This is a genomic window from Neisseria yangbaofengii, assembly GCF_014898075.1.
Taxonomy (GTDB): domain Bacteria; phylum Pseudomonadota; class Gammaproteobacteria; order Burkholderiales; family Neisseriaceae; genus Neisseria; species Neisseria yangbaofengii.
The window spans coordinates 1,722,646-2,184,018 of record NZ_CP062976.1; the positions used below are offsets into that span (position 1 = coordinate 1,722,646).

The 461,373-nt window shown below is 49.6% G+C and carries 431 protein-coding genes, 6 tRNA genes, 7 pseudogenes and 2 riboswitches (2 of these 446 cut by a window edge); of the genes and pseudogenes, 240 read left to right on the plus strand and 204 right to left on the minus strand.

The window, feature by feature from the left end; translation table 11 throughout:
- On the plus strand, nt 1-336 hold the end of the coding sequence (acnB, locus tag H4O27_RS08465) for a bifunctional aconitate hydratase 2/2-methylisocitrate dehydratase (RefSeq protein WP_165007358.1). It extends 2,250 nt beyond the left edge of the window; the window shows 336 of its 2,586 coding nt (coding positions 2,251-2,586); the start codon falls outside the window, past its left edge; it ends in the stop codon at nt 334-336.
- A gap of 180 nt (nt 337-516) precedes the next feature.
- Here the strand turns inward: acnB and H4O27_RS08470 are convergent, their stop codons facing one another.
- Nucleotides 517-1,557 (minus strand): zinc-dependent alcohol dehydrogenase family protein, encoded by a 1,041-nt coding sequence (locus tag H4O27_RS08470; RefSeq protein WP_165007360.1) that lies wholly within the window; start codon nt 1,555-1,557, stop codon nt 517-519.
- A gap of 181 nt (nt 1,558-1,738) precedes the next feature.
- On the opposite strand from H4O27_RS08470, the gene mutY reads away from it, so the two are divergent.
- Nucleotides 1,739-2,788, plus strand: a complete 1,050-nt coding sequence (gene mutY, locus H4O27_RS08475; RefSeq protein ID WP_165007363.1) for an A/G-specific adenine glycosylase — start codon at nt 1,739-1,741, stop codon at nt 2,786-2,788.
- A 66-nt stretch (nt 2,789-2,854) separates the two neighbouring features.
- Here mutY and H4O27_RS08480 read toward each other — a convergent pair whose 3' ends face one another.
- Nucleotides 2,855-3,601, minus strand: a complete 747-nt coding sequence (locus H4O27_RS08480; RefSeq protein WP_165007366.1) for an amino acid ABC transporter permease — start codon at nt 3,599-3,601, stop codon at nt 2,855-2,857.
- A gap of 375 nt (nt 3,602-3,976) precedes the next feature.
- Here H4O27_RS08480 and trhP point away from each other — a divergent pair, with 375 nt between their 5' ends.
- A complete protein-coding gene (trhP, locus tag H4O27_RS08485) occupies nt 3,977-5,332 on the plus strand; it encodes a prephenate-dependent tRNA uridine(34) hydroxylase TrhP (protein WP_165007369.1) in 1,356 nt (451 codons plus the stop codon).
- Between the two features lie 88 nt (nt 5,333-5,420).
- Here trhP and H4O27_RS08490 read toward each other — a convergent pair whose 3' ends face one another.
- Nucleotides 5,421-6,464 (minus strand): right-handed parallel beta-helix repeat-containing protein, encoded by a 1,044-nt coding sequence (locus H4O27_RS08490; protein WP_165007372.1) that lies wholly within the window; start codon nt 6,462-6,464, stop codon nt 5,421-5,423.
- Nucleotides 6,465-6,770: 306 nt separating this feature from the next.
- Between H4O27_RS08490 and H4O27_RS08495 the strand changes: the two genes are divergently transcribed.
- From H4O27_RS08495 to H4O27_RS08505, 3 genes are all read left to right on the plus strand, one after another.
- On the plus strand, nt 6,771-7,508 hold the full coding sequence (locus tag H4O27_RS08495) for a methionine ABC transporter ATP-binding protein (protein WP_165007375.1): 738 nt from the start codon (nt 6,771-6,773) through the stop codon (nt 7,506-7,508).
- Between the two features lies 1 nt (nt 7,509).
- On the plus strand, nt 7,510-8,196 hold the full coding sequence (locus tag H4O27_RS08500) for a methionine ABC transporter permease (protein WP_165007378.1): 687 nt from the start codon (nt 7,510-7,512) through the stop codon (nt 8,194-8,196).
- 93 nt (nt 8,197-8,289) lie between these two features.
- A complete protein-coding gene (locus H4O27_RS08505; RefSeq protein WP_165007381.1) occupies nt 8,290-9,216 on the plus strand; it encodes a MetQ/NlpA family ABC transporter substrate-binding protein in 927 nt (308 codons plus the stop codon).
- A gap of 268 nt (nt 9,217-9,484) precedes the next feature.
- Here H4O27_RS08505 and speB read toward each other — a convergent pair whose 3' ends face one another.
- From speB to H4O27_RS08520, 3 genes are all read right to left on the minus strand, one after another.
- Nucleotides 9,485-10,411 carry an agmatinase gene (gene speB / locus H4O27_RS08510; protein WP_165007384.1) on the minus strand — a complete coding sequence of 309 codons (927 nt, stop codon included), beginning with the start codon at nt 10,409-10,411 and terminating at the stop codon, nt 9,485-9,487.
- 70 nt (nt 10,412-10,481) lie between these two features.
- Nucleotides 10,482-12,374, minus strand: coding sequence for a biosynthetic arginine decarboxylase (speA, locus tag H4O27_RS08515; RefSeq protein ID WP_165007387.1), 1,893 nt, complete (start codon nt 12,372-12,374; stop codon nt 10,482-10,484).
- Nucleotides 12,375-12,586: 212 nt separating this feature from the next.
- A complete protein-coding gene (locus H4O27_RS08520; protein WP_165007390.1) occupies nt 12,587-13,051 on the minus strand; it encodes a universal stress protein in 465 nt (154 codons plus the stop codon).
- Nucleotides 13,052-13,238: 187 nt separating this feature from the next.
- On the opposite strand from H4O27_RS08520, the gene H4O27_RS08525 reads away from it, so the two are divergent.
- The 3 genes from H4O27_RS08525 (at nt 13,239) to pncB (ending at nt 16,172) form a co-directional block, all read left to right on the plus strand.
- Nucleotides 13,239-14,015 (plus strand): tRNA threonylcarbamoyladenosine dehydratase, encoded by a 777-nt coding sequence (locus H4O27_RS08525; protein WP_165007393.1) that lies wholly within the window; start codon nt 13,239-13,241, stop codon nt 14,013-14,015.
- Nucleotides 14,012-14,872 (plus strand): segregation and condensation protein A, encoded by an 861-nt coding sequence (locus H4O27_RS08530; protein ID WP_165007396.1) that lies wholly within the window; start codon nt 14,012-14,014, stop codon nt 14,870-14,872. Before H4O27_RS08525 ends, H4O27_RS08530 begins: the two co-directional genes overlap by 4 nt.
- Nucleotides 14,873-14,948: 76 nt before the next feature.
- Nucleotides 14,949-16,172, plus strand: coding sequence for a nicotinate phosphoribosyltransferase (gene pncB, locus H4O27_RS08535; protein WP_165007399.1), 1,224 nt, complete (start codon nt 14,949-14,951; stop codon nt 16,170-16,172).
- Nucleotides 16,173-16,231: 59 nt separating this feature from the next.
- Here pncB and H4O27_RS08540 read toward each other — a convergent pair whose 3' ends face one another.
- From H4O27_RS08540 to H4O27_RS08550, 3 genes are all read right to left on the minus strand, one after another.
- Nucleotides 16,232-16,768, minus strand: coding sequence for an ACP-like domain-containing protein (locus H4O27_RS08540; RefSeq protein WP_165007402.1), 537 nt, complete (start codon nt 16,766-16,768; stop codon nt 16,232-16,234).
- A gap of 428 nt (nt 16,769-17,196) precedes the next feature.
- A tRNA-Glu gene (locus H4O27_RS08545) sits at nt 17,197-17,271 on the minus strand.
- A gap of 20 nt (nt 17,272-17,291) precedes the next feature.
- A tRNA-Arg gene (locus H4O27_RS08550) sits at nt 17,292-17,368 on the minus strand.
- Between the two features lie 119 nt (nt 17,369-17,487).
- On the opposite strand from H4O27_RS08550, the gene H4O27_RS08555 reads away from it, so the two are divergent.
- The 10 genes from H4O27_RS08555 to H4O27_RS08600 all read left to right on the plus strand — a co-directional run bounded on the left by H4O27_RS08555 (nt 17,488) and on the right by H4O27_RS08600 (nt 32,375).
- On the plus strand, nt 17,488-18,879 hold the full coding sequence (locus H4O27_RS08555; protein ID WP_165007404.1) for a 3'-5' exonuclease family protein: 1,392 nt from the start codon (nt 17,488-17,490) through the stop codon (nt 18,877-18,879).
- Between the two features lie 186 nt (nt 18,880-19,065).
- Nucleotides 19,066-19,857 (plus strand): Cof-type HAD-IIB family hydrolase, encoded by a 792-nt coding sequence (locus H4O27_RS08560; RefSeq protein WP_165007407.1) that lies wholly within the window; start codon nt 19,066-19,068, stop codon nt 19,855-19,857.
- 377 nt (nt 19,858-20,234) lie between these two features.
- Complete coding sequence (locus tag H4O27_RS08565) at nt 20,235-23,906, plus strand: nitrate reductase subunit alpha (protein WP_165007410.1); 3,672 nt, start codon at nt 20,235-20,237, stop codon at nt 23,904-23,906.
- A gap of 132 nt (nt 23,907-24,038) precedes the next feature.
- Entirely contained in the window at nt 24,039-25,595 is a 1,557-nt protein-coding gene (narH, locus tag H4O27_RS08570) for a nitrate reductase subunit beta (protein ID WP_165007414.1), read from the plus strand.
- The gene (gene narJ, locus H4O27_RS08575) at nt 25,595-26,254 is read left to right on the plus strand and encodes a nitrate reductase molybdenum cofactor assembly chaperone (protein WP_371865574.1); all 660 of its coding nucleotides are present in this window, start codon (nt 25,595-25,597) and stop codon (nt 26,252-26,254) included. Before narH ends, narJ begins: the two co-directional genes overlap by 1 nt.
- A gap of 13 nt (nt 26,255-26,267) precedes the next feature.
- Nucleotides 26,268-26,951, plus strand: coding sequence for a respiratory nitrate reductase subunit gamma (gene narI, locus H4O27_RS08580; RefSeq protein ID WP_165007417.1), 684 nt, complete (start codon nt 26,268-26,270; stop codon nt 26,949-26,951).
- A gap of 97 nt (nt 26,952-27,048) precedes the next feature.
- A complete protein-coding gene (locus tag H4O27_RS08585; RefSeq protein ID WP_165007420.1) occupies nt 27,049-28,272 on the plus strand; it encodes an MFS transporter in 1,224 nt (407 codons plus the stop codon).
- 72 nt (nt 28,273-28,344) lie between these two features.
- Nucleotides 28,345-29,727 (plus strand): NarK family nitrate/nitrite MFS transporter, encoded by a 1,383-nt coding sequence (locus tag H4O27_RS08590; RefSeq protein ID WP_165007423.1) that lies wholly within the window; start codon nt 28,345-28,347, stop codon nt 29,725-29,727.
- Between the two features lie 84 nt (nt 29,728-29,811).
- Nucleotides 29,812-31,725, plus strand: coding sequence for a type IV pili methyl-accepting chemotaxis transducer N-terminal domain-containing protein (locus H4O27_RS08595; RefSeq protein WP_308806038.1), 1,914 nt, complete (start codon nt 29,812-29,814; stop codon nt 31,723-31,725).
- Nucleotides 31,722-32,375 carry a response regulator gene (locus H4O27_RS08600; RefSeq protein WP_165007426.1) on the plus strand — a complete coding sequence of 218 codons (654 nt, stop codon included), beginning with the start codon at nt 31,722-31,724 and terminating at the stop codon, nt 32,373-32,375. The genes H4O27_RS08595 and H4O27_RS08600 overlap by 4 nt, the downstream gene beginning before the upstream one ends.
- A 54-nt stretch (nt 32,376-32,429) precedes the next feature.
- On the opposite strand, the gene H4O27_RS08605 is transcribed toward H4O27_RS08600, so the two are convergent.
- Together H4O27_RS08605 and H4O27_RS08610 are read right to left on the minus strand one after the other, a co-directional pair.
- A complete protein-coding gene (locus tag H4O27_RS08605) occupies nt 32,430-34,280 on the minus strand; it encodes a lytic transglycosylase domain-containing protein (RefSeq protein WP_165007428.1) in 1,851 nt (616 codons plus the stop codon).
- A gap of 192 nt (nt 34,281-34,472) precedes the next feature.
- Nucleotides 34,473-35,069, minus strand: coding sequence for an adenine phosphoribosyltransferase (locus tag H4O27_RS08610; RefSeq protein WP_371864793.1), 597 nt, complete (start codon nt 35,067-35,069; stop codon nt 34,473-34,475).
- 102 nt (nt 35,070-35,171) lie between these two features.
- Between H4O27_RS08610 and gmk the strand changes: the two genes are divergently transcribed.
- From gmk to rpoD, 7 genes are all read left to right on the plus strand, one after another.
- Nucleotides 35,172-35,789, plus strand: coding sequence for a guanylate kinase (gene gmk, locus H4O27_RS08615; protein WP_165007434.1), 618 nt, complete (start codon nt 35,172-35,174; stop codon nt 35,787-35,789).
- Nucleotides 35,790-35,842: 53 nt separating this feature from the next.
- Nucleotides 35,843-36,049: a DNA-directed RNA polymerase subunit omega gene (gene rpoZ, locus H4O27_RS08620; protein ID WP_165007437.1), complete on the plus strand. Its 207-nt coding sequence runs from the start codon at nt 35,843-35,845 to the stop codon at nt 36,047-36,049.
- A gap of 203 nt (nt 36,050-36,252) precedes the next feature.
- The gene (locus H4O27_RS08625; protein ID WP_165007440.1) at nt 36,253-38,409 is read left to right on the plus strand and encodes a RelA/SpoT family protein; all 2,157 of its coding nucleotides are present in this window, start codon (nt 36,253-36,255) and stop codon (nt 38,407-38,409) included.
- A 368-nt stretch (nt 38,410-38,777) separates the two neighbouring features.
- Complete coding sequence (gene rpsU / locus H4O27_RS08630) at nt 38,778-38,990, plus strand: 30S ribosomal protein S21 (protein ID WP_003680926.1); 213 nt, start codon at nt 38,778-38,780, stop codon at nt 38,988-38,990.
- 126 nt (nt 38,991-39,116) lie between these two features.
- Complete coding sequence (locus H4O27_RS08635; protein ID WP_165007443.1) at nt 39,117-39,566, plus strand: GatB/YqeY domain-containing protein; 450 nt, start codon at nt 39,117-39,119, stop codon at nt 39,564-39,566.
- An 86-nt stretch (nt 39,567-39,652) separates the two neighbouring features.
- Entirely contained in the window at nt 39,653-41,440 is a 1,788-nt protein-coding gene (dnaG, locus tag H4O27_RS08640) for a DNA primase (RefSeq protein ID WP_165007446.1), read from the plus strand.
- A 183-nt stretch (nt 41,441-41,623) separates the two neighbouring features.
- Nucleotides 41,624-43,588: an RNA polymerase sigma factor RpoD gene (gene rpoD / locus H4O27_RS08645; protein ID WP_165007579.1), complete on the plus strand. Its 1,965-nt coding sequence runs from the start codon at nt 41,624-41,626 to the stop codon at nt 43,586-43,588.
- 106 nt (nt 43,589-43,694) lie between these two features.
- Here rpoD and H4O27_RS08650 read toward each other — a convergent pair whose 3' ends face one another.
- Nucleotides 43,695-44,267 (minus strand): DUF4126 domain-containing protein, encoded by a 573-nt coding sequence (locus H4O27_RS08650; protein WP_165007449.1) that lies wholly within the window; start codon nt 44,265-44,267, stop codon nt 43,695-43,697.
- Between the two features lie 207 nt (nt 44,268-44,474).
- Here H4O27_RS08650 and H4O27_RS08655 point away from each other — a divergent pair, with 207 nt between their 5' ends.
- Entirely contained in the window at nt 44,475-45,116 is a 642-nt protein-coding gene (locus tag H4O27_RS08655) for an NAD(P)H-binding protein (protein WP_165007452.1), read from the plus strand.
- Between the two features lie 310 nt (nt 45,117-45,426).
- On the opposite strand, the gene H4O27_RS08660 is transcribed toward H4O27_RS08655, so the two are convergent.
- Complete coding sequence (locus H4O27_RS08660) at nt 45,427-46,401, minus strand: PhoH family protein (protein WP_165007455.1); 975 nt, start codon at nt 46,399-46,401, stop codon at nt 45,427-45,429.
- Nucleotides 46,402-46,592: 191 nt separating this feature from the next.
- Here H4O27_RS08660 and H4O27_RS08665 point away from each other — a divergent pair, with 191 nt between their 5' ends.
- The 5 genes from H4O27_RS08665 (at nt 46,593) to H4O27_RS08685 (ending at nt 52,822) form a co-directional block, all read left to right on the plus strand.
- Nucleotides 46,593-47,624 (plus strand): ChuX/HutX family heme-like substrate-binding protein, encoded by a 1,032-nt coding sequence (locus H4O27_RS08665; protein WP_165007458.1) that lies wholly within the window; start codon nt 46,593-46,595, stop codon nt 47,622-47,624.
- A 167-nt stretch (nt 47,625-47,791) separates the two neighbouring features.
- Nucleotides 47,792-49,999 (plus strand): TonB-dependent hemoglobin/transferrin/lactoferrin family receptor, encoded by a 2,208-nt coding sequence (locus tag H4O27_RS08670; protein ID WP_165007461.1) that lies wholly within the window; start codon nt 47,792-47,794, stop codon nt 49,997-49,999.
- 146 nt (nt 50,000-50,145) lie between these two features.
- A complete protein-coding gene (locus tag H4O27_RS08675) occupies nt 50,146-50,937 on the plus strand; it encodes a heme/hemin ABC transporter substrate-binding protein (RefSeq protein WP_165007464.1) in 792 nt (263 codons plus the stop codon).
- Between the two features lie 209 nt (nt 50,938-51,146).
- Nucleotides 51,147-52,088, plus strand: a complete 942-nt coding sequence (locus H4O27_RS08680; protein WP_165007467.1) for a FecCD family ABC transporter permease — start codon at nt 51,147-51,149, stop codon at nt 52,086-52,088.
- Nucleotides 52,088-52,822, plus strand: coding sequence for an ABC transporter ATP-binding protein (locus H4O27_RS08685; protein WP_165007470.1), 735 nt, complete (start codon nt 52,088-52,090; stop codon nt 52,820-52,822). Before H4O27_RS08680 ends, H4O27_RS08685 begins: the two co-directional genes overlap by 1 nt.
- Nucleotides 52,823-52,947: 125 nt before the next feature.
- Here the strand turns inward: H4O27_RS08685 and H4O27_RS08690 are convergent, their stop codons facing one another.
- Nucleotides 52,948-53,514, minus strand: coding sequence for a tetratricopeptide repeat protein (locus tag H4O27_RS08690; RefSeq protein WP_165007582.1), 567 nt, complete (start codon nt 53,512-53,514; stop codon nt 52,948-52,950).
- A gap of 226 nt (nt 53,515-53,740) precedes the next feature.
- Between H4O27_RS08690 and hisC the strand changes: the two genes are divergently transcribed.
- The 3 genes from hisC (at nt 53,741) to H4O27_RS08705 (ending at nt 58,385) form a co-directional block, all read left to right on the plus strand.
- A complete protein-coding gene (gene hisC, locus H4O27_RS08695) occupies nt 53,741-54,817 on the plus strand; it encodes a histidinol-phosphate transaminase (protein ID WP_165007472.1) in 1,077 nt (358 codons plus the stop codon).
- Between the two features lie 17 nt (nt 54,818-54,834).
- Nucleotides 54,835-55,776, plus strand: a complete 942-nt coding sequence (gene hisB, locus H4O27_RS08700; RefSeq protein WP_165007475.1) for an imidazoleglycerol-phosphate dehydratase HisB — start codon at nt 54,835-54,837, stop codon at nt 55,774-55,776.
- Nucleotides 55,777-56,342: 566 nt separating this feature from the next.
- Entirely contained in the window at nt 56,343-58,385 is a 2,043-nt protein-coding gene (locus tag H4O27_RS08705) for a right-handed parallel beta-helix repeat-containing protein (protein ID WP_165007477.1), read from the plus strand.
- Between the two features lie 59 nt (nt 58,386-58,444).
- Here the strand turns inward: H4O27_RS08705 and serB are convergent, their stop codons facing one another.
- The 3 genes from serB to H4O27_RS08720 form a co-directional block, all read right to left on the minus strand.
- Nucleotides 58,445-59,281: a phosphoserine phosphatase SerB gene (serB, locus tag H4O27_RS08710; RefSeq protein WP_165007480.1), complete on the minus strand. Its 837-nt coding sequence runs from the start codon at nt 59,279-59,281 to the stop codon at nt 58,445-58,447.
- A gap of 249 nt (nt 59,282-59,530) precedes the next feature.
- Nucleotides 59,531-60,910 carry a Na+/H+ antiporter NhaC gene (nhaC, locus tag H4O27_RS08715; protein WP_165007483.1) on the minus strand — a complete coding sequence of 460 codons (1,380 nt, stop codon included), beginning with the start codon at nt 60,908-60,910 and terminating at the stop codon, nt 59,531-59,533.
- A gap of 173 nt (nt 60,911-61,083) precedes the next feature.
- Entirely contained in the window at nt 61,084-62,298 is a 1,215-nt protein-coding gene (locus tag H4O27_RS08720) for a sugar MFS transporter (RefSeq protein WP_165007487.1), read from the minus strand.
- A 215-nt stretch (nt 62,299-62,513) separates the two neighbouring features.
- Here H4O27_RS08720 and H4O27_RS08725 point away from each other — a divergent pair, with 215 nt between their 5' ends.
- Nucleotides 62,514-62,930 (plus strand): YqaA family protein, encoded by a 417-nt coding sequence (locus H4O27_RS08725; protein ID WP_165007490.1) that lies wholly within the window; start codon nt 62,514-62,516, stop codon nt 62,928-62,930.
- Between the two features lie 67 nt (nt 62,931-62,997).
- Here the strand turns inward: H4O27_RS08725 and H4O27_RS08730 are convergent, their stop codons facing one another.
- From H4O27_RS08730 to H4O27_RS08750, 5 genes are all read right to left on the minus strand, one after another.
- Nucleotides 62,998-64,191 (minus strand): amino acid aminotransferase, encoded by a 1,194-nt coding sequence (locus H4O27_RS08730; RefSeq protein ID WP_165007493.1) that lies wholly within the window; start codon nt 64,189-64,191, stop codon nt 62,998-63,000.
- Between the two features lie 251 nt (nt 64,192-64,442).
- Entirely contained in the window at nt 64,443-65,873 is a 1,431-nt protein-coding gene (locus H4O27_RS08735) for a hypothetical protein (RefSeq protein WP_165007496.1), read from the minus strand.
- A gap of 71 nt (nt 65,874-65,944) precedes the next feature.
- Nucleotides 65,945-66,592 (minus strand): HAD family hydrolase, encoded by a 648-nt coding sequence (locus H4O27_RS08740; protein ID WP_165007499.1) that lies wholly within the window; start codon nt 66,590-66,592, stop codon nt 65,945-65,947.
- Between the two features lie 125 nt (nt 66,593-66,717).
- Nucleotides 66,718-67,545, minus strand: a complete 828-nt coding sequence (locus tag H4O27_RS08745; RefSeq protein WP_165007585.1) for a ferritin-like domain-containing protein — start codon at nt 67,543-67,545, stop codon at nt 66,718-66,720.
- Between the two features lie 136 nt (nt 67,546-67,681).
- The gene (locus tag H4O27_RS08750; RefSeq protein WP_165007502.1) at nt 67,682-68,701 is read right to left on the minus strand and encodes a porin family protein; all 1,020 of its coding nucleotides are present in this window, start codon (nt 68,699-68,701) and stop codon (nt 67,682-67,684) included.
- A gap of 388 nt (nt 68,702-69,089) precedes the next feature.
- On the opposite strand from H4O27_RS08750, the gene lolA reads away from it, so the two are divergent.
- Nucleotides 69,090-69,710, plus strand: a complete 621-nt coding sequence (gene lolA, locus H4O27_RS08755; protein ID WP_165007505.1) for an outer membrane lipoprotein periplasmic chaperone LolA — start codon at nt 69,090-69,092, stop codon at nt 69,708-69,710.
- Nucleotides 69,711-69,816: 106 nt separating this feature from the next.
- Here lolA and trmA read toward each other — a convergent pair whose 3' ends face one another.
- A complete protein-coding gene (gene trmA, locus H4O27_RS08760) occupies nt 69,817-70,899 on the minus strand; it encodes a tRNA (uridine(54)-C5)-methyltransferase TrmA (protein WP_165007507.1) in 1,083 nt (360 codons plus the stop codon).
- A 439-nt stretch (nt 70,900-71,338) separates the two neighbouring features.
- On the minus strand, nt 71,339-72,871 hold the full coding sequence (gene pta, locus H4O27_RS08765) for a phosphate acetyltransferase (protein WP_165007511.1): 1,533 nt from the start codon (nt 72,869-72,871) through the stop codon (nt 71,339-71,341).
- Nucleotides 72,872-73,266: 395 nt separating this feature from the next.
- Here pta and H4O27_RS08770 point away from each other — a divergent pair, with 395 nt between their 5' ends.
- Nucleotides 73,267-73,536, plus strand: a complete 270-nt coding sequence (locus tag H4O27_RS08770) for a hypothetical protein (RefSeq protein WP_165007514.1) — start codon at nt 73,267-73,269, stop codon at nt 73,534-73,536.
- Nucleotides 73,537-73,848: 312 nt separating this feature from the next.
- Here H4O27_RS08770 and prfA read toward each other — a convergent pair whose 3' ends face one another.
- The 9 genes from prfA to folP form a co-directional block, all read right to left on the minus strand.
- Nucleotides 73,849-74,925 (minus strand): peptide chain release factor 1, encoded by a 1,077-nt coding sequence (gene prfA / locus H4O27_RS08775; protein WP_165007517.1) that lies wholly within the window; start codon nt 74,923-74,925, stop codon nt 73,849-73,851.
- Nucleotides 74,926-75,007: 82 nt separating this feature from the next.
- Complete coding sequence (locus H4O27_RS08780; RefSeq protein WP_165007520.1) at nt 75,008-75,214, minus strand: hypothetical protein; 207 nt, start codon at nt 75,212-75,214, stop codon at nt 75,008-75,010.
- A gap of 70 nt (nt 75,215-75,284) precedes the next feature.
- Nucleotides 75,285-75,422: a hypothetical protein gene (locus tag H4O27_RS08785; RefSeq protein ID WP_165007522.1), complete on the minus strand. Its 138-nt coding sequence runs from the start codon at nt 75,420-75,422 to the stop codon at nt 75,285-75,287.
- A gap of 45 nt (nt 75,423-75,467) precedes the next feature.
- Nucleotides 75,468-76,265, minus strand: a complete 798-nt coding sequence (locus H4O27_RS08790) for a TatD family hydrolase (RefSeq protein ID WP_165007525.1) — start codon at nt 76,263-76,265, stop codon at nt 75,468-75,470.
- A 41-nt stretch (nt 76,266-76,306) separates the two neighbouring features.
- A complete protein-coding gene (locus H4O27_RS08795) occupies nt 76,307-77,311 on the minus strand; it encodes an asparaginase (protein ID WP_165007528.1) in 1,005 nt (334 codons plus the stop codon).
- 221 nt (nt 77,312-77,532) lie between these two features.
- Nucleotides 77,533-77,850 carry an EF-hand domain-containing protein gene (locus H4O27_RS08800; protein ID WP_165007531.1) on the minus strand — a complete coding sequence of 106 codons (318 nt, stop codon included), beginning with the start codon at nt 77,848-77,850 and terminating at the stop codon, nt 77,533-77,535.
- Between the two features lie 162 nt (nt 77,851-78,012).
- Nucleotides 78,013-78,696 carry a DedA family protein gene (locus tag H4O27_RS08805; RefSeq protein WP_165007534.1) on the minus strand — a complete coding sequence of 228 codons (684 nt, stop codon included), beginning with the start codon at nt 78,694-78,696 and terminating at the stop codon, nt 78,013-78,015.
- Nucleotides 78,697-78,920: 224 nt separating this feature from the next.
- Entirely contained in the window at nt 78,921-80,261 is a 1,341-nt protein-coding gene (gene glmM / locus H4O27_RS08810; protein WP_165007537.1) for a phosphoglucosamine mutase, read from the minus strand.
- 152 nt (nt 80,262-80,413) lie between these two features.
- The gene (gene folP, locus H4O27_RS08815; RefSeq protein WP_165007540.1) at nt 80,414-81,259 is read right to left on the minus strand and encodes a dihydropteroate synthase; all 846 of its coding nucleotides are present in this window, start codon (nt 81,257-81,259) and stop codon (nt 80,414-80,416) included.
- A 175-nt stretch (nt 81,260-81,434) separates the two neighbouring features.
- Here folP and H4O27_RS08820 point away from each other — a divergent pair, with 175 nt between their 5' ends.
- Complete coding sequence (locus tag H4O27_RS08820; RefSeq protein ID WP_165007543.1) at nt 81,435-82,646, plus strand: amino acid aminotransferase; 1,212 nt, start codon at nt 81,435-81,437, stop codon at nt 82,644-82,646.
- Nucleotides 82,647-82,705: 59 nt separating this feature from the next.
- Here H4O27_RS08820 and H4O27_RS08825 read toward each other — a convergent pair.
- Nucleotides 82,706-82,781, minus strand: a tRNA-Arg gene (locus tag H4O27_RS08825).
- Between the two features lie 286 nt (nt 82,782-83,067).
- On the opposite strand from H4O27_RS08825, the gene H4O27_RS08830 reads away from it, so the two are divergent.
- Nucleotides 83,068-83,910 (plus strand): c-type cytochrome, encoded by an 843-nt coding sequence (locus tag H4O27_RS08830; RefSeq protein ID WP_165007546.1) that lies wholly within the window; start codon nt 83,068-83,070, stop codon nt 83,908-83,910.
- Nucleotides 83,911-84,175: 265 nt separating this feature from the next.
- On the opposite strand, the gene H4O27_RS08835 is transcribed toward H4O27_RS08830, so the two are convergent.
- Nucleotides 84,176-85,048: a chorismate mutase gene (locus H4O27_RS08835; protein ID WP_165007549.1), complete on the minus strand. Its 873-nt coding sequence runs from the start codon at nt 85,046-85,048 to the stop codon at nt 84,176-84,178.
- A 156-nt stretch (nt 85,049-85,204) separates the two neighbouring features.
- Between H4O27_RS08835 and H4O27_RS08840 the strand changes: the two genes are divergently transcribed.
- Both H4O27_RS08840 and H4O27_RS08845 read left to right on the plus strand, forming a co-directional pair.
- Complete coding sequence (locus tag H4O27_RS08840) at nt 85,205-87,325, plus strand: AsmA family protein (RefSeq protein ID WP_165007552.1); 2,121 nt, start codon at nt 85,205-85,207, stop codon at nt 87,323-87,325.
- Nucleotides 87,326-87,529: 204 nt separating this feature from the next.
- A complete protein-coding gene (locus H4O27_RS08845; RefSeq protein ID WP_165007555.1) occupies nt 87,530-88,027 on the plus strand; it encodes a disulfide bond formation protein B in 498 nt (165 codons plus the stop codon).
- A 296-nt stretch (nt 88,028-88,323) separates the two neighbouring features.
- Here H4O27_RS08845 and H4O27_RS08850 read toward each other — a convergent pair whose 3' ends face one another.
- On the minus strand, nt 88,324-89,049 hold the full coding sequence (locus tag H4O27_RS08850) for a YebC/PmpR family DNA-binding transcriptional regulator (RefSeq protein WP_165007558.1): 726 nt from the start codon (nt 89,047-89,049) through the stop codon (nt 88,324-88,326).
- A gap of 560 nt (nt 89,050-89,609) precedes the next feature.
- Here H4O27_RS08850 and H4O27_RS08855 point away from each other — a divergent pair.
- On the plus strand, nt 89,610-91,037 hold the full coding sequence (locus H4O27_RS08855; protein WP_165007561.1) for an alanine/glycine:cation symporter family protein: 1,428 nt from the start codon (nt 89,610-89,612) through the stop codon (nt 91,035-91,037).
- Nucleotides 91,038-91,097: 60 nt separating this feature from the next.
- Here the strand turns inward: H4O27_RS08855 and trhA are convergent, their stop codons facing one another.
- From trhA to H4O27_RS08935, 16 genes are all read right to left on the minus strand, one after another.
- Entirely contained in the window at nt 91,098-91,724 is a 627-nt protein-coding gene (gene trhA / locus H4O27_RS08860; RefSeq protein WP_165007564.1) for a PAQR family membrane homeostasis protein TrhA, read from the minus strand.
- 289 nt (nt 91,725-92,013) lie between these two features.
- A tRNA-Glu gene (locus H4O27_RS08865) sits at nt 92,014-92,088 on the minus strand.
- A 20-nt stretch (nt 92,089-92,108) separates the two neighbouring features.
- Nucleotides 92,109-92,185 (minus strand) — tRNA-Arg (locus H4O27_RS08870).
- Between the two features lie 133 nt (nt 92,186-92,318).
- Complete coding sequence (locus H4O27_RS08875) at nt 92,319-93,677, minus strand: deoxyguanosinetriphosphate triphosphohydrolase (RefSeq protein ID WP_193004241.1); 1,359 nt, start codon at nt 93,675-93,677, stop codon at nt 92,319-92,321.
- Nucleotides 93,678-93,765: 88 nt separating this feature from the next.
- Nucleotides 93,766-95,028 carry a transcription termination factor Rho gene (gene rho / locus H4O27_RS08880; protein ID WP_165007567.1) on the minus strand — a complete coding sequence of 421 codons (1,263 nt, stop codon included), beginning with the start codon at nt 95,026-95,028 and terminating at the stop codon, nt 93,766-93,768.
- A 193-nt stretch (nt 95,029-95,221) separates the two neighbouring features.
- A complete protein-coding gene (locus H4O27_RS08885; protein ID WP_193004243.1) occupies nt 95,222-101,293 on the minus strand; it encodes a calcium-binding protein in 6,072 nt (2,023 codons plus the stop codon).
- 1,352 nt (nt 101,294-102,645) lie between these two features.
- A complete protein-coding gene (locus H4O27_RS08890; RefSeq protein WP_165010708.1) occupies nt 102,646-104,331 on the minus strand; it encodes a glutamine--tRNA ligase/YqeY domain fusion protein in 1,686 nt (561 codons plus the stop codon).
- 114 nt (nt 104,332-104,445) lie between these two features.
- Nucleotides 104,446-105,063 (minus strand): glutathione S-transferase family protein, encoded by a 618-nt coding sequence (locus H4O27_RS08895; protein WP_165010710.1) that lies wholly within the window; start codon nt 105,061-105,063, stop codon nt 104,446-104,448.
- A gap of 15 nt (nt 105,064-105,078) precedes the next feature.
- Nucleotides 105,079-105,852 carry a DeoR/GlpR family DNA-binding transcription regulator gene (locus H4O27_RS08900; RefSeq protein ID WP_165010712.1) on the minus strand — a complete coding sequence of 258 codons (774 nt, stop codon included), beginning with the start codon at nt 105,850-105,852 and terminating at the stop codon, nt 105,079-105,081.
- 81 nt (nt 105,853-105,933) lie between these two features.
- Nucleotides 105,934-106,836, minus strand: coding sequence for a LysO family transporter (locus H4O27_RS08905; protein ID WP_165010713.1), 903 nt, complete (start codon nt 106,834-106,836; stop codon nt 105,934-105,936).
- A 257-nt stretch (nt 106,837-107,093) separates the two neighbouring features.
- Nucleotides 107,094-107,840, minus strand: a complete 747-nt coding sequence (locus H4O27_RS08910; protein WP_165010715.1) for a GntR family transcriptional regulator — start codon at nt 107,838-107,840, stop codon at nt 107,094-107,096.
- 353 nt (nt 107,841-108,193) lie between these two features.
- Complete coding sequence (locus tag H4O27_RS08915) at nt 108,194-108,610, minus strand: OsmC family protein (RefSeq protein WP_165010717.1); 417 nt, start codon at nt 108,608-108,610, stop codon at nt 108,194-108,196.
- A gap of 295 nt (nt 108,611-108,905) precedes the next feature.
- A complete protein-coding gene (gene thiD / locus H4O27_RS08920; RefSeq protein ID WP_165010719.1) occupies nt 108,906-109,712 on the minus strand; it encodes a bifunctional hydroxymethylpyrimidine kinase/phosphomethylpyrimidine kinase in 807 nt (268 codons plus the stop codon).
- 85 nt (nt 109,713-109,797) lie between these two features.
- Nucleotides 109,798-110,595, minus strand: a complete 798-nt coding sequence (thiM, locus tag H4O27_RS08925; RefSeq protein WP_165010721.1) for a hydroxyethylthiazole kinase — start codon at nt 110,593-110,595, stop codon at nt 109,798-109,800.
- A 188-nt stretch (nt 110,596-110,783) separates the two neighbouring features.
- Nucleotides 110,784-111,416 carry a biliverdin-producing heme oxygenase gene (locus H4O27_RS08930; protein ID WP_165010723.1) on the minus strand — a complete coding sequence of 211 codons (633 nt, stop codon included), beginning with the start codon at nt 111,414-111,416 and terminating at the stop codon, nt 110,784-110,786.
- A 79-nt stretch (nt 111,417-111,495) separates the two neighbouring features.
- Nucleotides 111,496-113,958 carry a TonB-dependent hemoglobin/transferrin/lactoferrin family receptor gene (locus tag H4O27_RS08935; RefSeq protein WP_165010725.1) on the minus strand — a complete coding sequence of 821 codons (2,463 nt, stop codon included), beginning with the start codon at nt 113,956-113,958 and terminating at the stop codon, nt 111,496-111,498.
- Between the two features lie 329 nt (nt 113,959-114,287).
- On the opposite strand from H4O27_RS08935, the gene H4O27_RS08940 reads away from it, so the two are divergent.
- Both H4O27_RS08940 and H4O27_RS08945 read left to right on the plus strand, forming a co-directional pair.
- Nucleotides 114,288-115,736 carry an NAD-dependent succinate-semialdehyde dehydrogenase gene (locus tag H4O27_RS08940; RefSeq protein WP_165010727.1) on the plus strand — a complete coding sequence of 483 codons (1,449 nt, stop codon included), beginning with the start codon at nt 114,288-114,290 and terminating at the stop codon, nt 115,734-115,736.
- A gap of 163 nt (nt 115,737-115,899) precedes the next feature.
- On the plus strand, nt 115,900-117,498 hold the full coding sequence (locus H4O27_RS08945; protein WP_165010728.1) for a peptide chain release factor 3: 1,599 nt from the start codon (nt 115,900-115,902) through the stop codon (nt 117,496-117,498).
- 168 nt (nt 117,499-117,666) lie between these two features.
- Here the strand turns inward: H4O27_RS08945 and H4O27_RS08950 are convergent, their stop codons facing one another.
- Together H4O27_RS08950 and H4O27_RS08955 are read right to left on the minus strand one after the other, a co-directional pair.
- The gene (locus H4O27_RS08950; protein ID WP_165010730.1) at nt 117,667-118,161 is read right to left on the minus strand and encodes a hypothetical protein; all 495 of its coding nucleotides are present in this window, start codon (nt 118,159-118,161) and stop codon (nt 117,667-117,669) included.
- Between the two features lie 315 nt (nt 118,162-118,476).
- Complete coding sequence (locus H4O27_RS08955; RefSeq protein ID WP_165010732.1) at nt 118,477-119,238, minus strand: sulfite exporter TauE/SafE family protein; 762 nt, start codon at nt 119,236-119,238, stop codon at nt 118,477-118,479.
- A gap of 329 nt (nt 119,239-119,567) precedes the next feature.
- Here H4O27_RS08955 and H4O27_RS08960 point away from each other — a divergent pair, with 329 nt between their 5' ends.
- From H4O27_RS08960 to H4O27_RS08970, 3 genes are all read left to right on the plus strand, one after another.
- Entirely contained in the window at nt 119,568-120,134 is a 567-nt protein-coding gene (locus tag H4O27_RS08960) for a TIGR00645 family protein (protein ID WP_165010734.1), read from the plus strand.
- 83 nt (nt 120,135-120,217) lie between these two features.
- A complete protein-coding gene (locus H4O27_RS08965; RefSeq protein WP_165009354.1) occupies nt 120,218-120,565 on the plus strand; it encodes a helix-turn-helix domain-containing protein in 348 nt (115 codons plus the stop codon).
- Complete coding sequence (locus tag H4O27_RS08970) at nt 120,562-121,362, plus strand: IS3 family transposase (protein ID WP_193004245.1); 801 nt, start codon at nt 120,562-120,564, stop codon at nt 121,360-121,362. The genes H4O27_RS08965 and H4O27_RS08970 overlap by 4 nt, the downstream gene beginning before the upstream one ends.
- A gap of 73 nt (nt 121,363-121,435) precedes the next feature.
- Here H4O27_RS08970 and H4O27_RS08975 read toward each other — a convergent pair whose 3' ends face one another.
- Nucleotides 121,436-122,893 (minus strand): TrkH family potassium uptake protein, encoded by a 1,458-nt coding sequence (locus H4O27_RS08975; protein WP_165011100.1) that lies wholly within the window; start codon nt 122,891-122,893, stop codon nt 121,436-121,438.
- 281 nt (nt 122,894-123,174) lie between these two features.
- On the opposite strand from H4O27_RS08975, the gene H4O27_RS08980 reads away from it, so the two are divergent.
- The gene (locus tag H4O27_RS08980; protein ID WP_100563263.1) at nt 123,175-123,450 is read left to right on the plus strand and encodes a type B 50S ribosomal protein L31; all 276 of its coding nucleotides are present in this window, start codon (nt 123,175-123,177) and stop codon (nt 123,448-123,450) included.
- The gene (ykgO, locus tag H4O27_RS08985) at nt 123,450-123,575 is read left to right on the plus strand and encodes a type B 50S ribosomal protein L36 (protein WP_003685279.1); all 126 of its coding nucleotides are present in this window, start codon (nt 123,450-123,452) and stop codon (nt 123,573-123,575) included. Before H4O27_RS08980 ends, ykgO begins: the two co-directional genes overlap by 1 nt.
- 163 nt (nt 123,576-123,738) lie before the next feature.
- On the opposite strand, the gene H4O27_RS08990 is transcribed toward ykgO, so the two are convergent.
- Nucleotides 123,739-124,476 (minus strand): toxin-antitoxin system YwqK family antitoxin, encoded by a 738-nt coding sequence (locus tag H4O27_RS08990; RefSeq protein ID WP_165011102.1) that lies wholly within the window; start codon nt 124,474-124,476, stop codon nt 123,739-123,741.
- Nucleotides 124,477-124,748: 272 nt separating this feature from the next.
- On the opposite strand from H4O27_RS08990, the gene H4O27_RS08995 reads away from it, so the two are divergent.
- The gene (locus H4O27_RS08995; protein WP_193004237.1) at nt 124,749-125,099 is read left to right on the plus strand and encodes an IS630 transposase-related protein; all 351 of its coding nucleotides are present in this window, start codon (nt 124,749-124,751) and stop codon (nt 125,097-125,099) included.
- On the plus strand, nt 125,027-125,578 hold the full coding sequence (locus H4O27_RS13630) for an IS630 family transposase (RefSeq protein WP_226883537.1): 552 nt from the start codon (nt 125,027-125,029) through the stop codon (nt 125,576-125,578). Before H4O27_RS08995 ends, H4O27_RS13630 begins: the two co-directional genes overlap by 73 nt.
- Before the next feature lie 129 nt (nt 125,579-125,707).
- Here H4O27_RS13630 and ppsA read toward each other — a convergent pair whose 3' ends face one another.
- Entirely contained in the window at nt 125,708-128,095 is a 2,388-nt protein-coding gene (gene ppsA / locus H4O27_RS09005; protein ID WP_165008204.1) for a phosphoenolpyruvate synthase, read from the minus strand.
- A 421-nt stretch (nt 128,096-128,516) separates the two neighbouring features.
- On the opposite strand from ppsA, the gene ppsR reads away from it, so the two are divergent.
- Nucleotides 128,517-129,338: a posphoenolpyruvate synthetase regulatory kinase/phosphorylase PpsR gene (ppsR, locus tag H4O27_RS09010; protein WP_165008206.1), complete on the plus strand. Its 822-nt coding sequence runs from the start codon at nt 128,517-128,519 to the stop codon at nt 129,336-129,338.
- Between the two features lie 278 nt (nt 129,339-129,616).
- On the opposite strand, the gene recJ is transcribed toward ppsR, so the two are convergent.
- From recJ to yjgA, 3 genes are all read right to left on the minus strand, one after another.
- Entirely contained in the window at nt 129,617-131,317 is a 1,701-nt protein-coding gene (gene recJ / locus H4O27_RS09015; protein WP_165008208.1) for a single-stranded-DNA-specific exonuclease RecJ, read from the minus strand.
- Between the two features lie 294 nt (nt 131,318-131,611).
- Complete coding sequence (locus H4O27_RS09020) at nt 131,612-131,779, minus strand: hypothetical protein (RefSeq protein WP_165008210.1); 168 nt, start codon at nt 131,777-131,779, stop codon at nt 131,612-131,614.
- Between the two features lie 438 nt (nt 131,780-132,217).
- Nucleotides 132,218-132,757 (minus strand): ribosome biogenesis factor YjgA, encoded by a 540-nt coding sequence (gene yjgA, locus H4O27_RS09025; RefSeq protein ID WP_165008212.1) that lies wholly within the window; start codon nt 132,755-132,757, stop codon nt 132,218-132,220.
- 149 nt (nt 132,758-132,906) lie between these two features.
- Here yjgA and pmbA point away from each other — a divergent pair, with 149 nt between their 5' ends.
- Nucleotides 132,907-134,238 (plus strand): metalloprotease PmbA, encoded by a 1,332-nt coding sequence (gene pmbA / locus H4O27_RS09030; protein ID WP_165008214.1) that lies wholly within the window; start codon nt 132,907-132,909, stop codon nt 134,236-134,238.
- 163 nt (nt 134,239-134,401) lie between these two features.
- Nucleotides 134,402-135,595: a glycosyltransferase gene (locus H4O27_RS09035; protein ID WP_165008216.1), complete on the plus strand. Its 1,194-nt coding sequence runs from the start codon at nt 134,402-134,404 to the stop codon at nt 135,593-135,595.
- Between the two features lie 123 nt (nt 135,596-135,718).
- Here the strand turns inward: H4O27_RS09035 and greB are convergent, their stop codons facing one another.
- From greB to H4O27_RS09090, 11 genes and pseudogenes are all read right to left on the minus strand, one after another.
- Nucleotides 135,719-136,210, minus strand: coding sequence for a transcription elongation factor GreB (gene greB, locus H4O27_RS09040; protein WP_165008218.1), 492 nt, complete (start codon nt 136,208-136,210; stop codon nt 135,719-135,721).
- 91 nt (nt 136,211-136,301) lie between these two features.
- The gene (purF, locus tag H4O27_RS09045) at nt 136,302-137,837 is read right to left on the minus strand and encodes an amidophosphoribosyltransferase (RefSeq protein ID WP_165008220.1); all 1,536 of its coding nucleotides are present in this window, start codon (nt 137,835-137,837) and stop codon (nt 136,302-136,304) included.
- 98 nt (nt 137,838-137,935) lie between these two features.
- Nucleotides 137,936-138,448, minus strand: coding sequence for a CvpA family protein (locus tag H4O27_RS09050; protein WP_165008222.1), 513 nt, complete (start codon nt 138,446-138,448; stop codon nt 137,936-137,938).
- Nucleotides 138,441-139,478, minus strand: a complete 1,038-nt coding sequence (locus H4O27_RS09055) for an SPOR domain-containing protein (RefSeq protein WP_165008224.1) — start codon at nt 139,476-139,478, stop codon at nt 138,441-138,443. The genes H4O27_RS09050 and H4O27_RS09055 overlap by 8 nt, the downstream gene beginning before the upstream one ends.
- A gap of 12 nt (nt 139,479-139,490) precedes the next feature.
- The gene (folC, locus tag H4O27_RS09060) at nt 139,491-140,768 is read right to left on the minus strand and encodes a bifunctional tetrahydrofolate synthase/dihydrofolate synthase (RefSeq protein ID WP_165008226.1); all 1,278 of its coding nucleotides are present in this window, start codon (nt 140,766-140,768) and stop codon (nt 139,491-139,493) included.
- Between the two features lie 63 nt (nt 140,769-140,831).
- A complete protein-coding gene (locus tag H4O27_RS09065) occupies nt 140,832-141,275 on the minus strand; it encodes a protein YgfX (RefSeq protein ID WP_165008228.1) in 444 nt (147 codons plus the stop codon).
- Between the two features lie 3 nt (nt 141,276-141,278).
- Nucleotides 141,279-141,638 carry a hypothetical protein gene (locus tag H4O27_RS09070; RefSeq protein WP_165008230.1) on the minus strand — a complete coding sequence of 120 codons (360 nt, stop codon included), beginning with the start codon at nt 141,636-141,638 and terminating at the stop codon, nt 141,279-141,281.
- Between the two features lie 67 nt (nt 141,639-141,705).
- On the minus strand, nt 141,706-142,434 hold the full coding sequence (locus tag H4O27_RS09075) for an amino acid ABC transporter ATP-binding protein (protein WP_165008232.1): 729 nt from the start codon (nt 142,432-142,434) through the stop codon (nt 141,706-141,708).
- A gap of 131 nt (nt 142,435-142,565) precedes the next feature.
- Nucleotides 142,566-143,217: pseudogene (locus H4O27_RS09080) on the minus strand (IS1595 family transposase).
- Between the two features lie 126 nt (nt 143,218-143,343).
- Nucleotides 143,344-144,123 carry a 16S rRNA (adenine(1518)-N(6)/adenine(1519)-N(6))-dimethyltransferase RsmA gene (gene rsmA, locus H4O27_RS09085; protein WP_165008234.1) on the minus strand — a complete coding sequence of 260 codons (780 nt, stop codon included), beginning with the start codon at nt 144,121-144,123 and terminating at the stop codon, nt 143,344-143,346.
- A 121-nt stretch (nt 144,124-144,244) separates the two neighbouring features.
- Nucleotides 144,245-144,847: a Maf family protein gene (locus tag H4O27_RS09090; protein WP_165008236.1), complete on the minus strand. Its 603-nt coding sequence runs from the start codon at nt 144,845-144,847 to the stop codon at nt 144,245-144,247.
- Nucleotides 144,848-145,052: 205 nt separating this feature from the next.
- Between H4O27_RS09090 and H4O27_RS09095 the strand changes: the two genes are divergently transcribed.
- Nucleotides 145,053-145,307 carry a bacteriocin gene (locus H4O27_RS09095; protein ID WP_165008238.1) on the plus strand — a complete coding sequence of 85 codons (255 nt, stop codon included), beginning with the start codon at nt 145,053-145,055 and terminating at the stop codon, nt 145,305-145,307.
- A gap of 404 nt (nt 145,308-145,711) precedes the next feature.
- On the opposite strand, the gene H4O27_RS09100 is transcribed toward H4O27_RS09095, so the two are convergent.
- Complete coding sequence (locus tag H4O27_RS09100) at nt 145,712-146,236, minus strand: gamma carbonic anhydrase family protein (protein ID WP_165008240.1); 525 nt, start codon at nt 146,234-146,236, stop codon at nt 145,712-145,714.
- Nucleotides 146,237-146,463: 227 nt separating this feature from the next.
- Here H4O27_RS09100 and H4O27_RS09105 point away from each other — a divergent pair, with 227 nt between their 5' ends.
- Nucleotides 146,464-147,510, plus strand: coding sequence for an NAD(P)H-dependent flavin oxidoreductase (locus tag H4O27_RS09105; protein ID WP_165008242.1), 1,047 nt, complete (start codon nt 146,464-146,466; stop codon nt 147,508-147,510).
- Between the two features lie 91 nt (nt 147,511-147,601).
- On the opposite strand, the gene argH is transcribed toward H4O27_RS09105, so the two are convergent.
- Nucleotides 147,602-148,984 carry an argininosuccinate lyase gene (gene argH, locus H4O27_RS09110; RefSeq protein WP_165008244.1) on the minus strand — a complete coding sequence of 461 codons (1,383 nt, stop codon included), beginning with the start codon at nt 148,982-148,984 and terminating at the stop codon, nt 147,602-147,604.
- Between the two features lie 87 nt (nt 148,985-149,071).
- Between argH and H4O27_RS09115 the strand changes: the two genes are divergently transcribed.
- Entirely contained in the window at nt 149,072-150,133 is a 1,062-nt protein-coding gene (locus H4O27_RS09115) for a sensor histidine kinase (RefSeq protein ID WP_165008246.1), read from the plus strand.
- Between the two features lie 104 nt (nt 150,134-150,237).
- On the opposite strand, the gene H4O27_RS09120 is transcribed toward H4O27_RS09115, so the two are convergent.
- The gene (locus H4O27_RS09120) at nt 150,238-151,110 is read right to left on the minus strand and encodes a YicC/YloC family endoribonuclease (protein ID WP_226883390.1); all 873 of its coding nucleotides are present in this window, start codon (nt 151,108-151,110) and stop codon (nt 150,238-150,240) included.
- A gap of 137 nt (nt 151,111-151,247) precedes the next feature.
- Between H4O27_RS09120 and rph the strand changes: the two genes are divergently transcribed.
- From rph to H4O27_RS13185, 5 genes and pseudogenes are all read left to right on the plus strand, one after another.
- Complete coding sequence (gene rph, locus H4O27_RS09125) at nt 151,248-151,991, plus strand: ribonuclease PH (RefSeq protein ID WP_165008248.1); 744 nt, start codon at nt 151,248-151,250, stop codon at nt 151,989-151,991.
- Nucleotides 151,991-152,677 carry a nicotinamide riboside transporter PnuC gene (gene pnuC, locus H4O27_RS09130; protein ID WP_206224746.1) on the plus strand — a complete coding sequence of 229 codons (687 nt, stop codon included), beginning with the start codon at nt 151,991-151,993 and terminating at the stop codon, nt 152,675-152,677. Before rph ends, pnuC begins: the two co-directional genes overlap by 1 nt.
- The gene (locus H4O27_RS09135; RefSeq protein WP_165008250.1) at nt 152,626-153,180 is read left to right on the plus strand and encodes an AAA family ATPase; all 555 of its coding nucleotides are present in this window, start codon (nt 152,626-152,628) and stop codon (nt 153,178-153,180) included. Before pnuC ends, H4O27_RS09135 begins: the two co-directional genes overlap by 52 nt.
- A gap of 322 nt (nt 153,181-153,502) precedes the next feature.
- On the plus strand, nt 153,503-154,723 hold the full coding sequence (locus H4O27_RS09140) for an aspartate kinase (RefSeq protein WP_165008252.1): 1,221 nt from the start codon (nt 153,503-153,505) through the stop codon (nt 154,721-154,723).
- Between the two features lie 382 nt (nt 154,724-155,105).
- Nucleotides 155,106-155,276, plus strand: a pseudogene (locus tag H4O27_RS13185) (rolling circle replication-associated protein); the annotation flags it as partial.
- Nucleotides 155,277-155,432: 156 nt separating this feature from the next.
- On the opposite strand, the gene H4O27_RS09145 reads toward H4O27_RS13185, so the two are convergent.
- Nucleotides 155,433-156,695 carry a Glu/Leu/Phe/Val family dehydrogenase gene (locus H4O27_RS09145; protein WP_193004249.1) on the minus strand — a complete coding sequence of 421 codons (1,263 nt, stop codon included), beginning with the start codon at nt 156,693-156,695 and terminating at the stop codon, nt 155,433-155,435.
- A gap of 381 nt (nt 156,696-157,076) precedes the next feature.
- On the opposite strand from H4O27_RS09145, the gene H4O27_RS09150 reads away from it, so the two are divergent.
- From H4O27_RS09150 to H4O27_RS09160, 3 genes are all read left to right on the plus strand, one after another.
- Nucleotides 157,077-157,796, plus strand: coding sequence for a phosphoglycolate phosphatase (locus H4O27_RS09150; protein WP_165008256.1), 720 nt, complete (start codon nt 157,077-157,079; stop codon nt 157,794-157,796).
- Nucleotides 157,797-157,807: 11 nt separating this feature from the next.
- A complete protein-coding gene (gene recX, locus H4O27_RS09155; protein WP_165008258.1) occupies nt 157,808-158,335 on the plus strand; it encodes a recombination regulator RecX in 528 nt (175 codons plus the stop codon).
- Nucleotides 158,336-158,409: 74 nt separating this feature from the next.
- A complete protein-coding gene (locus tag H4O27_RS09160; RefSeq protein WP_165008260.1) occupies nt 158,410-158,577 on the plus strand; it encodes a hypothetical protein in 168 nt (55 codons plus the stop codon).
- Between the two features lie 63 nt (nt 158,578-158,640).
- Here H4O27_RS09160 and lptG read toward each other — a convergent pair whose 3' ends face one another.
- Nucleotides 158,641-159,711, minus strand: coding sequence for an LPS export ABC transporter permease LptG (gene lptG / locus H4O27_RS09165; protein WP_165008262.1), 1,071 nt, complete (start codon nt 159,709-159,711; stop codon nt 158,641-158,643).
- Nucleotides 159,708-160,823, minus strand: a complete 1,116-nt coding sequence (lptF, locus tag H4O27_RS09170; protein WP_165008264.1) for an LPS export ABC transporter permease LptF — start codon at nt 160,821-160,823, stop codon at nt 159,708-159,710. The genes lptG and lptF overlap by 4 nt, the downstream gene beginning before the upstream one ends.
- Before the next feature lie 222 nt (nt 160,824-161,045).
- On the opposite strand from lptF, the gene H4O27_RS09175 reads away from it, so the two are divergent.
- The 7 genes from H4O27_RS09175 to H4O27_RS09200 all read left to right on the plus strand — a co-directional run bounded on the left by H4O27_RS09175 (nt 161,046) and on the right by H4O27_RS09200 (nt 166,103).
- Entirely contained in the window at nt 161,046-162,455 is a 1,410-nt protein-coding gene (locus H4O27_RS09175) for a leucyl aminopeptidase (RefSeq protein WP_165008266.1), read from the plus strand.
- A 101-nt stretch (nt 162,456-162,556) separates the two neighbouring features.
- Nucleotides 162,557-162,997, plus strand: a complete 441-nt coding sequence (locus H4O27_RS09180) for a DNA polymerase III subunit chi (RefSeq protein ID WP_165008269.1) — start codon at nt 162,557-162,559, stop codon at nt 162,995-162,997.
- Between the two features lie 139 nt (nt 162,998-163,136).
- Nucleotides 163,137-163,949, plus strand: coding sequence for a BamJ family beta-barrel-assembly machinery protein (gene bamJ, locus H4O27_RS09185; protein WP_165008271.1), 813 nt, complete (start codon nt 163,137-163,139; stop codon nt 163,947-163,949).
- A gap of 61 nt (nt 163,950-164,010) precedes the next feature.
- Nucleotides 164,011-164,496: a LysE/ArgO family amino acid transporter gene (locus H4O27_RS09190; RefSeq protein ID WP_255525167.1), complete on the plus strand. Its 486-nt coding sequence runs from the start codon at nt 164,011-164,013 to the stop codon at nt 164,494-164,496.
- Nucleotides 164,459-164,638 carry a LysE family transporter gene (locus H4O27_RS13395; RefSeq protein WP_255525168.1) on the plus strand — a complete coding sequence of 60 codons (180 nt, stop codon included), beginning with the start codon at nt 164,459-164,461 and terminating at the stop codon, nt 164,636-164,638. The genes H4O27_RS09190 and H4O27_RS13395 overlap by 38 nt, the downstream gene beginning before the upstream one ends.
- A 148-nt stretch (nt 164,639-164,786) precedes the next feature.
- On the plus strand, nt 164,787-165,413 hold the full coding sequence (gene purN, locus H4O27_RS09195; protein ID WP_165008273.1) for a phosphoribosylglycinamide formyltransferase: 627 nt from the start codon (nt 164,787-164,789) through the stop codon (nt 165,411-165,413).
- Nucleotides 165,414-165,428: 15 nt separating this feature from the next.
- Nucleotides 165,429-166,103 (plus strand): DUF3108 domain-containing protein, encoded by a 675-nt coding sequence (locus tag H4O27_RS09200; RefSeq protein ID WP_165008275.1) that lies wholly within the window; start codon nt 165,429-165,431, stop codon nt 166,101-166,103.
- An 85-nt stretch (nt 166,104-166,188) separates the two neighbouring features.
- On the opposite strand, the gene pgi is transcribed toward H4O27_RS09200, so the two are convergent.
- The 5 genes from pgi to zwf form a co-directional block, all read right to left on the minus strand.
- On the minus strand, nt 166,189-167,847 hold the full coding sequence (gene pgi / locus H4O27_RS09205) for a glucose-6-phosphate isomerase (protein WP_165008276.1): 1,659 nt from the start codon (nt 167,845-167,847) through the stop codon (nt 166,189-166,191).
- Nucleotides 167,848-167,852: 5 nt separating this feature from the next.
- Nucleotides 167,853-168,701 carry an SIS domain-containing protein gene (locus H4O27_RS09210; protein ID WP_165008278.1) on the minus strand — a complete coding sequence of 283 codons (849 nt, stop codon included), beginning with the start codon at nt 168,699-168,701 and terminating at the stop codon, nt 167,853-167,855.
- Between the two features lie 56 nt (nt 168,702-168,757).
- Nucleotides 168,758-169,744: a glucokinase gene (locus H4O27_RS09215; RefSeq protein ID WP_165008280.1), complete on the minus strand. Its 987-nt coding sequence runs from the start codon at nt 169,742-169,744 to the stop codon at nt 168,758-168,760.
- Complete coding sequence (gene pgl, locus H4O27_RS09220; RefSeq protein WP_165008282.1) at nt 169,725-170,420, minus strand: 6-phosphogluconolactonase; 696 nt, start codon at nt 170,418-170,420, stop codon at nt 169,725-169,727. Before pgl ends, H4O27_RS09215 begins: the two co-directional genes overlap by 20 nt.
- Nucleotides 170,421-170,630: 210 nt before the next feature.
- Nucleotides 170,631-172,076, minus strand: coding sequence for a glucose-6-phosphate dehydrogenase (gene zwf, locus H4O27_RS09225; RefSeq protein ID WP_165008284.1), 1,446 nt, complete (start codon nt 172,074-172,076; stop codon nt 170,631-170,633).
- 445 nt (nt 172,077-172,521) lie between these two features.
- Between zwf and edd the strand changes: the two genes are divergently transcribed.
- Nucleotides 172,522-174,357: a phosphogluconate dehydratase gene (edd, locus tag H4O27_RS09230; protein WP_165008286.1), complete on the plus strand. Its 1,836-nt coding sequence runs from the start codon at nt 172,522-172,524 to the stop codon at nt 174,355-174,357.
- Nucleotides 174,358-174,440: 83 nt separating this feature from the next.
- Complete coding sequence (locus H4O27_RS09235; RefSeq protein WP_165008288.1) at nt 174,441-175,076, plus strand: bifunctional 4-hydroxy-2-oxoglutarate aldolase/2-dehydro-3-deoxy-phosphogluconate aldolase; 636 nt, start codon at nt 174,441-174,443, stop codon at nt 175,074-175,076.
- Between the two features lie 392 nt (nt 175,077-175,468).
- Here the strand turns inward: H4O27_RS09235 and H4O27_RS09240 are convergent, their stop codons facing one another.
- The 4 genes from H4O27_RS09240 to H4O27_RS09255 all read right to left on the minus strand — a co-directional run bounded on the left by H4O27_RS09240 (nt 175,469) and on the right by H4O27_RS09255 (nt 178,679).
- On the minus strand, nt 175,469-175,675 hold the full coding sequence (locus H4O27_RS09240; protein WP_165008290.1) for a DUF2788 domain-containing protein: 207 nt from the start codon (nt 175,673-175,675) through the stop codon (nt 175,469-175,471).
- A 99-nt stretch (nt 175,676-175,774) separates the two neighbouring features.
- Nucleotides 175,775-176,941: an O-succinylhomoserine sulfhydrylase gene (metZ, locus tag H4O27_RS09245; RefSeq protein WP_165008292.1), complete on the minus strand. Its 1,167-nt coding sequence runs from the start codon at nt 176,939-176,941 to the stop codon at nt 175,775-175,777.
- A 449-nt stretch (nt 176,942-177,390) separates the two neighbouring features.
- Nucleotides 177,391-177,879 (minus strand): DUF3465 domain-containing protein, encoded by a 489-nt coding sequence (locus H4O27_RS09250; protein ID WP_165008294.1) that lies wholly within the window; start codon nt 177,877-177,879, stop codon nt 177,391-177,393.
- A gap of 5 nt (nt 177,880-177,884) precedes the next feature.
- On the minus strand, nt 177,885-178,679 hold the full coding sequence (locus tag H4O27_RS09255; protein WP_165008296.1) for a hypothetical protein: 795 nt from the start codon (nt 178,677-178,679) through the stop codon (nt 177,885-177,887).
- Nucleotides 178,680-178,765: 86 nt separating this feature from the next.
- Between H4O27_RS09255 and H4O27_RS09260 the strand changes: the two genes are divergently transcribed.
- Together H4O27_RS09260 and H4O27_RS09265 are read left to right on the plus strand one after the other, a co-directional pair.
- Nucleotides 178,766-179,017, plus strand: a complete 252-nt coding sequence (locus tag H4O27_RS09260) for an NGO1151 family protein (protein ID WP_165008298.1) — start codon at nt 178,766-178,768, stop codon at nt 179,015-179,017.
- A 119-nt stretch (nt 179,018-179,136) separates the two neighbouring features.
- Nucleotides 179,137-179,940, plus strand: coding sequence for a basic amino acid ABC transporter substrate-binding protein (locus tag H4O27_RS09265; protein ID WP_165008301.1), 804 nt, complete (start codon nt 179,137-179,139; stop codon nt 179,938-179,940).
- A 133-nt stretch (nt 179,941-180,073) separates the two neighbouring features.
- Here H4O27_RS09265 and H4O27_RS09270 read toward each other — a convergent pair whose 3' ends face one another.
- The 5 genes from H4O27_RS09270 to H4O27_RS09290 all read right to left on the minus strand — a co-directional run bounded on the left by H4O27_RS09270 (nt 180,074) and on the right by H4O27_RS09290 (nt 186,417).
- On the minus strand, nt 180,074-181,429 hold the full coding sequence (locus H4O27_RS09270) for a PFL family protein (protein WP_165008303.1): 1,356 nt from the start codon (nt 181,427-181,429) through the stop codon (nt 180,074-180,076).
- Nucleotides 181,430-181,444: 15 nt separating this feature from the next.
- Nucleotides 181,445-181,717 (minus strand): ACT domain-containing protein, encoded by a 273-nt coding sequence (locus H4O27_RS09275; protein ID WP_165008305.1) that lies wholly within the window; start codon nt 181,715-181,717, stop codon nt 181,445-181,447.
- A 740-nt stretch (nt 181,718-182,457) separates the two neighbouring features.
- Nucleotides 182,458-183,783, minus strand: a complete 1,326-nt coding sequence (locus tag H4O27_RS09280; protein ID WP_165008307.1) for a Fic family protein — start codon at nt 183,781-183,783, stop codon at nt 182,458-182,460.
- Nucleotides 183,784-183,911: 128 nt separating this feature from the next.
- A complete protein-coding gene (gene alr / locus H4O27_RS09285) occupies nt 183,912-184,970 on the minus strand; it encodes an alanine racemase (RefSeq protein WP_165008309.1) in 1,059 nt (352 codons plus the stop codon).
- A gap of 193 nt (nt 184,971-185,163) precedes the next feature.
- The gene (locus tag H4O27_RS09290) at nt 185,164-186,417 is read right to left on the minus strand and encodes a D-amino acid dehydrogenase (RefSeq protein WP_165008311.1); all 1,254 of its coding nucleotides are present in this window, start codon (nt 186,415-186,417) and stop codon (nt 185,164-185,166) included.
- Nucleotides 186,418-186,548: 131 nt separating this feature from the next.
- Here H4O27_RS09290 and H4O27_RS09295 point away from each other — a divergent pair, with 131 nt between their 5' ends.
- Nucleotides 186,549-187,013 (plus strand): Lrp/AsnC ligand binding domain-containing protein, encoded by a 465-nt coding sequence (locus tag H4O27_RS09295; RefSeq protein ID WP_165008313.1) that lies wholly within the window; start codon nt 186,549-186,551, stop codon nt 187,011-187,013.
- Between the two features lie 145 nt (nt 187,014-187,158).
- Here the strand turns inward: H4O27_RS09295 and H4O27_RS09300 are convergent, their stop codons facing one another.
- The 5 genes from H4O27_RS09300 to H4O27_RS09320 all read right to left on the minus strand — a co-directional run bounded on the left by H4O27_RS09300 (nt 187,159) and on the right by H4O27_RS09320 (nt 192,794).
- Entirely contained in the window at nt 187,159-187,644 is a 486-nt protein-coding gene (locus H4O27_RS09300; RefSeq protein WP_165008315.1) for a hypothetical protein, read from the minus strand.
- Between the two features lie 129 nt (nt 187,645-187,773).
- Nucleotides 187,774-189,540 carry a sodium:solute symporter family protein gene (locus H4O27_RS09305; protein ID WP_165008316.1) on the minus strand — a complete coding sequence of 589 codons (1,767 nt, stop codon included), beginning with the start codon at nt 189,538-189,540 and terminating at the stop codon, nt 187,774-187,776.
- A gap of 3 nt (nt 189,541-189,543) precedes the next feature.
- Nucleotides 189,544-189,807, minus strand: coding sequence for a DUF4212 domain-containing protein (locus H4O27_RS09310; RefSeq protein WP_095502661.1), 264 nt, complete (start codon nt 189,805-189,807; stop codon nt 189,544-189,546).
- A 572-nt stretch (nt 189,808-190,379) separates the two neighbouring features.
- Nucleotides 190,380-190,988, minus strand: a complete 609-nt coding sequence (locus tag H4O27_RS09315) for a 3'-5' exonuclease (RefSeq protein ID WP_165008319.1) — start codon at nt 190,986-190,988, stop codon at nt 190,380-190,382.
- A 3-nt stretch (nt 190,989-190,991) separates the two neighbouring features.
- Nucleotides 190,992-192,794, minus strand: coding sequence for a DUF294 nucleotidyltransferase-like domain-containing protein (locus H4O27_RS09320; RefSeq protein WP_165008321.1), 1,803 nt, complete (start codon nt 192,792-192,794; stop codon nt 190,992-190,994).
- Nucleotides 192,795-193,312: 518 nt separating this feature from the next.
- On the opposite strand from H4O27_RS09320, the gene H4O27_RS09325 reads away from it, so the two are divergent.
- Complete coding sequence (locus H4O27_RS09325) at nt 193,313-193,576, plus strand: hypothetical protein (RefSeq protein ID WP_165008323.1); 264 nt, start codon at nt 193,313-193,315, stop codon at nt 193,574-193,576.
- 56 nt (nt 193,577-193,632) lie between these two features.
- Here H4O27_RS09325 and H4O27_RS09330 read toward each other — a convergent pair whose 3' ends face one another.
- The gene (locus tag H4O27_RS09330) at nt 193,633-194,973 is read right to left on the minus strand and encodes a DUF3482 domain-containing protein (RefSeq protein WP_165008325.1); all 1,341 of its coding nucleotides are present in this window, start codon (nt 194,971-194,973) and stop codon (nt 193,633-193,635) included.
- Between the two features lie 20 nt (nt 194,974-194,993).
- Entirely contained in the window at nt 194,994-196,346 is a 1,353-nt protein-coding gene (locus H4O27_RS09335; protein WP_165008327.1) for a DUF2868 domain-containing protein, read from the minus strand.
- Between the two features lie 365 nt (nt 196,347-196,711).
- On the opposite strand from H4O27_RS09335, the gene H4O27_RS09340 reads away from it, so the two are divergent.
- A complete protein-coding gene (locus H4O27_RS09340; protein WP_193004251.1) occupies nt 196,712-197,680 on the plus strand; it encodes a hypothetical protein in 969 nt (322 codons plus the stop codon).
- Nucleotides 197,681-197,769: 89 nt separating this feature from the next.
- Here H4O27_RS09340 and H4O27_RS09345 read toward each other — a convergent pair whose 3' ends face one another.
- The 9 genes from H4O27_RS09345 to thrS all read right to left on the minus strand — a co-directional run bounded on the left by H4O27_RS09345 (nt 197,770) and on the right by thrS (nt 207,632).
- Entirely contained in the window at nt 197,770-198,090 is a 321-nt protein-coding gene (locus tag H4O27_RS09345; RefSeq protein ID WP_165008329.1) for a hypothetical protein, read from the minus strand.
- The gene (locus H4O27_RS09350) at nt 198,074-198,376 is read right to left on the minus strand and encodes an integration host factor subunit alpha (RefSeq protein ID WP_003675494.1); all 303 of its coding nucleotides are present in this window, start codon (nt 198,374-198,376) and stop codon (nt 198,074-198,076) included. The genes H4O27_RS09345 and H4O27_RS09350 overlap by 17 nt, the downstream gene beginning before the upstream one ends.
- Before the next feature lie 111 nt (nt 198,377-198,487).
- Nucleotides 198,488-200,857: a phenylalanine--tRNA ligase subunit beta gene (pheT, locus tag H4O27_RS09355; protein WP_165008331.1), complete on the minus strand. Its 2,370-nt coding sequence runs from the start codon at nt 200,855-200,857 to the stop codon at nt 198,488-198,490.
- Between the two features lie 36 nt (nt 200,858-200,893).
- Nucleotides 200,894-202,762 carry an ATP-binding protein gene (locus tag H4O27_RS09360; RefSeq protein ID WP_165008333.1) on the minus strand — a complete coding sequence of 623 codons (1,869 nt, stop codon included), beginning with the start codon at nt 202,760-202,762 and terminating at the stop codon, nt 200,894-200,896.
- A gap of 39 nt (nt 202,763-202,801) precedes the next feature.
- Nucleotides 202,802-203,791 (minus strand): phenylalanine--tRNA ligase subunit alpha, encoded by a 990-nt coding sequence (gene pheS, locus H4O27_RS09365; protein ID WP_165008335.1) that lies wholly within the window; start codon nt 203,789-203,791, stop codon nt 202,802-202,804.
- Between the two features lie 673 nt (nt 203,792-204,464).
- Nucleotides 204,465-204,824, minus strand: a complete 360-nt coding sequence (gene rplT, locus H4O27_RS09370) for a 50S ribosomal protein L20 (RefSeq protein ID WP_002214103.1) — start codon at nt 204,822-204,824, stop codon at nt 204,465-204,467.
- An 11-nt stretch (nt 204,825-204,835) separates the two neighbouring features.
- The gene (gene rpmI / locus H4O27_RS09375; protein WP_165008337.1) at nt 204,836-205,033 is read right to left on the minus strand and encodes a 50S ribosomal protein L35; all 198 of its coding nucleotides are present in this window, start codon (nt 205,031-205,033) and stop codon (nt 204,836-204,838) included.
- Between the two features lie 146 nt (nt 205,034-205,179).
- Nucleotides 205,180-205,701: a translation initiation factor IF-3 gene (infC, locus tag H4O27_RS09380; protein WP_193004418.1), complete on the minus strand. Its 522-nt coding sequence runs from the start codon at nt 205,699-205,701 to the stop codon at nt 205,180-205,182.
- A gap of 17 nt (nt 205,702-205,718) precedes the next feature.
- Nucleotides 205,719-207,632, minus strand: coding sequence for a threonine--tRNA ligase (gene thrS, locus H4O27_RS09385; protein ID WP_165008339.1), 1,914 nt, complete (start codon nt 207,630-207,632; stop codon nt 205,719-205,721).
- Nucleotides 207,633-208,258: 626 nt separating this feature from the next.
- On the opposite strand from thrS, the gene H4O27_RS13190 reads away from it, so the two are divergent.
- From H4O27_RS13190 to H4O27_RS09405, 4 genes and pseudogenes are all read left to right on the plus strand, one after another.
- The gene (locus tag H4O27_RS13190) at nt 208,259-208,438 is read left to right on the plus strand and encodes an alpha-ketoglutarate-dependent dioxygenase AlkB (protein WP_226883391.1); all 180 of its coding nucleotides are present in this window, start codon (nt 208,259-208,261) and stop codon (nt 208,436-208,438) included.
- A 181-nt stretch (nt 208,439-208,619) separates the two neighbouring features.
- Nucleotides 208,620-209,738, plus strand: coding sequence for a tRNA guanosine(34) transglycosylase Tgt (tgt, locus tag H4O27_RS09395; protein WP_165008340.1), 1,119 nt, complete (start codon nt 208,620-208,622; stop codon nt 209,736-209,738).
- A 213-nt stretch (nt 209,739-209,951) separates the two neighbouring features.
- Nucleotides 209,952-210,965 (plus strand): ferrochelatase, encoded by a 1,014-nt coding sequence (hemH, locus tag H4O27_RS09400; protein ID WP_165008342.1) that lies wholly within the window; start codon nt 209,952-209,954, stop codon nt 210,963-210,965.
- A gap of 147 nt (nt 210,966-211,112) precedes the next feature.
- Nucleotides 211,113-211,208 (plus strand): annotated as a pseudogene (locus H4O27_RS09405) (IS3 family transposase); the annotation flags it as partial.
- A gap of 70 nt (nt 211,209-211,278) precedes the next feature.
- Here H4O27_RS09405 and serS read toward each other — a convergent pair.
- Together serS and H4O27_RS09415 are read right to left on the minus strand one after the other, a co-directional pair.
- On the minus strand, nt 211,279-212,574 hold the full coding sequence (serS, locus tag H4O27_RS09410) for a serine--tRNA ligase (protein WP_165008344.1): 1,296 nt from the start codon (nt 212,572-212,574) through the stop codon (nt 211,279-211,281).
- 174 nt (nt 212,575-212,748) lie between these two features.
- Nucleotides 212,749-212,824: transfer RNA gene (locus tag H4O27_RS09415), tRNA-Glu, on the minus strand.
- Between the two features lie 151 nt (nt 212,825-212,975).
- Between H4O27_RS09415 and H4O27_RS09420 the strand changes: the two genes are divergently transcribed.
- From H4O27_RS09420 to dcd, 3 genes are read left to right on the plus strand one after another with little or no spacing between them, the layout of a single operon-like run.
- Nucleotides 212,976-213,875, plus strand: a complete 900-nt coding sequence (locus tag H4O27_RS09420; protein WP_165008346.1) for a recombination-associated protein RdgC — start codon at nt 212,976-212,978, stop codon at nt 213,873-213,875.
- 50 nt (nt 213,876-213,925) lie between these two features.
- The gene (locus tag H4O27_RS09425) at nt 213,926-214,351 is read left to right on the plus strand and encodes a hypothetical protein (protein ID WP_165008348.1); all 426 of its coding nucleotides are present in this window, start codon (nt 213,926-213,928) and stop codon (nt 214,349-214,351) included.
- Nucleotides 214,352-214,411: 60 nt separating this feature from the next.
- Nucleotides 214,412-214,978 carry a dCTP deaminase gene (dcd, locus tag H4O27_RS09430; protein WP_165008350.1) on the plus strand — a complete coding sequence of 189 codons (567 nt, stop codon included), beginning with the start codon at nt 214,412-214,414 and terminating at the stop codon, nt 214,976-214,978.
- Between the two features lie 78 nt (nt 214,979-215,056).
- On the opposite strand, the gene H4O27_RS09435 is transcribed toward dcd, so the two are convergent.
- On the minus strand, nt 215,057-215,728 hold the full coding sequence (locus H4O27_RS09435) for a murein hydrolase activator EnvC family protein (RefSeq protein ID WP_165008352.1): 672 nt from the start codon (nt 215,726-215,728) through the stop codon (nt 215,057-215,059).
- A 345-nt stretch (nt 215,729-216,073) separates the two neighbouring features.
- Here H4O27_RS09435 and H4O27_RS09440 point away from each other — a divergent pair, with 345 nt between their 5' ends.
- From H4O27_RS09440 to accD, 3 genes are all read left to right on the plus strand, one after another.
- Complete coding sequence (locus H4O27_RS09440; RefSeq protein ID WP_165008354.1) at nt 216,074-216,571, plus strand: FxsA family protein; 498 nt, start codon at nt 216,074-216,076, stop codon at nt 216,569-216,571.
- Between the two features lie 147 nt (nt 216,572-216,718).
- Nucleotides 216,719-217,504 (plus strand): tryptophan synthase subunit alpha, encoded by a 786-nt coding sequence (gene trpA, locus H4O27_RS09445; RefSeq protein WP_165008356.1) that lies wholly within the window; start codon nt 216,719-216,721, stop codon nt 217,502-217,504.
- 56 nt (nt 217,505-217,560) lie between these two features.
- Entirely contained in the window at nt 217,561-218,436 is an 876-nt protein-coding gene (gene accD, locus H4O27_RS09450) for an acetyl-CoA carboxylase, carboxyltransferase subunit beta (RefSeq protein ID WP_165008358.1), read from the plus strand.
- Between the two features lie 80 nt (nt 218,437-218,516).
- Here the strand turns inward: accD and H4O27_RS09455 are convergent.
- The 5 genes and pseudogenes from H4O27_RS09455 to nirK all read right to left on the minus strand — a co-directional run bounded on the left by H4O27_RS09455 (nt 218,517) and on the right by nirK (nt 222,411).
- Nucleotides 218,517-219,049, minus strand: a pseudogene (locus H4O27_RS09455) (glutathione peroxidase).
- 119 nt (nt 219,050-219,168) lie between these two features.
- Nucleotides 219,169-219,438: a 30S ribosomal protein S15 gene (gene rpsO, locus H4O27_RS09460; protein WP_106742164.1), complete on the minus strand. Its 270-nt coding sequence runs from the start codon at nt 219,436-219,438 to the stop codon at nt 219,169-219,171.
- Between the two features lie 230 nt (nt 219,439-219,668).
- A complete protein-coding gene (locus H4O27_RS09465; RefSeq protein ID WP_165008360.1) occupies nt 219,669-220,427 on the minus strand; it encodes a formylglycine-generating enzyme family protein in 759 nt (252 codons plus the stop codon).
- 128 nt (nt 220,428-220,555) lie between these two features.
- Nucleotides 220,556-221,101, minus strand: coding sequence for a c-type cytochrome (locus H4O27_RS09470; protein WP_165008362.1), 546 nt, complete (start codon nt 221,099-221,101; stop codon nt 220,556-220,558).
- A gap of 134 nt (nt 221,102-221,235) precedes the next feature.
- Nucleotides 221,236-222,411, minus strand: coding sequence for a copper-containing nitrite reductase (gene nirK / locus H4O27_RS09475; RefSeq protein WP_165008364.1), 1,176 nt, complete (start codon nt 222,409-222,411; stop codon nt 221,236-221,238).
- Between the two features lie 371 nt (nt 222,412-222,782).
- Between nirK and H4O27_RS09480 the strand changes: the two genes are divergently transcribed.
- Together H4O27_RS09480 and prmB are read left to right on the plus strand one after the other, a co-directional pair.
- Nucleotides 222,783-225,038 (plus strand): nitric-oxide reductase large subunit, encoded by a 2,256-nt coding sequence (locus tag H4O27_RS09480; RefSeq protein WP_165008366.1) that lies wholly within the window; start codon nt 222,783-222,785, stop codon nt 225,036-225,038.
- A gap of 199 nt (nt 225,039-225,237) precedes the next feature.
- Nucleotides 225,238-226,137 (plus strand): 50S ribosomal protein L3 N(5)-glutamine methyltransferase, encoded by a 900-nt coding sequence (prmB, locus tag H4O27_RS09485; protein WP_165008368.1) that lies wholly within the window; start codon nt 225,238-225,240, stop codon nt 226,135-226,137.
- A 54-nt stretch (nt 226,138-226,191) separates the two neighbouring features.
- Here the strand turns inward: prmB and tehB are convergent, their stop codons facing one another.
- Nucleotides 226,192-227,061 (minus strand): SAM-dependent methyltransferase TehB, encoded by an 870-nt coding sequence (gene tehB / locus H4O27_RS09490; protein ID WP_165008370.1) that lies wholly within the window; start codon nt 227,059-227,061, stop codon nt 226,192-226,194.
- 109 nt (nt 227,062-227,170) lie between these two features.
- On the opposite strand from tehB, the gene rnhA reads away from it, so the two are divergent.
- The 5 genes from rnhA to H4O27_RS09515 all read left to right on the plus strand — a co-directional run bounded on the left by rnhA (nt 227,171) and on the right by H4O27_RS09515 (nt 230,850).
- A complete protein-coding gene (rnhA, locus tag H4O27_RS09495) occupies nt 227,171-227,608 on the plus strand; it encodes a ribonuclease HI (protein WP_165008372.1) in 438 nt (145 codons plus the stop codon).
- Nucleotides 227,609-227,775: 167 nt separating this feature from the next.
- A complete protein-coding gene (locus H4O27_RS09500; RefSeq protein WP_165008374.1) occupies nt 227,776-228,174 on the plus strand; it encodes an HIT family protein in 399 nt (132 codons plus the stop codon).
- Between the two features lie 249 nt (nt 228,175-228,423).
- Entirely contained in the window at nt 228,424-229,614 is a 1,191-nt protein-coding gene (locus H4O27_RS09505; RefSeq protein ID WP_165008376.1) for an LD-carboxypeptidase, read from the plus strand.
- Nucleotides 229,615-229,704: 90 nt separating this feature from the next.
- Nucleotides 229,705-229,953: a helix-turn-helix domain-containing protein gene (locus H4O27_RS09510; RefSeq protein ID WP_226883392.1), complete on the plus strand. Its 249-nt coding sequence runs from the start codon at nt 229,705-229,707 to the stop codon at nt 229,951-229,953.
- A 96-nt stretch (nt 229,954-230,049) separates the two neighbouring features.
- Nucleotides 230,050-230,850, plus strand: a complete 801-nt coding sequence (locus H4O27_RS09515; protein WP_193004253.1) for an IS3 family transposase — start codon at nt 230,050-230,052, stop codon at nt 230,848-230,850.
- 78 nt (nt 230,851-230,928) lie between these two features.
- Here H4O27_RS09515 and infB read toward each other — a convergent pair whose 3' ends face one another.
- From infB to rimP, 3 genes are read right to left on the minus strand one after another with little or no spacing between them, the layout of a single operon-like run.
- Entirely contained in the window at nt 230,929-233,739 is a 2,811-nt protein-coding gene (gene infB, locus H4O27_RS09520) for a translation initiation factor IF-2 (RefSeq protein ID WP_165010814.1), read from the minus strand.
- Between the two features lie 11 nt (nt 233,740-233,750).
- Complete coding sequence (gene nusA, locus H4O27_RS09525; protein ID WP_165010816.1) at nt 233,751-235,256, minus strand: transcription termination factor NusA; 1,506 nt, start codon at nt 235,254-235,256, stop codon at nt 233,751-233,753.
- Nucleotides 235,257-235,283: 27 nt separating this feature from the next.
- Nucleotides 235,284-235,715: a ribosome maturation factor RimP gene (rimP, locus tag H4O27_RS09530; RefSeq protein WP_165010818.1), complete on the minus strand. Its 432-nt coding sequence runs from the start codon at nt 235,713-235,715 to the stop codon at nt 235,284-235,286.
- A gap of 363 nt (nt 235,716-236,078) precedes the next feature.
- On the opposite strand from rimP, the gene serC reads away from it, so the two are divergent.
- Nucleotides 236,079-237,185: a phosphoserine transaminase gene (serC, locus tag H4O27_RS09535; protein ID WP_165010819.1), complete on the plus strand. Its 1,107-nt coding sequence runs from the start codon at nt 236,079-236,081 to the stop codon at nt 237,183-237,185.
- A 121-nt stretch (nt 237,186-237,306) separates the two neighbouring features.
- A complete protein-coding gene (locus H4O27_RS09540; protein ID WP_165010821.1) occupies nt 237,307-237,864 on the plus strand; it encodes a nitroreductase family protein in 558 nt (185 codons plus the stop codon).
- Between the two features lie 339 nt (nt 237,865-238,203).
- Here H4O27_RS09540 and H4O27_RS09545 read toward each other — a convergent pair whose 3' ends face one another.
- The gene (locus H4O27_RS09545; protein ID WP_165010823.1) at nt 238,204-238,923 is read right to left on the minus strand and encodes a LexA family transcriptional regulator; all 720 of its coding nucleotides are present in this window, start codon (nt 238,921-238,923) and stop codon (nt 238,204-238,206) included.
- Nucleotides 238,924-239,142: 219 nt separating this feature from the next.
- Between H4O27_RS09545 and H4O27_RS09550 the strand changes: the two genes are divergently transcribed.
- The 24 genes from H4O27_RS09550 to H4O27_RS09660 all read left to right on the plus strand — a co-directional run bounded on the left by H4O27_RS09550 (nt 239,143) and on the right by H4O27_RS09660 (nt 249,652).
- Nucleotides 239,143-239,394, plus strand: a complete 252-nt coding sequence (locus H4O27_RS09550) for a helix-turn-helix domain-containing protein (protein WP_165010825.1) — start codon at nt 239,143-239,145, stop codon at nt 239,392-239,394.
- A gap of 37 nt (nt 239,395-239,431) precedes the next feature.
- Nucleotides 239,432-241,453, plus strand: a complete 2,022-nt coding sequence (locus H4O27_RS09555) for a Mu transposase C-terminal domain-containing protein (RefSeq protein WP_165010827.1) — start codon at nt 239,432-239,434, stop codon at nt 241,451-241,453.
- Between the two features lie 10 nt (nt 241,454-241,463).
- The gene (locus H4O27_RS09560) at nt 241,464-241,625 is read left to right on the plus strand and encodes a hypothetical protein (RefSeq protein WP_165010829.1); all 162 of its coding nucleotides are present in this window, start codon (nt 241,464-241,466) and stop codon (nt 241,623-241,625) included.
- A 20-nt stretch (nt 241,626-241,645) separates the two neighbouring features.
- Nucleotides 241,646-242,563, plus strand: a complete 918-nt coding sequence (locus tag H4O27_RS09565; protein WP_165010831.1) for an AAA family ATPase — start codon at nt 241,646-241,648, stop codon at nt 242,561-242,563.
- Nucleotides 242,564-242,640: 77 nt separating this feature from the next.
- Nucleotides 242,641-242,859 carry a hypothetical protein gene (locus H4O27_RS09570; protein ID WP_165010833.1) on the plus strand — a complete coding sequence of 73 codons (219 nt, stop codon included), beginning with the start codon at nt 242,641-242,643 and terminating at the stop codon, nt 242,857-242,859.
- The gene (locus tag H4O27_RS13400; RefSeq protein ID WP_255525171.1) at nt 242,852-242,974 is read left to right on the plus strand and encodes a hypothetical protein; all 123 of its coding nucleotides are present in this window, start codon (nt 242,852-242,854) and stop codon (nt 242,972-242,974) included. The genes H4O27_RS09570 and H4O27_RS13400 overlap by 8 nt, the downstream gene beginning before the upstream one ends.
- A 55-nt stretch (nt 242,975-243,029) precedes the next feature.
- Entirely contained in the window at nt 243,030-243,329 is a 300-nt protein-coding gene (locus H4O27_RS09575; protein WP_165010835.1) for a hypothetical protein, read from the plus strand.
- Between the two features lie 188 nt (nt 243,330-243,517).
- Nucleotides 243,518-244,195, plus strand: coding sequence for a DUF7168 domain-containing protein (locus H4O27_RS09580; RefSeq protein WP_165010837.1), 678 nt, complete (start codon nt 243,518-243,520; stop codon nt 244,193-244,195).
- Nucleotides 244,192-244,356 carry a hypothetical protein gene (locus H4O27_RS09585; RefSeq protein ID WP_165010839.1) on the plus strand — a complete coding sequence of 55 codons (165 nt, stop codon included), beginning with the start codon at nt 244,192-244,194 and terminating at the stop codon, nt 244,354-244,356. The genes H4O27_RS09580 and H4O27_RS09585 overlap by 4 nt, the downstream gene beginning before the upstream one ends.
- A complete protein-coding gene (locus tag H4O27_RS09590; protein WP_165010841.1) occupies nt 244,356-244,682 on the plus strand; it encodes a hypothetical protein in 327 nt (108 codons plus the stop codon). The genes H4O27_RS09585 and H4O27_RS09590 overlap by 1 nt, the downstream gene beginning before the upstream one ends.
- On the plus strand, nt 244,679-245,167 hold the full coding sequence (locus H4O27_RS09595; RefSeq protein WP_165010843.1) for an HI_1489 N-terminal domain-containing protein: 489 nt from the start codon (nt 244,679-244,681) through the stop codon (nt 245,165-245,167). The genes H4O27_RS09590 and H4O27_RS09595 overlap by 4 nt, the downstream gene beginning before the upstream one ends.
- Nucleotides 245,164-245,682: a hypothetical protein gene (locus tag H4O27_RS09600; protein WP_165010845.1), complete on the plus strand. Its 519-nt coding sequence runs from the start codon at nt 245,164-245,166 to the stop codon at nt 245,680-245,682. Before H4O27_RS09595 ends, H4O27_RS09600 begins: the two co-directional genes overlap by 4 nt.
- Nucleotides 245,675-245,821 (plus strand): hypothetical protein, encoded by a 147-nt coding sequence (locus H4O27_RS09605; RefSeq protein WP_165010847.1) that lies wholly within the window; start codon nt 245,675-245,677, stop codon nt 245,819-245,821. The genes H4O27_RS09600 and H4O27_RS09605 overlap by 8 nt, the downstream gene beginning before the upstream one ends.
- Nucleotides 245,814-246,020: a hypothetical protein gene (locus tag H4O27_RS09610; protein ID WP_165010849.1), complete on the plus strand. Its 207-nt coding sequence runs from the start codon at nt 245,814-245,816 to the stop codon at nt 246,018-246,020. The genes H4O27_RS09605 and H4O27_RS09610 overlap by 8 nt, the downstream gene beginning before the upstream one ends.
- A gap of 12 nt (nt 246,021-246,032) precedes the next feature.
- Nucleotides 246,033-246,560 (plus strand): host-nuclease inhibitor Gam family protein, encoded by a 528-nt coding sequence (locus H4O27_RS09615; RefSeq protein ID WP_165010851.1) that lies wholly within the window; start codon nt 246,033-246,035, stop codon nt 246,558-246,560.
- Nucleotides 246,560-246,802, plus strand: a complete 243-nt coding sequence (locus H4O27_RS09620) for a hypothetical protein (RefSeq protein WP_165010853.1) — start codon at nt 246,560-246,562, stop codon at nt 246,800-246,802. The genes H4O27_RS09615 and H4O27_RS09620 overlap by 1 nt, the downstream gene beginning before the upstream one ends.
- A gap of 5 nt (nt 246,803-246,807) precedes the next feature.
- The gene (locus H4O27_RS09625; RefSeq protein WP_165010855.1) at nt 246,808-247,008 is read left to right on the plus strand and encodes a hypothetical protein; all 201 of its coding nucleotides are present in this window, start codon (nt 246,808-246,810) and stop codon (nt 247,006-247,008) included.
- Between the two features lie 40 nt (nt 247,009-247,048).
- Nucleotides 247,049-247,327 (plus strand): recombination-associated protein RdgC, encoded by a 279-nt coding sequence (gene rdgC, locus H4O27_RS09630; RefSeq protein ID WP_165010857.1) that lies wholly within the window; start codon nt 247,049-247,051, stop codon nt 247,325-247,327.
- Between the two features lie 52 nt (nt 247,328-247,379).
- Nucleotides 247,380-247,517 carry a hypothetical protein gene (locus H4O27_RS09635; RefSeq protein WP_226883393.1) on the plus strand — a complete coding sequence of 46 codons (138 nt, stop codon included), beginning with the start codon at nt 247,380-247,382 and terminating at the stop codon, nt 247,515-247,517.
- A 116-nt stretch (nt 247,518-247,633) separates the two neighbouring features.
- Nucleotides 247,634-248,164, plus strand: coding sequence for a hypothetical protein (locus H4O27_RS09640; RefSeq protein WP_165006191.1), 531 nt, complete (start codon nt 247,634-247,636; stop codon nt 248,162-248,164).
- Between the two features lie 318 nt (nt 248,165-248,482).
- The gene (locus tag H4O27_RS09645; protein WP_165006193.1) at nt 248,483-248,656 is read left to right on the plus strand and encodes a hypothetical protein; all 174 of its coding nucleotides are present in this window, start codon (nt 248,483-248,485) and stop codon (nt 248,654-248,656) included.
- A 158-nt stretch (nt 248,657-248,814) separates the two neighbouring features.
- Nucleotides 248,815-249,237: a BRO-N domain-containing protein gene (locus H4O27_RS09650; RefSeq protein ID WP_165006195.1), complete on the plus strand. Its 423-nt coding sequence runs from the start codon at nt 248,815-248,817 to the stop codon at nt 249,235-249,237.
- A complete protein-coding gene (locus H4O27_RS09655) occupies nt 249,234-249,434 on the plus strand; it encodes a helix-turn-helix domain-containing protein (RefSeq protein WP_193004255.1) in 201 nt (66 codons plus the stop codon). The genes H4O27_RS09650 and H4O27_RS09655 overlap by 4 nt, the downstream gene beginning before the upstream one ends.
- 59 nt (nt 249,435-249,493) lie before the next feature.
- Nucleotides 249,494-249,652: a hypothetical protein gene (locus H4O27_RS09660; protein ID WP_226883394.1), complete on the plus strand. Its 159-nt coding sequence runs from the start codon at nt 249,494-249,496 to the stop codon at nt 249,650-249,652.
- Between the two features lie 59 nt (nt 249,653-249,711).
- Here the strand turns inward: H4O27_RS09660 and H4O27_RS09665 are convergent, their stop codons facing one another.
- On the minus strand, nt 249,712-250,206 hold the full coding sequence (locus H4O27_RS09665) for a DUF4760 domain-containing protein (protein WP_165006197.1): 495 nt from the start codon (nt 250,204-250,206) through the stop codon (nt 249,712-249,714).
- Between the two features lie 396 nt (nt 250,207-250,602).
- On the opposite strand from H4O27_RS09665, the gene H4O27_RS09670 reads away from it, so the two are divergent.
- The 24 genes from H4O27_RS09670 (at nt 250,603) to H4O27_RS09780 (ending at nt 264,737) form a co-directional block, all read left to right on the plus strand.
- Nucleotides 250,603-251,001, plus strand: a complete 399-nt coding sequence (locus H4O27_RS09670) for a gp16 family protein (RefSeq protein WP_165006521.1) — start codon at nt 250,603-250,605, stop codon at nt 250,999-251,001.
- On the plus strand, nt 250,998-251,219 hold the full coding sequence (locus H4O27_RS09675; RefSeq protein WP_165006199.1) for a hypothetical protein: 222 nt from the start codon (nt 250,998-251,000) through the stop codon (nt 251,217-251,219). Before H4O27_RS09670 ends, H4O27_RS09675 begins: the two co-directional genes overlap by 4 nt.
- Nucleotides 251,216-251,722, plus strand: coding sequence for a Mor transcription activator family protein (locus H4O27_RS09680; protein ID WP_165006201.1), 507 nt, complete (start codon nt 251,216-251,218; stop codon nt 251,720-251,722). The genes H4O27_RS09675 and H4O27_RS09680 overlap by 4 nt, the downstream gene beginning before the upstream one ends.
- A 157-nt stretch (nt 251,723-251,879) precedes the next feature.
- Complete coding sequence (locus H4O27_RS09685) at nt 251,880-252,413, plus strand: N-acetylmuramoyl-L-alanine amidase (RefSeq protein ID WP_165006203.1); 534 nt, start codon at nt 251,880-251,882, stop codon at nt 252,411-252,413.
- Nucleotides 252,413-252,628 carry a hypothetical protein gene (locus H4O27_RS09690; protein ID WP_165006189.1) on the plus strand — a complete coding sequence of 72 codons (216 nt, stop codon included), beginning with the start codon at nt 252,413-252,415 and terminating at the stop codon, nt 252,626-252,628. Before H4O27_RS09685 ends, H4O27_RS09690 begins: the two co-directional genes overlap by 1 nt.
- Before the next feature lie 200 nt (nt 252,629-252,828).
- On the plus strand, nt 252,829-253,059 hold the full coding sequence (locus H4O27_RS09695; RefSeq protein WP_165006204.1) for a hypothetical protein: 231 nt from the start codon (nt 252,829-252,831) through the stop codon (nt 253,057-253,059).
- The gene (locus tag H4O27_RS09700; protein WP_165006206.1) at nt 253,037-253,465 is read left to right on the plus strand and encodes a hypothetical protein; all 429 of its coding nucleotides are present in this window, start codon (nt 253,037-253,039) and stop codon (nt 253,463-253,465) included. Before H4O27_RS09695 ends, H4O27_RS09700 begins: the two co-directional genes overlap by 23 nt.
- On the plus strand, nt 253,404-253,655 hold the full coding sequence (locus H4O27_RS09705; RefSeq protein ID WP_371865567.1) for a hypothetical protein: 252 nt from the start codon (nt 253,404-253,406) through the stop codon (nt 253,653-253,655). Before H4O27_RS09700 ends, H4O27_RS09705 begins: the two co-directional genes overlap by 62 nt.
- Complete coding sequence (locus H4O27_RS09710) at nt 253,652-253,990, plus strand: hypothetical protein (RefSeq protein WP_165006211.1); 339 nt, start codon at nt 253,652-253,654, stop codon at nt 253,988-253,990. Before H4O27_RS09705 ends, H4O27_RS09710 begins: the two co-directional genes overlap by 4 nt.
- 5 nt (nt 253,991-253,995) lie before the next feature.
- Nucleotides 253,996-254,259: a hypothetical protein gene (locus tag H4O27_RS09715; RefSeq protein WP_165006524.1), complete on the plus strand. Its 264-nt coding sequence runs from the start codon at nt 253,996-253,998 to the stop codon at nt 254,257-254,259.
- A 9-nt stretch (nt 254,260-254,268) separates the two neighbouring features.
- Nucleotides 254,269-254,484 carry a hypothetical protein gene (locus H4O27_RS09720; RefSeq protein ID WP_165006213.1) on the plus strand — a complete coding sequence of 72 codons (216 nt, stop codon included), beginning with the start codon at nt 254,269-254,271 and terminating at the stop codon, nt 254,482-254,484.
- Between the two features lies 1 nt (nt 254,485).
- Nucleotides 254,486-254,992: a DUF1804 family protein gene (locus H4O27_RS09725; RefSeq protein WP_165006215.1), complete on the plus strand. Its 507-nt coding sequence runs from the start codon at nt 254,486-254,488 to the stop codon at nt 254,990-254,992.
- A gap of 14 nt (nt 254,993-255,006) precedes the next feature.
- Nucleotides 255,007-255,120: a hypothetical protein gene (locus H4O27_RS13695; protein ID WP_503826617.1), complete on the plus strand. Its 114-nt coding sequence runs from the start codon at nt 255,007-255,009 to the stop codon at nt 255,118-255,120.
- Nucleotides 255,117-256,730: a phage terminase large subunit gene (gene terL, locus H4O27_RS09730; protein ID WP_165006216.1), complete on the plus strand. Its 1,614-nt coding sequence runs from the start codon at nt 255,117-255,119 to the stop codon at nt 256,728-256,730. Before H4O27_RS13695 ends, terL begins: the two co-directional genes overlap by 4 nt.
- A 9-nt stretch (nt 256,731-256,739) precedes the next feature.
- Nucleotides 256,740-258,179 carry a phage portal protein family protein gene (locus H4O27_RS09735; RefSeq protein ID WP_165006219.1) on the plus strand — a complete coding sequence of 480 codons (1,440 nt, stop codon included), beginning with the start codon at nt 256,740-256,742 and terminating at the stop codon, nt 258,177-258,179.
- Nucleotides 258,172-259,845, plus strand: coding sequence for a phage minor head protein (locus tag H4O27_RS09740; protein WP_165006221.1), 1,674 nt, complete (start codon nt 258,172-258,174; stop codon nt 259,843-259,845). The genes H4O27_RS09735 and H4O27_RS09740 overlap by 8 nt, the downstream gene beginning before the upstream one ends.
- Nucleotides 259,842-260,003, plus strand: coding sequence for a hypothetical protein (locus H4O27_RS09745; RefSeq protein WP_165006223.1), 162 nt, complete (start codon nt 259,842-259,844; stop codon nt 260,001-260,003). Before H4O27_RS09740 ends, H4O27_RS09745 begins: the two co-directional genes overlap by 4 nt.
- Before the next feature lie 237 nt (nt 260,004-260,240).
- Nucleotides 260,241-261,254, plus strand: coding sequence for a hypothetical protein (locus H4O27_RS09750; RefSeq protein ID WP_165006225.1), 1,014 nt, complete (start codon nt 260,241-260,243; stop codon nt 261,252-261,254).
- Nucleotides 261,247-261,588 (plus strand): oxaloacetate decarboxylase alpha chain, encoded by a 342-nt coding sequence (locus H4O27_RS09755; protein ID WP_165006227.1) that lies wholly within the window; start codon nt 261,247-261,249, stop codon nt 261,586-261,588. The genes H4O27_RS09750 and H4O27_RS09755 overlap by 8 nt, the downstream gene beginning before the upstream one ends.
- A 63-nt stretch (nt 261,589-261,651) precedes the next feature.
- On the plus strand, nt 261,652-262,641 hold the full coding sequence (locus H4O27_RS09760) for a major capsid protein (protein ID WP_165006229.1): 990 nt from the start codon (nt 261,652-261,654) through the stop codon (nt 262,639-262,641).
- 11 nt (nt 262,642-262,652) lie between these two features.
- A complete protein-coding gene (locus H4O27_RS09765; protein ID WP_226883396.1) occupies nt 262,653-263,069 on the plus strand; it encodes a phage protein Gp36 family protein in 417 nt (138 codons plus the stop codon).
- 12 nt (nt 263,070-263,081) lie between these two features.
- Nucleotides 263,082-263,516: a phage virion morphogenesis protein gene (locus H4O27_RS09770; RefSeq protein WP_165006231.1), complete on the plus strand. Its 435-nt coding sequence runs from the start codon at nt 263,082-263,084 to the stop codon at nt 263,514-263,516.
- On the plus strand, nt 263,509-263,970 hold the full coding sequence (locus H4O27_RS09775) for a phage tail terminator protein (protein WP_165006234.1): 462 nt from the start codon (nt 263,509-263,511) through the stop codon (nt 263,968-263,970). Before H4O27_RS09770 ends, H4O27_RS09775 begins: the two co-directional genes overlap by 8 nt.
- An 11-nt stretch (nt 263,971-263,981) precedes the next feature.
- Nucleotides 263,982-264,737 (plus strand): phage tail tube protein, encoded by a 756-nt coding sequence (locus H4O27_RS09780; protein ID WP_165006236.1) that lies wholly within the window; start codon nt 263,982-263,984, stop codon nt 264,735-264,737.
- Between the two features lie 64 nt (nt 264,738-264,801).
- Here the strand turns inward: H4O27_RS09780 and H4O27_RS09785 are convergent, their stop codons facing one another.
- Nucleotides 264,802-265,026 (minus strand): hypothetical protein, encoded by a 225-nt coding sequence (locus H4O27_RS09785; protein ID WP_165006238.1) that lies wholly within the window; start codon nt 265,024-265,026, stop codon nt 264,802-264,804.
- A gap of 38 nt (nt 265,027-265,064) precedes the next feature.
- On the opposite strand from H4O27_RS09785, the gene H4O27_RS09790 reads away from it, so the two are divergent.
- The 13 genes from H4O27_RS09790 to H4O27_RS09850 all read left to right on the plus strand — a co-directional run bounded on the left by H4O27_RS09790 (nt 265,065) and on the right by H4O27_RS09850 (nt 279,402).
- Nucleotides 265,065-269,264 (plus strand): phage tail tape measure protein, encoded by a 4,200-nt coding sequence (locus H4O27_RS09790; RefSeq protein WP_165006240.1) that lies wholly within the window; start codon nt 265,065-265,067, stop codon nt 269,262-269,264.
- Nucleotides 269,265-269,367: 103 nt separating this feature from the next.
- Nucleotides 269,368-269,778, plus strand: coding sequence for a hypothetical protein (locus H4O27_RS09795; protein WP_165006242.1), 411 nt, complete (start codon nt 269,368-269,370; stop codon nt 269,776-269,778).
- A gap of 14 nt (nt 269,779-269,792) precedes the next feature.
- Nucleotides 269,793-273,287, plus strand: a complete 3,495-nt coding sequence (locus H4O27_RS09800) for a hypothetical protein (protein WP_165006244.1) — start codon at nt 269,793-269,795, stop codon at nt 273,285-273,287.
- 131 nt (nt 273,288-273,418) lie between these two features.
- Nucleotides 273,419-274,336, plus strand: coding sequence for a hypothetical protein (locus H4O27_RS09805; protein WP_165006246.1), 918 nt, complete (start codon nt 273,419-273,421; stop codon nt 274,334-274,336).
- Nucleotides 274,337-274,759: a hypothetical protein gene (locus H4O27_RS09810; protein WP_165006248.1), complete on the plus strand. Its 423-nt coding sequence runs from the start codon at nt 274,337-274,339 to the stop codon at nt 274,757-274,759.
- 12 nt (nt 274,760-274,771) lie between these two features.
- Nucleotides 274,772-276,649 carry a hypothetical protein gene (locus H4O27_RS09815; protein WP_165006250.1) on the plus strand — a complete coding sequence of 626 codons (1,878 nt, stop codon included), beginning with the start codon at nt 274,772-274,774 and terminating at the stop codon, nt 276,647-276,649.
- Nucleotides 276,650-276,682: 33 nt separating this feature from the next.
- Nucleotides 276,683-276,910: a hypothetical protein gene (locus H4O27_RS09820; protein WP_165006252.1), complete on the plus strand. Its 228-nt coding sequence runs from the start codon at nt 276,683-276,685 to the stop codon at nt 276,908-276,910.
- A gap of 2 nt (nt 276,911-276,912) precedes the next feature.
- Nucleotides 276,913-277,254: a hypothetical protein gene (locus tag H4O27_RS09825; RefSeq protein ID WP_165006254.1), complete on the plus strand. Its 342-nt coding sequence runs from the start codon at nt 276,913-276,915 to the stop codon at nt 277,252-277,254.
- Entirely contained in the window at nt 277,244-277,447 is a 204-nt protein-coding gene (locus H4O27_RS09830; protein ID WP_165006257.1) for a hypothetical protein, read from the plus strand. Before H4O27_RS09825 ends, H4O27_RS09830 begins: the two co-directional genes overlap by 11 nt.
- A gap of 21 nt (nt 277,448-277,468) precedes the next feature.
- Nucleotides 277,469-277,972 (plus strand): hypothetical protein, encoded by a 504-nt coding sequence (locus H4O27_RS09835; RefSeq protein ID WP_165006260.1) that lies wholly within the window; start codon nt 277,469-277,471, stop codon nt 277,970-277,972.
- 2 nt (nt 277,973-277,974) lie between these two features.
- Nucleotides 277,975-278,343 (plus strand): H-type lectin domain-containing protein, encoded by a 369-nt coding sequence (locus tag H4O27_RS09840; RefSeq protein ID WP_165006263.1) that lies wholly within the window; start codon nt 277,975-277,977, stop codon nt 278,341-278,343.
- Between the two features lie 82 nt (nt 278,344-278,425).
- A complete protein-coding gene (locus H4O27_RS09845) occupies nt 278,426-278,521 on the plus strand; it encodes a Com family DNA-binding transcriptional regulator (protein WP_226883545.1) in 96 nt (31 codons plus the stop codon).
- 47 nt (nt 278,522-278,568) lie between these two features.
- Nucleotides 278,569-279,402 carry a DNA adenine methylase gene (locus tag H4O27_RS09850; protein ID WP_165006269.1) on the plus strand — a complete coding sequence of 278 codons (834 nt, stop codon included), beginning with the start codon at nt 278,569-278,571 and terminating at the stop codon, nt 279,400-279,402.
- 264 nt (nt 279,403-279,666) lie between these two features.
- On the opposite strand, the gene H4O27_RS09855 is transcribed toward H4O27_RS09850, so the two are convergent.
- From H4O27_RS09855 to yajC, 6 genes are all read right to left on the minus strand, one after another.
- Entirely contained in the window at nt 279,667-280,548 is an 882-nt protein-coding gene (locus H4O27_RS09855; protein WP_165006272.1) for a carbohydrate kinase family protein, read from the minus strand.
- Nucleotides 280,549-280,550: 2 nt separating this feature from the next.
- Nucleotides 280,551-281,873 (minus strand): sugar porter family MFS transporter, encoded by a 1,323-nt coding sequence (locus H4O27_RS09860; protein ID WP_165006275.1) that lies wholly within the window; start codon nt 281,871-281,873, stop codon nt 280,551-280,553.
- Nucleotides 281,874-282,354: 481 nt separating this feature from the next.
- A complete protein-coding gene (locus tag H4O27_RS09865; protein ID WP_165006278.1) occupies nt 282,355-283,656 on the minus strand; it encodes an MFS transporter in 1,302 nt (433 codons plus the stop codon).
- A 321-nt stretch (nt 283,657-283,977) separates the two neighbouring features.
- Entirely contained in the window at nt 283,978-284,913 is a 936-nt protein-coding gene (gene secF / locus H4O27_RS09870; protein ID WP_165006281.1) for a protein translocase subunit SecF, read from the minus strand.
- Between the two features lie 3 nt (nt 284,914-284,916).
- Nucleotides 284,917-286,779 (minus strand): protein translocase subunit SecD, encoded by a 1,863-nt coding sequence (gene secD / locus H4O27_RS09875; RefSeq protein ID WP_165006284.1) that lies wholly within the window; start codon nt 286,777-286,779, stop codon nt 284,917-284,919.
- A gap of 72 nt (nt 286,780-286,851) precedes the next feature.
- On the minus strand, nt 286,852-287,115 hold the full coding sequence (yajC, locus tag H4O27_RS09880; RefSeq protein WP_095502687.1) for a preprotein translocase subunit YajC: 264 nt from the start codon (nt 287,113-287,115) through the stop codon (nt 286,852-286,854).
- Nucleotides 287,116-287,313: 198 nt separating this feature from the next.
- On the opposite strand from yajC, the gene H4O27_RS09885 reads away from it, so the two are divergent.
- The gene (locus tag H4O27_RS09885) at nt 287,314-288,363 is read left to right on the plus strand and encodes a histone deacetylase family protein (protein ID WP_165006287.1); all 1,050 of its coding nucleotides are present in this window, start codon (nt 287,314-287,316) and stop codon (nt 288,361-288,363) included.
- Nucleotides 288,364-288,428: 65 nt separating this feature from the next.
- Here the strand turns inward: H4O27_RS09885 and gloA are convergent, their stop codons facing one another.
- A complete protein-coding gene (gene gloA, locus H4O27_RS09890) occupies nt 288,429-288,842 on the minus strand; it encodes a lactoylglutathione lyase (protein WP_095502690.1) in 414 nt (137 codons plus the stop codon).
- Between the two features lie 238 nt (nt 288,843-289,080).
- Between gloA and H4O27_RS09895 the strand changes: the two genes are divergently transcribed.
- The 3 genes from H4O27_RS09895 (at nt 289,081) to H4O27_RS09905 (ending at nt 292,954) form a co-directional block, all read left to right on the plus strand.
- Nucleotides 289,081-290,622: a Re/Si-specific NAD(P)(+) transhydrogenase subunit alpha gene (locus H4O27_RS09895; RefSeq protein WP_165006288.1), complete on the plus strand. Its 1,542-nt coding sequence runs from the start codon at nt 289,081-289,083 to the stop codon at nt 290,620-290,622.
- Between the two features lie 11 nt (nt 290,623-290,633).
- Complete coding sequence (pntB, locus tag H4O27_RS09900; RefSeq protein ID WP_165006291.1) at nt 290,634-292,019, plus strand: Re/Si-specific NAD(P)(+) transhydrogenase subunit beta; 1,386 nt, start codon at nt 290,634-290,636, stop codon at nt 292,017-292,019.
- 143 nt (nt 292,020-292,162) lie between these two features.
- The gene (locus tag H4O27_RS09905; RefSeq protein ID WP_165006294.1) at nt 292,163-292,954 is read left to right on the plus strand and encodes a formate/nitrite transporter family protein; all 792 of its coding nucleotides are present in this window, start codon (nt 292,163-292,165) and stop codon (nt 292,952-292,954) included.
- A gap of 97 nt (nt 292,955-293,051) precedes the next feature.
- On the opposite strand, the gene H4O27_RS09910 is transcribed toward H4O27_RS09905, so the two are convergent.
- From H4O27_RS09910 to H4O27_RS09970, 13 genes are all read right to left on the minus strand, one after another.
- Nucleotides 293,052-293,723, minus strand: coding sequence for a formate dehydrogenase subunit gamma (locus tag H4O27_RS09910; RefSeq protein WP_193004257.1), 672 nt, complete (start codon nt 293,721-293,723; stop codon nt 293,052-293,054).
- On the minus strand, nt 293,723-294,637 hold the full coding sequence (gene fdxH, locus H4O27_RS09915; protein WP_165006297.1) for a formate dehydrogenase subunit beta: 915 nt from the start codon (nt 294,635-294,637) through the stop codon (nt 293,723-293,725). The genes H4O27_RS09910 and fdxH overlap by 1 nt, the downstream gene beginning before the upstream one ends.
- An 11-nt stretch (nt 294,638-294,648) precedes the next feature.
- The gene (fdnG, locus tag H4O27_RS09920; protein WP_165006300.1) at nt 294,649-297,765 is read right to left on the minus strand and encodes a formate dehydrogenase-N subunit alpha; all 3,117 of its coding nucleotides are present in this window, start codon (nt 297,763-297,765) and stop codon (nt 294,649-294,651) included.
- A gap of 287 nt (nt 297,766-298,052) precedes the next feature.
- On the minus strand, nt 298,053-298,580 hold the full coding sequence (locus H4O27_RS09925) for a thioredoxin family protein (RefSeq protein WP_165006305.1): 528 nt from the start codon (nt 298,578-298,580) through the stop codon (nt 298,053-298,055).
- Between the two features lie 198 nt (nt 298,581-298,778).
- Nucleotides 298,779-299,918 carry a THUMP domain-containing class I SAM-dependent RNA methyltransferase gene (locus tag H4O27_RS09930; RefSeq protein WP_165006308.1) on the minus strand — a complete coding sequence of 380 codons (1,140 nt, stop codon included), beginning with the start codon at nt 299,916-299,918 and terminating at the stop codon, nt 298,779-298,781.
- A 142-nt stretch (nt 299,919-300,060) separates the two neighbouring features.
- Complete coding sequence (locus H4O27_RS09935; RefSeq protein ID WP_165006311.1) at nt 300,061-300,486, minus strand: hypothetical protein; 426 nt, start codon at nt 300,484-300,486, stop codon at nt 300,061-300,063.
- A gap of 2 nt (nt 300,487-300,488) precedes the next feature.
- Nucleotides 300,489-301,295, minus strand: coding sequence for an NUDIX domain-containing protein (locus H4O27_RS09940; protein WP_165006313.1), 807 nt, complete (start codon nt 301,293-301,295; stop codon nt 300,489-300,491).
- Nucleotides 301,296-301,560: 265 nt separating this feature from the next.
- Nucleotides 301,561-301,938, minus strand: coding sequence for a holo-ACP synthase (acpS, locus tag H4O27_RS09945; RefSeq protein ID WP_165006316.1), 378 nt, complete (start codon nt 301,936-301,938; stop codon nt 301,561-301,563).
- Nucleotides 301,939-302,008: 70 nt separating this feature from the next.
- Nucleotides 302,009-302,740: a pyridoxine 5'-phosphate synthase gene (gene pdxJ, locus H4O27_RS09950; protein ID WP_165006319.1), complete on the minus strand. Its 732-nt coding sequence runs from the start codon at nt 302,738-302,740 to the stop codon at nt 302,009-302,011.
- Between the two features lie 83 nt (nt 302,741-302,823).
- Nucleotides 302,824-303,612, minus strand: coding sequence for a DNA repair protein RecO (recO, locus tag H4O27_RS09955; protein WP_193004259.1), 789 nt, complete (start codon nt 303,610-303,612; stop codon nt 302,824-302,826).
- A gap of 126 nt (nt 303,613-303,738) precedes the next feature.
- The gene (locus tag H4O27_RS09960) at nt 303,739-305,121 is read right to left on the minus strand and encodes a TolC family protein (protein WP_165006322.1); all 1,383 of its coding nucleotides are present in this window, start codon (nt 305,119-305,121) and stop codon (nt 303,739-303,741) included.
- Nucleotides 305,122-305,178: 57 nt separating this feature from the next.
- Nucleotides 305,179-307,113 (minus strand): MacB family efflux pump subunit, encoded by a 1,935-nt coding sequence (locus tag H4O27_RS09965; RefSeq protein WP_165006325.1) that lies wholly within the window; start codon nt 307,111-307,113, stop codon nt 305,179-305,181.
- An 88-nt stretch (nt 307,114-307,201) separates the two neighbouring features.
- The gene (locus H4O27_RS09970; protein WP_165006328.1) at nt 307,202-308,374 is read right to left on the minus strand and encodes an efflux RND transporter periplasmic adaptor subunit; all 1,173 of its coding nucleotides are present in this window, start codon (nt 308,372-308,374) and stop codon (nt 307,202-307,204) included.
- Between the two features lie 335 nt (nt 308,375-308,709).
- Here H4O27_RS09970 and H4O27_RS09975 point away from each other — a divergent pair, with 335 nt between their 5' ends.
- The gene (locus tag H4O27_RS09975) at nt 308,710-309,138 is read left to right on the plus strand and encodes a type IV pilin protein (protein ID WP_165006331.1); all 429 of its coding nucleotides are present in this window, start codon (nt 308,710-308,712) and stop codon (nt 309,136-309,138) included.
- Nucleotides 309,139-309,220: 82 nt separating this feature from the next.
- Nucleotides 309,221-309,676 (plus strand): type IV pilin protein, encoded by a 456-nt coding sequence (locus H4O27_RS09980; RefSeq protein WP_165006334.1) that lies wholly within the window; start codon nt 309,221-309,223, stop codon nt 309,674-309,676.
- Nucleotides 309,677-309,745: 69 nt separating this feature from the next.
- On the opposite strand, the gene H4O27_RS09985 is transcribed toward H4O27_RS09980, so the two are convergent.
- Together H4O27_RS09985 and ybeY are read right to left on the minus strand one after the other, a co-directional pair.
- Nucleotides 309,746-310,576 (minus strand): CorC family transporter, encoded by an 831-nt coding sequence (locus H4O27_RS09985; RefSeq protein WP_165006337.1) that lies wholly within the window; start codon nt 310,574-310,576, stop codon nt 309,746-309,748.
- A 1-nt stretch (nt 310,577) separates the two neighbouring features.
- Nucleotides 310,578-311,093: an rRNA maturation RNase YbeY gene (gene ybeY / locus H4O27_RS09990; protein ID WP_165006341.1), complete on the minus strand. Its 516-nt coding sequence runs from the start codon at nt 311,091-311,093 to the stop codon at nt 310,578-310,580.
- A 629-nt stretch (nt 311,094-311,722) separates the two neighbouring features.
- Between ybeY and H4O27_RS09995 the strand changes: the two genes are divergently transcribed.
- From H4O27_RS09995 to nagZ, 6 genes are all read left to right on the plus strand, one after another.
- Nucleotides 311,723-312,118, plus strand: a complete 396-nt coding sequence (locus H4O27_RS09995) for a hypothetical protein (RefSeq protein ID WP_165006342.1) — start codon at nt 311,723-311,725, stop codon at nt 312,116-312,118.
- Nucleotides 312,119-312,153: 35 nt separating this feature from the next.
- Nucleotides 312,154-313,089, plus strand: a complete 936-nt coding sequence (hemC, locus tag H4O27_RS10000) for a hydroxymethylbilane synthase (protein WP_165006345.1) — start codon at nt 312,154-312,156, stop codon at nt 313,087-313,089.
- Between the two features lie 118 nt (nt 313,090-313,207).
- Entirely contained in the window at nt 313,208-313,846 is a 639-nt protein-coding gene (gene nth, locus H4O27_RS10005; RefSeq protein WP_165006348.1) for an endonuclease III, read from the plus strand.
- 220 nt (nt 313,847-314,066) lie between these two features.
- The gene (locus tag H4O27_RS10010) at nt 314,067-315,581 is read left to right on the plus strand and encodes a DegQ family serine endoprotease (RefSeq protein ID WP_165006351.1); all 1,515 of its coding nucleotides are present in this window, start codon (nt 314,067-314,069) and stop codon (nt 315,579-315,581) included.
- Between the two features lie 158 nt (nt 315,582-315,739).
- Nucleotides 315,740-317,263: a Na+/H+ antiporter NhaC family protein gene (locus H4O27_RS10015; RefSeq protein ID WP_165006354.1), complete on the plus strand. Its 1,524-nt coding sequence runs from the start codon at nt 315,740-315,742 to the stop codon at nt 317,261-317,263.
- A 56-nt stretch (nt 317,264-317,319) separates the two neighbouring features.
- Complete coding sequence (gene nagZ / locus H4O27_RS10020) at nt 317,320-318,405, plus strand: beta-N-acetylhexosaminidase (RefSeq protein ID WP_165006356.1); 1,086 nt, start codon at nt 317,320-317,322, stop codon at nt 318,403-318,405.
- A 116-nt stretch (nt 318,406-318,521) separates the two neighbouring features.
- Here nagZ and H4O27_RS10025 read toward each other — a convergent pair whose 3' ends face one another.
- The gene (locus H4O27_RS10025; RefSeq protein WP_206222775.1) at nt 318,522-320,243 is read right to left on the minus strand and encodes a potassium/proton antiporter; all 1,722 of its coding nucleotides are present in this window, start codon (nt 320,241-320,243) and stop codon (nt 318,522-318,524) included.
- Nucleotides 320,244-320,538: 295 nt separating this feature from the next.
- Here H4O27_RS10025 and H4O27_RS10030 point away from each other — a divergent pair, with 295 nt between their 5' ends.
- The 4 genes from H4O27_RS10030 (at nt 320,539) to hemA (ending at nt 325,655) form a co-directional block, all read left to right on the plus strand.
- Complete coding sequence (locus H4O27_RS10030) at nt 320,539-321,411, plus strand: DUF808 domain-containing protein (protein WP_165006362.1); 873 nt, start codon at nt 320,539-320,541, stop codon at nt 321,409-321,411.
- 100 nt (nt 321,412-321,511) lie between these two features.
- Complete coding sequence (lnt, locus tag H4O27_RS10035; RefSeq protein WP_165006364.1) at nt 321,512-323,056, plus strand: apolipoprotein N-acyltransferase; 1,545 nt, start codon at nt 321,512-321,514, stop codon at nt 323,054-323,056.
- A gap of 293 nt (nt 323,057-323,349) precedes the next feature.
- Entirely contained in the window at nt 323,350-324,213 is an 864-nt protein-coding gene (gene rpoH / locus H4O27_RS10040; protein WP_165006367.1) for an RNA polymerase sigma factor RpoH, read from the plus strand.
- 188 nt (nt 324,214-324,401) lie between these two features.
- Complete coding sequence (hemA, locus tag H4O27_RS10045; RefSeq protein WP_165006371.1) at nt 324,402-325,655, plus strand: glutamyl-tRNA reductase; 1,254 nt, start codon at nt 324,402-324,404, stop codon at nt 325,653-325,655.
- Between the two features lie 446 nt (nt 325,656-326,101).
- On the opposite strand, the gene H4O27_RS10050 is transcribed toward hemA, so the two are convergent.
- From H4O27_RS10050 to H4O27_RS10080, 7 genes and pseudogenes are all read right to left on the minus strand, one after another.
- On the minus strand, nt 326,102-327,097 hold the full coding sequence (locus H4O27_RS10050; protein WP_165006373.1) for an ornithine carbamoyltransferase: 996 nt from the start codon (nt 327,095-327,097) through the stop codon (nt 326,102-326,104).
- Nucleotides 327,098-327,120: 23 nt separating this feature from the next.
- Nucleotides 327,121-327,630, minus strand: a pseudogene (locus tag H4O27_RS10055) (methylated-DNA--[protein]-cysteine S-methyltransferase); the annotation flags it as partial.
- Nucleotides 327,631-327,721: 91 nt separating this feature from the next.
- A complete protein-coding gene (dapE, locus tag H4O27_RS10060) occupies nt 327,722-328,870 on the minus strand; it encodes a succinyl-diaminopimelate desuccinylase (RefSeq protein ID WP_165006378.1) in 1,149 nt (382 codons plus the stop codon).
- Between the two features lie 159 nt (nt 328,871-329,029).
- On the minus strand, nt 329,030-329,647 hold the full coding sequence (locus H4O27_RS10065; protein WP_165006381.1) for an HI_0552 family protein: 618 nt from the start codon (nt 329,645-329,647) through the stop codon (nt 329,030-329,032).
- 96 nt (nt 329,648-329,743) lie between these two features.
- Complete coding sequence (locus tag H4O27_RS10070) at nt 329,744-330,253, minus strand: hemerythrin domain-containing protein (protein ID WP_165006384.1); 510 nt, start codon at nt 330,251-330,253, stop codon at nt 329,744-329,746.
- Between the two features lie 121 nt (nt 330,254-330,374).
- Complete coding sequence (azu, locus tag H4O27_RS10075) at nt 330,375-330,941, minus strand: azurin (protein ID WP_165006386.1); 567 nt, start codon at nt 330,939-330,941, stop codon at nt 330,375-330,377.
- A gap of 225 nt (nt 330,942-331,166) precedes the next feature.
- Nucleotides 331,167-331,589 (minus strand): DciA family protein, encoded by a 423-nt coding sequence (locus H4O27_RS10080; protein ID WP_165006388.1) that lies wholly within the window; start codon nt 331,587-331,589, stop codon nt 331,167-331,169.
- 152 nt (nt 331,590-331,741) lie between these two features.
- Between H4O27_RS10080 and secA the strand changes: the two genes are divergently transcribed.
- The 3 genes from secA to H4O27_RS10095 all read left to right on the plus strand — a co-directional run bounded on the left by secA (nt 331,742) and on the right by H4O27_RS10095 (nt 336,314).
- Nucleotides 331,742-334,498, plus strand: coding sequence for a preprotein translocase subunit SecA (secA, locus tag H4O27_RS10085; RefSeq protein WP_165006391.1), 2,757 nt, complete (start codon nt 331,742-331,744; stop codon nt 334,496-334,498).
- 104 nt (nt 334,499-334,602) lie between these two features.
- Nucleotides 334,603-335,700 carry a chorismate synthase gene (gene aroC, locus H4O27_RS10090; RefSeq protein WP_165006393.1) on the plus strand — a complete coding sequence of 366 codons (1,098 nt, stop codon included), beginning with the start codon at nt 334,603-334,605 and terminating at the stop codon, nt 335,698-335,700.
- Between the two features lie 155 nt (nt 335,701-335,855).
- Nucleotides 335,856-336,314 carry a ProQ/FINO family protein gene (locus H4O27_RS10095; protein WP_165006396.1) on the plus strand — a complete coding sequence of 153 codons (459 nt, stop codon included), beginning with the start codon at nt 335,856-335,858 and terminating at the stop codon, nt 336,312-336,314.
- Between the two features lie 89 nt (nt 336,315-336,403).
- Here H4O27_RS10095 and lpxH read toward each other — a convergent pair whose 3' ends face one another.
- The 5 genes from lpxH to rpsT form a co-directional block, all read right to left on the minus strand.
- Nucleotides 336,404-337,114 (minus strand): UDP-2,3-diacylglucosamine diphosphatase, encoded by a 711-nt coding sequence (lpxH, locus tag H4O27_RS10100; RefSeq protein ID WP_165006537.1) that lies wholly within the window; start codon nt 337,112-337,114, stop codon nt 336,404-336,406.
- A gap of 110 nt (nt 337,115-337,224) precedes the next feature.
- The gene (gene aspS / locus H4O27_RS10105) at nt 337,225-339,033 is read right to left on the minus strand and encodes an aspartate--tRNA ligase (RefSeq protein ID WP_165006397.1); all 1,809 of its coding nucleotides are present in this window, start codon (nt 339,031-339,033) and stop codon (nt 337,225-337,227) included.
- A gap of 74 nt (nt 339,034-339,107) precedes the next feature.
- A complete protein-coding gene (locus H4O27_RS10110; RefSeq protein WP_165006400.1) occupies nt 339,108-339,806 on the minus strand; it encodes a DUF502 domain-containing protein in 699 nt (232 codons plus the stop codon).
- Nucleotides 339,807-339,971: 165 nt separating this feature from the next.
- Nucleotides 339,972-341,117: a phospholipase A gene (locus tag H4O27_RS10115; RefSeq protein ID WP_165006402.1), complete on the minus strand. Its 1,146-nt coding sequence runs from the start codon at nt 341,115-341,117 to the stop codon at nt 339,972-339,974.
- 265 nt (nt 341,118-341,382) lie between these two features.
- A complete protein-coding gene (rpsT, locus tag H4O27_RS10120) occupies nt 341,383-341,646 on the minus strand; it encodes a 30S ribosomal protein S20 (protein WP_096294658.1) in 264 nt (87 codons plus the stop codon).
- Nucleotides 341,647-341,952: 306 nt separating this feature from the next.
- Between rpsT and H4O27_RS10125 the strand changes: the two genes are divergently transcribed.
- Nucleotides 341,953-343,095, plus strand: coding sequence for an extracellular solute-binding protein (locus H4O27_RS10125; protein WP_165006405.1), 1,143 nt, complete (start codon nt 341,953-341,955; stop codon nt 343,093-343,095).
- A 101-nt stretch (nt 343,096-343,196) separates the two neighbouring features.
- On the opposite strand, the gene gcvP is transcribed toward H4O27_RS10125, so the two are convergent.
- From gcvP to gcvT, 6 genes are all read right to left on the minus strand, one after another.
- Nucleotides 343,197-346,046: an aminomethyl-transferring glycine dehydrogenase gene (gene gcvP / locus H4O27_RS10130; RefSeq protein ID WP_165006407.1), complete on the minus strand. Its 2,850-nt coding sequence runs from the start codon at nt 346,044-346,046 to the stop codon at nt 343,197-343,199.
- Nucleotides 346,047-346,238: 192 nt separating this feature from the next.
- Nucleotides 346,239-346,439, minus strand: coding sequence for a hypothetical protein (locus tag H4O27_RS10135; protein ID WP_165006409.1), 201 nt, complete (start codon nt 346,437-346,439; stop codon nt 346,239-346,241).
- Between the two features lie 54 nt (nt 346,440-346,493).
- Nucleotides 346,494-347,666: an MFS transporter gene (locus H4O27_RS10140; RefSeq protein WP_206224731.1), complete on the minus strand. Its 1,173-nt coding sequence runs from the start codon at nt 347,664-347,666 to the stop codon at nt 346,494-346,496.
- A gap of 134 nt (nt 347,667-347,800) precedes the next feature.
- Nucleotides 347,801-348,352: a DNA-3-methyladenine glycosylase I gene (locus H4O27_RS10145; RefSeq protein WP_165006412.1), complete on the minus strand. Its 552-nt coding sequence runs from the start codon at nt 348,350-348,352 to the stop codon at nt 347,801-347,803.
- A 71-nt stretch (nt 348,353-348,423) separates the two neighbouring features.
- Nucleotides 348,424-348,807 (minus strand): glycine cleavage system protein GcvH, encoded by a 384-nt coding sequence (gcvH, locus tag H4O27_RS10150; protein ID WP_165006414.1) that lies wholly within the window; start codon nt 348,805-348,807, stop codon nt 348,424-348,426.
- A gap of 92 nt (nt 348,808-348,899) precedes the next feature.
- A complete protein-coding gene (gene gcvT / locus H4O27_RS10155) occupies nt 348,900-350,000 on the minus strand; it encodes a glycine cleavage system aminomethyltransferase GcvT (RefSeq protein ID WP_165006417.1) in 1,101 nt (366 codons plus the stop codon).
- A gap of 59 nt (nt 350,001-350,059) precedes the next feature.
- Nucleotides 350,060-350,224, minus strand: a riboswitch (glycine riboswitch).
- Nucleotides 350,225-350,321, minus strand: a riboswitch (glycine riboswitch). It lies immediately after the preceding riboswitch.
- 259 nt (nt 350,322-350,580) lie between these two features.
- Between gcvT and H4O27_RS10160 the strand changes: the two genes are divergently transcribed.
- The 4 genes from H4O27_RS10160 to H4O27_RS10175 all read left to right on the plus strand — a co-directional run bounded on the left by H4O27_RS10160 (nt 350,581) and on the right by H4O27_RS10175 (nt 353,845).
- On the plus strand, nt 350,581-351,063 hold the full coding sequence (locus tag H4O27_RS10160) for an Lrp/AsnC family transcriptional regulator (RefSeq protein WP_165006421.1): 483 nt from the start codon (nt 350,581-350,583) through the stop codon (nt 351,061-351,063).
- A 94-nt stretch (nt 351,064-351,157) separates the two neighbouring features.
- Complete coding sequence (locus H4O27_RS10165) at nt 351,158-351,730, plus strand: DUF1415 domain-containing protein (RefSeq protein WP_165006423.1); 573 nt, start codon at nt 351,158-351,160, stop codon at nt 351,728-351,730.
- A 9-nt stretch (nt 351,731-351,739) separates the two neighbouring features.
- Entirely contained in the window at nt 351,740-352,099 is a 360-nt protein-coding gene (locus H4O27_RS10170; RefSeq protein ID WP_165006543.1) for a YbaN family protein, read from the plus strand.
- A gap of 327 nt (nt 352,100-352,426) precedes the next feature.
- Nucleotides 352,427-353,845: a sodium:proton antiporter gene (locus H4O27_RS10175; protein ID WP_165006426.1), complete on the plus strand. Its 1,419-nt coding sequence runs from the start codon at nt 352,427-352,429 to the stop codon at nt 353,843-353,845.
- 65 nt (nt 353,846-353,910) lie between these two features.
- On the opposite strand, the gene H4O27_RS10180 is transcribed toward H4O27_RS10175, so the two are convergent.
- On the minus strand, nt 353,911-354,900 hold the full coding sequence (locus H4O27_RS10180; RefSeq protein ID WP_165006429.1) for an LLM class flavin-dependent oxidoreductase: 990 nt from the start codon (nt 354,898-354,900) through the stop codon (nt 353,911-353,913).
- A 319-nt stretch (nt 354,901-355,219) separates the two neighbouring features.
- On the opposite strand from H4O27_RS10180, the gene hisH reads away from it, so the two are divergent.
- From hisH to H4O27_RS10295, 23 genes are all read left to right on the plus strand, one after another.
- Nucleotides 355,220-355,864 (plus strand): imidazole glycerol phosphate synthase subunit HisH, encoded by a 645-nt coding sequence (gene hisH, locus H4O27_RS10185; RefSeq protein ID WP_165006432.1) that lies wholly within the window; start codon nt 355,220-355,222, stop codon nt 355,862-355,864.
- Between the two features lie 141 nt (nt 355,865-356,005).
- Nucleotides 356,006-356,743, plus strand: a complete 738-nt coding sequence (gene hisA / locus H4O27_RS10190) for a 1-(5-phosphoribosyl)-5-[(5-phosphoribosylamino)methylideneamino]imidazole-4-carboxamide isomerase (RefSeq protein WP_165006435.1) — start codon at nt 356,006-356,008, stop codon at nt 356,741-356,743.
- Between the two features lie 115 nt (nt 356,744-356,858).
- On the plus strand, nt 356,859-357,176 hold the full coding sequence (locus H4O27_RS10195; protein WP_165006438.1) for a multidrug transporter MatE: 318 nt from the start codon (nt 356,859-356,861) through the stop codon (nt 357,174-357,176).
- Nucleotides 357,177-357,266: 90 nt separating this feature from the next.
- Nucleotides 357,267-358,034, plus strand: coding sequence for an imidazole glycerol phosphate synthase subunit HisF (gene hisF / locus H4O27_RS10200; RefSeq protein ID WP_165006441.1), 768 nt, complete (start codon nt 357,267-357,269; stop codon nt 358,032-358,034).
- 120 nt (nt 358,035-358,154) lie between these two features.
- Nucleotides 358,155-358,919, plus strand: coding sequence for a sulfite exporter TauE/SafE family protein (locus tag H4O27_RS10205; protein ID WP_165006444.1), 765 nt, complete (start codon nt 358,155-358,157; stop codon nt 358,917-358,919).
- A 48-nt stretch (nt 358,920-358,967) separates the two neighbouring features.
- On the plus strand, nt 358,968-359,369 hold the full coding sequence (hisI, locus tag H4O27_RS10210) for a phosphoribosyl-AMP cyclohydrolase (protein WP_165006447.1): 402 nt from the start codon (nt 358,968-358,970) through the stop codon (nt 359,367-359,369).
- Between the two features lie 82 nt (nt 359,370-359,451).
- Nucleotides 359,452-359,775 (plus strand): phosphoribosyl-ATP diphosphatase, encoded by a 324-nt coding sequence (locus tag H4O27_RS10215; protein WP_165006454.1) that lies wholly within the window; start codon nt 359,452-359,454, stop codon nt 359,773-359,775.
- 73 nt (nt 359,776-359,848) lie between these two features.
- Nucleotides 359,849-360,172 (plus strand): histidine triad nucleotide-binding protein, encoded by a 324-nt coding sequence (locus H4O27_RS10220; RefSeq protein ID WP_165006546.1) that lies wholly within the window; start codon nt 359,849-359,851, stop codon nt 360,170-360,172.
- A 48-nt stretch (nt 360,173-360,220) separates the two neighbouring features.
- Nucleotides 360,221-360,418 (plus strand): Sec-independent protein translocase subunit TatA, encoded by a 198-nt coding sequence (tatA, locus tag H4O27_RS10225; protein WP_165006457.1) that lies wholly within the window; start codon nt 360,221-360,223, stop codon nt 360,416-360,418.
- Between the two features lie 3 nt (nt 360,419-360,421).
- Entirely contained in the window at nt 360,422-361,105 is a 684-nt protein-coding gene (tatB, locus tag H4O27_RS10230) for a Sec-independent protein translocase protein TatB (RefSeq protein ID WP_165006460.1), read from the plus strand.
- A gap of 7 nt (nt 361,106-361,112) precedes the next feature.
- On the plus strand, nt 361,113-361,898 hold the full coding sequence (gene tatC / locus H4O27_RS10235; RefSeq protein WP_165006463.1) for a twin-arginine translocase subunit TatC: 786 nt from the start codon (nt 361,113-361,115) through the stop codon (nt 361,896-361,898).
- Nucleotides 361,899-362,019: 121 nt separating this feature from the next.
- Complete coding sequence (locus H4O27_RS10240; protein WP_165006466.1) at nt 362,020-362,379, plus strand: DUF2069 domain-containing protein; 360 nt, start codon at nt 362,020-362,022, stop codon at nt 362,377-362,379.
- A complete protein-coding gene (locus H4O27_RS10245) occupies nt 362,379-364,214 on the plus strand; it encodes a PglL family O-oligosaccharyltransferase (RefSeq protein ID WP_165006469.1) in 1,836 nt (611 codons plus the stop codon). The genes H4O27_RS10240 and H4O27_RS10245 overlap by 1 nt, the downstream gene beginning before the upstream one ends.
- A gap of 210 nt (nt 364,215-364,424) precedes the next feature.
- Nucleotides 364,425-365,102: a two-component system response regulator MisR gene (gene misR, locus H4O27_RS10250; protein WP_096295849.1), complete on the plus strand. Its 678-nt coding sequence runs from the start codon at nt 364,425-364,427 to the stop codon at nt 365,100-365,102.
- 8 nt (nt 365,103-365,110) lie between these two features.
- A complete protein-coding gene (locus tag H4O27_RS10255) occupies nt 365,111-366,523 on the plus strand; it encodes a sensor histidine kinase (RefSeq protein WP_165006473.1) in 1,413 nt (470 codons plus the stop codon).
- 83 nt (nt 366,524-366,606) lie between these two features.
- On the plus strand, nt 366,607-369,042 hold the full coding sequence (locus tag H4O27_RS10260) for a bifunctional acetate--CoA ligase family protein/GNAT family N-acetyltransferase (protein WP_165006476.1): 2,436 nt from the start codon (nt 366,607-366,609) through the stop codon (nt 369,040-369,042).
- 77 nt (nt 369,043-369,119) lie between these two features.
- A complete protein-coding gene (gene rpsP / locus H4O27_RS10265) occupies nt 369,120-369,368 on the plus strand; it encodes a 30S ribosomal protein S16 (RefSeq protein WP_095503708.1) in 249 nt (82 codons plus the stop codon).
- Nucleotides 369,369-369,384: 16 nt separating this feature from the next.
- The gene (rimM, locus tag H4O27_RS10270) at nt 369,385-369,894 is read left to right on the plus strand and encodes a ribosome maturation factor RimM (protein WP_165006479.1); all 510 of its coding nucleotides are present in this window, start codon (nt 369,385-369,387) and stop codon (nt 369,892-369,894) included.
- Nucleotides 369,894-370,643: a tRNA (guanosine(37)-N1)-methyltransferase TrmD gene (gene trmD, locus H4O27_RS10275; RefSeq protein WP_165006482.1), complete on the plus strand. Its 750-nt coding sequence runs from the start codon at nt 369,894-369,896 to the stop codon at nt 370,641-370,643. The genes rimM and trmD overlap by 1 nt, the downstream gene beginning before the upstream one ends.
- A gap of 13 nt (nt 370,644-370,656) precedes the next feature.
- Complete coding sequence (rplS, locus tag H4O27_RS10280) at nt 370,657-371,022, plus strand: 50S ribosomal protein L19 (protein WP_095503711.1); 366 nt, start codon at nt 370,657-370,659, stop codon at nt 371,020-371,022.
- Between the two features lie 934 nt (nt 371,023-371,956).
- Nucleotides 371,957-373,927 carry a DNA methyltransferase gene (locus H4O27_RS10285; protein WP_165006485.1) on the plus strand — a complete coding sequence of 657 codons (1,971 nt, stop codon included), beginning with the start codon at nt 371,957-371,959 and terminating at the stop codon, nt 373,925-373,927.
- 1 nt (nt 373,928) lies between these two features.
- A complete protein-coding gene (locus H4O27_RS10290; RefSeq protein ID WP_165006488.1) occupies nt 373,929-376,862 on the plus strand; it encodes a type III restriction-modification system endonuclease in 2,934 nt (977 codons plus the stop codon).
- A gap of 259 nt (nt 376,863-377,121) precedes the next feature.
- Nucleotides 377,122-378,000: a LysR family transcriptional regulator gene (locus H4O27_RS10295; protein WP_165006491.1), complete on the plus strand. Its 879-nt coding sequence runs from the start codon at nt 377,122-377,124 to the stop codon at nt 377,998-378,000.
- A gap of 190 nt (nt 378,001-378,190) precedes the next feature.
- Here the strand turns inward: H4O27_RS10295 and H4O27_RS10300 are convergent, their stop codons facing one another.
- The 13 genes from H4O27_RS10300 to H4O27_RS10365 form a co-directional block, all read right to left on the minus strand.
- Nucleotides 378,191-379,132, minus strand: coding sequence for a site-specific integrase (locus H4O27_RS10300; RefSeq protein ID WP_165006494.1), 942 nt, complete (start codon nt 379,130-379,132; stop codon nt 378,191-378,193).
- A 91-nt stretch (nt 379,133-379,223) separates the two neighbouring features.
- Nucleotides 379,224-379,754: a restriction endonuclease subunit S gene (locus tag H4O27_RS10305; protein WP_226883398.1), complete on the minus strand. Its 531-nt coding sequence runs from the start codon at nt 379,752-379,754 to the stop codon at nt 379,224-379,226.
- Nucleotides 379,755-379,812: 58 nt separating this feature from the next.
- Nucleotides 379,813-381,426, minus strand: coding sequence for a type I restriction-modification system subunit M (locus H4O27_RS10310; protein ID WP_165006497.1), 1,614 nt, complete (start codon nt 381,424-381,426; stop codon nt 379,813-379,815).
- A 104-nt stretch (nt 381,427-381,530) separates the two neighbouring features.
- Entirely contained in the window at nt 381,531-382,535 is a 1,005-nt protein-coding gene (locus H4O27_RS10315; RefSeq protein ID WP_165006500.1) for a Fic family protein, read from the minus strand.
- Between the two features lie 9 nt (nt 382,536-382,544).
- On the minus strand, nt 382,545-383,783 hold the full coding sequence (locus H4O27_RS10320; RefSeq protein WP_165006503.1) for a restriction endonuclease subunit S: 1,239 nt from the start codon (nt 383,781-383,783) through the stop codon (nt 382,545-382,547).
- Between the two features lie 33 nt (nt 383,784-383,816).
- Complete coding sequence (gene rhuM, locus H4O27_RS10325; protein ID WP_165006506.1) at nt 383,817-384,809, minus strand: RhuM family protein; 993 nt, start codon at nt 384,807-384,809, stop codon at nt 383,817-383,819.
- Between the two features lie 9 nt (nt 384,810-384,818).
- Nucleotides 384,819-388,055 (minus strand): type I restriction endonuclease subunit R, EcoR124 family, encoded by a 3,237-nt coding sequence (locus tag H4O27_RS10330; protein ID WP_165006509.1) that lies wholly within the window; start codon nt 388,053-388,055, stop codon nt 384,819-384,821.
- A gap of 8 nt (nt 388,056-388,063) precedes the next feature.
- A complete protein-coding gene (locus H4O27_RS10335) occupies nt 388,064-388,285 on the minus strand; it encodes a DUF3791 domain-containing protein (protein WP_165006512.1) in 222 nt (73 codons plus the stop codon).
- Nucleotides 388,286-388,295: 10 nt separating this feature from the next.
- Nucleotides 388,296-388,535 carry a hypothetical protein gene (locus H4O27_RS10340; RefSeq protein WP_165006515.1) on the minus strand — a complete coding sequence of 80 codons (240 nt, stop codon included), beginning with the start codon at nt 388,533-388,535 and terminating at the stop codon, nt 388,296-388,298.
- Nucleotides 388,532-389,011, minus strand: coding sequence for a DUF3990 domain-containing protein (locus tag H4O27_RS10345; RefSeq protein ID WP_165006518.1), 480 nt, complete (start codon nt 389,009-389,011; stop codon nt 388,532-388,534). The genes H4O27_RS10340 and H4O27_RS10345 overlap by 4 nt, the downstream gene beginning before the upstream one ends.
- Nucleotides 389,012-389,020: 9 nt before the next feature.
- Nucleotides 389,021-390,232 (minus strand): restriction endonuclease subunit S, encoded by a 1,212-nt coding sequence (locus H4O27_RS13195; protein ID WP_226883399.1) that lies wholly within the window; start codon nt 390,230-390,232, stop codon nt 389,021-389,023.
- Nucleotides 390,219-390,806 carry a restriction endonuclease subunit S gene (locus tag H4O27_RS10360; RefSeq protein WP_165010642.1) on the minus strand — a complete coding sequence of 196 codons (588 nt, stop codon included), beginning with the start codon at nt 390,804-390,806 and terminating at the stop codon, nt 390,219-390,221. Before H4O27_RS10360 ends, H4O27_RS13195 begins: the two co-directional genes overlap by 14 nt.
- Nucleotides 390,807-391,086: 280 nt before the next feature.
- A complete protein-coding gene (locus tag H4O27_RS10365; RefSeq protein WP_165010644.1) occupies nt 391,087-391,458 on the minus strand; it encodes a winged helix-turn-helix transcriptional regulator in 372 nt (123 codons plus the stop codon).
- 193 nt (nt 391,459-391,651) lie between these two features.
- Here H4O27_RS10365 and H4O27_RS10370 point away from each other — a divergent pair, with 193 nt between their 5' ends.
- Entirely contained in the window at nt 391,652-391,828 is a 177-nt protein-coding gene (locus H4O27_RS10370) for a nuclear transport factor 2 family protein (RefSeq protein WP_206224768.1), read from the plus strand.
- A gap of 929 nt (nt 391,829-392,757) precedes the next feature.
- The gene (locus tag H4O27_RS10375) at nt 392,758-394,776 is read left to right on the plus strand and encodes a BCCT family transporter (protein ID WP_165010645.1); all 2,019 of its coding nucleotides are present in this window, start codon (nt 392,758-392,760) and stop codon (nt 394,774-394,776) included.
- Nucleotides 394,777-394,841: 65 nt separating this feature from the next.
- Here H4O27_RS10375 and pepN read toward each other — a convergent pair whose 3' ends face one another.
- The 10 genes from pepN to H4O27_RS13405 all read right to left on the minus strand — a co-directional run bounded on the left by pepN (nt 394,842) and on the right by H4O27_RS13405 (nt 409,562).
- Entirely contained in the window at nt 394,842-397,532 is a 2,691-nt protein-coding gene (pepN, locus tag H4O27_RS10380) for an aminopeptidase N (protein ID WP_165010647.1), read from the minus strand.
- A gap of 129 nt (nt 397,533-397,661) precedes the next feature.
- The gene (locus H4O27_RS10385; protein ID WP_165010649.1) at nt 397,662-400,103 is read right to left on the minus strand and encodes an acyl-CoA dehydrogenase; all 2,442 of its coding nucleotides are present in this window, start codon (nt 400,101-400,103) and stop codon (nt 397,662-397,664) included.
- Between the two features lie 84 nt (nt 400,104-400,187).
- A complete protein-coding gene (locus H4O27_RS10390; RefSeq protein WP_165010651.1) occupies nt 400,188-400,637 on the minus strand; it encodes a MarR family winged helix-turn-helix transcriptional regulator in 450 nt (149 codons plus the stop codon).
- Between the two features lie 97 nt (nt 400,638-400,734).
- Entirely contained in the window at nt 400,735-401,961 is a 1,227-nt protein-coding gene (gene mhpT / locus H4O27_RS10395; RefSeq protein ID WP_165010653.1) for a 3-(3-hydroxy-phenyl)propionate transporter MhpT, read from the minus strand.
- A 280-nt stretch (nt 401,962-402,241) separates the two neighbouring features.
- A complete protein-coding gene (locus H4O27_RS10400) occupies nt 402,242-404,095 on the minus strand; it encodes a feruloyl-CoA synthase (protein ID WP_165010655.1) in 1,854 nt (617 codons plus the stop codon).
- Nucleotides 404,096-404,179: 84 nt separating this feature from the next.
- Nucleotides 404,180-405,628 (minus strand): aldehyde dehydrogenase, encoded by a 1,449-nt coding sequence (locus tag H4O27_RS10405; protein WP_165010656.1) that lies wholly within the window; start codon nt 405,626-405,628, stop codon nt 404,180-404,182.
- Between the two features lie 200 nt (nt 405,629-405,828).
- Nucleotides 405,829-406,656, minus strand: coding sequence for a p-hydroxycinnamoyl CoA hydratase/lyase (locus H4O27_RS10410; RefSeq protein WP_165010658.1), 828 nt, complete (start codon nt 406,654-406,656; stop codon nt 405,829-405,831).
- A gap of 302 nt (nt 406,657-406,958) precedes the next feature.
- Complete coding sequence (locus H4O27_RS10415) at nt 406,959-407,750, minus strand: acyl-CoA thioesterase (protein ID WP_165010660.1); 792 nt, start codon at nt 407,748-407,750, stop codon at nt 406,959-406,961.
- Between the two features lie 124 nt (nt 407,751-407,874).
- Nucleotides 407,875-409,140: an Nramp family divalent metal transporter gene (locus H4O27_RS10420; RefSeq protein ID WP_165010662.1), complete on the minus strand. Its 1,266-nt coding sequence runs from the start codon at nt 409,138-409,140 to the stop codon at nt 407,875-407,877.
- A gap of 290 nt (nt 409,141-409,430) precedes the next feature.
- Nucleotides 409,431-409,562, minus strand: coding sequence for a hypothetical protein (locus H4O27_RS13405; protein ID WP_255464587.1), 132 nt, complete (start codon nt 409,560-409,562; stop codon nt 409,431-409,433).
- Between the two features lie 135 nt (nt 409,563-409,697).
- On the opposite strand from H4O27_RS13405, the gene H4O27_RS10425 reads away from it, so the two are divergent.
- The gene (locus H4O27_RS10425; protein ID WP_165010664.1) at nt 409,698-411,275 is read left to right on the plus strand and encodes an inorganic phosphate transporter; all 1,578 of its coding nucleotides are present in this window, start codon (nt 409,698-409,700) and stop codon (nt 411,273-411,275) included.
- Between the two features lie 203 nt (nt 411,276-411,478).
- Here H4O27_RS10425 and purH read toward each other — a convergent pair whose 3' ends face one another.
- The 3 genes from purH to H4O27_RS10440 form a co-directional block, all read right to left on the minus strand.
- Nucleotides 411,479-413,059: a bifunctional phosphoribosylaminoimidazolecarboxamide formyltransferase/IMP cyclohydrolase gene (gene purH / locus H4O27_RS10430; RefSeq protein ID WP_165010666.1), complete on the minus strand. Its 1,581-nt coding sequence runs from the start codon at nt 413,057-413,059 to the stop codon at nt 411,479-411,481.
- Nucleotides 413,060-413,196: 137 nt separating this feature from the next.
- Entirely contained in the window at nt 413,197-413,673 is a 477-nt protein-coding gene (locus H4O27_RS10435; RefSeq protein ID WP_226883547.1) for an IS630 family transposase, read from the minus strand.
- A 37-nt stretch (nt 413,674-413,710) separates the two neighbouring features.
- Nucleotides 413,711-414,019 carry an IS630 transposase-related protein gene (locus H4O27_RS10440; RefSeq protein WP_165010422.1) on the minus strand — a complete coding sequence of 103 codons (309 nt, stop codon included), beginning with the start codon at nt 414,017-414,019 and terminating at the stop codon, nt 413,711-413,713.
- Nucleotides 414,020-414,397: 378 nt separating this feature from the next.
- On the opposite strand from H4O27_RS10440, the gene H4O27_RS10445 reads away from it, so the two are divergent.
- Both H4O27_RS10445 and H4O27_RS10450 read left to right on the plus strand, forming a co-directional pair.
- Nucleotides 414,398-414,745, plus strand: coding sequence for a helix-turn-helix domain-containing protein (locus H4O27_RS10445; RefSeq protein ID WP_193004261.1), 348 nt, complete (start codon nt 414,398-414,400; stop codon nt 414,743-414,745).
- Nucleotides 414,742-415,542 (plus strand): IS3 family transposase, encoded by an 801-nt coding sequence (locus H4O27_RS10450; protein ID WP_193004245.1) that lies wholly within the window; start codon nt 414,742-414,744, stop codon nt 415,540-415,542. The genes H4O27_RS10445 and H4O27_RS10450 overlap by 4 nt, the downstream gene beginning before the upstream one ends.
- Before the next feature lie 80 nt (nt 415,543-415,622).
- On the opposite strand, the gene H4O27_RS10455 is transcribed toward H4O27_RS10450, so the two are convergent.
- The 3 genes and pseudogenes from H4O27_RS10455 to H4O27_RS10465 form a co-directional block, all read right to left on the minus strand.
- Nucleotides 415,623-417,680, minus strand: a complete 2,058-nt coding sequence (locus H4O27_RS10455; RefSeq protein WP_165008808.1) for a TonB-dependent receptor plug domain-containing protein — start codon at nt 417,678-417,680, stop codon at nt 415,623-415,625.
- Nucleotides 417,681-417,933: 253 nt separating this feature from the next.
- Nucleotides 417,934-418,761: a class I SAM-dependent methyltransferase gene (locus H4O27_RS10460; RefSeq protein ID WP_165008806.1), complete on the minus strand. Its 828-nt coding sequence runs from the start codon at nt 418,759-418,761 to the stop codon at nt 417,934-417,936.
- 112 nt (nt 418,762-418,873) lie between these two features.
- Nucleotides 418,874-419,227: pseudogene (locus tag H4O27_RS10465) on the minus strand (UDP-N-acetylglucosamine--N-acetylmuramyl-(pentapeptide) pyrophosphoryl-undecaprenol N-acetylglucosamine transferase); the annotation flags it as partial.
- Here H4O27_RS10465 and H4O27_RS10470 point away from each other — a divergent pair.
- From H4O27_RS10470 to H4O27_RS10560, 19 genes and pseudogenes are all read left to right on the plus strand, one after another.
- Nucleotides 419,218-419,448, plus strand: a pseudogene (locus H4O27_RS10470) (transposase); the annotation flags it as partial. The pseudogenes H4O27_RS10465 and H4O27_RS10470 sit on opposite strands and share 10 nt — an antisense overlap.
- Nucleotides 419,449-419,531: 83 nt before the next feature.
- Entirely contained in the window at nt 419,532-419,996 is a 465-nt protein-coding gene (nrdR, locus tag H4O27_RS10475; RefSeq protein WP_165008804.1) for a transcriptional regulator NrdR, read from the plus strand.
- Between the two features lie 259 nt (nt 419,997-420,255).
- Nucleotides 420,256-420,855, plus strand: coding sequence for a cytochrome C (locus H4O27_RS10480; RefSeq protein ID WP_165008802.1), 600 nt, complete (start codon nt 420,256-420,258; stop codon nt 420,853-420,855).
- A gap of 12 nt (nt 420,856-420,867) precedes the next feature.
- Complete coding sequence (gene ribD / locus H4O27_RS10485) at nt 420,868-421,983, plus strand: bifunctional diaminohydroxyphosphoribosylaminopyrimidine deaminase/5-amino-6-(5-phosphoribosylamino)uracil reductase RibD (RefSeq protein WP_165008800.1); 1,116 nt, start codon at nt 420,868-420,870, stop codon at nt 421,981-421,983.
- 510 nt (nt 421,984-422,493) lie between these two features.
- Entirely contained in the window at nt 422,494-423,801 is a 1,308-nt protein-coding gene (locus H4O27_RS10490; protein WP_165008798.1) for a nucleotide sugar dehydrogenase, read from the plus strand.
- A 171-nt stretch (nt 423,802-423,972) separates the two neighbouring features.
- A complete protein-coding gene (locus H4O27_RS10495) occupies nt 423,973-425,391 on the plus strand; it encodes an oligosaccharide flippase family protein (RefSeq protein ID WP_165008796.1) in 1,419 nt (472 codons plus the stop codon).
- A 22-nt stretch (nt 425,392-425,413) separates the two neighbouring features.
- The gene (locus H4O27_RS10500; RefSeq protein WP_165008794.1) at nt 425,414-426,589 is read left to right on the plus strand and encodes a glycosyltransferase; all 1,176 of its coding nucleotides are present in this window, start codon (nt 425,414-425,416) and stop codon (nt 426,587-426,589) included.
- A 12-nt stretch (nt 426,590-426,601) separates the two neighbouring features.
- The gene (locus tag H4O27_RS10505) at nt 426,602-427,882 is read left to right on the plus strand and encodes an O-antigen ligase family protein (RefSeq protein ID WP_165008793.1); all 1,281 of its coding nucleotides are present in this window, start codon (nt 426,602-426,604) and stop codon (nt 427,880-427,882) included.
- The gene (locus tag H4O27_RS10510; RefSeq protein ID WP_165008791.1) at nt 427,879-428,949 is read left to right on the plus strand and encodes a glycosyltransferase family 4 protein; all 1,071 of its coding nucleotides are present in this window, start codon (nt 427,879-427,881) and stop codon (nt 428,947-428,949) included. The genes H4O27_RS10505 and H4O27_RS10510 overlap by 4 nt, the downstream gene beginning before the upstream one ends.
- Nucleotides 428,950-428,962: 13 nt before the next feature.
- Nucleotides 428,963-430,135, plus strand: coding sequence for a glycosyltransferase (locus H4O27_RS10515; RefSeq protein ID WP_165008789.1), 1,173 nt, complete (start codon nt 428,963-428,965; stop codon nt 430,133-430,135).
- Complete coding sequence (locus tag H4O27_RS10520; protein ID WP_165008787.1) at nt 430,128-430,745, plus strand: sugar transferase; 618 nt, start codon at nt 430,128-430,130, stop codon at nt 430,743-430,745. Before H4O27_RS10515 ends, H4O27_RS10520 begins: the two co-directional genes overlap by 8 nt.
- Nucleotides 430,732-431,706 (plus strand): ATP-grasp domain-containing protein, encoded by a 975-nt coding sequence (locus H4O27_RS10525; RefSeq protein WP_165008785.1) that lies wholly within the window; start codon nt 430,732-430,734, stop codon nt 431,704-431,706. The genes H4O27_RS10520 and H4O27_RS10525 overlap by 14 nt, the downstream gene beginning before the upstream one ends.
- The gene (locus H4O27_RS10530; RefSeq protein WP_165008783.1) at nt 431,693-432,373 is read left to right on the plus strand and encodes an HAD family hydrolase; all 681 of its coding nucleotides are present in this window, start codon (nt 431,693-431,695) and stop codon (nt 432,371-432,373) included. Before H4O27_RS10525 ends, H4O27_RS10530 begins: the two co-directional genes overlap by 14 nt.
- Before the next feature lie 24 nt (nt 432,374-432,397).
- Nucleotides 432,398-433,180, plus strand: coding sequence for a formyltransferase family protein (locus H4O27_RS10535; protein ID WP_165008781.1), 783 nt, complete (start codon nt 432,398-432,400; stop codon nt 433,178-433,180).
- Nucleotides 433,173-434,348 (plus strand): DegT/DnrJ/EryC1/StrS family aminotransferase, encoded by a 1,176-nt coding sequence (locus tag H4O27_RS10540; RefSeq protein ID WP_165008779.1) that lies wholly within the window; start codon nt 433,173-433,175, stop codon nt 434,346-434,348. The genes H4O27_RS10535 and H4O27_RS10540 overlap by 8 nt, the downstream gene beginning before the upstream one ends.
- Before the next feature lie 93 nt (nt 434,349-434,441).
- Nucleotides 434,442-436,343 (plus strand): nucleoside-diphosphate sugar epimerase/dehydratase, encoded by a 1,902-nt coding sequence (locus H4O27_RS10545; RefSeq protein WP_165008777.1) that lies wholly within the window; start codon nt 434,442-434,444, stop codon nt 436,341-436,343.
- 72 nt (nt 436,344-436,415) lie between these two features.
- A complete protein-coding gene (locus tag H4O27_RS10550; protein ID WP_165008776.1) occupies nt 436,416-437,552 on the plus strand; it encodes a polysaccharide export protein in 1,137 nt (378 codons plus the stop codon).
- A gap of 26 nt (nt 437,553-437,578) precedes the next feature.
- The gene (locus H4O27_RS10555; RefSeq protein ID WP_165008775.1) at nt 437,579-438,031 is read left to right on the plus strand and encodes an arsenate reductase/protein-tyrosine-phosphatase family protein; all 453 of its coding nucleotides are present in this window, start codon (nt 437,579-437,581) and stop codon (nt 438,029-438,031) included.
- A gap of 71 nt (nt 438,032-438,102) precedes the next feature.
- On the plus strand, nt 438,103-440,262 hold the full coding sequence (locus tag H4O27_RS10560; RefSeq protein WP_165008774.1) for a polysaccharide biosynthesis tyrosine autokinase: 2,160 nt from the start codon (nt 438,103-438,105) through the stop codon (nt 440,260-440,262).
- A 167-nt stretch (nt 440,263-440,429) separates the two neighbouring features.
- Here H4O27_RS10560 and queA read toward each other — a convergent pair whose 3' ends face one another.
- Complete coding sequence (gene queA, locus H4O27_RS10565; RefSeq protein WP_165008773.1) at nt 440,430-441,470, minus strand: tRNA preQ1(34) S-adenosylmethionine ribosyltransferase-isomerase QueA; 1,041 nt, start codon at nt 441,468-441,470, stop codon at nt 440,430-440,432.
- A gap of 370 nt (nt 441,471-441,840) precedes the next feature.
- Here queA and accB point away from each other — a divergent pair, with 370 nt between their 5' ends.
- The 3 genes from accB to prmA all read left to right on the plus strand — a co-directional run bounded on the left by accB (nt 441,841) and on the right by prmA (nt 444,829).
- Nucleotides 441,841-442,293, plus strand: a complete 453-nt coding sequence (gene accB / locus H4O27_RS10570) for an acetyl-CoA carboxylase biotin carboxyl carrier protein (protein ID WP_165008772.1) — start codon at nt 441,841-441,843, stop codon at nt 442,291-442,293.
- A gap of 121 nt (nt 442,294-442,414) precedes the next feature.
- Complete coding sequence (gene accC / locus H4O27_RS10575) at nt 442,415-443,779, plus strand: acetyl-CoA carboxylase biotin carboxylase subunit (RefSeq protein ID WP_165008771.1); 1,365 nt, start codon at nt 442,415-442,417, stop codon at nt 443,777-443,779.
- A gap of 162 nt (nt 443,780-443,941) precedes the next feature.
- Nucleotides 443,942-444,829, plus strand: coding sequence for a 50S ribosomal protein L11 methyltransferase (prmA, locus tag H4O27_RS10580; protein ID WP_165008770.1), 888 nt, complete (start codon nt 443,942-443,944; stop codon nt 444,827-444,829).
- 177 nt (nt 444,830-445,006) lie between these two features.
- On the opposite strand, the gene H4O27_RS10585 is transcribed toward prmA, so the two are convergent.
- From H4O27_RS10585 to H4O27_RS10595, 3 genes are all read right to left on the minus strand, one after another.
- Complete coding sequence (locus H4O27_RS10585; RefSeq protein WP_165008769.1) at nt 445,007-445,624, minus strand: nuclease-related domain-containing protein; 618 nt, start codon at nt 445,622-445,624, stop codon at nt 445,007-445,009.
- A gap of 252 nt (nt 445,625-445,876) precedes the next feature.
- Nucleotides 445,877-447,655, minus strand: a complete 1,779-nt coding sequence (locus H4O27_RS10590; RefSeq protein ID WP_165008767.1) for an extracellular solute-binding protein — start codon at nt 447,653-447,655, stop codon at nt 445,877-445,879.
- Between the two features lie 215 nt (nt 447,656-447,870).
- Nucleotides 447,871-449,130, minus strand: coding sequence for a YihY family inner membrane protein (locus tag H4O27_RS10595; protein WP_165008765.1), 1,260 nt, complete (start codon nt 449,128-449,130; stop codon nt 447,871-447,873).
- A 103-nt stretch (nt 449,131-449,233) separates the two neighbouring features.
- Between H4O27_RS10595 and wrbA the strand changes: the two genes are divergently transcribed.
- The 4 genes from wrbA to xth all read left to right on the plus strand — a co-directional run bounded on the left by wrbA (nt 449,234) and on the right by xth (nt 452,143).
- Nucleotides 449,234-449,836 carry an NAD(P)H:quinone oxidoreductase gene (wrbA, locus tag H4O27_RS10600; protein WP_165008763.1) on the plus strand — a complete coding sequence of 201 codons (603 nt, stop codon included), beginning with the start codon at nt 449,234-449,236 and terminating at the stop codon, nt 449,834-449,836.
- Between the two features lie 185 nt (nt 449,837-450,021).
- Nucleotides 450,022-450,750, plus strand: coding sequence for an oxygen-insensitive NADPH nitroreductase (gene nfsA / locus H4O27_RS10605; protein WP_165008761.1), 729 nt, complete (start codon nt 450,022-450,024; stop codon nt 450,748-450,750).
- A gap of 225 nt (nt 450,751-450,975) precedes the next feature.
- Nucleotides 450,976-451,263, plus strand: a complete 288-nt coding sequence (locus tag H4O27_RS10610) for an ArsR/SmtB family transcription factor (protein WP_165008759.1) — start codon at nt 450,976-450,978, stop codon at nt 451,261-451,263.
- 109 nt (nt 451,264-451,372) lie between these two features.
- The gene (gene xth / locus H4O27_RS10615; protein WP_165008757.1) at nt 451,373-452,143 is read left to right on the plus strand and encodes an exodeoxyribonuclease III; all 771 of its coding nucleotides are present in this window, start codon (nt 451,373-451,375) and stop codon (nt 452,141-452,143) included.
- Nucleotides 452,144-452,264: 121 nt separating this feature from the next.
- Here the strand turns inward: xth and H4O27_RS10620 are convergent, their stop codons facing one another.
- The 4 genes from H4O27_RS10620 to H4O27_RS10635 form a co-directional block, all read right to left on the minus strand.
- On the minus strand, nt 452,265-453,323 hold the full coding sequence (locus tag H4O27_RS10620; RefSeq protein ID WP_165008755.1) for a metallophosphoesterase: 1,059 nt from the start codon (nt 453,321-453,323) through the stop codon (nt 452,265-452,267).
- Nucleotides 453,324-453,425: 102 nt separating this feature from the next.
- Nucleotides 453,426-453,977, minus strand: coding sequence for an oligoribonuclease (gene orn / locus H4O27_RS10625; RefSeq protein ID WP_165008753.1), 552 nt, complete (start codon nt 453,975-453,977; stop codon nt 453,426-453,428).
- Nucleotides 453,978-454,038: 61 nt separating this feature from the next.
- Entirely contained in the window at nt 454,039-454,776 is a 738-nt protein-coding gene (locus tag H4O27_RS10630; protein ID WP_165008751.1) for a Fic family protein, read from the minus strand.
- A 91-nt stretch (nt 454,777-454,867) separates the two neighbouring features.
- Nucleotides 454,868-455,017, minus strand: coding sequence for a hypothetical protein (locus tag H4O27_RS10635; protein WP_165008749.1), 150 nt, complete (start codon nt 455,015-455,017; stop codon nt 454,868-454,870).
- Nucleotides 455,018-455,106: 89 nt separating this feature from the next.
- Between H4O27_RS10635 and H4O27_RS10640 the strand changes: the two genes are divergently transcribed.
- On the plus strand, nt 455,107-455,334 hold the full coding sequence (locus H4O27_RS10640; RefSeq protein ID WP_165008747.1) for a helix-turn-helix domain-containing protein: 228 nt from the start codon (nt 455,107-455,109) through the stop codon (nt 455,332-455,334).
- 87 nt (nt 455,335-455,421) lie between these two features.
- Here the strand turns inward: H4O27_RS10640 and H4O27_RS10645 are convergent, their stop codons facing one another.
- Nucleotides 455,422-457,098 carry a formate--tetrahydrofolate ligase gene (locus H4O27_RS10645; RefSeq protein WP_165008745.1) on the minus strand — a complete coding sequence of 559 codons (1,677 nt, stop codon included), beginning with the start codon at nt 457,096-457,098 and terminating at the stop codon, nt 455,422-455,424.
- Nucleotides 457,099-457,279: 181 nt separating this feature from the next.
- Here H4O27_RS10645 and H4O27_RS10650 point away from each other — a divergent pair, with 181 nt between their 5' ends.
- Nucleotides 457,280-457,708: an EamA family transporter gene (locus H4O27_RS10650; protein WP_165008743.1), complete on the plus strand. Its 429-nt coding sequence runs from the start codon at nt 457,280-457,282 to the stop codon at nt 457,706-457,708.
- A gap of 152 nt (nt 457,709-457,860) precedes the next feature.
- Here the strand turns inward: H4O27_RS10650 and H4O27_RS10655 are convergent, their stop codons facing one another.
- Nucleotides 457,861-459,945: a TonB-dependent receptor domain-containing protein gene (locus H4O27_RS10655; RefSeq protein ID WP_165008741.1), complete on the minus strand. Its 2,085-nt coding sequence runs from the start codon at nt 459,943-459,945 to the stop codon at nt 457,861-457,863.
- A gap of 520 nt (nt 459,946-460,465) precedes the next feature.
- A protein-coding gene (locus H4O27_RS10660; RefSeq protein WP_165008739.1) for an efflux transporter outer membrane subunit crosses the window boundary here: on the minus strand, nt 460,466-461,373 show its 3' portion. Its footprint extends 529 nt past the window's final position; the window shows 908 of its 1,437 coding nt (coding positions 530-1,437); its start codon lies beyond the right edge, outside the window; it ends in the stop codon at nt 460,466-460,468.

Sequence of the window (461,373 nt, forward strand, 5' to 3'; positions counted from 1 at the left end):
GAAGGCCACTACGGCGTATTGGGCCGTGCCGGCGCGCGTATGGAAATGCCGGGCTGCTCGCTGTGTATGGGTAACCAAGCACAAGTGCGCGAAGGTGCAACCGTAATGTCCACTTCTACCCGCAACTTCCCGAACCGCTTGGGTAAAAACACTAACGTGTTCTTGGGTTCGGCAGAATTGGCCGCGATTTGCTCGAAACTGGGCAAAATCCCAACCATCGAAGAATACCAAGCCAACATCGGTATCATCGATGAAAACGGTGACAAAATCTACCGCTACATGAACTTCAACGAAATCGACAGCTATAACGAAGTTGCCGAAAAAGTGAATGTATAATTTAGCGTAGGCTAAATCATTAAAGGCCGTCTGAAAGTATTTGCTTTCAGACGGCCTTTCAGCGTAATTGCCATTAATCAATCTGTAATAGTTACTTGGAGAGTAAAATCACAAAGCCGTCTGAAACCTATATTTCAGACGGCTTTTTTTATCAACGTCTATTAAATCACATTGTAATGATTAATCCGCAGTCAATACCACTTTCATGGCTTGGTTTTCAGACGCGTGTTTGAACACATCATACGCCTCTTCCAATTCGCTGAATTTAAAGCGGTGGGTAATCATCTTGGTGTAATCTACCGAGCTGGTCGAAATCGCTTTCATCAGCATTTCGGTTGTATTACTGTTCACCAAACCGGTGGTAATGGCAAGGTTTTTGATCCACAGTTTTTCCAGTTTGAAATCAACCGGCTGGCCGTGTACGCCCACCACCGCGATATGACCACCCGGCTTCACGATTTCTTGACACATATCCCAAGTGGCCGGAATACCGACTGCCTCAATCGCACAATCCACGCCGTCTTCGCCGACAATATCGAATACTTGTTTTTCCACATTGCCCGAGCTTGGATTAATTACATGGGTTGCACCCAATTCTTTCGCCATTTTCAAACGGTTTTCATCCATATCACACACAATCAATGCAGCAGGGCTGTAAAGCTGTGCAGTCAGCAAAGCCGACATACCCACAGGGCCGGCGCCGGCGATAAACACGGTATCGCCCGGCTTCACATCGCCATATTGCACGCCGATTTCATGCGCGGTCGGCAGCGCGTCGCTCAACAGCAAAGCTACCTCTTCATTTACCAAATCCGACAATGGAATCAAGCTGTTGTCGGCATAAGGCGTGCGCACGTATTCGGCTTGCGTACCGTCAATCATGTAGCCTAAAATCCAACCGCCGTTGCGGCAGTGTGAATAAAGTTGTTTTTTACAGTTATCGCAGGTACAACATTTGCTCACGCAAGAGATGATGACTTTGTCGCCTACCTTGATATTTTTTACAGCCGAACCCACTTCCTCTACAATAGCCACACCTTCGTGGCCGAGAATGCGACCGTCGGCTACTTCAGGGTTTTTACCTTTCCAAATGCCCAAGTCGGTACCGCAAATCGTGGTTTTAACGATTTTTACCACCGCATCGGTCGGATCGATAATTTCAGGGCGCGGTTTTTCTTCAAAACGGATATCATTCGCTCCGTGATACACCATAGCTTTCATAGTACAGCTCCTTTTATTGTTTGATGAAACGAAAAAAATGAAACTTCACATTACGGCATATCCTATTTATAGCCCTACTACTAATGAAAGTCAATTTCAGTTTTGTTGCATGTTATAATATAACATCTTGTTTTTAAACTATTTTTGATATAACGCAAACTCCTGATCCAAATCTGAAGCCATGCCCCAATCCCCTGCTTTTTCAAATCGCCTGATTGAATGGCAACGCCGACACGGCCGCCATCATCTGCCTTGGCAAGTCAAAAACCCTTATGCCGTTTGGCTGTCGGAAATCATGCTCCAGCAAACACAAGTCACCACCGTATTGGATTATTACCCGCGCTTTTTAAACCGCTTCCCCGATATTGAACGTTTGGCCAATGCTGCCGAAGATGAAGTTTTATCGCTTTGGGCAGGCTTGGGTTATTACAGCCGCGCGCGCAATTTGCACAAAGCCGCCAAGCAAGTAGTGGAACAATTTGGCGGTACATTTCCGCAAACCCGAATCGAATTGGAAACCCTGTGCGGCATCGGCCGCAGCACCGCCGCCGCCATTTCCGCCTTTGCCTTTAATCAACGCGAAACCATCTTAGACGGCAACGTCAAACGCGTGTTATGCCGCGTATATGCGCTTGACGGCAATCCACAAGATAAGAAATTTGAAAACCAACTTTGGCAGCTTGCCGAAAGTCTGTTGCCGTCTGAAAACAGCGATATGCCTGACTACACCCAAGGCTTGATGGATTTGGGCGCAACCGTGTGCAAACGCACCAAACCATTCTGCCACGAATGTCCGATGAGCGATATTTGCGAAGCCAAAAAACAAAACCGCATTGCCGAGTTGCCGCGCAAAAAAACGGCGGTTGAAGTACACACTCTGCCGCTGTATTGGCTGGTTGTGCGCAACCAGGACAATCAAATCCTGCTGCACAAACGCCCTGCGAAAGGCATTTGGGGCGGCCTGTATTGCGTGCCGTGCTTCGAAAACTTAGCAGATTTGTACCAATACATCCAAACCCTCAATCTGGGTTCAGACGGCCTCAATGAGCAAACCGCATTCACCCACCGCCTGACCCATCGCCTTTTGATGATTACCCCGTTTACCGCAGACGGAAGGCCGTCTGAAAACATTTCAGACGGCCTGTGGGTCGCGCAAGAAGATTTGGCTGATTACGGCCTACCCAAACCTTTATTGAATTATCTTAACCAAGCACAAAAAAGCTTGTTTTAATTTTTTTTGGTTCAAAAAAGGCCGCCTGAAACATTGAAGTTTCAGACGGCCTTTTCTATCATTTAATCAACGATGTACTACATTATAACGCTTTTCCAAACGCAGGAAGAACCAGCCCAAGCAAGTCGTCATCAACAAATAAATCAGCGCCACGGTATACAGCGGCTCTTCATACACTGAATAGCGGCCGGAAATCGTGTTTTGCACATAGGCCAACTCGGCCACCGCAATCGCCGACAACAGCGAGCTGTCTTTCAGCAAGGTAATGAATTCATTTGCCAAAGGCGGCAACATACGGCGCAAAGCCTGCGGCAAAATCACATATCGCATGGCTTGCGGATAAGTTAAACCCAACGAGCGCGCCGCTTCGATTTGGCCTTTGTCAATCGATTGAATACCCGCACGGAAAATCTCGGTGATGTATGCACCCGCGTTCGCCATCAACGCCAGCGTACCGGCAATCAGCGCACCATAACCGCGACGCAATTGCACCGCCTCATCGCCACTCACCAACCAACCGTCGGTCGGGTGAATCAACGCAACCACCCAAATGAAGTACCAAATAAAAATCTGTACAAACAAAGGCGTACCGCGAAACAGCGTCACATACACCAGCGACAACGTGCGCAACAGCCATGCTGCCGCTTTAAGCAACACGCCGCCTTTTTCAAAATGCACCAATCGCGCCAGCGCACCAATCAAACCCAATATCGTGCCGCCCAAAGTCGCCACCAAAGTCAAACCCAGCGTGGTCAACGCGCCATAAAAGAACATCCAGCGATATTCATAAATAATGTCAAAACGAAAATCCATATCCCGCTCTTATTCAGAAGTTTCCGCCACGCCTTAACTACATGGCGCTAAATCGTGGCAAATAAACCAGACATTTTACAAGAAAATACAAACTTTGAATGCTTTTTATCGCACAAATTTGATTTCAGACGGCCTTTTTACACTTACACAGGCTGTCTGAAACTACGGTTTCAATTTTTACCGCCCAAAACCATCTAATCATACAAGCCTTGTTTACTATGTAAAAACCAAGCAAAACAACGCTGAAGCCGCCGATGAAAATTGACCCCCCTAGCAAAAAAGCGGATAATCCGCCCATTCCGATTAATTTTATTTCAGACGGCCCAAGCGTATTTCAAGGCCGTCTGAAAACATTTATAAAACAAAGAACACAAGATGAAAGCACCTGAATTACTTCTCCCTGCCGGCGGTTTGGAACGCATGCGCGCCGCTTACGATTTCGGCGCTGATGCCGTGTATGCCGGTTCGCCGCGCTACTCGCTGCGCGCACGCAACAACGAGTTTGCCAAGCTCGATGTGTTGGCGCAGGGCATTAAAGAAGCGCACGAACGCAATAAAAAATTCTTCTTAACTGTCAATACCCTTCCGCACAATTCCAAGCTGAAAACCTTTGTTGCCGATATGGAGCCTTTAATCGCCATGCAGCCCGATGCGCTGATTATGGCCGACCCCGGCTTGATTATGACCGTACGCGAAAAATGGCCGGATATGCCGATTCACTTATCTGTACAGGCCAACACCACCAACTATTGGGGCGTGAAATTCTGGGAGAAAATCGGTGTTGAACGCATTATCCTGTCACGCGAATTAAGCATGGATGAAATCGCCGAAATCCGCCAAGAGTGCCCCGACATCGAATTGGAAGTATTTATTCACGGCGCATTGTGTATTGCCTACTCAGGCCGTTGTTTATTATCGGGTTATTTCAACCACCGTGACCCTAATCAAGGCACCTGCACCAACTCTTGCCGCTGGGATTACAAAGTACACAATGCAGAAACCGACGACATGGGCGATGCCAAGATGTTACAGGGCTTCAACTTTGAAAAAGCGCAGGAAGAAGCCAACCAAAACTTCGAAGGCATCAACGGCCAGCAGCGCCACCCTGCCGCCAACAAAGTATTCCTGATTGAAGAAAGCAACCGCCCGGGCGAATTCATGCCGATTATGGAAGACGAACACGGCACATACATCATGAATTCCAAAGACTTACGCGGCATCGAAGTGGTCGGCAAGCTCACCGAAATCGGCGTCGACAGCCTCAAAGTAGAAGGCCGCACCAAATCGCTGTATTACGTTGCCCGCGTGGCGCAAAGCTACCGCAAAGCGATTGATGATGCCGTCGCCGGCCGGCCGTTTGACTTAAGCCTGTTAAGCGAGCTCGAAGGCTTGGCCAACCGTGGTTACACCTCCGGCTTTTTAGAGCGCCACAAAACGCAAGATTATCAAAACTACCTCAACGGCCATTCCGTCGCCAAACAAAGCCAATACGTCGGCCATGTGACCGAAATCGACAACGAAGGCTGGGCAACCATTGAAGTGAAAAACCGCTTTGCCGTGGGCGATACCATCGAAATCATTCACCCTGCCGGCAACCAAACCATCACGCTTGAACAGATGACCCGCAAAGGCGAAGCCGTGGATGTCGCACCGGGCAACGGTATTCAGGTGAAAATCCCGAACATGCAAGGCAAAGAAAAAGCCTTAGTAGCACGGATTATTAATCCTTAAACGGATTAAAGAAAAGGCCGTCTGAAATATTCAGACGGCCTTTTCTTTAATTTAATCAAACAATAAACTATAGTAGATTCACTATAATTTATCTTACGGTACGGTTCTCACTAATCCGATTATGGCTGCCTTCGTCACGAATCATTCTAAGGGTGGGTAAACGGTAGATTTGGTTGTTTTCGACCACATTAAAATCGGCAAAGTCACGGTTATCCAAACTGCTGCCAAACGCATAGCCCGCATCCGCTTCGCAATAATTACGGTTACCATGGCGTGCGCCCAGCCATACTGCCGGCAACCGTCCTCCATATTTATTATAGTAGAACACATTTTGGCTTAGCGTATTGTAAGACGGCGTTTGATGGCGGATGGTGGCGCCTTCGCCGCAATTGCGGTAAAAATAGATTCCACCATGATTGAGCGCGGAAAAACGGTTATGGCTAAAAGTATTATGCGCCGAGCCGTCAACGGCAATCAATTCCCGCTTTGATGTTTTGGCATCAATGGTATTGCGGGTAAACGTATTGTAACCGCTTTCTGCGTCCAGATAGACGGCAACGCTCTTGCTATACCCTGTAATGCGGCTGTCGGCAACGGTCACATGATTCGCGCCCGGTGCCAAATACAAAGGAATACGGCCCTGTCCGACGATATTCATCCTTTCCAAACGGATACGGCTTGGTGCCGCTGCTTGCGCACGCTCCGTATGTCCTGATTCACGCGAAGACAGCCGGACTGCCTCTGCTTCTCCGTTTGCTCCCATTCCCATCACACGTACCGATCCTGCCACTTTACAGCCGCGAATGGTTAAGTTTTCCGGACGAAGCCATTGGTTTTGCCGCTTCTCCGAACGAATCACCATACTGTCTCCGCCCATAATATGGGTAGGCGAAACCATATTGCCATTGCAGTCAAACACCTGATTACTCGCTGCCTCACCGGTAAAATACAGACGTTTGCTGATGGCACGGTTTTTCGGCAACGTGGCCGAGCAAGCAACCTCTACGCTGTTTTGCTGAGCGGTTGCCTGTGCCAAAATCTCGTCTAATTGTGCCGGTGTGCAAGTCGTCGCCCATACCGAAAACGCAGCCATCGCTCCACCTAAGCCTGCTAAAATTTTGATAGATTTCATTTTTTATTGATTAATCATAAGAATAAAACACACAGCAGGCCGTCTGAAAAACCTGCCTGCCGACTTCAGACGGCTTTCTATCACAATATCCGGTATTTTTCAAAACAAACCCGACCACGCATTCAGACGGCCTTGATTCTTGACACTATTTCACATTTTCGCTACTATTTCCCATTCACACTTTTATGCCGATTTGACACAGCTTGCGGGCACAAACAGCTAAAGCGTTTGCAGACAACATTTTATTTCGACTGCAAAACCGGCCCGTTGTGTCAGACATCGGGCTTTGTTGTATTTGAGAACATTATGATTATTTTAGACAAGGTTTCCAAACGCTACCAAACGCGCGATAAATCGTGGTTTACGGCGGTGGAGCCGACCAGTTTGGAAATTAAAGCCGGTGAGATTTTCGGCCTGATGGGCTATTCCGGCGCGGGCAAATCGACGTTGTTGCGGCTGATTAATCTGCTGGAACGGCCGGATTCAGGCAGGGTTTTGGTCGGTAATCAGGATTTAATGGCACTTAACGGCGCGCAGTTGCGCCAAGCGCGGCAGAATATCGGCATGGTGTTTCAGCAGTTTAACCTGTTGAGCAACCGCACGGTGGCGGATAATGTGGCTTTTCCGTTGGAAATTGCCGGATGGCCGTCTGAAAAGATTCGTGCGCGCGTGGCGGAATGTTTGGAAATTGTCGGCTTGCAGGAGCGTACCGGTCATTTTCCTGCCCAGCTTTCGGGCGGACAAAAGCAGCGTGTCGGCATTGCCCGTGCGTTGGCACCTAATCCGCAAGTGATTTTAGCCGACGAGCCGACTTCTGCTCTCGACCCTGCCACAACTCGCAGCGTGTTGCAATGTCTGGAAGACATCAACAAACGCTTCAATGTGACTATCGTCATCGTGACCCACGAAATGAGCGTAATCCGCCGCTTGTGCGACCGCGCAGCCTTACTGGATAACGGCTGCCTGCTGGAAGTGGTGGAAGTGAACAACAATCAAATCCACGCCCAATCGGAAATCGGGCGCGAACTGATTCGGGAGGATTGAGATGGCGGATTTAACTTTTTCCAAAGCTCTCGCCACCATCAGCGGCATGAAAGGCGAAATTTACCAAGCTTTGGGCGAAACCTTTATCATGGTGGGCTTATCCACACTGTTTGCCGTTGTATTCGGCACCTTATTGGGCGTGTTGCTGTTTGTCAGCTCTAATCGGCAATTACACTACAACAAACCGCTGAATTTCATATTGGATAACTTGGTCAACTTAATGCGCGCGTTTCCGTTTGTGATTTTGATGATTGCGCTGATTCCGGTCACCCGCGCCATCATCGGCAGCACCATCGGCCCTTACGCCGCTTCGTTGGTATTGAGCGTATCCGGCCTGTTTTATTTTGCCCGTTTGGTTGAGCAAAACCTGCGCGAAGTGCCGCGCGGCGTGATTGAAGCGTCGATCAGCATGGGGGCGGCACCGCTCACCATCATCCGCAAAGTGCTGCTCAATGAAGCACGCGCCGGCATGGTTTCCAGCATTACCGTATTGGCCATCGGCCTGCTCTCTTACAGCGCGGCGGCCGGCATGATCGGCGGCGGCGGCTTGGGCGACTTGGCCATCCGCTACGGCTATTACCGCTACCAAACCGAAGTCATCATCTTCATCGTAGCGATTCTGGTGCTGATGGTGATTGCCATGCAGGGGCTGGGCAACTGGATTTCGCGCCGTCTCGACAAACGGTAGAAGGATCGTTTATATAGGCCGTCTGAAAAATCATTAAGCTTTTTTCAGACGGCATGTTATGATTTCTGCCACACACATTTAAGGAGTATTGTTATGAACGTAAACAGCGTATTGAAAACCTTCTCAGCCGCCGCTCTGGCCTTGGCTTTGGCCGCTTGCGGCGGTCAAAAACAGGAAGCCGCCCCGGCCGCTTCCGCCGCTTCACCGGCTGCCGGCAACACCGCCGCCAAGAAAGAAATCGTCTTCGGCACTACTGTCGGCGACTTCGGCGACATGGTAAAAGAACAAATCCAACCGGCTTTGGAAAAACAAGGCTACACCGTGAAATTAATCGAATTCACCGATTACGTGCGCCCTAACTTGGCTTTAGCCGAAGGTGAAATCGACATCAACGTCTTCCAACACAAACCATACTTGGAAGATTTCCGCAAAGAACACAAATTAGACATCACGGAAGCCTTCCAAGTGCCGACCGCGCCATTGGGCCTGTATCCGGGCAAATTGGCCTCATTGGATGATGTGAAAGAAGGCAGCAGCGTTTCCGCACCAAACGACCCGTCAAATTTCGCCCGCGCTTTGGTAATGTTGAACGAATTGGGCTGGGTGAAACTGAAAGACGGCATCAACCCATTGACCGCCTCTAAAAACGACATCGCCGAAAACCTGAAAAAAATCAAAATCGTCGAGCTGGAAGCCGCACAACTGCCCCGCAGCCGCGCCGATGTTGATTTTGCAGTGGTAAACGGCAACTATGCCATGAGCAGCGGCATGAAATTAACCGAAACCCTGTTCCAAGAGCCTAGCTTTGCCTATGTCAACTGGGCAGCCGTGAAAACCGCCGACAAAGACGCGCAATGGTTGAAAGACGTAGAAGCCGCCTACAATTCGGAAGAATTTAAATCTTACGCCAAACAACGCTTTGCCGGTTACAAATACCCTGCCGCATGGGATAGCCAAGCCGCTGACGAAGCCGCAGCCGCTACCGCTGAAGCCGCTTCGGAAGCGTCTGCCGCACAATAATTTTTTGATTAAGTATTAGCCGGCCATAATAAGGCCGTCTGAAAGTATAGTGGATTCACTATACAATCTTTCAGACGGCTTTTGTTTATTGAATCATATTTCTACCTAAATTGCAGGTTGAATCTCAATCCGACACTTTTCAATATTTCTGTTTTGTTGGGATTTACCCAACCTTCAACAAATAAAAACAAAATGCCGTCTGAAAAATACGTTTCAGACGGCATTTTTATTCAACCTGATTTATGGTTCAACCATCAAACCACGCCAATCAACCTTTTTTCGCACCTTGCAAATACAGCATTTCCAGTGCAATGGTTGCACCGGCCAAGGCGGTGATATCGGCTTGGTCGTAAGACGGGGCAACTTCGACCACGTCCATGCCGACAATGTTCAAATCAGTCAGGCCGCGCAGGATTTTCAGGGCACGGTCGGTGGTCAGGCCGCCGCACACAGGGGTGCCGGTGCCGGGTGCAAAAGCGGGGTCGATGCAGTCGATGTCGAAGGTCAGGTAAACCGGCATATCGCCGACGGTTTCTTTGATCTTTGCCACAGTGGTGCCGACGCTGTCATCATTGACTTGCGGTGCGCTCAAGACGGTAAACGGCAATGATTTGTCGTATTCGGTGCGGATACCGATTTGCACCGAGCGCGACGGGTCGATTAAGCCTTCTTTCGGCGCGGTGTGGAACATGGTGCCGTGGTCGAATTCACTGCCGTTGGCGTAGGTATCGGTATGGGCATCGAAATGCACCAAGGCAAGTTTGCCGAAATGTTTGGCGTGGGCGCGCAATAACGGCAGGGTCACGAAATGGTCGCCGCCCAAGCCCAAGCATTTTTTACCGGCTTGGAGCAATTGCAATGCGTGGGCTTCGAGTTTTTCGACAAAATCACGGCTGTCGCCGAAGGAATAAACCAAGTCGCCGCAATCAACAATGTTCAAGCGTTCGCGCACGTCGAATGTCCAAGGAAAGCGCTTGTGTTCCCACGTCAGGTTAACTGAGGCGCGGCGGATGGATTCGGGGCCGAAACGCGCGCCCGGGCGGCCGGATACGGCGATGTCGTAAGGAATGCCAGTGATTACCCACTCGGCATTGCTTTCGTAAGGGTTGAAATCAAGCGGCAGGCGCAGGAAGCCGAAATTGTTGGAAACCAGTGAATTGTCGGTTTTACCGGCAAGGGTGGTATAAGGGCTCATTCTGTGTCCTTTAATATGTAACAGTTTTGTTTTCAGACGGCCTTGATATCTTAATCAGGCCGTCTGGACATTATTCTTCTTCCAAATAAGTATAGCCGTTCAGCCCGATTTCCAGCTCTTTCAAAAACGCCATTGCTTGCGAAGCCGGCAAATCGGAATGTTCGATTTGTTCGCGGTAGCGGCGCATCAGCTCCTCGGGGTCTTGGTACACATATTCGAGCATATCGGCAACGGTGTTGCCTTCGTCGTAGTCGACCACTTCGAATTCGTTTTCACCGTGTACAATCACATCAATGGTGGCGGTGTCGCCGAACAAATTGTGCATATTGCCCAAAATTTCCTGATATGCGCCGACCATGAAAAAGCCCAACAGCGGCGGATTGTCGGCAGGATAATCGGGCATCGGCATGGTGGTGGCAATACCGTCGCCGTCGATGTAGTGATCGATGGTGCCGTCTGAATCGCAGGTAATGTCCAGCAGCACAGCGCGGCGGGCGACTTTTTCGTTCAGGCCGGTAAGCGGGCAAACGGGGAACAGTTGGTCAATGCCCCACACGTCGGGCAACGATTGGAACAGCGAAAAATTCACATACAGTTTATCGGCAAAACGCTCTTGCAATTCATCGATAATGGTGCGGTGAGAACGGTGTTTTTCGTTGAACAATTCGCCCACTTCGCGGCAGATATTCAGATAAAGCTGCTCTGCCCACGCACGTTGCTCGAGGCTCAGCAGACCGACGTTGTATTGATTGTGCACGTCCGACAAATCAAACTGGCTTTCGTGCACCCAGCTTCTGAGCGAACGCTTTTCGCGCGAATCGAAAATATCCGTCCACGTTTCCCACATGCTGTGCAACACGCGCGGGTCGTCTTCAAACGGCGCGCCCAATTCTTGCGGCGTGTAGCGTTCCGCCCCAATCACGTTCGCCACCAACACGGCATGATGCGCGGTAATGCCGCGGCCGCTTTCGGTGATGATGGTCGGGTGCGGCAGATTGTGTTCGCGACAGGCTTGGCCTATGCCCCACACCACCGTTTCCGCATATTCGGTCAGGCTGTAATTAACCGAGCAATCCGATTGCGTGCGGTTGCCCTCGTAATCCACACCCAAACCGCCGCCCACGTCGAAGCATTGAATATTCACGCCGAGTTTGTGCAATTCCACATAAAACCGTGCCGATTCGCGCACACCGGTGGCCACATCGCGGATATTGCCCAGTTGAGAACCGAGATGGAAATGCAAAAGTTGCAGGCACTCTAAGCGGTTGCTTTGTTTCAACACATCAACCAAATGCAGCACTTGCGAAGCCGACAAGCCGAATTTTGACTTATCGCCGCCCGAGGCCTGCCATTTGCCCGAACCTTGCGAAGCCAAACGCGCACGCACGCCCAAGCGCGGTTTCACGCCTAACTTTTCCGCTTCTTCCAGCACCATTTCGATTTCGGAAATTTTTTCAATTACCAAATAAACCTGATGACCGAGCTTCTCGCCCATCAAAACAAAGCGGATGTATTCGCGGTCTTTATAGCCGTTGCAGACAATCAGCGTCTGCGTGGTGCCGGCGTGTGCCAACACGGCCATCAGCTCCGCTTTCGAGCCCGCTTCCAAACCGTGCGGCTGCCGGCTGTGAATCAGCGTTTCAATCACGCGGCGGTGCTGGTTGACCTTAATCGGATACACCAGGCAATAATCGCCTTCATAGTCAAAGCCGTTTCTGGCCGTCTGAAACGCCTGATTAATCGATCGCAGGCGGTGTTGCAGAATTTGCGGAAAGCAAAACAAAATCGGCAGCCGCGCGCCCTGCTGTTTCTGCACCGATTCAGCCAGCTTCTGCAGCGACACGGTTTTCTCCGGCTCGGCCGGGTTCGGGCGTACAATCACCTCGCCCTTATCATCGGCATCATAATAATTAATGCCCCAATAACGGATATTGCAGACCTCGCTGATGGTCGGTGCAGCCATGTTCGCTTCCCTTCAAATAGAATGATTACGCTAAACCCAAAACGCGATTATAAAACCAATTGGCGACAAAATAAGGATTTTTTCGGCGTTTTAAAAATTATTCAGCGATATTTTGACAATAATTACCGGCAAATATTCACATTGTCCGAACCATGACAAAAGGCCGTCTGAAACGTTCAGACGGCCTGTGTCCAACTCAGCTTAAAAAAGCATTATTCTTCTTCGGCTTTGCTGCGAATCACCAACAATGGCAAGTGGCTTTGGCGCATCACGGTTTCGGCAAAGCTGCCCATCAGCAAATGCATGAGACCGGTACGGCCGTGCGTACCCAACACCAGCAAATCGGCACCGTTGGCATCGGCGTAATCCACCAATTCCTGCGCCATTTCGCGTGCGCCTTTGTTGGCCACCAGCAAGTGTTTCACGATATTGGTTACACCGTTCTCACGCACTGATTTTTCGGCAAATTCCAATACTTCGTTACCCTGCGCCACCGCAGCAGCTTCGTAGCTTTCGTGTTGCAAAAACTCAGGAGCCAAAGCCATGTATTCCGCCGGATTAGCCACATGCACCAAAGTCAAGCGGGATTCGTTAACGCCGGCCAAATCAGCCGCATGTCTCAACGCGTTCAAAGAGGTTTCACTACCATCAACGGCAACAACCAAATGCTTATACATCGTCATCTCCTTCCAATGCCTTTTTGCGGCACGATATTTTCAAGTGATGGGATTATAGACTGTTTTTTCAGCTTTACACAACAGCCTTCATGGTTCAAGTATAATACGTCTTTGGCTTTTTGCGATGAATTTTTGCTTCGCAACGCCGCCTTTTCATTTGTTTTTTTGATTTATCGCAAGGTTGACCATGTCCGAGATTGATTCCCTGTCGTTACGCCGTTTCGGCGGCATTGGCCGATTGTATGGCGATTCGGCATTACAACGCTTCCGTCAGGCGCATGTATGCGTAGTCGGCGTCGGCGGCGTCGGCTCATGGGCGGTAGAAGCATTGGCACGCAGCGGCATCGGCCGTTTAACTTTGATTGATTTGGATAATGTTGCCGAATCCAATGTCAACCGCCAGCTTCATGCGCTGACCGATGATTTCGGCAAGGCCAAAGTCAGCGCTTTGCACGAGCGCATTGTACAAATCAATCCGGCTTGCCGAGTAGTTGAAATCGAAGATTTTGTAACCGAAGAAAACCTGCCCGATTTGTTTTCGGACGGCTTTGATTTTGTAATTGATGCCATCGACCAAGTGCGCGTAAAAGCAGCGATGGCAGCTTATTTTGTGCAACACAGGCAGCCGTTTATCTTAAGCGGCGGCGCGGGCGGACAAAAAAATCCGGCCTTGATTCGGACTGCCGATTTAAGCAAAGCCACCCACGACCCTTTACTGGCCAATCTGCGCTACACCTTACGCAAACGCCACGGCTTCAGCCGCAACACTGCCGACAAAATGAGTGTACCGTGTGTGTATTCCACCGAGAACATTATCCCGCCGCAATCAGGCGAAGCCTGTGCGACAGATGCTGCGCCGCAAGGTTTATCGTGCGCCGGTTATGGTGCGAGTATGCTGGTAACCGCCGGTTTCGGCCTGTATTGTGCGCAAGCGGCGATTGACCATATTGCGGGTGGCAAATGAATACTGCCGAGATGACGAGGCCGTCTGAAAGCGCAGTGGCGTATGTGTTCGGCCAACCCGTCACCGACATCCCACAGGATTTGTTTATCCCGCCCGATGCGCTGGAAGTGGTGTTGTCGGGCTTTCAAGGACCGCTGGATTTGCTGCTGTATTTAATCCGCAAGCAGAATATTGATGTACTCGATATTCCGATGGTGAAAATCACCGAGCAATATCTGCACTATATTGCACAAATAGAAGCCTATCAATTTGATTTGGCAGCGGAATATTTATTGATGGCAGCTATGCTGATTGAAATCAAATCACGCCTGCTGCTGCCACGCCCCGAAGAAATCGAGGACGAAGAAGCCGACCCGCGCGCCGAATTGGTACGCCGCCTGCTGGCTTACGAACAAATGAAGCTGGCCGCACAAGGTTTGGATGCCCTGCCCCGCGCCGGCCGCGATTTCGCATGGGTGTACCTGCCTTTGGAAATTGCTGCCGAAACGAAGCTGCCTGATGTCGCCGTAGCCGATTTAACGCAGGCTTGGCTTGGCATTTTATCGCGTGCCAAACACACGCGCAGCCATGAAGTGGTACGCGAAGCCATTTCCGTGCGCGCGCAGATGACGATGATTTTACGCCGTCTGAACGAGTACGGTTTCAGCCGTTTTTCCACTTTATTCAAGCCGGAACAAGGCGCGGCTTATGTGGTGGTAAATTTCATCGCGCTGCTGGAATTGGCCAAAGAAGGCTTGGTGCGCATTGTACAGGAAAGTGGTTTCGGCGAAATCGAAATCCACTTAAAACAGGCCGAAACCGAGCAAATCGAGTTGCCCGAACCGCTTTCAGACGGCCTCAATGCCCAAAATCCATAAAAGTTTGTAAACTTCCAGTCATCTTGGCCGCCAAACGTGTTTTAATACTTTATCGCCCGTAAATGAGAACATCTTTATGACCTCACACGACCCCATCATCAAATCGCTGCTCGACACCGATTTATACAAATTCACCATGCTGCAGGTGATTTTGCACCAATTCCCGCAAACTCACAGCCTGTATGAATTCCGTTGCCGCAACAAAGAAATGGTTTACCCGCTGGCCGACATTCAAGAAGAATTCGAACGCGAATTGGATGCCCTTTGCCAACTGCGCTTTACCGACGACGAATTGGATTACCTGCGCCGCCTGCGCTTTATCAAAAGCGACTTTGTCGATTACCTCGAGCTTTTCCAACTGAAACGCCGATTTGTCAAAGTGCGTTCCGACGCACAGGGCCGTCTGCACATCCGTATTGAAGGCCCGATGATTCAGGCAATGTTCTTTGAAATCTTCATCTTGGCGATTGTGAACGAACTTTTCTTCCGCCGTTTGGAAACGCCGGAAATATTGGCCGAAGGCGAACGCCGTTTGCAAGCCAAAGTTGATTGCCTGAAAACCATTGCCGCCCGGCAAGACCCTTCCGACCCGCCGTTTTTGATTTCTGATTTTGGTACCCGCCGCCGCTATAATCTGGCCTGGCAGGAACACGTTGTGCGCACCTTAAACGATGCCGCACCGCACATTGTACGCGGCACCAGCAACGTTTACTTGGCGAAAAAACTCAACATCACACCCATCGGCACCATGGCGCACGAATTCCTGCAAGCCTTCCAAGCCTTGGACGTGCGCCTGCGCAATTCGCAAAAAGCCGCCCTTGAAGCATGGGTACACGAATACCGAGGCGACTTAGGCATTGCACTCACCGATGTGGTCGGCATGGATGCCTTCCTGCGCGATTTCGACCTTTACTTTGCCAAACTGTTTGACGGCCTGCGCCACGACAGCGGCGATCCGTATGCGTGGGGCGACAAAGCCTATGCGCACTATAAAAAGCTCAAAATCGACAGCCATACCAAAATGCTGACCTTTTCAGACGGCCTCGACATCGAAAAATCTTGGGCATTGCACCAATATTTCAAAGACCGTTTCAAAACCAGCTTCGGCATCGGTACCAACCTCACCAACGACATGGGGCATACGCCGCTCAATATCGTGTTGAAGCTGGTGGAGTGCAACGGCCAATCCGTTGCCAAGCTTTCCGACTCACCGGGTAAGACCATGACCACCAACGACACCTTCCTTGCCTATCTGCGTCAGGTATTTGAAATCCCCGAGCCTGAAGCGGATCAGAAATAAAATAAAAGGCCGTCTGAAAGATTAATTTTCAGACGGCCTTTTATCATTTAATCAATCGATTATTTTTTCAAACGTGCAGTGGCTGTTTTATCCAATAAACAACCGCGGGTCACGATTTGATCCACCACTTCGGTTTTGCCGTTGACTTGAGTCGTACCGCGAATGGTCAACATATTGCCGTCAACTTTGTCCACGTCGGCTGGCGTTGCTTTCTCAGCAAACCAAGCCACGTTTTCACCCCAGAAAATATTCTGATCGTTCGCGCCGACTACGCGGAACAGATTCGGTGTCAACTCGTTTTTAAAGCGAACTTGCGCTGCCACCAACTGATTGTTTTTCACACCATACATCACGGTTAATTTCTCTCCGCCTTTCGCGCCACATTTATAGGCAACTTCTTTGGTCGCATCGATAGAATCCACTTTAACCGTTTGCGGACCGCTGACAGCTTGCGCTTGTTGCGGCGCCGGCTGAGTTTGTCGGGCTTGGGCCGGTTGTTCGGCAGAGGCAGGTTTGGTACTGCCGGTACTGCTACATGCCGACAAAGCCACAGTAGCCACGATTGCCGAAGCGATCCATTTCAAATTTGCATTCATGTGTTTACTCCTATTCAGTTGGTTCTGATTAATGTACCTATTACCTTAGCAGAGAAAGCCGTATTTGTATTGGATTTGAATGAAAATACCTATGCCTTCCCTCCACAAAACCAATTCGACCAAACATCCCTATATAAATAAAACCGTGAAAACAAGCCTCTAAACCAAGGCTTTACGCACGAAAAACTTAATCAATTTTAGTAAAGACATGGTTTACATATAAATCATTTAACCTTAAGCCGCCTAAATATTCAACCAATCCACCCGGTAAACAACATGACATGAAAATCATGTATGCTTAAGAAAATGATGCCCATGCCGTCTGAAAAATAGAATTGACCGAAACCGGCACAATTCCTATTTTGAAAAATTTGAGAAATACAAAAAATTAAAGCCTTGCTGAAAACAGCAAGGCTTTAATGAAAATCTGGCACGCCCACGGGGAATCGAACCCCGGTTACCGCCGTGAAAGGGCGATGTCCTAACCGCTAGACGATGGGCGCGGAATAAAGGATTTTCCCAATGGCGCACCCGGAGCGATTCGAACGCCCGACCCTCTGGTTCGTAGCCAGATACTCTATCCAACTGAGCTACGGGTGCGCTGTAGGAAAGATAGGGATTATAGGGATACGCTTCACATCTGTCAAGCGTCCGACTGGAAAAAAATCTCAAAAAGTGTAGAATGCGCGTTTATTTGTTGAATTTACAGGAAAAGAAAAATGGCGCACGCTTCGCGTTGGCCGCGGTTGGCTGTTGCTTTTTCCCGCTTGGGTTTGCCGGTGGCGGTGGTAGATTTGGAAACGACCGGCGGCAATCTCTATCAGGACCGTATAACGGAAGTGGCGGTATTGCGTTTTGAAAACGGCCAAGCCAAGCGTTATGAATGGCTGGTCAATCCGCAACAGCCGATTTCGGATTTTATTGCCCGCTTAACCGGCATTGATGATGAGTTGGTCAAAGATGCACCGTTTTTCAGCCAAATTGCCGCCGATTTGCTGCCGCTTTTGCGCGGTACGCTGCTGCTGGCACACAACAGCCGCTTTGATTACACGTTTTTGCGACATGAATTTCGGCGCATAGGCATTGATTTTGCGGCACCGGCTTTGTGCACGGTACAATTGTCGCGCCGTCTGTATCCGCAGTTTCACAAACACAATCTCGACAGCATCATTGAACGTATGGGTATTTCGGTGGGAAACCGCCACCGCGCCATGACCGATGTTTTGGCTTTGGTGGATTTTTTGGAAAAAAGTCTGAAAGAAAAAGGGGAGGAAGACTGGCTCAACCACAGCCGTGTCTTACTGAATCCGAAAATGCTGCCGGCCTGGTTGCCGAACACCTTGGCCGGGCAGCTCTACGCCCTGCCCGACAGCGAAGGCGTGTTGGTCTGGCTGGATAAATACGGCCAAGCGCAAGCGGTGCAATCGCATACACGCGCTTATTTCGAAGTGGCAGCCATGTTGGCCGGCAAAAAAATTCCGAGTTTCGTACAAAGCGCGGCTTCTATCTGCTTTATGCCGGCCATAGGGCCTATGCATGCTTTGTGGTTGAAAGCGCAAGCCATGGTGCAGTTTAATCTCAGGCCGTCTGAAACTGTGCGCACGTTTACCACGGTGCAGTTTTCACCGGACGGACACGGCGTATTGCAGGCGCGATTGGTGCCGATGAGCAACGGCATTCACCTCCATCGCCCTTATGGTTTTTTCCTGCATAAAAAAGGCGCCAAACGCGCTTTGGCCGCATGGGCGCAGGAATACGGCCTTTGTCCGGATTTGCTGAATATCCTACCGGAAACCAACGCCAAAAACGAACCTTGCCCGATTCAGGCCATCGGACAATGCGACGGTTCCTGCCAAGATGCCAACGGCGTACGGCAGCAAAACCGCCGGGTACTCTCGCTCGCACCCTTGCTGCCCGTGGCCGATTGGGGTAGAGCGCACGAAATCGACATTTGCGAAACCGACCAATTATCGGGCCAGACGCTGACTTTCCGATGCACCGCCAATGCCGTCGCCCTGCCCGATGGCCGCTGGTATTTTGACGACACGCTGCCTGCCGTCATCAAAGCGAAATTCAAACAAGGCAAAACCGCCATCAAGATTCTGAATTAAGTTTCAGACGGCCTTGAATGATGGTTTTGAAACAGGCCGTCTGAAAAACGATTGATTTTTCAGACGGCCTTCCCATATCCTGTTTTCTAAAATCAAACCCATCAATCTTTCTGCGCCCATATCGTCAAGCATAACGGGTGTTATACAATAGGCCGTCTGAAACCATATTCTCCACGGCCTTTTGTCATGCAAAATCCTAAAATCGTTTTCTTCGACATCGACGACACTATTTACCGCAAATACACCGATACACTGCGCCCATCCGTCGGTGAAGCTTTGGCCGCCTTGAAACAGCGCGGCATTTTGACCGCCATTGCCACCGGCCGCCCGCCTGTTGCCATTCCGGCCAAGGTCAAAACATTGATTCAGGAAGCGGGCATCGACATGCTGGTGACCATCAATGGCCAATATATTGAGTTCCAAGGGAAAACCTTGCAGCATTATCCGATGGTGGCCGATGAAGCAGCGGCAGCGTGTGCCTTTCTGGCGCAACAAAACATTGCTTATGCGTTTGTAAACAATGCCGAAATCGCTGTTTCTGAAGAAACCGAACGGGTCAAAGATGCCCTGTCGAGAATTGTCTCGTCTTATCAAGTTGATGCCCATTATTACCGTCAGCAACCGGTGTACCAATTATTGGCCTTTTACACACAGGAACGGGATTTGGAAATCGATGCCGCCGTCGGCCAAATGGGTTTCAAAACCGTACGCTGGCATGAAAATGCGGTGGATGTTCTGCGTCGGGAAGGCTCGAAAGCGCGCGGCATCGAACATGCGATTGCGAAACTCGGCATAGACATGAAAGACGTGATGGCCTTCGGCGACAGCTTCAACGATGTGGAAATGATGCAGGCCGTCGGCTTTGGCGTGGCGATGGGCAACGGCGAAGAAAGCGTGAAAGCACTGGCCGGTTATGTCTGCCCGAGCGTAGACGAAGACGGCGTGTTGCGCGGTCTGCAGGATTTGGGCGTGATTTGAGCCTATTTACCGGAACTGCGAATGAACAGGCCGTCTGAAAACACGCTTCTTCCGCCACTACCTACTAAAGTAGGTAGTGGCGTTTTTATTTGCGATTGAACAGAAAATCATCTGCACGCAGGTTTCAGACGGCCTTTTATTGATTTTTCGGTGTTTGGCAAGCTTTTTTGCCATACGTTGCAAAGTTCATGTCCGCTATTCATTTGAAATAACAGACCGATTTGCACAAATTGCTATACCGCCGAAAGTCGGTTTTGGATACCGCTGTTTTATACCCTTTTCTCATGCTTTAAGCGCGTGGCGGTTTTGCATCTCACGATTTATATTGTTAATCGACAATAAAACATCCGGCAATCACTGCCAGCGAGGACACGACCATGAGCCATTTCTTAGACCGATTGAAATTTTTCACCCGAAAGCATGAAGCATTTGCCAACGGCCACGGCGCCGTGACCACAGAAGACCGCAAATGGGAAAACGCCTACCGCAGCCGCTGGGCGCACGACAAAGAAGTACGCTCCACCCACGGTGTGAACTGTACCGGTTCGTGCTCTTGGAAAATTTTTGTGAAAAACGGTTTGATTACTTGGGAAATCCAGCAAACCGACTACCCGCGCACCCGTCCCGATCTGCCTAATCACGAACCGCGAGGCTGCCCGCGCGGCGCATCATACAGCTGGTATGTGTATTCCGCCCAACGCGTGAAATACCCGATGTTGCGCGGCATATTGGCGCAAATGTGGCGCGATGCCCGCCAAACCCTGTCGCCGGTGGAAGCATGGGCATCGATTGTAGAAGACCCTGCCCGCGCCAAAGCTTATAAAACCCAACGCGGCTTGGGCGGGTTCGTACGTTCGACTTGGGACGAAGCCTACGAATTAGTAGCCGCAGCCAATGCCTATACCATCAAAAACTACGGTCCCGACCGTGTCATCGGTTTCTCACCGATTCCGGCAATGTCGATGGTGAGCTATGCCGCCGGTGCGCGTTATCTGGGCTTAATCGGCGGCGTGCCGCTGTCTTTCTACGACTGGTATTGCGACTTACCGCCTGCCAGCCCGCAAACTTGGGGCGAACAAACCGACGTGGCCGAATCGGCCGACTGGTACAACGCCGGCTATCTTTTAGTATGGGGTTCCAACGTGCCGATGACGCGCACGCCCGATGCCCACTTCTACACCGAAGTCCGCTATAAAGGCACCAAAACCGTGGCCGTGTCTTCCGATTACGGCGAAATGGCCAAGTTCGGCGATATCTGGCTGGCACCGAAACAAGGTACTGATGCGGCCTTGGCAATGGCGATGGGCCATGTGATTTTGAAAGAATTCCATCTCGACAAGCCGTCTGAATACTTCCAAGACTATGTCCGCCGCCTGACCGACATGCCGATGCTGGTTCGTCTGAAAGAAGACGGCCAAGGCTTCCGGCCGGAATATTTCCTGCGCGCTTCCGCCCTTGACGGCAATTTCGGCGAACAAGAAAACCCCGACTGGAAAGTATTGGCTTGGGACGAGCTTTCAGACGGCCTGATGGTGCCAAACGGATCGGTCGGCTTCCGCTGGGACGGCAGCCAAAAATGGAATCTGGAAACGCGCGCCCAAGGCCAAGACGTAAAAGCCGCCTTGAGCCTGAAAGAGCGTGCCGATGAAATAGCCGATGTCGGCTTTACCTATTTCGGCAGCGACAACGACGAACTGATTTACCGCAAAGTGCCGGCCAAACGCATTCAATTGGCCGATGGCAGCAGCGCCTTGGTGGCAACCGTATTTGATCTGATGATTGCCAACTACGGCGTCGATCACGGCTTGGACGACCCGAATGCCGCCAAAGATTACAGCGAAGACAAACCGTACACCCCCGCTTGGCAGCAAAAACACACCGGCGTTGATCCGAAGCTGGTGATTCAAGTGGCGCGCGAGTTTGCCCAAAATGCACACGACACCGAAGGCCGCTCGATGGTGATTCTCGGTGCCGGCCTGAACCACTGGTACCACATGGACATGAGCTACCGCGGCATCATCAACATGCTGATGATGTGCGGCACCATCGGCAAATCCGGCGGCGGCTGGTGCCACTACGTCGGCCAAGAAAAGCTGCGGCCGCAATCGGGCTGGACACCGTTGGCCTTCGCACTTGACTGGCACCGCCCGCCACGCCAAATGAACGGTACATCGTTCTTTTATGCCCACACCAGCCAATGGCGGCATGAAAAACTGGGCGTGGACGAAATTCTGGCGCCGGGCTTCAGCGACAGCATGCCGAATATGTCGATGATTGATTACAACGCCAAAGCCGAACGCATGGGCTGGCTGCCTTCTGCGCCGCAACTGACGCAGAACCCGCTCGATGTGGCGGACGCCGCCGAAGCCGCGGGCGCGAATCCGGCCGATTATGTGGTCGGCGGCCTGAAAGACGGCAGCATCGACATGGCCTGTAACGACCCCGACAACCCGAAAAACTTTCCGCGCAACCTGTTTGTGTGGCGTTCGAATATTTTAGGTTCGTCCGGCAAGGGTCACGAATATTTCCTGAAATACCTGCTCGGCACGCAAAACGCAGTCTTGAGCGATGAAGAAGACTGCATCACGCCGTCTGAAATCACTGTACGCCCGGCAGCGGAAGGCAAACTCGATTTGCTGACCTTGCTCGATTTCCGCATGAACACGACTTGTCTTTACGCCGACGTGATTTTCCCGACCGCAACTTGGTATGAAAAAGACGATTTGAACACGTCCGACATGCACCCGTTCATCCACCCACTGACCGAAGCGGTGCAGCCTTTGTGGCAAAGCAAATCCGACTGGGAAATCTACAAAGGCCTGGCGAAAAAATTCAGCGAAATCGCCAAAGACTATCTGGGCGTGCGCAAAGACATCGTGCTGACCCCGCTCATGCACGACAGTCCGCAGGAAATGGGGCAGCCGTTTGACCCGAAAGACTGGAAACACGGCGAATGCGAACCGATTCCGGGCAAAACCATGCCGGCAATGACCGTGGTCGAGCGCGATTATGGTGCGGTGTATGACAAATTCACCTCCATTGGCCCGTTACTGGAAAAAATCAACAACAACGGTAAAGGCCTGGCATGGCAAACCGGCCATGAAGTCGAATTCCTGCGCAAACTCAACGGCACACGCAGCGAAGGCGCAGGCAAAGGCCAGCCGAAACTGGAAACCGCCATCGATGCCGCCGAAATGATTCTGACCTTGGCACCGGAAACCAACGGCCATGTGTCGATGAAAGCTTGGCAGGCTCTGGGCAAAGCCACCGGCCGCGACCACACGCATTTGATTGCAGCGAGCGAGCACACCCAAATCCGTTTCCGCGACATCGTAGCGCAACCGCGCAAAATTGTATCCTCCCCGATTTGGTCGGGCGTGGAAAGCGAAGAAGTCTGCTACAACGCCGGTTATACCAATGTGCACGAACTGATTCCGTGGCGCACCATTACCGGCCGCCAACAGTTCTACCAAGACCACCATTGGATGCGTGCGTTCGGCGAGCATTTGTGCGTATACAAACCGCCGGTGGATTTCAAAACCACGCAAAAACTATTGGGCAAATACCCTAACGGCAATCCGGAAATCACGCTTAATTTCCTGACGCCGCACCAAAAATGGGGTATCCACTCCACCTATTCGGAAAACATCCGTATGCTGACGCTCTCGCGCGGCGGCCCGCATGTTTGGGTATCGGAAATCGATGCCAAGCGCGCCGGTTTGGTGGATAACGACTGGGTAGAAGTGTTCAACGCCAACGGCACCATTGCCTGCCGCGTGGTAGTGAGCCAGCGGATTCCGGAAACCATGATTCTGATGTATCACGCGCAGGAAAAAATCGTACACACGCCTGCGGGCGAAATATCGAAAAAACGCGGCGGCATCCACAATTCCGTGACCCGTACCGTGTTGAAACCGACCCACATGATCGGCGGTTACGCCCAACAAGCTTACGGTTTCAACTACTACGGTACGGTCGGTTCCAACCGCGACGAATGGGTGATTGTACGCAAGATGAACAAAGTGGATTGGATGGACGATCCGGCCTGAGTTCCAGACGGCCTGAAATAAAGCATCAAGGCCGTCTGACAACACTTCCCGCAAGCAGACATACCCATAAAAAATCTTTCAGATGGCCTCTGAAAAAGGCCGTCTGAAACACAAAACACAAGGAACACCATTATGAAAATCCGAGCGCAAATCGGCATGGTTCTGAACCTCGACAAATGTATCGGCTGCCACACCTGCTCCGTGACCTGTAAAAATGTATGGACGGCACGCGACGGCGTCGAATACGCATGGTTCAACAACGTGGAAACCAAGCCCGGTATCGGCTTTCCGAAAAATTGGGAAGACCAGGAAAAATGGAACGGCGGCTGGGTGCGCAAACCCGACGGCAAACTGGTACCGAAACAAGGCGGCAAGCTGAAGATTCTGGCCAATATTTTCGCTAACCCGAACATGCCGCAAATCGACGACTACTACGAGCCGTTCACCTATGACTACGAGCATCTGCAAAATGCGCCGAAAATGAAAACACCGCCGACCGCGCGCCCTGTTTCGGTATTGACCGGCAAAAAAATGGACAAAGTCGAATGGGGGCCGAACTGGGAAGACGACTTGGGCGGCGAATTTGAAAAACGCGCCAAAGACGTATTATTCGAAGGTATTCAAAAAGACATGCACGCCGCATTCGAGCAGACCTTCATGATGTATCTGCCGCGCCTGTGCGAACACTGCCTGAACCCGACCTGCGTGGCATCCTGTCCTTCCGGCAGCATCTACAAGCGCGAAGACGACGGCATCGTGTTGATCGACCAAGATAAATGCCGCGGCTGGCGCATGTGTGTCTCCGGCTGCCCGTACAAAAAAATCTACTACAACTGGACCAGCGGCAAAGCGGAAAAATGCACCTTCTGCTACCCGCGCATCGAAAACGGCCAACCGACCGTGTGCTCGGAAAGCTGCGTCGGCCGTATCCGCTATTTGGGCGTGCTGCTGTATGACGCCGATAAAATCGAACAAGCCGCCTCAGTAGAAAATCCGCAAGATTTGTATGAATCGCAATTGGGCGTGTTCCTGAATCCGAACGATCCTGAAGTGCAACGCCAAGCATTGGAACAAGGCATAAGCCAAAGTTGGCTCGATGCGGCCAAACGCTCGCCTGTGTACAAAATGGCGATGGAATGGAAAATTGCCTTCCCGCTGCACCCCGAATACCGTACGCTGCCGATGGTTTGGTATGTGCCGCCTTTGTCGCCGATTCAATCTGCCATTGAAAACGGTTTGGTCGGCGAAAACGGCATCATTCCGAGCGTGGACGAAATGCGTATTCCGCTGCGTTATCTGGCCAACCTGCTCACCGCGGGCAAAATCGAACCGATTAAAGACGCGCTCGAACGCATGATTGCCATGCGCCGCTTCAAACGCGGCCAAGTGGTGCACGGCGAAACGCTGGAGCAAACCTTAGACGGCACCGGCCTGACCCCTGCGCAAGTGGAAGAAATGTATCAAGTGATGGCGATTGCCAACTATGAAGACCGCTTCGTGATTCCGACCAGCCATAAAGAAATGGTGGAAGAAACCTTCAACGAAAAAGGCTGCGGCTTCACTTTCGGCAACGGTTGTTCGGGCGGCGAAAGTAACGAAAGCCTGTTCGGCAAACGCAAAGCTGCACCGATTGTGTTCCACGGTTTGCGTAAGGACGCCGGGAAAAACCGCGAAGAAGGAGTGCACTGATGAGCAACCCTTTGGTTTACAAGTGGCTTTCGGCCTTGATGTGTTACCCCGAGCAAGCACTGATTGACGCGATGCCCGAGTTTCAGACGGCCTTAAACGAATGGCCTGAATTCAATCCGAAGCGCGAAGCATTACAAGCCTTTTTGGATTATCTGGGCAACACATCTTTGCGCGAACTACAGGAATATTATGTGCTGAATTTCGACCGTAACCGCCATCAGTCGCTGTACCTCTTCGAACATGTCTATGGCGAAGACCGCGATCGCGGCAGTGCAATGGTGGATTTAATCGAGGAATACCGCCGCCACGGCTTTGAGTTGGGCGACGAAGAATTGCCGGATTATCTGCCTGCGGTGTTGGAATTCCTGTCGTTTATTCCCGAAGCAGAAGCGCAAAAAATCCTCGGCGATGCGGTACATGTGATTGCGCATATTGCCGGCAAACTCGAAGCCGCCGGATCGCCTTATGCCGCGCTGCTGCAAGCCGCGGTGACGCTGACGCCGGTCGAGCCGAAAGCCTTAATCGAGCCGCCGGTGCGCGACATGGACGAAGCTATGGAAATGTTCGGCCCCGACATGGCAGGCATTGAGCCTTTACTGAAACCGACCGTCGAAACCGTACGGTTTTACCCCAAGGGCAGCCTTGGCGCTCGCTCTTAAAGGAGGATAAATCATGAATACCTTCAATCAATTTTTCTTCGGCATTTACCCGTACATCTGTCTGGCGGTGTTTTTCTTGGGCAGCTTGGTGCGCTTTGACCGTGAGCAGTATTCGTGGAAAAGCGATTCGAGCCAATTGCTGTTTCACGGCCAATTGCGCTTGGGCAGTATTTTGATGCACGTCGGCATTCTGGCAGTGTTTTTCGGCCATTTGTTCGGCCTGTTGACCCCTTTGTGGTTTTGGGATGCCATCGGCGTGAGCCACGGCGCAAAACAGGTGTTTGCAATGACAATGGGCGGCATATTCGGCGTGATGGCGCTGTTCGGCCTGATTTTGTTGATTCAGCGCCGTTTCAAAATCGACCGCATCAACGCCAACAGCTCTTGGCAGGATAAATTGGTGTTGCTTTGGCTCTTGATTACCTTGGTATTGGGCTTATGCACCATCTTTGTCAGCATGGGCCATCTCGACGGTCATGAAATGGTGAAACTCATGCACTGGGCGCAACACATCGTTACCTTCCGCGGTGGTGCGGCGGCCTATCTGGCAGACGTGAATTTTCTCTTTAAGCTGCATATTTTTATGGGCATGACCTTCTTCTTCATCTTCCCGTTCACCCGCATGGTGCACGTTTGGAGCGGTTTTGCCAGCGTAGCTTATGTCGGACGCGCATGGCAGTTGGTGCGCCGCCGTTAATCCGGCCTTGCAGACGGCCTTTGTATTGCATGAATCCAAGGCCGTCTGAAAGCCGAATCTGAATTTGTATCAAACCATTAAGAAAGGCAGGGGGACAATGGCCTCCGAAACGTATAAACGCTATTCCGTACTGATTACCAGCACCTTCGCATTTACCGTCTGCTTCATGATTTGGATGATGATGGCAGTGGTCGGTATTCCGGTGAAAAAAGAGTTGGGCCTGTCGGAAACCGAATTCGGTATTTTGGCCGCATTGCCCGTGTTATCCGGTTCGCTGATTCGCGTGCCGTTGGGCATTTGGACCGACCGTTACGGCGGCCGCATTGTGATGTTTGTGCTGATGATGCTGAGCGTGCCGGCAATTTTCCTGATGAAATATGCCGATGCCTACTGGCAGTTTCTGATTATCGGCCTGATGATGGGTTTGGCCGGCGGTTCGTTTTCGGTCGGCACGCCTTATGTGGCGCGTTGGTTCCCGAAAGACCGGCAAGGCTTGGCGATGGGCGTGTTCGGCGCGGGTAATGCCGGTGCCGCCGTCAACAAATTCCTCGCCCCTGCGCTTATTGCTTACGGCACATGGCATTTCGTGCCGACCGTTTATGCGGCGGTGATGCTGGGTACGGCGGTTTTGTTTTGGTTCACCAGCTACCACGATCCGAAACATTTGGTGCCTTCCAACACCAGCCTGAAAGAGCAATTGCTGCTGTTGAAAGACCCGGGCGTATTGCGTTACAGCCAATATTATTCGGTGGTATTCGGCGGTTATGTCGGTTTGTCGCTGTGGATGACCAAATACTACATCGATGAATACGGCCTGAGCATTCAGACGGCCGCTTTTCTGGCTGCCTGCTTCTCCCTGCCGGGCGGTGTGTTGCGTGCATTGGGCGGTTATCTTTCCGATAAATACGGCGCATATAAGGTGACTTGGGGCGTGATGTGGGTATTGTGGGTGTGTTTCTTCATCTTGTCTTACCCGCAAACCGAAATGGTGATTCAGACGGCCAACGGCCCGATGAGCATGAGCATAGGCTTGAACGTAACCGTGTTTACCCTGCTGATGTTTGCCGCCGGTATTGCGATGGCGGTAGGTAAAGCATCGGTATTCAAATTCGTGGCCAGTGACTACCCCGACAATATCGGCGCAGTTTCCGGCGCAGTCGGCTTAGCCGGCGGCATGGGCGGCTTCTTACTGCCGATTATGTTCGGCGCGCTTTTGGATTTCACCGGTATCCGCTCGACTGCCTTCATGCTGCTTTACGGTACGGTATGTATTTCGCTGATTTGGATGCACTTCTCATTCAAAGGCAAACGCCACGGATAACCCTTCAAGGCCGTCTGAAATATTTTTCGGTTTCAGACGGCCTGCTTGAAGACCATCACAAGGAGTAATGCGATGTCGCGTTTAATTCAAGACTGGCGGCCGGAAGATTCCGATTTCTGGCAAAACGGCGGCAAGAAAACCGCTTCCCGCAATTTGTGGATTTCCATTCCTGCGCTGATGCTGGCGTTTGCCATTTGGCAGGTGTGGAGCGTGGCGGTGATTAACCTGCCGTCTATCGGTTTTCAATATAATGAAAACCAACTCTTCTGGCTGGCGGCCATGCCGGCTTTGTCGGGCGCAACTTTGCGCATTTTTTATTCGTTTTTAGTGCCGATTTTTGGCGGCCGCCGTTGGACGGCGATTTCCACCGCCAGCCTGCTCTTGCCCGCCATCGGTCTGGGTTTGGCTGTACAAACCCCCGACACCAGCTACACCACCATGCTAATTTTGGCTTTGTTGTGCGGCTTTGGCGGCGGCAATTTCTCGTCCAGCATGGCCAACATCAGTTTCTTCTACCCGAAAGCGGAAAAAGGCACCGCCATGGGCTTGAACGCCGGTTTGGGCAACTTGGGCGTATCGGTGGCGCAGTTTCTCGTACCGCTGGTGATTACCGCCGCATTGTTCGGTAGTTTGGGCGGCGAACCGCAAACTTGGGGCAGAGATGGCGTAACCAAACAAATCTGGCTGCAAAACGCGGGCTTTGTGTGGGTGCCGTTTATTATCTTGTCGGCCATTGCTGCATGGTTCGGCATGAACGATTTGGCCAACGCGAAAGCCGGCTTCAGAGAGCAGGTAGTGATTTTCAAACGCAAACACAACTGGATTATGTGCATCATTTATTTGGGCACTTTCGGCTCATTTTTGGGCTTTGCCGCCGGTTTCCCGTTGTTGACCAAAAGCCAGTTTACCGGCGTTGACCCGGTGAAATATGCCTTTATCGGCCCTTTGGTCGGTGCGCTGGTGCGCCCTTTCGGCGGCTGGTTGTCGGATAAAATCCAAAGCGGCGCAAAAATCACGCAATGGGTATTTGCCGGCATGATTATTGCCGTGTTCGGTGTACTGTTTTTCCTGCCTTCAGACGGCCACGGCGGTAATTTCTGGGGCTTCTTCGCCTGCTTCTTGGCGCTATTTGCACTCACCGGCATCGGCAATGGCTCAACCTTTATGCAAATTCCGATTATCTTTCTGATTCAGCAGCAGCGTTTGGCCGAACAAGGCGTCATCAGCCGCGAGCAAGCTTTAATCAACGCAGGCAAAGAAGGCGCGGCCGTAGCCGGTTTTACCGGTGCGTTCGCAGCTTACGGCGGCTTTTTCATCCCCAAAAGCTACGGCACATCCATCGCACTCACCGGCAGCGTCAACATGGCTTTATACTGCTTTATCGCGTTTTACGTTATCTGCCTGTTGCTCAACTGGTGGTATTACACCCGCGCCCGAGCAGAAGTAAAATGTTAATGCCATGCTGATTTCGGACGTCCTGTGCACAGGGCGTCCGAACCTGTTAATATAGTCGGATTAAGATGTTAAAAAGTTTGTGATTTGAGTATCAATATGCTGCTGCCCCAACGCCTTTCCACCCGTTTGAAACTGTTAACGCTGCTGTGGCTGATTGCCGCCGCAGGTTCAATTGTTTTGACACTGATTTTGTCGTGGCGTTTGGAAGGCGGAGCCGCCGCCATCAACGACACCGGCAGCCTGCGCATGCAAACCTACCGTTTGGGTCTGCTGCTCAACAGCCATGCACAGCAATCCGAAATCGATCACTATATCGAAGATTTTGACCTAACCCTTGCCGACTTAATTAACGGCGTGCCTGAGCGGCCTCTGTTTCTGCCCGACGATGAAGATGTGCAAGCCAATCTGGCTGGCTTGAAACACACTTGGACCAACGACATCAAACCGTGGTTTCAGACTATTTCGGCCGAACGTTTGGCCTTCGACCGCAGCGAAATCCCGCCCTTTATCCAATCCATCGATACCTTGGCTAAGTCGGTTGAAATCGTTAACAACCAATATATCAATAAATTACGCATTTTCCAATTGATGCTGCTGTGCATGGTTTGCATAAGCTCAATGATTATGGTATTCCTGCTTTACCGCTGGATTATCCTGCCGCTCACCCGCCTGCAAAACGGTGTCACGGCGATTCATGATGGGCAATTCGGCAAGCAGGTGCCGATCGAAAACGTGACAGAATTTGCCGAAGTCGATCACGGCTTCAACCAGATGAGTACCCGTCTGCACAACCTTTACCAAAATTTGGAGCAGCAGGTTGCCGATAAAACCCGCGATTTGGCACAAAAAAACCACACCCTGGAAACACTCTATTACTTCAGCCACTTATTAAGCCAAGCGCAGACTGTTGCCGAAGCCGCCGAAGGCTTCTTAAACAAAATCATGAACATGGTTCCCGCTCAAGCAGGCAGCATCCGCCTGATTGATTTCCAGCGCAAACGCATGGATTTGATTGCACATTCTGGTTTGCCCGAAAACCTGCAAACCGCCGAAGCCTGCCGCAAACTGGAAGAATGCAGCTGCGGCCGGGCAGTGAACCAATCCGGCCGTCAAACAGTCAACTTCTACAAAACACCGCCGCAAAATCACGAAGTGGCCGAACCCTTGTGCAGCCAATCGGGTTTTCACTTTTTACGCGTGTTTAAAATCAGCAGCAACGGCGTAGATTTAGGCATGATGACGCTGTATTTCAATCATGCCGGCGCAGACAACGGCGATGATCATTTGCTCGAATCGCTGTGCCAACAATTGGGCATCACCGTGAGTAATTTACGCTTGGGCATCGAAAACCGCCAATTGGCCGTCTTACAAGAGCGCAATCTGATTGCGCAGGGGCTGCACGACAGTATCGCCCAAACGCTGACCTTTTTAAACCTGCAAATCCAAATGCTCGACAAAGCCTTGGAAAAATCCGGTTTGAATCAAGATGCCAAGGTCAATGAAAAGCTGCAATTTATCAAAGAAGGTGTGCAGGAATGCTATGAAGATGTGCGTGAATTACTGTTGAATTTCCGTACCAAAATTACCCATAACGAATTCAATGATGCCGTTGAGCGCTTGATTGCCCGCTTCCGCCAGCAAACGAAAACCGACACCGTCACCGACTGGCAGGACAATGGTCCTCTGCTGACTGCCGAGCAGCAATTGCAGTTTATCTTTATTTTGCAGGAAAGTCTGTCGAATATCCGCAAACACGCACAGGCCACGCAGGTAAATGTTTCGTTTCATAATCAAGAGGATTTCGAGATGAAAATCGAAGACAACGGCTGCGGCTTCGATACTGCCGATTTAAATGATTTTGCCGAAAACGGCCACGTCGGGTTGAATATTATGTATGAACGTGCGCAACGCATCCATGCCGATTTAAACGTGGTATCCCGGCCCGGACAAACCACAATTTCACTGCTACTACCGAAAAAAGAAAGAATTTTAGAATGAGTACAAGCATTGTTTTGATTGATGATCACACACTGTTTCGACGCGGCATCAAATCCGTGTTGGGTGAAGCGGATTTTGAAATCATCGGTGAAGCCGAAGACGGCCTCAGCGGCGTAAAATTAGTTGAACAGGTTCACCCTGATGTCGTATTGTTGGATTTAGACATGCCTGTGATGAACGGCAGAGAAGCGCTTGGACAAATTCTCAGCAGCAACCCGTCGCAAAAAGTGGTCATGCTCACTGTATCGGAAGACAGCGACGATTTGATTGAATGCATGAAGCTGGGGGCACAAGGCTTTTTATTGAAAAACATCGATGCCGATTTTCTTATCAATGCCATCGCCAAGGCCGCCAACGGCGACAGCGTATTTTCTCCTGAAATGACCGCCCATTTGGTGCAGTCACTCATCAATCCGGTGCAGGAAAACACGCCTGATGCCTTAGAATCACTGACCCCGCGTGAATTGGAAACCTTAAAACATCTCGCCATCGGTCATAGCAACAAAGTCATTGCCAAGCATTTGAATTTAGCCGAATCGACCATCAAGGCTTATGTGCAAAGCATCTTGAGAAAGCTCAACTTAAGCAGCCGCGTACAAGCCGCAGTGTATGCGATACAGCATAATTTGGTTTCCAAAGCCGATAAATGATGGCATAAAGGCCGTCCGGACCTTCAGACGGTCTTTGTTTTGAGATTTAAGCCATCAATAACGTGCGGGAATCGTACCCATGCGGTGTTTCAATGAAGTTTGCGGTTCATTAAACAATGATGCATAGTAAGTTGCATTGGTCATGACCTTTTTCACGTAATCGCGTGTTTCGGTAAAGGGAATGGTTTCGGCGTAAATCGCACCCTCCAAAGGTGCGGCAGCCTGCCATCTGCGTGCGCGGCTCGGGCCGGCGTTATAACCGGCAGTCGCCAATACTTCGTTGTTTTGCAGATTGCGACGGGTATCGGCCATGTACCATGTACCCATGCGGATATTACCGTCCATGGTATAGAGTTCGCTGCTGCTCATACCGATTTTACCGGCAATTTCGCGAGCCGTAGCAGGCATTACCTGCATCAAACCTTGCGCACCGGCATATGATTGCGCACCCATGACAAAGCGGCTTTCTTGGCGGATCAGGCCGTACACCCAAGCCGGATCGACGCCGGCTTGGGTAGCGTAACGCACGGTGGTGTCTTTAAACGGCGACAGGTAGCGTAAGTTGTAATTCAATTTGTGCTCGGTGCGGTCGGCGGTATTGATGGCCATATCATAAAATTGGTTGTCATACGCCACTTGTGCTGCAGTAAGCAAGTTGTCTTCGCTGAAGCCGCGCGTAGCATAGCGCCATTCCGCCTGCGCTTGACGACGCATTTTACTGTCGCCGCCGGCTTGGCTGGTTTTGAACAAGGTCAAGGCACGGTTGATGGCACCATCATTGGCCATGCGGCTGACATCGCTGCGGCTGGTTTGACCGACGTTGTTTTTGATATTGATGCGGCGGCCGAGTTCTTCGGTTGCCAACACGGCGTAAAAATTACGGCCGGAAGCGGCGGCTTGTTCATACAACGATTTGGCGCGTGCGCTATTGCCCTGTGCGGCGTAGCTGCGTGCCAACCAATATTGCCAAGTCGGCGATTTTTGCAGTTTGGCCGGCATTTCTTGAATCACGCTCGACAATTCGTTCCAACGTTGCAAACGCAAAGCGGCGCGGGCGTACCATTCGAATTGATCGTCGGTCAATTGTTTACGATCGGCAACGCGGCCGTAGTAGCTCAACGCGGCCGGCATATTTTGGCTATACGCCTGATATTGACCCAATACGCCCCAAGCGAAGCTGCTTTGCGCACGGCTCAAGCTGTCTTCCATTGCCGACAGGCTGGCGGCGGCAGAAGGCGATTTACGCGCATCTTTCCCGATAACCGACAGCAAACGGTATTCTTGCGTACCTTGCGCGCCTGTATCAAACGGACTGCCCAATGATGCAGCCAAATTGCGCGCATCAGTGATTTGATTGTTGCTTAACAAACCGCGCACACGGCGCCATGCTTCATCGGCTTTCAGACGGCCTGAAGCTGCGGCTGCTTCTACCAAACGGGTACAGCCTTGCGGCAGGCGTGCGGTTTCACGCACCAAGTCGGCAGCTTTAGCATAATTGCTGCTGCTCAAATCAGCATAACATTCCACTTCTTGCGAGCGGCCTGCCGCTTCTAATTTTTTGTATTCTTGTTGGAACACTGACCATTGGCCGCGCGCACCCAGGCTTTTCAGCCATTCATTGCGCACGGTTTCCGCCATAGCACTGTTGCCTGCTTGCGCCAGATACTGCTGCGCCCACGCGTCATCACCACGCTTGGCTGCGTCCAATGCACTTTCATATTGGCTGAAATCGGACAAAATTTTCGATTGGCTGTCGGCACGGCGTGACGGAATCGATGCCGGTGATTGGCTCTCTACGCGTGACTCGCGGATCATGGTCGGTTTGCTGCTTTGCGAAGCGCAGGCGGCCAATACGGCCAATGCCATTACGCTCAGCGACAGGGTAAATGTGCGTTGTACGTTCATGTCGTCTTTCTTCTTCAGATCTTCAGGTATGATTTATTATTGCCGGTATGGTTGCAGCATTCTAAATGATTTATGGCAAATATCCGAATTGCAAACTGATATTTACATTTTTTGCCGGACTGAATACCACAATAACAAGGCCGTCTGAAAAGCCATATTGCTTTCAGACGGCCTTTTGCTGATTTATATCGATTACATGCAGCCTTCGTTTTGACACAACGTAAACAACGGTACTCCGGCTTCACGGATTTTCTTACCGCCGGTCAAATCAGTGAATTCCAAAATCGCCGCCGCTTCAATCACCTCGCCACCGAGCTTGCGGATCAATTCCACACCGGCCAACATGGTTCCGCCGGTTGCCACCAAATCATCCACCAGCAACACGCATGCACCTGATTTAATCGCATCAGCGTGGATTTCCACCGTTGCTTCACCGTATTCCAAGGCATAGCTTTGCGACACGGTGTCAAACGGCAATTTGCCTTTTTTACGAATCGGCACAAAACCCACATTCAATTGATAAGCCAAGGCTGCGCCGATGATAAAACCGCGCGCATCCAAGCCGGCCACCACATCGATTTTCTGCCCCATATAGCGGTAAACCAACAAATCCACCAACAGGCGGAAATACTCCGCGCTTTGCAAAACCGGCGTAATATCATGAAATAAAATACCTTTTTTCGGCCAGTTTTCAATTTTGCGGATTTTTTCCGCCAAGGCATCAACGCCCATCACATCAGGATGAATCAACATACTTAATCTTCCGAGATTGAATATTTTTAACGTCATATTGTAACAAATTTATGCTGCCGATGTTGAGACCGCCTGAACATCCAAATCCGGCAAGCATTGTGTTATAATTTCTTGAAAATATCCCACTGGCAAAACATCATGCGACACAACAAAAAAGGCAATATTTTCATCATCTCCGCCGCTTCGGGCACCGGCAAGACCACTTTGGTTTCGCGCCTCGTGAAAAACAACAGCGATTTACGCGTATCGGTTTCCCACACCACCCGCCAGCCGCGCGAAGGCGAACAACACGGCGTACATTATCATTTTGTTCCCAAAGAAGAATTTGAATCCTTAATCGAGCAAAAAGCCTTTTTAGAACACGCCAATGTATTCGGCAATTACTACGGTACCAGTATCGCTGCGGTCAACCAATTGAGCGAGCAAGGTTTCGATGTGATTTTGGAAATCGACGTACAAGGTGCCGAACAAGTGCGCCGTGTGCTGCCGGAATCTATCGGCATCTTCATTCTGCCGCCATCGTTTGACATCTTGGCAGGCCGTCTGAAAGGCCGCGCGACCGATAGCGGAGAAGTCATCGCTACCCGCCTGGCCGAAGCACGTCGCGAAATCGAGCAAGCCTTTGATTTTGATTATATTGTTATCAATGAAGACTTAGATGTTGCCGAAGCCGATTTGCTGCACATCATCAAGTCAGGCCGTCTGAAAAAATCCGCCCAACAAGGTTTTCTCACAAACCTGTTGGAAAATTCTTAAAAAACAGCGAAAATACGCTATCCGATTTATTTTTTTGAAAGAAAGCAAGCAATATGGCACGTATCACCACCGAAGACTGCACCCCGAAAATTCCGAACCACTTCGATTTGACCTTGATTGCCGCCCGCCGCGCGCGCCAATTGGAAAACGGCAACCAACCTTTGGTTGACGACATCCGCAACAACAAACCGACCGTAACCGCCTTGCGCGAAATAGCTGCCGGCCAAATCGGCGTTGAATTGCTGTCCCGCAACAAATAATACACGTGCCGCCACGGAGGCTGACGCACCCATTCAACCGCGCTCTAATGCGCGGTTATTTGCCCACTTAACTTTGACATAACAATATGGCAAGCCATGCGTTTTATTCTGCAGCTGCCTGCCGATAATATTTACCGCTTCTTATAATCACCCGATAGCGCCCCCACCACCAAGTTATCCAACCCGAGAGAGGCCGTCTGAACATGCCCGCACCCCTATCTACCGCCCCCTACGATGCGCTGACAGCCGAAGCCCGAGAATTACTCTTTAAAACGGCATCTTATCTCAGCAAAAAAGAACAAGTACAGCTCGAAAAAGCCGTCGCCTACGCTTTTCGCGCCCATGACGGCCAAACCCGCAAAAGCGGCGAACCTTACATCACCCACCCGATTGCCGTAACCACCCAATTGGCCGTTTGGCACATGGATGTGCAAGGCTTGTGTGCCGGCGTGATGCACGATGTCTTGGAAGACACCGGCGTATCCAAAGTCGAAATGGCGGCGGAATTCGGCGAAACCATTGCCGAAATGGTAGACGGCTTGTCCAAATTGGAAAAACTCAAATTCGAAGACCATGAAGAGCATCAGGCCGAAAGCTTCCGCAAACTGATTCTCGCCATGACCAAAGACGTACGGGTCATCATCATCAAGCTTTCCGACCGCCTGCACAATATGCGCACACTCGGCTCAATGCGCCCGGACAAACGCCGTCGCATCGCCAGAGAAACGCTCGATATCTACGCCCAAATCGCCAACCGCATCGGCTTAAACAATGCCTATCAGGAATTGCAGGATTTATCGTTCCAAAACCTGCATCCAAAGCGCTACGAAACGCTGCAAAAAGCGATGGACAACAGCCGCAAAAACCGCCGCGACGTGGTCGGTAAAGTATTGCGCGCGTTCGGCCACCGCTTGGTTGATGCCAACATCGAAGCCAAAATCAAAGGCCGCGAGAAAAACCTTTACAGCATTCACCAAAAAATGCTGCAAAAAAAACTGCGTTTTGCCGATGTGATGGACATTTACGCCTTCCGCGTCATCGTCAACAGCGTACCGGCCTGTTACGCTGCTTTGGGTGCGTTGCACAATCTCTACAAACCCAAACCCGGCCGTTTTAAAGACTACATCGCCATTCCGAAAAGCAACGGCTACCAAAGCCTGCACACCACGTTGGTCGGCCCTTACGGCTTGCCGATTGAAGTGCAAATCCGCACGCACGAAATGGATGCCGTCGCCGAAGGCGGCGTGGCCGGCCACTGGATTTACAAATCCGGTGAAAACACCATCGACCAAGCCACGCTGCACACCAACCAATGGCTCAAGAGCATTCTCGATTTGCAGGCCAGCAGCGCCAATGCGATCGAATTTTTGGAACATGTCAAAGTCGATTTATTCCCGAACGAAGTCTATATCCTGACCCCGAAAGGCAAAATCCTTACCCTGCCTAAAGGAGCTACCCCGATTGACTTCGCTTATGCCGTGCACACCGACATCGGCCACAAAACCGTTGCCGCACGCATCAACAACACCATGATGCCTTTGCGCACCAAGCTGAAAACCGGCGATTCGGTTGAAATCATCACGTCAGAGCACGCAAAACCGAATCCGGCATGGCTCAATTTCGCCATGTCCAGCCGCGCCCGCAGCGCCATCCGCCAGTACATCAAAACCATGAACCGCCATGATGCGATTGTATTGGGTGAAAACCTGCTGCAAAAAGCCCTGTCCAGCCTGTTACCGAAAGACGTATTGATTTCAGACGGCCTCAAAGAAAAATATTTGAGCGATTTGAGCGACAAAAAAACCTCGTTTGAAGAAGTGTTATACAACGTCGGCATGGGCAATACCCAGCCCGTTTCCGTGGCCATGCACATCGCCGAACTGGCCGGCCAACACTTCGGCAGCGAAGTCAAACTCAGCCCGATCAAAGTCAACGGCCAAGAAACCGGCCGCGTGCATTTGGCCGAGTGTTGTCATCCGGTTGCAGGCGATGCCGTCCGTGCCTTGTTGGTTCAAGGCAAGGGCATGATTATCCACCGCGATACCTGTAACGTGTTACTTAAGTCCGACCCCGAACAGCAACTTGATGCCGATTGGGACAACCTGAACAACCAAAGCTACCGCCTCAGCCTCAACATCCAATCGGAAGACACCCACGGCCTGTTGGCGCAAATGGCGCAGGCCATTTCCAGCTCCGGCGCCGATATTGAATCGGTCAACACCCCGTCGTCCAACCGCGCCGGCAGCGAAGGCTTTGTCGAATTTGGTTTCATCATCAAAGCCAAAGATTTGGCCCAGGTCAAACAAATCATTCACAAGCTGCACGCCATTCCGCATGTGCGTAAAGTGATTCGCGGCTAAGCTTTTGACCTATCATTTAGGCCGTCTGAAAAATTTCAGACGGCCTTTTAAATACCCCCAATATTATCCATTCCAAAATAATACAACGTCTATTAAAATCCCTTACCCAAACTTGACACACAAAAGCAATCTATAAGATAATCACAAAATTGTTTCCGGTCTTTTACATCTTCATACATACGCAAATAAAAGGCCATATCCGGCACCAAGCCGACTTGTTAGGAGGTGATGTTCACATCACGGCGCGTATCCCGCCAGCTTGTTTAAGCACCAGCGATACAGACAAAACCCTATCGATAAAGGCTGTCTGAACCCAACTTAAACTTTTTCAGACTGCTGTAAACTTAAAGAATTTTGAAGGAAATAAAATGCCTGCAATCCGTGTAAAAGAGAATGAACCATTTGAAGTTGCCATGCGTCGTTTCAAACGCGCCGTAGAAAAAACCGGTCTGTTGACTGAACTGCGTGCCCGCGAAGCTTACGAAAAACCAACTACCGAGCGCAAACGCAAAAAAGCTGCTGCCGCCAAACGCTTGCAAAAACGCCTGCGCAGCCAACAACTGCCTCCTAAAATGTATTAATACGGACGCAATCTCCTATTGAGCAAGACACACCGTAAGGCCGAATGCCCTACGGTGTTTTTGCCTTTATAAATCCATTATAATGCCGACATCACCCAGGTCGTCTGCAACCCTACGGAGCCCGTCATGAGCCTGAAAATCCAGCTTACCGAAGACATGAAAACCGCAATGAAAGCCAAAGACCAATTGTCTTTAAGCACCATCCGCCTGATTAATGCCGCTGTCAAACAATACGAAGTCGATGAACGCGTCGAAGCCGATGATGAAAAAGTCATTGCCATTCTGACCAAAATGGTGAAACAACGCAAAGACAGTGCCAAAATCTACGCCGAAGCCGACCGCCACGATTTGGCACAAAAAGAAATCGACGAAATCGAAGTCCTCAACCGCTACCTGCCGCAAATGATGAGCGAAGAAGAAATCAAAACCGCCGTCGATACCGTCATCACCATGACCGGCGCCACCGGCATGGCCGATATGGGCAAAGTCATGGGCGTATTGAAAACCCAGCTTGCCGGCAAAGCCGATATGGGCGAAGTCAATAAAATTCTAAAAGCCGCCCTGACTGCCGAATAAACACCAAAGGCCGTCTGAATCTTTCAGACGGCTTATCCCCCGTTATTAAACCCATTAAGCTGCTTACGCCTGAATCGCCCTGTCCCATGATTCCTTCCGATTTCATAGACGAACTGCTTGCCAAAGTCGATATCGTAGATATTATCGACGAACAGGTGCCGCTGAAAAAAAGCGGCGCCAACTATATGGCCTGCTGTCCGTTTCATAAAGAGAAAACCCCGTCGTTTTCCGTCAGCCCGAGCAAGCAGTTTTACCACTGCTTCAGCTGTGGGGCGCATGGTTCGGCCATCGGTTTTATCATGGAATACCAGGGCTTGTCGTTTACCGAAGCAGTGCAGTATCTGGCCGACCGAGTGGGCATGACCGTGCCGAAAGTGCGCGGGCAGAACGACAATCCCGAAGTGCGTGCCGAGCGCAAGAAAAAGCAACAAACCTTAGAAGAAACCACCGCTTCAGCCGCTTCGTTTTACGCGCAACAGCTTAAATTTCAAAAGCCGGCGCAGGATTATTTGGCAGGACGCGGTTTGAGCGCGGAAATCATCGCCCGCTACGGCTTGGGCTATTCGCCCGACGGCTGGCAGCCGCTGGCGCAAGTATTCCGGCCCTACCCCAATACCGCCTTGGTCGACAGCGGCATGGTCATCGACAACGAAGGTAAACATTACGACCGCTTCCGCCGCCGGATTATGTTCCCGATTCGCGATCAGCGCGGTCAGGTTATCGGCTTCGGTGGGCGCGTGCTGGACAATTCAAAACCGAAATACCTCAACTCGCCCGATACGCCTTTGTTCGACAAAGGCCGCAATCTCTACGGCTTATACGAAGGCCGTGCGGCGATTAAAGAAGCCGGCCGAATCTTGGTTGTCGAAGGCTATATGGACGTGGTTGCCTTGGCGCAATTCGGCATCGGTTATGGCGTGGCCTCACTCGGTACATCAACTACCGCCGACCATGTGAAAATCTTGATGCGTCAGGCCGACAACATCTATTTCTGTTTTGACGGCGATGCCGCCGGTAGAAAAGCCGCATGGCGCGCGCTGGAAAACGCCCTGCCTCAGTTGAAAGACGATAAATCGCTGCATTTTCTGTTTCTGCCCGAAGAACATGACCCCGACAGCTACATCCGCGCATTCGGCAAAACCCAATTTGAAGATGCCCTGCTCAATCAAAGCAAGCCTTTGTCGGAATATTTCTGGCAACACCTTTCAGACGGCCTCAACCTGAATACACAGGAAGGCAAAGCGGAATTAGTCAAAACCGCCTCGCCGCTGTTGGCGCAAATCACCGCGCCCGCGCTGAACTTTTTATTGAAACAGACACTCAGTGAATTGGTCGGCATCGATCCGGCCAATTTGGCGCAACTGCTCGGCCAAGAAGCGCCCAAGCGCCATGTGAAACAAAAAAGCTACAAACTGCCGCAAGAAACCTTCAAGCAGCCGGTGATGCTCACTTTGGCGCAGCGGCAAATCCGCAGCCTCTTGATAAATCCGAATTGGGCTGCATATATAGATTTGCCCGAATACCTCGCGCTGGAAGGCGATTTTGCCTGCTTGGCCAATCTGGCCGAAACCATCAAAAGCTTTGCCCAACCACCCAGCAGCGCGCAGATTTTAGAGCACATGCGCGGTTCGCCCCATGAAACCTCGTTAAACCAAATCTTCCAATCGACCCGTCATGCCGATGACGAAGTGGCGGAAGACAACGAAGAAGCCTACCAAGCCGAATGCGAAAATTTCAAAATCGGCATGAAAAAGCTGTTAAATGAGTTAAAATACAGCCAAATTGAATCACTCAAACAAAAAAGCCTGCAAAGCGGTTTGAATGATTATGAAAAAAAACTTTTGGTATCGTTATTGATGTCGAAAGCAAATTAAGCCCGAATCCTTTCTTAGGCCGTCTGAAAACATTGTCCCATGCTGCGAACCAATAAGCGCAGAACACCCGTTTTCTTAAAGTTTCAGACGGCCTCAGCGTGAATATCCCGATGATATGCGCTGCTTCGCCCTCAGGTGCCGGCCTTGTGGCAAACCGTTGGCATTTTTCACTAAAACAACGAGATATCTATGTCTAAAAATCACGAAGAATACCAAGAGCAAGATGATAACCGTCCGTTGACCGTAGAAGAGCAACGTACTCGTCTGCGACAGCTCGTCATCATGGGTAAAGAGCGCGGTTACATCACCTATGCGGAAATCAACGATGCCTTGCCGGACGATATGTCTGATGCCGACCAAATCGACAACATCATCAACATGATTACCGGCTTGGGCATCCAAGTTACCGAGCAGGCGCCTGATGCCGAAGATATTCTGCTCAGCGACAATGCCGCCACCATAACCGATGACGATGCCGTTGAAGAAGCCGAAGCGGCACTCTCCAGCGCAGATTCCGAGTTCGGCCGCACCACCGACCCTGTGCGTATGTATATGCGCGAAATGGGGCAGGTTGACCTGCTGACGCGCGAAGACGAAATCATCATCGCCAAAAAAATAGAAAATGCTTTTAAAAACATGGTTCAAGCCATTTCTGCCTGTCCGGGTTCAGTGGCAGAAATCTTGGCCTTGATTGAGCAAATCCGCAACGAAGAAATCCGCGTCGATGAAGTGGTTGAAGCCATTATCGACCCGAATGAAGTCTTGCTGAACGAATTGGGCTTGGGCCATTTAGAAAGCAATGCTTCCGACGACACCGCAAGCAGCGATGACGATGAAGAAGGCGGCAGCGACGGGGATGAAGAGGGCGACAGCGATGATGACAGTGCAGCCGATGCCGAAAGCATGACTGCCGCCAACTTGGAAGAGCTGAAACAAAAAGTCTTGGAGCATTTTGTCCAAATCAAAGCCGATTATGCCGAAATGACCGCACAATTGGCCAAACATCACAGCCAACATCCGGCTTATTTGACCCACCGCGATGCCATTGCCAACAAATTGTTGGAAGTGCGCTTCTCAACCCGTCAAATCGAAAACTTGAGCAACAACCTGCGCGGCCGCGTCGAGCAAATCCGTAAGCTCGAGCGTGAAATCCGCGACATCTGCCTAGACCGCGTGCACATGGATCGCGAATACTTCATCAACAACTTCCTGCCGGATATTACCGATTTAAACTGGGTAGAAGAAGAAGTCGCCAAAGGCCGCGTATGGAGCGATGCACTAAACCGCTTCCGTCATGCCATCATCGAAAAACAAACCGCGCTTTCCGATATACAGAAAGAAACGCAAATCTCGATTAAAGAATTGAAGGAAATCAATAAAAACATGGTTGCCAGCGAGCGTGAAACCGCGGCTGCCAAGCAGGAAATGATTCAGGCCAACTTGCGTTTGGTGATTTCGATTGCCAAAAAATACACCAACCGCGGCTTACAATTCCTTGATTTGATTCAAGAAGGCAACATCGGCCTGATGAAAGCCGTGGATAAATTCGAATACCGCCGCGGCTATAAATTCTCGACCTACGCCACTTGGTGGATTCGTCAGGCGATTACCCGCTCAATTGCCGACCAAGCGCGTACCATCCGTATTCCGGTGCACATGATTGAAACCATCAACAAGATGAACCGCATTTCGCGCCAATACCTGCAAGAAACCGGCGAAGAACCGGATTCAGCCAAATTGGCCGAACTGATGGAAATGCCGGAAGACAAAATCCGCAAAATCATGAAAATCGCCAAAGAGCCGATTTCGATGGAAACCCCAATCGGCGACGATGATGATTCACACTTGGGCGATTTCATCGAAGATGCCAACAACGTAGCACCGGCCGATGCCGCCATGTATTCCAGCCTGCACGAAGTCACCAAAGAAGTTCTGGAAAGCCTGACCCCGCGTGAAGCCAAAGTATTGCGTATGCGTTTCGGTATCGACATGAACACCGACCATACGCTGGAAGAAGTCGGCAAACAATTTGACGTAACGCGCGAGCGTATCCGCCAAATCGAAGCCAAAGCCCTGCGCAAACTGCGTCACCCGACCCGCAGCGACCGCTTGAAAAGCTTCTTAGACAGCGAAGACAACAAGCAGTAATGCTCGAATACAAAATCCGCAGATTATCCATAATCCGCGGCTTTGTTTAGCATTGATAAAAGGCCGTCTGAAAGAATTTACTTTCAGACGGCCTTTTCAATATTCATCAAACCGTTTGAGTCCGCCGCCGATATTGACGGTATTTGCGCCACAGCCAAAAACCAATTACCAACAACACCGCCACTGCCAAAAACGGTACAAACAAACTCAACACCGCCATCACCGTTGCAATGCCGGTTTCTGCTGCCGACACCACCGGATTGGCCAAGCCCGCCGTGGTCGCCGTGCTCGCTGCACGCGTGGCGGCGTTCACGCCTTTAATCGCCGCAGCCGCACCGCCGCCCGCGATAATGGCCAAAGCCCAAGTGACCGCAGGGCTTAAGTCTGCCGTAGTGGAAACCATCACCGCTGTCCCCGCCAAACCGGCCAGCGGCACCGCCAAAGCATCCAACAAATTATCGATAAACGGAATCAGATAAGCGCCGATTTCCACCACCGTCGCCACACCCAAAATAATCAGCGCAGGCGTGGAAGCGAGCCATGCAAAGCTCTCGTTAATCGGCCACAGCCCGAAATAGGCCGACAAACTCAGGGCAAACAATGGTAAAAATACGCGAAAGCCCGAACTGGCCGCCAAGCCTATGCCCAGCGCAATGCTTAAAATCGTGGTAAAAGTCATGATGTGTTTTCAAAATCAAATAATCCCCTACTATACGCGCAAACAGGCCGTCTGAACAATGAATAGGCGTTTTCAGACGGCCTGAGTGCGTTTACACCGATTTTTATGCGACAATAGACAAAACCAACCTGTTCAGACGGCCTGTTTCCCCCCTTAATTTGCCTGCATTCGGACTCGGCCAAGCCGTAGAAACACAAAGGAAAAAATATGAAAGCCCTTATCATCGGCGCAACAGGCGCGACCGGCAAGCCGCTGACCCGGCAATTGCTGCAACATCCTGATATTGATCAAGTCACCGTATTCGTACGTAAACCGCCGGATTTTACCCATCCTAAACTCACGGTCGAAATCATCGATTTTGACAAGCCCCGCACTTGGCAGGATAAAGTCACCGGTGATGTGTTGTTTAGCTGCCTTGGCACCACCATCAAACAAGCCGGCAGCCAAGAGAAGCAATACCAAATCGATTTCACCTACCAATACCAATTCGCCCAAGCCGCCAAACGAAACGGCGTGGCGCATTATGTGCTGGTTTCCGCAGGCATGGCCAACCCAGAATCCAAATCGTTTTACATGCGCATGAAAGGCGAATTGGAACAAGCCATTAACACCTTGAATTTTGAGCACGCCAGCATCCTGCGCCCGCCGCTGTTGAAACGCCTCAATAGCGGCCGCACCGGCGAAGTTTGGGCAGAAAAAGCTTTAGAATTTCTGAATAGCTTTGGTTTGCTGTCGGCACAAAAACCTTTACCGACCAGCCAACTTGCCACCGCCATGATTAAAAGCTTCACGCTCAAACGCAGCGGTATTTTGGAAAAAGAAGATATTTGGGCATTGCTTGACGCGTGACTTCAATTGATTCATCAGAGTGGCAGTCAATCAGAATGCCGTCTGAAACCTGTGTTTCAGACGGCATTTTGTGTAGAAAGCCCTAGTGTTGTTTGCACTTTTTCTTTTTTGCCCGAAGACCCGGTTGGGGATTTCCGAGCGTTGCCGGGAATGCCGAAAGGCACGGCAAAGCCGCATGGTTCTTGATAACGCCCGAAAATCCTAAAACAATCATTCGGGCAAAAAACAAAAGCCGTTTGGCATAAAAATGTAAACAACCCGACGATTTCCTATACATTTTGTTCAATCCGCTTCAACTGCACAGCATCAATTACTCGGCGCGTTTACTCTCTTCGGCTTTTTCCGCTTCTTCATAAGCTTCAACGATTTTCTGCACCAAAGGATGACGCACCACGTCTTCGCTGGTGAAGGTGTGGAAATACAGGCCTTCCACGTCGGCCAATTTTTCACGTGCGTCTTTCAGGCCGGATTTGATATTGCGCGGCAAGTCGATTTGGCTGATGTCGCCGGTAATCACCGCTTTGGCACCAAAACCGATACGTGTCAGGAACATTTTCATCTGCTCAGGCGTGGTGTTTTGCGCTTCATCGAGAATCACATACGCGCCATTAAGCGTACGGCCGCGCATATAGGCCAACGGTGCGATTTCAATCAAGCCTTTTTCCATCAGCTTGGTCACTTTGTCGAAACCCATCAAATCATACAGCGCGTCATACAGAGGGCGCAGGTAAGGATCGACTTTTTGCGCCAAATCGCCGGGCAGGAAACCCAGTTTTTCGCCCGCTTCCACCGCCGGACGCACCAATACAATGCGCTCGATTTGATGTTTTTCCATCGCGTCCACTGCCGCCGCCACGGCCAGATAGGTTTTGCCCGTACCGGCCGGGCCCAAACCGAACACGACATCGTGATTGAGCAAGGCGCGGATGTAGCCGTTTTGACGCGGTGTGCGCCCGCCGATGCTGCCGCGTTTGGTGCGGAAATAGTATTGATGGCCGCGGTGTTTTTCTTCATGTTTTTCATCAGCGGTTTTGGCTTCGACGGCGGCCAACTGAATCACATGATCGTCCAAATCGCCTTTTTCGGCGGTTTCAGCCAAAGCCAACAAAGCACGGCGGCCTGCGTGGGCGAGTTCGCCCATAAAGGTGAAATGTTCGAAGCGGCGGCTGATTTCGATATCCAAAGCCTTGGCCAAGGTTTCCAAATTGCCGTCGAGCGCGCCGCACAGGCGTTGCAGCACGGTATTGTCGATATCTTCGAATTGCAGATGAACGGTATGGCTCATATTTTTTTCTTTTTCCAATCAAATAATTTCCGTTTCATTGTTATAAGGCTTAGCGGGCAAAAATTCAATGCGCGGCGGTGAGTTTTTTCATCACAAATTTGGCAATACTTGTAAAAATAAAATACAATTCATTATCATTTACTCTTTCAACTGCCGATAGGCCGTCTGAAAATCAATACAAGGATTTCATCATGGACAATCTCTGGCAACAATATCAAGCCAACAAAGCCGCCCGCAAAGGCATGTATTTCCCGCGCGAAGGGGCGGCGGATTTAGGCGTAAGCGAAGGCGCATTAACGGCCGATGCACTGGAAAGCGTGTATCTGGGCAGCAACATACGCGATGTCGTACTGAGACTGAGCACTTTGGGCGAAGTGCAATGCGTAGTGCGCAATGATGTGTGCGTGCATGAAAAACAAGGCGTGTATGAAAACGTCAGCCTGGCACCGGCTTCGGGCATCGCGCTCAATATCGGCGGCATCGATTTACGGATTTTTCCGGCGCGTTGGCGACATATTTTGGCAGTTACCAACCGCGACGGCAGTAAGGTTTCGCGCTCGATTCAGTTTTACGATGAATTCGGCACCGCGCTACAAAAAGTGTTTATGCACGATGATAGCCGCATCGCTGCTTGGGATGCTTTGATTGCCGGATTCAAAACCGATGGCAAGCCGCAATTTACCGCCGCCGAGCCGCCGCCGGTAGAAATTCCTCCTCCTTTGCCTGAAAACCGCATTGCCGCGTTTCAAGAGCGTTGGTTGGAAATCAAAGATGTGCATCATTTCAGCGGCCTATTGGAAACCTTTGCGCTTGACCGCCAAGCGTCCTACCCTTGCGCGCCGCAAGGCATGACGAAAAAACTCACCCATGAAGCATGGCAGTCGGTTTTAGAACAAGCACGCGATGCCGGCATCGAAATCATGATTTTCGCCGGCAACCGCGGCCTGGTGCAGATTCAAACCGGCAAAGTGCATCATATCGTTCGCACGCATGGTTATTTGAATGTACTGGATAGCAAAGAAGAAGGCTTCAGTATGCACCTCAAAGATGACGAGATTGTCGAAACATGGGTGGTGCGCCGCCCTGTGCGCGAAGGCTTTGTTACCTGTATTGAAGGTTTCGATTCGCGCCGCCGCACCGTAATACAGATTTTCGGCCGCCGCCAAGAAGGCGAAACCGAACCGGACAAATGGACAGAAATCACCGATCGCTTACTGGCTTAAAATCCGGTTTAATATCAATACTCTTTTTATTCCATTGGCCGAAACAACCCAAAGGCCGTCTGAACATTCAGACGGCCTTTATTCACATAAAATCGATAATAACTTGCATTCTTTTAATTTATTGTAAATAATAATTACTTCTATTTCACAAACACACACTCATCATCATGAAACCTCGTATCTTAACCCTCAGCATCGCCGCTCTATTTACCGCTCCGCTTTATGCTGCCGATCTGATGCAGCAAGAGTTGGAAACCATCACCGTCACCGCCGACCGTACCGCGCAGAAACTCGATAAAGCCGCGCCGAATGTGGCCGTAGTTACACGCCAAACGCTTAATCAGGCCAATGCGTCCAACCTTGACGACATCATGCTGTACGAAGCCGGTGTCAGCGTGCCATCAGACAACAACCGCCGCGGCCATGCCGGTGTGAATATTCGCGGCATCGACGGCAACCGCATTCTGATGATGGTTGACGGCATCCGCATTCCCGAATCTTACGCAGGCGGCGGCACCAACGGCGCGATTTCCGGTCGCGATATGGTTGAGCCCGACACGTTGAAGCAGGTCGATATCGTCAAAGGCCCTTATTCCGCGCTGTATGGCAGCGATGCCTTGGGAGGCGTGGTCAATATGGCCACTTATTCGCCTTCTGATTTTGTCGATGCCGACAAACGCAGCCATTTCGGCCTGAAATACGGCTACAAAAGCCGCGACCGCAGCCACGGCGTGACCGCCGGCATAGCAGGTTTCCATGAAAATGCAGAAGGTTTGCTGATGCTGACCCGCCGCCAAGGCCATGAAACCGAAAACATGGGCGGCAATAAAAGCCACTCTGCCTCCCGAACCGCCACCAATCCGCAAAAAAACAACAGCTACAACATCTTAGCCAAAGGCAACATCGGCAACGAAACCCACCGAGCAGAAGCCTTGTTCGAACAATTCTACCGCGCCAACGACACCAATCTGGCTAACAGTTTGGGCAGCAGTACGGTACAACGCGGGCCGGTTGCCGTTACCACAGAGAACAGCATTGCTACCGCACGCGACCGAGCGCGCCGCCAACGTATGGAATTGGGCTACCGTTTCCATGGTGAGAATGCTTTGAAAGAAGCTTCGGTCAATATGTATCAGCAAAAACTGACTACCGAGGACGATGCCGTCAATGCCAGCGTGACCAGCATCAACGGCCGCAACAACGCTGATTCAACCCGCTATTCTGATTACGGTTTCGAGCAAACCATCCGTGGCATCAACAGTAAAGGCGTATGGGAAACACAAACCGGTGCGGTGAAACACACCATTGTTGCCGGTGCGGAATTCAAACACACCGAAACCGCCCGTCCGCGCGACAGCCTGACGGTAGATAACTTAACCGGCGCCACCAGCAGTGTGTACGCCGGCAGCATCTATCCGAATAAAACCTTTCCCGACAGCACACGCAAAACCTTCAGCCTGTATGCCCAAGACAGCCTGACCTTTGACAACGGCATCGTGCTGACTCCGGCTTTGCGTTATGAAAAAGACAAACTCGACACCCGCATCGACCAAGCCTATCTCAATGCTAACCCCGATGGCCAAGCCACCGGCTTCAGCGACCACGCCTTTGCGCCCAGCCTGCGCTTGAGCGTACCCATGGGCGAACGATTCACCGGCTTTGCCAGCTACTCGCGCGGTTTCCGCACACCGCCGTTTGACAGTGCTACTATGGCCTTTTCCAACACCACCCACGGCTATGCGGTATTGCCCAACAACAACCTAAAATCCGAACATTCCAACAGCTTTGAAGCGGGCTTGAAATACAGAGACGACCGCACCCGCGCGCAAATCACCGCGTTTTACAACCGCTATAAAAACTTTATCGACCGCACCGAAATCGGCTCAACAACAGTCAACGGCCGCAACATTATCCGGTATCAATACCAAAATCTGGACAACGTCAAAACCTACGGCGCGGAGCTGGCCGCCAGCCACACAATCAGCGGCAACTGGCGCATCAACGGCAGCTTGGCTTGGATGAAGGGCGAACAGAAAGACGGCACACCGCTCGATACCGCCTACCCGCTCAATGGTGTCTTGGGCGTAGATTATGTGCAGGAAAAATGGGGGGCCAATGCCAAACTGCGCTGGTCAAAAAAACACGGCCGCGTCAGCAGCAACGGTATTTTCCAAGCTCCGGGCTACGGTGTATGGGACATCGGCGCATGGTATAAACCGAACAAAAACATCGAATTAGGCGCAACCATGTACAACGCCGGCAACAAAAAATACTGGCAGCATGCCGATGTGGCCGGCATGAGTACCGCCAACGTGCTCGATCTCTACACCGAAAGCGGCCGTAATGTGGCGGCCACGTTGCAGATAAAGTTTTAAGCCGAATCCGTTTTCAGACGGCCTTTAAAATGAAGGCGGGCCGACTGAAAGAAATTTAATTATGTTTTTAAAATCAAGATGATGATTTTCAGACGGCCTTATCCACATTTCATCAGGCTGTCTGAAAAACAAACAGAAAGTCCGATATGAACATCAAAACCTTAGCTTTTTGCGCACTATTTTTTACTGCCACAGCCGCCCATGCCCAGCGCATTGTGGTGCTTACCCCCGATGTCGGCGACATTGTGGTGGCACTCGGTTCTCTCAACGAAGTGGTCGGCCGCAGCCAAACCGTGCAAAACCCCGCCCTAAAAAGCAAACCCGGCATCGGTATCCACCGCAACCTTGCCGCCGAACCGATTATTGCCGTCAACCCCGACATCGCACTCGGTACATGGATGGCGCAGCCTGCCGGTATTTTCGCGCAGTTGAAAAAAGCCGGTGTGAATGCCGTCAACGTGGCACCGACCGATGACATCGACGCCTACCCGCAAAGCATCCGCACCGTAGGCAAACTCATCGGCAAAACCGCCCAAGCCGAACAGCTTGCCGGCAGATGGCAGGCGCAGATGAAGCAGCAGCCGGCCAACGGAAAACGCTATCTCTTCAGCTACGACGGCCGCATCATCGCCGGTAAAAATACCGCAGCCGACGAACTCATCAAACGCGCCGGCGGCATCAACGCCGCAGCCGCCATCGACGGCATGAAACCGATGACGCGCGAAGCATGGCTGGCCGCCAAACCCGATGTGATCATTATCGCCGACCACCATGCGCAAACACTGGGCGGCCTCAAAGGCTTTGCCGCCAAACCCGAAGTCGCCGCCTCTCCTGCCGCCAAAAACGGCAAAATCTATTTCTGGAAAGCCAACGATATGTTCCGCTACGGTTTGGATACCCCGCAAGTGGTGCAGCGTTTGAATGCGCTGGGAAAATAAGCCGGAGGCCGTCTGAAAGCAGCTTGGTTGCAGACGGCCTGTAGGTAAACGGAACATAAGTATCGTTCAACCCGTCACCCCCGCCCTCTCACGCCCTGCATAGGAGGGATGGGCAAAATCATCGCCTGCCGGAAATCTCACCCAACAATTAAGATTGATGTTCCCGGCAATAAATCCGAACTTTAAGGCCGTCCGAACACCTCACCAACATGAAACCACACACCCTTATCCTGAATATCCTCCTTACCCTCGCCGCCATTTATTTGTGCAGCGGCATCGGTTTTGGCGAATGGCAATCTCCGCTGCTAATGGACGAAACCGTGCAGCAAATCCGTCTGCCGCGTATCTACACCGCTTTGCTGGTCGGCGCAGGTTTGGCGGCTTCCGGCGCAGCTTTGCAGGCTTTGTTTGAAAACCCGTTGGCCGACCCCGGCCTGATTGGCACCTCGGGCGGCGCGGCCTTGGGTGTAATTATTGTGTTGGCTTTCGGCGGCGGCGTAATCAGCGTGCCGATGGCGGCATTTCTCGGTGCATTGGGCGTGTGTTTGCTGATTTTGGCGGCACATCACTTATTCGGCGGCGGCACCTTGGGCTTGCTGGTGTTGGGTTTTGTGTTGAGCGCATTTTCCACCGCCATCGTCAGCCTGATTCTGTTTCTGTCAGACGACATGGTGTTACGCAGCGCGACCACTTGGCTGTCGGGCAGCTTGGCCGAATCGGGCTTTACTTCACCATTGTCCGCCTTAATGCCGATGGCGGCGGGCTTTATGATTCTGCTGTTTTGCAGCAATCGTTTGGATGTGTTGATGACAGGAGAAGACACAGCGGTGAGTATGGGCGTATCGGTGGCTGCGGTGCGGCTGCAAACCGTGACCGGTGCAGCCTTGATGACCGGTGCCGCAGTATCATTGGCAGGCATCATCGGCTTTTTGGGTATGATGATTCCGAATGTGCTGGCACAAACGGTCGGCGGCCGACGCAGCAAACTGATTGCCTTATCGGCTTGGTTCGGAGCGGTTTTCCTGTTAGTCATTGACGGCGCGGCGCGTTGGCTGACTTATCCGGTTAATGTGCCGGCCGGCATTGTCATTGCGCTGCTGGGCGGGCCGTTTTTCTTGTATTTGTTTATCAAACCGTTGCAAGGCCGCTAATGAATGCTTCTTTTGAAATTCAGTCACTAAAAGTAGAGATGCGCGGCAAAACCCTGCTTGAGGTGGACTCGCTTTTGTTTCCACATAATAAAAATACCGCCATCATCGGCCCCAACGGTGCGGGCAAGTCCACCCTGCTCAAAGCCTTAATCGGCCAAACCGGCAGCGGTACAGTTAATCTTTTCGGCCAATACGCCGCACCGCAAATCAAGCAAGGCCGCGTAGCGTGGGTCGGGCAGCACGGCCGATACGCCATGCCCATGACAGTGCGCGAATACATTGCCTTATCCGGATTTTCACAAACAGGCCGTCTGAAGCGCGCAGCCACACAAACCGATGAATTATTGGCATATTTCGATTTAACCGACTTAGCCGATAAACGCATCAGCCGTTTATCCGGCGGCGAGCAGCAACGCGCCAACATCATCCGTGCGCTGTTGCAAAACGCACCCGTGTTGCTGTTGGACGAGCCCTGTAACCATCTCGATATCCGCCATCAGCACAAACTGATGCAATATTTGCGCGATCAACAAAACACTTCCGGCAGCATCATGGTGCTGCACGATTTGAATCTAGCCGCCCATTACGCGCAGCATATCGTTTTAATGAATCAGGGGAAAATCATCGCCACCGGCGCACCGCAAGACGTGATGCGCGAAGATTTGCTGCAACAGGTTTATCATTGGCCGATACGCTGCATACGCGATGAAACAGGTTTGTATTTTCATGCATAATAAAAGGCCGTCTGAATCTTAAGATTCAGACGGCCTTTTATTGACAATGATATATTTTACATAAATGCCTATGAAAACTTGATGCATTTTCCACCATATTTTTTTTCACATGCACTCATCTATCGTTACAGTTTGACATCCAAACGTTTCAATGCTGCGCGCGATTCTTTATCGCCGGCTGCGGCAGATTTTTGATACCACTCAATCGCTTCTTGCAAATCTTCGCTCTCCGACATGCGGCCTAAAGCGGTCATGGCAGGAGCAGAATAAACGTCACCCTGTCGGGCGGAAAGTCCGTACCATTTCAAGGCTTGCCCGCGGTTTTGCGTCACGCCAATGCCTTGTTCATAACAATAGCCCAACCAAAATTGGCCGGTTACATCGCCCCATTGCGCGGCTTTGCTGAATTCCGCTACTGCGCGACGGGCATTTTTTTCCACGCCGTATCCGTTTAAATACATTAAACCAATATAACGCGGTGCAGTCATGTGACCCGCCGCCGATGCTTGGGTGAAATATGTCATCGCTTCGGCGTAATGGTGTTGCTCATAAGCTTGTATGCCTTTTTCCACTAAGTTATTGGTTTGCCGGCTTGTTTGGCTTTCGGTAATGTTTTTAGGTTGTGTGTTTTGGTTGGGTGCATGGCAGGCACCAAGAGCAATTGCCGTGATAAACAACAGTATCCATTTCATTGCGTCCCCTTCATTCAGAATCCGTTATAAGCTATTTTTATTGAACATTATAGGCCGCCTGAAAAAATATTGTCGCTAAAACAGCTGTTTTTATTCGCTTTTTATGTTACATTACAATTCTTTGCGCGTATCGGCGCATTAATAACACTCGTTGTTGCATTCGCATTATTAAAATAAAATATTACGGAATCTAATGTCTTCATCTTCCCTAAATATAGGAATCACCATGCCTGCGCTTGATTTTATTCGCGATGATATTAAAGCCATGACTGCTTATCACGTTGCCGATTTGCCAAAAAATTTTATCAAACTGGATGCAATGGAAAGCCCGTATCACCCGTTTGCCGGTTCGCCCGAGCTGTTAAACGAATGGGCGGCGCTGTTGGCTCAAGCCGATGTGCATCTCTATCCCAACCCTGCTGCCGGCGGCCTGCAAGAAGCTTTGCGCGAAGCCTTTGATATTCCTGAAACAGCAGCTGTGGCTTTGGGGAATGGCTCGGACGAATTGATTCAGTTCATCAGCCTGCTGTCAGCCAAACCGGGCGCGACCATGCTGGCATTGGAACCGAGCTTTGTTATGTATAGACAAAATGCGGCTTTGTTTGGCATGAATTATGTCGGCGTGCCGCTGAATGAGGATTTTACGCTTGATTTACCGGCTGTTTTGGCCGCCATTGAAACACACAATCCTGCGCTGGTTTTTATCGCCTATCCCAACAACCCGACCGGCGTGCGTTTTAAGCGTGAAGAAATCGAAGCGGTGATTCGTGCGGCAAAAGGCATTGTGGTAGTAGACGAAGCCTACGGTGCGTTCAGCGACGATAGTTTCCTGCCGCTGGCAGGCAGCGTGGATAATCTGGTGGTAATGCGCACCGTCAGCAAAATTGGTTTTGCCGGTATCCGTATCGGCTATGCCGCCGGCAGCACAAACATCATGAACGAATTGGCCAAAATCCTACCGCCCTATAATATGAATCAATTAAGCTTGGCCACAGCAAAATTTGCCTTGCGACACTTCGAAGTCATTAATAACAATGTGTTAAAATTAAAAGCCGAGCGCGAACGTATGTTTGCCGGATTATCTGCGATAGGCCGTCTGAAAGCCTTTCCGAGCAAAGCCAATTTCATTACCGTCCGCGTACCTGATGCGGCCGAATTATTTGAAACCTTAAAACAAAACAAAATTCTGATTAAAAAACTGCATGGCAACCATCCGCTCTTGGATCAATGCGTCCGCCTGACCATCGGTTCGCCCGAGCAAAATGATGCCGTCTTAAACATTATCCGCAAGCTTTACGCTTAAACACGGGACTTGTCACCATGAATAAAACCAAACGCCATTTAGACAATCTTTATTTACTGATTGAAGAAGCCGGTTCGCTCACCAAGCTGGCGCGCCAATGCGGTTATGAAAACGCCGCTTCCCTGTCTCAACTCAAACGCCGCTTGGAAGAACAAGCGGATGACGAAAAAGCCCGCGGCATTCGCCCCAGCTTGGCGCAAAAACTGGAACAAGGCATGAGCAAACGCAAAGGCTGGATCGACCGCGACCACAGCAAAAGCAAAGAAAAAGCCGCAGCAGAAGAAAAAGCCGCAGAAGCCGCCAACCTCACTTTAATTCAAGGTGGTATGCCGTCTGAAAATGGTGTGGTACAAATCGCTACCGAAGGCCGCTATGTCAGCGTGACCCGCAACACCAGCGAAACCCAAATCACCGTCAAAATGAATCTCGACGGCAGCGGCATCGGCCGTTTCGACACCGGAGTGCCGTTTCTCGATCACATGCTCGACCAAATCGCCCGCCATGGCTTGATTGACTTGGATATCGTGTGCAAAGGCGACTTACACATCGACGACCACCACACCGTTGAAGACATCGGCATTACCTTAGGCCAAGCCTTAAAACAAGCCTTAGGCAACAAAATGGGCATCCGACGCTACGGCCACGCCTATGTACCTTTAGACGAAGCCTTAAGCCGTGTGGTACTCGACCTTTCCGGCCGCCCGGGTTTGGAATACAACATCGAATTCACCCGCGCCATGATTGGCCGCTTTGATGTCGATTTATTCAGCGAATTCTTCCATGGCTTGGTTAGCCACAGCATGATGACGCTGCACATCGACAACCTGCGCGGTAAAAATGCCCACCACCAAGCCGAAACCGTGTTCAAAGCCTTCGGCCGTGCCCTACGCATGGCAGTGGAATACGATGAGCGCATGAGTGGAAAGATGCCTTCTACCAAAGGCACGTTGACTGCTTAATAATAGCCATTCAAATTCAAACCGTATTTCAGGCCGTCTGAAATACGGTTTTTTAATTTATTGAGATTTTTTTACACTACTCCTCTTAAATAACCCTGTATTTACAATGGTTATTTTTATAATTTCTGCAACAAACTGAAACAAGCACCGTAAATATTTTCAAATTTGCCGATTAATTTCCATCACCTGATATCTATCTTGATTATTTCCTGGAATATTACACAGCAATAATCACTTTATTTATGATATTTGCCTTTTTGTTCGTTTAAAATAATTTATATCATAATATTCAAATTGATTTAAATTAAATATCCAAATACAAAATCCGTTTATCGAAATACTTGACCGAATATCCAATTAAGTATTACCATAACTACATCTCACTATCAGATAAATTCTATTTAATAAAAAATATTAGTATAATATTACAAATATTACAAAATAATTGAAACTTAGATTTAATATTATTAATATCAAATTAAAGTTATTCCCAAGCACAATAAAACGTTATTTTTTAAATAATACAAGATTTTTAATTTATTAAATTTTAAATAAAGGAAGATTTTATGTCCGGAGCCGCCAATCAGATTCCCACTTTAAAAACGTTAGTCAGTGCTTCAACCACACAACGCAGCAATGATTCAACCGTAGCCACCAAAACCACAGCCTCAGGCATCACTTATAAAGTTTATTCCAACAGTAAATTCGGCAAATACATTGATGCCGGCCAATTTGGCACCGATAAAACCGGTAAAACCGATAGCTCAGCAGCCATCAAAGCCGCGCTTGAAGCGGCCAATAAGGAAAAAGCCGCCGTTTATTTGAGCGGCAAACTGTATATTGCGGATCAAATCGTTATCAATAAATCTTTGAGTAATGTAAAAGGTTTGTTTGGCGACGGTATGGGCGCAACCAAAATCAGCTTTGATACCAAGCAAGACGGCGTTTTCAACTCGAACAACAATGATGGCGACATTCGAAAATATGCCGGCATTTTGGTTGATGGCGTCAACAACATAAATATCTCGAATTTATCCGTTGAATACACCCGCACCAGTGATTTCTATCGCAAAGGCCAAAGTTACTTCGGCAAGGTAACCGGTATTTTGGTCAACGATGCCGACAACACCCTGATTTCAGGCGTAGAAGCTTCGGGGGCCAACCGTGCAGGGATTTTATTTACCTCAACCAGCGCCAGCAGCAAAGACAGCCGCACCGGCACCACCTACAAAACCCGCGTGGGAAATGGTGAAATCGACGAAAACGATGCCGGATTGCCTTTGGGTGAAAACAATAGAATTGAAAACAGCTATCTACACCACAACCGCGTTGGCGGCGCATTAGTCGCCTATCAAGAAGATTTTACAGCCAACGGCAATATCGCCGCATGGAACGGCTCGCAACACGATGGCGGCACCGGTTATGGTATTGCCGCTTTGGCAGGCACCTACAATTTCGGTATTACCTACACCAACAACTACACCGACCACAATTACCGTAAAGGCTTGGATGTACATGACGGTACCGACATTGTAATTCAAAACAACGTATCCAATGGTGACCGCTTATACGGTATCGGCGTTTATAACCGCCAATACGCCATGGATAAGGTGGTGATTAAAGACAACACCGTCATCCAAGATCCAAGCTTCCGCCTTTATCATGATGATGATTTAGGCCAGTATTATCATGGTTATGCCGGCATTCAGCTTCAAACCAATACCCAACGCCGGGATTTACATACCGAAAACAACGCCAATTATGAAATCAGCGGCAACAAAATCAACGGGTTGGCTGTTTATCGTGATGCCCTACATACTTATGGTATTGAATTTCGCAATCATGAACATTCCATCAATTACACCGTCAACATCACTGACAACACCATCGAAGGAACCAGCAGCAAGTATCTGATTGCCGCGATTAACGACACTTCACTAAATGGTAAAAACGGTGCCGGTTCCGGCACGATTAATATCTCGGGCAATACCGCCAATATCGGTGAAATCGTGAAAGGCACGGTACCCATCTACGTTGAAGAGAAAAATGCTTCCGATACTTTGCGCGGCAGCGTGACAGTCAGTGATAACGACATCACCATCAATAAAACCAACGGCGTAGTCGAAGGTGTTCAATTGATTGGTAATGCCAAAACATACGCCGTTACCGACAACAACTTTGCTTTAAAAGGTATTTTAGACAAATCCATCATCAGCTTTATCGGCACCAGCAATAAAGAAAGCGCCAGCGTAACCATCAGCGACAACGAATTGGTAACCGGCCCGCGCATTAAACTGACGGCAGATTGGCTGCAACACAAAAATGCATCTTATGTAGCCATTGATAATACCCATAATGGCAAAGCGATGGATGTTTACTCCAACTTAAATGCCAAACAGCTAAAATCGTTCAACGATACCAAGGAAGCGGCCGACGCAATAGAAAAAGAATTGACCACTATTTTCGACATCGATAAAAATACATTTAAGGTCAATGCCCTTTTCACCGCTTACGACCAAGCGAAATTAGGTGAAGCCAAGGCTTATTCATACGATGCTTTAGACGACACTTATACCATCAACACCTTAAATTCACTCGATATTTTATAATCCCAATCAAAGGCCGTCTGAAACAGATGTTTCAGACGGCCTTTTACTTGGTAATCTGATTAGCGGAACCATCCACGAATACGCTCTAATCCGCCAAAATTAATGCAGGCATCGGCATGGACTTGTGCTTTCGGTTTGGCACGATAGGCTACACCGATACCGGCGGCTTCCAGCATAGGAATGTCGTTGGCGCCATCACCCATAGCTAAGGTTTGTCCGGCAGTTAAGCCGAGTTTGTCGCGGTACTCTTGTAACAACGCTTGTTTCCTTTGTGCATCTATTACATCGCCCAATACTTGGCCGGTGAGCCTGCCATCGATGATTTCTAAAACATTGGCAAACTGGTACTCAAGGCCGAATCGGTGTTGCAGGCGTTCGGTGAAGAAGGTAAAGCCGCCGGAAACCAGCAGGAATTTCACATCATGTTTTTTGCATTGTGCCAATAAATATTCCCCCCCCGGTGACAGCTGCAACACGTTTGCATATACATCATGTAAAAACTGTTCGTCCAAGCCTTTGAGCAGCGCCACGCGGCTGCGCAAGGATTGTTCGAAATCCAGCTCGCCGCGCATCGCGCGCTCGGTGATTTTGGCCACTTGTTCTTTCAAACCGGCACCGGCGGCAATTTCGTCAATACATTCGATGTTAATCAATGTGGAATCCATATCGCTGACAATCAGCCCCAAATCACCAAATGCCATATCGGGCAATACCGCGGCATCGATTTCTTGGCGGTCAAGCTCGGTTTTAACGGCAGCAGGCAGGGTAAAATCTTCGGCTACGGCAAAACGCAGGCTGTGCGGTGTGTGTTGCGGCCCGGCCAGATTGAGACTGTGCAATGCACTTAAATCGCAGCGTGAGAAATCGGGGTGTTGAAGCACAAGAACGTTTGGCATAATGAGAAAAAGTATTCGGTTGGAGAACCGCGATTATAGCAAAGAAAGAAAAGGCCGTCTGAAATGACCTGCACCGCAAAAGCCGGACTAAACCCCAACAGACTAAGGCGCAGATTTTACAACCCAATATAGTAAATCCACTTTAACAAGGGATAATGACATCCAAACCGGGTTGCATAGTGGGTTCTTTTCAAGAAAAAGGCCGTCTGAAAATGCTTGTTTAATTTTCAGACGGCCTTTGTCGTAAAATTATTTTTTAGTCAGCGTCAAACCCGTCCAACCGAAAACCAGCGTCAAAATCAGGCTTAAATAACAGAAGAAGGCAAACGGCAGGTATTCCCATACCGGCACACTCAAAGTCTGGCTGATGAACACGCCGCACACGCTCCAAGGCACCAAAGGATTAATCACTGTGCCCGCGTCTTCCAGCGTGCGCGATAAATTGCGCTGAGGCAGGCCGAGTTTGTCATACACCGGTTTGAAGGTTTCACCGGCGAGCAGAATACTCAAATATTGTTCGCCAATCAAAATATTCACCCCTAAAGACGTGGCGGCCACGCTGAAGGTGGCGCGGCTGATGTTGGTCAGGAAATTTCGGATGATATCGAGCAAGGCCGGAATTACACCCAAGGCGAACAGCAAGCCGCCCAAACTCATGCCTAAAATCACGATGGTTTGCGTGAAGAACATGCTTTCCAGGCCGCCGCGCGAAATCAGGCGGGTAATGTCTTTGAATTGTTCGCCTTCCAGCTTGTAGCCGCCGAAGAACCATGCACCCAATTGCTGCAAATCAGGGCTGCTGTGGAAATACGTCACCACCAAAGCAGCGATGGTACAGAAAATCATCGACACCACTGCGTTCACGCGCATCATGGCCAATACCGCCAGCAATATAAACGGAATCAGTGAATCCAAATGCACCAAGCCCGTAGCTTCCAAGGCATTGCGGAAATTTTCGATATTATTCAAATCATCAATTGCCACCCTCGGCAATACCCACAACATCAAGGCCGCGCTAATCAGCCACGCCGGAACGGTGGTATACATCATGTTTTTGATGTGTTCAAACAAATCAATGCCGACAATCGAGGCGGCAATACCGGTCGTGTCCGATAAAGGTGACATTTTATCGCCGAAAAACGCACCCGACACAACAGCACCGGCGGTCATTGCCAGATTGGCTTCAAATGCCGTGGCAATGCCCATAAAGGCCACGCCGACCGTAGCACAAGTGGTAAAACTGCTGCCCACCGCCACGCCGACCACGGAACACAAGGCAAACGCCGAGAAATAAAAGTAAGTCGGTGAAATCAAGCCGAAACCGTGATACATCAGCGTCGGAATCGCTCCGCTCATCATCAGCGCGCTTACCATCAGCCCAATAAAGAAAAACAGATACACCGCGCCCATACCTTGGTTGATGGCTTGAATCATGCCGTTTTGCATGTCGTTGTATTCCAAACCGCGACATAGACCATACAAAATCAGGGCAATAATCGCGCTGATAATCGACATATGCGGCAGCCAGCCAAGTGAAATAATGGTATAACCCATCATGGCAACCAGTAAAACTGCCACCGCCACCGCTTCTAAACGCGGCATGTCGAGCAGTGATTTAAAACCGGACATATTCTGTTTCCTATCTTTGAGACATCCGGCATTTTATCGGGTTTACGTCATTTCACAAACAAATTTTTACACCAGCCGCATGTTTTCATCAAAACTTCATCATTTATTTAATGATTGCCCAATAAACAAAAAGGCCGTCTGAATTTCAGACGGCCTTTTAAAAGCCAAGCAGTTTACGCTTCGTCGGCTTTGTAGCCTTTTACCGCAAAGAAGACGATGTACACATAACAGATTGCCGATACGATGTAAGAAGGCAGCAAGCCGTAAGTATCGGCCGCCCAACCTTGTACCACCGGTACAATCGCACCGCCCACAATCGCGGTACAAATCACGCCGGAAGCGGTGCCGGTGAATTTGCCCAAACCTTTGGTTGCCAAAGAGAAGATGGTCGGGAACATAATCGAGTTAAAGAAACCGATCAGCAACAATGCCCACATGGTTACCGCACCACCGCCGGCCAGAATCGCGATAATAATCAGTGCAATTGCCACAGTTGCATTAAAGGCCAGATATTTGTTCGGTGCGATTTTGTTCATCAAAGCCGATCCTACGAAACGACCCACCATTGCACCACCCCAGTAAATCGACAAATATGCCGCACCGGTACTGTGGTTCAAGCCGGCCAAGGCTTCCAAAGCGTTAATCATCATCGAGCCAATGGCCACTTCTGCGCCTACATAGCAGAAAATACCGGCCGCACCAAGCACCATGTGTCTGTATTGCCATACACTGGTTTTGCCGTCATGATTGGCTTCGGTTTCTTCTTGGGCAATTTTGCGCGCATCCGGCAACTTAATCATGGCCACGGCCACAGCCAACAGCAACATAAAGCCGGCCAAACCCAAGTAAGGGGTTTGCACAGAAGAAATGCGCTCGGCTTCAGAAGCAGTCGCGTCCATAAAAATCAACATCGCCCCCAACGGCGGCGCAATCATGGTCGCCAATGAATTAAACGCCTGAATCAGGGTCAAAGTGGTTGATTCTTTGCCTTTTGGCGCCAACAAGGTGACATAAGGATTACCCGCCACTTGCAGCAAAACGATACCGCTGGCCAAAATAAACAATGCGCCTAAAAATACAGCATAAGAGTGGCTGCCGGCAGCCGGATAAAACAGCAAACAACCAACCGCAGCCACCACGAAACCACCAATTACACCGGTTTTATAGCCGAATTTTTCGACAAAATAGCCCATTGGAATCGACATAATGGCATACGCGCTGAAGAAACAGAATTGAATCAACATCGCCTGCACATAAGTCAGGTTGAAAATTTCTTTCAAATGGGGAATCAAAATATCATTCATGCAGGTGATGAAACCCAGCATGAAGAACAGAGAACCCAATACCGTTAAGGCCGGAGTATTGCCTTTATGAGTTTGCGCAGACATGAGGTGCCTTTCGTCTTATTTGTAATCAAATTAAATTAATAAAGTTAACTTACGTTAATTTAGACGGAATCATACTGCTATTTTATTATTTTGCAAACCATTATTTCTGCACTTTTGTCAGAATTGACATAAAATTGTGGCAAATCAAATAATATTGTTGTTTGAACTGCTTATAATCGATTTATACCGTTATATTCCTACAGAATAATTTCAATATGTCTTTACTCTACGCTTACATAGCCTTGGCTTTTTCTGCCTTCACTTCCGCCACCATTCTGCCCGGCACATCCGAAGCCGTGTTTGCCGTATTTGTACACCAATTTCCTTGCCATGCTTGGGGTGCTTGGTTGTGTGCAGGTTTATTTAATGGATTGGGCAGCATGGTTTCATACGGCATGGGACGGTTATTGCCTGATAAAAAAAGGCCGTCTGAAAAAGTCATCCGCCGGTTTGAACGCTACGGCACATGGACGCTCTTGCTGGCTTGGGTGCCGGTTATCGGCGATGCCCTACCGGTTGCCGCCGGTTGGCTGAGATTGAATCTGCTCAAATGTGCCGTGATTTTATTGATTGGCAAATTATTACGCTACGCAGTAATTTTGCGGGGAATGCAAGGGGTGGTCGCAGCGTAAATTTAAAACACTGAAAAGGCCGTCTGAAACATTTCGTTTCAGACGGCCTTGATGGCATTGAGAATACTTACAGCACTTTCACAATGCTTTCGCACAAATAATCGATATTGTCATCGGTCATGCCGGCCACGTTGATGCGGCCTGAACGCACGATATAGACGGCAAATTCATTTTTCAAACGGTCAACTTGCTCAGGCGTTAAACCGCTGAATGAGAACATACCGTTTTGTTCGATAATAAAATCAAAATTTTGTGTCGCACCTTTGGCTTTTAACAATTCAACAAATTTTTCGCGCATAGCTTTGATACGGCCACGCATTTCGTCGAGTTCGGCAATCCATTGCGCTTTCAATCCGGCATCTTTCAACACCAGCGCGATGGTATTGGCACCGTGCGAAGCGGGATTTGAATACAAGGTTCGGATGATGGTTTTGACTTGGCTGTGTACACGGTTGGCGGTGTCTTCGTTTTCCGCCACCACGGTGAACGCACCCACACGCTCACTGTACATACCGAAGTTTTTCGAATACGAACTGGCAATCAGCAATTCTTTATTGCATTTCAAGAAGCTGCGCAAACCGTAGGCATCCTCTTCCAAACCGTTGCCAAAGCCTTGGTAAGCAAAATCAAACAGCGGCAACCAGCCTTTTTCAACCGACATTTGCGCCAGTTTATCCCATTGCTCAGGAGTCGGGTCGATACCGGTCGGGTTGTGGCAGCAGCCGTGCAGCAACACCACATCGCCTTTTTCAGCTTGGCTCAAGTCTTCAATCAAACCGTCCCAATCCAGCTTGTGTTCGGCGGCGTTGTAATAGCGGTAATCGTGCACTTCGATGCCGACGGCTTTGAAAATGGCATTGTGGTTCGGCCAAGTCGGGTTGGAAATCCAAACGTTTTTTACGTCCAACTGACGTTTGGCCAATTCGGCGGCCACGCGCAGCGCCCCTGTGCCGCCCAAGCTTTGCGCGGTTTTGGCGCGGCGGTTGGCAATGATTTCGTGATCTGCACCAAACAACAAAATCTGCGTTTGCGCATTGTATTCGGCCACGCCGTCGATGGTCAGGTAGTTTTTGCTGGTTTCGGTGTCCAGCAAGCGTTTTTCCGCTTCTTTCACCGCTTTGACAATCGGGGTTTCGCCTTGGGCGTTTTTATACACGCCGATGCCGAGATTGACTTTTTCAGGACGGGTTTCAATTTTAAATGCTTCGCCCAAACCCAAAATCGGGTCGGCCGGCGCGGCTTGAATGGTATCAAAAAACATATGTTTGCTCGCTTTGATTTGAAGAATATCGCGGATTATTTTGGATAAAGTAACGGCACACATCTGCCCGGCTTCGATTCAAATTTGACCCGCCATAAAAAATGAGAATGTAAAACAGTAACCCTTGAAATTTTACGCCTTTTCAGGCCGTCTGAAAACCGGATTTAGCTTTATGCAGACAAACTACAATCTTTTTGCCGCAATGTTTTTTCACAAAAAAAGCACACTTCGAATCAGTGTGCTTTTGATATTTAAGCGCGGTTGCTGTATTTATAACCCAAGGTTTCGGCTTCTTCGATGGTATGGACATACACATCACCATTGGCCGTATCCATGCGCACCAAATCATACGGTTCCCACGCACCTTGGCGGATTTCTTCGTATTTGGCCGGATTTTTATCCGCCAAATAAGGCAGGAAATATTTTTTACTGCCGCGTTTGCCGGTGTGACATTTTATCAGCGGATACGGCTGTACCGCCAAATCGTCCAGCAGCAATACGCCCTGTTCTTGTGCATAAGCCGCCACCTGCTCGGATAATTTCGGCTTGGCCGCCAATACAGCCTGCACATCGCCGCGAATGGCGCGTTTATCGATAATGCCCTGCATGTTTTTCACGATGCGGTCGATGACATTATTGACATTGGTTTTCGCCACCACGCCATCACTCCAATATTTGGTTTGCACAAAATGGGTGATGCCGTCTTTTTCACAAATCAAATCAATGCCGCGGTTGGAATTGGCCACGCCTTCTGTTAAGCCGTAATACTCCACGCGCCAGCCCGCTCGTTCGTAAAGATAGCCGAGATAGCGCTCATAGCGGTCACCTGCTTCGCGCTTAGACAAATTGCGGCGGTTGGCATATTCCCACAATTCGCGCTCGCGGCCTTTGAGTTCGTCTTCATCGACTTCGGCACGCGGGGCAACGGCGGCGGTAAAACCGGCCGGAAACGCGGCGGAACGCAGTGCGGCTGCTGACTCATTATCCTCTATTGCGGCAACGGCTTCGGCTTCAACTACATTTTGACCGGCAGCAGGCAACGATTCTGCTTCTACCCCTTCATTTGCTTCAGCTGCCTGATGGTTTTCAGACGGCATCTTTTGCGATGCTGTTTCAGACGGCATTTGATTGGATGCTTGAGTCTCAACAGCTTCTACCTCTTCATCGTCCTCTTCATCATCTTCGCTCGGCAACTCTTCTTCCGCAATCAGGCGTGCATGACGTTCAAGCAATTCGCTGAAAGCATCCGTCCATTGGCGCCACTCTTGCGATGCGACTGAATTGCCGTGTTTTTCATAAAATGCTTCTTCAAAATACATGCGGTATTTGAGCTGCTCTTTGCGAATCAAGGCTTCTTCGTCGGCGGAAAATTCCGATTTCACTTGCAGCTTGGCTTCCCATCCCAACACGTCTTTTTCAAATTTGGCGTAGGCAGCTTTGATTTTATTTAAATCATTGTCGGAAATATCGGTTTGGTCTTCCTCCAACGGCTCATCGCCGTGATTGGCCACCACCGCCACCTGCATTTTTTCTTTCGCAGCCTGACGCGATAAAGCTTTTTCCTGTTCAATCCGCTTCTCGGCCTCAAGCTGATTTTTCTTGCGCTGCTCCGCCCAGCCCAATATCACGGCTAAGGCCACAATCAGTAATACAATCAACCCTATGATTAAAATAACATCCATTTTATATACTTTGTGTTATGGTTTAATTTATGCCGAAGGCCGTCTGAACGTTTCAGACGGCATTGGTTTGTTTACAAAATTGCCAATAAATCCATCGGCGTATCAATGCGCGCGTCTTGCAACCAGGCTTCCGTGTCGTCGGTTTCCGCGATGTAGCCCCAATTCGCCAACACCGCTTTCATACCGGCATTTTTGGCTGCCAGCATATCGCGTTCGGCATCGCCCAAATACACGCAATCTTCCGGCTTCACGCCGATTTGTTCGCAGGCGTGCAACATCGGTTTCACATTCGGTTTGGCAACACCGCAGGTATCCCCGCTCACCACCACCGCAGGCGACACGGCAAAGCCGAGCTTCGGCACCAGCTTATCGGTAAACTGCGCCGGCTTGTTGGTGATGATGCCCCATGCCAATCCGCGTTGGCCGAGTTCGCGCAATAAATCGTTTACGCCTTCAAACAACACGGTTTCATCGGCGTAACATTCATCATAGCGTTCGAGAAAAGCCTGCCGCCATTGCGGATGGTCGGCATGATCAGGCGTTATACCTACGCCCATTTTCAGCAAACCATTTGCACCGTGGCTGGCGAACGGACGGATTTCATCCATTGTTTTTTCGGCCAAACCATTGGCACGCAATACGAAATTCAATGCGCCGCCCAAATCCAGCGCGGTGTCGGCAAGCGTGCCGTCTAAGTCGAATAATACGGCTTGGGTCATGAATCTTCCTTGTTTAACAGGCCGTCCGAACAGATGTAAACCTCAGACGGCATATTTTAACAGATTTTAATGATGTTCGCCCTGCGCATATCCGCATCCGTTTTAAAAACGGGCAAACCTGCTTTTCAGACGGCCTTTCCTTCTTTCAAGCTCTGCTCAAAATCTTCCAGCATGGCCAGTTCAAACGCACTAAAGCCCGCTTTTTCCCGCGCTTCGATATTCACATAACCGCGGAAAACAAACATATCGTAACGTGCAATCAACCGGCGGAATAAGGCAATCGGCTCCAAACCGCGCTCACGGCACAAATACCGATACCAATGATTACCGAATTGCACATGGCCGACTTCATCGCGATAAATAATGTCCAACACCGCACACGTTTCTACATCTCCGCGCTGTTCCACCTTGGCACGGATACCCGGCGTGACATCCAATCCGCGCGCTTCCAACACCCGCGGTACCAACGCCATGCGCAGCAACGGATCGTAAGCGGTTTTATAAGCCATGTCCCACAAATGATTGTGCGCTTCAAAATCGCCGTAATCAAAACCATAATGGCGTAAACGCCCGCGCATCAGATTGAAATGATAAACTTCTTCTTTCGCCACCTGAATCCAATCGCGGGTAAACTGCGGCGGCATCAGGCGGAAACGGTAAGCCGCGTCCAAGGCCAGATTGATGGCATTAAATTCAATATGCGTAATCGCGTGCAACAACGCGCCATAGCCTTGCGGCGTGGCCATTTTGCGCGGTTTCACTGCTGAAGCCGGCACCAAATCCGGCTTTTGCGGCCGGCCGGCAAAGCGAAAATCCAAAGGCGGATGCGTGCCGTCATCGATTAATTCGATATGCTGAATCTTGGCAAACAATTGATTGGCCAACGTGCTTTTCTCATCGGGATCATCGGATAGCAAAGCACGTTCGAGCAAGGCATAAGGGCTGTAAGGCATAATGTTTCTCAAAACGATTGATGCCTTATTATATAACGCGATGCCCGTGTTCAGACGGCCTTCATCACATATGCCGTCTGAAAACATATATAAAAACCGGCTCTTTGCAGAGCCGGTTGGTTTTCACCGCAAGCGATTAGAATTTGTATTGTGCACCGATACCCAAGTAGTCGGCACCTTTCCATTTCACACCATCATTACCGTTGCGTTTGAAGTAGTGATCGTAGTCGGCACGAACTGCCCAGTTGTCGGTCAGGTCGTAAGTTGCGCCCACACCGGCGGTTGCGCGGGCTTTGGTTTCTTTATCGCCTTCGGCACGTTGCTGCACACCGGCCACACCGGCTTTGGCAAACAAGCGTGCTTTATCGGTGACATTGGCACCGGCAGTCAGACGCGCAGCAGCAGTGTGGTTACGCACTTTCACGCTGTCGAGGCCATCAATAGATTCATATTTGTGTTTGTCGCCGCCTTGGTAGTAAACTTCCGCGCCCAATACATCATTAAATTGTGCGCCTACACCGATTTGGCCGGCGGCGGCAGTATCACGGTCGTCAAAATTGTAGTCTGCTTCGCTGGTTGAAACACCGTCACGCAAGGCGCCAACGCTGCCGAATACATAAGGGCGCACACCGCTTGATTGCGTTGCGGCAACCACAGGCGCAGCCACTACCGGTGCGGCAACAACCGGAGCCGGTTTAGGAGCGGGAATCGCTACCGGACGAGGCGCATTGCCGGAGAACCAGTTGTCACATTGTTTCATCGAAGCGCGAACCGGCTTGCCTGCGGCATCCAAATACACGTTCACCGCCATATCCGGGCTGTAAGGCACATATTTACCTTGCAGGACTTTCGATACGCCGTCGCGACCCAATTTGCGGCCCACGCCCAAATCACACGCACCCAAGCGGTATTGCGGGCCCAAATCTTTCAAAGCCGCCGTGCGTACAGACGCTTCGCCGGCGCGTTTCAAAGCCGGTTTGTGCGTGAAAGATTCATAGAATTTAGCCGTGCCGTTCAAAACAGCGGCATCACATTCGGCCGCCGTGTCATAGCCTTGGTTGCCGTGGGCATCAGTGACCATGCCTGCTTGCGCTTCCAGAGAAACAAAGGAAACACCGATTGCAGCCAAAGCGGCCAAAAGTTTCGTATTTTTCATATTCAACGCTCCATATCATTGGCAAAATAAGCTGCCGCCATGCCTAAATGAGAGCAGCAACTCATGCAATCATCTTAATACAGCGCTTTTTATTTGGCTAATTTCTACCGTCAAAACATGACAAACTACAGATGAAATTCGCGTGTTTGCAACAAATTATCAATCTTAAGATTCAGTAAAGTTGCCGATAAATCGACAAAATACGCCATTTTTGCAGTTAAAAAAATGTGAAAAAATATCCGCTTACCCGCATAAAAACAACCAAGATTCAATTTCCTAAACCCAAATCCACACCTTTACAAAAATTAAATGCGCATACCGCCCACTTGTAAGCCGCGAAATTACGCCTATACTTAAGCCATCTATCCCTAAACAAAGGAAACGCGGTATGAAACAACAAACCCTTTTGAAATGGATTGCAGCTGTCGGCATGGGCGCAGCCGTCGGCTTGGCTCAAGCAGGCGCAGTGGATGCCCTGAAAAAATTCAACAGCGATTCAGACGGCATCAGCGGCAACTTCAGCCAAACCGTCAAAAGCAAAAAGAAAACCCAAACCACCTACGGCACCTTCCAAATCCTGCGCCCGGGTCTGTTTAAATGGGAATACACCAAGCCTTACAAACAAACCATCGTCGGCGACGGCAAAACCATCTGGCTTTACGATGTCGACTTGGCCCAAGTAACCAAATCATCACAAAACCAAGCCATCGGTGACAGCCCTGCCGCGATTTTGTCCAACAAAACCGCGCTCGACAGCAGCTACACGTTGAAAGAAGACGGCTCGGCCAACGGCATTGATTACGCTTTGGCCACTCCGAAGAAAAACAACGCCGGCTATCAATACATCCGTATCGGTTTCAAAGGCGACACCTTGGCCGCCATGCAGTTGAAAGACAGCTTTGGTAATGAAACGGCAATTAATTTCAGCAGTTTGAACACCAAACCCAACTTGTCGCGCAACGCATTTAAATTCACCCCGCCTAAAGGCGTAGATGTGTTAAGCAATTAATTTATTAAATTTAAATGCCGTCTGAAATTTCCAACTTTCAGACGGCATTATTTATGACTTCTTCACAAAATCCCAAGCGCAAGCGTGCTGACTGCGCTTTTGGTCTTTATTTCCGTTTCAACAACACACCACTTTCAATATGGTGCGTAAACGGGAATTGGTCGAACAATGCCGCGCGTTCGATGCTGTGTGTTCGGGCAAGTATCTCGAGATTACTGCGTAAAGTTTCGGGATTGCAGGAAATGTAAATTACGTTGTCGAATTGCGCCACGAGCTTCAGCGTTTCGTCATCAATGCCGGCGCGGGGCGGATCGACGAAGATGGTGGAAAACCGATAATCGGCCAACACCACGCCCTGCTCTTGCAGGCGGCGGAATTCGCGGTTTCGGGTGTAGGCTTCGGTAAATTCTTCGGCTGACAACCGAACGATTTTAACGTTATCACTTTGGTTGGCTTCAATGTTCCACAGCGCGGCGTTGACCGATGCTTTTGATACTTCGGTAGCCAATACGCGTTGGAATTGCTTGGACAAAGGCAGGGTGAAATTACCGTTGCCGCAATAAAGCTCGAGCATATCGCCGCCCAAGCCTTCTGCCGACTCACATGCCCATGCCAGCATTTTCTCGCACACACGCGCGTTGGGCTGGGTGAAGCTGCCTTCGATTTGGCGGTAATGGAAATCCTGCCGGCCGACGCGCAAAGTTTCAGTAACGAAATCTTGTGCCAACACCAACTTTTGCCCGCGGCTGCGACCGATAATCCACACGCCCAATTGCTCTTGCAAGGCATGCGCGGCGGCTTCCCAATCGGCATCGAGCTTTTTGTGGTAAATCATGGTGACCAACATTTCACCACTAAGCGTGGCCAAAAATTCTACCGCGTACCAACGGTTTTTCAAAATCGGTTGTTCTGTGACTGCGGCAATCAGGCGCGGCATTAATGCATTGATGGCGGTATCGGCGGCATCAAACTGGTCGCAGCGCACCAAGCTCGCGCCGCCGGCCTTCTGCCCACGCTCGAACATGGCGTAAAAAATCTCGTCGCCTTCGTGCCACACTCGAAATTCCGCGCGCATACGGTAATGTTGTTCAGGCGATTCAAATACTTGGATTTCGGGAAAATCGAATCCTTGGAATAATTCTGTTAAGTAGCGGATTTTGCCGTTTAACTGCTGTTGGTAAGCGCTCATTCTTTTTTGGCTCTGTGTAGGGGTTAGGCTCGGATTATAACCCAATAGGCCGTCTGAAAACACGGCTTCGGGTTCCGGACAATCCGAGGCCTTTGCAAAACCCTAGATTTGAGTACGGTTCAAAGTTAGAGCAGCACAGAAAATGCAGACATGCCGCAAAGATAGGCAAGCTTGCGAGCAGCGCATAACGAAGAAATGTACCGAAGATAGGGATTTTACAGAGGCCGCGACCTATTGCTTATTCTTTAAGCAATATAATTTGCTCTTTTTTCTTCAAGCAATTATCTGATTTATCCACAAGGATTACACAGAAAATTCGGTCGGCGGTTGGGATAGATTGCGTTGAACGCATGCGGATAAAATCAATTGTCTCCGACAAAAAGCCGTCTGAAACCATTCAGACGGCCGTGATTGAGTTTATCATCGGTACTTCAAGCGATCAGGCTTCCATTTGCGCCGCTTGGATAGCAGTCAGCGCGATGGTGTACACGATGTCATCTACCAATGCGCCGCGCGACAAGTCGTTCACCGGCTTGCGCAAACCTTGCAGCATTGGGCCGACGCTCAAGACGTTGGCGTTACGTTGAACGGCTTTGTAGGTACAGTTGCCGGTGTTCAAATCCGGGAACACCAACACAGTCGCCTGACCGGCAACCGCGCTGTTCGGCGCTTTAGATTTGGCTACGCTCGGCACGGTGGCGGCATCGTATTGCAACGGGCCGTCAATCGCCAAATCGGGGCGTTTTTGCTGCGCGATTTGAGTGGCTTGTGCCACGGCTTCAACATCAGGGCCGGCACCGGAAGTGCCGGTTGAGTAAGAAATCATCGCCACTTTCGGCTCGATACCGAAGGCTTTGGCAGAATCGGCAGACTGAATCGCGATGTCGGCCAATTGTTCAGGCGTCGGGTTCGGGTTCACCGCGCAGTCGCCGTAAACCAAGACTTGGTTTGGCAGCAACATGAAGAAAATACTTGATACCAAGCTCGCGCCCGGTGCGGTTTTAATCAATTGCAAAGCGGGACGGATGGTGTTGGCGGTGGTGTGAACTGCACCGGAAACCAAGCCGTCTACATCGTTTTGCGCCATCATCATGGTACCCAACACCACAGTATCTTGCAGCTGCTCGCGTGCCTGCTCTTCGGTCAGGCCTTTGCTCTTACGCAACTCGCACATCGGCGCAACGTATTGCTCGATCAAATCGGCAGGATCAATGATTTCCAAAGAATCCGGCAGGTTGATGTGGCGCTCTTTAGCCACGGCTTCCACTTCGGCACGCGGTGCCAGCAATACGCAGCGGGCAATGCCTTTTTCATGACAAACCGCCGCAGCTTGCACGGTGCGGGGCTCGGCACCTTCCGGCAATACAATGCGTTTGCCGGCTTTGCGGGCGGTGTCCATCATGTTCACGCGGAATTGTGATGGCGATAAGCGGTTGCCGCCGCGGTTGGCCAATTCGTTCACATCGCCCAATTGCTCGGTTGAACCAAAGAAGGTCAAACCGGTTTGTTCGGCAGCAGCTTTACCCACACCCGGTGCTGCATTGTCCAACACGAAGCCGGCCAATACGCCCGGTGCGGTGATGTAAGATTGTTTGGCCAGATTCAATTTTTGCACGATGTCGTCAACATCGGTTTCGCACAATTCGTTTTCTTCGTCGCATGCGCCCACAGCAAACACCACTGCCGCATCCAACGACAAGGCCAATTCAAAGTTTTTGGTGGCCAAGAATACTTTATCCGCGTTTGGACGAATGCCTTTAATAACCACGTTTTCCGCGTTTATTTCGCTGATTTTGCCGACCAGCGCGTCTAACCAGTCATCGCTTTTGCCTTGTGCCAACAGCTTTTCGCCAAAGCCGTTTTCATCCAGTGCGCGCAGGGCTTGGCCATTCGGCAATGCAGCCGCCAAAGCCTGAGTGGTCGCCCAGCTGTCGATGCGGGCGGAAACGGGTACAACCAATACGTTTGACATGTTTGTTCCTTTTCGTGGGGGATAAAAAAGATAAATTCGCGCTTATTTTATCACTTCGGCGCAGCGGTTTGCACCGATTACAACGGAATTTGAGGGTAAATCGGCTTAACTTTGTTTGAAATCAGAGAAAAATAGGAGGTATCTATCATTTACAAATAAATATAAGTGGAATAAGGCCGTCTGAATAAACTATGCAGATAAATTTACTTTTATTTTATGCAGGTCAATCAGCCATGAATAATCAATATTATATTTGAATATTTATATTAGCACTAAGTTAAAATAATTAAATGATAGTTATTACTATTTTGAACTATTTTTATTTTTTTGTCGCAACAATATACATCTTTTTCTTGTACAGATATTTTTGTCTTAATTAATCAGAGAAGTATGTCATGCGTGAAATAAATAACCGTGAATTATCGGCTGTCAATGGAGGCTTTGCTATTCCGGGAGCGATTGCCGGAGGCATTGCCGGTTACAGAGCTTATGCCGGAAATGTTGCTGCAAGCGGAAGGAAGTTCAACTGGCGGGATGCAGGTTACGCCACAACTTTAGGTGCAGCAGGAGGCGCAATAGGCGGGCCGATGGGAATTACTGCGGCAGTTGATTTGGTAGGTCTCGCTACGGTAGGTGGAATGGCTCAAGGTTTTCTTACCAGATAATAATTGATAACATTAACTAAAGAATGGGAAGGTTTAATCTGGTAAGTTTGAGAGAAAACCTTCCTTCCTTTCTTTAATCCCTTTAAACAGTTACAAAACTTTTGACGATATATGGAGCATCAACTTATGCGTCATGACCTTGCTTTATTTTTTGTATGCATTTTTTTACTCTGCTTCTTCTTCGGTAGGTTGTTCAAACTCAAGGATTCTTTTCCTGCAGAGAAATACGGCTTCGGCATTAATTGGGTTTATCTGCTCATTGCGGCAGCAGCAATGGCCGTTTACAGCATCATTAAAAAATAAAACAGTTTGTTAATCGCCCATCGCCGCCAACAATTCGGCTTGATGCTCGGCAATCAGCGCATTGGTCAATTCGTCCAAATCGCCGTCCATGATGAAATCGAGTTTGTGCAGGGTCAGATTGATACGGTGGTCGGTTACCCGGCCTTGCGGGTAGTTGTAGGTGCGGATGCGTTCGCTGCGGTCGCCGCTGCCGATTAAGGATTTGCGTTCGGCGGCTTCTTTGGCTTGCGCTTCCCGTTTTTGCGCATCGTTCAAACGTGCCGCCAACACTTTCATCGCCTGCGCTTTATTGGCGTGCTGGCTGCGGCCGTCCTGACATTCGACAACCGTGCCGGTCGGCAGGTGGGTAATGCGTACCGCCGAATCGGTTTTGTTGATGTGCTGGCCGCCGGCACCGGATGCTCGGAAGGTATCAATCCGCAAATCGGCGGGGTTGATTTGAATATCTTCCAACTCATCGGCTTCGGGCATCACGGCAACGGTACACGCTGAAGTGTGAATCCGTCCTTGGCTTTCGGTGGCGGGAACCCGCTGCACACGGTGGCCGCCGGACTCGAATTTCAGACGGCTGTATGCGCCCAAGCCGACAATGCGGGCAATCACTTCTTTATAACCGCCCAATTCGCTTTCGTTGGCGGACACGATTTCGACCTGCCAGCGGTTGCGTTCGGCATAGCGGCTGTACATCCGCAGCAAATCGCCGGCAAACAGCGCCGCTTCGTCGCCGCCCGTCCCCGCCCGTACTTCGATAAAAATGTTTTTATCGTCGTCGGCATCTTTGGGCAGCAGCAGTTTTTGCAACTCGGTATCCAAGGTGTCGATTTTGGCTTTTGCCGCTTCGATTTCTTCGGCAGCAAATTCTTTCATTTCAGGGTCTTGCAGCATTTCTTCGGCGTCGGCCAAATCGCTCTGCGCCATGCGGTAGCTTTGGAACACTTCCGCCACCGGCGTGATTTCGGCGTGTTCGCGCGTCAGCTTGCGGTAGTTGTCCATATCTTCGGTGGCTTCGGGCTGGCCGAGCAGATGGGTGACTTCTTCCAAACGTTCGCTAAGTTGTTGTAATTTTTCTAAAATAGACGGTTTCATATTTTTTCCAAGACAAAGGCCGTCTGAAACGGCGGTTCAGACGGCATGAATGGGCGTTATTATAAAGTGTTTTAACGTAAATTCAAAAAGATAATATGCACTGCGTCTGCAATTGCTGCACAAAAGTGCTGAGATTGTTTGGCACAGCTTGGTTTAAGGCTTGATTCTGCTCCAAGCTCTCGCGGTGGCTGAAGCCGGCTTGAAATGCATTGCCTTCGCTTTCAATTTCGGTGGTGAATTTGTCGCGGCTGATTTGCATATTGGTCAGGCGGCGGGTCATTTTCGCCATCACCTTACTGTGCCGACCGTGCTTTACTTGCAATTTCAACGCATCAACCGTCAGATTCACCGGCTTTTCACTACTTTAACTGTTGGGCACCGACCGGCGCATCGCCCAAGGCATTTTGTGTCTCGCGCCGCATTTCTTCGTAAGGCTCACCATAGCATTGTGCATTCAGCCACACGCAATGGTTGTAAACATGGGCTTTGTATGGCACGAATCCTCGTTCGTGTCGCGAAAGGTGCAATATAAAACAGCATGATTATTTTAAGTCGGTAGGCCTAGCCGTTTGTTTAAGCAATTTTGAAATATTTTCTTCAGTTTTACAAGCAGTTTCTGCCAAATCGACCCCGCTTAATTCTGCCGCAATTTCCGCAATCCGCCGCACATTGGCGGGCGTGTTGGTTTCGTTGTGCAACATAAACGGGCTGTCGGTTTCCAACACCATATCGTGCCAAGCCAGTTTCGCCACCACCTGCCGCACTTTTTTCGCCTTCGGATTCAATAAAAGCGAGCCTATGCCGATTTTAAAGCCGCAATGCAGCAAAATCCGCGCCTCTTCCACGCTGCCGGAAAACGCATGCACTATGCCGCCTTGGGTAAAACCGGTGCGCTTTGCCGCATCGGCAATCGCGGCCGTGGCTTTGACATTATGCACAATCACCGGCCTTTGCAATCTTTGCGCCAATTCAAGCTGGCGGCGGAATGTTTCGATTTGCCGCTGCTTTTGCGTTTCAGACGGCCTGTTTACCAGAAAATCCAAGCCGGTTTCGCCCACCCATGCTTGCGGATATTGCAACAATAAGCATTCGAGTTCGGCAAAATCCTGCGGCGCGGCGGCTTCGGCAAACCACGGATGAATGCCCAAAGCGATGTGGACACGCGGTTCAAACGGTGTGTTCATCTCTAATAATTGCACCACATCCGCCCAATCGCTGCGCTGGGTGGCGGGCACGATAAAGCGCATCACGCCCTGCTCGGCCGCCTGCGCCAAAATTTCGGGCAAACGGTCGCGTAAGGCGGGATCGGCAAGGTGGCAATGGCTGTCGGTAAAATTCATCGTTAGGCCGTCTGAAAAGATATTTGTATTGGAAAACCGTTTCAGACGGCCTCAAGCAAACCGAGCGAGTGTAAAGTTTGCTGCACCGTACCGGCACTCCATTGATTCGACACCGCCAAAGTCAACAGCGCGGTGGCGGTTTCCAAATTGCACTTGCCGCCGTTCACCACGCCGGCTTGTCTCAGCGCACTGCCTTGTTCATACACCGCGGCCGCGCAACCTTGCGGCACTTGGCTGATATTGAGCAACAAGCCGCCGCGTTCGGTAAAGCTCTGCACGGCTTGGATAAATGCGGCATCGCTTGGCGCATTGCCGTGGCCGTAGCTTTGTAAAACCACTGCTTGCGCATCGGTGTGCCACAGGCCGTCTGAAAAATATTGTGCGCTGAAACCGGGAATCAGCGTTTGGCCAATCACTTTCGCTTGCGTATCAAGCGATAGGATGTCGAGGCCGTCTGAAACTGATTGGCCGCAGCGCTCAGACAGCCTTGCCAGCACTTGCCGGCCGGCCGATTGCTGCCATTGCGCGAGTGCGCCGAAATGCGGGTTGTCGAATCCGGCGGCGGTTTGGGTGCTGACTTTGCTGCTGCCGATAGCGGGAAACACTTTGCCGTTAAACGCAATCAACACTTGCGGCAAGGCCAGTTCGAACGCGGCAACGGCAGTGGCCAAGTTCAGCGGTGCATCGCTGCCGGGCGCATCATACGGCCATTGTGAGCCGGTCAATATCACCGGTTTATCCAAACCTTGCAAGGCAAGCGCAAGCAGATTGGCCGTGTAGGCCATGGTGTCGGTGCCGTGTAAAATCAGTATGCCGTCGTATTGCGGGATTTTTTCGGCCAACAATGCCAGCCAGTCGCGCCAATGAGTCAGGTTGACTGCTGATGAGTCGATTAAAGGTTCGCAAACATGCCAGTCGAACTGAAGGCCGTCTGAAAACGGTTGCAGGGCTTTGCCGGCCAAATCGGTATCGGGACGCAAACCGTTGCTGCTGCTGCGCATGCCGATGGTGCCGCCGGTGTAGAGAACGAAGATCTTTTGTGTCATGTGTTTTGCTCGCAAATAAAGGCATCTAGAGACCTTTACTCCGGATTTGAGCGCAGTTCGGAATGAGAGCGGCACAGAAAGCGCATATATGCCACAAAGACAGACAAGCTTTCGGACAGTGCATACGTAGAAATGTGCCCAAGACGGGAATTTTAAAGGTTTAGGCCGTCTGAAAGCGGTTTCTCATACTTTCAGACGGCCTATTGTAACTATATTTGTGATTATGGTTCAAATCCGGCCTGTTTCTGCCAAGGCCAGCTTTCGCACGGACTCGTTTTAAAGCCCACGGCATGAATCAATTCGCCGACCTCGATTTTACCGTTGCGGTTGCGGTCAAGCTGTTTGAACGCGCCGGCATCGCCTGCTTCAAAACCCAAGATTAAGCCGACGGTATCAACATTCGCCCATTCGCCGGCGGTTAATACTCCGTCGCCGTTTTTATCATTGGCGTTAATAAATAATTTCGCTGCCAAATCAGGTTCGCATGCTTGCGCGGGTAGCGCTGCGCCCAGCAGCAAAGCCGTTAATATCCATTTCATTGCCCTACTCCCATTGTTCTCTTTACTCGTGACCCGCCATCATGACACAGCTGCCTTTGCCGATGAATCAATATCCTTCAGTGGCAAACTATGCCGATGTATGGCCGTAAAAAAAGCATCTGAACGTCAGATGCTTTTTAACGGATAAAGTTTCCCAAAGATTCAAATATCGGCTTTGGCCTTTGCTTTGGCAGCTGATGCGGCTTTGCGCTTTCGGCGCAATTCTGCCAATTTTTCGTGGTAGAAACGGATGCGCCGGCGTTTGCGCCACCAAAACCACAGCAATACGGCAGCGCCAATACCAATCACCACAAACAAACCGGATTGGAAACCATGCACTTTCGCCATCAGCCAATCGATGTTGTTCGCGCCATAATCTCCCAGATACACCCATACCGGCACAGAAACCAAAGCAGCCAAGCCATCCATCATCAAAAAGCGCATGTAGGAAACTTTGCGGCTGATGCCGGCGGTGATGTAAATCGGCGTGCGCAAACCCGGCAGGAAACGGGCGACAAACAACACCCAGTTGCCGTATTTATCGAATTTTTCCTGCACCTGCGCATAGCGCTTCGGCGTCATCACGCGGGCAATCGGTTTGAATTGCAGGATTTTGTGTCCCCAAATGCGGCCGGCGGCAAACATACAGCCATCGCCCACTAATACGCCCAACATACCCACCACGACCATGATGTGCACATCGGTATAGCCCAGACCGGAAATTACGCCGCCGGTGACTAAGGTTACGTCTTCGGGAATAGGCACACCAAAACCGCATGCCAGCAGCACTAAAAAGACTGCGGCATAACCGTATTCAACGAAAAAGGCTTCCAAAAACGCAAACATCGGCAGGTGGTTCTCATCAGTGAAGTAGTTATTCCGGCAGACCGTTTCAGACGGCCTGATATTTGAATGCGGTATTAACCGCCGGTTGAATGCTGCTATTCTACCAATAGATAAGGCCGTCTGAAAGCATAATAAGCCGATTTCATCAAATATTCATTAAATTAACCGAACGCAACAAAAAAGGCGGCTTGATTCAGCCGCCTTTTGTCTTGATTACAATGGAATTATTTTTTCGCACCCTGAATCGCTTCAGCAATGCGTCCGGCACCTTTTTGCGCCCAGTCGGCTTGTCTGGCTTCCACCATTACGCGCACAACAGGCTCGGTACCCGAAGCGCGCAACACCACGCGGCCTTTGCCTTCCAGCTCTTTTTCCACTTCAGCCAACACGTTTTTTGACGCTTCCTGCCAGTTTTGGCCTTTTTGGATGCGCACGTTAATCATGGTTTGCGGGAACGGCTGCCAATCGGCGCACACCGTAGCCAAATCCTGACCTAAAATGCGCAATGCGGCCAATACCTGCAAAGCCGAAATCAGGCCGTCGCCGGTATTGTGCTTGTCCATGCACAAAATATGGCCGCTGGCTTCGCCGCCGATTAACCAGCCGCGTTGGTGCAATTGTTCCAACACATAGCGGTCGCCCACTTTGGCGCGGCAGAAGTTCACGCCTTGCTCGTTCAGGGCAATTTCCATCGCCATGTTGGTCATCACAGTACCGACCACGCCGCCGATTTCAATGCCTTCGCGCGCACGGGCTTTAGCGATAACATAAATCAGACTGTCGCCATCATACACTTTACCGTTTTTGTCGACCATCATCAGGCGGTCGCCGTCGCCATCCAAGGCGACGCCGTAATCGGCTTCATTTTGCAACACAGCGGCTTGCAGGGTTTTGGTGTGGGTGGCACCACATTTTTCATTGATGTTGTAACCATTTGGCTCTGCACCGATGGAAATCACTTTTGCACCCAATTCGTGGAACACTTTCGGCGCCACATCGTAGCCCGCGCCGTTGGCGGTATCCACCACCAATTTCAGGCCGCGCAAATCCAAGTTGGCCGGGAAAGTCGATTTGCAAAATTCGATGTAGCGGTCATCGGCGCCATTAATGCGGCGCGCGCGGCCAAGCTTGTCAGACGGCAACGTTTTCATTTCCTGATCGATTTTGGCTTCGATTTCCAACTCGATTTCATCAGAAAGCTTCACGCCGCCTTCGGCAAAGAATTTGATACCGTTGTCGGAATAGACATTGTGTGACGCGGAAATCATCACACCGGCCGACAAACGCAAAGCGCGAGTGAGATAAGCCACGCCCGGGGTCGGCAGCGGGCCGGTTTGAATCACATTGACACCGGCTGCGGTGAAACCGGCAATCAGCGCCGCTTCCAGCATATAACCGGAAATGCGGGTGTCTTTACCGATTAACACGGTCGGTTTCTGCTCGGCATCATGTTGCACCAGCACCTGACCGGCGGCATAGCCCAGTTTCAACACAAATTCAGGAGTAATCGGAAATTGACCCACTTCACCGCGCACACCGTCGGTACCAAAATATTTTTTTGCCATGGAGATTGCTCCGTTATTCAAAAGTAAGAAAAATTATAAAAGAAATAGATGGCCCGACAGGCAAAATCCGCCTAACGCGGTTAGATGCCGTCTGAAAGGTATGGTTTCATGACACTTGTATTTCAGGCGGCTTCAAGGTCTTTACCAATCGTTTAAACACCTAATGCCCGCCATACTTTCAACGCATCCGCGGTGGCTTTCACATCATGCACACGGATAATCTGCGCACCGCGCGCCACCGACGCCAATGCCGCCGCCACACTGCCGTGAACGCGTTCGGACGGCGTATTCTCGCCGGTTAATTCGCCAATCATGCGTTTGCGCGACACGCCAATCAGCATCGGCAAACCGGCGGCCTGCATCAATTCGGGCAAGTGGCGCATCAAGGCGATATTGTGTTGCAGCGTTTTGCCGAAACCGAAACCCGGATCAAGCGTGATGCGTTCGGCGGCAATCCCTGCTTGGACACACGCCGCCACGCGTTCATTCAAATAACGCGCTACTTCACCGACCACATCTTGATACTGCGGATTATCCTGCATGTTTTCCGGCAACCCCTGCATGTGCATAAGGCAGATACCGATGCCGGGATAACGTGCCAATACATCCACCGCGCCTTCGTCAGTCAATGCGGCCACATCATTGATGATGTCCACACCGCCTTGCGCCAAAGCCTGCTGCATCACCGAAGCGCGGCGCGTATCCAAACTCACCGGCACATTCCATTTACCGATTTCCGCCAACACCGGCTGCACGCGCTGCCATTCTTCTTCCGGCGATACAAAATCCGAACCCGGACGCGTGGATTCGCCGCCAATATCGAGAATATCGGCGCCGTCTTTCAACAGCCGATCGGCGTGTTGCAAGGCCGTCCGAACATTTTGCGAATAAGTGCCGCCGTCTGAAAACGAATCCGGCGTTAGGTTCACAATCCCCATGATCTTCGGCTCGGCCAAATTAATCTTGAAACGTCCTGCCTGCCAAATGGTTTGCGTCATGAATCTTTCCCTATCTCAAACGGCTACACATAAACGCAGTATTATAACAGGCCGTCTGAAAGGGTTAAATATTCCGACGGCTTAACAATACAATTGTCAACAATCTTTGTTTATGCCAAAATCCAGTCCATCAAAACCTATCCGCCCTATTTTCTTGAGATTCAAAGGAAACATCATGTACCAGCACATCGAATTCTATCCCGGCGACCCGATTCTGAGTCTGGTCGAAGTGTACAACAACGATGCCCGCCCGGGAAAAGTCAATTTAGGCATCGGCATTTATTTTGACGATGAAGGCAAAATGCCGGTATTACAATCGGTACGTCAGGCGGAAGTAAGACGTGCAGCCGAACCACGCACCAGCCCTTACCTGCCGATGGAAGGCTTGGCTGCGTATCGCGAAGCGGTGCAGCATTTATTGTTTGGCAAAGACCATCCGGCTGTGAAAGACAAGCGTATCGCCACCATCCAAACCTTGGGCGGCTCGGGGGCATTAAAAATCGGCGCTGATTTTATCCGCCGCTGGTTTCCCGATGCGAAAGCCTATGTCAGCGACCCGACTTGGGAAAACCACAAAAGCATTTTTGAAGGCGCGGGCTTTGAAGTCGGCACATATCCCTATTACGCCCCGGCCACCATCGGCGTGAAATTTGATGAAATGGCGGCTTTTTTTAAAACGCTGCCGCCAAACAGCGTGCTGATTCTGCATCCGTGCTGCCAAAATCCGACCGGCGTGGACATGACCGAAGCGCAATGGGATAACGTGTTGGATGTGATTCGGGCGCGCGGTTTGATTGCATTTATGGACATTGCCTATCAAGGCTTCGGCGAAGATTTGGACAACGATGCCTACGCCATCCGCAAAGCCGCCGACATGGGTTTGCCGCTGTTTGTCAGCAATTCGTTTTCGAAAAACTTATCACTTTACGGCGAACGCGTCGGCGGCCTGAGCGTGGTTTGCCCGACGCAGGAAGAAGCAGAATTGGTGTTCGGCCAATTGAAATTCACCGTGCGCCGCATTTATTCCAGCCCTGCCGCCCACGGCGCATATATCGCCGCCGATGTAATGAACACGCCGGAATGGTTTGCGTTATGGCAAAGCGAAGTATATGGCATGCGCGACCGCATCCGTGCCATGCGCCAACGTTTGTATGAAGTCTTGAGCACAAAAATTCCGGATAAGGATTTCAGCTACTTCATCAAGCAGCGCGGCATGTTCAGCTACACCGGCTTAACCGAAGCGCAAGTGACCCGTTTGCGCGAAGAATTCGGCGTGTATCTCTTAGCTTCCGGCCGCATGTGCGTGGCAGGATTGAATCCGAGCAATGTCGAATACGTAGCTGACGCCTTTGCCGAAGTATTAAAACAAGGCGATAATTTGAAGTAAATCAAAAGGCCGTCTGAAAACACTTCTTTTTTCAGACGGCCTCTTACATAATAACCCTTTGGCGCACCCGACTGGGATCGAACCAGCGACCTTCAGCTTCGGAAACTGATGCTCTTCCAACTGAGCTACGGGTACGGAAAAACGTAAGATTAACTGAAATTTCGATGTTTGGCAAAATTAATGTGCCAAGTGAATTAAAGGCTACACACGGCAACAAAACCCAATCTTACTAATATCGTATATTTTACAAATCCTTAGCTCAACCAATATTTTTATTTTTAAAGTTTTTTGCAGAATTTCGAGCGGATAGATTGGAAAGCACCTGTTAATTCAGTATAATCCAGCAAAATATTGTTAATTCCGTTTAACAAACCAAATATAACCTTATAGCACAACCTAACCTAACGGCGAGGCCTACCAAATGAAACAACTCAGTAACAGCAAAGCCCAAGGCTCAGCATTGTTCACTCTTGTAAGCGGTATCGTTATTTTGCTCGCGACCGTATTCTTCTTCATCAAGCTGGCCGGCAGCGCATCATTCGGCGATGTCGACCAAACCACCGAATCAGCCACCCAAACCCGTATTCAGCCGACCGGCCAAATTGTTTTGGGCGACGGCATTCCGGTAGGCGAACGCCAAGGCGAAGCTATCTTTAATAAAATCTGTATCCAATGTCACGCATCTGACAGCAATGTACCGAATGCGCCTAAATTGGAAAACAACGCCGCATGGGCACCGCGCATTGCACAAGGTTTCGACACCCTGTTCAACCACGCGCTTAACGGCTTCAACGCTATGCCTGCCAAAGGCGGCGCAGCCGACTTGACCGACCAAGAATTGAAACGTGTAATCGTATTTATGGCCAACAAATCAGGCGGTTCTTTCCCCAACCCTGATGAAAGTGCTGCCGCACCTACCGAAGCTGCTGCTTCAGATGCTGCGCCTGTCGAAGGCGAAGCCGCTGCCGCACCTGCAGAAGCCGCTCCTGCTGCCGAAACTGCCGCACCAGCCGCTGCCGGTGTTGACGGTAAAGCAGTTTACGACGGTTTGTGCATGGCCTGTCACGCTTCAGGCGTAGCCGGTGCACCTAAAGTAGGCAATGCTGCTGATTGGAAAGAACGCTTGGCACAGGGTAAAGACACTTTGTACAAACACTCAATCGAAGGCTTTACCGGTAAAAAAGGCATGATGCCTGCTAAAGGCGGCAATCCTTCATTGACCGATGACGAAATCAAAGCTGCTGTCGATTACATGACTAAATAATCCTGCCATGATTTAAGTCTAAAAAATGCACTGTTTTCGCGGTGCATTTTTTTTATTTCTGCAACTTCATTTAAGTGCATTGCAAGGCCATTTTTAAAACATGATATAGTGGATTCACTTTAAAATAGGACAAGGCGGTGAGCCAAAGACAGTAAGATAATACGGCCGGGCGAACCAACGCCGTACTATTTTAAAGTGGATTCACTATAAAAGGCCGTCTGAAAACATATTTTCAGACGGCCTTTATTTTTATTCAAATAGAAAATCAGCCTAAGCTACTCGCCACCCCATTTGCTCCCGACGCCACCGATAATCGGTACAACACTTCTTGCGGCATATCGCTGTGCCACAAGCCGGTAATATTGGCAATTACCGGCAAATGGGTGACTTTACGCACCCGCACAATGGCATCGACATCCAAGCGGTAAGCGTGTTCCGGCTCAAAGCTCAATGTGCCCGCTTCGCCCAAGATAATATGGTGATTGCCGCGTAAAGCGATGTGTTCAGCAGCCACCAGCCAATCATCGACACGGTGATGCTTATCTTTGCACAATACCACCGGCGTATTCAGACGACCTACCTCATCCTGCAAGGCGCGATTGCTCATCAATTCGCCGCCCAAATACAAGATATCCGCTTGAGCCGCCAAGGCCGATTCGATTTGGCGAACGTCACGAATCCGCACCAATACCGGTTTGCCCGCTTCGTGAATATGCTCAATTTCCTGCTGCATGGCAATGATTTGCGCTTTTTCGCTGCTGTTATCAACATCGGCATACGGTCTGGCCGACATAAAAAACGGATCAATAAACACCGCATCGGCATCCGGTTTAAATCCGACTGCAATATCCAGCATTTTTTCGCCGCCGAACACCACTCCGCGAACGGTAATCAGGCTGTCCTGCGGCTGTGCTTCGCGGCTGATGATTTTCCAATCGTTCAATACCCGAATCGCCCGCTCTACCTCCGGCAGCCGCTCCAATTCATTCGGATGGAACACGCGCTCATCACCGACTGCACCGATAATGGTACGTTCCTCGCCTTGGGAAACATGTTCCTGCAAACCGCGGCTGCGGATGCATTCAATCACACGCGTTACCGCTCCGGCCGAAGCCTGTTTTTGCATCACAATAATCATTTTGCGCTCCCTGATATTGAGAATCCGATATTAACATATTTTACAAAGGCTCCGGCTCAATTGAATAAGTTCTACCACTGTTCATCATATCGCTTTACATTAACCGCATCCCCCTTGTGTTATACTGCATGCCTAATTGTATGTTTCCCCTTTTTTATGCAAAACCGCTTGCCGAACTCAGGAAAATTCTGGCTGAAAATCGTTTTTTTCGGCCTGCTGACATCATTTTTGATGTTCGTCAGCCTGTATGCATCGGTTTACCATTTTCTCAGCGCCGAGCGCATTCATCAGTTTGCCCAAGAGAGCTTGGGGCGGACCGAACGCAGCATCCGCTTCGATAAAAGCATCACGCGCAATCTGTTTCCGCGCCCGACTATCACCCTAAAAAACCTCATCATCAGCCGACCACGCAGCACCGATGCCGCCGTTCACATCAAAGAAATGAAGATTGGCTTGGGCTGGCAAAGCTTGTGGGCGGATAGTCCTGTCATAGAAAAATGGGTGCTTTCCGGTGCCGATGCCACGTTGCAGCGCACGCAAGACGGTAAATGGAGCTTGCAGGATATCTGGCAGCAACAAAGCCGCAATGCCAATCTTAACCGTCTGATTATTGAAAACAGTACCTTACGCTTGCGCCTGATTAGCGGTGAATACCTGATAGAACAATTCGGCCTGAATGCCAAAGCACCCGATTCAGGCATACGCGAATTCAGCCTCAGCGGCAATTTCAATCACAGCAAAATACCGGTTTCTTGGAAAAGCTCAGGCTTACTGGAAACCGCGGCCAGCAGTTGGAAAATCCCCAAATTCCATTTAAGCGCCGAAGGCCGTCTGAATGATGAAACCGTCAAAATCACCGCCGACAGCGCGCTTGCCTGGCAGCCGGAACAAAGCTCTCTGCAGGCGAACAATCTCGCTCTGCGTGCCGACAGCTCCTACCGAGATTTCCACCTGACCGCACAAGTGCCGCGCCTGACCTTCAATACCGATCATGTGTTCGTGGAAACATTCAACAGCGCATTCACCGCCGGCAGCGAAGCCGGCCAATGGAGCGGCTCGTTAAAATTGGATAAAGGAAATCTGTCCAACGGTAAGGCTGCGTTGGAAGGCTTTAAGCTCAACGCCAATCACCGCACCGCACAATTGCAAACCAATCTTTCCGTTTCCGGGCCTTTGGTCTGGCAAAAAAATGACGGACTAAAATCCGATGCCATCCGCATTACCACCATGCAGGATACGGTTAACCGCGCACCCCGCCCACGCTACATCAGCTTGCTTGACGGCAGCTTCAGCATGACTGGTTTAAGGCATTGGCAAGGCAAATTCAATGGTTATTTCGACCGCCAACCGACTGTACTCAGCTTGAAATACAGCAACGAAACCGGCGAAGTACCGTTGCTTGAAGCCGGACTTACCTTGCAAAAACTCTCTCTTACGCCCTACTGGGAAGATTTGGAAGCACAATCAGGCAATATTTACCCCGAATTTCTCAACAACGACAACCTGCCCGATATCGAGGCACGGGTTAAAATCGACAGCATGAATTTTCCGGGTTTGCAGTTGGATAATGTCGAAACGCTGATTTCGGCCAACCGCCAACACATTGCCTTCACCAATTTCAAAGCCGGTTTATACGGCGGCCAAACCGAAGGCGGCATCAGCATGGCCAATACCACGCCGATTTCTTATCATTTGCAGCAAAACGCGCAAGGTGTGCAAATCCGTCCTTTACTGCAAGATTTATTCGGTTTCCACAGTTTCAGCGGCACCGGCGATGCGGTGATTGACCTGACATCCAAAGGTCAAGACCGCCGCAGCTTATTACAGCTTCTAGACGGCACGCTCAGCCTGAATGTTTCAGACGGCGCATGGCACGGCATCGACATGAACAATATCCTGCAAAGCGGCAACATTAAAAAAGACACAGAAAACAACCTGCAAACGCCGTTTCACCGCTTTTCACTGCACAGCGTGATTGAAAAAGGCGTAAGCCACCATATCAACACCGAATTATTGTCCGACAGCGTGCGCGTCACCAGCAGCGGCTTCACCAATTTGGAAAAGCAGGAATTGTCGGAAGAACTGCTCATCTACAATGCCCGCAATCCCGATTCCCGGCCGGTGCCGTTGAAAATCAAAGGATCGGTGCACAATCCTTCGATTACCTTGGATTACGCGCAATTGACTAACGGTTTGGAAACCCCGCAAGAAAAACAAAAAGCCTTGGAAGATACCTTCCGCGAACAATGGAATTGGTTGATTCCGAAGCGTAAATAGAGATAGACCCAAGCCTTTGCAAAACTCAATTTGAATCAAGAAAATTATGCTGGTCATTCCCGCCTGCGAGGGAATGACCGCTTAAAGATTTCTGGAAATTTACAAGTTCTGTAAAAGCCTCGGCATTCGATTCCGTCAACAGATCCGGAGTGCTATAATAAAAAAATACGCTTAACTATAGCCGCCTAAAACGGCTTTAAAACCATGAACTTATTCCGCTCAACCTTATGGGGCATCGCCACCCTGTCCGCCGTCGCCGCATGCGGCTCGTTTATCTTGCAATACATCATCGGCATGAATCCTTGCGTGCTGTGTATTTTGCAGCGTTTGATGGTGTTGGCTGTCGGTTTGGTTGCTTTGCTCACTGCGTTCAACCGCCAGCTTTCCGCTACCGCCCGTACCGTCAGTGCATTTTTGGTCAGTATTCCGGCTCTTTACGGCATGGGCGTGGCCATTTACCAAATCTGGATTCAAAGCCTGCCGGCCGGCACCGCCCCTGCCTGCGGCGCGCCGTGGACTTTCCGCCTGCGCGATTGGCCGTTGTTTGAGTGGTATGAGCCGGTTGTGCGCGGTTTTGGCAATTGTGCCGAACCGGATTACGTCTTCGGCATCGCATTGCCGATATGGAGTGTTTTGTATTTTGGCTTTGTGGTATTGTTGGTATGGGGCATGTGGTTTAAAAACCGCCAAGAGCGTGTTTGAGATAAATTCAAGGCCGTCTGAAAGGTTTCAGACGGCCTCTCTAATAAAAAAAGCAGCTGTAGGAAATTGTCGGGTTGTTTACACTTTTTATGCAAAACATCTTTTATTTTTTGCCCGAATGATTGTTTTAGGATTTTTGAGCATTATCAAGAACCAGTGCGTTTCGGCATTCTTGGCAACACTCGAAAATCCCAAAATGGATCTTCAAGCAAAAAAGCAAAAGTATAAACAACGCTAGGATTTTCTACAGCAGACTGTTTCAGTCTGCTTTTTTCATGCTTACTGTCCAACAGGATTTATTCCAAATCTAATACGGCTGAAGTGTAAACGTTTTGCACGTCGTCTAAACTTTCCAACGCGTCGAGCAGCTTTTGCATTTTCACAGCGTCTTCACCGGTCAACACGGTTTCGTTTTGCGCACGCATGGTTACATCGCCATCCATCGATTTAAAGCCGGCTTCTTCCAATGCCGCTTTCACACCCGCCCAGTCGCTTGGTGCGGTAATGACTTCAATCATGCCTTCTTCATCGATAATCACGTCTTCCGCGCCGGCTTCCAACGCGGCTTCCATCAAGGTATCTTCGTCGGCATCGGCGAAAACCAAATAACCTTGGTGCTCAAAGTTAAACGCTACGCAACCGTCGGTGCCCAGATTGCCGCCGTTTTTGGTAAACGCATGGCGTACATCGGCCACGGTGCGGGTTTTGTTATCGGTCATGCAGTCAACCATCAAAGCTGCGCCGCCGATACCGTAGCCTTCGTAGCGCAATTCGACGTATTCTACACCTTCCAAGTTGCCCGTGCCTTTGTCAATCGCGCGTTGCACGTTGTCTTTCGGCATGTTGGCATCCCATGCTTTGTCCATGGCTAAACGCAAACGCGGATTGGCTGCCGGATCACCGCCGCCCAATTTGGCCGCAACAGTGATTTCTTTAATCAGTTTGGTAAAAATTTTGCCGCGCTGCGCATCAACACGCGCCTTTTTATGCTGGATATTCGCCCACTTACTATGGCCTGCCATGTGGATTCCTTTCGATTTTTTGCGTTTGATAACCGATTAAAATAAGCATGGATTTATGCCGTCCTTATTTTAATCAATCATGCCCACGCAGATTCATTTTGTTCTGAAAAACGCGTATTTTATCATAAGTTTTTTACTGCCGAAAACTTTCGGACGGCTCCGAGACCTTTGCAAAATCCCCATCTTTGACACAGTTCAAAGTTATAGTAGCGCAGAAAATGCAGATAATAATTTAGATAGACAAGCTTTCGAGCAGCGCATAACGAAGAACTATGCCAAAGATGGGGATTTTGCAAAGGTCTCGGCCTATGTGTTCGCTTGGTATACATTAATTTAATGTTAAATTTCGTTATATCTATTCAGATTTTGTATTCTCTTGAATCAAAATTTGGCGTATGATACCGAGAATGTTTCTTTATTAAAGAACGTATAAAGAGCATTCGGATAATCCCCTGTTCGACCGACGGCCTGCTCGCCTGAGGTTATCAAACGGGATTAAAGCGGAGTAGTTGCCGCAGTGTGCCGCACGTTGATTAACTTTTTATTTTTCGAGGTTTATTATGGAAGCAACATTGTCTGCGCTGGTGGGCGCGGTCAATAAAGTGCTGTGGGATTACCTGCTGATGTATGCCTTAATCGGCATCGGCTTGTTTTTCACAGTGTATTTAGGGGTGCCGCAGATTACCAAACTCGGCGCGGGTTTTAAATCTGTTTTCGGCGGCTTGTTCAGTAAAAAAGACGGCACCGATAAAGACCAAAAGTCTCTTTCCCAATTCCAAGCCTTGGCTGTCGCCATTTCTGCCCAAATCGGCACGGGTAACGTGGCCGGTGTCGCCACGGCGCTGACCGCCGGCGGCCCCGGCGCGATTTTCTGGATGTGGCTTTCGGCTTTTTTCGGCATGTCGACGATTTTTTCCGAAGCGATTTTGGCACAAAAATACCGCGTCATCAGCCACGGTAAATATATCGGCGGCCCGGCATTTTATATTACCCACGGTTTGACCCCAAAAATCGGCCGCCCTGCCGCACGCTTTTTGTCGGGCTTCTTCTCCATTGCCATCATCATCGCTTTGGGCTTTATCGGCAACGCCACGCAAGCGAACTCGATTGCTTCGGCGGTAACCGTGGCATTTGATGTGCCGGCGTTGGCGGTGGGCATTGTGTTGGCGGTTTTGGCCGGTTTGATTGTTATCGGCGGTGTCGACCGCATTGCCAGTGTGGCGCAGTTTGTAGTGCCGTTTATGGCAGTGATTTACATTGTGTGCGCGATAGTGATTTTGTTTAAATTCTCCGCCCACATCGGCCCGATGATTCAGCATATTTTTGTGGCGGCTTTCGACCCGAGCGCGGTTTTGGGCGGTGCGGCCGGTATTGGTATGCGCGAAGCCATCCGCTACGGCGTGGCGCGCGGTTTGTTTTCCAACGAAGCCGGTATGGGTTCGACCCCACATGCTCATGCCACTGCTAATGTGAAACACCCTGTGCAGCAAGGCATGGCGGCATTTGTCGGCGTGTTTATCGATACTTTATTGGTTTGCACCGCCACCGCACTGATTATTCTGCTCACCGATGCCAACACCTTGGGCTTGAAAGGCGCGGCGCTAACCCAACAAGCCTTTATCATCGCATTTGGCAGTTTCGGCAGCCAACTGCTGGCCGTGTGCCTGACTTTCTTTGCCTTTACCACCATCATCGGCTGGTATTATTTCGGTGAGTCCAACATCCGCTTTTTGTTCCACGGCAAACATTTGGCCTTTTACCGCACACTGGTTTTGATTTCGATTGTGCTGGGCACCTTGGGCAAAGTTGATTTGGTGTGGGATTTGTCGGATATGTTTAACGGCTTTATGGTCATCCCCAACTTAATTGCCCTCTTCCTGCTGCGTAAAGAAATCCGCGCGGTGTACGACGATTATTTGGCGCAAACCGAAGCCGGCAAACCATTGTCTTACCAATACGAATCCCATGAATTCCACGATAAGCAATAGCCAAACAAAAAACCTCTCCGTTTCTCGGAGAGGTTTTTTGTAATATAGGCCGTCTGAAACTTATAAAACATAAAAATAAATACAGATAAACTGCGTCAAACTGCCCGCCATCACAAACAAATGCCAAATACCGTGGCCGTATTTGATTTTGGTGTCGTTCACAAACCAATAAATCCCCACGCTGTATAACACACCACCCAAAGCCAACCAAAATAATCCGGTTGCCGACAGGCTTTTCACCAGCGGACACATCGCCACCAAAATCAGCCAACCCATCACCACATAAATCACCAACGACAATAAGCGTTTTTCGCTTTTACGCCCGATGGTCAGCTCCTGAATAATGCCGAACAAGGCCAGCCCCCACGACACGCCGAACAGCGACCAGCCCCAGCCGCCCTTCAGCGTGATCAGCGTAAACGGTGTGTAGCTGCCCGCAATCAGAAGATAAATCATGCAATGATCCACCTTCTGCAACACTGCCTTCGCCTTCGGCTGCCGAATGCTGTGATACAGCGTTGAGCCCAAATACAACAGCAACAAGCACACGCCATAGGTAATCGCGCCGGCAAGTTTGTAGGGCTCAAAATTCTCAACCGCCTTCACAATCAGCAACACCATGCCGGTTAACGCCAACAGCGCTCCGGCCAAATGGCTATACGCATTAAAACGCTCACCTTGATACATAAACTTGATTTCTCATCATGGGTGACAGACAACAGTGTACGCCGATTTGCTGAGCAAAAGGCCGTCTGAAAGATAAAAATAAGTTAACCGCTCTTTTTATCAAGTGAATGATATAGTGAATCCACTTTAAAATAGTACGGCGTTGGTTCGCCTAGCCGTATTATCTATACTGTCTCCGGCTCACCGCCTTGTCCTATTTTAAAGTGAATACACTATGTTTTGAACAAATCATTTACATACAAAAAACAAAAGCCTCACTGAATTCAGTAAGGCTTTTGTGTTAAGCATGTGGCACGCCCACGGGGAATCGAACCCCGGTTACCGCCGTGAAAGGGCGATGTCCTAACCGCTAGACGATGGGCGCGGAATAAAGGATTTTCCCAATGGCGCACCCGGAGCGATTCGAACGCCCGACCCTCTGGTTCGTAGCCAGATACTCTATCCAACTGAGCTACGGGTGCCTCCTCATCACTTCGCTGTTGCGCTGTGAATCAAGAAAATCGAATAATAAAGAATTTACTGAACCGTGTCCAGTGTATTTTCAATTATTTTTTGATATTTTCAATAAATAATTGAAATAAAATTAAATAAATTTCAACGCAACATGCCTAAGCCGGATAAATCCTGCGCCATCTTGGCGGCGGTATTGTCGGTCATACCGCCGACGAAATCCAAAATTTTCATATAGGCTTGGTAAAGCGTGTCGTTTTCGGTGATGGGATCATCGTTTTTGAGCAATTCCAATACCAAGGATTGGCGCGAATCAACCTGTTTATCTACCAAATACGCATATGCGGCCGGCACGAGCAAATCCAAAATCAAACCTAAGCACGGGAAAGTAGCGATTTCAGTGATGAGCTTGGTGTGGTGGCGGAAAATGCGTGTGCGCGCCAAATCTTTGGCTTTTTCAAGTGTGTTTTGTACTTCGGGGCTGCACAAGGAGATTAAGTCTTTACCTTTGAACTCACCATTGAGCAAGTCGGATTGGTGTTTCATAAAGGTTTGAGCGACATCATCAATCGCCCGCCCAATAGCGATGCCGCGCAACATGGCGCAATGCTGGCGGCTCGACTGGGCATACCATGTGCTTTCAGCAAAGGTCAGCTCGGATAATATGCTTTCGACTTCGGTATCGCTGAGCAAATCCAGCTCGACCGCATCTTCCAGGTCCAACAAGGCATAGCAAATGTCGTCGGCAGCCTCCATCAGATAAGAAAGCGGATGACGTGCCCAATGGTTTTCGCCCAATTGAAGCAAGCCCAATTCTTCGGCAACACATTGAATAAACGGCAGCTCGGTTTGGTAGATATTGAATTTTTTTCTGCCGTTGGGGTGCAGCGTGGTCCACGGATATTTCAGCAAAGCACCGATAGTCGCCGCCGTCAGCCGCATGCCGCCGCGATTGCGGTACATCTCCAAAGTTGCCAAAATACGCAGACTATGGGCATTGCCTTCATAGGTTTGCACATCATTGCGCTCAATATCGATCAAGCCTTGCAGATAGCGGTCGTGTTGCGGATTTCGGAACCAATTGCGCAGCGCGTCTTCACCGGTATGACCAAACGGCGGATTGCCCAAATCATGCGCCAAACACGCAACCTGCACCACCGCGCCAATGTCGCCCGGCGTATTACCTAAAGGCAAAAATTCACCCGCTTGCAACATCATACCGACACGGTTGCCCAGGCTTCTGCCGACGCTGGCCACTTCTACGCTGTGGGTTAAGCGGTTGTGGGTCAAATCGTGTTCGGCAAAAGGATGGACTTGGGTTTTACGCCCCAAACGACGGAATGAGCCGGAAAACACCACACGGTCATAATCGATGTGAAAGTCGGTACGCAAGGCATCCATGCCTTCTTGTGTGGACGGCGTCACCGTCGGCACGATGCTGCCGTCTTTCACGCGGAAGCGTTGGGTGGACAATAAATCCCGCCAGTTCATTTTTGCCTGCATGAGTAAGGTTCCGTATTGGTTTGAATGATTTGACTATACAATAAATCGAGGCCGTCTGAAAGTTTCAGACGGCCTCACTTATGACAACTTATTTATTACCGCGCATGAGTTCGAAAAATTCGTTGTTGTCTTTAGAATCTTTCAATTTGCCGACCAAAAATTCGGTGGCTTCGATTTCATCCATCGGGTGCAGGAATTTACGCAGCAGCCACATGCGTTGCAGCTGGTCGTTCGGTACCAGCAACTCTTCGCGGCGCGTGCCGGATTTGTTGATACTGATGGCCGGGAACAGGCGTTTTTCGGCCATGCGGCGGTCAAGGTGTAATTCCATATTGCCCGTGCCTTTAAATTCCTCGTAAATTACATCATCCATACGGCTGCCGGTTTCAATCAAAGCTGTGGCAATGATGGTGAGCGAACCGCCCTCTTCTACGTTGCGTGCCGCACCGAAGAAGCGTTTCGGACGGTGCAAAGCATTAGCATCGACACCACCGGTCAGAATCTTGCCGGAGGCCGGTACCACAGTATTGTAAGCGCGTGCCAAGCGGGTAATCGAATCAAGCAGAATTACTACGTCTTTTTTGTGCTCGACCATGCGTTTGGCTTTTTCCAATACCATTTCAGCCACTTGAACATGACGTTGCGCCGGTTCGTCAAACGTAGAAGACACCACTTCACCCTTCACACTGCGGCTCATTTCGGTCACTTCTTCCGGACGCTCGTCAATCAGCAACACAATTAATTCAACTTCAGGGTTGTTGGCAGTGATGGCATGGGCAATGTTTTGCAGCATCACGGTTTTGCCGGTTTTTGGCGGCGCAACCAACAAGGCGCGTTGACCGCGGCCAATCGGCGACACCAAGTCAATCGCGCGGCCGGTGAGGTTTTCTTCGGCTTTGATGTCACGCTCGAGCTTGAATTGTTTGGTCGGGAATAAAGGCGTTAAATTTTCAAACAAAATCTTGTGTTTGCATACTTCCGGATCGTCGCCGTTGATGGTATCCAAGCGCACAAGGGCGAAATAACGTTCGTTGTCTTTCGGTACGCGCACGCTGCCTTCGATGGTATCTCCGGTGTGCAGATTGAAGCGGCGGATTTGGCTCGGGGAAACGTAAATATCGTCAGGACCGGCCAAATAAGAGGTATCGGCGCTGCGCAGGAAGCCAAAGCCGTCAGGCAGAATTTCCAAAGTGCCTGAGCAGGTAAAGCTTTCGCCCTGCTTCATTTTTTGGCGCACAATGGCGAAAACGAGGTCTTGCTTGCGTAAGCGGTTGGCATTTTCGATGCCGTGTTCTTCGGCCATTTCCAATAATTTGGAAATGTGTAGTGTTTGTAATTCAGAAACGTGCATAATGAGTGATTTTGATAGAATTGAAGACGACGGATGCCGTCTGAAAGAATAGATAATGCCGTATGAAAGGCATATTCTGAAAGAAAATGGAATTTTAGGCGGTCAGGCCTTTTGTGTCAATTATTATCCGTATTTTAGTCGGGATTGAGGATAGAAAGCCGTCTGAACAATATGCTTTCAGACGGCCTTAAACTTACATGGCGTAATTCATCACTTCGGCAGAACCAACCGTTTTATCGCTAAACTCAAACGCAGTATAGCGATAGCTTTCACTGCTGAAGAAATTCTTCACGCTGACTTGGTCACCGTCACCATAGGCGTTGACCACTAAATCGTTACCCAAACGGCTAAATACGGAATCTGAGAACTCACTGTCCTCAAAAATCAGTAAATCAGTATGCTCGGCCTTATTACCGTAATCGGAAACAATATCCCGCCCGTGACCTTTGGCAAAGACGTAGGTATCGGCTTCGTAAGCACCTCCCTCCAGATAATCGTTGCCCGCTCCACCAGTCAGAATGTCCGAACCCGAACCGCCGTGCAATTCGTCGTCGCCTTCGCCGCCGATTAAGGTATCGTTACCATTATCGCCGTGGAGACTGTCGTTGCCTTCGCCGCCTTCGAGTAGGTCGTTACCCTCGCCGCCGTTCAGATAATCGTTACCCAAACCGCCGCGCAGGATATCGTTACCGTTGTAACCGTAGAGCGTATCATTGCCTTCGCCGCCGTCGAGGACGTCAACGGTATCCCAGCCGTAGAGGGTTTCGTTCCCGTCCGTACCGACACCTTCAACCTTTATATCCGCCATATCTTGGGCGGTAACGGTTTTGTCGTCGAAGGCGAAATCGTAGTAGCGATAGCTGCTGCTGTTAAAATAGCCCGATACGGTTACGCCGTCTTCATCGCCGTAGGCTTTGATAACCAAATCATTACCGTTGCGGGCAAATACCGCGTCGGCAAAGTTCGCACCCTCGAAGCGCAAGGTATCGGTGTGTTCGGTTTTCCAACCCGAATCGGAAACAATATCCCGTCCGTGACCTTTGGCGAAGATGTAGGTGTCGGCTTCACTGCCGCCACCGTACAGTTTGTCGTTGCCCGCTCCGCCGTTCAGAATGTCCGAACCCGAACCGCCGTGCAATTCGTCGTCGCCTTCGCCGCCGATTAAGGTATCGTTACCATTATCGCCGTGGAGACTGTCGTTGCCTTCGCCGCCTTCGAGTAGGTCGTTACCCTCGCCGCCGTTCAGATAATCGTTACCCAAACCGCCGCGCAGGATATCGTTACCGTTGTAACCGTAGAGCGTATCATTGCCTTCGCCGCCGTCGAGGACGTCAACGGTATCCCAGCCGTAGAGGGTTTCGTTCCCGTCCGTACCGACACCTTCAACCTTTATATCCGCCATGTCTTGGGCGGTAACGGTTTTGTCGTCGAAGGCGAAATCGTAGTAGCGATAGCTGCTGCTGTTAAAATAGCCCGATACGGTTACGCCGTCTTCATCGCCGTAGGCTTTGATAACCAAATCATTACCGTTGCGGGCAAATACCGCGTCGGCAAAGTTCGCACCCTCGAAGCGCAAGGTATCGGTGTGTTCGGTTTTCCAACCCGAATCGGAAACAATATCCCGTCCGTGACCTTTGGCGAAGATGTAGGTATCGGCTTCACTGCCGCCACCGTACAGTTTGTCGTTGCCCGCTCCGCCGTTCAGAATGTCCGAACCCGAACCGCCGTGCAATTCGTCGTCGCCTTCGCCGCCGATTAAGGTATCGTTACCATTATCGCCGTGGAGACTGTCGTTGCCTTCGCCGCCTTCGAGTAGGTCGTTACCCTCGCCGCCGTTCAGATAATCGTTACCCAAACCGCCGCGCAGGATATCGTTACCGTTGTAACCGTAGAGCGTATCATTGCCTTCGCCGCCGTCGAGGACGTCAACGGTATCCCAGCCGTAGAGGGTTTCGTTCCCGTCCGTACCGACACCTTCAACCTTTATATCCGCCATATCTTGGGCGGTAACGGTTTTGTCGTCGAAGGCGAAATCGTAGTAGCGATAGCTGCTGCTGTTAAAATAGCCCGATACGGTTACGCCGTCTTCATCGCCGTAGGCTTTGATAACCAAATCATTACCGTTGCGGGCAAATACCGCGTCGGCAAAGTTCGCACCCTCGAAGCGCAAGGTATCGGTGTGTTCGGTTTTCCAACCCGAATCGGAAACAATATCCCGTCCGTGACCTTTGGCGAAGATGTAGGTATCGGCTTCACTGCCGCCACCGTACAGTTTGTCGTTGCCCGCTCCGCCGTTCAGAATGTCCGAACCCGAACCGCCGTGCAATTCGTCGTCGCCTTCGCCGCCGATTAAGGTATCGTTACCATTATCGCCGTGGAGACTGTCGTTGCCTTCGCCGCCTTCGAGTAGGTCGTTACCCTCGCCGCCGTTCAGATAATCGTTACCCAAACCGCCGCGCAGGATATCGTTACCGTTGTAACCGTAGAGCGTATCATTGCCTTCGCCGCCGTCGAGGACGTCAACGGTATCCCAGCCGTAGAGGGTTTCGTTCCCGTCCGTACCGACACCTTCAACCTTTATATCCGCCATATCTTGGGCGGTAACGGTTTTGTCGTCGAAGGCGAAATCGTAGTAGCGATAGCTGCTGCTGTTAAAATAGCCCGATACGGTTACGCCGTCTTCATCGCCGTAGGCTTTGATAACCAAATCATTACCGTTGCGGGCAAATACCGCGTCGGCAAAGTTCGCACCCTCGAAGCGCAAGGTATCGGTGTGTTCGGTTTTCCAACCCGAATCGGAAACAATATCCCGTCCGTGACCTTTGGCGAAGATGTAGGTATCGGCTTCACTGCCGCCACCGTACAGTTTGTCGTTGCCCGCTCCGCCGTTCAGAATGTCCGAACCCGAACCGCCGTGCAATTCGTCGTCGCCTTCGCCGCCGATTAAGGTATCGTTACCATTATCGCCGTGGAGACTGTCGTTGCCTTCGCCGCCTTCGAGTAGGTCGTTACCCTCGCCGCCGTTCAGATAATCGTTACCCAAACCGCCGCGCAGGATATCGTTACCGTTGTAACCGTAGAGCGTATCATTGCCTTCGCCGCCGTCGAGGACGTCAACGGTATCCCAGCCGTAGAGGGTTTCGTTCCCGTCCGTACCGACACCTTCAACCTTTATATCCGCCATGTCTTGGGCGGTAACGGTTTTGTCGTCGAAGGCGAAATCGTAGTAGCGATAGCTGCTGCTGTTAAAATAGCCCGATACGGTTACGCCGTCTTCATCGCCGTAGGCTTTGATAACCAAATCATTACCGTTGCGGGCAAATACCGCGTCGGCAAAGTTCGCACCCTCGAAGCGTAAGGTATCGGTGTGTTCGGTTTTCCAACCCGAATCGGAAACAATATCCCGTCCGTGACCTTTGGCGAAGATGTAGGTGTCGGCTTCACTGCCGCCACCGTACAGTTTGTCGTTGCCCGCTCCGCCGTTCAGAATGTCCGAACCCGAACCGCCGTGCAATTCGTCGTCGCCTTCGCCGCCGATTAAGGTATCGTTACCATTATCGCCGTGGAGACTGTCGTTGCCTTCGCCGCCTTCGAGTAGGTCGTTACCCTCGCCGCCGTTCAGATAATCGTTACCCAAACCGCCGCGCAGGATATCGTTACCGTTGTAACCGTAGAGCGTATCATTGCCTTCGCCGCCGTCGAGGACGTCAACGGTATCCCAGCCGTAGAGGGTTTCGTTCCCGTCCGTACCGACACCTTCAACCTTTATATCCGCCATATCTTGGGCGGTAACGGTTTTGTCGTCGAAGGCGAAATCGTAGTAGCGATAGCTGCTGCTGTTAAAATAGCCCGATACGGTTACGCCGTCTTCATCGCCGTAGGCTTTGATAACCAAATCATTACCGTTGCGGGCAAATACCGCGTCGGCAAAGTTCGCACCCTCGAAGCGCAAGGTATCGGTGTGTTCGGTTTTCCAACCCGAATCGGAAACAATATCCCGTCCGTGACCTTTGGCGAAGATGTAGGTGTCGGCTTCACTGCCGCCACCGTACAGTTTGTCGTTGCCCGCTCCGCCGTTCAGAATGTCCGAACCCGAACCGCCGTGCAATTCGTCGTCGCCTTCGCCGCCGATTAAGGTATCGTTACCATTATCGCCGTGGAGACTGTCGTTGCCTTCGCCGCCTTCGAGTAGGTCGTTACCCTCGCCGCCGTTCAGATAATCGTTACCCAAACCGCCGCGCAGGATATCGTTACCGTTGTAACCGTAGAGCGTATCATTGCCTTCGCCGCCGTCGAGGACGTCAACGGTATCCCAGCCGTAGAGGGTTTCGTTCCCGTCCGTACCGACACCTTCAACCTTTATATCCGCCATGTCTTGGGCGGTAACGGTTTTGTCGTCGAAGGCGAAATCGTAGTAGCGATAGCTGCTGCTGTTAAAATAGCCCGATACGGTTACGCCGTCTTCATCGCCGTAGGCTTTGATAACCAAATCATTACCGTTGCGGGCAAATACCGCGTCGGCAAAGTTCGCACCCTCGAAGCGCAAGGTATCGGTGTGTTCGGTTTTCCAACCCGAATCGGAAACAATATCCCGTCCGTGACCTTTGGCGAAGATGTAGGTATCGGCTTCACTGCCGCCACCGTACAGTTTGTCGTTGCCCGCTCCGCCGTTCAGAATGTCCGAACCCGAACCGCCGTGCAATTCGTCGTCGCCTTCGCCGCCGTCGAGAATATCGTCGCCGCCGTAGCCGTATAAGGTGTCGTTGCCTTTACCGCCTAAAATCAGGTTGGCCAGTTCGTTGCCGTTTAAGTGGTCATCGCTTTCGCCACCGAGTTTATGTCCCAGCTTCGCCAGTGTTTCCGTACCCAGTATCTGTGCATATTGTTCAAAAGTGCCGTTTTCAACAGCTGCTTTGGCGTATTGCGCCATCAGTGACGACAATTCGGTCAAATTGCTAGTTGTTGTACTGTAAGCAATAAACTCGCCCAAATCCACAAACGCTTTTTCAGGGTTTTCAGCAAAAACGTCACCGAACTTGGCTGCTACACCACTGTAGTCCAATACGAATTCGTCATTTTCGATTTTCAAACCGATTTCGTTCAAATACGGCTGCAAACGGGTTTGGAACAACAGTGCTTGGTAGACATTGTTGTTAAGAGAATCATATGCCTTGTCGATAACCGAGAAAATGTGCTTGGTTTCTGTATCATTCATACTGAACATCACACGTGATTTTTCACCGGAGAACGCATCGAGTGTGGCGACTTTTTGGCGGTAGTGCTGGATTTTGTCCAAATATTCTTGCGGAATGGAATAACCCAGAATCAAACCGGCCTGAGTAGGCGTAAGGGCAACGCCTTCGTTGGCAGTTCGAATCATGGCGGTAGAGAAATTGAAACCGGCGTGATAATCCGGATCGGTTTTTGCCCAATCTTGAACCAGTTTATTCAGCAAAGCCTGTTGTTGTGCCTTAGTTTCCGCAACCGAATAAGCCTTAAGCGTTTCTGCCAACTCGGGCGACAATGCCGCTGCTTCGCGTAAATCGCGCAGACGACCGATGCCTTGCAGGTTCGCTGCTCGCATTTGTTCTTCGGTCAACTCAACCGAATCGGCATAGCGGCTGTGCAGATGATCAGCGGCCAAAAGCAAATCGCCCATTTCGCGCGTTGTACCGTCAGCAAGGGTGTAGCTGCCTTTTTGCGCGAGGGTGTTGCCGTTGTTTAAGCGGGTGTCCACATCTTGATAGGCGACATCAAGCGATTGGATATTGAGTTCGGCAAGGGTAAACAGTTCGCCTTCCTGGGATACGCCGTCTTGATTCAAATCGCGCCATACCTTGAGTTTGGCAAAATCAGCATCTTGGGCATCGACTTTGCCGTCTGAATTGGTATCAAACTCAGCCAAAGCGGCATAGCCGTGCGCGGCATTGCTGCCGTCTTTCAATACGGTGCCGTCTCCGAACAACTCGCCGCCGTTGTTGATCAGGCCGTCTGAATTGCGGTCGATAACCAATAAACCGTCGTCGGCAGCCACCCAGCCCGTTGCCGTGCGGATGCCGTCTTTGTCGTGGTCGAACAACGCGCCTTTGTAACCCTGCGTGCCGACGGTTTCGATACCGTCGCCGTCCAAATCGAGAACGAGCGGGTCGTAAACGTGGTATTTGCCGTCGCGGTTGATGTTTTGGTAGTCTTGGAAATCATGATCACAAATCCATTGATAATCCCTATTGAATTTCCGATATTGGTCAACTAAAAATTCTCCCACTTCCCTTCCTAGCCAAGCACCGCCATAAGCACCGGCACCAGATGCAGGAACCGCTCCTATGCCTCCTCCTAAAAATGCACCTGCTGCCGCTCCTCCTATACCTCCCAAATAAGAAGCAGTTGCTGATGTAAATTCAATAAAAGCTTGTTCATTATTTCCTTTATATAATTCGGCTGCTACCTGACTTCCTGCAATTAGTAGGCTGACATGACCAAATAATTTTGCAGAAGGTGTTTTGGCTAACTCGGCAGAACCAAATTTTTCAATAAACTTTTTAAATCCATCATCAGCACTAGACAACCCTGCTCCAATGGTATCGTTTGCTTCACTCCTCTTTGTATAAGAAGAGCATCCACAATTTTTAGTTGACATTTTCAATCTCCAAATATTTTTAGTTGAATTTAGTGAAAAAAGACTTTAATAATAATATGACTCCACATAGGAACCCTAACCAAGTTGAGCTTACTGAAAAAAAAACTATAAAATTAAATATCAGTAAAAATATTTTATAATTAGAAACTAAAAAAATTACGCTTCCAATTTTAGGAAATTTTATAAAGTCTAAATCTAAAATCTGATATATTGATAAAAATACAACCCAACTATATATAATTAGTACAAATAATTTTTTAAAAATGTTACATTCCGCTATTTTGGTTTCTGTTTCATAAGGAGATAATACATAGAAACCTGTGTAAAACAAAAGCCTGTTACTGTTTCTAATTTCCTCGAATATACTTGGATGTTTTTTATCAAAAAAATATTTTAGTAACAGCGCATTTACAAAAAAATTTATAGGGACAAGCATCAAAGAATTAATAAAAGTAATTTGCAAGGAATTATTTATTTCTATTGAATTTACTGATTTTATTAAAAATAGATTAATAATTTCATGCCGGATAATATTCAAATTGATACCAACAGGGAAATAAATAACAAAAATGACTAGTAAGACAGTTACAAAAAATACTAAATAATTTATTCTTAGACCCCAAAGAATATATTTCATTTATTTACCTCTTATGTCTTCACATCAGTATGCCGTCTGAAATATCTGCCCGACCCTTAACTTGCCCTTAAAACCCTATGTCATCATCACATACCCCCACCGCGTATTCTACAAACCAATCATATTTCAAAAATGACTTTCGTATAATCGGTTATTCTGTATATCAAACGGAAAAATATGTTGGCTTTTGTAAAATAACCTAAATGACATTTATGTTTCATACCAAATAAATCCGCCTGAAAATCCACTTTGATTTTCGGGACAGTACCTACGAATTGTACAATCAAAAAGCCGTCTGAAAATTTCATAAATTTTCAGACGGCTTTTTATAAATTTCAAAATCTTATTTGGCAAAACTGTCTTTTAGGGTTACGGTACGGTTGAATACCGGCTGTTCGGCGCTGTGGTCTTTGCGGTCGGTTACGAAATAACCGATGCGCTCGAATTGCCAGTGGCTTTCGGGTGGCAAGGTGGCTGCCACGGGCTCGGCGTAGGCGGTGATTTCTTTTACTGATTCGGGATTCAGGAAATCGGTAAACGGCAGATATTCGCCGTCTTCACCGCGAATGGCATCCGGACGTGCTTCGGTAAACAAGCGGTCGTACAGGCGCACTTTGATTTCGGCAGCATGTTCGGCAGACACCCAGTGAATCACGCCTTTTACCTTGCGGCCTTCGGGATTTTTGCCCAGCGTGTCGTGGTCAATGCTGCATTTGAGTTCGGTAATGTGGCCGTCTGAATCTTTAACCATTTCATCGCACTTCATCACATAGCCGTGGCGCAGGCGCACTTCGCCGCCTAGGGTTAAACGTTTCCAACCTTTTGGCGGCTCTTCGGCAAAGTCATCTGCTTCGATGTAAATCGTTTGTGAAACCGGGACTTCACGCCCGCCCATTTCTTCGTGGTTCGGGTGATAGGCAGCACGGCGGCTTTGGGTTTTGCCGGCTTCAAAATTGGTCAAGGTAACTTTCAACGGGTTCAATACCGCCATCAGGCGCGGGGAGGAGTTTTCCAATTCTTCGCGAATCGCACCTTCCAAAACACTCATGTCGACCACATTTTCCGATTTGGAAATACCCACGCGCTTGGCAAACAGACGCAAGCCTTCGGGCGTGTAGCCTCGGCGGCGCATACCGGAAATGGTCGGCATACGCGGGTCGTCCCAGCCGGATACATGGCCGTCTGAAACCAATTGGTTCAATTTTCGTTTCGATGTAATCGAATACAGCAATTCCAAGCGTGAAAATTCGTATTGACGCGGTCGGGTAGGATTCGGCGCAGGGATATTGTCGAGTACCCAATCATACAGCGGACGATGCGATTCAAATTCCAGCGTACACAGCGAATGGGTAATGCCTTCGATGGCATCGGAAATGGCGTGGGTGTAGTCGTACATCGGATAGATGCACCATTTGTCGCCGGTATTGTGGTGATGCGCACGGCGGATGCGGTAAATCACAGGGTCGCGCAGGTTGACGTTGCCCGCGGCCATGTCGATTTTCAAGCGCAGGGTTTTACTACCGTCGGCAAATTCGCCATCGCGCATTTTGTAGAACAAAGTCAAGTTTTCTTCAATGCTGCGGTCGCGGTAAGGGCTGTTTTTACCCGGCTCGGTCAGCGTGCCGCGGTATTCGCGTATTTCTTCGGCGGTCAAATCATCGACATACGCTTTGCCTTCTTGAATCAAACCGACAGCATAATCGAACAGTTGATCGAAATAATTAGACGCATAGCGCGGCTCGCCCGACCATTCGAAGCCCAACCAGCGCACGTCTTCTTTAATTGAATTGACGTATTCGTCGCTCTCTTTTTCAGGGTTGGTGTCGTCAAAACGCAGGTTGCACAAGCCGTCGTAAACATAAGCCAAACCGAAGTTCAGGCAGATGGATTTGGCATGGCCGATGTGCAGGTAGCCGTTTGGCTCGGGCGGGAAACGGGTTTGCACGGTGCTGTGTTTGCCGCTTTGCAAATCGTCTTCGATGATGGTGCGGATGAAGTGGTTGTCCGCAAATTGTTCTTTATTCAGCATAAAATCGTCTTTATAAAAGATAAGGATTCAGACGGCCTATCAGATTTTAACAGGCCGTCTGAACAAAATTTTGAAAAATGGATTGTACCTGAGATGTCGGATTTGATAAATCGTTTAGGAAAAAGGTTGGGTTGCTGCCAAACAAGGATAGCGCGCATTCATTTCGTCTGCCCACACGGCCAATTCGGCAAAACCTGCCATTGTGCCGGCTTCGGTCAACGCGTTGCGGAAACGGAGAAAATCAATCGCACACACGGCATTGAGCGTGCCGATATTCAATTTTGTGCCAAATGGCCGGATGACTTCGGCCAACACCGGCAGCGTACGCGTGTTGCGCCGGATAATCTGCGTATGGCGCGATTGCCACCACCCGGATTCAGGGCGCAACAGTTTTTCACCTACCATAGTAATGGTGTTGTCCAGCATACCTGCGGCCAAATCGTGAAGATTCAAGATTTCCCAACGCTGCGATCCTTGCGGATATAAAGTGTCGCCGCTGCCGTGTGCATCAAGGTATTCGGCGATGACATTGCTGCTGTAAAGCCATTTGCCCTCATCGGTTTGCAAAACCGGAATTCGGCCGAGCGGCGTGTCGCGGTTGTGTTCGGCTTGTTCGGAAAACGCTGCGCCGCTGATGAGATGGGCTTCAATCTGTGTATCCAAGCCATGATAAGCAGCCACAGCACGCACCTTGCGCACATACGGGCTGGTATTGGAATACCACAATTTCATGTTCTGCTCCTAAAATTAGCGCGTAGGCGGCGTGAGCCATTCCACACCGGCGCTGTCGAGAATTTTGCGCATATTGTCGGCCGGTGCGCGGTCGGTAAACACTTTATCGAATTCGGTAATATTGCCTAAGCGCACCAAGGCATTGCTGTTAAATTTGGTGTGATCTACACCCAAAAATTTCACGCGCGCATTGTTCATCATTGCCTGCATCACACTGACTTCTTTGTAGTCATAATCCAAGAGCGAGCCGTCTTCTTCCACACCGTGCGTACTCATCACCGCATAATCAACTTTGAATTGATTGATGAAATCCACAGTAGCCACGCCGGTAACGCCGCCGTCAATCGGACGCACCACGCCGGAAGTGATGATGACAATGTAATCACTGCGGGAAGATGCCATTGATGCGACGTAAATATTGTTGGTAATGATGCGTAAGTTGCGGCGCTGCTTAATCAGCGCGGCGGCCACGGCTTCCATGGTGGTGCCGATACTGAGAAAAAGCGAGGCATTATCGGGAATTTGATCGGCAATCAGTTGCGCAATGGCGTTTTTCTCTTCCTGATGGCTGTTGCGCTTGCCTTGTTGCAATTCACTTTCTAAAACATCACCCAAAGTTGCTCCGCCGTGATAGCGGCGCAGTACGTTTTCTTCGCTCAATAAATTGATGTCGCGGCGGATGGTTTGCGGGGTTACACCCAATTCTTTGGCCAATTGGTCGATGGACATATAATGCTGTGCACGCACCAATTCGATGATTTTTTCGTGTCTTTGGATTCGTGGTTTCATGGTGTTCTCTTTTGTGTGGTTTACCGTATTGTTCTTATGCCGACTACATTCTTAGAATTTTGCCAAATTTTGTTAACTACTTCAACCGAATGAGGAAAAAACCACCATTAAAAACGGTGCTGCCACGTTGACGATAAAGCCGAAACTAATCGCCAGCGGCACAGCAGCCAAACCGCCCGAGCTTTGAATAATCGGCAAGGTGAAATCCAGGCTGGTCGCACCGCCCACACCCACTGCCGCACTCGGGTGGCGGCGCATCAACATCGGGATAAACACCAGCGCAAAAAATTCTCGCCCCAAATCGTTCAAGAGCATAATGCTGCCCCACACCGCGCCATAGGCTTCAGTCATTACTAAGCCCGATAAGGAATACCAACCGAAGCCCGAAGCCAAAGCCAGCCCTTTCAGCCAAGATACGTCTTCATTCAACGCGGCAAACAGCAAACCGCCGGCCAGCGACGATACCATCATAATCATGGCCGTCTGAACACCGCGTTTGTTAATCAATACCTGACGCAAGCTCACACCGCTACCGTTCAACTGGATACCGATTAGCAATACCAGCGCCATCAGGCAATACATGCCCAAGTTTGCAGACGGCAACCACACATCGGCCATCAGTTTGCCGGACACAAAACCCAAAGCCACGCAACCGAGCTGTTGCGCACTGCCCGATAGGCTGACACCGGCTTTCTTGCCCGAATCTTTGACCTGCCACGGAAAGCGGCGGTCAAACCACATCAAGGCCAGCAGATTCATGCCGATGGTACAGGCAAATAACAATAAGGTCGTCAGCACGATGGTATTGATCTGCGAACCCAAATTCTCCACGCGTGAGAGCGACACGCCGATTAAAAACAGCACGGCATACACCAGCGCCACCAGCATTTTATCCACCAAGGCCAAATAAGGTTTGGGCAGGCGGATAAAAAAGCCGAGAAACATCGGCACCAACACCGACAATAGGGTTGTCAAACTTTCCATTTTTTCCCACATCAAAGGCGAGACCTTTGCAAAATACTTCAAAAGCCAACGCACAAAAACGACGTCATTCCCGCGCAAACGGAAATCCATTTTTTGAGCATGGCAAACTATTGAATAAAATAGGTTACCTGAATGCTTAAGACGGATTCCGGCCTACGCGGGAATGACGGCTGTTTTGGTTTTATTGGTGGTTCATGAGGCCTACAAAGGTTTCAGGCCGTCTGAAAACCTTTCAGACGGCCTCTGCTTCAGATTAATCAATGCAATTCGTTTTGCGCTTCGTATTTGCCTTCCAAGCGCTCGATACAGCCGCCCAAGTGACGGCGTAACAGCTTCAATACCCGCGTGCGTTTACCGGCGGCGAGCAAATCCAAAATTTCACGGTGTTCGCTATAGGTATGGCCGCTGGTGCGGTGGCCGTGGCCGTGGCTGCGTTCGCCGAAGACCGCCACAATCAGCGATGAGCGGGCGCACAAGGTATTCATGATTTCAAACAACACGTCATTATCCAGCAGGCGCACCAATTCAACGTGGAAGGCATTGGCCAAGCGGTTCCAGCCTACACTGTCGCCGTTTACCGACGCTTCCGCTTCACGTTCAATCATGTCATACATGGGCTGCAGACGCGTTTCCAAATCCGGCAATTCAAGCAACAAATTGAAAATCATGGTTTCCAACTCGATGCGCGACTTGTACACATCTTGAATTTCTTTCAAATCCGGCACATGCACGAATGCACCGCGATTGGGCTGCAAATCGACGATTTTATCGTGCGCCAACAGCGACAAAGCGCTGCGCACGGTATTGCGCGAACACGCCATCTGGCGGCACAAATCGGATTCGGTCAGCTTCTTGCCCGGCAGCAAAACGTGGTCGGTAATGGCATCCAAAATAGATGCATAAACGCGGAAAAGCTCGGAATCGTGCCGCTCTTCCAAAATTAATGAAGATGTCGCCGGTGCAGTATTGGTTGCGGTATGATTTGATTTATTTTGGTTATTCATTTGATTTTCCTAGCAATTTTATTTGCACAAACGGGTTATTTACAATATTAATAAAATTTGTTGACAATTCAGAACATAAATTGCACAATAACTCTAAAGAAAAGCCAAGTATTACAAGGCGGTTAAATAGAGAGAAAAGGTTCAAATCGGCAGATATATTCAAGATACAGCTTGAATATATCTGCTTTTTTGATAGGCGATTTGCAAGCAGATGTTGCTTAATATCCATTGAGCCCGCCCTATTATGCTGTTGGGACGGCCTTTTGCACCATTTCTCCGCACGCGCCGTAACAAGGTTATTTTACCTGAAAACCGCCTGATTAATTCAATTTTGAATAAGGCCGTCTGAAAAATCAGGCTTCAACCACTTCAAAACTGTGCGTTACTCTCGCCGCTTTGCCCAACATAATCGACGCAGAGCAGTATTTTTCCGCCGACAATTCCACCGCTTTGGCAATCGCGGTTTCTTTCAAATCATGGCCGATGACTTTGAAATGAATATGGATTTCGGTAAACACGCGCGGCGCTTCATCGGCGCGCTTGGCTGTTACCGTGGTTTGGCAATCGACTACTTTTTGACGTTGCTTTTCGGCAATCATCACCACATCAATGCTGGAACAACCGGCCACGCCCAGCAACAACATTTCCATCGGGCTGGCACCGCGCTTTAGCGCGCCTTCCGCCGCCGCACCTTCCATCACCACGCTGTGTCCGCCTTCTGTAGTGCCGACAAAACACATTCCGTCCAACCATTTTGATGTAACTTGCATATTCTATACTTTCTTAAAAACTGCCGCGCTGGATTCCGGTACGGCTTCAATGCCGCGTATTGTAAACAATTCTATGTCAAATTACCAATGCTGCTGATAGGGAGGTAATTTTTCCCGGTACGCAAAAAGATGCCGTGCTTAACGTAACTCGGAGCAATATTCTCGCCATAAGTTTTTTGCTTCAAAGCATGATGTTAAAAGCATGATGTTATTAGATGCATAAATCTACTGATGAAATATCCATACTCAAGGCCGTCTGAAAATGATTTTTCAGACGGCCTCTTACTCGCAACCATCAATCTTTGTAAGCCCAGTGATTGACCGGCCCGTGACCCGCGCCGATGTTCAGCGGCTGGCTGATGGCGGCGGTGATGTAGTCTTTCGCGGTCTGCACGGCTTGCTCTACTGCAAAGCCTTTGGCCAGTTCAGCGGTAATGCAGGCGGAAAAGGTACAGCCGGTGCCGTGGGTGTGCAGCGTCGGGAAACGCAGGCTTTCCATTTCGACCACATCGTCAGGCGTAAACAGCCAATCGGTGCAGACTTCGCTTTGGCTGTTGTTCAGATGGCCGCCTTTAATCACCACATGCTTCACACCCGCTTCTTGCAGCAGCCGCGCGGCACGTTCGGCATCTTGGCGGTTGTCGATTCTCACTCCGGTCAAGGCTTCGGCTTCAGGCAGGTTGGGCGTGAGCACATCGGTACGCGGCAATAAATGCTTTTTCATCGCTTCCACCGCCGAATTGTGCAACAGCGACGCGCCGCCTTTGGCAATCATCACCGGATCGAGCACCATTTGTCCGAAGCGGCAATTTTGCAGATTATCGGCCACGCATTCAATGATTTCCGCCGTGCCGAGCATACCGAGCTTAAACGCGTGGATGTCGAAATCATCAGCCAACGCTTTGATTTGCGCGGTGATGATGCCGGTCGGTACAAAATGGATGCCGTGTACACCCAAAGTATTTTGCGCCGTTACCGCCGTCAGCACGCTGGTGCCGAACACGCCGCGCATTTGGAAGGTTTTCAAATCGGCCTGAATACCCGCACCGCCGCCCGAATCGGAACCGGCAATGGTTAAACTTTGTACCAATGTTTCTGCCATTTTTATTCTCCTTAAATCCTTCAGGTGGCCTATTAATCATGCCGTCTGAAAAACTTTTTCAAAAAATGATTATGCATTTGTCTGTTCAGACGGCCTCGACACGCGCTTTGCCGGCCAAATCTTGTACGGTGGTCACAGCCAAACTGTCGATTAATTTCACACCGAACGTGCCGCTTTGACGTTCGTCCAAACCCTGTGCGGCGGTTTCACCGGCTACAGCGTAAAAGGTGCAGGCCGCCGTTACTGCGGACAAACCACCACCCTTCTCCGATGCCAAAAACGCAGCAATCACGGCACCGAGCAAGCAACCTGATGCGGTGATTTTCGGAAACAGCGGCGTGTTGTTTTTCACGGCAAAAGTCGATTGGCCGTCTGAAACATAATCGGTCTCGCCGCTTACCGCCACAATACATTGATATTTCTGCGCCACTGCCGCCGCAATCTGCGCCGCATTGGCCGCTCCCTGCCCTGCATCCACGCCTTTGCCCTGCCATTTCTCTCCGGCGATAAAACCGATTTCGGCCGCATTGCCGCGTATCGCCGTAAACTTGATTTCTTCGAGCAAACGCGCCACGGTTTCACGGCGCAGAGGTGTCGCCGCCACGCCCACAGGATCGAGCACCACCGGAATGCCGCGCGCATTGGCCGCTTTTCCGGCGGCAAACATCGCCGCGATGGTGGATTGCTCCAACGTACCGATGTTAATCAGCAAGGTATCGCAAACCGCCGCCATATCCGCCATTTCGTCAGCTTCGTTGGCCATAATCGGCGAAGCCCCCGCCGCCAGCAAACCGTTGGCGGTGAAATGCGCGGCCACTGTATTGGTGATGCTGTGTACCAAAGGATTGCGCGCGCGCATGCGGTCCAGACAGGCAAAATTCATGATGGTTTCCTTAACAATAATTCAGACGGCCTTGGGAAGCTTGGGCAAACGGGGATCTTTTGTTTCGTATGCCCGGCCTGCCTTCATGCAAATTTAATCCACTATACCAAAGGATTCGGAAAAAGTCTCAGGCCGTCTGAATTTCAGACGGCCCGAGAGATTAAACGCACTTCCGATTCATACGGACATTACGGCAATTGGTAATCGTGTACCGCGCCTTGGGTCGCCGCTTCGGCATCTTTAGGCAAACCGAATACTTCGCGCAAAATCACTTTGTAAAACGCAAACGCATCTTTTGAGCCTTCCACCGCTTCATCTTGCGCGGCTTTGTCCAAGCCCAAGTTATTTAAATGTTCGCGGAATTCGCGCCAATGTTTGCCACGGCCTTCGGGGTGGGCATCCAAGTGGCGGGCACCGTGGTTTTCGTCAAAGCTCAATTTCTGCTTGGCCGCTTTAAACAAAAATGCCGCGCCCAAATTTGAACCTTCCGCACAATACAGCCAGCCGATGGCCTTGTTGCCTTCCGGTTTCGGCAAATCGCCTTGATGCACATATTCCGGCTGCTTCAAGTCGGCCAAATCCTGCACCACCGCTTCGTAACGCGCCATAGAAGCCAGTGCGGGAATTTTTTGATTCAATTCGGGATTTTTGTAGATGTCATCGACAATTTTGTGGAAAACCGATTGCAGATTCAGAAATTTAATATAATTTTCTTCGCTCTCGAAAGGCTCAACCGACATCACCAGATTATCGACGCTGTCGTGTACGGTGCGGTTGTCTTCTTTTAAGCGTTCGGCAAAAGTTAAGTTTTCGTTGCTCATGTTTATTTTCCTATGTATGTAGTCCATCCAAATGTTTTCAGACGGCCTTATTCATCAGGCTGTCTGAAAACGGCTGATTTTAGAATTTGTATTCCAACGATACGGCATAATTGCGGCCGGGCGCGTAGAAGCGTTCCAATCCCGGATAACCGCCGTAAGTAACATTCGGCCGGCTGCCCACGCTGTTGATCAAACCACCTGTGATGTTCAACCCGCGCAAGCTGTCCCACGTGTGGTATTTGCGGTTGAAAATGTTGTACGCACCGGCACGCAAGGTCAGGTTTTTGGTCGGTTTGTAGTAGCCGAACAAGTCAAACACAAAGGATTTTTTGTTTAAATGCGGCCAAGTTTTCAGCTCGGTATCGTGAGCGTAATTACTGCACGTGCGCTCGGTCGGGCCGCTGCCCCAATACGGCCAATACGGATTATCGCGCTCGGCGTAGGCGGTACAACGTTCTTCTGCCGCAGCTAAATATTTGGCGTCTTTGGCTTTTTTCCCGGCCAGATAAGTCAGGCGCGAGAACATACCCCATTTTCCGTTCGGGTCTTCATAATCCAAGCCGACAATGGCTTTCAGCGGTTGCAGCGACAGCAAATCGGCACCGTTACTCATATTGCCTTTGTTCCAACCGAGCGAGCCGAAGAAGCGGAAACCTTCCGGCAGCGGCGCAACACGGTCGAGATTGAGCGTGCCGGTCAGTTCAAGACCGTAAATCTTGGCATTGTCCGCGTTTTGCATCTGCTGCACAGGGCGCCAAAATTCACGGCCGTAAGATTCGTATTTTTCCCACGTTTCCTGTTCATACAGAAAATCTTTGTATTTGGTGTGGTGCAGACCGGCCGACAATTTGCCGTATGAACCGTTGCCGCCCAAAGACAGCGCTTGGCTCAAGCTGCGCTCGGCTTTCAGGTTCGGATTCGACATCCATGCGCCGCCGGCATTTTCGCGGTAATCGAAATACATCTCCGACACATTCGGAATGCGGAAACCGGTGCCGATGTTGTAGGCCAGTTTCCAGTTTTCATTCAATTGCGCATCCGCGCCTAAGGTCCACGTCCAGCCTTTGAATGTACTGTCGGCCGGTTTCGGTTTCAAACAGTTGCGGCAGGTTAAACCGCCTAAATCCTGCGGCCGGACCTTGGCATAATCGTAACGGACGCCCGCATGGCCGGAGAAGGTATCATTAAATTTCACGCGGTCTTTCAGCGAGAAATAATATTGGTGCGTTTTCACCGGATACATCATGGTTTCGAAAACCGGTTCGGTCCATTCTTTAGGGCCGCTCCAATTCGGCGATACATAAAAAGTGTCTTCATGCAGAATGTCGAACTTTTTATTCATCACCGACGCGTTAAACGAAAAAGTATTGTCGGTACCGGCAACCGGCAACGGTTGGCTGTCGGCGCGCAGCGACAAACGCTTCATTTTGCTGGTAAAAGTTCGGAAATTGTTGTCGCTCGGTTCCCACGGCACCACTTGCCCCCAACTCTCAGTATGCGCGCGCGTGCCTTCGTAATTGAGCGATTCCGTAACGGCTTTTTGGTAATCGACGTCGACTTTCACCCGCGAGAGCCAATCGGAATCGGGCGTATATTCGTAAAAAGCATTGGCGGTGCGGCGTTTGAATTGGTCATCTGCTTCACGCCATTGCGTATTAAAAGACGTGGCCGAATCTTCAATCACATGATTGCTGCCCTGCTGGCCGTTGAGCGATACGCCGATACGGTTGTTTTCATTGAATTTCCAAGAGAATTTTCCTAAAAAACTATGGTTTTGGTGTTTGGAGGAATCGGGAATCTGACGGCTGCTGCCGCTGATGCGCATGCCTAAGCTGTCTTCCGGAATGGTAAAGCCGCCCGCGCTTTTCATTTCATGGCCGAGACGGTTGGAATACAACACCACCGCTTCGGCTTGCTCGCCTTGATAGGCGGTGCCGACGGTTTGCGTCCATTCACGGTTGCGGGTGGCATGACCGCTGCGCAGCATCAGGCCGAATTTGTTGTCATCAGTGATGATGTCGGAAGCGTTTAAAGTATGGTAATTCACACCGCCGCCCAAATTGCCGCTGCCTTGATTAAAGGAATCAGCGCCCTTTACCACTTCCACCGAACGTACTAGCTCAGGGTCAATGCTTTGGCGCGATGTATTCAGATTGCCGTAGCGTTTATATAAGGAATTCTCTTCCGAATCCGGCAAGGCCACATCATCAATACTCATGCCGACACGGTTGTCTTCCACCCCGCGAATGGCAAAGCCTTTTTGATGGCGGCCTTGGTCGGCCACACCCACATCAGGCGAATAGCGCACCAAGTCGCGGTTATCCCGGATCATTTCACGGTCTAACACTTCACGATCAGCACGCTCAATGGTTTCCGTACGCACCACACGCGGCCCCTTCACGCGTACTTCTTTCAAATCCACAGCCTGATTGGCCTCATCGGCAATCAATTGGGCTGCATCATCTGCCGCATAAGACGGGCAGCTAAAGGTCATACTTATGCAGGCCGCAATCGGTAATAAGGGCAATTGTTTTGTTTTCATTTCTTATCTCTATTATCAAACGTGATACTGTTATTAGGTTTATATAAGTTAACAACCACATACTTCATTTAACAAAATGTAAATATATATCATTTTTATTAAATATTCAATTTAATAATCAAAAACCAAAATAACTCAACTAAAACTATCGGATAATTTTCTAAAAAATATAAAAACTGATTTTTAAATCGGAAAAACATTGGCTGCTATCATGATGAGCCAATGCCCGAATCTTCATATTCCCTACAACATTGACAAGCCGGATGTGAAAGCGTAGTTTTAAACCATTGCCACTTGAGGCCGTCTGAAACTTTTCAAAGGATCAAACCATGCAACTCAACGACCCGCACTTATTGAAAAATCTGTGTTACATCAACGGCCAATGGCTGGCAGCCACGGGCGGCCAAACCATCCGGGTTACCAATCCGGCCAATGGCGAAACCGTCGGCGAAGTGCCGGACATGGGCGAACAAGAAGCACGCGATGCAGTGGATGCCGCCTATGCCGCGCTGCCCGAGTGGTCGGCGCAAACCGCGCAAGAGCGCAGCCGCATTTTGCGCCGCTGGTTTGATTTGATGATGGAACACCAAGACGATTTGGCCATGATTCTGACCATGGAACAAGGCAAGCCTTTGGCCGAAGCGAAAGGCGAAATCGCTTACGGCGCGTCGTATATCGAGTGGTTTGCCGAAGAAGCCAAACGCATTTACGGCGACACTATTCCGGCAGTATCTGCCGACCAACGCGTACAGGTCATCCGCCAACCTGTCGGCGTGTGCGCCGCAATTACGCCGTGGAATTTTCCCAACGCCATGATTACGCGCAAAGTCGCGCCTGCGCTGGCTGCCGGTTGCACATGTGTCATCCGCCCGGCTTCCAAAACACCGCTTTCCGCGCTCGCAATTATCGAATTGGCCGGACGCGCAGGCATTCCGAAAGGCGTGTTGAACATTGTTACCGGCTCGTCGCGCGGCATCGGCGGCGTGTTGACGCAAGACACGCGCGTGCGCAAATTCAGCTTTACCGGCTCGACCGAAACCGGCCGCAAACTGATGGCACAATGCGCCGACAGCGTGAAAAAAATCTCGTTGGAATTGGGCGGCAATGCACCGTTTATCGTGCTGGACGATGCCGACATTGATGAAGCGGTCAAAGGCGCGGTGGCGAGCAAATTCCGCAATGCCGGACAAACCTGCGTCTGCGCCAACCGCTTTTATGTGCAAGACAGCGTGTATGACGAATTTGTCGAAAAATTCACCGCTGCCGTGAAGAAACTCAAAGTCGGCAGCGGCTGGGAAGACGGCATCGACATCGGTCCGTTAATTGACGAAGAAGCAGTGAAAAAGGTCAAAGAATTCATCGATGATGCGCAGAAAAAAGGCGGAAAATTATTGTGCGGCGGCAATTCGGACGGCCTGTTTATGCAGCCTGCCGTATTACGCGATGCCACGCAGGACATGAAGTTTGCCAAAGAAGAAATCTTCGGCCCTCTTGCACCGGTGTTCCGTTTCAACCGCGATGAAGAAGCGGTAAAATTCGCCAACGATACCGAATTCGGCTTGGCCGCCTATCTCTACAGCCGCGACATCGGCCGCATCATCCGCACCCAAGAAGCCTTGGAATACGGCATGGTGGCGGTGAATACCGGCGGCTTATCCAACGCAGCCGCGCCATTTGGCGGCATCAAGCAATCGGGCGTCGGCCGTGAAGGCTCGAAATACGGTATGGACGATTATTTGGAAATGAAATACATCGTTACCGCGGGCGTGAGCCGCTGAATATGAACAATTTATTTTTAAGGCCGTCTGAAAACACTGTTTTCAGACGGCCTTGGCTTATCCAAACATTGAATCTTTAAGCATTTTTTTGTACAATTGCGCATCTTTTTTGTTATTCAACAGGCCGTCTGAACCACGGCCTGAAATTTTTAGAAAAACCATTATGTCGAATATCCCCGAACAAGTGCGCCGCCGTCGCACGTTTGCCATCATTTCCCACCCCGATGCGGGTAAAACCACGCTCACCGAAAAGCTGCTGCTGTTTTCGGGTGCGATTCAGAGTGCGGGTACGGTCAAAGGCAAAAAAACCGGCAAATTCGCCACCTCCGACTGGATGGAAATCGAGAAACAGCGGGGCATTTCCGTGGCCTCGTCCGTCATGCAGTTCGACTACCACGACCACACCGTCAATCTGTTGGACACCCCCGGCCACCAAGACTTTTCCGAAGACACCTACCGCGTTTTGACCGCCGTGGACAGCGCCCTGATGGTGATTGACGCCGCCAAAGGCGTAGAAGCGCAAACCATCAAACTCTTAAACGTCTGCCGCCTGCGCAACACGCCGATTGTTACCTTTATGAACAAATACGACCGTGAAGTGCGTGATTCGCTGGAACTTTTGGACGAAGTGGAAAATATTTTGAAAATCCGCTGCGCACCCGTAACCTGGCCGATTGGCATGGGCAAAAACTTCAAGGGCGTGTACCACATTCTGAACGACGAAATCTATCTTTTTGAATCGGGCGGCGAACGTCTGCCGCACGAGTTCGACATCATCAAAGGCATAGACAATCCCGAACTGGAACAGCGTTTCCCTTTGGAAATCCAACAGTTGCGTGATGAAATCGAATTGGTTCAGGCCGCTTCCAACGAATTTGATTTAGACGAATTTTTAGCAGGCGAACTCACGCCGGTATTTTTCGGCTCGGCCATCAACAATTTCGGCATTCAGGAAATCCTCAACTCCCTGATCGACTGGGCACCTGCGCCCAAAGGTCGGGACGCTACCGTACGCACGGTTGAGCCGACCGAAGAAAAATTCTCCGGCTTCGTGTTCAAAATCCAAGCCAATATGGATCCGAAACACCGCGACCGCATCGCCTTTCTGCGGGTTTGCTCCGGCAAATTCGAGCGGGGCATGAAAATGAAACACCTGCGGATTAACCGGGACATCGCCGCTTCCAGCGTGGTAACGTTTATGTCGCACGATCGGGAACTGGTCGAAGAAGCCTACGCCGGCGACATCATCGGCATTCCGAATCACGGCAATATCCAAATCGGCGACAGCTTTTCCGAAGGCGAACAGCTGGCGTTTACCGGCATTCCGTTTTTCGCACCGGAACTCTTCCGCAGCGTACGTATTAAAAACCCGCTAAAAATCAAACAGCTGCAAAAAGGTTTGCAGCAACTCGGCGAAGAAGGCGCCGTGCAGGTATTCAAACCGCATAGCGGTGCCGATTTGATTTTAGGCGCAGTCGGCGTATTGCAGTTTGAAGTCGTTACCGCACGGCTGGCGGCGGAATACGGCGTAGAAGCCGTGTTCGACAACGCCTCGATTTGGTCGGCACGCTGGGTTTCTTGCGACGACAAGAAAAAACTGGCGGAATTTGAAAAAGCCAATGCCGGCAACCTCGCCATCGATGCCGGCGGCAACCTCGCCTACCTCGCCCCCAACCGTGTCAATTTAGGGCTGACCCAAGAACGCTGGCCGGACATCGTGTTCCACGAAACCCGAGAACACGCGGTGAATTTGAACGCTTGATTAAACTGATGCCGCATATTTCAACTACTGATTGACAGATAAAAGAAGTGTATTTTTGAGATAATACACTTTTGCAAATCTAAATAACAGTAACAGATAGTTTGATTAAAAATCAGGCCGTCTGAAAAGTTTCACTACTTTTTTCAGACGGCCTATTCTTTTCATAGATTATTTTTTAGTCACCGGAATACTGTAGCGTAAAGCAACGAGACAGCCCTCTCCTTTAAATCCAGTATCATCAAAGCCTAAACTTTCAATTTGCCCTTTTAATGTTACAGTCTGGCCGACTTTCAAGCGTTGAGCCACCAAACTGCTCATACCGGCGTTAATTCGAACTGAACCAACTTGCATAACCGTACGATAGGTATTTTCCAAAACCGTACCGGCTCTTGGGACTATGCCACTCAGCTCGTCTTTGTAAATACGCAATACCTTACCCTTTGCAATCAGCATTTTACCGATATATTTACGTTGCGCATTAATATTATTTTCAGCATGCTCTTTACAGATTTGCGCCGGCGGAGTTTTATCTACCTCTCCTCCAAACAGGGCTGCAGTCTGATTTTTCAACGTACTCACCTCACCCATAAAATCATCATATTGAGCGCAACCCGACAACATCAGAGCCATAACTGAACAGAAAACTGCTGTTTTTCGTTTCATCAAAAATTTCCTTTTTTTAAAACACTACCATCATAAAATTGCTAGGTAATGTAAAAAAAATAAAAAAAATTGTCAATGCATATTTAATAAACAGTCTAAATTTATAACCAACGGTTAATGTTAATTATGCTGGCGTAAATTTTCTTTCAAGTCCACCCTCGGCTGATTTGTTCTGTTGTTGAACGGGTTGGTTCTGATAAATTGTCGAATTTTTTTCAAATAATAGCGAGATAGATAACGCAACATTTTTACCGGTATAAATAAATCTTCAGGCCGTCTGAAACATTTTGTTTCAGACGGCCTTTTTATGCTCGTTTACACCCACAAATCCCACGCAAATTTGCCGATAATCAACACCAGCAAACACATAAAACCGTAGCGCAGAAACTTAGTGCCGCCGCGTATCGCCAACCGTGCGCCGATAATGCCGCCGCACAAATTGGCTGCCGCCAACGGAATCGCCCACGCCCACACCACATGGCCATGCGGCACGAAAAAGGTTAAGGCGGCAAAATTGGTGGTCGTATTGATAACCTTGCCCGAAGCGTTGGCAGTGAGAAAATCATAGCCGTAAAAACGCACGAAAATAAACGCCAGCAGGCTGCCCGTACCCGGCCCGAAAATGCCGTCGTAAAAACCGATTAATACGCCGAAAAACAAGCCCCACAAGGTTTCTTTGCGTGTGAGTTTGGCAGTGCGCCGGATTTGGCCTAAATCTTTCTTTAAAAAAGTATAAAGACACATCACAATCATGATGACCAGCATAACCGGCTTCATGTATTCGGTCGGAAAAAACGCCACCGATTTGGCACCCAAATACGAGGCAATAAACGCCAACACCGCCGCCGGCAGCAGCATTTTCCACGGCACGGGAATTTTGCGCACATACTGCCATGTCGCGGTTACCGTACCTGAAAACGATGCCACTTTGCCCACGCCCAACACAGCCGGCACCGGCGTACCCGGCAGGATATTAAACAGCCCGGGAATTTGCAGCAGACCGCCACCGCCCACCGCCGCATCCATCAATCCGGCCAAAAACCCGATAATAATCAAAAAGTAAAACGTTGTTTCCATCAGAAGGCAATCTAATTCAAAATTTTAAATATTTTAATGAAATCGATTTTAGCCGTCTATACAGAATGCCGTCTGAAACTTTCGGAAGGCCTCACCCACCTATTCATCATAAAGGCGGAACCTTTGCACAATCCTCCATCTTTGGCACATTTCTTCGTTATGCGCTGCCCGAAATCTTGCCTATCTAATTGATCTGTCTGCGCTTTATGTGCAGCCCCGGCTTCGAGCCACACTCAAACCCGGGATTTTGCAAAAGCCTCAAGAAATTGGATTTCCAACCAAAACTCATTTAAAATACGCGCCTTTTAATTGTTTTATTATTGGCCAATATGACCGAACACACACAGGAACCGCATACCCCGCCGCATCACTCCTACCAACCCAAACCGCAACGCAATTTTTTGGGCAGCCTGATTTTTGCCAGCCGCTGGCTGCAATTGCCGATTTATTTAGGCTTAGTGGCGGTGCAAGCCATTTACGCCTATAAATTCCTGAAATTGCTATGGCATTTGGTGGTAAACCTCAACCAAATGGACGATAACACCATCATGCTGACGATTTTGAACTTGATCGACGTGGTGATGATTGCCAACCTATTGGTGATGGTGTTAATTGGCGGCTACGAAACCTTTGTTTCACGTCTGCGCGTTGACGACCACCCCGACCAACCCGAATGGCTCAGCCATGTGAACGCTTCGGTGCTGAAAGTGAAGCTGTCGATGTCGATTATCAGCATTTCATCGATTCATTTGCTGCAAACCTTCATCAATGCCGCCAACCTCACCGAAAAACAGATGATGTGGCAATTCATCATTCACATGGGCTTCTTAATCTCCGCCGTCGCCATGGCGTGGACCGATAAGATTGTGTACGGTACGTCACACAAACCCCATTGATTTTCTATATAAAAGGCCGTCTGAAACTGAACTGCACCCCAAAAGTTGGACACCCCTCCAACTTTAAAAGGTGCAGTTTTCTTATGTCCAAATATAACCTACACTTCAAATACCGAGCCGTACTCCATTATCACCAAGTGCACAGCCAACAGCGCACCGCAGAGCACTTCAACGTCTCGCGCACCCACCTGCGCCGTTGGATAGCCGCCTATCGGCAAGGCGGTATCGCCGCACTTCAACACCCGCAGGCTACGTTTATGAAGACCAAACGCAAAAACCCGTTTATCGCCGACAAACCCGACCACGAAAAAACCCGGGCGGAACTGATTGAAGAGTTACGTTACATGAGGGCGGAGAACGACTACCTAAAGCACATGAAAGCCCTCAACGAAAAGAACGCCGCCAAAGCTGCGAAACCGTTCAAACGTTGAGAGCGAAGCACCCGCTGAAATATCTGCTGCACAGTGCCGGCATTCCCAAAAGCAGCTTTCATTACCATATCGGCAAAGCCGATCCCGATGCGGCGGCCAAAACCGCAGTAAGTGAAGTCTATCGCCGACACAAAGGCCGCTACGGTCATCGGCGGATTGCCGCCGTATTGTCGTGGAACAAAAAGAAAGTGCAGCGCATTATGGGTTTGTTGGGACTGAAAGCCAAAGTCCGCAGCAAAAAAGCCTACCGTCCGCAGGTAATAGGAGAGGCTTCGGATAATATTCTTAATCGTGAATTTACTGCCGGCAAACCGGCAGACAAATGGCTGACCGATGTGACGGAGTTCAAATGCACAGACGGGAAGCTGTACTTATCGCCGATATCGGATGTGTTTAATCGGGAGATTGTGGCCTATTCTTTAAGCCGCAGAGCAAACAGTAAACTGGTGGCGCAAATGTTGGATAAAGCATTTGGCCGTCTGAAAGGCCAAACGCCGCTGCTGCATTCCGACCGGGGTGTGCTTTACCGCACCGGGGCTTATCGGGCGAAACTGGCTGAGAAAGGAATGGTGCAAAGCATGTCGCGTAAAGGAAATTGCTGGGACAATGCGCCGATGGAGCGTTTCTTCGGTACATTAAAAGAAGAGAGCTTCTATCAGGAAGGTGCGTTGTCGGTGGCAGAGCTGACAGAGGTAATAGATGATTACATACGTTACTACAATCATGAGCGGATTAGTTTAAACTTAAAAAAGCTGAGTCCTGTCGGCTACAGAACCCAGCTTGAAAAGGCTGTTTGAGAAAGATTCTTAACTTGTCCAAGTATTGGGGGGCAGTTCAATGAGTTTCAGACGGCCTATTTTATTGCGGCACTTATTTTTTCCAATATGCCGGTGTAAACAGAATCAACACCGTGAAAATTTCCAAACGCCCCAGCAGCATTACAATGGCACACAGCCATTTCTGCGCATCATTCAAACTGGCGTAATTATGCGCCGGCCCCACTTCACCCAAACCCGGACCCGCATTGGTAATACAAGCAATCACTGCCGTGAACGCGGAAACAAAATCCAAGCCGGTGACCATCATCAAGAAACTGAACACGACCACGGTCATAAAATAAACAAAAATAAACGACATTACCGTCAAGGCCATGCGCTCGGAAATGCTGCGGTTGTTGACCTTCACCGTACGCACAGCGTGCGAGTGCAGCAGAATCATCATTTCGCGCAAACTGAATTTAAACAACACTAAAGCCCGCACGTTTTTAATGCCGCCGCCCATCGAGCCAGAACAGGCCAATACGTTAGATAAGAAAAACATCCACAATGAAACCAGCAACGGCCACTTGGCGAAATCGGTATTGGCAAAGCCGCTGGCCAGACCAATCGATACAAAATTAAAGCTGACAAAGCGAAACGCATCTACCAACGACGGATAAAATTCTTTGTGCCACAAATAAAGGCTGGCCATAATGATGCTGCACGTCATCGTCAGCAGCAACACACGGCATTCTTCGTCTTTCCAATACACTTTCAGCGAACGCCCGCCCAACGCCGCAAAGTGGCTGGCAAAATTGATGCCGCCAAACAGCGTAAAAAACATAATCGTCCACTCGATTTTCACCGAATTGAAATAAGCGATACTGTCATCGTGCGTGGAAAATCCGCCCAAAGCCACCGACGACATAGCATGACAGAGCGCATCAAACCAACTCATCCCCGCCCAATGCAAGGAAAAAAATGCCGCCACGGTGGTTAAAATATAAGCACCCCACAGCTTTTTAGCCACCTGAGAAATCCGCGGCGCCATTTTGCTTTCTTTGTCCAAACCCGGGATTTCAGCCTTGAAAAGCTGCGTACCGCCGACACCCAACATCGGCAAAATCGCCACCGCCAGCACGATAATACCCATACCGCCCAGCCAGTTGAGCATGTGCCGCCAGAAATTGACCGATGGTGCCAAGGTATCCAAGCTGCTGATGACCGTTGCCCCTGTGGTGGTTAAACCCGACATCGCTTCAAAAAACGCATCGGTAAAACTCATGTGCGGCACATATAAATAAATCGGCACCGCCGCCACCATCGCAAACGCCAGCCACAGCATAATCACCAATGTAAAACCGTCGCGCGGACGCAACTCACGGTTATACCGCAGCGTCAGCAGCCAGATGGTGCAGGAAGAAAACGTCGTCACCAACGCGGTGCGGGCAAATGCCGGAAAAGCACTGTCGAGAAAAAAATACGACATCAGCGTCGGCACCATCAGTAACAGCGAAAACAACACGCCGAGCTTAGACAGCACGTGGATAATCGGTATGACTTTATACATATCAATCTTTTAAACGCAGACCGTCTGAATATGGCTGCGAAACGGTTCAAAAATTTCAGACGGCCTTGATATTGATAAGGCCGTCTGAAAGCATATTTTATCAAATTCTCTACAAGCGGATATGGATATTTCTATTTTAACCGTCTGAAATGAGAATAAATCTCAAAACAAAACAGATGATTAGGTTTGATATTAGAATTTTTCCCTGTCACAAACTTGTCTTTTAAAAAAATAGGTATATAATGTTATGCTATAACATTTAAATAGCAATAGGAAATTTTATGAAACCCGATATTCACCCGGATAATTACCGTACCGTTTTGTTCTACGACAGCGGCGCCGACGAAGGTTGGCTCATCCGCTCATGCGCCAATACCCACGGTAAAACCATGGTTTGGAAAGACGGCAACGAATATCCACTGTTTTCTTTGGATACGTCTTCCGCTTCCCATCCCGTTTACACCGGCAAACAGCGCAACGTAACCACCGAAGGCCGTGCCAGCAAGTTCCACCAACGTTTCCAATCGATGATGGGCTCTTTGAGAAAGGATAAATAATGCAGGTTTTATCTTCTCTGAAAACAGCCAAGAAACGCCACCGCGATTGTCAAATCGTGCGCCGTAAAGGCAAGGTATACGTAATTTGCAAGAGCAATCCGCGTTTCAAGGCACGTCAGCGCTAACCTTTTTTGCTGTGATTTTTTATGTAACTCTCTCTGGCTATTGAGATTTGGCCGCACCGCATCCCTTGGTGCGGCATTTTTTGTTTATTTTTTATACGCATTCTCCAAATGATACAAGGCCGCCTGAATTTCAGACGGCCTTGTTAATATAACCCTCGTTTATTTACTCAATCTCAAACCCATCTTGATCCCATAAGGTCTTTTTCACCAATTGGTCATTTTGATACACGGCTTCTGATTTTTTCGAACCGTCTTCATACCAATCCAACACAATGCCGTTGCGGCGGCCGTTTCTAAACGACATCTCAGTCAATAATCGACCGGATTCGTCCCAACTGAGCATTTCCATCGGCTGATCGTTCACCATCTTCATTTCCGTTTTTGGGCTGCCATCGGCATACCATTGCTTCCAATAGCCGTTAGCCTTATCGTTTTTAAACTGTATTTCGCTCTCTTTATTGCCGTTTCGGTAATAGCGTGCGCCGACACCGTTGCTTAAGCCGTTTAAATACGGCATAACTGCTGATTTTTTGCCATTTGGATACCAGTTGATCCATTCGCCATTAGGCTTACCATTGCGGTAGCTGCCGACCATTTTTTTCTGACCGTTGAAATGCCATAAGGTTAATGTGCCATTATCCAACACCGGTACAAACACCTTAATCTGACTGGTTTGCACCTGATAAGGATCAGAATATTTTTTCATTGATGGATAATAGAAATCCTGCACCTGCGCCAAACCGGCGTTAACTTTATACTGGCGCACGTAAGCCACAGACGACATGGTCGCGGTAATCTTACCTTGCTGATTAAAGTACACAGAATGAGTTTGCGCCCAAGCCGCCGCTGATCCTGCACTCATCGCCACCGACACCAAACCCATTGTTAAAAACCGGTTCATTTTCATCATCCATATAGAAAGCCTAGCGCTATTGCAATAAACCTTCATTTATTTACATGCTTGATTATCGTGCAATATTCAGAAAATCAAGTATTATTTTTCAATTTAACCATTATAAAACAAAGTACCTATATTTGTTAAATACAATATTTTTATATCATTGATTAAGACGGTTTTTACCAAACGCAAATTCATTTATTAAAATGATAACGGAATAATCTGGTTTTTAAACCGATATAGCAAATAAACATAATCTTCGATACAATTCCACCATGGCCTATTCAGAAGACTTCAAACAACTCGTACTCAAAAAACTCCGTCAAGGATGGACGATTCGCAGAGCCGCAAAAGAATTCGGCATCGCCATCTCCACCATCACACTTTGGAGACGCCCTCCGGCTCCTCAAGCCCCTCCAAAGCAACGGAAAACCCGCAAAATCAGCGTCCAAGCACTGCTCGAAGATGTTGAGCGTTATCCCGATGCCTATTGCTATGAAAGAGCGCAACGCTTTGGCTGTTCCCATACTGCCATACACAAAGCATTAAAGCGATACAACATCAGCTACAAAAAAAGACCAACCGCCACCCGAAAGCCAACAGAGGGCTCAGAAAAAACTTCCTGAAGTTACTGCACCGCTACATCCGCCGTAACCGTCCGGTTGTTTATTTAGACGAGAGCGGATTCAGAACATCCTGTTACCGGCCTTACGCTTATGCGCCAAAAAGCCGGCGCTGTTATGCGCTCCATGATTGGCAGGGACATCATCAGACCAATGCTATTGGGGCGTTATTTCACGGCAAACTGTTTGCCGTCGGGTTGTTTGATTGCAGTATTGACCGCCGAATATTTGACGCTTGGGTGGAGCGGATTTTGATTCCGGAGCTACCGCAAAACAGTGTGGTGGTGATGGATAATGCGACGTTTCATAAGGGGAATGCTTTAGCACTTCTGAAGGAGAAAGGCCATACTGTGTTATGGCTTCCGCCCTATAGCCCTGATCTGAATCAGATAGAGAAAAAGTGGGCTTGGATTAAAGGTGTTAGGAATCGGCTGCGAATTATGGATGTGGATTGTCTGTTTCAGATGTGTATCGATAAATAAGTTTGTTTGCTATATATCACACATAAGCAAGGCCGTCTGAAACCTGCAGCTATTCAACCCCCAAGCCACAAAAAACCGCCCTGCATTCGCAGGGCGGTTAATAGTTTAGACTAATCTTTTCAGACAACCTTATTTGTTCAATTCATTGGCCAGATACAGCCAAGTTTCGATAACGGTATCCGGATTCAGAGACACGCTTTCGATGCCTTCTTCCACCAGCCATTTGGCAAAATCAGGGTGATCGGAAGGGCCTTGGCCGCAGATGCCGACATATTTGTTTTGTTTGCGGCAGGCAGAAATCGCCAAATGCAGCATCACTTTAACCGCCGCATTACGTTCGTCAAATGTTGCCGCAATCGGACCGCCGCTGTCTCGGTCCACGCCCAGCGTCAGTTGGGTCATGTCGTTTGAACCGATGGAGAAGCCGTCAAAGTATTGCAGGAACTGTTCGGCCAGCAATGCGTTGCTCGGTACTTCGCACATCATAATCAGACGCAAACCGTTTTTACCGCGTTCCAAACCGTTTTCTTTCAAGGCCTTAACCACCAATTCAGCTTCCGCCAAAGTACGGATAAACGGAATCATGATTTCAACGTTGGTCAGACCCATTTCGTCACGGACACGTTTCAGGGCTTTACATTCCAGCGCAAAGCAGTCGGCAAAATCTTCCGACACATAACGTGCCGCCCCACGGAAGCCCAACATCGGGTTTTCTTCGTGCGGTTCGTAAATATTGCCGCCGACCAGATTGGCATATTCGTTGGATTTGAAGTCGGACATGCGGACGATGGTTTTACGGGGATAAACCGAAGCGGCCAGAGTTGCCACACCTTCGGCGATTTTATCGACATAGAAATCCACCGGAGAAGCATAACCGGCAATACGGCGGGTAATTTCGGCTTTCAGCTCGTCGTCTTGTTTGTCAAATTCCAACAAGGCTTTCGGGTGGATACCGATTTGGCGGTTGATGATAAATTCCATGCGTGCCAAGCCGATACCTTCGCTAGGCAGACCGGAGAAGCTGAACGCCAATTCAGGATTGCCGACGTTCATCATCACTTTTACCGGTGCTTTCGGCATATTGTCCAAAGCCACATCGGTAACGTTTACTTCCAACAAACCTTCGTAAATCAGGCCGGTGTCGCCTTCGGCACACGATACGGTTACTTCCTGACCGGCATGAAGACGGCTTGTCGCATCGCCGCAGCCGACAACCGCAGGAATGCCCAATTCACGGGCAATAATCGCTGCGTGGCAGGTACGGCCGCCACGATTGGTTACAATCGCAGAAGCACGTTTCATCACCGGCTCCCAATCCGGGTCGGTCATATCGGTTACCAACACGTCGCCCGCTTCCACACTTTCCATTTCTGAAGCGTCTTTAACCAAACGTACTTTGCCTTGGCCGACTTTCTGACCGATAGCACGGCCTTCGGCCAATACTTTTTTCTCACCGCTGATGGCATAGCGGCGCAGGCTGCGGCTACCGTCTTCCTGCGATTTAACGGTTTCCGGACGGGCTTGCAGAATATACAGTTTACCGTCGATACCGTCTCGACCCCATTCGATGTCCATCGGACGGCCGTAGTGTTTTTCGATAATCAGAGCGTAATGCGCCAACTCGGTTACTTCTTCGTCGGTAATCGAGAAGCGGTTGCGGTCTGCTTCAGGCACGTCGATATTGGCCACCGATTTACCGGCTTCGGCTTTATCGGTGAAAATCATTTTAATCTGTTTCGAACCCATGGTTTTACGCAGAATGGCCGGTTTGCCCGCTTTCAGCGTCGGTTTGAATACATAGAATTCGTCAGGATTTACCGCACCCTGCACCACGTTTTCGCCCAAACCGTAAGACGAGGTAACAAATACCACTTGGTCGTAACCGGATTCGGTATCGATGGTAAACATCACGCCTGACGAACCGCTGTCGGAACGCACCATGCGCTGCACACCGGCAGACAGGGCAACGATGTCGTGTTCAAAACCTTTGTGAACACGGTAAGAAATGGCACGATCATTATACAGCGAAGCAAACACATGGTGCATGGCTTCTTTAACGTTTTCCAAACCATTGATATTCAGGAATGTTTCCTGCTGACCCGCAAATGAAGCGTCCGGCAGGTCTTCTGCGGTGGCAGAAGAGCGTACGGCAACGGAAATGTCTTCGCTGCCGGCATCGGCAACCATTTTGTTCCATGCTGCTTCGATTTCGTTGTTCAGTTGCTCCGGAAACGGCGTATCCAAAATCCATTGGCGGATTTCTTTACCCACACGCGCCAATTCGGCAACGTCGTCAACGTCCAACCCGGCCAGTGCGGCGGAAATACGGTCGCTCAGGCCTTCGTGTGCCAAAAAGGCACGGTAAGCATCTGCGGTGGTGGCAAAACCGCCGGGAACACGTACGCCTTTCTCAGTCAGCTGACTGATCATTTCGCCCAAAGAGGCATTTTTACCGCCCACGCTTTCCACATCGGTCATGCGCAGGTTCTCAAACCAAATTACATAGTTTGCAGCCATTTTTCATCCAGTTCGTGTATGTTAAAAAAGAAATGAATCCGCTGGCTTATTCTAAGCGATTCAAACTGTCTCTGTCATGTATTTTTTCGGTTTTTGCAGCGATTATCGCAGCGCAGGCCGTCTGAAAAATTGCGGCTTTTGGCGGTGTAGTCGCTTGAAACCCGAAATACCGATACTTTTCAGACGGCCTTATCTTCTTGTAAAACATAACGTTTGAAACAATTCGATGAATTTTAAATATTTACGTTATTCAAAATATTTGGAATTATATTTCAATTTTTCTATTTTATTAAAATTAATATGCGTTAAGTTTTTTATGGTTTTGTGTTGTAATTATCTGTAATTTCACCGCCGCCGCTTTATTCCCGCCGCTGCTCTTGTTATGATAACGGCCGGTTTCCGTTATTCCGAAAGACCCGCCATGAATACCACCCGACACGTTTTCTATATTTCCGACCGCACCGGCCTGACCGCCGAAAACATCGGTGAAGCGCTACTCAACCAATTCGGCAGCCTGCAATTCAAACGCTCGACCTATCCGTTTATCGACACGCCGGAAAAAGCGCTGGCCGTGGTGGAAAAGGTAAACCGTTCCGCCGAAGAACACGGCGTACGCCCGATTGCCTTTGTCAGCGTGGTTAATCACGAAATCCGCCACATCATTAAAGAAGCAAATGCTTTTGTAATCAACTTCTTCGATACGTTCTTGGGCCAACTCGAAAAAGAATTGAACGCCCAAGCCACGCTGTCGCTGCAAGGGCACCACAGCATCGGCAACACCCAACGCTACGATGCCCGTATGGAAGCGGTGAATTTCTCGCTCAATCACGACGACGGCGTGAGCGATAAAAATCTGAAAGAAGCCGATGTGATTCTGATGGGCGTATCCCGTTCCGGTAAAACCCCGACCTGTCTCTACCTCGCCCTGCAATACGGTATCCGTGCCGCCAACTATCCGCTGATTCCCGACGATTTGGAATCCACCGATTTGCCGCGCATGGTGAAACCTTACAAAGACAAACTGTTCGGCCTGACCATTCAGCCGGAACGCCTGCAAGCTATCCGCCAAGAGCGCCGCCCGAATTCGACCTATGCGCAAATCAACACCTGCCGCAGCGAAGTAGCCGACGCACAGGCAATGTTCAAACGCCACGGCATTCCGTTTACCAATACCACCGATAAATCGGTAGAAGAATTGGCGGTACACATCCTGCAAGCCCGCCAATTGAAACGCCGTTTCTAATCTATGCATCACAAAAGGCCGTCTGAAACACGATGTTTCAGACGGCCTTTTATCAACCAATCTTACATGTAAGAATAGGAAATCGCCGGGTTGGTTACACTTTTTATGCAAAACAGCTTTTGTTTTTTGTCTGAACGATTGTTTTAGGATTTTCGGGCGTTATCAAGAATCATGCGGCTTTGCCGTGCCTTTCGCTATGCTTGGCAACACTCGGAAATCCCCAACCGGATCTTCAGGCAAAAAAGAAAAAGTGTACACAACGCCGGGATTTTTTACAGCTACGCCGCTTCCCAATAATCAATATAAAGCTGCAATTCCACATTATTACGCCATTCGTTGGCCACGGGGCGGTACACGGTGCGAATATGTTCGGGAATTTCTTCGCTGCACCGCCAAAACATCGCTTCAAATTCAAAGCCGTCTTTTTGCAGCCACACTTTTTTATGCTTGCCTTCCGCGCCCATCCATTGCTGGCGTACGACATGAAATTCATCGGTAAAACTCGGCGGCGCAAAACCCTGTCCCCACACATGGCGGGCAAGGCTTTGCGCTCGTTCCAATGTAATTTCGACCGCTGGCAGGCTGCCGTCGGTGATGAAGGTTTGCGATAAATCGTCTTCGCTCACCATGTCGCGCACGGCTTGCTCAAAGGCCGTCTGAAACGCAGGGATCTTGTGTTCTAAAATACTCAAACCCGCTGCCATCGCGTGGCCGCCGAATTTCAAAATCAAATCAGGATGGCGTTTGCTGACCAAATCCAGTGCATCGCGCAAGTGCAGATTGGGAATGGAACGGCCCGAGCCGCGCACTTCGCCATTATCCGCCGGTGCGAATACAATGGTAGGGCGGTAAAAGCGGTCTTTCAAGCGGCTGGCCACAATGCCGATCACACCTTGATGGTAGTCTTCGCGGTAAGCCACCAGTGTGGCTTGCCGGCCCGGCAAGGTTTCGGGGAACGAATCCAAGGCATCTTGCAGCATGGATTGCTCGATTTCGCGGCGCTCGATATTAAGGTTGTTCAACTGAGCCGCCAGCTCTTTAGCCTGCCGGTCATTGTCCGCCAGCAAACAGGCGATACCGAGCGCCATATCGTCCAAACGTCCCGCCGCATTGATGCGCGGCCCTAACGCAAACCCCATGTCAAACGGCTGCGCTTTGCGCCAATCGCGCCGCGCCACTTCAAACAATGCACGAATGCCCGGCCGCATTTTACCCTGCCGCATACGCTTCAAACCTTGCGACACCAAAATGCGGTTGTTGTGATCAAGCGCAACCACATCGGCCACCGTACCCAACGCCACCAAATCCAATAATTCAGCCAGATTCGGTTCTTGCAGGCCGTCTGAAAAATATTGGCGTCGGCGCAACTCGGCACGCAAAGCCATCAACACATAAAAAATTACGCCCACACCGGCCAGGCTTTTGCTCTCGAAGCCGCAACCGCGCTGGTTCGGATTCACGATAATGCAATCGGGCACCTGTTCGGCCGGAAGGTGGTGGTCGGTCACCACCACATCCAAACCCAACGCCTGCGCACGCGCCACACCGGCCAAGCTGGCAATGCCGTTATCCACCGTCAGCAGCAGGTTTGTGCCCTTTTCTGCCGCGATTTCCGCCAATTCAGGGGTAAGACCGTAGCCGTGTTCAAAACGGTTGGGCACCAAAAAATCCACCGCCGCCCCCATCGCGCTCAAGCCTTTGATGCCCACCGCGCAAGCTGTTGCACCATCGACATCGTAGTCGGCCACAATCAGGATTTTTTCCTGCCGCGCAATGGCATCGGCCAAACGTACCGCTGCCGCTTCGCATTGGTTGAGCGACTGATACGGCAGTAATCCGGTGAGCTTGTCTTCCAATTCCTGCGGTGTCTGCACATCACGCGCGGCGCATAGGCGCGCAATCAGCGGGTCGGCTCCGGCATTGATTAAGGTGTCGCATACGGATTGGTTGAAGGAACGGGTTTGTATCTTTACGGCCATGTTTTAGTTTTCACGAATAAGATTAAATGGTTTTCAGACGGCCTGTGGTTCATTAGGTCGTCTGAAGGTATGATACCGGGTTTAAAATAGAACGATTCACCCTATTTTCGAACTGTTCTTGCCAGCAGAAATACCGGTGACAACGCCAGCGCAGTCACGGCTAAAGCCGCATCCTCTGTTACAGTTATCGGCGTATAAGCGATATTTTGGAAGCTTAACTGTAGCGGTATGCTTTTTAGTCACGGTATGATACACCGATACAGGAAACGGCGTTTCAAAACGGTAAGTCGGCGGTTATTGGTAGAATTTGCCCAAGGTATGTTCATGGCAAAAATAATACGGGGTTTGGTTTTGAGCCGATTTCGGCGGCTGCTTGGCTTGAAACGACAAGGCTTTTGAGCTTGACAATATCAACGGCTTTTGCGGTATCGCAGCACCGACAGAATCGTGGGTTGAAATCATTGTTTTGCGGCTTTCAGCTCAATAGGAAAACACTCCGGCGGCCGATAGCGGCCGTTCACAATTTGAAAGGATTTATCCGGCTTCACATCCGATATCCCCTGTAATTTGGCCGAATCCCGAGGATTAACGGCAAACCGGTTCCGCTTGCCCACATAACCAAACTGCCCCGAGCAAACTGGCTAATTGGCCTGTTTAACCACACCGGATACCTGAATTTCTCCTTAAGCGATTTCACGGCGTGTCGTGCTTTCACTGAACGGATCGTTATGCCCCATAAAATCAGCGTACAACCTTTAACGCATAACCGTGCACAATACCGCCGCTGTGGTTCTCATCAGTTTCATAGTAAAGCTCCCTGTATGGATAAATCCATTCAGACGGCCTTTTCGATCAAACAATCAGAGTAAAGGCCGTCTGAAAATTTTTTCACGCTGCGGTTTACTCTGCGAAATCCGTTTCATCATCTGCTGCATCACCGCTGCTTTGGCTGCCTTCCATCACGGCTTTCACTTCTTGGAACAAAGCACGGAAGCTTTTCGGCGGTTTGTTTTGCTCCCGCTCTTTGCGCGTGTTACGGATCAAGGTGCGCAGCCTGCCGGCATCGGCTTGCGGGTAATCGGCCATAAACGTGGTGAGCGCATCATCGTCGGCAATCAAACGTCCGCGGGCTTGCTCGGCGCGCTGCAAAAAGGCATTGTGCGCCGCATTGTCGCCGCGCAGCTTGGCCAGATAGCGTTCAATCGGCTCGGGGTCGGTATCGCGCATCAGGCGGCCGATGTATTGCGCCTGACGTTTGAGCGCGCTGTTGGACGTGATTTTTTTATAGCTTTGCACGGCTTCATACAAATCTTCGTCCAAACCGATTTTCTTCAGTGTTTCGTTCGACAGCTTGGTCAATTCCATGCCCAAATCCTGCAGATGGTTCATCTGCTTTTTCATCTGGGTTTTGCTCACCCATTCTTCTTCGTTATCAATCATATCGCATTCATTCGGTAAAATTTTTCAATTGCTGATTTTACCATGAGATGACGGCGCTGTCGGTTCGATATATTCCGCCAATGATGACATTTTTGCCGAGACCGTCTGAAAACAGTTAAAATAAGCGCACTTTTTTCCGGATAATCTTTATGCTGTTTAACCACTCTCAAGACGAACTGATTCAACTGTGCGGCCAAACCCTATCGCTGGCGCAGCAATTGGGCGCCACGGCTGCCGAGGCCGACTTCAGCGAATCCATCGGCCAGAGCGTGAGCGTGCGCCTGAACGAAATCGAGCAAATCGAATTTCAGCAGGATAAGTCGTTGGACATTACCGTTTACGTCGGCCAACGCAAAGGCCGTGCCAGCACCGCCGATTTCTCGCCCAATGCCTTACAGGATACCGTGCAGGCCGCTGTCGACATCGCCAAGTACACCGCTGAGGACGAGTGTGCAGGCTTGGCCGATAAAGATTTGATGGCTGCCGAAATCGGCGATCTCGACCGCTATCACGAGTGGGATTTAAGCGCAGAAGCCGCCATCGAATTGGCCAAACAATGCGAACAAGCTGCCTTGTCATTCGACCCGCACATCGAAAACTCCGAAGGCGCAGGCGTGCAAACCAGCCATTATCAATACGTTTACGGTAATTCGCACGGCTTTATGGCACACCAGCAAGGTACACGCCACAGCATTTCCTGCAGCGTGGTCGCCGCCGATGGACAGGGCATGCAGCGCGATTATTGGTATGACGCGTCCTGCCGCCATCAAGATATGGATTCACCGGAAAGCATCGGACGCACCGCCGCCGAGCGCACCGTGCGCCGCCTCGACAGCCGAACCCTGCCCACCGGCAACTATCCCGTGATGTTTGACACCACCGTCGCCGGCGGTTTAATCGGCCATTTAGTCGGCGCATTGAGCGGCGGCGCACTTTACCGGCAAAGCAGCTTCTTAATAGACAGCTTGGGCAAAAAAATCCTGCCCGATTTCGTCAACCTGCGCGAAGAACCGCATATTCCGCGTGCCTTCGGCAGCACCTATTTCGACTCCGAAGGCGTCGCCACCCGCCCGCGTTTCCTGATTCAAAACGGTGTGGTACAAGGCTATCTTTTGAGCAGCTACAGCGCCCGCAAACTCGGCATGACCTCCACCGGCAATGCAGGCGGCGCGCATAACCTGTATCTCAGCCACACCCACGCCACGCAAGCCGACCTGCTCAAAGAAATGGGCACGGGCCTGCTGGTGACCGAACTGATGGGACAAGGCGTCAACACCATCACCGGCGACTACTCACGCGGCGCCGCCGGATTCTGGGTCGAAAACGGCGTGATTGCCTATCCGGTACACGAAATTACCATCGCCGGACGATTGCAGGATATGTATCAAAACGTCGTCGGCATCGCCAACGATGCCCTTCGCCGCTCATTCAACAAAATCGGTTCGATACTGATTAGCGGAATGACCGTAGCGGGCGAATAAGGATTGATGTTTAAAGGCCATCTGAAAAAAATGGTAATGCGCCATGATTTTTCAGACGGCTTTTTAATTTATTATTAAATAGATAATATTGATATTGAATGATTTTTTATTTTATTGGTCTGAAGAAAATAAATCATTCCCCATCTAGTTTTAGGACATCCCCATGCACATTGTCGTTATTCCTTCTTGGTATCCCAAATCCGAGCAAGATGTTGATGGAATTTTTTTCAGAATCCAAGCTCAAGGATTACAAAAAAGCAATAAAATTAATAAAGTCGGGGTCGTCGCACCCATGTTCCGCTTTCTACGCAGCCAACCCGAAACCATTTTTTCCGGCCCTTACGGCCTTAACAAACACCAACAAGGCGGTTTAAATACCTACATTTACGACAGTATGTATTTTTTCCCGCGCTGTCCGATTGTCGATATTGACCGCATCCGATGGGTCAAAGCCGGTTTAAAAGCCTTTAAAGCCTATGTGCAAGAAAACGGCCGGCCCGATATCATACATGCCCACGCCATGAATTACGCGGGCATCTTGGCCTATGAAATTTTTAAAAAATCCGGCATTCCATACGTTATTACCGAACACAGCAGCACCTACGCACGCAATTTAATCCGCAGTAACCAATGGCCCGCCATGTATGAAGCCGCCAAATATGCCTCTGCACTTTATGCCGTTAGCCGGGATTTTGTCGAACTGCTCGACCAAAAATATCCAGACACACAATGGGCATATTTGCCTAATATCCTAGGTAAAAACTTTGCGGAACATTTTGAATTGAAAGAAAAATCATCAGATGATGAATTTACCTTCTGCTCCGTTTCCCACTTACGCCATTTAAAAGGCCATGATTTACTGTTGCCCGCTTTTGCCAAAGCCTTGCAAAAATACCCGCATTTGAAACTCAAAATCGGCGGCGACGGGCCGGAAGCCGATAATCTAAAAAAACTCACTGCCGAATTAGGCATTGCCGGCTCAGTAACCTTTTTAGGCGCGCTGAAAACCGATGAAGTTTTAAATTTAATGCGCCAAAGCGATGCCTTTGTATTGGCCAGCCGCACGGAAACCTTCGGTGTGGTATTTATCGAGGCTCTTTCGCAAGGCTTACCGGTAATCGCCACAAAATGCGGTGGCCCGCAATCAATTGTGCAACCGGAAAATGGCTTCTTGATTCCGACGGAAAACATCGCTGCCCTCACCGAAGCCTTGATTCAAATGTATGAACAGCACAACCGCTTTTCTCCACAAAAACTGCGCCAAGATTGTTTGGCAGAATTCAGTGAAGAAGCCGTTGTCAAACAATTAATTGCCAAATTCGAACATATTCTTGGAAAAAACACACAGCCGTTTTAAACCAAATATATCTGTTAAAAAAACCGTATCTTTTCAACAAATTCATACCTGATTGAAAGATACGGTTTTTTATCAATCACTTATAAGCCGGTTTAGCTCAAGCTGAATTTTTTTCAGACGGCCTCAATCAATACGGCAATATATGACTGATAAAATCTCAATCTCTTCGCGCCCTTCCGGGCCGTTGAGCACCACTTCATCGCCTTCGCGTGCTTTAATCAGGCAACGCGCTAAAGGAGAAATCCACGAAATTTTGTTTTTTGCGGTATCAATTTCATCAACACCGACAATTTTGACGGTTTGTTCACTGCCGTCGCCACGTAACAATTCGACGGTTGCCCCGAAGAATACTTGATCAGTTGTTTCGCGCGCTTCCGGATCAACCACTACCGCTGCTTCCAAGCGTTTGGTCAGGAAACGGATGCGGCGATCGATTTCACGCATGCGGCGTTTGCCGTAAAGGTAATCGCCGTTTTCGCTGCGGTCACCGTTACCCGCGGCCCAGTTGACGATTTGCACGATTTCGGGGCGCTCTTTGTTGACCAATTGATAAAGCTCGTCTTTTAACGCCTGCCAACCGACGGGGGTGATATAGTTTTTGATTTCTGCTGTCATGATGAATCCTTTGCTGCGTGACTTTAACGCAATAAAAAGACCTAGGCCGTCTGAAAACCTTTTGGCTTTCAGACGGCCTTTTCGTTCCCATTTATTCTTCGTCGCTGCTGCTGATGGTGATACTGTGTTCCATTTTGCTTGGCATGACTTTCAGACCGCCGCAACCGGTTTTACCTTCCGACAAGCGTTGCAGATAGGCTTCATCGATATCGCCGGTCAGGTAAATGCCGTTAAAGCAGGAAGAATCAAAGCCTTCAATTTTCGGGTTCAAAGCTTTGACTACGGCTTCCAAATCGTTCAAGTCTTGGAACACGATGCCATCAGCACTGATTTCCTGTGCGATTTCAGCCGGCGTACGGCCATTGGCAATCAATTCTTCACGCGTCGGCATGTCGATGCCGTACACATTTGGGAAACGTACTTCCGGCGCGGCAGAGGCAATATACACTTTACGTGCGCCCGAAGCGCGAACCATTTCTACGATTTCACGGCTGGTAGTGCCGCGCACGACGGAATCATCCACCAACAGCACGCTTTTGCCTTTGAATTCGGTTTCCATCGGACTCAATTTTTGGCGCACGGATTTTTTGCGCGTCGCCTGCCCCGGCATGATAAAGGTGCGGCCGATGTAGCGGTTTTTAATCAAGCCTTCGCGGTAAGGTTTGTTCAAATGCATGGCCAATTCCATCGCGCTCGGGCGGCTGGTATCGGGAATCGGCATAATCACATCGATGTTGTCAATCGGCAATTCGCGCTTGATTTTTTCCGCCAGCGATACGCCCATGTCCAAACGTGCTTGATACACGGATACTTCATCAATCACCGAGTCGGGACGGGCAAAATAAACGTATTCAAACAAACATGGTTTCAGTTGTGATTCGCTGCATTGGCGTGAGAAAAACTGGCCGTCAAAGCTGATAAACACCGCTTCGCCCGGCCCAATATCACGTTCCAAATCATATTCCAAGGCATTAAAGGCCACTGATTCGGAAGCCACGGCATAGGATTTGAAGCCATTTTCATCGGTTTTCGAACCCAACACTAGCGGACGGATACCATACGGATCACGGAAAGCCACCATGCCGTAGCCGGCAATCATGGCCACCACACCATACGCACCGCGTACCAATTCATGCACGGCTTTAACGGCGGTAAACACATTATCGGTACTCAACACTTTATCGCTGTTTTTCGAGACTTCATGGCGCAACTCATGCGCAAACACATTCAACAACACTTCCGAATCGGAGCTGGTATTGATATGGCGCAGGTGTTTGTGGCACACGTTTTCATACAGTTCGGCGGTATTGGTCAAATTACCGTTGTGCGCCAACACGATACCAAAAGGCGAGCTGACGTAAAACGGCTGCGCTTCGGCACTGCTGCCTGCATTGCCCGCGGTTGGGTAACGCACATGAGCAATGCCGGAATGGCCGATTAAATCACGCATATTACGCGTGCGGAACACTTCGCGCACCATACCTTTGCCTTTGTGCATATGGAACATACTGCCTTCAGCCGTTACAATGCCCGCTGCATCCTGACCGCGATGCTGCAGCATCTGCAAACCGTCATACAACAGCTGATTGACCGGCTCGTTGCTCACCAACCCTAATACACCACACATTTGTGTTCTCCGAATAAAAGAATTAATCCAATGAAATAAAAAAGATTAAACCGGTTTCAGACGGCCTGTATCTAAAAGGCCGTCTGAAACCGGTTGTATTATGAAGGGATGTCCGCATCGTTTAATCTGTTGCCAATCATCGGCAAATAAGGCATCACCACATCATGCGCCAAGGTTTCGAAATAAGGAATGCTGCGTGATGATTGCCAGCCTTCCGTTTCCGGTAAATCGGTGTAAGAACACACCATCACCACCAAAGTCACCAACAATACTCCTTTAGCCGCGCCGAATACACCGCCGAGCAAGCGGTTGACGCTGCCCAGCCCGATGGCCGTTACACCGGCGGTCAGCAACGAGCGCAGAAAACGCTGCGCCAACCATGCCGCAACAAACAGCATGATAAAGGCTAACGCAACACCCAAGGCTTGCGGCTCGAAAGATTTAAAGGCAATTTCGGCAAACGGCACGGCAAACCACTTGGCAATGAAAAACGCCACAATCCAAGTAATCAGCGAGCTGATTTCGGCAATCACGCCGCGCATCAGCGACATGACAATACATGCCGCAACCACGCCGAAAGCCAATAAATCCGCCAAAGGAATATTACTCATCCACGATCTGTCCTGCAATGCCGTTTTTAGAACGCAATTTTTCCAAATCTTTCGCAGCTTCTTGGCGATTCTTATATGAGTTTGATTTCACACGGTAAACCACACCTTTATCGGTTTTGATTTCGCTGATGGTGGCATTGATACCGGCCGCCTTCATTTTGCGTTGCAGGCTTTGGGCGCGTTCTTTATCGGAATAACCGGCCTGAATGGCGGCTTTTTGGCCTTTAGAACCGATATCGGCTGCTTTTTCGGCCGGCTTAGGCGTAGCCGGTTCCGCTTTTTTAGCGGCCGCTTTTTTGTCGGTTTCTTTTGCTTTGGCAGCGGCTGCTTTTTTGTCGGTTTCCGCTTTGGCTTTGGCCGCAGCTGCTTTTTTCTCTTCAGCTTGTTTGGCTTTACGCTCGGCAGCTGCTTTTTCTGCCTGTTTGCGCTCGACTTCTGCATCACGTTCCGATTTTTCAGCCTTGGCCGCCACAGCCCGTTTCTTAGCCGCTTCTTTTTCGGCTGCCAAGCGTTTTTCTTCGGCACGTTTGGCCGCACGCTGTTCAGCCAAACGCTGGCGGCGTGCTTCGGCTTTCTGCTCTTCCGCCGCGCGTTTTTCTTCTTCGGCTTTGCGAATGCGCTCCGACTCTTCCAAGCCTTTGATGTCACTGTCAACCAATTTATCGTTAATCAACACCAACGGCGCACCGATGTCTTGCGGCGGTGTAGCGGCGGCAGGTCTCAACACTTCCACCGGTTGCTCAGGCTCGCTGCTTTTTTCGGCAGCTTGCTCCTGCGCAGCCGCTTGCGCTTCTTCCTTATTGCTCGGCTCCAACACAGCAGCATTGGCGGCATCGCCTTGCGCATCATTTTGCGCTACGGCGGCCGTGGGTGCGGCTGCTTTTTCTTCGTCGCCACCCGCACTCAATACAGAAGCCAACAGAATACCGGCAACCACGACCAACCCTGACGTCATCACCAAGCGGCGGCGGTTGCGGCGTTTGAGCTGCTCATAACCGGTTAAAACTTCTTTTTGCTTATCGTCAGACATGAAATTTCCTATTTACAAGGTCGCCATCACATCGGCAACAGTATGAAACGAACCGAAAACGACAATTCTATCATTTTCAGAAGCTTTCGCCAAAGCTGCTTGGTAAGCGCTTTGGACACGGTCGAAGGCTTTGATTTTATCGATGCCCTGCTGCGCCAGTTTCTCTTGCAAAGTGTCAATCGTCATGCCGCGCGGCATGTCCAAAGGAGCGATATACCATTCGTCAAACTGGTCTTTCACGATGTCCAACACGCCGTCGACGTCTTTATCGGCCAACATGCTGAACACGGCAATGCGGTTTTGCGCAAACGCCAGATTAATCAGGCTGCGGCGCAAGGCACGGGCGGCATGCGGATTGTGGCCGACATCCAAAATGGTGAGCGGGCGTCCCGGCAAAACTTGGAAACGCCCCGGATTTTCCACCAGCAGCAACCCGCGCTTAATCGCACCGATATCAATCGGCAGCTTGTCGGCCAAGCATTCCAGCACCGTCAACGCCACGGCGGCATTGCCGATTTGGTATGCGCCGCGCAAAGCCGGAAACGGCAAAGCATTGCGCCGCTTGTGTAACAGGCCGTCTGAAATTTTCGGATGGAACTGATAATTCCATTGCACATTTTCCAAGGTGTTGAAATTAAAATCTTCTTTGGCCAACAGCAAATGTGCGCCGATTTTTTCAGCGTGTCGGAGCAACGATTCCGGCGGCGGATTCTGGCCGCAAATCGCCGGTTTGCCGCTGCGGAACACGCCTGCTTTTTCAAAACCGACCTGTTCGACCGTATCGCCCAAAAACGCCTGATGATCCAAATCCACGCCGGTGACCACGGCGCAATCGGCATCGAACACGTTTACCGCGTCCAAACGCCCGCCCAAGCCGACTTCCAACACCATCACATCAACTTGGGCGCGCATGAAAATATCTACTGCCGCCAAGGTGTTGAATTCAAAATAAGTCAGCGAAATCTCGCCGCGCGCCGATTCAATGCGTTCAAACGCCGCTACGATGGTTTCATCATCAACCGGTTCGGCGTTCACGGCAATACGTTCGTTAAAACGCAAAATATGCGGGCTTGTCAGCGTACCTACTTTAAAACCTGCCTGCTTGTAAATCTGCGATAAATAGGCGCACACCGAACCTTTGCCGTTGGTGCCTGCCACGACCACCACAGGACATTGCGGCGTCAAGCCCATGCGGGTTTTCACTTCGCCCACGCGTTCCAAGCCCATGTCGATGAGGCCTGTGCTGTGGGCTGTTTCCAAATGCGAGAGCCAGTCTTGTAGTGTTTTCATTATTTTTCAGTTATTTATGATTCAAGGCCGTCTGAAACAGACCAGTACTTTATGCTATTCAATTCAGTTTTTTTGTCCGGACGGCCTTTGCTCCGTCTGACACCAACGCGCCCAAACGCGCAAGCGGCGGTGGGTTTCCTTATCCAGCATATCGGGCAACACCAATTGCCAAATGGTTCGGCTGCCGGCGTGCCATTGCAAAAACAGCACATGATGCGTTACCAACGACGCATCACCCAATACCGCTTCAAAAGCCGTCTGCTCGCGCCCGATAAAAATGGCAGCCTGCTGCAAACGGTTTACCGCAATCTGCTTTACTGCCTGATTTCCTTTTAAATCGGTATGATACCGGGCGTAAACAAAGCTCACCGTCAAACCGAGTAAACCCAGCCAAAGCATCACGCCGTAAAACCACGCCGCACACATGACCGCTGCCAACAAGTGCAAAACCGACACTGTGATTTTCAGGCTGCGGGAAGGCTTCAAGGCCGTCTGAAATGCGCGCATGGTTTACATCATGTTGTCGAACACAGGGCTGACATTCAAATCGGCATCTTCCATATCCAAGACCATATCGTGGATTTCAATTTCGAAAAATTCCCAAAACGCCTTTAAACTCATGTCTTGCGGCCATTTGGCTTTATCTACGTCCCAACCGGTGATTTCTGCTTCAAAAATCTGCTGGTAACGCTCGTCGAAATACGAAATCACCGCTTCCGGCTCATCAAATTCGGGCACCAAAAACACCGAGCAATTGGTGCGGATTTGCCCTACCGTCAAATCAGGCATATTTTCATCTGCCGATTTCAGCCATTCCAAAAAACGCGCGGTCGGTTTCAACACCACGGCGGTGCGGTCAACAAAATACATGACTATCCTTTGATTTCTATTGTTTCCCATGCCGTCTGAACGCTTTTCAGACGGCCTAGCACATTGATTAATGCGTCATCACCTGCTGCAAAAACTGCTTGGCGCGCTCGTGTTTCGGGTTGGTGAAAAACTCTTCCGGCGCAGCTTCTTCGATGATTTGGCCGTGATCGACAAAAATCACACGATCGGCCACTTCGCGGGCAAAACCCATTTCGTGCGTCACACACATCATGGTCATGCCGCTCACCGCCAAGTCTTTCATCACACGCAGGACTTCGCCGACCATTTCCGGATCAAGCGCGGAAGTCGGTTCGTCAAACAACATCACGCGCGGCTCCATCGCCAAGCCGCGGGCAATCGCCACACGCTGCTGCTGACCGCCGGATAACTGGCTCGGCAAGGCATCTTTTTTATGCGCCAAACCCACGCGCTCCAGCAATTCCATCGCCTTGGCTTCGGCTTGGGCACGGCTCTGGCCTTTCACTTTCATCGGCGACAAAACAATGTTTTCCAACACGCTCAAATGTGGATACAGATTGAAACTTTGGAACACAAAGCCGACTTCGGCGCGCAGTTTGTTCAAATCGGTTTTCGGGTCGGCAACATTGATACCGTCCACCCAGATTTCGCCGCTTTCGATGGTTTCAAGCTGGTTGACAGTGCGGATAAGCGTGGATTTGCCGCTGCCCGACGGCCCGCAAACCACCACCACTTCGCCCTGCTTCACTTCGAGATTTACGCCGTTGATGACGTGCAGATCTTTGAAGTGTTTTTGTACGTTTTTGAATTTAATCATCGTTACTTTCTGTTATCACCAGTTTAATCTGCAGCAATTATCGGTTTATTTTGGTTGAAATGCTGCAGCTTGCCGCTATTATGGCGGCCGGATTCTAATAATAAATTTAGGGGCTGTATATTAGATTAGCCCTAAATACCACACCAAAGTCGCAAGATTTTCAGTTGCTCTTTCGGCGTACCAAAGTTAAAACGAACACACATTCCTTCAAGAATAACGGAAACGGTTTACGGTCAATTCCATTGTATTTTCGCAGAACACGCTTTGCCTGATTCCAAAAATTCCCAATCCCATCGATATGGTTTTGACGTTCTGCAAAATGCGTACTGTGGCTGATACGATGATGGGTAAATTCACGCACATCAAGCATATCGCAGCTTTTGCAGCAATCGGTACAAACAATACTGTCAGGCATGATTTTTCGTTTAATTACAGTGAGTAAAGCAGTTTTCTTGGTATCTTCAACAATAACGGGATAAACCTTACCGTGTCGTTTTAAAATACCGAATACAGCCGCTTTTCCAACTGCACCGCGACCGTGTTTTGCCCTGCGTTGTCCGCCGAAATAGCTTTCGTCCAACCCAGCAGAACCATCAAAAACTTCATCAGCTTGAAGTTCCGGATGATAGGCCGGCACTTGACGGATTTTGCGGTAAAACAGAGCCGCCGAGTTGGGGTTAGTTTCTAATAAATCAGCTGCTGCACGAGCAGTAACTTCCGATACAAAAAATTTAAGCAATTTATTTTGTACTTTTTTCTTAGTTTACAGTTTGTTATCTTCATTTTTTAAGAGTAACACAACTGCTAATCCACTACAGCCCCTAAAAAATAATTTATTTATTGGGTATTATTAGGCACTGATGCAATTTAAACCTGTAAAGTTTTTCGCTGAAATTCTGGCTGTCTGTTTCAAACAGTTTTTTTCGCCAGATAATTGCTCAATTCTACATATTTTTCCGGAGCGATATGTTCGGCGCGGTCTTGCGGGCTGATGCCTACAGCTTCCAAATCGGCATCGCCGGCCACTTCTTTCAAATTATTGCGGATGGTTTTTCGGCGCTGATGGAAGGCAAGTTTGACCAGTTTGGCAAAATGCTCGAAATCATCGGCCTTACCGATGCGGTGTTTCGACGGAATCATGCGCACCACGGCGGAATAGACTTTCGGTGCAGGATCGAACGACTCAGGCGGCACGTCAATCAGCGATTCCATTTCAAAAAAGTATTGCAGCATCACGCTCAAACGGCCGTAGTCGTTGGTTTTCGGCTCGGCCACCATACGCTCGACCACTTCTTTTTGCAGCATAAAATGCATGTCAATCACATCATCGGCCACTTCGGCCAATTTAAACAACAGCGGCGTGGAAATATTATAAGGCAGGTTGCCGACAATTTTCTTTTTGCCCTCAATGCTGTTGAAATCGAATTGCAGCACATCGCCTTCGTGTATCACCAATTTATCTGCAAACGGCAGCGTTTTCAATCGCTTGACAATATCGCGGTCGATTTCGCAAACGTGCAATCGGTTGAGTTTTTTCGCCAGCGGCCCGGTAATCGCGGCCAAACCCGGGCCGATTTCGATTACGGTGTCATCAGCTTCGGGGCGCACGGCATGCACAATATCGCTGATGATACACGTGTCTTGCAAAAAGTTTTGCCCAAAGCGTTTGCGGGCTTTGTGTTCTTTCATACGGTATCTTTATTCGGGGGATTTTTTCAAGGACGTATTGTAACTGAAAATATACGCCGATTGAGAAAAGGCCGTCTGAAAATGAAATATTTTTTGCGACGCTTTCAGACGGCCTATCTCGTTATTTCGGAAACGGCGGCACAACCGAACCGAATTGCGCCAAGAGTCCGACCGTTTCAAACACAGGCAGACCCATCACGCCGGTAAAACTACCCTGCAAATGCGCGACAAAAACACCGCCCAAGCCTTGAATCCCATACGCACCGGCCTTATCCATCGGCTCGCCGCTGGCAATATATGCCGCAATTTCTACCGCGCTCATGGATTTAAAGGTTACATCGCTCTGCTGCAACAACGTGCGCGTTTCGCCCTGCCAATACACACTGACAGCGGTATAGACCTGATGCGTGGCGGCGGATAATTGCGCCAACATTTCGGCCGCATGGGCTTCGTTTTCCGGCTTGCCCAAAATTTGATTTTGATAAGCGACGGCGGTATCGGCGGCGAGAATCGGAAATTCGGGCGGTTCGGGATGTGTAACGTGCCATTGCGCTACTGCATCGGCATTTTTCTCACGAGCCAACCTTTGCACATAATCAGCGGCCTTTTCTTGCGGATACGGCGTTTCGTCGATTTCGGCAGGCAAACGCTGTACCGTATAGCCTAAGTTTTCTAAAATTTCGCGACGGCGCGGGCTGCCCGAAGCGAGATAAATACGGTTCAAAATATTTCCTTTTTTATTGGTATTGGGTATCAAAGGCATTATAGAAATTACCGATTAAATTTTATAGTTACTTAGCATAAAATTAACTTTTTTGTAATTTAAATTACAAAAGAAAAAAAACTTATCCAAAAAAAATTTATCTACCAAAGCAGTAGGCAAACTAAAACCTACTTTTCATTTTTCTTTATTTTTATAGGAGAAAATCATGCAAACATTATCTATGAATGAATTGGAACAAGTTTCAGGTGGTTTTAACTTTAAAAAAACTATTGTATCAAATGTAGGCGGTTATACAGGCATTGGCGCCGGTGCTTTGGCAGGAGGTTTCACAGGTGCGGCTTTAGGTGCAATCGGAGGTCCCGGCGGAATGGTTGCAGGTGCCAAGGTTGGTGCGGCTGTCGGCGGGTATTTAGGGCAGAAGTTAGGCTCACATGTAGCCGAACGCTCATTCGGCTACTAAGCCGTCGCCTCATTCCGTACCTGACAAACATATTTTGCCGGGTGCGGATTCCCATGCATTAAATTATTCACAAGGATTATGATGATGTCTATGAAAAAATTTTGGGAAAACTATAAAAAGAATTTTTCATTATTAATAAATTTTATGAAAAAACATTGGAAAGCATTAGTCATTATCTATGCTTTATGCGGTTTTGCCGTATATGCAGTTAATTTTATTTTAAGTTTTTATATAATAGATCCCAAATACCATCTCGGGAACAGTCATTTTATTCCCGATTTTGCCGTAGTCATACTGATACTGCTGCTCACAGAATTTTTCTTTATGAAATATATCAAAAAAAAGAACCATTAGCTCTAACATTGTTTATTAAACCCATTCTGTTTTTAAACGGTTTCAGATAGTTATTTATATTCCTGCGCAAGATTAACGTAGTTCACAGCCGATTGTTTTAAAAACATTTTTTCTTCATCCGTCAAAGCACGTATTTGTCTGGCGGGAGAACCAAGATACAGAAAACCGCTTTGCAGATGTTTGCCCGGCGGTACCACGCCGCCCGCACCGATCATCACTTCATCGTCAATCACTGCGTCGTCCAACACAATCGCACCCATGCCGACCAACACGCGGTTGCCGACGGTGCAGCCGTGCAGAATCACTTTATGGCCGATGGTTACGTCTTCACCGATGATTAAAGGAGAACCTTTCGGCTTCTGCTCACGCACGCCGGTCACGTGCAACACGCTGCCGTCTTGAATATTGGTGCGGGCGCCGATGCGGATATGGTTCACATCGCCGCGCATCACCACCAGCGGCCAAACATTGGCCTGCTCGGCAAGGCTGACTCGGCCGATAACAACAGCGGTGTCGTCGACAAAACAAGTGTCGTGAATATCGGGGGTATGGTATGTGTAAGGTCGAATCGGCATGGCGCACTCTTTTTTAATCAAAATTGGAAAGGAATTTAATTTATAGCATAATCAATGCCGTCTGAAAAAGCAGTAATTTTTTCAGACGGCATTGGTTGAGTGATTTTTGTCAACTCACTTCACAAAGGCCGTCTGAAAATAATCTTACTTATGTTCAGACGGCCTAATTATAGGTAAACTGTTCTTTCACTTCAGCAAAAAATCCGTCATCCTACAAAGGAAAGCCCATGCCCAACCGCCTTACCCAACTGCTCGGCTGCCGCTTGCCCGTGATTCAAGCACCAATGGCCGGTGTGCAAAACAGCCGTCTGGCCATCGCCGCTTGCCGCTCCGGTGCGCTCGGTTCGCTGCCTGCCGCCATGCTCTCGCCCGATCAACTGCGTGCCGAAATCGAAGCCATACGCGCCGCCACCAATGCGCCGTTTAACGTCAACTTTTTTGCACACCGCCAACCTGAAGCCGATGCCGGCAAGATGCAGCAATGGCTTGCCACGCTGGCGCCTTATTATCGCGAACTCGGTATCGATGCCGATAATATTGCGCAAGGCGGCGGACGGCAGCCTTTTGGTGCCGCACAGGCAGACATCATTACCGAACTCAAGCCCCCGGTAGTTAGCTTTCATTTCGGCTTGCCGGAAGCGGATTTGCTTCAACAGGTCAAACAAAGCGGCGCAAAAATTTTGTGTTCCGCCACCACGGTTGACGAAGCGCGCTGGTTGGTGGAACACGGTGCGAATGCAGTGATTGCGCAAGGTTTGGAAGCCGGCGGCCACCGCTCGATGTTCCGCAGCAAAGTGCATGAGCAAGTCGGTACCTTTGCGCTGCTGCCGCAAATCCGCGCGGCGGTAGACGTGCCGGTGATTGCAGCCGGCGGCATCAGCAATGCGGCCACCGCTCGCGCAGCACAGACATTGGGCGCAGACGGCATTCAAATCGGCACGGCTTTGCTGCTGGCCGACGAAGCCGACACCAGCGCAGCGCACCGCACCGCCCTGCAAAGCCCACGCGCCGAAACCACCGCGTTAACCAACCTATTCTCCGGCGGCTTGGCACGCGGCATCGTCAACCGCTTTATGCGTGAAAACGGCTGCATTCACCCTGTTGCCCCGCCATTCCCACTCGCCCAAAGCGCATCGGCACCATTGCGCAGCGCTGCTGAAAAACAAGGCAGCGATGAATTTTCGCCATTGTGGGCAGGACAAAATGCACCGCTTGCCCGCAACGGCAGCACAGCGGAAATCATTGCGGAAATTACAGGCGGGTTTATGGCATAGCTTGAACGAATCAATTTTGTTTTTTCAAATATGGAATAGGCCGTCTGAAACCTTAATTACGTTTCAGACGGCCTTTCTCAATCAAACCAAATTATTCGGCCAACAACTTTTTCCAGCGCGCCGCTTGGAAGCGCACTTGCTCCGGCGCGGTACCGCCCAAGTGGTTGCGGGCGTTTAAGCTGCCTTCCGGCGTGAGCACTCCGTATACATCTTCGGCCACCAAATCGGAAAAGCCTTGCAATACGTCCAGCGGCAAGTCGCTCAAATCCACACCTTTTTCGTCGGCATGGCGCACGGCTTGCGCCACCACTTCATGCGAATCGCGGAACGGCATGCCTTTTTTCACCAAATAGTCGGCCAAATCGGTGGCAGTGGCAAAACCCTGCATCACGGCGGCACGCATGTTTTCCGGTTTCACGGTTACGCCCCGCATCATGTCGGCATAAATGCGCAAGGTGTCAATCAAGGTATCGGCCGTATCAAACAGCGGTTCTTTGTCTTCCTGATTATCTTTGTTATACGCCAGCGGCTGCGATTTCATCAGCATAATCAAGCCCGTCAGATGGCCGATCACACGGCCGGATTTACCGCGCACCAACTCCGGCACATCCGGATTTTTCTTCTGCGGCATAATACTTGAGCCGGTGCAGAAGCGGTCGGCAATGTCGATAAAGCCGAAACGCGGGCTCATCCACAAAATCAATTCTTCGCTCAAGCGGCTCAAATGAATCATCACCAAGGAAGCAGCGGCGGTGAATTCGATGGCAAAATCGCGGTCGGACACGGCATCGAGCGAGTTTTGGCAGATTTGTTCAAAACCCAATAATTCAGCGGTGATTTCACGCTGAATCGGATAAGTAGTACCGGCCAGCGCCGCCGCACCCAAAGGCATACGGTTGACGCGTTTACGGCAATCGGTCATGCGTTCGAAGTCCCGTCCGAGCATTTCGACATAAGCCAGCATGTGGTGACCGAAGCTCACCGGCTGGGCAACCTGCAAATGGGTAAAACCGGGCATAACCGCTTCGGCATTGGCTTCGGCCAATTCCACCAAGGCCGTCTGAAGGTCTTTAATCAGGGTTTGGATATCGGTGATTTGGTCGCGCAACCACAAGCGGATATCAGTGGCCACTTGGTCGTTGCGGCTGCGGCCGGTGTGCAGCCGTTTGCCGGCATCGCCGATTTTGTCGGTCAGGCGGCGCTCGATGTTCATGTGCACATCTTCCAAATCCAGCGACCATTCCGCTTTTCCGGCTTCGATTTCTGCTATAATCTCAACCATACCTTGTCGGATGGCGGATAAATCATCGGCACTCAATACCCCGCTTTGCTGCAGCATTCGCGCGTGTGCCAAAGAGCCTTGAATATCCCACTTGGCCAGCCGCGTATCGAAGCCGATCGAACCGGTGTATTTTTTCACTAATTCGGATACCGGCTCGTTAAAACGGCCCGACCAGGTTTTATCATTACTCATTACACTGTTCCTCAGATATAAAACAAAAAGTTAACCGAAAAAATCAGGTTAACATTATAAAAAACGAAAACGGCTAAGGTTTCACACATGTCCATTATACGTCAATTATCTCAGAAAATATCTCGGACTTTCGCCGTGCCTGATTTGCGCAATTCGGCTGCGGTGGTGCGTCTGCTGATTATTGTGATTTCATCATTGTTGATTTTTCCTCTGATTACCGGCTCATCGCTCAGCTATACGGAGGAAATCCACCGCCATCTGTTGTGGGTGGCGCCGGTTTTTTTTCTGATTTTGCTGAAAGCCTTTTTTGTTAACAGCTTCTTGCCATCGTTCCGGCAATCCAAATATGCGTTTTTTATTTCTTATTTCATCAATTTAATTGTTTTTCTATTTGTTGATTTAGTCATTTTAAAAAATTTCAAACATTTAGATACTTTTATCCAACATTTCTGCCTGTTTAACATTTTCGTGCTCGGCTTTATGTTCACCGAAGCTTCGCGTCTCAACAGCTTGGCACCGTCGGTTTCCGAAGCCCGCTTGAGCGCACTTACTGCCCGCATTCGCCCGCATTTTCTGTTTAACAGCCTTAATGCCGCCATCAGCTTAATCCGCCTGCGTCCGTATGATGCCGAGGTGTTGCTGGAAAATCTGGCCAATTTGTTCCGCGCCCAATTACGTGACGGCAGCCAAAGCAGCACGCTAGGACAGGAAATCGAATGGGCGCAGGAATATATCGCCATTGAACAAATCCGCATGGGGCATGTACGCGTGCAAGTGATGTGGCAGCACCAAGCGCCTGACGATGCAGAAACACCGCATCTTCTGCTGCAGCCCCTATTGGAAAACGCGGTCTTTCACGGCATCGAATCTACCCACCGGCCGGGCATGATCACGGTATTGACCAAGCTGAATAAATCGTCGATTTATATCCGTATTGAAAATCCTTACGCCCCCTCCGACAGCGGTGAAAACCTCAAGCCGCGCAAAAGCAACTCAATGGCGCTACGCAATCTGAAAGAGCGCTTGGCCTTGATGTACGACAACGATGCCAAAATCCAAAGCCGCGAGCTGGACGGCATATTCCGCGTCGATATCCGCCTGCCTTACCGCAAGAAAACATCTGACGTCAACCGTTTGTTTGGCGGTTAATACCGTTTAAATAAAATAAGCCGCCTGAAGCTGTTCAGACGGCTTTTTGATTGAGTATACTGATTTTCAGACGGTTTTTTTACCCATAAGGCCGTCTGAAAATCTTACTCGATATTCTGCACCTGCTCGCGCATTTGCTCGATTAACACTTTCAATTCCACCGAAGCCTGTGTGCTTTCGGCGGCGATGGCTTTGCTGCCCAAGGTATTGGCTTCGCGGTTGAGTTCTTGCATCAGGAAATCCAAGCGCTTGCCGGCGCTGCCTTTGCTTTCGGTCACAATGCGGCGCACTTCGCCGATATGGGTGCGCAGGCGGCTGAATTCTTCATCGACATCGGATTTTTGAATAAACAGGGCAAATTCTTGCTGCAGACGGTCGTTGTCGATATTGGCCACGGCCTCGGACAAGCGTGTGCGCACTTTTTCCATGTGCGCTTCCAGCAGGCTTGGGAACAATTCGCTCAAGGCATCGACAATGCCTTCCATTTTTTCCAAACGATCGAGCAGATGGCCGGCCAGTTTTTTACCTTCGCGTTTGCGGGCGGCGGCAAACTCTTTTAATGCCTGTTTCAACAAATCCTGCACGGTTTGCGCAAAAGCTTCCGGGTCTTCGCTTTGGCTGGCCAACACACCCGGAAACTTCAAAATATCGGCCACGGTCAGCTTGCCCAAACCGTCAAACTTATCGCGCCATTGTTTGTTCAAAGCCGCCAACTGTGCGACCAAATCCTGATTCACTTCCAAGCCTTGCGTACTTTGGACGATGTCTTGAATTTGAATCCGGCATTCCAATTTACCGCGCACAGCTTCGGCGGCGATTTGCTCGCGCAAAGCACCTTCCAAGTGGCGCAAATCATCAGGCATGCGGAACTGCACATCCAAATAGCGGTGGTTCACCGCGCGGATTTCCAAGTTAATGCGTTTGCTGCCGCATTCACCGGCGGCATTGGCAAAGCCGGTCATACTGCGAATGGTCATGGTTTTACTCCGTTTCTGCATTACGAGTGAAAGTAGTTTCAATATACCATAGCGACTAAGCGGATGATAGGCCGTCTGAAAGTCTAACGCCCCTGAAGCTGCTATAATCGCCCTGTATTTTCATTAAGGAATGTTTCATGAGCCACACTATCCGCACTGCCCGCGCCGCCGACAGCCTGCGCCCAATCAGCATTACCGCAGATTTCCTGCCGCACGCCGACGGCTCGGCACTGATTTGTTTCGGCAATACCAAAGTCATCTGCACCGCTTCGATTGATGAAAACGTACCGCCGTTTCTGCGGGGGAAAGGTCAGGGCTGGGTTACGGCGGAATACGGTATGCTGCCCGCCTCCACCGCTTCCCGCATGAAACGTGAAGCCGCAGCGGGCAAACAGTCCGGCCGTACGCAGGAAATCCAGCGTTTAATCGGCCGCTCGCTGCGTGCCGTGGTCGATATGGAAAAACTGGGCGAACGCCAGATTCTGATTGACTGCGATGTGATTCAGGCCGACGGCGGCACCCGCACTGCTTCGATTACCGGCGCATTTATTGCCTTACAAATGGCGGTGGACAAGCTGTTTTCAGACGGCCTCATCAGTGAAAACCCAATTCGGGAAGCCGTGGCCGCCGTATCTGTGGGCGTGGTCGGCGGCGAAGCGCTGCTGGATTTGGATTATCCCGAAGATTCCGGCTGCGACAGCGATGTCAATATCGTGATGACCGCCTCGGGCAAAATCATTGAAATCCAAGGCACGGCGGAAGGTGCACCGTTCAGCGTCGAAGAGCTGGGCAAACTGATTGCGTTGGGTCAGAAAGGCATTGCCGAATTGGTGCAGCACCAGCAGGCGGCGTTGTCCGAACGTCTGCCGAGCGTTCGATAATGGCTTGGTTTGATACGCTGTTTGCCCAATATCAAGGCGTTTCCGCTCCGTTGATTGTATTGGAACTGGTCGCCGTGATTTTCGGCATGGTCAGCGTGGTTTTGGTCGGCAAAGGCCGCCTCGCCTCCTTCCCCGTCGGCATCGTCAGCACCGCCGGTTTTGTCTGGCTGCTGTGGGTGTACAGCCTTTACGGCGATATGCTGATTAACGCCTATTACACCGTGTTGAGCATTTACGGCTGGACGCAGTGGTCGCAGCAGCAGGCGCAGCGGACGGTATTTGCCGTTTCGCCGTTTACCCGCAAAGACGCTAAAATCTGCGCCGGATTGAGCCTGTTCAGCCTGCTGTTTGTCGGCGCAGTGTATTGGTTCAAACCTTATCTGCAAAACGGTTTCAGCTTCACCGGCGTGGAATTGGGCTGGGCGCAGTTTGTGTGGACGGACTACACCGACATCTTCACCACCGCCCTGTTTCTGGTCGCCATGTGGCTGATGGCAGAACGCAAAATCGAGCATTGGCTGGTGTGGATTGTTGCCGATGCCGTATCCGTCCCCCTTTATTATCACAAAGGCCTGCTGTTCAGCGCCTTGCAGTATTTCTTCTTTACCCTGATTGCCCTACGCGGATACAGCCAATGGAAAACCTACTTGCACAATCAGGCGGCAACGCCGTCCGCATCGCCGTAGTCGGCCCCGAATCCACCGGCAAAACCACCCTCTGCCAAGCCCTCGCCCGCCATTTCGACAGCCAATGGGTGCCGGAATACATGCGCCGCTACTGTCAGCAAAAATGGGACGAACAACGCCAAAGCTGCGATTGGGACGACATTTTACCCATCGCCCTCGGCCAAATCGCAGAAGAAAACCGGCTGGCGCAACAAACCGATCATTTTCTGTTTTGCGACACCTGCATGATTGAGTTGGCAGTATATTCCCGGCTCTACCACGGCAAATGCCTGCCCGAAATCCAAGCCGCCGCCCTCAGCCACCGCTACGGCATAATTTTCCTTACCGATATTGATGTGCCGTGGGTCGCCGACGACCTGCGCGACAAACCCAACGAGCGGGAACATGTTTTCCAATGTTTCCAAACCTTTCTCGACAGCCACCGCATTCCCTACATCCTGCTGCAAGGCAAACACCGACAACGCATGGCCACCGCCCTCGCCGCCCTGCAACAGTTGTCCTGAAACCAAACAAGGCCGTCTGAAAAATAAGTTTATGCAAAATAAAAACCAATTTTCAGACGGCCTGTTTTGTCAACAATCCGTCTGATTACAAGCCTCTGCCGATATAGTGGAATAACCCCAAAGCAATACAAGGCGGCAAGCCGCAGACAGTATGAGTAATACGGCAAGGCGAAGCCAACGCTGTAGTGCTTTGAGGTTATTCCACTATAATTCCGTTTCACGGCTTGAACTTTGTGTAAAAACTGGTAATAATACAGCAAGATTTTTTTTACCCGAGCAGCCTCGGCTGCCGTTTGCGAACCTGAAACAGAAAGCACGAAACATGGCATTAATCGTACAAAAATATGGCGGCACCTCGGTCGGTTCCGCCGAACGCATTAAAAATGTCGCCAAACGTGTTGCCAAAGCCCGTGCCGAAGGGCACGATGTCGTGGTAGTGGTTTCCGCCATGAGCGGCGAAACCAACCGCTTGGTAGCGCTGGCGCACGAAATGCAAGACACGCCCGACCCACGCGAGTTAGATGTCGTATTGTCCACCGGCGAACAAGTTACTATCGGTTTGCTGGCCATGGCATTGAAAAACATCGGCGTACCGGCAAAAAGCTACACCGGCTGGCAAGTTGCCCTGCACACCGACACCGCCCACACCAAAGCCCGCATCGAAAGCATCGACGATGAAAAAATGCGTGCCGATTTAGCCGAAGGCAAAGTCGTGATTGTTGCCGGTTTCCAAGGCATCAGCAGCGAAGGCAATATCTCCACGCTTGGCCGGGGCGGTTCGGATACTTCCGCCGTGGCGCTGGCAGCGGCGCTGAAAGCCGACGAATGCCAGATTTACACCGACGTGGACGGCGTTTATACCACCGACCCCAGGGTCGTGCCGGAAGCATGCCGTCTGAATACGATTACATTTGAAGAAATGCTGGAACTGGCCAGCCTCGGTTCGAAAGTTTTGCAAATCCGCTCCGTTGAATTCGCCGGCAAATACAAAGTACGCCTGCGCGTATTGAGCAGCCTGCAAGATGGCGGCAACGGCACCTTAATTACCTTTGAAGAGGACGACAACATGGAAAGAGCTGCCGTAACCGGTATCGCCACCGACAAAAACCAAGCCCGCATCAACGTGCGCGGGGTACCTGACAAACCGGGCGTGGCCTACCAAATCTTGGGCGCGGTGGCCGATGCCAACATCGAAGTCGACATGATTATCCAAAATGTCGGCTCGGAGGGCACTACCGACTTCTCGTTTACCGTTCCGCGCGGCGATTACAAAGCCACACTGAGCCTGCTGAACAACTTGAAGGACAGCATCGGCGCTGCGGATATCGATGGCGACGACACCGTATGCAAAGTTTCCGTGGTGGGTATGGGCATGCGTTCGCACGTCGGCGTAGCTGCGAAAATCTTCCGCACTTTGGCTGAAGAAAGCATCAATATTCAAATGATTTCGACTTCCGAAATCAAAGTATCGGTATTGATTGACGAAAAATACATGGAACTGGCTACCCGCGTTTTACATAAAGCCTTTGAATTGGAAAAATAATTTTTTCTGATAAAATGATAGGCCGTCTGAAAACTTGGTTTTCAGACGGCCTTATATATTGCACTCCACGCAAGGGGTGTAAATCTCCGTTAATACCCATTGGCAAGTTTAACCGACTTTCAATAGGTCTGAACTATCACTTTGTCATTACACCATTACACCACAAACGGAAACAAAGCCGATTGCCTATATTTGCCGTGTATTCGTTGAGTACCGACTGCTCACGAAACCGGAAATTCCCCTGTTTTAAGCCACACGGCCAACAATCCGCTTTTGACGCCGCCGATTTATACGGCAAATTACCGTATCCGCTCCGATGCCGGAGGTGCGGGCGTGAACCGTTACGCGAAGCGCGCTTCCTTGTCTAAAGAGTAACAACTGCATTGAGACTGAAAACCCGATTCAAAACAATAAAAAAGAAATGCCGGTTGGTTATGAGAAATTCTTACCAGACGGCATGAAATCCGAATTTAACGCGTTTTCAACATCTCACAAAAAATCATCAACCGCTTTGGAAATGAACGTACGTCAATTTATTGAAACATTCGGCCTTTTAGTTGAATGTTCGGTTTCAAACTAGCTAGATGAAAAAGACTGCGGCCTTTGTGAAACTCAGATTCCGCCAATCAAATCCATTCCCGCGCTCACAAAAATATCCAAGGCCGTCTGAAAGCATTCGCCTTTCAGACGGCCTGTCTACCCTATTTCATCAATACCAACCGCGCGCCTTCATGGCTTTTTCAATGCGGCGGATACTCATCATATACGAAGCGGTGCGCAAATCGACGCTGTATTCCTGCGCCAAATTCCAAATGTCTTGGAATGCGCGGCGCAACACCACGGTTTGCTTTTGCTGCACTTCGTTAAATTCCCAGTAATAGCCTTGCAGGTTTTGCACCCACTCGAAATACGACACTACCACGCCGCCGCAGTTGGCCAGAATATCCGGCACCACCAATACGCCGTTGGCCTGCAAAATCACGTCCGCTTCCGGTGTGGTCGGGCCGTTGGCGCCTTCCACCACGATTTTGGCTTTCACATCACCGGCGTTTTCAGACGTGATTTGATTCTCCAGCGCACACGGTGCCAACACGTCCACATCCAAAGCCAGCAATTCGGCATTGGTGATTTCCTTGCCGTAGCCCGCTTCATTGGTGATGAAACCGTTGGTTTGATATTCTTTCAAAACCGCTTCCATGTCGATGCCGTTTTCATTGTAGATGGCTACGTCCACCGTCGAAATCGCCACCACTTTCGCACCGGCTTCATGCGCATACAAACCGGTATGGTAGCCGACGTTACCGAAACCTTGAATCGCGTAAGTTGCGCCTTTTACGTCTTTGCCGATTTTTTCCAAAGCTTGAACCGCAGCAAAATTCACGCCGTAGCCGGTGGCTTCATTACGCGCCAACGAGCCGCCGAAATCAACCGGTTTGCCGGTAAATACGCCCGGCGCAGAATGTTTCACAATATTTTCGTATTCATCCACCATCCACGACATCACTTTGCCGTTGGTGTTCACATCCGGTGCCGGAATATCGATTTTCTCACCAATCAGCGGCGCAATGGCGTTGGCGTAGCCACGGGCAATGCGTTCCAATTCGGCTTCGGAATAATCTTTCGGATCGAGCGTAATACCGCCTTTGCCGCCGCCATAAGGCAAACCGGCCACGCAGCATTTAAACGTCATCCAAGTGGATAATGCTTTTACTTCATCCATGCTGACGTTCGGATGGAAGCGGATACCGCCTTTGTAAGGGCCGACGGCATTGTTGTGTTGCGAGCGGTAACCGGTAAAGGTTTTCACCGTGCCGTTATCCAGCTTCACCGGAAAGGTCACTTCCAATACGCGCAACGGGTTTTTCAAAATTTCATACACTGCCGGCTCCGTATTCAAACGGTCGCAGGCAGCTTTGACTTGTTTTTGGGCAATTTCAAAAGAATTCAGTGTTTCTTTTGCAGCATTCGACATCAATAAGTCCTTTCACAAAGGTTCGTTAAGACAAGTGTCATGCATACCACTATATCAAATTTTGGCGCTTTGTTTAAATAAAATATTTTAAAATCAATGTAGTAAATTTACTTTGTCAACATTATTGGAGTAATAAAACCAAAATAAATTTTCAATAAATTTTTTTAGAACCGTATTTGATTGAATTTTAAACATTCCTTGTCAAAACACAGGCCGTCTGAATATTCAAAGCACCGTTTTAACAGAAAAATTTTTTTAATTTATACAGAAATAAAAAACCGGTAATCTAGCTATAAATATGCCTGAAAATGCCCCCGACCCTTTTCAGACGGCCTATTTCAGGTAAAATCACTTTACCGAACACAAACCTTGGAGAAGCTGATGACCACACCCACCATCGAACACGTTCAAGCGGTAGTCTTTGATTTAGACGGCACCCTGTGCCACTCTGCGCCCGATTTGATTGCCGCCGGCAACGCCATGCGCACTTATTTAGGCATGGACACACTGCCCGATTCGGAAATCGAAAGCTACATCGGCGACGGTATTGGCCGTTTGGTGCACCGAGTCATCACACGCGAACGCAACACCGATGCCGCACCCGAAATTTGGGAAAAAGGTTTCGTGTTTTATATGCAATATTACCGCGACCACTTGAGCGACTTCACGCGCCTTTATCCCGAAACCGAAGCCGGTTTGGGTCTCTTAAAAACCTTGGGCATTCCCTTGGCCGTCATCACCAACAAAACCGAAATTTTGGCCGTTGAATTGTTGAAACAATTGGGCATCGCCGACAATTTCAGCCTGATTCTCGGCGGCGACAGTTTGGCCGAAAAGAAACCCAGCCCGCTGCCTTTGCAACATTGCGCCGAAGTATTGGGCATCGATGTTGCCAACATGATGATGGTCGGCGATTCACACAACGACATTCTCGCCGCCAAAGCCGCCGGCTGCTTCAGCGTGGGCGTAACCTTCGGCTATGGCGACATGACTTTGCTGTCGCAAGACAAAACCACCAAACCCGATTGGCTGATTGGTTCGTTGCCGGAAATCTATGAAAACCTGCAACCGCAAAAAACCAAAGACGATGATGAAGCATAAGGCCGTCTGAAATGTACGAATCCGAAAGCGACGGCTTTATCCACTTCGGCGGCGCTGATGGCCACCAATCCAAACACCCGAGCAAACCGCAGAAATCCTTGCGGGCACGGGCGATGGATATTTTATCGCGCCAAGAAATCAGCCGTGCCGGCCTGAAACGCAAGCTCGCTCCGCATGCTGAAAGCGAAGAAGAATTGGAAAAAGTGTTGGACGAATTTGCCGAACGCAATTGGCAATCGGACGAGCGCTACGCCGAAGCCTACATCCACAGCAAAAGCCGCCAACACGGCAAATTGCGCTTGCAGCAGGCTTTGGCGCAGCAAGGCATTGACGCCGGCATCAGCCGCGAATTCATGCCTGATAAAGAAAGCGAACTGCAAACCGCGATTCAGGTTTTACGCAAAAAATTCAAGCAGCCGAGCCGTGATTTGAAAGAGAAACAAAAGCAGGTGCGCTTTCTCGCTTACCGCGGTTTCGACATGGGCACGATTCAAGCGGCCTTAAAAAGCGATTGGTCGGAAGATGACGACTTTTATTGATTCATTCCGCTTGAATCTTTTTACCAAACGGCGTACGCTTCAGCCTATGAATATTCAAAGCATGAGTTTGCATAATGACCGATAAAACCCCTTTCCCAAGCGCACACAAACTTTCCACCGAAGACGAACGCAACAATCCCGTTTACAAAGCCGGCCGCGCCGTGGTGATTTTCATGGGCATCATGTGGGCGGTTGTGGTGATTGCCGTTTTGTATTCCGTGTTTAAATTTTGGTTGAGTTAAACCGTTTCCATATCAAAAGGCCGTCTGAAACTCAATGTTTCAGACGGCCTTTTGATTCAATATTCAGCGTTTTTCCTGTTTGCGAATCAGGTAAACCGCCCAAACAGCAAAGATGATGGTTGGCAACGCACCGGCCAAAAACGGAGGTACACCGTAAAGCTGGCTGGTAAAACCAAACAAGCGGCCGGCGAAGTGAAAGGCCAAGCCTAAGCAAATGCCGCCGAACAGTTTCAAACCCATATTGCCGTGGCGCGTGGTTTGCGGCGTAAACGCATAAGCCACCAAAGCCATCACCAAAGCGGCAATCGGATACATCACTTTACGCCACCAAGCGATGGAATAGGCTTGCGTTTGCTGATGGTTGTCTTTCAAATGCGCAATGTAAGTGGTGAGTTCGGACACCGACATTTGATCGGGATCGACCAGCAATACATCCAGCAATTGGCCGTCGAGCGAAGTTTCCCAACGTTGCTCGGCTTCGGTTTTGATTTCAATACGGTCATCGTGCAGCACGCTGCGGCGCACGTTTTTCAATTGCCAGCTGCCGTCGGCATTCAATACTACCGATTCGGCTTCGCCTGCTTGTGCCAATTCGTATTGCGCGTTGTGCTGCCAAAATTTTACGCCCAGCAAAGTTTTATCGGGCAACATTTCACGCACGTTGATGATGTTGTTTTTCTCTTTCAGCCACAAGCCGGTGTCGCCGGCGGTGAGTTTGCCGTTGATGGCAGTGGTTTTCAGGTTTTCAGCGCGTTGGCTGAGCTTCGGCGCGACCCACTCTCCCAAAGCCACGGTGGCCAGAGCAAAAATCAAACCGAATTGCGCCAAAATCAGCAGTAGCTTTTTGGTACTCAAGCCGCTGGCTTTTATCACTGTCAATTCGCTGCCTGCCGCCAGTTGGCTCAAAGAAATCAAACCGCCGATTAATACTGCCAAGGGCATCAGTTCATACGCACGCGCCGGCATCTGCAGCAACACATATTGCGCCATTTTCACGCCGTCGTAGCCGCCTTTACCAAGATTGCCGACTTCGTCAATCACTTCAAAAAAGCTGTACAAAGCCAAAAATGCCAGCAAGGCATACAAAGCCATTACGGCCATTTGGCGGATAATATAACGTGAAATCAGATTCATTTTCCGCCTTTCAAACTCAAGCTTTTCGCCACGGCCTGCCAAAACGGCTGCGCTGGCATACTGCGCACGCGCAGCAACACCACGGCAATGGCAAACATCGACACATGCATCGGAATCAGACCGATGAAGAAATGGATTTTGCCGTCTTCCACTGCGTTGCGCAAAAAGGTCAGCCCGTTTTGGTAAATCAGGAATAAACCGATGGCAATCAAAATATTATAAGTATGCCCGGTGCGCGGATTGAAATACGAAAGCGGCACCGCCAACATGGTCAGCAGCAACACACTAATCGGTAAAGACAAACGCCACATCAGTTCGGCTTGGTGCTGCGGATTATCGCTGCCGATTAATTGTGCGGTCGGAATGGTACGGCGGTGGGAAACCGGATCGATGATTTTCGGCGTGGTGCTGATAATCAGGCTCAGCTTTTCAAACGACACCTGATTGTAATCGGCTTGCCCCGGTGTGCCGCTGTAGCGGTAGCCGTTGCGTAATTCCAATGTGCGTTTATTGTCGGTCAGCGCGAAATTGCCTTCTTTGGCGAATACGGTGTTGTCGTTGCCTTTGTCGTCTTGTTCGCGCAAAAACAGGTTTTTCATCACGCCCGAATCGGTGTCGAAGGTTTCAACGAAATACACGCGGTTGTTGCGCTTGCCCAAAGCGTTGAATTCGCCCGCTTCGACCAAAGAAAGCTCTTGTTTCTGCTTCAAAATTTCAGCGTATTCGCGACTGCGCAGTTCCGCCCACGGCATCACCCAAAGCTGCATCACGGCAATCAACACCGCAAACGGCACGGCAAACTGCATCACCGGTTTAATCCACTGCTTCAAGGCCAAACCGCTGGAGAGCCACACCGACATTTCGCTGTCGCGCCAATAGCGGGTCAGCACCGTCAAGGTGCTGATAAACGCCGTCAACACCAGCAACAGCGGCGTCATGCCGATAACCCAGAAGCCGACCAAAGCCAATACGGCATCAATCGCTACCCGTCCGTCGGCGGCGCGCCCGAGCAGGTTAATCGCCTGCGTCGACACCAATACCGCCAGCAGCACCACAAAAATACCGACTGCGGTAAAGGACAATTCTTTAATAAAATTTCTTTGATAAATCATATGATTGCTGTTTCAAGCCGGGCGGCATAAAGCCGGTTGGCAGGTTCTCGCCGTCTCTTTTTACAGGCCGTCTGAAACGCAATAACGCAAACGCGCAGCCTGCCGGCATTATGAAATAAGGTTTCAGACGGCCTGATGATGGAGTACAATCACCCATCTCTCTTTCACGGCGCCAAGCCGTCTGAAACATCCGAACACCCACATTCAATCAGGAGAATAAACGTGGAATTTAGCACAAAAGCCGAAAAATTGCAGCCGAATCAGGCAGGCGCAGCGTTATTTATTTGCACGGAAGAAACCCTGCTTCACAACGACACCGCCCTTGCCCTGTTCCGCTCGCTGGAAGAAGGCCAATCTTTTGCCGAAACCAAAATCCCTTCAGGCGACGGTTTGCAAGCCGTAGCCGTAGCGTATTTGAAAGATTTGGAACGTGCCACGTTCGACAAAGCCGCCGCCGAAGCCGCCAAATGGGCGCAAAAGCAAGAAAAAGTAAGCGTTGACATCATGCCGTTTTGCGAAATCGACGCCCCGCGCGTCGCCGAAGCATTTGCCGTGGCTTTCGGTAACGCCTCCTACCGTTTCGACCGCTACAAAAAAGAAGCCAAACCGGCAAAGCTGGTTCACACCATCTTTCACACCGAACATGCTGAAAAAGTCGCCGAAGCCGCGAAAGTGGCCGATGCGCAAGTGTTCGGCCAAAGCCTGTGCCGTGACTTAGGCAATGCCGCACCAAACGAATGCACGCCGGAATTTTTGGCCGCTACCGCCAAATCCGAAGCAGAACAATTGGGTGCAAACGCCAAAATCATCGAAAAAGACTATATCAAAGCCAATATGGGTTCATTTTGGTCGGTTGCCAAAGGCAGCGTGCAAGACCCTTATTTGGTCGAACTCTCTTACTTCGGCGCAGCAGACCAAGAAGCCGCGCCCATCGTGTTGGTCGGCAAAGGCATCACGTTTGATACCGGCGGCATCTCGCTGAAACCGGGCTTGAACATGGACGAAATGAAATTCGACATGTGCGGCGCGGCCACCGTCATCGGCACCTTCTGTGCAGCCGTGAAGCTGCAACTGCCGATTAACCTGATTGCCATTGTACCGACTTGCGAAAACATGCCTTCCGGCATGGCCACCAAACCGGGCGACATCGTCACCAGCATGAAAGGCTTGAGCATCGAAGTGTTGAACACCGATGCCGAAGGCCGTCTGATTTTGTGTGATGCGCTCACCTATGCCGAACAGTTCAAGCCGAAAGCCGTCATCGACGTAGCCACCCTTACCGGTGCCTGCATCATCGCCTTAGGTCACGATGTCAGCGGCGTAATGGGCAACAACCAAGAATTGGTCGACAGCCTGCTGGCTTCGTCTAAAGAAGTTAACGACAAAGCATGGCAACTGCCGCTGTTTGATACTTACAAAGAGCAGCTCAAATCCAACTTTGCCGACCTGCCGAACATCGGCACGCCGGGCGCAGGCACCATTACCGCCGCCGCATTCCTTTCGCATTTCACCGAAGATTACCCATGGGCGCATCTCGACATCGCCGGCACCGCATGGAAATCGGGCAGCGAAAAAGGCGCCACCGGCCGCCCTGTTCCCTTGCTGCTGAATTATTTACGCAATGCGAAATAAGCAGTTTTAAGTTAAATTCACCATCAAGGCCGTCTGAACAGCATTTTTTCAGACGGCCTTTTGTTATAATTCAGCACGATTCAATCTTATTCCATACCACCATGCCCAAAGCCACGTTTTACACCCATGTTGTCCACCCTGCCGTTTTTGCCTGCCGTTTGGCCGGCCGTGCCATTCGCGACGGCGGCCGGGTATTGGTTTGGTCGGATTCGGCTGACACGATTACGCGTCTTGACCGCGATTTGTGGCAGCAGGATGCGGAAAGTTTTATTCCGCATGAGATTTGGCAAATCAATGAAGCAATGCCGTCTGAAACACCGGTTTTACTGGCTACCGCAAATACCTTGCCTACGCTTGCTGCCGACATCACTGTTTTAAACCTATCGTCCGATTTTTGGTCGGACGCGCCGCAACCGCCCGAACGTGTGTTGGAAATCGTCGGCAACAGTTTGGAAGACCTGGCTGAAGCCCGCGAACGTTTCCGCGCTTACCGCCAAAGCGGCTTCAACATCGAGCATCACAAAATGGAAGGCAAGGCGTAATCGTTCAGACAGCATAGGCCGTCTGAAATCCATACGTCATCTTTACAAATCCACCGATAATTTTTCAGACGGCCTGATTCATTTTCAGGCATTCTGGGCTATAATCACGTTTTCCTTTTTCATTCAAAGAAACAGCATTATGAACAAAACTTTCAAATTCAGCGCGCTGGCTCTGGCCGCCGCCTTGTCATTGGTTGCTTGTGAGAAAAAAGATGCAGGCACCGCTCCTGCAGCGGCTTCTGCTGCTTCCGGCGCGGCAGGCAGCGTGGATGCCATCGGCACACCGGTGCAACAAGCCAGCTACGCAATGGGCGTGGATATCGGCCGTTCTTTGAAACAAATGAAAGAGCAAGGCACCGACATCGACCTGAAAGCATTCAATGAAGCCCTGCAAACCGTATATGACGGCAAAGAGCCGAAAATGAATGAAATACAGGCGCAAGAAGTGATGATGAAGTTCCTGGCCGAACAGCAGGAAAAAGCCCAAGCCAAGCGTGCGGAAGATGCTAAAACCAACTTGGAAAAAGGCGAAACCTTCCTAAAAGAAAATGCCGCTAAAGAAGGCGTGAAAACCACTGCTTCCGGCTTGCAATATGTAATGAAAAACGAAGGCACCGGCAAAAAACCGACCAAAGATGATGTAGTTACCGTCGAATACGAAGGCCGCTTGATTGACGGCACCGTGTTTGACAGCAGCAAACAAAACGGCGGCCAACCGGCAAGCTTCCCGGTTAACCAAGTGATTCCGGGCTGGCAAGAAGCCGTACAATTGTTGAAAGAAGGCGGCGAAGCAACCTTCTTTATCCCGGCCAAACTGGCTTACGGCGAACAAGGTGCAGGTGATAAAATCGGCCCGAACTCAACCTTGGTTTTCGATGTGAAATTGGTGAAAGTCGGCGGCGCAGAAGACATGCCTGACCACCCTGAAGTACAAATCGAAAAAGTCAAATAACCCTTTACGATGCCAAACAGGCCGTCTGAAAATTTTCAGACGGCCTGTTTATATAAATATCATGACCTATTTTATTAACGGTTTTCTCATTTCCGCCGGTTTGATCATGGCCATCGGCGCACAAAATGCATTAGTGCTGAAACAAGGCTTGTTGCGCCGGCATATTTGGCTGGTGGTGCTGTTGTGCTGGCTGTGCGATGTCGTGTTGATGACCTTGGGTGTTTTCGGCTTAAGCGCCTTACTTTCCGGCAGCCCAAAATTATCCGGCGCGCTGGCCTTGTCAGGCGGCTTATTTTTATTGGCTTACGGTGCCGTGAGTGCCAAACGCGCATGGCAAGGCGGCAATTATCTCACGGTAGATACCGAAAACCACCTACCTCCTTCTGCCTTTAAAATCGCTGCAACTACCTTGGCACTCACCTTACTCAACCCGCATGTGTATATCGATACCGTGGTGCTGATTGGCGGTAGCGCAGCCAATTTGGATCAAACTGCCAAACAATTTTTTTTTGGCAGGTGCCATCAGCGCATCAGGCTTGTGGTTTAGCGGATTGGGCTTCGGCTCACGACTGCTGTTGCCGCTATTCCGGCGTGAACAAGTATGGCAACTACTCGACGGCGTGATTGCCTTGGTGATGTTTTATTTGGCTGTCGGACTATTAAAGCAGGCTTTTAACATCTTTATTTGATGTTAAAAGCCGTCTGAAAAAGTTTCAGACGGCCTTTCCCATATCATTTACAATATCAACCCCAAACTTAACGCCGGTTAAATCAGGCTAAAATGCTTGTTCTCGTCTCCCGTTGGCTTTAATTTAACCCATACAGAAAGTCTATGTCATGAAAAACGTTGTTATTTTGATTTCAGGTCGCGGCAGCAATATGCAGGCCATCGTCAACGCCCAAATTCCCAATGCCCGCATCGCCGCGGTATTGAGCAACAACGAAAGTGCAGCCGGTTTGGCTTGGGCGGCGGAACGCGGCATTGCCACCGACAGCCTCAACCACAAATCATTTGAATCACGTTTGGCTTTCGACCAAGCCATGATGGCAAAAATCGATGCTTATCAGCCGGATTTGGTGGTGTTGGCCGGTTTTATGCGCATTCTCACCCCGGAGTTTTGCGCACACTACGAAGGCTGCTTGATGAACATTCATCCATCGATTCTGCCATCGTTTACCGGTTTGCACACCCATGAGCGCGCCTTGAGAGCCGGTTGCCGCGTGGCCGGCTGCACCATTCATTTTGTGACTGCCGAATTAGACTGCGGCCCGATTATCTCCCAAGGTGTGGTGCCGATTTTTGATAACGATACCGCCGATGATGTTGCCGCGCGCGTTTTGGGCATCGAGCATCAATTGTTTCCGAAAGCCGTGGCCGATTTTGTCGCAGGCCGTCTGAATATCCAAGGCAACCGCGTTTTAAACACCGACACGCAGCCGCAATCATCCGCATTGCTGGCTTAATATCAAGGAGAGAGAATGAAAAAAATCACTACCCTTACCGCTTTATTAACCGCCGCTTTGACTGCACCCGGCCTTATGGCTGCCGAATTGCCAAAATCGGCGACCTTACAATATTCAGGGAATCTCAAAATTCCGGCAACAATGAGCTTTACCCGTACGGGTAATAGCTACAAAATCGTTTCAACCATTAAAGTGCCGCTTTACCACATTCGTTTTGAATCCGGCGGTATCATTTCGGGCGATACCCTGCAACCGAAATATTATAAGGAAAGTCGTGACGGCAAGCTTTACACCGATGTCAAATTCGACGGCAACAACGTTACCTACGGCAAAGTCGGCGACAAAAAAAGCAAAACTGTTTCCGGCACCACCATGGATTTGTTTACCCTGGCATGGCAATTGGCCGCAAATGATGCCAAATTACCTACTGACTTAAGCGTAACCAACGGTAAAAAAATTTATGCGGTCAACAGCATGACCCATGCCGGTACTTCCAGCTATAAATTTGGCGGGGGCTTCACACCTGTGAGCAAATATGTGGTTCATCGTGGCGACGACACGATTAACTATTCTTTTGCTACCGAATTGAACAATATTCCGGCGCAAATCATCTATAAAGAAGACGACGGTAAATCGTACAACCTGCGCCTGACCCGTTTGATAATTGACGGAAAAACGGTTAAGCCTTAATTGAAATTCGCGTCAATACTTTGATAAACCTATCCATCAAAAAAAGGCCGTCTGAAAAAATGTTTTTTCAGACGGCCTTTTTATATTAATCCATAAGTGATGACTTATTGGTATTCAAATACAGATTAATCAAACGCTCGGTAGAGCTGTCATGTTTTTGCGGTTCACTCTCGCCGGTCAATTCCGCCAAAATGGTTTTGGCCAATTGTTTACCCAATTCCACGCCCCATTGGTCGAAGCTGTTGATACCCCAAATGGTACCTTGTACGAAAGTTTTGTGTTCATACAAAGCAATCAGGCTGCCCATATTGCGCGGGTTGACTTTATCCATCAGGATTAAGTTGGTCGGGCGGTTGCCGGAGAAGGTTTTATGCGGCACCAATTCTTCAACGCGTGCTTCATCCAAACCTTGCGCCTGCAATTCGGCTCGTGCTTCTTCAGGCGTTTTGCCGCGCATAAAGGCTTCGGCTTGGGCAAATACGTTGGCCAACAAAATTTCGTGGTGGCCGCGTAAATTGCTGCGTTTTTCCAAAGAGGCAATCAAATCAATCGGCGTGATGTGTGTGCCTTGGTGCAACAATTGGAAGAAGGCATGTTGGCCGTTGATACCGGTTTCGCCCCAAATAACCGGCGACGTTTCATGCTGCACGGTTTGGCCGTCGATCGTCACCTGTTTGCCGTTACTCTCCATATCAAGCTGTTGGATAAACTTCGGCAGACGATGCAGGTGTTGGTCATAAGGGGCGATGACATGGCTGCCGCCGCCGTAGTAGTTGATGTACCAAATGCCGATTAAGGCCAAAATCACCGGCATGTTGCGTTCCAGCGGCGTATTGTAGAAATGCTGATCCATCAAATGCGCGCCGTTGAGCATTTCGATGAAATTTTCTTCGCCCAAATACAGCATAATCGGCAAACCAATCGCCGACCACAGGCTGTAGCGACCACCTACCCAATCCCAGAATTCAAACATATTGGCGGTGTCGATACCGAATTCGGCCACGGCTTTCTTGTTGGTCGATACGGCAACAAAGTGTTTTGCCACCACACTTTCGTCACCGGCATGAGCCAAGAACCATTCGCGCGCGGTCAAGGCATTGGTCAGGGTTTCTTGGGTGGTAAAGGTTTTGGATGCAATGATAAACAGCGTGGTTTCGGGATGCACTTTTTCCAATACATCGCGCAATTGTGAGCCGTCAACGTTAGACACAAAATGCATGCGCATACGCGGATGTCCGTATTGTTTCAGCGCGGTACACATCATCAACGGCCCCAAATCCGAACCGCCGATACCGATATTCACCACATCGGTAATCACTTGATTGGTATAGCCCAGCCAGTTGCCACTGCGTACTTCATGCGCAAATTCGCCCATGCGGTGCAATACATGGTTCACTTTCGGCATCACGTCTTCGCCATCGACTACAATCGGTGAATTAGTACGGTTGCGCAAGGCAATATGCAATACGGCACGGTCTTCAGTTGAGTTGATTTTCTCACCGTGGAACATTTGTTTAATGCGCTCGGGCACACCGGCTTCGCGCGCCAAATCCAGCAATAAAGACAAGGTTTCGTCGTTGATGCGGTTTTTGGAATAATCCAACGTCAAACCGCCGACTTGCGCCCAGTAACGTTCAGCGCGTTGCGGGTCTTGCTCGAACATGGCACGCATGTGATCAGTTTTGGTTTGGTCGAAATGCTTCCATAATTTCGACCAACTTGGTAAGTCGTGAAGGTGTCTCATGATTTTTAGTCCTTATCATATTCAACGTGTTTATTGTGAATACTTCTTTTACTTTTTTGTAGTTGCAGGCTGGCCTGATCTCCCAAGCGCAAGGCCAAGCCTATGGCCAAAATGTCAATCACGGCCAATTGCAGCAGGCGTGACACCATCGGTGTGTAAAGCTCGGCGTTTTCCTGCGTAGCCACGCTCAACACACAATCGGCCAATTGCGCCAATGGCGATTCCGCACGCGTGACTGCAATCACGGCCGCACCGTTTTGCTTGGCAATACTGACTGCATCCAGCAATTCAATCGACGAGCCGGTATTCGAAATCGCCACCAGCACATCTTTATCGGTCAACACCGATGCCGCCATCAGTTGGGTGTGGGTGTCCACATAGGCGACGGTTGAAATGCCGAAACGGAAAAACTTATGCTGCGCATCCTGCGCCACAATGCCGGAATTACCGACACCGTAAAACTCAACGCGGCGGGCGTGCATCAAAATCGCAATAGCGTTTTCCAACTCTGCCTCTTTCAGGTACCGGCGCTCGCCCAATAAAGAAGCAGCTGCATTGCCCAATACCTTTTCCACGACATTGTTCATGTCGTCATCGGCATTCAATTCTTCATGCACATAAGGCATGCCTTCGTGGCCGATACTGGCTGACAACGCCAATTTGAATTCCGGCAAACCTTTATAGCCCAAACTGCGGCAGAAACGGATTACCGTCGGCTGGCTGACCGAAGCGCGCTCTGCGATTTCGGCCACCGCCGCATGCACAAACCATTTGGGTTCAGCCAAGGCAGATTCGGCGACTTTACGTTCCGCACCGGATAAACTCGGCAATGACTCACTGATTTTACTTAACATAATGGTAATCCCTCTCCTTTATCGCAATGTGACAGACTTTTTTTCTGCATTGCAAGTTATTTGCTTAACACGTTTTTCAAATGATTTTCCAAGGCCGCAGCGGCACCGGTAATGCCGGGAAATTCACTCAACACAACATACACCGGAATGGCAGCCAAATAAGCTTCAAAGCGGCCTTTGTTTTCAAAGCGGCTACGGAATGATGAATTTTTAAAATAATCCAACACTCGCGGAATAATGCCGCCGCACAAATACACACCGCCGCGCGCGCCCAACGTCAATGCAAGATTGGAGGCAACCGTACCCAACATGGCGCAGAAAATATCCAAGGTTTGGCGACACAAAGGCGATGTGCCGCTCAAGGCACGATCGGTAATTTCAGATGGCGTCAGTTTGCCTGGTTTGGCTTTTTCTTTGGCAGCCAAGGCTTCGTAAATCAGGCTCAAGCCTGCGCCGCTCAAGAAACGCTCGGCAGAAACATGGCCGTATTTGTTTTTGGCGTATTGCCAAATGGTAACTTCCATATCGTCAAATGGCGGAAAGCTAGTATGGCCGCCCTCGCCCGCCAACGCCACCCAACCGGCCGGACTGTGTACCAAGCCACTCACGCCCAAACCGGTGCCCGGGCCGATAACGGCTTTAGGCTGGTTTTCAGCCGGTGCCTGACCGCCGACCTGCACCAAATCTTTGTCTTCGGTTTGTGTGACAGCCAAGGCCTGCGCGGTAAAGTCGTTCAGGAAAATCAGGGTTTCCAAACCTAATGCCTGACGGGTGGTTTCAATGGAAAACGCCCAATGGTGGTTGGTCATCTGCACCCAATCACCGACAATCGGATTGGCAATCGCCACCGCCGCATGGGCAACATTCGGTTGACCGGTCAAGCGCAGGTATTCGCGCGCGGCATCAACGATGGTGTCGTAATCCTTACACGGCAACACATGCGCTTGCTCGATTTGTTGAGGCCCGGCTTCCAATGCAAAGCGGGCATTGGTGCCGCCGATATCGGCGACTAAACGTGGGTAATCAGTTGGTATAGAAGACATGGCAATCCACTCTTTCGTTATTCAAAATCAGGCTGATTGGGTATTCGGTAGTTGGTTCTTCCGCCGCTTTGTCAAACACGGCTTTTTTATCTGTACCCTGAATCGCAAGAAAGACGTGCAGCGTATTCAAAATCGCGTCCAAAGTCATACTCACGCGCTCATGTGGTGCGGTGACCGGCGTGGTATGAATCAAGGTCAGGTTGTTTTCCAGGTTAATCGCTTCCGGCAATTGCGGCGCTTGCGGGAACAACGAAGCCGTATGGCCGTCACCGCCCATGCCCAACACCAGCACATCGGGATGCTTGTATTGCTTCAAAGCGTAGTCCACCACAGTTTGCGGTTGTAATTCAATTTCAGTTTTACCGTCTTCCACCATCGGAATCCACTGCGCTGCTGCAGCTTTGTTTTGCAGCAAATATTCGCGCACCAAACGGGTGTTGCTGTCGGGATGATTGGTCGGCACAATACGCTCGTCCGCCAAGCCGACGCTCACATTGGCCCAATCCAAGTCTTTTTGCGACAAGGCTTCAAAAAAAACAATCGGCGAACGACCGCCGGATACTGCCAACACGGCATTGCCTTTTTCATTCAGGGCATTTTGCAATTCGATCGCCACCGCATCCGCTTGTGCGCGGGCAGCCACTGCTGCGTTTTCGTATTCGTGCCAAGTAAACATCGTGCGTTCCTTTCGTTTTTCAGACGGCCTTCAAATAAACAGGCCGTCTGAAACATTAAGTGAATTCTTGATCGAATCAAGACGGGTATGACACTTTGCAAGCATTTCAGACGGTCTATTCAATACACAGTCTTTAAACCATCTGAAGATTATTCCAACCGACAACACATTTCAGCCGGCCTTAATTATTTTAAGGCCGTCTGAAAGATATTACTGCTCTTCGTGCCACTTGTTGCCGTCACGCGCCAACAATTCGCGCGCCGCCTCAGGCCCCCATGAGTGGACATCATAGCCGTGTGGCGCTTGGGTATTTTGCGCCCAGTTATCCAAAATCGGCATCACATATTCCCATGCGGCTTCCAATTCGTCACGGCGGTTGAACAAAGCCAGATTACCGTTAATCACATCCAGCAGCAAACGCTCGTAAGCTTCCGGACGACGGCCTGCCAATTGTTTGTCCAAATCGATGGTCATCGGCGTCACTTCGACATTATTGCCCGTGCCCGGTGTTTTAACTTGCGCGCACAAGCGCACGGAGTCAAACGGCTGCAACTCAATCACCAAACGGTTGGCAAACGGTTTGCTGTTCGGAAAAATATGGTTGTCCAAATCACGGAAATTCAACACGATTTCCGCCACTTTATCGGCCATGCGTTTGCCGGTACGCAGATAAAACGGCACGCCTTGCCAACGCTCATTGTCGATCTCGGCTTTAATGGCCACATAAGTTTCGGTGAAGCTCTCGGCCGGCACATCCAATTCCTGCAGATAGCCTTTCATGTCGCCTGCTGCCGTGTATTGGCCGCGAACAACGTTTTCATTCACCGATTCAATGGTCAATGGTTTCAGTGATTTAATCACTTTCACTTTTTCATCGCGCACATCATCGGCATCCAAGCTTTTCGGCGGTTCCATCGCGGTCATGCACAACATCTGCATCAAGTGGTTTTGCACCATGTCGCGCAAGGCACCGGTGATATCATAAAACTCGCCGCGCTCCTCCACGCCCAATTGCTCGGCGATGGTGAGTTGCACACTTTTAATGTATTTATTGTTCCACATCGGCTCGAACATCACGTTGGCAAAGCGTAAGGCCAATACGTTTTGCAGGCTTTCTTTGCCCAAATAATGGTCGATGCGGTAGATTTGCTCTTCTTTGAAGTATTTGCCCACATCATTATTGATTTGTTGCGACGAAGCCAAATCGGTGCCCAGTGGTTTTTCCAAGACCACGCGCACATTTTCGGTATTCAAACCCACAGCCGCCAGATTTTCACAGGCTTGGGCAAAGAATTTCGGTGCGGTTGAAAGATAAACCACCACGCTTTCGGTGTCGGTGCGGGATTTGACTTTATCGCCCAAGGCGGCAAAGTCTTCAGAACGGGTTACGTCAACGGTAAGGTATTCGAGGCGTTTGATGAAAGATGCCCATTGTTCATCGGAAAAGTTTTGTTTCACATGGATTTTTGAGTTGGTTTCAACCTTAGCCAAAAAGCTTTCGGTATCCATTTCGCTGCGGCTCACACCCAAAATGCGCCCTTGCGGATTCAACAATCCGGCCACATGCGCCTGATAGAGACAAGGCAGCAATTTGCGCATGGCCAAATCGCCTGTTGCGCCGAACAACACCAAATCAAAATTTGTTTGAGTACTCATGTTTCATCTTTCATCAAGAAGAGGCATTTAATACCATTTTTTAAGAAATATTTTTTAAAACCCACAACCGTAACGTGACAAATCGGCATAAAATCAGATACATTGAAGCATATCGGAGAATTTGGCTGCGTATTGTCCGTTGAAAAGCCGGCGGAACCGGTAAATTTAGTAGTAATACTACACACCGCTACAGATTTTGTCTATCTTCATTTTCAGAATTTATTTGACTTAGTTTAAGTTTTTAACACATTCACAATTACAGTTTCTTACAATCAACAAAAACCAAGACTTGCATCAAACTTCATGCGGATAAATCAGATAAATTGTAACAAAATTACAGTATTTGTATTATAATATCAATTATATCTGCTTCCGTTCTTTCAGACGGCCTCAGCAGCCGCCCACACAAAACCGAGTCGTATCAATCGACCCAAAGGAGCCATACATGAGCCACACTCCTATCCATCCAAAACTCGCGGAAATTACCCGGCGTATCATCGACCGCAGCCAAGCAACGCGTGCCAAATATTTAGCCAAAATCCGCGCTGCCAAACAGCAAGGCCGCTTGGAGCGCAATCAATTGGGTTGCAGTAACCTTGCCCACGGTTATGCCGCCATGCCCAAAAGCATCAAAATCGAAATGCTGCAGGAAACTGTGCCTAACTTAGGCATCATCACCGCTTACAACGACATGGTTTCGGCGCACCAGCCTTTCAAAGATTTCCCTGATTGGATTAAGGATGAAGCCCGGAAAAACGGTGCCACCGCGCAAGTTGCCGGTGGGACACCGGCCATGTGTGACGGCATTACCCAAGGTTATGCCGGTATGGAATTGTCTTTGTTCTCGCGCGACGTGATTGCGATGAGCACGGCTGTGGGCATGTCGCACCAAATGTTCGACGGCGGCCTGTATATGGGCGTGTGCGACAAAATCGTACCCGGTCTGATGATTGGCGCCTTATCGTTCGGTCACGTTCCGGCGGTATTTTTACCAGCAGGCCCGATGGCCAGCGGCATCAGCAATAAAGACAAAGCACGCACCCGCCAATTGTTTGCCGAAGGCAAAGTCGGCCGCGATGCCTTGCTGGAAAGCGAAATGGGGTCTTACCACAGCCCCGGCACCTGCACTTTCTACGGCACCGCCAATTCCAACCAAATGATGATGGAAATGATGGGCGTGCATTTACCGGCCGCCGCGTTTGTGCATCCTTATACCGATTTGCGCGAAGCCCTTACCCGCTACGGTGCCGCCCACTTGGCACAAGGCATCCGCAACGGCACTGCTCTGCCATTGGGCGAAATGTTGACGGAAAAATCATTCATCAATGCCTTGATCGGCCTGATGGCCACCGGCGGCTCGACCAACCATACCATGCACTTAGTTGCCATGGCGCGTGCGGCGGGTGTGATTTTGAACTGGGATGATTTTGACGAAATTTCTGCAATTATTCCATTGCTGATTCGTGTTTACCCGAACGGCAAAGCCGATGTCAACCACTTCGCCGCAGCCGGCGGTTTGCCATTTGTGATTCGCGAATTACTGGATGCGGGCTTGCTGCATGACGATGTTGACACCGTAGCCGGCCGCGGCATGCGCCACTACACCCAAGAGCCGTTCTTGATTGACGGCAAACTGGAATGGCGTGAAGCCCCGACCGAAAGCGGCAACGACGACATCTTGCGCAAAATCGACAACCCATTCTCGCCGGACGGCGGTTTGCGCCTGATGCAAGGCAACATCGGCCGCGGCGTGATTAAAGTATCCGCCATCCGCGAAGGCTGCCGCATCATCGAAGCTCCTGCCATCGTGTTCAATGACCAGCGCGAAGTATTGGAAGCTTTTGACCGCGGCGAACTTGAACGCGACTTTGTGTGCGTGGTGCGCTACCAAGGCCCGCGTGCCAACGGTATGCCCGAATTACACAAACTCACCCCGCCTTTGGGCATTTTGCAAGACCGCGGTTTCAAAGTGGCGCTGCTGACCGACGGCCGCATGTCGGGCGCGTCGGGCAAAGTTCCGGCTGCCATCCACATGACACCTGAAGCCTTGATGGGCGGCGGCATCGGCAAAATCCGCACCGGTGATTTAATCCGCTTCGATTCCGTCACCGGCGAATTAAACGTACTCATCAACGAAAACGAATGGGCGGCACGCGAAGTCGATCAAATTGATTTGAACGCCAATCAGCAAGGCTGCGGCCGCGAATTGTTTGCCAACTTCCGCAGTATGACCAGCTCGGCAGAAACCGGCGCCATGAGTTTCGGCGGCGAATTTGCCTAAACCTTTTTCAGACGGCCTGTTGATAAATTTTCAAGGCCGTCTGAAACCCGTTAACGAAGCGAACTTATTTTCGAGGAACAAACATGTCTGCAACACTCACCCCACGCGAAATCTTAAGCGCAGGCGCAGTTATCCCTGTGATGGCGATTGACGATTTATCTAAGGCCGTTGATTTGGCGCATGCCTTGGTGGAAGGCGGCATTCCGACGCTGGAAATCACTTTGCGCACGCCGGTCGGCGTGGATGCCATCCGTCTGATTGCCAAAGAAGTGCCAAACGCCATTGTCGGCGCAGGCACGGTAACCACCCCCGAGCAACTCAAAGCCGTGGAAGATGCCGGTGCAGTATTCGCCATCAGCCCGGGTTTGCACGAAACTTTGGCCAAAGCCAGCCATCAAAGCAGCATTCCATTGATTCCGGGCGTAGCCACACCGAGCGAAGTGCAATTGGCCTTGGAACACGGCATCGACACCTTGAAGCTGTTCCCTGCCGAAGTAGTCGGCGGCAAAGCCATGCTCAAGGCCTTGTACGGCCCTTACCCTGACATCCGCTTTTGCCCGACCGGCGGCATCACTTTGGAAAGCGCACCGGAATACTTAGCCTTGCCGAATGTGTTGTGCGTCGGCGGCTCATGGCTGACCCCAAAAGATGCGGTGGAAAACCAAGATTGGGCGGCCATCACCCGCCTGGCCAAAGAAGCAGCTGCTCTGAAAGCTTAACCGGCTTATATAGTGGATTCACTTTAAAATCAGGACAAAGCGGCGAGCCGAAGACAGTATAGATAACGGCTAGGCGAACCAACACCGTACTATTTTAAAGTGGATTCACTATAGTGAATTCACTTTAAAAGTATTACAACGTAAACGGCCTGTTCCAAATTTTCAGACGGCATCAATGTGAGTTAAAGAACCCGTGCGTGCTTTGGCACGCACCCTACCGTTGGCGGGAAGGGATTAGCTGCCGTAGGGTGGGCAACTTGTTGCCCACCAAAACCATATTTCAACTATCATTGATTTACTGGTTTGTACAGAAAATTTGGTTGATTCACTATATACAAATAAAATGCCGTCTGAAACATTAGTTTCAGACGGCATTTTATTTGGCTTAGCCTTTATTTCGGAATCACCAAAAAATTAATCAAAAATTCTTTAAACACAAAGCCGAACACACCGAAGCCCAGCACGAAAAACAGCATAAACATGCCGAATTTACCGGCTTTCGATTCTTTGCCCAGCTTGTAAACGATAAAGCCCAAAAAAATAATCAGACCCGTTAAGCAGATTCTCATCGCCCAAGTGGCGAAAACGGCCTCATCCATGTGTTTTTTTCCTTTTTCATTGGTGTGATGTTTCAGACGGCCTCATAGCCTTCATCAGGCCGTCTGAACAATAAACAATCTTTTGCCAATATTATAGGACTAAGCCAAGGCCTGTTGCAAATCACCGATTAAATCATCGACATGCTCCAAGCCGACCGACAAACGTACCAAGCCTTGACGGATACCGGCGGCCAGCTTGTCTTCCGGCGACATACGTGCGTGGGTGGTTGTCCACGGATGGGTGACGGTCGAGCGCACATCGCCCAAGTTGGCCGTACGCGAAAACACGTTCACGCCGTCAATCACTTTCCATGCCGCATCTTGGCCGGCCAATTCGAAACCGACCACAATGCCGCCGCCGTTTTGCTGGCGTTCAACCAGTTCACGCTGCGGATGATCGGGCAGACCGGCATAATACACCGCTTTCACCTGCGGCTGCTGTTGCAGCCATTTCGCCACTTTCAGCGCATTATCAAATTGCTTTTCCATACGGATGGAAAGCGTTTCAATACCGGTCAGCAATTCAAATGAGTTAAACGGCGAAATCGCCAAACCACAAGAATTGGCATATACCGCCACTTGATTCATCAAAGCTTCCGAACCGGACAACACGCCGCCCGCCACGCGGCCGTGACCGTCAATCGCTTTAGTCGCGGATTGCACGGAAATGTCGGCACCGCATTGCAAAGGCTGCTGGCCGAATGGCGACATCAAGCTGTTGTCCACCACCAATAAAGCCTTATTCTCATGTGCTAAAGCTGCCAAAGCCTGCAAATCGGCCACCTCGCTCAACGGATTAGACGGCGTTTCCAAAAAAAACAGCTTGGTGTTGCCCTGCACTGCAGCACGCCATTCGGCCACATCAACGGTCGAGACATAGCTCACCTCAATGCCGAAGCGTTTCACTACGGTATCGATAAAACCGACAGTCGTGCCGAACAAGCCGCGGCTGCAAATCACATGATCGCCCGCACTTAAAAAAGTCAAAAACGCCGCCTGAATCGCCGACATGCCGGTCGATGTGGCCACCGCGCGATCTGCGCCTTCCAAAGCCGCCACTCGTTTTTCAAAAGCAGCGGTGGTCGGGTTAGCGGTGCGGGTATAGGTAAAGCCTTTAACTTTTTTCGAGAACAAATCCGCCGCATGCGCCGCACTTTCCCACATAAAGCTGCTTGTCAGAAACAGAGCTTGGTTGTGTTCGTTGTAAGCGGTTTGCTCTTTGCCGGCGCGGATGGCCAAGGTTTGCGGATGAAGCTTTTTCGTCATGATTGAATCCTGAATGTTCAAGGCCGTCTGAAAACGGAAATAAAAAAAGCAGCATTGCGTCTGCTGTATCGGCCTTCATGTAATTTGTTAATATTTTGCGCCGATTTTAATTTGGTTTCAAGAACAAAAAGCGTGCGGAATCAGATATTCATTATTAAGATAAAACTAATATTAGCCATTCTATTTTTGAATAACTCAGGTGTAGAAATCCCAGCGTTGTTTACACTTTTTCTTTTTTTGCCTGAGGGCCCGTTTGGGGATTCCGAACGTTGCCAAGAATACCGAAAGGCACGGCAAAGCCGCATGGTTCTTAATAACGCTCGAAAATCCTAACACAATCGTTCGGGCAAAAAACAAAAGCCGTTGTGCATAAAAATTGTAAACAGCCCGTCGATTTCCTACAACTCAGGCCGTCTGAAAGTAATATGATTTCAGACGGCCTTAAATAATCATTGATAGATCTTGCCGTTGTGTTTCAACCAGCCGTCAATATGCCGGCCGTTCGGGTCATGGTGCGTCCAATGAATCACTCCGCCTTGTTCCGACCATTCGTATACGCCGTAAAAACGCACGGTATCGCCTTTTTTCAAGCCTTTGATTTTATCGGCCAAGTCGATATTGTGCGCCACCAATAAGCTTTGGCCGCTGGATAATTTCAAGATAAAGCGTTGATGGCGCGAGCCTTTGTTGTCATCAGGCAAGGTCTTTTTCACCACGCCTTCGCCTTCGATTTGCAGCTTGCTTCGCCGCTCTTCAAATGCACGTTGCAATACCGCTTCGGCATTGCCATTTGCCGCGGATTGGCCGGAACGCGTTTGACCGTGTTCGGACGGCCTTGACTGCGTTTGCCCCTGCTGCGGATCTTGCGCTGTATCCTGCCATTTTTGGTAGCCGAAAAACGCCGCAGCAACAACGGCAATCCAAATCCATTTATTCATTCGGCTTATTTCTCACGCTTGTATTTCATTTCGTATTTCAAATCGGCCAGCACTTTTTTCACATTGTGATCAAGCAAATCTTCCACCAAGGCCGGTGCTTGTTCGTTTAAAGTTTGCTGCAAATTATAAGAAAGCAAAGCCATTTGTTTTTGCAGGGCGACCCGAATCATGCCGTTTACTGCATCAGTAACGTGCGGGCGCATGCGCTTGATGAGACGCTCGGCCAATTCTTGTTCGGATATGCAAAACACTTCCCGGCGGCCGACGGCCTGAGGATTCAATATATTGATATTTACCACCACTTTTTGTTCGGCATCGTCAAGGCCGTCTGAATGCTCGGTTTCATTCATATTTTCAGACGGCATGGCTTCTTCGTTTTTATCTTGCGGCCCGGGAAATTCAACGGTTTGGCGTTTCGGATTCAGCCACACGGTACGGGTCGATTCGATGTGTTTTTCGGAAACGCGCATTTGCAAGGCGTTTTGCGCGCTCAACCAGTTTTCCTGCAGCAACACCATATCGTCGGTTTCGATGTCTTCATGTTGCGCCACTTCGACATTGTGTTCTTCCTGCCATTTGCGCATGTATTCCTTCAATACCTTATCGCGCGATTTTTGATCGAGCTCATAAGGTTTGTCGGTTTTAGCGACATTCCGGCGCGCATCTTTCGATTCGCGAATCAAGGGCGCGTGTGCGTAAGGCGCGTTAATCTGACGGGTCTGGCGCAATTGCTCCAACCGGCGTTCCCAGTTGAAATCGTTTTCCGTTTCCGATGAAGGGCTTGGCTTTTTGGTATCCATTTTTATCTCGTTGCAATTTCCGTTTCGCAATCAAACCGCTTGATTTGCTATAATGCGGCATTCTATCAGATTCCTAAGGAATAGACATGAGCAGCATTGAGCAACGATTAGAATTTTTGGAAGAGTCAAACGAAGTTTTGCGCATGCAGAATCACGTTTTGGCAACCGCACTCAAAGGCCTGATTCGCGCCCTACCCGGCGATACGGCCCAAGACGCGGTTGAATCTATTCAACTGGCATTTGAAGATGCCTTGGCCGAACTCAACTACGAAGACAGCCCGCACACGGATTTGTTCCACGACGTGACTTACGCTTTTTTCCGCGAAAAAGAGCACTGATTCAATCCGATAAACTGCAAAAAGTTTATGCCGCGCATTTCCCTGCCATTATAGGCTTATGCTAAAATCGCGTTTTATTTAATTTCGATTCACCACATACCACATAGAGGAGACTCGCCATGAACATGAAAAAATGGATTGCCGCAGCCATCGCTTGCTCGGCACTGACCTTGGGCGCATGCGGCGGCCAAAGCAAAGACACCGCCGGTGCCGCACCTGCTGCCGACCCAAATAAAGTATACCGCGTGGCCATGAATGCCGAATTTGCCCCATTCGAATCACGCGATGCCAACGGTAACGTTGAAGGCTTCGACGTTGACTTGATGGATGCTATGGCCAAAGCCGGCAACTTCAAAATCGAATACAAACACCAGCCTTGGGAAAGCCTGTTCCCGGCACTGAAAAATGGTGATGTAGACATCGTGATTTCCGGCGTGACCATCACAGATGAACGTAAACAATCGATGGAATTTACCGACTCGTATTTTGAAATCGCCCAAGTAGTATTGGTACCGCAAGGCAAAAGTATCGCCAACTCCGAAGACTTGAAAAATCTGAACAAAGTCGGCGTGGTAACCGGCCAAACCGGCGACTTTTCCGTGTCTAAACTGTTAGGCAACGACAGTCCGAAAATCGCCCGCTTTGAAACCGTACCGTTAGTAGTTAAAGAATTGGAAAACGGCGGTTTGGATGCCGTGGTGAGCGACAGCGCTGTGATTGCCAACTATGTGAAAAACAACCCGACCAAAGGCATGGATTTTGTTACCCTGCCTGATTTCACCGTTGAAAACTACGGCATCGCTACCCGCAAAGGCGATGAAGCCACTGTCCAAATGCTGAATAATGCGCTGAAAAAAGTACGCGAAAGCGGCGAATACGAGCAAATCAAAGCCAAATACTTTGCTGACGATGCAAAGAATTAATTTGATTTAATGCGGTAAAATATAACAAGGCCGTCTGAAATTTAATGTTTCAGACGGCCTTGTGACTTTGAAAACTTTGGCACGATAAAATCAGCAACTCAGACGGCCTTTTATTAATGTGCTTCCATCACGGTTAGTTTTTCATCGACTGCACCGGAGCAGGAATACGGCCGCCACGGTTAACGAATACTTCGCACGAACCGTCTTTGACCGGCATAATCGGTGCATAGCCCAACAGACCGCCGAATTCGACGCTTTCGCCCACTCCTTTACCGGTAACCGGAATGATGCGCACGGCGGTAGTTTTACCGTTGATCATGCCGATGGCGGCTTCGTCGGCAATGATGCCGCAAAGAGTGTGCGCTGGGGTATCACCCGGTACGGCAATCATATCCAGACCAACCGAACACACGGCGGTCATAGCTTCAAGCTTATCCAAGGTCAACACACCTGCTTCAGCAGCGGCAATCATACCTTCGTCTTCTGAAACCGGAATAAATGCGCCGCTCAAGCCGCCGACGGCACTCGATGCCATCATGCCGCCTTTTTTCACGGCATCATTCAATAAGGCCAAAGCGGCAGTGGTGCCGTGTGTGCCGCACACGCTCAAGCCCATTTCTTCGAGAATACGGGCAACGGAATCACCGACTGCAGGAGTCGGCGCCAAAGACAAATCCAGAATACCGAACGGAATATTCAACATTTTAGATGCTTCGTGGCCAATCAACTCGCCCACACGGGTGATTTTGAAGGCGGTTTTTTTCACCACTTCGGCCACTTCAGTCAAGGTAGTCGCATTGGAATGTTCCAAAGCTGCTTTCACCACACCCGGGCCGGATACGCCGACGTTAATAATTGCATCCGCTTCACCCGAGCCGTGGAACGCACCCGCCATAAACGGATTGTCTTCCACCGCGTTGCAGAACACCACGATTTTGGCGCAGCCGAAACCTTCCGGCGTAATCTCAGCGGTGTGTTTGATGGTTTCACCTGCCAATTTCACCGCATCCATATTGATGCCGGCACGGGTGGAACCGATATTGATAGAAGCGCACACAATGTCGGTTGTTTTCATCGCTTCCGGAATCGAGCGGATCAACACTTCATCAGAAGGAGACATGCCTTTTTGCACCAAGGCAGAAAAACCGCCGATAAACGACACGCCGATGGCTTTGGCGGCTTTATCCAAGGTTTGCGCCACACTGACATAAGAACCGGCCTTGGTCGCTGCGGCAATTTGGGCAATCGGCGTAACAGAAATGCGCTGGTTCACAATCGGCACACCGTATTTGGCCGACAAATGCTTGGCTGTAGCCACCAAATCTTTGCCGACAGTGGTGATTTTGTTGTAGATATTTCGGTTCAGTACATCAATATCGCTGCTGATGCAGTCGTGCAAATCAATGCCGATGGTGATGGTGCGCACGTCAAAATTCTGGTCGGCAACCATTTTGACGGTTTCTAAAATCTCGCTGGATTGGATACTCATTTTTCAGACGGCCTTTCAAATACGGTGCATGGCTTGGAAAATTTCCTCGTTCTGCATACGGATATCCAGCGCCAGTTTTTGGCTCTCGGCTGCGAATACGTCCAACATTTCCTGACGGGATTTCGGACATTTTGCCGTATCTACCAAGATAATCATGGTGAAAAAATCGTCCATCAACTGCTGGCTGATATTGAGGATATTGATTCGATTTTCCGAAAGAATTTTGGATACATCATATACAATGCCGACACGGTCTTTGCCGATAACGGTAATCACAGAATGACTCATGGGTTTGCTCCGCAAATGAAAATGTGGTTCATTATATAGTGAATTGACCGAAAAACACCATAAGGCGACGAACCGCTCTTCCAAAGATTGCAGAATTGATTAGATATATTAGGATTTAGTATGAGGTTTATTAGAAAATTTTTGGTTTCTTTTTGTTTTTCAGTGCTGGGGATTATTGTAATTATTTTTATAGGTGTCATTTTTTATCCAATTTTCCAGATACTTGAATATTTAATTCATGATATGGAAATTAACTGGAGTAGCATTCTATCTGATGCAATTAATAATACCTCTATTAAATTCAATATACCTAAGATACTGTTAATGGGCTTTATAATTTCCGTCCTCGCAATGATTAGAATGTATTGGTTTACATGGAATAAAAAGAAAAATAGCAAGCCGTAATCTGCATAAAACCTAAAATTTATGTATAGTAAAAACACCTAATAATCCGTACGGTTTCCAATTAATGCGTAGGATGGGTTTTGACCCGGCATGATTTAAAATATCTAGCAATATAAGGTTTTGTTGGGTTACGCCCGTACCTCACTAACCGCAACCTACGCCCGATTTTGTATGGAAAATTTGGGGTTTTCACTATAAGACCGGCGGAACAGAATTCAGACGTTAATTTGACTGCCCAACAGGAAACCACCCATACCTCACCCATACAGTAATGGGTATGGCTACTGCTAGTAAGACCGTCTGAAAATTGAGTTTTCAGACGGCCTCTCCCTGATTTACTTCTTGCGCTGATTCAATAAATTGACAATATCTTGCCGGGCAATATACATCGTTGTCCGCCCCAACAAAGATTTCATCAGGATTTTATGCCGGCAGAGATTTTCTAAATATTTTCTAGCTGTATTATCGCCCACGCCCAACAGATTTTTCACTTCTTTAGCCATAAAAACCTTTCCCGGGTTTTTAATGGCTTTTTTCAGCAAAATAATCTCTTTAGCATTTAATTCATCAGCAATCGATGTATTGGACAGCCAATTCAATGTTTCCTGAAATTCCTGATTTTTCTTATCTAAAAATCTGAATAATTCCTCAATCGCATTCTTAATGGTCTGCAGTTGGTAAATGATGAAATAAGTCAAATCATTGTCGTCAGTTTCTGTATAAAGGTATGAAGCAGCATATTTTGCAGCAGCATTTTTTAATAATTTGCTGATTGAAATATATTCAAACTCACTATATCCGTTTTTCATCATAAACCAGTAAAATAATGCTCTTGCCGTTCTGCCGTTACCGTCGCAAAACGGGTGCTCGTAACCAATCATAAAATGGAGGATAATTGCTTTAACAATAGGATGAATAAATGTTTTTTCCTGATTATCCGCATTTGCAAAATCACACAAAGCCTGCAAACGCTCCGTCAATTCCATGTACTTGGGCGGAATATGAACAGGGTCGTTTTGATAGTTAACCACATAAACATCATCATTATCTCTTATCATACCAGGCTTAATTTTTTCATCATCAATCCCATCTGTAGCGATATGATGAAGTTTAAGTATAAGTTCAATACTGAGTTTATCCTGCTTTCTTGCTGCCACTTCCTTCATTAAACAATAATTATTAAAAATCATTTTTTCATCGGTGGTTTTCGGTTTTCGTTCTTCCTCCAGCATTTGCAGCGCAACTACCCTAGTCGTCGCAGCTCCCTCCAATTGCGAACTCGAAATCGATTCTTCAAATTTCAACGTATTGGACAAAAATTCGCTTTTCTGGCCTTTTTCCATGTAATACTGTGTCAGCCTTGCCCTTAATTCGTCAATCTTATGAATCAAGGCAAAACAGTTATTCGGAAGATTAAACTGAAACGGCACACCATTTTTATCCGAAAGTTCTATCTTTCTTAACGTTGCAATCCTGGCTAATTTGATTTTCAGCCATTTTTTTTCAACAACTTCAGTATTTCTATTATATCTGCGCAATTTGTCCCAATGGATATAATCCGTTGTAATATCCGATAAATCCATCGTTAACACTTGATTAAGCTTCTCAGCATACTTCATCATAAGATGATGAAATGTAGATGGTTTTTCAACTTTTCTCATTTCTTATCTCATTTTTATAAAATTGAGATAACTATATCAGATTTTAAATATCACGTGTCAATATTCAAAAACAAAAGCCGTCTGAAAATGCGATTTTCAGACGGCTTTATCATCAAATCCAAACAGTTTTATTCGTAATAAGTGAATTTTGCCCGTTTGATGTTGCACAATAATTCATACGCAATTGTACCGGCGGCTCGGGCGACTTCGTTGATATTGACCACATCGCCCCACAGCTCGACTTCATGCCCCAAGCCGTCTTGGGCGGCGTTGAGTTCGATGGTCATCATATCCATCGACACTCTGCCGATCACACGGCTGCGCTTACCGTCCACGGCAACGGGCGAATCGGTGGAGGCCCGACGGGGATAGCCGTCGGCATAACCGCAGGCAATCAGGCCGACGCGGGTGGATTTGGACGTATAAAACGTGGCACCATAGCCAATCGGCGAATGTGGCTGTAACACGCGTTCGCCGAACACGCACGAAGTCAGGCGCATTACCGGTTTCAAACGCTCATCAACACCGCCAAACGGCGACACGCCATACAAAGCCAGCCCCGCCCTGCCCCAATCGCGGCGCGCTTCAGGTACATTCAAAATCGCCGGCGAATTGGCCAAACTTTCTTCGCCTGCCAAGCCTTCGCAGCCCAAATCGAAGGCTTCAATCTGCATTTCGGTCATACCGTTTTCCGGCTCGTCGGCGCAGGCAAAATGACTGAATTTAACAATGTCGGCAACGTGTTGGCATTGTTTCAACGCAGTGTAGGCGGCGGCGTAATTATGCGGGAAGAAGCCGGTGCGGTGCATACCGGAATCCATTTTCAACCATACGGTTACGGGATTTTGCCATTCGTGATGCACCAAACCTTCCAATTGCCATTGGTTGCCCACCGCAGGCCAGAGTTCGTATTCATCGATGCGGGCATATTCGGCCACATCAAACACGCCTTCGAGCAACACAATCGGATTGTCGATGCCGCTTTCGCGCAATTCAACCGCTTCTTCCAAAGCCGCCACGGCGAAACCGTCGGCCAAATCGGCCAAAGCATGCGCACAACGCACCGCACCGTGGCCGTAGGCATTGGCCTTGACTACTGCCAAGAGTTTGTTGCCGTGAATATTTTTTAAGGTTTGGTAATTGTGGCGCAGATGATCCAAACGGATTTCGGCTTGTAAGGGGCGCATGTTTTATCCTTTGTTTGAGTCGGTCCGTCCGGGAAAGATAAACCTGAATTTCCCAGCCGACCGACTTTTCAGACGGCCTGTATGTTGTTTATTATAGGCTGATTGTGTTGTTTTTCAAATATGGAAACTGATTAAGGCCGTCTGAAAATAAATTGGGTATTTCAAACGGCCTATTGTTTCAGACAGCCCTGATTCAAGCGTAGCGGGCCATGCCTAAATCGTCGGTACGGATTTCGGGGGTAACATCGCTCACCAAATCAGCGGTGATACGACCGGAACCAAGCGACATCGTCCAGCCCAAAGTGCCGTGACCTGTATTTAAGAACAAATTCGCATATTGCGTTGCGCCGATGATGGGCGTACTGTCGGGTGTCATCGGACGCAAGCCGCTCCAGAACGTGGCTTTGCCCACATCGCCGCCCCGCGGATACAAATCCTGCACCACCAAAGCCAAGGTTTCGCGCCGCTCTTGCGGCAGCTTGATTTCATAACCCGATAATTCGGCCATACCGCCGACGCGGATGCGGTCGTTGAAGCGGGTGATGGCGACTTTGTAGGTTTCGTCCAAAATCGTCGATACCGGCGCTTCATCGCCATGGGTAATCGGCACAGTGAGCGAGTAGCCTTTTACCGGATAAATCGGTAAATCCAAGCCTAATTGCGCCATCACCGTACGGCTGAAGCTGCCCAGGCAGCACACGAAGCGGTCGGCTTCAAAGCATTGGCCGTTGGCGATGACAGCAGTAATGTTTTGGCCTTGATGCTCGATGCGCTCAATGTTGTGTTCAAACTTAAACACCGCGCCCTTGTCTTCGCATAAGTCCTGCAACCGCCGGGTGAACAGATGGCAATCGCCTGTGCTGTCATTGGGCAGATGCAGCGCCCCGGCGATTTTGCCCAAAGCATGGTGCAAAGCCGGCTCGAATTGCAGGCATTCTTCCGGCTGCAATCGCTGATACGGCACACCGTATTCCTCCAAGACTTCAATGTCTTTTGCCGCAGCAGCCACTTCTTTTTGCGTGCGGAAAATCTGTAATGTACCTTTGTGGCGGCCTTCGAAATCCAAACCGGTTTCGGCTTCAAAGCGGCGGAACATCTCGCGGCTGTATTCAGAAATCCGCACCATGCGTTCTTTATTGGTTTGGTAACGCTCGGCGGTGCAGTTTTGCAGCATACTCATCAGCCATTGCCATTGGAAACGGCTACCGTCGGGTTTCAAAATCAAAGGCGAATGCGGGCGAAACAGCCATTTGGCTGCTTTGGCGGGAATACCGGGCGCCGCCCAAGGCGTGGTGTAGCCGTAGGAAAGCTGGCCTGCATTGGCAAAACTGGTTTCCTGCGCCGCCGCTTCCGCCCGGTCAATCACCGTCACCTGATGGCCTTTTTCCAATAAATACCAAGCCGTTGCGATGCCGGTTACGCCGGCACCCAAAACCACTACGTTCATACCTCTCCATTGCTTCTATACAAAATAAATGTAGTGTAGTGTAGTCGATTTTTATCAGGATATTTCACTTTATTTTTTTAATTTTATAAATTATTATCCTGAAAAGTAATTTTTAAAAAGTGATTTTAACCATGAAGGAATTGAATAAAACCGATTTGAAAATCTTAAAATTACTGCAACAAAACGCGCGTATTCCGATGACCGAATTGGCCGAAAAAGTCGGCTTATCCACCACACCGGTGACCGAGCGCGTGCGCCGTTTGGAACGCGATCATTTTATCACCGGCTATCATGCGCATCTGAATCCGCACGCTCTCGGACAAAGCTTGCTGGTATTTGTGGAAATTAAATTGCGCTCAAAATCGGGCAATATTTTTGAAGACTTCCGCCGCGAAGTAGCGCATATTCCGCAGATTTTGGAGTGTCACCTGGTATCGGGCGAATATGATTATCTGATTAAAGTGCGCCTGCCGGATATGTCGGCTTATCGCGATATGCTGGGCAATATTCTGCTGCAACTGCCTGCCGCTGCCGAAAGCCGCAGCTATGTGGTGATGGAGGAAGTAAAAGAAATGCCGATGTTGAATTTGGATTAAATAAGATGAAAGGCCGTCTGAAAAATGATTTTCAGACGGCCTGAAATGTAGGAAATCGTCGGGTTGTTTACACTTCTTATGCAAAACAGCTTTTATTTTCTGCGTGAATGATTGTTTTAGGATTTTCTGCATCTCTTAAGATTCGTCAACGACACACCGCAGCAACGATATTCTCAGTATAACCCGTTTTACCCCATACCTGTTTGGCGGGATCGGCAATATCGGATTGCAATTGGTTATGGCAGTCTATCCACACCGGTAAGGCTTGCGCGCTCATGCGGCGCTCGAAGAAATACAGATTGGCGCGGCGGATGTTGCGCTCTGGATCAACGGTTTCCACGTTAGCGGTATCCACAGCAACGAATTTCAATACCTGTGGCTTAACATACGACCACGGCTTGTAAAAAGCCGTTTCGGGAATTCCGGCCACCACTTTGGTTTCAGACGGCAATCGTGAACGGGTATGCTCAAACCAAGTGTATTCACTAAACACTTGAAACCCGATCATGCCCAAACCGGCTGCGGCAGGAATCAGCCATTTCGGTAATTTTTTGAACATCGTGCGCAAAACCAGCGCGATACCGGCAGCGCCGAAACCGGCGGTAACGGTGGCAATGAGTTCCCACAGCATAAACGTTCCTTTGATGTGTTTTTGTTTTCGAACGGCATGATAGGTGTTTCTAGGCCGTCTGAAAAGTATTTTCAGCTTGATATAAAAAACGCGGGTTTGTTTCAACCCACGTTTTGCTTACTGCATGGATTAGTGGTCGATAGCTTCGCCTGCGCCGCGTGGATAACGCACGCTTTCTACCAAGTCTTGTACATCTTGTGGCGGCTCTTTACCCATTGCCGACACGATGAAGGCAACCGCAAAGTTCAACACCGCACCAATCGGGCCGAAACCCAGTGGGGAAATACCGAAAATCCAGTTTTCAGGGGTGTTTTCAAAAGTGTTGGTACCCGGAATGAAGAACCAGCCCATGTACAGGAAAATGTACACACAAGTCGAAATCAAACCAACCAACATACCGGCAACTGCGCCTTTGTCATTCACACGTTTCGAGAAAATACCCATCATCAAAGTCGGGAAAATCGAAGCGGCTGCAATACCGAAGGCCAGTGCCACTACTTGCGCCGCAAAACCCGGCGGGTTGATACCCAACCATGTCGCAATCACAATCGCAATTGTCATCGACACACGCGCGGCCATCAATTCGCCTTTGTCGCCAATATCAGGTTTGAGTGTTTTCTTAATCAAATCATGCGAGATGGCAGACGAGATGGCGAGCAGCAAACCGGCAGCGGTGGAGAGTGCGGCAGCCAATCCACCGGCGGCAATCAGGCCGATTACCCAGCTTGGCAGATTTGCAATTTCAGGATTCGCCAAGACCATGATGTCGTTGTTGACGGCCAACTCATTGCCTTCCCAACCACGCTCTTGGGCCGCCGGGAAATCTTTGGCTTTGTCGTTGTAGTATTGGATGCGGCCGTCGCTGTTTTTATCTTCAAACTTCAGCAAACCGGTGTTTTCCCAAGTTTTCATCCATTCGGGACGTGCTTTGTATTCCAACGGTGCAGACTGAACACCTTGCGGATACACGGTTTCAATCAGGTTGATACGCGCCATAGAACCGACAGCAGGTGCAGTAGTGTAAAGCAAGGCGATGAACACCAGCGCCCAACCGGCTGAAGAACGGGCATCCGATACTTTCGGAACTGTGAAAAAACGGATAATCACGTGTGGCAAACCTGCGGTACCAATCATCAGCGACATGGTCAGCAAGAACATATTCACCTTGTCGGGCACATCGGCGGTATAAGACGCAAAGCCCAAATCGGTCACCAAACCATCCAATTTTTGCAGTAAAGGCACACCGGTAGCGGCATCATTGCCGAATAAGCCCAATGGCGGAATCGGGTTGCCGGTCATTTCCAACGAGATGAACACCGCCGGAATGGTATAGGCAATAATCAGCACCACATATTGCGCAACTTGGGTATAAGTAATGCCCTTCATACCGCCCAATACCGCGTAAAAAAGCACCACAAACGCCGCGATAATCAAACCGGTAGTATTGCTCACTTCCAAGAAACGGGAGAATGCTACACCGGCACCGGTCATTTGGCCGATTACATAAGTTGTCGAGGCCAAAATCAAACAGGCCACGGCAATCAGGCGGGCTTGCCGGCTGTAGAAACGGTCGCCGATAAAGTCCGGCACAGTAAACTTACCGAATTTGCGCAAGTATGGTGCCAGCAGCAGAGCCAGTAATACATAGCCGCCGGTCCAACCCATGAGATAAGCCGAAGCGGCGTAGCCGCTCATCGCCAACATCCCGGCCATGGAAATAAACGATGCAGCACTCATCCAGTCGGCACCGGTAGCCATACCGTTCAACACCGGATGCACGCCGCCGCCTGCCACATAGAATTCTTTGGTCGAACCGGCACGCGCCCAAATCGCGATACCGAAATAGAGCGCAAACGACGCACTCACAAATAAGACGTTAATCCAAAATTGACTCATGATTTACTCCTCGTGTACACCGAATGCTTCATCGATTTTGTTCATTCTCCACGAATAGAAGAAAATGATGGCAATAAAGGTCAACATCGAACCTTGTTGGCCAAACCAGAAACCGATATCGATATTAAAAATCTCAATGCCCATTAAAGCCGGGCGAAGGAAGATGGCGATTACATGCGAACAGAGTGCCCACACAATCATGCAGCCCAAAATCAGACGTACATTGGCTTTCCAATAGGCCGTCATATTTTGTTTATTATCGGACATGATGCTCTCCTTATGATTGTAGAGAATACCCCGGTCATCAGTGCAAACCGCTATGCCCTGCGCCGGAATTTTTTGTTTCTTGATTTTTGATTAGTGTTACTGCAACAGGCAAAACTGCCTTGAATTCAGAATAGCACAATTCATTATGCTTTCAATATCACCCTTATAACTAAGTCCGGCAGGCCGAAATGAAAATACGCCGTATGAATCCGAATTAATAATTTATCAATAAAGTTGATAAGTTTTTTCACAAAAATTTTTATGCAACAAGCAGTTAAAAAATTTTAATCCGATTTAACCTTAGCCAATTTCATGCAGTAAAAATATTAATGTTTAGATGTTACATAAATTGAAATTGCTTTATAATTAACCTTTTTTTACACAAATTTCCTGCTTTTTTATTTGCAAAATTCAAAATTTTGGGAGTTTTTCTACAAAACCACTCAAAAATGCTGTTCAAAAAAAACCGTAAAAAGGCCGTCTGAAACACTTTCAGACGGCCTTTTGTTATCAGTTTAACTGATGATAGACATCGGTTTTTCTAATCAAAACCGATTGTTACAATTCCCATCTTATTTTCTGGCCTGTATCGCCTGCCACATCATCGCCACATTAATGGCATCGTTAAGGGCATTGTGGCGAGGCAAATCCGGAATCCGCAAAGTTTTAATCATACTGGCCATTCGTAAATCAACGTAATCGTTGTAATAGAAATTTTTCTTCACCTCTTGTTTAAAATACACCGCCGACACTTCAATCTGACGGTTCGGCAACGGAATGCCGATTAAAGGCTTCAGGAACTTATCAATCATCGCCACATCGTATTCTAAATAATAGCCCACCAGCGGCCTGCCGCCGATAAAATCCAGCAGTTGATACAAAGCCTCTTCAACCGAAATGCCGTCTGAAAGGTCTTTCGGGCGCAAACCGTGTACCGTCACATTGGTGGCCTCCATCATGCCTTCAGGCTTCACCAACACATAAAACGGTTCGCTGGTCAAAATGGTATTACCGCGGATTTTCACCGCCCCGATGGAAATGATTTCCGCCTCTTTCACATTCAGGCTTGTGGTCTCGCAATCAATGCTCACCATTTCATCAGGGTGCCCGTCATAAAGAAACGTGTATTTCGAATCTTTCAGATGATGTCGGTAATAGGCCCGTTTCAGTTTATCAAACATGGCTCACCCTCCCAGATGGAAATGATGGCGCACCGTTTGCTTAAAGCGTTTCACCACATTCAGCGAATCTTTCAGTAAATCGCGCTCGAGCGTGGAAAGCTTATCGGTATCGACCTGATTATTCAGCTTCCGCATGGGATCATTCAAGGCCATCAAGCCGCCTTTCAAACGCAAATCCATCAAATAGCCCAAAGCTTCGGCAAGATCGCGGCCGGCTTGCGGCTCCAAAATATTGCGTGCCACCAAGATATTGATACGCTCAAATGAATTATTCGCCTCCAAACGTGCTTCCAAAGCCAACGCGCGCACGCCGTGCACAATCGGGAAAATACCGATTTTTTTTACGTCCATTTTTCTATTGTTACGCTGCAGCAGACGCGGCATAAAGCGACGGCTGTGGTCTTCAAACAAATCCACCGCGCGGGCAAAATTCATCAAAATGCCGACATCTTTATCCATGCGGCGGTAAAGGTAATTATTCAGCTCATCTAATAGCGACACATCGCCCGCCACCGCTTTGGCATCGATGAAAATCGCCAAATTCATCATGTTGGCCGGAGTGGCCGAACTCAGCCAACCTCCGATCATCTTTTTAAACTCGCCAATCGGCTTGCGCCACATCGGATTGCACACCATAATCCCGCCTTTGCACGGCGGATAGCCGAAAAGCTCCAACGCGGCAGAGAATTTTTCCGCTGTCGCTTGCGCTTCGGCCAAATCCACGCCTTCGGCTAAAATCAGCGCATTGTCTTGGTCGGTTTTCAAAATCTGCTCACTGCGCCCTTCCGACCCCATTACCAATAAGCAAGAATGTTCATATAAATGCTCCGAAGCCAGCAGCCTCCATGCTTTTTCAAACAAAGCGCTGTTCGACACCCGCATCAACTGCGCCAACTGCTTTGCCCGTACGCCGTTTTTCTGCAAAGCTTGAATCGAGCCGTTCATATGTGCCGCCAGTTCGGCCAAATCGTCGATACTTTCAGCCTTTTCAATGCGCTGTACCACCACATGAGTGTGGTTGGAAAAATACGCCAAAATATCGAGCTGCTCTAAAGCGCCGATGGCTTTGCCGTTTTCGGTCACAATCACGCGCTGAATGCGCGATTCCATCATGCGCAACAAGGCATTGAACACAAAATCATCAATATCTGCGGTAATCAATTGCGGCGGCGACCACTTATATACCGGATCGTCAAACGAAGCGCCTTCAATCACAATGTCGCGGAACGCCGATTCAGTGAACAAACCGGTCTTCCCTTCATGATGTAATAAAAGCGTTTTGGTTTTGCGCTCCTTCATCACATGCGCCGCCTCCAAAACCGTTGCATTACCATCCAGCCACACCGCATTATCGCGATAAGCATCGCGCACTTTGGCCGTAAACAGGCTTTCAAATTCGTCTTCATCGGACGACTCGGAACGGTTGGCCAATTTTTCCGCTACGGAAGCATAAAAATATGAACCAAAACGGCTGTTGCCCTCCATCAAATGCAACACGCAGGCCTTCGGCAGTTTGTACACCAAGGCTTCTTCGGCCACGACAAAACTATTTTGGCTCGTCCCTTCCACCAAAGCACGTGCTTCAAAAGTATCATGCGCCCGATAAACCGCCGCCACTTCGCCATCGCAACCGACCTCCTTCACCACGCCCTTCATCACCACATACAAAAACTCAATCGGCCTATTAGGCTCGATAATCAATTCTTCGTCGCGGTAAAATGCAATATCCACCACATTTTGCAGCGTCAAGCGTTCATTGCCGTTTAACACATGATACGGCGGATAATTAAAATCAAAGCGCTCCATGCTTATTTCTCCTGTTTTTTCCGTTCTCTCAAAATTGAACAACCGTTTTATGATTTATTAAATCAACAGATTTTTCAGCATATTACAGCAAGAGTTCAAAAAACGACACCGCAAAAAAGGCCGTCTGGGCAATCTACAGATTCTCAAAAGAATCCATTAGATTTTCAGGCGGCCTAAAATATAGTGAATCCACTATACTTTAAATCAACATAACGCATTCAGCTGCAAATCGCTTAATACTTGCAATTTTATTACATAAAAATGAATTTTAAAGCAAAATGCGATAAAAAATATCGATACACGCAAACGGCAGACAAAAAAATGCACACATTCAATCAAATGTGTGCCAAGTCTACAAAGGAGAAATAGAGGAGAAACTATTAACTGACTACTCGAACCAGCTAATGAAAAGGATTATGCCAAACTCAGCGCATATATGCAAGCAATTTTCTTGTAAAATTTCTTAATTGTTGCATTTACACACTTTAAATGTAGTTTGATTTCAAATGCGCTTATTTATGACCATCATCCGCTCTAATCGTGACGACAGCTTGATATCGATCAATAACGAAAAAAAACGCGCATATCTTTTCGGATATGCGCCAAGTCTACAAAGGAGAAATAGAGGAGAAAAATCAAGTTGCATCAAACAACTCAACGAGACGTATTTTGCGCTTTTCTTTTTCGCCCGTCAACACCTATCACTAAAAAAAATTGCGATTTACATCAAAAAACCTACATTATCGGCTATTTATGCTCATTTTATTTTCGAATCAAATTAAAAAAGAAAAATAAACGAACAAAAATGTTTTTATCTGCGCCTAAGGTTTCAGACGGCTTATTCGCGCTTCAATTTTTGTTGCAAATTATATGCAGCTTCCGCCCGCTCACGGTGGCTAAGGTCAGGTAAATGCGTATTCAGTGACGACCATTTCCATTGCGAACGCGCTTTATTTAATTCAGACGGCAGTTTATGCGGCTGCCACGGCGTTTGGCCGCTTTGCAACGCCACTTGCGATTGCGCCGCATGACCGCGCTTTTGCAGGGCATTTAATAAATCCAATGCACGCGCGGCCAGCAGGGTTAAGGTTTCCGGGTCGATATGTAAGGTTTGTTTACCGGAAATCTTATCGGAAATATCCTGCACATTCGGTAATACGCCGCCCAAAATGCCGCCGATGGCCGTCCCTAAGCCAAGCGATCCGCCCAGTGTGGCAATATCGATACCAAAGCCGATTAATGCACCCGTGGCCGCGCCAGTACCTGTACGGATGCCGTATTGCACCAGCAAATCGCTGTCAAACGGATCTTGGCGGAAGGCTTTTAATGCCCAATCACCGCTCTCAATGTCATTTTGGTAGAAACGGTAAAGCTGAAACAATTGCTGCTGCATTTTGCGCTCTAATTGGCGCACTTCGGCCTGCATGGTTTGCAATGCCGGCTCCGGATTATCGTCTTCATCGATTTCCTGTTTATAAGCGGCGACATCAAGCAGAAAACCGGCAATCTCACGGCGGGCATCTTCATCCAATTTTTGCCATTCGCGGCGACGCATGCCGATTAAGCAGTCAAGAATATCGCGCTCCGGCAACATAGTGGCCAAATTGTCCCACAGGCGAATTTCACCTTCAAAATCAAAAGCAACTGTGTCAAAACCGCTGTAAACATGCAAAGTTCGGCGCGCCAGCATAGTGGTCCATTCGGTCAAATCCTGTCCGCCGATAAAGTTAAACACCGGCATCACGGGCTTGGCGCACCACGACAACACAGTCAGCTCATCTTTATATTTGTTCAGCACCGGTTCTCGTGCATCCACCACATACAAGGCCATATCGCTTTGCAGTAATTGGCGCAATACTTTGGCTTCCTGGTTGAAATCGCCTGCAGCGGCAGGGCTGCCGAGAAACTGCTGCAAACGCTCAATGCCGTCTGAACGCGATGAAGTATTGGCTTCCAACCAGTCCAACACACCTCCTGCATCTTCCAAGCCGGGGGTGTCGTATAAATACACCAGCGTATCGGTGCCGTCTGAAATGGCTGCCTGCTCGACATGGCGCGTGGTGGATGGCGCGTTTTTTACTTCGCCAAAAGTGCTGTCACGCAATAAGGTGCGCAGCAGCGACGTTTTACCGGTGTTGGTGTGGCCGACTACGGCCAGAGATAAAGGTTTTGTTTTCATGGTTTTGACTTTTCAATTTTTCAGACGGCCTGTTGACTTTGCTGTAAACGCAATTCCTGATTCAGCTTCGGTGGATTCAACCAAGCCAAATTGCGTTCATTCAAAGCCTGATGCCAATGTTGCAGGTTTTCTTGCAGGCCGTCTGAAAGATGTTGGTCGGCCAAGAGTTGCACTACCGCCCCGCCCTTGGCCGCTTCGGCCAACTGGGTGATTTGGCGTAACACGCCACGGTCGGGCACGGTATGGGCGCGCACGCCAATCAGCAATTGCGCCGACTGCTGCTGCAATTCGTTCGCCAGCGCATATACGGTACCGCGGCTGTCGGCCACGCCTTTGTCGATCCAATCTTGGCCGAGCGTGCGAGCAAACCACGAATCGTCCGGCCACTGCGTTTCCAACATCACCGCCCATTTCGGTGCATCGCTGATGTTGATTTTCGGCGACACGGCGGCAACGGTTTCACTTTGCGTATCGGCATCGATGATTTTGTTCTGCCATTGTTGGATAATTTTTTGATAATACGGTTTATCCAGCGGCAATGGTGTGCGGCTGATTTTAAGCATGATTTTACAGGCCAGCCATGCAATGAAACGCGGCAAAATACCGTAGCACACAATGCTGCCGACCAACAAGCCCGACCACGCGCGCGCATCATCAATATTACTGTTCAGACGGCCTTGCAATACCGCATTGGCATCGGGCACGGGAAAACCAATTTTCGACGGCAGCCATCCCAGCCATTCAATAGCTTTGACTGAAGCAGTATTGGTCAGCAAGGTACTTTCCCAGTTGAATGTATATTGGCGCACCAGCAACAACATCAATACGGAAATCAGCATACCCGACAAAGTCGCCAACCATAAGCTGTGTGACGTGCGGCCAATCAGCCAACGCGTGGAAGGCTGCTTCCATTCTTCAGTATATAAACGCAACATGGCCTGATTGACCGAATCTTTGCCGCGCATCCAGGTCATCGGGTGGCTGATGACATTACCGAATTTAAAGCGGAATACCACAGACACCAGCCAAATCATCAGCATAATGGTATTCATGCCCAATACGCTCGCCAAAATCAGGAAAAAATTCAAACCTTGGTTGTCCATTAGAATATAAGTGCCGGAAAAGCCGCTGGCAAACATCAACGACACGCCGACAACCCACAGCCAAAATGCCGTGCTTTTGGCGTATTCCAACGCATCCTGCAACTGATGATTGCAGTCGATCATTTCCGCGCGACGCAATATTTTACCTTCGGGCTGTCCGTCGACATGGCGCAACGATTCCGTGATTTGAGCCGGATCGGCAGGAAAAATATAATCCCGTTCTTCCAAAATGCGCACCAGTTCAGCAAGTTTGTGTTTCGGATTAAGCATAACAATAGAGGCCGTCTGAAAAATAATGCGATTTTAACATAGCTTTCCAGACAGCCCGAACCCTTTGTAAAATAAGGAATTAAGTCTGCTTAAAGAGTAATGCTTTACTGGCTAATTAAAACACTTCAATTCATTATATCTGCCTAAATGAGAATTTTAGTTCAATCTTAATGTTTTTTTGTTTTACTTTTTAAAATAATAAAATCAAAATATCTCTTTCAAGGCTAAATATTCATTTTAAATGATAATTTTTATAATGTTGTCACCAACTTTCCCTAATTTTTGCAAAATTTGTGATGTCCTAAAAAATAATGTATGCTCAAAATATGTATATTAATAAGCAGCCCTATTTTGAGAGAGTCATCATGCAAAAGAGAAATCAAAGTGTTTTATTTATTTTAACGGCTTGTGTGTCTTCGTTGGCCTTGGCAGACGAAACCGTACCGGCCAGCGGCGATACCTGGGTCGATACCCAACACAGTAAAGTACAAGGCACTTTAAAAAAATGGTCACACGGCATGGATGGCTGGTTTGGTAAAACCGATCCCAATAATCCGGCCAGCGCCAATTTACGGGTGATGGTTGATACCGAATGGAACAAATACGATGAATTTTCGGTGACCCCACGTATTCGGGGTCGCGTGAAATTGCCGGTTTTACAGGAAAAACTGAATGTCGTGTTTGGTGATGATTCCTTAGACGACGAATTCCGTAACGAAGCGAGCAACTACCGCAATCGCACCTATCGCGACAGTAAGAACTACGATTACCGCACCAACCGCGATCAAAACTCGTCTATCGCCCTGCGCTGGAACGAATTGTTTGGCAGTGGCGACATCGACACCGATTTCGATATTGGTATCCGCTCCGGCAACGATTTATATGCCCGAGTGAAAGCAAAAAAAGATTGGCAAATCAATGATAAGTTGATCACTGGTTTGGAACAGATTTACCGATACGGCTCTAAGAGCGAACACCATGTCCGTACCAATTGGGATACGCGTTACCAAGAAGACGGTAAAACCTTCATTTCCAACCAGCTCCACCTGCAATATGAACATGAAGGCGACCGAGAAGACTGGACTTGGGGTGACAACCTTTACCGCCAACACGATATAGGCAACAACCGCTACATCAATTACGGCTTGCACACCCATGGCTATATTCAGGATAAAAAATTCAACCTGAATACCTATGGTCCTTTTGCCGGCTACCGCCAACCAATTTGGCGTAAATGGTTGTTTGTACAAACTGAAGTCAACTATTTTAACGACCGCAAAGATAACCGCGATCATACCATTGGTGCGCTTGTTCGCTTTGAAGCCTTATTCTGATCCACCGATATAACAAAGCCGTCTGAAACATTTTCAGACGGCTTTTTCAATGAAAAACCGAGAAATTTTCATCTCGGTTTTTCATCATTTTATTTTGCCAAAACGGTTTCCAAACCGGCCAATACGTTTTTCAATCCTTGCCGGATTTCATCGGTATCGGCTGCAGGCCGACCGTCGGCATCCAACGCTTCTTGCGGCTGTTCTTCTGTATAAGGCAGGAAGGTATCTTTTAATTTCAATAGCTTAACTAAATCAGAACGGGTATAGCGATCGCCACCATAGCCGACAACCACACCGTTTTCATATTGCCATTGAGCAAACTCTTCCGGACTGATTTGCACCAATCGGCACACTTCGTCCAACGTAAAATAACGTTTTGCCGGAATCGAAAGATTAGCGTTGTTTGTCATAGTAATGCTCCACCATACCTTTAAGTTTTTGGCTGGCATGGAACGTCACCACTCGGCGCGCAGTAATCGGTACTTCTTCGCCGGTTTTCGGGTTGCGGCCCGGGCGTTGCGGTTTGTCGCGTAATTGGAAATTGCCGAATCCGGAAATTTTGATTTCTTCGCCGCGCGCCAAAGTACTGCGGATTTCTTCAAAAAAGAGCTCGACGATTTCTTTGGCATCGTTTTTGGTTACGTTGCTGACTTTGTCTACCAAAATATCGGCCAACTCAGCTTTAGTCAGTGTCATGTTATTACCTTCGTTTTTAATTAGGTGCAGATTATCACTAATTTTTTCTTAGAAATCAAGTATCAAAATAAAAAAATCGGTGGCTGCTCCGCCGATTTTTTTTAAATACGCCTAGCCGCGCAGCTGCGCACCGGCGCTTTGGGCGGTGACAATCAGTTTGGCCACCAGCGGCTCGACAGTTTCATCGGTCAGCGTGGTTTCCATATCCTGCAAAATCACTTTCACTGCCACGCTCTTCATGCCTTCTGCCACGCCTGCTCCACGGTACACGTCAAACACGGTGATTTCCTGAACCAGTTTGTTGGCTGCGCCGTTTAAGGCTGCCAGCAAATCATCGTGGCTCATGTTCTCGGGCATCACAAATGCCAAATCACGGCGCACGGCTTGGAATTTGGATGCCGGACGGTAACGGGTTTTCTCCCGTTCCAACACAGCGTCCATATCGATTTCAAACACCAGCGGCGCTTGCGGCAAATCGTATTTTTGCAGCCATTTCGGGTGCAGTTCGCCGACAAAACCGATTACTTTGCCGTCTGAAACAATATTGGCGGTACGGCCGTGATGCAATGCCGGATGTTCGGCTTTAACAAATGATACTTGTTTGTTTTTCAACAGATTTTCAACATCGGCTTTGATGTCGTAAAAATCGGCGGCACGGGTTTTGCTGCCCCATTGTTCCGGCTCGACCGAACCGTACCACAGGCCGCCAATGCGTTCGTTCTGCACGAAACCGCCCTGCTCGTTTTTGCTGAATACACGGGCGATTTCAAACACACGCACTCTGTTTTGCTTGCGGTTTAAATTGTTTTGCAGAATTTCCACCAAACCGCCGATTAAGGTCGAACGCATCACGGCATATTGCGCCGCCAGCGGGTTTTGCAGACGAATCGGATTATCGTTGGCAGCAAAATCACGTTCCCATGCTTCATCGACAAAAGCATAGCTCACCGCTTCCTGATAGCCTCTGGCCGCCATTTCGTTATACACCGCAAAACGGCTTCGGCGGGTTTCGGGCAAAGCCAGCATTTTCAGACGGCCTGATGTGCAATCATCTGGGATATTTTCATAACCGTACACCCGGCCGATTTCTTCCACCAAATCGGCCTCGATTTCAATATCGAAGCGGAAGCTCGGCTGGGTAACGGTGAAACCGGCTTCTGTTGCCGCCGGATTCAAACCCAAATGCTGCAAAATGGTTTCCACCTGCTGAGGCGCAACGACCACACCAAGCATTTTTTCCAAACGGCTCAAACGCAGTTCAACCTGATTCTGATTGGCGGTCGGCAACTCGCCCACTGCTTCTACGCTTTCGCCTGCCGCACCGCCGCAGATTTGCAACACCAATTCCGTTGCCCGCTCAATGGCATCTGCCTGCAATGCCCAATCCACGCCCCGCTCGAAACGGAACGAAGAATCTGATCCGAAACCGTATTGGCGGGATTTTCCGGCAATGATTTCCGGCGCAAAATACGCCGATTCCAACACAATATTAACCGTATCGTCAGAAACCGCACTCGCCTCGCCGCCCATCAGACCGGCCATGCTCAATGCGCCCTGCTCGTCTGCCACCACCAAAGTATTATCAGATAAAGCGACCGTTTTTTCATTCAGGCACGCCAGCGTTTCACCCTCGATGGCACGGCGCACAATCAGGCTGCCGTGGATTTTATCCGCATCGAAAACGTGCATCGGCTGACCCAGTTCCAACATCACATAATTGCCGATGTCCACCAACGCCGAAATGCTGCGGATACCGCTGCGCTCCAAACGCTGTTTCAGCCACGCCGGTGTAGCGGCTTTGGCGTTCACATTTTCGATTACACGGCTGATAAAGCGGCCGCAGTCTTGCGGCACATCAATGCGCACCGGCTGTTTTCGGCTGCTTGACACCGAGGCCGTCTGAATTTCGGGAAAAGCCACCGCGCACTGCGTCAGCGCCGATACTTCACGGGCAATGCCTTTCACGCTCAAACAGTCGGTACGGTTCGGCGTAATTTTCAGGGTAAACAGCGTGTCGTCCAAATCCAGATATTCGCGAATATCCGCACCGACCGGCGCATCGTCAGGCAAAATGTGCAGACCGTCCACACCGTCGTCCGGCAAACCCAATTCATCAGTGGAACACAACATACCGTTGGACACCACGCCCCGCATTTTGGTCGGCTTGATTTTAAAGTTGCCCGGCAACACCGCACCCGGCAGCGAACACGGCACTTTAATCCCCGGCTTCACATTCGGCGCACCGCAGACAATCTGCACCAACTCGCCCTGCCCCACATCAACTTGGGTTACATTCAAACGGTCGGCATCGGGGTGTTTTTCCACCGATTTCACTTCCGCCACCACCACGCCGCTAAACGCCGGCGCAGCCGTTTCGGTTTCTTCCACTTCCAAACCCGCCATGGTCAGCAAATGCGCCAACTCATCAGCAGACAACTTCGGATCGGCTTGCGTTTTCAGCCATGAATAAGAAAATTGCATAATATTATCTTTAATTAATTGAATGTAAGTTAAAAACTACTCTTTTTCATACGAAAACCCTTTTTTAAGAATTTCCATAAACGTTTTGTTTCGACTATTAGCATCACTTACCACGGCACCAAAATCTAAAAATGCTAATTCTGATTCGATATTTTCATAGTAGCGATACCAAATTTTTCCTTGAGTGGAAAATTTCATTTTAAAATCTTGAGCTTCTAAAGATTGCTCTAGGTCATCATCAAAATCAACTAAAGCATACAACCATACTCTTTGAATATTTTTACAAACATCCCTAAGTTGTTTAATATATTTTGTTAATTCAGTAACAGCTTTTGTTTTTTCCTCCAATCTTACACCTAACCGCTTGAACTCAAAACAAACCAAATCTACTTTATCATTTTCATTTTCAATTTGATTAGAAAAAAACATCAAATAATCAGGACGATCTTCAGAATCTGTATGCTGCTGGAAAATTTTATTAAACTGCCTTGTAATTTCCTTCAATGTTATATCACTTGCTGCTTGAATATAAGTCATAAATCTATCATCCAATATCCAAGCATTGTTCCTAAATAATAGGTTATTATCACACCCTCCTAAATAGGTCTCTCGCATTGGGCTAATAATATTATGGATAACCTTTTCTCTATCTTCCGCTTTTACTTTTTGTAGTTGTTCAATTTGAATTTGCCTGAATAAAATATACTCCACAAGGTTCCTCGCAGATAAATCAAGGGCTTTTTGGTAATCTTCCTCATCTAAATTTTCTTTTTCTAAAATTTCTCTCTGCTTTTTAAAAAATTCATTTTGAGCTTCTTTGATTATATCTTGATTAGATTTAAAACCTATTTCATCGCCATCTATATAGTCCATCAAATGGGGAAACCTATTCAATAAAAAGTCTTTCCTTGAGTTTCTAATTTCCTCATATTCCTGATTAAATTCAGATGTTAAAATAGATTTAACATATTTCTTAAATACCATTTTAACTAATTTTAATTCATCAGGTTTTAATGTTAACTCTTGCCTAGTAGAATCTACACACCCTTCAAAGTGTTCTGAAACTAAGAAAAAAGTTGCTTCAAGATTGGGGAGATAATTTGGTTTATCAATAATATCAATACGTTTTGCTCGATTATCAATTGCAAAAGATGTAATTACAGATGAAACTCCACTATTCATTTCATCTTTTTTTAAGAAATAATATAAAAATGATTCAGGATTTCGAAGAACTTGTCCACTTTGATTAGATCCAATTAACTCAGAAGTTTGAAGCGGAATAGATTTAAACTCAGGAATATCTTGAATATTGATACGTGCAGAGCTCTTTTCGTTATTAATACTTGTTTTAATCAAAATTTCAAAATTTTCATTTTTTTGTTTTTTCTGAAATAAGCAAGGCAAAAATTCAGCAAAAATTTGTTCCCTTATATAGTCAGCTCGAAGAGAATCTAATTTACTAATTTTCTTGGACACTTTACCAGAAAAAGACAATCGAGTTCCTTGAGATATACCAGAAGAAATTTCATCACTTACTGAAGAATTGTTTTTTTGAAAATCATAAGAAAAGTTAAATTGTCGTTTTTTATAAAGATTTCCTTCTAAAAAATAACTAGTTATCTCAACATTCTCAAAATAAATCAAATAAACTACCCGACCTTGCCCTTTATGAGCATTGTCCTTAGTTTCCATCAATTCTGAGAATCGGTTATAATTCTCTTCATTAAACCCAATACCATTATCAACGATAATAAATTTTTTAAAATCGCTATTATCATATTCTATTCCAATATTAATTTCAGTAGCTCCCGCATCCAATGCATTAGAAACCGCTTCAAAATAAATCATTTCAAAACGGGGGTCTGGAAATAGGCGTGGAACAGCATTTTTTAAATTAATATTCATAATATCCACCTGAAGAGAATTTTTAAATAAGATAATCTATTACTTAAACTGTTTCAAAAAATTCAAATCGTTATCAAAAAACAGGCGCAGGTCGTTGACGTTGTAGCGCAGCATGGCGAAGCGGTCGAGACCGATGCCGAAGGCGAAGCCGGTATATTTTTCGGGATCGATATTGACGTTTTTCAATACGTTCGGGTGTACCATGCCGCAGCCGCCGACTTCCAGCCATTTGCCGTTTTCGCCCATAATGTCGATTTCGGCGGAAGGCTCGGTAAACGGGAAGAATGACGGACGGAAACGCACCTGCAAATCATCACGCTCGAAAAAGCGGCGGATAAAATCGGTGAACACGGCTTTCAAATCGGCGAAGGTTACGCCCTCTTCCACCCACAAACCTTCGGCTTGGTGGAACATGGGCGAGTGGGTGGCATCGCTGTCCACACGATACACCCGACCCGGCGCAATAATGCGGATTGGGGGATTTTTTTTGTCCAGCATGTAGCGGATTTGAATCGGCGAAGTGTGGGTGCGCAATACATCGCCGTTTTCTACATAAAAAGTATCCTGCATGGCACGGGCGGGGTGGTTTGCGGGAATGTTCAGGGCTTGGAAATTGTGGAAATCGTCTTCGATTTCGGGGCCGTCCGCCACTTCAAAACCCATGCCGTGAAAGAGTTCCACCACACGCTGCAAAGTCAGGGTTACAGGGTGCAACCCGCCTGCCGCCTGCCCTCGTCCCGGCAAGGTAACATCCAAGGCTTCGGCTGCCAGCTGCGCCTGTAGTTTGGCTTCGTTTAAAGCATCACGCTTGGTGTTGTAGGCCGTCTGAAATTGGTTTTTGCATTCGTTGATATGGGCACCGATGGTTTTTCGCTCTTCCGGCGACATCTGCCCCAAGGTTTTCAATAAGCCGGTTAATTGGCCGGTTTTGCCCAAATATTGGGCTTTGACTTGTTCCAAGGCGTTGAAATCGGCTGCAGATTCTACGGCGGCAATGCCTTCGGCAACGATACGGTTTACATTTTCCATAGTGATTCTTTTAGCGTTTGTAGTTGATGGCTCTCTGCCCGATTGGCTTTTGTGATATTACTCAATAAAACAAGGCCGCCTGCCCGCTTTGCCGATAACGGAAAATAAGAAAACTGCCAAGTGCAACAAAGCCGGTGGATTTCTTAATTTGATGCCCAAATCAGCCAAAGCGTTTCAGACGGCCCGAATAATAGGCCAATCCGTTTAATAAATGAGCCGTATTTTAACGTAAATTGCCATAAAAAAACAGGCTTTGAAACAAATCAACAACCTATCGGATACAGGCCGTCTGAAAAACAAGGTTACGACCATAAGAACCGGATATAGTAGATTCATTTGAAAAAGAGAACACACTAAAATTCACCAAACACGTGCATATTGCGGCACACACGCTACACCAAATTCAGCAGTAGTGTGCATGCCGCAATATGCACGTGTTCATTAATATTATGGTGAATAAACCAAATTTCCAGCTTATTTCATCCGTCATTAGCTGACACAAGTCCGATGTGTTTACGGCTGTAGCTTGCCAATTTGTATAGAAAATTCGGCGTTCTAAGCATCACTGCAATCTGCCTCCGATTTTCAGACGGCCTAAATGTTTAATATTCTGTTACTTTGTTTTAGAAAATAAAAAAAGGAAACCGAAGTTTCCTTTTTTACGCTGTTTGGATTAAGCAGCCAGAGCAGCTTTTGCTTTTTCAACCAGTTGGGCAAATGCTGCTTTGTCGAATACAGCCAAATCAGCCAATACTTTGCGGTCGATTTCGATAGACGCACGTTTCAGGCCGTTCATGAATTTGCTGTAAGACAAGCCGTTTTCACGGGCACCGGCGTTAATACGCACAATCCACAGTTGGCGGAATTGGCGTTTGCGTTGGCGACGGTCACGGTAAGCATATTGACCGGCTTTCATTACCGCTTGTTTGGCAACACGGTAAACGTTTTTACGACGGCCGCGGTAGCCTTTGGCTAAAGCGAAGATTTTTTGGTGACGGGCACGAGCGGTTACACCGCGTTTTACGCGTGGCATAGTTTAACTCCTTAAGCGTAAGGTAACATTTTAGCAACAGAAGCCAAATCGCGTTCGTTCACCATAGAGGTGCCACGCAGTTGGCGTTTGGTTTTTGTGGTTTTTTTGGTCAGAATATGACTTTTAAACGCATGACCGCGTTTTACACCACCGTTACCCAGTACTTTGAAGCGTTTTTTTGCGCTCGACTTGGTTTTCATTTTAGGCATGGGAAAACTCCATTCATTATTAGATAAGGCATAAGGGGCTTTGAAATTTAAGCATTTCAAACACTTGAAACCCAAACACCACGGTTTTTGCCGCTTTTTTCAAGCCTATTCCGTGCGACAATCGGAATAAGCCGATAATTATAGCCTTATTTTTTCTTCGGCGCAATCATCATCACCATTTGGCGGCCTTCCATTTTCGGGAAAGACTCGATTTGCGCCACTTCGGCCAAATCTTCTTTCACCCGCTCCAGAAGCTGTGCGCCCAGTTGTTGATGCGCCATCTCACGACCACGGAAACGCAGGGTAACTTTTACCTTGTCGCCGTCTGCCAAAAAGCGGTTGATGTTGCGCATTTTGATTTGGTAATCGCCCTCGTCCGTACCCGGACGGAATTTGATTTCCTTAATCTGAACCTGTTTTTGGTTTTTCTTGGCTTCGTCCCGCTTTTTGGCCATTTGGTATTTGTATTTACCGTAGTCCATAAGTTTGCACACAGGCGGTTTGGCATTTGGGGAAATCTCCACCAAATCCACCTCCTGCTCTTCAGCCATAGCCAAAGCCTCACGAACAGACACTACTCCCAACTGTTCGCCTGAATCACTGATTAATCGCACCTCTTTGGCGGTAATTTCGCCATTGATTCGTGCTTCGCGTTCTTGAGCGATGATGATACTCCTTTTAAAAATTAATGATTGACGAGGGATTCGGTGATTTCCTGTTGCAGTTTTGCAATAAAATCATCTAAATCGAGCGAACCCAAGTCTTCTGCTTTGCGGCGCACGGCCACTTTGTTTTCCTGTTTCTCTTTATCGCCGACAACAATTTGATAAGGGAAACGGTATTGGCTGTTGTCCCGGATTTTGTAGCCGATTTTTTCGTTACGCAAATCCAATTCGACACGGAAGCCTGCGGCCTGTAATTTGGCGGCGACTTCACGGCAATAATCTGCCTGATTTTCGGTGATGTTCATAATTACCATCTGCACCGGCGCCAGCCACAATGGGAACGAACCGGCATGGTTTTCAATCAGAATGCCGATAAAGCGTTCCAGCGAACCCAAAATCGCACGGTGCAGCATCACCGGACGGGCGCGATCGTTGTTTTCGGTAACGTATTCGGCATTTAAGCGTTCGGGTAATACGAAGTCCAACTGCAACGTACCGCACTGCCAAGAACGACCCAAGGCATCTTTAACATGGTATTCGATTTTCGGGCCGTAGAATGCGCCTTCGCCCGGCAATTCTTCCCATTCTACGCCGCAGGCGGTCAGGGCTTCACGCAGGCCTTGTTCGGCTCTGTCCCAAATTTCATCGGAACCGGCACGTTTTTCCGGACGCAGCGACAGTTTCACCGACACATCATGGAAGCCAAACTGTTTGTAAATCCGCACCAGCAATTCGTTAAAGGCTTGCGCTTCGGCAACGATTTGCGCTTCGGTACAGAAAATATGCGCATCGTCCTGCACAAATCCACGCACACGCATCAGGCCGTGCAGCGCACCGCTCGGCTCGTTGCGGTGGCACGAACCGAATTCTGCCAGACGCATCGGCAAATCACGGTAAGAGCGCAGGCCGTTGTTGAAAATCTGCACATGACCCGGACAGTTCATCGGTTTAACCGCATATTCCCGTTTTTCCGAGTTGGTTACGAACATATTGTCTTTGTAATTATCCCAATGACCGGATTTTTCCCAAAAGGTTTTATCCATGATTTGGGGCGTTTTCACTTCTTTATAACCGGCGGCATCTAACTCTTTGCGCATGTGCTGCTCAATCGCCTGCCACAGCGCCCAGCCTTTCGGGTGCCAGAACACCATACCCGGCGCTTCGTCTTGCAGGTGGAACAAGTCCAACTGTTTACCCAGTTTGCGGTGATCCCTTTTTTCGGCTTCTTCGATACGTTGGATATAGGCTTTTAATTCGTCTTTGCTTGCCCAAGCCGTGCCGTACACACGTTGCAGCATTTCGTTATTGCTGTCGCCCCGCCAGTATGCACCCGCCAGTTTGGTGAGCTTGAAATGTTTCAGGAAACGGGTATTGGGAACATGCGGGCCGCGGCACATATCGACATATTCCTGATGATGATACAGACCCATGGCTTCGACTTCGGGCATATCGTCAATCAGGCGCAGTTTGTATTCTTCGTCGCGTTCTTGGAAAATTTTGACTGCCTCGGCACGCGGAGTTATGATTTTGATTACATCGTAATCCTGTGCAATCAATTCTTTCATGCGTGCTTCGATGGCGGCAACGTCTTCGGGGGTAAACGGTTTTTCCGTAGCGATGTCGTAATAAAAGCCCTCTTCGATAACGGGGCCGATAACCATTTTTGCAGTGGGATAAAGTTGTTTGACCGCATGGCCGACCAAGTGGGCGCAAGAGTGGCGGATAATTTCCACGCCTTCTTTGTCTTTCGGCGTGATAATCTGCACGGAAGCATCTTCAGTAATCAGATCGCAGGCATCGACCAATTTGCCGTTGACTTTACCTGCCACTGTTGCTTTCGCCAAACCTGCTCCAATCGATGCCGCAATTTGGGCAACGGTTACAGGTGATTCATATTGGCGGACGGAACCGTCAGGCAAGGTAATGTTCAACATTCAAAACTCCGAGTGGTAAGTAATTTTTCAGACGGCATGATTCATTATATTTATCCAACAACGCAAACTGCCTGAAAACCGGTTTAATTATGATGATTGCGGCCGGCGTTTTTATTCGATGCGCAACCAAAAGCTAATCTTGTAAATTATATAATGCCTGCCAATTAATTAGCAAGCTGCCGACCAAATGCGCGGCATATCGCCTACGCCTGTTGCAGCAAGGGTACAAATACCCCATGCCGTCAGAAAACGACTACACCCGCCTCCACCGCCCAATAGCAGCACATTCATTACTTTATGAACCGGTTTGGCCTATTCCACGCCCCATCGCCCGAGTACAATCCACTGCCTTACAACGGTATCGTTAATGATTCCGGCGTGATTTTAAAATCCGAATAAGACGATGATTTATTTGAAGAATTTATTCACAATATTATTCCTTAGCATCACGATGAAGCCATCATTTACGGCAAACACATTACCACCGCCCGCCAAGTAGCTTGGCATGGCGAAAATACTTTTGACTATACTTATTCCGGTATCCGCCGCATCGCCCTGTCTTGGCATCCGACTTTACTTTCCCTCAAACCACCATCGAGTAACACCTTCAACCCATCAGCCTGGCAGTGTTCAATTCCTGCTTATTGAATTTATATTCAGACGGCCTCGAAGGCATGGGCTGGCACAGCGATGGCGAAAAAGAATTAGGCAATGAATCCATCATTGCCTCGCTTAGGCTCGGCGCTATCCGAAAATTTGCCTTCAAACACAAACACACCAACGAAAAGTGCGAATTCATGCCGTAATACGGCCAATTAATCGTGATGCGCGGCCAAATCCGGCAGAATTAGCGGCACGCCGCGATGAAAAGCACCAAAGTCACCGCACCACGCATTGACCCGACCTTCCGCCCCGATAGCTACTTAAACACACCCTAACAAACGCTTATCAGTTATAATTATTCATTTATCCGAACACGCTTCACCCATGTTGAAATTTACCCTGCACAAAAAAGACGGCCATGCCCGCCGCGGCACGTTGGAACTGAACCACGGCAAAATCGAAACGCCGGTATTTATGCCGGTCGGCACCTACGGTTCGGTCAAAGCCATGACCCCGCAAAACCTGCACGACATCAAAGCCCAAATTATCTTGGGCAACACTTATCACTTATGGCTGCGCCCCGGCTTGGAAGTGATCGAACAATTCGGCGGTCTGCACCAATTTATCGGCTGGAACAAACCGATTCTGACCGACTCGGGCGGTTTTCAGGTTTTCTCGCTGTCCGATATGCGCAAACTCACCGAAGAAGGCTGCACCTTCAAAAGCCCGATTAACGGCGACAAACTCTTCCTGTCGCCCGAAATCTCGATGAAAATCCAAACCGTCCTCAATTCCGATATTGTGATGCAGTTGGACGAATGCACTCCGGGCGAGGCGACGTATGAACAGGCAAAAAAATCGCTGCAAATGAGCCTGCGCTGGGCGGAACGCAGTAAAAAAGCCTTTGAAGATTTGAACAACCCCAACGCCCTGTTCGGCATCGTGCAAGGTGCGATGTATGAAGATTTGCGGGAAGAATCGCTCAAAGGTCTGGAACAGTTCGACTTTCCGGGTCTCGCCATCGGCGGTTTGAGCGTCGGCGAACCCAAACCCGAAATGTACCGAATGTTGCGTGCCGTCGGCCCGATTTTGCCCGAACACAAACCGCATTATCTGATGGGGGTCGGCACACCGGAAGACTTGGTGTACGGCGTGGCCCACGGCGTGGATATGTTCGACTGCGTCATGCCCACCCGCAATGCCCGCAACGGCTGGCTGTTTACCCGCTTCGGCGATTTGAAAATCAAAAACGCCAAACACAAACACGACACCCGCCCGATAGACGAAACCTGCACCTGCTACGCCTGTCAAAACTTCAGCCGTGCCTACCTGCACCACCTGCACCGTGCCGGCGAAATCTTGGGCGCACAGCTCAACACCATCCACAATCTGCATTTCTACCAAGTCATCATGGCAGAAATGCGGGAAGCCGTCGAACAGGGCAGATTCGCCGACTGGCAGGCGCAATTCCACGAGAACCGTGCCAAAGGAGTGGATTGCTAAGCCTTAAAGATTGAATGAAGCATTAAGGCCGCCTGAAAGAATTGTTTTTTCAGACGGCCTTAATGCATAAGTTATCTATTTGATTCATCATTACCCCATCAACAAACAGCTTCATAGCCAAACCTAAAAAGGCCGTCTGAAAACCCAATTTCACTTTCAGGCGGCCTTTTTATTGCTATAATTTCTCATTTCCTTTTTTCGTGAAAGCCAACCATGCCGCATTTTTTAGCCGAGCCTACCCTTTCTTACGAGCAGCAACACAAAACTGCCGTGGTCTTGATGAATTTGGGTACACCTGATGCGCCGACCGCGCAAGCAGTGCGCCCGTATTTGAAAGATTTTTTGTCTGACCCGCGCGTAGTGGAATTGCCAAAACTGGTTTGGCAACCGATTTTACGCGGTCTGGTATTGACTTTGCGCCCGCAAAAAAGCGCACATGGCTATGAAAAAATCTGGTTTAAAGAAGGCTCGCCTTTGGCAGTTTATACCGGGCGGCAAACCAAGGCATTGGCGGCGGCGTTGCCCAATGTCATCGTGCGCCATGCCATGACTTACGGTAATCCGGGCGCGCCGGAAGTGTTGCAGGACTTGAAAAACCAAGGCGTGGGCAATGTATTGGTGATTCCGCTGTATCCACAATATGCCGCTTCGAGCACCGGCGCGGCCTTGGATAAGGTGTTTGCCGAATTGCTGCAACAGCGCAACCAAATGAGCGTGCGCACCATATCGCGTTTTTATGATGATGCCGGCTACATTGAAGCAATGAAACAGCATATTCAGGCCTACTGGACGGAACATGGCCGCGGCGAGAAACTGATGCTCAGCTTCCACGGCATTCCGCAGAAAAATCATGATGATGGCGACCCTTATCTGAAAGAATGCCACCACACCGCCAAACTGCTGGCTGAAGCCTTGGACTTGAGCGCAAACGAATACATTGTCTCGTTCCAAAGCCAATTCGGTAAGGCAAAATGGGTAAAGCCAAGCACGCAGGATTTGTTTGGCGAACTGCCGAAACAAGGCGTGACCAAATTAGATGTATTCTGCCCGGGTTTTTTAGCAGACTGCTTGGAAACCATGGAAGAAATCGCCCTGATAGGACGCGAACAATTCCACGAAGCCGGCGGCAAACAATATCGGTTTATTCCATGTTTGAACGATAATCCGGTGTGGGTAAATGCACTGGCGGAGTTGGCGAAAAAGCATTTGCAAGGCTGGGCGGAATAAGAATCATAAAAGGCCGTCTGAAATAACCTGCACCGCAAAAGCCGGACTAAACCCCAACAGACTAAGGCGCAGATTTTTACGACCAAATATAGTGAATCCACTATATTTACGGCAGACGGTTTGAAACGGTGGTCGGACATGGGGAAAGCAGTGTCGGATTATATCCGTTATTACGATAAAGACAGGATTCGATTAAAATTAAAAGGATTGAGCCCGATACAATATCGAACTCAATCCTTGTGATCAGCAACCTAACTTTTTGGGGGCAGTTCAAAACATTAAATTTCAGACGGCCTTTATTTTTTCAATTCAATTACTTCACTTCCAACTTAGCCACACCGCCCATATATGGCTGCAACGCAGCAGGAACATTGATGCTCCCGTCGGCGTTTTGATGGTTTTCCAATACCGCCACCAAAGTGCGGCCAACTGCCAGACCCGAGCCGTTTAAAGTATGCACCAAGCGGTTTTTGCCGTTTTCATCTTTGAAACGCGCTTTCATACGGCGCGCTTGGAAATCTTCGCAGTTGGAGCAGCTGGAAATCTCACGGTAAGTATTTTGCGCCGGCACCCACACTTCCAAATCGTACGTTTTGGTTGCGCCAAAACCCATGTCGCCGGTGCACAAGGTAATCACGCGGTAAGGCAGCTCCAAAGCTTTCAAGATATTTTCTGCATGGCCGACCATCTCTTCCAAAGCCTGATAAGAATTTTCCGGACGCACGATTTGCACCATTTCCACTTTGTCGAACTGGTGCTGGCGGATCAAACCGCGCACGTCTTTGCCATACGCACCCGCTTCCGAACGGAAACAAGGCGAATGCGCGGTCAGCTTCAGCGGCAGTTCGCTGTCGGCCACAATGCTGCCGGCCACGGTATTGGTGAGCGTCACTTCCGCAGTCGGAATCAGATATTGCGTTTTCTTGCTCTCGTCGCCGCCACGGGTCACATGGAACAAATCTTCCGCAAATTTCGGCAACTGACCCGTGCCCTGCAAGGTTACGTCATCGACGATATAAGGCGTGTAATGCTCGGTGTAGCCGTGTTGCAGCGTGTGCGTATCCAGCATAAATTGCGCCAATGCTCGGTGCAAACGCGCGATTTGGCCTTTCATCACGGTAAAACGGGCACCCGACAAACGCGCGCCGCCTTCAAAATCCAGGCCGAGCGGTTCGCCCAAATCGACATGGTCTTTAATCTCGAAATCAAATTCGCGCGGCGTGCCGACTTTGCGCACTTCCACGTTTTCCGTTTCGTCTTTGCCCTCAGGCACACTCTCATGCGGCAGATTCGGAATAGTCAGCAACCAAGCATCCAACTCCTGCTGCACCGCCTCCAAATCCTTCGCCGCCTGCTCCAAATCCACCTTGATTTGCGCCACCCGATCCATGGCAGCCTGAGCCTCATCATGTTTGCCCTGACCTTTGAGCGCACCGATTTGCTTGGAAATACTGTTACGCGCCGCCTGCAATTCCTCGGCCTTGACCTGCACCGCCTTACGCTGCTCTTCCAAAGCCTGAAAACGCGCCGTATCAAATTCATAACCGCGCGCCGCCAAACGGTCCGCCACCGCATGGGGGGCATTACGCAAAAGTTGGATGTCTAACATGAATCTCTCTCGATAGCTAAAATATGAATAGCGGTATTGTAAACCAAATCCGAAGTATTTTCAGCAGCATGAAAATCGTGTGAAATGGAAAGGCCGTCTGAAAATTTGGATGCAACGTTTAATCAAACAAAAAACTAAAGCCCTGCTGAAACCAGCAGGGCTTTAATCGAAATCTGGCACGCCCACGGGGATTCGAACCCCGGTTGCCGCCGTGAAAGGGCAGTGTCCTAGGCCTCTAGACGATGGGCGCGTAACCGAAGACGAGACTATACCGAAGCCGTTTTATACTGTCAACACAGCCGCGCGATTATTTTAACCTCGGCATGTTTTTCAGACGGCCTTTATCCATTTTTGCGGCTAAAATCTGTATAATGGAGGCGTTTTAAGGAAAGGAAAATCAGATGTGGTTTAAGCAAATCAGTTTTTACCCTGTCAACAAGGAAAAACTGCCTGAATTGGAGATTTTGGCGGCCAAACTGGGCGAAGCCGAATTTACCCATTGCCAGGGTTTGGATTGGTTCAGCGAAGGCTTTGCCTCACCTGTTTCTTTCTCGCCTGAATTGGTTTTTCCGGCCGATTACACTTGGCGCGTGGCCTTGAAAAAAGAAGAGAAAGTCTTGCCTGCGGGTGTCATCCGCGATATTTTGGACGACAAGGTTTTGGAAATCCAAAATAACGAAGGCCGCAATGTCGGCCGCAAGGAAAAGCAGGAATTGAAAGAGATCATCACCGATGATTTGCTGCCGCGCGCGTTTACCCGCTCCAGCCGCACGCAGGCGGTATTGGATACGCGCCATGGTTATTTGCTGGTGAACAATGCTTCTTCTGCCAAAGCGGAAAATCTGTTGACCCAATTGCGCGAAGCCTTGGGCGGCTTGGAAGCGAGTTTGCCGAATACCAAGCAGTCTCCTTCTTCACTGATGACTTCTTGGCTGCTCGACGGCCATTGCGAAGGCGGTTTTGAGTTGGACAGTGATTGCGAACTCAAAGGCGTGGGCGATGTGGTGCCGACGGTAAAAGTATCCAAACAGGATTTGACCGCCGATGAAGTGGTGCAGCATGTGAAAAACGGCAAAACCGTCACCCAACTGGGCTTGGTGTGGCGCGAGCAGATTGCGTTTATCCTGACGCAGGATTTCACGCTCAAGCGCATTCAGTATTTGGATGTGTTGCAGGAAGAAGCGGAAAACAACGGCGACGATGCCGCCAGCCTGACCTTTGCTTCGCAAATTTTGATGACGGAAGCAATCAGCACCATGCTGGAAGAATTGGTTTCTTATCTGGGCGGCTGGCAGGAATAATTTCAGACGGCCTGATGAATAGGCCGTCTGAAACCATTAAGGAGTGGTTTATGTTGAAATATTTAGCGTTTTTACCTTTAGGTTTGGCATTGTGGCAACCGGCGAACGCGGCGGTGATTGATCCTTACCAAACCAAGGGCTGCCGTTACGAAGGCGAAGTGGACAAAGCCGACATACCACACGGCAAAGGTACATGGGCTTGCCAAGACGGCCGCAGCTACCAAGGCCAGTTTAAAAACGGCCGCTTCGACGGCAAAGGCACTTACACCATCTACACCGGCAAAACGGTATTTCTTGAGCCGTTTTCCGTCGACAGCGCCCGCCTGAACAATATGGTGTTAACCGGCCAATTCAAACAAGGTTTTGCCGAAGGTCGATTCCAAGTCACGCAAAACAACGAGCCGCTGTTTGTCATCACCTTTGACAAAGGCATGATGAAAGACGTCAAATTAACCAATCAGCCTAAGAAAAAATAGTGTTCAGACAGCCTCATTAAACAGGCCGTCTGAAAACCATACTGCTTACAAGGAATCAGCATGAGCATTAAATCAGACAAATGGATTCGCCGCATGAGCGAAGAACACGGCATGATTGAGCCGTTTGAGCCGAACCAAATCAAGGAAATCAACGGCCAGCGCATTATTTCCTACGGCACGTCCAGCTACGGCTACGACATCCGCTGCGCCAACGAATTCAAAATTTTCACCAACATCAACAGCACCATCGTCGATCCGAAAAATTTCGATCCGAAAAACTTCGTCACCGTCGAAGACGATTGCTGCATCATTCCGCCGAACTCATTCGCACTGGCGCGCACGGTGGAATATTTCCGCATTCCGCGCAATGTGTTGACCGTATGCTTGGGCAAGTCAACCTACGCCCGCTGCGGCATTATTGTGAATGTCACCCCGTTCGAGCCGGAATGGGAAGGCTATGTTACGCTGGAATTTTCCAACACCACCCCGCTTCCGGCTAAAATCTACGCCGGCGAAGGCGTAGCGCAAGTATTGTTCTTCGAGAGCGACGAAGTGTGCGAAACATCTTACAAAGACCGCAACGGCAAATACATGAGGCAAACCGGTGTGACCTTGCCGAAAACTTGATGTGCATTCAAATACCTATCAAAAGGCCGTCTGAAAACTTGGGTTTCAGACGGCCTTTTAATGGTTTATTTAAACTTATCATGGCAAATGTATCATCGGGTCAACCGCTTTACCGTTAATCCGCACTTCAAAATGCAGCTTCACTTGATCGCTGTCGGTGCTGCCCATATTGCCGATAGGCTGACCGGCATGCACGTTTTGGTCTTTTTGTACCAAAATATTGTCGTTGTGCGCATAGGCGGTGATGGTTGAGGTGTTGTGGCTGATTAAAATCAGTTTGCCGTAGCCACGCACGCCTTCACCGACATAAATCACTTGGCCGGCAGCAGCGGCTTTCACGGTTTGACCGCGATAGCCTGAAATATCGATGCCTTTGTTGGTCACACCGTTGTAGCGCCGGATAATGCTGTTGCCGCCGTTATCCGCCGGCCATTGCAGCTGCAGGCGGTTAACCGGTGCGACCGAACGGGCGGCCGAAGGATTGGCAGCTGCATCACGGCGCACACGCAAGACTTGGCCGACTTCGATTTTGGAAGAATTAGTCAAATTGTTCCAAGTTGCCAAAGTTTGCACGCTTTGGCCGTAACGTTTGGCGATGCGGTATAAGGTATCGCCTGATTGAACGCGGTAATAGCCTTCCGGCACCGGTTTGGTTTGGTTTGAAGCGCAGGCGGCAAGCAGCGCCGCCATGCCGGTAAGCAAAATCGTTTTGCAGCGGGTTGAGATGGTGATAAGTGTCTGTGTTTTCATAGGGCATAAGGATACCAAATCTGCCGTTTATCCGCCATGCCCCCGCTTGGTATTTATGATGTCGGCGTGACTTCTTTTGGCATAGTCAGCGGAAATGTTTAAAGGCCGTCTGAAATGCTGTTCAGACGGCCTTTTCATCAAAACAAACCATTTCGAGAATCTTGGGAAACACAAAAAATCCAAACCCTGCCATGCCTGCCTGAAGCTAAGTTTTTAACATTCCATTTACTTACTTTTACCGCTGCGCAAGCTTACGCGTTTTCACATTTTGCCACCTTGAAAGGTGGCGCAAACACCTTTATGTTAATATCTCAACCTAACGCTAAAATCCATAAGGAACCAACCATGCAATTTTTAAGTATCGGCTTTTTGGTACTCATCTTTTTAGAAATCATGTCGATTGTTTGGGTTGCCGATTGGCTCGGCGGCGGCCCGACCTTTTTGCTGATGATTGCCAGCTTTGCGCTCGGCGTATTCATGCTGCGCCGTACCGGTATGTCGGGCGTGTTATTAGCAGGTGCCACCATGCGCAGCGGCAAAGAAATTTCCATGTATCAGCTTTTGTGGCCGATTCGTTTTGCATTGGCCGGTTTGCTGCTGATGAGCCCGGGCTTTGCTTCTATGGTTGTCGCACTGATTTTGTTGCTGCCGATTAAAGGCAAACCGATTGCCGACATGAGCGTGCATACCGCCACTTTCAACCCTCATCGCACACAAAATCCGTTTACCCGACAATCAACGCAGCCGAAAGACGACGACATCATCGATGCCGAGTACACCACCGTGACCCGCGTTGATCCGCGCAGCAAAAACAAAGGTTATATCGAACACAAACCCGATTAATCCGCCCTATCCCAAACAGGCCGTCTGAAAATGAATAATTTTTTCAGACGGCCTGTCTATTTACAAGGCGGCAATGTTATACTTAGACGATTATTGATTTGCATTTAGGCGCTGCGTTTAGCGTCTGAGCTTGAACACGAGAACAAGATGAGCAGAATCCAGCAGACCTTTGCCGATTTAAACGGCGCCAAAGCCCTGATTCCCTATATCACCGTAGGCGACCCCGATACAGACACCACGCTTGCCCTGATGCACAGTTTGGTAGAAAACAGCGCCGATATTTTAGAATTGGGCGTGCCTTTCTCCGACCCGATGGCCGATGGCCCGACCATTCAACGCGCCGCCGAACGCGCATTGAAAAATCATGTTTCGCTGAAAGATGTGCTGAACGTGGTGCGCCGTTTCCGTGAACAAAACACCCGCACACCTGTCGTCTTGATGGGTTATCTCAACCCGATTCACAAAATGGGCTATGAAGCCTTTGCCCAAGCGGCCGCCGAAGCCGGTGTGGACGGCGTGTTGACCGTAGATTCGCCGGCCGAAACCATCGAGCCGCTGCAAAAAGCACTGGAATCACGCGGCATTGACTGTATTTTCCTGATTGCCCCGACCACCACCGAAGCGCGTATTCAAACCATCGCCAAATTGGCGGGCGGCTTCGTGTATTACGTTTCCCTAAAAGGCGTGACCGGCGCAGCCGGCTTGGATACTGATGAAGTTTCGCGTAAAATAGAGCTTTTGCGTAAATATATCGACATTCCGATTGGCGTCGGCTTCGGCATCAACAATGCCGAAAGCGCACGCAAAATCGGTGCCGTTGCCGATGCTGTGATTGTCGGCAGCCGCATCGTTAAAGAAATCGAAGACAACGCAGGCCGCGAAGCAGAAGCAGTCGGTCTGTTGGCGAAAGAATTGAAAGACGCCATCCGTTAAGCCAGACATCCGTCTGAACATCACAGGCCGTCTGAAACATCCCTTAGGAGTCATCCATGAGTTGGTTAGATAAAATCCTGCCACCCAAGATTAAACGCGACGGTGCCGAAAGCGCATCTTCTACCGTGCCGGAAGGTTTGTGGCACAAATGCCCCTCTTGCGCCGCAACCATTTACTCTTCCGAGCTGAAACAAAACGATATGGTCTGCACCAAGTGCAACTACCACAACCCGTTGTCCGCCCGCGAACGCTTAAACCTGCTGCTGGATGAAAACAGCCGTGAAGAAATCGGCTCACAAGTCAAACCGACCGATGCACTGAAGTTTAAAGACAGCAAAAAATACCCTGACCGCCTAAGTGCCGCCAAAAAACAAACCGGCGAAGACGATGCCATGGTGGTGATGAAAGGCACCATGAACGGCTTACCGGTGGTGATTGCCGCATTTGAATTCCGCTTTATCGGCGGCTCGATGGGTTCGGTAGTCGGTGAACGCTTTGTACAAGGCGTGCGCCGTGCCGTGGCCGACAACTGCCCGTTTATTTGCGTAGCCGCTTCGGGCGGCGCACGTATGCAAGAAGGCGTAAACTCATTGATGCAAATGACCAAAACCAGCGCGGCGCTGCATTTATTAAGCGAAAAAAGCCTGCCGTTTATTTCCGTACTGACCGACCCGACCATGGGCGGCGTATCGGCCAGCTTTGCCTTCTTGGGCGATGTGGTTTTAGCCGAGCCAAATGCCTTAATCGGCTTCGCCGGTCCGCGCGTGATTGAACAAACTGTGCGCGAAACCTTGCCGGAAGGCTTCCAACGCGCTGAATTCTTGTTGGAAAAAGGCGCGATTGACCAAATCGTTGACCGTCGCGATATGAAACAGCGTATTTGCGATTTGATTACATTGCTGACCCGTCGCGGTAAAATTACCGCCGCTTAACCGGTTAAGCCAAAAGGCCGTCTGAAAATCATTAAAATAACCTAATGGTTTTCAGACGGCCTTTTTACCGCATGAATCAATTACTGCAACGCGCGGATATCTTGTTTAATTTCAGAGGGTTTCGCACTTGGCGCAAAACGTGCTACGACTTCACCATTGCGGTTGACCAAAAATTTCGCGAAATGCCATCTGATGTCGCTGCATCCGCGCTTCTCGCTGATCGAGGCCAGCTTCAGCAATAAATCTTTGAACACATAATTGGCCTTGTCTTCCGGCTTTTCAGATTTGGGATAGGCATAAAGCAGCGCGGCATTTTCACCATTGACATCAATCATATCGAAAATCTTGAATTTGGTACCGAATTTCATTTGGCAGGCTTGAGCAATTTCGCTACTGCTCTCCGGTGTTTGCCCACGGAATTGGTTGCATGTGACATCCAAAATTTCCAAGCCTTGTTCAGTATATTGCGCATAGAGCTGCTGCAATTCCTCATATTGCGGGGTTAAGCCGCAGCGCGTGCGGTGTTCGCAATCAGTAATACTTTGCCCTTGCAATCGCTCAAATTCACTTCCTGATCTTGGGTGTCTTTCACCACGAAATCGCACACTTTCATCTTACGCTCCTCGATTAATATGTTTCATTACAAGGCCGTCTGAAAAGAAACACAAGTTTCAGACGGCCTCCATAATAAAAAACACCGCTTTAAAAGCGGTGTTTTCAAATGCATAAAGATTATTTACGCAGACCCAAACGAGTAATTACGTTACGGTAAGTTTCAGGTTTGGTACGACGCAAGTAAGTCAGCAGACGACGACGCGCGCTCACCATTTTCAACAAACCGCGACGGCTGTGGTGGTCTTTAGGGTTGGCTTTGAAGTGAGGGGTCAAGTCGTTGATGCGGAAAGTCAACAAGGCAACTTGCACTTCAGAAGAACCGGTATCGCCTTCTTTGCGTTGGAAATCTTTAACGATTTCCGCTTTTTGTTCTACGGTCAATGCCATGATGGAATACTCCAAAAAATAAAAAGAACCTTTAAGGTTCGGACAAGTTTGCCAAGCCGAAACTGATGCAAACTCCTGATATCTTTTTTTAAAGATGGCTGGATTATGCCATATTTCGGATAATGTTGCACGTTTTAATTGCAACTTTGCGGTTTTGGCGACAAAAAAGTGGCGATGCCTTGCGGCATCGCCCAAGCTGCTTTGGTGATATAAAACGCAAAAAAAAACCTTTATTTCGCTGAAGCGGCGCAGCGGAAACCTAAATTGTGCAAACCGTATTTGGATTGCAGGCTGGTGCGGATACCGAAGCGCAAGAATGCGGCATAGTTGGTCGGATCGGTCGAGCCTAACGATGCGCCGCTACAGAACATGGAGCTGTCTGCCGAACCGGAATTCAGCAAGCTGCTGTTGAAATCTTCCGTCCATTCCCAAATCAGGCCGTGCATGTCGTACAGGCCATAATAATTGGGTTTACCCATACCGACATTTCGCAAACCGTTACGGCCGCCATCGGCATACCAATCTAAGATGGTACGGTTATAGCTTTCTTCGTTGGAACCGTTTTTCTGGGTAGCCGATGCCAAGCCGGCCAACTCCCATTCGTCGATCGTCGGCAGGCGTTTGCCTTGTGCGGTGCAGTAGGCATTGGCGGCAAACCATGACACATTGGTCACGGGGTGTTTCATTTCATTGGGCTTAGGCGCATAGGCGTTGCTGCCGGTTCGGTTCCAATGTTTTAAATAAGTCGGCTCGACTTGTTTTTTATTGGCTTTGCCTTTTTGCCATTGCGGATGCTTTTTCACAAATTCGGCAAATTCGGCGTTGGTCACCGGATATTTGTCGATTTTGAATGACCTAACATGAATCATCGGGGTATCTTTTTTCAGATACAGCGGACGATAGCTGCCCGCTTCGACGGTGGCCATTTCAGCTGCCATTGCGCTGCTACAGACCAATAAGCTTATAACGGATAGCGAAATGGTTTTCATGATGTGTGCCCTTATGATTATGGTGGAAATCTATTTTTCAGACGGCATGTTTTTCATCAGGCCGTCTGAAAAATAAACTTAGGGCCCGATAGGCCGTCTGAAAGGTTTCAGACGGCCTGAAACTGAGTTTATTTGCTTTTGATTTCAGCGACTTCGGCAGCAGATATTTGACCGCCGTTATTACCGAAGCTGTTCAAAACATAAGTCACCACATTGGCAACATCTTGATCACTCAACGGCACGGCAGGCATAACACCGTTGTAGTCTTTCCCCTTCACTTTAATCATACCGTTCACACCTTTGGTAACGGCATGAACCAATTTGGTGTTGTCTTTAGCAAAATAATCCGATTTTTCCAATGGTGGGAACGTACCTTCTACGCCCTTCCCTTCGGCACCATGACACGCCATACAGTTGGAATCATAAACAGCCTTGCCCAACTTAATTTGCTCGTCTTGCGACAATTCGGCAGCAGCGGCAGGTGCGGTTTCAATAGCAGATGCGGTTTCAATAGCAGGTTCGGCCTCAACGGCCGGTGCGGTTCCGACGGCAGGTGCCGGGGTTTCGGCTACGGGTGCGGTTTCTGCCGGCCTTTCGGCAGCAGGTTCAGAACCTGAACAGGCTGCCAATAGGAATACAGATGCCGATAAGGCTGCGATGGTTTGGCGCTTCATGATGGCATTCCTTTTGCGTTAACATGTTGTATTGTTATATTTATGTAAAAAACCACTGCTATCCTAGTTTCAGCCAAGATAACAGTGGCTTTTTTATTGCTTTACTGCTTTCAATTGCTACCGTGTCAGTAAATTTACGGTGCAGAAGCTTCAGCGGCCGGTTCTGCCGCTGGAGCAGAAGCTGCGGCGGCTGCAGGCGCGCCAGCAGGTTTGTACTCAGTGTCGCTCAATTTTTGGGTCATGATTTCCGGGTTTTCTTCACCCTCTACTTTCAATTGGCCCAACGCACCTTTGTTGAACGCACGGAAGATAGAGTGGTCAACCAAAGTGTAGCTGCCCGGGATATCCACTTTAAATTCTACGATTGCTGCGCCACCGGCAGGAACGATGGTGCTTTGTACGTTTTCGTTAATCAGTTTACCGCCTTCAACATATACTTTATCGAAGATTTCACCAATCACGTGGAATGAAGATACTAAGTTTGGACCACCGTTACCTACGTACATACGTACGGTATCGCCAACATTGGCTTTCAATGCGTTATCACCGGCAATCGCGCCAACGTGACCATTGAATACAACATATTCGGGTTGCTCTTTAACTGCTTTGTCCATATCGAAGGCTTGCAGACCTTGGGCACCGTATTTGCCTTTGGTGTAGAAGTCACCTTGAACGACGTAGAATTCTTTGTCCACTTTTGGCAGACCTTCTTTAGGCTCTACCAAAATCAAACCATACATACCGTTGGCGATGTGCATACCCACAGGCGCAACCGCACAGTGGTAAATATACAGACCGGATTGCAAAGCTTTGAAGCTGAAAGTCGAAGTGCGGCCGGGAGCAGTAAAGGTTGCCGCCGCACCACCGCCTTGGCCGGTTGCTGCGTGGAAGTCCACGTTGTGCGGTACGGTTGAGCTCGGATTGTTAGAGAATTCAACTTCTACGGTATCGCCCTCACGAACACGAATCATGCGGCCCGGAACATCGCCATCAAATGTCCAGTAGTGATAATCCACACCGTCGGCCATTTTCATGGTTTTCTCAACGGTTTCCATTTTCACACGTACTTTAGCAGGGTAATCGCGGTCGATTGCAGGTGGCACTTCAGGGGCATGAGTCACGATTGCATCAATTACCGGTAATTCACCGGCAGGGGTTTCGGCAGCAGCAGATTGCTCAGCAGTTGAAGCGGCAGATGCAGTTGCTTCGGCAGCAGCCGGTTGTTCGGCCGGTTTTTCCGCTGCTTGCTGACCGCAAGCAGCCAAAGCGAATACAGAAGCGATGATTGCAGCTAAGGCTTGGCGTTTCATAGTGATTTCCTTTTTTTTGAAGAAATGTTAATTGGCTTGTTGTTTGAATTCATTATGTAGCTTTCTGAATTTACGTATCTTGACCTAAATCAATTAATTCATAAAATATGCACTTTTAATCAAAACTTCATTTCAAAGCACTACTTTTTCATGTTCAAACCAATGAAGAAGTGAAGAAGCTACAAATTTTCAGCCGATATATTTCCAACAAAAAGACTAAAACAGCTTAAATTTAATTTATATCAACCTTTTAATGACAAATATCCATAGAAATCGTTTTACTAAAGTATAAATCATGCTACAATCTTTAACATTCATATTTTATGAATTAAATAAACCATTTACCATTTACCAAAACAAGGAGTACTAAAATGGGACAGTACAAGAAACTTTGGCTACTGCTGATTGCAGTGCTGACAGTCTGTTTCACCATTCTTGGTTATATGGGTAGCGAGATCTATAAGAAAGCGCCTCCTTACCCTGAACAAGTCGTTACCGCTTCCGGCAAAAAGTTGATGACCAAAGACGATATTCTCGCCGGCCAATCCGCTTGGCAAACCACTGGCGGTATGGAAGTCGGTTCCGTATTGGGTCACGGTGCATACCAAGCACCTGACTGGACCGCAGACTGGCTGCACCGCGAGCTGGCGGCATGGTTAGACTTGACTGCCCAAGCCGATTACGGCAAAAAATTCGATGAGTTGGCTGCTGAAGAGCAAGCTGTGTTAAAAACCCGCTTGCAAGACGAATACCGTGTCCAAAGCGCCATAAAAGAAGACGGCTCGGTAGTCATCAGCGATACGCGCGCAAAAGCCATCGAAACCATTCTGCCTTACTACCACGGCGTTTACAGCGACGATCCTGCATTGCAGTCTACCCGTGAACACTTTGCAATGAAAAACAACACATTGCCAAGTGAAGAAGCACGTGAAAAATTGTTTAACTTCTTCTTCTGGACTGCATGGTCTGCTTCGACCAACCGCCCTGACGAAGTCTTTACCTACACCAACAACTGGCCGCACGAGCCTTTGATCAACAACGTGCCGACTACGGAAAACTACATGTGGTCGTTCACCAGTATCGTTCTGTTGCTGTTGGGCATCGGCTTATTGATGTGGGGTTACTCATTCCTGACCAAACATGAAGAAGTTGAAATCCCAACCGAAGATCCGGTGGCGAAAATTACTTTGACTCCTTCTCAAAAAGCCTTGGGCAAATATGTATTCCTGACTGTTGCATTGTTCTGTGCACAAGTATTATTGGGCGGTCTGACTGCGCACTATACTGTTGAAGGCCAAGGCTTCTACGGCATCGATAAAGCGTTGGGTATCGAGATTTCCGACTGGTTGCCTTACTCGCTGACCCGTACTTGGCATATCCAATCGGCGATTTTCTGGATTGCCACAGGCTTCCTGACGGCTGGTTTGTTCTTGGCGCCAATTGTCAACGGCGGCAAAGACCCTAAATTCCAAGTAGCAGGCGTAAACTTCCTGTATATCGCCCTGTTTATCGTCGTAGCCGGTTCATACGCCGGTAACTTCTTCGCCTTGTCACACATAATGCCGCCTGAATCAAACTTCTGGTTCGGCCACCAAGGCTATGAATACTTAGATTTAGGCCGCTTTTGGCAGCTCTTGCTGATGGTAGGCTTGCTGTTGTGGTTGTTCCTGATGTTGCGTTGTACGGTAAACGCCTTCCGTGAAAAAGGCACCGACAAAAACTTGCTGGCAATTTTCGTGGCCTCTATGGTCGGCGTGGGGGTGTTCTACGCACCGGGCTTGTTCTACGGTGAAAAATCGCCGATTGCCGTGATGGAATACTGGCGCTGGTGGGTGGTTCACTTGTGGGTAGAAGGCTTCTTCGAAGTATTTGCCACTGCCGCTTTTGCCTTCATTTTCTACAACATGGGCTTCGTACGCCGCAGTACCGCTACCGCTTCTACTCTGGCCGCTGCCGCCATCTTCATGATGGGTGGTATCCCGGGTACCCTGCACCACTTGTACTTTACCGGCTCGACTTCTGCCTCTATGGCCATCGGCGCATGTTTCTCTGCCTTGGAAGTGGTACCTTTAGTATTGCTGGGTCGTGAAGCTTATGAGCATTGGTCTTACCAAAACACTACCGAATGGGCAAAACGCCTGCGTTGGCCGCTGATGTGCTTCGTTGCCGTGGCATTCTGGAACATGATCGGTGCCGGTGTATTCGGCTTCCTGATTAACCCGCCGATTTCCCTGTTCTACATCCAAGGTCTGAACACCACCGCAGTTCACGCGCACGCGGCTCTGTTCGGCGTATATGGTTTCTTGGCACTGGGCTTCGTCTTGCTGGTAGCCCGCTACATCAAACCTGAAGCACAATTCGACGACAAATTGATGACTTGGGGCTTCTGGCTGCTCAACGGCGGTTTGGTCGGCATGATTGCCATCAGCCTGTTGCCGATTGGTGCGATTCAAGCTTGGGCTTCTGTATCACAAGGTTTGTGGTACGCCCGTAGCGAAGAATTCCTGCAAATGGAGCTCTTGGATACCTTGCGCTGGGTTCGTACAGCTGCTGACTTGGTGTTTATCGGCGGTGCATTCTGTGTCGCATGGCAAGCCACCAAAATGGTATTCAGCCGCAGCAAATAATGTTTGATTGCTGACTTTAAAGGCCGTCTGAAATATTTCAGACGGCCTTTTAGATGCTTGCTTTCAACAAATTTAATCACATTTCCTAGACATGATTTTTATGCGCCAAACCACCGCCTTCCCCCGCGGCAACCGACAACTTTCCAGACCGCCTTTTCTGCTATAATGCCTCCGTTCCAACCGTTACGGCGATATCATCATGTTTACTCAAGCAGCCAAAGAACTCACCACCATCCGCGACATTTTGCGCTTTGCCGTCAGCCGTTTTAACGATGCCGGGCTTTTCTTCGGTCACGGCTCCGACAATGCGTATGACGAAGCTGCTTATCTGATTTTACACACGCTGAATCTACCGCTCGACACGCTCGACCCTTATCTCGATGCCAAGCTGTTACAAACCGAAAAAGAAGAAGTATTGGCACTCATCGAACGTCGCGTTACCGATCGTCTGCCGGTCGCCTACCTGACCAATCAAGCATGGCAGGGCGATTTTGATTTTTACGTTGACGAACGCGTCATCGTGCCGCGTTCTTTTATCTATGAATTACTGGGCGACTCACTCACCCCTTGGATTGAATACCCCGAATTGATCAACCGCGCACTTGACCTTTGCACGGGCAGTGCCTGCTTGGCCATTCAAATGGCACATCATTACCCGGCCGCCGAAATCGATGCCGTCGATTTAAGCTTGGACGCGCTCGAAGTCGCCGCCATCAACGTTGAAGAATACGGCTTAGAAGACCGAATCAGCCTGATTCACACCGACTTATTCGAAGGCTTGGAAGGCACATACGACTTAATCGTTTCCAACCCGCCATACGTCGATGCCGAATCCGTCGATGCCCTGCCCGACGAATATCTGCACGAGCCGGAATTGGCACTCGGCAGCGGCCAAGACGGCTTGGATGCCACCCGCGAAATCATTTTGCAGGCAGCCAAATTCCTCAACCCGAAAGGCGTATTACTGGTCGAAATCGGCCACAACCGCGACGTACTCGAAGCTGCTTACCCTGAATTACCATTCACTTGGCTCGAAACCAGCGGCGGCGACGGCTTCGTATTCCTGCTGACACGCGAACAATTATTGGGCGAAGAATAACGTTCGATATACAACGGCCGTCTGAAAGCATTTCCTTTCAGACGGCCTATTTATTTACTCCGGCTTCTTCGCCAACATGGTCACAAATTTAAACCGAATCGGATTGCCGGATTCATCTTTGGCGTGCATAGCGCCCAATTCTTCCTTGTATTCAATCAATTCCCAACCCTGATAATATTCGCGCAATTCACCTTCGCTGAATTTAAACGGAAACGGCATCGGGCATGGAAAATCTTCGGTATCCATCGCCGAGACAATCAAATTGTAGCCGCCCGCTTTGGTGCACGTTTTCATGTTGGCAATCACTTGCGGAATGAAACGCGGCCGGAGGAACATCATCACCACGGCCGCCACAATGTAATCGAAATCGTCCTGAATATTGGCGGCATTTAAATCGTATTCAAACGCATCAACCTTCAGTCCTTCGCGGGCTGCCAGTTCCTGCACGTTTTGCACCGCCATTGGGTTGTTATCAACGGCGGTTACGTCGAATCCTTGCAACGCGAGATACAACGCATTACGGCCCTGTCCGCAGCCCATGTCCAGCGCTTTGCCCGGCGGCACGATGTTTTCAGCGGCGCGTACGGCAGAATGCGTGGCGCTCATACCGTATTTTTTGTGAAAATAATCGGCGGCTTGGCAGTAGAACTCAAACTGGATTTCCGTGTCATCCGTTTGCGGTTGGACTTTATGCCATTGCTGCGGCGCAATCAGCACATCATCGCTCTCGGGCGTGAGTTCTTGTTCGGCCAAGGTTTCTCCGGTTTCCGACAATTCATAAAATTTCAGACGGCCTTTTTTAATGACTAAATTGCCCCATGTACCTTCTTGCGTATTGTGTCGGCTCAATAAGGCTTCAGGAATGGTATCGGCAGTCCAGACCGGCAATTGCCGATAGCAGAATAGTGCTTGTGACGCGCTCATGCGGCTTCCTTTTTTTAAATAACATTCATATTATATGCTTGTTTATTTAAAATTCAATCTTTTCAGACGGCCTGTGTTATGATTCGGCGGTTAAATCAAGAGACGTTTTATGGATAAAACCGTTTACCTATATACCGACGGCTCCTGCAAAGGCAATCCGGGCGCGGGCGGCTGGGGCGTGTTGATGCGCTACGGAGTGCATGAAAAAGAACTGTTCGGCGGCGAAGCCGACACCACCAACAACCGCATGGAACTCACCGCCGTCATAGAAGGCTTGAAAAGCTTGAAACGCCGTTGCACCGTGCAAATCTGCACCGACTCGCAATACGTGAAAAACGGCATGGAAAGCTGGATTGCCGGCTGGAAGAAAAACGGCTGGAAAACTGCCGCTAAAAAACCGGTGAAAAACGATGATTTGTGGAAAATGCTTGATGAGTTGGTCAACCGACACGATGTGCGCTGGACGTGGGTTAAAGGTCATGCCGGACATGCGGAAAACGAACGTGCCGACGAATTGGCCAACCGTGGGGCAGCGAAGTTTATGTAGTTTGCGCCAATGAAAGATTCATTATACATTCCGCCAAACCCGCTTCTCAACCGACAAATTGCCACATTTTTCTAAAGTTATGTCAAAAGGCCGTCTGAAAAGATGATTCAGACGGCCTTTTCCCTTAAAATATGCGCTTCGATTCGATTGATGCCATAAGGATTGCCATGAATTGCCCGATTTGCCATGCGGAAAATGAAGACGTTTTGCTGCAAACGCCGAAACTGCGCGTGATTGCCGTGCACAACGAAGCCGGTTCGCCCGCTTTCTGCCGCGTGATTTGGCAGGAACATGTCGCGGAAATGACCGATTTACCGCAAGCACAACGCGATGAAATAATGGGCATGGTCTATCGCGTGGAATCGGCCATGCGCCAAGTGTTGCAGCCGGCCAAAATCAATTTGGCGAGCTTGGGCAATGTCGTTCCGCACCTGCATTGGCATGTGATTGCGCGCTTTGAAAACGATGCCAATTTTCCGGCTCCGATTTGGGCACCGGCCGGCCGCAATCACGAAATGACGCTGCCGCAAGATTGGCCGAAACAAATCAAAGCCTTGCTGGCTTAAGTTTCGGACGGCCTTTTATATTCAGCAGGCCGTCTGAAACATTCAATCAATCCCGTTTATCCGGCCGCCTGCTTTCAGACGGCCTGAGAGCTTTGAAAATTCCGGATTTGAGTGCAGTTCGAAGTTAGAGCGGCACAGAAAGCGAGAACATATCATGAAGATAGGCAAGCTATGGGATTTTGCAAAGGTCCCGGCCTGAGTTAAATAAACTATACAGGCGGTTTTCCGCCCCATCAAAAAGGATGTTTTATGTCTTGGAAACCTTCCCGCCGCCATTTTTTGCGTGCCTCGGCCGCAGTTGCCGGCGCAGGATTGCTGCAAGCCTGCGGCACCGGCTCTACTCAAAAACCTGCTGTTAACCCTACCCCTTCAAAAAGTCAAACTGTGCAACCCCGCAACCCTCAACCTGCCCGCTCCGGCGACAATATTTTGCGTGTTGTTGCCCCTTCCGGCTTTGCCGAATCTTACGACCGCGTCAATGTCGGCTTAACCCGTCTGTATAACGCCGGTTTTACCGTAACCAACCAGCAGGCCGGTTCGCGCCGTTACCAGCGTTTTGCCGGAACAGATGCCGAGCGCATCAACGATTTCCAAGAAGTCGCCAACGGCCGCGTGAAAACGCCTAAAGTATTGATGGGCTTGCGCGGCGGCTATGGCGCGGCGCGTTTACTGCCAAGCATTGATTTTGCTTCTTTGGGCGCACGTATGCGTGAACGCGGCACCTTGTTTTTCGGCTTCAGCGACGTGTGCGCCGTGCAATTGGCTTTGTTGGCCAAAGGCAATATGATGAGTTTCGCAGGCCCAATGGTGTATAGCGAATTCGGCAAACCCGATCCGAGTATATATACTATGGATTCGTTTATCCGCGGCACCACCAATACCACCAACACCATCGACATCACCGCCATCCAACGCAGCGATGTGAATGCGGAAGGCACATTATGGGGCGGCAATTTGAGCGTGTTGGCTTCATTGGCCGGTACGCCTTACATGCCCGATATCAACGGCGGCATCCTGTTTATCGAAGATGTGGGCGAACAGCCTTACCGCATCGAGCGCATGCTCAACACGCTGTATCTCTCCGGCGTATTGCAAAAGCAACGTGCGATTATTTTTGGTGATTTCCGTATGGGCACCATCCGCGATGTGTACGACTCAAGCTATGATTTGTCGGCAGTGATCAACCAAATCAACCGCGTGACCCGCGTACCGGTGTTGAGCGGTTTCCCGTTCGGCCACATCACCAATAAAGCCACCTTCCCGCTGGGTGCGCACGCCAAAGTGCGCAGCACCGGCAACGGCGGCTATTCAGTGACCTTCAGCGGCTACCCGACTTTAAATGCCAACAGCCTCAGCCTCGATATGCTGTTGCCGCCGCCAATGCCGACCTTCGATTCGTCTTCTTACAACAATACGATTACCGAAGAAGTAATTGAGTAATTCATCTGCGATATGAAAGGCCGTCTGAAAATATTGAACTGCACCCCAAAAGTTGGACACCCCTCCAACTTTAAAAGGTGCAGTTTTCTTATGTCCAAATATAACCTACACTTCAAATACCGAGCCGTACTCCATTATCACCAAGTGCACAGCCAACAGCGCACCGCAGAGCACTTCAACGTCTCGCGCACCCACCTGCGCCGTTGGATAGCCGCCTATCGGCAAGGCGGTATCGCCGCACTTCAACACCCGCAGGCTACGTTTATGAAGACCAAACGCAAAAACCCGTTTATCGCCGACAAACCCGACCACGAAAAAAACCCGGGCGGAACTGATTGAAGAGTTACGTTACATGAGGGCGGAGAACGACTACCTAAAGCACATGAAAGCCCTCAACGAAAAGAACGCCGCCAAAGCTGCGAAACCGTTCAAACGTTGAGAGCGAAGCACCCGCTGAAATATCTGCTGCACAGTGCCGGTATTCCCAAAAGCAGCTTTCATTACCATATCGGCAAAGCCGATCCCGATGCGGCGGCCAAAACCGCAGTAAGCGAAGTCTATCGCCGACACAAAGGCCGCTACGGTCATCGGCGGATTGCCGCCGTATTGTCGTGGAACAAAAAGAAAGTGCAGTGCATTATGGGTTTGTTGGGACTGAAAGCCAAAGTCCGCAGCAAAAAAGCCTACCGTCCGCAGGTAATAGGAGAGGCTTCGGATAATATTCTTAATCGTGAATTTACTGCCGGCAAACCGGCAGACAAATGGCTGACCGATGTGACGGAGTTCAAATGCACAGACGGGAAGCTGTACTTATCGCCGATATCGGATGTGTTTAATCGGGAGATTGTGGCCTATTCTTTAAGCCGCAGAGCAAACAGTAAACTGGTGGCGCAAATGTTGGATAAAGCATTTGGCCGTCTGAAAGGCCAAACGCCGCTGCTGCATTCCGACCGGGGTGTGCTTTACCGCACCGGGGCTTATCGGGCGAAACTGGCTGAGAAAGGAATGGTGCAAAGCATGTCGCGTAAAGGAAATTGCTGGGACAATGCGCCGATGGAGCGTTTCTTCGGTACATTAAAAGAAGAGAGCTTCTATCAGGAAGGTGCGTTGTCGGTGGCAGAGCTGACAGAGGTAATAGATGATTACATACATTACTACAATCATGAGCGGATTAGTTTAAACTTAAAAAAGCTGAGTCCTGTCGGCTACAGAACCCAGCTTGAAAAGGCTGTTTGAGAAAGATTCTTAACTTGTCCAAGTATTGGGGGGTAGTTCAAGAATTTCAGACGGCCTTTTATCAACTATTCAATCACATTACAGCGAACGCGCTACTTCGACGATGTCGAAGCATTCGAGCTGGTCGCCTTCCATGATTTCGTTGTAGCCTTTGAGCATCAAACCGCATTCAAAGCCCATGCGTACTTCTTTCACGTCGTCTTTGTAACGTTTCAAAGAAGCTAATTCACCGGTGTGAATCACCACATTGTTGCGGATCAGGCGGATGTGCGAATCGCGTTTCACCACACCATCGGTCACCATACAGCCTGCAATGTTGCCGACTTTCGATACGCTGATGACTTGGCGGATTTCTACGGTACCGGTTACCTGTTCTTTTTCTTCAGGAGCCAGCATGCCGCTCATGGCTGCTTTCACATCGTCAATCGCATCGTAGATGATATTGTAGTAGCGGATTTCCACGCTCTCGGTTTCAGCCAGTTTGCGGGCTGAAGCGTCGGCACGAACGTTAAAGCCGATGATGAATGCACCCGAAGCAATCGCCAAATTGACATCGCTCTCGGTAATACCGCCCACGCCGCTGTGTAATACATTGACTTTGACTTCGTCGGTCGACAGTTTTTTCAGGCTGCCCGACAAGGCTTCGTACGAACCTTGTACGTCGGCTTTGATGATAACCGACAACGATTGCGCTTGGCTTTCGCCCATGTTGTTGAACATGTTTTCCAGCTTCGCCGCTTGTTGTTTTGCCAAGCGCACATCACGGTATTTGCCTTGACGGAACAAAGCAATTTCGCGTGCTTTTTTCTCATCGGCCAACACCATGGCATCTTCACCGGCATTCGGCACATCAGACAAACCCAGAATTTCCACCGGAATCGATGGACCGGCTTCGCTAATCACTTTACCGTTTTCATCACTCATGGCACGGATTTTACCGAAAGCCGTACCGGCCAACAGCATATCGCCTTTGCGCAGCGTACCACTTTGCACCAACAGAGTGGCTACGGCGCCGCGGCCTTTGTCCAAACGGGCTTCGACAATGATACCTTTGGCCGGTGCTTCTACCGGTGCCGTCAATTCCAATACCTCGGCTTCAAGCAACACAGCTTCGAGCAAAGCATCAATATTCAGACCTTTTTTAGCCGAAACATCAATAAACTGAACATCACCGCCCCATTCGTCCGGCACAACCTCATGCGCGGTCAATTCTTGGCGGATGCGTTCAGGGTTGGCCGCTTCTTTATCGATTTTGTTGACGGCAACCACCATCGGCACCCCTGCCGCTTTCGCGTGGGCAATCGCTTCGATGGTTTGCGGCATTACGCCGTCATCGGCCGCCACCACCAATATCACGATATCGGTCGCTTTGGCACCGCGAGCACGCATGGCGGTAAACGCTTCGTGACCGGGAGTATCCAAGAAGGTAATCACGCCGCGCGGGGTTTCCACATGGTAGGCACCGATGTGCTGGGTAATACCGCCGGCCTCGCCTTGTACCACTTTAGCGCGACGGATATAGTCGAGCAACGAGGTTTTACCGTGGTCAACGTGACCCATTACGGTCACCACCGGCGGACGCGGCAGCAATTCCGCTTCCACAACTTCGGCGTTTTCATCCAAGAATGCTTCCGGATCATCAGCCGCAGCCGGTTTACCGATGTGGCCGAGTTCTTCCACCACAATCAGCGCGGTATCTTGGTCGATAGATTGGTTGATGGTGACCATCATGCCCATTTTCATCAAGGCTTTCACCACTTCCACGCCTTTTACCGCCATTTTATGCGCCAAATCGGCCACGGTAATGGTTTCCGGAATCAACACTTCGTGCACCACAGGTTCGGTCGGTGCTTGGAAGGCGTGTTGGTTCGGCTCCAGCTTCAGCTGTTTCTTGCCTTTTTTGCCACCGCGAACGCGCTCGTCCTGGCCGCTGTTTTGATTGCGGCCGCCTTTGGCATTTTTACCGCCGCGTGGACGTGCATCTACATCATCGCGATTACGACGCTCGTCTTTTTTCGCACGAGCCGGTGCAGCTGCTTTATCGGTTTCTGCCGCTTTTTCAGCAGGCTTGGCCGGCTTGGAAGGTTTCGCGCTGCGTACTTCGCCGGCTTTATTTTCTTTGGCTGCCTTGGCTTCTTTTGCTTCTTGCGCAGCCTGTTGCTTCACGGCTTCACGACGCGCTTGACGCTCTTGTTTTTCACGCCACAAGGCTTCTTGGGCGGCACGCAGCTTAGCAGCGCGCTCGGCTTCTTCATCACGTGCAGCTTGCTCGGCCGCACTCACCACCGGTTTAGGCGCTTCAGGTGCAGGCGCGGCTTTTTTCGGCGCTTCTTTCGCTTTGTTTTGTGTTTTATCTTGCTTTGGTTTGGCCGCCGGTTTGGCTTTTTCTTCGGCCTTCTCTTCAGACGGCTTCACTTCAGGCTTAACGGCTTTTTTCTCTTCTGCCTTGGCTTGTTGCGCCGCTTTCAGGCGGATTGCTTCGGCTTCGGCTTTAGCGCGTTCGGCCGCGGCCTTCTCGGCTGCTTCTTTTTCAGCTTGCGCTTTGCGCGCTTCTTCTGCTTCGGCCGCTTTTTGTGCTTCAGCCTTGGCTTTGGCTTCAGCAGCAATTTCATCGGCAGAAGGAATATTCACGGCACGGCTGCGGCGGCGTGTTTCTACCTTAACGCTCCCCACGGTGCTGACTTCTTTTTTGGTGCGGGTAATGCTGATGGTGGCATTGTCGCTGCCGTTTTGCTTTTTCAGATATTGAGCCAAAAGCTGCTTGTCTTCCAAAGTCAAAGAGTCGCTGCCCCTGCTTTTATTCACGCCGGCGCTTTGTAATTGTTTCAACAATACATCGACGGGCTTATTCATTTCGGTGGCAAATTGTTCTACGGTTGTGTTATTCATCTATTACCCCCTCAGTTACTTTCTTCGGTGAACCAATGTTCGCGCGCAGCCATAATCACAATTTTAGCTTCGTCTTCGGTCACACCGGTAATTTCAATCAATTCATCCACAGACAATTCGGCCAAATCGTCACGTGTGGCAATGCCGGCCTGCGCCAGATCGCGGAGCATATCCGAATCCAGACCTTCCAGATTGCGCATGTCTTCCGACACATCGGCCAATTTTTCTTCCGAGGCAATAGCCAAAGTCAAAATCGCGTCGCGGGCACGATTACGCAGGACTTCAACGATTTCTTCGTCAAAACCTTCGATTTCCAACAATTCGGCCGCAGGTACATAAGCCACTTCTTCCAAGGTTTGGAAACCTTCTTGCACCAAGACACCCGCTGTTTCGGCATCAATGTTCATGTGGCTCATAAACAGTTCGCGAATGGTGGCATCTTCTGCTTCATTGCGCTCGTCTGCTTCTTTAACGGTCATAATATTCAGCTGCCAGCCGGTCAAATCCGATGCCAGACGCACGTTTTGACCGCCGCGACCGATGGCCAAGGCCAATTGGTCTTCCGCCACAATCACGTCAACGGTGTGTTTGTCTTCGTCAATCAAAATGCGGCTGACTTCGGCAGGCGACAAGGCATTAATCACAAATTGTGCAGTTTCGGACGACCACAACACCACATCGATGCGCTCGCCCGACAATTCGTTGCTCACGGCATTCACACGCGAACCGCGTACACCAATACAGGTACCTTGCGGATCGATGCGCTGATCATTGGCTTTTACGGCCACTTTTGCACGTTGTCCCGGGTCACGCGCCACTTCTCGGATTTCCAACAAGCCATCGGCAATTTCAGGCACTTCCTGCTCATACAGTTTCGCTAAAAATTCGCCTGAAGTACGGCTCAACACCACTTGCTTGCGGCCAGTATTGCCGATTTCCTCCACGCGCACAAACAAGGCACGAATACGGTCGCCGCTGCGGAAGTTTTCCCGCGGAATCATTTGGTCGCGCGGAATCAGCGCATCCAATTTGCCTGAAATCACTTCCACGATGATGCCGTGACGTTCGACACGCTTCACCGTACCCATAATGATGTCTTCTTTTTGTTGCAAGAATTCATTCAGGATTTGCTCGCGCTCGGCATCGCGGATGCGTTGCAGAATAATTTGCTTGGCGGTTTGCGCAGCTTGACGGCCGAAACCTTCGTTTTCCAGCTGCTCTTCGTAGTATTTGCCGATTTGAATGTTGATGCCCGGAATTTCTTCTTGAATTTCTTCAATGGTTTTTTCCACATCCGGATAAGTGTAATCTTCGTCGGCCACAATCAACCAACGGCGGAAGGTGCGGTATTCGCCGGTATCACGGTCGATTTCGACACGCACGTCCATGTGTTCGCGGTTGGCTTTCTTTTTGGCAGCGGTTGACAGTGCAAACTCCAAAGCCTGAAACACCACTTCTGCTTCTACGTTTTTCTCGCTTGCCAAGGCTTCGGCAAGTTGTAACATCTCACGACTCATCTTCAGAATCTCCGTTATGTATTATGTTTAAAATTTGAATTCAGGACGCAGACGGGCTTTGTCGATATTGCTGATTTCAATCTCAGCGGTTTTGCCGTCGAAAGCAACGGTGACCACATCGTTTTCACATTTTTCGATGCGGCCGATAAAGTTTTTCCGGCCGTCAATCGGCAGACGGGTTTTGATTTTGGCATTTTCACCGGTAAAGCGGGCAAAATCGGCGGCTTTTTTCAACGGACGATCCAAGCCCGGGCTGGAAATTTCCAAACGCTTGTAATCCACGTCTTCCACCATGAAAACGCGGCTCAAATGGTTGCTCACCGTAGCACAATCTTCCACGGTAATGCCTTCCGGTTTATCGATAAACACGCGCAAATCACCTTGCGCGGTCAGCTCGAAATCCACCAGCTCGTAGCCCAAACCGGGCAGGGTTTTATCAAGAATATTTTGAATATCCATGCGGCTCCACAGTATAAAAACAAAAAAATGGCCCGGTGGCCATTTTTCTATAAATTTGAAAAATTGCCGTATTATAACGCATTTAAAAGCAAAATAAAAGCATTGATTTCGCTTGCCTTTTTTCAGACGGCATAGTTACGTTCTTACTTTACGCTATGCTTTTTCATTTGCATTGATTGTCAACAAAATAAGCCTGTTTTATTTTCAGGCGGCCTCTTAAAATATTCATAAAATATACTATAAACAATGTCTTAAAACAAAGGTAAATTTTCAGACAGCCTCAAAATCCGTTTAAATGCTTGCTAAACCCGATGGCAAACCCTACAATCGAACGCTCCATTATTTCCTTTTGCGAAGAACGCCATGTCTGCCCAGCCGATTTACAATTTCTCCGCCGGCCCTGCCGTTTTGCCTGAAGCCGTTTTGCGTACCGCCCAGCAAGAAATGCTGGATTACAACGGCACCGGTTTCCCTGTGATGGCCATGAGCCACCGCTCCGATATGTTTATGTCGATTCTGCATCACGCCGAACAAGATTTGCGCCGGCTGTTAAACATTCCCAATAATTATAAAGTGCTATTTTTACAAGGCGGCGCAACCACGCAATTTAATATGACGGCAATGAATCTGGCACATGGTTTCGAGCGCATCGATGCCGTCATCACCGGCAACTGGAGCCGCTTGGCTGCCGATCAAATGCCGCTTTTAGGCGATGCAAAAGTCAACATCGCGGCGCACGGCGGTGAATTGTTTGATTACAAAGATTTGCCCGCTGTGGAAGATTGGAATATTTCCAAAAATTCGGCTTTCGTGCATTTTGCCATCAATGAAACTGTCAACGGCCTGCAATATCAAGACGTACCTAAACTTCCAGATGGCATGCCGCCTTTGGTGTGCGATATGTCGAGCGAAATTTTGTCGCGTGAATTTAACGTGGCCGATTATGGCTTGATTTATGCCGGCGCACAGAAAAACATCGGTCCTGCCGGCGTGACCGTGGTGATTATCCGCGACGATTTGCTGGATCGCTGCCCGAAAAACATTCCGAGCGTGTTCAACTACCGCACCCACATCGAAAAAGACGGCATGTATAACACGCCGTCCACCTACCCGATTTATATGTCGGGCTTGGTCTTCCGCTGGCTGCAAACTCAAGGCGGAGTGAAAGCCATCGAAGCGGTAAACAACATCAAAGCCAAAATGCTTTATGATGCCATCGACGGCAGCGGTGGTTTCTACATCAATCAGATTGCCGTCGACGCCCGCTCTAAAATGAACGTGGTCTTCAAAACCGACAGCGACAAGCTGGATAAATTATTCGTGCAAGAAGCCGATTTGCACGGCTTGCGTTTGCTCAAAGGCTACAAAACCGTCGGCGGTATGCGCGCCAGCATTTACAACGCCATGCCGCTGGCCGGTGTGGAGGCCTTGGTCGAATTTATGCGGAATTTCCAACGCCGATACGGTTGATTGAACAAAGAGCATAGGCCGTCTGAATGTTCAGACGGCCTTCTTTGATGCTTCGCCCATTCGCTTGAAAAAATATTTTGTGCTATAAAGAGCCATCACACATCAAATCACTGGAATCCTCATGAACGCTCTCGAATTATTAACCACCCGACGCTCGTCTAAAAAACTGGCCGCCCCCGCCCCCAATGCCGAACAATTGAAAATCATGCTTCAGGCCGCAACCCAAGTGCCGGATCACGGCAATATGCGTCCGTTTAAATTTACCGTGATTCAAAGCGAAGCCGGTTTAACCCGTTTTCGCGAAATCTTGCGCCAAACCGTTACCGAATTGAACTTCGGCGAAGAGTCGATGAAAAAAGCGGAAAAAGTCGGCCACATGGCACCGATGGTGGTTGGCGTGATCTTTACACCGAACCGAACTGTACCGAAGCCCAAACCGGAATGGGAACAAATGCTCAGCGCTGCCTGCTCGGCCTACGGCTTGCAATTAGCCGCCACTGCCCAAGGTTTTGATAATGTCTGGATTACCGGCTTGTGGACCAACAGCCCGCTGTTGCGCGAAGCCTTTGAATGCGGCGAAAAAGACAAAATCATCGGCCTGATTATGGTCGGTACGCCCGATGAAGAAACCGGCGGCGCGAAAAATACCGATTTGGATTCGTTTGTCACTTATTGGTAATTGAATGAAGCAAAATAGTGGATTCACTTTAAAAATAGGACAAGGCGGCGAGCCGAGGACAGTATCGATAATACGGCTAGGCAAGCCAACGCCGTACTATTTTAAAGTGGATTCACTATATAAAGAAAGGTGTGGGGTACTGTTAGTTTTTGCACCAATATACCAACAAACAAAAAAACGCCGAAATCCAATAAATACGCGGATTTCGGCGTTTTTGTATCTGCAAAAAAGTGTCATCAGCTTTTGCAACAAAATGAGCAAAAACGCACATTTTTTTGCGCAAAAGTTAGCGGGGAATTATCAAATTTAAAACGGTTTTAAGACATTTTTAAAATCAGGTCAATCAATACTGCGTCCGTACCACTCTACGCGGCCGATGATGGCGATGTCGTCGTCGGCGTGGCTTAAGTCTATCTCAAATGGTGCGTAGCGTGGGTTTTCGGACGTTACGAGCAGTTTGCCAGGGATGCGCTGCACGCGTTTGACGAACAGGTCGTTGCCGATCCTTAGGACGTACAGGCCGTCGCGCGGGTCGGTTTCGGCGTGATTGATGAGTATTGAATCTCCGTGGTTGAGCACGCCCTCCATTGAGTCGCCTTTGACGGTGATTACGGACAGTTTTTCAGGCTGTTTGGTGACGTAATTTTCAATCCAATATCGGCGAAAAGCCAAGCAGAATAAAGGTTCCTCTCCGTATACAGGGGAGCCGTTGCCCGCCGCGGCGGCCACGTTGTAGCGCGGCACGAAGACGAACTCGGACAGGTCGACCGGGTTGCCCAGTATGTCGGTTACGCCGTCTGAACGGGTGTGCACGGGGAATCCGCCGGCATTGTCGGGATGGCTTTTGTCCAAGTATGGCGAACCTTCGCCGGTTAGCAGCCAATTTAAATCGCAGCCTGTAACTTCTTGTATTTTAATAAGTGTTTCTGCCTTGGGAATACTTCCATCATACCAAATACGCGCAAAACCAGCGTATTTCATGCCAATAAGCCCTGAAATCTTGGTTGGCCCAGCTTCTTTTCCAAACAAAAATTCGAGCCTGTCTTTAAAATTTTCCATCTTCAATATCCTTTTGCAAATTAACCTGCCTATTTGCAAATGCATTTGCAAATAAAGATACTATTTGCAAATAACATTCTTTCGTTAAAAATCAAATACCTGTCAAAATTAGCTAAAAAATACATACAAACTATTTGCAAAAGTAAAATTTGCATATTAAACTTCACTCAAGTTAATTAATTCAGTACGCAAAAGCACTTACTTAGTAAAGGATAAATTATGTCACGCAATAAAACTAATTGGCACCGCGCCGATATTGTAGCTGCACTCAAGAAACGTGGTTGGTCGGTACGAGCTCTTAGCATGGCCGCCGGGCTTGCCCCAAATACTTTAGGTACGGCGCTGCAATGTCCTTATAAAAAAGGCGAAAAAATTATCGCAGATGCTTTAGGGATTCCCCCTGATGAAATTTGGCCGCAACGTTATGAGGCAAGAGCTTTGAAACCTAGCCTTACTGAATTTAGTAAGTGAGTATACGCAAAAGCATATAAAAAATAAAGGTTGATGTATGAGTTACGCAATGAGTGCCGCCGAAATTGTCGAGATTGGTATTCAGGCATTACCAAAAACAAGACAAGCAATCGAACACAGGGCGAAAAAAGAAGGTTGGATATTTGAAACGGTAATAAGTTCCGGACGAAATGGCCGTCTGAAAAAATACCTAGTCTCCAGCCTACCCTCCGAAATCCGCACCGCGATCCAGCAAAAACAGGCTGAAGCCCTGTTTGCCGAAGCCCGAGAAGTCGAAACCAAGCTGCCGGTGCCGCGCCAGCGGCGAAGTACCGAAGTGATGTCGCCGGAAGCTTTGGCCGAAGCCGAAAAGCAGCTCAACGGCAGGCAAAGAAAGGTGGCGAATGCGCGGTGTGCGGTGTGTATGGAAATTTTATACCGCCACAATGTGTACGGCTTGAAAAAAATCCACGCTATGCAGGCTTTTTTGCAGGATTTGGAAGCGGGCACGCTCTCTGAATCGCTGATGAATCATCTGGCGACGGCAAATGACCGCAGTAATAAAGCCACTGTCAGTATCCGCTCTTTAAAAACTTGGCTGCCTTTGTATGAGAACGCCGGCTCTGCGTTGGAAAGGTTGGTTGCGCTGGCGCCTAAGGCCACGCGCAAGGTGCAAGACCCGATGGCTGCCGAATGGCTGCCGTATTTCCAGCGGTTTTATGCGCTGCCGACCAAGCCGAAGATGGCGCATGCGTATGAGGAGTTTGCCCGCTGGTGGGCGGATAACAGGCCGTCTGAAACGCTGCCGAGTTATGCGGTGGTGCGCAATACTTGGGCGAAATTGCCGCCGATTGTGCAGGAGCGCGGCCGCTCGACCGGCAGCGAGCTGAAGAAGCTGTCCGCTTATGTGAAGCGCGATTGGGTGACGAATCTGAAGCCTTTGCAGGTGGGGATTATCGACGGCCACAGCTTTAAAGCGCAGGTGCGCCATCCGGTACACGGCCAGCCGTTTAAGCCTGAGGTGACTTTGATGATAGACGGTAATACGCGTTTGGTTACGGGTTACAGCTTAGGCTTGGCGGAATCGGCGATGGAAGTGATGAACACGGTACGCCATGCGGTGGGTGTGTTCGGGGTGATGCTGGTGATTTATTCGGACAACGGCGCGGGTGAAACGGCAAAGCGGCTGGACGATGAGGTAACGGGTATTTTTACCCGATTGGGTATCCGCCACGAAACGGGCATTGCGGGCAATCCGCAAGGTCGCGGCATTATTGAACGGTGGTGGAAAGACAATCTGATTCGTTTGGCGCGGAACTACCCCACTTTCCGCGGTGAGGGCATGGATTCGGGCGTGAAAAACCTGACTTACCGCAAACAGATGAGCGCGTTTAATGCGCAAGGCAAAGGTAAGGAGCTGACCACGGAACAGCAACGCCATATCGCTCAAGTGCCGACGTGGCAGCAGTTTGCCGAAGACGTGAAGATGGTGGTGGAAGCCTACAACAATCGCCCCCACAGCGAACTGCCGAAAAATCCGGATACGGGCAAGCATTTTACGCCGGCCGAGTTTTTCCGGTTTCAGACGGCCCGATATGAGCTGGTGTATGACAAGCTGACGGAGCGCGAGCTGCAAACGCTGTTTATGCCGATGGAAACAAGGGTAACGCGGCGCGGTTGGCTGGAATTGCACAATGAAAGCTATTTTGCGCAGGAGCTGGTCGATTACCACGGCCAAACGCTGCACATTGCCTACGATATGGCCGATGCCGGCTATGTGATGGTGTACAAGCCTGACCATACGCTGATTTGCAAGGCGGTTTTGAATGGTAATACGCGCAATGCGTTTGCGGTGTCGATGTTGGAAAAACAACAGCTCAAGCGTGCGGAGCGAAAAATCAAGAAAGCGGAACAACAGGCAGCCTTGGCCAGAGCGGAAATCAACCCCGCGCTGGAACACGCCCAAACGTGGGACGAGCTGGGCGGTATGAATATGAAGCCGGACGTTATCGAGACGGAATATGCGGTATTACCAAAAACAGGAACCGATGATTTTGTTTTGTTTGAAGCAGACAAATAGGAGTAAAAAAATGGATTTTTACGAATTGGAACAAGAAGGTATCGTGATTAAAGACATCCGTAAGGCCAAAAAGCGCAAAGCGTGGCCGTGGATTATCGGGGCTTGCGCTGCGGTGGCCGCTGCAACGGCGTGGGTGGTGTGGGACTTGATGGCAAACGGCTATATTTTTTAAAAAAACTTAAGGAAAACAACATGAAAAACCAAATCAACACGGCATTACAGCAACGTCTTACCGATTTTAAAGCCAAATCAGGCTTGAATCAGACCCAATTGGCGCGCGGCATCGGCTGCGCTCCGGCGGCGGTGAGCATGTACCTGAGCGGCACTTATGCGGAAAAAGGCGGCAATTACGAGACCGTAGAACCGAAAATCGAAGCATATTTGGACATGCAGGAAAGCAAGGCGAAGCGTGAGGAGCTGCATATCGAGTTTGTGGCTACGCGCACCACGCGACGGATTGCGGAAGTGATGCGTGATGCGCATGAAGGCGGCGAAGTGGCGGTAATTTACGGTCAGGCCGGTTTGGGTAAGACGAAGGCGGTGAAGAATTATTGCGTGCAGAATCCTGCGGCGGTGCTGATTGAAGCCAATCCGAGCTTTACGGCGTTGGTGTTGATGCGCAAATTGGCAACGGCGTGCAAATTGGTCGGCGTGGGCAGCCTGAATGATTTGTTTGAATCGGTGGCAGAGCGTTTGCGTGATTCGGGACGGCTTATTGTGGTGGACGAAGCGGAGAACCTGCCCCTGCGTGCGTTGGAAATTTTGCGACGTCTGCATGACGAAACGGGTTGCGGTTTGGTGTTGAGCGGTATGCCGAAACTGGTGGCGAATCTGCGCGGCAAACACGGCGAGTTGGTGCAGCTTTACAGCCGCGTATCGGTTGCCCTGCCGTTGGGCGACAGCCTGCCGGATGAAGAGCTGGCCGAAATCGCCAAATCCGCGCTGCCGCAGGCCGATGAAGAGACGTTGGCTGAAATCGTGAAACAGAGCAACGGCAATACGCGGCGAATGAGCAAGCTGATGCGTGGCGCGGTGCGGACGGCCAATAAAAACGGCATCCAGTTACAGGCGGGAATTGTGAAAAAGTACAGCTCACTGATTATCCGGTAAGGCCTAAGCCTTTGACACGGCTATATATTTTTTACCTAATGAATTTTATAAATCATTGATTTATAAGGAAAACAAAAATGATGGAATATTTAAAACACATGATGGCCGGGATGCTGACCGCTACGGTTATGCTGTTGGTCGGGGTTTTATTGCACTCATGCGAGCCTGCCCGGGCGGAGACACCCGATTTGCAGCGTGCCGCGGAGATGGCTGCGCAGGCGGAAATGATGAAGGTTGAGGCGGAATACGAGAGTATGGGCACGGAAAGCAAGATGGATGGGGTGGTCTATGAGTAAAAAACAGGCCAAACGCCCGACACGCAAGGTGCGTGAGCTGGCATTGAAACAGGCGGTGGCGGATATCAAACGCCGCTTTGGGGATAAGGCGATACAGAAAGGATGGCGCAAATGAGCTTTGGCAGACGTAATCAGGATTGGCAGGCCTACGGCCAACACCGCCGCCGCGTTTGGATACGGCAGGCACGGAAAAAACAGGAAACGGCGGAGGAATATCAGGCGCGGATGAAACGGGAAACGGAAGCATTGTTGAAAAAGGAGAAAAAATAATGAGCTGGCTGGAGTACGCAATCCTTATTGTTGTGGCTGTGCTGATGATGCCGGTATTTAAATGGCTTGAAGAAAACCCGAAGATGTCGACAAACGAAATCGATGAATGGCAGCGACGACAAGCGCGGCAAGCAGCGGAAAAAGCCCGAAGCCGCCGTCTGAAATTGAAAAGTTTGCGTATGAAAAGGAGGAAAAAATGATGTGGATTGCTTTGGGATTGGCCGCTTTTATCGGCATTTTGCTGGCGTTGGAGTTTTTGGCGCGGCTGGCGCGGCTGCGGATGATTGGCGACGGCTACGACGACAATTAAAACGGCAAGCTGTTGATACGGCTATATATTTTTTACCTTGCGGAAATTTCAAGGTATTGATTTTAAAGGATTTTAAAAATGGATAAGGAAAAAGCCTTAGACAAAATCAAAAAGTGTTTGGCCTTGAGTAAGTCGGCCAACGAGCATGAGGCGGCGCAGGCGTTGAAGCAGGCGCAGGCTCTGATGAAAAAATTTGAATTGACCGAGGCCGAGATAGGTTTGTCGGAAATATCAGAGGAAATGTCAGACAGAAAGGTGGCTTTAAAGCTGGCCAAATGGCAATGGAACGTTGCCCATTTGGTTGCCGATGTATTCGGTTGCGGATACTACAAACGGGGTAATTGCATGCACTTTTACGGTTTCGGTAACCGGCCGCAAGTCGCTGCTTATGCCTTTGATGTGGTTTGGCGGCAGATTGCCGCTGCACGGCGAAAGTATTTGCGCGAGTGTCCGAACATAATCCCAAGCCGCCGCGAATATCTGGCCAACCGATACTGCGAAGGCTGGCTGACCGGCGCAAGACGTGCCGTGCAAATGTTTGCATATCCCGAAGGACAAGAGCAAATGATGGAACGATATGCCGAGAATGCTTTAAAAATCAAAATGGTTAAACCCAGAACTATCTCCGCACCACCGACGCTTAAAAATATTGGCGATGATGCCGAATACAGCGGCATGCAAGACGGCAGGGAAATCGAACTTTATCACGCCATGGACGGTGGCGAAGCAAAGAAAATGATTGGAGCGCGGCCATGAATCCGAAAGACCTTATCGAATGGCTGGAAGACCGTGGCGAGCTGGTCGTCAGCAAGTCGGACGGCGGTAATTTTGTGGTGGTGGCGCGGCAAAACGGCGTGATGAAAACGGCGGAAGCGGCCACTTTGGAAAGAGCGATTATGTTGTGGGAGGAAGCGTGATGAACATCGCAAAACCTGAAAAAAGCGATTTGGCAGCCGCGTGGAAGCTTATCCATATGCTGGATACGGTGAGCTATGAACAGAATCCGTTAAAGTCGGTTGGCGAAGACGGCGATTACGAGTGGTTGGAAGATAAAGACAAGGCCGCCGTGCTGGATGCCGTGATTGAGGCCTACGAAAACTGCAACTTGGGCTGGCTGATGACGGTGCTTGAAACGCTGCTCTCTCCGATAAACGGCATTATCGACCAAGAGGCATACACATTGTCATTTTGCCGGCGCCTGAAGGCTTATCTGGATGGGTTGCAGGAAGGGAAGGAATCATGATTTGCCGCTGCCCCAACTGCGGCACGGCCAACAGCTTAGACAGTTTGGTCAACGATGCGGAAGCGGCCGAAGTGCTGAAAATGCTGCTGGAACTCGATGCTGACATCGGCAAAGCGGCGATACGCTACATCGGGCTGTTCCGCCCCGAAAAGAGCCAGCTCTCTTGGGGACGAACCGCCAAACTGCTTAAAGAACTGTTGCCGCAGATTCAGACGGCCACCGTCCACCGCGATGGCACGGCCTACGCCGCACCGGTGGAAGCATGGCTCTATGCCCTGCATGAAGTCTTGGCAGCGCGCAACGCAGGCCGTCTGAAAACACCGCTCAAGTCGCACGGTTATCTGTATGAAATCCTTGTAGGGTGGGCTGGCCAGCCCACCGCCACGGGGAATCAGGTAAACAAACCAAGCACCCGAGCCGCCCCGCCGGCCAAACCCAGCCAAACGCTAACCGCAGCCGCGTCGCTGCAAGGACTGAAAAAATGAACGAGCTGCCCAAGCAACTGCACAACGCCGTAATCGACGGCCTGACCATGCTGTTAACCCTGCGTCTTGCCGGCACGCCCGCCGCCGACACCGCGGCCGCCACCGCGCAAACATGGAGCCGAGTTCTGGCACATGGACGCGAGTGGGACGAAGCGCGCGATTTAAAACGCTTTCAGACGGCCTTTATGGTGTTGGCGGCGGAAACCAACCGCTGGCCAAGCCCGCGCGACTTTTTGGACGTGCTGCCGCCACCGCCGGCACCGCCGATGATTGAATACCGCTACAACCCGACGGCGGCGGAAAAAGCCAAAGGCAAATCTGCTTTAAAACGGATTTCAGACGGCCTTAAAGCGGTGTTGAACGGCAAAATCATCGAGCCGCCCAAACCCGAAACATTAGCCGAACAGATTATGCGCAACCGCGCGAAAGTTGAAGAGCTGGCCAGGCACGAACGCGAAAAAGGCTTGAACAAGCCGAAACTTAAACCGATAGAGAAGGGAAAGTATCATGATTGAAGAACACGAATACCGCCTGCTGAATGATTATTTTGAGCAAGACTGGGACGCATTCATCAGTTTTGCCGAAACCCAAGGATTTGAAGCAAGTGAAGTCTATCAATTACTTAACAAACTGGAGGAAAAAGCAAATGAATGAATACGTTATTAAAATCAGGGAAACGGAAAACGGCCTTGAAGTGGACGGTATCGAAGGTGTCGGACAATCATCAAGTGCGGCACAGATGGCAGCTTACATGCTGACAATGGCAGCGTTAAGCATGGCCGAATCTGCAAACGAGAATCCTGACGGCTTTAGAAGCAGCGCATGGGCGCAAATCCGTATCAACAATATTTAAAGGACAATCAACATGGCCAAACCAAAAAAAACCAAAACCGAAGCTCTGACCGTGGGCATCCAAGACCGCGCCGATGCGTCGGTGCAAATCAAACGCATGGGCGATTTGCAGCGCGAAATCGAGCGTATCCAAGCCGACCACAACGACAATGTGGCCGAGCTGCAAAAACAGGCCGACGAGCGTGTTGCACCACTGATGGCGGAAATCAACGCCATTCATGCCGGTGTGCAGGCGTGGAGCGAGGCCAACCGCGATGCGCTGACCGACGGTGGCAAGGTCAAGTTTGCCGACCTGACCACCGGCATTATCCGCTGGCGCAACCATCCGCCCAAATGCAGCGTGACCGGCATGGATGCCGTGCTGGCTTTGCTGGAAGCCAATCCGCAGCTGGAACGCTTTATCCGCGTGAAGAAGGAAGTCAACAAAGAGGCCATCTTAAACGAGCAGGAGCTGTTTGCCGCGAATCCGGTACCGGGGATTAAGATTGTGCAGGGTAAGGAGTTTTTCTCGGTTGAACCGCATAATCAGGAGTTGAGCTGATGGACGATAAAAAATTATCTCCCGAGGAGTTGGAAACTTTAAGGATTGCGGCACGAGATGCCTACTATCTGCACTGCCAAGTGGAAATCACCAACCGCAAATACGATACGGCATTTCAGGTATTGGGAAAAGCCAAAGAAAGAGAAGCAGATGCCCTCCGCTCCTACAAAAAAGCCATTTTTTGGAATTTGGTGGGAGTAATTTGGTGTATTTGCCTGGTGGTTATGTGGATTCTGGGGTAAGCAAAATGGCAAAAATCATTATCACGATACAGGACGATATGCCGGTAAACGGCGACAGTAGCGTCACAATTACCTATGGGGGCGATTTTGAGCTAAAAGGTAAGCCGACAATGGCGCAAATAACAGCTTACAACTTTAAGAAGCTGATGGATGCGGTTGAGTTTGAGGCTGCAAAAAGAGCAAATAAAGCAAACAAAGTAAACTGACCCACGGCGGCAACAGCCCGCCATTTTAAAGGAAAAAATCATGTGGTTTAAATCTGTAACCCCCTTCCGTCTGCCGGAACTGCCCGAAGAGCGATATTTAGAAGAATCGCTAGGCAATCATTGGTTTACCGAACCTCAAGGCTTGGATTGGTTTTCGGAGGGATTTGCCTATCCTAACCCGTTTGATGACCATGCCGTATTTAAAGCAGCAGACAGTCTGTTGGTTTCGCTCAAGCGTGAGGAAAAGGTCTTACCGAGCGCGAACACAAGGCGTTTCTGGCCGCGCAGCTGTCTTTGGGATTGGAGGGTTAAGCCATGAAAACGCAAACCTACACGCTTTCCTTTACCGAACAAGACATCAAAGCCCGAATATGCTGGTGTTCACCCTCAACCGCCTGCATGAGTATGAGGCCGAAGTCGAAGATTTGGAAGACGGCTTGTCTGCGGTGCTGGAAGTTTCCGTCGAAAAGGCACATGCGTTAATCGGCAAGTTTTATCAGGCCGTCTGAAAACAGTATGAACGCTGTTTCAGACGGCTTTTTTTCATGCAACACATCCGTTTATTCCATTTTTATTCCGTTTGTTTTAGAATATCAGCATGATCAAAACCAGCAAAGGGGTATTTATGAAAACAGTAATCATTGCGTTAGTGACGGCAGCACTGGCATTGTCTGCGTGCGGCAAGAGTAAAGAAGAACTTGAATTGGAGCGCGAAAAACTGGCCGTGCAAAAAGCATTATTGGAACAAAGAAAGCAGGAGCAAGAAAAGCAGGCTGCACCCAAACAGCCCGAAAAAATTGAAAAGCCTGCCCCGCAACCTGTTGTTGAACCTACTGCGCCGGCAGCGCAACCCGTGCAGATTGTGCAAGCGGTGCAAGCCGCACCTCAAGCGGAAACCAAACGGGTAAGCAAGGGGGTGTTAACCAACAATGCCAAGCAATCTGCCGGAGGCAGCCTGTTACGCAGCCTGCAAGAGTATTACCGCGGCAATGAAAGCATCTTGTGCGGTGAATATATGATTGAGGATAAGTTCAAACGCTTTGTGTTTGTGCAAACCTACAATGAGCAGCAAGGAACTTGGAATAAAAACTTTCTGCCCGATCCTGATTACTCGCATGAGTACACGCAAAATATCTGGCAGGAATATTGCCGATAAGACAAAAGCCACGCATCTCAAGCGTGGCTTTTTTTTGTGGGTTTTTTGCGTGTTTTTTTGGGAAATGCTTGACTTTGAACGTGTCCACGTTTATAATTCATTTCATCGGTGCAGCAAGGCCGATACGGGAAAAGCCCCACCGAAGCGGGGCTTAACTAGGGAGAATGAAATGAAGTGCGCTCTTCAAATCATCTTCTTACTGATTCTGCTGTTGGTAAGCGGTAACGCTTACTAAGAATCGTAAGGCTGGGGCGGTTGCCGCCGCTCCAGTTCCCTAATCTTACAAAATTGAGCGCGGAAAATCAAGGAGTATTGCCTATGGTTGATGAAAAATTGGCCGAAAACCGAAAACGATATGAAGCAAAACGAGTAATCAAAAAAGTTTCCTTCAATACTGAAACTGAAATTGATAAGCAAATGCTTGATTTTGCAAATAGTATTGATTTCTCTCAATGGGTTAAGGCCAGAATTCAAGAATGGCTAAAAAAATAGCTTGACTTTAAACGTGTCCACGTTTAATATTTAACCTCTGCTTAGGCAGTAACGGAAAACCGAACCAAGCGGTAACTTGGTTCGGTTTAAGTGGAAAGCAGTTCTAGAAAACTCTTTCCGTGTCTTTATAAACTCGCATAAAGAAAGGACATTCTACCATGAATGCACCCATCCAACAATTCAATCTTTCCCAAATCGCCATTATCGACCACAACGGCGGCAAATGGCTGACCGCCGAACAGCTCGGCTTGGCTTTGGGCTTCTCTCAAACCAACGCCCGTATCGGTGTTAATAAGCTCTACAATCGCCATATCGATGAATTTTCTAAGTCAGATTCAACCGTAGTCAAAACGGCTACGGTTGACGGAAAGTTAAGAGAAACAAGGATTTTCTCCCACTCCGGCTGCAACCTGCTGAGCTTCTTCGCCAATACGCCCAATGCCAAAGCCTTCCGTGCCTGGCAAAAGAAAAGCTGGCCGAACCTGCCGCCGATACCGCCCTCTTGCAGCAGCTTCAGACGGCCTATCTGGAAAGCAATCCCGAAGCGGAAAAGCTGCTGCGCTATGTCGGCAAGGGATTGAACCATGTCGAAATCGGCAAACTCTTGGACAAATCGGCCTCCACCGTGCGCGACCGCCTGAAAAAGCTGGCCGCACTGGGCTTGACCGATTACGCGCCTGATGAGAAATACGTGCGCGCCGGACAGCGCGGCATCGCCGCCATGCGCGAACACAAGGCGTTTCTGGCCGCGCAGCTGTCTTTGGGATTGGAGGGTTAAGCCATGAAAACGCAAACCTACACGCTTTCCTTTACCGAACAAGACATCAAAGCCCGAATATGCTGGTGTTCACCCTCAACCGCCTGAATGCGTATGATGGAGAGGTAGAGGATTTGGAAGACGGCTTGTCTGCGGTGGTGGAAGTGGCCGCCGACAAGGCGCACGCCTTAATCGGCAAGTTTTATCAGGCCGTTTGGGAGGAAGACGGAACGGAATAAGCAAGGGAAGGCTTAAAGGCCGTCTGAAAACAGTATGAAACTGTTTCAGACGGCCTTTTTTATTTTTCTTCTTCCCATTTTTTCGCCAGCCATTCAAACTCGCAAAACAGTTTCGGGCGATTCTCCCGTTTTCTTAGTGCGTAAATATAGACATTCAACATTTGCCAGTCGGCAATAATCAAAGAACGCTTCATGCGGCGGTAAATATCTTCGTCAAATGCGCCTTCTCGGATTCCCGAGGCCATAAACTCATAATTGTTCAGAATATCCAATATTGCATGATTGGCATCTTCATTTTCCAAAAGAGGTGCACCGCCGATAGAATCGAAATTGACACAATCTTGTTTCATGCGTGCATAAGCACGACGGGACTGTATCAGGTTGGCATCCTTTCTGTCTGCCATAACGGCATCAATTGTTGCCCTTTGCCGCCATTGGGTATCATGGCTGTTATTTTGTTTCCGTAATGCTTTGAGCTGCCAGCCTGCAAAGACCGCAGATGCAATAATGGCTACTGTTTGAACCCAGTAGCCAATCGGTTGACCTAAAAACATATGTTTCCCCTAAAATCAGAAGTCCCAGCCTTCCGAATAAACCATAGTCATATTTTTCCTTTCTAATGCGTATGCATAAGTGCATGGTTAAAATTATAGTAAATCTAAGGATCCTTTTCAAATGCTGTTAAACGCTTTCAATTTGGATCGAATACAGATTTGTCGAATATATTGTGCTTTTTCGGTAAATATCCAGATAAAATAACCATATTTAGTAATGTAAAAATTAATCGGTATTTAAAAACATGTCTGATTTTTCAGACGGCTTTTTTCATCCCCGTCTTTCGCAAAAAAAAACAGCGACTTAAATCAATATATAGTAGATTTTACGCATAATATACATTAAAATACACAATATATTGTATTTGTGGATTTATCATGAACAGCACGCAGAACCTGCGCCGCAGCCTGATTGCCAAAATCAAAATCGCGCAAAAGGAGCTGGGTTTGGACGATGCGACCTACCGCGCGGTGTTGGTGCGGGTAACGGGCAAGTCGTCGTGTACCGAGTGCAGTATCCCCGAGCTGGAGCGTGTGGCGGAGGATATGCGCCGGCACGGGTTTAAGCCCAAAAACGGCGCAGGCCGCCGCCCGAACCGCCGCGATTCCGCCGACCCGATGATGCGCAAGATTGAAGCATTGCTGCTGGATAACGGCTGGAGCTGGAACTATGCCCACGGCACGGCGAAGAAGATGTTTAAGGTTAACCGTGTGGAGTGGCTTTCAGACGGCCATATGCACAAGCTGGTGGCGGCTTTGCAGATTGCGGCCAACAGAAGAAAGGCAAAGGCATGATGAAAAATGTTTTGGGAATTTTGGCGCCGGTATGGGCTGGATTCGGGCTGTTGTCGGCAATAGGCTTTATCATCTGCTCGCTTGAGTACATAGCCGTCGGCAATGCGCAATACCTGCAACGCTTTGCAGTTGTAGACGGCATAGCCCTGTTGGTTTTGCTGCCTGTTTCGGCGGCTGTTTGCGGCGTTGCCCGCTATGTTTTGGGGGATGAAAAATGAATTGGGAAATGACCGAACGGGATTTCGAGGAAGTGCGCCATTTATTGCCCGAAAGCGTGGTGGCGCTGATTACGGTGGCCGGCGTGGAGGCGACGCTGCATTTGGTGCGCAATTTCGGCGGCACGAATTTTCCGGTTTCAAATCGGAAGCGCAACAGCCGTCAAAGCCAGGCCTTGCACGCGGCTTTAGCTGACGAAGTCGGCGAAGAAACCGCCTGCAAAATCGAACATGCCTACGGCGATGCGCCTTATTTTCATATTCCGCGCTGCTTGGGGGCGATGATCGAGCTGAGAAACCGCTTTATCCGCCGCCAATACGATGAGATGACAAGTAGCGGCGTATCCGATACCTTTGCCGTGCGTGATTTGGCTTTGGCTCATCATCTGGCCATCCGCCAAGTGCGCTATATCCTTAAGGATACCGACTGCATTGCAGAAACCGCACGCATAAAAACTGCCCAAGGCCAATTATTCGGATTTCCCCCGTCCAGAGTTGTTGCATGACCTGCCGGTATTTGCCCCGCTTTTTGCGGGGCTTTTTTTATTTTGGCCGTGCCCGTGGGACGGCTGGTGCAGCTTTGCGGGACATGGTCATGCCGTCTGAATGGCACAATCAAAGCCTACTGAAAAACTTTGTTCCTATGATTTTAAAGAGGCTTTAATGAACAAGATTATTTGTCTGACCGCAGGACACAGCGAGCGCGACCCGGGTGCGGTGAACGGCTCCGACCGCGAGGCGGATTTGGCGCAGGACATGCGCAATATTACGGCATCGATTTTGCGCAACGACTACGGCCTGACCGTGCGCACGGACGGCGAAGGCAAAGGCAATTGGCCTTTGTCCAAGGCCTTGACATTGATTCGCGGGTCGGCGGTGGCGATTGAATTTCACACCAACGCAGCGGCAAATAAAACGGCGACGGGTATTGAAGCCTTAAGTACAGCGAAAAACAAACGCTGGTGTCAGGTGTTGGGCCAAGCGGTGGCGGATGCGACCGGCTGGAAACTGCGCGGCGATCAGGGATTTAAGCCCGACAACGCGGGGCAGCACAGCCGTTTGGCGTATGCACAGGCGGGCGGCATTGTGTTCGAGCCGTTTTTTATCAGCAATGACGCGGATTTGGCCTTGTTTAAACAGCGTAAATGGCCGATTTGCCGTGCGGTTGCAAATGCGATTGCGAAGGAGCTGGGCTGATGTTTGGCAAGATTAAGCAATATGCGCTGGCGGCGTTGATGGAATTGAAAGCAGCATTAAGTAAATTTCAGCGCAACGAACCGACTTGGAAAATCCCGGCAGGCTACGGCTATCTGCTACGCCATACCGGCAAAGGCCGCAATAAGCAGCCGCACCGCTTTTCGGGCGTGGCAGCGGCCAAGCGTGCGGCGCGTAAACGTAAGAACAAGGGTTAGAAAATGGATGTGCAAACGATATTGATTTGTGTGCTGTCATCTCTCGTGACGGGCTGGTTTTTTGCTGCTGTCGTATTTTCGGCATTGTGTAAAAACATCTTGAAAAAAATTGACCGCACCGGCCATTTTGAAATCAACAATCGTCTGTTTAAGGCGGGCGAAGTACTTAAAACCCGTTATCCCTTATAAGGCCGTCTGAAATGGGACTGTCGGACATCATTAAAAACCCCGCCACCGGCAAGGTATCCCACTCCAAACTGTGGGCAAACGTGGCTTGCGCGGCGGCGACTTATAAATTTGTCGTCGCGCCGGATGCGCCCTCTGAAATCTGGGCGGTTTATTTGGGCATTGTCGGCGGCTATGCGGTCGCCCGCTCGTATGTGTCGGTAAAACGTCAGGAGGTAGAACATGCCGCAGACCAAGATGATTAAGTATGCGTTGACAGTTTTGTATGCAGTTTTGGCTGCGGTTTTGGCTGCGGCGTTGCTGGGCGGTGTGTGGTACGGCGGTTTTCAGACGGCCTTTAACCGTCAACAGACAGTGATTGAGCAAATCAAGGCCGCAGCCGCCGAGAGCCGCTTGCAAGCCGAACAAACTTATTCGGCGGAGCTGGAAAAAGCCCTTGCCGAGCAAAAGAAATGGCAAGACTTTGCCCAAAACCAAAGCGCGCAACTGGCGCAAGCCAACCGCGAACTCGACCGTCGCGCGGCGGCCATTGAGAAAGAAATCCATCATGTTATCGAAAAAGACAAAAGCGCAAACGGCGGCCGCTGTATTGACGGCCTTGGTGCTGACGGCCTGCGGCTCTACCGCCAAGCCCTCGGCTACGCCGATTAAAACCATCGAAAAGCCGGTGATGCCGCCTGTGCCTGCCGCGCTGCTGGACACGCCTGTGCGCCCCGATCCGCCCGAATCGGGCAAGCCGCAAGACTTGCTGCGCCATGCGGTGCGCTTTGGCAACTACGTGCAAAAGCTGGAAAAACAAAATGCGGCTTGGAAATCTTGGTCGGAGGGTTTACAGCCATGACGACTTACCGAGAATTGGTGCAACGCGTGCTGGCCTGCCGCCATGCCGATACCGAATTGGGCTTGGGGCGTGCGCGTGAACAGGAAGGCTTTATCCTGAATGTATCGCGTTTGCTGGATAAAACCAGTTGGGATTACACCGTGCGCATGGATTCGGCCTTTAACGTGACCTTTTACATGGAATGGGGCTTGGTGGATTTTGAGTGTCAGCTCGCGGCCGTACAGCAAGCATTGACCGCTGTGTATCACGTTGTCCGCACCGGCGATGCGCTGGCGGTTGAAAATGAGCGCAACGGTTATGTTTGCTCGGTTGTTTTTGGAGATGTGCCGCAATGACCAATATCGACTTTGAATTTGCCTTTAAAACCCTGTGGGGTTTGGCCACGGCGGCCGGTTGGTTTTGGGTCAACGGTATTTCGGGCCGTCTGAAAGATGCCGAAAAAGACCGCGCCGCCTTGCAGCGTGAAATCCACGATGTGAAGCTGGCCTACTCAACCAAGCAGGAAGCAGCGGCCAATCAGCAAAACGTGATGGCCGGTCTCAACCGCTTAGAAAGCAAGATGGACAAGTTGGCCGATAAACTCGACCGCAAGGCCGACAAATAGGAAGCAAACATGGAAAATCAAGACCCGATTTTATCCGCTTTGGCGCGCATTGAAGCCAAAACCGACCAAACACTACACAATCAGCAGCAAATGCAATCCGAAATCGCGCAAATCCGCCAAGACACCAAACGTACGGCGGCGGTGGTCGGCGGCGTATCCGGCGCAGTCGGCGGAGGCATTGTGTCGGTGGGTTGGCAGTTGATTAAAGCCAAGATGGGATTGTGATATGGCGCACCCGCAGGAAAAACGCGAACGTCTGCGCCAGCTTTATGTTTCAGGAGTGCAGACGCTGGAAACGGCGGCCATGATGTGCGAAATCCCGCAAGCCACCGCCCGCGCATGGAAGCGTGCCGACAAGGAAAAAGGCAACGATTGGGACAAGTTGCGCGCCGCCTACACGCTGGCAGGCGGCGGCATTGAAGACCTGAGCCGCGCGATGTTGGCGGGTTTCATGGTGCAATACAACAGCACCATGACCCAGTTACAAGATACGTCGGTGGAAGATTTAACGCCGTCTGAACGTGCCAAAATGCTGGCGAGTTTGGCCGATGCGTTTACCAAAACCGTGGCCGCCAACAGCCGCGTGATGCCGGAAACTTCGAAGCTGGCAACGGCGTTGGAACTGATTGAATTTCTGATGGCGTTTGTGCAGGAAAAACATCCGAAGCATTTGGGCGCGTTTGTGGAAGTGCTGGAGCCGTTTGGCGCGGAAGTGGAGCGGAAGTTTGGTTAGAGGCCGTCTGAAAAATGAATCCGATTGAGTGGTGTAAAAGACAAATCGAAAAAGCACAGGCTGCTGCGGATTACCGTGCGTGGCAGGATTATCAAGCGTTGCTGAAACTGTGGGAAAGCCGAGTATGAAAACAAAAGAATTTCTCAAATCCCTTGCCGAACTTGCTGCCGGCCTGCGCCAAATCATCGAAGCGGAGGTAGAAGGCTTCGACGCTTCGCCGAAAGCCGTTGCCAAGCGGCGTGCAAAAGTCTTTGACCCGGTAGGCGGTTATGAATATTTTGTGACCACCTACTTTCCGCATTATGTACGCAGTCGGCATAAATCGCAACTGCATGAATATCTGTTTGCCCGTCTGCCTGAAATGCTGCAAGAGCAGCAAGGCCGGCATGAAGCGGTTGCTGCGCCAAGGGGCGAGGCAAAATCAACGTTGGTTACGCAGCTGTTTACCTTGTACTGCATTGTTACGGGACAAAAGCATTACTGCGTGATTGTGATGGACAGTATCGACCAAGCCTATCCGATGTTGGAGGCAATCAAGGCGGAACTGGAGTTTAACCCCCGTTTAAAAACCGATTTCCCGGAAGCCTGTGGCCAAGGGCGGGTATGGCAGGCGGGGACGGCGGTAACGGCCAACGACATCAAGGTACAGGTAGCAGGCTCGGGCAAAAAGCTGCGGGGTTTGCGCCACGGCCCATACCGCCCTGATTTAACGGTGCTGGACGATATCGAAAACGATGAGCAAGTCCGCAATCCCGACCAGCGCGACAAACTCAATGCGTGGCTGACCAAAACGGTATTGCCACTCGGCGGTGTCGGGCAGAAATACGATGTGGTGTATATCGGCACCATCCTGCATTACGACAGCGTGCTTAACCGCACCTTAAACAACCCGTTTTGGCACAGCGTCAAATTCAAAGCCATGCTCAAATGGCCGCACAATATGGATTTGTGGGATGAATGGGAAGCGGTGTTGCGCAACAACGGCAAGGCGGGCGAAGCGATGGCCGATGCGTTTTATCTGGCCAATCAGGCGGAAATGGACGCAGGCGCGCAAACGTCATGGGCGGCGCGCGGTGTGTTGGCCTTGATGAAAATCCGTGCGCGTGACGGCCATGCGACATTTGACAGCGAATACCAAAATGACCCGGTGTCGGGCGATGATGCGCCGTTTACCCATGCTATCCAGCATTGGAGCGATTTGCCGGATGATGTGGTTTACTTTGGCGCGCTTGACCCGTCTTTGGGTAAAGCCGGTGCGAGCCGTGACCCGAGCGCGATTTTGGTAGGGGCGTATCAGCGCGGCAGCGGCAAGCTGTTTGTGGTGGAAGCGCAAATCAAAAAACGCCTGCCCGACCTCATCATCGAGGATGTCATCAAGATGCAGGATAAATACAAGTGTATTTTGTGGGTGGTCGAAACGGTGCAGTTCCAGGAATTTTTAAAAACCGAATTAATCAAGCGCGGGGCGGCGCGCGGCATCCATGTGCCGGCGCGCGGTATCAAACCCACGTCGGACAAGATGCTGCGTATCGAAAGTCTGCAACCGCATATGGCCAACGGCCTGATTTTGCTGCATCAAAGCCAGCAGACCTTAATCAGCCAGTTGCGGCACTTTCCGAAAGCCGACCATGACGACGGCCCCGATGCGCTGCACATGCTGTGGATGGCGGCGACCACAGGCAGTAATGCGGCCACCATGCGCCCGCTGCAAATGCCGGTGCCGGTGTTGGATATGTAAGGATAAACCATGTTCGGATTAGTGAAAGCCCATAAAATCAAAACCACCATCAAAGACCTGACCCAAGCCACCGATGACGCGTTGAATAACCTGTACGCGGGCATGGAGGGTGCCGATGCGCTGCTGGCGCGTTTGGGCGTGAGCCGTCAAGACGCGCTCGAAGCGGTGACGGCGGATGACGAAGTGGCGGCGTGCCTGGAAGATTTGCGCGCCGCCATGCTGGCAAAGCCTTGGCGGGTGTATGGCAACGGTTTGGATGAAGAAACCGCCGACCGCATTTGGAAAAACCTGCGCCATCATCTGCCCGTGTTGGCCGAAGTGGTGCTGACCGCCCGTTTGGGCGGCTACGGCGTGGCGCGTTATGTGTATCACCGCGAGCCGGACGGTTTTATTGCTATCCGCCAAGTATCAAACAAGGCCGGGGAGTTGGACAGATACCGCCCTTTGCTTGACGGCACGCTGGTTTATCGCGGCTTGGCCGGGGATAAGCTGTGTGACCTGAATCTGATGTATCTGTTTTTAAGCCACCGCGCCACCAGTACCAATCCGGCAGGGGAAATGGCCGCCGCGCGACTGTATGCGCCGGTGGCCTTGCGTAAAAAGGGCTTTGTGTATGCCGCGCAATTCGTCACGCGCTATGCACAGCCTTATATGGTTGCCAAAATCACAGCAAACACCGAAGAAGAGCACCACAGTTTTTTAAGCCGCTTTTATACCTTCCTCAGCGGCGGCGCGCTGACCATCGGGCGCGAAGATGATATGCAGATGCTACAGAACAGTGCCGACGGTCAGGCATTCCGCCGTTTGGAAAACTTAGCCAATGCGAGGATTCAGAAAGCCCTGCTCGGCAAAGTCAAAACGTCTGATTTGGAAACGTCCAGCCGTGCCAGCCAGGAAACCGAAGAAAACAACCGCGAAGAGCGTGTCGGTGCTTATTTAATGCTGCTGTCGCAAGCCGCGCAGCATTTTATAGACGCGCTGGTGATGGCCAACAATGCCTACGGCTTGCCGGTCAAGGCCGATAAGGGCGTGTGGTTTGAGTTTGAACAGGAAACCAAAGTCGATGTGCAGCGTGCCGAACGTGATAAAAAGTATCTCGAAAGCGGCAGCTTGCGCCTGACGCGCGACTATTACCGCGATGTCTTGGGCTTTGACGAGGCGCATTTCGAAATCGTCGAACCTGCCATGCCGTCCGAAACGCCTGCGGCCAAGCTGTCGCTCAAACTTTCAGACGGCCTGAATCCTGCCAAACAGCCGCTGACGGTGGAGCAAGCCATCATGCAGCCCAAAATCCAAGCCGTGTTGTCGGCATTGGAAGAGTGTAACGACTACGCCGAATTCGAAGACCGCCTGTCGCAACTGGATTTGAGTAAAACCGACAATATCCTGATTCAGCGTTTGGTTTCAGACGGCCTGAAAGCATGGTCGGAAGGGGCGGCCGATGAGTGATGTCGAGTACAAACCGTCGGGCTTGGTCGACAAAGCGGCCTTGGAACATTTCAAGACCAAGAAGATTCTGCCCGGTTTCAGCCATTACGACGTGTGGCTGTATCAGCACAGCTTGGCGTTTACCGTGGCTAAGATGATGGATGCCGATATGCTGGCCGAAGTCAAACAGGCCATTGAACAGGCGTTGCAAAACGGCACAAGTTTTGCCGATTTCAAAAAACGCTTAAAACCGTATCTGATGGCAAAAGGCTGGTGGGGCGAGCAAATCATGACCGACCCGCTTGACGAGGTGCAAAAGCTGGTACAGCTCGGCAGCACCCGCCGCCTGAAAACCATCTTCAACACCAATATGCAGACCGCCTTTGCCGCCGGACAATGGCAGCGCATACAGGCCAACAAAGCCGCGCTGCCCTACCTGCGCTACAACGCGTCCGCCGCCGGCACGCCGCGCGACAGCCACAAACGCTATTACGGCCTGATTTTGCCGGTTGACCATGAGATTTGGAACGTTATCTTCCCGCCCAACGGCTACGGCTGCAAGTGTTCGGTTTCCGCGCTGACCCGCCGCCAAGCCGAACGCGAGGGTATCAGCGGAGAGCCGGATGTGGAGATGCTTGAGTTTACCAATCCGCGCACGGGGCAGACCGTGCTGATACCCGATGATATTACCCCGAGTTTTGCCCATAATCATGGTGACAGATTGGGGGCGATGAATGCGCTTTTTGCCGACAAACACGGCGACGGCTTTGTGGCGCGAGTGGCAGCGGAAGCTGACCGTCATGTATTTTCGCGTGTCGTGCGGCCTAATTTCTTGTCAGTAAAACCCGAATTGACGGTATTGGATGACGGTAAAATTCCGAACGCGCAAGCTTTAGTATATTCGGAAGCCGGGCGCGGTTATCAGTTGGGTTATGAATCGGCCGGCCACTACGGCTCACAAGAAGTAATCGAACGTGACGGTAAGTTTTACATTATCTCCTACGACATCGGCGGTGTGAACATCGAGCACGTTTCTGCCGAATTGCTGGAAACACGCAAAACTGAGGCTATTATGGTCGCTGTGAACGGATTGGATGGAAGTCTGCCCGATAAGATGGCTGCCAAAATCAAAGATGCCGATTTTGGCGGTGCCGACTTCGCCGATAAGTTGGCAGCGTATCTGTATACGACCAATGCTGGATACAAAAAAGTTAACCCGCGACTAATTGAAAACCGTGGGAAGCTGGACGGCCTGACAAATGATGTAGTACAAATCACCCGGGCGATTGACCGTTTCTTGGAGGTTTCGCCCAAGTATCAGGGCGTAACCAAACGAATGGTAAACAGCAATAAGATACCTGACCTGAAAAGTTATCTGATTGCGCATACCGTCGGCAATATGGTCAGATACAGTAACTTTACCAGTACCGCGCTGTCGTACGGTACATACGGCAAAAACTTGGATATTGAGCTGACGATCCACGGACGTAACGGCGTAAAAATCGAAGCTGTATCAGCGTTTGGCAGCACAGAAGCAGAGGTATTGATGCCGAGAAGCTCGGTTTATAAAGTCGTATCCCGAACAGAAACCGATGGCAAATATTTTATCGGACTTGAAGAAATTACCGGAAAAGGATATGATGAAACCCTGATTATCCAATTAAGCGATTTACGGGGGCGTCAATGAAGCAGGAAAGCTTGACCGAACGGCTTGCACGCCACGACGAAGAAATTTACGACATCCTTACCGATAAGGAGGCGCGTAAAAAATACGAGGAATGGTGCGCCGACCGCGAAGAGAAAATGCGTCAAATCCGCGAAGAAAACAAGCGCAAAGCAGCTTAACCCAAACCCACCCCCGCGGTGGGTTTTGCCGTATCTGATGACCCGTATTTCAAAATCCGCCCGAATTTGCGTTTTCGGCGCGTTTTCCCTCTTGGGGTAAGCTAGGGTATTCCCGAGCCGAGAAAGCCCCGCATTTGTTTTCAGGGGGGTGTTAAGGCGCGTTTTTATCATGTGCGCGCAATGACAATCTGCATATTTGCCTAAAGGCCGTCTGAAATCCGATTTTCAGACGGCCTTTTGCATCGAATCCGTCCTGCCGTCGGCGCACTAAGTGCATCGCCAGCCGTTATGACGCGCCATCCGCCGCCGTATCATGGCGGCATGAATACCAAAACCCCACTTAAAATCAAATTATCCGCCGCCGAGCCTGTGGCTTTGGCTACGGCTGCCGATGCGCCGCGCTCGTTTAAGGGGGTGGCCAATTCGGGCAAGCCGTTCGGTTACGGCGGCTATCAGACCGTGATTGACTTCGACAATTTGGCGCGCAAACCCAAAATGCCGGTGCTGCTCGAACACAGCCCCGTCAAGATGGCGGGCGTGTGCAGCCTGTCGGTCACTTCGGACGGTCTGATGGCGGAAGGCACCTTGCTTGACAACGAACACGGCAACGAAATCGCGGCGGCAGCCGACCAAGGCTTCCCGTGGGAGATGTCGGTTTATGTTCAGTCCGCATCTTATGAAGAGCTGTCGGCAGGTGCAACCGAAACGGTCAACGGCCGCGAAGTGACCGGCCCCGTTGTGATTATGCGCCAATGTATCATCCGCGAAGTGTCGTTTACCGCCGTCGGCGTCGACGGCAATACCGAGGCCGTGGTTTTGAGCGACGGCGCACCCTTCAAACCTTTTGAACCGGAGTTATCCATGACCAAAGAAGAACAGGCCGCGTTTGACGCGCTCAAAGCCGAAGTGGCCGCCTTGAAAGAAGAGAAGGCGCAGGCTTTGGCCGAAGCTGAAAAAGCCAAGGCGGAAAAGAAAAAAGCCGATGTTGCGGCCAAATTGTCGGCAGCCGGCTTTAAGGAAAAAGACGAAGGCTGGGACGGTTTGTCTCAAGCGACCGTCAATCTGCTGTTGTCGGCAGAACCCGAAGCCGCCGCCGCCATTATTGCCGACCTGAAGCCGACCGCGCAGGCCGCGACTATCCCTCCTGCTCTGTTGTCGGACAGTCCGGCAGCCCCGGCAGCGGAAGAAGGCGTGAAATTGTCCGCCGCCACAGCAACCAGTACGTTTAACAAGGGTTTGAACTATGTCTGAATACAAAAACAAAACCGTATCGCATGAGTTGGGCAATACCGTCGGCGACTACATCAAATATGAGGCCACCTATCAGACGCGTGTCGCCGTGGCCGCCGCGCCGGATACCAAGGCCGGTACGTTTGTCGATTTTCCGCTGCGCGGTAAAAAATTGGTTGCCCTGACCGACGAGTCCGACGGCAAAGTCGTGGTACAGCCGCACAACTGCGTTATTGACCTGTCTCTGCTGACCGCCGCCGCCGTCAATGCCGCCGCGGCCGAATCCGGTCTCGACGGCCTGAAAAAAGAAGGCGACCCTTACGGCATCGTCTACATCGGCACGCCGAAAGACTAAATGTTTGCAGGCTGTTTCAGACGGCCTGCTCCCGATTTTTGATTTTTTAAAGAGGTTTTAGCAATGCCATTATCCAATGACAGCAAATTCGGCGTCAAAGCCCTGACGATGGCCGTCAACCAAGTACCCGCCACGCCGACCCAAATCCGCGAGCTGGGTATTTTCGAGCCGCAATACCTGACCACCACCAACGTGGACGTGGAATATCAGGAAGGCCGCCTGAATCTGGTACAGAGCCGCGAGCGAGGTATGGGCGGTCAGCCGGTGCCGAAGAAAAGCCGCAATATCCGCACCTTTAAAATCCCGCACCTGCCGCAAGACGATGTGGTGCGCGCCGACGAAGTGCAGAACCTGCGCGCATTCGGCACCGAGCAAGCAGCCACCGTGGAAAGCGTGGTCAACGACAAGCTGGCCGACGGCAAACTGAATTTGGAATACACCCGCGAGCATTTGATGCTGGGTGCGTTGCAAGGCAAGATTTTGGATGCCGACGGCTCAGTGCTTTATGACCTGTACAAAGAATTCGGCATTACCCGCAATTCGGCCAGCTGGAAACTCGGCACCAAAACCACCGAAGTCGGCGCGGAAATCGACAAAGTCATTACCGCCCAACGCGCCAAGCAAAAAGGCGCGATGGTTACCGGCTGGGTGGCGTTGTGCGGCGCGGATTTTCTGACCGCGCTGAAATACCACGACAAAATCAAACCGCTGTATGAGCGTTATCAAGACGGCGCGGCCTACCGCGAAGGCAGCCTGAACCCGATTGCCTTTGAGCATAACGGCATTAAGTTCATCCAGTATGTCGGCGATTTCGGGGCAAACGGCGCGAAAATCGACACGGACAAAGCCATTCTGCTGCCGGTCGGCCGCAAACTCTATGTCGAGGCTTTTGCTCCGGCAGACATGAATGCCACCGTCAACACCCGCGCGCTGCCGTATTACGCCAGCCGAGAGAAGCTGAATCACGACAAAGGCTGGAGCCTGCACATGCAGTCCAATCCGCTGCCGATTGCCCTGCGTCCTGATTTGGTCATGACCCTGTCTGCCGGTTAAGGCCGTCTGAAATGGCTCTGATTACCGCAGAAGACATGGTGGTGCGTTTCGGAGAGAAAGAACTCGCCGAGCGCACCGACCATGAAAATTACGAAGTCATCAACGAAGACGTGCTGGCCAAGGCCATGACCGACGCGGAAGAGGAAGCCGGCGCGTATCTGCGCGCCGCCAAACTCTCCTACGGCGCGGACGGCAATCCGCCGCCGCCCGTGCTGGTGATTAAGGTGTGCGACATTGCGCGCTACTACCTGTATCAGGACGCGGTGACGCAAATCATCGAAGACCGCTACAAGTCGGCAGTCTCATGGCTCAAGTCGGTGGTGTCCAACCCGGGCTTGCTCGACCCGACCCGCTACGACACGGCGGACAAGCCGTCAACGTGTGCGGTGGCGCCGAACGAAGCACCCGATTTGCGCGAATGGTTATAAAGGCCGTCTGAAATGCAGATTGTTATACATCATGACCTTGACCAAATTTCAGGCCGTCTGAACCGCTTGGCCGGTACGCTCGGCGGCGGTTTGACCAAGCCCATGCGCGCCATCGGCGGCGTGGTGGAATCATCGACCCGCCGCCGCATTGCCGAAACCAAAACCGCCCCAAGCGGTAAAAAATGGGCGGATTTGGCACCGCAGACCGTCGAAGCCAAAAAAGGCAAAGGCGGTATCTTGGTGGAGCACGGCAACCTGCTCGGCAGCATTACCCATCAGGCCGCCAAAGACAGCGTCATCGTCGGCTCGGTCATGGGTTATGCGGTCTATTTGCAGCAAGGCACGCGCCATATGAGCGCCCGTCCGTTTTTGGGCTTGTCGGGGCAGGATTATCAGGACATCGACGATTTGTTGGCCGACTGGCTGGAGGGATTGATACATGCTTAAGCAACACGGCAACCTGCTGGCCGTCTATCCGCTGATACTCGAGCGCATGGCGGCGGTTGACGGTGTGAAAGCCGTAAAAGAAATCGGCGACCTGTCCGAAATCGTGGCCGCCGCGCGCGAAAAGCGCAAAGTGTCGCCGCTGGACGGTGCGGTTTATGTGGTGTACGGCGGCGAGACCGTGGCCGACACCGCCAACCGCAGCGGCCAAAGCAAACATACGCTGCACTTTACGTTTATTCTGGCCAAAACCTACACCGCCGGCGGCAAATCGCCGCTTTACGAAGCCGGTGCGGTATTGACCGCGATTCAGACGGCCTTTGCCGGGTGGGAGCCGGGTCGGGAATACACCGTTTCCGAATTCCGCCGCGAGCCGTCGCCGCCCATCGAGTACAACGACGGCTACGCCTTTTTTCCGATCTCATTTACCACCGACGTGGTGGTCAAACCCAACTAAAGGAGTGATTTATGTCACGCACCCATGACGACGGCCTGTTATTCGCGGGCACCGTTTACGCCCGCAACCGCCGTATTCCCGGCAGCGGCTTTTACGACATCGGCAACACCACCGGTCTGAGTATCAAGAACGAAGCCGAAAAAATCCAGCGCACCAGCAAACGTAAAGACAGCTACGGCCAGCCGCTCGACAGCCTGGCCAACAAGCAGCCGTCCGAATTGAGCTACACGCTCGACACCTTTGACCGCACCAACTTGGCAATGGCCTTGATGGGCGAAGCATCGGTGATTGAGGCCAAAGCCGTTAAAGTGACCGACGAAGTCGTGACCATCGGCAACAAGGGGCAATGGTACAAAATCAGCATTGACAATATCGACGGCAAAGTTACCGTTAAAAACGCCGCTGACCAAGCGGTCAAGCCCGAGTATATCGAGGTTAACGCCACCTTGGGCATGATTTTGATTAAGGACGAGTGCGACAACGTGGCCGCCGGCGAAACCGTCAAAGTCACCGCATCCACCGGCGCGAAAGGCGGCTTTATGATTGAAGCCGATACCGTGGGCGACTACGACTTGGAAATCATGCTCGACGGCGTGAACCGCGTCAGCGGCGAAAACGTCAAGCTGCATATCCCGTCTGCCGTGGTGTCGTCCGACAGCGAGCTGGATTGGTTCGCCGACGACTTTAACGAGGCGAGCTTTACCGGCAACCCCGTGCTGGTCGACGGCAACAAATCGGGCTACACGGTTAAGGTATTCGCCGCGTAAGGAGTAAAGCAAAGGCCGTCTGAAATCAGGTTTCAGACGGCCTTTTTATATGTTTAAACAGGGTTTAAAAACCCGATAAATGATGTTTGGCCAAAGCGGCAATGACCGCAAGGGCAACAAGCAAAAGAGACGCAGCCGCTGCCGCAGCCAGCGCAATCAGTACGCGCGACCCATTGACCGCGCCCAAATGCCGTTTGTCAAAAGCAGCGGCAAGCGGATAGGTGTGTTTGACGGGTTTGGCGAGCCGGTAAAAAAAGCCGCACAAAACCAAAAAGCCGATGATTTGCATGGTGCCCCCTTTATTATTTTCACTAAGGTAACAAAAAAATGGCAAATATTCAAGCAGGTATTGAGATTAAAGCCGGTGTGTCGGGCGTTGAGGACATCAAAGAGCTGTCGCAAACCATCAAGGCTGCCGGTGTCGATACGGGCGGCCTGACTGCCGAAGCGGAAGAATTGGCGCAGGCTTTTGCGCGCATGGCGAATCAGCAAGCTCTGATTAACCAATATAAAACACTCAGCCAAGAAGTAGGCTACACCTCCGCCGCGCTCAAACAGGCCAAAACCGCCCAAACCGAACTGGCCGCGCAGATGCAGAACGGTGCGACCAAGGAGCAAAAAGCCCAATATAACGCGCTGACGCAAGAAGTGAAAAACTTGGAAGCGCAGCAAGGCCGTCTGAAAAGCCGTTTGGCCGATACCGGTAATGAAATGGCCAAGGCCGGTATCAATACCCAAGAATTGGCTGCCGCCGAGCAAAAGCTGGCCGCCGAATCCGCTGCCGCTGCCGTGAAAATGGACAAGCTCAATGCCGAAGCCCAAGAATTAAAGGCTTTGGCCGATGCACGTGTCCAGTTGGGCATCGACACCGACGACAAAGCGCGGCAGGAAATCCAAAAAACCAAAGATGCCTACGAGCTTTTGAAAAACAGCGGCACGCTGTCGCATGAAGAGTTGAGCCGCGCCGCCGAATTGCAGCGCGACAAAATCTACCGCTTGGAATCAGGGCTGAAAGAGCTGCGCCCGAGTTTGGCCGATGTGGCCAATGAAGTTTCCGGCATCGTAACCCGCGCCGGCGGCTTGGCCTATGTGTCCAAAGAAGCGATGGCCTTTGAAACGGCTATGGCGGGCGTGAAAAAAGTAGTCGACGGCACACCTGAGCAGATGGCGGAACTGGAAGGCCGTCTGAAAGACCTGTCTGTACAGTTGGGTATTATGCCTAAGGATATGGCGGAAATCGCCGCAGCGGGCGGACAGTTGGGCATTGAAATGCAAAAGCTGCCGCAATTTGCCGAAATTGCGTCTCAAATGTCCACCGCTTTCGGCCTGACGGCTGACGAAGCGGGCAATGCCGCCGCCACCATTTCCAACGTGTTTCAGATGCCGATTGAGCGGGTGCAGGAATTGGGCGATGCGATTAATGTGTTGGGCAACAACACCGCCGCAAAAGAAAAAGATATTGTCGCGGCGATGGCGCGCATCGGCGGTACGGCCAATCAGTTCGGCTTGGCGGCGGAGGAAGCCGCTGCGCTGGCCGATGCCTTTATTGCTTTGGGCAAACCGCCCGAAGTGGCGGCTACCGCCATCAATGCGCTGCTGCAAAAGCTGCAAACCGCGCAGACACAAGGGGCAGGATTCCAAGATGCACTTAAAAGCATCGGCCTGAGTGCGGATGAGATGGCCGCCAATATTGCCGCCAATCCGCAACGGGCGTTGAGCGGCTTTTTGAGCAAGTTGCAGGATTTGGACAAACAAAGCCGCGCCTTGGTGCTGTCGAAACTGTTCGGCACGGAATACAGCGATGATATTGCCCTTTTGGTCGGCTCACTTGGCGAGTACGAAAAAGCCTTGGCCTTGGTCAACGATAAAGCCCAAGTAACCGGAGCAATGCAGAAGGAAGTCGGCAACGCAATGGAAACCACCGAGGCACAAATCAACCGTGCCAAGGCGGCGTTTTCGGTGGCAGCCGCCGAAATCGGCAGTGCCTTGCTGCCTGCGATTACCACCGCCGCCGAAGCTGCCGCATCGGTTGCCGGCGGTGTGGCCAAAGTGGCGCAGGAATTCCCTGTGCTTACCCAGTTGGCCGCGCTGTATGCCGGTGCGCGTTTGGCGGTGCAGGCATACGAAACGGCGGTCCGTTTAACGGGCGGCTCGTCTGTGACGGCATTTGCCAAACAGAAAGTCGGCATTAACGCTGTGCGTACATCTTTACAGTCGGCCACGCTGGCGGCGCGCGAATTTACGGCGCAGCTGACGGATGTCAACGGTGCAGACATGGCCAAGGTCAAAGGCTCGATTGCGACTTTGGGCGGTGTGCTGAAGTCGGCGGCGGCCAATGCCGGCGCACTGGTTGCTGCTTTTGAAACGGGTAAATCCATCGGGGAGAGCCTGTATAAGAACAGCGAATTGGCACGCAGTTTAGGTGACGAGTTGGCTCGTATCCCTGCCATTATTGACTCTCTCTGGACGACGGGCGGGCTGGAAAAATACCGCGAGAATTTCAGGACATCCGCCCAAGCCGCCCGTGAGTTAGCCAATGCCGAACAAGCAGCCGCCGAGCAAGCGGCGCAACGCAAAGAAAAAGCCGAACAAGCCGCAGCCGCAGAAGCTGCCGCTATCAAAGCCTTGCAAACCGAATACCGGCAATCGGCCGCAGAAGCCGCCGCGCTGGAAACCACGCTCAATACCTTGCGCGCCGGTGGCCGTGAAAATACCGCCATGTATGCCGAATTTGCCGTGCAGCTTGAAGTTGCCCGAGAAAAAATGGCCGCTTTGAAAGTCGAGCTTGATACTAAAAATGCCAAAATAAATGTGGATACCGGCGATTTGGCCAAAGCCACCGCCGCGTTGGAAGAATTGGGCCTGAGCACGCAGCAAGTTACCACCGGCATAAGCGACAACGCCAACAAAGCCTTGGACAGTTTCGGCCTGGCCGCGCGGCAGTTCGGCAATGATGCCGACCAGATGGGGCGGCTGTTTCAGGCGGCTTTGTCCAAAATGGACAGCCCCGAGGCGGTAGAAGCACTCAAAGGCCGTCTGAAAGAAGTCGGACGTGAGGCTGGGCTGACCGCCGAGGAAATCGAAAAAATCGGCGACACCGCCCCCAAAGCCGCTGACAAAGTATCCGAAGCCTTCGCCAAAATCGGCGTGAATGTCGATTCCGTCACCACCGGCATCAGCAGTAAGGCGAAACAGGCGTTTGCGGATTTTCAGACGGCCTCTAAAACGGCGGCGGAAAACGGTGTCGACGATGCCAACCTGATTCGCGCGTCGTTTGAGCAGATGATGGGCAAACTGGAAAGCCGCCAAGAATTTGAAGCATTCCGCGCCCAATTGGAGGCCAACGGCCAAACGGCCAAACTGACTCAAGACCAAATCGCCCGTCTGAACGAAGCGGCGGCAAAAGGTGCGGGTGCGGCCAAAACGGCTTACGACCAACTGAGCGGCAGCATTAAAGCGGCGGGCGACCCTGCCGCGCTTAACCAAATCGCCCAACAGGCGCAGGCGGCGTTTGAGAGCGGCTCAATCAGCGCGGCGCAATACGACCAAGTGATTGAGCAGGTTAACGCGCGCACGAAAGAGCTCGAGCAGAACACGGCCAAAGGCGGCGATACCGCTGTGCAGGCGCATCAAAAGGCTGCCGAATCCGCACGGCAGCGCGAATCCGCCGAACGCCGTGCGGCCAAAGCCACCGAAGAATCTGCCAAGGCAACAGAAAAAGCATCGGCAGCCGTGACCGACTACGGCTACCGCATGAGCCAAACACATGGCTATGTGAAATTGACTGCGGAAGAGCTGGCAAAAATGAACCGTGAATTTAGCGGGGTCACTTTCGGCGAAGCGGCTAAATTCCGCACGGCGTTGATGAAGGATTACACGGAATCAATCGGCAATGCCAATCAGGCGATGGACCGGTTAAACCAATCGACATCGGCAGGCATGGTCAATAATGCCGACTTGCAGCGCGCCATCTCTGCGACCAATGCGGCGGCGGACAAGCTGGGCGAGACCAAGTTAAGCCAGTTCCGCGCGGCCATCGAAGACGCCCGCGCCCGAATGCAGGCGTTAAAGCAGGAGGCCAGCGATGCCACCGCGTCTTTGCAGGCGCAGCTTGACGAATTGAACGGCAATGCCGAAGCGACTTATGCTTACCAGCACCAAAAACAGCTTGCGGATTTGCAGGCCAAACTGGCCAATGCGCAGCGTTTTCAACAATCCGAAGTGGCGGCGGAATACCAAAAGCAAATCAAATTGCTGGAGCAGATTTATACCAGACAGAAAGCCAACCGCGCCGCCGAACAGGCACAGGCGCAAACGCAGCGGCAAAGTGCCGATACGGGCGGCGCTCAGACGTCGCGCGGCAGCACATCGGGCGCATCGGTCAATGCCGACCTGTTGAAGCAGTTTGGTATGGGCGCGGTCAATATCGACTTGGGTCGTCTGCACAATGTGCTCAAACAACGCGACCGGTCTGTTGTGGAAAGTATGATGCGCCAACTCGAAGACGGCCTGAAGCGCGGCACCTGATTTCAAACAACCCGCCCGCAAGCCGCAAAGTGCATCCGTGCCCCGTCCAATCAGGCGGGGCTTTTGTTTTAATCGGGTATTAACTACCGAAAGGCCGTCTGAAATGGCAAACGATGTTTGGACGTTCAAGCGCAAAGACAACCATGCAACCCTGACCCTGCCGCAGGATATGCGCTGGGAGGATGAATTTTCTTGGAGCAAGGTGGCACAGGCCGCGCCGCAGCGCACGCTGTCGGGCGGTTTGATTATCCAGCAGGGGGTCAAACTCAACGGCAGACCGATTACGCTGACCGGCTCTTGGGTGTGGCATACGCTGGATACCGTGCGTCGGTTGCGCGACTGGTCGGACACGCCCGAACTGGAGATGACGCTGACCCACTACGACGGGCGCGAATTCAATGTGATATTCCGCGCCCACGAAGGCGCGCTCGGCGATGTCGAGCCGGTGCGCTACTCGACGCCCGAAACCGGCAGCGAACGCTACACCGCCGAAATCCGATTAATGACTTTTTAAACAGGCTTTAAATCATGAATAAAACCACCCGCCTGACCCAGCAGGATTTGCAGATCTACCCCAGCCAGCGCATGACCGACACGCCCGACGGCGGCGGCCTGATGACGGGATCGCCCTTGACCGGCGAAGACAACGAGATTTTCCCGCCTGTGTCGGATGTTGACCGCACGATGGGCAGTTTTGATGCGCGGCTGCTGTATCCGGCGGTGTTGCGCAACGATGCCGAGCCGCTGTACGGCGGCCATTTTGTCATTACCGAGCCGCCGAAATCGCCCAATGTGTCGTTTTTGGCGTTTAAAGCACGCAACTACGGCGAAGAGCGGCAAGACATCATGCCGCGAATCGAAGCCTACAGCGTGCCGACGGTGGAAAGCCGCATGACGCTGCTTGGGCGGCACTTGGCAGGTGTGCGCCTGATTCAGGCGTATCAACGAGTCGAAGCCCCGCTGCCCAAAGTGGGCGAGCGCTACTGCCTCGAATTTAGCGATACCCGCAATGCCGCCACCCAACGCCGTTATGAGTATTTTCGCGTCCAGAATCTGGAATCGGAAGTGCGCACCTTTGAAATCCCGCAGCCGGGCGGAACTGTGAAAGAAATCCAACGCCGCGTGGTCAAAATGGAAATCACCAATCCGCTGGTCAACGATTACGAAGGGGTGAATTACCCTGTCGAAGGCTATGCCGGTGCGCCGGTCAAGATTTTGGAAACCCAAGTCGCCGATTCGGCCAGCTATTACGGCGTCAAACCGGTTAAGACGGCCTTGAAAAAAGGCGATGCCGCGCTGACCGTGTCCAGCATTTTCGAAAAACTGGTGCCGACGTCGACGGTGGAAACGCCGTATACCGACCAGTATCCGGTGCCGTCTGAAATGTGGACGCCGTCCGCACCGCCCGGGGTGGTGTTTGCCGGATATCATAACGGCGGTAATCTGTATTTGTCGCAGCCGGTTTTGCCGGGCAGTATCGCATGGGGCAATTTTAAGGACAATGCCGTCGGTATGCTTTCAGGCGGCCGCAACAGCTACACTGTCGATTACCGGCGCGGCGTGCTCGAAAACCTGCCGGCCGGTTACTACAACATCAATGGTCAATTCGGTGCCAAATCATCGGCCGCCCGTTATTCGACTTATATCGACATTAAAGAGACCAATCAAGGCTTGGCATGGGCGCCGCTGCTCAAGCCGCTGCCCGCACCAGGCGCGCTGGCGGTGTCGTTTATGGCTTTGGGCGAGTGGTACACGCTAAAAGATTCGGGCGACGGTATCATTCGCGACGAGGCAAATACGCAGGTCGGTACGGTATCGTATGTGACTGGCTCGGTGATTCTCAATTTGCCCGCCATGCCCGATGTCGGCAGCAAAATCGTGTTCCAATGGGGCGGCGACGGTTTTCAGACCTTTGACGGCAAGGCCGCGGGGTCGGTCATGGTCGGCAAAGCGGGCGACAGCCGCGGCGTATACGACATCGGCCAATCCGTCAAGCCCGGCACCGTGCGCCTGAATTGGACGGATGGCGGCGCAAAAACCGCGCAAGACAACGGCTCTGGCGGCATCACCGGCGATATTACCGGCACCATCGACTATGCCCGGGGCGTGGTTATATCTACGGCAGCGCAGGCATGGAATATTAACGTCAGCCGCGAGGAGTATACCGGCGACAACAAGGCGGGCAGCCATGACATAGCCGATTTCAGCCGGACGATAGATTTTGCCGTTGGCCGCACCGCGCCAGGGTCGCTGGCTTTGGTTTTGACAGGCCGTGCGGAAAATCAGGTGGTCGACATGGCCTATGCGCCGACCGTCGGCTTGGTCAGAGGCCGGCTGAGCAACGAAACCGTCAAGACAGGGGCTTCGGGTATGGATTTCAGACTGGTCATGCGTGACAACGGTGCCGGAATGCTGCTCTGCGAAGGAGTGGAAGGCTCGGTGGGCAGTATCGACTATACAAACGGCCGCCTCCTGATTCAGGCAGACAGGCTGCCGCTGCGCGTGTACAGTCTGAACGGATTGAACCTGACGATTGCTTCCGGCGCACAGGTATACAGGCTTAACGAGTTTGTCGACCGAAAAGAATCCTTGGTTGCATCGGGTGTGGCGGCTTGGCGGAAAAAAGAATCCTCCGCCACCTCCGCGAAATCTTCGGCGGTGCGCGGCAACTTGGTGCTGGACGCCATCAAAGGCGGCTACGCCAACAGCCATGCCGTGTTTGACACTTGGCGTTTTTCAGACGGCAAAACCGACATCGTCGAGCGCGGCGGCGTGTTGTACAAAAACTGGAATGCCGCATCGGGTACGGGCGAAATGGTCGGCAACATGGCTGCTGACGGCATGGTCGATTTGAGCGATACGGGTATCGACGGCGGCAGACTGCACATCACCGCCGGCATCGTGCAGGCACCGGAAACTCCGGTTTACAGCTATTCGGGGCGCACCCCCGCCGCGCCGGTCAAGCCCGAAAGCTTTACCGTCTACAACGGCGATGCGGTGGCCAAGGCCGACGCGGAAGGCAATATTACCGGCGCGTACAAAGGCAGAATCGATTATGAGACCGGCTTTTATATAGTTGAGGCATCCGGCGGCTTTCTGCCCTCAGCCATGCGCTACAACTGTGTCACCCAAGACAATCTGCCGCTGGATTCTTCCGTCATCGGCATCGACTCCGTGCGGCTGCCGTCAGACGGGCGCGTGCCGATTTACCGCAAAGGCGACATGATTGTCATCGGCAACCATCTCAAGCAGAATTTGGGCGGATCGTTTACCGGCGGCCGGCGCATTGGGTTAAACCGCCAAAACATCGACCGCCTGTGTCTGCTGGATGCCGACGGCAAACACGTCTTGGCTGAAAAATACAGCGTGGATTTAAAAACGGGCGAGCTGACTTTTTCCGAGCCGCTGGATTTGTCGCAATACGCCATGCCGCTGACCGCGTCAATGGCATGGGAAGAAGAAAACCGCATCACCGGCGTGGATATTTCAGGCCGTCTGAAACTGCAATTCGCCCTGTCTCGTGATTACCCGCAGGAAAACACCTACGTTTCCAGCGCACTGATTGGCGGCGATTTGCTGGTGCGCGCCACCGAGCCTTTCAGCCAGCGGGCATGGGACAAGGTATGGGCGGATGCCATGCGCGGCGAAGAGATTTTGGCCAAGCTCAACGTCAAAGACTACCCGTTTAAACTGACCAGCAACGGCGCGATTACCGAGCGTTGGCTGATACAGTTTACCGGCGAGATCCAATACCGGCTCTACGGCGAGCAGTTGGGTTTGGTGTTGACATCGGACACGCTGACCGAATTGGCCCCCGCCAATCCGGCCACCGGCAAACCGTATTTCCGCCTGCCGGCCGCCGCATTCGGCGGCGGTTGGGAGCGCGGCAACTGCATCCGCTTTAATACATTCGGCACGCCACTGCCCGTATGGGTATTGCGCAGCGTCCAGCCCGGCCCGGACAAGCAGACCGAGCGCGACGGTTTCACTGCCTGTCTGCGCGGCAATACGGTTGCCGGGTAAGGCCGTCTGAAAACCGCAGGCTTCTGGCGGCTAAAAACAAACCGCCGCCAGGACGCAAAGTGCATCCGTGCAAGCCCCGGTTTTCGGGGCTTTTCTGCATAATAAGGATATTAAAATCAAAAGGAAAAATCATGTTTGATACGACCCGTACCCCCGTTAAATTATACAAGTGGGATGACCCGGGTGCGCCGCAGGTGCAATATTCCGACGGGTCGGTTAAAACTATTTTGAAGGCCTGTCTGGTGACAGGCTACGGGGACGAATCAAGCCGAAAAGAGCCGCTTGGATGGGATATCCTGTTTGAGGAGGCTAATCGGGCGGTGTTTAAGTCCAAAGCAAAAGAAAATGAGGGTTGGAGCTTGTCTGTCGATGATTCTTTCCGGAAGAAGGGAGGTGGTCAATCAAATTCTCATGTTTTATGCAGGATGATAAAAAATCCATCCTCGGTATCGATAGGTACTTTTATTGGTGATGCCTGCCATGTCGGGTTAAGCCACGCTGGCTTTGATGGTAATGGTAAATGGTGGCTTGTGGGCTGCGATAAAAGTTTTATTTTGATTACATCCGATAATGCCTCGGATGATACTTGCGGAGTACTAAGATTTGGTTTATTTCCGTCATTGGTTGCCGCAGATAGCGCGCATCATTTGTTGTATTTTTCAGGCGGGATAAACGGATACGGCTATTCTGGTTATGAAGTCAAGGTTGTGATTGCCAATAACTACGAGGGGCTGGCCAAGTGCCATGGTTTTTTATCATCTAAAAGTAATGCTAATTATATTGCGGTTGATTATCCTAATCCGATAACAGGCGGATTTGTCGCAGATGACTGCTTGGTATTGGAGGCGATTGCCGATGGTAGTCGATATATTTATGCGACTAGAGGCTTGCTTCCCGGATTGATGATGATTGCCGAGAATATGCCGAAAGGTAGTGTCATCCCATTCGGATCAATTTATAACAACCTTGATGCCAGTGGTGACCGCTATCTGTATTTTAGAGATGCCCGAAAAGGCATGTTGGTTAATATCGACAATTGGGATATTTAAATGTCTGATTTGCTTTTTAAAAGCCGTGTTGTCGGATTTCGGAAATATGTCGGTGGTAGGCGCAATGCGGTTTTAAACGGCAAACCGGTTATTTTCAGACGACTAAGGAGCAATCAGAGTTTTGTATATCGCGGGCATATTGCCTACGGTCCCCATTATCTTTATGGCGGCAAAGGCTACATTGCCGGAGAGGCTGAGGGTATTGTTACGGTTGGCGGCCAACCGGCCAGCCGTCGTGTGTATCTGTTTGTCTTGCCGTCGATGGAGTGCATCGCCGATACATGGAGCAAGCCGGACGGCAGCTACCGTTTTGACCGATTGGATTCCGAAAAAGAGTACATGATGGTGGCGCGTGACTATAAAAAACAATACGAGCCGGTGTCTTATGATTTTATTAAGCCGTATGTAGATTCAGACGGCTAGAGGCCGTCTGAAATGTCCGAAATCAAAAAATACACCGCCGATGCGATACCGCTGCCTTTTGCACGGCGGATTGGCGGCCGCCCCGAATCCGACCGACTGCCGTTGCCTTTCAGACGGCCTTTGGGTTATATCGGCGATGGCATGCCGCCTCCTGATACGGGGCGGCAGCCGGATAGCCCGTTGCCGCAACCCAAGCCTGACGACGGTTATGCGCGTGTGTCCCAAGGGTGGGGATTTGTGCAGCACGCTGCCGGTTTGGCCGCGATGTGCCGCGATAGCCGTTACACCTATGCAGGGATGGCGAGTGATTTTCAGGCGGTTTCAGACATCGGGCAGGTCGTATCGGTGTGTTTTGAGCCGTTTGCCGACGCGTTGTCCGATGTGCGCCATGCCGCCGCCGCACATTACAGGCCGTCTGGAAAACTCGGCGGCTGCGGCCATGTGCAAACCAGCGGTATTGCCGATTTGCGCCGCTGCGAACAACCGCACACAAGCGGCAGCGCGGCTCGGGCAAACGGCAATCATGACGACACGTCGGCGGTTTCCGGTTTGTTTGTCGATGCCTGCACGCGGCCCCGTACAAGCGCGAGTGGTGCGGTGGGCTTGTGTTTGGATTCGGACCTGCACGCGGCGCAGGATTTGGCGGCCTGTCTGCACCCCCGATACCAACCGGCTTTAAACGTGCCGTGCGAATACTACGAGATTCCGCTCGAGCCTGAGCCGGACAACGCCGAAAAGACCTATATCTGCGGCATCCGCCCGCCGTCCAACCGCATGGCATTGCGGTTTCAGCGGCGCAAAACCGCCCACGCCGCCCATGCCATACCGTTGCCGTTTGCCTGTTTTGACCAATCGGCCACGCCGATTTTAAAAGGCTACATCATGCAAAACACCATTTCCGCCGCCGTTGACGGCCAGCCGCTCAATCTCTTGTCGGCATCGTTTACCAGCGATACCGGCGGCTACTGCTGGCAGGGCATCGTGACCCTGCCGCCCGATGATTTCGTGCGGCTCAATATCGACGGACGCGCCAAAGGCAGCCCGGCTTTAATCAGTTGCCGTATCAATGGCGATAATTTTGTTTTCATGGCCGAGGATTACAGCGACAACCGACAGTTCGGGCAAAAATCCTACACCGTAACCGGGCGCAGCCAAACGGCCCTGCTGGGTGACGACTACGCGGCAAAAGGCGACGGCACTTACCGCAACCCGATTTACGCGGCACAAATCGCCAACGAGCAGCTTAAGTTCGGCAGCGTCAAACTGGACGGATGGGGCATCGCCGATTGGCTGATTCCTGCCGACGTGTATTCCGTAACGGATAAAACGCCGATGGCTGTGTTGCAGGAGTTGGCGGCGGCCGCAGGCGGTTTTGTCGAGAGCGACCGCGCCGAAGCCGTGGTACGGTTCAAGCCCAAATGGCCTAAGGCTGCATGGGAGATTGATTCTGCCGTCCCTGATGTTTCCGTGCCGTCCAGCGTGATTATTAAAATCAGCGGCCGGCGCAGCGTGTCGGAAAAAGCCAACGGCGTATTCGTTTGGGCAAACCATGACAAAGGTGTGGGCGGCGACATTTACCGCAGCGGCAGCGACCGCGAGCCGCGCGCATCGGCTTTGAGCGGTGCGCTCTACACCGACCAAGCCGTGTTGACTGCCGCCGGTATCGCCGCCTTGAGTGCCACCGGCATCCATAAAAAAGAGACGGTGACGCTGCCGGTATCCGACAAGTACGCCATTCCCTTAGCCGCGCTGGGGCAGATTTGGCAAATCCAAGAGCCGAGCGGTATGTGGCAAGGCGTGGTTACCGGCGTAACGCTGGACGTGTCCATCACCGACGATGCGCCGGTTGTGACGCAAGCCTTGAGCATAGACCGTTATCTGGACAATTAAACCGTTTTCAGACGGCCTTTAAAAAAGCGAAGTATGAATACCTACCAAAGATTGAGCAGCATTTTAAGCCGTCAGCAGCAAGGCGTTGCCCAAATCACCGGCGACCTGGGCGGAGGTGCATGGGCGGCGCGCTCGCAAAGCGGCGGTAATTTGGTGCTGAGCGGTCAGGCGGCAATCGGCAATAAGGTGTTTTACGACATCAAAACCAACAAAATCTTGAGCCAAGCCCCGGATTTGCGCCTAATCGAATTGGGAGTGTGACAATGACAAAACAGCCCGAATTGACGTTCAAGCGCGGCGAAACGGTGGAAATTACCGTTTTATTCAATGTTTTGGATGATTACGCCATATCGTCGTTGACGGGCGTGACCGCTGTTGCCCAACTGCGGCGCAAATACGGCGGCGGCACCGTGGCGGATTTTGACGTATCCGTCTACCCCGAGACCCCGCGCGTTTTGCTGACCTTGCCTGCCGATGTTTGCGCCACTTTAGAAGCTGGGCAATACGTTACCGATGTGATGTTTACCCGGCTTTCAGACGGCCTGATCCAATACAGCGGCGACATCGCCGTCAACATTATCAAGAGTACCAGCCATGCTGACTGATTTTAAAGTATACCGCGGCAACATCGAGCATGCCGGCCATCGCTACGATGACGATTTGTACCGTGTGTGGCTGGAGCAGCCCGGTAATCGCGACAAGTCGTTTGACGATTTCTGCGCATGGCTGGTGGAGATAAAAGGCCAACCCCTCGAAGCCCCTGATTTTACAGCCCGACTGATTTTATCCATGTATTAAGCCATAAAAAAGGAAACCACCATGACCCTGATTGAGCGTATCAGCCAACTGGCCGACAAATGCGGCGAGCTGTTTAAATCTTTGCGCACCGACCTCGGGCAAAAATCCAGTCTTAAAACCCAAAACAAAAACAGCCTTGTCGAGGCGATAAACGAGTTGGCCGACCGACCGCAAGGCAACAGCGGCGCAGCCATTGACGACAGCCAAGCTGCCGCACATACCGCCTATTCCAGCCAAAAAACCGTTGAATTGATTGCAGCCGCCAAGCAAGAAACCAAAACCGAAATCACCGCCGAAATCGTGGGCGAAGCCGCCGAAGCCTACAACACCTTGAAAGAGGTTTCCGACTACATTGAGTCCGACTCAACCGGTGCGGCGCGGATGGCCGAGCAAATCGGCTACCGCCTGCGTATTGACGAGACGCAGCAACTTTCGCCCGAACAAAAAACGGCGGTTGAGGCCACCCTTAATTTGGGCAACACCGATACCGATTTTGCCGCACGGTTACAAGAGGCTCTGCAATGACCTTGGAGGAGCGTATAGATGAGCTGGTGCAGGCCGTTGCCGACGAGTTCAACCGGCGTAAAGTCCAATCCCAGCCGCTCAATATCCAGCGCGGCAAGGTGGTTTTTGATTCCAGCATCAGAGGCAATACATCAGATTGGAGCAGCTTGGTAAACGGCGTAGCCACCAACAATTCGATTTATCACGTCAGATTTCCAAAGCCTTTTAACGGCGTACCGGTAGTAACGTTTGCCCAACAGCGCAAAAGTGCCCCGGGCTGGCGGTTTGTGGAGATTGTCGATGTGACTAATGAGATGTTTAGCGTCAGATGCAACTACTGGGGCAGCGACTTAGTGTTGCACTGGATGGCAATGGACGAAGAGACGGCATAGCAAATAGATTAATCAATAAGGAATTTAAATAATGTCATTTTATCAACAAGTTACCCCCCCCCCCGAAAAAATCTTAAATGAAATGCGGTGTATGAATTGTAGCAAGCTACTGGCTAAGGGATGTGGCTGTGTGCAAATCAAATGTCCGCGTTGCAAAACATTCAATCAATTTAAATAATCCTTTGAGCTTTGCCTTCGAGTGCCGCGAGCACCGGAGATTAAGAAGTGACTAAAGTTTGGAATCAGGCCCCGCTTCCTTTTGTTGGGCAGAAACGGTTTTTTCTACAATTATTCAAAGAATCTTTGAAACAAATCCCTGATGATGGTGCGGGGTGGGTGATTGTCGACGTATTCGGCGGCAGCGGCCTATTGGCACATACCGCCAAACGCAATAAACCCGCAGCGCGAGTCATCTATAATGACTTCGATGGGTATGCCGAAAGGTTAAATAACATCCCTGATTACAACCGCCTATTGGCAGAAATTCAGCAGCTTACGAAAGATGTATCAAGAGAATCGAGATTGCCGCAGGATGTAGAAGCGGCAGTAAAATCAGCCATCCGTAGTTTCGACGGTGCAATTGATGTCAGGGTGTTATCATCATGGCTGCTTTTTAGTACCAAGCAAGCAATTGATATTGAACAATTATTGGGCTGGGAATTTTATAACAAGGTGCGCAAAACCCCGTTTAATCCGTGTGATGGCTATTTGGACGGTTTAGAGATTGTTTCTGAAGATTATGAAAATCTCATGCGCCGTTATCAGGATGGAGAGAATATCTTATTTGTACTCGATCCGCCTTATGTAGGCACGGAGCAATTTGCATACAAGAGCGACAAATATTTCAATATGGTCGCATTTCTTAAGCTAATCCACCTGACACGTCCGCCTTTTATATTATTCGGCAGTACACGGAGTGAGATTTGTGAGTATCTTGACTATTTAAAAGAGTGCGAGCCGCCGGCTTGGAGTAAGTTTGCAGGCGCGCAAATACATAAGTTGCCAGCCAAGATGGCTAAGGGGGTTTCTTATGAGGATAATATGGTAGTTAAATTTTAGATTTCGTATTTTTTTGTCACGGATAAGCCGAGTAACTTTATCTTGGTGTGTTTGCTGTGATTGGTGGTGGCTCGTATTGAGCCGCTTAAATGCCCGCTTAAATCAGTTTTAAGCGGGCATTTAAAAGTGCAAAAGCTGGTGGATTTTAAATTTTCAAAAAGTGCAAAAGCTGGCGCAAAATCGTGCAAAAGCTGGCGGTGTCTTACAAAGGCCGTCTGAAAGTAAATTCTATTTTCAGACGGCCTTTTATTCATAACGGAAGCATTACGCCGGATTCATGAAGGTTTCGATTTCCTGCAAAGAAATTTCAGGCGTCGCCCCATGACGCGAAGCCACTAAAGCACCCAATGCGCAGGCAAAGGTTACGGCTTCTTGCGGGTCGGCGTTGTTCAACAGCTTATACGTCAAGCCTGCCAAAAAGCTGTCGCCCGAGCCGACGGTATCGGCTACTTTCACGCGGAAACCGCTGTGGCGGTAAAGCTGACCGTCGCGATACAAGGCCGCGCCGTGGCTACCCAAAGTCACCACCAAGGTTTTCACGCCGGTGAGTTTGGCGATGTAGGCGATGTTTTGCTCAATAGAATGATAAGGAGAACCGTACACTTCGGCCAATTCATACAATTCGTCGTCATTCAATTTCACCATGTCAACTTTCTTCATGGTCGCCAACAGGCGGTCGGTATCGTAATGCGGCTTGCGCAGATTGACATCGAAAATCTTGAATTTGGCTTGCTCCAGCAATTGTTCCAGCGTCGTACGGGAAACTTTGTCACGCGTGGCGAGGCTGCCGAAAATAAAAGCATCGGATTCGGCCACGCGCTGCAAAGCTTCTGGATGCACCCGAATACGATCCCAAGCACAAGGGTAAACAATTTCGTATGAAGCGCTGCCGCTTTTATCAAGCGACACTTTCACCAAACCGGTGGCTTGGCCGGAACAAACCTGTATCAGGTCAGCATTGACGTTTTTATTCAGAATCTGGCGCAACAATTCCTCGCCGTCCTCATCATCGCCGCGGCAGCTGATGATGCTGCTGTCCGCACCCAAGGCTTTCAGGCGGACAACCACATTCAGCGGCGCACCACCCAATACTTTTCCGCTTGGGAAATCGTCCCACAGCACTTCACCGAAACTGGTTACTTTCATTCTCAATCTTCCTTAATTAACGACTTAGACAATTCTTCCAACGGAACGCCTTTGGTTTCCGGCATCATAAACATCACGAACAGCAGTTGCAATACCATCATCAGCATGAAGCAAACGAATACCCATGCCGCGCCGATGCTAGAAAACAAGAACGGAATCACAGCCGGAATGGCAGCAGCCAAGACCCAGTGAGTCGAGCTACCCAAAGACTGGCCTTGCGCACGCAAATGCCCCGGGAAAATTTCGGAAATAAATACCCAAATTACTGTACCTTGACCAATCGCATGGGCGGCGATAAACAGGAAGAAGAACACCGGTACAGCCATGCCTTTCCAACCCATAAAGAACGCCAGCGATACCAAGCTCAACGAAATGATGTAGCCGAACGAGCAGATATACATCAATTGACGGCGGCCGAATTTATCAATCAGCGACAAACCGATAAAGGTAAACAGCAAGTTAATCACACCGATACCCACGCTGCTCAACATGGCAGCACTTTGTTCCAAACCGGCGATTTCAAAAATACGCGGAGCGTAGTACAAGAAGGCGTTAATGCCCGACATTTGGTCAAAGAAGGCAATCAAAAACGCCAGAATCACCGGATAGCGGTATTTCTTCAGCCATATGCTTTCGTGTTTGCCGCCTTCTTCCCGATTGGCTTCCAACAAGGTTTTTATGTCGGCATTCGGGTTAACTTTTTTCAACACGGCTTCGGCTTCCTGCAAACGGCCTTTCATCGCCAACCAACGCGGCGACATCGGCACGCCAAACACCATCAAAGTATAAATCACAGCCGGAATCACTTCGATACCCAGCATCCAGCGCCAAGTCTGTTCTCCAAAATCCATATTGCTGATGATGAAGTTAGACACATACGCCATCAAAATACCGAATACGATGTTGAATTGATACATTGCTACCAAACGGCCGCGTTTTTCGGCCGGTGCAATTTCGGTCACATAAGCCGGTGCGGCAATAGTGGATGCGCCCACGCCCAAACCGCCGATAAAGCGGAAGGAGGCAAACAGATAAGGATCCGACACCAAGGCCGAACCCAAGGCGCTGGCCACATACAAAACACCAATCACAACCAGCGTTTTTTTACGGCCGAATTTGTCGGTCGGAATACCGCCGAACAGCGCGCCGATTACCGTCCCCCACAGAGCAGACGACATCACCACCAAGCCGTGAAACAAAGGCGAACTACCCCACATATTCTGCAATGCTTGGTCGGCACCGGAAATCACCACCGTGTCGAAACCAAACAGGAAGCCCGCCAAAGCGACGGTCACCGACCAATAAAGAAGTTTGGATTGATTCATAAAAAGAGCCCTCACTCTAAGTATCAAAATAAAAAAGTATATTTACTGCTTTATTTATAACCGATACCGCCTGCGTTCAGACGGCCTGTCAATTAAACTTTCGGTTTGAAGTCTGTGTAAGAAATGGGGCTTTGGTTCATTTAAATTCATGTTATCTTTTGTAAATCCTAAATATGTAATAAGATTTACATGCGAGGTATTATGTTTAAAAAACTTGAAACTGACAAGTAACCCTTTAAAAATCTGAAACATAAATTTGATACACCGCAAAATACATGCAAATAAACATTTTAATCTCTTAAATTTTTCATTTTTCTTTCATATCCAGCCCGTGTTAAATTTACCTTCGAACACAAAAAATGAAATTTAAATACATTCGCCTATGTATTTAAAGCACTAATCATTCATAAAATATGAAAGCCGTCCGAAAGGTCGGTTTTCCCTTTCAGACGGCCGATTCTCATTGATTGGGCATATTTTCTTAAGCGTGTTTCACCTTAGGCTTCAAGAAGAACAATGCCGCTACCGCCAATATAATCACGGCTGCAGTTGCACCATATAAATCATCTTTCGCCCAACCCGCGTCCAGCAAACTGCCGGCTACAACCGGCGCCAAAATCGAGCCCAAGCGGCCGACACCGATGGTCACACCCACGCCGGTACTGCGGAAATCAACGGCGTAAAGTGTCGGATTGATGGTGTAAAGACCGGCAATACAGCCATTCATCAGCGCGCCGAGCAATACGGCAAACACCAGCGCCACGCTTAAGGCACTTGATGATAAGAATGCAAAAATCGCCCCTACCGCCAACACGCCAAAGCTGATTAACACCGCGCGCGCCGTCCAACGGCTGGCTAAAAAACCAAAAATCAACGAGCCAATCGCACCGCCCACCGAAATCGCCATGCCGACCGACTGGCTTTGCGCTTTCGCCATACCGGCTTGTTCCAGTAAGGCAGGTGTCCACGAGTTGATAAAATAATACGAAGCCATCACGGTGATAAAGGCCAACCAAATCAACAGCGTGGTCGCTCGATATTGCGGCCCGAACAAACGCAGAATCGACACTTTCGTCTTCTTCACGCCCTCCTCGATTTCAGGAAATGCCCAATCGCCGCTCAAGCCCATTTTGGCTGCAATCTTATCCAAACGTGCTTTGGCATTGGCCGGACGCTTGGTCAATAAAAAATCCACCGATTCCGGCAAAACCGCCATCAGTAACACCGCCGCCAACATGGTCAACACCGCACCAACCAAAAATACTGAACGCCAGCCATATTCGCCCTGCAGCATCACCGCCGACATACCACCCAACATCGCGCCGATACCGAAGCCGGATGCATAAACCGCAATCGCCAAACCGCGCCATTTTTGGTTGGCATATTCACTCACAATCACGTTGGTACACGGCAGAATACCGCCCACACCCAAGCCGGTGACAATGCGCCAAAAAGCAATCGTTTCCATCGAATGCGAGAAATACGTCATCAACATACCGATGGCCGGCAACATCGTTGAAAAAATCAACAACGGACGACGGCCGAAACGGTCAGCCAACGGCGCTAAAAATACCGAACCCAAAGTCATGCCCAGCAAACCGGCACTCATCAGCGTACCGATGTGTGCGCCATCCAAGCCCAGCTCGGTTTGAATACTTTTTGCGGTAAACGCCACTGCCAACACATCAAAACCATCAAGCATATTCAGGATGAAGGTCAATACAACCACCATCCATTGATGACCGCTCATCGGGCTTTGGGCAATTTTTTGTCTTAAATCCATGAATAACCTTCTCTTTCCATAATATAGTGAATTCACTATAAATCAGGCGTTGTTATCATTCTCTATACCACCCGAATGCGCCACTATAACGACTTTACTGTACGTAAACAAATTCTAAATTTGCGCGTTGGTATGAATGGAATTCATTGTGAGGCCGTCTGAACATTTCAGACGGCCTCAACACTACAAATCAAATATTGAACTATCTACATTTCGTTTTACACGAATGAGGCGCCCATAAAAAACACGCTGGCAATCAGCGTGTTTTTTGGTTCGGATAGCCTGATATTTAAACAAGGCCGTCTGAAAATAGGATGGCATTTATACCACCACTTCTTCTTTTTTCTTCGGCATTTTGGAAATATTTTCTCGATTCAGGCCGAACATCAACAACATCGGGCTGGCCACCAAAACCGATGAATAAATACCGAATACGATACCGATGGTCAAGGCCAATGAGAAACCGTGCAAAGCCGCACCGCCGAAAATCAGCATCGCCAATACCATCGCTTCGGTCGAGCCGTGGGTGATGATGGTACGGCTCATGGTAGCGGTAATCGCGTTGTCAATCACTTGTGGCACAGTATGATTGCGCATGGCCGGTTTACGGAAGTTTTCGCGGATACGGTCAAACACCACCACCGATTCGTTCACCGAATAACCCAACACCGCCAAAATACCGGCTAACACGGTCAATGAGAATTCCCATTGGAAGAACGCGAAACAGCCGAGAATAATCACAATATCGTGCATATTGGCAATAATCGCCGCCACAGCGAAACGCCATTCGAAACGCATCGACAGATAAATGATGATGCCAACGATAACCACACCCAAAGCCATCAGACCGTTGGTTACCAATTCTTCGCCGACCTGCGGGCCGATGAATTCGACTTGGCGCAAAGTTACATCAGGATTACTTTGTTTTAGCAAACCCATCACTTGATTCGACAATTGCGCCGATGACACGCCTTCTTTGTTCGGCAGACGAATCATCATGTGCTTGTTGGTGCCCAAAGCTTGAACCTGCACCTCACCCAAATTTAACGTATTGAGTTTTTCACGGGTTTGATTGACATCGGCACCTTGCTGATACTGCACTTCCATCACGGTACCGCCGGTAAATTCCACCGAGAAATTCAAGCCTTTGGTAACCAAGAAAAATACGGCCGCAATAAACGTTACCAACGAAATAAACGTGGTCAGCTTACCGTAGCTCATGAATGGAATATCGCGTTTGATTCTGAATAATTCCATGTTTTACTCCTTATCCGCCACAGTATTCGAGACAACCGGCTCCGGCTTCCATACTGAACCGATGGAAATGCTTTGCAGCTTGCGTTTGCGGCCATACCACAAATTCACCAGCGCACGCGATACCACCACCGACGAATACATCGAAGTCAAAATACCCAAGCAATGTACCACGGCAAAGCCGCGCACCGGACCCGAGCCAAAAATCAGCAAAGCGATACCGGCAATCAGCGAGGTCAAGTTGGAATCGACAATGGTCGCCCATGCGTGTTGGTAACCCAAATTAATCGCCTGTTGCGGCGGCACACCGGCGCGCAATTCTTCACGGATACGCTCGTTAATCAATACGTTCGAGTCAATCGCCATACCCAAAGTCAGAGCTAAGGCAGCGATGCCCGGCAAGGTCAAAGTGGCTTGCAAGGCAGACAAAATCGCAATCAAAAACAAGATATTGGTGCTCAAGGCAATGGTCGAGAACACGCCCATCAGACGGTAGTAAATCACCATAAACACCGCCACTGCAACAAAGCCCCACAGCGTCGAATTAAAGCCTTTTTCGATATTTTCCTTACCCAAAGACGGGCCGATGGTGCGCTCTTCCACGATCTCCATTGGCGCGGCCAGCGAACCGGCGCGCAACAGCAAAGAAGTATCGTTGGCTTCCGCGCTGCTCATGCTGCCGGAAATCTGCACACGGCCGCCGGTAATGGCAGAACGGATCACAGGCGCAGTAACCACTTCGGCTTTGCCTTGGTCAATCAAGACCATCGCCATGCGTTTGCCGACATTCTGCGAAGTCAGCTCGGCAAAAATGGTACCGCCGGTGCCATCTAAGTTGATGCTTACGGCCGGTGCGCCCATTTCATCGAAACTCGGTTGCGCATCGTTGATATTGTCACCGGTCAATTCAACCTGCTTGCTCACCAAAGTGGCTTGCGGATGCTCGCCTGCGCTATACAGCAATTCATAGCCGCTCGGCACATTGCCGTTTAAAGCCGCCGTAATTTTCGCCGGATCGTCTTCCACCATGCGCACTTCCAACGTGGCAGTACGACCAATAATGTCTTTGGCTTTAGCCGTATCCTGCACACCCGGCAGCTGCACCACAATGCGTTCGGCACCGGATTGCTGAATCACCGGCTCGGCCACACCTAATTCGTTCACACGGTTGTGCAGCGTAGTGATGTTTTGCCTCACCGCATCAGTGCGGATTTTGTTAACTGCCGCTTCAGACAGCGTCAGCACCACATTATTGCCTTCAGCCGTCAGTGTGGTTTCCGGCAACAGGTTTTGCAGTTTCGGCAAGGCTTTTTGCACGTCTGCCGCATCTTGGAACGGCACAGTCAGGCTGCTGTCTGTGTGACGGATGGTGCCGATACGGATTTTTTGACGGCGCAAATCGCGGCGGATGTCGCCTGCGTAGCGCTCAAATGTTTTCTGCATTGCCGCCCGCATGTCCACCTGCATGGTGAAATGCACGCCGCCACGCAAGTCCAAACCCAAGAACATAGGATTGGCGTTCATTTTCGCCATCCATTCCGGACTGTCGGCCAGCAGGTTGAGCGCAGTGATATAGCCTTCGCCCAAGGTATTTTCGATTACATCGCGTGCTTTCAGTTGCGTTTCCGCATCTTTAAAACGTACTTTCAGCGAATTATCGGCAATAAACATACCGTCGGTCGAAATATTGGCCGCCTTCAAAGCAGATTCGACTCTGCTTTGGGTTTGTTCGTTGATGACAATAGATTGTCGGTTGGTCGATACCTGCACTGCAGGCGTTTCGCCGAATAAATTGGGCAGCGCGTAAACCACCGCCACAATAATCGTAAACGCAATCAGCAAGTATTTCCATAAAGGATAACGGTTCATGGGAAACCTTCAGTTTTTCTTAAAAGACAAACAGCCGCACTCACAATGAGGCGGCTTTTGCAGCAACCAATCTTATTCGGCTTTGCTGGCAATGGCGTTGCGGTCAACTTCCACTTCCACACCGCGGCCGATTTCCACGCCGTAAAACTGCTCGCCGACTCGGGTGACGCGGCCTTTGAAACCGGCAGCCAAGACCACTTTATCGCCGACTTTCAATTCAGACAGCATTTGCTGGTGGGCTTTGAATTTCTTTTGTTGCGGACGCATAATCAGGAAATAAAACACCACCATGATGAGAACGAGCGGTGCAAATTGAGCCAACATACTTTGTTCCATAGTTTTTCCGTTCTATAATCGTTGTTAATTGAAAAGCAGGACTGAAATTATAGTTGGGTCAGCCCCAAAATTACGCTATTCTAAAGGCCGTCTGCAAATTTTCCAAGTATTTCCGTACTTAATTAACCATATTTATCAGTCAGGCCGTCTGAAATTTCAGACGGCCCAAAGCCCACCTTATTGCGAACCGACCCACACATGAAGAAAATCATCAACCGCTTGCGTACGTTTATCCGACGGCTTATGGGAAAAAACGCCCGCACCCTGTGGGTATCGCATCCTATTTTTGCCGAACACGAGCCGGGCATCCGCCACCCCGAATCCCCTGCCCGCATTGCCGCCATCGAAGCCGAACTCAAGCGCCAGAATATTTGGCCGAAGCTGCAAACCGCTCAATCACAGGAAATCAGCGACAAACAATTGGCTCTGGTACATCCGCGCAAATACCTGCGCTTTCTAGAATGCCGCCAGCCGCAACCGGGAAAAATCCATCGCATTGACGACGATACCGTAATGAGCCACGGCTCGTTGCAAGCCACCCGTTTCGCCGCAGGAGCGGTGGTTCAGGCCATTGATATGGTGATGAACAAAAAAGCCTACCACGCTTTTTGCGCCGTGCGTCCGCCCGGCCATCACGCCCATTCCGACAAAGCCGGCGGTTTTTGCTTAATCAACAACGTGGCTGTGGGTGTAATGCACGCGATTGCCGAATACCGCTTACAACGTGTGGCGGTGATTGATTTTGACATCCATTTCGGCGACGGCACGGCTGAAATTTTTAAAGACGACCCGCGCGTGATGCTGCTGAATTTGTTCGAAAACGATCTATTTCCGTTCGTACTGCCGGAAAACCAGCAAGGCCGTAACCCGAATATGATTCACACGCCCTTCCCTACCGGCACCGGCAGCCGCGTGTTCCGCACTGCCATTCGGGAAACATGGCTGCCCAAGCTGGCGCGTTTCAAGCCTGAATTGGTGTTAATTTCCGCCGGATTCGATGCACACAAACTCGACGAAACCGGCCGTCTGAATCTGCACGAAGCCGATTTTGCTTGGCTGACACACAAAATCGTTCAGACGGCCTCAAACTGCAACGGCAAAATCGTGTCGGTATTGGAAGGCGGCTACACGCTCGAACCTTTGGCAAAATCGGCCGCGGCGCATATCCATGTATTGGCCGGTTTGCCTAAAGCCGATTATGTGCATCAATATGAAAAACGGCTCAAGGGAAAACGTTCGGCTAAATAATATCTTTCGTTCTATTCAGGCCGTCTGAAACCTAAGTTTCAGACGGCCTTTCTTGCCCAACCCAATTACTTATCGTATTGCACCGAATCATTGCCGGAATTTTTTTGGATGAACTCGATTTTGTAACCATCAGGATCCTCCACAAAGGCAATCACGGTGGTGCCGTGTTTCATCGGACCGGCTTCGCGTACGACTTTACCGCCTTTTTGTTTCACCATTTCACAGGCTTGGTAAGCATCATCCACTTCAATTGCAATATGGCCGAACGCGTCGCCCAAATCGTAGCTTTCAGTGCCCCAGTTGTAAGTGAGTTCCAATACGGTATTTTCCGCTTCGTTGCCGTAGCCGACGAAGGCTAAAGAGAATTTGCCGTCCGGATAATCGTGTTGGCGCAGAAGTTGCATACCCAAAACGTTTTGATAGAAATCGAGTGATCTTTCCAGATTACCTACCCGCAGCATGGTGTGAAGCATTCGCATAATGTGTTCCTTTTATTGGTTTTAAAGCCTTATCTTAACACGATAATCCCTACGCTATCCATCGCCTTCCCCCGCGGCCTAAAGTTTTTTTCGGACTAAGCATAGTCGAAATTAATATATAAATTAATATATTAAGAAAAAGAATTTTTTCATTGTCTTTCAGGCAAAAATTAGTTATAAAGTACTGGTTAAGATTTATTTACATAAGCTTGATTAACTAACTTGGAAGGACGAAGACATGAGGATTGGCATTCCTAAAGAGTCTCTGGCCGGTGAAACCCGCGTGGCGTGCACGCCTGCGACCGCGGCCCAGTTGCAGAAGCTTGGCTTTGAGGTTGTGGTCGAACGTGATGCCGGATTGGCCGCCAGCTTGGATAATGCCGCTTACGAGGCCGCCGGTGCCGTTGTAGCCGACGCGGATATCGTATGGCAAAGCCCGTTAATTTATAAAGTGAACGCGCCGACCGAAGCGGAAACAGGCCGTCTGAATGCCGGCCAAACCTTGGTCAGCTTTATTTGGCCTGCGCAAAATCCCGAATTGGTGCAGAACTTAAACGATAAACAGGTCAATGTGCTGGCGATGGACATGGTTCCGCGCATTTCCCGTGCCCAAGCCTTAGACGCACTTTCTTCTATGGCCAATATTTCCGGCTACCGTGCCGTAATTGAAGCAGCCAATGCGTTTGGCCGTTTCTTTACCGGCCAGATTACCGCTGCGGGCAAAGTGCCGCCGGCACAAGTGTTGGTGATTGGCGCAGGCGTGGCCGGTTTGGCTGCCATCGGCACGGCAAACTCGCTCGGCGCCATCGTCAAAGCTTTCGACACGCGCTTGGAAGTGGCCGAGCAAATCGAATCGATGGGCGGCCAATTCTTGAAACTTGACTTCCCTCAAGAAGCAGGCGGCAGCGGCGACGGTTATGCCAAAGTAATGAGCGAGGAATTCATCGCCGCAGAAATGAAGTTGTTTGCTGAACAAGCCAAAGAAGTGGACATTATCATCACCACCGCCGCCATTCCGGGCAAACCGGCGCCGAAGCTGATTACCGCCGAAATGGTGCAATCGATGAAACCGGGTTCGGTAATTGTCGATTTGGCGGCGGCCACCGGCGGCAACTGCGAATTGACCCGTCCGGGCGAACTTTTCGCCACCGACAACGGCGTGAAAATTATCGGTTACACCGACATGGCAAACCGCTTGGCTGGGCAGTCGTCCCAACTTTACGCCACCAATTTGGTGAATTTGGCCAAACTGCTCGGTCCGAACAAAGACGGTGAAATCACGTTGGATTTTGACGATGTGATTATCCGCAATATGACCGTGACACGCGACGGCGAAATCACCTTCCCGCCGCCTGCGATTCAAGTTTCCGCCCAACCGCAAGCCATGCCGTCTGAAAAAGCCGTGCCGACGGACAAACCTGAGCCGAAACCTGTTCCATTATGGAAAAAACTCGCCCCTGCGATGATTGGCTCCATTCTGATTTTGTGGATCGGTGCAGTCGCCCCTGCCGCCTTCCTGAACCACTTTATCGTGTTCGTTTTGGCCTGCGTGATTGGTTATTATGTGGTGTGGAACGTGTCGCACTCGCTGCACACACCGCTGATGTCGGTGACCAACGCGATTTCGGGCATTATCGTAGTCGGCGCACTGCTGCAAATCGGCCAAGGCCACGGCTTTGTGTCGCTTTTGGCATTTATTGCGGTATTGATTGCCAGCATTAATATCTTCGGCGGCTTTTATGTCACCCGCCGCATGTTGAATATGTTCCGCAAAGGATAAGGGGTTACGATATGTCTTTAGGTTTGGTTACTGCGGCCTACATCGTCGCCGCAATTTTGTTTATTTTCGCGCTGGCCGGTTTGTCGAAACAGGAAACCGCCAAACAAGGCTGCTATTCCGGCATGGTCGGCATGGCGATTGCTTTGTTTGCCACCATTTTCAGTGAGCAGTCTTCAGGCTTTTTCTGGGTCGTGTTGGCCATGGCCGCCGGTGCCGCCATCGGCATCTACAAAGCCAAAAAAGTCGAGATGACCGAAATGCCCGAGCTGATTGCCCTGCTGCACAGCTTCGTCGGCTTGGCCGCGGTGTTGGTCGGCTTCAACAGCTTTATCGCACCGGGTAATGTATCGAACGATATGCACACCATTCACTTGGTGGAAGTATTCTTAGGCGTATTCATTGGCGCGGTAACGTTTACCGGCTCGATTGTGGCCTTTGGCAAACTCAACGGCAAAATCAGCAGCAAACCGCTGCAACTTCCCGCCAAACACAAGCTGAATCTGGCGGCATTGGCGGTATCGTTTGTCTTGCTGCTATTGTTTGTCGCTGCCGACGGCAGCTGGTTTGCCCTGCTGCTGATGACGTTGATTGCCTTGGCTTTCGGTTGGCATTTGGTGGCTTCCATCGGTGGCGCAGACATGCCGGTGGTGGTGTCGATGCTGAATTCGTATTCCGGATGGGCGGCAGCGGCGGCGGGCTTTATGCTGGCGAATGACTTGCTGATTGTTACCGGTGCTCTGGTCGGCTCAAGCGGTGCGATTCTGTCGTACATTATGTGTAAAGCCATGAACCGCTCGTTTATTTCCGTAATTGCCGGCGGTTTCGGTTCAGACGGCACGGCAGCCGCAGCAGGCAGCGATGAAGTAGGCCAATACCGTGAAGTCGATGCCGCAGGTGTGGCCGCTTTGCTGAAAGATGCTTCCAGCGTCATCATCACTCCGGGTTACGGCATGGCGGTAGCACAGGCACAATATCCGGTAGCTGAAATCACCGAGCTGCTGCGCCAAAACGGCACGCAAGTGCGCTTCGGTATCCACCCTGTCGCCGGCCGACTGCCGGGGCACATGAACGTGTTGTTGGCCGAAGCCAAAGTACCTTACGACATTGTGCTAGAAATGGATGAAATCAATGATGATTTTATCGAAACCGACGTGGTGTTGGTAATCGGTGCCAACGACACCGTCAACCCTGCCGCGCAAACCGACCCGAACTCGCCGATTGCCGGTATGCCGGTATTGGAAGTATGGAAAGCCAAAGAAGTAGTGGTATTCAAACGCTCGATGAACACCGGTTACGCCGGTGTGCAAAATCCGCTGTTCTTCAATGAAAACAGCGTGATGTGTTTCGGCGATGCGAAGAAAACCATCGATGATATTTTGGCCGAACTGAAAAAATAAGCCAAAATCAACTTGAGGCCGTCTGAAACGTTTCAGACGGCCTCAATTACATGGAATAACAAAAATACACCCTTGAGTTATATCAAGCGTAACAGTTTTCCGCCACCGTAAAATACCGCTTGTATTCTATACGGACAAAAAATATGAGCGATTTATACCCGCATGAAATCTTGCGTGCCACCGCCGATAAAGGCATCGCAAAGGGCAATGGCGATGCGCTGCAACTCAGCGTCTTGGGCTTTTTGGGAGGCGCGTTTATTTCCATCGGCTATTTGGCATACATCCGCGTAGTCGGCGGTATGCCGGAAGAAATGGGCAGCTTGGCCACCCTCCTTGGCGCAGCCGTTTTCCCCATCGGTCTGATTTGTATTTTATTGGGCGGTGCAGAACTGATTACCGGCAATATGATGGTGTTGCCCGTGGCCGTGATGATGAAAAAAATTACCGCCGCTCAATGGCTGCGCAACTGGCTGATTGTGTCGCTGGCGAATGTGCTCGGTGCATTTTTTGCGGCGTGGTTTTTCGGCCATTTTTTGGGCTTGACCGAAGGCCGTTACCTGCATGAAACCATTGCCGTGGCGCAAACCAAAGTATCGGCGGATTTCGCACATGCTTTTGTGTCCGGTATCGGCTGTAACTGGATGGTAGCGATGGGCGCATGGCTGAGCTACGGCGCGCATACTTATGGCGGCAAGATTTTGGCGATTTGGTTTCCGATTATGATTTTCGTGTTGATCGGTTTCCAACACGTTGTTGCCAATATGTTTGTGATTCCGGCCGCGATTTGGGGTGGCGCCGACATTTCTTGGGCGCAGTTTATGCACAATATGGTTTCGGTTTATTTGGGTAACGCGGTTGGCGGCTCGATATTCGTTGGCATGCTTTATGTATTAGCTTACAAAAAACAAGCAGAAGCAATCGACTCCGGGCATTGATAAAACAATAAAAAAGCCGTCTGAAAAAATATTTTTCAGACGGCTTTTTTTTATATTTAGCAACCCGATGAACCATCTTTCAGGCTACCCTAAACCATTACAGCTTGTGTTGGTTGTTGATATCGGTAATTGGTGTTTCAACCGGTTTTTCGTCGGTTTTGGCCATCACTTCACGGTACCATCTTGGGTGGTGCTTTTTCGCCCATTGTTGCGAAACCACGCCTTCGGTCATGGCACGAACCGTACCTTTAACCCAAATAGCTGCATAAACGTGCACGATAATACCGGCAATCAATACAATCGCGGCACCGGCATGGAACAACAAGGCTAAACGAATCACCGGAATCGGGAACATTCCGGCAAAATACGGACGCCATGCGATAACACCGGTAATCACCAATACCAGCATACAGGCCGTCATCAACCAGAACATGCCTTTCTGACCACCGTTGTATTTGCCGACGTCACCCACTTCATGGCCTTTCAAAATGGTGGTTACCGATTTCATCCATTTTACATCTTCTTTATCGAAGAAGTTAAATTTCCAATAACGGAAAAATTGAATGAAAAAGCCGATAAACATCACCACACCGATAAACGGGTGCAAAATCCGTGCCAATTGCGGCGTACCGAAAATGCCGGCCAACCAGAAAAATGCCGGATAGAAGAAAGCCAAACCGGATACGGCCAGCAAAATAAAACACAAGGCAACAACCCAGTGATTGATGCGTTCACTGCGTTTGTAACGCTGAATTAACTTTGGTTTCATTATGCGTCCTCCTCACCGTGCAAGATTTTACCGTCTTTGCCGATGACTTCAGGTTTATCTTCGCCTTCACGGTTAGGACCTACGGTAATGTAGTGCATCCAACCGGCAACCGCTGCCGCAGCAATACCGAATGTCGCCAAAGGCTTGAGCAAACCTTTCCATACTTTCACGGTTGGGCTGATACTTGGATTCTCAGGCAAGCCGTTGTACAGGTTAGGTTTGTCAGCATGGTGCAAGACATACATCACGTGCGTACCGCCTACGCCTTGCGGGTCATACAGGCCTGCATTTTGATAGCCGCGGCTGTTCAAGTCTTTAATGCGCTCTTGAGCCGCTTCTTTCATGTGCTCCTTGCTACCGAACTGAATTGCGCCGGTCGGGCAGGTTTTCACGCAAGCGGGCTCTTGGCCGACAGCCACGCGGTCCGAACACAAAGTACATTTGTAAGCACGGTTGTCTTCTTTGTTGATGCGCGGAATGTTAAACGGACAGCCTGAAATACAGTAACCGCAACCGATACAGTTTTCCTGATGGAAATCGACAATGCCGTTTTCATACTGAATAATCGCACCCGGTGATGGACACGCTTTCAGACAGCCCGGATCGGCACAGTGCATACAGCCGTCTTTACGAATGAGCCATTCCAGTTTGCCGTGTTCTTCGGTTTCGCTAAAACGCATCACCGTCCAGCTTTTTGCGGTCAAATCAATCGGGTTGTCATACACACCGACGTTTTCACCGATTTCGTCACGAATGTCATTCCATTCCGAACACGCCACCTGACAGGCTTTACAGCCGATACAGGTGCTGACGTCGATTAATTTTGCCACTTCAACCGGTTTACGCACCTGAGGCGGAGGCGTGATACCCGATGTTGCAGAGCGGCGTTTGATGTCTAATGATTGCAATGCCATTGTTCCGCTCCTTACGCTTTCTCAATATTAACCAAGAAGGTTTTGTATTCAGGCGTTTGCGTGTTGCAGTCGCCCACGAAAGGTGTCAGCGTATTCACGATATACTGCTTCCGGCCTGATACGTTTTCCCAACCGCCGTGTAACGGAATACCGACTTGGTGAATGGTTTTGCCGTTAATGATCAACGGTTTCACCCGTTTGGTTACCACCGCTTTGGCTTTGATAAAGCCCCGTTTGGAGCTGACTTTGACCCAATCGCCTTTGACAATGCCTTTTTCCTGCGCCAAATCTTCGCTGATTTCGATGAATTGCTCAGGTTGGGCAATCATCAGCAACTTCACAGACTTGGTCCAGAATTGGAAGTGTTCGGTCAGACGGTAAGTGGTGCCAACATATGGAAACTCTTCAGCCGTACCGATACGGTCTTTCACGCTGTCAAACAAACGCATGGCAGGTGATTGGACCACTTTCGGGTGCAGCGGATTGGTACCAATCGGCGATTCCACAGGCTCGTAGTGTTCAGGGAACGGGCCGTCAACCAGTTTGCGTTGAGCAAACAGACGGCCAACACCTTCTTCGTTCATGATGAACGGACTCATACCGCTGCCCGGTGCCTCATCGGCTTTAAAGTCGGCCACGTCGGCACCGGTCCATTTTTTACCGTCCCACTCAATCAACACACGGTTCGGATCCCAAGGTTTGCCGCTCGGATCCAAGGATGCACGGTTGTACAGGATACGGCGGTTGGCAGGCCATGCCCATGCCCAGCGCGGGGTGTTTCCCAAACCAGTATCGGTATTGTCACGGCGATCCATTTGGTTACCGGCCTGCGTCCACGAACCTGAGAAAATCCAAGTCGCACATTCGGTGGTACCGTCATCACGCAACTGTGAAAAGCCGTCGAGCAATTCGCCTTTTTTACGGATAACATTACCATTGGCATCTTTGATATCCGCCAAGGCATAACCGTTAGATTCTTTAGCCATTTCTTCCGGGGTTGGCGCCACTGGATTTTTGTAGTGCCATGCCAGTTTGGTAATCGGCTCAGGCGCTGTACCGCCTTCTTTTTCGTACATTTCTTTCAGCAAGACGTGCAGTTCGCCCAAAATATCCAAGTCAGCCAAGGCTTCGCCCGGAGGATTTTGACCCGGATGGTGCCATTGCAACCAGCGTGAAGAGTTCACAATCGAGCCGGCTTCTTCAGCGAAGCACGGTGTCGGTAAGCGGAATACTTCAGTTTGAATTTTAGACGGATCAACATCGTGCGCTTCGCCATGGTTTTCCCAGAAGGAAGCGGTTTCGGTTTTCAGCGGATCCATCACAACCATGTATTTCAACTTCGAGAATGCTTCGGTCACACGGTGAGCATCAGGGAATGAGCCTTGCGCGTTAAAGCCTTGCACCAACAAGCCGTTTACTTTGCCTTGATACATCAATTCAGTGGTTTGCAAAATGTCATACATTTTGTCCCACTTCGGCAGCCAGTCGTAGCCCCAGTTATTTTCTTTGGTGGCGTTTTCGCCGTACATCCACTTCAGGAAGCTGACGAAGAATGCCGGCGTATTGCTCCAATAGTTCAACTGATTGGCTTGTAATGCTTTTGGTGTTTGTTTCGCCAAATAGTCTTGGAAAGTCGGGTGATTGTCTTCGTTAGGCAGGGTCAAGTAGCCCGGCAGTGAAGTTGACAACAAGCCCAGATCCGATAAACCTTGAATGTTAGAGTGGCCGCGTAATGCGTTCACACCGCCGCCGGCCATACCGATGTTCCCCAACAGCAATTGGACCATGGCCATGGTACGGATGATTTGCGAACCGTAAGTATGTTGCGTCCAGCCCAGTGCATAAAGAATGGTACCGGCTTTATTCGGCGCAGCAGTTTCACCCCATGCTTCGGCGATTTTCAAGAAGTCTTCTTTACTGGTACCACAAGTGGTTTCCATCACATCCAGCGTGTAGCGTGAGTAATGTTTTTTCAACATTTGGAACACACAGCGCGGATCTTGCAAGGTTGGGTCGGTTTTGGCGTGGCCGTTGGCATCCAATTCGTAGAACCACGTTTCGTTGTCGTAGTAGTTCTTGCGGTTGCCGGTACGGCTGGTTACTTCAGGCTGTTGCTCGCCTTGTTTGGCTTCAGGCGCTTGGAATGCAGCGGCACCGGAGAACAGGCCTTCATCAAAATCAAAGCCTTCGGAAACGATAAAGCCGGCATTGGTATAGGCTCTCACGTATTCCCATTGGATTTTATCGTTTTCAATCAGCCAATTAATCAATGCGCCCAAGAATGCGATGTCACTACCCGAACGGATGGGCGCGTAAAAATCAGATACCGCAGCAGTACGGTTGAAGCGCGGGTCAACCACATATAATTTGGTGCCCTTTTTCTTTTTCGCTTCAATCACCCATTTGAAGCCCACAGGGTGCGCCTCTGCGGCATTACCGCCCATCACCATGATGAAGTCGGCATGCTGGATGTCCACAAAAGTGTTGGTCATCGCACCACGGCCGAAAGTCGAAGCCAAAGCGGATACGGTCGGACCGTGACACACGCGCGCCTGCGCATCGGTAGCAACAATACCCAACGAGCGCATCCATTTTTGGGTCAAGATACCGGTTTCGTTAGAAGCAGCAGAAGCTGTCAACATGCCCACGGTAGGCAAGCGGTGTACCGGCACGCCGTTTTCGTTGGTGACGATTAAGTTTTCGTCACGGTCTTTTTTCAGATGCTTGGCAATGCGGGTTAAGGCATCATGCCAAGAAATGCGTTTCCATTCATTGGTAAACGGCTCGCGCACTTCCGGGAAATGCAAGCGGTTCGGGCTGTGTACAAAATCCAACAAACCCGCGCCCTTCGGACACAGTGAGCCGCGACTCACCGGATGATCCGGGTCGCCTTCGATGTGGAAAATGACTTTTTTGGCATTTTTGGCACCGTCACCCATGCTGTACAAAATCGTACCGCAACCTACGGAACAATAAGTACAGTTATTACGCGTTTCAGTGGCACGCAAAAGTTTATACTGACGCACCTCCGCCCAAGCATTGGTCGGCATCATGCCCATTACGGCCAAACCCGACGCGCCGGCACCGGCGGCGGTCACTTTAAAAAACTGCCGTCTTGATATATTCATGGTTTCGTTCCCGCTTGATTGGGAAGCCGTCATTTTCAGACGGCCCCACTATCACTATATTTTGTAACAATACTTTAAAACTAATACTTTAGTATTATATTGCGACACACTACAACTGATGTAGTCAATTGTAAGTCATTCGACATTGATAGTCTAACTTTATTTTAAATCCGTTTTGATTGATTTTTATTATTAATATCAGAGTGATTTTATCAGGATTAAAGAAACGGCCGTCTGAATGATCAATTTCAGACGGCCTTTTATTTATGCTTCCGTTGAACGGCTGTTTAACGGCGCAAACGGTTTACATCCAACCATTTTTCCAAATCTTCGGCACTCAATTTGCCGCCGTTGTCTTCTAAGTCCAATTTATTCAACTGACGGCCTGCACCATAAGCCGCCAATACCGGCGTACCGCTCAAACCGTATTGCCGCTTGAATTCGGTCCACGCAGCCTTATCCTGATGCAGGCGGTGTACGTTGACAAAATAGATTTTATCGTTGAGATGATATTGCGTGATGTAGCGTTTGAACATCGGCTCGAATGCGTTGCAATCGCCGCAACTCGGGCGGCCGATATACGCATAAAACTTATCGCCCTCCGCCACTTTGGCTTTGAAGTTTTCCACAGTCAGGCTATTGAGTTCAAAATAAATATCGGAATAAGTATCTTCCAAACGCTTGGTATTGGCCGCGGAAAGTTTCACCGCCGTTTGCGCTTCCGACAATTCGCTTTTTAATTTACCCAGCTCTTGATGATGGCTGCACGCACCTAACAGCAACACAGCGGCAAGTGACAATATAGCGGTTTTCATGGCAGGCTCCTCATTGGATAATGAATATCTTATCGGATCAGTATAAACCCGTTTGCCGACATAGGCTTAAATTTTTTGACAATGCTTTGATAAAACGCAACTCATGCTGCCCTTACCCCATCAAATTTACAGATCCAGATTGGATAAGCAAATAAAAAGGCCGTCTGAACAATATTTTTCAGACGGCCCCAACCTGCCCTATCGGTTGGAACCTTTCACCATATCCATCAAGAACAGGCGGCAATCCAAATTGCCGTTATACAACGGAATTTTGCGCTTCGGCGACAAACGCATGAATTTCGGCATATCGCGGTCGCCGGTAAACATACCGATGAGCCAGCCCGCATAATGCTGCTTCAGCCATGAACCCAACTGCGGATACAGCGCCTGCAAAGCCTGCATTTCCGCCAAGCGCACGCCATAGGGCGGGTTGGAAATCATGATGCCGTTGTTGCCGTTGGGACGGGCATTTTGCGCGTCTTCCACTTCGAAACGGATAAATTCAGCCACTTCGGCCGCTTCGGCATTATGTTCGGCGGCGCGAATCATGTGACGGTCATTGTCGCTGCCGGCAATCGGCGCGGTAACCGGCACAATTTGTTCACATGCTTCTTGGCGGATTTTCACCCATGCGGCTTTATCGAAATTTTGCAGCTTTTCAAAACCGAAACGGCGCATCAAACCCGGCGCACGGCGGCCGGCAATCCATGCCGCTTCAATCGCCAAAGTGCCGCTGCCGCAGAACGGGTCTTGGAACGGTTGCGAACCGTCGTATCCGGCCAGCAACAGCAAACCCGCAGCCAAGTTTTCACGCAAAGGCGCTTCGCCGGTGTCTTGGCGGTAGCCGCGTTTGAACAAGGCCTCGCCGGACGTGTCGATAAAAATCTCGATATTACGCTCATCCATAAACGCATGCACGCGCACATCGGGATGAATTTTGCCTACACTCGGGCGTGCATCATAAATGTCACGGAACGAATCGCACAGCGCATCTTTGATTTTCAGGCCGACAAAATCCAAGCTTTTGACATTGGCGCGCTTGCCTTCAATCTTCACTTTAAAGGTTTGATCCAGCGTAAACCAATTAAACCAATTGATATTTTTGGCTAATTTGTAAATATCCTGCTCACTGCGGTAGCTGCCTTTGGTCAGGCGCAGCAGCACGCGGCTGGCGGTACGCGAATGCAGATTGATGCGGTAAACCTGCTCCATCGTTGCTTTGCAGCCCACGCCGCCGTCGGTAGCTTGGATATCTTGAATATTCAGGGATTTGAGTTCGTCGGTCAACGGCGTTTCCAAACCGCGCGGACACGTGATGAATAAGGCGTATTGCGTCATGGGGATTCCTTTCCGGGTCGGACGCACAGGCTTTCTGTGTGTGAATAAAGAGAAGGATTATAGCGCAGATGAGAAAAGTAAAATATTTATTTTTCAGGATTTTTTAATAAAAGGCCGTCTGAAATCATTTCTTTCAGACGGCCTATTCCGCCGCAAAGGCCGTCTGAAACACTTCGCCGTCGATATTGATATCGGCCAAATAATCATGGCGGTTTTCGACACACATCGGCAAGCGGATTTGCTTGGCCGCCCATGTGCCGTCGTCTTGGCGGCGGATATTGAAGCGGTTGAAGCCCATGTCCATGTCTTTCATGGTAAAGCCGACGGTAACTTCCCGAGTTGCTTGCGGCACATTTTTCAACACAATATCAAAGGGTTGTTTTGCTTTAACCTTATCGCTGAATTTGACATACACACCGTTGGGCAAGGTGCAGCCCTGTGTCACTTGGCATTCGGCCTGCCGTGTTTGCGGCTGTTGCTGCCGCCACCAATCCAAGGCGATGAGTTTGACGGCGGCAAACACCAGCAACAATACGCCGGAGATAATTAACTTTTTGTTTTTATTCATATTCAGACGACCCCAATCTCATCATCAACCACCACCGTATGCGCACCCGCTTCCAGCCATTGATCTTGATATTGCGCTGCCCAATCGGGTAAAGCGGCAATCACCAAAGGCATGGACACGCCTTGTTGCAAAGTTTGCAAAGTGGCTTCGGCAGCGGCTTGGTTTTGCACGCGCCATACCGCCACATCAGCATCCTGCACATTGTGCCATTGTGCGGCGGTTTCCACCACCACCCATACGCTTTGCGCCGGCGGCATTTTGCCCTGCGCACGCAATTCGGGTTCCTCGATCAACACATGCTCATGCTGCGGCCCGGCCAAATGATGCGGCACCACACGGTATTCGCCCATGCGGTTATACCCGCGCAAACCGCTTTTCAGACGGCCTGACAATACACGCGGCACGGAAAGCGATTGCAGCAACGCGTCATTGGCGGGCAACATCGGCGACACGGTAAAATCACCCGCTTTCTGCCACGACCATGTCTGCCCTTCTTTTGCCTGCAATTCGCCCGACCATTCATCGGCTTCCACCCGTAAAAAACGCAGATGCACATGCGCGTGTTCGTAGGCGTGAATTTTGGTCAACCACGGCGTAGCGTGATGAATGCGGATGCCGAGTTCTTCTTCCAGCTCGCGCTGCAAGGCCTGAAACTCGGTTTCGCCCGCTTCCACTTTACCGCCGGCAAATTCCCAATAACCGGCATAAGGCTTGCCTTCAGGACGTGAGCTCAGCAAATAATCGCCATCGGCATTGAGTAAAATGCCGGCAACAACGCGGACTAAGGGGCGTGGGTCTGATGTGGTCATGATGTTTCGAGAAAGGAATATTAATTTTCGGACGGTCATTTTACACAACACATCACAGGCCGTCCGAACGTTCACATTGGAAGAGGCCTTTGCAAACCCTAAATTTGCATGCGGTTCGAAATGAGCAGCACTGAAAGCGCAGACATATCATTTAGATAGGCAAGCTTCCGAGCAGCGCATAACGAAGAAATGTGCCAAAGACGGGGATTGTGCAAAGGCCTCTGGAAATGCGCCGGAAAACCTTGTTTGCCTGAGCATTGAATAGTTATTTTTCAGCAATCACAAAAGCCAATACGGTATCTTCTTCATCGGCCATGCTCAAGCTGACGCAGCTGATGCCCTGCTCTTTCAACCATTTTTCCAGCACCGGCGCGTAGAAAAATTCAGGCTTGCCCATTTCGTCGTGGCCGATGCCAATGTTACGGAACGACACACTGCCGCGAATACCGGTACCGACGGCTTTGGCAAACGCTTCTTTGGCGGCGAAGCGTTTGGCCAGATAATTCACCGGTTTGCCGGCCTGGGGGAACTCCATCAATTCTTCGGGGCTGAGAATGCGTTCGGCAAAGGCTTGGCCGAATTTTTTATTCAGTCGAATAATGCGTTTCAGGGAAACGATGTCGGTGCCGATACCATAAATCATGAGGTTCTCCTTATTATCATGTGAAAAACCAACAGGCCGTCCGAATTGCCTGATTGGGCATTACAAGCCATTATTTCGCCATCAATCGTGCTTTAAACATCACGTCTTTCATCTGGCGGATTGCTTCGGGCAAACCTAAAAACACGGCTTGTGCAATGAGTGCGTGGCCGATGTTTAATTCTTTAATCGCGGCAATGCGGGCAATCGGCGCAACGTTGTGAATAGTCAAACCGTGTCCGGCATTCACCACCAAACCCAATTCATCGGCGAAATGCGCGCCCTCTTCAATCCGCGCCAATTGCTGCGCCTGTTCAGACGGCGTGCGCGTATCGGCATAGGCGCCTGTGTGCAGTTCAATCACAGGTGCGCCGATCTCTTTGGCCGCCTGAATCTGCGCTTTGTCGGCATCGATAAACAACGATACGCGGATACCGGCATCGGTGAGTATGCGCGTGAATTGAGCGGTTTTTTCCTGCTGCGCCAACACATCCAAGCCGCCTTCCGTGGTCACTTCCCGGCGTTTTTCCGGCACGATGCACACGTCTTGCGGCATGACGTTTAGCGCGTTTTCCAGCATTTCTTCGGTCAGCGCCATTTCCAGATTCAAGCGCGTTCGGATGGCGTTTTTCACGGCGAACACGTCGGCATCTTTGATATGGCGGCGGTCTTCGCGCAAATGCAGCGTAATCAAATCCGCGCCGTGGGTTTCGGCGGTGAGCGCGGCTTCTACCGGACTCGGGTAAATGGTGCCGCGCGCGTTACGGACGGTGGCGACATGGTCGATGTTAACGCCTAATAACATGGGTTTCCTTTCGCTGATTCGGTTTCAGACGGCCTGTTGATCATCAAGGCCGTCTGAAAAATAGGGTTGGTTGCATTTCCGATTCAGACGGCCTGCGGAGGCTCTGCCGCTTCATGCCGTCCGAACGACATCGGATCCAAATCAAACTGTTGCAACTGCTGCAATACCTGCCGCGATTTAATTCCTTCGGGAATGTGGAAATCAATCAACAAGCGGTTGATTTTCAGAGCCTGCTGCAAACTCACGCCGTCTGAAAACTTGCCTTGGCACAATTGGATTAAGCTGCTGCCGTTAACCGCGATGCCGCTTTTCTGCTGGCTGCCCGAACCGTCTGCTTCGGTCAGCGGCAACAAAGCTTCTTCCGGACGCAACCAATATCGCGTATCAGGATCGATGCCGTTGCCGTGAATATCATGCATCAAATCCGGTGCATAGCCCGAGAGGCGCAGCAATTGCCATTCAAAGCGGCGTAAAGCGGCGATGTGGTTCGGCTCGCGGCACAAGGTTTGCATGGTGTCGGCAAAAGTGTCGTACAACTCGGGCAGCGGGTCTTCGCGCGCGGTGAGTTTCAGCATCAGCTCGTTGACATACAGCCCGCTGAACAAAGCCCGCCCCTGCGGCTGCGGCCAACCGCCCAACCACTCGGCACGATGCAGCGTTTTGAGTTCTTGGCTGCCGTACCACGACGCGCTCATCGGCACAAACGGCACCAACACCCCGCGCAATTCGCTCATGCGCTTGCGGGCGCTGCGTGCCAGCAAGGCTACACGACCGTAACGGCGGCTGTACACTTCCAGCCACAGGCTGCTTTCGCGCCAAGGCGCGGAGGCGAGCATAAAAACAGGTTCGTGGTTGATGCGGTGGTTGGACATAATTTCCGGACTGAACTGAATGAAGGAATTATAACGTTTTTCAAATAAAAAAGTGATGAAAATGAAACAAGGCCGTCTGAAAAATTCCTCACGATTTTTTCAGACGGCCTTAATGCATTAAGCACACTATTTTGGCGTGTAGCGCCCTGCCATGGCTTTATATACCATGTTTTCGTATTTCAGTACATCATAGTGCCGGTTTAATACGTTTTGCGCCGAGTCGTATTCGCCGTTTAAGGCTTCAAGCCAGTCTTTCAACTCGTTTTTGCCGTGTTGGTAGCGCACTTGGTAATAGCGGCTGTTTTTCTGGTCCAAGGCGTAACGCCGGCGGGTGTTGTTCAAAGCGGCTTGCGCGTTTTGATAGGCGAGATAGTTGGTGTTGACTTCATTGAGCGCGGCCGTTAAAGCCTGCTCGAAATTCAATGCCGCGCTGTCAAAACGCGCTTGGGCGTCTTTGTCTTCCCATTGCAGCGTTTTCCAACCCAAAAACGGCAGGTTGATTTGCACCGAACCGCCCAAAAACGGTACGTCAAACATAGTGCGCGCTTTGCTGGAAGACGTGCTCAGGCTGGCACCTAAAGTGATGCTCGGATACCAACTGCGCTGCTGCGCCGCCAAGGTTTGCACCGAAGATTGCAAACGGTATTCCGCCGCGCGTAAATCAGGGCGGTTGGCCAACACCGAAATCGGTACGTTCAAATCCACGCCTTTCACCGCCAACAAACGGTATTGCGATGGTTCGGCGGCGATGGCTTCGCCCGGCTTCAGATTGAGCAGATTGCGCAAGGTTTGTTCTAGCGCATCACGGCTGTTTTGCAGCGACAACAGATTGTTTTGCGCACTCAGCAAAGATTGTTTCGCCTGCGTGCTTTGGCCGGAATCGGCCTTGCCGTGGCGGTATTTGGCATCGGCAATGCGGGCGATTTCCTGATATTGCTTCAGCGATTGGCGGGTTAAAGCAATGGCTTCGTTGATGTAGGCGATGTTGAAATAGGCATCGGCGACATTGTTCACCAAGGTCAGGCGCGTGTTGGCCAAATCTTCCTGCGTGGCGCGGTATTCCCACACTTGCGCATCGGCGGTGGCGCTCAATCGCTTCCATAAATCAAGCTCGTAACTCAAGCCCAATTGGCTGCTGAAGCTGTTGTTGTTGCTGCCGGATTTGAGGTTTTTGGAAGCCGATGCACCGGCCGAACCGTTAAACGACGGCACCAAATGCGCGCCCAAAATATTGGCCTGATACAAGGCGCGGTTCACCGAAATCGCAGCCCGTTTCAAATCGATGTTGTTGTCTAAAGCCTGCCGGATTACGGCATTGAGTTGGGCATTTTGATAGATTTCCCACCAGTCGCCGTTAATTTGATAACGCTCGGCAGCTTCCGTGGCGTTCATAATATGCGTATTGCCGGCCAAACCCAGTGTGTTCACTTTGGGATTAACCGCACACGCACTTAAAGCCAAGGATACGGCGATAACGGATGCCGTCTGAAAAAAAGTTTTGCTGTTCATGGATTCATCATTCTGATGTTTCAGACGGCCTTGATCACACAGGCCGTCTGAAAAAGGTTAATCTTGCGCCAAGGCATCAATCGGGTTGAGCTGCGACGCGCGGTTGGCCGGCATAAAGCCGAAGGCCACACCGATAACGGTCGAACACAACACCGCGCCGGCAATCGACAAGGTGGAAAAGCTCATCGGGAAATCGGTGACAAAATGGTTGAACACCAAACCGATTGTGCCCGAAACCGCTACGCCGGCCAAACCGCCGATTAAGCAAATCAACACGGCTTCAATCAAAAACTGCTGCAAAATATTGCTGCGCCGCGCGCCAATTGCCATGCGCACGCCGATTTCTTTGGTACGCTCGGTCACCGACACCAGCATGATGTTCATCACGCCGATACCGCCGACCACTAAGGAAATCAAGGCAATACTGGAAATCAGCAGCTTCATCGTGCCGGTGGCGCTTTCTACGGTTTGCTTGATACTGTCGCTGTTGCTCATGAAAAAGTCTTCCGTACCATGGCGCACGGCCAACAATTCGGTCAAGCCTTTTTCGGCGGCCTGCGTGTCGGCATCGTCTTTGATCTTCACCACAATCGAATTGGTGTAGCTCTCGCCGGTAATTTGGTGCATCACAGTGGTGTAAGGCGACCACAACATCAGGCTGTCGGAGCTGCCGAAATTGTTGGTTTGGTCGTCCATCACGCCGATCACCGTCAGCGGCCGCTTTTTAAACAGCATCACTTTGCCCAAAGGATTCTCATCACCGAAAAGCTTGGCGCGGGTGTTTTTATCGATCACCACCACTTGTGCATCTTCTTTGACATCGCTTTCATCAAACAAACGCCCTTCCGCCAAGGTCAGGCCACGCACATCGAAATATTGTTCGCCCACGCCGTAAAGCTGGCCGGTCAAGTCGGTGTTGCGGTAGGTTATGGTACCGCCGGAAGACGTTTGAGGTGTGGCAGAGTCGACGTAGCTTTGTTTGCCGATAGCCAACGCATCGTCGATGGTCAGCGTTTTAATGCGTCCTGATCGCCGGTCGCCAAAACCTTTGCCGGGGAAAATGGTGATGGTGTTGGTGCCCATGGCGTTGATGTCGGCCATGATTTTCTGCTGCGAGCCGTTACCCAAAGCCACCACCGACACCACCGATGCGATGCCGATGATGATGCCGAGCATGGTCAGCAGCGAACGCATTTTGTGCGCAAAAATCGCGTGCACCGACATTTTGAATGCTTCCGTAAACTGATCATAATAAAACCACCACGAAGCCTTCTCTTTTACCGCCTGCACTTGACTGGGCATAATTTCGGCGGTTTTGCTGGTATCGTCAATAATCTCACCGTCGCGGATTTCAATCACGCGGTTGGCATTGGCGGCGATTCCGGGGTCGTGCGTCACCATGATGATGGTATGGCCGTCGGCATGCAGCTTATGCAGAATTTCCATCACGTTTTGACCGCTGGCGGTATCCAATGCGCCGGTCGGCTCGTCGGCAAAAATAATTTCACCGCCATTCATCAACGCTCGCGCAATCGAAACCCGCTGCTGCTGGCCGCCGGATAATTCGTTGGGTTTGTTGTCTTCTTTGCTTTCCAAGCCCAAATCGTGCAGCAGTTTTTCCGCGCGGACAGAACGCTCTTTCTGATCGACGCCGACATACGCCGCCGGCAAAGCGACATTGTCACGCGCGGTGAGCGAGCTGAGCAGGTTGTAGCGTTGGAAAATAAAACCGAAGCGGCTGCGGCGTAAAGCAGCCAATTGGTCAGGATTCATTTGCGACGTTTCGATACCGTCGATTTTATAAGAACCGGTGGTCGCACTGTCGAGACAGCCGAGAATATTCATCAAGGTCGATTTGCCCGAACCGGATTGGCCGATAATCGCCACGAAATCGCCTTTTTCCACTTTCAGGCTCACGTTTTTCAACACGTGGACGCGGTTTTCGCCGCTGCCGAAATAGCGGTTGATGTCAGTGCATTCAATTAAACTCATATGTGCTTGCCAAAGTGTGGTTGGAATGAGGCCGTCTGAAAAAAGCATAAATAAAATCATTCAGACGGCCTGAGTCAGACAATCCGACTTACATCGGCCTCATGCGTCGGTTGCCGCTTTGCGCTTGTTCGGACGAACCTGTCTCGGAAACAATCACTTTGTCGCCCTCGTTCAAACCGCTTTTCACTTCGGTATTCATGCTGTCTTTCAAGCCGGTGGTGATGTCTTTGCGCACTACCCGGCCGTCCTGCCCCAACACACGCACAAAGGATTTGCCTTCGCGGTCTTTTTTAATCGTGATGGTCGGCACGGTCAGCACATCTTCTGCCGAATTGATTTCAATGGTGTTTTGCGTGGTCATGCCGATGGCAAGCTTGCCTTCTGCATTCGGTACCAAGGCACGGGCGTAGTAATAAATCGCGCTTTCGGTGGTGTCGGTACTGTTGCTGTAGTTGCCTTGCGACATGGAGGTCAAGCCGGGGTCGATGCTTTCCAATTGCGCATGAAACGGCGTATCCGATTCAGACAAAATGGTGAACGAAATCGGCTGCCCCGGTTTCACCTTGGTAATGTCGCCCTCGGCAATCTGCATTTTATTAAGCATGACTTCCAAATTCGCCAACTGGATAATCGTCGGCGTGGTTTGGTTGGCATTGACCGTTTGGCCTTCTTCTACCCGAATCGCCACGACTGTACCGTCCATCGGTGCAATAATGCGGGTATAGCCCAAGTCGGCCTCGGCAGTATTGATGGAAATCTGCGTTTGGCGGATGGAAGATTTCAGTTGCGTCACCTGCGCTTTGGCCGCGGCTAAAATATCTTCGGCATCCTCCAATTCTTGTTTGGAGGTCGCATCTTCTTTCCACAACGCCGCTTCGCGCTTGTATTTTTTATCAGCGCTGCGCAACGCGATTTCGGCGGATGCCAATTGCGCCTTATACGTATCGAGCTTGGCTTTTTCGGTGTTTAAGGTATTGGTTTGGGTGGTGGAATCAATGTCGGCAATTTTGTCGCCTTTTTTGATTTCCTGCCCCAGTTTGACATACAGCTTTTTAATCTGGCCTGAAGCCTGTGCGCCGACTTCCACTAAGTTTGACGGCGAAATTTCACCGGTTGCGGAAACTGTTTGACGGATACTGGTACGCTTCACCGGCTCGGTAATGTAATTGATCTTATCGGACGGTTTGAAATAGCCCCATGCCGTATAAGCCAACGCGGCCACGATTACCGCACCCAACATCCATTTGATTGTTTTTGCCATGATTTTTTAGCTGCCTGATTTATGTGTTCGCGTGCGGCTTAAAATTTTTGTCGCACAATGCCAACAGTTATTTGGAATAAATTTTAAAAACGGGCAAATTTTACTGGGTTTCATTTCCCCCGCCAAGCCTAACGAAATGTTTTCATAAAAATAACTCATTGTTTTTAATTATTTTTAATTAGATAAATTTTCCAGAATATTGCACCGCTTTAACATATTTTCCCAAATCCGCTATTTATCCATACATACCAAATGCAAGAAAGAATTTATAATAGTCAGCAACAAAGCCTTGCAAAGGCATAATTGTATATAACTATATTGATAATCACTTACTTATGAAAACCAGACAATCCGGCTTTAACTTAATCGAACTTTTGATTGTTATTGTGATTTTGGCCTTACTCGCCACCATCGCCATGCCTTCGTTCCAATCTTTTATCCGCAGCACACGTTTGGCCAATGTGCGCAGTGAATTGGTGCAAAATGCCACCATGCTTGAACGCTATTACACGCAAAAAGGCACATTTATCGGTTTTGATGAAAAAAATTTGGTTCAAAACGAATATTTTGTCATTACTTTCATGCGTGCCCAAACTCCTCTTAATGATCAAAATCCTTCGGATTCCGGTTTTATCTTACAAGCCGCACCGACACCCGACTATGCCCAAACCGAATCATGTACGGTTTTCCTCAACGATAGCGGTATTTTCTGGGCGGTCGGCAACGATGGTGAAACTTGCCCCGGCTACGAAGAAGCACATTGATCCAGCTAAAGATTTGATTTACACCCCAATTAAAATCGCATAATATACTTACTTAAGTAAACATTTTACCAGTGATTATATTATGCGGTCTCCACAATCCGGCTTTTCCCTGATTCAGCTTCTAATCGTCATCGCCGTGTTGGCCGTCTTGGCCGCCATTGCCTATCCTGCTTATCAAATCTATATCAAAAACGCAGATTTGCGCGCCGCACAAGCTGCGCTGGTGCAAAACGGGCAATTTATGGAACGCCTTTACCAGCAAAAAGGCTCGTTCAAACAAACTTCGACCACATGGCCTGCCTTGCCGAAGAGCGCTACCGACAAATTCTGCATCCGCCCCAACAACAATGCCAAGGGCGCACACGACAACAAATTCACATTAAAAGCCGTTGCCTTCAATAGCCAAAACGAACCGCGCGTATTGAAAATCGATGAATCGCTGACAACGTTTATCTGCGAAAGATCGGAGAGTTCGTGCGACCCCGATGATGGATTTTTTAAAGGCGCAGATAAAGAATGCAGCATTTACCAGCCTTAAATGTAATCCGATAAAAAGGCCGTCCGAAATCATAAACTCGTTTCAGACGGCCTTTATCCGTATGCGCGCTTATTCTTCTTTGGCTTTCACTGCCATCAAAGTATGCAGGCGACGATTATCGGCGCGGGCGACGGTAAATTGCAGCGGCCCGATCACCGCTTTCTCACCGCGCACCGGCAGATAGCCGAATTCTTGAATCACCAAACCGCCGATGGTATCGACTTCTTCGTTGCTGTAATCAGTGCCGAAAAATTCGTTGATGTCTTCGATTTCGGTCACCGCATGAATGCGCCAGCGCTCGGCAGACACGGGGAAAATATTGTCGGCACTTTCGTCTTCGTCAAACTCGTCTTCGATATCGCCGACAATTTGTTCGATAATGTCTTCAAAGGTTACCAAACCTGATGTGCCGCCGTATTCGTCAATCACAATCGCCATGTGGTTGCGTTGCTCGCGGAATTCTTTCAATAAGGTATTCAGCGACTTACCCTCGGGAACAAACACAGCCGGCCGCAAAATGGATTGCAGATTGAATTGATCGGCATTTAGCACGTATTTCAATAAATCTTTGGCATGCAAAATGCCCAACACTTCGTCTTTGTCTTCACCAATCACCGGAAAACGAGAATGCGCAGTTTCGATGATATAGGCAACGATGCGCTCAAGGCTGTCATTTTCCTTAATCACATTCATTTGGCTGCGCGAAATCATCGCATCGCGGACTTCCAACTCGGTAAAATCCAATACTTTTTCCAAGCGGGCAAAGGTATCGGCATCGAATACTTCTTGCGCATGCGCCTGCCGCAACAGGCTGATGACGTCTTCGGCGGAATCGGGTTCACCGGTCAAACGGGAAACCAAACGTTCGAAAAAATTGGGTTTCGACTGAGTGTCTTCCATATTAATGTTCGTCCTCTCGATAAGGGTTGGGATAACCTGCGGCCTGCATCAGGCGGATTTCGGCGGCTTCCATGATTTCGGCTTCATCATCTCCGATATGATCGTAGCCCATTAAATGCAAAGTGCCGTGCATAGTGAGATGGGCAAAATGCTGCTCGGGCGTTTTGCCCTGCTCTTTTGCTTCTTTCAGTACCACTTGCGGGCAGATAATCAAATCACCGTAAAGGCCGTCTGAAATTTGGCCAGGCATGACGGCGCCTTCGTTCAAGGCAAAACTCAATACATTGGTGGCGTAATCTTTTCCCCGGTAATCACGGTTGTAGCCGCGCGCTTCTTCTTCATCGAGCAAAATCAGGCTGATTTCGGCGCGGCGGTATTCGTCTTTCAAAGCGGCAAAAGCCCAGCGGTAGAAATCTTTTTCAGACGGCACATCAGCTGCGGAAGAGGCGTTGTCAAAGTTTAAATGAAAACGTTGACGTTGTAATGACAGAAAAGGGAATTTTTTGGCGCGTTTCATAGATATCTACTATTTTAATTATAAGATTGATAATAATTATTATTGAACTATACAATTTTTTTTTACTCTGGATTCCTGTAGTTTGCGTTTACTACACAGTATCCTGAGTTTCAAATTTATAGTCGGATTATAGGATATCCTTTATTTGATTTGTAATTTTTTAGACTTTAAGGAGTTCAAAATACAAGAATTAAGTATATGTGAGCTGGAAGCAGTCAGTGGCGGACTGAATACTACTTTTCGGCCTGTGAGCCAAAATGTTGAAGACCGACGTATTGGTTGGCGTGATAATTCTTTCCGGTGGCATTTTGAAGGGATTTTACCAAGATTCGGCAGTAATTGGATATATGGATAACCTGTAAAATAGGCTTTCTACGAAACTATGCGGTTTTCCGATTTTTTATTTAAGTCAGAAATATACAATACTTACTGGGGATTACCAAATTCGGATGTAACCTGTGTGGCATGCTGTGTATTCGCTATAAATAAATGTCAAAACGTAACATTATAGTGAATCCACTATAATTTATATCAAACTGCTTAGCAGTACCCATTCTGAAACTCAAAGGAAACATCAAATCTGAATACTTTAAGAAAAAATCTCAACATTTAATTGAAACGGAAACCGGATGAAAAAACTGTTTTATTTTTTATTGCCTGCTTTGGCAGCATGTTCACAGCAGACCCAAGCAGATAGCAAGGCTGATATTTCCTTCCCGGGGCATGGCCAAACCATCGCTTCAGAAAATGTAACGGATTCTGATAAAGTCAGAATAACAGGGAGTGTCCGTTTTTCTTTCGAACAGTCGGAGTTTATTTCTCAAGGTAAAACTTATTTTATCGAAAAAAGTTACGCAGTAATCGGTGAGATCAAAGCAAAACGGAAATATTCCGGTGCCTATAATGTAATGCTGCACAATATATGTATTCAGGGAAAAATTTTGGATAAAGAACAAAATAAAGGAAATAATTTCGGCCCTTTGGGGCGTTATGAGCAAGCTGTCATCATAGAAGGTTTATGTTAAACTTCTACCCATTCCGACTTTGACGAAACAAGCTTATGAACCCGAAAAAACTTGTGATTGCCAGCCGCGAAAGCCTGTTGGCCATGTGGCAGGCCGAACATATTCAAGGCCGTCTGAAAGCCCTTTATCCCGACTGCGACGTGCAAATCTTGGGCATGACCACGCGCGGCGACCGGATTTTAGACAAAACCCTTTCCAAAATCGGCGGCAAGGGATTGTTTATCAAAGAGTTGGAACAAGCCCTGCAAGACGGCCGCGCTGATTTGGCGGTGCATTCTATTAAAGACGTGCCGATGGATTTGCCGGAAGGTTTTGCGCTGGCGGCTATCGGCGAACGCGCCAATCCGTTTGACGCGTTTGTGTCCAACCAATACGGACGCTTGGAAGATTTGCCCAAAGGCGCGGTGGTCGGCACCGCCAGCCTACGCCGCGAAGCGCAACTGCGTGCGCGCTATCCGCACTTGGTAATTAAACCTTTGCGCGGCAACCTGCAAACGCGTTTGGGCAAACTCGACAAAGGCGAATACGATGCCATCATTCTTGCCGCCGCCGGTTTACAGCGTTTGGGTCTGGACGACCGCATTCGCCTGATTATTTCCGACACCGTCAGCCTGCCTGCGGCCGGACAAGGCGCTTTGGGCATTGAAATCGCCGCCCATCGCGAAGATTTGCTGGAAGTGTTGAAACCGCTCAACCACGACATCACTCACGCCTGCGTCACCGCCGAACGTGCTTTGGCGCGCGCTTTGGGCGGCAGCTGCCAAGTACCGCTGGCTGCTTATTGCACCGAAGAAGACGGCTTGCTGACCCTGCGCGGCTTAGTCGGTCATCCCGACGGTTCCGCCATTCTCGAAGCCGTTGCCCAAGCGCCGGCAGAATACGCTGATTCACTGGGTCGCGCTGTGGCAAAACGCTTGGCCGATGACGGCGCAACGGAGTTGATTGAAGCCGTTTTGAAAGAATCAGCTTAAGCTGTTTGGTGATTTGAATTGTAGAAAGGCCGTCTGAAAAGCACACCCGCTTTTCAGACGGCCTTTAGCGTTAGTCTTTTTGTTATAATAGCATGCGAATATTTTAATCAAACACATCATGAACAAACACATCCGCCAAGAAATTTTCGAGCGTTTCCGCGCCGCCAATCCGCACCCGACCACGGAGCTGAATTTCAGTTCGCCGTTTGAATTATTGATTGCCGTGTTGCTGTCGGCACAAGCCACCGATGTCGGCGTCAACAAAGCCACGGCCAAACTGTTCCCCGTAGCCAACACCCCGCAAGCCATGCTGGATTTAGGCTTAGATGGAGTGATGGCATACACCCGAACCATCGGCCTTTACAAAACCAAATCCAAACACATCATGCAAACCTGCCGCATTTTGCTGGAACAACACGGCGGCGAAGTGCCTGAAGACCGTGCCGCCTTGGAAGCACTGCCCGGCGTCGGCCGCAAAACCACCAATGTGGTGCTCAACACCGCTTTCGGCTGGCCGGTGATGGCAGTCGATACTCACATTTTCCGTGTATCCAACCGCACCAAAATCGCGCCGGGCAAAGACGTGCGCGAAGTGGAAGACAAACTCATGCGTTTTATCCCGAAAGAATTTCTGATGGATGCGCATCACTGGCTAATTTTGCACGGCCGCTACACCTGCAAAGCGCTCAAGCCGCAATGCGAACAATGCATCATTAACGATTTATGCGAATGGAAGGCGAAAAATATTGTTAATTAAGTTATCCCGCCGCATGATTCAGAATAAAATATGACCGGCTTTAAGGCTGTCTGAAACGTTTCAGACGGCCTTTTCCATTAAAAATGAAATACTTGAAAAAATGTCCATAATCGGTAAAATTGCCCCTACCCATTCGAATTGGTAGGGATATTGCAGGCATCTTGCCCTTCCGTCTGATTGGCAAGCCGCAACCCGATAAAACAGATACATATAACAAGGAATGACTGTGACAAAAAATACCAAAAAATATATGGCTTTAGCCATCGCCTCCGCACTGGCGTTGAGCGCGTGTGACAAAGCCGGCAGTTTTTTCAGCAACGACAACACCCACGACGAAGAAAAAGAACTGGTTCAACGCATTGAACCGCAAAAAAACGATGGCAGCGTCGGCATGTTGCTGCCTGATTTTGCCCAACTGGTTCAAAACGAAGGCCAAACCGTAGTCAATATTCAAGCCGCGGCGGCCAAACGCAACCGGCAGCGTACCGAAGAAAACGGCATGGATTTAAGCCAATTTCCGGATAACGATCCATTCTATGAATTTTTCAAACGCTTGGTACCCAACCTGCCCGATATGCCGCAGGAAGAAGCCGACAGCAGCGAACTGAATTTCGGCTCGGGCTTCATCATCAGCCCCGACGGTTACATTCTCACCAATACCCACGTGGTAGCCGGCATGGGCAATATCAAGGTATTGCTCAACGACAAACGCGAATACACCGCCAAGCTGATTGGTTCCGACCAGCAATCTGATGTGGCTTTATTGAAAATCGATGCCAAAGATTTGCCGATTGTGAAAATCGGCGACCCGAAAACGCTCAAACCGGGCGAATGGGTGGCGGCCATCGGCGCACCGTTCGGCTTTGACAACAGCGTGACATCCGGCATCGTTTCGGCAAAAGGCCGCAGCCTGCCGAATGAAAACTACACCCCGTTTATCCAAACCGATGTCGCCATCAACCCGGGCAACTCGGGCGGCCCACTGTTTAACCTTAAAGGCCAAGTGGTCGGTATCAATTCACAAATCTACAGCCGCAGTGGCGGATTTATGGGCATTTCATTCGCCATTCCGATTGATGTGGCAATGAACGTGGCCGACCAACTGAAAACCAACGGCAAAGTCCGACGCGGCCAATTGGGCGTGATTATTCAAGAGGTCTCTTACGACTTGGCCAAATCATTCAACTTAGACCGTGCCAACGGCGCTTTGATTGCCAAAGTGATGCCAAACAGCCCGGCGCAGCAGGCCGGTTTGCAGGTGGGCGACATTGTGCGCGGCGTCAACGGTGAAGAAGTACGCTCTTCCAGCGATTTGCCGGTAATGGTGGGTGCCATGCCGCCGGGTAAAGAAGTGAAATTGGAAGTGTGGCGTAAAGGCGAAAAAATCTCTGTCAACGTCACTTTAGGCAGCACCGGTGCACCGGCCACGAGCAGCGAAAGCGAAATGGGCGGCCTCACATCACCGAATGACGTGCAAAGTTTTATGGTGGAAGAAGCCGGTTTGACGCTGCAAACGCAAACCGGCGACGGCAAACAACGCTTAATCGTCACCCATGTCAGCGGTGCCGCCGAGCGTGCCGGCTTGAAACGCGGCGACGAAATCATGGCTGTGAGCCAAATTACGGTCGATGACGAATCCAGCTTCCGCAGCGCCTTGAGCAGCGCCGGTAAAAACGTGCCGCTGTTGGTGCAGCGTGGCGGCGACACTCTCTTCTTGGCCTTGAACCTGCAATAAAACGGCATAAACTTGTAAAGTAATGATAAAATACCCGTTATTTTTGAAATGGCGGGTATTTTGCCGTTTAACTTTCATGCTTTTTCAGACGGCCTTTGCAATATACACTATGCCGTCTGAAACATACTGATTTTATTTACATTTCATCATTTTATTTTATGCAATTAATCGATTACTCAAGCTCTTTTATGTCGGTGATTCCGGCATTTCTGGCGCTGGCGCTGGCCGTGATTACCCGCCGCGTTTTACTCTCTCTCGCCATCGGCATCATCATCGGTGTATTGATGCTCACCGGCGGCAACCCGATCAATGCCTTGGCCCACTTTAAAGACATCACAGTCTCGCTGGTTTGGGCCGATGGCGATTGGTCGTTGGGCAAACTCAAAATCCTGATTTTCTTGTTGTTATTGGGTATTTTCACTTCTTTGCTGACTTACTCCGGCAGCAATCAAGCGTTTGCCGATTGGGCGAAAAAACACATTCAAAACCGCCGCGGTGCCAAAATGTTGACCGCTTGCTTGGTATTCGTGACCTTTATCGATGACTATTTCCACAGCTTGGCCGTAGGCGCAATCGCCCGTCCGGTGACCGACCGCTTCAAAGTATCGCGTGCCAAACTGGCTTATATCCTAGACTCTACTGCCGCGCCGATGTGCGTGTTGATGCCGGTATCCAGCTGGGGGGCATCGATTATCGCCACTTTGGCCGGCTTGCTGGTGACCTACAACATCACTGAATACACCCCGATGGGTACGTTTGTCGCCATGAGTGCGATGAACTACTACGCCTTGTTTTCGCTGTTGACGGTGTTTTTTGTAGCGTATTTCTCGTTCGACATTGGTTCGATGAGCCGTTTCGAGCAACAAGCCTTGAACGAAACGCATGAAGAACAAGTTGTTTCGGGCGGCTCTAAAGGCCGCGTGTATGCGCTGATTATTCCGGTTTTGGTGCTGATTTTCGCTACCATTTCCGCCATGCTCTACACCGGTGCGCAAGCCTTGGAAAGCTTCAGCATTTTGGGGGCATTTGAAAACACAGATGTGAATACTTCATTGGTCTTCGGCGGCGTTTTAGGCGTGTTGGCGGTATTGCTCTGCACCGTCGGCACCATCGGAGCCCGCGTCTACCCGAAAGCCGTTTGGGAAGGCATGAAATCGATGCTCGGTGCCATCAGCATTTTGATTTTGGCGTGGCTCATCAGCACCGTGGTCAGCGAAATGCGCACCGGCGAATTTTTATCGACCTTGGTTGCGGGCAACATCCACCCGGGCTTTTTGCCGGTGATTCTGTTTACCTTGGGCAGCGTGATGGCGTTTGCCACCGGTACCAGCTGGGGCACTTTCGGCATTATGTTGCCGATTGCCGCCGCCATGGCGGTGAAAAGCGACCCGGGCCTGATTATCCCTTGCTTGTCGGCAGTAATGGCCGGCGCAGTGTGTGGCGACCATTGCTCCCCGATTTCCGACACCACCATTTTGTCTTCTACCGGCGCACAGTGTAACCACATCGACCACGTCACTTCGCAACTGCCTTATGCGCTAACCGTAGCCGCGGCAGCCGCCAGTGGCTATTTAGCGCTGGGTTTCACCCATTCCGCCCTGCTCGGTTTCGGCGTAACTGCCGTAGCGTTGGCAGTATTGATTTTGGTGTTGCGCAGTAAAAAAACCGCGCTTGCCGCTTAATCGTTTCAGACGGCCTCGAGGCCGTCTGAACCGTTTTGGATATTAAAGGAAACAAAATGGTCCAAACCGTTATGAAACGCGGCCCGGTGATGGCCGATGTGAATGCGTTTACATTGACCGACAAAGAAAAACAGCGCCTGCTTGACCCTGCTATCGGCGGCGTGATTCTGTTTCGCCGTAATTTTGACAATATACCGCAACTCAAAGCCTTAATCCGCGACATCAAAGCCTTGCGCACGCCGGAACTGATTGTCGCTGTCGATCACGAAGGCGGGCGCGTACAGCGTTTTATCGATGGTTTCACACGTCTGCCTGCCATGCGCGTATTAGGCGAAATTTGGGACAACGAAGGCGAAACTGCTGCTAAAGCCAAAGCCGAACAAGTGGGCTGGGTGTTGGCCACCGAATTGAGCGCATGCGGCGTGGATTTGTCGTTCACACCGGTGTTGGATTTGGACTGGGGACAATGCGCCGTTATCGGCAACCGCAGCTTGCACCAAAATGCCGGCATCGTCACCGAATTGGCCTTGGCCTTGCAAAAAGGTTTAAACAAAGGCGGCATGAAATCTTGCGGCAAACATTTTCCCGGCCACGGCTTTGTTGAAGGCGACAGCCACTTAACCCGGCCGCAAGACGACCGCTGCTTGGCTGATTTGCAGGCCGCCGATATGATTCCGTTTGGCAAATTAAGCGATGCAGGCATGGCGGCGGTAATGCCCGCGCATGTGGTTTATCCCAAAATCGACCCGAATCCGGCCGGTTTTTCAGAAAAATGGCTCAAACAAATCTTGCGCCAAGACATCGGCTTTGACGGCGTGATTTTTTCAGACGACCTGACCATGGAAGGCGCAGGCAGCGCGGGCGGCATTAAAACGCGCGTTCAAAGCGCATTTGCCGCCGGTTGCGATATTGCTCTGGTGTGCAACCGCCCTGACTTGGTCGATGAATTGCTCGACGGTTTCGACATACCGGATAATCCGCACTTGGCTGCACGTTGGGCTTATATGGCCAACACCTTGAGCGCAGAAACAGCCGAATCGATGATGCAAAGCGATGAATTTAAAGCCGCGCAAGCCTTGACCGCCCAACTGGCCACGCCGAAAGACGTTGCCAACGGCGCGAAAGTCGGCGAAGCGTTTTAACCTTCAAATACCAATCGAGGCCGTCTGAAATGTTTCAGACGGCCTCGATTGGTATAAACAGCCTGAGACTTTTGTAAAACTTATAAATTTTCAAGAAATCTTTAAGCCGTCATTATTCAATCAGGGAACTTCATACCCATCAACTTAATGCTGCCGTCTTTGTTCAATTCTTTAATCGTCAACTCAAATTCACCAATGCTTACACGGTCGCCTTCCACCCATTTGGTGCTTTCCGAACGCAGTTCGAACAGTTCGCTCAAGCTCAAGCTCTCTTCGTTCGGCTGCAATTTCAAACCGTAAGCCTTGGCCAAATCGCCGGCACGACTGACCGGATCAAACGAAAATTCGCCGAAATAATCGAAATTGAGCAACACGCTCTTATCGGTTTCGGTGAAGTAATAGGCCATTTTTTCCACTTGATCATCAGGCAGGATATACCAAGCGATGTCGTCTTTTTTTAGTTTGGTGTTGCTTTGCAGCTCAATTTTATGACCTCCGCGAATCAGCGCAAAACAACGGCGGTCGAAGCTGGCGGAAATCGGTGCTACATCATCGGGATGCACGCCTTCCGCTTCGGATTGCTCCACCACTTTAAACGATGTCATGCGCACTGCCTCTTTCTCTGCCAACCAAATATCGCGGCTGTCGTTCGGCTCCGGCTTCGGCGGCATAGCCACTTTCAGCAAGTGCGCCATTACCGGAATGGTTGTGCCCTGAATCAGCAGCGACAACACCACCACCGCAAATGCCACATCAAACAATGCCCGCGAATTGGGCACACCCATGACCAGGGGCATCATCGCCAGCGTAATCGGCACCGCGCCACGCAAACCCAGCCAACTGATATACGCCTTTTCACGTACGCTGTAATTAAACGGCCACAAGCCGGTAAACACCGCAATCGGCCGTGCCACCAACATCAAAAATACCGCCAACACCATCGCTTCGGAACCGCGTTCCAGTACGCTCGACGGTGTCACCAGCAAGCCCAACACCATAAACATAGTCGCCTGCGCCAACCATGCCAAGCCGTCCATCACGCGCAAAACGTGCTCCGTCGCATGATTATGCTGATTACCCACCAACACGCCGGCCAAATACACCGCCAAAAAGCCGCTGCCGCCAATCAGATTGGTAAACGAAAACACCAGCAAACCGCCCGACACAATCATCAAAGCATACAAGCCCTCCGGCAGATTCAGACGGCGTACCAGTTTGGCCAGAAGCTTGCCGCCGATGAAGCCCATCAGCAAACCGAAGCCGATTTGCAGCAGCAACATCCACACAAACGACATCACGCCGCCTTCATCCGGCTTGACTATCATCGCAATGACCGCGGTCACCAAGAAAATTGCCATCGGGTCATTTGCACCGGATTCGATCTCCAGCGTAGCCTGTACACGCTCATTCAGGCGCACGCCGCTGTTGCGCAACAGGCTGAATACCGCACCGGCATCGGTCGAGCCGACAATCGCCGCCATCAACAGGCCGAAGCGCCAATCGACATCCAAATAAACAGTAGTGAAAATACCCAACAAAGCTACGCTGGCAAACACACCCCATGTCGCCAACACAGCCGCCGGTTTCAAACCGATGCGGAAACTCTGAAGTCGCGTGCGCAAACCGCCGTCAAGCAGAATCACCGCCAAAGCAAGCTGGCAGATGAAGTTGGCCGAGACGAAATTATCGAACTCAATGCCGCCTATCCCTTCCTCACCGGCCAAAATGCCGACTCCCAAAAACACCAGCAACAAAGGCATACCCAAACGCGCCGAGAGTGTGGTGGAAACCACACTCAAAAACAGCAGCGCGCCGCCGAGCAGGAATAAGATATTCATCCAATCCACGTTTTTATTTCTCCTGATCTACTGAAGATTGATGGGAAAACCGGCGATTTATTGCGTAATCGGCCGGCCGCGGAGAATTTTAACACATGTCGCACCATGTAATTGGCAACCACTCAAAAATCTTTTCTTTCCTTATAATTTGATTAAAGGCCGTCTGAATGATAAAAACCGTATAATTTTCAGTTATAATGTTGGGTTTCGCTAAAGGCAGATTTGTGCGCCATACCGCCGCCGATAAGCGGGCTTAGCAGAAAATCATGACTTTTCTTTTTAGGAACCATTAAAAATGGCTTTTGCTTCCCTTTTTACCCTACTTGACGACATTACCGCCGTATTGGACGACGTGGCCTTAATGACCAAAATGGCCGCCAAGAAAACCGCCGGCGTAGTCGGCGACGATTTGGCCTTGAATGCCAACCAAGTAACCGGCGCCTCTGCCGAACGAGAATTGCCGATTGTGTGGGCAGTGGCCAAAGGATCATTGATTAATAAAGCCATTTTGGTACCGGCCGCCCTATTGCTGTCTATTTTCCTGCCGGCCGCGATTACGCCTTTATTGATGATTGGCGGCGCGTATTTGTGTTTTGAAGGCATGGAGAAGCTGCTGCATAAATTTTTGCACAAAAACGGCGACAATGAAGCCCCTTCGCACGCCGGCGATGAAATTTTTGATGAAAAAGCCAAAATCACCGGTGCCATCCGCACCGACTTTATCCTGTCGGCCGAAATCATCATCATCGCCCTAGGCGTGGTAAGCACCTACGGCGTACTGACCAAATCCTTGGTGATGTCCGCCGTCGGTATCGGCATGACAGTGATTGTATATGGTTTGGTTGCCATCATTGTCAAACTTGATGACTTAGGCCTGCACTTAATCGAAAAAGGCAGCAGCGCCGCCAAAGCCTTTGGCCGCGGCATCATTGCTTTCATGCCATGGTTTATGCGCGCATTGAGCGTAGTCGGCACCTTGGCCATGTTCTTGGTCGGCGGCGGTCTCATCGCCCACAACTTCGGCCCTGTACACGATTTCCTGCACGCCCATCATTGGGATACGGGTCTGATGGCGCAAGTTGCCAACTTGGTGGTTGGCGTGCTCACCGGTGCGGCGGTTTGCGCCGCGGTATTGCCTTTGATGAAAGTATTCCGTAAAAAACATTGATTTGCGTGCCGTCAGGCCGTCTGAAATCATATTATTTTGCTGTAAACAGGCCGTCTGAAACTTTCAGACGGCCTCCCCCTTTTTTTTATTCACTTAACGCATGAAGATTCTCCGTAAACTCGAAGCATATTGGCAAAAACCCCTACTCTACTGGCCGCTGGTTATTATTCTCGGCATCGCGACGCCGCTCACCTTTGCCCCTTATTATCATTTCTGGCTGATGCCGCTGCTGTTCGGTGCTCTGATCCGCCTGATTGAGCTACGCCCGCGTGTGGCTGCTTCAACGGCTTATGTGTTCGGTTTTTTTGCTTATGTCTCGCAATTTTACTGGATTCATACCGCCTTACACGAAGTTTCCGGGCTGCCGAATCTTTATGCCATTCCGATGACGGTTTTGCTGCCGGCATTTTTGGCAACCTACCCTGCCCTGTGTTTCTGGCTGTGGAAAAAATTCCACTTTCCGCGCTGGATTAAAATCGGCATTGTGCTGCCGGTTTTGTGGACGCTGACCGAGTTTGCCCGCGAACGCTTCCTGACCGGATTCGGCTGGGGTGCATTGGGTTATTCGCAAATCACCAAAACCAGCCCGTTGGCAGGTTTCGCACCCATCGGCGGCATTCATTTGGTAACCTTCGCCACTGCCTGCATCGGCGCATGGTTGGTATTGCTGGTCGATAATGCAGGCCGTCTGAAAAACCGTCTCATGCCTTTATGCTGCGGCGTGGCTTTGTGCACCACCGGTTATATCGCACAAGAAGCCGAGTTTACCCAACCTGATGGCAGCACCAACACCGTCGCATTGCTGCAAGGCAATATCGACCAACACCTGAAATGGCAGGAAGACCAAATCGTTCCGACCATTCAAAAATATTACGAGCAGCTGAGCAAAACCCGTGCCGACATCGTAATTTTGCCGGAGACCGCCATTCCCGAAATGCGCCAAACCCTGCCTGAAGAGGTGTTGGGCACCTTTGCCGCCCAAGCGCAAAGCAACGGCAGTGCGCTGGCTTTGGGCATCAGCCAATACACGCGCGATGGCAACGGCTATGAAAATGCCGTGATTAACCTAAGCAACTACAACAATACCACCGCCGAAGAAATCCCGTATTATGCCAAAAACCATTTGGTGCCGTTTGGCGAATACAAACCTTTACCGGCCATCACCAACGTACTTTACCGCATGATGAACATGCCGCTGGCCGATTTCCGCCAAGGCGGCGAAGGCCAAGCGCCTTTAGTGATGAAAGACCAGCGCGTCGCATTCAACATCTGCTATGAAGACGGCTTCGGCGACGAATTAATCGCCACCGCCCGCCAATCCACCCTGCTGGCCAACGTCAGCAACATGGCTTGGTATGGCGATTCCAATGCCATGTATCAGCAATTGCAGCAATCGCAAGCACGCGCGATGGAATTGGGCCGCTATATGGTGCGCGCCACCAACACCGGCGCCACTGCAATTATTTCACCTAAAGGCAGCATCATCAGCGAAGCCGAAGCCAACACCGAAACCGTATTGGAAGGCCATGTCAAAGGCTACGTCGGCGAAACACCTTATATGAAAATGGGCGGCTCATGGTGGCTCATCGGCTTCCTCAGTGCCGCAGCCTTGCTGCTTTTCGCCCTGCGTAACAAACAAAAATAAACGCCTCGCCAACCTTGTTCAGACGGCCTGGCAGACTAATTGTTATCAGGCCGTCTGAATTTACATCTGCGACGAATTATTCTATAATCAATCTATTCCTGAGAAAAATACTCAAATATTAAAAATTAATCATATTTCAAAAAATACAAAATTTAACCTATCAATCATACAACATTAACACAAAAAAGCGGTCTAATAGCCATATCAAAACAGTAGTGTTATACTACTTCGCCACACATTCTTAAGCGCTTGCCGATAAGCGGCCGGCGCACATAAAAAGGAAAGCCACTCTGATGAATAACGCTTTTGCATTACCAGTAATCCACAGCGGTAACGGTAGCTTGGAGCAATACATCCATACCGTTAACAATATTCCCATGCTTTCTGCCGAAGAAGAAACCCAATTGGCAGAACGCCAACAAAAAGGCGATTTAAACGCTGCCAAACAATTGATTCTTTCCCACTTGCGTGTGGTGGTATCCATCGCCCGAGGCTACGACGGCTACGGCCTGAATCAAGCCGACTTGATTCAAGAAGGCAACATCGGCCTGATGAAGGCGGTAAAACGCTACGAACCAAGTCGCGGCGCACGTTTATTTTCATTTGCCGTGCATTGGATTAAAGCCGAAATCCACGAATTTATTCTGCGCAACTGGCGTTTGGTACGCGTTGCCACCACCAAGCCGCAACGCAAACTGTTTTTCAATCTGCGCAGCATGCGTAAAAGCCTGAATGCCTTGTCACCGAAAGAAGCGCAAGACATCGCCGATGATTTGGGCGTGAAACTTTCCGAAGTATTGGAAATGGAACAGCGCATGACAGGCCACGACATCGGCATCTTGGCCGACAGCAGCGATAATGAAGACAACTTCGCACCAATCGACTGGCTGGCCGATAACGAAACCGAACCGACCCGGCAAATCGCCAAACAAGCCCATTACGCGCTGCAAACCGATGGTCTGCAAAATGCCTTGGCGCAACTGGACGACCGCAGCCGTCACATCGTTGAAAGCCGCTGGCTGCAAGATGACGGTGGTTTGACCCTGCACGAATTGGCTGCCGAATACGGCGTATCGGCCGAGCGTATCCGTCAAATCGAAGCCAAAGCCATGCAGAAACTGCGCGGTTTCTTAGCCGAAGAAGCCGAAGCAGTTTAAATCCGAAACCCAAGGCCGCCTGAGTATTTCAGACGGCCTTTTTCTATCCGTTCAATCAGTTAGCGCGGCCATTTTCTGCTAAAATTTAGCAATCAAACAGATTGCATAAGCCTCAAAACATTCTTTTCAAAGCCAACTTACGCTATAATAAACGCCTTCACGCACACTACCCTATTCTTAACATTCCCATGCAACTTACCGCCGTCGGACTCAACCATCAAACTGCGCCTTTGAGCATACGCGAAAAGCTGGCTTTTGCTGCGGCAAGCCTGCCTGAAGCCGTGCAAAGCTTGGCCGGCAGCGATGCGGCCAAAGAAGCGGTAATTTTGTCCACCTGCAACCGCACCGAGCTTTATTGCGTCGGCGACACCGAAGAAATCATCAAATGGCTGGCACAATACCACGACTTGCCCGCTGATGAAATCCGCCCTTATTTGTACACCTTCGACAGCAACGAAACCGTGCGCCATGCTTTCCGCGTCGCCTGCGGCTTGGATTCGATGGTGCTGGGCGAGCCGCAGATTCTCGGTCAAATCAAAGAGGCCGTGCGCATCGCACAAGAGCAAGAAAGCCTCAACAGCAACCTGAATGCCTTGTTCCAAAAAACATTTGCCGTCGCCAAAGAAGTACGCACCGACACCGCTGTCGGTGAAAATTCGGTATCGATGGCATCCGCTTCGGTAAAAATGGCCGAACAAATCTTTCCCGACATTGCCGATTTAAATGTGCTGTTCATCGGTGCAGGCGAAATGATTGAATTGGTGGCCACTTATTTCGCCGCCAAAAACCCGCGCCTGATTACCGTTGCCAACCGCACCTTGCCGCGCGCGCAGGAGTTGTGTGACAAACTCAGCATTAATGCCGAGCCGTGCTTATTAAGCCAATTGCCCGACATCATGCACGAATACGACATCATTGTGTCGTCCACCGCCAGCCAATTGCCGATTGTCGGCAAAGGCATGGTCGAACGCGCATTAAAAAAGCGACACCACATGCCCGTGTTCATGCTCGATTTGGCCGTGCCGCGCGACATTGAAGAAGAAGTCAGCGAATTAAACGACGCCTATCTCTACACCGTGGACGACATGCAGGGTATCGTTCAAAGCGGTAAAGAAGCGCGCCAAAAAGCGGCTTCCGCTGCCGAAGCCATGGTGGAAGAAAAAGTCGGTGAGTTTGTCGAATGGCAGAAAAGCCGCCAAAGCGTGCCGCTGATTCGCGCATTGCGTGACGAAGGCGAACGCGCCCGCCGCCAAGTTTTGGAAAACGCTATGAAACAATTGGCCAAAGGCACTTCAGCCGAAGAAGTATTGGAACGCTTATCCATTCAGTTGACCAACAAACTGCTCCACTCGCCTACCCGCGCGCTCAACAAAGCCGGATCGGCCGATACCGACATCATCGACACCGTTGCGCAAATTTACCATTTGGACAATCACGAATAAATCATCAAGGCCGTCTGAATCTTTCAGACGGCCTCATCATTCCTGCCGCCTTTGCACATAAGGCATTATTTCCCTTAATTTACCGCCGACCTTTTATGTTCAGCCTGGCCTTGCTTTCCGGCCTGTTCGGTATCGGCGTATTAATGTTTATCAATACTTATAGTGGATTCACTTTAAAATAGGACAAGGCGGCGAGCCGAAGACAGTATCGATAATACGGCCAGGCGAACCAACGCCGTACTATTTTAAAGTGGATTCGCTATACTTCCGCCATACCGGGCAGATTATCTTGATGAAACAAGGCGTGTTGAGCAAGTTTGATGCCGAAGAAGCGGTGAAAGTAGCCGATGAACACAGCCGCGAAGGTTAAGGCCGTCTTGAAAACCAATAAGCAAAGGCCGCCTGAACACTCATTGTTCAGACGGCCTTTATTTAATCTCTAAACCTTACTCGCCCAATGCAGCCACCATCACCGCTTTAATCGTGTGCATACGGTTTTCCGCCTGATCGAACACAATACTGGCTTTGCTTTCAAACACATCTTCAGTCACTTCCACGCCGTTTAGACCGAAGGTTTGGTAAATCCATTCGCCGACGGTGGTTTCACGGTTATGGAAGGCGGGCAGGCAGTGCATGAATTTGACGTTGGGATTGCCGGAAGCTGCCATCAGTTCGGGCGTAACGCGGTAGGCTTTGAGCAAATCAATGCGCTCCTGCCACACTTCTTTCGGCTCACCCATGCTCACCCATACGTCGGTGTGAATAAAGTCCACGCCGTTGACTGCTTCTTCGGCGTTCTTAGTCAACAGGATTTTTGCGCCGGTCTCCGCTGCCACCGCTTTGGCTTGCGCCACGATGTCTTCAGACGGCCATAGAGCTTTCGGTGCACCGATGCGCACATCCATACCGAGTTTCGCACCCAAAATCAGCAATGAATTGGCCATGTTGTAACGCGCATCGCCGACGTAAGCATAAGCCACTTGATGAAGCGGTTTGCCGCTGTGCTCCTGCATGGTCAGCGCATCAGCCAGCATTTGCGTTGGGTGAAATTCATTGGTCAAGCCGTTGAATACCGGCACGCCGGCGTATTTGGCCAACTCCTCGACAATTTCCTGACCGAAACCGCGGTATTCAATGCCGTCGTACATACGGCCCAACACGCGCGCGGTGTCTTTAATGCTTTCTTTGTGGCCGATTTGGCTGCCGGTCGGCTCAAGATAGGTCACGCCCGCGCCTTGGTCTCTCGCCGCCACTTCAAAGGCGCAGCGGGTGCGGGTGGAAGTTTTTTCAAAAATCAGGGCAATGTTTTTGCCTTTCATTTTTTGCGGTTCGCAACCGGCTTTTTTGGCGGCTTTGAGTTCGGCTGCCAAATCGATCAAGTATTGAATTTCGACTTGGGTAAAATCCAGCAGTTTGAGAAAATGGCGGTTTTTCAGGTTCATAAACTTCCTTTGTAATATTGACATTATTGTTCAAATAAATCCGGCTCGAACTGCTGCTGTTCGACAGACAGCAGAAATTGTTTGCGTTCTACGCCGCCTGCGTAGCCGGTAAGTTTGCCGTTGCTGCCGATGACCCGATGGCAGGGAACCAGAATAGAGATTTTGTTTTGGCTGTTGGCGGCGGCAACGGCCCGCACGGCACTGGGTTTGCCGATTAATTCTGCCTGCTGTTTGTAGCTGCGGGTTTCTCCGTAGGGAATGGCCAGCAGCGCCTGCCACGCCTGTTGCTGAAACGCTGTGCCAATCATTTCCAGCGGTACGCTGAAGGTTTTCAGACGGCCTGCGAAATAGTCGGCCAATTCCTGACGCAACAGGCCGCTGTACCGGCTTTCGCTTTGGACAAAGCCGCTGCCGCCGTAAGCCTGCTGCACGGCGTTTAATTCCCGATCCAGCCATTTCTGTCCGGCAAATTCCAAGGCACACAGGCCATTTTTCCCGAAGATGGCGAGCATAGTGCCCAACGGCGTGTCAATCAGGCTGTACGGCAAGGGCGTGCCGCTGCCGCTTGGTGCGGCGGTCAAAATGTCGGGCAAATCGGAACGGTTGCGGTTTTCAGACGGCATATCAGGCCTCGGCGTTCCCGTTCAACAGGCTTTGCAGCATGGTTTCGTAAATGGCGGAGAGCTTGGGAATATCGTCCAGCAATACGTTTTCGTTGATTTGGTGAATGGTGGCGTTGCTCGGGCCCAATTCAATCAGCTCTTTGGCGATGGCTTTGATAAAACGGCCGTCGGAAGTGCCGCCGGTGGTGGACAATTCGGCTTCAATGCCGCAGATTTTGCTGATGGCGCTGCGGGCGACATCGGTCAGGCGGCCGGCGTGGGTCAGAAACGGCTGGCCAGAACACGACCATTGGATATCGTAATCCAAACGATGTTTGTCCAAGATGGCGTGCACCCGCTGTTTCAGGCTTGCTTCGCTTGATTCGGTGGAGAAACGGAAGTTGAATTTGACGTTTAATTCGCCCGGAATCACGTTGGTTGCGCCGGTGCCGCCGTTGATGTTGGAAATCTGGAAGCTGGTCGGCGGGAAATATTCGTTGCCCGAATCCCAAATTTCCTGCGTCAGTTCCAAAAGTGCCGGGGCAAAAGTATGCACGGGATTGACCGCCAAATGTGGATAGGCGATATGGCCTTGTTTACCTTTTACAGTCAGATTGCCCGACAGCGAACCGCGGCGGCCGTTTTTCAGCATATCGCCCAAACGGCTGACGGCGGTCGGTTCGCCGACCACGCAGTAATCGATGGTTTCGCCACGGTTTTTCAAAACGTCCACGACTTTGGTTGTGCCGTCCAAAGCGTCGCCTTCTTCATCGGATGTAATCAGCAGCGCAATGCTGCCTTGATGGTCGGGATGTTCCGCCACAAAGCGTTCGCAGGCGGTTACGAAACAGGCGATGCTGGTTTTCATATCCGCCGCACCCCGCCCGAACAGCCGGCCTTCACGCTCGGTCGGCTCAAACGGCGGCGAATCCCATTTTTCCAGCGGACCGGTCGGCACAACGTCGGTGTGTCCGGCAAAACACACCAGCGGCGCTGCACTGCCCCGCCGCAACCAGATATTTTTGGTGTCGCCGAAATTCATTTCTTCAATGGTAAAACCGATTTTCTGCAAACGTTCTGCCAAAAGCTGCTGGCAGTTTTGATCATCAGGGGTAACGGACGGACGGGCAATAAGTTGTCTGGCAAGGTTCAGGGATTGGGTTTCAGTCATTTTATGTTTTATTTTCTTATGTTTTATTTTCAATGGTATTTTTTAAATTGAGGCCGTCTGAAAGAAAACGCATTCCGTTTTTCAGACGGCCTGAGAATGCTTGAGATGATAACGAGATGCGCTTTATCTGGCAACTCGCAACAGGCCGTCTGAAAACGGTTATTTGAAACAGGCTTCATACGGCGGAATCAATTCTTCTATCGTTTCCACAATCCATTGCTGCACATCTTGCTTGCCCAAATCCGCACGCTCGATGTGTTTGCCGATGCAGAAAAAATCGTCTTGATGACGCAGGCTGATGCTTTCAGACGGCGTGTCGGCCACGGTGGCATAATCGGCGTATTCGTCTTCTGCGCCATGCCAAATATCGAAATCGGCGTAACGTCGAGCGTCTAATCCGTCCAACCATTGATTGTATTGCGGCAAAGCAATGGACGACACGCCGGCTTTGTAGCAATGCCAATCGAGGCTGACGGTGAGGCGGCGACGGTTGAGCAACACGGAAATAATGGCAGCCGAATCTTGGTGCTGTGCGTATTTGAAATAGGCGAAAAAGTGGGCGCGTACCTGCCAGCCGTTACACCAGCGCTCGATGTGCGGCGGTGCGAAGGGTTCGCCCAAATCATCGGCCACGCACCCGATAAGTTCGCGCCAAATCTGCCAATGATGTTTATACGCGGCTTTGGTCGGCTCAATCATTTCCGGCGCGTGTTTTTTCATTTGGGCGAACTGGTAAAAGGGAATGTCGAAAAGTTCACTGCTTTGCGGGGTGAGCATAGTGGTTCTCTTTGCATGGTAAACAAACGGCTTGGGCTTTCAGACGGCCTATATGTCTTTTCAGGCCGTCTGAAACCATAACAAAATTTCAAAGCTTTATTTGCGTCTTCTCGCAGCCATAATCTCGCCGATTTCGGTCAGTTTTTCTTTCGGAATAAAGGTTTTGCCCATTTCAAACAACGGCTCTTCAATACCCAAATGCACATCGTAACCGTCGGTAAAGCGCTGCAATACTTCAGTGTTTAACTGATAATCCGCATCGGCTTCCAATCGGGAAAATTCTTCCGCCACCGCCGGCCAGTCGGCATGCAGGCTTTCGTGTTGGCGCAATAATTCGTCAATGCTTTCCTGCGCTTGCGGGGCATATTGCAGCAGCAAAGGAAAAAAGTTTTCTTCTTCGTCTTCATGATGCAGCGGCGCGGCTACGTTGAAATATTGGCTGATTTGGCGAGTAGCCTGCAGCACCATATCGTTGCGGCCGTTTTCGGCAATATAATCAGGCAACATATTGATTTGGCTGCAAAACCGCCGTACTTTGCCATGACAGGCATAGAGCATGTCGATGGGTTCGGCAAAGGTCACGCTTTGGGTATTGAACGGGTTCATAGTGTGGTTCCTTATATTCAGACGGCCTGATGGATTATTCTACGCTTTTTTAGGCTTCATGAAAGCAAAACAGCCCGCAACAAGGCAGGCTGTTTGATTCATATCGGTTGCACAAAGGATATTAGTCAACCAAAGTGATGGTACCGTTCATCAAAGCACCGTGGCCCGGGAAGGTACAAGCGAATTTGTAGTTGCCGTCTGCCAATTTGGCAGGGTCGATTTTAATGGTGTCTTCTTCACCGCCACCGATCAGTTTGGTGTGAGCAACGATACGCTCGTCACCGGCTTTCACATATTCAGCATCAGGACCTGCAGCTGCGCCGTCTTTGAATACGCCGTCTTGGTCTTCGGCTTTGGTAATCACCAAATTGTGACCCATGCTGGCTTTAGGCTGGGTACCAACGTGTTTCAAAGTAATGGTGAATTCAGAACATGCTTTGCTGACTTGGATGTCTTTGGTGTTGAACTGCATGGCATCGCTAGATTCCACCACCACTTCACAATTGCCGGCAGCAGGGGCAGCAGCTTCAGAAGCCGGTGCGGCTTCGGCAGGCATGGCTTCTGCAGGCGCAGATGCTTCGGCAGCAGGCGCAGGCTCGCCAGCAGGGGCAGCCGGAGCGGCAGGTTCTTGTGAGCAGGCAGCCAAACCGATAACGGCAGCAGAAATCAGAGCCAAATAAGCTTTCATGTATATCTCCTAATGATGAGAATGTTTCAGTTATCCAAAATATTTGTGCTGGAAGGCACCATGCCTTCTGTAACAAAAGAGAAGTATGCGACTTTATTCTGCTATAAACTTTGATTTAAATCAAAGTTTAAATAAAGATTTACACCTACTTACAAAGTGAGAATCCATTCCATCTAATCGGACTGTTTTTTCATTCCGATATTAACTTTATTTAACAAATAAACCTTATCTATAATGCTTTTTCGCCAATTTTTCTAAACGTTCGGCCAATTTCGGATACTGCTCCTGCAGCCTGGCTGCAGTGTCTTCAAAGCTTTGCAACGCTGCTTCGCTCAATTGCAGGGTATTTTTGCGCTCGGGCTTGGGCGTTTTGGGCAACACCCTCACCTGCACATCAGAAATATCCGCGCGCAACAGCTTCAATTGCGGCAGTAGCGAGGGCAAAATCATTTTCAAGCGCGATGAAGCCATATTATTGGCGGCAAGCAAAACCAGTTTGCCGTTTTCGACACAGGTTGCCTGAAAATGCGCGCACAAGTTGGCTGGCAGAATATTTTTCACTTCCTTATCCAACCTGTGCCACTGTTGCGCTTGTTGCAACAATGCCTGCAAATGTCTGTCGCGTTTGCCCAATTGTTCTAAATTCATGTTTCAAACGGCCTTTTTATCGGTGATTTTGTCAGCGAATATTGAAATACGGTAAAACTGTCTCTATTTCAGACGGCATGACTACCTTACACAATCGCTTGTGTTAAAATCCGGCTTTCGCCACTATTTTATATCAGGCGCAGGAACTATTCATGCTGACAAACATTGCAAAGAAAATCTTCGGCAGCCGCAACGACCGCTTGCTGAAACAATACCGTAAATCCGTTGCAAAAATCAATGCCCTTGAAACCGATATGCAGGCTTTGAGCGACGAGGCATTACAAGGGAAAACCGCAGAATTCAAACAACGCTTGGCCGAAGGCGCTACTTTAGACGATATTTTGGTCGAAGCATTTGCCGTCTGCCGCGAAGCCAGCCGCCGCGTATTGGGCATGCGCCACTTTGACGTGCAGCTCATCGGCGGCATGGTGCTGCACAACGGCAAAATCGCCGAGATGCGCACCGGTGAAGGTAAAACCTTGGTCGCCACTTTGGCCGTTTATCTCAATGCCCTTTCCGGCAAAGGCGTTCACGTCGTGACCGTCAACGATTACTTGGCCGCACGCGATGCGGGCATTATGGAGCCTTTGTATCATTTCTTGGGCTTGAGCGTAGGCGTGATTGTGTCCGACATGGAACCTTTCTACCGCCAAACCGCTTACAGCTCCGACATCACCTACGGCACCAACAACGAATTCGGCTTCGACTACCTGCGCGACAACATGGTTACCGACCAATACGACAAGGTTCAGCGCGATTTGAATTTTGCCGTGGTCGATGAAGTCGATTCCATCTTGATTGACGAAGCGCGCACCCCGTTGATTATTTCCGGCCAAGCCGATGACAACGTACAGCTTTATCAAGTGATGGACAGCGTTCCGGCGCACTTAATCCGCCAAGAAACCGAAGAAGGCGAAGGCGATTACTGGGTGGACGAAAAAGCCCACCAAGTGATTTTGAGCGAAGCCGGCCACGAACACGCCGAACAGATTCTCACCCAAATGGGCCTGCTGCAGGAAAACGATTCGCTCTACTCCGCCGCCAATATTTCCCTGATGCACCACCTGATGGCGGCATTGCGCGCGCATACTTTGTTCCACTTGGATCAGCATTATGTGATTCAAGACGGCGAAATCGTTATTGTCGATGAATTCACAGGCCGTCTGATGGCCGGCCGCCGCTGGTCGGAAGGCCTGCACCAAGCCGTTGAAGCCAAAGAAGGCGTGGAAATCAAGCGCGAAAACCAAACGCTGGCATCCATCACCTTCCAAAACTATTTCCGTCTGTACACCAAATTATCGGGCATGACCGGCACCGCCGACACCGAAGCGTTTGAATTCCAAAGCATTTACGGCTTGGAAACCGTGATTATCCCAACCAACCGCCCGATTCAGCGTAAAGATTTCAACGACCAGATTTTCCGTTCCACAGACGAAAAATTTGAAGCCGTGGTGAAAGACATTCAAGAATGCTACAGCAAAGGCCAACCGGTCTTAGTCGGCACCACCAGCATTGAAAACTCTGAATTAGTTTCGCGCATGCTGACCGAAGCCGGTCTGCCGCACAATGTATTGAACGCCAAAGAACATGAACGCGAAGCCTTAATCGTGGCACAAGCCGGTAAAGTCGGCGCAATTACTGTGGCCACCAACATGGCCGGCCGCGGTACCGACATCGTATTGGGCGGCAACCTGAAACACCAAACTGATGCCATCCAAGCCGACGAAAGCTTAAGCGACGAAGATAAAACCGCACAAACCGCCGCTTTGGAAAACGGCTGGCAGGCCGAACACGACCAAGTCGTTGCTGCAGGCGGTTTGCACATCATCGGTACCGAGCGCCACGAAAGCCGCCGTATCGATAACCAGTTGCGCGGTCGTGCCGGCCGTCAGGGCGACCCGGGTTCCAGCCGCTTCTACCTCTCGTTTGAAGACCCGCTGCTGCGCCTGTTTGCACTCGACCGCGCCGCCGCCATCCTCAACCGCCTGGCACCGGAACGCGGCGTCGCCATCGAACACGGTATGCTGACCCGCCAAATCGAAGGCGCGCAACGCAAAGTCGAAGGCCGCAACTTTGATATGCGCAAACAGGTATTGGAATACGATGACGTAGCCAACGACCAGCGTAAAGTGATTTACCACCAACGCAACGATATCCTGACCAACAAAGACGTTACCGGCTTAACCAAAGACATCCGCGCCGAAGTCATCAGTGATTTGGTCGATGCCCACATGCCGCCGGATACCATGGAAGAGCAATGGGATTTGCCGACGCTGCAAAGCAAATTACTGGCCGATTTCCGCCTAAATGCCGACATTGCGGGCTGGCTGCAAGCCGACAATACCCTAGACGGCCAAACTGTCAAAGAACGTTTGATTGATCATATCGAAACCGAATATGCCGAAAAAGTCGAATTGGTCGGCAAACAGCAAATGGCCGATTTCGAACGCAACGTCATGCTGCAAGTCATCGACAACCAATGGCGTGAGCATTTGGCGGCGATGGATTACCTGCGTCAAGGCATTCACTTGCGCAGCTACGCGCAAAAAAATCCGAAGCAGGAATACAAACGCGAAGCTTTCGCCATGTTTGAAAACCTGTGGAGCAGCATCAAGCACAATATTGCTTCGCTGCTGACTTCGGTGCAAATCGAGCGCAACGATACCCCTGCCGAAGATTTTGCCGCCCATCCAATCACCGATATACAGGAAATGCATTCCGATGCACCGGATATCGAAGACTTGCTCGGCGAATCGAAGAGCGACTTGGCTGCCGGTGCCTTTAATCCGGCCGGTAACGACTTCAGCCCCGAAGCCCTTGCCGCCAAAGGCCAAATCATTCATCGCAACGACCCGTGCCCGTGCGGCAGCGGTTTGAAATACAAACAGTGCCACGGCAAACTAAGCTGATAAAAGCGTCAAACAGGCCGTCTGAAAACCGATTTTCAGACGGCCTTTTATGCTAAAATCCCCATCTTATTCCTTTATCTATCCAATCCACAGAGCAGAAATATATGGCAGGCAATACTTTCGGACAACTTTTCAGCGTAACCACCTTCGGCGAAAGCCACGGCCCGGCATTGGGCTGCATTATCGACGGCTGTCCGCCGGGTCTGGCCTTGAGCGAAGCCGATATCCAAGGCGATCTCGACCGGCGCAAACCCGGCACCAGCCGCCACGTTACCCAGCGCCGAGAAGCCGACCAAGTAGAAATTCTTTCCGGCGTATTTGAAGGCAAAACCACCGGCACGCCGATTGCCCTGTTAATCCGCAACACCGACCAGCGCAGCAAGGATTACGGCAATATCGCCCAAAGTTTCCGCCCCGGCCACGCCGATTATGCCTATTGGCACAAATACGGCATTCGGGATTATCGCGGCGGCGGCCGCAGCTCCGCCCGTGAAACCGCCGCCCGTGTTGCCGCCGGTGCCGTTGCCAAAAAATGGCTGCATGAAACCTTCGGCGTGACAATCACCGCCTACGTTACCCAAATCGGTGAAAAAGAAATCGCCTTTGAAGGTTATGAATGGATTGCCCAAAATCCGTTTTTTGCCGCCAACCACAGCCAAATCGAAGATTTGGAACAATATATGGACAGCGTGCGCAAATCTCTGGATTCGGTCGGTGCCAAGCTGCATATCGAAGCGAAAAACATTCCGCTGGGCTTGGGCGAGCCGGTATTCGACCGCCTCGATGCCGATATTGCCCATGCCATGATGAGCATTAACGCCGTCAAAGGCGTAGAAATCGGTGCCGGTTTCGGCTGCGTAAGCCAAAAAGGCAGCGAACACGGCGACGAGCTGACACCGCAGGGCTTCTTGTCCAACCATGCCGGCGGCGTACTCGGCGGCATCAGCACCGGTCAGGACATCCACATCAACATCGCCGTCAAACCGACCAGCAGCATTGCCACGCCCCGTCGCAGCATCGACATCGACGGCAATCCGGTCGAACTCGCCACCCACGGCCGCCACGACCCCTGCGTCGGCCTGCGCGCCGCCCCGATTGCCGAAGCCATGTTGGCCTTGGTACTGATGGATCATGCGTTGCGCCATCGCGCCCAAAACGCCGATATTAACGTCAACACACCCGACATCGCCCGTTTCAAATAATCCGCATGTTCAGACGGTCTGTTAGGAGAAATCATGCCGTCTGAACGAATTCACACACAAAAACTTCGCCAAATCAGCCGCTTTATACTACAATGACAAGCATTCACCGTGTACCAGGAGGTGCACGGCTTCAGACTGACAGGAATACAGACAACATGACACCAGAAACCGCTTTGGGCGCCGCACTCAAAACCGCCGTCCAAACCATGAGCAAAAAGAAACAAACCGACATGATTGCCGATCATATTTACAGCAAATACGACGTATTCAAGCGCTTTAAACCGCTGGCTGTCGGTATCGACCAAGACCTAGTTGCCGCCCTGCCGCAATACGACGCCAATCTGATTGCTCGTGTACTGGCAAACCACTGCCGCCGTCCGCGCTACCTCAAAGCGCTGGCACGCGGCGGCAAACGCTTTGATTTGAACAACCGTTTCAAAGGCGAAGTCAGCCCGGAAGAACAAGCCATTGCGCAGCAGCATCCTGCCGTGCAGCAAGCCATGGCCGATCAAGCCGAACGCCAAGCAGCCAAAGCTGCCGAACAAGTCGAAGCACCAGCTGCTGAAACTGTTGCAAAAGCCGTTCCTGCTGCCGAAACACAAACCAAAGCTTAATTACGCGTGTTCGCTATATTAAGAAAGGCCGTCTGAAAATTTCGATTTCAGACGGCCTTTCTATTATTTACGCAGGTTGAGTAACTCTTTCAATTACTTCTGACGAATTCAAAGCCTTGCTCATCCACTCTTAATACCGAAGCATAATCTGCTTTCCAATCGCCCAACACAATCCGCGTAAAATCCTTATTTACATGGATATTTTCCCGATGGGTGTGCCCATGAATTAACAGCGGCACACCATATTGCTTAACAATTTGCGCGGTAAATTCAGGGTTCACATCCATGATTTCAGCCGATTTTTGTTGTTTATCCTGCTTGCTGGCGAGGCGGATTTTATGGGCGATTTTCAAACGTACCGGCAACGGCAGCATTAAAAACAGCTTCTGCCGCCATTTTTGATGCACTTTTTTGCGAAAATGCTGATAGCGCACATCATCGATACACAAAGTATCGCCATGACACAGCAAAGCTTGTCGGCCGAATAAACCCACCACCTGATAATCGGGCAACAATTTCATTCCGCACGCGTGCGCAAAGCATTCGCCAATCATAAAATCACGGTTGCCATGCTGAAAATAACAGGCCACACCTTGATCGCTCACATTGCGAATCGCTTGCTTCACCGAATCAATCAAGGACGAGGCTTCATCATCACCGACCCAAAAATCAAACAAATCACCCAAAATATACAGCTCCTGCGCATACGGTGCTTTTTCCTGCATAAAACGCAGAAACAGCGCCGTCAGCTCGGGGCGCGATTCGCTCAAATGTAAGTCGGCAATAAAATAAATCGGCATAGAACGGTTCATCAAATCAATTTCAGCCATTATAAATTTTCAGACGGCCTGTGTATATAAAGGCCGTCTGAAAGAATCACTCTTTCAGACGGCCTCCAATCAAACGGAAATTAAGCTTCTTTATTTTCGGTTGCTTTCTGACGCAGACGCAGGCTCAGTTCGCGCAATTGTTTTTCATCAACCGCATTCGGTGCGTTGGTCAGCAGGCATTGCGCACGCTGGGTTTTCGGGAAGGCAATCACATCACGGATGGATTCCGCACCCGCCATCAGCGTTACCAAACGGTCTAAGCCGAAGGCCAAGCCGCCGTGCGGCGGTGCGCCGAATTTCAGGTTGTCCAGCAGGAAGCCGAATTTCTCTTGCTGCTCTTCCGGGCTGATTTTCAGGGCGGAGAACACTTTTTCCTGAACGTCGGCACGGTGGATACGGATTGAGCCGCCGCCGATTTCCCAGCCGTTCAATACCATATCGTAGGCTCGTGCCAAGCAGTTTTCCGGTTCGCTTTCCATCAAATCTTCATGGCCGGCTTTCGGTGCGGTAAACGGATGGTGGACGGCGGTATAGCGGTCGGCTTCGTCGTCGTATTCGAACATCGGGAAATCGACCACCCACAAAGGTTTCCATTCATCGGCAAAATAACCGTTTTCCGCACCGTGTTCCAAGCCGACTTTGATACGCAGGGCACCGATGGCTTCATTGACGATTTTGGCTTTGTCGGCACCGAAGAAAATGATGTCGCCGTTTTGTGCCTGAGTGCGCTCGATGATTTCTTTCAAAGCCGCTTCCGACAGGAATTTGACAATCGGGCTTTGCAGGCCGCTGTCTTCGCCGTTGCTCAAGTTGGTCACATCATTGACTTTGATATATGCCAAGCCTTTTGCACCGTAAATACCGACAAATTTAGTGTATTCGTCGATTTCTTTGCGGCTGAATTTGGCACCGTTCGGCACACGCAGCGCCACCACACGGCCGCCTTTCATATCGGCTGCACCTCGGAATACTTTGAATTCTTCGGTTTTCATCAAATCGGTCAGCTCGACAAATTTCAGGCTGATGCGCAAATCGGGTTTGTCCGAACCGTAGTAGAACATAGCTTCGGAAAACGGCATACGCGGGAAGTCGCCCAACTCGACACCGATGGCGTCTTTAAAGACTTTTTTCGCCATGCCTTCGGTGATGTCCATGATTTCGTCCTCGTTCAAAAACGAGGTTTCCAAGTCGATTTGGGTAAATTCGGGCTGACGGTCGGCACGCAAATCTTCGTCACGGAAGCATTTGGTGATTTGGTAATAGCGGTCGAAACCGGCCACCATCAGCAGTTGTTTGAACAGTTGCGGCGATTGCGGCAAGGCGAAAAATTCGCCGGGGTGGACACGGCTCGGCACCAGATAATCCCGTGCGCCTTCAGGTGTGGAGCGGGTCAGCATCGGCGTTTCGATGTCGATAAAGCCCTGTTCGTCCAAATAGCGGCGTACGCCCATGGCAACTTGGTAACGCAGTTTCAGATTGTGCTGCATCACCGGACGGCGCAGGTCAATCACACGGTTGGTCAGGCGCACGTTTTCGCTGATGTTTTCATCGTCGATTTGGAACGGCGGCGTGGCAGCGGCATTCAGCACTTCGATTTCTTTGGCCAGAATTTCGATTTTGCCGGAAACCATTTTGTCGTTGGTCGTACCTTCCGGACGGTTGCGCACCCGGCCGGTAATGCTCAAAACGTATTCGTTGCGCACGGAATCGGCGGTTTCAAATGCTTCTTTGGTATCAGGGTCAATCACCACCTGCACAATGCCTTCACGGTCGCGCAAGTCGATAAAAATCACCCCGCCGTGGTCGCGGCGGCGGTGTACCCAACCTTTTACGGTTACGGTTTGGTCTAAATATTGCTCGCTGATCAAGCCGCAATAATTGGTACGCATAAAATCACCTTTTTGTGTTTGATTTGATTTGGTTTGAAATGGTTATGCCGTCTGAAAGATTCAGACGGCCTGTATTACTGTCCGGCAGGTTTTGATAAAGGCTTGTCCGCATCATCTACCAATGCTTTGGGCGTATATTCATCAGGCATCACCATACCCAGAGAAATCACATATTTCAGAGCTTCGTCCACGCTCATATCAAGCTCGCGGATGTCGCTTTTTTTCACCATGATGTAATAGCCGCCGGTCGGATTGGGCGTGGTCGGCACATACACCGAAATATATTCGTCCTCTTGAGGCAACGACACTTTGACCGAATCGGGAATATGGCCGGAAACAAAGGCCAGCGTCCAAATATCCGGCTGCGGGAAAGGCACCAATACCGGCGTTTTAAACGAGCGGCTGCTGTCGGAAAGCAAAGATTCCGACACTTTTTTCACACTGGAATAAATCGATTTCACCACCGGAATGCGGCCGAGTATGCCGTCCCAAGCGGAAATAATGCGTTTGCCTAAAACGTTGGCACCGAAAAGGCCGGTGGCAAACAGCACCGCAATCGCCACAATCACGCCCAAGCCCGGGATATTGAAGCCTAAGAAATGCTGCGGCTGCCAATGTACCGGCAAGAGATTAATCAATTGGTCGGCTGCGGTGACGATGTAGGTAATCACCCAAATGGTGACCGCAATCGGCAACCACACCAAAACACCCGTAATCAGGTATCTTTTCAATAATTTAGCAATTTTACCGCTTTCCGCTGGTTGTTCTGCCATGTTTTCCTATCCGCCAAATACGCAATATGACCGCCCAAACGCGTTATTATACGCGTTTGGGCGGTAAGAAACGAGTGTTTTTCATGAGTTGTGGCATAAACGCTTATGCTTGCGCCAGCCATGCGCACAACCCTGCTTTGCTTAACTGCTTTCGCCAACCTTGGTTTAAATGCCGTCCCAATCGTTGAACATCAAGCCGAAACCGATGCCGTTTTGCTTGTGGTTGTAGTCAATCAAACTTTCACCGTAACCATGAAAACCGCGCACCACACCTTTGAGTTTGCCCTTAATAGGGAAGGTGTAAGCAGCCTCCACCGCGCCGTGGCCGGTTTTCGGATTGTAGCGCAACACAGAATAGACGTTTTGCTTATCATTCAAACGGTATTGTACTTTCAGATCGCCATAACCCATATAATCGGAAATGTCCGGATTATCGTCTTCATCGCCATTGGCATCGGTACGTACCCAAACACGCGGAATCACGGTCAATTTATCCCATTCCATACCGGCCATGGCATAAATACGGTTCCACGAGCGCGATTCAGGGCGGCTTTGGCCATTGGATTGATGGGCAAAACCGGCGCCGACCATGCGCAATTTACCGCCAAACGGCAAATCGGCTTTCACCGGCTGGGTCAGGAAAATTTCCGGCTCGTAATCGGTATTGCGAAACGGCGCCGATTTACGGCCTTGGTTATACAGCTGCCAATCGGATTTTTGCGTATAGCCGAACCATAAATCCGCACGCGTTTTAAATACGTCTTCCATCAGCTTGCTTTTAAACGACATTTGCATTTTGGCTTCTAAGCGCTTCTGCTCGGTAAATTTTTCTTCCGTGGTCACACCGCGCGAAGGCGATTCCGGGGAGTAATTCGGGCTGGAATTGTACCAAGCAGGCATTAGATACATCGGCGCATGCTCGCGCACCGTCAAAATTCCGCGCGCGTCGTTGATATCCAAATCATACATCATACTCAAAGGCGTATAGGCTTCTGCCGCTTCACGCAAGGCGGATTCGGAAAGCAAATGTTCATCGGCCTTTTCATCGAAAACAATGGTGGTTTCTTTATTTTCGATACTGGCATTAATCGTTTGCGCCAAATCTACCGGCTGCTTGGTTTCTAAGATATCCAAGGTCGCCGCCGGTTGTGCGGGCGGCAACTGCGCGGCATAAATTTTATCGTAACAGGCCAAACGCATGGCGTTATCGGCCATGGCAGCGCATTGCAATGCAGCCGCATCCAAAGCCGAAGCAGCAGGCGTAGCCAATACACAGCCCGCTCCTAACCATAAATAATGTTTCAACATCATGTTCACCGTTTACGTCGATCGTATAATCCGCCGGCTGTCGGCTTGGCCGGATTATACGAATAAACCCGATTGCTCTATTATTTTTTTCAGACAGCACTCATTCAATTCAGGCCGTCTGAAAATTCAATTAAGGCCATCTGAAAAACAATCACTGCCTGAAAGATGCAGCAATGCCCCTGAAATACCTTTGCGGTCAGGGGCAATCGCTTAGTGCAGGTGTCGCCCACCTGCAGAGTTGCCGCCTTATGCGGCTGGCTGCAAAAGCTTAAGCCAAGGCTTTAACTTTAGCAGACAAACGGCTCTTGTGACGAGCAGCTTTGTTTTTGTGGAACACGCCTTTATCGGCAATGCGGTCAATAATTTTTACTGATTCGCGGTAAGTTGCTTGAGCAGCAGCTTTGTCACCAGCTTCAACAGCTTTCAACACTTTTTTGATTGCAGTGCGGAATGCAGTACGCAAGCTGGCGTTGTGGGCACGTTGTTTAACCGACTGGCGGGCACGTTTGCGGGCTTGTGCGCTGTTTGCCATATTGAATATCTCCTGAATGAAAAACAAATTCTGTAAACGCGCAATTTTAAAGACGATTGTCCCTATATGCAAGCCTTTTCTCTGTAAACTTGCTGATTTACGCCGCATGTTCACCCAAAAACCACACCCACAACTACCGCACCCTGACTTCATGAAAACTGCCGGTAGAATTTTTTGCGTAAATTTTCCGATATGGCTTTGATTTTGATTAAGCTTACATTACAATGCCCTTGCAGCTTGCCGGGGTGTTTATGGGGCAGGTCTGTTTCTTTTTATTTTAACTCTTTCATCAGGAAACCAACCCGTATGAAAAAATCCGTATTAGCCGTATTGGCCGCATTTTCACTGGCCGCATGCGGCGGTGGCGAGAAAAAAGCCGAGCAACCTCAAGCAGGCAGCGCGCCTGCTGCCAATGCTGAAGCAGCCGCTACCGATACCTTAAACATCTACAACTGGTCCAACTACGTGGACGAATCCACCGTTGAATACTTCAAAAAACAAAACAATTTGAAGCTGACCTACGATTTGTATGAAAACAACGAAACCCTCGAAGCCAAAATGCTGACCGGCAAATCAGGCTACGACTTAGTTGTACCGGGTATCGCCTTTTTGCCGCGCCAAATTGAAGCCGGCGCCTACCAAAAAGTCAATAAAGATCTGATTCCGAACTATAAAAACATCGACCCTGAACTGTTGAAAATGCTGGAAACAGCCGACCCGGGCAATGAATATGCCGTGCCTTACTTCTCAGGCGTGAATACTTTGGCGATTACCGCCAAAGGCAAAGAGCTGCTGGGTGGCCAATTACCTGAAAACGGCTGGGATTTGCTGTTCAAACCGGAATACACCAATAAGCTGAAATCATGCGGCATCGCCTTGTGGGATACGCCGTCTGAAATGTTCCCGCTGCTGCTGAACTACTTGGGCAAAGACCCTAAAGGCAGCAATCCTGACGACATCAAAGCCGCAGCCGAAGTATTGAAAGCCATCCGCCCTGACGTGAAACGCTTCAGCCCGTCCATCATTGACGAATTGGCTCGCGGCGACATCTGCCTAGCAGCCGGTAACGGCGGCGATTTGAACTTGGCCAAAGCCCGTTCGGAAGAAGTGAAAAACAACGTCGGCGTAGAAGTTTTAACGCCGAAAGGCATGGGCTTCTGGATTGAATCCTGGCTGATTCCTGCCGATGCGAAAAACGTCGTGAATGCCCACAAATACATCAACTACACGCTGGATCCGGAAATCGCTGCGAAAAACGGCATTGCCGTAACTTTCGCTCCTGCCAGCAAACCGGCACGAGACAAAATGCCTGCCGAACTGGTCAATACCCGTTCTATCTTCCCGACTGCGGAAGACATGAAAAACGGTTTCGTAATGCCGCAAATGGGTTCAGACGCGAAAAAACTGACCGTCAGCCTGTGGCAAAAAATCAAAGTGGGTACCAACTAATCCGCTTTGGTTTTAGCCACTTAAAATGCCGTCTGAAAAATATTTTCAGACGGCATTTTTTATAATACGGCATAAGGCAGGTTCACACCCACCTACCCGAATCAACCTTCATACACTTCCATCGGCGGACACGAGCACACCAAATTGCGGTCGCCATACACATCGTCCACACGGTTCACACTCGGCCAGAATTTATTTTCGCGCACATACGCCAGCGGGAACACGGCTTCTTCGCGACTGTATGGATGCGTCCATTCTTCGGCGGTAACGTTAAACGATGTGTGCGGCGCGTTCACCAGCGGATTGTCGTCTTTCGGCCATTCGCCGTTTTGCACTTTCAACACTTCTTGTTTAATGGCTTTGAGTGCGGCGATAAAGCGGTCAAGCTCGGCTTTGCTTTCCGATTCTGTCGGTTCAATCATCAGCGTACCGGCCACGGGGAAGGAAACAGTCGGGGCGTGGAAGCCGTAGTCCATCAAGCGCTTGGCAATGTCGGTTTCGGTGATGCCGCTTTCGGCTTTAAGCGGACGCAAATCAACGATACATTCGTGCGCCACGCGGCCGTTTTTGCCGGTGTAGAGAATCGGATAGTCTTCACTCAAGGCTTGGGCAACATAGTTGGCGTTGAGCAACGCCCATTCGGTGGCCTGACGCATGCCTTGTTTGCCCATCATGGTGATGTACATCCACGTAATCGGTAAAATTCCTGCCGAACCGTACGGTGCGGCGGATACGGCACTCATACCTTCGGTTGCACCGTCCACCGGGGCGACAACGTGGCTTGGGGCAAATGGTGCCAGATGGGCTTTCAAACCGATCGGCCCCATGCCCGGACCGCCGCCGCCATGCGGGATGCAGAAGGTTTTGTGCAGGTTCATGTGTAACACGTCCGCGCCTACTTCGGCCGGCTGCATGATGCCCACTTGGGCGTTCATGTTCGCGCCATCCATATACACTTGGCCGCCGTTGTCGTGGATGATGCGGCAGATGTCGCGGATGCCTTCTTCGTACACGCCGTGGGTGGACGGATAGGTAATCATCAGCGCGCCGAGATGATCTTTGTTTTGCTCGGCTTTTTGCTGCAAATCGGCTATGTCGACGTTGCCGTTTTCATCGGTTTTGACCACGATGATTTTCATGCCGAGCATGGCGGCCGTGGCGGGATTGGTGCCGTGCGCCGATTGCGGAATCAGGCAGACGTTGCGTTCGGTATCGCCATTGGCTTCGTGATAGCGGCGGATGGCCAGCAAGCCGGTGTATTCGCCTGATGCACCGGAATTGGGTTGCAGGCTGATGGCATCAAAACCGGTAATGGCTTTGAGCTGGGTTTGCAAACCTTGCAGCAATTCGCGGTAGCCTTCGGTTTGTTCGCTCGGTGCAAACGGGTGCAGATTGGCAAATTCCGGCCATGTAATCGGAATCATCTCGCTGGTGGCGTTGAGTTTCATGGTACAGCTGCCCAGTGAAATCATACTGCGGTTCATCGCCAAATCACGCTCTTCCAGTTTTTTCAGGTAGCGCAGCATTTCGTGTTCGGTGTGGTAACGGTTGAACACTTCATGCGTGAGAATTTCGTCTTGGCGCAACAGGTTTTGTTTCAGACGGCCTGTTACTTCGCCACTGCAATCGATGTCGGTTTTGCCGGTAAACAAAGCAGTTAATACCGCCAATTCGTCCACCGCCGATTCTTCGCTAAATGCCACGGCGATTTGGGTTTCACCCACTCGGCGCAAGTTGTAGCCTGCGTTTAAGGCGTTTTGATAGACGTCAGCCGCTTTGTCGCCGCACTCAACCAAAACGGTATCGAAGAAGGTTTCATGCACAACTTGCAGGCCGCTTGAAACCAAAGCATCGGCAAACGCGGAAGCCAGCGCATGAATGCGTTGCGCAATGCGTTTCACGCCTTCGGGACCATGATAAACCGCATACATGCCGGCCAAATTCGCCAGCAAGGCTTGCGCGGTGCAAATGTTGGATGTGGCTTTTTCGCGGCGGATGTGCTGCTCGCGGGTCGATAAGGCCATGCGCAAGGCCGGCTTGCCCGATGCATCTTTCGATACGCCGATAATGCGGCCGGGCGCCGAGCGTTTGAACTCGTCTTTAAACGCAAAATAAGCCGCATGCGGGCCGCCAAAACCCATCGGCACACCGAAACGCTGCGTGTTGCCCAAAGCAATGTCGGCACCCATGCCGGCAGGCGATTTCAGCAATACCAAGCTCATTACATCAGCCGCCACCGCCACAATCGCCCCTGTTTCTTTCAGACGGCCAATCACATCGGTCAAATCAACCACATCGCCGTCTTTGCCGACATATTGCAACAAGGCACCGAAGTATTCGCCGTCGGCCGCGGCGGCAAAATCGCCGACCACCAATTCAAAATCAAAATATTCGGCACGCGTTTTCATCACGTCCAGTGTTTGCGGATAGACGCGTTCGTCAACAAAAAAGCGGTTGGATTTGGATTTGCCCACGCGTTTGGCCATCGCCATCGCTTCGGCAGCGGCAGTTGCTTCGTCCAACAAAGACGCACCGGCGACTTCAAAGCCGCTCAAATCGATACACACCTGCTGGAAATTCAACAACGCCTGCAAGCGCCCTTGTGCGATTTCCGCTTGGTATGGCGTGTAGGCGGTGTACCAGCCCGGATTTTCCAACACATTGCGTACAATCACATTCGGCAAGCGGGTTGGGTAATAGCCCAAGCCGATATAGGATTTGTTGATTTTGTTTTTTGCGGCAATCGACTTGATTTTGGCCAAGGCTTCGGCTTCGGTCAGTGCTTCGGGCAAATCAAGTTCAGACGGCATACGGACAGACTGCGGCACGGTGTGGTTAACAAAATCCGCCATGCTTTTTTCGCCAAGTGCAGCCAACAGCGCCTCCCGGCCGCGAAAACCGATGTGGCGCGCGGAAAATTCGTTCTTATCAAATAATTCATTTAGTTTCATCTACTTAATCCTTTTAAACAGGCGGGCCACAAGCCCACCAATCAGCATTCGGACGGCCTTACTATCAATACAGGCCGTCTGAAAAACAGCTCACTTATGCCTCTCTTTGCAGCATTTGATACACAAACAAACCACCCACCATGCACAACGCACAAGGGCATCCGATTACGCCGTAGAAAAGCGCGATACTTCCTACATAAACACCAGCACGGTCAGCACCCACAAACAATACCCCGGCGCGGCTTGTCCCACCCCTTCGCGGAACGGCATATACGCATCGAGAAAACCATAGCCAACCGCATAATGCTGTATCGTGTGCAGCAACACGGTAAACAATACGCCGATGACCAGCAAAGAAGACAGGAAGCATACGTTGAATTTTAACAAATTCATTGTTTTGATTCAGCTTTTTTACAGATAACCAACAGCATTACCCCTTTGATTCAGTCAGACAGCGGTTTCAGACGGCCTATTGGCCATACCTTTAAACACAATGCCGATGGCGAACGCCTGCACCGCCAGCAATGCCCACACCACGCCGTGCCAATCGGCAGCCTTAAACGCCAAACCGCACAGCCACGCACCGAAGGTGCCGCCGCTGTAATACGCCATATAATACAAGCCCGAAGCCAGCGAACGGCCTTCTTTCACATTGGCAGCAATATAATTGATGGTCGCCGCCTGCGTGATGAACACACCCGACGACATCAACACCAACCCAACGATAATCAGCGGCAAACCGACCGCCAAAGTCAGCAACACACCGGCCATCGATACGCCCACCGCCAGCAAAATCGTTTTCACACTGCCAAAATGCATCATCAGTCTGGCCGACAAAGGCGTAATCACCATGCCGATGAGATACAAGGCAAAAATATTCGCCAACGCACTGCTGCCCAAGCGATAAGGCGCATCAGCCAAATGGAGGTTGATGTAGGTAAAGCAGCCCACCAAGGAAAACAGCACGCAGCCGCCCAACGAACACGCTGCGAACACATAGCGATTATGCAAATGCGATTTCAGCGTATTCAAGGCCGTCTGAAAATTCGGTTTCGGCACAAAATTCTGCGATTTGGGCAACTGCTTCCACACAAACACTGCACAAGCCAAGCTCAACGCCGCCATCACATAAAATGCCGTGCGCCAGCCGAACCACTCCGTCAGATAGCCCAACAGGAAACGGCCGAGAAATCCGCCCAATACTGAGCCCGACACATACATCGCCGTCAGCTGCACGACTTCGTTTTGGCTAAATTCTTCACCGATATAGGCAATCAGCACCACCGTAATCCCCGGCACTGCCAAGCCCTGCAAAAAGCGCAACAGCGTAAACATTTCGATATTCGGCGACCACGCCAGCAGCATGGTAGGCAAGGCCAGATAAATCAGCGATCCGACCACAAAAAGCTTGCGACCAAAGGCATCCGACAGCATCCCCATAAACGGCGACATCAAGGCCACGCCCAACACCGTTGCCCCCACCGACAACCCGGCCTGCACCACCGTGGCATTTAGCTCCGCCATCAACACGGGCAATACCGCCTGCACGGAATACACCTGCAAGAATGCAGACATGCCAATCAGCAAAATAGCGGTTTTTAAAAGGCCGTTCAGTTTCATGATGCGTTCTTTGCGTGTGTTTTTATGTTCGTATTTTATTTATTTGAATTGTTTTATCTTTTATCCGGCCTCCGCCTAAACGGAAGCCGGTCAATTTACAGCTTCCATGCCATCTGAAAGCGGCACATATCTTTTCAGACGGTCTCTGCCCATTTCGCTCCTGCTGCCAATGTTTGCCGATAAATCGGGCAACACTCGTCATGCGCGCCTCTTAAATAACCGGTGCTCATCAAAAACTCACCGACAATTTCGCCGCCGACAAATTTGAAATGTTGCTTAAACAATTTCACCCATGCCGCTTTATCGCGCGGATGATGAGCATCAAGCCAGTTTTTAAATGAGCCGTATTCCGCCCGCAAACGCAAAATCGCGCGTGCATTGTGAATAGCCGCATTGATTTTCAAACGGTTGCGCACAATCCCTGCATTATTCAACAACCTTTTGATATCTTGCACATCAAACGCCGCCACCTTGGCAATATCAAAGCCGGCATAGGCCGTCTGAAACGCTTCTTGCTTCTTCAGCATCAGTGTCCAATTCAAACCCGCTTGGTTGATTTCCAAAATCAATCTGCCAAACAACGCATCGTCATCATCAACCGGAAAACCGTATTGATGGTCGTGGTAATGCCTGTTCGGGTCGTCGCTGTCGGGCGGCAGGCTGTTGGCAAAATCGCAGTAATCCATGATGGCACTCTGTAATGCATAAAGGCCGTCTGAAAAAGAAGTTTCATTTTCAGACGGCCTTTTACAGCGGATTAGTTTACTTCGTCGGCGTATTGTTCGGCAGTCAGCAAACCGTCCAAATCGGCCGGATTGGCCGGTTTGATTTTGAAGAACCAACCTTCGCCGTATGGGTCGCTGTTGGCGGTTTCCGGGGCGCTTGGCAAATCATCGTTTACGGCCACGATTTCACCGGCAATCGGTGCGTATACGTCAGATGCGGCTTTTACCGACTCCACCACACCGGCTTGCTCTTCAGCCGCCAAGTTGGCGCCGATTTCAGGCAACTCGATAAACACGATGTCGCCCAACAATTCTTGCGCGTGATGGGTAATGCCGACAGTCACCGTGCCGTCTGCTTCTTTGCGCAACCATTCGTGGCTGGCAACGTACTTCAATTCTGCTGGGATATTGCTCATGAGAGACTCCTCAAAAAGATAGGATTTGTTATTGGGTTTAATGGGCTTTCAGACGGCCTGACTCATTATTAATTAGGCCGTCTGAAACCTAATCAGTCAAACTGTTTCCGGCCGTTGCGCACAAACGGCAACTTCAACACGCGTACATCCACTTCTTTGCCGCGAATCAACACTTTAGCCGCTTCGCCGTCAAAATCTTTCGGCACACGGGCGATGGCGATGGACTGTTTTAAGCTTGGGGAGAATACTCCGCTGGTGGTGATACCGTTGCCTTTGTCGGTAACGACTTCCATGCCTGCGCGCAACACGCCGCCTTTATCCAGCAACAGACCGGCTTGTTTCACGGCTACGCCTTTTTCTTTCAGCGCAACGACAGCGGCCTTGCCGACAAAATCCCGGGTTTTGTCTTTTAAATCAACCGTCCAGCCCATACCGGCTTCAAGCGGGCTGGTGTCGTCGTCCATGTCGTTGCCGTAAAGGTTCATACCTGCTTCCATGCGCAAAGTGTCGCGCGCACCTAAGCCGCAAGGCTGCACGCCCGCTGCTTGCAGAGCTTTAAAAAATCCAGATGCTTGGCTTGCCGGCAAAATCACTTCCACGCCGTCTTCGCCGGTATAGCCGGTACGGGCGACAAACCAATCATCGCAAAAATGGTGGCCTTGGAATGGTTTGAGCGTGTTTACCTGCTCCGCCCATTCGGGCTTAACAGTCAATAACTTGCCAACCGCCTTCGGGCCTTGCACCGCCAACATCGCCAAATCGGTGCGCGGCGTTAAGTTTACACCGAATGCTTGGCCGATTTTTTGAAACTGGGCGGTGTCTTTTTCGCGGGTCGCGCCGTTGGATACGATACGATATCGTGTTTCGGCTTCATCCATGCGATAGACGATTAAGTCATCGATGACGCCGCCGTTGTCGTTCAATAAGGCAGAATATAATGCTTTGCCGACAAAGGCTAATTTATCGACATCATTGGCCAGCAGTTTGCGGAAAAAGGCTTTGGCTTGTTCGCCGGCCACATCAGTAACCAGCATATGGGATACGTCAAACATACCGGCATCGGTGCGCACGGCTTCGTGTTCGGCGATTTGCGAACCATAATTCACAGGCAATTCCCAGCCGGCAAAATCAACCAGCTTGCCGCCCGCTTCGATATGGTTTTGATGAAAAGGGGTGATATTGGGGGCAGTCATATTCAAGTTCTCCAGTGTCAATCGGTGTCATCATGCGTTTACTGTTTTTATCTGCGCGTATGACCCTATCTGTCCTTGAACCTGAGATTTTCGGCGCCGCATCGTTTCGACCGCAATCTGCTCATTGCGTGCCATTTGGCAACGGGTATCTGAATGGTGGTTCAGACAGCCTTCTCCCCTTCGGTGGGCATGATGTGGCATCGTGCCGCTCTCCAGATGTTTTATTTCAACGAGCAGTCCTTTTACCTGAGCGATTTAAGGGCATCTGCGCCTTCGGTGGCTGCCGGTAGTTGATCAGCAGCACTCTCCTGCACGTTTTCCGATTATGGCTTGATTCTTTTGTTGGAGCAAGCATTCTTTCGGCTTATTTTTAAACAGGCTATTAATAATAAAATATTAATAGTAATATCAAATTAATTTTGCCCGATTTGCTGTTTTTAACACAGATTATTTTTGTAAAGATTCTTTTATTGAACTATTGTATGTTAAGTTTATTTAGCTTAAGATTATAGAAAACTGTTATCCTTCATTTTTTTTCGTTTTTTAACACGCAGGCCGCACAAATAAAGGGAGATAATAAATGGCTCAAATCACTTTGGATAAAACAGACCTTAAAATTTTACAGGTTTTGCAGGAAAACGGCCGCCTGACCAATGTCGAGCTTTCCGAACGTGTCGCCCTTTCTCCTTCCCCGTGTCTACGCCGTTTGAAACAGTTAGAAGATGCCGGCATTATCCGCAAATATGCTGCTTTATTGTCGCCTGTTGCCGTCGAACTGGGCTTGCAGGCGTTTATCCGTGTTTCCATCAGCAAAGCGGCTGATGCACGCGATGATTTCTCGCAAGCGGTGCAAAACTGGCCGGAAGTATTGAGCTGCTTCGCGCTGACCGGCGAAACCGATTATCTGTTGCACGCATTTTTCACTGACATGAATGAGTTCTCCCATTTCGTTCTTGATACTTTATTGTCACACCACGGTGTGCAAGATGCGCAATCGAGCTTTGTGTTGAAAGAAATTAAAAACACCACTGCCCTGCCGCTGTCGCATTTGCAGCAAGATTAATCTTTGTACCGATACAACAGGCCGTCTGAAACTCGTTCAGACGGCCTTATTATTTGGTATAATTGAGAATTACTCTTATATAAGCACCATATTAATGAACATGCCCGACACTGAAACCGTTATCGACCACACCAGACAATGGCTGGAAAAAGCCGTGATTGGTTTAAACCTCTGCCCGTTTGCCAAAGCGCCGTATGTCAAAGACCGCGTGCGTATTGTGGTCAGTGAAGCCAAGCATTTGGACGGCTTCTTAGAAGATTTAGACCGCGAGCTGCAACGTTTGGGCAACACTTCCGCCGAAGAATTGGAAACCACTTTATTGGTGCATCCGACCTTATTCGGCAATTTTTTGCCGTTTAACGATATGCTTGATATTGCCGATGAAGCGGTGGCGGATAATCAATTAGAAGGCGTGATTCAGATTGCGCCGTTTCACCCTGATTTTCAGTTTGCCGACACCGAAGCCGACGATATCAGCAACTACACCAATCGCTCGCCTTACCCGACACTGCATTTGATTCGCGAAGACAGCATCGCCAAAGCCGCTGAAGCCTTTCCCGATGCGGCGGCGATTTTCGAACGAAATATCGCTTTATTGGAAAACATGGGGCATGAAGGCTGGAAGCAATTGGATATTCCGCGCTGCCCGTTTCATCAATCCGAATAACCGTCCATGATTATCCGTTATATTTATTGGCTTTGCGGCGCGCTAGCCTTAGCTTTGGGTGTGCTCGGTATTTTTCTGCCGATTTTGCCAACTACTCCTTTTGTGTTGCTGGCAGCGGCTTGCTGGGCAAAAGCTTCACCGCGTTTTCACCGCTGGCTGCATCAGCACCGCTTCTTCGGCCCGATGGTGCAAAACTGGGAACACAACCGCGCCGTGCCGCGTAAAGCCAAGATATTGGCCGTGAGCATGATGACGTTTTCCTGCCTGTTTTTATTTTGGCAATTCCCCGAGCGTTGGTGGATTGGCGCAACTTCCTCCACCTTTTGTGCCTGCGTGGCTATTTGGATGATTCGCTTGCCGGAAGCATAAAATCGGCCTGTTTTTCAGACGGCCTTATACTGATTTTTTGCAAAAAAATGTTAGAATCAATTTAACAATATTTTTTGATAGCCTTTTTGTTATGTAGTTAACGTTTAAGTAAACTACTGTTTTAAAGAATTTTTCTCTATATACAAAAAATTTTGGCAATTTCACAAAAAATTTTTAGTATCTTCATTTGATTGCGACTAATACTTTAGTCTAGTTTCCGGCATTATTTTCCTTTACAATCGTTTGCGACAAGCTTAAAAGCTTAACATGCAGTGTCGTGATGTTCAGACGGCCTGAAGTTTTACCACGATAAGAAAAAGGAAACATATGCGCCTACCTCTTTTCTCTCTGCCTATGCTGATGATGCCGGCGTTTGCTCAAGCCGCCAACTTCAGCGGCGACTCGCTGAGCCTGCTTTGGGGTTTACCCTTCGCAGCCATTCTGCTTTCCATCGCCTTAGGCCCTTTAATGATGCCGAAAATTTGGCATCATCATTTCGGTAAAATCACCGCCTTTTGGACGGGACTCTTTTTAGTTCCTTTCGTGCTTTATTTCGGCTTCACCGCCGGTATTCAAGTCGTGGCGCACGCCATGGTGGAGGAATACATTCCGTTTATCCTGCTGCTGTTTGCGCTGTACACCATTTCAGGCGGTATTTTGGTGTGGGGCAACTTGCACGGCTCGCCCAAACTCAATACCGCCCTGCTCGCCATCGGTACCGTATTGGCTTCAGTGATGGGTACCACCGGTGCGGCCATGTTGCTTATCCGCCCGCTGTTGAAAGCCAATGACAACCGCAAGCACAAAGTTCACGCGGTGGTCTTCTTCATCTTCTTGGTGGCCAACATCGGCGGCGGCCTGACCCCATTGGGTGACCCACCGTTGTTCTTGGGCTTCTTGAAGGGCGTTGACTTTATGTGGACAGTAGTGCATATGTTGCCGCCTGTGCTGATCAGCACGGTGATTCTGTTGAGCGTATTCTACTTTCTCGACCGCCACCTGTATTCCAAAGAAGACGAAATCGTGGCGCACGATCCGTCACCCGACAGCAAGCTGCAAATTTTCGGTAAAATGAATTTCATTTTGCTGTTGGGCGTAGTGGGTGCCGTATTGATGTCGGGCATTTGGAAGCCGGATCATCCCGGCTTTGAAATCTTCGGCAGCCATTACTTATTGCCAAACTTAGTGCGCGATGTGATTCTGTTGTCCTTAGCGGTAATTTCATTGCTCATCACACCGAAACAAGTGCGTGCCGGTAATGAATTCAACTGGGAACCGATTGCCGAAGTGGGCAAACTGTTTGCCGGTATCTTCATCACCATCGCACCGGTATTGGCCATTTTGAAAGCCGGTGAAAACGGTGCCTTGCGCGGCGTGGTATCCATGGTACACAACGCCGCCGGCGAGCCTATCAACACCATGTATTTCTGGATGACCGGCGTATTATCCGGCTTCTTGGACAACGCCCCGACCTATCTCGTGTTCTTCAATATGGCAGGCGGCGACGCGCAATCTCTGATGACCGGCCCGCTGCTCCATACCCTGCTGGCCATCTCGATGGGGTCGGTATTTATGGGCGCACTCACCTACATCGGTAACGCGCCGAACTTCATGGTGAAAGCCATTGCCGAACAACGCGGCGTGAAAATGCCGAGCTTCTTCGGCTATATGGTATGGTCGTTCGGCATCCTGTCGCCATTGTTTATCCTGCACACGTTGGTTTTCTTCGTGTATGAGATTTTGTAAGGTTTAACAATCATCAAGGCCGTCTGAAAGCATTCTTTCAGACGGCCTTTTTTTAAACCAACCGTTTACAGCGTATCGGCAATTTCTTTCAGCATTTCAAACGATTCGGCCTGTTTGGCTTCGTCGTAGATATAGTTCAAGGCCATAATCTCATCAGCCTGAACGCGCGCTTGCAGGCTGATCAGTTGCTTGTGCACGCTCTCTTTGCTGCCGACGATGTCTTCGCCCAGCATTTGCTTCACGGCGGACTCTTGATCGTAGGTCCACACGGTCGACATATCGGCTACCGGCGGTTGCAGCGGTTTCATTTGGCCGCTGACCACACCTAAAAACTGTTGTTGTTGTGAGGTGTGCAGCAAATGTGCTTCGCCGTCGGTGTCGGCAACGATGATGTTGACGCAGATGATGACTTCGGGTTTGCCGAGGTATTTCGACGGCTTGAAGCCGTTGCGGTAGATTTGCACCGCCATTTCCATCATGCGCGGGGCAAAGTGGCTGGCGAACACATACGGCATACCGAGTTCGGCGGCGAGATAGGCACTTTCGGTGCTGGAGCCGAGAATGTAGAGCGGCACGTTTTTATCCATCGCCGGATAAGCTTTGACATAGCCCTGCTCGTCTGCATTGCCGAAATAGCGCTGAATGGTTTGGATGTCGTGCGGGAAATTAATCGACACGTCTTGCGCGTTGCGGCGCAAAGCCAAGGCAGTGCGCGGGTCGGTACCGGGGGCGCGGCCAACGCCTAAATCAATGCGGTCGCCGTACATGGTCGCCAAGGTGCCGTATTGTTCGGCCACGGCCAGCGGGCTGTGGTTGGGCAACATCACGCCGCCGGTGCCGACGCGGATGGTTTGCGTATTGGCCAAAGTGTGGCCGACCAGCAATTGCGTGGCGGAACTGAGCAAATTGGGCATATTGTGGTGTTCGGCAATCCAATAGCGTCCGTAACCAAGCCGCTCGGCGGTCTGCGCCAGCGTCACCATGGATTCGATGGCTTGTTTTTGGGTTTGGCCTTCACGTAAAGGCACAAGGTTGAGCATGGAGAGTTTGAGCATAATCGTTCCTGATTGGGTTTAGTTGTTTTGATGCATAAGCAAATAAGGCCGTCTGAAAAATTATCAATGATTTTTCGGACGGCCTTGATGAATCAAGTTTATTCACCCAAGAAGCTTATGCAAATGCTTGCCCAATCAACATTCACGCGTGTATCTTTTCATGATTGAATAAAATCATGGCTGCAACAAACATGCACTAAGGCCGTCTGAGCCTTTCAGACGGCCTTTTGTTAGTTTGTTTTAAATTGTCAACAAAAGCGCACTGATTTTTTGTTACAATACCGCCCACGACGATGATTTGCACATTAAAAGGATCAACATGAAAGTAGCTGTTGTCGATTACGGCATGGGTAATTTGCACTCGGTGCTGAAATCCGTGCGGGCCGCGCAAAAATTGGCCGGTTTGCAAACCGATATTTTTCTGACCGGCAAGCCGGACGAAGTATTTGCTGCCGACAAAATCATTTTCCCCGGGCAAGGCGCCATGCCTGATTGCATGAGCGCATTGCGACAAAGCGGCTTGGGCGAAGCGGTTTCAGACGGCCTGAAGAACAAACCGTTTTTCGGCATCTGCGTCGGAGCGCAATTGTTGTTCGACCACAGCGAAGAAGGCGACACTGCCGGTTTGGGCTGGTTTGCCGGTGACGTGAAACGCTTTGCCGCCAACCGCCACGATACCAACGGCGACAAATTGAAAGTGCCGCACATGGGCTGGAATGCCGTGCGCCAAACCCAAAGCCATCCTTTATTTGCCGACATCGCGCAAGACACGCGCTTTTACTTTGTGCACAGCTATTACTTCGCGCCGCAAAACAGCGACATCGTATTGGGCACCAGCGAATATCCGGAAGAATTTGCCTGCATCGTCGGCAAGGATAACGTGTTCGCCACCCAGTTCCACACCGAAAAAAGCCACGACGGCGGCTTGCTGCTGTTGCGCAATTTCTTAAACTGGCAGCCATAAAGATTCGGCGCGAAACAAACCGTGCCGAAGGCGGCTCAGGTGTGCTAAAATTCGCTAAATTGTGTAAAATGATTTGCACGTCATGATTCTATTTTTCAGACGGCCCGTTATAGTCCGCCTGACCGCCACTTTGGAAAAATTATGTTACTTATTCCTGCAATCGATTTAAAAGACGGCCAATGCGTGCGCCTGAAACAAGGCTTGATGAATCAGGCAACCGTGTTTTCCGACACGCCGGCACAAACTGCCGGACATTGGTTCAAACAAGGTGCCCGCCGGCTGCATTTGGTGGATTTGAACGGTGCATTTGCGGGCGAACCGAAAAACTTCCCTGCGATTAAAGAAATCTTGGCTGCCGTGGCGCAACACATTCCCGTGCAATTGGGCGGCGGCATCCGCGACTTGGCCACCATCGAAAAATATCTGGATTTGGGTCTGACCGATGTCATCATCGGTACCGCTGCGGTGAAAAATCCCGAGTTTGTACGCGAAGCCTGCAAAGCCTACCCCGGACAAATCATCGTTGGCTTGGATGCCAAAGAAGGCATGGCGGCGATTGACGGTTGGGCAACCGTAACCGAACATCATGTGATTGATTTGGCCAAACAATTTGAAGACGACGGTGTCAACAGCATCATCTACACCGACATCGGCCGCGACGGCATGATGAGCGGCGTGAATATCGAAGCCACCGTCAAGCTGGCCGAATCGGTCAAAATTCCCGTGATTGCCTCCGGCGGCCTGACCGATTTGAACGACATCCGCGCCCTGTGTTCGGTCGGACAAAGCGGCGTAACCGGTGCGATTACCGGCCGCGCGATTTACGAAGGCAGCATTGATTTTGCCGAAGCGCAAAAGCTGGCCGACTCATTGGCTTAATCCGTATTTCATCAGGACGCATTCGTATTCCGCCGTCCTGCCACGCTCGATTGCTTTGCCATGACATAAAACCAACAGGCAAAGCGGGTTTTATTGAATCATTAAGGGGTAACACATGCTGGAAGCATTCGTCTTAGGCTTTTGGTTGATTTGGTCTGCCGACCGCGACATTTATCCGCTGACCGAAAGTCTGTGGTTTACCATTTTGGCCGTTATCATGCGCCAACTGACCGCTTTTGCCATACCGGAAATTGACGGCCATTGGGCGGCGCTCAACGGCGCATTATGGGCTTATGTCGCCGTTGTTTTCATGATCGTCAACCGTTTCAGCACCGGCTTTATGACCACAATGCTCATGGCCGCAGCCGCGGGCGTCGGTTATTTCCAATTGCTGCAATATCTGCCCGATTGGGTCAACGGCTGGCTGAGTTAAACATAGGCCGTCTGAAAGCCTTAATGAAACTTTCAGACGGCCTCAAACCTGTTGCACACCGCAACCGATTTATTGACGGGAACCCTTTCAATGGCATTGGCAAAACGCATTATCCCCTGCTTAGACGTAGACAACGGCCGAGTGGTCAAAGGCGTCAACTTTCTCGGCCTGCGCGATGCAGGCAATCCGGTTGACGTCGCCAAACGCTACAACGACGAAGGCGCCGACGAGCTGACCTTTCTCGACATCACCGCTTCTTCCGACAACCGCGACACCATTTTGCATGTCATCGAAGAAGTTGCATCGCAAGTATTTATTCCGCTGACCGTCGGCGGCGGCGTGCGCTCGGCGGCCGATGTGCGCCGCCTGCTGAATGCCGGAGCCGACAAAATCAGCATTAACACCTCAGCCGTGACCAACCCTGATTTGGTCAACGAAGCCAGCGGTTTTTTCGGCTCGCAAGCGATTGTGGTGGCCATCGATGCCAAAGCGGCGAACCCTGAAAACACCCGCTGGGAAATTTTCACCCACGGCGGCCGCAAGCCGACCGGCTTGGATGCAGTAGAATGGGCCCTGGAAATGCAGGAACGCGGCGCCGGCGAAATCCTGCTCACCAGCATGGACAGGGACGGCACCAAAATCGGCTTCAACCTGCCGCTGACCCGCGCCATTTCCGAAGCGGTAGATATTCCGGTGATTGCCTCCGGCGGCGTGGGCAATGTGCAACACTTAATCGACGGCGTGAAAGAAGGCAAGGCCGATGCCGTGTTGGCGGCGAGTATTTTCCACTTCGGCGAAACCAGCATTCACGAAGCAAAATTAGCCATGCAGGCCGCAGGGATTGAAGTGCGTTTGTAAAAATTTCAGACGGCCCGCCGGTATTCTGCCGAAAGGCCGTCTGAATCCACTCTTATTCCAAGCAAACATTTAATCCTTTATTCCATGCCGTCTGAAACCTAAAACACACCCATCACGCTTATGGAACTCGATTTCACCTTAGGGCAATATTTGCTCATCGGCTTTTTAGGCATCGCCGCCGGCATCATCAACATGATGGCGGGCGGCGGCTCAAACCTGATTTTACCGGTGCTGATGATGTTCGGCATACCGGCCGATGTCGCCAACGGCACCAACCGTCTCGGCGTGTTGCTGCAATCCGCATCCGGAACGCACGGCTTTCACAAAGCGGGCAGGCTACCGACCCACGATTTGCGCGGCATTATGGTGCCGATGATGTTCGGCGGTATGGCCGGTGCTTTGTTTGCTTCTTTTGCACCCGTGAATATTCTGAAGCCCTTGTTATTGCTGACCATGCTCGGCGTAGCCGCGGTGGTGGCGTTCAAGCCGAATCTATTGCTGCACGAGCCGGGGGCGCAACCGATTCGTGTTGCCGACAAGCCCAATTCGCGTTACGCTTTGTTTTTGGTCGGCATGTATGGCGGCTTTGTGCAAGCAGCGGCGGGCTTTTTGCTGCTGCCCGTGCTGGCCGGTTTGCTGAAATACGATTTGGTGCGCGCCAATGCATTGAAAGTCTGCTGCACTTTGGGCTTCACCGCCGTGGCCCTGGCGATTTTCGTGGCACGCGGCCAAGTGATGTGGGATGTGGGTTTGGTGCTGGCCTTATCCAGCGCCTTGGGCGCACGTTTGGGCGTGAAAACCGCCATCAAGCTGCAACCCGAAACCCTGCGCAAAATCCTGTTTGCCATGACTTTGGCTGCCGTAGTATTGGCCTTTTTAAAATAATTTTTCAGGCCGTCTGAAATTTCAGACGGCCTGTCAGGACATTCCGACATGAACACAGACGCCCTACTTTCCGCCGTCAAATTCGATGAAAAAGGCCTGGTGTGCGCTATCGCGCAAGATTGGCAAAGCGGCCGCGTATTGATGGTGGCATGGATGAACGCCGAGGCGGTAGCCCAAACCGCCGAAACCGGTTTTGCCCACTATTACAGCCGCAGCCGCCAAAAGCAATGGATGAAAGGCGAAGAATCCGGTCATACGCAAAAAGTACACGAACTGCGATTGGATTGCGACGGCGATGCGATTGTGATGCTGATCGAACAACACGGCGGCATTGCCTGCCATACCGGCCGCGAAAGCTGCTTCTACCAAAAGTGGGACGGCACCCAATGGCGAACCGTCGATGCCGTGTTGAAAGACGAAAACGAGATTTACGGCTACAGCCATTCTTAATCTCATCCCGCAAACGCTTGAAGCCTTTCAGGCTGTCTGAAAAAATACAGACGGCCCCCATTCCTCAGCAAACGGAATCCTTATGAGCAACAATGTATTAAGCGAAATCCAAAACGTGATTGACTCGAGAAAAGACCAAAATCCCGAAGAATCTTATGTCGCCTGCCTTTTGCAAAAAGGCGAAGACAAAATTCTGAAAAAAGTCATCGAAGAAGCGGGCGAAGTGTTGATGGCTTCGAAAGACGGCGAAGCGGAACACTTGGTTTACGAAACTGCCGATTTGTGGTTTCACAGCATGGTTTTGCTGGCGCACCACGGTTTGCGCGTCGAAGATGTGATTGCCGAACTTGCACGCCGTCAAGGTTTGTCGGGATTGGTTGAAAAAGCCGCTCGCACAGACAACTGAAACTGTATTACAATCAGCCCTATTCGATTTCATGCCGTCTGAAAGTTCAGACGGCCCGCATTGGAGTGATACCGTGAGCGACTGCATTTTCTGTAAAATCGTGGATAAACAAATCCCTTCCGTCAGCGTCTATGAAGATGCCGATATGTTGTGCTTCAAAGACATCAACCCGTCTGCACCCGTGCATCTGCTGCTGATTCCCAAAGTGCATTTTGACTCGCTGGCACACGCCCAAGCCGAGCACGAAACATTGTTGGGCAAAATGATGCTGAAAGTGCCGCAAATCGCACAAGAAGCGGGCTTGGCCAACGGTTTCAAAACCTTAATCAACACCGGCAAAGGCGGCGGGCAGGAAGTGTTCCACCTGCACATCCACATCATGGGCACGCCGGCCTGATTATCGACACTACCGAATTTAACCATTTAAAATTAAAAGGAATTTACCATGGGCAGCTTTTCTATCTGGCACTGGATTATCGTATTGGTCATCGTGGTTTTGGTGTTCGGCACCAAAAAACTGCGCAACGTCGGCAAAGATTTGGGCGGTGCGGTGCATGACTTTAAAAAAGGTTTGAACGAAGGCGATGAGAAAGCCGCCAAAGACGAAGTCATCGAACATAAAAAAGAAGAAGACAAAGCCTAATCCATGTTTGATTTCGGTTTAAGCGAACTCCTGCTAATCGGCGTGATCGCGCTGATTGTGCTGGGTCCCGAACGTCTGCCTAAAGCTGCGCGTACCGCCGGCCAACTGGTCGGCAAACTGCAACGCTTGGTCAGCAACGTCAAGCAAGAGCTCAGCGTGCAAGTTGAGCTGGAAGAATTGCGCAAGGCCAAGCAGGAATTTGAATCGGCAGCGGATCAGTTGCGCAATGAAATGAAAGAAGTCGGCAACGAAGCGCAAAACAGTCTGAATACCATTTCAGACGGCCTCAAGCCTTGGGAACGATTGCCCGAACAACGTGTACCCGATGATTTCAAAGTCGATGAAAACGGCATTTTACTGCCCGAAATCAAAGACGATAAGGTCAATCCGAGCACCGGACCGGTTGGGCTTTTGGACGAAAACGGTCAGCCGATTGCCCCGTCTGTACCCGATATTGCGGAAGCTGCGCAAGACGGTGAAGCACATGATGCCGATCAATTATGGCGCGATTACCTGACTTCGGCCAATACGTCATACCAAGCGCCGGAAGTCAGCTATGTGGAAACCACGCCTGCCTATTCTACCGGCATGCATACTGCAACCCTGCGCAAGCAGGCCATGCAGCGCAAACGCGATATGCGTCCAAAATTCCGAGCCAAACCGAAACTTCGTGTCCGTAAAAAGTGAGTAAACGGTGTCTGATACGCCCATCCAACCATCCGAACCTACGACCCAGCCCTTAATCGAGCACCTGCTCGAGCTGCGCCGCCGCCTGATGTGGATCATCATCGGTCTGTTGGTCTGCTTTTTGGCGCTGATGCCGTTTTCGCAAACCCTGTATTCATTTGTTGCGCAACCGCTGATGACCAGCTTGCCTAAAGACACCAGCATGATCGCCACTGATGTGATTGCGCCGTTTTTCGTGCCGGTGAAAGTCACCTTGATGGCGGCTTTTTTAGTGTCGCTGCCGCACACGCTGTATCAGGTTTGGGCATTTGTCGCGCCGGCGCTGTACCAAAATGAAAAACGATTGATTACGCCCTTGGTGTTGTCGAGCTGCATTCTGTTTTTTGCCGGTATGGCCTTTGCCTATTACTTGGTCTTTCCGGTGATTTTCCAATTCTTGGCCGGCGTGACCCCTGCCGGCGTGAACATGGCGACCGACATCGACAAATATTTGTCGTTTATTTTGGGTATGTTTGTCGCTTTCGGCACCACGTTTGAAGTACCGGTGGTGGTGGTTTTGTTGGCGCGCATGGGTATTGTCGACACGGCACAGCTCAAACTCGCACGCCCTTATGTGATTGTCGGCGCGTTTGTACTTGCCGCCATCATCACGCCGCCGGATGTGATTTCACAAATTCTGCTCGCTGTACCGCTGATTATTCTGTATGAAGCGGGCATTTGGTTCAGCCGTTTTACCAAACCGATTGGGCGCGAAAACTCAGACGACGAAGCACAACCGCCTGCCCAAGTTTGAGGCATTGTTCGCATTGATTCATAGGCCGTCTGAAAGTAAACCATGGAACTTTCAGACGGCTTTTTACGGTCTGATGGCAGGTCGAATAACACATTACCTGCTGCTTTAAAGTGATTGAAACATGAAAAATTCTGCCAAACATTGGTCTTATTACGCCGCTTCCATCAGCTTGATTACGCTGATTATCATCTGCGTGGCTTGGGAATTGTGGATTGCGCCGCTGCGTCCGGGCGGCTCGTGGCTGGCCTTAAAAGCCCTGCCCTTATGCTTGCCGCTGACCGGCATTTTGAAAGGCAAGGTTTACACTTACCAATACAGTTGCATGCTGATTTTGATTTATTTTGCCGAAGCGTTTATGCGGATTTTCGATGCAGTACCGGCCAGCCGTGTATGCGCAACCTTGGCCACAGTATGCTGCGTGGTATTTTTTATCGCCTGCCTGTTCTTTATTAAAGACACACAACGAAAGGCGGTGGCCTGATGTATCAGCGTTTTTCAGACGGCCTGCGTAGCGAATGGCATACCTGTCTGCTGCCGGTATGGCTGGCCTTTTTATGGATTGGCATTGTACCGTTTGTGTCGCTTTACCGGGTCGGGCCTTTATCCAGCTTTTATCTGGAAGCCGCTTCGTTACTGGGCGCGGTGGTGTTCGTATTGGCGACAGCATGCTACGGCTTGCTCAATGTGCGCCTTTCTACCGCCGGTGCGGCTTTTTTGCTGTTGGCCGCTTTTTGGTGGCTGCAAGCGCGTATATTGGATTTAAGCTATCCCGGCATGAGCGACATGGTGGCGTGGACGTTTGTGATTCTGTCCTTGGCCGCATGGGCGGTACGCGGCTGGGTGGCGGAATACGGACAGGAACGCATCGTTACCGTGTTTGCATGGTCGCTTTTGTTCGGCGCATTGATTCAGGCAACCATTGCCTTTATGCAGTTTAAAAGCTGGGCAGGTGCGGAAATGTTTAAAGGCATCCTGGCTTATGGCGGCAGCAGCAACGTCAGCGGCCAACTCGGCCAGCGCAACCATCTCGGCCATTATCTGATGTGGGGCGTGTTGTGTGCGGCCTATTTGTGGGCGATGCGCAAAATGCCGAACCGGTTGGGCGCGGTGTTCGTGATATTGCTCACCGGCATTCTCGGCTTGGTCAACTCGCGCACTATTCTCGCTTATGTTATCGGTGTCGGCATCCTGCTGCCGTTTTGGCGCGCAGTCGCCGGGCGCGAAACCAACCGCTTGCTCGGGATTATCGCTTTTGCACTCGCCTGCGTGGTGTTGTTCCAATTTTCCATGGGCACGTTGCTCGAATTATTCAGCAATGCCAATTACGAAACAGCGGTTGAACGTGCCAGCAACAGCGGGTTTGAAGGCTCTATGCGCCAAATCGAGTGGCGTAAAGCATGGGTTGCTTTTCAATCTGCACCATGGCTCGGACACGGCTGGAACAGCTATGCCCTGCAAAGCTTTTTGGCACAAGCCGATCTCAAGCATTTCAGCAACAACATCCTCGGCGTTCTGTTCACCCATTCCCACAATATAGTCATGCAGCTCTTGGCCGAAACCGGCATCATCGGTGTCTTGCTGGTGGCATCGAGCTTACTGGCAGCCGTTTGGCGTATGCTGGTACGCCCGTATCACGCCGCTTCATTGTTGCTCTTGGCTTTAATGACGGTATCCCTGTGCCACAGCATGTTGGAATACCCGCTTTGGTATATTTATTTTCTGGTGCCGTTCGGCCTGATGGTCTCGCTGTCACCCGCACATTATCAAGATATTTCAGACAGCACTGTCGCAGCCAAACGCCGAAATTATGTGGGGGGCTCAGCAGCAATTTTACTGACCGGCGGCATCTTGAATCTGGGTTGGGCTTACACCGATTTGGTTGATTACAGCCGCCGCCCGAAAACCGAAACCGCAACTGAAGCCGGCCGTAAAATCGACGGGCTCAAACGCATCGCCGAGCAACAGCCCATGCTGCGTTACTACGCCGAATTGAGCCTGACCCGCCGCGCCGACCCGACCGATCCGGTAATTCAGCCTTGGGCAGAACAAGCCGCGCTGAATGCCCTGACCTACCGCCCTTACGCCAACGCGCATCAAGTCGGTCTGTACCGCTACCGCAAAGGCGAAACCCAAGCCGGTGAACAATGGATGCAGGCCATGTATTATTACTTTCCGTATATGATGTCGTTTTACGAGAGCAAAATCCGTGCGCACCAAGCCTTCGAACCATTATTACCGCCTCTTTTATCGGCCTGCCAAACCTTCCGGGCAGACCCGAAACACAGCACTGCCAAACCTTGCGGGAAGCTAAAATAATCGGCGTTCCCTTTCAGACGGCCTATTGGAAACAATAGGCCGTCTGAAATGTAAAGGCCTTTACATTCATTGCAAAAAAGCGCAAAAGCATAGAAAAAGAAGCTATCAACAATAATGCAATGCGTGTTAAGATAAGTACTGTTCTTGATTCACTGCTTTAGTTAATAACCGAACAAAGGCAGAGCATACAACCACCGAAAAGGAATTCTCATGAGCCGCGTACTATTGGTAGATGACGACGCTTTATTGACCGAACTGTTAACCGAATACCTGACCGCCGAAGGCCTGAACGTACACAGCGTTCCCGACGGAGAAGCCGGCGTGCAGGAAATCTTATCGGGTCAATACGACGTGGTCGTATTGGATTCCATGATGCCGAAAATGAACGGCTTGGATGTTTTGAAAAACGTCCGCACCCAAAGCACCGTACCGGTGATCATGTTAACCGCCAAAGGTGATGACATCGACCGCATCATCGGCTTGGAAATGGGCGCAGACGACTATGTGCCGAAACCTTGCACCCCACGCGAATTATTGGCACGCATCAATGCGATTCTGCGTCGCGCACAAAACAATGCCGAGCAAAGCAATACGCCAAACAGCATTGCCGTAAGCGATGTGGTTCTATATCCGGCCAAACGCCAGGCCTCCATCAAAGACACTCCTTTGGAATTGACCAGCACAGAATTCAACCTGCTGGAAGTATTGATGCGCCATGCCGGCCAAGTGGTGAGCAAAGAGACTCTGTCTGTAGAAGCCTTGGATCGTAAACTGGCAAAATTCGACCGCAGCATCGACGTGCATATTTCAAGCATCCGCCACAAATTGGGCGATGCATCACTGATTCAAACCGTACGCGGCTTGGGCTATTTGTTTGTTAAAAACTAAGAGCCCCCATGAAACTGTTTCAACGCATATTCGCCACATTTTGCGCAGTGATTATCTGCGCAATCTTTGTGGCGAGTTTTTCATTTTGGCTGATGCAAAACACCTTGGCCGAAAATCAGTTTAATCAACGCCGTACCATTGAAACGACGCTGATGAACAGTATTGTCTCGGCTTTCCGCTCGCGCGGCGATGCCGGTGCACGCGAGGTTTTGGTCGAATGGAAAGACAGCCCCGTTTCGAACGGTGTTTTTGTCATTCTCGGCGATAATAAACGCGATATTCTCTATCGCGACATTGACGACAAAATGATCGAACGCGCCCGCGTCTTTGCCATCAACAATCCGAAATCGGATTTGGCACACATCGAATACGACCGCTTCGGCGAAGAATATCTCTTCTTCGTGCGCGGTTGGGACAACCAACAGGCGCAACGACTGCCCAGCCCGTTGTTTATCCCCGGTTTGCCGCTGCCGCCGATTTGGCACGAATTCATCATCCTTTCCTTCATTATCCTGGTCGGCTTGCTCACCGCCTACATTTTGGCCGCCAACATCACCAAGCCCATCCGCATTTTGGGCAAGGGCATGAACCGCGTAGCCAACGGTGATTTGGAAACCCGTATTTCGCAGCAGGTTGACGACCGTGACGATGAATTATCCCACTTGGCGCAGCAATTCGACAAAATGGCGGAAAAACTGCAAAAGCTGGTCGCAAAAGAGCGCCACCTGCTGCACCACGTTTCCCACGAAATGCGCTCGCCGCTGGCACGTATGCAGGCCATTGTCGGCCTGATTCAAGCCCAGCCGCAAAAGCAGGATCAATACCTGAAACGCTTGGAAGGCGAATTGACACGCATGGATACCTTGGTAGGCGAGCTGTTGACCCTGTCGCGCTTGGAAACGTCCAACATGCCGCTGGAAAAGGAAAACCTGAAGCTGATTCCGTTTTTGAGCAACTTGGTCGAAGACAACCAAAGCGTGGCGCAACAAAATCATCAGTCCGTCACCTTGCAGATTCAAGGCAAAATTCCGGAAACCGCCACTGTTTCAGCCAATGAAAGCTATTTATACCGTGCGTTTGACAACGTGATTCGCAATGCCATGAATTACAGTCCGGAAGGCAGCGACATCAAAGTCAACATCGGCCAAGACAGTAAAAACTGGATTGTAAATATTACCGACAACGGCCCCGGCGTAGATGAAATGCAATTGCCGCACATTTTCACCGCGTTTTACCGCGCCGACTCCAGCGCCAGCAAGCCGGGCACCGGCCTGGGCTTGGCTTTGACCAAACACATTGTCGAGCAGCACAACGGTAAAATCATCGCCGAAAATGTCAAACCCAACGGCTTGAACATGCGCTTCATTTTCCCGAAATGCAAACCTTCCAGCGAAAAAGACAAAAACGCTGCGTCGGTATAAACCCATCAAGGCCGTCTGAAAATACCTTTGTTTTCAGACGGCCTTTTTCATTAAAGCAAACGATTCTGAACGAAAGAAGCACCATGAATACACAGCCCATGCCCGGCTATTTTTTCATGCCGCAACACATTATCTTGGTTGGCGCGAGCGAACGGCCGCACACTTTGGGCGAGCGTATCCTAACCGCGCTACTTGGTTCGTCGTTTCAAGGCAAAATCACACCGGTGAATTTGCGCCACAAAACCGTGGCCGGTTTGCCTGCCTACCCGAATTTAAATAAAATCAACGGCCAAGCCGACCTAGTGATTGCCGTCACCCCGCCCGACAGCTACGAAGCACTGTCTAAAGCCTGCCGTAAAAAACAGCTTCACCACCTGATTTTGATTCAAGATTGGGAAAGCCTCAGCGAAGAAGATTGGCAAACTGCCCGCCAAGCAATTCAAAAGCATCACGGTCAAGAATTAAATATAAGCGTGTGCAGTCCTGCCGGCATCCAATTGCCCACCCAAGGGCTGAACACCGGTCTGTTACCCGATTTTCCGGCCGGCCACGTGGCACTGTTAACCGGTCAAGCAGCAGTCAGCAGTGAAATCGATGTCATACTGCGCCGTATGCAGCAAGGTATTTCACGCCACATCAGCCTGAATTACAACCTCAGCCCTACTTCTGCTGCCGATTGGATTAACCGCTTCGGCCACAATCGCCACACACGCGTCGCCGTGGTGCATCACAACCCTGCCGAAAACCAGCGCAAACTGTTCAGCGCCATCCGCCACTTTGCCCGCCACACACCGATTATCCTGCATTGCACCCATGCCGTAGACGATACCGAACGTGCTATTCTGGAAAGCTTAAGCCGCCATTGCAATTTCCTGCTCACGCTAAATCACAACGAATTGGCTGCCGCGCTGCATGCCCGTTTGTCCGACATCAAACCGATCAACCAACTCACCGTACTGGGCAACACACCGATTGGCTGGCTACAACCGATTGCCGCCGAAATGGGCATCCGATTAAGCCTGCCCTCTGAAAAAACCAATCTGCAAAACGGTTATATCGGCAGCATGCCTACTGCTGCACATTACCGCAGCATGGCCGCGCAACAATTGCAGCAAGACCACACTCAAGCCTTGCTTGCCATGATTGCACCGAGTGCCGAGCATAATGAAACCGCCATTGTGAAAATGCTGAATCATCTGGCCAAACAAACCGATAAACCCTTACTCATCAGTAGCCATGTTTCAGACGGCCTGCTGCATTTCTCCAATCCCGAACAAGCCTTGCAGACCCTGCATTTACGCAACATTGCCGCCCGTTTGCAGCAAGTGCAACACGAAACCGCACCGGCAAAACCGGACCGTCTGAAAAATATCGACAGCGAAGCCGTTACCGCCGCAAAAGACCATGCCAAACGCTTAGCCGCCGCACTGCACCTGCCTGCCTATCAAAATGACAACACTTATCCATTGGTGAAATTAACATTCAGACGGCATCACCAATACGGCGCCATCATCAGCGCGGCCGACTTAAACCGCACCATCGCCGTGTTGCCGCCGTTTACCACGCTCGATACCGCACGCCTTTTGCGTTTTGCCAACTTAAGCCGCTATCAAGATGCCATCGAACAGTTTGTACACAGCATGAATGCCTTGGTGCAAAATCCCGAGCTGTTCAACGGCGAAATCATCCTGAACATCAGCAGCAACCAAATCAGCAGCGATTTCAGATGGCCTGTCCAACCTGCGCCCGCATCGCATAAAAACAACAGGCCGTCTGAAAAAACCATTGAAAAACCAAGCCGGCCAACTACCGATGGATTCAACCACCGTATGCAGGCGGCCGCCGAATTTTTGCGCCACAGCAATGTCCGCGCCAGCGAATTTATCCGTACCACCGGCGAAGCGGCTGCCGAATTTTGGCATCAAAAAAACAACACCGGCAAACACAAACCGGCAGAAAACGTGCTTGCCCCTTACCCGACCGATTATCTGGGCGAAATCCGCCTGAAAAACGGGCAAACCGTAACGATTCGCCCATTCGAGCCCGAAGATGCCGAATCCAAACAGCAATTTATCCGCCGACTGTCACCGCAATCCCGCTACACCCGATTCATGACCCGCACCAACGAGCTGCCGCAGCCGACGCTTGCCCGTTTCAGCAAACTCGATTATCACAGTGAAGGCGCATGGATTGCCGAAAATTCAGACGGCCTGATCGTCGCCGTCAGCCGTCTCAGCCGACTGAACCGTGACGAATGCGAATTCGGCATTACCCTTTCCGAAGACATGCGCGGCAGCGGTTTGGCCCGCGAAATGATGCAACTGATTATCCGATTAGCAACACAACAAGGCTACCAAAGCATGAACGCGGAAATCCTAAAAGAAAACACCGCCATGCTGAAATTGGCCGAAAAATCAGGCTTTAGCCTGATAGAATCGGAGCAGGACAAAAATCTTTATCAAGCCAAACTCAACCTTTCAGTAACTAAAGAGCAAAGCAAAGAGAAGTTTAGACAATAAATACTTGCCTAAACACCACAAACTAACCTAAAATAAACAGTTTCTATATCTCCGAATTTATCAAAAGGACTCAAAAAATGGTAGTTATCCGTTTGGCTCGCAGTGGCTCTAAACACCGCCCTTTCTACAACATCGTGGTTGCTGATTCACGCAACCGTCGCGACGGCCGCTTCATCGAGCGCGTTGGCTTCTACAACCCAGTTGCCAACGAAAAACAAGAACGCGTACGTTTAGCTACTGACCGCCTGAACCACTGGATTGGTCAAGGCGCGCAATTGAGCGAAGCCGTTGCCAAATTGGTTAAAGAGCAAAAAGCTGCTGCTTAATTAACCGCATATTGCCATGACAGACACGCAACAATGGGTGGCCATGGGCTACATTAAAGGCGTATTCGGCGTAAAAGGCTGGCTCAAAATCGCTGCCAACACCGAATACACCGACAGCCTGCTGGACTACCCTCAATGGCGGTTACACAAAGACGGCAAAATCGTGACCGTCACCATCGAAGCCGGCAAAGCCGTCGGCGATGAATTGCAGGTAAAATTCGAAGGTATCGATGACCGCGACCAAGCATTTTTACTGCGCGGTTATACCATCGAAATCCCCCGCTCCGAATTTGCCCCTACAGAAGAAGACGAATTCTATTGGGCGGATTTAGTGGGCATGACCGTTGTCAACCAAGAAGGCTTGACTTTGGGCACTGTCCAAAACCTGATGGAAACCGGCGCCAACGATGTATTGGTAATTCATGGCGAATACGGTCAAAAATTGATTCCGTTTGTGTCAAAATACATTGGAAACGTAGATGCCGGCAAGCAGACCATCACCGTTGACTGGGGCTTGGATTACTGATGTTGGTTCAAAGCATCACCCTGTTTCCGGAAATGTTTGACAGCATTACAGAATACGGCGTGACCGGTCGGGCAAGAAAACAGAATTTATGGCAATTTAAGGCCATTAATCCGCGCCAATTTGCCGACAACAAACTCGGCTACATCGATGACCGGCCTTTCGGCGGCGGCCCGGGCATGATTATGCAGGCGCCTCCGTTGCAAGCTGCGATTGAAGAGGCGAAAAAAAACAGCCCAAGCCACAGCAAAGTCATTTATCTCAGCCCGCAAGGCGCATTGTTCAACCATCGGAAGGCGGTTGAATTGTCGCAATCAGACAGCCTGATTTTATTATGCGGACGCTATGAAGGCATTGACGAGCGCTTGTTGCAACAGAACGTTGACGAAGAAATCAGTATGGGCGACTTCGTCGTTTCCGGTGGCGAATTACCGGCAATGATGCTGATGGATGCGGTATTAAGATTTGTACCCGGTGTATTGGGCGATATTCAATCTGCCGAGCAGGATTCGTTTTCAGACGGCCTGTTAGACTGCCCGCATTACACCAAACCTTTAGAATTTCAAGGTATGGCTGTGCCGGATATTTTGCGTTCGGGCAACCATGCATTGATTGCCGAGTGGCGGTTGAAGCAATCGCTGCAACGCACTTTAGTGCGCAGACCGGATCTTCTGGAAAAGCGCAGTTTAATCCCAAAGGAAACCCGCCTCTTACAAGAAATCTTGGCAGAGCAACGGGAAATCCAATCATAATCTAGGAAAAACAATGAACCTGATTCAACAATTAGAGCAAGAAGAAATTGCTCGTTTGAACAAAGAAATCCCCGAATTCGCACCGGGTGACACCGTAGTCGTGTCTGTACGCGTGGTAGAGGGTACCCGTAGCCGTCTGCAGGCTTACGAAGGTGTAGTAATCGCCCGTCGTAACCGTGGCTTGAACAGCAACTTCATCGTGCGCAAAATCTCTAGCGGCGAAGGCGTTGAGCGTACTTTCCAACTATACTCTCCAAACGTTGAAAAAATCGAAGTTAAACGCCGTGGTGACGTCCGCCGTGCGAAACTGTACTACTTGCGCGGCCTGACTGGTAAAGCAGCACGTATCAAAGAAAAATTGCCTGCCCGTAAAGGTTAATTTACCGGTAGTATGTAGCAGTTGCACAAAGTCATTTTACTAAAAAACAAAAGTCCTGACTTATTAAACCAAGTTAGGACTTTTTTATTATGACACAAAATTTATCAGGTAAGCGTAATTTGAAAGGTTATTGAAGGAAGCTCAAAAACAATCGAAGAAAAATAGCGGTGATGTACCGCCATTCTTGTTTCCACTTCCATTGGATTACTTTATATCGTTTTTCTCACTTCCCCCAACATAACTGGCAAAGCATCTCGAAAGCTTCCGCATCAGATAGTCGGGTCATCTTGATAGTCGAAAGCATGCGGGCTTTACCCGTTAAAAGGAAGTGTTGCGCCATGATATAACTACATCTTTAATTTATATTGAAAATTTTTTTATCGAAAAAACGCTCAAATGTAGGTAGAATGTGAAATCTCAAACACAAATATACGCTAATTTGCGTAATTTACCAATATTTAACAACTATAAAAATGCACAAATGCATATATCGGAAAGATTGCAACTAGTCTGTAAGCATAAAAACTGGAAAATCAAAGAATTTGCAGAATTACCTTATCGAACTATGTAAGGCTATATCGGTGGCGAACGCGAACCAAATGCAGAAGGTATGACAGCAATCGTTAAAGCAGAAGTTAATCTAAATTGGTTGGCTAGTGGAAATGGTGAAATCTTTATTGATCAGATACAACAACCGATAAAATATAAGTCTGGGAGAAACGCAATTACTTAAGCATTTTAAGGAATGTAATGAGATGGGGAAAAATGCCATTGAAATTACATCATCTGCTATTTCACAAAATGAAAAATTTATCAAATAACATATTGATCATCTAACAGGAGTTTCCATAATGTTCAACGCAACGCAACGCAACGCAACGCAACGCAACGCAACGCAACGCAATAGTTTAAGCCCCGTTTTGGAGATAAGTCAATGATTATCTCCAAAAATTTCCTTCTCGACTCCCCGACTACTGCTGTCGAAACGCTCAAACAGCTTTTCCCCGATTGCTTTGACAAAGACGGTGCATTTTTGCCTGAAAAAATGGCAGAGCAGCTGCAAAGTGCTAATGTACCCGTCAGCCGTGAATACTATACGCTAAACTGGCTGGGCAAATCTTATGCCCGCTATTTGCGGGATTGTCCGCCTACCGTGCTTTTGGCGGAAGATACTGCCCATAACAGTCTGCCTCAAAACCAAAACAGCCAAAACCTGCTGATCAAAGGCGATAATTTAGAAGTGCTGAAACACTTAAAACACGCCTATTCAAACCAAGTCAAAATGATATACATCGATCCGCCCTATAACACGGGTTCAGACGGCTTTGTTTATCAAGACGACCGCAAATTTACCCCCGATGAGCTTGCCGAACTTGCCGATATGAGCGTGGACGAAGCCAAACGGGTGCTAGACTTTACCGCCAAAAAATCCAATTCCCACAGTGCGTGGCTTACCTTTATGTACCCACGCCTGTATATCGCCCGTGAATTATTAAAAGACGATGGCGTGATTTTTATCAGTATTGACGATAATGAACAGGCGCAACTCAAACTGCTTTGTGATGAGGTGTTTGGGGAGGAGAATTTTGTTGCAAATGTTATTTGGCAAAAGAAAACAGGTGCTTCTGATGAAGGAGATATTGCCACAATTACCGAATACATTTTAATGTATCGTAAAACAGATAAATTTGTAGCAGGGAAAAATAATAGTTCTTATGATTTTAATAGATACAACCAGAAAGATGAGTATTTTGAACAGCGTGGTAGCTATTATACTGATAACTTGGATAGAGGAGGGTTGCAGTACAGTGATAGTATGAATTTTGGTATTAAATGTCCAGATGGTTCTTTGGTTTTCCCAAATGGAAGAAGTAAAAAAGTAGAAGAAGGTTGGATTTGGAAATGGAGCAAAGAAAAGGTTAAATGGGGCTTTGAAAATGGCTTTTTAGAAGTCAAAAAATCCACGAAAAAAGAATGTGGCTGGGCAGTGTATTATAAGAATTATTTATTAGTAGATAATGAAGGAAATAAAATAGAACGTTCAGCTCCTTATAAAAACCTAATTATTGATGATGTTTTGAATACTGACGCAACACTGGAATTGAAAAAGTTATTTAAAGCAAACAAAGTTTTTAGTTCACCAAAACCAAGTTTATTAATTGAAAAATTGATAAATTTAGTAGAGTTTGATAATAACGATATTATTTTAGATTTTTTTGCTGGTTCTGGAACGCTTGCTCATGGTGTTATGCTGTCTAACCTTCATGAAAATACAAATCTTAAATTTATTTGTGTTCAATTATCTGAAAATTTAGATAACGCATTAAGAACAGCTACTGGCAAGCAAAAAGAGATTGTCAAAAATGCTATTAGATTTTTAGATAGTATTGACAAAGAACATACCATTTTTGAAATTACCAAAGAACGCATTATTCGCTCTGCTCAAAAAATCCAAACCGAAAATCCCGATTACCAAGGCGATTTAGGCTTTAAAATCTTTGAAACCGTGCCTGATTTTCGTGCTGTTGATAACGAATTTAGCCCACAGTTTGAATTACCTGAAACGCTCCATGCTCATTTCAGCACCGAGCAATACCAAACCCTGCTGACCACTTGGTGCATTTATGACGGCAATTTGCTTACCCAAAGTGTAGAAGCAGTGTATTTGGGCGATTATCTTGCCAATCGGTGCGGGGCAACTTTGTATTTAATCTACCCTGATTTTGACAGTGAGGCGATTAAAGCCCTGCTGGATAAGCTGGATAATGATACGGATTTTGTCATTGAGCGGATTGTGTTGTTTGGAGCAACGGTTGAAAGTGCCAAGCAAAGAGAGTTAAAGCAGGCATTGGATACTTATAACAATAAAAAGAATGTGCATTTGTCGCTTTTGGTGAGGTATTAAGATGAAAAAAGGATTTCACTACGAAAAGCATTTGCCCCATCAGCAACAGGCGGTCAGTTCGGTATTAAGCGTTTTTCATCACACCAATAAACAGGATAACGATAAGGGTGAAAATCCGACTTTGACATTATCGGGAAAGCAATATCAAGACAATATCTGCCAAATTCAAAAGGTAAATGCCATTGATAAAACGCCTGATTTTTCTAATGTGTTAGACATCTCTATGGAAACAGGCACCGGCAAAACCTATACCTATACCCAAACGATGTATGAAATGCACAAAATGCTTGGCGTGTATAAGTTTGTGATTGTCGTGCCGACTTTATCCATTAAGGCAGGGACGGAGCAGTTTTTAAAATCGGATGCGCTCAAAAACCATTTCCGCTTAGATTTTGACAATGCCTATGGACAAGCCCAAATCGAGCTATATGTGGTAGAAAGCCAAAAGGCAAAAAAAGGCAAGCGAATTAGTCCGATGCCGTCTGAAATCGTGCGGTTTGTGCAGGCAGACAAAACCGATAAAATCCATGTGTTGCTACTGAATATGGGCATGGTGAACAGTAAAACGATGAAAGGCGAGGACAGTGGCAACGACGGCAGTATGTTGCTTAAAGATAAATTTGATAAGCCTTTTGAAGCCATTGCGTCTGTTAATCCGATTTTGATTATTGATGAACCGCACCGTTTTGATGACGGCAATAAAACTTGGCAAGGTTTAATGAGCTTTTCGCCACAATACATCTTGCGATATGGGGCGACTTTTAACGATAAATTTAAAAATCTGATTTACCGCTTGAGTGCCGTTGATGCGTTTAATCAGGATTTGGTTAAAGGGGTGAAGGCTCATATTCAAACCGTTGACGGCGATGACAAAACCAAGATTAAATTTATTAAAAAATTAGACAACCATTCGGTATTGTTTGAATTAAACCAAAATGGCAATAAGCAGGAATTTCGTTTATCACAAGGCGAAAGCCTGCAAAAGGTACATCACTTAATTGATGACTTGAATTTGACCAGCATTCACGCCAAAAAATCACTCATCACATTAAATGATGCGATGGAATTGGAGGCAGGCGATACGTTTAAACCGTTTTCTTATGCCAATAAAGTAACCGATGCGATGATGCGCCAAGCGGTGCGTGTGCATTTTGACAATGAACGCCTGCTCTTAGACCGAGCAGATAAAATCAAGCCTTTAACGCTGTTTTTTATCGATGACATTGCAGGCTATCGTGATGGCGGTAAGATTGCAGGCAGTCTGAAAAACCGTTTTGAGCAGATGGTGCGTGCAGAAGCCCAAAAGGCATTGGAAACGGCGGAGGAAGGAACGGCGTTCTACCGCTCTTTGCAGGCAGTGCTAAACGATGTATCGGCGACGCACGGCGGTTATTTTTCCAAAGACAATAGCGTGGACGATGAAAAAATCGCCCAAGAAATTAACGAAATCCTGCACGATAAAGAAAGTTTGCTTTCGCTGGATAATCCACGCCGTTTTATTTTTTCAAAATGGACCTTGCGTGAAGGTTGGGATAATCCCAATGTGTTCGGTATTTGTAAACTGCGTTCCAGCGGGTCGGAAACCAGTAAGCTGCAAGAAGTGGGGCGAGGTCTGCGTTTACCGGTCAATGAATATATGAGCCGTGTTAAAGACGGCGATTTTAAACTGCATTATTTTGTGGACAGCTCTGAAAGCGATTTTGTCGCTAAACTAAAAGCGGAAATCAACCAATCGGGCGAGCAGGAAGTGATTTATGAGAAGTTAAGCGATGCGTTGTTTGAAAAAATCAAATCTGTTTATCCTGATGTTAAGAAACGCCCATTAATGAATGAGCTGTATGAAGCGGGTGTGATTGATGATGACGATAATTTTACAAGTGGCGGTTTTGAACAATTAAAACGCCAATTCCCCAATGCCTTTACGGTGGCGACACTCAAAAACGGCAAAATCAGCGACAGTAAAGATAAATCCAAAACCAAAGTTGCCGTGCGTATCGGTAAATACGATGAATTAAAGGCGTTATGGGAAGCCATTCATCAAAAAGCGGTTTTGCAGTACAGAATGAGTGAGAGCGATACACTGGCGTTGTTTAAGGCATTTTTAAAGGAAAACCAAAAGCGTTTTACCGCCACAGGTATCCACATTCAGACGCAAAAGATGATTAAAACGGCGGATAATCGGATTGATTTTCAAACTCAAACAAGCGTGGAAAATGAATGGTTTGAGCCGATTGTAACGATGAGTTATCGCGAGTTTTTGACCAAACTTGCCCAAAAAGCCTACATACGAATGCACACCTTGCACCAAGCCTTTTTCGAGTTAAAAGATGAACTTGATATTGCCAAGTTTATGAATGATGACACGATACGCTTTATCGTATTTGGCTTTAATGATTATTTGTTGGCACATTCGTTAAGCAGGTTTGAAGTGGGTTATCAAAAAATCAGCAGTCAAGTACATCCGACCAAGCTCACTGACAAACAGGGCAAGGTATTATCCGAAATCAACATCAACCAAGATTGGGGGGTAGTCAGCGAAAACGAACTGCCATTGGATAGCTTTTTGTTTGACAAAGTGTTTTTTGACAGCGAAATCGAACATCAAAACATCACTGATGGCGAAATTCAAGAAGTTACCGTTTTTACCAAAATCCCCAAAGAAGCCATTAAAATCCCTGTGGCGGGCGGCAAAACCTATTCGCCCGATTTTGCCTATATTGTCAAAACCCGCAACGGCGAAACATTAAACTTAGTGGTGGAAAGTAAAGGCGTGGCGGGCGAGAGCCATTTACGCCAAACCGAAAAGCAAAAAATCAAGCACGCCGAGCGGTGGTTTGAGGCAATGAATACCAATGCCCGTATCAAAGTAAAATTTGCAACGCAATTTGAAAGCGACAAAATAGTAAAAATCATTGAACAGGCTTCGATTGGATAAACCACTAACACAACCCGCAAAATTTTGCGGGTTTTATTTTGGCTTTTTGCCATCAAAACGCAATCCACAGCGAAACCCGCCCTTTTTTATGTCTGCTTTAGTGATAAGCCCGCCTTTATCATCGGTACTCAATTTGATAAGCCGGATTTTTTCTTTAATATAAACAAATTAGATGACTTGGTAGCGGCGTTATATCTTTTCAAATTTTTATGAAAAGACGTTAAAATAATAACCTAATTTGCAAAACTGAGAAGATAAAATGGACTTAAACAACCTACGATTATTCGTCGCCGTCTGCCAAGCCCAAAGTTTTTCCAAAGCCGCCGAACAGCTTGAAATGCCTGTGGCGACGGTGAGCCGCCGTATTGCCGAATTTGAAAAATCACTGCGTACTCAGCTGTTTGACCGCTACAAAACGGGCGTAAAACCCACCGCACTGGGTTTGCAGCTTTATGAAAAAGTCTATTTGAGTTTGGATAATTTAACCCAAGCCACGCAAGATTTTGTCGGCGACCAGCAAGCGTTGAGCGGTTATCTGCGAGTTTCCACGGTGTCCGCCTGCGAGCCGATTTGGTCGGCGATTGTCGCTTTTCAGACGGCCTATCCGCAAGTTAAGGTGCATTGTCAGGCGACGGATCGGGTATTGGATTTGATTGAAGACGGCATCGATGTGGCGTTTCGAATGGGCGATTTACGCACCGAAAACGTCATCGCTCGCAAGATAATGGAACTAAAATCGATACTGCTCGCCCACCCTGATTTTCTCGCCAAACACGGCACGCCGCAAATGCCTGAAGATCTCGCCGCACTTCCCTTTGCTTGCTGGGCTAGAGCAGGGCAAAAAACCGCCACGCTACACTTAGGCGATCAAGCGGTCAAAATCGAGCCGATTTTTACCTCAAACGATGTGTACGCCATCGCCCACCAAGCCAAAACCGCCCATGCCATCTGCCAACTGCCCGACTATATGGCAAGCGAACTTGTCGAAAAATTCGGCTTAGTGGAGCTGTTAAGCGACTACCCAGCAACGACTTATCCTGTCCACGCCATTTATCCTGCCCACCGCCATCCGTCTGCGGTGGTGAAGGCTTTTTTGGGGTTTTGTGAAGATATTTTGAATGTCGGTAGGTTGGGTTAGGCTTTTGAAAGCCGTAACCCAACGTTTTCAAATAGTTAAATAAAGTTGGGTTACGCTTGTGCCTCGCTAACTCAACCTACAAAAACCGCCCGCTCTTTTTGTACAAGCGGTCTTATTTTTCAAATTTTCTGCAAAATACCGTCTATTCCCCTGTTTAAACGGCATTTCCTCTTGGTGAAATCACTCACAATTACAAACTAGAAATTGACCGCATCACCAAATCAATGTCTTTATTTTCCAGCTCTTGAATAATGTGCAAGTAGGTTTTTTGGGTGGTGGTCATACTGGCGTGTCCCAATCTTCTGGCAACGCTGGCGATAGATACGCCGGCAAATAGCAACAAAGAAGCGTGCGTATGCCGCAGTCCGTGGATAGAAATGGCAGGCAAGCCAGCATTTTGGCAATGGCGGATCAGCACATTATTCACCGTGGAATTAAAAACCCTGCCTTTAACAAACATCGGTTCGTCTTTGGGCAGGTTTTTGGTCAGCTCGGCAAATTGGATAATGGTCTGCCAATCTAGCTGCACTTTACGCACAGACGAGCGGTTTTTGGTGGGTAAAAATCCGCCGTGATCTTTGTAATTCCACGTTTTATTGATGGACATAATTTGTCGCGAAAAATCAAAATCCTGTGGCGTGAGTGCAAGGGCTTCAGAAAAGCGGATACCCGTTTTGGCTACCAGCAAAATCAGCCAATCCCAACTGATCGGCGGTGTTAAATCCAGATCGCTAATCAATTTGTGCAGTTCAAACTGGTTTAGGTATTTATGGCGTTTCGGGCGTGGGTTTTTGCCTTTGATGATGGCTTTTCGGGTGGGATCTTTGCTGATAATGCCTTCATCAACAGCGTCTAAAATTGCCCCTTTTAACTGGTGATGAAAATCCATCGTGGTTTGGCGTTCGTGGTTTTGGGCGTAGTCGTTGAGCAGTTTTTGATAGTTGATACGGCTCATCTGTTCCAATGTCAGCTCGGGGGCAAGTTTTTTGACCCAATCAAGCGTCATATGATATTTTGCCAGAGTAACTTTGCGTACCGCACCTTCTTTATAAATCTGTATCCAACGTTCGTAATAGTGATAAAACAGTTCGCCGTTAGGGTTTTGCTCTGGTTGATTAGCTGAAGTGTTCATAGTTTCTCCTTAAAAAATAAAAGTTAGGTTCATCAAAAGGAATGCTCATTTTGCCTTAACTTTTTATGGATTGAGAAAAAATGATAATGTGCTAATGCTTACGCTGATGAAGCGTAATCAGCCCGTCAAGCCGTCTGAAAAAGTCGCCGATGGTGGTTTGTTCGGCTGGGTTAGTTGGAATGTAAACCCTAATCTTGGATAAGTCATTGGCGTTAATTGCTGGGTAGCTTGTGCCTGTGCATTTATCCAAAACTTTACGAACAAAATTTTCTTCTTGGACACAACTAAATAAAAAATAACTGCTTACACTTGGTCTTAATTGAGCATAACCAGTTGAAAAAACGAAAATTTTATCACCAGAATTTAATTCAAAAAGATAATTATTTTTTTGATAAGGTCTTACCGTTTGATAAAAAATATCGCCTTTTTGTGCCAATCTTTGAGCTCTGGACGGAGCTGAATTTTTGTATTCAGTACGGTGTGCAATCATTTCAGTGCCAATAACTGATTCCAAATCCACATATTCAAATTCATCTGGTAATGTGGATTTTGGGTTAATTTCCACCACATTCCCCAACTCTTCCAGTTCCCAATCGTCCGCATTTCCCCCCAAAAAAAGCACAAAAAAAAAGCAACGCTCATTAGAGCATTGCTTTTTGTTTGCTAGGGTTATGGATTGATTAGACTTCCACGCCCAACAGTTTTAATTGCTCGGCGATTTCGGCTTCAAGTGCGGCGATTTCGGCTTTATCTTGGGCGATTTGGGCGTTGATTTCGTCTAAATCGATGGTTTCTTCCTGCTCAAACGTATCTACATAACGTGGAATGTTTAAATTATAGTCGTTAGCGATGATTTCTTCACGGCTGGCGACATAGGCGTATTTGTCCACGTTTTGGCGGTTTTTGTAGGTCTCAATGATTTTGGCGACCTGTTCGTCGGTCAGGCGGTTTTGGTTTTTGCCTTTTTCAAATTCATTGGACGCATCAATAAACAACACATCTTTGTTTTTGCGGTTTTTCTTAAAGACCAAAATAGTGGTCGGAATGCTGGTGCCGTAGAATAAATTGGCTGGCAAGCCAATCACCGCATCCAAGTAATTGCCCTGTGCGGTGGTTTTGTCATCGCCGATAATCGCCTTGCGGATTTTGCCTTCTGCCGCACCACGGAACAATACGCCGTGCGGTAGCACAATCGCCATTGTGCCGTTATCGCTCAAATGATAAAGACTGTGCAAAATAAAGGCATAATCGGCTTTTGATGCTGGTGCTAACGCCCCAAACGGCGAAAAGCGCGGGTCTTTTAATTTGCGTTCATGGTTGTCCCAGTTGGCGGAGTAAGGTGGGTTGGCGACCACCGCATCAAAACTGCACAAAGGTTTGTCCACGCCGTCCATATCCACGCCGTCCGGCCAGTCGCTATCTAGGGTGTCGGCATTTTTCAGGGTCATATTTTGATAGGATACGCCGTGCATCATCAGGTTCATACGTGCCAAGTTGTAGGTGGTGGTATTGAGTTCCTGCCCGTAGTATTTAATGGCTTGATTTTCCGGCAATTCATTACCCACGGTTAAAAGTAGCGAACCTGAACCCATGGTCGGGTCGTACACCATAAAAAATTCGTCCGCTTTTTTCGTGGTGTTTACGGTAACCAATTTTGCCAAAATTTTAGACACTTGGTGCGGCGTGTAGAATTCGCCGCCTTTTTTGCCGGCAGATGCAGCAAATTGCCCGATCAGATATTCATAGATTTCACCCAAAATATCTTTGCCGTCATCGTCTTTATAATCAATGCTATCCACCAAGGTAACAATACCGCTTAAGGATTTGGCACGCTCATTGGTACTTGCACCAAGGCGGGAATTGCCTAGATTGATGTCATCAAATACGCCTCTAAAGTCCGCTTCGGCATTGGCATTAATCGCCGCATTGCTATTGAAATTATCAAATAAGGCTTGATAATCGCTCGGCACAACTTCGGCATTATGAATACGGGTAACAAGGCTGTCCCACGTATCTTTTGGGGCAATGGCATAGCCCAGCGATTGGGCGATTTCTTCCAAATAATCGTCTAAATCATCGCCTGCGGCTTGCTCGCCGTAAGCCTCATTTACGCTTTGCCCTGCGGTAACCGTAACAAGATCATTGTCTAGCAAATACTGTTCTTGGTGCTTGGATAAATAGCGATAGAACATAAACGCCAAAATATAATCTTTGTATTCTGATGCGTCCATTGTGCCACGCAGTTCATTTGCCATTGCCCACAGTTTGGCGGTAATGGTTTGGATATTGCTCATAAAAAAACTCCACCTAGTCAAATTAAAAATTAAGATAAAAGTAAGGTTAAACCAAAGTTAAAACCCAAGTTTAACCGTCAAACCAAAGTTAAAAATCAAATCGCTCATTCATTAAGCGGCTGATTTTGCTGATTCAGTCGGTAAATTCGCTGTTTGTTTTCACCCACAGCTTCCAACAGTCCTTGAGCTGTCCAGTTTGACAAATAACGGCGAACCGTGGCGGCAGATTTGCCCAATAAAACCTGTGCTTGAGCGTTGTCAATCTGTCCATACTGCAGCAAATGGCGATGCACTTGGGCGAATAGTGGCGATTGTGTATCGCTCATCTTATCGCTCACTTTATCGCTCATTTGAACGTGAGCGGTAGAATATTTATCCAAAGTCTGACTAATCATCTCCAGCATAAACATCACAAACGCCGTAGAATCATTGGCTTTGTCCGCTGATCCTAATGCCCGATAATAGCCGTCTTGGTTTTCGTGAACCATCGTCTCAACAGGCAGCCACGCAAATAAGGGATTGAATTTGGCAAGCATAACACTTTGCCACAGCCTGCCCATACGTCCATTACCGTCGCTAAATGGGTGAATGACTTCAAGTTCATAATGTACCACCGCACTTTTGACCAACATCGGCGTATCGTCATTTTTTGCCCATGTGAGCAAATCCGCCACCAACTTTGGCACAAATTGCGGTCTTGCTCCCACATGCACCAAGCCGCCGCCGCTATTAAAAATCCCCACATCGCCAGAGCGAAATGCCCCAGCATCGGCGGCAATACCTTGCATCATCAGCCGATGAGCCGCCAACAAATCCGCCACGCAATAAGGATCAAAGCTCATCATGGCATCATAGGCATCATAAGCGTTTTTGGCTTCTTGAATGTCTTTGGGCGGTGCAAAAACGGCTTTGCCGTCCAGCACATCACTGACCTGCTCAAGCGTTAGCGAGTTATTTTCAATCGCTACCGATGACCAAACCGATCGGATTCGGTTTTGTTTTCGCAGTTGTAAATTGCGTTCATATTCAAATTGCAAAAAACCAAATTTTTGCGAAATCTCCACCAGCAAATTGAGCATGGTGTTATCCAAACTAAAAGGCGGTTTCATTACGCCTCCTTAAACAAACATCTGCTGTAATAGCGATTTTTTTAGTTGTTTTAAATGCTCTAGCTTACGCTGATGAAGCGTAATCAGCCTGTCAAGCCGTCTGAAAAAGCCGCCAATGGCGGTTTGTTCTGCTGGAGTTGTTGTCTGAATGGGAATAATTGACAAGTCCCCTAAATAAATTCCAGGCTGAGCCGAAATAACTTGCCTTTTTTTTAATTCATTTTGAAATTTCTCTGTTTGAATTGTAAAAAATAAAAAATCTGACAGAAGCTCTTTTTTAGGTCTCAAATAAGCAACACTACGCTGAAATGTAATGTTTTCAACATCTTCCAGTACAGCCGTTTCCCCAATAGAACCAACTATTGTTAAAAGAACATCGCCTTTTTGTAGATTAAAATTTTTATGAATTGATTGAAAATCCGTCAAAGATATTTTTCTATCTGTTTCATCAAAATTTACTTTTCCATTTTTGATATTTTTCGCACTTAATAAAAATGCTCCTGTTTCTTGAACATCTTTATGCGTGCCGTGTGTACCATCTTTTAACAAATCTAAAACTTTTCCCAACTCTTCCAGTTCCCAATCGTCCGTAAATTGGGGAAAACGAATTTCAGGAATGTTTTGCCCGTTTTGCGGGAACATTTTTTGTAAAAGTCCCTTTTTCAGCGTTTGGGTATGCTCTAACTTACGCTGATGAAGCGTAATCAGCCCGTCAAGCCGTCTGAAAAAGTCGCCGATGGCGGTTTGTTCGGCTGGGTTGGTTGGGATTTTGATTGTTTTTTGCAATAAATCGGCTTTTGTAATCCCTTTAATTGATGTGCCTTGAACTTTCTTACTTTCTGATTTTAACAATCGGTAAGTGCCGTAAGTTGCAAATAATTCATCTATTTTTAAATTGCTAATAGATAGAAAATCTTGGCTTGTTGCATAATCAAAAGGAACTAGCGAAACCTTGCCTACGCCTACTCTAGTAACGATTGCAATAGAATTTTTGGGGATTAGTTTTGCTGCGGATTTTTGTAATCCTTGCTCAGAAACAAATTTTTTAGGCGTAATATCCAAAACATGATCTTCTTTAATATCTGACGATTGAACCCAAGGAATTTGACCATTCCAAAAACTTTCATTTCCTGTATTGGGCGTTCCCCCACCAATAAAATCTGCACCAATATCCCCCAATTTCCGTTGTTCCCAAGCGTCCGTAAATTGGGGGAAACGCCGTTTTGGTATATTGTTGATTTTGTTCATATTTTCTCTCCGATTGTGATAATTGACTTGTTATCACTTTTCAAGCGTTTTAAGCTGGTGATTTAGGGCGTTAAAGTAATCTGTCTGCACTTTGCTGATTAGTGTATGACTTTGTCGGTATTTTTGATATTCTGCATCGGCTTTGGCTTCGGCTGTTTCTCGGCTGATTTTACCTTTATCTTGCAAAATATCCGCCCGTTGGAAAGTCAAATAGCGGTCAAGCTCGGCTTGCCAGTCCGCCATTGTCATAGCGGTTTGGGTTTCCGCTTGGTATTCGGCAGTATCCAAATAGCTGGAGACAATCAAATTCAGGCGGTTTAGCTCTTTTTCGTTCAGGTAGTTTTTTGAAATGGTCAGATCCGATTTTTTCGGATAATCTCCCTTAAAATTCGTCAAACCCAAATCAGGCTTATCCGCATCAATTCGGCTAAAAATCAGCTCGGGGGCGGTCATACCCGTTACCGCATACAGCATTTTATTTTGTACTGTCTGAAAAAATATTCTAGCAGTGTCGCTTTTGCCATCATAGTCAATACTGGTGGCAAAAATATCTAAAACCTGCTGATAAAATATGCGTTCGCTGGTGCGTATGTCTCTGATACGTTTTTGCAGTTTTTTGAAATAATTCAAATCGCCAGAGAGCTTTTCGGTATCCAGTGCTGCACCTTCTATTAGGTATTGTTTTAATACGCCAGATGCAAAACGTCTGAATTGTGCGCCCCTTGCCGAACGCACCCGATAGCCGACCGCCAAAATAACATCAAGATTGTAAAAGCCGACGTTTCTGGTTTGGAGATTATCCTGCATGGCTCCGTGTTTAGTGGTTGTCAACTGATAGTTGACAACCACTTTTTCATCAAGCTCACCTTCGGCAAAAATCGCTTGGATATGCTTGCTGATATTTTGTTTGCTGGTGGCAAACAGTTCCGCCATTTCCAGTTGAGACAGCCAAATTGTGCCGTCTTTTAGGTGCAGTTCTACTTTGGTTAAGCCGTCTTCGGTGTTGTAAATCAGTATGTCGTTCATATGCTTTCCTTATGCCGAATACCCAACCACTTGATCCGCCAGTTTATGCAGGGCTTCGCGTAGCTGTTTGCGGTATTTGATTTTGGATAGTTGGGCTATTTCGTCGTCTTGGGCAAATTCGCTGTATAAGGCTGCGGCATCGGTGAGCAGTTTGTCAATTTGTCCTAAGTCGTTTAAATCTTCTTTGCCGTATTGATGACGGGCGAAGAGTGCCGATAAGCCGTCGTTGGTAATCACATCAGTCAGCCCCCATTTTAGGCGGAAGGCTAAAAATTGGTTGTGCTTGGCTTTGGTATTGACTTGGGCAATGATTGCCAAGCCGTCAAAACCGGCGGTGCTGGTGGCGGTGTCGGGGCTGATGTCGTTTTTATTAAATCCGCCTTGGCAAATCAATTCGCTGGCGGTGGTGATTTGCTCGGCGAGCGTACGATCTTCAAGAGTGTCAGCAAATTTCTGTAAGTCGTTTCGGGTTTGTGCCGCACCGTGGCTGTCGCCTTTTTCTACCTGTGCTAATAATTGATTGACCAGCATTGTCAGATAGTCGTAATCCACTTTGATGTCTTTAATGTGAATCATCGCTAATTCAATTTGCCAAACGGGGACGTTATCTCTTTCGGCAAAATAGCGTTTTAATTCATTGGTTAGGGTAATGGTGAGTGCGATTTCTTCATCGCTGGTCATACCTAAATGGTTAATCAGTGCTTCGGGGTTGTCGTAATCAAAGCCGATATCTTCGCCACTGTCGTCTTTTTGTGCGTCATATTGCTTCAGTTTGGCGATATTGGCGTTATAGCGACGCAGATCATTCATCATCTGTTCGCGATCCTTATCAGACGGCGGCAAATGGTTGAAATCGGCGGTCATTTCACGCAGATTCTGCACAATTTCTCGGGTTTCTTCGGCGATTTTGCTGAATTCAGCGGCTAAAATGCCGTCTTTTTGGTTGCTTGCTTTGCGTTCGTCATCGGACAAATTGGCAGAACTTTCATCGGCATAGATGGCAAGTGCTTCGTTCATCAGTTTTTCGTTGTAGGTCGGCCAGCGGTAATTAACAATACGTCCCCAAGTTTTTGTGCTGTTATTGGCTATGCGGTTGGTGCGTGAATAGGCTTGAATTAAGCCCGCACTTCTCAAGGTTCTATCCACATACAGCGTATTTAGCTCGGGGGCGTTAAAGCCTGTCAGTAGCTGATCAATCACAATCACAATATCCAAAAATTTACCGTCGGAGGCACTTTTATTCAGACGGCTTGCCACATCTTCGGCATAGCCTGCCACATCGTCCAAACCGAAATTCGTACCAAATTCGGCGTTGTAGGCTTTAATGGCTTCGTGCAATGCTTGGTTACTCTCAACCATTGTATTATTGTTGCTGGTGTTTAGGCTGTAAGTTACTGCCACTTTCAGGGTGAATTCGCCCTGCTCGCGACGCTTTGCATTCACCCGCATAAATTCGTTGAAATACATCATTGCCATTTTGCCGCTTGCTTTGCCGCCGCCGACGTGTGTGGTCAAAATAGCATTGTAACGGGCGGTTTGGCTTGCGTTATCCCAAACGGAACGATTTTTCCAATGCTCAAAAATATCCTGCACCACTAATTTCACGTGATCGGGGTTGTCGTCATAAAAACTCGGGCTTATGCTGTCGTCCATATCTTCGGGGGTCATATTGGCGATTTTGTCGCTGATTTTTTCATCGCTCCAGTCGGGATATTTTTCACGGTAGAACTTGGGCAGATAGGTATTTTTCATTGCCTCCGTGTTGATCGTGGTGGCAAAGTCCACTTTAAAGCCCAGCACATTTTTATCGGCAATGGCATTTCTAATCGTATAGGCGTGCAACAGCTCGCCAAAAATATCGCCCGTGCGTTTGCCGTTGGTGGTTTCATCAAACATCGGTGTGCCGGTGTAGCCGACCCAAGCCGAATGTTTAAAGGCTTTTTGAATCTCTTCAAATCCCTCTCCGCCTGTGGAACGGTGAGCTTCGTCCACAATAAACACGATATTTTTCTCGGGCGGCGTAAATGAACGGCGTTTAATCAGCGTTTGCAGTTTTTGCACCGAAGTAACAATAATGCCGCCGCCTTTTTCTTTCAATTTGCGTTGCAGATCGATGGTGTTATCGGTGTTTTTAATTGCACCAATGCCGTCTGTGCTGTCGGGATTATAGGCTTTATAATCTTCCAGTGTCTGATTGGTCAGGGCGATTCTGTCCACCAAAAACACCACTTTATCTACTTTCGGGTGGCGGCTCGCCAGCCACGCTGTTTTAAAGCTGGTGATGGTTTTGCCTGAACCTGTGGTATGCCACACGTAGCCCAGCTTGTTCAGCCCGAAATTAAAATCCGCCCGTTTTAACGCCTGAATCACTTTTTGTGTGGCATAAACTTGATACGGCCGCATTACTTTCAGCATTTGCTTGTTTTTTGTGCCGTCTAAAATCATAAAGTTAGTCGCCATCTGATGAGCCATCGGAATGGATAACATACTGTCGGCAAACTCACGCCAATCACGCACGGCACTGTTATCGCCCTTGCGTTGCCAGTTAAAGGCAAAATCTTTATTAAAGCGATCGGCGGTGGTGTTCGCCATATATTTCACATTGTTCGGCGTTATCGCCACCAAAATTTGCAAGGTAGAAAAAATATCCCGATATTGATGTTCGGCAATATATTGGTGCATTTGATTTAACGCTTCATTCACATCACGGAGATTTTTTTTCTCTTCAATTTGAATAATCGGCAAGCCGTTAATCAGTAGCGTGGTATCAAAAATACGGCTTTGCTTGCCGGGAATTTTGGCAGGTCGCTGAATCTGATTGACCACTTGATACACCGTATCGCCCGCACCGATTTGGTTTTGATCAAATACGGTTAAAAACACGTGTCTGCCGTCGTCTAAATCAATTTCAATCTGTGATACGCCATTCACACCGTATAAAAACTGCCCAGCGGCGAACGGGGTCGCCAAATCGCTGATGATTTTTTTGACTTGGGCAAATTCATTAACGCTCAACGGGTGATTCAGCGTGTTTTGGTTTAATTTTTCCAAAATTGCTTTAAAGTTCGCCCATAAATCCTCGGTGGTTTTGATATGCTCGGCGTATTGCCACAGTCGTGTTTTAATCACGCCGTTGCTGTTTATTGCGTCTAACTGCTCGGGCGTGGTCAGCGTGCCTGTGGTGATGTAGTTGATCAATTCTGTTTCAAAAGCCTGTTCGCTTGGGGTGTGGGTTTGAATGCTCATGGTTTTCCCTAATTTGAATGTTGTGATAAACGCTGTTTTTCCAAAATCATCTGATCAATGTCATCAAAGGCATTTTCTAATCGCTCAATGTGATAAATCGGATATTGGCTAAAAATCAGATCGGTTAAATTTAGGCTGTCCCATAACGCCAAAATCTGGGCGGCATTGGTTTTTTTGGCGTACGCATAATTTTCCAGCAAATAAATAAAAAATTTGGTTTCTTCATTCATTATCTGCCCCTTATGATAAATAGACGGACAATCTTGGGTTGCCGTGTGTGCGTTCGTTATGCCACAAATCCAATAAACCTTTATTGGATAATTGCCACAGTTGTAATTTTTCATCTTTTAGCATTTGATGCGTTACAGACCCATAAAATTCGTGTACCGCTTGCATAGGCGAAATGCCGTTTTCTTGGGCGATGGTCTCCACAATATTTTCAATCATTTTTTCAATAATCAGTTGCTCGGCTTTGTTCATAAAATGATCGCTCCTTTAAAAGTGAGACAATTTAACGCTTTTTGGGTGCAAAAAACATATTGATCGTCCAGTCGCTCGGTTTTAAAACGGCGAATGGTCTCATCTTTGTCATAAAATTCTTCCATATAAAGCCGTATCAGCCTTAAAACACCATCATCAGCAACAGGACCGATTACAATATCATAGCTTTCACCCAGATAAGTCTCGTTGCGGTTTTGCACAATAAAATCAAGCCAAGATTCATCTGCCTGTTCAAAAATTTTTACCGATAAATCTCCAATCAATGCTTGATTAAATTCATAAATATTCAAACAAGCAATACCTTCTTGCAAGCGTTCAGTTTTACGTTTTGCCCAATTAGTCGCCTGCTCTTGGCTTGAAGTCAAATAAAAACCACGCCCAAAATCCAACGGATTTCGTCCCTTACTCAAATCAGGCACAACAATTTGCACATTGCTTCCGTGATAAAGAATCATTACGCCTCCTTAAACAAACATCTGCTGTAATAGCGATTTTTTTAGTTGTTTTAAATGCTCTAACTTACGCTGATGAAGCGTAATCAGCCCGTCAAGCCGTCTGAAAAAGTCGCCGATGGTGGTTTGTTCGGCTGGGTTAGTTGGAATGTAAACCCTAATCTTGGATAAGTCATTGGCGTTAATTGCTGGGTAGCTTGTGCCTGTGCATTTATCCAAAACTTTACGAACAAAATTTTCTTCTTGGACACAACTAAATAAAAAATAACTGCTTACACTTGGTCTTAATTGAGCATAACCAGTTGAAAAAACGAAAATTTTATCACCAGAATTTAATTCAAAAAGATAATTATTTTTTTGATAAGGTCTTACCGTTTGATAAAAAATATCGCCTTTTTGTGCCAATCTTTGAGCTCTGGACGGAGCTGAATTTTTGTATTCAGTACGGTGTGCAATCATTTCAGTGCCAATAACTGATTCCAAATCCACATATTCAAATTCATCTGGTAATGTGGATTTTGGGTTAATTTCCACCACATTCCCCAACTCTTCCAGTTCCCAAGCGTTAGTAAATTGAGGAAAACGAATTTCAGGAATATTTTGCCCGTTTTGCGGGAACATTTTTTGCAAAAGTCCTTTTTTCAGCGTTTGGGTATGCTCAAGTTTTTGCTCGTTCAGGGCGATCAAGCGGTCAATTTTGCGGAAAAAATTACCAATGGCGGTTTGTTCGGCTGGAGTTGGCAACATAATCGGCAAAGGATTTAATACCTGCAGATTGATATTTTTTTGAGCATTTTGTGTGGCTTTTGAATTCAAGTTATCTTTTTGCAAATCTAGGCTGTATTTTAAAAAGAAAACATCGCTCATATCCTTAATAGGTGAAATTGCAACCAAGCTATCAGGACAAGCCATTTTAAATCTGGTTATTGCCGTATCGCCAATATTGGCGGCGATAGTAATTAAAAGCGTATTTTCATCAAATAATTTGCTAACTGATAAACCTAATTCATTGAGTGTTTGAGTGTAATTATCTAAAAATAAAGAAGAATTACTCACATCACCCGTTTGTACAAACGGAATATCACCACCAAAATACTTAGGGTCATTGCGTGGTCTTGCTGAAAACTTACCACGCTCCACCTTAGCAATATCCCCCAGCGTCTTTTGCTCCCAATCCCCACTAAACTGGGCAAAGCGTAATTTCGGCGTGTTATGCTTGCTCATTATTTGCTCCTTGTGTCAGCCGTGCCAAAATAAGGCGGTGTTCGTTGTCGGCAATTTGTTTTTTCAGCGTGGTAAGCCGCTGCGATTTAAGATAAATACTGCCGATAATCTCTTGCTGTTTCAGGCTTGGCAGGGCAGGCAGTTGCAATGCTTTGAGCTGTCTGACCGTGTATTTCAGCACCTGCGAACCTTGCAGCCCCAAGCCAAATTGCCGTGCGATCTCGGCATTTTCATTGATCAGATAAACCAGATAATTAGCGTCAAGCTCAGGGTTTGGGGTCAGTTTGATATAGTTTTGCGTGTATAAACGCCCCTGATGAATTGCCTGCACTCGCACCGCCCTGCCCGAAATCAGACTGAACAGCGTATCGCCTGCGTTAAGCAGTGCCACGCTGTCGGCGGTGCGGACTTGTTTTTGAGCCGTGGGCGTTTCTATCCGCCAAAAATCCGCGTCCAAATCGCTCTGCGTATAGTAGTCATAAATCGGATCGGACGACTTACTACTTTCTGTAATCCGAAATTGCGGCGTGCCACTTTGAAATTGAGCCAGATCGCCCAAAGTTGTATATTTCATCTGTGCCTTTTCAAAATTATTTAAGTTGAACGCATTATAAATGAGCCTATTTCATAAAACAAGGGATTTTTGCATTTTTATTTTGTGGTTTTTAAAAACTTTATTTTATATCTGCATTAATTGTGCAAAAAATACAATGCCGTCTGAAAATCCCCTTTTCAAACGGCATTCCATTCTTAAAAAACTCTCAAAAAATCGACCGCTCTTTTTGTGCAAGCGGTCTGATTTTTTGAATTTTCGGCAAAATGCCGTCTGAAAATCAATTCAAACGGCATTATTTTCACGCTTTCGGGCTTTCCGCCAAAATCGCTTCTAAATTCTCTTCCAGCCAATCCACCAAATGATAAATTTTTTCGGCGGCTTGTTCGCCGTAAGGGGTCAGGGTGTAATCCACGTGCGGCGGCACGGTGTTGTAGGATTTGCGGATTAGCATTCCGTCTTGCTCAAGGTTTTGCAGGGTTTGGGTCAGCATTCGTTCGCTCACGCCGTCAATGGCGTTGCGGATTTCGCTAAAGCGCTTCGTGCCGTCTCTTAGCACTACCATAATCAGCACCCCCCAACGGCTGGTGAGATGTTGCAAAATTTGGCGGGAAGGGCAAGCAGCGGCAAGCACATCGCCCCTTTCAGCAGGATAAATTAAATTTTCGCTCATTTTTATTTCCTTAAAAATCAATTAATTAAATCAATTCTTCAAATTATTTTCATACTTACATTTTTGTAAGTACTTTTAAAAAGTAAGTTAGTGGATATAATACGCCACATCAAGCCAAACGGCAACGGGATATTTTTTCAAATCAATTTAATTATTAGGAGTTTATGATCAATCCAAAGCCACGGTAAAACGTGTGGCAGCGGACGGTGATTTGGTTTGGTTACGCATTCACAGCCAAATGGACGATAAAGACCGTGGCGAAGCGGTGGCGGATATTTTCCGCTTGGATGAAAACGGCAAAATTGTGGGGCACTGGGACGTTATCCAAGATGTTCCGGAAAAAACCAAAAGCGGTCGGATGATGTTTTAATTAAAAACCTGTTTGGGGGCAGCTTAAAAACCGCTGAGAATCTGCAAAAGTCGTCTGAAAACCAATTTAGCGTTTTCAGACGACCTTTTTGAATTAAAAAAACGTAAGTCGGGTCAGGCTTTCCCAAAGCCGTAACCCAACGTTTTCAAATACCTAAACAAACCTCCCCTTTATGACGGCATTACCTGCCCGTAGTCGTTTTTATGCGGCGTTTTGCGGCAATGCCGTGTATTTTTCGGCAAGCCCTGCATTGTTTTTCGCCGAATTTGCCTGTGTGCCGAAAACGGGGGCGACTTGTGTTGGCGATTTTGCAGCCGTGAATTTATGCCAAAGCCGGCATTTTCCTTGAATAAAACCGATGGAGTCATTGTGCTTGCCGAACTGTTTTGTACGGTATATCGGCGGTGTGTGAAACGGTGCATTTATTGCTTGACATTTATTGCTTGATAGGATAAACGACTGCTCTTAGCGAACTAAGGGTATTCGGTTTTTCCAGCGGTCGGATGTATTGTTAGCCTTTGTGCAACTGCTACATAATACCGTAATTGACTCGATTTAAACCTGCTTTTTAATAAGCGGTTTTGATTGTCTGCTTTACTGCTTTTTCATTTCCAATCCACCAAAGTTTCGAACATCCCGGCTTCAGAAAAATCAAAATCTATAATTTCTCCGAACTTTTATGCCTGCATTTTTTCATCATTTCCCGACTTAAAATCAGGTAAATAAAAGCAGAAAACGTCTCAAGAATTAAGCCCAATTGTCAGCAATTTTACAGAAAACCGTTAATTTGTTATAATTATCAAGTATTTTCTCAAAAAAGCAATTTAACTGCTTTGATTAAATTGTTGCTTACCTTCGCTTTTTCTGTTTACAGAAGGCCGTCTGAAATTTATATCGCTATCCGACGTGATATCAACATGGAGAAGTTAATGAGTCTTAACTCGCTCGTCCAAAATAAATCCTCTTTCAACCCGATAGTGATTGCCGCCACATTAATCTTTGTTGTGCTATTGCTGGTCGGTACACTCGCTTTTCCGGCGGAGATGCAAAATATCCTTAATTTCCTGAAAGAAGGCATTTTCCAGCACTTTAGCTGGTTTTATATTTTGACCTTTTCGATCTTTCTCTTTTTCCTGATTTTCCTTGCCATCAGTAATCTGGGCAGCATCAAGCTGGGTACCGACGAGGAAGAGCCTGAATTTTCATTCATGTCGTGGCTGTCTATGCTGTTTGCCGCGGGTATGGGTGTCGGTTTGATGTTCTTCGGCGTCGCCGAACCACTGTCGCACTATGCTGATCCCATCAGTAATGGCAATGCGGAATCCGCTATGCTGCATACCTTCTTCCACTGGGGTATTCATGCTTGGGCAATTTACGGCGTGATTGCCTTGGCACTAGCCTATTTCGGCTTCCGCTATAAACTCCCATTGGCTCTGCGTTCTTGCTTTTATCCGATTTTAAAAGACAAAATCAATGGCCGCCTAGGCGATTCCATTGAAGTGATGGCGCTGATTACCACATTGTTCGGTATCATCACTACCTTAGGCTTCGGCGCCGTTCAATTGGGCTCCGGCTTGCAACAAATCGGCTGGATATCGGAAAACAGCTTCGACATGCAAGTCATCGTAATTATCGCCGTAATGACATTGGCGGTTGCTTCGGCTGTATCCGGCGTGGGCAAAGGCGTAAAAATCCTGAGTGAAACCAACTTGATATTGGCCGTGTTGTTAATGCTGTTTGTATTGTGTACCGGCCCTACCTTGCACTTGCTGGGCGCATTCAGCAATAACTTGGGTGATTATATCAGCAGCTTGGTTGAACTGAGCTTCAAAACCTATGTGTACGAACCCGGCAATACCGCTTGGTTCAACGGCTGGACCGTACTTTATTGGGCATGGTGGTGTTCATGGGCGCCGTTTGTCGGCCTGTTTATCGCCCGTATTTCACGCGGCCGCACCATTCGCGAATTTATTTTCGGCGTATTGGTGATTCCAAGCTTGTATTGCGTGTTGTGGTTTACTGTTTTCGGTAACAGCGCCATCTGGCTGGATACCAACGTTGCCAACGGCGCGCTAGCCGGCCTGACTTCCTCGCCGGAAAAACTGCTGTTTGTTTTCCTAGACTATCTGCCACTGCCTACTCTGAGCAGCATCGTTGCCCTGATCGTCATTGCTCTGTTCTTCATCACCTCTGCCGACTCCGGCATTTATGTATTGAACAGCATTGCTTCGCGCGATAAAAGCATGGTTTCGCCAAAATGGCAGGCAGTAATGTGGGGGATTTTGATGTCGGCGATTGCCATTGCCCTGCTCAATTCAGGCGGCATGAGCGTTTTGCAAACCATGACCCTGATTACCGCCTTACCATTTGCATTTTTGATGATTCTGATGGCCTTCAGCTTATGGAAAGCCTTGGAAGCCGATCAAAAATACTTTAAGGCCGTGGTTACCCCGACCAGCAGCTATTGGACAGGCAAACGTTGGAAAGAGCGTTTGCAAACCATGCTCAACCAATCTCAAGAATTGGATATCCACAGCTTCATAAAATACACCGCCCTGCCGGCCATGCGTGAATTGAGTATGGAAATGAACAAAGGCTACGGCCTGACCGTGCACGTCAACACCGAAGCACTGACCGATGAAGAGCCATCGATTGAATTGGTGATTGAGAAATCGACCATGCGCAATTTTGTATACGGCATCAAATCCGTACGCTACGGCATCGCCGAGCAACTGGTACAAGAAAGCAACCTGCCGCATATCCGCAGCAACACCACCTACGCACCGGTCACTTATTTTTCAGACGGCCGTACCGGCTACGATGTGCAATACATGAGCCGTGAAGAATTGATTGCCGACATTCTGAAAAACTACGAACGTTACTTAAGCCTGATGGAAGACGTGGGGCAAGAGATTATGTCGCACGAGCAAACTGAATTGGCTGAATAACATTTTCAAATCAAAAGGCCGTCTGAAAGATTATCTTTCAGACGGCCTTTTCTTTATTTAAACCATCAAGCCAAAATCTTACCCACAATCTCGCCCACGTCTTTCGACAAACCTTCCTGCGCTTGAATGCGTTGCAGTTGTGCAGTCATCAAGGTGCGGCGGTGCGGTTCGAGTTTGCGGCAGAGATTAAACGCCTGTACCAAACGCGCCGCCACTTGCGGATTGAAACGGTCGATTTCCATCACTTTATCGGCCAAGAATGCGTAGCCGCTGCCGTTTTCAGCGTGGAAATGCGGCACGTTGCGGCTGAAACTGCCCAGCAATGAACGCGCTTTGTTCGGATTTTCCAAACTGAATCTCGGATGATTTAAGGCCGTCTGAACTTGCGCCAGCGTATCGCTGCGGTGGCTGGCGCCAATCAGGATAAAGTATTTGTCCATCACCAACGCATCATCGTCGTAGCGTTCGGCAAAGCGTTCGAGCAAGGTGTTGCGGCCGGCATATTCCAAATGATTCACCGTATTCAACACGCTGATTTCATGGGTCATATTCGGTGAAAGCTGCTCGTAGCGGGTGATGTAATATTGCAAACGCGTACAGGTAGATTCTTCGTAATCGGCGCGCCGCTCACCTTCGTAATTGCCCAACTGCATGGTTTGATGCTGCTCGACCCGAATCGCCAACAAGCGCACCGCCGCCAACAGCGCACGAACACCGGCCAATTCCGGATGGTATTCATACGGCGCATCAATGCCGCTTTCGGCTTCTTGCGCCAATGCCCATTCGCGTGTTTCAACCAATTCGTTGATGCAGGCTTCGGCCAAAGCATTCAGCAAGGCTTCGCGTGCCTGGTGGTAATGCAACGGGTTGATGTCATCCGCCTCATCCCACAATTCGCTTTCAGACGGCACGTGCAGCAACACGGCTTTAAACGCGGCAGCCAAGCCGGCATTGGTTAAAACTTGCTTCACCGCCTCAATCAAGCCTGTATGCTGCGGCAAATCTTCGCCTGCTTCAATTGCGGCCAAATTGGCGGCAACGGCGCGGGAATACAGCGTTTGCGCAGCTTCCCAACGGCTGAATTCGTCGGAATCGTGTGCCAATAGCAAAGCTAAGTCGGCATCGCTGTAAGGATAATTCAAATGTACCGGCGCAGAGAATCCGCGCAGCAATGACGGCACCACGGCTTCGTTGACACCGCCCAACACAAATTCCTGCTCCGCTTCGGTCAGCAGCAACACCGCTTCACTCACGCGCTCGCCCTGATACTCAAATTCAACCGCTTCACCTTGTTGATTGAGCAAGCCGATTTTCACCGGCATCATCATCGGCTTTTTCCCGGCAGCAGGCATATCGGGCGTAGCCGGAATGCTTTGTTTGATACTCAACACAAAATCATTGTTGTTCAGACGGCCTGTGATGTCTAAAGTCGGCGTACCGGCCTGGCTGTACCACAAGGCAAATTGGTCGAGATTGATTTCATTGGCATCGGCCATCGCGTTGCGGAAATCATCACAAGTCACGGCTTGGCCGTCATGGCGTTTGAAATAGAGCTTCATGCCTTTTTGGAAGCCCTCTTCGCCCAGCAGCGTGTGATACATGCGCACCACTTCCGCGCCTTTTTCATACACGGTCATGGTGTAGAAATTGTTCATTTCCTCATAGCTGGCCGGACGCACCGGATGCGCGGTCGGGCCGGCATCTTCGGGGAATTGGTGCTGACGCAGCATACGTACATTGTCGATTCGGCGCACGGCACGGCTGGCGCGGTCGCCGGAAAATTCTTGGTCGCGGAACACGGTCAAGCCTTCTTTGAGCGACAGCTGGAACCAATCGCGGCAGGTCACCCGGTTGCCCGTCCAGTTGTGGAAATATTCATGGCCGATAACCGCTTCAATGCCTTCAAAATCAGCGTCTGTGGCAGTGCGGCTGTCGGCCAGCACATATTTGGTATTGAAAACATTCAAACCCTTGTTTTCCATTGCGCCCATATTGAAATCGCCCACAGCCACGACCATGTAAATATCTAAGTCGTATTCCAAGCCGAAGCGCGTTTCGTCCCACGCCATCGAGTTTTTCAGCGCTTCCACCGCAAAGGCCACTTTACCTTTATCCGCTTCGGTAGTGTAGAACTCAATCGCCACTTCACGGCCGCTTCGGGTGGTAAACGTATCGGCAGTCAAGGCCAAATCACCGGCCACCAGCGCAAACAGATAGCTCGGTTTGGCAAACGGATCAATCCATTTCACCCAATGGCGGCCGTCCGAATATGTGCCGCTGTCGACCTTATTGCCGTTGGACAACAACACCGGATAGCGTTTTTTGTCCGCCACGATGGTGATGGTGAATTTCGACATCACATCCGGACGGTCGGGATAAAAAGTAATCTTGCGGAAACCTTCCGGCTCGCATTGGGTAAACAGATTGCCGCCGCTGGCATACAAGCCCATCAGCGATTTGTTTGCAGACGGCACAACGCGCGTTTCCACTTCCACCACAAAGCTTTCAGACGGTATCTGCGCCACGGTCAGTTTTTCATCGGCCAGCACATAATCCACCGCCTCCCCGTCGATTTTAAACGACAGCAATTCTGCCGATCCGTCCAACACCAACGGCGCATCTGCCGCCAACGGCTCGATAACCAAACGCGATTTGACGCGCGTGTCATGCTCGTTGATGTCGAAATGCAAATCGGTTTTGCGCACCGAAAACGCCGGCGCGGCATAGTCTTTTAAATAATGTACGGTTTTGCTCATGGCAATCGGCCTTCACAATCGAAAGATAATCATTGATATGGGTTTCAGAGTACCTGAATTCAAGTAGTTTGAACCAATAAAGGCCGTCTGAATACATATTTTCAGACGGCCTCCAATCAATATCAACGATTAAAACACCCTAAATTCAAAAGGTTTCGGATTGGCTTCGTTCAAATCCATATCGAAATCGTCCACCGTAATTGCGATTTTCACCAAGCGGCGGGCTTCGCGGATTTGTTCGCCTTGCTCGGCGGTAATCAAGCCTTTCTCCACCGCTTCGCTGATTTTTTCAGACGGCGTTTCGGCGGTGAGCCGGCCTTTGGCATCGGCTTTACGCAAGGCTTGTTCCAACTTGGACGTTTGGCGCACGGCTTCCATCGCCGGTTTCAACACGGTCAACGGCTCGTCGGCATTGTCGGCATCGCCTTGCGGATGGAAACGGAAACGTGTCAAGCGCTCGAGTGTTTCGCCGTGTTGCTGCATATCGGCGGCCACTTGATGCACCAGCTTGTCTTCCGGTGCGCTTTCGCGTTTGCCCAATGGGAATACCACCGCACGCAACAGCAAAGCGGCGCAGCGGTTCGGCAGGTTTTTCACCAAGCCGGACAGGGCTTGTTCCGCTTCATACAAGGCCAAGCGCGCGGCGTATTCGGCAATGGGCAAATCGGCTTCACGGCTGCCCTCACGCTCGAAGCGTTTCAAGCAGGCCGAAGCGATGTAGAGATTGGAAAACGCATCTGCCAAGCGGCCAGACAGGCTTTCGCGGCGTTTCAAATCACCGCCCAAGCTCAACATGGCCGCGTCGGCCGCAAAGGCAAACGCCGCGCTCAAACGGTTGAGCCGTTTGTAGACAAAGGCCAGCGGGCTTTTCGGTGCATAGCCGCCGCCGTTGGTGATGCCGAATACGAAGCTTCGGGCGGCATTAGAGGCGCTTTGGCCTAAGTGCTTTTGAAACGCTCGGTCAAACGCGTTCACGTCGTCTTTTTGCAGCGCGTTAATTTCGGTCAGCACATGATGATGGCAGCGGAATGCGCCCTGCCCGAAAATCATCAGACAGCGGGTCAAAATGTTCGCGCCCTCCACTGTGATGCCGATCGGTACAGCGTTGTACATCGAAGCCAGATAGTTGCGCGGCCCGCCGACTACGGCGCGGCCGCCGTGAATATCCATGGCATCGTTCATCACTTTGCGCAGGCGTTCGGTGTTGTTGAATTTCACCATGGCGGAAATCACCGATGGATTTTCACCCAAATCCAAGCCGGTCAAGGCCAAGTCTTGCGCAGCTTCCATTTGGTAAGTATGGCCGCCGATACGTGCCAATGCGTCGGCCACGCCTTCGAATTTGCCGATCGGCAAACCGAATTGCTGACGGATGCCGACCCATGCGGAAGTCGTCCATGCAGCGTGTTTGGCGTTTCCCACCGATTGCGACGGCAGCGAAATGCAGCGGCCGACAGACAAACACTCCATCAACATGCGCCAACCTTGACCGGCATAATCACGGCCGCCGATAATCCATTCCAGCGGGAAGAAAATGTCTTTGCCCCAAACCGGCCCGTTCCAAAACGGCGTTTCGTTCGGGTAATGGCGGCGTTGGTGCTGCAAGCCTTCCATCGCGGCCGGCAGCAGTGCGCAGGTGATGCCGATGTCTTCCTTGCCGCCGAGCAAGCCTTCCGGGTCGCGCAATTTGAAGGCCAAACCAATCACAGTAGCAATCGGCGCCATGGTAATCCAGCGTTTTTCAAAGCTCGCGCGCACGCCCAATACGTTTTCATGATGCGAGCCGTCGCGCGGGTCGGTGTAGCTGCCGTAACACACGAAACCGGTATCCGGAATCGCGCCTGCGTCCGAACCTGCCCACGGGCTGGTGAGTGCGAAACACGGCATATCAATGCCCTTTGCCAAGCGCGGCAGGTAGTAATCTTTTTGCTCATCGGTGCCGTAGTGCTGAATCAACTCGGCAGGCCCCAAGGAATTGGGCAGCATAATCATATACGCCGCGGCCGGGCTGCGGCTGGCGATTTTGGTCGCCACTTTGGCATGGGCGTAATGCGAGAATTGTTTGCCGCCGTATTTTTTGTCGATAATCATGGCGATAAAGCCCTGATCTTTCACGTATTGCCACACTTCAGGCGGCAAATCTTTATCGTGGCGGGTAAAGCGCCAATCATTGAGCATTTGGCACAATGTTTCGGTTTCGTTGTCGATAAAGGATTGTTCTTCTTCGGTTAATTTCGGGTCGCGATAGGCGGACAATTTGCGCCAATCGGGTTTGCCGTTGAAAATTTCCGCATCCCACCACACCGTACCCGCCTCAATGGCTGCCTGTTCGGTGGCCGACAATGGCGGCAGAATGTTTTTGAAAAGCTTGAACGCCGGACGGCTGACAAATTTCATCCGCAGCGATGCCACACCCAACAGCGCGCACACCGCCAGCCACGGCAATGCAAACCACCATGCGAACACGCCCGTGAGCAAACCCGACACGCCGGCAGCGGCCCACAGCCACAACGGTGCGCTGAAAAACGCCAATGCGGCCAAACAGCCCAGTGCGATAATTGTGCCTGACATCGTTTCTCCTTTGTTTTCTCTGTATTTTTTTATAGAGGCCGTCTGAAAATATCTGAAAACAAAGTATCTTTCAGACGGCCTGTATTAATCGTCGCGCAAATTATCCAATAGCCGCTGCACCGTGGCTTTGAGCATAATCACGCTTTCGGGCGTCAACCCTTGCAACATTTTGGCTTCAAACGCCGCCGCTTCTTTCATACAGCGGGCGAACACCTCGCGGCCGGTATCGGTCAATTCAATCAGCACCATACGGCCGTGATTCGGGTCGTTGCGTTTGGTTACCCAATTGTGTTCCACCATGGTATTCACAATCTGATTGGCGGCCTGCGGCGAAATAAACGAGCGCGCGGCCAACGCGGCATTGGCCGTGGCACCGCGCCGCTGAAGATTCGACAGCATGGTAAATTGCGGCAGGCTCACGCCCAATGGTTTCAAGACTTCGCTCAACTGCTGGTTGACTAAGCGGTCAAGGCGGCCGATGTTGTAGCTGACGGTCGGCTGGCCGGCGGTGTCTTCCCAAGATCCATTTTTCATAGCCGTCACTCCGTAATCCTGTGTTTCAAAGCCCGTATCTTACTGCTTTTCAGACAGCCTTTCTATGCTGAAGGCCGTCTGAAAACGGGCTTGGCCATTAAGCTTTGGCATCTTGTGTTTTCTTAAAGCGCAACACCAAAATAAACGCGCTGACAAAAGCCGCGGCAATCACCGGAATGGCGGCGCTGATTACAGCCGAACCTGACTGGCCTGCGCCCAAAATCAAGCCGGCCAAAATCGGGCCGGCAAACGAACCGGCGCGGCCGACTGCCACCGCCGTACCCACACCTGTGCCGCGGATGGCCGCCGGATAAAACATACCGGCCAATGCGTAGAGCGTGCCTTGCCCGCCGATGATGAACATACCGCAAGCCAAAGTCGCAGCAATGATGCTGCCTAATTCGCTACCGGACGATAGCGCATACAGCGCGGCCAGCATACCGGCGTAAATCAACACCACCACGGCTTTGATATTGAGTTTGTCCAAAAACAGACCCAACACCAGCGTGCCGATGACGCCGCCGACGTTAAAGCCGATTTGCACATAGTTGATTTCTTCGCGGCTGAAATTTTGGTTGGCAAACAGCGTCGGCAGCCAGTTAAGTAACACATATAGCACAATCAGCGTGCAGAAAAAGCTCACCCACAATTGCAAGGTGCCGAAAATGCGCCCTTCGCCGAACAAAATACGGCCGATGGAAAAGCTGCGCTGCTCGGCTTCCAACTTGCTTTGCAGATAGGCTTTCGATTCCGGCAGCCACATCCAAATAATCGGTACCAACAACAATGGTGCGAAACCGCCGACGTAGAAAATCGATTCCCAACTGAATTGCTTGGCCATCGAAATCGCCACCAGCGAAGTGATGATGCCGCCGGCCGGTACACCGCAATACATCATGCTCACTGCCGTGCCGCGCCATTTCTGATTCACTGCTTCTGTGGCCATGGTAATCAAAATCGGCAGCGCGCCGCCCAAACCCAAACCGGTCAAGAAACGCGCGCCCAGCAGCAGTTGAAAGGAATAAGCATGCGCGGTCAGCACCGACATGATGCCGAACAAAACCGTGTTCGCAATCAAAATCGGCTTGCGGCCGTACATATCGGCCAGTTTACCGGCCAACAATGCGCCCGGCAGCGTGCCCAAAGTAGCCGCAGAAAACGCCCAGCCCAACTGCTTCGGATCAAGCCGGAATGCTTCGCGCATCATCGGTGCGGCCACGCCCATCGATTGCAGGTCGAAACCCTCCATCAGAGCCAAAATAAAACACAGCGCCAACGTGATTTTGGCACTGTTTTGTATGCTCCTTCCCTCAGCTGACATCATGTTCTCCTTGTATTTCATGTACTTATTGATTTATTTTGGTTGTATAGTGGGTTCGCTTTAAAAATAAAACAAGGCGGCGAGCCGAAGACAGTATGGATAATACGGCCAGGCGAGCCAACGCCGTACTATTTTAAAGTGATCCACTATATTTTCAGACGGCCTCATTAAATTTAAGCCAAACCCCAGATTTTGAGTGCAGTTCGAAGTTAGGGCATCGCATAACGAAGAAATGTGCCAAAGATGGGGATTTGGCAAAAGTCTCAATGCTGTCTGAAAAAATTTAAGGCGCGGCAAAGCGGAACGGATCGTCTGCGCTGCCATACAAGGCTTCGATTTGCTGCGCACGGCGGTTGCGCAACAGACGCTGATTCAGATTGCCTTTGTCGGTTTTTTCTCCCGCGGCGCTGTCGGCGGCTTCTTCCATCAGATACAGCCGCGCAATGCGTTTTGAGCTGGCGCTATAGCCTTTGTTGATTCTGGCCATAAAGTCTGCAAACCATTGCTGCACCGGTTCACTCAACAAAACATCATGCCAATCGGCATCAGGCAAACCGCTTTTGCGGCGGGTAACAGTCGGTTTCGGGAAAGCCAATACGCCGATTTCGTCTTTGCCCTCGCCCACCAACACCACGTCTTCGATCAGCTCGTTGCCGTGAATCAGAATGCGGTTGCGCAATTCGCCCACGTTGACAAAGGTGCCGGTCATCAGTTTGAAGTCTTCGGCGATGCGGCCGTCGTACACCAAGCCGTCTTCGATGTTGTCGGGATTGAGCAGGCGCACGGCATCGCCGGTGCAATAAAAGCCTTCTTCGTCAAAGCTGCCGCGTGCATTATCGTGTCGCCAATAGCCGCGCATCACATGCGGGCCGCGCACACGCAATTCGATTTTGTCATCCACCGGCACCAGCTTCACTTCGCAGCCCGGCGCAGGAAAACCGACAAAACCGGCTTCCAAATTCGACGGCCCTGTGGTGAAGGTGCAGGAAGGGGAGGTTTCAGTCATGCCCAAACCCGCCATGATGCGGATGCGTTCGCCGCAATGCGTGTAGCTGATGTCGGAAAGTTTTTGCCACAAATCTTGCGACAAGGCCGCACCGGCAAAGAAAAACAGCTTCACATTTTTAAAGAAGGTATCGCGCAATTGGGCATCATCTTGCAACGCGTTGGCCAGTTGCGCCCACGCCACCGGCACATTCAGATACATGGTCGGCGAAATTTCTTTCAGATTGCGGATGGTTTCGGGGAAGCACTCAGGCGTCGGGCGTCCGTCATCGATGTAGAACGTGCCGGCGTTGTACAGCACAATGCCTAAATTGTGGCTGCCGCCAAAAGTGTGATGCCAGCTCAGCCAGTCCACCAATACCGGCGGCTCGTCCTCCATCACCGCCAAGGTTTGGCGCAACATTTGCTGGTTGCTGCACAGCATTCTGTGTGTGGTCGGCACCACTTTCGGCAATGCCGTCGAGCCGGAAGTAAACAGGAATTTGGCAATATCGTCGGCCCGAATCCGCGCGTGACGCCGCTCTACTTCACCGGTGGCCGGCGTATTGAGAAAATCGTCAAATTTCAGGCAGGCATGGCCGTCCAAATCGCCGGTGGTGGTGATAATCGGCTTGTCGAGCTGACCGCAGGCTTCAAGATGCCGTCTGAAACCTTTGCCGTCGCCCGCAAAGAACATGCCCGGGGTAAGCGTGTCAACCACATGACGCAGCTTGTCGGGGCTGTCGGCCACCAGCGAATAAGCCGGTGCCACATAGGCATGCGGCATCCCCGCCACCATCGCACCAAAATTGAGCAGGAAGGTTTCGATGGAATTTTCCGACAAAATCATCAGCGGCCGCCCGGCGGACAATCGATACGGCATCAAGGCTTGAGCAATGTTTCGCACGGCTTGCAGTGTTTGCGCATAGGTGTATTTCTGCCATTGTCCGCCGGCACTGCGACGGGCGACAAACACACGGTCGGGGTATTTTTCGGCATTTTCATACAAACGCTGCGACAATACTTCGGGATAAGGTTTTAAGATTTCTTTAGGATGGATATAAAACGTGCCGCCCTCTTCGCGCACGTCCACTTCATGGCCGCCCAGCTTGACCGGACGGATGGGATAATCGAGATAAGATGTGGTGTTCATGCAGTTTCTCCTCTGCTTTGGTGTTCAGACGGCCTCGTTGCGTTTGCCGCCGGTTTTATTGTCAAGGCCGTCTGAATTGGATGCTTAAATCGGATAATGTTTCGGCGTGCTCCGTACGGTAATCCAACGCAACTCGGTAAATTCGTTAATCGACGCATGGCTGCCGAAGCGGCCGTAACCGCTCTCTTTCACACCACCAAACGGCATCGGCGCTTCATCGTCAACAGTGGCAGAATTGATGTGGCAGATACCGCTTTCAATCCTCTGTGCAATCGCCATTGCGCGGCCCAAATCACGGCTGAATACGGCTGCCGACAAGCCGAACACGGAATCGTTGGCTTTGGCAACCGCTTCTTCATCGTCTTGCACACGCTCCAACGTACACACCGGACCGAACGATTCTTCGGTATAAAGCTGCATGCCCGGGGCAATGCCGTCGAGCAAAATCGGGCTGATGGCAGTACCGTTGACTTGGTATCCGGTAATCGCTTTCGCACCTTTGTCTTCCGCATCGCGCACCATGGCCAAAATGCGGTCGGCCGAGCGTTTGCTTTCCACATGGGCGATGTGGACTTGTCCGCGTGGGTCGCCGGTAACGAAACCGTCGATTTTCGCTTTCAGACGGCCGATTAAATCGTCGGCCACGCTTTCATGCACCAACACGCGCTCGGTGCTCATGCAGATTTGGCCTTGGTTGAAGAATGCACCAAACGCAATCGCATTGGCCGCTTCGTCCAAATCGGCGTCTTCGCACACAATCACCGGTGCTTTGCCGCCCAATTCCAACACCACCGGTTTCAAGTATTCGGCGCATTGTTTGGCAATAATTTTGCCGACATGGGTCGAGCCGGTGAAGTTGACACGTTTTACCGCGGGGTGGGCAATCAAAGCCGACACCACTTCCGGCGCATCCTCCGCGCTGTGGGTTACCAAGTTCACCACGCCTTTCCCCAAACCGGCTTCGTTTAAGGTGCGCACCAGCAATTCATGCGTGGCCGGGCAGTTTTCCGAAGCCTTCAACACCACCGTATTGCCGCACGCCAAGGGCATCGCCAGCGCACGGGTCGCCAAAATCACCGGCGCATTCCAAGGCGCCATACCCACCACCACGCCGCACGGCACACGCATACCCATTGCCATACGGCCCGGCACATCGCTCGGAATCACATTGCCTTGAATCTGCGTCACCATGCCCGCCGCATCGCGCAGCATATTGGCCGCCAAATGCACATTAAAACCATACCACGCGCCGCTCGAGCCCATCTCGCCGATACCGATTTCGACAAATTCTTCCGCACGCGACGCCAGCAAATCCGCCGCTTTCAGCAAACGGTTGCGTTTTTCTCCCGGCGGCAACGCCGCCCAAGCCGGAAACGCCTTCGCCGCCGCCTCCACCGCCGCATTGGCATCCGCCGCCTTACCGGCCGCCGCCATTGTTGCCGCCTGACCGCTCAAAGGTCCGAAACGCTCGAATGTTTGGCCGTCTGCCGCCGGACGCGATTCACCATTGATAAACAAATTGACTTGATTCATGAAATTCTCCTGTTGCCTCAGGCCGTCTGAATGTTTCAGACGGCATCAATATCCGGATTGAGCCATATGAATCCTTTTGCGTGTTCAGGAAACCGCCAATGCTCCCGGCATCCGTTCCCTCTCCCCGACGGAAGAGAGCAGTCCGCCGTCACAAAGCAACTTTACTTCATCGCAAAAAGTTTCAGACGGCCTATTCAACCTTATCGTTTATAAGTCTGCAAGCCCGGTTTGATGGATTTTTCATCCAAGAACTGGCGCATACCTTCCGCACGGCCGCCTTCCGGATCACGGAACAGACACTGATCCAACTTGGCGTACAGGTAATCTTCGTTTTGATCCCAAGTCAGCTCGCGGCAGCGTTTGAAACCGTTTTTCGCATAACGCAGCACCACCGGATTTTTCTCCAGCAGCGTTCGGCACAATTTCTCCACTTCGGCGCGCAATTCGGCCAGCGGCACACTCTTGTTAACCAAGCCCATTTCAGCGGCCTGTTTGCCGTTGAAAGTTTCGCCGGTCATGATGTAATAGAGCGATTGGCGGTGGCCGACGGTATCCGCCATGGCTTTGCTGACCAGATTGCCCGGCGGAATGCCCCAGTTGATTTCCGACAAACCGAACACGGCTTCATCGGCGGCAATCGCCAAATCGCAAGCCACCAGCGGCGAGAATGCACCGCCGAAACACCAGCCGTTTACCATCGCAATGGTCGGTTTATTGTAAAAACGCAGCATCTGCCATTGCCATTTGCACGCTTCGCGGCGGGCTTTTTCTTGGGCGATTTCCGGCAGGCCGTCAGTTTCGCGGAAATACTCTTTCAAATCCATGCCCGCCGTCCACGCACTGCCCTCGCCGGTAATCACCACCACGCCGACATCGGCATCCTGCTCCAACACTTCCAACACATCACCCATTTCGCGGTTGAGCGTCGGGCTCATGGCATTGCGTTTGTCGGGGCGGTTGAACGATACCCAAGCGATTTGGTTTTCTACAGCCACTTTCACAGTCTGCCAGCGGTTTTCGTATGACATGGTTTCCCTCCTTTACATTATTCGGGTGTTTGCTTGAACATGGCTCGAGTATAATATCAATTAAATTGACATTTCAAGCCCTACAGGTAGGATTGATGCAAATCTCGCATAGTATTCTATTAACTATATGATTTTAAATAATTTAATTTTTATGGTCTATTTAAAACAGTTAAAAAATGCTTTATTTTTAATCAATTTATTGTCATGTAAATTGATATAAAAAGGCCGTATGAAAAACATTTCAGACGGCCTTTTCCTCAATCGCATGACACATGAAATTATCTTTTACCCTGCAAACGGCCTTAGGCAAACACCGTTACCGTTTGGCGGCTGATGAGTGTCAACACACCTTTTTTGTCCCACATCCGCGCTTCGGTGTGGCCGTAACCTTCCGCCGCGTAATCGGTGTGCACTTTGTATTGCCAAAAATCATCCAGCGTGATGTCTTGCGGCTCTTGCAGCAATTCCAGCGTCCAGGTCAGGCTGCTCATCGGTGCAATGCCCTCAATCAACACCGAAGGCGCCGGCGGGAAGCCGTCGGCCAACGCCACCAAATGCGCCAAAGTAAAATCGCCTTGTTGGTTTTGAAAACGCGTATAGGCACCAAACGAAGCATGTTCCGCCCCGCTAAACGCCTGCGCCCCTTCCGCCCAGCGCAAATCCAAATAATGCAGAAACGCCAATTCCAAGCCACCTAAATCGCGCCGTGCCGGCAAATCCTGCGGCGGCGGCCATGTCGGTGCAGGAGTTGGCGCCGTCTGAACTGCTTTTGATTCACGCGCTTCGCCAAAACTGGCCAGCAACACCGCCAACACGTCACCACCCTGCGTCAAATGCACTTCGCCCTGCAACACGGATTTGCCCACCCGCAACACGTGCGCCTCCAAATGCACGGCTTCGGCAGCATTGACGGGGCCGATAAAATTCACCGTCAGCGAACGCAGACGGCGCGGTTTGTCCAAAATATGCTGCAACTTCACCAGCATCAAAGCCGCAGTCACCCCGCCAAACAGAGAACGGCCTTGAAACCAATCCGTGCCGACGATAATATCGTTTTGCGTTTTTAACCATTCAAATGCTTGATTCAAATCCATATTTTTCTCCTTTTGCGTTCTTATTGTTTTTGGATTATATAAAGCAGATTGATATAAATGCAATCAAAAAACACACAAAGGCCGTCTGAAACATTTCAGACGGCCTTTCTGACTCTCAATCAACTTAACCTAAAAATCCACCCAAATTGAGCAGGAACAACACGGCAAAACCTACCAAATAAATCAAACCGACAACCGCCAAAGCTTCCATACCTTTGGACAATTTGTGTTTTTTGTCGGCTTTCACCAAGCGGTAGTTCAACCATGCGAACACCGGTGCGGCCAAGAAAGCTGAAATCATGGCAAATTTCAGCAATTCCGCCATTGCACTGTTGAACCACAAAATCAGCGCCAAGCCGGTACCGGCGACCCACAGATACCAGCCGAACAATTCGCCTTTGCACACACTGTCTTTATGGCGAATCAGGCGCACGGATTCGGATACCGCGCGGGCATAACCATCGATGACGGTGATGGTGGTGCCGTACATACAGGCAAACGCGATAAATGCCACCAGCGGACGTGCCCATTCGCCGATGGTCACCGCATACATATTAATCAGCTGCCCGATGTATTTGCCGCCGGCCATTTGCACGGCTTCGCCGTTGCCGTACTGCACATACGCACCCAACACCAGAAACACCACTGCCAACACCGCGCTGGTATAGAAACCGACGTTAAAGTCGAAAATGCCATCACGGTAGCTGGAAGGTTGGATTTTTTGTTTTTCCGTGATCCATAAAGAGTTAATTGCGGAAATCTCAATCGGTGCCGGCATCCAGCCCATCAAGGCGATGATGAAGCCCAAACCTGCGAGCGTCCACGGAGTCGGCTCGATAAAGTCAGGCTGCATCTGCATGCCGCGCGACATGGCAATACCTGCCGCAATCACGGTAGCCACCGCCAAGCTGGCGACAATCGCTTTGGATACGTGGTCGAGTGCGCGGTATTGGCCGCTCAACAAAATCAGCAGGCAGGAAAGCATAACCAAGGCGGCAATCACGCCAGTTTCCAAGCCGAGGTTCGGCAAGGCCATTTTGATAATCGCCGCCGTCACCACCGCCACCGCGCCGGTGCTGATGGTTGCGGAAACGAAACACAACAGCGCAAATACCCACAAATAAAAGCGGCTTTTTTCCGCATAACCCTGCACCAAGCTCTTGCCTGTATCCATGGTGTAGTGGGCGCTGAAACGGAAAAACGGATATTTCAGCAGGTTGGTCAAGACGATGATTGAGGCCAACTGCCAACCATACAGCGCACCGGCCTGCGTCGACGCAATCAAATGCGAGCCGCCGATGGCCGCAGAAGCCATCAAAATACCCGGCCCCAGCGCGCCCATGCGGCTTTGCCAAGTTGATGTTGGAGTGTGTATTTGATTTTGTGCCATTTTGTTACCTGTCTTTTTCAGACGGCCTGTTTAAAATTACGAAAATTCGGATTTTATCGTAAATTTAAACTTCTATTTTTTGATTTATTGGCACTTAATGCCAAATAAGAATCAGAAACTTTTAAGCAAATTGCAAAGTTTCACGAATATTCGCAAACTATGCCAAAAAGCTGTCGCAAAACAGCCTAGTATCGCTTTTATTGTTTATCCGAAGCATCATCATCGGCAAGGCCGTCTGAAAGGCGTTTCATCTCATAAAGCGCCTTTCAGACGGCCTTTAAAGCCATTTATCACCAGCGGAACGACTGCGTTACCCCGCCCGCCGTGCCGCTATTTGACGCGCCGAAAAAGCCACCGGTGTGGGTATGACTGCACGCGCTTAAATTTAAGGCCAATATAGCCGACAACATTACTAATTTCATAAGCTTTTGTTCCAATAAAAAGATTAAAGAACATCACATTTAAAGCCAACAAATTTTAACATTGTCACAGAACTGTCACAAAACATGGCTAAAGTAGCGGCATTGCAAACGGCTTCCATTTTATAAGGACACATCATGAGCGCACCTGCTTTAGGTTCGAATATTAAAAAAATCAATGCTATATTTGCTGCATTACTCATCTGCTCGGTCGGCTGCTTTATCGTATGGGGCATAGGCTACACCAACGGCAACCATACCATGCTGTTCCTGCTGGCGACTTTGTTTGGAGTGTTCATGGCCTTCAACATCGGTGGTAACGACGTGGCCAACTCGTTCGGCACATCAGTCGGCGCCGGTACGCTGACCATCACGCAAGCCTTATTGGTGGCGGCGGTTTTTGAAGTCAGCGGCGCGGTGATTGCCGGCGGCGAAGTGACTTCAACCATCCGCAAGGGCATCATCGACTTAAAAGCAATGGATCTTGAGCCTATGCAGTTTGTGTACATCATGATGTCCGCCCTGCTCGCTTCGGCTTTGTGGCTGCTGTTTGCCACCAAAAAAGGCTGGCCGGTATCGACCACTCACTCAATTATCGGAGGTATTGTCGGCAGCGGTTTGTGTTTGGGTTTCTTGGGCAGCGGCTCGGATGCCTTCTCACTGCTGCAATGGGATCGCTTGGCACAAATCGCCATTTCTTGGGTATTGTCGCCGTTGTTGGGCGGCTTGGTGTCTTATATGTTGTTTTCGCAAATCAAAAAATATGTGCTGGATTACAACACCGCTGCCGATGAGCGTTTGAAAGAAATCAAGCAAGAGAAAAAACGCTACAAAGAGCAACACCGCGAATCTTTCGAGCAATTGAGCGAACACGACAAAATCAAAGCCGCGTCCGCTATGGCGCGCGACGTGCAGATTTATGAAGACCCCGATTTAGACCCGAAAGAGCTGGAATCGGCTTACTATAAAGGTTTGCATGAAATCGATAGCCGTAAAAACAGCATCGATACCTACAAAGCGCTGCAATCTTGGGTACCGCTGATTGCATCTGCCGGCGCAATGACGATTGCTTCCATGTTGATTTTCAAAGGCTTGAAAAACCTGCACTCAGGCATCGGCACGGTGGGCAACTTCCTGATGATCGGCATGATTGGTGCGGCGGTGTGGATGGCGACCTTTATTTACGCCAAAACCTTGAAACGCAAAGATTTGGGGAAATCCACGTTCTTGATGTTCTCATGGATGCAGGTGTTCACCGCTGCCGGTTTCGCCTTCAGCCACGGTGCCAACGACATCGCCAATGCCATCGGCCCGTTTGCCGCGGTTATGGACATATTGCGCACCGGCGAAATCGGTTCCGAATCGCCTGTCCCTGCCGTCGCCATGCTCACATTCGGTATCGCCCTGATTGTCGGCCTGTGGTTTATCGGCAAAGAAGTGATTCAAACCGTCGGCACCGACTTGGCCGAAATGCACCCTGCTTCCGGCTTTACCGCCGAATTGGCCGCCGCTTCGGTGGTGATGGGCGCGTCGTTATTGGGCTTGCCGGTATCGAGCACGCATATTCTGGTCGGCTCAGTGTTGGGCATCGGCTTGGTAAACCGCGATGCCAACTGGGCACTGATGAAACCAATCGGCTTGGCTTGGGCCATCACCCTGCCTGCTGCCGCTATTCTCTCGGTAGTCTGCTTCTTGATTTTGCGTAACGTGTTCTAAAGCAGAATAAACAATCAATGCCGTCTGAAAGGATTTTCAGACGGCATTTTTTTAACTCGTAGAATGGGTATCAACCCATCATTCCCAGATACTGCTTTTTTATCACTATCCATACTTTAAAATGACGGTTCACACCCTGCATAAAACAAGGCCGTCTGAAACCCAATCGGGTTTCAGACGGCCTTGTTTGGCTTCACATCACATTAATGACGGAAATGACGTACGCCGGTAATCACCATTGCGATGCCGTGTTCGTCGGCAGCGGCGAACACTTCTTCATCGCGCATAGAGCCGCCCGGCTGGATAATCGCTTTGATGCCTTGTTCGGCAATCACGTCGATGCCGTCGCGGAACGGGAAGAAGGCATCCGATGCCGCGCATGCGCCGTTTAATTCCAGATTTGCGTCTTGGGCTTTACGGGCGGCTATGCGGGTTGAATCCACGCGGCTCATTTGGCCGGCACCGATACCGTAGGTCTGGCCGCCTTTACCGAACACGATGGCATTCGATTTCACAAATTTGGCCACGTTCCAGACAAACAACAAATCGTTGAGTTCCTGCCCGGTCGGCCGGCGTTTGGTCACCACTTTCAAATCGGCTGCGGTGAGTTTGCGGATATCGGGCGTTTGCACCAATAAGCCGCCGCCAACGCGTTTAAGCTCGAATTGGTTCGCGCCTTCCTCCAACGGCACTTCCAGCACGCGCACGTTTTTCTTGGCAGCAACGATTTCCAAAGCCTCATCGGTAAACGCAGGCGCCATCAATACTTCCATAAATTGGTTGTCGGTGATTTGTTTCGCCGTGGCGCCGTCCACTTCGCGGTTGAAGGCAATGATGCCGCCAAACGCGCTGGTGGTGTCGGTGGCATAGGCCAAGCGATAGGCATCCAAGGTGTCGGCGGCCACGGCCACGCCGCACGGATTGGCGTGTTTCACAATCACGCAGGCCGGTTGGTCGAAGGATTTCACGGCTTCCCATGCGGCATCGGAATCGGCGATGTTGTTATACGATAATTCTTTACCCTGCAATTGGCGGTAGGCGCTCAAACTGCCGGCAGCCGGATACAGGTCGCGGTAGAACGCGGCTTTTTGGTGCGGGTTTTCGCCGTAGCGCATGTCCTGCACTTTAATCCAGCTTTGGTTGAACCGGTCCGGGAAGTCGCCCGCTTCCGGCTCGCCGCTCAATTTGTCGTCTGCCAAGCCGGTCAGATAGTTGGAAATCATACCGTCGTATTGCGCAGTATGGCTGAAGGCTTTGCGCGACAGGTTGAAACGGGTTTTGTCGCTCAATGCGCCGCCGTTGCTTTCCAATTCGACGGCAATATCGGCAAAATCGGCCGTATCGGTGACGATGGCAACGTGTTTCCAGTTTTTCGCCGCAGAACGCACCATGGTCGGGCCGCCGATGTCGATGTTTTCAACCGCATCCTCCAACGTACAATCCGGCTTGGCGATGGTGGCGGCAAACGGATACAGGTTCACGCACACCAAATCGATGTTGCCGATGCCGTGTTCTTCCATTTTGGCGACATGCTCAGGCAAATCGCGGCGACCCAAAATACCGCCGTGAATTTTCGGATGCAGTGTTTTCACACGGCCGTCGAGCATTTCGGGAAAGCCGGTGTAATCGGCCACTTCAATAACGGGAACACCGGCATCTGCCAATAATTTCGCAGTACCGCCGGTGGACAAGATTTCCACGCCCAGTCGGGTTAAGGTTTGGGCAAATTCAACCACGCCGGTTTTGTCGGACAGGCTGATAAGGGCACGTTTTACGGTTGCCATTCGGATTCCTTTTTGAGTTGGGTTAATTGAAGAGGCCGTCTGAAATGCGCTGCAACGGCGCAAATCGGGAAAGCCGTATTATCGCCTATTTTACGTTTTTTTGCAGTATCGGCAGCGCTATAGTCAATCCCACAAATTTAAATAACACTCCTAAACAACTCATCCACAGACACCACCCCAAGTTTTCTCCGTCTCGCCTTTAACCAAGCCCATTTCTTTTCGATGGGATTCAGGTCGGGGCTGTAAGGCGGCATCCATAGGACGGTATGCCCCTTTTCCTTCAGCAAGGCTTCTGCCTTACCCTTATGAAACGCCGCATTGTCCATCACCACCACACTCTCGGGCGGCAGTTGCGGGATCAGTAACTGTTCTATCCAAGTGTCGAATATCCTGCTGTTGATGGAACAGTCAAACAAACCAACCGCAAACAGTTGATTATCATACAGCGCACCGATGGCATTAGTCTGATTACGTCCCTGCCAGTCATGGGTATCAATACACCGTCTGCCTTTTGGGGCATAACCGTAAGGACGGTGGACGGAAGCTCTGAATCCGCTTTCGTCCAGCCAAACAATCGGACGCTCTTTCAGTTGGAAACGGTGTCTGAGTCTGATAAAGCGTTTTCTGAGCTGAACATCTGCTTTGGGGTGTTTATTGGTCTTTTTTTCGGCTGATTCCGTATCTTTTCAATGCCTGGTGGATGCCGTTGGTCGAACAGTTGAGCCGTTGTGCCCGTTCGTAGCAATAGGCATCGGGGTATTGTTCGACGTCTCTAAGCAGTGCTTCTTTGGTAATTTTGAGGGGTTTTCTGTCTTTGGGATAGCCTTTGGGAATGGGATTCTTTTTCCATTTGAACACGGTATCGCTGCCGATGCCGAGCTCTTTGGCTACTTGACGGATGGAGAGGCCTTGGGCGAGTTTGGCTAAGGCGAGCTGGCGGAAGTCTGTTGAATAGGTCATGGGGGAGATTGTAATTTATATTAGGGGGATTGACTATATTTTTTGTGGGAATTGTAAACAATCCGCTGAAGATGACAAACAAAAGGCCGTCTGAAAACCATGTTTTCAAACGGCAGGAGACCTTTGAAAAACCCGGATTTGAGCGCAGCTTGAAGTGAAGGCGGCACAGAAAGCGCAGACATAGCCCTGCAATCAGCAGACGCATCTGCACCATCAAGGCAGGCTCCGGTATCACATAAGCATATTTGGCAGCAACAAACGGACTACCCTATTCCTTCAGGCCATCTTTTGATAAACAGGCCGTCTGAAAATGACATGAGTGTGAACTGCACCCCAAAAGTTGGACACCCCTCCAACTTTAAAAGGTGCAGTTTTCTTATGTCCAAATATAACCTACACTTCAAATACCGAGCCGTACTCCATTATCACCAAGTGCACAGCCAACAGCGCACCGCAGAGCACTTCAACCTCTCGCGCACCCACCTGCGCCGTTGGATAGCCGCCTATCGGCAAGGCGGTATCGCCGCACTTCAACACCCGCAGGCTACGTTTATGAAGACCAAACGCAAAAACCCGTTTATCGCCGACAAACCCGACCACGAAAAAAACCAGGCGGAACTGATTGAAGAGTTACGTTACATGAGGGCGGAGAACGACTACCTAAAGCACATGAAAGCCCTCAACGAAAAGAACGCCGCCAAAGCTGCGAAACCGTTCAAACGTTGAGAGCGAAGCACCCGCTGAAATATCTGCTGCACAGTGCCGGCATTCCCAAAAGCAGCTTTCATTACCATATCGGCAAAGCCGATCCCGATGCGGCGGCCAAAACCGCAGTAAGTGAAGTCTATCGCCGACACAAAGGCCGCTACGGTCATCGGCGGATTGCCGCCGTATTGTCGTGGAACAAAAAGAAAGTGCAGCGCATTATGGGTTTGTTGGGACTGAAAGCCAAAGTCCGCAGCAAAAAAGCCTACCGTCCGCAGGTAATAGGAGAGGCTTCGGATAATATTCTTAATCGTGAATTTACTGCCGGCAAACCGGCAGACAAATGGCTGACCGATGTGACGGAGTTCAAATGCACAGACGGGAAGCTGTACTTATCGCCGATATCGGATGTGTTTAATCGGGAGATTGTGGCCTATTCTTTAAGCCGCAGAGCAAACAGTAAACTGGTGGCGCAAATGTTGGATAAAGCATTTGGCCGTCTGAAAGGCCAAACGCCGCTGCTGCATTCCGACCGGGGTGTGCTTTACCGCACCGGGGCTTATCGGGCGAAACTGGCTGAGAAAGGAATGGTGCAAAGCATGTCGCGTAAAGGAAATTGCTGGGACAATGCGCCGATGGAGCGTTTCTTCGGTACATTAAAAGAAGAGAGCTTCTATCAGGAAGGTGCGTTGTCGGTGGCAGAGCTGACAGAGGTAATAGATGATTACATACGTTACTACAATCATGAGCGGATTAGTTTAAACTTAAAAAAGCTGAGTCCTGTCGGCTACAGAACCCAGCTTGAAAAGGCTGTTTGAGAAAGATTCTTAACTTGTCCAAGTATTGGGGGGCAGTTCAAACGTTTCAGACGGCCTCTTTTTCTCTAATCAGGCAATGATTAGAAGCGGTAGTTTACACCCAAAGTAAATTCACGGCCACGTTCGTAGAACGGTGTGCGTGCCACGCCGTTGGCGAAGCGTTGGCTGTGGCTGCGGTATTTTTTATCCAAGATATTGTTTACCGCAAAATTCACGTTGAAATTGTCTTTGCCGTTCGGCTGCCAGTTGGCATACACATCATGCACGCCATAGCCTGCTTTGTAGGTCGGTACATCAGCCTGCTTGGTTTTGCGTGCTACGTCATAGAACTTAACCTTCTGAACGTAGCGGCCGCGCCAGCCGATTTCCAATTTCGGATGATCAAATTGATAAGACAAACCGGTCAGCCATTGGCGGCCCATATTGCGGAAGGTAAACGAGCTTTCATGAATATTAGATTCAATCGGTTTTTCACCGTAATATACATCGCCGCTGATACGTGGTTTCACATAAGACACGCCCAAACGTGCAGTCAGGCCGCCGTAGCGGTATTTGGTATCAAACTCATAACCCCAAGTTTTCAGCTTGCCGCCGTTGTAGATACGTCCCTGTTTATTTTCGCCAAATCCCCATTTATAAACAACCAAATCTTTGATGTTTTGATGGAACACGCTGCCGCTGACACTTAGATTATCGTCATTCCAACGCAGGCCCAATTCGGCACGGCGGGCGGTTTCGGCTTTCAGTTTCGGATCGACTTTACTGTAGAAACCGGCAACATTATTAGACAGCAAGGCTTCGTTCAATCGTGGTGAACGGCTGGCTTGGTTTAAGGTTGCCAACAGGCTCAGATTTTGATTGATATCCCAAATCAAGCCCAAGCTCGGATTGACTTGACCGTCTTTGGCGGTTTCACCGCTGGCTGCGTGGAAATTGAAATGGTCGTAACGCAGGCCGGTGGTCAGCGTTACCGGATCAAAGCGCCAAATGCCCTCTACGTAAACACCGGTATCGGTTTTTTTCTCAGGAAAAGCTTGGCTGAAAAAACCCGGTGGCAATTCTTTAGCATTGCTTTTATCAGACGGCTGGGTCGTTTCCCGACGGAAATTGACACCATATTTCACGCTGTGGCTGCCAATGTCGCTGGTAAAATCAAGATTGGCACCTCGGGCAGTTGCCGTTGTCAGCTCCAGCGGATATTTTTTACGGTCTTCAGTTGAATATTTTTCGCCACCTTTAGGCGGTTTGTAATCGTGGGTTTTGATTTGGAATACATTGGCATCCAATTTGCTGACAAAGCCCAAATTGCGGCCGTGATATTCCAAGTTGGCAGTGTTTTCACGTTGTCCGGTGTTTTCATACGAGCCGTAATCATCAGTCAGAAATTCCGCTTTGTTGCTGCGGTCGCCCTCTTGACGTTCTTGACGCAAACTCAGCCGCACGCCGTGGTCTTGGTTGAAATCATAGCCGATTTTCGCCAGATAGCTGCGCTGTTCCAATTCACTGCCGTTATTCAGACGGCCTTTACCGTCTTTATAGGTTTCATTGTTTAGGAAATTGGCGGCAACCAAAGCATCAAAACCATTCGCATAAGTATAGGCAGCCACACCGCCGTTGTTACCTTTGTTGCTGCTCAAGCCCGCGGACACCCGCACGCCGTAAGGTTTACCGTCCACCAGCAAATCTTTCGCATCAACTGTGGTCGCTTTAATCGTACCGCCGACAGCGCCGATACCGGCTGAAGCCGAACCGGTACCTTTTTCTACGTTAATGCTTTTGAGCAGAGCCGGATCGAGCATAAAGCGGCTTTGGTGGTGGAAGATTTTGGTGCTTTGGCTGGTGCCGTCCACGTCCAAATTAATCCCGTCTTCACCCACCGCACGAATGCTGTAAAACTGCGAAACGCCGGTACCGCCGCCAACGCCCATACCGATTTGGTCTTTCATTACCTCTTTCAAATCAGTGGCATGTTCACGATCGATTTGGCTGCGGGTAACACGGGTCGGCACTGCGGTCGATGAAGCCTTGACCACCACTTCGTCAAGATTGACCGTTTGTTCTTCCGCATGGGCAAAACCCGCAGACAACGCCAGCGTCAGCATACTCAGGCGGAAGCCTAATGAATTAGAGAATGTCATGTTTTCGTTTCCCTCTTAAATTTAGTTGGTTTATGTAGAAAGTTTGTTTATTCCGTGCAATAAAATGTAAACAAACTGTAAGAAGATTGCATTATAAACAGATATAAGAATTGCTATCAATATTATTTGATAAGTAAAATCATTTTTAAAATTATTTGTTTCGTTTTTGCAATAGTGAGTGAACGAGAAAATATTTTGGCTTGGGCAAACAGTAAGCCGTCTGAAAAACAGTTTTTCAGACGACCCCTGCATCTCAATACGATGGAAACCGTATCCTCATCAAGAGCATATCCAGCTTGCGCCTTCCCCACGCGGTGGCATACAAAAAGCGCAAATACCACGGATAACGGGATTTGCAGATGCTGCTTAAATCTGCTTTTTCGATGATTTCTGCATCCGGCATTAGCCGGCGGATGCCGTCTGTTCCGTCCGCTGCCCAGCGAAACGCGGGCGGCTTGTCCATTTTACCGAGTGCGTCGTGGTGTTTGGACTGTCCGATATAGGCTTTGGGAATGGTGTCGATGGCAAACTGGACATTCGGCAGGCAGCGGGCGGTCCGTTTGAAGAAATCCTGCACCTGTGTTTCCTCAAAATACATCAACACGCCTTCGATAACGAGCAGCACGGGTTTGCCGTGCGCGGCGACAGTGTGCATCCATGCTTCATCAAACATGGACGCACCCAAATAATGGTTGCCCGACTCCGGCAGCAGCATACGCCGTACTTCAATCACTTCGGGCAAATCCAAATCATACCAAGCGGTAATGCGCGGTCTGTCCAAGCGTTCGTAACGTGCATCCAACCCTGCGCCGACTTGCACGACGACGGCATCGGGATATTCGGCGATAAAATGCCGAACCATATCGTCCAGCAGTTTTGCCCGCCCGCAACAACCGACCTGCGTTGCTTTGGCTTTGGCGAACTTGTTGAAATCGTAATCGATTCTGTCCAACATCCGCACGGCTTCGCTGTCAAGCAAAAGCGGCCGCGCCCTGCTTTGCTCCGCAGCCTTTGCCCACAGGGGTATCAGCATGGTGCTGGAAAGTGCGGAAACGGTTTCGGGAGAGATTTTTACAGACATGGCAACCTCATATGAAAAAGATTCTTATTCGAATCATACTCCTGCACGATAAGCCTGCCAAGTTGCACAAAGGTCGTCTGAAACTGGTTTCAGACGGCCTTTGTGTCTTTTGTTATGCCGTACATGCGATTGCGGCTTCCGCCACATCGTCCGCACTGCGGGGCAAAGCCAATGTACGGGCGTTTTCCGCCCACTCCAGACATTTTCTGCGGTTTAATCCGCCCAATATTTCGGCAAATTTTTCCGCTGTCAGCTGGGTTTGCGGCAACAGCAGCCCCGCCTCTGCCTGCACCATAAACCGCGCGTTGGCGGTTTGATGGTCATCGACGGCGTGAGGATACGGCACCAGCAGCGCACCCAGCTCCGCCGCCGTCAATTCGGAAATCGTCAGCGCACCGGCGCGGCAAATCACTAAATCGGCTTCGCGGTAGGCGGATACCATGTCGGTGATAAATTCCACACACTTCTTGGAAAAAGGAAACGAACGAAAACACCAACGGACTGATGCGCCAATACTTCCCGAAACAAACGGATTTCAGGAAAATCAGCAGGAAGGAAATCCGGCAGGTTCAAGATGAACTGAACCACCGCCCAAGAAAAACACTTGGCTATGAAACGCCAAGTGTTTTATTCTTGAATATCTTCCAACCTATGTTAACAGATGTTGCTCTTGAAAATCGAAAGTAAGGGCCTCTGTTATGCTTTTCCGCTATACGGATATGCGGCTATCAGTTACAATATCTATTTACAGACAAACGATTTAGCTGCATATGAAATGTCCGTTTTGCCAACACGCCAACACACAGGTTACCGACTCGCGCCTGCTGGAAGAAACCAACAGCATCCGCCGACGCCGACGCTGCGTGTCTTGCGGACAACGATTCAGCACCTTTGAAACAGTTGAAATGCGTATGCCGCAAGTGTTGAAAACCAATGGCAGCCGCGTCAACTTCAACCCGCACAAACTCCACACCAGCCTTTCACGTGCCCTGCACAAACGCCCTGTTTCTCCGGAAAAAATCGACGAAACCGTTGCCCTGATTGAGCAACGCCTGTATCAGCTGGGTAAAAAAGAAGTGCCGTCGCAACTGGTCGGCGAAATGGCGATGGAAGAATTGGCCAAAATCGACCAAGTGGCTTATGTGCGCTTCGCTTCGGTTTATAAAAGTTTTAACGATGTTTCGGAATTCACCCAAGCGATTGCCACGTTGCCGCAATCCCATCAAACTGAATAAAGGGTGTAGGAAATCGTCGGGTTGTTTATACTTTTTATGCAAAACAGCTTTTGTTTTTTGCCCGAATGATTGTTTCAGGATTTTCGGGCATTATCAATAACCATTCGGCTTTGCCGTGCCTTTCGGCATTCTTGGCAACACTCGAAAATCCCCAAACGGGTCTTCAGGCAAAAAAGAAAAAGTGTAAACAACGCTGGGATTTTCTACAAATAAGGCCGTCTGAAACCATTTAGCCGTGTTTAGACAATGAGCAATCAACATGAACATAAAATTTTTACTGTCTGTTCCCGTATTATTATTGCTGAGTGCGTGCAATAAAGTCAGCGAAACATCTACCCCGGCAGCTGCTTCTGAACCAATCGCTTTGGCGGCTTCAGCAGCTTCCGGCGCATCTGCACCGATGGCAGAAGAAAACACCGTGCAAGAACTGAACAGTAAAGACGGCAAAATCCGAATCATGATTGAAAATGCTCAATTTACTGATGTGATTGAAGATCAGAATTTACGCCCCCAAGGCATTTCGGCTGACGAACTAACCTTGCTGCAACGTGACGACACATCCGATATCACGCTCTATACCGCCAATTTGGGCAAAGCCAAAACCGATCCCAAAGCCTATTTCACCCATTTAAAAGAGACCCTTCAATCCGCAAAAGGCATGGATAATATGCGTGTGGGCATTGCCACAGACAACCGCATGAATTACCGCTTCAGCCAAACCACTGAAGACGGCGGCACGCTCTCTGAAAACTGCATTGCCATTCACGAAACCAATATTTATACCGTATGCGCCAGTTCGACTGCGGCTTCTACCGAACAACTGGCAGCTGTTTTAAAAGATGTCAATTTAATCAAATAAAGGCCGTCTGAAATGTTTAGCGACACCGATATCCAGATGATGCAAAACGCCCTTGCCCTTGCCCGGCTGGGGCGTTTTTCCACTTCCCCCAATCCCCGCGTCGGCTGCGTCATTGCACACGGTAGGCAAATTGTCGGTCAAGGCTACCACGTCAAAGCGGGCGAACCGCATGCCGAAGTACATGCATTACGTCAGGCCGGGGCAATGGCACGCGGAGCAACCGCCTATGTCACGCTCGAACCCTGCAGCCACTACGGCCGCACGCCCCCTTGCGCCAAAGCCTTGATTGAAAGCGGTGTGACACGCGTGGTCGCCGCAATAACCGACCCGAATCCCTTGGTGGCCGGAAAAGGTTTGGCCATGTTGGCCGAGGCTGGCATTCAAACCGAGAGCGGTTTACTGGAACACGAAGCGCGTGAATTAAACCGCGGCTTTTTATCCCGAATAGAACGCAACCGCCCTTATGTACGGCTCAAATGTGCCGCCAGCCTTGACGGCAAAACCGCGCTTTCAGACGGCCAAAGCCAATGGATTACCGGCGAAGCAGCGAGAAACGACGTGCAGCAAATGCGTGCCGAAAGCTGCGCCATACTCACCGGAATCGGCACGGTGCTGACAGACAATCCGCGCTTGAATGTGCGTGCTTTCCCTACTCTGCGCCAGCCCGTCCGCGTGGTATTAGACAGCCAATTACGTACGCCTTTGGACAGCCATGTGGTTTCAGACAGCCGAAGCCCTACTCTGATTGTCACTCTGGTTAATGACGAAACGCGTTGGCAGCCTTATTTAGCTCGTCCGCATATCAATATTATCGGGCCGTCTGAAAGCATTGGCCAACGCATCGATTTGAACCGGCTTTTGACAATCCTGGCAGAAAAAGGCATTGGCGAATTGATGATTGAAGCAGGTACCACACTCAATACCGCTTTTTTACAGGCAGATTTGGTAGATGAAATGGTGTTGTACCAATCCCCTAAAATCTTAGGCAACCCGAGCAAAATGCTGTTTGATTTTAGTGAGCGACCTGATATTTTGCAGCAAGAGCCGCAATGGCAAAGCCAAGCGGTTGAAATATTGGATGCTGATATTAAGTGGACATTAACCCGTCCGATAATGATTCTAAGCTGAGCACCGATGGTAAGAAGCACATCTCAACCAGATGTGCCTTCTTATTTGATTTTATTTATCGTTAACCAAAACAAAATTGTAACAATTTATATTTGACACATGCCTATTAATGACTAATGAATGTTAAATAAAGTAAATATACTACTATTTAACCAACCTAAATATGTAATATTCTTTTGCACCTATTCATCCATCCTATCTAAAATCTCAAATAAAATATTATTTTTCATAATCTTATAATATTTTTTAATATTTTAGCCCGCTTTGTTTTGATTCTTTGTAATAAAACTACCGTATAACCGTATTTTCTTACGGCAAAACTTTTTTGTTTGAGACGACTCTTACAAACGTTTATGATTGTCTTCATTACTCACCTAAAGACAAAAAAGCTGTCTTTCATCCGGCTTTACAGTCAGCCGTGATGATGCCGCAATCATACAGACATGAGATTGAACAGTCTGTTCAAATGCCATGCAAGACGAGTTTCCTATCAATCACATAAGAAAAGTCATGAAAAATATTACCATTCAAAAATTTGCCGATAAAACCGCCAAAATCGGTATTGTCGGTTTGGGTTATGTTGGTCTGCCGCTGATGCTGCGTTATGTCGATATCGGTTACCAAGTATTGGGTTTCGATATTGATGAAACCAAAGTCAACAAATTGAACAAAGGCGAAAGCTACATCGAGCACATTCCTTCCGAAAAAATCGCCGCCGCCAGCCAATCTTTGTTTGAAGCGACTACTGATTTCTCACGTATTGGTGAAGTGGAAGCCGTTATCTTGTGTGTACCGACACCACTGAACAAATACCGCGAACCGGACATGAGCTACGTGATCGACACCACCAACGCGGTAAAACCTTACTTGCGCGAAGGCCAAGTGTTGTCTTTGGAATCAACCACCTACCCCGGCACCACCGAAGAAGAGCTGCTGCCACGCGTAGAAGAAGGCGGCTTGAAAGTCGGCGAAAACGTATTCTTGGTTTACTCTCCGGAACGCGAAGACCCGGGTAACCCTAACTTCGAAACCCGTACCATTCCTAAAGTCATCGGCGGCCATACCCCTGCCTGCTTGGAAGTGGGCAAAGCCCTGTACGAACCGGCTATTGATAAAGTCGTGCCGGTGAGCTCAACCAAAGCCGCCGAATTAACCAAGCTTTTAGAAAACATCCACCGTGCCGTCAACATCGGTTTAGTAAACGAAATGAAGATTGTTGCCGATAAAATGGACATCGACATTCACGAAGTGATTGCCGCTGCGGCGACCAAACCTTTCGGCTTCGTTGCCTACTATCCAGGCCCGGGCTTAGGTGGTCACTGCATCCCGATTGACCCGTTCTACCTGACTTGGAAAGCACGCGAATACGGTGTGAACACCCGCTTTATCGAACTGGCCGGCGAAGTCAACTCATACATGCCTGACTATGTCATCGAAAAAGTAAGCTTGGCCTTGAACGAGCACAACCGCTCAATCAAAGACAGCAAAATCCTGATTTTGGGTATTGCCTACAAGAAAAACGTGGACGACATGCGTGAAAGCCCGTCAGTAGAAGTCATGGACCGCCTGGCCAAACTGGGTGCCAACGTTGCTTACTCTGACCCACACGTACCTGAGTTCCCGCATATTCCAGGCCATCATTATTTCGACTTGAAGAGCGAACCCTTAACCCCTGAGAATATTGCTCAATTTGATTGCGTGGTTTTAACCACCGATCACGATAAATTTGATTACGCCATGATTACCGAACATGCGAAATTAATCGTGGATACCCGCGGTAAATTCCCTGTGAATAATCCTAAAGTGATTAAAGCATAATCGTAACATTGCCGGCCGGCTACCCAAGCCAGCCGGCTTTCTTGGTGCATTGGGCCTTTAGTTAGATGCGCCAAGAAAGCCCTTCTAAAAAATATCCATACATGGTCGATTGGCCCCAACATTACCCAAACGCTCACTTATAGCCACCGTAAGGCCGTCTGAAACAAATATATGAATGCACGTAAAATTTTAGGTTATGCACTCGGCCCCATCGGCAGCGCGGCTTTTGGCCTGATTTCCCTACCGCTGATTTCTTGGTATTTTCCGGCGGAAGATATTGGCCGCATTGTGTTATTGCAAACCATTGCCGGCTTAACTGTTTTAATTTTAGGGCTCGGTTTGGATCAAGCATATATCCGTGAATATTACGCAGCAGAAAACAAAGCAGCATTATTCAAGTCATTCAGCCTATCTCCGCTGATATTGGTTATTGCAGCCAGTATGTTCATTGCTCTTTGGAACATAGCTTGGCCGTCTGAAATGATTTTCTCGCTCAGCGATAAAGCGTTGGGTGCCCTATTTTTATTATTTTTAACCACTACCCTGTTTACCCGCTTCCTTGCATTGATTTTACGTATGCAGGAAAAGGCACTGGCTTTTTCTTTCAGCCAATTAACCCCGAAATTTTTAATTTTAGTGCTGGTATTAAGCTATATTTTATTTGGCCTGCCCACTGATACAGTCAGCTTGGTTTTTGCCTATACAGCTGCCCAAGTATTGACAGTCGCCCTATTGGTGTACCAGACACGACATGAACTGTTTGCAGCGATAAAAGCCGATTGGTCGGCTGAAATGTACCACACCGGTTTGCGTTACGGCTTACCCTTGGCTTTCGGTAATCTGGCTTACTGGGGATTTACCTCTGTTGACCGTTTCGTCTTAAAAGAAATGGCCGGCTTAGAACAACTCGGCATTTATTCGATGGCGATCAGCTTTAGCGCTGTTGCCTTAATTTTCCAAAGCATTTTCTCAACCATTTGGGCACCTTTGGTATTTAAATGGGTAAAAGAAAATACCAATCTGGATAAAATAGGCGGCATTACCCTCTCTATGACGACGTTAATTACTGCCATTATTTGTCTAACGGGTATTTTTTCACCGGTTGTGGCTTGGTTTCTGCCCGAAAAGTATGCGCCAGTTCAATTTATTCTATTATCGAGCATGCTTTTCCCTTTGTTTTATACACTAACCGAAGTCAGTGGAATCGGCTTAAACGTTGTTAAAAGAACCTGGCTAATCACAGCAGTTAATATTATTGCTTTTATGATTAATTTCAGCTTGTTGTACCTTTTAATTCCAAATACAGGGGCAAAAGGCGCCGCAATGGCAAGTGCCGTTTCGTTTTGGGCCTTTTTCATTATGAAATCAGAGCTATCGTCCCGTTTATGGCAAGCCCTTCCCCGAGAAAAAATTTACACCCAAGCCACACTTTGCCTTTTGATATGCCTGATTTATACCTACTTTGGCACTAAGCAAAATTATTCGGTTTTTGCTGTTTTGTGGATGACGGGATTGCTCTTGCTAGGTTGGAAAAATAAATCACAACTGCAAAACAGTATGCAAATCATTAAAGGCCGTCTGAAAAAATAAGACGCACATTAGAAAATACAACATGCACATATTGATTATTCCTTCTTGGTATCCGGAAACACCCGATGACGTTAACGGCATCTTCTTCCGCTTACAAGCAGAAGCGCTAGCGCGCGCAGGCAACAAAGTCGGTGTCATCGCACCGATTTTCCGCTCTCTGCGGACACAGGTTAAGAAGGCTCTGCAACCTAAAAATTATGGGATTTCAAGCTATATTGAATCAAATGTACATACCCATATTTTCAAAAGCATGTTCTTTTTTCCGCGAGTTCCTTATATTGACCGCAACAGAGAAATCAGATCGGCATTGAAACTATTTAAACGCTATGTTGCGCAAAACGGTATGCCCGATGTCATTCATGCCCACTGTATGAATTCAGGAGGCGTGATTGCTTATACCATTCATAAAATGACCGGCATTCCATATGTCATTACGGAACACAGTACAACTTATGCCAGAAAACTCATTAGAAACTGGCAACGCCCTCTTATGCAAGCCGCTGCAGAGAATGCCGCTGCCCGATTAGCCGTAAGCCGTGATTTTGCCGAGTTATTAAAAACAGAATACAACAGCTTAGAGTGGGAATATGTACCGAATATCTTATCTCCGCAATTTGAAGCCCCGATTGATTTAAAAAACAAACCTCAAAATCCGGACTTTACCTTTTGCTCGGTTGCCCATCTTCAGCATAAAAAAGGCTATGATATTTTATTGCCGGCATTTGCAGAGGCATTCAAAAAATATCCCCACCTCAAACTGAAAATTGGCGGCGGCGGATATGAAGAATTCAAATTACACAAATTATCTGAAGAATTAGGTATTCAAAACAACGTAATATTTTTAGGCCGTCTGAAAAACAATGAAGTTTTAGATTTGATGTATCAAAGCAATGCTTTTGTTTTGGCCAGCCGTCATGAAACTTTCGGTGTTGTCTTCATTGAAGCACTTTCACAAGGCTTGCCTGTTATTGCAACCCGTTGTGGCGGCCCTGAATCCATCGTCAATGATTCCAATGGTTTGCTTGTCGATGTCGAAAACCGACAACAACTGACCGCGGCATTAATTCAACTATACGAAAATCAAGCACGCTACCCTGCTGCAAAATTGCGTGAAAACTGTTTAAATGAATTTGGAGCAGAAAAAGTTGTCCGACAGCTTATGACAACTTATCAACGGATAGTTAAACATTCGGCTTAATCGGGAAAATTTGTGAAGATAAAACGTCTTAATATTTATAGTGTTACGCTTTATTTAATGTTGTTGGGTTATATGCTCGGCCCGACACTCTCATTTAAATTGGGAGTGGCGCGTATTGATAACCCTTTAACCATATTATTTATTGCATTCGGCTTTTTGGTTTTATTTTTAGAAAGTAAAAAAGTCCCTCGTAGTATTTACATGATGTTGCTGTCGCTGGCTGCATTAAGCATCTGGCCCGGCATTCATTTACTGATTTCAGATCTTACGCCGACGCAATTCATGGATATTATGTTTTTCATGGTACTACCGTTTTTTTTCCATATTTTTTATCAAGTTTTAATCAGAGACGAAGAGCCATTAGGCACAATACAAAAATTCTTAACTGTTTTTGCGCTCTATGTTGCCGCGCCACCTTTTATCGAACTGGCAACCGGTATTCAATTCGTTAGCGCCAGTGAAGAGCTGACACTTGAAGCAGGCTCTTTGAAAGGTTTGTTTTTCAATCCGAATAACCTCGCTACTTGTGCCGTATGTATGGCGCCTGCGATTTTATTCTTCTTTCAACTAGAAGGAAAATCCGTAAAAGAACGTTTATACGGATGGATATTGTTTTTCACTCTCGGATTGGCTGTTTTTGCAAGCGTTTCTCGAACTGCCATTGGTTGTTATTTATTAATTTTATTTATTTATATTGTTTATCAAAAAAACGGATTGATTACGATCGGGATAACAGCATTGATGCTATTAACTTTATTCCTAATTCCTTCAAATGTGATTCAAGAGTTTTTATTATCATTAAACGGCAACCAGTTTTTAGAACGTTTCTCATCAAGGGTTTATTTATTCTTATACGATTTAGGTAGCGACAATTCCGTATCTTATCGACAAGAAATCTACAATTATTTTTGGCAAAACCCGCCTTTGCTGTTAACCGGGTACGGGCCTAAAAACTTTAAAGAGTATTTCGGCGGTCATTTGAGTGACAGCTTAGGATTTGAAAATCCGCATAGCTTTATTATTGAATTGTATTTGGGTTTCGGCATCATCTCTTTATTAGGTTTTATTGCTTATATTTTAATTTATTTAAGAAGCACGGTAACACGAAAAATTCGTTCCAAATCCAAAGTGATTGCATGGGTATGCCTTGGTATTTTCCTGCTGGCCGGATTTATTCCGTCCACCATATTGCGAATGCCGTTTATTTGGCTTCCGTGTTTTTTGATTTTTATTTATATCACTTGTCTTGCAGGCAAAATACAAAATACCAACTATTTATCGAGAACATCATGAAAATTATTTTGACAAGCTCTATGTCCGGCTTAGGCGGCACTGAAAATGCAACCTTCCGATTGGGCCGTTTATTAAATGCACGAGGCCATCAAGTAATTTTGGCTTCTTCGGACGGCCCTTTAATTAAAGAAGCGCAAGAATTAGGCATCAAATGGCAATCTATCGACTTCTATCAAGGCGGTAAAAAAGGCTATATCAAAGCCATGTTTGCCTATATGAAAATGTTAAAACGAGAGCAGCCTGACGTCATTCACTGCCAAATGGCGCGCATTGTGCCTGCTTGTGCCATTGCAGCCAAAATTGCTTCTCCTAAAACCAAAGTGTTTTACCATGCCCGAGGTTTAGATCCGCAAACCTACCCTAAAATCGCCAAACTTTTTGACAAGTTAGGCGTATACATCATCGGCAACTGTAAACACGAACAAGAAAAATTGATTCGCCACGGCTTCCCGGCCAACCGAATCACTTACACCTACAATGCTTTGCACAAAGTAGACTATGTTCCTGAAAAAACAGAAAAAGACTACATTATGTTGGGCACGCTTTCGCGCTTGGATACCGTTCGTGCCGTGCACTTAATGTTGGACATTTTCAAAAAAATGATTGACCGGGGTTTACCTGTCCGTCTCAATGTTGCGGGTATCGGCGAAGAAATGGAAAACCTGAAAACCCAAGCCAAACGTTTGAATATCGATGATAAGGTCACTTTTCTAGGTGGGGTGCGTGATTTGACCGGCTACTTCAAAGAAGTCGATATTCTGGTCAATACGCCGCATTGCGTGGGCGACCATGGTGCAGGTGTCGGTAACAATATTTTGGAATCAGGCTTATATGATACGCCGGTTGTTACCTACGACATGGCCGGTATTTCTGAAATGGTCATCAACGGCAAAACCGGTTACTGCATTCCTTTTGGCGAGGAAGAACCGTTTATCGAAGCGGTTGCGGAGTTGGTACAAAGCCGCGAATTACGAGATGAAATGGGCAAAGCATTGCATGAACATGTTGCCCATCTGTGTTCCGATGATGAGATTTACCGCACCACCATGGCTGCGTACGACATGTAAGGCCGTCTGAACCATGACAATTACGATTGTTGCCCCTTATTGTTCATTACCGAACGAACCACATTTCAACCGCTTTTGGTATTTGGCTGAACTACTGGCTCAACAACACGATGTGTTATTAATCACCAGCAATTTCAAACATTACGATAAATCTTTCAGACGGCCTGAAGATGCCGAAGCCGCTTCGCAAGGCCGTCTGAAAGTGATGTTGATGAAAGAAAGCGGTTATCAAAAAAACGTTTCATTGGATCGCGCCAAAAGCCATCATGTCTTTGTGAAAGAGTTTGAGCAATGGTTGGCGCAGTGTCGGCCCGGAGAACAAGATATCGTGTTCTCCGCTTATCCATTGATTGCCACCAATCTTTTGCTGGGCAAGCATAAGAAGCGTTTAGGCTACAAACTGATTATTGACGTGCAAGATGTATGGCCGGAATCATTTTCATCGGTTATCCCTTTCTTGAAAAAAATTCCGCATAACTTATTGCCTTTTGCTTCAAGAGCCAATCAAGCTTATCGCTATGCCGATGGATTGGTTGCCGTATCGCAGACTTATCTGGATCGTGCAAAAGAAGTGAACCCGAATGTTCCCGGCGAAGTGGTTTATATCGGTGCAGACTTCCCTAAGCTCAATACGGCAGGTGCAAAAGACTTTGGTGACGACAAAACACGTTTTTTCTACTTAGGAACCTTGAGTTTCAGCTATGATGTAGAAACGGTTTGCAAAGGCATACAGAAGCTTTTGGATAAAGGCGAAAATGTCGAACTGCATATCATGGGCGGCGGGCCTGATTTAGAGAAGCTGAAACAATATGAAAATGCTTCGATTAAATTTTATGGCTACATTCCTTATGCAGAAATGATGTCAATCGCTAAAGGCTGCGATGTGTCAGTAAATGCCATTCATTCATATGCCATGCAGTCGATTACCAACAAGCTGTCGGATTATATGGCTTTACAAAAGCCTATTTTAAACAGTCAGGTAAACGATGAAGTCGCAGAAGTTTTACAGCTGCTGCCCCACGCCAACTATCGCTCGGGCGATGTTGAAAGCTTTGTACGGGCCGCACAAAAAATCTTATTGCATAAAAATGATCCTGTGCAATCTGAAGAAATCATGCGCCGTTTTAAACGCGATGTCTCCTACCAAAGAATTGTTAACCTTATTGAAAGATTAGGTCATGAATAAACTGATCAAACGCCTATTCGACATTGTTGCTTCGGCGGCCGGTCTGATTATTTTGTCACCGGTATTCTTAATTTTGATTTATCTCATTAAAAAGAACCTAGGCTCGCCGGTATTTTTTACCCAAGAGCGCCCGGGTGAAAACGGTAAGCCGTTCAAAATGATTAAATTCCGCTCCATGCGTGATGCCGTTGATGCTCAAGGCAACCCTTTGCCCGATAGTGAACGTTTAACACCTTTCGGGCGCAAATTGCGTGCCACCAGCCTCGATGAACTCCCCGAACTTTGGAATGTCTTAAAAGGTGAAATGAGCTTAGTAGGCCCTCGTCCATTATTAATGCATTACCTGCCTCTTTATAACGATTTCCAAAACCGCCGACATGAAATGAAACCCGGCGTCACCGGCTGGGCGCAAGTCAATGGCCGTAATGCATTGTCATGGGATGAAAAATTTGCCCACGATATTTGGTATATCGACAATTTCAGCCTTTGGCTGGATATGAAAATTTTATTCTTGACGGTTAAGAAAGTATTTGTCAAAGAAGGCATCTCTGCAAACGGGGAGGCCACTATGCCGTATTTCACAGGTAATAAGACTAATGAAGAAAAGTAATATACTCATTTTATCTGCAGGCCGTCGTGTAGAGCTGGTCGAGGATTTCAAAACCGAAGCAGCCAAACTTAACAGCGGCATCCAAGTATTCACAACCGATTTAGCTCCTGAATTATCTGCTGCCTGCCATGCTTCTGACGGTTCTTTTACCGTGCCTGCTATTCATGACGATACATACATTGACAGCATTTTTGAGCTGGCGACGAATCAATCAGTTGGCTTGATTATTCCAACGATTGATACGGAGCTGCAAAAATTAGCAGATGCACGCCTTCGTTTTAATGAAGCCGGTATTCATATCATTATTTCCGACAGCGAATTCATTTCTTTATGTCGCGATAAACGAAAAACTGCCGACCTGTTTCTCAAACATGGCATTACATCACCGAAAATCTATGACCGTCATGATTTAACTTTCCCTTGTTTTGTCAAACCATATGACGGTAGTCGTGCAATCGGTGCCAAGCGTATTGACAGCCAATCCGATATTTCAGATGAAATGATGGCGGACCCTAAATTAATATTCTGCCAACTAATTGATATTATTAATGAATTTAAAGAATTCACCGTCGACATCTACTACAATAACGAAGGCCGTCTGAAATGCATGGTTCCTCGTGAACGCATTGAGGTGCGCACAGGAGAAGTCAGCAAAGGCGCAACCCGCCGTAATCGTTTATATGATGTGTTGCTTGAGAAAATGAGCTTTTTGAAAGGTGCTCGGGGGTGCATTACTGCCCAATTTTTCTACAACCCAAATACTGATGAGTTTTATGGTGTGGAGATTAATCCGCGCTTTGGCGGTGGCTATCCGCTTACTTATGCAGCCGGTGGTAATTATTTAGGTTGGCTGATGCAAGAATATCTCTTCAATCAAAATGTTCCATTTTTTGATGAATGGGAAAATAACCTAATCATGTTGCGCTACGATGCGAAAGTTTTAGTGCATGAAAATAATTAATCCTACTAAAAGTATTATCGTATTTGATCTCGACGATACCCTGTATTCAGAACATGAATATAAATTATCCGGGATTAGGTCAGTTATCCGATTAATTTCCGACTTATATTCAAGCTGGACAATTGAAGAATTAGAGAATGCAGTTAAAAAAGATGAACATAATTGGCTAGATGCACTATGCCGGTATTGTTACTTTAATGATTCTGAAAAAAATACCTTGCTATGGCAATATCGGCTGCATCAGCCGAATATTCACCCATATATTTCTTCGCATGACTTTTCAGAATTAATAACAGATTTCATTGCAACTGCCTTAATTACTGACGGTCGAAGCATTACGCAGAGATTAAAACTGCAATCTCTCGGCATCCACAACCTATTTGATGATGTTCTTATATCTGAAGCATACCGTTCAGAAAAACCCTGTGCCGAACGCTTTGAATATATAGAAAACAAATACAGTAGAGAAAATTCTAAATTTATTTATATCGGCGACAATATTAAAAAGGATTTTATTACACCGAAGCTTATGGGTTGGTTAACCATTGGATTAGAAGCTTCAGAAAACAATATTCATATAAATGATCCTAATGACTTTACCTCTGAATACCATCCACACTTTTGGATTAAGTCATTAGATAAGCTATCTGATTTTATTATTAAGTAATCATCCAACTTTGGGAATATCAATATGATTAAAATTTTATTTATGGGCCGTAAACAAGTCTCGGCAAGTTTATTAACTTTTTTGTCGGCTCAGCCAAATGTAGAAATTGCCGGTGTATTAACAGACAGCCACTTACAAGGCTCACCCACCACGGCAGCCGCAAATAAATTAGGTCTGCCTTTATATACATTTGATACCGCTCTGGCCGCAATGAAAGAAGGCCGTCTGAAATATGATTTGGGCTTATCTATTTTGTACTGGCGCAAATTGCGTGATGAATTTTTAACTACCCCCTCTCGTGGCACCATCAATTTCCATCCGGCTATTTTGCCTGAATACAAAGGCACTGGTGGCTACAATTTAGCCATTATGGATGCATTAAATGAATGGGGCATTTCCGCGCATTACGTTGATGCCTCCATTGATACCGGCGAATTGATTGAAGTTGAGCGTTTTGCCATGGATTCGAAAACTGAAACGGCACAATCACTCGAGCAAAAATCCATGGAAGTATTAGAGCCTTTCGCACAACGCATTATTATGCAAGCGGTGAATAGCCCTGAAAAACTGCCTACTACACCAAATATCGGCGGCCGTTATGTAAGCCGAGACGAAATGGAGTCCATGAAGCAGATTCAACCGGATGACGATATAGACCGTAAAATTCGCGCATTCTGGTTCCCGCCTTACGATGGTGCTTACGTTGAAATCAACGGCCAAAAATACACTTTAACCAATCGTCAAATTCTGGAAGAAGTGGCACCGAAAAATTCAACCAGCCTTTTTGCAGGAAAAGCAAATGCTTAATACCTCTCTCTCTCCGTGGCCTAGCTTCACCCAAGAAGAAGCGGATGCAGTATCACGCGTACTGCTGTCAAACAAAGTAAATTATTGGACCGGCACTGAATGCCGCGAATTTGAAAAAGAATTTGCCCAATATATTGGAACTGAATATGCCGTTGCATTGTCAAACGGTACGTTGGCATTGGATGTTGCACTTAAAGCTATGGGTATTGGTGCGGGTGATGATGTCATTGTGACCTCACGTACCTTTTTGGCTTCCGCTTCATCCATTGTTACCGCAGGTGCCAATCCGGTGTTTGCCGATGTTGATTTAAACAGCCAAAACATCAGCGCCGAAACCATTAAAGCCGCGCTAACCCCAAATACCAAAGCGATTATTGTGGTGCATCTGGCCGGTATGCCCGCCGAAATGGACGACATCATGGCTTTGGCAGAAGAACACAAATTATGGGTCATTGAAGACTGCGCGCAAGCACACGGTGCCAAATACAAAGGCAAATCGGCCGGCTCTATCGGGCATATTGGCGCATGGTCGTTCTGCCAAGACAAAATCATGACCACCGGGGGCGAAGGCGGCATGGTTACTACCAACGATAAAGATTTGTGGAACAAAATGTGGTCTTACAAAGACCACGGCAAAAGCTACGATGCCGTTTACCGCCGCGAGCACGCCCCGGGTTTCCGTTGGCTGCATGAAAGCTTCGGCACCAACTGGCGCATGATGGAAATGCAAGCCGTCATCGGCCGCATTCAAATCAAACGCATGCCGGAGTGGACGGCCAAACGCCAAGCCAATGCCGAACAATTAACCCAATCGTTCCGCAAATTCAGCAGCATCCGTCTGGTTGAAGTTGCTGATTACATCGAACATGCGCAGTACAAATATTACGTTTTCGTCAAACCGGAAAACTTGAAAGAAGGCTGGACACGCGACCGCATCATCAATGAGTTGAATGCACGCAAAGTACCGGCTTATCAAGGCAGCTGCTCGGAAGTGTACTTGGAAAAAGCTTTCGAAGGCACACCATGGCGCCCGAAAGAGCGTTTGAAAAATGCCGTCGAATTGGGCGAAACCAGCTTGATGTTCTTGGTGCACCCTACTTTGACTGCGGAAGAAATGGCTTTCTGCTGCCGGAATATTGAAGAGGTTTTGACAGAAGCAACTGCGTAAACATCTTGTTTTTCAGACGGCCCCACACACGCTTTAAGGCCGTCTGAAAAATCGTTTGACCGACAGTTTTACTATTTTTCAGAAAATACCAAAATGAATTTGGAAACCTTATTAGCTTTACCCCGCAACATGAAAAAGGCATTTTTTGTCATTCATGATGTGGCGATGATTTTCATTGCCTTTTGGTTTGCCCAAAGCTTGAAATCCCATTATTCCGATGAATGGCTGAGCATAACCAACTGGCTGGCGTTCATCGTAACTGTGGCGGCAAGCATTACTGTTTTTGTACGTTTGGGTCTTTACCGCGCGGTTACCCGTTATGTCAGCACGCGCGTATTAACGTCTGCCGTGATTGGCAGCGTCATTTCGGCTGCGGTCTTTTTCCTCAGCATTCTGATTTTTGAGCAGCGCTTAACCTTTGCACTGCCGCTGGTTTATTTCTTGTTTTTGGTGGTGTTAATCACCAGCTCGCGCATGATTTTGCGTGCGATTTTGTCCGACAGCCAAGCCAAACAAATGACACCGGTCATTATTTATGGTGCCGGCCGCTCTGGCCGCCAACTATTGGAAGCCATCAAGCAAGTGCGCGAATACAATGCCGTGGCTTTTGTCGATGATGACAAAAGCATTCAGCGCAGCGTCATTTATGACTTAACCGTTTATGCACCGAATCAAATTCAAAGCCTAATCGACCGCTATGGTGTCGAAAAAATCTTGCTGGCGATTCCAAGCTCAACGCAAGAAGAGCGCAAAGCGATTATTGCGCATTTGGAAAAATATAAATGCGAAGTCTTGACCATTCCGGGCATGAAAGACTTGGTTGACGGCAAAATCAACGTCAGTTCTTTGAAAAAAATCTCGGTAGTCGATTTGTTGGGGCGTGATCCTGTTGAGCCACGCGCCGATCTTATGCGTGCGGATATCACCGGCAAAATCGTCATGGTCACCGGTGCCGGCGGTTCGATTGGTTCTGAATTGTGCCGGCAAATTTTGCGCTGCCGTCCGGCCAAATTGCTGTTATTTGAATTGTCTGAATTTTCTTTGTACAGCATCGACAAAGAATTGCGCGAGGCGCAAGCCGAAACCGGCAGTGAAATTGAAGTATTGCCGCTGTTGGGTTCGGTACAAAACAAGGATCGTCTGTTAAGCATCATGCGTGCTTACCGGGTCGAGACTGTCTACCATGCCGCGGCATACAAACATGTGCCGATGGTTGAATTCAACACTATCGAAGGCATTCAAAACAATATTTTCGGCACGCTCTTCTGCGCGCAAGCGGCGGTTGAAGCCAATGTCGATACTTTTGTTTTGATTTCGACCGACAAAGCCGTGCGCCCGACCAACACCATGGGCGCCAGCAAACGCATGGCCGAGCTTTGTTTGCAGGCATTGGCTGCCGAGCCAAACCAACACACCCGTTTCTGCATGGTACGTTTCGGTAACGTATTGGGTTCGTCCGGTTCGGTTATGCCTGTATTTGAAAAACAAATCGCAGCCGGCGGCCCGATTACCCTCACCCACCAAGACATTACCCGCTATTTCATGACCATTCCGGAAGCAGCACAATTGGTGATTCAAGCCGGCGCGATGGGTAAAGGCGGTGATGTGTTTGTGTTGGACATGGGCGAATCGGTCAAAATCATCGACCTTGCCAAACAAATGATTAACCTCAGCGGCTTAAAGATTAAAGATACATTACATCCCGAAGGTGATATTGAAATCAAAATCACCGGTTTGCGCCCGGGTGAAAAGCTGTATGAAGAACTGCTCATCGGCGATGAAGTACAGAAAACCCCTCATCCGCGTATCATGACCGCCTGCGAAGTAATGCTGTCATGGCCTGAGTTATCTGACATACTCGCACGCATGGAGTCTGCATGCCGGCACATGGACCAAGCCACACTTCGTTCTTTATTGTTGGAAGCACCAACCGGCTTCAACCCAAAAGACGACATTTGCGACTTGGTTTGGCAGCAACATCAAGAGGCCGTCTGAACCTACAGACCACCGCCGTTTCTTTCAGACGGCCTTTGAAATTTCTTAAGATTGACAAGGACATCCTGACACATGAAAAAGCTTACTTTAATCAGCTTATCATTCCTCATTTTTGCCGGCGGGTGCAGCAGCACAACCATCATCCCCGGTTCTTCACTGAAAACCAATAAGAAAACCATTATTTACGGTGAAAACGAAACCGCGGCCGATACCAATTTGGACAACCGCGTAGCGGTATTCCCTATCACGCTCAACCTGATTGAGCGTATGCGCGAGCCGGTCGTCAAGGCTCAAACTAACCATAGCTTAGCCCAACAAAAATCCAACTATCAATACCGTGTCGGTAATGGTGACGTCCTGAATATCATGGTATGGGCGCATTCGGATTTAAACTCCCCTGTCCAACAAAACAACCCGCAAAACCATCAAGTTAGCCGGGGCGCATGGGTGGATGAGCGCGGTTACATTTCCTATCCTTTAATTGGCAGCATCCATGCCAAAGGCAAAACCATTAATGAGCTGCAAAATATTTTAACCTCCCGTCTGCGCCGTTATCTGAAAAATCCGCAAGTCGTGATTAACGTCACTGAATTCCGTTCACAGCGCGTATCGGTTGCAGGTGCCGTTACCCAAGCCGGACAATTGCCGATTACCAATATCCCGATGACCATTTTGGATGCCATCAACCAAGCCGGCGGCGTAGCATCTAATGCCGATACGCAAAATATCAAATGGACGCATAACGGTGTTGACCGCACCATTTCGCTGCAAAACATGTTGCAATACGGCGATATGTCGCAAAACCATATGCTGAGTAACGGCGATATTATTTATGTACCGGACAACAGCAACAGCAAAGTATACGTGATGGGTGAAGTCGGCCGTCAAACCGCTCTGGCCATCGGCAACCACGGTATGAACTTAACCCAAGCCTTGGGTGATGCGGGCGGCATGAACCAAAACTATGCCGATGCTACCGGTGTCTTTGTGATTCGCCGAGCGCCGAGTGATTTGGAAAAACCGATTCACGTGTATCAGCTCAATTTGCGTGATGCCACTGCCTATGCCGTTGGCAGCGAATTCAAATTGCGCGCAGAAGACGTGATTTATGTAACCGCCGCACCGGTTGCCCGCTGGAATCGTGTGGTTTCTTTGATTACCAACTCCATCAGTAATGTCAACTCTTTGGATAATACATTTGGTAACTAATTATTAGGTTTTACTGCTAACTGCTTATGTTTCAAAATATTTTAATTGTCTGCCACGGAAATATCTGCCGCTCACCGACTGCCGAACGTATTTTGCAGAAAAAACTGCCCAATCATCGCATCAGCTCGGCAGGTATTCAGGCACTCACCGGAAAAGATGCCGATTTCCAAGCCATCAAAACCGCGCTGAAACACGGTGTGGTTGTTGCCGGCCATACCGCGCGGCAATTAACTGATGAAATATGTGATAAAGCCGATTTGATTTTGGTGATGGAACCGGAGCAAATCGACAAAGTGGCCGATATCCAACCCTCTGCCCGCAGCAAAACCATTTTGTTTGCCCAATGGTTAAACAAAAAAACGGTTCCCGATCCCTTCCGCCAAAGCCCGGAAATGTTTGAAGCCGTTTTTCAACAGCTCGAAGAAGCGGCGCAAAGATGGGCGCAAAAACTAAACGACTCTCGACACAACCCCTTGTGACTTCCGGATACATGAACATTCGCGAGTCATGAATTAAGATTACTTTTAAGTTTTAAAAAGAAAGTTAACTGATGACGAAACCAACAACATCAGCACCTGCCGCCAATGATGAAATCGATATCGGCCGTCACATACACAACCTGTGGGCGAATAAATACAAAATCGCAGCAGCCGTTTTGGCCGGCGGTATATTGGGCGCCCTGTTCAGCTTGGCTGCAACGCCGGTTTATCGCGCCGATGCCATGCTGGAAATCGAAACCAAACAAAACCAGATTCTGACCGAAATCAACAGCATTTTTTCTAATGAGCCTTTACCTTCGGAAGCGGAATTAGAACTGATTCAATCACGTTTAGTATTGGGAAAAACAGTTGATGATTTGCATTTGAATCAAGAAATTACCCCTAAGTTCTTTCCGGTTTTCGGTCGTTTGGCCCATAACCTAAGCAATGACCTTAAGCCTGAATTGAAAGTCAGCACTTTTACCGTTGAAGAAGAATGGTTCAACCAACCGATTAAACTCACCGTACGCAACAATAAATCATTTATTTTGACCCTGCCGGATGAACGCGCCGTTGAAGGCCGCGTTGGCACACCGGTACGCATCAACAATGAAACCGTGTTGAAAATTGATCAGATTTTGGCCAATCCTGATCAAGAATTCTTGTTAACCAAATTCTCAAGACCAAGTGCTATCGCCAATCTGAAGACTAAGCTGAGTGTTTCCAGCAAAGGTAAAACCAGCCCAATTATTAATCTGACCTATACCGGCACCGACCCTGAAAAAACCAGCATTATCTTAAACAGCATCGCCGATAACTATGTTGAGCAAAACCGCGAACGCGATATTCAAGTTGCTTCCAGCGGCTTGGCATTCATCAGCGAAGAATTGCCACGTCTGAAAGAAACATTGCAAGACGCAGAAAATAAACTCAATGCCTATCGCCAAAGCTCAGGCTCTCTGGATATTCCATTGGAATCCAAAGGTGCATTAGAGAGCCTGACCAGCATTGAAACCCAAATCACCATGCTGCGTACCGAAGAAGCCGGTTTGGCCGAACTCTACACGCCGGAGCACCCTTCTTATAAAGCCGTATTGGATAAACTGTCGGTTTTGGAAAATGCCAAAAACAAAATCAACCAACAAATTGCCAACCTGCCGAATACACAACAAGAAGTGATCCGCCTGACACGAGATGTGGAAACCAACCAAGCAACTTATGTGCAATTATTGAGCAAACAGCAAGAGCTGAATATCATGCGTGCCAGCGCACAAGGCAATGTGCGCGTGGTTGACCATGCTTATCCGCCGGAAATCCCTATTGCGCCACGCAAAGCCGTGATTATTTTATTGAGCGCATTAGGTGCCGGTACGCTTGCCGCACTATGGCTCCTGCTCCGAGGCGGCTTGCGAAACGGCATTACCTCTTCGGAAGAAGTCGAAGATTTGGATATGGAAGTGACCGCACTGGTACCGCATTCGCAAACCCAGCAAAAGCGCGACAAATTAAAAGGCCGATTCAAATCATTATCGAACCGCCCTGCTTATTTGTTGGCTCATGAGGAAGGCACCGACGTAGCCGTCGAAGCCGTGCGCGCTTTACGCACTAATATTTACTTCTCCATGTTGGAAGCCAAAAACAACGTATTGATGATTACCGGTGCCGCACCGGAGGCCGGCAAATCGTTTATTTCGGCTAACTTGGCCGTGGTGATGGCTCAATCAGGCAAAAAAGTATTGGTGATTGATGCCGATATGCGCAAAGGCTATTTACAGCAATCCTTCGGTACCGATTCAGAGTTTGGTCTGACCCATATTCTGTCCGGCCAAGCATTGCCTGCCCAAGCCGTACAAGCCACGGCCATTGAAAACTTAAGTGTTATCGGCAATGGCGGCTACCCAAGCAACCCGTCTGAACTGTTGTTAGACAACCGTTTCAACGAATTGCTGGCTTATGCCCAAGCGCATTTTGACTACGTCATCATCGACACCCCGCCGGTATTGGCCGTGACCGATGCATCGATTGTGGGCCAACATGCCGGCACCACCCTGATAGTGGCACGCTACGGCGACACCACCGCCAAAGAATTGGACATCAGCGCCGACCGTCTGAAGCAAAGCAATGTCCAAATCAAAGGCGTCATCTTAAACGGCATGAAACGTGAAGACAACAGCAGCTATGATTACTATGCTTATGCCGATTATGGCAATAATGCTAAAACCAAGAAATAACTGCCGACACAAAGGCAAAGGCCGTCTGAAACATTTCAGACGGCCTTTTTATAGTGGATTCACTTTAAAATAAGACAAGGCAGCGAGCCGGAGACAGTATAGATAATACGGCCAGGCGAACCAACGCCGTACTATTTTAAAGTGGATTCACTATAGTTGCCATCCAATTAATCTTCTGCATGTTCAACGCGCCCCAAAATCATCGCATCACCATAGCTGAAAAAACGGTATTCCTGCGTCACGGCGTGTTGGTACACATCACGGATGTGCTGCATGCCCGATAATGCGCTGACCAGCATCAACAGCGTCGATTTCGGCAGATGAAAATTGGTAATCAAGCGGTCAACCACGTTGAAACGATAGCCCGGCGTAATAAAAATATCGGTATCGCCCTGTCCGGCTTTCAGACGGCCTGTTTCCCGCGCTGCAGATTCCAACGCCCGCATTGACGTGGTACCGACCGACCACACCCGATTACCGCGTGCTTTGGCCGCTTCAATCACCGCTACTGTTTCAGACGGCACTTCAAACCATTCGCTGTGCATTTTATGATCGGCAATATTGCCCACGCGCACCGGCTGGAACGTACCCGCCCCCACATGCAAGGTCACTTCCGCCATTTCCACGCCTTTGGCTCTCAACGCCGCCAGCAGTTCGTCGGTAAAGTGCAAACCGGCCGTCGGCGCGGCCACCGCCCCCTGATGCTTGGCGTAAACCGTTTGATAACGGCTGTCGTCTTTATCATCCGCCGCGCGTTGAATGTAAGGCGGCAAAGGCAAATGGCCGTTTTGCTCTAATAATTCGTAAACCGTTTGCGTGCCATCAAAGCGCAGGCAGAACAATTCCTCCTGCCGCTCAACCATTACCGCCTTAATTCCGCCTTCAAAAATCAATTCCGTGCCCGGCTTGGGCGATTTTGACGAGCGCACATGCGCCAAGGCGGTATGTTCGTCCAAAACGCGCTCAATCAGCGCTTCGATTTTTCCGCCGCTGGCTTTTTGGCCGAACAAACGCGCTTTAATCACTTTGGTGTTATTAAACACCAGCACATCGCCGGCTTCGACATAATCAGGCAAATCGGCAAAATACGCATCTTTTAGCGGCATATCAGGCAAAGCCACCAGCAAACGGCTGCTGCCGCGCACTTCGGGCGGGTGTTGTGCGATTAATTTTTCCGGCAATTCAAAGTCAAAATCAGCAATATCCATAATTTTTTTCACAATCCAAAGCAGCCGTTATTATACGCATATTTCTTCTTTTCAGACGGCCTGTTTTCTTATAAAACCAACCGATTAGAATATATACTCTCATTAACAAACCCATCTTGGCTTCCTTTTGGATTCTTGACATTTACCGCCAAAATAAGCGGTTTTTCGATATTTTGCTAGACATTTTGCCGTAACTTCGGGAAAATACCTTGGTTAAATTCCAGCTACGGCCGGCATATTCTCTATCTCATTTGTCTGTTGCCGCATTCAACGGTAACGGGCAAACACAATCTGATTTCAACATCACTATGTAACTATTTAACGTAACACGGCTCTGCAACAGACCGTCTCTATTTATTAAGGAACCAAAATGGATTTGCGCAAACTGAAAAAACTGATTGATTTAGTTGAAGAATCCGGTATCGCTGAAATCGAAGTCACCGAAGGCGAAGAAAAAGTCCGTATTACCCGTGCTACCGCCGCTCCGGCACCTGTTTATGCTCCGGCTCCGGTTGCCGCGCCTACCGCCGTGACCGCTGCTCCGGCGGCCGTTGCCGCACCTGTTGCAGAAGCACCTGCACGCAATTTGGCTGATGCCCAAAAATCACCAATGGTCGGCACTTTCTACCGCGCCCCCGGCCCGAACGCCAAGCCGTTTGTGGAAGTCGGCCAAAGCGTGAAAGCCGGCGATACCTTGTGCATCATCGAAGCCATGAAGCTGATGAACGAAATCGAAGCCGAGAAATCGGGCGTGGTCAAAGAAATTCTGGTGGAAAACGCCACCCCTGTGGAATTTGGCGAACCATTGTTTATCATCGAATAATCCGCTTTCAGACGGCCTGACAAAAATAGGCCGTCTGAAACTTTTCGGAACATTTGAAGCATAAACATTTTCAGACGGCATCCTGATCAAAAGGCCATCTGAAAAATACAGGAAAATCATTATGTTGAACAAAGTATTAATCGCCAACCGCGGTGAAATCGCCCTGCGCGTTCTGCGTGCCTGCCGCGAAATGGGCATTGCCACCGTTGCCGTGCATTCCGAAGCCGACAAAGACAGCCTGCACGTCAAATTGGCCGACGAATCTGTGTGTATCGGTCCTGCCAATTCCGCACAAAGCTACCTGAATATCCCCGCGTTGATTGCCGCCGCCGAAGTCACCGGTGCCGACGGCATTCACCCCGGCTACGGTTTCTTGGCGGAAAATGCCAATTTTGCCGAACAAGTGGAGCAATCCGGCTTTACCTTTATCGGTCCCAAAGCCGACACCATCCGCCTGATGGGTGACAAAGTTTCTGCCAAACACGCCATGATTGAAGCCGGTGTGCCTTGCGTACCGGGTTCGGACGGCGCCTTGCCTGATAATGACGAAGAGATCCTGAAAATCGCCGATAAAGTCGGTTTTCCGGTAATTATTAAAGCATCGGGCGGCGGCGGCGGCCGCGGTATGCGCGTGGTTGAGAAAAAAGAAGACCTGATTCGCTCGGTCGAAATGACCAAAACCGAAGCCGGTGCCGCATTCGGCAACCCGATGGTGTATATGGAGCGTTATCTGCAACGTCCGCGCCACGTGGAAATTCAAGTGTTGGCCGACGAACACGGTAATGCGATTTATTTGGCCGAGCGCGATTGCTCTTTGCAACGCCGCCACCAAAAAGTCGTCGAAGAAGCCCCTGCACCGGGCATCACGCCGGAAGAGCGTGCCAAAATCGGCCAGGCTTGCGCCGATGCCTGCAAACGCATCGGTTATCGCGGCGCGGGTACCTTTGAATTTTTGTACGAAGACGGCGAATTCTTCTTTATCGAGATGAACACCCGCGTTCAGGTCGAGCATCCCGTGACCGAACTGATTACCGGCGTAGACATCGTACAAGAGCAAATCCGCATCGCCGGCGGCCTGCCGTTGCAATACACCCAAGACGACATCCGAATCGAAGGCCACGCTTTTGAGTGCCGTATCAATGCCGAAGACCCGTACAACTTCATTCCCAGCCCGGGCTTGATTGAAAGCTGCCACTTACCGGGCGGCTTGGGCATCCGCGTTGACAGCCACATCTACCAAGGCTACCGTATCCCTCCGTTTTACGACAGCTTGATCGGTAAAATCTGCGTGGTCGGCAAGAACCGCGAACAAGCAATGGCGAAAATGCGTGTAGCGCTGGCCGAATTGGCTGTAACCGGCATCAAAACCAACGCACCGCTGCACCGCGATTTGTTCAAAGACGAAGGCTTTGCCCAAGGCGGCGTAAGCATTCACTATTTGGAAAAATGGTTGGCGCAACGCCAAGCCGAACTAGCCGGGAAGTAAGCGGATAATCATCAAGGCCGTCTGAAACGAAGGGAAGCCGCCCTGTCTTTCAGACGGCCTTTTTCAATCCGCGCGCATCCGTTACAATAAACCTATTTCACTCATTGCCGTCTGAAGATGCCGTTTACCGTTTCAGACGGCCTATCCCGATAGAGACCGATTATGCCATACCAACAAATTACCCTCGCTGTTAAAGACACTGTTGCCGAACCGTTGGCCGATGCTTTAATGGAACACGGCGCGCTTTCTGCCGCCATTGAAGATGCCTACGCCGGCACCGAGAACGAACAGGCCATTTTCGGCGAACCGGGCATGCCGACCGAGCAAATCTGGCAGCAAAGCAAAGTGATTGCCCTGTTTGGCGAATGCGATGATGCCGCTGCCGTAATCAATACTGCTGCACAAGCCTGCGGTCTGACCGACTTAAACTACTCCGCCGAAATCTTGGAAGATCAAGACTGGGTGCGCCTAACCCAAGCCCAATTTGACCCGATTCAAATTTCGGATCGCCTGTGGATTACCCCTTCTTGGCACGATGCCCCCGATGAAAACGCCGTAAACCTGCAACTTGACCCCGGCTTAGCCTTCGGCACCGGCAGCCACCCGACCACCCGCCTGTGTCTGCAATGGCTGGATGCGCAATTAAAAGGCGGCGAAAGCGTATTGGATTACGGCTGCGGCTCAGGCATTTTGGCGATTGCCGCCTTGAAACTGGGCGCAGGATCGGCGGTGGGTGTGGATATTGACGAACAAGCCATCCGCGCCAGCGGAGCCAATGCCGGCCAAAACAATGTGCAAGCGCAATTCTATCTGCCGGATGCCCTGCCCGAAGGCCAGTTTGATGTCGTGGTGGCCAATATTCTGGCCAATCCTTTGCGTATGCTCGGAGAAATACTGGCCGGCCGCACCAAATCGGGCGGGCGCATTATTTTATCGGGCTTGCTAGACGAGCAAGTGGAGGAATTAAGCGAAATCTACGGCCAATGGTTCGACATCGAACATGCCGAAATCGATGAAGGCTGGGCGCGTTTAAGCGGCGTGAAGCGTTAATTGATTCAATCAAAAGGCCGTCTGAAAGATAAACTTTCAGACGGCCTTTTAATGATTTATAGTGAATCTACTATAAAATAGTACGGCGTTGGTTCGCCTGGCCGTATTGTCTATACTGTCTCCGGATCGACGCCTTGTCCTATTCTAAAGTGAATCCACTATATTTCATTCACCGGCTTAAGCACCAAAACCTACACAGTTAAACACCACATCAAATTCGCTGTTTTCCAACGAGGCACGAATCTCGGTGACTTCTTCATCGGTAAACACCACTTCATCATATTGCGCGACAAATTCTTTAAAATCGCTGATGTCCAACACATTATCCGGCATCATGGTTTGAAAACAGCAATGTTTGGGAAACACCACCACCGAATAAAACATTTTCTGCGACACCGATAATTGATCCGCCAATGCCTGAATATATTGCTGGTTTTTCAACAACGGGTTTTCGAATCGGGCTTGATTTTTATGCAGCTTACACGTCCACATGCCATTACCGTCGTCACCCCAAATGCGGCCTTGCCGGTTCGGCGTATTCACCACAAAAATACCAAAGCGAGACACATACACGCAATCGATTTGCTCATGCTCGCCGGCGCAGCACACATCCAAATTCGGAAAAGCGTGGTAGTTTTTGGCCTCCAATAAGCATTTGGCGCGCACATTTACGGCAAAGCGCGCGGTAAAATTTCTCAACCAATGGGTTTTAGCCAGTATGGCCGCCAAAGCTACAGGAATCGCCCACCATAGATAAACAAACAGGCCGTCTGAAAGATTAAAAGAAGCATTCATTGCATTTTCCACGTAATTATAGCGGATTCACTTTAAAATAGGACAAGGCGGCGGGCCGGAGACAGTATAGACAATACGGCCAGGCGAACCAACGCCGTACTATTTAAAGTGGATTCACTGTATATATTTATTGGTTTCAGCAGCACTTATTCATACTGCATTTTTTCCATCATTATAAACCAAATAATATTATTTACAATAAAAATAACCGCTTATCTGTATTTTTTACCCTTTACCGTAAGCCCAACCGCCTTACGGTTTTATCCACGCCGAGCTGAGTACCCAATCCAGCGGGCTGTAATATTTCGGCAAGATGCTTGGAATGCCCAGATTGTCACGGTAAACCACGCGATAGCGGTCGCTGAACCAATTGGGCACGACAATATATTGATGGCGCAACACCCGATCCAAAGCGTGGGAAGAGATTGTCAATTCTTCGCGGCTGCTGAAATTTTCAAAGCGTTTGAGCAACACATCCACCGCCGGATCACACACGCCCGCCCAATTGCGGCTGCCTTCGGTTTTCGCCGCTTCGCAACTGAAATAGTTAAACTGCTCATTGCCGGGGCTTTCGCTGTTGGCATACGCCACAATCGTCATGTCGTAGTCAAACGCATTCATGCGTTTTTGAAACACTGCCGGATCAGCAATGCGTATGGTCATGCCCACGCCGATTTTGGCCAAATCACGCTGCCATTTAGCGGTAACACGCTCGTAGGTTTTGCTCGGGCTTAAAAATTCAAACATCAGCAACCTACCCTGTTTGTCCACCAGCTTGCCGTTTTGATAACGGTAGCCTGCTTGTAGCAATAATGCACGCGCTTTCAAAAGCTGCGGACGTACACCGATTTGCGGATCCACCACCGGCGGCTGCGGCACGTTTTGCGTCAACACCGCCTGCGGCAACCGCGTTTTCACCGTGTTCAGCAACACCAATTCCGCGCCGCTCGGTTTGCCTGCGGCCTCCATCGCGCTGTTGGTGAAAAAGCTGTTGCTGCGCCGATATGCGCCGTAAAACAGCTTGGTGTTGGTGTTTTCAAAATCAAAGCTTTCCACCATCGCTTGGCGCACCAAAACATTGTCAAACGGCTTGCGGCGCTGGTTCATCACAAAGCCCTGCATACCGGCGGTATTGCCGTGCTGCCATTCGTGTTTGCCCAAGCCGCGTTTTTTCAGTATGTCATCAGGGTAGGCGCGCGCCCAATTGCGGGCGACGTTTTCCTGCACAAAATCATACCGGCCGCCCTTAATGCCTTCAATGCGCACGCTGTCGTCTTTGAAATACCTAAAGCGCACGGTATCGAAGTTATACCGCCCTTTGCGCACCGGCAAATTCCGCGCCCAGTAATTTTTATCGCGACGGTATTCGCTCAAACGGCCGCTGTCAACGCGGACAAAGCGGTAAGGGCCGGAGCCGATGGGTATGGCGTTGGCCGACGCTGCCAACCCTTGCGGATAGCTTTTGTGTGAAAACACCGGCAGTTCGCCCAAAATCATGTGCAATTCGGCGTTTTTCTTCTTGAAGCGAAACACCACCGTGCGCGCTTCGGGCGTGTCCACTTTGGCGACATCGCTCCAGTAAAATTTATACATCGGCGCGGCGGCTTTGTCTTGAGTTAAAGTTTTGAACGAAGCGGCCACGTCTTTGGCCAATACCGGCTCGCCGTTGTGAAAACGTGCTTTCGGGTTGAGCTTAAACGTGACCGACAGGCCGTCTGAAGCCAAGCTGACATCCTCTGCCAACAAGCCATACATGGCAAACGGCTCATCCAAGCTTTTTTCCATCAGCGTATCCAGCGTCAAGGCCACCACCCCCGCTTCATGGTCGCCCTTGAGCGTAAACGGATTGAGCGTGTCAAACCCGCCCTGCACCGGCAGCGTCAACGTGCCGCCTTTGGGCGCATTCGGGTTCACATAATCAAAGGCTTTGAAATGCGGCGGATACTTCGGCGGCTGCCCCAAACCTAAACCGTGGGCGGCAAAGGCTGAAGACGTGGCGAGCATGAGGGAAACAAAAGCGGTGGTTTTCATGGCGGATTTGAGTTCGAATTTAGAATTAATGAAGGCCGTCTGAAAAAACTATTTTCAGACGGCCTGAGACCTTTGCAAAATCCCTATCTTTGGCACATTTTTCGTTATGCGCTGCCCGAAAGCCTGGCCTTTTAATGATATGTCTGCGCTTTCTGCGTTTGCCTACTTCAAACTGCCCCCGACTCTAGGGATTTTGCAAAGGTCCCGGCTGAATATTATACATCGTCAAAAATTTTCTTTAAGGCCGTAACAGACTTATCCTGATTATCCGTGTGCACACGGAATTCGGCCAAAGTCATGTTCATGGTTTCGACGCAAGGCTGCATGATTTTATCGACGGCGGCGTTAACCTTGTCTTTCTTCACATACGACGGACTGTACACAAAAATCTTAAACAATTCGGCCAAATCGATTTTATCCGCACTGGTTTTCAACACCCAGCCCTGTTTGCCCGAATACACATAACCATGGCGCGCCAGTTTTTCCAAAAGTTCGCCCAACTCGTCGTAGCCCATGTTGATGTGGCCGCGCAATTCCTGTACCAACATGGCTTTGCCTTCCTGCTGCGCCGCATCGAGCAACAACAGGATTTTCAACACATCATCAAATCGGCCGGAAGAATCGAAATTACGGCGAAACGCATTATCGCGCCAATACGACAGCGAAGACGTCAACACTGCGCCTGCCAACACCATCGACCAGAGCAAATTCAACCACACCAAGAAAAACGGAATTGCCGCAAACGCACCGTAAATTGATTTATAGCCGTCGAAATTGCTCATATACCACGCAAAAATATAGCGCGCAATCTGCAAAGCAAACGCCGTCACCACCGCGCCGATTAACGCGTGTTTGGCCGGCACAAAACGGTGCGGCACAAAGCGGTATAGCGCCCACAGCAAGGCCGTGCTGAAGAACAAAGACATCAAAAATCTGACCGCTTCGGCCAACACCGGCGAAATGTGTTCCAAACCCAAGCCGTTTACCGCGCCGACAATCAGCGACAAACTCACACCCAGCGACAAAGGGCCGAACGTCAGCAACGCCCAATACACCAAAAATTGGCGCATCAACGGCCGCTGCGTGTGCACGTTCCAAATACGGTTAAATGCGCTGTCGATGGTTTGCACCAACATCAACGAGGTCACAAACAACATCACGCTGCCAATGGCGGTCAATTTGCTGGCTTTGTCTTTAAATTGATTCAGGTATTCAAACACCACATCCGCACCTTGCGGCACGATGGTACGGTTGATGAATTCGACAAACGACGTTGTCCACTGGTCAAACACCGGAAAAGCCGACACCACCACCAACATCACCGTCAACACCGGCACCAAGGCCAACAACGTAGTAAAGGTCAGGCTCGATGCCACTTGCGGCACGCGTTCGTTATTGAAACGGTCGAACACAAACATCAAAAAACCGACCATTTTATTTTCCGACAAGCCTTGCCACCATTTTAAAAACGGCATACTCTTTTCCTTAATGTACTGTATGATGATGATTTTTCAGACGGCCTTCCCTTTAGGCCGTCTGAAAAGCAGTTTGATTAAGCCATTGTAACGGAATCACGCCATGAACCCAACTTTCCTTAACATTTTAGTTTTGTTCTACAGCCAAAACGGCAGCACGCTCAATCTCGCCCGCCAAATCGCCCGCGGCATCGAAAGCGTGGCCGGATGCGAAGCCGTGCTGCGCACCGTGCCGAAAGTTTCCACCGTGTGCGAAGCGGTAGAAAGCGACATCCCCGACAGCGGCGCCCCCTACGCCACTGCGGATGATTTGAAAAACTGCGCCGGCTTGGCATTGGGCAGCCCGACCCGTTTCGGCAACATGGCCGCCGCCATGAAATACTTTATCGACGGTACGGTTCCGCAATGGCTGGGCGCAGAATTATCCGGCAAACCGGCCACCGTGTTCACCAGCAGCAGTTCTCTGCACGGCGGCCAAGAGTCGACCCTGCTGACCATGATGCTGCCACTTTTGCATCACGGCATGGTCATCAGCGGCATCCCGTTTAGCGAAAACACCCTCAGCCACACCCAAAGCGGCGGCACTCCTTATGGCGCATCGCATGTGACCGGGCGAGACGGCGGTACAGCATTAAGCACCGATGAAAACGAATTGGCTTTTGCCCAAGGCAAACGCTTGGCCGAACTGGCATTGAAATTGGCGTAAACCGATTTAGTAGGAAAGTTTTGCGGTTTCAGCAACCCGTCCCTCTCTCTAAACCAAGGGAGGGGGTTTGGACACGGCCGCTTAAACCTTCTAAAACACAACATCAAGACCGTCTGAAAATCGTCATGACCCAAACCATCTTTTTCAGAAGGCCTTACATACCCAATAAAACAGAAAGGAAAATCATGACATTATCCAGCAAACCCGTTATCGAAACCGCCTTGGCGCACCGCTCTATCCGCAAGTTTACCGACGAGCCCGTCAGCAGCGAACAACTCACTGCTATTTTAAACGCCGGCCGCGCCGGTTCGACGTCCAACTTTTTCCAAAGCACCCACATTATCCGCGTCACCGATCCCGAAGTACGCCTCCAAATCCGCGACATCGGCCGCGCGTTGAGCAGCATCGACACCTGTGCCGAACTGCTGATTTTCTGTTTCGACTTTGCCAAACACCAATCTTTTGCCCCTGAGTCGCAACTGGATTGGACGGAAATGGTATTAATCGGCGCCGTCGATTGCGGCATCATCGCGCAAAACGTGATGTTGGCCGCCGAGTCTCTGGGCTTGGGCGGCGTATATCTCGGCTACGTCCGCAACGACATCAACCGCACCGCCGAAATCTTAAAGCTGCCGAAACACGTGGTACCGATGTTCGGCATGGCGCTCGGCCATCCGGCGCAAGACCCGATGTTGCGCCCGCGTTTACCGCTGGAGGCCATGGTTTCCGAAAACCATTATCAGCCGATCGACAACCAAGTGCTGGCCGATTACCGCACCCTCACCCGCGCCTATTATCAAGAACGCAGCAAAATGGACACCGATTGGGTCGAGCAAATGACCGAATCACTTAAAGGCGAAATCCGCCCTGAAATTCTGCCGTTTTTGCACAAACAAGGTTTTGCCCGAAAATAAGTGCCGAATCCACGCAAAGGCCGTCTGAAATGTTTCAAACGGTCTTTTAATTTTCACCATTAACAATTCTTTACAATATTTTTAAACTAAGTGGACAGGCAAGCACAAATTTGATGTTAAACTCAATCAAAACAAGCGGTTTGATATCACAACAACCGAAAAAAGAATGACTGTCTTTTCATCTTTTTACAACCGCGTCCACTCCACCGAACACAAAACACAGCCATGGAAAACCAACGTCTCTCAACCCTATTAAAGCTCATCGCCCAGCCCGAGCGCATGAGCATCCTGTTTCTCTTGCTCGAAGACGATCGCAACGTCAATGAACTATGCGCCGCCACCGGCCAACACGCCGCCACCGTGTCCAACCACTTAGCCAAACTGCGCAGCGAAGGCTTGGTCGAATTCACCCGCTACCACCGCGTGCTGGAATACCGCTTGATTTCCGATGAAGCCGCCGTGATTTTGCACACGCTCAAAAGCCTGAAACAAGCCGGCCAACAAGCTGCCTGAGTTTAAACCCACCAAAATCAATGTTAAAATAGCGCGGTTTGTCAGCCAACCGCGCTGTTTTTTCGGCTTCAATGTTCAGACGGTCTATTCTCCCACACACGGAACCCCCATGAAAGTCACCACTTGGAACGTCAATTCCCTCAACGTGCGCCTGCCGCAAGTGCAAAACCGGCTGGCCGAACACCAACCCGATGTCTTGGTCTTGCAAGAGCTCAAACTCGACCAAGACAAATACCCCGCCGCTGCCCTGCAAATGATGGGCTGGCACACCGTTTGGAGCGGCCAAAAAACCTACAACGGCGTAGCGATTATCAGCCGTACCGAACCACAAGATGTCCACACCGGCCTGCCCGACCTGCCCGACGACCCGCAACGCCGCGTGATTGCCGCCACCATCAACGGCGTACGCGTGATCAACGTTTACTGCGTCAATGGCGAAGCACTCGACAGCCCGAAATTCCAATATAAAGAACAATGGTTTGCCGCGCTCACCGAATTTGTGCGCGATGAACTGACCCGCCATGAAAAATTGGTTTTGCTCGGTGATTTCAACATCGCGCCTGCCGATGCCGACTGCTACGATCCCGAAAAATGGCATGAAAAAATCCATTGCTCCAGCATCGAACGGCAATGGTTTCAAAACCTGCTCGACTTAGGCTTAACCGACAGCCTGCGCCAAATCCACCCCGAAGGCGCATTTTACACATGGTTCGACTACCGCGGTGCCATGTTCCAACGCGGCTTGGGCTTGCGCATCGACCATCTGCTGATTTCCCCGGCCTTGTCTGCCGTGTTGCAAGACGTAGCAGTCGATTTGGCCGCACGAGGCCAAGAGCGTCCGAGTGACCACGCACCGGTGACCGCGGTGTTTGATTTGTAAATTTATTGATTGGCAAAACGAAGGCCGTCTGAAAATCATTTTTCAGACGGCCTTAAAGTATCCGTCAACGCAATATTTCGTATCAGCAAAAGTTAAACCAGCCGCCAGACATAAGCGGCTTTTAATCTGTCGCCATCACTTCCCCATCGTCAAACATCAAGGTGCGCTCCGGCCAACGCAATGCGGCCAAGCGGAATTGTTGCGGCGGATATTTTTCAGGAAACTTGCGCACGCGCCAACTGGCTCCGATGGAAAAGTCCACGCAAAACACATTGTTTTTCGCACCGTGCCATGCCGTCGGTTGCGTAGGCAGCAATTTACGTTCGGCGGCAACGTTATTCGGATCCTGCTGCCAAGTGCGCCAATAATGGCCGATGACCACCGGCACATCTTCCTGATAATCTTCCCACCACGGGCAGCGGCTGGTGCCGCGCCAACGCCCGCCGGCATAAAACAATTCCGACGACAATTTTTCCACGCCGCTGGTTAAGGCGCGCAAGGGATGCGCTTTGCCGCGGGCAAAATCATATTGCGCGGTAGCGGGCATCGGCGGCGGTGTCCGGTCGGGATTCTCCGCCAATTCCGCATAATGCTGCTGCTCGTAGCGGTAATCTTCATACCATGAGGCCGTCTGAAGCTGCTGTTTCAATTCTTGGTCGAAACGGCGGTATTGCGTCATCAAATCTTCGCCATGCGCCTGTGCTTCGTCCAGCTTTGGGAACATTTCCGGCAGCCACGCGGCATGAATGATGCGGATATCGGCGCGCTCGCAAATAATCGGCTGTTCGGCCAGCCATGCAGTAAACCCGTTTTTTTCCGCTTCATCGGCACGCTGCCACGGCGCATAGTTGACCCCGTCTTTTTCTGCACGCGAATCAAAAAACCAGCCCGATCCGTCTTTGCGGTCATCCGCCAGAATATTCAATTCGTGATTACCCAGCACCACATAGGCCAAGCCCTGCTCTTGCGCGCATTTCACCCACTTCAACACCGCCGGACTGTCCGGCCCGCGGTCGCACAAATCGCCGACAAACACCAGCCTGCGCCCTTCGGGATGACGGCCGTCCGAATCGTAGCCTAAATGGCGCAACAGGTTTTGCAGCGCGGCAAATTCACCGTGCACATCGCCGACAATATCCAGCGGCGTATCGGGTAGGGTTTGGCGGTATTGGTAGGTCATAGGGGCAACCTTTTATCAACAGTGTGCGACGATTGTAGCGCAGTTTGATGTCCGAATGATAAAAGGCCGTCTGAAACTTAACATTCGGACGGCCTGTTCAAACTATTGCGGCAATTTCAAAAAATGCTCGCGGTAGTAACGCATTTCTTCGATGCTTTCCAAAATATCATCCAACGCCTGATGCGAACCGCGTTTCACCACACCTTTGGCCACGGCAGGATGCCAGCGTTTGGCCAACTCTTTCAAAGTGGACACATCAAGATTGCGGTAATGGAAATACGCTTCCAAGCGCGGCATGTACTTCACCATAAAACGGCGGTCTTGATGAATGGTGTTGCCGCACATCGGCGTGGCTTTTTCCGGAATCCATCCGGCCATAAAATCGAGTAATTTCTGCTCTACTTCGGCTTCGGTGTAGCTTGACCCGCGCACCCGTTGGGTCAACCCTGTGCGGCCGTGGGTCGCCGTGTTCCATTCGTCCATCGCGTTCAATACCTCATCGCTTTGATGAATGGCATACACTTCCGACTGCGCCAACACATTCAAATCTTGGTCGGTGATAATCATCGCCACTTCGATGATTTTGTCGGTTTCAGGATAGAGGCCGGTCATTTCCATATCGAGCCAGCAGAGATTGTTTGCGTTTTGGGTCATTTCAGACGGCCTTTTATGATTCATCAACAGCCGTGATTATAACCGAAAGGCCGTCTGAAAATCAGGCCAAAATGGCAATGTAGCGTTCCAATTCGCTTTTTTCATACTCGGCAATCAGGCGGCACAAACTGTCGGGATTTTTGCCGCTGCGGTGAAAATCATCAAAGCATTGGTAATAACGGACGCGGTCGGTAAATTTAATGTCCACGGGCAGGTAGCCGTTTTTCAGTAATTCCAAATTCATTAACAGCCTGCCGGTGCGGCCGTTGCCATCGATAAACGGATGGATGCTTTCAAATGCCAAATGCAGCCATGCCACCGCTTGCAAGGGATGTTGGGTCGTTAATTGTTGCTGATAGGTAAGCAGCATTTGCGCGGTTTCTTCAGCAATGCGGTAAGGCGGCGTGGTTTCGTTTTCCGCACCCATAATCCGCACCGGAATATTGCGGTAGCGGCCACGGTGCTCCGCATTAGCCATCAACACCAAAGCATGAATATCCTTGATGTTCCGCTCGGTTAAAGGCTCGTTGTGCACCACGATATTGAACACATATTCAAAAGCATCTTTAAAACCGATGATATCCAAATGCTCGCGAATCGGCTTTTCAGAAATGGTCATGCCGTCATTCAAAATCATCGCCGTTTCGCGCAAGGTGATGGTATTGCCCTCGATGGCATTGGAATTGTAGCTGCTCTCGATGATGAATTCATGGCGCAGCCGTTGCAATTCACTTTGCGTCAAAGGCCGCATCCCGGCCAGTTTGGCTTTTAAAATATCGGTTTCTTGCAGTAAATTCATGATGAGGTTTTTCTAAAATAATGAAGATATTATAAAAAGGCCGTCTGAAAGATTCAAATCTTTCAGACGGCCTCTGATTACAAAAAAGATTTTAATGCTCAACACATGAAATAATTTTTACTTTACCATTATAACGTGCCTTAATCTGTTCACGAGCCTGACTTGCACTACTCGCTGTCACAAGTGCACTTGGCACAGACGAGGATCCATTCATTTGATATTTAACTGTATAACGTTTCATATTTATTCCTTATATCAAAATCTTCATTATATAAATGATGATTAGTTGGTTCTCCATTTACAAATTCGCCAATAATAGATACTACATTTATGAACGAATCTCCTATTTCTCCAATTACTTATCGACTAATTTTTGCCCAAAATGTAGGGCAAATCAGAAGATTAAAAGAATTTTCTCAAGAAGAGCTTGCACATCTTGCCGGAGTAAGCCGAATCTATATCGGTGAAGTCGAACGTGGCGAGCGTAATGTAACGATTGATGTAATGGGAAGAATTGCAAATGCTTTAAACATGCCGCTTGAACAATTATTAACTTGAGATTTGATGAAAATCGGTTAACATAAAAAAGCCGTCTGAAAATACGTTCAGACGGCTTTTTTATTAGCCAACTTAATTTAATGTGATTTAGAACAAACCGTGAATCACGCCATTTTCATCGACATCGATTTTCTCGGCAGCCGGTACTTTCGGCAAGCCCGGCATTTTCATCATGTTGCCGCACAGGGCAACAATAAAGCCTGCGCCGGCGGATACGGTAATGCCGCGCACGCTCACGGTGAAGCCTTCGGGCTTGCCCAATAAAGCGGCGTTGTCGCTCAATGAATATTGGGTTTTAGCCATGCACACAGGCATTTTATCCAAACCGAGTTTTTCCAGTGAGGCGATTTCGGCGTTGGCTTCGGCGCTGAACTCCACATCGGCCGCGCCGTAGATTTTTTGTGCGATGGTGCGGATTTTGTCTTTAATCGGCAGATCGGTTTCATAGGCAAATTGGAAATTATTCGGCTGGGTTTCGATGGCATTAACCACTTTTTGTGCCAAATCCGCGCCGCCCTCGCCGCCTTTTGCCCACACTTCGGCCAACGACACTTCCACACCTTGCTTGGCGCATTCGTCTTGAATCAGCTTCAATTCGGCATCAGTATCGGACACAAAGCGGTTGAGCGCCACCACCACCGGCAGGCCGAATACGTTTTTCAGGTTGCTGATGTGTTTCAACAAATTTGGTAAACCTTTGGCCAATGCGTCTAAATTTTCTTCACCCAAGTTGGCGCGTTCTACACCGCCGTTGTATTTCAGTGCGCGCACGGTGGCAACCACCACGGCGGCATCAGGTCGCAATTCGGCCAAGCGGCATTTGATGTCGCAGAATTTTTCCGCGCCCAAATCGGCACCGAAACCGGCTTCGGTCACGGCATAATCACCCAAGTGTTTCGCCAAACGGGTCGCCAACACGGTATTGCAGCCGTGGGCGATGTTGGCAAACGGGCCGCCGTGTACGAATGCGGGCGTACCGGCGATGGTTTGCACCAAATTCGGCTTAATCGCGTCTTTCAACAAAGCCGCCATCGCACCGTGTGCTTTTAAATCTTTGGCGTAAACCGGGCTGCCGTCTTTGGCGTAGGCCACCAAAATATTACCCAAACGGGTTTTCAAATCGCTGATGTCTTTGGCCAGGCAGAACACGGCCATTACTTCGGATGCGACGGTAATGTCGAAGCCGTCGGGGCGCATCACGCCGTCAACGCTCTTGCCCAAACCGTCGATGATATTGCGCAGTTGGCGGTCATTCATATCGACCACACGGCGCCACAATACGCGTTTCGGGTCGATATTCAGTTCGTTGCCTTGATAAATATGGTTGTCCAGCATGGCCGCCAGCAGGTTGTTGGCCGCACCGATGGCATGGAAATCGCCGGTAAAGTGCAGATTGATGTCTTCCATCGGCAACACTTGCGAATAGCCGCCACCCGCCGCGCCGCCTTTCACACCGAATACAGGGCCCAAAGACGGTTCACGCAACGCAATCACGGCTTGTTTGCCAATGTAGTTCAACGCATCGGCCAAACCGATGGTCACGGTGGTTTTGCCCTCGCCTGCCGGGGTCGGGTTGATGGCGGTCACCAAAATCAGACGGCCTTGTTTCTTTGGCAGCGCAAATGCTTCGTCGGGATTGATTTTGGCTTTGTAATGGCCGTATGGCTCCAGCTTTTCATGGGCAATGCCAAGCTTGGCCGCAATGTCGGCAATCGGCTGCATGGCCGCGGCTTGAGCGATTTCGGCATCGGTTTTGAAACTCATGTTTTCTCCTCCAAGTAGATGGAATTGGGTGTATCATGGCATTATAACGTTTTTGAGAATGAACCGCATTTTTTCAAATCGAAAGGTTGTTTTTTTCATCCATATTTGTTTTCAGACGGCATTATTGCTAATCACGCCGTCTGAAACTCTGTTTATTTTCTATTTAAAAAAGGGGTTTCGCATGGGGGCTACTTGGTTTTATTGGGCAGCGGCTTCGGCATTTTTCGCCGCACTCACCGCCATTTTCGCCAAAGCCGGTTTACAGGGCATCGATTCGGATTTTGCCACCTTTATCCGCACGCTGGTCATCATCGCCGCACTGGCCTTGTTTCTCACCTACACCGGCAAATGGCAGGGCGTGGAAAACTTCACCGGCCGCAACTGGGCATTCCTGATTCTCTCCGGTCTTGCCACCGGCGCATCATGGCTGGCCTATTTCAAAGCCCTGCAAATGGGTAATGCCTCGCAAGTTGCGCCCGTCGATAAATTCAGCTTGGTATTGGTCGCGCTGATGGCGGTGGTGTTTTTGGATGAGCGCCCAAGTACGCAAGAATGGGTGGGCTTGGGCTTGGTGACTGCCGGTGTACTGACTTTGGCAATTAAACGTTAATATTTCTTTCCATCAAAAATTTGATTTAGGATTGCAAAAGGCCGTCTGAAAACAAGCAGATATTCAACATAACTTTCAGACGGCCTCATTCAATTTGATTATTTATCCCGTAAAAAATGCCCGACACAAATCGGGCATTTTGCATACTGCTTTTAGAAAGTGTAATTCATACCGATACGGTATTCACGACCGGCTCCCGGCAAGTTGCTGCGCTGTGCGTGCGGAATGTAATTTTTATTGGTAATGTTGTTTACTGCAAAATTCACATTCATCTTATCGTTGTTCAAAGGCTTCCAGTTGGCCGAAATATCAGTTACGCCGTAAGAAGCTTTACCGGTTCCATTAGCTGCAGTAATTTGAGCATTGCTTGTGAAGAAGTTATCTTCCGGTTTAACTTTTTCAACTTGGCGACGGTGTACGGCCACTTCCAAGTTTGGCTTGTTGAAGCGATAAGCCAAAGAAGCAGTCCATGTACGGCCAATGGCAGAAGCATATTCCGGATTAGAGCTCAAATGCTCACCATAGAAACGAGGTTTAGCATGTGCGACACCTAAACGTGCAGTCAAACCTTCATAACGGTAAGAAGCAGCCAACTCGTAACCTTTATTTTTCACACGGCCGGCATTGATGATTTCAGAGGCACATTGCAGATTACTGCCATCGCACAAGTGGTTGTCACGGCCGGTGCTGGTACCCAATGCATCTTTAATATTCTGCCAGAAGTAGCTGCCTTCGAAGCCAAATGTACCGTCATTGTAGTTGAAACCGATTTCCGTGTTACGGGCTTGTTCGGCTTTCGTGCCATCAGCAATCGATACCACACCGCGTGCACCGTGAGACATAATGGCATCGTGCATACGCGGGCTGCGGGTTGCATAATTGTGACTGGCACTGAAGCTCAAGCTCGGCATAGCCTGCCAAATGACACCTACGCTTGGATTAACTGCGCCATCGCTGATTTTCTTACCGTCCATGGCTTTAAAATTGAAATGATCATAGCGCAAGCCTGCAGTCAGGGTTACATCGCTGATATCGACAATGGCCTCACCATATACGCCGACATCTTGTTTTTCCTGATGACGCACACCTTCACGGAAAATTTGATGCGGTTTCACTTCTTGATTACGGTAGTTGACACCGTATTTTACCGTCACATTGTCGTGTACTTGCGAATCGAAATTGACATTGGCACCAATGGTATCGAGTTTGATTTTAGTGGCACCGGTATTGTTTCGTCCCCCCGCATAACCATTACCACTGTCATCAGCAGACCAACGGCCTTGTTCCAAACGGTAAATGTTCGCATTGGCTGACTGGGCAAAACCCAAGTTCTTGCCTGTCCATTCCAAGTTGGTATGGTTAACGGTCATTTTGCGCATAGCCGGCGCTTGGGTTACAATACTGCCATTAGGCCTGCGGTATTCCTGCCACATTCCAAACTCTTCACGAACCAATCGCTCACCTTTATGCTGTTCGTGACGATGGCTTAAAGCGACACGGTGGTCTTCATTGATATTCAGGCCGATTTTGCCTAAGTAGCCGGTTTTATCCAATTTGCTGTAAGGCACACGGTTCGAACCGTTGTAATCATTGACATAATTTTTGCCGCCTTTATATTCGTCTTCGTCTACACGGTTGCCGGCAATCAAGTAATCAAATGCACCTGCCTTGCCAAACAAAGCGGCACCATAGTTATGACCGTCATTGCTGTTGTAACCGGCATTAATGCGTGCACCAAAATTAGGGTTAGTGCTGTTTTTCAATAAATCGGCAGCATCCAAAGTTTTGGCAATTACCGCACCATTGGTTTGGCCGATACCGGCAGAGGCACTACCCGCACCTTTTTGCACGGAAACGATTTTCACCAAAGCAGGATCCAACATATGACGGCCTTGATGGTAGTGAATTTGGCTATCTGAATAGCCACCGTCTACTTTCACATCTACCGAGTTTTGACCCATACCGCGAATATACAGATACTGCGTCGTACCGTTACCTGCACCCATACCAATCGCCGGCTCATCTTTAAACAGGCCACGCAAATCGGTCTCTACACTTTCATCTTTTTCTTTGCTGTTCACCACATTGGTTTTAACCTTAGTACCTTGACGGTCGCCGGTTACCATGACCGTATCCAAATCAGCTGTATTCCGTACTTCGGTTTCGGCCGATACAGGCAACGCCACCAATGCACACATTACCGCAGAAGCCAATGGTAACTTCTTAAAATCTTTCATTAATTATCTCCTTGACAAAGCCATTTTTGATGAATTCTTTACTGAAATCAGACAACAGCAAAACTGCTTGGATCTCAATCCACTCACTGAAACATTTTGCTAATTGAAAAGGATCTTAGCATTATTTTACTAGAATCACCAGAAGATAGTAATGATTACCAATTTCCAATATGACATTAACGTAATAATTAAATTTGGATGCTTTCAAACCATGATACTGATGATTTAAAAATATTCTCGATATAACTTCATATTGAAAACTTAATAACGTTTAATATAGTGATTTTCATGTAGTTATATTAAAAAAAAATCTCTTCGGATTGCTGTCGCTTAATTATTTAAGCCAGTCCCTGTTCCACTGAATAAAAAAATAACTGTAGCAGAGAAGCGACACTAATTTTCATTTCATTAAACCTGCATACTAAATTTGATATTCAATGCTTTTACCATTTAAAACTGAAAAAAGGCCGTCTGAAAAACAGTTTCATTTTTCAGACGGCCTTTTTTCATGATTCAAACTTTAATTGCCGGTTTCAACCGGATCATTGGTAAAGCGTTTCAAACCACCACCCAATACCTTGTACAAATCAGCCAGATTCTCCAAGCGGGTCAGCTGGGTGGCCAATACTTGCGTATCGGCACCGTAGCTGCTGCGTTCTGCATCAAGCAAATCTAATGCGTTGGATACGCCGTGTTTGTAGCGCAGGTTGACCAAGCGCAGGTAGTCGCCGTATGAACGGCTTTGCTTGATTAATGCAGTGTAGCGTTGGTCGAGCTGGCGGCGTGCCACCAAGGCATTGGATACGTCTTGGAATGCTGATTGCACGGCATTTTCATATGCGGCCACTTGGGCTTGTTGGCGTAATTTGGCTACGTCGAGATTGGCTTTGTTGGTGCCCCAGTTGAAAATCGGAATGCTGATTGATGGGCCGAACGACCACATGCGGTTAGGGCCTTTAAACAAGCCATCTAATTCGGTCGAGCCGGTGCCTAAAGAACCGGTCAAGCTGATGCGTGGGTAAAACGCCGCACGCGCCGCACCGATGTTAGCATTGGCTTGCTTCAGCGCAAATTCCGCCGCACGCACGTCAGGACGGTTGAGCAATACTTCTGAGCTCAAACCGGCCGGCAGGCGGTCGATTTTGAACTGTCGGTCCAATGGCAGGCCTTTCGGCAAATCTTCCGGCAAAGGCTGGTTAATCAACAAAGCCAAGGCATTGCGCGCTTGTTCGCGGGCTTGCACGGCAGAAGCGTAATCGGCTTTGGCCGATTCAATCAAAGCTTCTTGTTGACGTAAGTCTACAGCGGAGATCACCCCTGCCTTATGACGCAGTTTCGACAAATCGTAGGTCACTTCACGCGTTTTCAACACACGTTGCGCCAAAGCCATGGATTCTTCGGCGTAGCGTTCGTTGAAATAAGCTTTGG

What these genes read in the sequence shown, in the direction of transcription:
- H4O27_RS10555 (WP_165008775.1), top strand. Translation starts at nt 437,579, where the DNA reads ATGTTTCAAAATATTTTAATTGTCTGCCACGGAAATATCTGCCGCTCA.
- hisI (WP_165006447.1), top strand. Translation starts at nt 358,968, where the DNA reads ATGAACACAGACGCCCTACTTTCCGCCGTCAAATTCGATGAAAAAGGC.
- H4O27_RS09810 (WP_165006248.1), top strand. Translation starts at nt 274,337, where the DNA reads ATGTCTGATTTGCTTTTTAAAAGCCGTGTTGTCGGATTTCGGAAATAT.
- H4O27_RS10460 (WP_165008806.1), bottom strand. Translation starts at nt 418,761, where the DNA reads ATGTCTGTAAAAATCTCTCCCGAAACCGTTTCCGCACTTTCCAGCACC.
- secA (WP_165006391.1), top strand. Translation starts at nt 331,742, where the DNA reads ATGCTGACAAACATTGCAAAGAAAATCTTCGGCAGCCGCAACGACCGC.
- prmA (WP_165008770.1), top strand. Translation starts at nt 443,942, where the DNA reads ATGCCATACCAACAAATTACCCTCGCTGTTAAAGACACTGTTGCCGAA.
- H4O27_RS10500 (WP_165008794.1), top strand. Translation starts at nt 425,414, where the DNA reads ATGCACATATTGATTATTCCTTCTTGGTATCCGGAAACACCCGATGAC.
- H4O27_RS09070 (WP_165008230.1), bottom strand. Translation starts at nt 141,638, where the DNA reads ATGTATTTTGTTGACCGCACCGCCGTGGTGTTGAAACCGACCGCGCGT.
- queA (WP_165008773.1), bottom strand. Translation starts at nt 441,470, where the DNA reads ATGGATATTGCTGATTTTGACTTTGAATTGCCGGAAAAATTAATCGCA.
- speB (WP_165007384.1), bottom strand. Translation starts at nt 10,411, where the DNA reads ATGAGCCCTTATACCACCCTTGCCGGTAAAACCGACAATTCACTGGTT.
- H4O27_RS10245 (WP_165006469.1), top strand. Translation starts at nt 362,379, where the DNA reads ATGTATCAGCGTTTTTCAGACGGCCTGCGTAGCGAATGGCATACCTGT.
- rnhA (WP_165008372.1), top strand. Translation starts at nt 227,171, where the DNA reads ATGGATAAAACCGTTTACCTATATACCGACGGCTCCTGCAAAGGCAAT.
- rpmI (WP_165008337.1), bottom strand. Translation starts at nt 205,033, where the DNA reads ATGCCTAAAATGAAAACCAAGTCGAGCGCAAAAAAACGCTTCAAAGTA.
- H4O27_RS09565 (WP_165010831.1), top strand. Translation starts at nt 241,646, where the DNA reads ATGAAAAACCAAATCAACACGGCATTACAGCAACGTCTTACCGATTTT.
- H4O27_RS10160 (WP_165006421.1), top strand. Translation starts at nt 350,581, where the DNA reads ATGGCTCAAATCACTTTGGATAAAACAGACCTTAAAATTTTACAGGTT.
- H4O27_RS09620 (WP_165010853.1), top strand. Translation starts at nt 246,560, where the DNA reads ATGGACGATAAAAAATTATCTCCCGAGGAGTTGGAAACTTTAAGGATT.
- hemC (WP_165006345.1), top strand. Translation starts at nt 312,154, where the DNA reads ATGAACCCGAAAAAACTTGTGATTGCCAGCCGCGAAAGCCTGTTGGCC.
- H4O27_RS10545 (WP_165008777.1), top strand. Translation starts at nt 434,442, where the DNA reads ATGAATTTGGAAACCTTATTAGCTTTACCCCGCAACATGAAAAAGGCA.
- H4O27_RS08605 (WP_165007428.1), bottom strand. Translation starts at nt 34,280, where the DNA reads ATGAACGTACAACGCACATTTACCCTGTCGCTGAGCGTAATGGCATTG.
- H4O27_RS10540 (WP_165008779.1), top strand. Translation starts at nt 433,173, where the DNA reads ATGCTTAATACCTCTCTCTCTCCGTGGCCTAGCTTCACCCAAGAAGAA.
- H4O27_RS10590 (WP_165008767.1), bottom strand. Translation starts at nt 447,655, where the DNA reads ATGAAAACCACCGCTTTTGTTTCCCTCATGCTCGCCACGTCTTCAGCC.
- H4O27_RS09270 (WP_165008303.1), bottom strand. Translation starts at nt 181,429, where the DNA reads ATGAGTATCCAATCCAGCGAGATTTTAGAAACCGTCAAAATGGTTGCC.
- H4O27_RS08745 (WP_165007585.1), bottom strand. Translation starts at nt 67,545, where the DNA reads ATGCCTTACAGCCCTTATGCCTTGCTCGAACGTGCTTTGCTATCCGAT.
- H4O27_RS10290 (WP_165006488.1), top strand. Translation starts at nt 373,929, where the DNA reads ATGAAAAAAGGATTTCACTACGAAAAGCATTTGCCCCATCAGCAACAG.
- aroC (WP_165006393.1), top strand. Translation starts at nt 334,603, where the DNA reads ATGGCAGGCAATACTTTCGGACAACTTTTCAGCGTAACCACCTTCGGC.
- nfsA (WP_165008761.1), top strand. Translation starts at nt 450,022, where the DNA reads ATGACATTATCCAGCAAACCCGTTATCGAAACCGCCTTGGCGCACCGC.
- H4O27_RS08940 (WP_165010727.1), top strand. Translation starts at nt 114,288, where the DNA reads ATGCAACTCAACGACCCGCACTTATTGAAAAATCTGTGTTACATCAAC.
- H4O27_RS08995 (WP_193004237.1), top strand. Translation starts at nt 124,749, where the DNA reads ATGGCCTATTCAGAAGACTTCAAACAACTCGTACTCAAAAAACTCCGT.
- H4O27_RS09665 (WP_165006197.1), bottom strand. Translation starts at nt 250,206, where the DNA reads ATGTTTTTAGGTCAACCGATTGGCTACTGGGTTCAAACAGTAGCCATT.
- H4O27_RS09770 (WP_165006231.1), top strand. Translation starts at nt 263,082, where the DNA reads ATGCAGATTGTTATACATCATGACCTTGACCAAATTTCAGGCCGTCTG.
- H4O27_RS08725 (WP_165007490.1), top strand. Translation starts at nt 62,514, where the DNA reads ATGTCTTTACTCTACGCTTACATAGCCTTGGCTTTTTCTGCCTTCACT.
- H4O27_RS09145 (WP_193004249.1), bottom strand. Translation starts at nt 156,695, where the DNA reads ATGTCGAATGCTGCAAAAGAAACACTGAATTCTTTTGAAATTGCCCAA.
- H4O27_RS08625 (WP_165007440.1), top strand. Translation starts at nt 36,253, where the DNA reads ATGCCCGCACCCCTATCTACCGCCCCCTACGATGCGCTGACAGCCGAA.
- H4O27_RS08530 (WP_165007396.1), top strand. Translation starts at nt 14,012, where the DNA reads ATGAATACTGCCGAGATGACGAGGCCGTCTGAAAGCGCAGTGGCGTAT.
- H4O27_RS08500 (WP_165007378.1), top strand. Translation starts at nt 7,510, where the DNA reads ATGGCGGATTTAACTTTTTCCAAAGCTCTCGCCACCATCAGCGGCATG.
- H4O27_RS08540 (WP_165007402.1), bottom strand. Translation starts at nt 16,768, where the DNA reads ATGAATGCAAATTTGAAATGGATCGCTTCGGCAATCGTGGCTACTGTG.
- H4O27_RS09615 (WP_165010851.1), top strand. Translation starts at nt 246,033, where the DNA reads ATGGCCAAACCAAAAAAAACCAAAACCGAAGCTCTGACCGTGGGCATC.
- H4O27_RS08670 (WP_165007461.1), top strand. Translation starts at nt 47,792, where the DNA reads ATGAAACCTCGTATCTTAACCCTCAGCATCGCCGCTCTATTTACCGCT.
- H4O27_RS09315 (WP_165008319.1), bottom strand. Translation starts at nt 190,988, where the DNA reads ATGTTTGATAAACTGAAACGGGCCTATTACCGACATCATCTGAAAGAT.
- H4O27_RS09105 (WP_165008242.1), top strand. Translation starts at nt 146,464, where the DNA reads ATGCCCAACCGCCTTACCCAACTGCTCGGCTGCCGCTTGCCCGTGATT.
- H4O27_RS10560 (WP_165008774.1), top strand. Translation starts at nt 438,103, where the DNA reads ATGACGAAACCAACAACATCAGCACCTGCCGCCAATGATGAAATCGAT.
- H4O27_RS09240 (WP_165008290.1), bottom strand. Translation starts at nt 175,675, where the DNA reads ATGGATGAGGCCGTTTTCGCCACTTGGGCGATGAGAATCTGCTTAACG.
- H4O27_RS09760 (WP_165006229.1), top strand. Translation starts at nt 261,652, where the DNA reads ATGCCATTATCCAATGACAGCAAATTCGGCGTCAAAGCCCTGACGATG.
- H4O27_RS09935 (WP_165006311.1), bottom strand. Translation starts at nt 300,486, where the DNA reads ATGAATAAAAACAAAAAGTTAATTATCTCCGGCGTATTGTTGCTGGTG.
- dnaG (WP_165007446.1), top strand. Translation starts at nt 39,653, where the DNA reads ATGATTCCTTCCGATTTCATAGACGAACTGCTTGCCAAAGTCGATATC.
- H4O27_RS09325 (WP_165008323.1), top strand. Translation starts at nt 193,313, where the DNA reads ATGACCATCATCCGCTCTAATCGTGACGACAGCTTGATATCGATCAAT.
- H4O27_RS10115 (WP_165006402.1), bottom strand. Translation starts at nt 341,117, where the DNA reads ATGATGTTGAAACATTATTTATGGTTAGGAGCGGGCTGTGTATTGGCT.
- H4O27_RS09925 (WP_165006305.1), bottom strand. Translation starts at nt 298,580, where the DNA reads ATGAAAACCGCTATATTGTCACTTGCCGCTGTGTTGCTGTTAGGTGCG.
- H4O27_RS08950 (WP_165010730.1), bottom strand. Translation starts at nt 118,161, where the DNA reads ATGAAACGAAAAACAGCAGTTTTCTGTTCAGTTATGGCTCTGATGTTG.
- H4O27_RS09720 (WP_165006213.1), top strand. Translation starts at nt 254,269, where the DNA reads ATGGAAAATCAAGACCCGATTTTATCCGCTTTGGCGCGCATTGAAGCC.
- H4O27_RS10375 (WP_165010645.1), top strand. Translation starts at nt 392,758, where the DNA reads ATGAGTCTTAACTCGCTCGTCCAAAATAAATCCTCTTTCAACCCGATA.
- H4O27_RS08915 (WP_165010717.1), bottom strand. Translation starts at nt 108,610, where the DNA reads ATGCAAGTTACATCAAAATGGTTGGACGGAATGTGTTTTGTCGGCACT.
- H4O27_RS10405 (WP_165010656.1), bottom strand. Translation starts at nt 405,628, where the DNA reads ATGAATCAAGTCAATTTGTTTATCAATGGTGAATCGCGTCCGGCGGCA.
- H4O27_RS09745 (WP_165006223.1), top strand. Translation starts at nt 259,842, where the DNA reads ATGAAGCAGGAAAGCTTGACCGAACGGCTTGCACGCCACGACGAAGAA.
- H4O27_RS09740 (WP_165006221.1), top strand. Translation starts at nt 258,172, where the DNA reads ATGAGTGATGTCGAGTACAAACCGTCGGGCTTGGTCGACAAAGCGGCC.
- H4O27_RS09960 (WP_165006322.1), bottom strand. Translation starts at nt 305,121, where the DNA reads ATGAACAGCAAAACTTTTTTTCAGACGGCATCCGTTATCGCCGTATCC.
- H4O27_RS10145 (WP_165006412.1), bottom strand. Translation starts at nt 348,352, where the DNA reads ATGGATTACTGCGATTTTGCCAACAGCCTGCCGCCCGACAGCGACGAC.
- H4O27_RS09845 (WP_226883545.1), top strand. Translation starts at nt 278,426, where the DNA reads ATGCGGTGTATGAATTGTAGCAAGCTACTGGCTAAGGGATGTGGCTGT.
- H4O27_RS09120 (WP_226883390.1), bottom strand. Translation starts at nt 151,110, where the DNA reads ATGACCATTCGCAGTATGACCGGCTTTGCCAATGCCGCCGGTGAATGC.
- H4O27_RS08590 (WP_165007423.1), top strand. Translation starts at nt 28,345, where the DNA reads ATGTCGCGTTTAATTCAAGACTGGCGGCCGGAAGATTCCGATTTCTGG.
- H4O27_RS09820 (WP_165006252.1), top strand. Translation starts at nt 276,683, where the DNA reads ATGAATACCTACCAAAGATTGAGCAGCATTTTAAGCCGTCAGCAGCAA.
- metZ (WP_165008292.1), bottom strand. Translation starts at nt 176,941, where the DNA reads ATGACGAAAAAGCTTCATCCGCAAACCTTGGCCATCCGCGCCGGCAAA.
- H4O27_RS09765 (WP_226883396.1), top strand. Translation starts at nt 262,653, where the DNA reads ATGGCTCTGATTACCGCAGAAGACATGGTGGTGCGTTTCGGAGAGAAA.
- edd (WP_165008286.1), top strand. Translation starts at nt 172,522, where the DNA reads ATGAGCCACACTCCTATCCATCCAAAACTCGCGGAAATTACCCGGCGT.
- H4O27_RS09855 (WP_165006272.1), bottom strand. Translation starts at nt 280,548, where the DNA reads ATGAAAGTAACCAGTTTCGGTGAAGTGCTGTGGGACGATTTCCCAAGC.
- H4O27_RS10015 (WP_165006354.1), top strand. Translation starts at nt 315,740, where the DNA reads ATGCAATTAATCGATTACTCAAGCTCTTTTATGTCGGTGATTCCGGCA.
- trmA (WP_165007507.1), bottom strand. Translation starts at nt 70,899, where the DNA reads ATGAGCGCTTACCAACAGCAGTTAAACGGCAAAATCCGCTACTTAACA.
- H4O27_RS10585 (WP_165008769.1), bottom strand. Translation starts at nt 445,624, where the DNA reads ATGAATGCTTCTTTTAATCTTTCAGACGGCCTGTTTGTTTATCTATGG.
- H4O27_RS10595 (WP_165008765.1), bottom strand. Translation starts at nt 449,130, where the DNA reads ATGCCGTTTTTAAAATGGTGGCAAGGCTTGTCGGAAAATAAAATGGTC.
- H4O27_RS09300 (WP_165008315.1), bottom strand. Translation starts at nt 187,644, where the DNA reads ATGCTGTGGGAACTCATTGCCACCGTTACCGCCGGTTTCGGCGCTGCC.
- H4O27_RS09200 (WP_165008275.1), top strand. Translation starts at nt 165,429, where the DNA reads ATGAAAAAAATCACTACCCTTACCGCTTTATTAACCGCCGCTTTGACT.
- H4O27_RS09905 (WP_165006294.1), top strand. Translation starts at nt 292,163, where the DNA reads ATGAGCGATTTATACCCGCATGAAATCTTGCGTGCCACCGCCGATAAA.
- pgl (WP_165008282.1), bottom strand. Translation starts at nt 170,420, where the DNA reads ATGTTTACTTGGCACGAATACGAAAACGCAGCAGTGGCTGCCCGCGCA.
- H4O27_RS09965 (WP_165006325.1), bottom strand. Translation starts at nt 307,113, where the DNA reads ATGAGTTTAATTGAATGCACTGACATCAACCGCTATTTCGGCAGCGGC.
- H4O27_RS08905 (WP_165010713.1), bottom strand. Translation starts at nt 106,836, where the DNA reads ATGGAAAGTTTGACAACCCTATTGTCGGTGTTGGTGCCGATGTTTCTC.
- trhP (WP_165007369.1), top strand. Translation starts at nt 3,977, where the DNA reads ATGAAAGCACCTGAATTACTTCTCCCTGCCGGCGGTTTGGAACGCATG.
- H4O27_RS09860 (WP_165006275.1), bottom strand. Translation starts at nt 281,873, where the DNA reads ATGAATCAATCCAAACTTCTTTATTGGTCGGTGACCGTCGCTTTGGCG.
- secD (WP_165006284.1), bottom strand. Translation starts at nt 286,779, where the DNA reads ATGAACCGTTATCCTTTATGGAAATACTTGCTGATTGCGTTTACGATT.
- H4O27_RS08470 (WP_165007360.1), bottom strand. Translation starts at nt 1,557, where the DNA reads ATGAAAGCTATGGTGTATCACGGAGCGAATGATATCCGTTTTGAAGAA.
- H4O27_RS09625 (WP_165010855.1), top strand. Translation starts at nt 246,808, where the DNA reads ATGGCAAAAATCATTATCACGATACAGGACGATATGCCGGTAAACGGC.
- thiD (WP_165010719.1), bottom strand. Translation starts at nt 109,712, where the DNA reads ATGGCAGAAACATTGGTACAAAGTTTAACCATTGCCGGTTCCGATTCG.
- H4O27_RS09265 (WP_165008301.1), top strand. Translation starts at nt 179,137, where the DNA reads ATGAACATGAAAAAATGGATTGCCGCAGCCATCGCTTGCTCGGCACTG.
- H4O27_RS10365 (WP_165010644.1), bottom strand. Translation starts at nt 391,458, where the DNA reads ATGAGCGAAAATTTAATTTATCCTGCTGAAAGGGGCGATGTGCTTGCC.
- H4O27_RS10010 (WP_165006351.1), top strand. Translation starts at nt 314,067, where the DNA reads ATGACTGTGACAAAAAATACCAAAAAATATATGGCTTTAGCCATCGCC.
- aspS (WP_165006397.1), bottom strand. Translation starts at nt 339,033, where the DNA reads ATGCGTACCAATTATTGCGGCTTGATCAGCGAGCAATATTTAGACCAA.
- H4O27_RS08650 (WP_165007449.1), bottom strand. Translation starts at nt 44,267, where the DNA reads ATGACTTTTACCACGATTTTAAGCATTGCGCTGGGCATAGGCTTGGCG.
- rplS (WP_095503711.1), top strand. Translation starts at nt 370,657, where the DNA reads ATGAACCTGATTCAACAATTAGAGCAAGAAGAAATTGCTCGTTTGAAC.
- H4O27_RS10140 (WP_206224731.1), bottom strand. Translation starts at nt 347,666, where the DNA reads ATGAAACTGAACGGCCTTTTAAAAACCGCTATTTTGCTGATTGGCATG.
- bamJ (WP_165008271.1), top strand. Translation starts at nt 163,137, where the DNA reads ATGAACAAAACTTTCAAATTCAGCGCGCTGGCTCTGGCCGCCGCCTTG.
- H4O27_RS09590 (WP_165010841.1), top strand. Translation starts at nt 244,356, where the DNA reads ATGAACATCGCAAAACCTGAAAAAAGCGATTTGGCAGCCGCGTGGAAG.
- H4O27_RS09095 (WP_165008238.1), top strand. Translation starts at nt 145,053, where the DNA reads ATGCAAACATTATCTATGAATGAATTGGAACAAGTTTCAGGTGGTTTT.
- hisC (WP_165007472.1), top strand. Translation starts at nt 53,741, where the DNA reads ATGCCTGCGCTTGATTTTATTCGCGATGATATTAAAGCCATGACTGCT.
- H4O27_RS10180 (WP_165006429.1), bottom strand. Translation starts at nt 354,900, where the DNA reads ATGCTCAAACTCTCCATGCTCAACCTTGTGCCTTTACGTGAAGGCCAA.
- thiM (WP_165010721.1), bottom strand. Translation starts at nt 110,595, where the DNA reads ATGAATTTTGCCTGTCTGGACCGCATGCGCGCGCGCAATCCTTTGGTA.
- gcvP (WP_165006407.1), bottom strand. Translation starts at nt 346,046, where the DNA reads ATGAAACTAAATGAATTATTTGATAAGAACGAATTTTCCGCGCGCCAC.
- xth (WP_165008757.1), top strand. Translation starts at nt 451,373, where the DNA reads ATGAAAGTCACCACTTGGAACGTCAATTCCCTCAACGTGCGCCTGCCG.
- H4O27_RS09310 (WP_095502661.1), bottom strand. Translation starts at nt 189,807, where the DNA reads ATGTCCGATAATAAACAAAATATGACGGCCTATTGGAAAGCCAATGTA.
- H4O27_RS09020 (WP_165008210.1), bottom strand. Translation starts at nt 131,779, where the DNA reads ATGATTTCAACCCACGATTCTGTCGGTGCTGCGATACCGCAAAAGCCG.
- H4O27_RS09500 (WP_165008374.1), top strand. Translation starts at nt 227,776, where the DNA reads ATGAATTGCCCGATTTGCCATGCGGAAAATGAAGACGTTTTGCTGCAA.
- H4O27_RS09595 (WP_165010843.1), top strand. Translation starts at nt 244,679, where the DNA reads ATGATTTGCCGCTGCCCCAACTGCGGCACGGCCAACAGCTTAGACAGT.
- lpxH (WP_165006537.1), bottom strand. Translation starts at nt 337,114, where the DNA reads ATGCCGATTTATTTTATTGCCGACTTACATTTGAGCGAATCGCGCCCC.
- H4O27_RS09050 (WP_165008222.1), bottom strand. Translation starts at nt 138,448, where the DNA reads ATGAGTAATATTCCTTTGGCGGATTTATTGGCTTTCGGCGTGGTTGCG.
- accB (WP_165008772.1), top strand. Translation starts at nt 441,841, where the DNA reads ATGGATTTGCGCAAACTGAAAAAACTGATTGATTTAGTTGAAGAATCC.
- rdgC (WP_165010857.1), top strand. Translation starts at nt 247,049, where the DNA reads ATGTGGTTTAAATCTGTAACCCCCTTCCGTCTGCCGGAACTGCCCGAA.
- hisB (WP_165007475.1), top strand. Translation starts at nt 54,835, where the DNA reads ATGAATAAAACCAAACGCCATTTAGACAATCTTTATTTACTGATTGAA.
- H4O27_RS08780 (WP_165007520.1), bottom strand. Translation starts at nt 75,214, where the DNA reads ATGGCGAAAATGACCCGCCGCCTGACCAATATGCAAATCAGCCGCGAC.
- H4O27_RS10050 (WP_165006373.1), bottom strand. Translation starts at nt 327,097, where the DNA reads ATGAACCTGAAAAACCGCCATTTTCTCAAACTGCTGGATTTTACCCAA.
- H4O27_RS09335 (WP_165008327.1), bottom strand. Translation starts at nt 196,346, where the DNA reads ATGCTTAATCCGAAACACAAACTTGCTGAACTGGTGCGCATTTTGGAA.
- H4O27_RS09555 (WP_165010827.1), top strand. Translation starts at nt 239,432, where the DNA reads ATGAGTTACGCAATGAGTGCCGCCGAAATTGTCGAGATTGGTATTCAG.
- ppsA (WP_165008204.1), bottom strand. Translation starts at nt 128,095, where the DNA reads ATGGCTGCAAACTATGTAATTTGGTTTGAGAACCTGCGCATGACCGAT.
- lnt (WP_165006364.1), top strand. Translation starts at nt 321,512, where the DNA reads ATGAAGATTCTCCGTAAACTCGAAGCATATTGGCAAAAACCCCTACTC.
- H4O27_RS09580 (WP_165010837.1), top strand. Translation starts at nt 243,518, where the DNA reads ATGGATAAGGAAAAAGCCTTAGACAAAATCAAAAAGTGTTTGGCCTTG.
- pntB (WP_165006291.1), top strand. Translation starts at nt 290,634, where the DNA reads ATGTCTTTAGGTTTGGTTACTGCGGCCTACATCGTCGCCGCAATTTTG.
- H4O27_RS08505 (WP_165007381.1), top strand. Translation starts at nt 8,290, where the DNA reads ATGAACGTAAACAGCGTATTGAAAACCTTCTCAGCCGCCGCTCTGGCC.
- H4O27_RS10030 (WP_165006362.1), top strand. Translation starts at nt 320,539, where the DNA reads ATGGCTTTTGCTTCCCTTTTTACCCTACTTGACGACATTACCGCCGTA.
- H4O27_RS09710 (WP_165006211.1), top strand. Translation starts at nt 253,652, where the DNA reads ATGACGACTTACCGAGAATTGGTGCAACGCGTGCTGGCCTGCCGCCAT.
- H4O27_RS09280 (WP_165008307.1), bottom strand. Translation starts at nt 183,783, where the DNA reads ATGAGAAAAGTTGAAAAACCATCTACATTTCATCATCTTATGATGAAG.
- H4O27_RS10335 (WP_165006512.1), bottom strand. Translation starts at nt 388,285, where the DNA reads ATGAATGAAGAAACCAAATTTTTTATTTATTTGCTGGAAAATTATGCG.
- H4O27_RS09725 (WP_165006215.1), top strand. Translation starts at nt 254,486, where the DNA reads ATGGCGCACCCGCAGGAAAAACGCGAACGTCTGCGCCAGCTTTATGTT.
- recO (WP_193004259.1), bottom strand. Translation starts at nt 303,612, where the DNA reads ATGTCCAACCACCGCATCAACCACGAACCTGTTTTTATGCTCGCCTCC.
- H4O27_RS09350 (WP_003675494.1), bottom strand. Translation starts at nt 198,376, where the DNA reads ATGACACTGACTAAAGCTGAGTTGGCCGATATTTTGGTAGACAAAGTC.
- H4O27_RS09735 (WP_165006219.1), top strand. Translation starts at nt 256,740, where the DNA reads ATGTTCGGATTAGTGAAAGCCCATAAAATCAAAACCACCATCAAAGAC.
- accD (WP_165008358.1), top strand. Translation starts at nt 217,561, where the DNA reads ATGAGTTGGTTAGATAAAATCCTGCCACCCAAGATTAAACGCGACGGT.
- rsmA (WP_165008234.1), bottom strand. Translation starts at nt 144,123, where the DNA reads ATGAAAGAACACAAAGCCCGCAAACGCTTTGGGCAAAACTTTTTGCAA.
- serB (WP_165007480.1), bottom strand. Translation starts at nt 59,281, where the DNA reads ATGCCAAACGTTCTTGTGCTTCAACACCCCGATTTCTCACGCTGCGAT.
- tatB (WP_165006460.1), top strand. Translation starts at nt 360,422, where the DNA reads ATGTTTGATTTCGGTTTAAGCGAACTCCTGCTAATCGGCGTGATCGCG.
- hisF (WP_165006441.1), top strand. Translation starts at nt 357,267, where the DNA reads ATGGCATTGGCAAAACGCATTATCCCCTGCTTAGACGTAGACAACGGC.
- H4O27_RS10480 (WP_165008802.1), top strand. Translation starts at nt 420,256, where the DNA reads ATGAACATAAAATTTTTACTGTCTGTTCCCGTATTATTATTGCTGAGT.
- recJ (WP_165008208.1), bottom strand. Translation starts at nt 131,317, where the DNA reads ATGGCCGTAAAGATACAAACCCGTTCCTTCAACCAATCCGTATGCGAC.
- tgt (WP_165008340.1), top strand. Translation starts at nt 208,620, where the DNA reads ATGTTGAAATTTACCCTGCACAAAAAAGACGGCCATGCCCGCCGCGGC.
- H4O27_RS08965 (WP_165009354.1), top strand. Translation starts at nt 120,218, where the DNA reads ATGTCCAAATATAACCTACACTTCAAATACCGAGCCGTACTCCATTAT.
- rpsT (WP_096294658.1), bottom strand. Translation starts at nt 341,646, where the DNA reads ATGGCAAACAGCGCACAAGCCCGCAAACGTGCCCGCCAGTCGGTTAAA.
- H4O27_RS08690 (WP_165007582.1), bottom strand. Translation starts at nt 53,514, where the DNA reads ATGAAATGGATACTGTTGTTTATCACGGCAATTGCTCTTGGTGCCTGC.
- H4O27_RS08855 (WP_165007561.1), top strand. Translation starts at nt 89,610, where the DNA reads ATGGAAGCAACATTGTCTGCGCTGGTGGGCGCGGTCAATAAAGTGCTG.
- gmk (WP_165007434.1), top strand. Translation starts at nt 35,172, where the DNA reads ATGCGACACAACAAAAAAGGCAATATTTTCATCATCTCCGCCGCTTCG.
- H4O27_RS09795 (WP_165006242.1), top strand. Translation starts at nt 269,368, where the DNA reads ATGGCAAACGATGTTTGGACGTTCAAGCGCAAAGACAACCATGCAACC.
- H4O27_RS09755 (WP_165006227.1), top strand. Translation starts at nt 261,247, where the DNA reads ATGTCTGAATACAAAAACAAAACCGTATCGCATGAGTTGGGCAATACC.
- H4O27_RS10650 (WP_165008743.1), top strand. Translation starts at nt 457,280, where the DNA reads ATGGGGGCTACTTGGTTTTATTGGGCAGCGGCTTCGGCATTTTTCGCC.
- H4O27_RS09695 (WP_165006204.1), top strand. Translation starts at nt 252,829, where the DNA reads ATGGGACTGTCGGACATCATTAAAAACCCCGCCACCGGCAAGGTATCC.
- H4O27_RS10295 (WP_165006491.1), top strand. Translation starts at nt 377,122, where the DNA reads ATGGACTTAAACAACCTACGATTATTCGTCGCCGTCTGCCAAGCCCAA.
- pepN (WP_165010647.1), bottom strand. Translation starts at nt 397,532, where the DNA reads ATGAGCAAAACCGTACATTATTTAAAAGACTATGCCGCGCCGGCGTTT.
- H4O27_RS10520 (WP_165008787.1), top strand. Translation starts at nt 430,128, where the DNA reads ATGAATAAACTGATCAAACGCCTATTCGACATTGTTGCTTCGGCGGCC.
- H4O27_RS08705 (WP_165007477.1), top strand. Translation starts at nt 56,343, where the DNA reads ATGTCCGGAGCCGCCAATCAGATTCCCACTTTAAAAACGTTAGTCAGT.
- H4O27_RS08945 (WP_165010728.1), top strand. Translation starts at nt 115,900, where the DNA reads ATGTCGAATATCCCCGAACAAGTGCGCCGCCGTCGCACGTTTGCCATC.
- H4O27_RS09930 (WP_165006308.1), bottom strand. Translation starts at nt 299,918, where the DNA reads ATGACGCAATACGCCTTATTCATCACGTGTCCGCGCGGTTTGGAAACG.
- hisA (WP_165006435.1), top strand. Translation starts at nt 356,006, where the DNA reads ATGTTACTTATTCCTGCAATCGATTTAAAAGACGGCCAATGCGTGCGC.
- hemA (WP_165006371.1), top strand. Translation starts at nt 324,402, where the DNA reads ATGCAACTTACCGCCGTCGGACTCAACCATCAAACTGCGCCTTTGAGC.
- accC (WP_165008771.1), top strand. Translation starts at nt 442,415, where the DNA reads ATGTTGAACAAAGTATTAATCGCCAACCGCGGTGAAATCGCCCTGCGC.
- H4O27_RS09305 (WP_165008316.1), bottom strand. Translation starts at nt 189,540, where the DNA reads ATGAGTCAATTTTGGATTAACGTCTTATTTGTGAGTGCGTCGTTTGCG.
- H4O27_RS09585 (WP_165010839.1), top strand. Translation starts at nt 244,192, where the DNA reads ATGAATCCGAAAGACCTTATCGAATGGCTGGAAGACCGTGGCGAGCTG.
- H4O27_RS09360 (WP_165008333.1), bottom strand. Translation starts at nt 202,762, where the DNA reads ATGAATATTAATTTAAAAAATGCTGTTCCACGCCTATTTCCAGACCCC.
- folC (WP_165008226.1), bottom strand. Translation starts at nt 140,768, where the DNA reads ATGAAAACACTACAAGACTGGCTCTCGCATTTGGAAACAGCCCACAGC.
- H4O27_RS09065 (WP_165008228.1), bottom strand. Translation starts at nt 141,275, where the DNA reads ATGCGCGCATTTCAGACGGCCTTGAAGCCTTCCCGCAGCCTGAAAATC.
- H4O27_RS09320 (WP_165008321.1), bottom strand. Translation starts at nt 192,794, where the DNA reads ATGGAGCGCTTTGATTTTAATTATCCGCCGTATCATGTGTTAAACGGC.
- H4O27_RS09970 (WP_165006328.1), bottom strand. Translation starts at nt 308,374, where the DNA reads ATGGCAAAAACAATCAAATGGATGTTGGGTGCGGTAATCGTGGCCGCG.
- dcd (WP_165008350.1), top strand. Translation starts at nt 214,412, where the DNA reads ATGAGCATTAAATCAGACAAATGGATTCGCCGCATGAGCGAAGAACAC.
- H4O27_RS08520 (WP_165007390.1), bottom strand. Translation starts at nt 13,051, where the DNA reads ATGTATAAGCATTTGGTTGTTGCCGTTGATGGTAGTGAAACCTCTTTG.
- H4O27_RS08990 (WP_165011102.1), bottom strand. Translation starts at nt 124,476, where the DNA reads ATGAACCGGTTTTTAACAATGGGTTTGGTGTCGGTGGCGATGAGTGCA.
- H4O27_RS10260 (WP_165006476.1), top strand. Translation starts at nt 366,607, where the DNA reads ATGAATACACAGCCCATGCCCGGCTATTTTTTCATGCCGCAACACATT.
- nth (WP_165006348.1), top strand. Translation starts at nt 313,208, where the DNA reads ATGAACAAACACATCCGCCAAGAAATTTTCGAGCGTTTCCGCGCCGCC.
- H4O27_RS10535 (WP_165008781.1), top strand. Translation starts at nt 432,398, where the DNA reads ATGATTAAAATTTTATTTATGGGCCGTAAACAAGTCTCGGCAAGTTTA.
- H4O27_RS10330 (WP_165006509.1), bottom strand. Translation starts at nt 388,055, where the DNA reads ATGAGCATTCAAACCCACACCCCAAGCGAACAGGCTTTTGAAACAGAA.
- H4O27_RS10065 (WP_165006381.1), bottom strand. Translation starts at nt 329,647, where the DNA reads ATGCTCACCCCGCAAAGCAGTGAACTTTTCGACATTCCCTTTTACCAG.
- H4O27_RS10420 (WP_165010662.1), bottom strand. Translation starts at nt 409,140, where the DNA reads ATGGCACAAAATCAAATACACACTCCAACATCAACTTGGCAAAGCCGC.
- nusA (WP_165010816.1), bottom strand. Translation starts at nt 235,256, where the DNA reads ATGAGTCGTGAGATGTTACAACTTGCCGAAGCCTTGGCAAGCGAGAAA.
- H4O27_RS08660 (WP_165007455.1), bottom strand. Translation starts at nt 46,401, where the DNA reads ATGAGCCATACCGTTCATCTGCAATTCGAAGATATCGACAATACCGTG.
- H4O27_RS10445 (WP_193004261.1), top strand. Translation starts at nt 414,398, where the DNA reads ATGTCCAAATATAACCTACACTTCAAATACCGAGCCGTACTCCATTAT.
- narJ (WP_371865574.1), top strand. Translation starts at nt 25,595, where the DNA reads ATGAGCAACCCTTTGGTTTACAAGTGGCTTTCGGCCTTGATGTGTTAC.
- H4O27_RS10345 (WP_165006518.1), bottom strand. Translation starts at nt 389,011, where the DNA reads ATGATTCTTTATCACGGAAGCAATGTGCAAATTGTTGTGCCTGATTTG.
- H4O27_RS09690 (WP_165006189.1), top strand. Translation starts at nt 252,413, where the DNA reads ATGTTTGGCAAGATTAAGCAATATGCGCTGGCGGCGTTGATGGAATTG.
- H4O27_RS09975 (WP_165006331.1), top strand. Translation starts at nt 308,710, where the DNA reads ATGAAAACCAGACAATCCGGCTTTAACTTAATCGAACTTTTGATTGTT.
- H4O27_RS10645 (WP_165008745.1), bottom strand. Translation starts at nt 457,098, where the DNA reads ATGAGTTTCAAAACCGATGCCGAAATCGCTCAAGCCGCGGCCATGCAG.
- H4O27_RS10215 (WP_165006454.1), top strand. Translation starts at nt 359,452, where the DNA reads ATGAGCAACAATGTATTAAGCGAAATCCAAAACGTGATTGACTCGAGA.
- H4O27_RS08750 (WP_165007502.1), bottom strand. Translation starts at nt 68,701, where the DNA reads ATGAAAAATACGAAACTTTTGGCCGCTTTGGCTGCAATCGGTGTTTCC.
- H4O27_RS10165 (WP_165006423.1), top strand. Translation starts at nt 351,158, where the DNA reads ATGAACATGCCCGACACTGAAACCGTTATCGACCACACCAGACAATGG.
- H4O27_RS09635 (WP_226883393.1), top strand. Translation starts at nt 247,380, where the DNA reads ATGCTGGTGTTCACCCTCAACCGCCTGCATGAGTATGAGGCCGAAGTC.
- H4O27_RS09260 (WP_165008298.1), top strand. Translation starts at nt 178,766, where the DNA reads ATGAGCAGCATTGAGCAACGATTAGAATTTTTGGAAGAGTCAAACGAA.
- H4O27_RS08845 (WP_165007555.1), top strand. Translation starts at nt 87,530, where the DNA reads ATGAACTTATTCCGCTCAACCTTATGGGGCATCGCCACCCTGTCCGCC.
- wrbA (WP_165008763.1), top strand. Translation starts at nt 449,234, where the DNA reads ATGAACCCAACTTTCCTTAACATTTTAGTTTTGTTCTACAGCCAAAAC.
- yajC (WP_095502687.1), bottom strand. Translation starts at nt 287,115, where the DNA reads ATGGAACAAAGTATGTTGGCTCAATTTGCACCGCTCGTTCTCATCATG.
- ppsR (WP_165008206.1), top strand. Translation starts at nt 128,517, where the DNA reads ATGAATACCACCCGACACGTTTTCTATATTTCCGACCGCACCGGCCTG.
- H4O27_RS09255 (WP_165008296.1), bottom strand. Translation starts at nt 178,679, where the DNA reads ATGGATACCAAAAAGCCAAGCCCTTCATCGGAAACGGAAAACGATTTC.
- alr (WP_165008309.1), bottom strand. Translation starts at nt 184,970, where the DNA reads ATGCGCCCCTTACAAGCCGAAATCCGTTTGGATCATCTGCGCCACAAT.
- H4O27_RS10205 (WP_165006444.1), top strand. Translation starts at nt 358,155, where the DNA reads ATGGAACTCGATTTCACCTTAGGGCAATATTTGCTCATCGGCTTTTTA.
- H4O27_RS08930 (WP_165010723.1), bottom strand. Translation starts at nt 111,416, where the DNA reads ATGAGCAACGAAAACTTAACTTTTGCCGAACGCTTAAAAGAAGACAAC.
- purN (WP_165008273.1), top strand. Translation starts at nt 164,787, where the DNA reads ATGAAAAACGTTGTTATTTTGATTTCAGGTCGCGGCAGCAATATGCAG.
- H4O27_RS09235 (WP_165008288.1), top strand. Translation starts at nt 174,441, where the DNA reads ATGTCTGCAACACTCACCCCACGCGAAATCTTAAGCGCAGGCGCAGTT.
- speA (WP_165007387.1), bottom strand. Translation starts at nt 12,374, where the DNA reads ATGGCTGCACCGACCATCAGCGAGGTCTGCAATATCCGTTATTGGGGC.
- H4O27_RS09780 (WP_165006236.1), top strand. Translation starts at nt 263,982, where the DNA reads ATGTCACGCACCCATGACGACGGCCTGTTATTCGCGGGCACCGTTTAC.
- H4O27_RS10135 (WP_165006409.1), bottom strand. Translation starts at nt 346,439, where the DNA reads ATGAATTTGTTAAAATTCAACGTATGCTTCCTGTCTTCTTTGCTGGTC.
- acpS (WP_165006316.1), bottom strand. Translation starts at nt 301,938, where the DNA reads ATGATTTATGGTATCGGCACCGACATCGTTTCCCTGAAACGCATTATT.
- H4O27_RS08490 (WP_165007372.1), bottom strand. Translation starts at nt 6,464, where the DNA reads ATGAAATCTATCAAAATTTTAGCAGGCTTAGGTGGAGCGATGGCTGCG.
- prmB (WP_165008368.1), top strand. Translation starts at nt 225,238, where the DNA reads ATGTTTACTCAAGCAGCCAAAGAACTCACCACCATCCGCGACATTTTG.
- dapE (WP_165006378.1), bottom strand. Translation starts at nt 328,870, where the DNA reads ATGACTGAAACCCAATCCCTGAACCTTGCCAGACAACTTATTGCCCGT.
- H4O27_RS09100 (WP_165008240.1), bottom strand. Translation starts at nt 146,236, where the DNA reads ATGCCGATTCGACCTTACACATACCATACCCCCGATATTCACGACACT.
- trhA (WP_165007564.1), bottom strand. Translation starts at nt 91,724, where the DNA reads ATGTATCAAGGTGAGCGTTTTAATGCGTATAGCCATTTGGCCGGAGCG.
- H4O27_RS09650 (WP_165006195.1), top strand. Translation starts at nt 248,815, where the DNA reads ATGAATGCACCCATCCAACAATTCAATCTTTCCCAAATCGCCATTATC.
- H4O27_RS09995 (WP_165006342.1), top strand. Translation starts at nt 311,723, where the DNA reads ATGAAAAAACTGTTTTATTTTTTATTGCCTGCTTTGGCAGCATGTTCA.
- H4O27_RS08555 (WP_165007404.1), top strand. Translation starts at nt 17,488, where the DNA reads ATGGCGCACGCTTCGCGTTGGCCGCGGTTGGCTGTTGCTTTTTCCCGC.
- H4O27_RS10610 (WP_165008759.1), top strand. Translation starts at nt 450,976, where the DNA reads ATGGAAAACCAACGTCTCTCAACCCTATTAAAGCTCATCGCCCAGCCC.
- H4O27_RS09830 (WP_165006257.1), top strand. Translation starts at nt 277,244, where the DNA reads ATGCTGACTGATTTTAAAGTATACCGCGGCAACATCGAGCATGCCGGC.
- H4O27_RS13195 (WP_226883399.1), bottom strand. Translation starts at nt 390,232, where the DNA reads ATGAGCAAGCATAACACGCCGAAATTACGCTTTGCCCAGTTTAGTGGG.
- H4O27_RS08805 (WP_165007534.1), bottom strand. Translation starts at nt 78,696, where the DNA reads ATGTTTGCGTTTTTGGAAGCCTTTTTCGTTGAATACGGTTATGCCGCA.
- H4O27_RS09865 (WP_165006278.1), bottom strand. Translation starts at nt 283,656, where the DNA reads ATGGATTTAAGACAAAAAATTGCCCAAAGCCCGATGAGCGGTCATCAA.
- H4O27_RS10440 (WP_165010422.1), bottom strand. Translation starts at nt 414,019, where the DNA reads ATGACCTATTCAACAGACTTCCGCCAGCTCGCCTTAGCCAAACTCGCC.
- rpoH (WP_165006367.1), top strand. Translation starts at nt 323,350, where the DNA reads ATGAATAACGCTTTTGCATTACCAGTAATCCACAGCGGTAACGGTAGC.
- H4O27_RS10080 (WP_165006388.1), bottom strand. Translation starts at nt 331,589, where the DNA reads ATGAATTTAGAACAATTGGGCAAACGCGACAGACATTTGCAGGCATTG.
- H4O27_RS08835 (WP_165007549.1), bottom strand. Translation starts at nt 85,048, where the DNA reads ATGATTATTGTGATGCAAAAACAGGCTTCGGCCGGAGCGGTAACGCGT.
- H4O27_RS08610 (WP_371864793.1), bottom strand. Translation starts at nt 35,069, where the DNA reads ATGACGTTAAAAATATTCAATCTCGGAAGATTAAGTATGTTGATTCAT.
- H4O27_RS10490 (WP_165008798.1), top strand. Translation starts at nt 422,494, where the DNA reads ATGAAAAATATTACCATTCAAAAATTTGCCGATAAAACCGCCAAAATC.
- H4O27_RS08685 (WP_165007470.1), top strand. Translation starts at nt 52,088, where the DNA reads ATGAATGCTTCTTTTGAAATTCAGTCACTAAAAGTAGAGATGCGCGGC.
- rpoZ (WP_165007437.1), top strand. Translation starts at nt 35,843, where the DNA reads ATGGCACGTATCACCACCGAAGACTGCACCCCGAAAATTCCGAACCAC.
- H4O27_RS09550 (WP_165010825.1), top strand. Translation starts at nt 239,143, where the DNA reads ATGTCACGCAATAAAACTAATTGGCACCGCGCCGATATTGTAGCTGCA.
- trmD (WP_165006482.1), top strand. Translation starts at nt 369,894, where the DNA reads ATGTTGGTTCAAAGCATCACCCTGTTTCCGGAAATGTTTGACAGCATT.
- H4O27_RS09825 (WP_165006254.1), top strand. Translation starts at nt 276,913, where the DNA reads ATGACAAAACAGCCCGAATTGACGTTCAAGCGCGGCGAAACGGTGGAA.
- H4O27_RS09645 (WP_165006193.1), top strand. Translation starts at nt 248,483, where the DNA reads ATGGTTGATGAAAAATTGGCCGAAAACCGAAAACGATATGAAGCAAAA.
- pdxJ (WP_165006319.1), bottom strand. Translation starts at nt 302,740, where the DNA reads ATGTTATTAGGCGTTAACATCGACCATGTCGCCACCGTCCGTAACGCG.
- H4O27_RS09685 (WP_165006203.1), top strand. Translation starts at nt 251,880, where the DNA reads ATGAACAAGATTATTTGTCTGACCGCAGGACACAGCGAGCGCGACCCG.
- serC (WP_165010819.1), top strand. Translation starts at nt 236,079, where the DNA reads ATGTCTGCCCAGCCGATTTACAATTTCTCCGCCGGCCCTGCCGTTTTG.
- azu (WP_165006386.1), bottom strand. Translation starts at nt 330,941, where the DNA reads ATGAAAGCTTATTTGGCTCTGATTTCTGCTGCCGTTATCGGTTTGGCT.
- H4O27_RS08790 (WP_165007525.1), bottom strand. Translation starts at nt 76,265, where the DNA reads ATGAATTTTACCGACAGCCATTGCCACCTTGCCGATCCCGCCTTACGC.
- H4O27_RS08740 (WP_165007499.1), bottom strand. Translation starts at nt 66,592, where the DNA reads ATGACCCAAGCCGTATTATTCGACTTAGACGGCACGCTTGCCGACACC.
- H4O27_RS09465 (WP_165008360.1), bottom strand. Translation starts at nt 220,427, where the DNA reads ATGAAAACCATTTCGCTATCCGTTATAAGCTTATTGGTCTGTAGCAGC.
- H4O27_RS10530 (WP_165008783.1), top strand. Translation starts at nt 431,693, where the DNA reads ATGAAAATAATTAATCCTACTAAAAGTATTATCGTATTTGATCTCGAC.
- H4O27_RS08600 (WP_165007426.1), top strand. Translation starts at nt 31,722, where the DNA reads ATGAGTACAAGCATTGTTTTGATTGATGATCACACACTGTTTCGACGC.
- H4O27_RS09035 (WP_165008216.1), top strand. Translation starts at nt 134,402, where the DNA reads ATGCACATTGTCGTTATTCCTTCTTGGTATCCCAAATCCGAGCAAGAT.
- H4O27_RS08665 (WP_165007458.1), top strand. Translation starts at nt 46,593, where the DNA reads ATGGACAATCTCTGGCAACAATATCAAGCCAACAAAGCCGCCCGCAAA.
- rhuM (WP_165006506.1), bottom strand. Translation starts at nt 384,809, where the DNA reads ATGAACGACATACTGATTTACAACACCGAAGACGGCTTAACCAAAGTA.
- H4O27_RS09075 (WP_165008232.1), bottom strand. Translation starts at nt 142,434, where the DNA reads ATGATTAAATTCAAAAACGTACAAAAACACTTCAAAGATCTGCACGTC.
- H4O27_RS10425 (WP_165010664.1), top strand. Translation starts at nt 409,698, where the DNA reads ATGAGCGCACCTGCTTTAGGTTCGAATATTAAAAAAATCAATGCTATA.
- H4O27_RS08910 (WP_165010715.1), bottom strand. Translation starts at nt 107,840, where the DNA reads ATGAATAACCAAAATAAATCAAATCATACCGCAACCAATACTGCACCG.
- lptG (WP_165008262.1), bottom strand. Translation starts at nt 159,711, where the DNA reads ATGAATCTGATTTCACGTTATATTATCCGCCAAATGGCCGTAATGGCT.
- serS (WP_165008344.1), bottom strand. Translation starts at nt 212,574, where the DNA reads ATGTTAGACATCCAACTTTTGCGTAATGCCCCCCATGCGGTGGCGGAC.
- H4O27_RS08795 (WP_165007528.1), bottom strand. Translation starts at nt 77,311, where the DNA reads ATGACACAAAAGATCTTCGTTCTCTACACCGGCGGCACCATCGGCATG.
- nrdR (WP_165008804.1), top strand. Translation starts at nt 419,532, where the DNA reads ATGAAATGTCCGTTTTGCCAACACGCCAACACACAGGTTACCGACTCG.
- folP (WP_165007540.1), bottom strand. Translation starts at nt 81,259, where the DNA reads ATGACGCAAACCATTTGGCAGGCAGGACGTTTCAAGATTAATTTGGCC.
- mutY (WP_165007363.1), top strand. Translation starts at nt 1,739, where the DNA reads ATGCCCCAATCCCCTGCTTTTTCAAATCGCCTGATTGAATGGCAACGC.
- H4O27_RS09570 (WP_165010833.1), top strand. Translation starts at nt 242,641, where the DNA reads ATGATGGAATATTTAAAACACATGATGGCCGGGATGCTGACCGCTACG.
- H4O27_RS08840 (WP_165007552.1), top strand. Translation starts at nt 85,205, where the DNA reads ATGCAAAACCGCTTGCCGAACTCAGGAAAATTCTGGCTGAAAATCGTT.
- H4O27_RS09440 (WP_165008354.1), top strand. Translation starts at nt 216,074, where the DNA reads ATGCAATTTTTAAGTATCGGCTTTTTGGTACTCATCTTTTTAGAAATC.
- H4O27_RS10635 (WP_165008749.1), bottom strand. Translation starts at nt 455,017, where the DNA reads ATGAAACGTTATACAGTTAAATATCAAATGAATGGATCCTCGTCTGTG.
- rimM (WP_165006479.1), top strand. Translation starts at nt 369,385, where the DNA reads ATGACAGACACGCAACAATGGGTGGCCATGGGCTACATTAAAGGCGTA.
- H4O27_RS09660 (WP_226883394.1), top strand. Translation starts at nt 249,494, where the DNA reads ATGCTGGTGTTCACCCTCAACCGCCTGAATGCGTATGATGGAGAGGTA.
- H4O27_RS09480 (WP_165008366.1), top strand. Translation starts at nt 222,783, where the DNA reads ATGGGACAGTACAAGAAACTTTGGCTACTGCTGATTGCAGTGCTGACA.
- H4O27_RS09150 (WP_165008256.1), top strand. Translation starts at nt 157,077, where the DNA reads ATGACCACACCCACCATCGAACACGTTCAAGCGGTAGTCTTTGATTTA.
- H4O27_RS09835 (WP_165006260.1), top strand. Translation starts at nt 277,469, where the DNA reads ATGACCCTGATTGAGCGTATCAGCCAACTGGCCGACAAATGCGGCGAG.
- thrS (WP_165008339.1), bottom strand. Translation starts at nt 207,632, where the DNA reads ATGTTGAACATTACCTTGCCTGACGGTTCCGTCCGCCAATATGAATCA.
- H4O27_RS08890 (WP_165010708.1), bottom strand. Translation starts at nt 104,331, where the DNA reads ATGCTGAATAAAGAACAATTTGCGGACAACCACTTCATCCGCACCATC.
- H4O27_RS09190 (WP_255525167.1), top strand. Translation starts at nt 164,011, where the DNA reads ATGACCTATTTTATTAACGGTTTTCTCATTTCCGCCGGTTTGATCATG.
- terL (WP_165006216.1), top strand. Translation starts at nt 255,117, where the DNA reads ATGAAAACAAAAGAATTTCTCAAATCCCTTGCCGAACTTGCTGCCGGC.
- rpsU (WP_003680926.1), top strand. Translation starts at nt 38,778, where the DNA reads ATGCCTGCAATCCGTGTAAAAGAGAATGAACCATTTGAAGTTGCCATG.
- recX (WP_165008258.1), top strand. Translation starts at nt 157,808, where the DNA reads ATGTACGAATCCGAAAGCGACGGCTTTATCCACTTCGGCGGCGCTGAT.
- pheS (WP_165008335.1), bottom strand. Translation starts at nt 203,791, where the DNA reads ATGGAAAATGTAAACCGTATCGTTGCCGAAGGCATTGCCGCCGTAGAA.
- H4O27_RS10315 (WP_165006500.1), bottom strand. Translation starts at nt 382,535, where the DNA reads ATGAAACCGCCTTTTAGTTTGGATAACACCATGCTCAATTTGCTGGTG.
- H4O27_RS09420 (WP_165008346.1), top strand. Translation starts at nt 212,976, where the DNA reads ATGTGGTTTAAGCAAATCAGTTTTTACCCTGTCAACAAGGAAAAACTG.
- H4O27_RS08980 (WP_100563263.1), top strand. Translation starts at nt 123,175, where the DNA reads ATGAAACCCGATATTCACCCGGATAATTACCGTACCGTTTTGTTCTAC.
- H4O27_RS10110 (WP_165006400.1), bottom strand. Translation starts at nt 339,806, where the DNA reads ATGGCAGAACAACCAGCGGAAAGCGGTAAAATTGCTAAATTATTGAAA.
- H4O27_RS08770 (WP_165007514.1), top strand. Translation starts at nt 73,267, where the DNA reads ATGCGTGAAATAAATAACCGTGAATTATCGGCTGTCAATGGAGGCTTT.
- pmbA (WP_165008214.1), top strand. Translation starts at nt 132,907, where the DNA reads ATGCTGTTTAACCACTCTCAAGACGAACTGATTCAACTGTGCGGCCAA.
- H4O27_RS08900 (WP_165010712.1), bottom strand. Translation starts at nt 105,852, where the DNA reads ATGAAACCACGAATCCAAAGACACGAAAAAATCATCGAATTGGTGCGT.
- H4O27_RS10630 (WP_165008751.1), bottom strand. Translation starts at nt 454,776, where the DNA reads ATGAATTTACTGCAAGAAACCGATATTTTAAAAGCCAAACTGGCCGGG.
- H4O27_RS09815 (WP_165006250.1), top strand. Translation starts at nt 274,772, where the DNA reads ATGTCCGAAATCAAAAAATACACCGCCGATGCGATACCGCTGCCTTTT.
- H4O27_RS10390 (WP_165010651.1), bottom strand. Translation starts at nt 400,637, where the DNA reads ATGAAAAATGGATCTTGGGAAGACACCGCCGGCCAGCCGACCGTCAGC.
- H4O27_RS09160 (WP_165008260.1), top strand. Translation starts at nt 158,410, where the DNA reads ATGACCGATAAAACCCCTTTCCCAAGCGCACACAAACTTTCCACCGAA.
- H4O27_RS13695 (WP_503826617.1), top strand. Translation starts at nt 255,007, where the DNA reads ATGAATCCGATTGAGTGGTGTAAAAGACAAATCGAAAAAGCACAGGCT.
- H4O27_RS08680 (WP_165007467.1), top strand. Translation starts at nt 51,147, where the DNA reads ATGAAACCACACACCCTTATCCTGAATATCCTCCTTACCCTCGCCGCC.
- H4O27_RS10515 (WP_165008789.1), top strand. Translation starts at nt 428,963, where the DNA reads ATGACAATTACGATTGTTGCCCCTTATTGTTCATTACCGAACGAACCA.
- glmM (WP_165007537.1), bottom strand. Translation starts at nt 80,261, where the DNA reads ATGGCAAAAAAATATTTTGGTACCGACGGTGTGCGCGGTGAAGTGGGT.
- H4O27_RS10240 (WP_165006466.1), top strand. Translation starts at nt 362,020, where the DNA reads ATGAAAAATTCTGCCAAACATTGGTCTTATTACGCCGCTTCCATCAGC.
- H4O27_RS09640 (WP_165006191.1), top strand. Translation starts at nt 247,634, where the DNA reads ATGAAAACAGTAATCATTGCGTTAGTGACGGCAGCACTGGCATTGTCT.
- H4O27_RS10640 (WP_165008747.1), top strand. Translation starts at nt 455,107, where the DNA reads ATGAACGAATCTCCTATTTCTCCAATTACTTATCGACTAATTTTTGCC.
- narI (WP_165007417.1), top strand. Translation starts at nt 26,268, where the DNA reads ATGAATACCTTCAATCAATTTTTCTTCGGCATTTACCCGTACATCTGT.
- narH (WP_165007414.1), top strand. Translation starts at nt 24,039, where the DNA reads ATGAAAATCCGAGCGCAAATCGGCATGGTTCTGAACCTCGACAAATGT.
- H4O27_RS09290 (WP_165008311.1), bottom strand. Translation starts at nt 186,417, where the DNA reads ATGAACGTAGTGGTTTTGGGTGCCGGCGTAACCGGCATCGCAACGGCT.
- H4O27_RS08960 (WP_165010734.1), top strand. Translation starts at nt 119,568, where the DNA reads ATGACCGAACACACACAGGAACCGCATACCCCGCCGCATCACTCCTAC.
- H4O27_RS08800 (WP_165007531.1), bottom strand. Translation starts at nt 77,850, where the DNA reads ATGAAATGGATATTAACGGCTTTGCTGCTGGGCGCAGCGCTACCCGCG.
- gcvH (WP_165006414.1), bottom strand. Translation starts at nt 348,807, where the DNA reads ATGAGCAATATCCCAGCAGAATTGAAGTACGTTGCCAGCCACGAATGG.
- H4O27_RS08820 (WP_165007543.1), top strand. Translation starts at nt 81,435, where the DNA reads ATGTACCAGCACATCGAATTCTATCCCGGCGACCCGATTCTGAGTCTG.
- H4O27_RS08935 (WP_165010725.1), bottom strand. Translation starts at nt 113,958, where the DNA reads ATGAAAACAAAACAATTGCCCTTATTACCGATTGCGGCCTGCATAAGT.
- rph (WP_165008248.1), top strand. Translation starts at nt 151,248, where the DNA reads ATGAGCCACACTATCCGCACTGCCCGCGCCGCCGACAGCCTGCGCCCA.
- H4O27_RS10455 (WP_165008808.1), bottom strand. Translation starts at nt 417,680, where the DNA reads ATGACATTCTCTAATTCATTAGGCTTCCGCCTGAGTATGCTGACGCTG.
- H4O27_RS08830 (WP_165007546.1), top strand. Translation starts at nt 83,068, where the DNA reads ATGAAACAACTCAGTAACAGCAAAGCCCAAGGCTCAGCATTGTTCACT.
- orn (WP_165008753.1), bottom strand. Translation starts at nt 453,977, where the DNA reads ATGACCCAAAACGCAAACAATCTCTGCTGGCTCGATATGGAAATGACC.
- argH (WP_165008244.1), bottom strand. Translation starts at nt 148,984, where the DNA reads ATGAGTAATGATAAAACCTGGTCGGGCCGTTTTAACGAGCCGGTATCC.
- H4O27_RS10620 (WP_165008755.1), bottom strand. Translation starts at nt 453,323, where the DNA reads ATGACCTACCAATACCGCCAAACCCTACCCGATACGCCGCTGGATATT.
- H4O27_RS10525 (WP_165008785.1), top strand. Translation starts at nt 430,732, where the DNA reads ATGAAGAAAAGTAATATACTCATTTTATCTGCAGGCCGTCGTGTAGAG.
- H4O27_RS09295 (WP_165008313.1), top strand. Translation starts at nt 186,549, where the DNA reads ATGAAGGAATTGAATAAAACCGATTTGAAAATCTTAAAATTACTGCAA.
- H4O27_RS13400 (WP_255525171.1), top strand. Translation starts at nt 242,852, where the DNA reads ATGAGTAAAAAACAGGCCAAACGCCCGACACGCAAGGTGCGTGAGCTG.
- H4O27_RS08480 (WP_165007366.1), bottom strand. Translation starts at nt 3,601, where the DNA reads ATGGATTTTCGTTTTGACATTATTTATGAATATCGCTGGATGTTCTTT.
- H4O27_RS10025 (WP_206222775.1), bottom strand. Translation starts at nt 320,243, where the DNA reads ATGAATATCTTATTCCTGCTCGGCGGCGCGCTGCTGTTTTTGAGTGTG.
- H4O27_RS09210 (WP_165008278.1), bottom strand. Translation starts at nt 168,701, where the DNA reads ATGTTAAGTAAAATCAGTGAGTCATTGCCGAGTTTATCCGGTGCGGAA.
- H4O27_RS09910 (WP_193004257.1), bottom strand. Translation starts at nt 293,723, where the DNA reads ATGAAACCAAAGTTAATTCAGCGTTACAAACGCAGTGAACGCATCAAT.
- H4O27_RS09470 (WP_165008362.1), bottom strand. Translation starts at nt 221,101, where the DNA reads ATGAAGCGCCAAACCATCGCAGCCTTATCGGCATCTGTATTCCTATTG.
- rho (WP_165007567.1), bottom strand. Translation starts at nt 95,028, where the DNA reads ATGCACGTTTCTGAATTACAAACACTACACATTTCCAAATTATTGGAA.
- trpA (WP_165008356.1), top strand. Translation starts at nt 216,719, where the DNA reads ATGAGCAGAATCCAGCAGACCTTTGCCGATTTAAACGGCGCCAAAGCC.
- greB (WP_165008218.1), bottom strand. Translation starts at nt 136,210, where the DNA reads ATGACAGCAGAAATCAAAAACTATATCACCCCCGTCGGTTGGCAGGCG.
- H4O27_RS09135 (WP_165008250.1), top strand. Translation starts at nt 152,626, where the DNA reads ATGGAAAACCTACTTGCACAATCAGGCGGCAACGCCGTCCGCATCGCC.
- pta (WP_165007511.1), bottom strand. Translation starts at nt 72,871, where the DNA reads ATGTCAAACGTATTGGTTGTACCCGTTTCCGCCCGCATCGACAGCTGG.
- H4O27_RS10195 (WP_165006438.1), top strand. Translation starts at nt 356,859, where the DNA reads ATGCTGGAAGCATTCGTCTTAGGCTTTTGGTTGATTTGGTCTGCCGAC.
- H4O27_RS09675 (WP_165006199.1), top strand. Translation starts at nt 250,998, where the DNA reads ATGATGAAAAATGTTTTGGGAATTTTGGCGCCGGTATGGGCTGGATTC.
- H4O27_RS09600 (WP_165010845.1), top strand. Translation starts at nt 245,164, where the DNA reads ATGAACGAGCTGCCCAAGCAACTGCACAACGCCGTAATCGACGGCCTG.
- H4O27_RS08585 (WP_165007420.1), top strand. Translation starts at nt 27,049, where the DNA reads ATGGCCTCCGAAACGTATAAACGCTATTCCGTACTGATTACCAGCACC.
- H4O27_RS09330 (WP_165008325.1), bottom strand. Translation starts at nt 194,973, where the DNA reads ATGAAAACAAAACCTTTATCTCTGGCCGTAGTCGGCCACACCAACACC.
- H4O27_RS08565 (WP_165007410.1), top strand. Translation starts at nt 20,235, where the DNA reads ATGAGCCATTTCTTAGACCGATTGAAATTTTTCACCCGAAAGCATGAA.
- H4O27_RS09180 (WP_165008269.1), top strand. Translation starts at nt 162,557, where the DNA reads ATGCCCAAAGCCACGTTTTACACCCATGTTGTCCACCCTGCCGTTTTT.
- H4O27_RS10415 (WP_165010660.1), bottom strand. Translation starts at nt 407,750, where the DNA reads ATGGATTTGAATCAAGCATTTGAATGGTTAAAAACGCAAAACGATATT.
- H4O27_RS09425 (WP_165008348.1), top strand. Translation starts at nt 213,926, where the DNA reads ATGTTGAAATATTTAGCGTTTTTACCTTTAGGTTTGGCATTGTGGCAA.
- rimP (WP_165010818.1), bottom strand. Translation starts at nt 235,715, where the DNA reads ATGGATATTCAAAATATTCTTGATAAAACCCTGCCCGGTTTGGGCTAC.
- H4O27_RS09435 (WP_165008352.1), bottom strand. Translation starts at nt 215,728, where the DNA reads ATGAAAACACAGACACTTATCACCATCTCAACCCGCTGCAAAACGATT.
- nagZ (WP_165006356.1), top strand. Translation starts at nt 317,320, where the DNA reads ATGGTCCAAACCGTTATGAAACGCGGCCCGGTGATGGCCGATGTGAAT.
- H4O27_RS09345 (WP_165008329.1), bottom strand. Translation starts at nt 198,090, where the DNA reads ATGACAAACAACGCTAATCTTTCGATTCCGGCAAAACGTTATTTTACG.
- H4O27_RS08720 (WP_165007487.1), bottom strand. Translation starts at nt 62,298, where the DNA reads ATGTCTGCGCAAACTCATAAAGGCAATACTCCGGCCTTAACGGTATTG.
- H4O27_RS09790 (WP_165006240.1), top strand. Translation starts at nt 265,065, where the DNA reads ATGGCAAATATTCAAGCAGGTATTGAGATTAAAGCCGGTGTGTCGGGC.
- H4O27_RS08735 (WP_165007496.1), bottom strand. Translation starts at nt 65,873, where the DNA reads ATGGATGTTATTTTAATCATAGGGTTGATTGTATTACTGATTGTGGCC.
- H4O27_RS09940 (WP_165006313.1), bottom strand. Translation starts at nt 301,295, where the DNA reads ATGACCACATCAGACCCACGCCCCTTAGTCCGCGTTGTTGCCGGCATT.
- H4O27_RS08975 (WP_165011100.1), bottom strand. Translation starts at nt 122,893, where the DNA reads ATGTATAAAGTCATACCGATTATCCACGTGCTGTCTAAGCTCGGCGTG.
- H4O27_RS08850 (WP_165007558.1), bottom strand. Translation starts at nt 89,049, where the DNA reads ATGGCAGGCCATAGTAAGTGGGCGAATATCCAGCATAAAAAGGCGCGT.
- pgi (WP_165008276.1), bottom strand. Translation starts at nt 167,847, where the DNA reads ATGAGACACCTTCACGACTTACCAAGTTGGTCGAAATTATGGAAGCAT.
- prfA (WP_165007517.1), bottom strand. Translation starts at nt 74,925, where the DNA reads ATGAAACCGTCTATTTTAGAAAAATTACAACAACTTAGCGAACGTTTG.
- H4O27_RS09605 (WP_165010847.1), top strand. Translation starts at nt 245,675, where the DNA reads ATGATTGAAGAACACGAATACCGCCTGCTGAATGATTATTTTGAGCAA.
- H4O27_RS10410 (WP_165010658.1), bottom strand. Translation starts at nt 406,656, where the DNA reads ATGTCATACGAAAACCGCTGGCAGACTGTGAAAGTGGCTGTAGAAAAC.
- H4O27_RS08655 (WP_165007452.1), top strand. Translation starts at nt 44,475, where the DNA reads ATGAAAGCCCTTATCATCGGCGCAACAGGCGCGACCGGCAAGCCGCTG.
- H4O27_RS08730 (WP_165007493.1), bottom strand. Translation starts at nt 64,191, where the DNA reads ATGTTTTTTGATACCATTCAAGCCGCGCCGGCCGACCCGATTTTGGGT.
- H4O27_RS10175 (WP_165006426.1), top strand. Translation starts at nt 352,427, where the DNA reads ATGCGCCTACCTCTTTTCTCTCTGCCTATGCTGATGATGCCGGCGTTT.
- purH (WP_165010666.1), bottom strand. Translation starts at nt 413,059, where the DNA reads ATGGCAACCGTAAAACGTGCCCTTATCAGCCTGTCCGACAAAACCGGC.
- H4O27_RS10495 (WP_165008796.1), top strand. Translation starts at nt 423,973, where the DNA reads ATGAATGCACGTAAAATTTTAGGTTATGCACTCGGCCCCATCGGCAGC.
- H4O27_RS09505 (WP_165008376.1), top strand. Translation starts at nt 228,424, where the DNA reads ATGTCTTGGAAACCTTCCCGCCGCCATTTTTTGCGTGCCTCGGCCGCA.
- H4O27_RS09680 (WP_165006201.1), top strand. Translation starts at nt 251,216, where the DNA reads ATGAATTGGGAAATGACCGAACGGGATTTCGAGGAAGTGCGCCATTTA.
- H4O27_RS10360 (WP_165010642.1), bottom strand. Translation starts at nt 390,806, where the DNA reads ATGAAATATACAACTTTGGGCGATCTGGCTCAATTTCAAAGTGGCACG.
- tatA (WP_165006457.1), top strand. Translation starts at nt 360,221, where the DNA reads ATGGGCAGCTTTTCTATCTGGCACTGGATTATCGTATTGGTCATCGTG.
- H4O27_RS10070 (WP_165006384.1), bottom strand. Translation starts at nt 330,253, where the DNA reads ATGAACCCGTTCAATACCCAAAGCGTGACCTTTGCCGAACCCATCGAC.
- pheT (WP_165008331.1), bottom strand. Translation starts at nt 200,857, where the DNA reads ATGCAATTTTCTTATTCATGGCTGAAAACGCAAGCCGATCCGAAGTTG.
- lptF (WP_165008264.1), bottom strand. Translation starts at nt 160,823, where the DNA reads ATGATTTATCAAAGAAATTTTATTAAAGAATTGTCCTTTACCGCAGTC.
- ybeY (WP_165006341.1), bottom strand. Translation starts at nt 311,093, where the DNA reads ATGAAACGCGCCAAAAAATTCCCTTTTCTGTCATTACAACGTCAACGT.
- gloA (WP_095502690.1), bottom strand. Translation starts at nt 288,842, where the DNA reads ATGCGAATGCTTCACACCATGCTGCGGGTAGGTAATCTGGAAAGATCA.
- hemH (WP_165008342.1), top strand. Translation starts at nt 209,952, where the DNA reads ATGCCGCATTTTTTAGCCGAGCCTACCCTTTCTTACGAGCAGCAACAC.
- infB (WP_165010814.1), bottom strand. Translation starts at nt 233,739, where the DNA reads ATGAATAACACAACCGTAGAACAATTTGCCACCGAAATGAATAAGCCC.
- H4O27_RS09805 (WP_165006246.1), top strand. Translation starts at nt 273,419, where the DNA reads ATGTTTGATACGACCCGTACCCCCGTTAAATTATACAAGTGGGATGAC.
- H4O27_RS13405 (WP_255464587.1), bottom strand. Translation starts at nt 409,562, where the DNA reads ATGAAATTAGTAATGTTGTCGGCTATATTGGCCTTAAATTTAAGCGCG.
- H4O27_RS09510 (WP_226883392.1), top strand. Translation starts at nt 229,705, where the DNA reads ATGTCCAAATATAACCTACACTTCAAATACCGAGCCGTACTCCATTAT.
- nirK (WP_165008364.1), bottom strand. Translation starts at nt 222,411, where the DNA reads ATGAAACGCCAAGCCTTAGCTGCAATCATCGCTTCTGTATTCGCTTTG.
- tehB (WP_165008370.1), bottom strand. Translation starts at nt 227,061, where the DNA reads ATGAGCGCGTCACAAGCACTATTCTGCTATCGGCAATTGCCGGTCTGG.
- H4O27_RS10095 (WP_165006396.1), top strand. Translation starts at nt 335,856, where the DNA reads ATGACACCAGAAACCGCTTTGGGCGCCGCACTCAAAACCGCCGTCCAA.
- H4O27_RS09980 (WP_165006334.1), top strand. Translation starts at nt 309,221, where the DNA reads ATGCGGTCTCCACAATCCGGCTTTTCCCTGATTCAGCTTCTAATCGTC.
- nhaC (WP_165007483.1), bottom strand. Translation starts at nt 60,910, where the DNA reads ATGTCCGGTTTTAAATCACTGCTCGACATGCCGCGTTTAGAAGCGGTG.
- zwf (WP_165008284.1), bottom strand. Translation starts at nt 172,076, where the DNA reads ATGAGTACTCAAACAAATTTTGATTTGGTGTTGTTCGGCGCAACAGGC.
- fdnG (WP_165006300.1), bottom strand. Translation starts at nt 297,765, where the DNA reads ATGAATATATCAAGACGGCAGTTTTTTAAAGTGACCGCCGCCGGTGCC.
- lolA (WP_165007505.1), top strand. Translation starts at nt 69,090, where the DNA reads ATGAAACAACAAACCCTTTTGAAATGGATTGCAGCTGTCGGCATGGGC.
- H4O27_RS10550 (WP_165008776.1), top strand. Translation starts at nt 436,416, where the DNA reads ATGAAAAAGCTTACTTTAATCAGCTTATCATTCCTCATTTTTGCCGGC.
- H4O27_RS09885 (WP_165006287.1), top strand. Translation starts at nt 287,314, where the DNA reads ATGAAGAAAATCATCAACCGCTTGCGTACGTTTATCCGACGGCTTATG.
- pnuC (WP_206224746.1), top strand. Translation starts at nt 151,991, where the DNA reads ATGGCTTGGTTTGATACGCTGTTTGCCCAATATCAAGGCGTTTCCGCT.
- mhpT (WP_165010653.1), bottom strand. Translation starts at nt 401,961, where the DNA reads ATGATGTCAGCTGAGGGAAGGAGCATACAAAACAGTGCCAAAATCACG.
- H4O27_RS09610 (WP_165010849.1), top strand. Translation starts at nt 245,814, where the DNA reads ATGAATGAATACGTTATTAAAATCAGGGAAACGGAAAACGGCCTTGAA.
- H4O27_RS10400 (WP_165010655.1), bottom strand. Translation starts at nt 404,095, where the DNA reads ATGAACACCACATCTTATCTCGATTATCCCATCCGTCCGGTCAAGCTG.
- H4O27_RS09215 (WP_165008280.1), bottom strand. Translation starts at nt 169,744, where the DNA reads ATGTCTTCTATACCAACTGATTACCCACGTTTAGTCGCCGATATCGGC.
- secF (WP_165006281.1), bottom strand. Translation starts at nt 284,913, where the DNA reads ATGGAATTATTCAGAATCAAACGCGATATTCCATTCATGAGCTACGGT.
- pncB (WP_165007399.1), top strand. Translation starts at nt 14,949, where the DNA reads ATGACCTCACACGACCCCATCATCAAATCGCTGCTCGACACCGATTTA.
- ribD (WP_165008800.1), top strand. Translation starts at nt 420,868, where the DNA reads ATGTTTAGCGACACCGATATCCAGATGATGCAAAACGCCCTTGCCCTT.
- fdxH (WP_165006297.1), bottom strand. Translation starts at nt 294,637, where the DNA reads ATGGCATTGCAATCATTAGACATCAAACGCCGCTCTGCAACATCGGGT.
- H4O27_RS08675 (WP_165007464.1), top strand. Translation starts at nt 50,146, where the DNA reads ATGAACATCAAAACCTTAGCTTTTTGCGCACTATTTTTTACTGCCACA.
- H4O27_RS09895 (WP_165006288.1), top strand. Translation starts at nt 289,081, where the DNA reads ATGAGGATTGGCATTCCTAAAGAGTCTCTGGCCGGTGAAACCCGCGTG.
- rpsP (WP_095503708.1), top strand. Translation starts at nt 369,120, where the DNA reads ATGGTAGTTATCCGTTTGGCTCGCAGTGGCTCTAAACACCGCCCTTTC.
- H4O27_RS09700 (WP_165006206.1), top strand. Translation starts at nt 253,037, where the DNA reads ATGCCGCAGACCAAGATGATTAAGTATGCGTTGACAGTTTTGTATGCA.
- H4O27_RS08525 (WP_165007393.1), top strand. Translation starts at nt 13,239, where the DNA reads ATGTCCGAGATTGATTCCCTGTCGTTACGCCGTTTCGGCGGCATTGGC.
- ykgO (WP_003685279.1), top strand. Translation starts at nt 123,450, where the DNA reads ATGCAGGTTTTATCTTCTCTGAAAACAGCCAAGAAACGCCACCGCGAT.
- H4O27_RS10320 (WP_165006503.1), bottom strand. Translation starts at nt 383,783, where the DNA reads ATGAACAAAATCAACAATATACCAAAACGGCGTTTCCCCCAATTTACG.
- H4O27_RS09055 (WP_165008224.1), bottom strand. Translation starts at nt 139,478, where the DNA reads ATGTCTGACGATAAGCAAAAAGAAGTTTTAACCGGTTATGAGCAGCTC.
- H4O27_RS10300 (WP_165006494.1), bottom strand. Translation starts at nt 379,132, where the DNA reads ATGAACACTTCAGCTAATCAACCAGAGCAAAACCCTAACGGCGAACTG.
- H4O27_RS09250 (WP_165008294.1), bottom strand. Translation starts at nt 177,879, where the DNA reads ATGAATAAATGGATTTGGATTGCCGTTGTTGCTGCGGCGTTTTTCGGC.
- H4O27_RS08955 (WP_165010732.1), bottom strand. Translation starts at nt 119,238, where the DNA reads ATGGAAACAACGTTTTACTTTTTGATTATTATCGGGTTTTTGGCCGGA.
- H4O27_RS09140 (WP_165008252.1), top strand. Translation starts at nt 153,503, where the DNA reads ATGGCATTAATCGTACAAAAATATGGCGGCACCTCGGTCGGTTCCGCC.
- H4O27_RS10125 (WP_165006405.1), top strand. Translation starts at nt 341,953, where the DNA reads ATGAAAAAATCCGTATTAGCCGTATTGGCCGCATTTTCACTGGCCGCA.
- misR (WP_096295849.1), top strand. Translation starts at nt 364,425, where the DNA reads ATGAGCCGCGTACTATTGGTAGATGACGACGCTTTATTGACCGAACTG.
- H4O27_RS10340 (WP_165006515.1), bottom strand. Translation starts at nt 388,535, where the DNA reads ATGAACAAAGCCGAGCAACTGATTATTGAAAAAATGATTGAAAATATT.
- H4O27_RS08560 (WP_165007407.1), top strand. Translation starts at nt 19,066, where the DNA reads ATGCAAAATCCTAAAATCGTTTTCTTCGACATCGACGACACTATTTAC.
- H4O27_RS09545 (WP_165010823.1), bottom strand. Translation starts at nt 238,923, where the DNA reads ATGGAAAATTTTAAAGACAGGCTCGAATTTTTGTTTGGAAAAGAAGCT.
- H4O27_RS10510 (WP_165008791.1), top strand. Translation starts at nt 427,879, where the DNA reads ATGAAAATTATTTTGACAAGCTCTATGTCCGGCTTAGGCGGCACTGAA.
- rpsO (WP_106742164.1), bottom strand. Translation starts at nt 219,438, where the DNA reads ATGGCATTGACCGTAGAACAAAAAGCGGAAATCGTTAAAGATTTCCAA.
- H4O27_RS08875 (WP_193004241.1), bottom strand. Translation starts at nt 93,677, where the DNA reads ATGCAGGCAAAAATGAACTGGCGGGATTTATTGTCCACCCAACGCTTC.
- H4O27_RS08635 (WP_165007443.1), top strand. Translation starts at nt 39,117, where the DNA reads ATGAGCCTGAAAATCCAGCTTACCGAAGACATGAAAACCGCAATGAAA.
- H4O27_RS09275 (WP_165008305.1), bottom strand. Translation starts at nt 181,717, where the DNA reads ATGAGTCATTCTGTGATTACCGTTATCGGCAAAGACCGTGTCGGCATT.
- H4O27_RS08495 (WP_165007375.1), top strand. Translation starts at nt 6,771, where the DNA reads ATGATTATTTTAGACAAGGTTTCCAAACGCTACCAAACGCGCGATAAA.
- H4O27_RS10385 (WP_165010649.1), bottom strand. Translation starts at nt 400,103, where the DNA reads ATGTCAGGCACAATTATCGCACTGGGCTGTTTGGCCGCATTGGCGTTT.
- H4O27_RS10255 (WP_165006473.1), top strand. Translation starts at nt 365,111, where the DNA reads ATGAAACTGTTTCAACGCATATTCGCCACATTTTGCGCAGTGATTATC.
- H4O27_RS09340 (WP_193004251.1), top strand. Translation starts at nt 196,712, where the DNA reads ATGCAAAAGAGAAATCAAAGTGTTTTATTTATTTTAACGGCTTGTGTG.
- H4O27_RS09560 (WP_165010829.1), top strand. Translation starts at nt 241,464, where the DNA reads ATGGATTTTTACGAATTGGAACAAGAAGGTATCGTGATTAAAGACATC.
- H4O27_RS09775 (WP_165006234.1), top strand. Translation starts at nt 263,509, where the DNA reads ATGCTTAAGCAACACGGCAACCTGCTGGCCGTCTATCCGCTGATACTC.
- H4O27_RS10310 (WP_165006497.1), bottom strand. Translation starts at nt 381,426, where the DNA reads ATGAGCAATATCCAAACCATTACCGCCAAACTGTGGGCAATGGCAAAT.
- H4O27_RS10285 (WP_165006485.1), top strand. Translation starts at nt 371,957, where the DNA reads ATGATTATCTCCAAAAATTTCCTTCTCGACTCCCCGACTACTGCTGTC.
- H4O27_RS10655 (WP_165008741.1), bottom strand. Translation starts at nt 459,945, where the DNA reads ATGAAAGATTTTAAGAAGTTACCATTGGCTTCTGCGGTAATGTGTGCA.
- H4O27_RS09540 (WP_165010821.1), top strand. Translation starts at nt 237,307, where the DNA reads ATGAACGCTCTCGAATTATTAACCACCCGACGCTCGTCTAAAAAACTG.
- gcvT (WP_165006417.1), bottom strand. Translation starts at nt 350,000, where the DNA reads ATGACTGCCCCCAATATCACCCCTTTTCATCAAAACCATATCGAAGCG.
- H4O27_RS09115 (WP_165008246.1), top strand. Translation starts at nt 149,072, where the DNA reads ATGTCCATTATACGTCAATTATCTCAGAAAATATCTCGGACTTTCGCC.
- purF (WP_165008220.1), bottom strand. Translation starts at nt 137,837, where the DNA reads ATGTGTGGTGTATTAGGGTTGGTGAGCAACGAGCCGGTCAATCAGCTG.
- H4O27_RS09985 (WP_165006337.1), bottom strand. Translation starts at nt 310,576, where the DNA reads ATGGAAGACACTCAGTCGAAACCCAATTTTTTCGAACGTTTGGTTTCC.
- H4O27_RS09785 (WP_165006238.1), bottom strand. Translation starts at nt 265,026, where the DNA reads ATGCAAATCATCGGCTTTTTGGTTTTGTGCGGCTTTTTTTACCGGCTC.
- yjgA (WP_165008212.1), bottom strand. Translation starts at nt 132,757, where the DNA reads ATGATTGATAACGAAGAAGAATGGGTGAGCAAAACCCAGATGAAAAAG.
- H4O27_RS09800 (WP_165006244.1), top strand. Translation starts at nt 269,793, where the DNA reads ATGAATAAAACCACCCGCCTGACCCAGCAGGATTTGCAGATCTACCCC.
- rplT (WP_002214103.1), bottom strand. Translation starts at nt 204,824, where the DNA reads ATGCCACGCGTAAAACGCGGTGTAACCGCTCGTGCCCGTCACCAAAAA.
- hisH (WP_165006432.1), top strand. Translation starts at nt 355,220, where the DNA reads ATGAAAGTAGCTGTTGTCGATTACGGCATGGGTAATTTGCACTCGGTG.
- H4O27_RS08895 (WP_165010710.1), bottom strand. Translation starts at nt 105,063, where the DNA reads ATGAAATTGTGGTATTCCAATACCAGCCCGTATGTGCGCAAGGTGCGT.